At 34.4% G+C, this 461,373-nt stretch carries 424 protein-coding genes, 7 tRNA genes, 1 other RNA gene, 2 pseudogenes and 1 riboswitch (1 of these 435 only partly in view); of the genes and pseudogenes, 245 read left to right on the forward strand and 189 right to left on the reverse strand.

Annotation, left to right across the window (positions count from 1 at the left end; translation table 11 throughout):
• The 3 genes and pseudogenes from ES674_RS15390 to ES674_RS09030 form a co-directional block, all read left to right on the forward strand.
• Window positions 1-224, forward strand: a pseudogene (locus ES674_RS15390) (helicase); the annotation flags it as partial.
• A gap of 779 nt (window positions 225-1,003) precedes the next feature.
• A complete protein-coding gene (locus ES674_RS09025) occupies window positions 1,004-4,258 on the forward strand; it encodes an Eco57I restriction-modification methylase domain-containing protein (protein WP_148403682.1) in 3,255 nt (1,084 codons plus the stop codon).
• Between the two features lie 78 nt (window positions 4,259-4,336).
• Window positions 4,337-5,074, forward strand: a complete 738-nt coding sequence (locus tag ES674_RS09030; RefSeq protein WP_148403683.1) for an SOS response-associated peptidase — start codon at window positions 4,337-4,339, stop codon at window positions 5,072-5,074.
• Window positions 5,075-5,116: 42 nt separating this feature from the next.
• Here the strand turns inward: ES674_RS09030 and ES674_RS09035 are convergent, their stop codons facing one another.
• The 4 genes from ES674_RS09035 to ssrA all read right to left on the reverse strand — a co-directional run bounded on the left by ES674_RS09035 (window position 5,117) and on the right by ssrA (window position 8,526).
• The gene (locus ES674_RS09035) at window positions 5,117-5,605 is read right to left on the reverse strand and encodes a hypothetical protein (protein WP_148403684.1); all 489 of its coding nucleotides are present in this window, start codon (window positions 5,603-5,605) and stop codon (window positions 5,117-5,119) included.
• 160 nt (window positions 5,606-5,765) lie between these two features.
• On the reverse strand, window positions 5,766-6,752 hold the full coding sequence (locus ES674_RS09040; RefSeq protein WP_148403685.1) for a DUF262 domain-containing protein: 987 nt from the start codon (window positions 6,750-6,752) through the stop codon (window positions 5,766-5,768).
• A gap of 2 nt (window positions 6,753-6,754) precedes the next feature.
• Complete coding sequence (locus tag ES674_RS09045; protein WP_148403686.1) at window positions 6,755-7,339, reverse strand: hypothetical protein; 585 nt, start codon at window positions 7,337-7,339, stop codon at window positions 6,755-6,757.
• A 791-nt stretch (window positions 7,340-8,130) separates the two neighbouring features.
• Window positions 8,131-8,526, reverse strand: a transfer-messenger RNA (tmRNA) gene (gene ssrA, locus ES674_RS09050).
• Between the two features lie 198 nt (window positions 8,527-8,724).
• Between ssrA and ES674_RS09055 the strand changes: the two genes are divergently transcribed.
• The 3 genes from ES674_RS09055 to ES674_RS09065 are packed head-to-tail and all read left to right on the forward strand — an operon-like array spanning window position 8,725 to window position 11,098.
• Complete coding sequence (locus tag ES674_RS09055; protein WP_148403687.1) at window positions 8,725-9,927, forward strand: NAD(P)-dependent oxidoreductase; 1,203 nt, start codon at window positions 8,725-8,727, stop codon at window positions 9,925-9,927.
• Window positions 9,928-9,937: 10 nt separating this feature from the next.
• A complete protein-coding gene (locus ES674_RS09060; RefSeq protein WP_148403688.1) occupies window positions 9,938-10,720 on the forward strand; it encodes an SDR family NAD(P)-dependent oxidoreductase in 783 nt (260 codons plus the stop codon).
• 9 nt (window positions 10,721-10,729) lie between these two features.
• Window positions 10,730-11,098 carry a DUF1801 domain-containing protein gene (locus tag ES674_RS09065; RefSeq protein WP_148403689.1) on the forward strand — a complete coding sequence of 123 codons (369 nt, stop codon included), beginning with the start codon at window positions 10,730-10,732 and terminating at the stop codon, window positions 11,096-11,098.
• On the opposite strand, the gene ES674_RS09070 is transcribed toward ES674_RS09065, so the two are convergent.
• The 4 genes from ES674_RS09070 to ES674_RS09085 form a co-directional block, all read right to left on the reverse strand.
• Window positions 11,093-11,557 (reverse strand): GNAT family N-acetyltransferase, encoded by a 465-nt coding sequence (locus ES674_RS09070; protein WP_148403690.1) that lies wholly within the window; start codon window positions 11,555-11,557, stop codon window positions 11,093-11,095. The genes ES674_RS09065 and ES674_RS09070 overlap by 6 nt on opposite strands.
• A 2-nt stretch (window positions 11,558-11,559) precedes the next feature.
• Complete coding sequence (locus ES674_RS09075; RefSeq protein WP_148403691.1) at window positions 11,560-12,417, reverse strand: hypothetical protein; 858 nt, start codon at window positions 12,415-12,417, stop codon at window positions 11,560-11,562.
• Window positions 12,418-12,667: 250 nt separating this feature from the next.
• Window positions 12,668-13,486 (reverse strand): 3-deoxy-8-phosphooctulonate synthase, encoded by an 819-nt coding sequence (kdsA, locus tag ES674_RS09080; RefSeq protein ID WP_148403692.1) that lies wholly within the window; start codon window positions 13,484-13,486, stop codon window positions 12,668-12,670.
• A gap of 33 nt (window positions 13,487-13,519) precedes the next feature.
• Window positions 13,520-13,879, reverse strand: a complete 360-nt coding sequence (locus ES674_RS09085; protein ID WP_148403693.1) for a hypothetical protein — start codon at window positions 13,877-13,879, stop codon at window positions 13,520-13,522.
• Window positions 13,880-14,229: 350 nt separating this feature from the next.
• On the opposite strand from ES674_RS09085, the gene typA reads away from it, so the two are divergent.
• Both typA and ES674_RS09095 read left to right on the forward strand, forming a co-directional pair.
• On the forward strand, window positions 14,230-16,029 hold the full coding sequence (gene typA / locus ES674_RS09090) for a translational GTPase TypA (protein ID WP_148403694.1): 1,800 nt from the start codon (window positions 14,230-14,232) through the stop codon (window positions 16,027-16,029).
• Between the two features lie 30 nt (window positions 16,030-16,059).
• Entirely contained in the window at window positions 16,060-16,341 is a 282-nt protein-coding gene (locus ES674_RS09095) for a uroporphyrinogen decarboxylase (protein WP_394348501.1), read from the forward strand.
• 3 nt (window positions 16,342-16,344) lie between these two features.
• On the opposite strand, the gene ES674_RS09100 is transcribed toward ES674_RS09095, so the two are convergent.
• Both ES674_RS09100 and ES674_RS09105 read right to left on the reverse strand, forming a co-directional pair.
• The gene (locus tag ES674_RS09100) at window positions 16,345-17,505 is read right to left on the reverse strand and encodes a glycosyltransferase family 2 protein (protein WP_148403695.1); all 1,161 of its coding nucleotides are present in this window, start codon (window positions 17,503-17,505) and stop codon (window positions 16,345-16,347) included.
• Window positions 17,489-18,775: a hypothetical protein gene (locus ES674_RS09105; protein ID WP_148403696.1), complete on the reverse strand. Its 1,287-nt coding sequence runs from the start codon at window positions 18,773-18,775 to the stop codon at window positions 17,489-17,491. The genes ES674_RS09100 and ES674_RS09105 overlap by 17 nt, the downstream gene beginning before the upstream one ends.
• Window positions 18,776-19,018: 243 nt before the next feature.
• Here ES674_RS09105 and ES674_RS09110 point away from each other — a divergent pair, with 243 nt between their 5' ends.
• The 5 genes from ES674_RS09110 to ES674_RS09130 all read left to right on the forward strand — a co-directional run bounded on the left by ES674_RS09110 (window position 19,019) and on the right by ES674_RS09130 (window position 24,697).
• Window positions 19,019-19,951, forward strand: coding sequence for a glycosyltransferase (locus tag ES674_RS09110; RefSeq protein WP_148403697.1), 933 nt, complete (start codon window positions 19,019-19,021; stop codon window positions 19,949-19,951).
• Window positions 19,952-19,995: 44 nt separating this feature from the next.
• On the forward strand, window positions 19,996-21,303 hold the full coding sequence (locus tag ES674_RS09115) for a hypothetical protein (RefSeq protein WP_148403698.1): 1,308 nt from the start codon (window positions 19,996-19,998) through the stop codon (window positions 21,301-21,303).
• Window positions 21,300-22,298: a GNAT family N-acetyltransferase gene (locus tag ES674_RS09120; RefSeq protein WP_246126007.1), complete on the forward strand. Its 999-nt coding sequence runs from the start codon at window positions 21,300-21,302 to the stop codon at window positions 22,296-22,298. The genes ES674_RS09115 and ES674_RS09120 overlap by 4 nt, the downstream gene beginning before the upstream one ends.
• Window positions 22,295-23,395, forward strand: a complete 1,101-nt coding sequence (locus ES674_RS09125) for a DegT/DnrJ/EryC1/StrS family aminotransferase (RefSeq protein ID WP_148403699.1) — start codon at window positions 22,295-22,297, stop codon at window positions 23,393-23,395. Before ES674_RS09120 ends, ES674_RS09125 begins: the two co-directional genes overlap by 4 nt.
• Window positions 23,396-23,464: 69 nt before the next feature.
• On the forward strand, window positions 23,465-24,697 hold the full coding sequence (locus ES674_RS09130; protein WP_317132048.1) for an O-antigen translocase: 1,233 nt from the start codon (window positions 23,465-23,467) through the stop codon (window positions 24,695-24,697).
• A gap of 29 nt (window positions 24,698-24,726) precedes the next feature.
• Here ES674_RS09130 and ES674_RS09135 read toward each other — a convergent pair whose 3' ends face one another.
• Window positions 24,727-25,863, reverse strand: coding sequence for a glycosyltransferase family protein (locus tag ES674_RS09135; RefSeq protein WP_148403701.1), 1,137 nt, complete (start codon window positions 25,861-25,863; stop codon window positions 24,727-24,729).
• Window positions 25,864-25,985: 122 nt separating this feature from the next.
• Here ES674_RS09135 and ES674_RS09140 point away from each other — a divergent pair, with 122 nt between their 5' ends.
• Together ES674_RS09140 and ES674_RS09145 are read left to right on the forward strand one after the other, a co-directional pair.
• The gene (locus tag ES674_RS09140) at window positions 25,986-27,062 is read left to right on the forward strand and encodes a glycosyltransferase (RefSeq protein WP_148403702.1); all 1,077 of its coding nucleotides are present in this window, start codon (window positions 25,986-25,988) and stop codon (window positions 27,060-27,062) included.
• Entirely contained in the window at window positions 27,059-27,469 is a 411-nt protein-coding gene (locus tag ES674_RS09145; protein WP_148404112.1) for a sugar 3,4-ketoisomerase, read from the forward strand. The genes ES674_RS09140 and ES674_RS09145 overlap by 4 nt, the downstream gene beginning before the upstream one ends.
• Here the strand turns inward: ES674_RS09145 and ES674_RS09150 are convergent.
• Both ES674_RS09150 and ES674_RS09155 read right to left on the reverse strand, forming a co-directional pair.
• Window positions 27,452-28,390 (reverse strand): glycosyltransferase family 2 protein, encoded by a 939-nt coding sequence (locus ES674_RS09150; protein WP_148403703.1) that lies wholly within the window; start codon window positions 28,388-28,390, stop codon window positions 27,452-27,454. The two genes, ES674_RS09145 and ES674_RS09150, sit on opposite strands and share 18 nt — an antisense overlap.
• Window positions 28,391-29,284, reverse strand: a complete 894-nt coding sequence (locus ES674_RS09155; protein WP_148403704.1) for a glycosyltransferase family 2 protein — start codon at window positions 29,282-29,284, stop codon at window positions 28,391-28,393.
• Between the two features lie 175 nt (window positions 29,285-29,459).
• Here ES674_RS09155 and ES674_RS09160 point away from each other — a divergent pair, with 175 nt between their 5' ends.
• Both ES674_RS09160 and ES674_RS09165 read left to right on the forward strand, forming a co-directional pair.
• Window positions 29,460-30,890 (forward strand): MBOAT family O-acyltransferase, encoded by a 1,431-nt coding sequence (locus tag ES674_RS09160; RefSeq protein ID WP_148403705.1) that lies wholly within the window; start codon window positions 29,460-29,462, stop codon window positions 30,888-30,890.
• Complete coding sequence (locus ES674_RS09165) at window positions 30,890-31,810, forward strand: hypothetical protein (protein ID WP_148403706.1); 921 nt, start codon at window positions 30,890-30,892, stop codon at window positions 31,808-31,810. The genes ES674_RS09160 and ES674_RS09165 overlap by 1 nt, the downstream gene beginning before the upstream one ends.
• Here ES674_RS09165 and ES674_RS09170 read toward each other — a convergent pair.
• Window positions 31,807-32,487 carry a cell division ATP-binding protein FtsE gene (locus ES674_RS09170; protein WP_148403707.1) on the reverse strand — a complete coding sequence of 227 codons (681 nt, stop codon included), beginning with the start codon at window positions 32,485-32,487 and terminating at the stop codon, window positions 31,807-31,809. The two genes, ES674_RS09165 and ES674_RS09170, sit on opposite strands and share 4 nt — an antisense overlap.
• A 247-nt stretch (window positions 32,488-32,734) precedes the next feature.
• Here ES674_RS09170 and ES674_RS09175 point away from each other — a divergent pair, with 247 nt between their 5' ends.
• The 3 genes from ES674_RS09175 (at window position 32,735) to ES674_RS09185 (ending at window position 39,430) form a co-directional block, all read left to right on the forward strand.
• A complete protein-coding gene (locus ES674_RS09175; RefSeq protein WP_148403708.1) occupies window positions 32,735-35,767 on the forward strand; it encodes a tetratricopeptide repeat protein in 3,033 nt (1,010 codons plus the stop codon).
• Between the two features lie 57 nt (window positions 35,768-35,824).
• The gene (locus ES674_RS09180; protein WP_148403709.1) at window positions 35,825-37,579 is read left to right on the forward strand and encodes a TonB-dependent receptor; all 1,755 of its coding nucleotides are present in this window, start codon (window positions 35,825-35,827) and stop codon (window positions 37,577-37,579) included.
• Window positions 37,580-37,807: 228 nt separating this feature from the next.
• On the forward strand, window positions 37,808-39,430 hold the full coding sequence (locus tag ES674_RS09185) for an amidohydrolase (RefSeq protein ID WP_148403710.1): 1,623 nt from the start codon (window positions 37,808-37,810) through the stop codon (window positions 39,428-39,430).
• A 162-nt stretch (window positions 39,431-39,592) separates the two neighbouring features.
• On the opposite strand, the gene ES674_RS09190 is transcribed toward ES674_RS09185, so the two are convergent.
• Window positions 39,593-40,228 carry a class I SAM-dependent methyltransferase gene (locus ES674_RS09190; protein WP_148404113.1) on the reverse strand — a complete coding sequence of 212 codons (636 nt, stop codon included), beginning with the start codon at window positions 40,226-40,228 and terminating at the stop codon, window positions 39,593-39,595.
• 140 nt (window positions 40,229-40,368) lie between these two features.
• On the opposite strand from ES674_RS09190, the gene ES674_RS09195 reads away from it, so the two are divergent.
• The 4 genes from ES674_RS09195 to ES674_RS09210 all read left to right on the forward strand — a co-directional run bounded on the left by ES674_RS09195 (window position 40,369) and on the right by ES674_RS09210 (window position 43,307).
• Window positions 40,369-40,869 carry a YkgJ family cysteine cluster protein gene (locus tag ES674_RS09195; protein ID WP_394348502.1) on the forward strand — a complete coding sequence of 167 codons (501 nt, stop codon included), beginning with the start codon at window positions 40,369-40,371 and terminating at the stop codon, window positions 40,867-40,869.
• A 34-nt stretch (window positions 40,870-40,903) separates the two neighbouring features.
• On the forward strand, window positions 40,904-41,734 hold the full coding sequence (locus tag ES674_RS09200; protein ID WP_148403712.1) for a sterol desaturase family protein: 831 nt from the start codon (window positions 40,904-40,906) through the stop codon (window positions 41,732-41,734).
• A gap of 172 nt (window positions 41,735-41,906) precedes the next feature.
• A complete protein-coding gene (locus tag ES674_RS09205; RefSeq protein ID WP_148403713.1) occupies window positions 41,907-42,275 on the forward strand; it encodes a hypothetical protein in 369 nt (122 codons plus the stop codon).
• Between the two features lie 405 nt (window positions 42,276-42,680).
• Window positions 42,681-43,307, forward strand: coding sequence for a hypothetical protein (locus ES674_RS09210; protein WP_148403714.1), 627 nt, complete (start codon window positions 42,681-42,683; stop codon window positions 43,305-43,307).
• On the opposite strand, the gene ES674_RS09215 is transcribed toward ES674_RS09210, so the two are convergent.
• Entirely contained in the window at window positions 43,308-44,573 is a 1,266-nt protein-coding gene (locus ES674_RS09215) for an exo-beta-N-acetylmuramidase NamZ family protein (RefSeq protein ID WP_148403715.1), read from the reverse strand.
• Here ES674_RS09215 and ES674_RS09220 point away from each other — a divergent pair, their 5' ends adjacent.
• Window positions 44,574-45,809: an ABC transporter permease gene (locus ES674_RS09220; RefSeq protein ID WP_148403716.1), complete on the forward strand. Its 1,236-nt coding sequence runs from the start codon at window positions 44,574-44,576 to the stop codon at window positions 45,807-45,809.
• A 321-nt stretch (window positions 45,810-46,130) separates the two neighbouring features.
• Window positions 46,131-47,111 carry a PLP-dependent cysteine synthase family protein gene (locus ES674_RS09225; RefSeq protein ID WP_148403717.1) on the forward strand — a complete coding sequence of 327 codons (981 nt, stop codon included), beginning with the start codon at window positions 46,131-46,133 and terminating at the stop codon, window positions 47,109-47,111.
• A 16-nt stretch (window positions 47,112-47,127) separates the two neighbouring features.
• Here the strand turns inward: ES674_RS09225 and ES674_RS09230 are convergent, their stop codons facing one another.
• The 3 genes from ES674_RS09230 to ES674_RS09240 form a co-directional block, all read right to left on the reverse strand.
• Window positions 47,128-47,511, reverse strand: a complete 384-nt coding sequence (locus ES674_RS09230; RefSeq protein ID WP_148403718.1) for a DUF3037 domain-containing protein — start codon at window positions 47,509-47,511, stop codon at window positions 47,128-47,130.
• Window positions 47,501-48,280, reverse strand: a complete 780-nt coding sequence (locus ES674_RS09235; protein WP_148403719.1) for a HipA family kinase — start codon at window positions 48,278-48,280, stop codon at window positions 47,501-47,503. The genes ES674_RS09230 and ES674_RS09235 overlap by 11 nt, the downstream gene beginning before the upstream one ends.
• A gap of 70 nt (window positions 48,281-48,350) precedes the next feature.
• Window positions 48,351-48,848 carry a CIA30 family protein gene (locus ES674_RS09240; RefSeq protein ID WP_246126008.1) on the reverse strand — a complete coding sequence of 166 codons (498 nt, stop codon included), beginning with the start codon at window positions 48,846-48,848 and terminating at the stop codon, window positions 48,351-48,353.
• A gap of 131 nt (window positions 48,849-48,979) precedes the next feature.
• Between ES674_RS09240 and ES674_RS09245 the strand changes: the two genes are divergently transcribed.
• The 25 genes from ES674_RS09245 to ES674_RS09365 all read left to right on the forward strand — a co-directional run bounded on the left by ES674_RS09245 (window position 48,980) and on the right by ES674_RS09365 (window position 73,095).
• Entirely contained in the window at window positions 48,980-50,251 is a 1,272-nt protein-coding gene (locus ES674_RS09245; protein WP_148403720.1) for a DUF2851 family protein, read from the forward strand.
• Window positions 50,252-50,267: 16 nt separating this feature from the next.
• Entirely contained in the window at window positions 50,268-50,495 is a 228-nt protein-coding gene (locus tag ES674_RS09250) for a PspC domain-containing protein (protein WP_148403721.1), read from the forward strand.
• Window positions 50,496-50,509: 14 nt separating this feature from the next.
• Window positions 50,510-51,520: a potassium channel family protein gene (locus ES674_RS09255; protein ID WP_246126009.1), complete on the forward strand. Its 1,011-nt coding sequence runs from the start codon at window positions 50,510-50,512 to the stop codon at window positions 51,518-51,520.
• A 96-nt stretch (window positions 51,521-51,616) separates the two neighbouring features.
• Entirely contained in the window at window positions 51,617-53,686 is a 2,070-nt protein-coding gene (locus ES674_RS09260) for an amino acid carrier protein (protein ID WP_148403723.1), read from the forward strand.
• Between the two features lie 9 nt (window positions 53,687-53,695).
• A complete protein-coding gene (locus ES674_RS09265; RefSeq protein WP_148403724.1) occupies window positions 53,696-54,574 on the forward strand; it encodes a ComEA family DNA-binding protein in 879 nt (292 codons plus the stop codon).
• A 21-nt stretch (window positions 54,575-54,595) separates the two neighbouring features.
• The gene (locus ES674_RS09270; RefSeq protein WP_148403725.1) at window positions 54,596-55,765 is read left to right on the forward strand and encodes an acyl-CoA dehydrogenase family protein; all 1,170 of its coding nucleotides are present in this window, start codon (window positions 54,596-54,598) and stop codon (window positions 55,763-55,765) included.
• Between the two features lie 274 nt (window positions 55,766-56,039).
• Window positions 56,040-57,467: a carboxypeptidase-like regulatory domain-containing protein gene (locus ES674_RS09275; RefSeq protein ID WP_148403726.1), complete on the forward strand. Its 1,428-nt coding sequence runs from the start codon at window positions 56,040-56,042 to the stop codon at window positions 57,465-57,467.
• Window positions 57,468-57,676: 209 nt separating this feature from the next.
• Window positions 57,677-57,871 carry a 30S ribosomal protein S21 gene (gene rpsU / locus ES674_RS09280; RefSeq protein WP_148403727.1) on the forward strand — a complete coding sequence of 65 codons (195 nt, stop codon included), beginning with the start codon at window positions 57,677-57,679 and terminating at the stop codon, window positions 57,869-57,871.
• Between the two features lie 142 nt (window positions 57,872-58,013).
• Window positions 58,014-58,907, forward strand: a complete 894-nt coding sequence (locus tag ES674_RS09285; RefSeq protein ID WP_148403728.1) for a tyrosine-type recombinase/integrase — start codon at window positions 58,014-58,016, stop codon at window positions 58,905-58,907.
• 37 nt (window positions 58,908-58,944) lie between these two features.
• Entirely contained in the window at window positions 58,945-59,247 is a 303-nt protein-coding gene (gene hpf / locus ES674_RS09290; protein ID WP_148403729.1) for a ribosome hibernation-promoting factor, HPF/YfiA family, read from the forward strand.
• 102 nt (window positions 59,248-59,349) lie between these two features.
• Window positions 59,350-59,423: transfer RNA gene (locus tag ES674_RS09295), tRNA-Thr, on the forward strand.
• 40 nt (window positions 59,424-59,463) lie between these two features.
• Window positions 59,464-59,545: transfer RNA gene (locus ES674_RS09300), tRNA-Tyr, on the forward strand.
• A gap of 248 nt (window positions 59,546-59,793) precedes the next feature.
• Window positions 59,794-59,866: transfer RNA gene (locus ES674_RS09305), tRNA-Gly, on the forward strand.
• 84 nt (window positions 59,867-59,950) lie between these two features.
• A tRNA-Thr gene (locus ES674_RS09310) sits at window positions 59,951-60,022 on the forward strand.
• 55 nt (window positions 60,023-60,077) lie between these two features.
• A complete protein-coding gene (gene tuf, locus ES674_RS09315) occupies window positions 60,078-61,265 on the forward strand; it encodes an elongation factor Tu (protein ID WP_148403730.1) in 1,188 nt (395 codons plus the stop codon).
• A 61-nt stretch (window positions 61,266-61,326) separates the two neighbouring features.
• Window positions 61,327-61,399 (forward strand) — tRNA-Trp (locus ES674_RS09320).
• A 61-nt stretch (window positions 61,400-61,460) separates the two neighbouring features.
• Window positions 61,461-61,658 (forward strand): preprotein translocase subunit SecE, encoded by a 198-nt coding sequence (gene secE / locus ES674_RS09325; RefSeq protein ID WP_148403731.1) that lies wholly within the window; start codon window positions 61,461-61,463, stop codon window positions 61,656-61,658.
• Between the two features lie 11 nt (window positions 61,659-61,669).
• Window positions 61,670-62,224: a transcription termination/antitermination protein NusG gene (gene nusG / locus ES674_RS09330; RefSeq protein WP_148403732.1), complete on the forward strand. Its 555-nt coding sequence runs from the start codon at window positions 61,670-61,672 to the stop codon at window positions 62,222-62,224.
• A gap of 72 nt (window positions 62,225-62,296) precedes the next feature.
• Window positions 62,297-62,737, forward strand: coding sequence for a 50S ribosomal protein L11 (gene rplK, locus ES674_RS09335; RefSeq protein ID WP_148403733.1), 441 nt, complete (start codon window positions 62,297-62,299; stop codon window positions 62,735-62,737).
• 18 nt (window positions 62,738-62,755) lie between these two features.
• Entirely contained in the window at window positions 62,756-63,445 is a 690-nt protein-coding gene (gene rplA, locus ES674_RS09340) for a 50S ribosomal protein L1 (RefSeq protein ID WP_148403734.1), read from the forward strand.
• An 18-nt stretch (window positions 63,446-63,463) separates the two neighbouring features.
• Window positions 63,464-63,985, forward strand: a complete 522-nt coding sequence (rplJ, locus tag ES674_RS09345) for a 50S ribosomal protein L10 (RefSeq protein WP_148403735.1) — start codon at window positions 63,464-63,466, stop codon at window positions 63,983-63,985.
• A gap of 66 nt (window positions 63,986-64,051) precedes the next feature.
• Window positions 64,052-64,426: a 50S ribosomal protein L7/L12 gene (gene rplL / locus ES674_RS09350; protein ID WP_148403736.1), complete on the forward strand. Its 375-nt coding sequence runs from the start codon at window positions 64,052-64,054 to the stop codon at window positions 64,424-64,426.
• 122 nt (window positions 64,427-64,548) lie between these two features.
• On the forward strand, window positions 64,549-68,361 hold the full coding sequence (rpoB, locus tag ES674_RS09355) for a DNA-directed RNA polymerase subunit beta (RefSeq protein ID WP_148403737.1): 3,813 nt from the start codon (window positions 64,549-64,551) through the stop codon (window positions 68,359-68,361).
• A 57-nt stretch (window positions 68,362-68,418) separates the two neighbouring features.
• Window positions 68,419-72,720 carry a DNA-directed RNA polymerase subunit beta' gene (gene rpoC, locus ES674_RS09360; RefSeq protein ID WP_148403738.1) on the forward strand — a complete coding sequence of 1,434 codons (4,302 nt, stop codon included), beginning with the start codon at window positions 68,419-68,421 and terminating at the stop codon, window positions 72,718-72,720.
• 57 nt (window positions 72,721-72,777) lie between these two features.
• A complete protein-coding gene (locus ES674_RS09365; protein WP_148403739.1) occupies window positions 72,778-73,095 on the forward strand; it encodes a DUF3467 domain-containing protein in 318 nt (105 codons plus the stop codon).
• A 162-nt stretch (window positions 73,096-73,257) separates the two neighbouring features.
• Here the strand turns inward: ES674_RS09365 and ES674_RS09370 are convergent, their stop codons facing one another.
• On the reverse strand, window positions 73,258-73,488 hold the full coding sequence (locus tag ES674_RS09370) for a (4Fe-4S)-binding protein (protein WP_148403740.1): 231 nt from the start codon (window positions 73,486-73,488) through the stop codon (window positions 73,258-73,260).
• A 150-nt stretch (window positions 73,489-73,638) separates the two neighbouring features.
• Window positions 73,639-75,225, reverse strand: a complete 1,587-nt coding sequence (locus ES674_RS09375; protein ID WP_148403741.1) for a peptide chain release factor 3 — start codon at window positions 75,223-75,225, stop codon at window positions 73,639-73,641.
• A gap of 125 nt (window positions 75,226-75,350) precedes the next feature.
• Here ES674_RS09375 and idi point away from each other — a divergent pair, with 125 nt between their 5' ends.
• From idi to ES674_RS09400, 5 genes are all read left to right on the forward strand, one after another.
• Entirely contained in the window at window positions 75,351-75,878 is a 528-nt protein-coding gene (idi, locus tag ES674_RS09380; protein WP_148403742.1) for an isopentenyl-diphosphate Delta-isomerase, read from the forward strand.
• Window positions 75,875-76,285 carry a 6-pyruvoyl trahydropterin synthase family protein gene (locus tag ES674_RS09385; RefSeq protein WP_148403743.1) on the forward strand — a complete coding sequence of 137 codons (411 nt, stop codon included), beginning with the start codon at window positions 75,875-75,877 and terminating at the stop codon, window positions 76,283-76,285. The genes idi and ES674_RS09385 overlap by 4 nt, the downstream gene beginning before the upstream one ends.
• A 3-nt stretch (window positions 76,286-76,288) precedes the next feature.
• Entirely contained in the window at window positions 76,289-77,260 is a 972-nt protein-coding gene (locus ES674_RS09390) for a type I phosphomannose isomerase catalytic subunit (RefSeq protein WP_148403744.1), read from the forward strand.
• Window positions 77,261-77,354: 94 nt separating this feature from the next.
• Complete coding sequence (locus ES674_RS09395; RefSeq protein WP_148403745.1) at window positions 77,355-77,624, forward strand: hypothetical protein; 270 nt, start codon at window positions 77,355-77,357, stop codon at window positions 77,622-77,624.
• 59 nt (window positions 77,625-77,683) lie between these two features.
• Window positions 77,684-77,757 (forward strand) — tRNA-Thr (locus tag ES674_RS09400).
• Window positions 77,758-78,042: 285 nt separating this feature from the next.
• Here the strand turns inward: ES674_RS09400 and ES674_RS09405 are convergent.
• The 11 genes from ES674_RS09405 to ES674_RS09450 form a co-directional block, all read right to left on the reverse strand.
• On the reverse strand, window positions 78,043-78,684 hold the full coding sequence (locus tag ES674_RS09405) for a porin family protein (protein ID WP_148403746.1): 642 nt from the start codon (window positions 78,682-78,684) through the stop codon (window positions 78,043-78,045).
• A 15-nt stretch (window positions 78,685-78,699) separates the two neighbouring features.
• Window positions 78,700-79,269: a hypothetical protein gene (locus tag ES674_RS09410; protein WP_148403747.1), complete on the reverse strand. Its 570-nt coding sequence runs from the start codon at window positions 79,267-79,269 to the stop codon at window positions 78,700-78,702.
• A gap of 70 nt (window positions 79,270-79,339) precedes the next feature.
• Window positions 79,340-80,035, reverse strand: a complete 696-nt coding sequence (locus ES674_RS09415; protein ID WP_148403748.1) for a DUF4369 domain-containing protein — start codon at window positions 80,033-80,035, stop codon at window positions 79,340-79,342.
• A gap of 51 nt (window positions 80,036-80,086) precedes the next feature.
• A complete protein-coding gene (locus tag ES674_RS09420; protein WP_148403749.1) occupies window positions 80,087-81,394 on the reverse strand; it encodes a DUF819 family protein in 1,308 nt (435 codons plus the stop codon).
• Between the two features lie 56 nt (window positions 81,395-81,450).
• On the reverse strand, window positions 81,451-81,636 hold the full coding sequence (locus ES674_RS09425) for an Arc family DNA-binding protein (protein ID WP_148403750.1): 186 nt from the start codon (window positions 81,634-81,636) through the stop codon (window positions 81,451-81,453).
• A 257-nt stretch (window positions 81,637-81,893) separates the two neighbouring features.
• Window positions 81,894-82,052, reverse strand: a complete 159-nt coding sequence (locus ES674_RS09430) for a DUF4177 domain-containing protein (RefSeq protein WP_148403751.1) — start codon at window positions 82,050-82,052, stop codon at window positions 81,894-81,896.
• Window positions 82,039-82,203 (reverse strand): hypothetical protein, encoded by a 165-nt coding sequence (locus ES674_RS15395; RefSeq protein WP_170233991.1) that lies wholly within the window; start codon window positions 82,201-82,203, stop codon window positions 82,039-82,041. Before ES674_RS15395 ends, ES674_RS09430 begins: the two co-directional genes overlap by 14 nt.
• Window positions 82,204-82,286: 83 nt before the next feature.
• Window positions 82,287-82,499 (reverse strand): hypothetical protein, encoded by a 213-nt coding sequence (locus tag ES674_RS09435; RefSeq protein WP_148403752.1) that lies wholly within the window; start codon window positions 82,497-82,499, stop codon window positions 82,287-82,289.
• Between the two features lie 4 nt (window positions 82,500-82,503).
• Window positions 82,504-83,364, reverse strand: a complete 861-nt coding sequence (locus ES674_RS09440; protein ID WP_148403753.1) for an SPFH domain-containing protein — start codon at window positions 83,362-83,364, stop codon at window positions 82,504-82,506.
• A gap of 240 nt (window positions 83,365-83,604) precedes the next feature.
• On the reverse strand, window positions 83,605-84,531 hold the full coding sequence (locus ES674_RS09445; protein ID WP_148403754.1) for an alpha/beta hydrolase: 927 nt from the start codon (window positions 84,529-84,531) through the stop codon (window positions 83,605-83,607).
• Window positions 84,532-84,885: 354 nt separating this feature from the next.
• Window positions 84,886-85,485, reverse strand: a complete 600-nt coding sequence (locus ES674_RS09450; protein ID WP_148403755.1) for an alpha-ketoglutarate-dependent dioxygenase AlkB family protein — start codon at window positions 85,483-85,485, stop codon at window positions 84,886-84,888.
• 32 nt (window positions 85,486-85,517) lie between these two features.
• Between ES674_RS09450 and ES674_RS09455 the strand changes: the two genes are divergently transcribed.
• Window positions 85,518-86,192, forward strand: coding sequence for a M15 family metallopeptidase (locus ES674_RS09455; protein ID WP_148403756.1), 675 nt, complete (start codon window positions 85,518-85,520; stop codon window positions 86,190-86,192).
• Window positions 86,193-86,206: 14 nt separating this feature from the next.
• Here ES674_RS09455 and ES674_RS09460 read toward each other — a convergent pair whose 3' ends face one another.
• From ES674_RS09460 to ES674_RS09550, 19 genes are all read right to left on the reverse strand, one after another.
• A complete protein-coding gene (locus ES674_RS09460; RefSeq protein ID WP_148403757.1) occupies window positions 86,207-86,560 on the reverse strand; it encodes a DoxX family protein in 354 nt (117 codons plus the stop codon).
• Entirely contained in the window at window positions 86,553-87,527 is a 975-nt protein-coding gene (locus ES674_RS09465) for a carboxypeptidase-like regulatory domain-containing protein (protein WP_148403758.1), read from the reverse strand. Before ES674_RS09465 ends, ES674_RS09460 begins: the two co-directional genes overlap by 8 nt.
• A gap of 88 nt (window positions 87,528-87,615) precedes the next feature.
• Window positions 87,616-88,857: a DEAD/DEAH box helicase gene (locus ES674_RS09470; RefSeq protein ID WP_148403759.1), complete on the reverse strand. Its 1,242-nt coding sequence runs from the start codon at window positions 88,855-88,857 to the stop codon at window positions 87,616-87,618.
• Between the two features lie 199 nt (window positions 88,858-89,056).
• Window positions 89,057-89,857 carry a type 1 glutamine amidotransferase domain-containing protein gene (locus ES674_RS09475; protein ID WP_148403760.1) on the reverse strand — a complete coding sequence of 267 codons (801 nt, stop codon included), beginning with the start codon at window positions 89,855-89,857 and terminating at the stop codon, window positions 89,057-89,059.
• A 76-nt stretch (window positions 89,858-89,933) separates the two neighbouring features.
• On the reverse strand, window positions 89,934-90,518 hold the full coding sequence (locus tag ES674_RS09480) for a Crp/Fnr family transcriptional regulator (protein WP_148403761.1): 585 nt from the start codon (window positions 90,516-90,518) through the stop codon (window positions 89,934-89,936).
• Between the two features lie 23 nt (window positions 90,519-90,541).
• Entirely contained in the window at window positions 90,542-91,180 is a 639-nt protein-coding gene (locus ES674_RS09485; protein WP_148403762.1) for a SanA/YdcF family protein, read from the reverse strand.
• A 164-nt stretch (window positions 91,181-91,344) separates the two neighbouring features.
• Window positions 91,345-91,665, reverse strand: coding sequence for a phosphoribosylpyrophosphate synthetase (locus tag ES674_RS09490; RefSeq protein WP_148403763.1), 321 nt, complete (start codon window positions 91,663-91,665; stop codon window positions 91,345-91,347).
• 199 nt (window positions 91,666-91,864) lie between these two features.
• Window positions 91,865-92,737: a DUF6929 family protein gene (locus ES674_RS09495; protein WP_148403764.1), complete on the reverse strand. Its 873-nt coding sequence runs from the start codon at window positions 92,735-92,737 to the stop codon at window positions 91,865-91,867.
• 423 nt (window positions 92,738-93,160) lie between these two features.
• Window positions 93,161-93,691 carry a lipocalin family protein gene (locus tag ES674_RS09500; RefSeq protein WP_148403765.1) on the reverse strand — a complete coding sequence of 177 codons (531 nt, stop codon included), beginning with the start codon at window positions 93,689-93,691 and terminating at the stop codon, window positions 93,161-93,163.
• 152 nt (window positions 93,692-93,843) lie between these two features.
• Complete coding sequence (locus ES674_RS09505; RefSeq protein ID WP_148403766.1) at window positions 93,844-94,608, reverse strand: CDP-alcohol phosphatidyltransferase family protein; 765 nt, start codon at window positions 94,606-94,608, stop codon at window positions 93,844-93,846.
• A gap of 127 nt (window positions 94,609-94,735) precedes the next feature.
• Window positions 94,736-95,035, reverse strand: coding sequence for an immunity 53 family protein (locus tag ES674_RS09510; protein ID WP_148403767.1), 300 nt, complete (start codon window positions 95,033-95,035; stop codon window positions 94,736-94,738).
• 153 nt (window positions 95,036-95,188) lie between these two features.
• Window positions 95,189-95,917, reverse strand: coding sequence for a hypothetical protein (locus tag ES674_RS09515; protein ID WP_148403768.1), 729 nt, complete (start codon window positions 95,915-95,917; stop codon window positions 95,189-95,191).
• A gap of 588 nt (window positions 95,918-96,505) precedes the next feature.
• Window positions 96,506-96,730, reverse strand: coding sequence for a glycosyl-4,4'-diaponeurosporenoate acyltransferase CrtO family protein (locus tag ES674_RS15595; protein WP_394348508.1), 225 nt, complete (start codon window positions 96,728-96,730; stop codon window positions 96,506-96,508).
• Between the two features lie 81 nt (window positions 96,731-96,811).
• Entirely contained in the window at window positions 96,812-97,288 is a 477-nt protein-coding gene (locus ES674_RS09520) for a hypothetical protein (protein ID WP_148403769.1), read from the reverse strand.
• Window positions 97,289-97,303: 15 nt separating this feature from the next.
• A complete protein-coding gene (locus tag ES674_RS09525; RefSeq protein ID WP_148403770.1) occupies window positions 97,304-98,248 on the reverse strand; it encodes a retropepsin-like aspartic protease in 945 nt (314 codons plus the stop codon).
• 185 nt (window positions 98,249-98,433) lie between these two features.
• Entirely contained in the window at window positions 98,434-99,021 is a 588-nt protein-coding gene (locus tag ES674_RS09530; protein ID WP_148403771.1) for a hypothetical protein, read from the reverse strand.
• A 1,548-nt stretch (window positions 99,022-100,569) separates the two neighbouring features.
• On the reverse strand, window positions 100,570-101,238 hold the full coding sequence (locus tag ES674_RS09540) for a hypothetical protein (protein WP_148403773.1): 669 nt from the start codon (window positions 101,236-101,238) through the stop codon (window positions 100,570-100,572).
• Between the two features lie 161 nt (window positions 101,239-101,399).
• Window positions 101,400-103,313 (reverse strand): molecular chaperone HtpG, encoded by a 1,914-nt coding sequence (htpG, locus tag ES674_RS09545; RefSeq protein ID WP_148403774.1) that lies wholly within the window; start codon window positions 103,311-103,313, stop codon window positions 101,400-101,402.
• 168 nt (window positions 103,314-103,481) lie between these two features.
• The gene (locus ES674_RS09550; RefSeq protein ID WP_148403775.1) at window positions 103,482-105,926 is read right to left on the reverse strand and encodes an alpha/beta hydrolase family protein; all 2,445 of its coding nucleotides are present in this window, start codon (window positions 105,924-105,926) and stop codon (window positions 103,482-103,484) included.
• 217 nt (window positions 105,927-106,143) lie between these two features.
• On the opposite strand from ES674_RS09550, the gene ES674_RS09555 reads away from it, so the two are divergent.
• Window positions 106,144-107,157 (forward strand): 3-oxoacyl-ACP synthase III family protein, encoded by a 1,014-nt coding sequence (locus ES674_RS09555; RefSeq protein ID WP_148403776.1) that lies wholly within the window; start codon window positions 106,144-106,146, stop codon window positions 107,155-107,157.
• A 485-nt stretch (window positions 107,158-107,642) separates the two neighbouring features.
• Window positions 107,643-108,005: a CoA-binding protein gene (locus ES674_RS09560; protein WP_148403777.1), complete on the forward strand. Its 363-nt coding sequence runs from the start codon at window positions 107,643-107,645 to the stop codon at window positions 108,003-108,005.
• On the opposite strand, the gene ES674_RS09565 is transcribed toward ES674_RS09560, so the two are convergent.
• Complete coding sequence (locus ES674_RS09565) at window positions 107,982-109,424, reverse strand: sodium:solute symporter (RefSeq protein WP_148403778.1); 1,443 nt, start codon at window positions 109,422-109,424, stop codon at window positions 107,982-107,984. The genes ES674_RS09560 and ES674_RS09565 overlap by 24 nt on opposite strands.
• 79 nt (window positions 109,425-109,503) lie before the next feature.
• On the opposite strand from ES674_RS09565, the gene recR reads away from it, so the two are divergent.
• The 3 genes from recR (at window position 109,504) to ES674_RS09580 (ending at window position 112,614) form a co-directional block, all read left to right on the forward strand.
• On the forward strand, window positions 109,504-110,121 hold the full coding sequence (recR, locus tag ES674_RS09570) for a recombination mediator RecR (RefSeq protein ID WP_148403779.1): 618 nt from the start codon (window positions 109,504-109,506) through the stop codon (window positions 110,119-110,121).
• Window positions 110,122-110,125: 4 nt separating this feature from the next.
• Window positions 110,126-111,232 carry a glycosyltransferase family 2 protein gene (locus ES674_RS09575; protein WP_148403780.1) on the forward strand — a complete coding sequence of 369 codons (1,107 nt, stop codon included), beginning with the start codon at window positions 110,126-110,128 and terminating at the stop codon, window positions 111,230-111,232.
• An 80-nt stretch (window positions 111,233-111,312) separates the two neighbouring features.
• Window positions 111,313-112,614 carry a dihydrolipoamide acetyltransferase family protein gene (locus ES674_RS09580; RefSeq protein WP_148403781.1) on the forward strand — a complete coding sequence of 434 codons (1,302 nt, stop codon included), beginning with the start codon at window positions 111,313-111,315 and terminating at the stop codon, window positions 112,612-112,614.
• A 109-nt stretch (window positions 112,615-112,723) separates the two neighbouring features.
• On the opposite strand, the gene ES674_RS09585 is transcribed toward ES674_RS09580, so the two are convergent.
• Entirely contained in the window at window positions 112,724-113,269 is a 546-nt protein-coding gene (locus ES674_RS09585; protein ID WP_246126011.1) for a hypothetical protein, read from the reverse strand.
• A gap of 330 nt (window positions 113,270-113,599) precedes the next feature.
• On the opposite strand from ES674_RS09585, the gene ES674_RS09590 reads away from it, so the two are divergent.
• From ES674_RS09590 to rimO, 9 genes are all read left to right on the forward strand, one after another.
• Window positions 113,600-114,373: a 3'-5' exonuclease gene (locus ES674_RS09590; RefSeq protein ID WP_148403782.1), complete on the forward strand. Its 774-nt coding sequence runs from the start codon at window positions 113,600-113,602 to the stop codon at window positions 114,371-114,373.
• Between the two features lie 68 nt (window positions 114,374-114,441).
• The gene (locus ES674_RS09595; RefSeq protein ID WP_148403783.1) at window positions 114,442-115,053 is read left to right on the forward strand and encodes a fumarylacetoacetate hydrolase family protein; all 612 of its coding nucleotides are present in this window, start codon (window positions 114,442-114,444) and stop codon (window positions 115,051-115,053) included.
• Entirely contained in the window at window positions 115,054-115,395 is a 342-nt protein-coding gene (locus ES674_RS09600) for an Hpt domain-containing protein (protein ID WP_148403784.1), read from the forward strand.
• A complete protein-coding gene (locus ES674_RS09605) occupies window positions 115,395-116,642 on the forward strand; it encodes a competence/damage-inducible protein A (RefSeq protein WP_148403785.1) in 1,248 nt (415 codons plus the stop codon). Before ES674_RS09600 ends, ES674_RS09605 begins: the two co-directional genes overlap by 1 nt.
• Before the next feature lie 101 nt (window positions 116,643-116,743).
• Window positions 116,744-116,980 carry a 50S ribosomal protein L28 gene (rpmB, locus tag ES674_RS09610; RefSeq protein WP_148403786.1) on the forward strand — a complete coding sequence of 79 codons (237 nt, stop codon included), beginning with the start codon at window positions 116,744-116,746 and terminating at the stop codon, window positions 116,978-116,980.
• 28 nt (window positions 116,981-117,008) lie between these two features.
• Window positions 117,009-117,191, forward strand: a complete 183-nt coding sequence (gene rpmG / locus ES674_RS09615; protein WP_109307876.1) for a 50S ribosomal protein L33 — start codon at window positions 117,009-117,011, stop codon at window positions 117,189-117,191.
• 104 nt (window positions 117,192-117,295) lie between these two features.
• Window positions 117,296-117,448 carry a DUF4295 domain-containing protein gene (locus ES674_RS09620; RefSeq protein ID WP_148403788.1) on the forward strand — a complete coding sequence of 51 codons (153 nt, stop codon included), beginning with the start codon at window positions 117,296-117,298 and terminating at the stop codon, window positions 117,446-117,448.
• Window positions 117,449-117,590: 142 nt separating this feature from the next.
• Window positions 117,591-118,544: a signal recognition particle-docking protein FtsY gene (ftsY, locus tag ES674_RS09625; protein WP_148403790.1), complete on the forward strand. Its 954-nt coding sequence runs from the start codon at window positions 117,591-117,593 to the stop codon at window positions 118,542-118,544.
• A 139-nt stretch (window positions 118,545-118,683) separates the two neighbouring features.
• Window positions 118,684-119,991, forward strand: coding sequence for a 30S ribosomal protein S12 methylthiotransferase RimO (rimO, locus tag ES674_RS09630; RefSeq protein WP_148403792.1), 1,308 nt, complete (start codon window positions 118,684-118,686; stop codon window positions 119,989-119,991).
• Window positions 119,992-120,117: 126 nt separating this feature from the next.
• Here the strand turns inward: rimO and mgtE are convergent, their stop codons facing one another.
• The 3 genes from mgtE to miaE all read right to left on the reverse strand — a co-directional run bounded on the left by mgtE (window position 120,118) and on the right by miaE (window position 123,791).
• Complete coding sequence (mgtE, locus tag ES674_RS09635) at window positions 120,118-121,458, reverse strand: magnesium transporter (protein ID WP_148403794.1); 1,341 nt, start codon at window positions 121,456-121,458, stop codon at window positions 120,118-120,120.
• Window positions 121,459-121,746: 288 nt separating this feature from the next.
• Window positions 121,747-123,015, reverse strand: coding sequence for a carboxypeptidase-like regulatory domain-containing protein (locus tag ES674_RS09640; RefSeq protein ID WP_148403795.1), 1,269 nt, complete (start codon window positions 123,013-123,015; stop codon window positions 121,747-121,749).
• Between the two features lie 194 nt (window positions 123,016-123,209).
• Window positions 123,210-123,791, reverse strand: coding sequence for a tRNA-(ms[2]io[6]A)-hydroxylase (gene miaE / locus ES674_RS09645; RefSeq protein ID WP_148403797.1), 582 nt, complete (start codon window positions 123,789-123,791; stop codon window positions 123,210-123,212).
• Window positions 123,792-123,907: 116 nt separating this feature from the next.
• Here miaE and bshC point away from each other — a divergent pair, with 116 nt between their 5' ends.
• The 9 genes from bshC to ES674_RS09690 all read left to right on the forward strand — a co-directional run bounded on the left by bshC (window position 123,908) and on the right by ES674_RS09690 (window position 135,941).
• A complete protein-coding gene (gene bshC / locus ES674_RS09650; protein ID WP_148403799.1) occupies window positions 123,908-125,512 on the forward strand; it encodes a bacillithiol biosynthesis cysteine-adding enzyme BshC in 1,605 nt (534 codons plus the stop codon).
• Window positions 125,513-125,515: 3 nt separating this feature from the next.
• Complete coding sequence (locus tag ES674_RS09655; protein WP_148403800.1) at window positions 125,516-126,886, forward strand: pyridoxal phosphate-dependent decarboxylase family protein; 1,371 nt, start codon at window positions 125,516-125,518, stop codon at window positions 126,884-126,886.
• Between the two features lie 59 nt (window positions 126,887-126,945).
• Window positions 126,946-128,481 carry a glutamine-hydrolyzing GMP synthase gene (gene guaA / locus ES674_RS09660; RefSeq protein ID WP_148403802.1) on the forward strand — a complete coding sequence of 512 codons (1,536 nt, stop codon included), beginning with the start codon at window positions 126,946-126,948 and terminating at the stop codon, window positions 128,479-128,481.
• Window positions 128,482-128,651: 170 nt separating this feature from the next.
• The gene (locus ES674_RS09665) at window positions 128,652-130,601 is read left to right on the forward strand and encodes a LysM peptidoglycan-binding domain-containing protein (RefSeq protein ID WP_148403803.1); all 1,950 of its coding nucleotides are present in this window, start codon (window positions 128,652-128,654) and stop codon (window positions 130,599-130,601) included.
• A gap of 4 nt (window positions 130,602-130,605) precedes the next feature.
• Window positions 130,606-131,007, forward strand: a complete 402-nt coding sequence (locus ES674_RS09670; RefSeq protein ID WP_148403804.1) for an OsmC family protein — start codon at window positions 130,606-130,608, stop codon at window positions 131,005-131,007.
• Window positions 131,008-131,052: 45 nt separating this feature from the next.
• A complete protein-coding gene (locus ES674_RS09675; RefSeq protein WP_148403806.1) occupies window positions 131,053-131,283 on the forward strand; it encodes a DUF3820 family protein in 231 nt (76 codons plus the stop codon).
• Window positions 131,284-131,473: 190 nt separating this feature from the next.
• Window positions 131,474-133,108, forward strand: a complete 1,635-nt coding sequence (locus ES674_RS09680; RefSeq protein ID WP_148403808.1) for a CTP synthase — start codon at window positions 131,474-131,476, stop codon at window positions 133,106-133,108.
• Window positions 133,109-133,243: 135 nt separating this feature from the next.
• Window positions 133,244-135,148: a membrane protein insertase YidC gene (gene yidC, locus ES674_RS09685; protein ID WP_148403810.1), complete on the forward strand. Its 1,905-nt coding sequence runs from the start codon at window positions 133,244-133,246 to the stop codon at window positions 135,146-135,148.
• Window positions 135,149-135,236: 88 nt separating this feature from the next.
• A complete protein-coding gene (locus ES674_RS09690) occupies window positions 135,237-135,941 on the forward strand; it encodes a toxin-antitoxin system YwqK family antitoxin (protein WP_148403812.1) in 705 nt (234 codons plus the stop codon).
• A gap of 300 nt (window positions 135,942-136,241) precedes the next feature.
• On the opposite strand, the gene ES674_RS09695 is transcribed toward ES674_RS09690, so the two are convergent.
• Window positions 136,242-137,672 carry a fasciclin domain-containing protein gene (locus ES674_RS09695; protein WP_170233992.1) on the reverse strand — a complete coding sequence of 477 codons (1,431 nt, stop codon included), beginning with the start codon at window positions 137,670-137,672 and terminating at the stop codon, window positions 136,242-136,244.
• Window positions 137,673-137,840: 168 nt separating this feature from the next.
• On the opposite strand from ES674_RS09695, the gene mnmA reads away from it, so the two are divergent.
• The 5 genes from mnmA (at window position 137,841) to ES674_RS09720 (ending at window position 142,330) form a co-directional block, all read left to right on the forward strand.
• Window positions 137,841-139,037, forward strand: a complete 1,197-nt coding sequence (mnmA, locus tag ES674_RS09700) for a tRNA 2-thiouridine(34) synthase MnmA (RefSeq protein WP_148403815.1) — start codon at window positions 137,841-137,843, stop codon at window positions 139,035-139,037.
• Between the two features lie 89 nt (window positions 139,038-139,126).
• Window positions 139,127-140,068, forward strand: coding sequence for an NAD(P)H-dependent flavin oxidoreductase (locus ES674_RS09705; protein ID WP_148403816.1), 942 nt, complete (start codon window positions 139,127-139,129; stop codon window positions 140,066-140,068).
• Between the two features lie 70 nt (window positions 140,069-140,138).
• Complete coding sequence (locus ES674_RS09710; RefSeq protein ID WP_148403818.1) at window positions 140,139-141,515, forward strand: MATE family efflux transporter; 1,377 nt, start codon at window positions 140,139-140,141, stop codon at window positions 141,513-141,515.
• A 9-nt stretch (window positions 141,516-141,524) separates the two neighbouring features.
• Window positions 141,525-141,752, forward strand: a complete 228-nt coding sequence (locus ES674_RS09715; protein WP_148403820.1) for a hypothetical protein — start codon at window positions 141,525-141,527, stop codon at window positions 141,750-141,752.
• 2 nt (window positions 141,753-141,754) lie between these two features.
• Window positions 141,755-142,330 (forward strand): phosphatase PAP2 family protein, encoded by a 576-nt coding sequence (locus ES674_RS09720; RefSeq protein WP_148403822.1) that lies wholly within the window; start codon window positions 141,755-141,757, stop codon window positions 142,328-142,330.
• On the opposite strand, the gene ES674_RS09725 is transcribed toward ES674_RS09720, so the two are convergent.
• The 3 genes from ES674_RS09725 to ES674_RS09735 are packed head-to-tail and all read right to left on the reverse strand — an operon-like array spanning window position 142,331 to window position 145,279.
• Window positions 142,331-143,953 carry an ArnT family glycosyltransferase gene (locus tag ES674_RS09725; RefSeq protein WP_148403823.1) on the reverse strand — a complete coding sequence of 541 codons (1,623 nt, stop codon included), beginning with the start codon at window positions 143,951-143,953 and terminating at the stop codon, window positions 142,331-142,333.
• A complete protein-coding gene (locus tag ES674_RS09730) occupies window positions 143,937-144,566 on the reverse strand; it encodes a lipid-A-disaccharide synthase N-terminal domain-containing protein (protein ID WP_148403825.1) in 630 nt (209 codons plus the stop codon). The genes ES674_RS09725 and ES674_RS09730 overlap by 17 nt, the downstream gene beginning before the upstream one ends.
• Window positions 144,566-145,279 (reverse strand): glycosyltransferase family 2 protein, encoded by a 714-nt coding sequence (locus ES674_RS09735; RefSeq protein WP_148403826.1) that lies wholly within the window; start codon window positions 145,277-145,279, stop codon window positions 144,566-144,568. The genes ES674_RS09730 and ES674_RS09735 overlap by 1 nt, the downstream gene beginning before the upstream one ends.
• A gap of 90 nt (window positions 145,280-145,369) precedes the next feature.
• Here ES674_RS09735 and ES674_RS09740 point away from each other — a divergent pair, with 90 nt between their 5' ends.
• Window positions 145,370-146,311 carry an NAD-dependent epimerase/dehydratase family protein gene (locus ES674_RS09740; RefSeq protein WP_148403828.1) on the forward strand — a complete coding sequence of 314 codons (942 nt, stop codon included), beginning with the start codon at window positions 145,370-145,372 and terminating at the stop codon, window positions 146,309-146,311.
• Here ES674_RS09740 and meaB read toward each other — a convergent pair.
• Window positions 146,306-147,394, reverse strand: a complete 1,089-nt coding sequence (meaB, locus tag ES674_RS09745; protein ID WP_148403829.1) for a methylmalonyl Co-A mutase-associated GTPase MeaB — start codon at window positions 147,392-147,394, stop codon at window positions 146,306-146,308. The two genes, ES674_RS09740 and meaB, sit on opposite strands and share 6 nt — an antisense overlap.
• Entirely contained in the window at window positions 147,387-147,953 is a 567-nt protein-coding gene (locus ES674_RS09750) for a DUF2911 domain-containing protein (protein WP_148403831.1), read from the reverse strand. Before ES674_RS09750 ends, meaB begins: the two co-directional genes overlap by 8 nt.
• A 180-nt stretch (window positions 147,954-148,133) precedes the next feature.
• Here ES674_RS09750 and ES674_RS09755 point away from each other — a divergent pair, with 180 nt between their 5' ends.
• The gene (locus ES674_RS09755; protein ID WP_148403833.1) at window positions 148,134-148,826 is read left to right on the forward strand and encodes a peptidoglycan DD-metalloendopeptidase family protein; all 693 of its coding nucleotides are present in this window, start codon (window positions 148,134-148,136) and stop codon (window positions 148,824-148,826) included.
• On the opposite strand, the gene ES674_RS09760 is transcribed toward ES674_RS09755, so the two are convergent.
• The 7 genes from ES674_RS09760 to ES674_RS09790 form a co-directional block, all read right to left on the reverse strand.
• On the reverse strand, window positions 148,827-149,606 hold the full coding sequence (locus ES674_RS09760) for a T9SS type A sorting domain-containing protein (protein WP_148403834.1): 780 nt from the start codon (window positions 149,604-149,606) through the stop codon (window positions 148,827-148,829).
• Window positions 149,607-149,622: 16 nt separating this feature from the next.
• A complete protein-coding gene (locus ES674_RS09765; RefSeq protein WP_211359281.1) occupies window positions 149,623-154,437 on the reverse strand; it encodes a malectin domain-containing carbohydrate-binding protein in 4,815 nt (1,604 codons plus the stop codon).
• A gap of 271 nt (window positions 154,438-154,708) precedes the next feature.
• A complete protein-coding gene (gene secA / locus ES674_RS09770) occupies window positions 154,709-158,065 on the reverse strand; it encodes a preprotein translocase subunit SecA (RefSeq protein ID WP_148403837.1) in 3,357 nt (1,118 codons plus the stop codon).
• 152 nt (window positions 158,066-158,217) lie between these two features.
• The gene (locus tag ES674_RS09775) at window positions 158,218-158,439 is read right to left on the reverse strand and encodes a DUF2795 domain-containing protein (protein ID WP_148403839.1); all 222 of its coding nucleotides are present in this window, start codon (window positions 158,437-158,439) and stop codon (window positions 158,218-158,220) included.
• 150 nt (window positions 158,440-158,589) lie between these two features.
• The gene (locus tag ES674_RS09780) at window positions 158,590-159,162 is read right to left on the reverse strand and encodes a cob(I)yrinic acid a,c-diamide adenosyltransferase (RefSeq protein WP_148403840.1); all 573 of its coding nucleotides are present in this window, start codon (window positions 159,160-159,162) and stop codon (window positions 158,590-158,592) included.
• A gap of 659 nt (window positions 159,163-159,821) precedes the next feature.
• Entirely contained in the window at window positions 159,822-160,586 is a 765-nt protein-coding gene (locus tag ES674_RS09785) for an O-methyltransferase (RefSeq protein WP_148403841.1), read from the reverse strand.
• A gap of 434 nt (window positions 160,587-161,020) precedes the next feature.
• Window positions 161,021-162,880 (reverse strand): ABC-F family ATP-binding cassette domain-containing protein, encoded by a 1,860-nt coding sequence (locus ES674_RS09790; RefSeq protein WP_148403843.1) that lies wholly within the window; start codon window positions 162,878-162,880, stop codon window positions 161,021-161,023.
• 103 nt (window positions 162,881-162,983) lie between these two features.
• On the opposite strand from ES674_RS09790, the gene ES674_RS09795 reads away from it, so the two are divergent.
• The 3 genes from ES674_RS09795 (at window position 162,984) to ES674_RS09805 (ending at window position 166,857) form a co-directional block, all read left to right on the forward strand.
• The gene (locus ES674_RS09795) at window positions 162,984-163,778 is read left to right on the forward strand and encodes a polysaccharide biosynthesis/export family protein (protein WP_148403846.1); all 795 of its coding nucleotides are present in this window, start codon (window positions 162,984-162,986) and stop codon (window positions 163,776-163,778) included.
• A gap of 3 nt (window positions 163,779-163,781) precedes the next feature.
• Window positions 163,782-166,256 carry an exopolysaccharide transport family protein gene (locus tag ES674_RS09800; protein ID WP_148403848.1) on the forward strand — a complete coding sequence of 825 codons (2,475 nt, stop codon included), beginning with the start codon at window positions 163,782-163,784 and terminating at the stop codon, window positions 166,254-166,256.
• Window positions 166,257-166,551: 295 nt separating this feature from the next.
• Window positions 166,552-166,857 carry a GIY-YIG nuclease family protein gene (locus ES674_RS09805; RefSeq protein ID WP_148403850.1) on the forward strand — a complete coding sequence of 102 codons (306 nt, stop codon included), beginning with the start codon at window positions 166,552-166,554 and terminating at the stop codon, window positions 166,855-166,857.
• Window positions 166,858-167,268: 411 nt separating this feature from the next.
• On the opposite strand, the gene ES674_RS09810 is transcribed toward ES674_RS09805, so the two are convergent.
• Window positions 167,269-168,018, reverse strand: coding sequence for a hypothetical protein (locus ES674_RS09810; RefSeq protein ID WP_148403851.1), 750 nt, complete (start codon window positions 168,016-168,018; stop codon window positions 167,269-167,271).
• 589 nt (window positions 168,019-168,607) lie between these two features.
• Here ES674_RS09810 and ES674_RS09815 point away from each other — a divergent pair.
• Window positions 168,608-168,979, forward strand: a complete 372-nt coding sequence (locus ES674_RS09815; RefSeq protein ID WP_148403853.1) for a hypothetical protein — start codon at window positions 168,608-168,610, stop codon at window positions 168,977-168,979.
• 565 nt (window positions 168,980-169,544) lie between these two features.
• Here ES674_RS09815 and ES674_RS15480 read toward each other — a convergent pair.
• A complete protein-coding gene (locus ES674_RS15480; RefSeq protein ID WP_211359282.1) occupies window positions 169,545-169,691 on the reverse strand; it encodes a hypothetical protein in 147 nt (48 codons plus the stop codon).
• Window positions 169,692-169,798: 107 nt separating this feature from the next.
• On the opposite strand from ES674_RS15480, the gene ES674_RS09820 reads away from it, so the two are divergent.
• Window positions 169,799-170,500: a hypothetical protein gene (locus tag ES674_RS09820; RefSeq protein ID WP_211359283.1), complete on the forward strand. Its 702-nt coding sequence runs from the start codon at window positions 169,799-169,801 to the stop codon at window positions 170,498-170,500.
• A gap of 54 nt (window positions 170,501-170,554) precedes the next feature.
• On the opposite strand, the gene ES674_RS15400 is transcribed toward ES674_RS09820, so the two are convergent.
• Complete coding sequence (locus ES674_RS15400; RefSeq protein ID WP_170233993.1) at window positions 170,555-170,701, reverse strand: hypothetical protein; 147 nt, start codon at window positions 170,699-170,701, stop codon at window positions 170,555-170,557.
• The gene (locus ES674_RS15405) at window positions 170,698-170,838 is read right to left on the reverse strand and encodes a hypothetical protein (protein WP_170233994.1); all 141 of its coding nucleotides are present in this window, start codon (window positions 170,836-170,838) and stop codon (window positions 170,698-170,700) included. The genes ES674_RS15400 and ES674_RS15405 overlap by 4 nt, the downstream gene beginning before the upstream one ends.
• A 727-nt stretch (window positions 170,839-171,565) precedes the next feature.
• Between ES674_RS15405 and ES674_RS09825 the strand changes: the two genes are divergently transcribed.
• From ES674_RS09825 to ES674_RS09840, 4 genes are all read left to right on the forward strand, one after another.
• Entirely contained in the window at window positions 171,566-172,429 is an 864-nt protein-coding gene (locus ES674_RS09825; RefSeq protein ID WP_148403856.1) for an ABC transporter permease, read from the forward strand.
• 362 nt (window positions 172,430-172,791) lie between these two features.
• Window positions 172,792-174,030 (forward strand): ABC transporter ATP-binding protein, encoded by a 1,239-nt coding sequence (locus ES674_RS09830; RefSeq protein WP_148403857.1) that lies wholly within the window; start codon window positions 172,792-172,794, stop codon window positions 174,028-174,030.
• The gene (locus tag ES674_RS09835) at window positions 174,021-174,875 is read left to right on the forward strand and encodes a sulfotransferase (RefSeq protein ID WP_148403858.1); all 855 of its coding nucleotides are present in this window, start codon (window positions 174,021-174,023) and stop codon (window positions 174,873-174,875) included. Before ES674_RS09830 ends, ES674_RS09835 begins: the two co-directional genes overlap by 10 nt.
• Complete coding sequence (locus ES674_RS09840; RefSeq protein ID WP_148403860.1) at window positions 174,872-175,609, forward strand: class I SAM-dependent methyltransferase; 738 nt, start codon at window positions 174,872-174,874, stop codon at window positions 175,607-175,609. The genes ES674_RS09835 and ES674_RS09840 overlap by 4 nt, the downstream gene beginning before the upstream one ends.
• A gap of 123 nt (window positions 175,610-175,732) precedes the next feature.
• Here ES674_RS09840 and ES674_RS09845 read toward each other — a convergent pair whose 3' ends face one another.
• Window positions 175,733-176,434 (reverse strand): hypothetical protein, encoded by a 702-nt coding sequence (locus ES674_RS09845; protein WP_246126012.1) that lies wholly within the window; start codon window positions 176,432-176,434, stop codon window positions 175,733-175,735.
• 923 nt (window positions 176,435-177,357) lie between these two features.
• Here ES674_RS09845 and ES674_RS09850 point away from each other — a divergent pair.
• From ES674_RS09850 to ES674_RS09865, 4 genes are all read left to right on the forward strand, one after another.
• Complete coding sequence (locus tag ES674_RS09850) at window positions 177,358-177,573, forward strand: hypothetical protein (RefSeq protein ID WP_148403863.1); 216 nt, start codon at window positions 177,358-177,360, stop codon at window positions 177,571-177,573.
• A 144-nt stretch (window positions 177,574-177,717) separates the two neighbouring features.
• Window positions 177,718-178,647, forward strand: a complete 930-nt coding sequence (locus ES674_RS09855; protein ID WP_148403865.1) for a glycosyltransferase family 2 protein — start codon at window positions 177,718-177,720, stop codon at window positions 178,645-178,647.
• Between the two features lie 84 nt (window positions 178,648-178,731).
• Window positions 178,732-179,895, forward strand: coding sequence for a glycosyltransferase family 4 protein (locus ES674_RS09860; RefSeq protein WP_148403867.1), 1,164 nt, complete (start codon window positions 178,732-178,734; stop codon window positions 179,893-179,895).
• 106 nt (window positions 179,896-180,001) lie between these two features.
• On the forward strand, window positions 180,002-180,880 hold the full coding sequence (locus ES674_RS09865; protein WP_148403869.1) for a beta-1,6-N-acetylglucosaminyltransferase: 879 nt from the start codon (window positions 180,002-180,004) through the stop codon (window positions 180,878-180,880).
• Window positions 180,881-180,923: 43 nt separating this feature from the next.
• Here the strand turns inward: ES674_RS09865 and ES674_RS09870 are convergent, their stop codons facing one another.
• From ES674_RS09870 to ES674_RS09880, 3 genes are all read right to left on the reverse strand, one after another.
• Window positions 180,924-181,577: a hypothetical protein gene (locus tag ES674_RS09870; protein WP_148403871.1), complete on the reverse strand. Its 654-nt coding sequence runs from the start codon at window positions 181,575-181,577 to the stop codon at window positions 180,924-180,926.
• Between the two features lie 165 nt (window positions 181,578-181,742).
• Window positions 181,743-183,044 carry a hypothetical protein gene (locus ES674_RS09875; RefSeq protein WP_148403873.1) on the reverse strand — a complete coding sequence of 434 codons (1,302 nt, stop codon included), beginning with the start codon at window positions 183,042-183,044 and terminating at the stop codon, window positions 181,743-181,745.
• On the reverse strand, window positions 183,044-183,763 hold the full coding sequence (locus ES674_RS09880) for a glycosyltransferase family 2 protein (protein ID WP_148403875.1): 720 nt from the start codon (window positions 183,761-183,763) through the stop codon (window positions 183,044-183,046). Before ES674_RS09880 ends, ES674_RS09875 begins: the two co-directional genes overlap by 1 nt.
• Window positions 183,764-184,082: 319 nt before the next feature.
• On the opposite strand from ES674_RS09880, the gene ES674_RS09885 reads away from it, so the two are divergent.
• The 14 genes from ES674_RS09885 (at window position 184,083) to ES674_RS09955 (ending at window position 203,754) form a co-directional block, all read left to right on the forward strand.
• Window positions 184,083-185,474 carry an asparagine synthase-related protein gene (locus ES674_RS09885; protein WP_148403877.1) on the forward strand — a complete coding sequence of 464 codons (1,392 nt, stop codon included), beginning with the start codon at window positions 184,083-184,085 and terminating at the stop codon, window positions 185,472-185,474.
• Between the two features lie 4 nt (window positions 185,475-185,478).
• Window positions 185,479-186,186 (forward strand): class I SAM-dependent methyltransferase, encoded by a 708-nt coding sequence (locus tag ES674_RS09890; protein ID WP_170233996.1) that lies wholly within the window; start codon window positions 185,479-185,481, stop codon window positions 186,184-186,186.
• Window positions 186,187-186,209: 23 nt separating this feature from the next.
• Window positions 186,210-187,217: a glycosyltransferase family 2 protein gene (locus ES674_RS09895; protein ID WP_148403881.1), complete on the forward strand. Its 1,008-nt coding sequence runs from the start codon at window positions 186,210-186,212 to the stop codon at window positions 187,215-187,217.
• 92 nt (window positions 187,218-187,309) lie between these two features.
• A complete protein-coding gene (locus ES674_RS09900; RefSeq protein WP_148403883.1) occupies window positions 187,310-188,389 on the forward strand; it encodes a glycosyltransferase in 1,080 nt (359 codons plus the stop codon).
• Window positions 188,390-188,467: 78 nt separating this feature from the next.
• A complete protein-coding gene (locus ES674_RS09905; protein WP_148403884.1) occupies window positions 188,468-189,640 on the forward strand; it encodes a glycosyltransferase family 4 protein in 1,173 nt (390 codons plus the stop codon).
• 455 nt (window positions 189,641-190,095) lie between these two features.
• Entirely contained in the window at window positions 190,096-191,289 is a 1,194-nt protein-coding gene (locus ES674_RS09910; protein WP_148403885.1) for a glycosyltransferase family 4 protein, read from the forward strand.
• A 139-nt stretch (window positions 191,290-191,428) separates the two neighbouring features.
• A complete protein-coding gene (locus ES674_RS09915; protein WP_148403887.1) occupies window positions 191,429-192,262 on the forward strand; it encodes an FkbM family methyltransferase in 834 nt (277 codons plus the stop codon).
• 65 nt (window positions 192,263-192,327) lie between these two features.
• Window positions 192,328-193,602, forward strand: coding sequence for a glycosyltransferase family 2 protein (locus tag ES674_RS09920; RefSeq protein ID WP_246126013.1), 1,275 nt, complete (start codon window positions 192,328-192,330; stop codon window positions 193,600-193,602).
• A gap of 530 nt (window positions 193,603-194,132) precedes the next feature.
• Window positions 194,133-195,230 (forward strand): glycosyltransferase family 4 protein, encoded by a 1,098-nt coding sequence (locus ES674_RS09925; RefSeq protein WP_246126014.1) that lies wholly within the window; start codon window positions 194,133-194,135, stop codon window positions 195,228-195,230.
• Entirely contained in the window at window positions 195,227-196,351 is a 1,125-nt protein-coding gene (locus ES674_RS09930; protein WP_148403890.1) for a glycosyltransferase, read from the forward strand. Before ES674_RS09925 ends, ES674_RS09930 begins: the two co-directional genes overlap by 4 nt.
• A gap of 132 nt (window positions 196,352-196,483) precedes the next feature.
• Window positions 196,484-197,239 carry a transglutaminase-like domain-containing protein gene (locus ES674_RS09935; protein WP_170233997.1) on the forward strand — a complete coding sequence of 252 codons (756 nt, stop codon included), beginning with the start codon at window positions 196,484-196,486 and terminating at the stop codon, window positions 197,237-197,239.
• A gap of 72 nt (window positions 197,240-197,311) precedes the next feature.
• Window positions 197,312-198,676 (forward strand): O-antigen ligase family protein, encoded by a 1,365-nt coding sequence (locus tag ES674_RS09940; protein WP_246126015.1) that lies wholly within the window; start codon window positions 197,312-197,314, stop codon window positions 198,674-198,676.
• Complete coding sequence (locus tag ES674_RS09945) at window positions 198,627-199,640, forward strand: glycosyltransferase family 4 protein (RefSeq protein ID WP_170233998.1); 1,014 nt, start codon at window positions 198,627-198,629, stop codon at window positions 199,638-199,640. Before ES674_RS09940 ends, ES674_RS09945 begins: the two co-directional genes overlap by 50 nt.
• A gap of 2,722 nt (window positions 199,641-202,362) precedes the next feature.
• Window positions 202,363-203,754, forward strand: a complete 1,392-nt coding sequence (locus ES674_RS09955) for a sugar transferase (protein ID WP_148403892.1) — start codon at window positions 202,363-202,365, stop codon at window positions 203,752-203,754.
• Between the two features lie 179 nt (window positions 203,755-203,933).
• Here the strand turns inward: ES674_RS09955 and ES674_RS09960 are convergent, their stop codons facing one another.
• On the reverse strand, window positions 203,934-205,103 hold the full coding sequence (locus tag ES674_RS09960) for a lipoprotein N-acyltransferase Lnb domain-containing protein (RefSeq protein ID WP_148403893.1): 1,170 nt from the start codon (window positions 205,101-205,103) through the stop codon (window positions 203,934-203,936).
• 9 nt (window positions 205,104-205,112) lie between these two features.
• The gene (locus ES674_RS09965; protein ID WP_246126016.1) at window positions 205,113-206,186 is read right to left on the reverse strand and encodes a putative type IX sorting system protein PorV2; all 1,074 of its coding nucleotides are present in this window, start codon (window positions 206,184-206,186) and stop codon (window positions 205,113-205,115) included.
• 971 nt (window positions 206,187-207,157) lie between these two features.
• Between ES674_RS09965 and ES674_RS09970 the strand changes: the two genes are divergently transcribed.
• Both ES674_RS09970 and ES674_RS09975 read left to right on the forward strand, forming a co-directional pair.
• Window positions 207,158-207,913 carry a CDP-alcohol phosphatidyltransferase family protein gene (locus ES674_RS09970; RefSeq protein ID WP_148403894.1) on the forward strand — a complete coding sequence of 252 codons (756 nt, stop codon included), beginning with the start codon at window positions 207,158-207,160 and terminating at the stop codon, window positions 207,911-207,913.
• 26 nt (window positions 207,914-207,939) lie between these two features.
• Window positions 207,940-208,815: a DUF808 domain-containing protein gene (locus tag ES674_RS09975; RefSeq protein WP_148403895.1), complete on the forward strand. Its 876-nt coding sequence runs from the start codon at window positions 207,940-207,942 to the stop codon at window positions 208,813-208,815.
• An 835-nt stretch (window positions 208,816-209,650) separates the two neighbouring features.
• Here ES674_RS09975 and lptB read toward each other — a convergent pair.
• From lptB to ES674_RS09990, 3 genes are all read right to left on the reverse strand, one after another.
• Complete coding sequence (lptB, locus tag ES674_RS09980; protein ID WP_148403896.1) at window positions 209,651-210,391, reverse strand: LPS export ABC transporter ATP-binding protein; 741 nt, start codon at window positions 210,389-210,391, stop codon at window positions 209,651-209,653.
• A 1,253-nt stretch (window positions 210,392-211,644) separates the two neighbouring features.
• Window positions 211,645-212,478, reverse strand: coding sequence for a twin-arginine translocase subunit TatC (gene tatC, locus ES674_RS09985; protein ID WP_148403897.1), 834 nt, complete (start codon window positions 212,476-212,478; stop codon window positions 211,645-211,647).
• Window positions 212,478-213,395 carry a KpsF/GutQ family sugar-phosphate isomerase gene (locus tag ES674_RS09990; RefSeq protein ID WP_148404118.1) on the reverse strand — a complete coding sequence of 306 codons (918 nt, stop codon included), beginning with the start codon at window positions 213,393-213,395 and terminating at the stop codon, window positions 212,478-212,480. The genes tatC and ES674_RS09990 overlap by 1 nt, the downstream gene beginning before the upstream one ends.
• A 255-nt stretch (window positions 213,396-213,650) precedes the next feature.
• On the opposite strand from ES674_RS09990, the gene ES674_RS09995 reads away from it, so the two are divergent.
• Together ES674_RS09995 and ES674_RS10000 are read left to right on the forward strand one after the other, a co-directional pair.
• Window positions 213,651-215,852, forward strand: coding sequence for a RecQ family ATP-dependent DNA helicase (locus ES674_RS09995; protein ID WP_148403898.1), 2,202 nt, complete (start codon window positions 213,651-213,653; stop codon window positions 215,850-215,852).
• Window positions 215,853-216,074: 222 nt separating this feature from the next.
• Window positions 216,075-217,007, forward strand: coding sequence for a peptidylprolyl isomerase (locus tag ES674_RS10000; RefSeq protein ID WP_148403899.1), 933 nt, complete (start codon window positions 216,075-216,077; stop codon window positions 217,005-217,007).
• Between the two features lie 121 nt (window positions 217,008-217,128).
• Here ES674_RS10000 and ES674_RS10005 read toward each other — a convergent pair whose 3' ends face one another.
• Window positions 217,129-217,689, reverse strand: a complete 561-nt coding sequence (locus ES674_RS10005) for a thioredoxin family protein (protein WP_148403900.1) — start codon at window positions 217,687-217,689, stop codon at window positions 217,129-217,131.
• A 155-nt stretch (window positions 217,690-217,844) separates the two neighbouring features.
• Between ES674_RS10005 and ES674_RS10010 the strand changes: the two genes are divergently transcribed.
• Both ES674_RS10010 and ES674_RS10015 read left to right on the forward strand, forming a co-directional pair.
• Window positions 217,845-218,759: a bile acid:sodium symporter family protein gene (locus ES674_RS10010; RefSeq protein WP_148403901.1), complete on the forward strand. Its 915-nt coding sequence runs from the start codon at window positions 217,845-217,847 to the stop codon at window positions 218,757-218,759.
• Complete coding sequence (locus ES674_RS10015) at window positions 218,756-219,787, forward strand: lysophospholipid acyltransferase family protein (RefSeq protein ID WP_246126017.1); 1,032 nt, start codon at window positions 218,756-218,758, stop codon at window positions 219,785-219,787. The genes ES674_RS10010 and ES674_RS10015 overlap by 4 nt, the downstream gene beginning before the upstream one ends.
• A gap of 53 nt (window positions 219,788-219,840) precedes the next feature.
• On the opposite strand, the gene ES674_RS10020 is transcribed toward ES674_RS10015, so the two are convergent.
• Together ES674_RS10020 and ES674_RS10025 are read right to left on the reverse strand one after the other, a co-directional pair.
• Window positions 219,841-220,224, reverse strand: a complete 384-nt coding sequence (locus ES674_RS10020) for a PUR family DNA/RNA-binding protein (protein WP_148403902.1) — start codon at window positions 220,222-220,224, stop codon at window positions 219,841-219,843.
• Between the two features lie 142 nt (window positions 220,225-220,366).
• Window positions 220,367-222,124, reverse strand: a complete 1,758-nt coding sequence (locus ES674_RS10025) for an ABC transporter ATP-binding protein (protein ID WP_148403903.1) — start codon at window positions 222,122-222,124, stop codon at window positions 220,367-220,369.
• 143 nt (window positions 222,125-222,267) lie between these two features.
• On the opposite strand from ES674_RS10025, the gene ES674_RS10030 reads away from it, so the two are divergent.
• The 4 genes from ES674_RS10030 to yajC all read left to right on the forward strand — a co-directional run bounded on the left by ES674_RS10030 (window position 222,268) and on the right by yajC (window position 225,325).
• Window positions 222,268-223,371, forward strand: a complete 1,104-nt coding sequence (locus ES674_RS10030) for a Glu/Leu/Phe/Val family dehydrogenase (protein ID WP_148403904.1) — start codon at window positions 222,268-222,270, stop codon at window positions 223,369-223,371.
• A 76-nt stretch (window positions 223,372-223,447) separates the two neighbouring features.
• A complete protein-coding gene (gene nusB, locus ES674_RS10035) occupies window positions 223,448-224,392 on the forward strand; it encodes a transcription antitermination factor NusB (RefSeq protein ID WP_148403905.1) in 945 nt (314 codons plus the stop codon).
• 49 nt (window positions 224,393-224,441) lie between these two features.
• Complete coding sequence (locus ES674_RS10040) at window positions 224,442-225,026, forward strand: DUF1573 domain-containing protein (RefSeq protein ID WP_148403906.1); 585 nt, start codon at window positions 224,442-224,444, stop codon at window positions 225,024-225,026.
• 8 nt (window positions 225,027-225,034) lie between these two features.
• Complete coding sequence (yajC, locus tag ES674_RS10045; RefSeq protein WP_148403907.1) at window positions 225,035-225,325, forward strand: preprotein translocase subunit YajC; 291 nt, start codon at window positions 225,035-225,037, stop codon at window positions 225,323-225,325.
• 99 nt (window positions 225,326-225,424) lie between these two features.
• Here yajC and pepT read toward each other — a convergent pair whose 3' ends face one another.
• The gene (gene pepT / locus ES674_RS10050) at window positions 225,425-226,666 is read right to left on the reverse strand and encodes a peptidase T (protein ID WP_148403908.1); all 1,242 of its coding nucleotides are present in this window, start codon (window positions 226,664-226,666) and stop codon (window positions 225,425-225,427) included.
• 118 nt (window positions 226,667-226,784) lie between these two features.
• On the opposite strand from pepT, the gene ES674_RS10055 reads away from it, so the two are divergent.
• The 8 genes from ES674_RS10055 (at window position 226,785) to guaB (ending at window position 237,560) form a co-directional block, all read left to right on the forward strand.
• Entirely contained in the window at window positions 226,785-227,816 is a 1,032-nt protein-coding gene (locus ES674_RS10055) for a quinone-dependent dihydroorotate dehydrogenase (protein WP_148403909.1), read from the forward strand.
• Window positions 227,817-227,820: 4 nt separating this feature from the next.
• Window positions 227,821-228,438, forward strand: a complete 618-nt coding sequence (locus ES674_RS10060) for a LysE family translocator (RefSeq protein ID WP_211359284.1) — start codon at window positions 227,821-227,823, stop codon at window positions 228,436-228,438.
• 51 nt (window positions 228,439-228,489) lie between these two features.
• Complete coding sequence (locus tag ES674_RS10065; protein WP_148403910.1) at window positions 228,490-229,353, forward strand: hydroxymethylglutaryl-CoA lyase; 864 nt, start codon at window positions 228,490-228,492, stop codon at window positions 229,351-229,353.
• A gap of 154 nt (window positions 229,354-229,507) precedes the next feature.
• Window positions 229,508-230,716 carry a DUF4856 domain-containing protein gene (locus ES674_RS10070; RefSeq protein WP_148403911.1) on the forward strand — a complete coding sequence of 403 codons (1,209 nt, stop codon included), beginning with the start codon at window positions 229,508-229,510 and terminating at the stop codon, window positions 230,714-230,716.
• A gap of 33 nt (window positions 230,717-230,749) precedes the next feature.
• Window positions 230,750-231,877, forward strand: a complete 1,128-nt coding sequence (locus tag ES674_RS10075) for an imelysin family protein (protein WP_148403912.1) — start codon at window positions 230,750-230,752, stop codon at window positions 231,875-231,877.
• A 66-nt stretch (window positions 231,878-231,943) separates the two neighbouring features.
• Window positions 231,944-233,326, forward strand: a complete 1,383-nt coding sequence (locus tag ES674_RS10080) for an HTTM domain-containing protein (RefSeq protein ID WP_148403913.1) — start codon at window positions 231,944-231,946, stop codon at window positions 233,324-233,326.
• A 16-nt stretch (window positions 233,327-233,342) separates the two neighbouring features.
• A complete protein-coding gene (locus ES674_RS10085; RefSeq protein ID WP_456236618.1) occupies window positions 233,343-235,736 on the forward strand; it encodes a TonB-dependent receptor domain-containing protein in 2,394 nt (797 codons plus the stop codon).
• 351 nt (window positions 235,737-236,087) lie between these two features.
• On the forward strand, window positions 236,088-237,560 hold the full coding sequence (guaB, locus tag ES674_RS10090; protein WP_148403914.1) for an IMP dehydrogenase: 1,473 nt from the start codon (window positions 236,088-236,090) through the stop codon (window positions 237,558-237,560).
• 69 nt (window positions 237,561-237,629) lie between these two features.
• On the opposite strand, the gene ES674_RS10095 is transcribed toward guaB, so the two are convergent.
• The 4 genes from ES674_RS10095 to ES674_RS10110 form a co-directional block, all read right to left on the reverse strand.
• Complete coding sequence (locus tag ES674_RS10095; RefSeq protein WP_148403915.1) at window positions 237,630-237,947, reverse strand: DUF3784 domain-containing protein; 318 nt, start codon at window positions 237,945-237,947, stop codon at window positions 237,630-237,632.
• Complete coding sequence (locus tag ES674_RS10100; protein WP_148403916.1) at window positions 237,944-238,186, reverse strand: hypothetical protein; 243 nt, start codon at window positions 238,184-238,186, stop codon at window positions 237,944-237,946. Before ES674_RS10100 ends, ES674_RS10095 begins: the two co-directional genes overlap by 4 nt.
• A 40-nt stretch (window positions 238,187-238,226) precedes the next feature.
• Complete coding sequence (locus tag ES674_RS10105; RefSeq protein WP_148403917.1) at window positions 238,227-239,459, reverse strand: M48 family metallopeptidase; 1,233 nt, start codon at window positions 239,457-239,459, stop codon at window positions 238,227-238,229.
• Window positions 239,460-239,534: 75 nt separating this feature from the next.
• A complete protein-coding gene (locus ES674_RS10110) occupies window positions 239,535-240,335 on the reverse strand; it encodes a TrmH family RNA methyltransferase (RefSeq protein ID WP_148403918.1) in 801 nt (266 codons plus the stop codon).
• A gap of 38 nt (window positions 240,336-240,373) precedes the next feature.
• Between ES674_RS10110 and ES674_RS10115 the strand changes: the two genes are divergently transcribed.
• Complete coding sequence (locus ES674_RS10115) at window positions 240,374-244,156, forward strand: T9SS type A sorting domain-containing protein (RefSeq protein ID WP_148403919.1); 3,783 nt, start codon at window positions 240,374-240,376, stop codon at window positions 244,154-244,156.
• 108 nt (window positions 244,157-244,264) lie between these two features.
• On the forward strand, window positions 244,265-245,074 hold the full coding sequence (locus tag ES674_RS10120) for a DUF6503 family protein (protein ID WP_148403920.1): 810 nt from the start codon (window positions 244,265-244,267) through the stop codon (window positions 245,072-245,074).
• A gap of 77 nt (window positions 245,075-245,151) precedes the next feature.
• Here ES674_RS10120 and ES674_RS10125 read toward each other — a convergent pair whose 3' ends face one another.
• From ES674_RS10125 to ES674_RS10135, 3 genes are all read right to left on the reverse strand, one after another.
• Window positions 245,152-246,447, reverse strand: coding sequence for an amidohydrolase family protein (locus tag ES674_RS10125; protein WP_148403921.1), 1,296 nt, complete (start codon window positions 246,445-246,447; stop codon window positions 245,152-245,154).
• A 19-nt stretch (window positions 246,448-246,466) separates the two neighbouring features.
• Window positions 246,467-249,442 carry an amidohydrolase family protein gene (locus ES674_RS10130; protein WP_170233999.1) on the reverse strand — a complete coding sequence of 992 codons (2,976 nt, stop codon included), beginning with the start codon at window positions 249,440-249,442 and terminating at the stop codon, window positions 246,467-246,469.
• Between the two features lie 79 nt (window positions 249,443-249,521).
• Window positions 249,522-250,583, reverse strand: coding sequence for a DUF3810 domain-containing protein (locus tag ES674_RS10135; protein ID WP_148403922.1), 1,062 nt, complete (start codon window positions 250,581-250,583; stop codon window positions 249,522-249,524).
• 73 nt (window positions 250,584-250,656) lie between these two features.
• Here ES674_RS10135 and ES674_RS10140 point away from each other — a divergent pair, with 73 nt between their 5' ends.
• Complete coding sequence (locus ES674_RS10140) at window positions 250,657-252,120, forward strand: aminoacyl-histidine dipeptidase (RefSeq protein WP_148403923.1); 1,464 nt, start codon at window positions 250,657-250,659, stop codon at window positions 252,118-252,120.
• A gap of 76 nt (window positions 252,121-252,196) precedes the next feature.
• Here the strand turns inward: ES674_RS10140 and ES674_RS10145 are convergent, their stop codons facing one another.
• The 3 genes from ES674_RS10145 to ES674_RS10155 are packed head-to-tail and all read right to left on the reverse strand — an operon-like array spanning window position 252,197 to window position 254,943.
• Window positions 252,197-253,354 carry a peptidylprolyl isomerase gene (locus tag ES674_RS10145; RefSeq protein WP_246126018.1) on the reverse strand — a complete coding sequence of 386 codons (1,158 nt, stop codon included), beginning with the start codon at window positions 253,352-253,354 and terminating at the stop codon, window positions 252,197-252,199.
• A 31-nt stretch (window positions 253,355-253,385) separates the two neighbouring features.
• Window positions 253,386-253,931, reverse strand: coding sequence for a gliding motility-associated peptidyl-prolyl isomerase GldI (gldI, locus tag ES674_RS10150; protein ID WP_148403925.1), 546 nt, complete (start codon window positions 253,929-253,931; stop codon window positions 253,386-253,388).
• Complete coding sequence (locus tag ES674_RS10155; RefSeq protein WP_148403926.1) at window positions 253,924-254,943, reverse strand: DHH family phosphoesterase; 1,020 nt, start codon at window positions 254,941-254,943, stop codon at window positions 253,924-253,926. The genes gldI and ES674_RS10155 overlap by 8 nt, the downstream gene beginning before the upstream one ends.
• A 153-nt stretch (window positions 254,944-255,096) precedes the next feature.
• Between ES674_RS10155 and ES674_RS10160 the strand changes: the two genes are divergently transcribed.
• Window positions 255,097-255,516: a nucleoside-diphosphate kinase gene (locus tag ES674_RS10160; RefSeq protein ID WP_148403927.1), complete on the forward strand. Its 420-nt coding sequence runs from the start codon at window positions 255,097-255,099 to the stop codon at window positions 255,514-255,516.
• A gap of 99 nt (window positions 255,517-255,615) precedes the next feature.
• A complete protein-coding gene (locus ES674_RS10165; RefSeq protein WP_148403928.1) occupies window positions 255,616-258,183 on the forward strand; it encodes a M4 family metallopeptidase in 2,568 nt (855 codons plus the stop codon).
• 68 nt (window positions 258,184-258,251) lie between these two features.
• On the opposite strand, the gene ES674_RS10170 is transcribed toward ES674_RS10165, so the two are convergent.
• Genes ES674_RS10170 through recF form a run of 3 tightly spaced genes read right to left on the reverse strand, consistent with a single transcriptional unit; the run spans window position 258,252 to window position 260,071 of the window.
• Window positions 258,252-258,548, reverse strand: coding sequence for a DUF721 domain-containing protein (locus ES674_RS10170; RefSeq protein WP_148403929.1), 297 nt, complete (start codon window positions 258,546-258,548; stop codon window positions 258,252-258,254).
• Entirely contained in the window at window positions 258,548-258,979 is a 432-nt protein-coding gene (locus ES674_RS10175) for a hypothetical protein (protein WP_148403930.1), read from the reverse strand. The genes ES674_RS10170 and ES674_RS10175 overlap by 1 nt, the downstream gene beginning before the upstream one ends.
• A 12-nt stretch (window positions 258,980-258,991) precedes the next feature.
• Complete coding sequence (gene recF, locus ES674_RS10180; protein WP_148403931.1) at window positions 258,992-260,071, reverse strand: DNA replication/repair protein RecF; 1,080 nt, start codon at window positions 260,069-260,071, stop codon at window positions 258,992-258,994.
• Between the two features lie 122 nt (window positions 260,072-260,193).
• Here recF and ES674_RS10185 point away from each other — a divergent pair, with 122 nt between their 5' ends.
• The 7 genes from ES674_RS10185 to ES674_RS10215 all read left to right on the forward strand — a co-directional run bounded on the left by ES674_RS10185 (window position 260,194) and on the right by ES674_RS10215 (window position 266,665).
• Window positions 260,194-260,967, forward strand: coding sequence for a tetratricopeptide repeat protein (locus ES674_RS10185; protein ID WP_148403932.1), 774 nt, complete (start codon window positions 260,194-260,196; stop codon window positions 260,965-260,967).
• 2 nt (window positions 260,968-260,969) lie between these two features.
• On the forward strand, window positions 260,970-261,449 hold the full coding sequence (gene ribH / locus ES674_RS10190) for a 6,7-dimethyl-8-ribityllumazine synthase (RefSeq protein ID WP_148403933.1): 480 nt from the start codon (window positions 260,970-260,972) through the stop codon (window positions 261,447-261,449).
• Window positions 261,450-261,827: 378 nt separating this feature from the next.
• A complete protein-coding gene (locus ES674_RS10195; protein WP_148403934.1) occupies window positions 261,828-262,112 on the forward strand; it encodes a riboflavin synthase subunit beta in 285 nt (94 codons plus the stop codon).
• Window positions 262,112-263,965, forward strand: coding sequence for a DNA mismatch repair endonuclease MutL (mutL, locus tag ES674_RS10200; protein WP_148403935.1), 1,854 nt, complete (start codon window positions 262,112-262,114; stop codon window positions 263,963-263,965). The genes ES674_RS10195 and mutL overlap by 1 nt, the downstream gene beginning before the upstream one ends.
• Window positions 263,966-263,978: 13 nt before the next feature.
• Complete coding sequence (locus tag ES674_RS10205) at window positions 263,979-264,746, forward strand: rhomboid family intramembrane serine protease (protein ID WP_148404123.1); 768 nt, start codon at window positions 263,979-263,981, stop codon at window positions 264,744-264,746.
• A gap of 1 nt (window position 264,747) precedes the next feature.
• Window positions 264,748-265,632: a rhomboid family protein gene (locus ES674_RS10210; protein ID WP_148403936.1), complete on the forward strand. Its 885-nt coding sequence runs from the start codon at window positions 264,748-264,750 to the stop codon at window positions 265,630-265,632.
• A gap of 10 nt (window positions 265,633-265,642) precedes the next feature.
• Window positions 265,643-266,665, forward strand: coding sequence for an endonuclease/exonuclease/phosphatase family protein (locus tag ES674_RS10215; protein ID WP_148403937.1), 1,023 nt, complete (start codon window positions 265,643-265,645; stop codon window positions 266,663-266,665).
• On the opposite strand, the gene ES674_RS10220 is transcribed toward ES674_RS10215, so the two are convergent.
• The 7 genes from ES674_RS10220 to ES674_RS10250 all read right to left on the reverse strand — a co-directional run bounded on the left by ES674_RS10220 (window position 266,657) and on the right by ES674_RS10250 (window position 272,277).
• Window positions 266,657-266,965 (reverse strand): DUF6122 family protein, encoded by a 309-nt coding sequence (locus ES674_RS10220; RefSeq protein WP_148403938.1) that lies wholly within the window; start codon window positions 266,963-266,965, stop codon window positions 266,657-266,659. The two genes, ES674_RS10215 and ES674_RS10220, sit on opposite strands and share 9 nt — an antisense overlap.
• Window positions 266,965-267,585 carry a WbqC family protein gene (locus tag ES674_RS10225; RefSeq protein ID WP_148403939.1) on the reverse strand — a complete coding sequence of 207 codons (621 nt, stop codon included), beginning with the start codon at window positions 267,583-267,585 and terminating at the stop codon, window positions 266,965-266,967. The genes ES674_RS10220 and ES674_RS10225 overlap by 1 nt, the downstream gene beginning before the upstream one ends.
• Before the next feature lie 66 nt (window positions 267,586-267,651).
• The gene (gene lepB, locus ES674_RS10230; RefSeq protein ID WP_148403940.1) at window positions 267,652-269,247 is read right to left on the reverse strand and encodes a signal peptidase I; all 1,596 of its coding nucleotides are present in this window, start codon (window positions 269,245-269,247) and stop codon (window positions 267,652-267,654) included.
• 63 nt (window positions 269,248-269,310) lie between these two features.
• Window positions 269,311-270,012, reverse strand: coding sequence for a 4-hydroxy-tetrahydrodipicolinate reductase (gene dapB / locus ES674_RS10235; RefSeq protein WP_148403941.1), 702 nt, complete (start codon window positions 270,010-270,012; stop codon window positions 269,311-269,313).
• Window positions 270,013-270,014: 2 nt separating this feature from the next.
• Complete coding sequence (locus ES674_RS10240; RefSeq protein ID WP_148403942.1) at window positions 270,015-270,617, reverse strand: DUF5683 domain-containing protein; 603 nt, start codon at window positions 270,615-270,617, stop codon at window positions 270,015-270,017.
• Window positions 270,607-271,509: a ParB/RepB/Spo0J family partition protein gene (locus ES674_RS10245; protein ID WP_148403943.1), complete on the reverse strand. Its 903-nt coding sequence runs from the start codon at window positions 271,507-271,509 to the stop codon at window positions 270,607-270,609. The genes ES674_RS10240 and ES674_RS10245 overlap by 11 nt, the downstream gene beginning before the upstream one ends.
• A 3-nt stretch (window positions 271,510-271,512) precedes the next feature.
• Entirely contained in the window at window positions 271,513-272,277 is a 765-nt protein-coding gene (locus ES674_RS10250; RefSeq protein ID WP_148403944.1) for a ParA family protein, read from the reverse strand.
• A gap of 443 nt (window positions 272,278-272,720) precedes the next feature.
• Between ES674_RS10250 and nirK the strand changes: the two genes are divergently transcribed.
• Genes nirK through ES674_RS10270 form a run of 4 tightly spaced genes read left to right on the forward strand, consistent with a single transcriptional unit; the run spans window position 272,721 to window position 277,003 of the window.
• Window positions 272,721-274,184 carry a copper-containing nitrite reductase gene (gene nirK / locus ES674_RS10255; RefSeq protein WP_148403945.1) on the forward strand — a complete coding sequence of 488 codons (1,464 nt, stop codon included), beginning with the start codon at window positions 272,721-272,723 and terminating at the stop codon, window positions 274,182-274,184.
• A gap of 6 nt (window positions 274,185-274,190) precedes the next feature.
• Entirely contained in the window at window positions 274,191-274,964 is a 774-nt protein-coding gene (locus tag ES674_RS10260) for a formylglycine-generating enzyme family protein (protein ID WP_148403946.1), read from the forward strand.
• Between the two features lie 7 nt (window positions 274,965-274,971).
• Window positions 274,972-275,685, forward strand: a complete 714-nt coding sequence (locus tag ES674_RS10265; protein WP_246126019.1) for an SCO family protein — start codon at window positions 274,972-274,974, stop codon at window positions 275,683-275,685.
• Window positions 275,686-275,737: 52 nt separating this feature from the next.
• On the forward strand, window positions 275,738-277,003 hold the full coding sequence (locus tag ES674_RS10270; RefSeq protein WP_148403947.1) for an alginate export family protein: 1,266 nt from the start codon (window positions 275,738-275,740) through the stop codon (window positions 277,001-277,003).
• A gap of 39 nt (window positions 277,004-277,042) precedes the next feature.
• Here ES674_RS10270 and ES674_RS10275 read toward each other — a convergent pair whose 3' ends face one another.
• The 9 genes from ES674_RS10275 to ES674_RS10315 all read right to left on the reverse strand — a co-directional run bounded on the left by ES674_RS10275 (window position 277,043) and on the right by ES674_RS10315 (window position 286,206).
• Entirely contained in the window at window positions 277,043-277,504 is a 462-nt protein-coding gene (locus tag ES674_RS10275; protein WP_148403948.1) for a hemerythrin domain-containing protein, read from the reverse strand.
• Window positions 277,485-278,687 (reverse strand): hypothetical protein, encoded by a 1,203-nt coding sequence (locus ES674_RS10280; protein ID WP_148403949.1) that lies wholly within the window; start codon window positions 278,685-278,687, stop codon window positions 277,485-277,487. The genes ES674_RS10275 and ES674_RS10280 overlap by 20 nt, the downstream gene beginning before the upstream one ends.
• A gap of 204 nt (window positions 278,688-278,891) precedes the next feature.
• Window positions 278,892-279,629 (reverse strand): iron-sulfur cluster repair di-iron protein, encoded by a 738-nt coding sequence (ric, locus tag ES674_RS10285; protein WP_148403950.1) that lies wholly within the window; start codon window positions 279,627-279,629, stop codon window positions 278,892-278,894.
• Window positions 279,630-279,702: 73 nt separating this feature from the next.
• Complete coding sequence (locus ES674_RS10290) at window positions 279,703-280,137, reverse strand: RrF2 family transcriptional regulator (RefSeq protein WP_148403951.1); 435 nt, start codon at window positions 280,135-280,137, stop codon at window positions 279,703-279,705.
• Between the two features lie 303 nt (window positions 280,138-280,440).
• Entirely contained in the window at window positions 280,441-282,567 is a 2,127-nt protein-coding gene (gene scpA / locus ES674_RS10295; protein ID WP_148403952.1) for a methylmalonyl-CoA mutase, read from the reverse strand.
• A 144-nt stretch (window positions 282,568-282,711) separates the two neighbouring features.
• A complete protein-coding gene (locus tag ES674_RS10300; RefSeq protein ID WP_170234000.1) occupies window positions 282,712-284,079 on the reverse strand; it encodes a methylmalonyl-CoA mutase subunit beta in 1,368 nt (455 codons plus the stop codon).
• Window positions 284,072-284,398, reverse strand: a complete 327-nt coding sequence (locus ES674_RS10305) for an FtsB family cell division protein (RefSeq protein WP_148403953.1) — start codon at window positions 284,396-284,398, stop codon at window positions 284,072-284,074. Before ES674_RS10305 ends, ES674_RS10300 begins: the two co-directional genes overlap by 8 nt.
• The gene (gene udk / locus ES674_RS10310; RefSeq protein ID WP_148403954.1) at window positions 284,398-285,006 is read right to left on the reverse strand and encodes a uridine kinase; all 609 of its coding nucleotides are present in this window, start codon (window positions 285,004-285,006) and stop codon (window positions 284,398-284,400) included. Before udk ends, ES674_RS10305 begins: the two co-directional genes overlap by 1 nt.
• 84 nt (window positions 285,007-285,090) lie before the next feature.
• Window positions 285,091-286,206 (reverse strand): PQQ-dependent sugar dehydrogenase, encoded by a 1,116-nt coding sequence (locus ES674_RS10315; protein WP_148403955.1) that lies wholly within the window; start codon window positions 286,204-286,206, stop codon window positions 285,091-285,093.
• Window positions 286,207-286,324: 118 nt separating this feature from the next.
• Here ES674_RS10315 and ES674_RS10320 point away from each other — a divergent pair.
• The 7 genes from ES674_RS10320 to ES674_RS10350 all read left to right on the forward strand — a co-directional run bounded on the left by ES674_RS10320 (window position 286,325) and on the right by ES674_RS10350 (window position 290,367).
• Window positions 286,325-286,402: transfer RNA gene (locus ES674_RS10320), tRNA-Pro, on the forward strand.
• 660 nt (window positions 286,403-287,062) lie between these two features.
• Complete coding sequence (locus ES674_RS10325; protein ID WP_148403956.1) at window positions 287,063-287,491, forward strand: FKBP-type peptidyl-prolyl cis-trans isomerase; 429 nt, start codon at window positions 287,063-287,065, stop codon at window positions 287,489-287,491.
• Between the two features lie 258 nt (window positions 287,492-287,749).
• Entirely contained in the window at window positions 287,750-288,079 is a 330-nt protein-coding gene (locus ES674_RS10330; RefSeq protein WP_148403957.1) for a YtxH domain-containing protein, read from the forward strand.
• Between the two features lie 4 nt (window positions 288,080-288,083).
• A complete protein-coding gene (locus tag ES674_RS10335) occupies window positions 288,084-288,434 on the forward strand; it encodes a hypothetical protein (protein WP_148403958.1) in 351 nt (116 codons plus the stop codon).
• 3 nt (window positions 288,435-288,437) lie between these two features.
• Window positions 288,438-288,638, forward strand: a complete 201-nt coding sequence (locus ES674_RS10340; RefSeq protein WP_148403959.1) for a DUF6327 family protein — start codon at window positions 288,438-288,440, stop codon at window positions 288,636-288,638.
• Window positions 288,639-288,800: 162 nt separating this feature from the next.
• Complete coding sequence (locus ES674_RS10345) at window positions 288,801-289,337, forward strand: lipid-binding SYLF domain-containing protein (RefSeq protein ID WP_148403960.1); 537 nt, start codon at window positions 288,801-288,803, stop codon at window positions 289,335-289,337.
• 118 nt (window positions 289,338-289,455) lie between these two features.
• Window positions 289,456-290,367: a YihY/virulence factor BrkB family protein gene (locus tag ES674_RS10350; protein ID WP_148403961.1), complete on the forward strand. Its 912-nt coding sequence runs from the start codon at window positions 289,456-289,458 to the stop codon at window positions 290,365-290,367.
• 149 nt (window positions 290,368-290,516) lie between these two features.
• On the opposite strand, the gene ES674_RS10355 is transcribed toward ES674_RS10350, so the two are convergent.
• Window positions 290,517-290,702, reverse strand: a complete 186-nt coding sequence (locus ES674_RS10355; protein ID WP_148403962.1) for a CsbD family protein — start codon at window positions 290,700-290,702, stop codon at window positions 290,517-290,519.
• Window positions 290,703-290,935: 233 nt separating this feature from the next.
• Here ES674_RS10355 and ES674_RS10360 point away from each other — a divergent pair.
• From ES674_RS10360 to ES674_RS10405, 10 genes and pseudogenes are all read left to right on the forward strand, one after another.
• Window positions 290,936-291,188: pseudogene (locus ES674_RS10360) on the forward strand (DUF7218 family protein).
• 39 nt (window positions 291,189-291,227) lie between these two features.
• Window positions 291,228-292,280 carry an AI-2E family transporter gene (locus ES674_RS10365; RefSeq protein WP_148403963.1) on the forward strand — a complete coding sequence of 351 codons (1,053 nt, stop codon included), beginning with the start codon at window positions 291,228-291,230 and terminating at the stop codon, window positions 292,278-292,280.
• A 256-nt stretch (window positions 292,281-292,536) separates the two neighbouring features.
• Entirely contained in the window at window positions 292,537-293,145 is a 609-nt protein-coding gene (locus tag ES674_RS10370) for a nitroreductase family protein (RefSeq protein WP_148403964.1), read from the forward strand.
• 34 nt (window positions 293,146-293,179) lie between these two features.
• Window positions 293,180-293,821: an NADPH-dependent F420 reductase gene (locus tag ES674_RS10375; protein WP_148403965.1), complete on the forward strand. Its 642-nt coding sequence runs from the start codon at window positions 293,180-293,182 to the stop codon at window positions 293,819-293,821.
• Window positions 293,822-294,047: 226 nt separating this feature from the next.
• A complete protein-coding gene (locus ES674_RS10380; RefSeq protein WP_148403966.1) occupies window positions 294,048-294,599 on the forward strand; it encodes a helix-turn-helix domain-containing protein in 552 nt (183 codons plus the stop codon).
• Window positions 294,600-294,610: 11 nt separating this feature from the next.
• Window positions 294,611-295,057 carry a response regulator gene (locus ES674_RS10385; protein ID WP_148403967.1) on the forward strand — a complete coding sequence of 149 codons (447 nt, stop codon included), beginning with the start codon at window positions 294,611-294,613 and terminating at the stop codon, window positions 295,055-295,057.
• A 116-nt stretch (window positions 295,058-295,173) separates the two neighbouring features.
• Window positions 295,174-297,660: an ATP-binding protein gene (locus ES674_RS10390; protein WP_246126020.1), complete on the forward strand. Its 2,487-nt coding sequence runs from the start codon at window positions 295,174-295,176 to the stop codon at window positions 297,658-297,660.
• Between the two features lie 288 nt (window positions 297,661-297,948).
• Window positions 297,949-298,965 carry a helix-turn-helix transcriptional regulator gene (locus ES674_RS10395; RefSeq protein ID WP_246126021.1) on the forward strand — a complete coding sequence of 339 codons (1,017 nt, stop codon included), beginning with the start codon at window positions 297,949-297,951 and terminating at the stop codon, window positions 298,963-298,965.
• 263 nt (window positions 298,966-299,228) lie between these two features.
• Window positions 299,229-299,339 (forward strand): four-helix bundle copper-binding protein, encoded by a 111-nt coding sequence (locus tag ES674_RS15600; RefSeq protein ID WP_246126027.1) that lies wholly within the window; start codon window positions 299,229-299,231, stop codon window positions 299,337-299,339.
• Between the two features lie 31 nt (window positions 299,340-299,370).
• The gene (locus tag ES674_RS10405) at window positions 299,371-299,883 is read left to right on the forward strand and encodes a pyridoxamine 5'-phosphate oxidase family protein (protein ID WP_148403970.1); all 513 of its coding nucleotides are present in this window, start codon (window positions 299,371-299,373) and stop codon (window positions 299,881-299,883) included.
• A 108-nt stretch (window positions 299,884-299,991) separates the two neighbouring features.
• On the opposite strand, the gene ES674_RS15410 is transcribed toward ES674_RS10405, so the two are convergent.
• Window positions 299,992-300,144: a hypothetical protein gene (locus tag ES674_RS15410; protein ID WP_170234001.1), complete on the reverse strand. Its 153-nt coding sequence runs from the start codon at window positions 300,142-300,144 to the stop codon at window positions 299,992-299,994.
• Between the two features lie 12 nt (window positions 300,145-300,156).
• The gene (locus tag ES674_RS10410) at window positions 300,157-301,521 is read right to left on the reverse strand and encodes an NAD-dependent succinate-semialdehyde dehydrogenase (RefSeq protein ID WP_148403971.1); all 1,365 of its coding nucleotides are present in this window, start codon (window positions 301,519-301,521) and stop codon (window positions 300,157-300,159) included.
• 189 nt (window positions 301,522-301,710) lie between these two features.
• Between ES674_RS10410 and ES674_RS10415 the strand changes: the two genes are divergently transcribed.
• From ES674_RS10415 to ES674_RS10440, 7 genes are all read left to right on the forward strand, one after another.
• Window positions 301,711-302,040 (forward strand): YtxH domain-containing protein, encoded by a 330-nt coding sequence (locus tag ES674_RS10415; protein ID WP_148403972.1) that lies wholly within the window; start codon window positions 301,711-301,713, stop codon window positions 302,038-302,040.
• 6 nt (window positions 302,041-302,046) lie between these two features.
• The gene (locus tag ES674_RS10420; protein ID WP_170234002.1) at window positions 302,047-302,409 is read left to right on the forward strand and encodes a hypothetical protein; all 363 of its coding nucleotides are present in this window, start codon (window positions 302,047-302,049) and stop codon (window positions 302,407-302,409) included.
• A gap of 46 nt (window positions 302,410-302,455) precedes the next feature.
• On the forward strand, window positions 302,456-302,671 hold the full coding sequence (locus ES674_RS10425; RefSeq protein ID WP_148403974.1) for a hypothetical protein: 216 nt from the start codon (window positions 302,456-302,458) through the stop codon (window positions 302,669-302,671).
• A gap of 469 nt (window positions 302,672-303,140) precedes the next feature.
• Entirely contained in the window at window positions 303,141-303,590 is a 450-nt protein-coding gene (locus tag ES674_RS10430; protein WP_148403975.1) for a ferritin-like domain-containing protein, read from the forward strand.
• Window positions 303,591-303,850: 260 nt separating this feature from the next.
• Window positions 303,851-304,009 carry a DUF1328 family protein gene (locus ES674_RS10435; protein ID WP_008635694.1) on the forward strand — a complete coding sequence of 53 codons (159 nt, stop codon included), beginning with the start codon at window positions 303,851-303,853 and terminating at the stop codon, window positions 304,007-304,009.
• 33 nt (window positions 304,010-304,042) lie between these two features.
• Window positions 304,043-304,201: a hypothetical protein gene (locus ES674_RS15415; protein ID WP_170234003.1), complete on the forward strand. Its 159-nt coding sequence runs from the start codon at window positions 304,043-304,045 to the stop codon at window positions 304,199-304,201.
• A 113-nt stretch (window positions 304,202-304,314) separates the two neighbouring features.
• Window positions 304,315-304,644, forward strand: coding sequence for a hypothetical protein (locus ES674_RS10440; RefSeq protein ID WP_148403976.1), 330 nt, complete (start codon window positions 304,315-304,317; stop codon window positions 304,642-304,644).
• Here ES674_RS10440 and ES674_RS10445 read toward each other — a convergent pair.
• Window positions 304,641-305,069: an arsenate reductase family protein gene (locus ES674_RS10445; RefSeq protein WP_148403977.1), complete on the reverse strand. Its 429-nt coding sequence runs from the start codon at window positions 305,067-305,069 to the stop codon at window positions 304,641-304,643. The two genes, ES674_RS10440 and ES674_RS10445, sit on opposite strands and share 4 nt — an antisense overlap.
• A gap of 246 nt (window positions 305,070-305,315) precedes the next feature.
• On the opposite strand from ES674_RS10445, the gene trxB reads away from it, so the two are divergent.
• Entirely contained in the window at window positions 305,316-306,302 is a 987-nt protein-coding gene (gene trxB, locus ES674_RS10450) for a thioredoxin-disulfide reductase (protein ID WP_148403978.1), read from the forward strand.
• A 150-nt stretch (window positions 306,303-306,452) separates the two neighbouring features.
• Here the strand turns inward: trxB and ES674_RS10455 are convergent, their stop codons facing one another.
• From ES674_RS10455 to ES674_RS10465, 3 genes are all read right to left on the reverse strand, one after another.
• Entirely contained in the window at window positions 306,453-308,279 is a 1,827-nt protein-coding gene (locus ES674_RS10455) for a PspC domain-containing protein (RefSeq protein WP_148403979.1), read from the reverse strand.
• Entirely contained in the window at window positions 308,279-308,617 is a 339-nt protein-coding gene (locus ES674_RS10460; protein WP_148403980.1) for a PadR family transcriptional regulator, read from the reverse strand. Before ES674_RS10460 ends, ES674_RS10455 begins: the two co-directional genes overlap by 1 nt.
• A gap of 104 nt (window positions 308,618-308,721) precedes the next feature.
• A complete protein-coding gene (locus ES674_RS10465) occupies window positions 308,722-309,168 on the reverse strand; it encodes a DUF4870 domain-containing protein (RefSeq protein ID WP_148403981.1) in 447 nt (148 codons plus the stop codon).
• A 141-nt stretch (window positions 309,169-309,309) separates the two neighbouring features.
• On the opposite strand from ES674_RS10465, the gene ES674_RS10470 reads away from it, so the two are divergent.
• The 3 genes from ES674_RS10470 to ES674_RS10480 all read left to right on the forward strand — a co-directional run bounded on the left by ES674_RS10470 (window position 309,310) and on the right by ES674_RS10480 (window position 311,248).
• A complete protein-coding gene (locus ES674_RS10470) occupies window positions 309,310-309,777 on the forward strand; it encodes a DUF4442 domain-containing protein (RefSeq protein WP_148403982.1) in 468 nt (155 codons plus the stop codon).
• 262 nt (window positions 309,778-310,039) lie between these two features.
• Window positions 310,040-310,840, forward strand: a complete 801-nt coding sequence (locus ES674_RS10475) for a TIGR00266 family protein (RefSeq protein WP_148403983.1) — start codon at window positions 310,040-310,042, stop codon at window positions 310,838-310,840.
• Window positions 310,841-311,050: 210 nt separating this feature from the next.
• The gene (locus ES674_RS10480; RefSeq protein WP_148403984.1) at window positions 311,051-311,248 is read left to right on the forward strand and encodes a hypothetical protein; all 198 of its coding nucleotides are present in this window, start codon (window positions 311,051-311,053) and stop codon (window positions 311,246-311,248) included.
• Between the two features lie 30 nt (window positions 311,249-311,278).
• Here ES674_RS10480 and ES674_RS10485 read toward each other — a convergent pair whose 3' ends face one another.
• On the reverse strand, window positions 311,279-312,217 hold the full coding sequence (locus ES674_RS10485) for a LysR substrate-binding domain-containing protein (protein ID WP_148403985.1): 939 nt from the start codon (window positions 312,215-312,217) through the stop codon (window positions 311,279-311,281).
• Between the two features lie 105 nt (window positions 312,218-312,322).
• Here ES674_RS10485 and ES674_RS10490 point away from each other — a divergent pair, with 105 nt between their 5' ends.
• Window positions 312,323-312,802: a Dps family protein gene (locus ES674_RS10490; RefSeq protein WP_148403986.1), complete on the forward strand. Its 480-nt coding sequence runs from the start codon at window positions 312,323-312,325 to the stop codon at window positions 312,800-312,802.
• Between the two features lie 82 nt (window positions 312,803-312,884).
• On the opposite strand, the gene ES674_RS10495 is transcribed toward ES674_RS10490, so the two are convergent.
• The 7 genes from ES674_RS10495 to ES674_RS10525 form a co-directional block, all read right to left on the reverse strand.
• On the reverse strand, window positions 312,885-313,304 hold the full coding sequence (locus ES674_RS10495) for a DUF2141 domain-containing protein (protein ID WP_148403987.1): 420 nt from the start codon (window positions 313,302-313,304) through the stop codon (window positions 312,885-312,887).
• A 117-nt stretch (window positions 313,305-313,421) separates the two neighbouring features.
• Complete coding sequence (locus tag ES674_RS10500) at window positions 313,422-314,753, reverse strand: DUF58 domain-containing protein (RefSeq protein ID WP_148403988.1); 1,332 nt, start codon at window positions 314,751-314,753, stop codon at window positions 313,422-313,424.
• Window positions 314,754-315,755 (reverse strand): AAA family ATPase, encoded by a 1,002-nt coding sequence (locus ES674_RS10505; RefSeq protein ID WP_148403989.1) that lies wholly within the window; start codon window positions 315,753-315,755, stop codon window positions 314,754-314,756.
• On the reverse strand, window positions 315,755-316,954 hold the full coding sequence (locus ES674_RS10510) for a DUF4350 domain-containing protein (protein WP_148403990.1): 1,200 nt from the start codon (window positions 316,952-316,954) through the stop codon (window positions 315,755-315,757). Before ES674_RS10510 ends, ES674_RS10505 begins: the two co-directional genes overlap by 1 nt.
• On the reverse strand, window positions 316,947-317,672 hold the full coding sequence (locus ES674_RS10515) for a hypothetical protein (protein WP_148403991.1): 726 nt from the start codon (window positions 317,670-317,672) through the stop codon (window positions 316,947-316,949). The genes ES674_RS10510 and ES674_RS10515 overlap by 8 nt, the downstream gene beginning before the upstream one ends.
• The gene (locus ES674_RS10520; RefSeq protein WP_148403992.1) at window positions 317,665-318,585 is read right to left on the reverse strand and encodes a hypothetical protein; all 921 of its coding nucleotides are present in this window, start codon (window positions 318,583-318,585) and stop codon (window positions 317,665-317,667) included. The genes ES674_RS10515 and ES674_RS10520 overlap by 8 nt, the downstream gene beginning before the upstream one ends.
• Before the next feature lie 10 nt (window positions 318,586-318,595).
• Window positions 318,596-319,561 carry a stage II sporulation protein M gene (locus ES674_RS10525; protein WP_148403993.1) on the reverse strand — a complete coding sequence of 322 codons (966 nt, stop codon included), beginning with the start codon at window positions 319,559-319,561 and terminating at the stop codon, window positions 318,596-318,598.
• Between the two features lie 33 nt (window positions 319,562-319,594).
• On the opposite strand from ES674_RS10525, the gene ES674_RS10530 reads away from it, so the two are divergent.
• Window positions 319,595-320,320 (forward strand): RDD family protein, encoded by a 726-nt coding sequence (locus ES674_RS10530; RefSeq protein WP_148403994.1) that lies wholly within the window; start codon window positions 319,595-319,597, stop codon window positions 320,318-320,320.
• Between the two features lie 469 nt (window positions 320,321-320,789).
• Entirely contained in the window at window positions 320,790-321,389 is a 600-nt protein-coding gene (locus ES674_RS10535; protein WP_148403995.1) for a trimeric intracellular cation channel family protein, read from the forward strand.
• 2 nt (window positions 321,390-321,391) lie between these two features.
• Here the strand turns inward: ES674_RS10535 and ES674_RS10540 are convergent, their stop codons facing one another.
• A complete protein-coding gene (locus ES674_RS10540; RefSeq protein ID WP_148403996.1) occupies window positions 321,392-322,096 on the reverse strand; it encodes a peptidylprolyl isomerase in 705 nt (234 codons plus the stop codon).
• Between the two features lie 2 nt (window positions 322,097-322,098).
• Here ES674_RS10540 and ES674_RS10545 point away from each other — a divergent pair, with 2 nt between their 5' ends.
• Both ES674_RS10545 and ES674_RS10550 read left to right on the forward strand, forming a co-directional pair.
• Window positions 322,099-322,740 carry an NUDIX hydrolase gene (locus ES674_RS10545; protein WP_148403997.1) on the forward strand — a complete coding sequence of 214 codons (642 nt, stop codon included), beginning with the start codon at window positions 322,099-322,101 and terminating at the stop codon, window positions 322,738-322,740.
• Window positions 322,741-322,789: 49 nt separating this feature from the next.
• The gene (locus ES674_RS10550) at window positions 322,790-323,605 is read left to right on the forward strand and encodes a lysophospholipid acyltransferase family protein (RefSeq protein WP_148403998.1); all 816 of its coding nucleotides are present in this window, start codon (window positions 322,790-322,792) and stop codon (window positions 323,603-323,605) included.
• Window positions 323,606-323,607: 2 nt separating this feature from the next.
• On the opposite strand, the gene ES674_RS10555 is transcribed toward ES674_RS10550, so the two are convergent.
• On the reverse strand, window positions 323,608-324,249 hold the full coding sequence (locus tag ES674_RS10555; protein ID WP_148403999.1) for a hypothetical protein: 642 nt from the start codon (window positions 324,247-324,249) through the stop codon (window positions 323,608-323,610).
• Between the two features lie 4 nt (window positions 324,250-324,253).
• Window positions 324,254-324,748 carry an RNA polymerase sigma factor gene (locus tag ES674_RS10560; RefSeq protein ID WP_148404000.1) on the reverse strand — a complete coding sequence of 165 codons (495 nt, stop codon included), beginning with the start codon at window positions 324,746-324,748 and terminating at the stop codon, window positions 324,254-324,256.
• A 129-nt stretch (window positions 324,749-324,877) separates the two neighbouring features.
• Between ES674_RS10560 and ES674_RS10565 the strand changes: the two genes are divergently transcribed.
• Entirely contained in the window at window positions 324,878-326,158 is a 1,281-nt protein-coding gene (locus ES674_RS10565) for an NAD(P)/FAD-dependent oxidoreductase (RefSeq protein ID WP_148404001.1), read from the forward strand.
• A gap of 62 nt (window positions 326,159-326,220) precedes the next feature.
• On the opposite strand, the gene ES674_RS10570 is transcribed toward ES674_RS10565, so the two are convergent.
• Together ES674_RS10570 and ES674_RS10575 are read right to left on the reverse strand one after the other, a co-directional pair.
• Window positions 326,221-326,886 carry a lysoplasmalogenase gene (locus ES674_RS10570; RefSeq protein WP_148404002.1) on the reverse strand — a complete coding sequence of 222 codons (666 nt, stop codon included), beginning with the start codon at window positions 326,884-326,886 and terminating at the stop codon, window positions 326,221-326,223.
• Between the two features lie 26 nt (window positions 326,887-326,912).
• Window positions 326,913-328,175, reverse strand: a complete 1,263-nt coding sequence (locus tag ES674_RS10575; protein ID WP_148404003.1) for an alpha/beta hydrolase-fold protein — start codon at window positions 328,173-328,175, stop codon at window positions 326,913-326,915.
• 368 nt (window positions 328,176-328,543) lie between these two features.
• Here ES674_RS10575 and ES674_RS10580 point away from each other — a divergent pair, with 368 nt between their 5' ends.
• The 4 genes from ES674_RS10580 to ES674_RS10595 all read left to right on the forward strand — a co-directional run bounded on the left by ES674_RS10580 (window position 328,544) and on the right by ES674_RS10595 (window position 331,986).
• The gene (locus tag ES674_RS10580; protein ID WP_148404004.1) at window positions 328,544-329,272 is read left to right on the forward strand and encodes an energy transducer TonB; all 729 of its coding nucleotides are present in this window, start codon (window positions 328,544-328,546) and stop codon (window positions 329,270-329,272) included.
• 291 nt (window positions 329,273-329,563) lie between these two features.
• A complete protein-coding gene (locus ES674_RS10585; protein WP_148404005.1) occupies window positions 329,564-330,895 on the forward strand; it encodes a histidine kinase in 1,332 nt (443 codons plus the stop codon).
• On the forward strand, window positions 330,895-331,206 hold the full coding sequence (locus ES674_RS10590) for a 2TM domain-containing protein (RefSeq protein WP_148404006.1): 312 nt from the start codon (window positions 330,895-330,897) through the stop codon (window positions 331,204-331,206). Before ES674_RS10585 ends, ES674_RS10590 begins: the two co-directional genes overlap by 1 nt.
• 24 nt (window positions 331,207-331,230) lie before the next feature.
• Entirely contained in the window at window positions 331,231-331,986 is a 756-nt protein-coding gene (locus ES674_RS10595; RefSeq protein WP_148404007.1) for a LytR/AlgR family response regulator transcription factor, read from the forward strand.
• Window positions 331,987-332,013: 27 nt separating this feature from the next.
• On the opposite strand, the gene ES674_RS10600 is transcribed toward ES674_RS10595, so the two are convergent.
• Window positions 332,014-333,186 (reverse strand): LETM1-related biofilm-associated protein, encoded by a 1,173-nt coding sequence (locus ES674_RS10600; protein ID WP_148404008.1) that lies wholly within the window; start codon window positions 333,184-333,186, stop codon window positions 332,014-332,016.
• A 144-nt stretch (window positions 333,187-333,330) separates the two neighbouring features.
• Here ES674_RS10600 and ES674_RS10605 point away from each other — a divergent pair, with 144 nt between their 5' ends.
• The 4 genes from ES674_RS10605 (at window position 333,331) to ES674_RS10620 (ending at window position 338,235) form a co-directional block, all read left to right on the forward strand.
• Window positions 333,331-333,981, forward strand: a complete 651-nt coding sequence (locus ES674_RS10605) for a DUF4331 family protein (RefSeq protein WP_148404009.1) — start codon at window positions 333,331-333,333, stop codon at window positions 333,979-333,981.
• Between the two features lie 27 nt (window positions 333,982-334,008).
• Window positions 334,009-334,587 carry a DUF4331 family protein gene (locus ES674_RS10610; protein WP_148404010.1) on the forward strand — a complete coding sequence of 193 codons (579 nt, stop codon included), beginning with the start codon at window positions 334,009-334,011 and terminating at the stop codon, window positions 334,585-334,587.
• Window positions 334,588-334,676: 89 nt separating this feature from the next.
• Complete coding sequence (locus ES674_RS10615; RefSeq protein WP_246126022.1) at window positions 334,677-335,972, forward strand: tetratricopeptide repeat protein; 1,296 nt, start codon at window positions 334,677-334,679, stop codon at window positions 335,970-335,972.
• 19 nt (window positions 335,973-335,991) lie between these two features.
• Window positions 335,992-338,235: a TonB-dependent receptor gene (locus ES674_RS10620; protein WP_148404011.1), complete on the forward strand. Its 2,244-nt coding sequence runs from the start codon at window positions 335,992-335,994 to the stop codon at window positions 338,233-338,235.
• A 111-nt stretch (window positions 338,236-338,346) separates the two neighbouring features.
• On the opposite strand, the gene ES674_RS10625 is transcribed toward ES674_RS10620, so the two are convergent.
• The 4 genes from ES674_RS10625 to ES674_RS10640 all read right to left on the reverse strand — a co-directional run bounded on the left by ES674_RS10625 (window position 338,347) and on the right by ES674_RS10640 (window position 341,226).
• Window positions 338,347-339,024 carry a hypothetical protein gene (locus tag ES674_RS10625; RefSeq protein WP_170234004.1) on the reverse strand — a complete coding sequence of 226 codons (678 nt, stop codon included), beginning with the start codon at window positions 339,022-339,024 and terminating at the stop codon, window positions 338,347-338,349.
• A 148-nt stretch (window positions 339,025-339,172) separates the two neighbouring features.
• On the reverse strand, window positions 339,173-339,997 hold the full coding sequence (locus tag ES674_RS10630; protein WP_148404013.1) for an anti-sigma factor: 825 nt from the start codon (window positions 339,995-339,997) through the stop codon (window positions 339,173-339,175).
• Window positions 339,997-340,530: an RNA polymerase sigma factor gene (locus ES674_RS10635; protein ID WP_148404014.1), complete on the reverse strand. Its 534-nt coding sequence runs from the start codon at window positions 340,528-340,530 to the stop codon at window positions 339,997-339,999. Before ES674_RS10635 ends, ES674_RS10630 begins: the two co-directional genes overlap by 1 nt.
• 111 nt (window positions 340,531-340,641) lie before the next feature.
• Complete coding sequence (locus ES674_RS10640; RefSeq protein ID WP_148404015.1) at window positions 340,642-341,226, reverse strand: superoxide dismutase family protein; 585 nt, start codon at window positions 341,224-341,226, stop codon at window positions 340,642-340,644.
• A 138-nt stretch (window positions 341,227-341,364) separates the two neighbouring features.
• Between ES674_RS10640 and hemN the strand changes: the two genes are divergently transcribed.
• The 13 genes from hemN (at window position 341,365) to ES674_RS10705 (ending at window position 354,785) form a co-directional block, all read left to right on the forward strand.
• The gene (gene hemN, locus ES674_RS10645; RefSeq protein ID WP_148404016.1) at window positions 341,365-342,729 is read left to right on the forward strand and encodes an oxygen-independent coproporphyrinogen III oxidase; all 1,365 of its coding nucleotides are present in this window, start codon (window positions 341,365-341,367) and stop codon (window positions 342,727-342,729) included.
• Between the two features lie 92 nt (window positions 342,730-342,821).
• Window positions 342,822-343,655, forward strand: a complete 834-nt coding sequence (locus tag ES674_RS10650) for a universal stress protein (protein ID WP_148404017.1) — start codon at window positions 342,822-342,824, stop codon at window positions 343,653-343,655.
• Window positions 343,656-343,846: 191 nt separating this feature from the next.
• On the forward strand, window positions 343,847-344,347 hold the full coding sequence (locus ES674_RS10655) for a c-type cytochrome (RefSeq protein ID WP_148404018.1): 501 nt from the start codon (window positions 343,847-343,849) through the stop codon (window positions 344,345-344,347).
• Between the two features lie 13 nt (window positions 344,348-344,360).
• Complete coding sequence (locus ES674_RS10660) at window positions 344,361-344,933, forward strand: fasciclin domain-containing protein (RefSeq protein WP_148404019.1); 573 nt, start codon at window positions 344,361-344,363, stop codon at window positions 344,931-344,933.
• Window positions 344,934-344,965: 32 nt separating this feature from the next.
• Window positions 344,966-346,936 carry a Sec-dependent nitrous-oxide reductase gene (nosZ, locus tag ES674_RS10665; protein ID WP_148404020.1) on the forward strand — a complete coding sequence of 657 codons (1,971 nt, stop codon included), beginning with the start codon at window positions 344,966-344,968 and terminating at the stop codon, window positions 346,934-346,936.
• A 147-nt stretch (window positions 346,937-347,083) separates the two neighbouring features.
• Window positions 347,084-347,707: a hypothetical protein gene (locus tag ES674_RS10670; protein ID WP_148404021.1), complete on the forward strand. Its 624-nt coding sequence runs from the start codon at window positions 347,084-347,086 to the stop codon at window positions 347,705-347,707.
• Window positions 347,708-347,808: 101 nt separating this feature from the next.
• The gene (locus ES674_RS10675; RefSeq protein ID WP_148404022.1) at window positions 347,809-348,243 is read left to right on the forward strand and encodes a nitrous oxide reductase accessory protein NosL; all 435 of its coding nucleotides are present in this window, start codon (window positions 347,809-347,811) and stop codon (window positions 348,241-348,243) included.
• Between the two features lie 208 nt (window positions 348,244-348,451).
• Window positions 348,452-349,705 carry a nitrous oxide reductase family maturation protein NosD gene (locus ES674_RS10680; RefSeq protein WP_246126023.1) on the forward strand — a complete coding sequence of 418 codons (1,254 nt, stop codon included), beginning with the start codon at window positions 348,452-348,454 and terminating at the stop codon, window positions 349,703-349,705.
• On the forward strand, window positions 349,692-350,399 hold the full coding sequence (locus ES674_RS10685) for an ABC transporter ATP-binding protein (protein ID WP_148404023.1): 708 nt from the start codon (window positions 349,692-349,694) through the stop codon (window positions 350,397-350,399). The genes ES674_RS10680 and ES674_RS10685 overlap by 14 nt, the downstream gene beginning before the upstream one ends.
• A complete protein-coding gene (locus tag ES674_RS10690) occupies window positions 350,392-351,174 on the forward strand; it encodes an ABC transporter permease (protein WP_148404024.1) in 783 nt (260 codons plus the stop codon). Before ES674_RS10685 ends, ES674_RS10690 begins: the two co-directional genes overlap by 8 nt.
• A 126-nt stretch (window positions 351,175-351,300) precedes the next feature.
• Window positions 351,301-351,699, forward strand: a complete 399-nt coding sequence (locus ES674_RS10695) for a hypothetical protein (RefSeq protein WP_148404025.1) — start codon at window positions 351,301-351,303, stop codon at window positions 351,697-351,699.
• 166 nt (window positions 351,700-351,865) lie between these two features.
• Window positions 351,866-352,717, forward strand: coding sequence for a hypothetical protein (locus tag ES674_RS10700; protein WP_148404026.1), 852 nt, complete (start codon window positions 351,866-351,868; stop codon window positions 352,715-352,717).
• A gap of 70 nt (window positions 352,718-352,787) precedes the next feature.
• Entirely contained in the window at window positions 352,788-354,785 is a 1,998-nt protein-coding gene (locus ES674_RS10705) for a TonB-dependent receptor plug domain-containing protein (RefSeq protein ID WP_148404027.1), read from the forward strand.
• A gap of 59 nt (window positions 354,786-354,844) precedes the next feature.
• Here ES674_RS10705 and ES674_RS10710 read toward each other — a convergent pair whose 3' ends face one another.
• From ES674_RS10710 to ES674_RS10745, 8 genes are all read right to left on the reverse strand, one after another.
• Complete coding sequence (locus ES674_RS10710) at window positions 354,845-355,546, reverse strand: sulfite exporter TauE/SafE family protein (RefSeq protein WP_148404028.1); 702 nt, start codon at window positions 355,544-355,546, stop codon at window positions 354,845-354,847.
• A gap of 1 nt (window position 355,547) precedes the next feature.
• Entirely contained in the window at window positions 355,548-355,994 is a 447-nt protein-coding gene (locus ES674_RS10715) for a FixH family protein (protein WP_148404029.1), read from the reverse strand.
• Between the two features lie 47 nt (window positions 355,995-356,041).
• The gene (gene ccoG / locus ES674_RS10720; RefSeq protein WP_148404030.1) at window positions 356,042-357,466 is read right to left on the reverse strand and encodes a cytochrome c oxidase accessory protein CcoG; all 1,425 of its coding nucleotides are present in this window, start codon (window positions 357,464-357,466) and stop codon (window positions 356,042-356,044) included.
• 25 nt (window positions 357,467-357,491) lie between these two features.
• On the reverse strand, window positions 357,492-358,457 hold the full coding sequence (locus ES674_RS10725; protein ID WP_148404031.1) for a cbb3-type cytochrome c oxidase N-terminal domain-containing protein: 966 nt from the start codon (window positions 358,455-358,457) through the stop codon (window positions 357,492-357,494).
• The gene (locus ES674_RS15605) at window positions 358,454-358,642 is read right to left on the reverse strand and encodes a CcoQ/FixQ family Cbb3-type cytochrome c oxidase assembly chaperone (RefSeq protein ID WP_148404032.1); all 189 of its coding nucleotides are present in this window, start codon (window positions 358,640-358,642) and stop codon (window positions 358,454-358,456) included. Before ES674_RS15605 ends, ES674_RS10725 begins: the two co-directional genes overlap by 4 nt.
• A gap of 18 nt (window positions 358,643-358,660) precedes the next feature.
• On the reverse strand, window positions 358,661-360,835 hold the full coding sequence (gene ccoN / locus ES674_RS10735; protein ID WP_148404033.1) for a cytochrome-c oxidase, cbb3-type subunit I: 2,175 nt from the start codon (window positions 360,833-360,835) through the stop codon (window positions 358,661-358,663).
• 4 nt (window positions 360,836-360,839) lie between these two features.
• Entirely contained in the window at window positions 360,840-361,028 is a 189-nt protein-coding gene (gene ccoS / locus ES674_RS10740) for a cbb3-type cytochrome oxidase assembly protein CcoS (RefSeq protein WP_148404129.1), read from the reverse strand.
• Between the two features lie 78 nt (window positions 361,029-361,106).
• On the reverse strand, window positions 361,107-363,479 hold the full coding sequence (locus ES674_RS10745) for a heavy metal translocating P-type ATPase (RefSeq protein WP_148404034.1): 2,373 nt from the start codon (window positions 363,477-363,479) through the stop codon (window positions 361,107-361,109).
• Between the two features lie 108 nt (window positions 363,480-363,587).
• On the opposite strand from ES674_RS10745, the gene ES674_RS10750 reads away from it, so the two are divergent.
• From ES674_RS10750 to ES674_RS10760, 3 genes are all read left to right on the forward strand, one after another.
• Complete coding sequence (locus ES674_RS10750; protein ID WP_170234005.1) at window positions 363,588-364,265, forward strand: Crp/Fnr family transcriptional regulator; 678 nt, start codon at window positions 363,588-363,590, stop codon at window positions 364,263-364,265.
• Between the two features lie 163 nt (window positions 364,266-364,428).
• Window positions 364,429-365,556 (forward strand): vWA domain-containing protein, encoded by a 1,128-nt coding sequence (locus ES674_RS10755; protein ID WP_148404035.1) that lies wholly within the window; start codon window positions 364,429-364,431, stop codon window positions 365,554-365,556.
• An 85-nt stretch (window positions 365,557-365,641) separates the two neighbouring features.
• Window positions 365,642-367,108: a magnesium chelatase gene (locus ES674_RS10760; RefSeq protein ID WP_148404036.1), complete on the forward strand. Its 1,467-nt coding sequence runs from the start codon at window positions 365,642-365,644 to the stop codon at window positions 367,106-367,108.
• A 99-nt stretch (window positions 367,109-367,207) separates the two neighbouring features.
• Here ES674_RS10760 and ES674_RS10765 read toward each other — a convergent pair whose 3' ends face one another.
• The 6 genes from ES674_RS10765 to ES674_RS10790 all read right to left on the reverse strand — a co-directional run bounded on the left by ES674_RS10765 (window position 367,208) and on the right by ES674_RS10790 (window position 376,937).
• Complete coding sequence (locus ES674_RS10765) at window positions 367,208-368,848, reverse strand: M1 family metallopeptidase (protein WP_148404037.1); 1,641 nt, start codon at window positions 368,846-368,848, stop codon at window positions 367,208-367,210.
• Window positions 368,849-368,934: 86 nt separating this feature from the next.
• Window positions 368,935-370,734 (reverse strand): acyl-CoA dehydrogenase family protein, encoded by a 1,800-nt coding sequence (locus tag ES674_RS10770; RefSeq protein ID WP_148404038.1) that lies wholly within the window; start codon window positions 370,732-370,734, stop codon window positions 368,935-368,937.
• A gap of 128 nt (window positions 370,735-370,862) precedes the next feature.
• Window positions 370,863-372,053 (reverse strand): acetyl-CoA C-acyltransferase, encoded by a 1,191-nt coding sequence (locus ES674_RS10775; RefSeq protein WP_148404039.1) that lies wholly within the window; start codon window positions 372,051-372,053, stop codon window positions 370,863-370,865.
• Window positions 372,054-372,183: 130 nt separating this feature from the next.
• A complete protein-coding gene (locus tag ES674_RS10780) occupies window positions 372,184-374,592 on the reverse strand; it encodes a 3-hydroxyacyl-CoA dehydrogenase/enoyl-CoA hydratase family protein (protein ID WP_148404040.1) in 2,409 nt (802 codons plus the stop codon).
• Window position 374,593: 1 nt separating this feature from the next.
• Window positions 374,594-375,049, reverse strand: coding sequence for a MarR family winged helix-turn-helix transcriptional regulator (locus ES674_RS10785; RefSeq protein ID WP_148404131.1), 456 nt, complete (start codon window positions 375,047-375,049; stop codon window positions 374,594-374,596).
• A gap of 118 nt (window positions 375,050-375,167) precedes the next feature.
• Window positions 375,168-376,937: an AMP-dependent synthetase/ligase gene (locus tag ES674_RS10790; RefSeq protein ID WP_148404041.1), complete on the reverse strand. Its 1,770-nt coding sequence runs from the start codon at window positions 376,935-376,937 to the stop codon at window positions 375,168-375,170.
• A gap of 389 nt (window positions 376,938-377,326) precedes the next feature.
• Between ES674_RS10790 and ES674_RS10795 the strand changes: the two genes are divergently transcribed.
• Window positions 377,327-377,890 carry a hypothetical protein gene (locus ES674_RS10795; RefSeq protein ID WP_148404042.1) on the forward strand — a complete coding sequence of 188 codons (564 nt, stop codon included), beginning with the start codon at window positions 377,327-377,329 and terminating at the stop codon, window positions 377,888-377,890.
• On the forward strand, window positions 377,881-378,336 hold the full coding sequence (locus tag ES674_RS10800) for a hypothetical protein (protein WP_148404043.1): 456 nt from the start codon (window positions 377,881-377,883) through the stop codon (window positions 378,334-378,336). Before ES674_RS10795 ends, ES674_RS10800 begins: the two co-directional genes overlap by 10 nt.
• 97 nt (window positions 378,337-378,433) lie before the next feature.
• Here ES674_RS10800 and purL read toward each other — a convergent pair whose 3' ends face one another.
• The 3 genes from purL to ES674_RS10815 form a co-directional block, all read right to left on the reverse strand.
• Window positions 378,434-382,138, reverse strand: coding sequence for a phosphoribosylformylglycinamidine synthase (gene purL, locus ES674_RS10805; protein WP_148404044.1), 3,705 nt, complete (start codon window positions 382,136-382,138; stop codon window positions 378,434-378,436).
• A 143-nt stretch (window positions 382,139-382,281) separates the two neighbouring features.
• The gene (locus tag ES674_RS10810) at window positions 382,282-384,105 is read right to left on the reverse strand and encodes an endonuclease (RefSeq protein ID WP_148404045.1); all 1,824 of its coding nucleotides are present in this window, start codon (window positions 384,103-384,105) and stop codon (window positions 382,282-382,284) included.
• Between the two features lie 5 nt (window positions 384,106-384,110).
• Window positions 384,111-385,325 (reverse strand): RsmB/NOP family class I SAM-dependent RNA methyltransferase, encoded by a 1,215-nt coding sequence (locus ES674_RS10815; RefSeq protein ID WP_148404046.1) that lies wholly within the window; start codon window positions 385,323-385,325, stop codon window positions 384,111-384,113.
• 158 nt (window positions 385,326-385,483) lie between these two features.
• Here ES674_RS10815 and ES674_RS10820 point away from each other — a divergent pair, with 158 nt between their 5' ends.
• Window positions 385,484-386,539, forward strand: coding sequence for a WD40/YVTN/BNR-like repeat-containing protein (locus tag ES674_RS10820; RefSeq protein WP_148404047.1), 1,056 nt, complete (start codon window positions 385,484-385,486; stop codon window positions 386,537-386,539).
• Between the two features lie 28 nt (window positions 386,540-386,567).
• On the opposite strand, the gene ES674_RS10825 is transcribed toward ES674_RS10820, so the two are convergent.
• From ES674_RS10825 to ES674_RS10855, 7 genes are all read right to left on the reverse strand, one after another.
• Entirely contained in the window at window positions 386,568-387,017 is a 450-nt protein-coding gene (locus ES674_RS10825) for a Spy/CpxP family protein refolding chaperone (RefSeq protein ID WP_148404048.1), read from the reverse strand.
• A 17-nt stretch (window positions 387,018-387,034) separates the two neighbouring features.
• The gene (locus ES674_RS10830; RefSeq protein ID WP_148404049.1) at window positions 387,035-387,529 is read right to left on the reverse strand and encodes a hypothetical protein; all 495 of its coding nucleotides are present in this window, start codon (window positions 387,527-387,529) and stop codon (window positions 387,035-387,037) included.
• A 31-nt stretch (window positions 387,530-387,560) separates the two neighbouring features.
• Window positions 387,561-388,103: an RNA polymerase sigma factor gene (locus ES674_RS10835; protein ID WP_148404050.1), complete on the reverse strand. Its 543-nt coding sequence runs from the start codon at window positions 388,101-388,103 to the stop codon at window positions 387,561-387,563.
• A 120-nt stretch (window positions 388,104-388,223) separates the two neighbouring features.
• Entirely contained in the window at window positions 388,224-390,053 is a 1,830-nt protein-coding gene (locus ES674_RS10840) for an ABC transporter ATP-binding protein (protein ID WP_148404051.1), read from the reverse strand.
• Complete coding sequence (locus ES674_RS10845) at window positions 390,050-391,783, reverse strand: phospho-sugar mutase (RefSeq protein ID WP_211359285.1); 1,734 nt, start codon at window positions 391,781-391,783, stop codon at window positions 390,050-390,052. The genes ES674_RS10840 and ES674_RS10845 overlap by 4 nt, the downstream gene beginning before the upstream one ends.
• A 92-nt stretch (window positions 391,784-391,875) precedes the next feature.
• Window positions 391,876-392,817, reverse strand: a complete 942-nt coding sequence (locus tag ES674_RS10850; RefSeq protein WP_148404052.1) for a glycosyltransferase family 2 protein — start codon at window positions 392,815-392,817, stop codon at window positions 391,876-391,878.
• 43 nt (window positions 392,818-392,860) lie between these two features.
• The gene (locus ES674_RS10855; protein WP_246126024.1) at window positions 392,861-393,415 is read right to left on the reverse strand and encodes a DUF4199 domain-containing protein; all 555 of its coding nucleotides are present in this window, start codon (window positions 393,413-393,415) and stop codon (window positions 392,861-392,863) included.
• A gap of 158 nt (window positions 393,416-393,573) precedes the next feature.
• Between ES674_RS10855 and ES674_RS10860 the strand changes: the two genes are divergently transcribed.
• The 3 genes from ES674_RS10860 to ES674_RS10870 all read left to right on the forward strand — a co-directional run bounded on the left by ES674_RS10860 (window position 393,574) and on the right by ES674_RS10870 (window position 395,883).
• Entirely contained in the window at window positions 393,574-393,825 is a 252-nt protein-coding gene (locus tag ES674_RS10860) for a type B 50S ribosomal protein L31 (protein WP_148404053.1), read from the forward strand.
• Window positions 393,826-393,902: 77 nt separating this feature from the next.
• Window positions 393,903-395,078 carry a GlmU family protein gene (locus ES674_RS10865; protein WP_148404054.1) on the forward strand — a complete coding sequence of 392 codons (1,176 nt, stop codon included), beginning with the start codon at window positions 393,903-393,905 and terminating at the stop codon, window positions 395,076-395,078.
• 91 nt (window positions 395,079-395,169) lie between these two features.
• Window positions 395,170-395,883: a lysoplasmalogenase family protein gene (locus ES674_RS10870; RefSeq protein WP_148404055.1), complete on the forward strand. Its 714-nt coding sequence runs from the start codon at window positions 395,170-395,172 to the stop codon at window positions 395,881-395,883.
• Window positions 395,884-396,147: 264 nt separating this feature from the next.
• Here ES674_RS10870 and ES674_RS10875 read toward each other — a convergent pair whose 3' ends face one another.
• Window positions 396,148-397,731, reverse strand: coding sequence for an ABC transporter substrate-binding protein (locus tag ES674_RS10875; protein ID WP_148404056.1), 1,584 nt, complete (start codon window positions 397,729-397,731; stop codon window positions 396,148-396,150).
• Window positions 397,732-397,782: 51 nt separating this feature from the next.
• Here ES674_RS10875 and ES674_RS10880 point away from each other — a divergent pair, with 51 nt between their 5' ends.
• Complete coding sequence (locus tag ES674_RS10880; protein ID WP_148404057.1) at window positions 397,783-398,604, forward strand: T9SS type A sorting domain-containing protein; 822 nt, start codon at window positions 397,783-397,785, stop codon at window positions 398,602-398,604.
• A gap of 396 nt (window positions 398,605-399,000) precedes the next feature.
• Here ES674_RS10880 and ES674_RS10885 read toward each other — a convergent pair whose 3' ends face one another.
• Window positions 399,001-399,297, reverse strand: a complete 297-nt coding sequence (locus tag ES674_RS10885; protein WP_211359286.1) for an N-acetyltransferase — start codon at window positions 399,295-399,297, stop codon at window positions 399,001-399,003.
• A gap of 116 nt (window positions 399,298-399,413) precedes the next feature.
• On the opposite strand from ES674_RS10885, the gene ES674_RS10890 reads away from it, so the two are divergent.
• Genes ES674_RS10890 through cls form a run of 3 tightly spaced genes read left to right on the forward strand, consistent with a single transcriptional unit; the run spans window position 399,414 to window position 402,515 of the window.
• Window positions 399,414-400,094 (forward strand): alpha/beta hydrolase, encoded by a 681-nt coding sequence (locus ES674_RS10890; protein ID WP_148404058.1) that lies wholly within the window; start codon window positions 399,414-399,416, stop codon window positions 400,092-400,094.
• A gap of 34 nt (window positions 400,095-400,128) precedes the next feature.
• Window positions 400,129-401,058 (forward strand): lytic transglycosylase domain-containing protein, encoded by a 930-nt coding sequence (locus ES674_RS10895; protein ID WP_148404059.1) that lies wholly within the window; start codon window positions 400,129-400,131, stop codon window positions 401,056-401,058.
• Window positions 401,058-402,515, forward strand: a complete 1,458-nt coding sequence (gene cls / locus ES674_RS10900) for a cardiolipin synthase (protein ID WP_317132049.1) — start codon at window positions 401,058-401,060, stop codon at window positions 402,513-402,515. Before ES674_RS10895 ends, cls begins: the two co-directional genes overlap by 1 nt.
• 1 nt (window position 402,516) lies before the next feature.
• Here the strand turns inward: cls and ES674_RS10905 are convergent, their stop codons facing one another.
• Window positions 402,517-403,083, reverse strand: coding sequence for a DUF2892 domain-containing protein (locus tag ES674_RS10905; protein ID WP_148404060.1), 567 nt, complete (start codon window positions 403,081-403,083; stop codon window positions 402,517-402,519).
• Window positions 403,073-403,969 carry a DUF6263 family protein gene (locus ES674_RS10910; RefSeq protein WP_148404061.1) on the reverse strand — a complete coding sequence of 299 codons (897 nt, stop codon included), beginning with the start codon at window positions 403,967-403,969 and terminating at the stop codon, window positions 403,073-403,075. Before ES674_RS10910 ends, ES674_RS10905 begins: the two co-directional genes overlap by 11 nt.
• 167 nt (window positions 403,970-404,136) lie before the next feature.
• On the opposite strand from ES674_RS10910, the gene rpmH reads away from it, so the two are divergent.
• Together rpmH and carB are read left to right on the forward strand one after the other, a co-directional pair.
• A complete protein-coding gene (gene rpmH, locus ES674_RS10915; protein WP_066252696.1) occupies window positions 404,137-404,298 on the forward strand; it encodes a 50S ribosomal protein L34 in 162 nt (53 codons plus the stop codon).
• Window positions 404,299-404,393: 95 nt separating this feature from the next.
• Window positions 404,394-407,246, forward strand: coding sequence for a carbamoyl-phosphate synthase large subunit (gene carB, locus ES674_RS10920; RefSeq protein WP_148404062.1), 2,853 nt, complete (start codon window positions 404,394-404,396; stop codon window positions 407,244-407,246).
• Window positions 407,247-407,343: 97 nt separating this feature from the next.
• Here carB and ES674_RS10925 read toward each other — a convergent pair whose 3' ends face one another.
• The 8 genes from ES674_RS10925 to ES674_RS10960 form a co-directional block, all read right to left on the reverse strand.
• Window positions 407,344-408,048 carry a DUF3307 domain-containing protein gene (locus ES674_RS10925; RefSeq protein WP_008636112.1) on the reverse strand — a complete coding sequence of 235 codons (705 nt, stop codon included), beginning with the start codon at window positions 408,046-408,048 and terminating at the stop codon, window positions 407,344-407,346.
• A 1-nt stretch (window position 408,049) separates the two neighbouring features.
• Window positions 408,050-408,658 (reverse strand): transcriptional regulator, encoded by a 609-nt coding sequence (locus tag ES674_RS10930; RefSeq protein ID WP_148404063.1) that lies wholly within the window; start codon window positions 408,656-408,658, stop codon window positions 408,050-408,052.
• Between the two features lie 212 nt (window positions 408,659-408,870).
• The gene (locus tag ES674_RS10935) at window positions 408,871-409,416 is read right to left on the reverse strand and encodes an acyl-CoA thioesterase (RefSeq protein WP_148404064.1); all 546 of its coding nucleotides are present in this window, start codon (window positions 409,414-409,416) and stop codon (window positions 408,871-408,873) included.
• Between the two features lies 1 nt (window position 409,417).
• Entirely contained in the window at window positions 409,418-409,786 is a 369-nt protein-coding gene (locus ES674_RS10940) for a 6-phosphogluconate dehydrogenase (RefSeq protein WP_148404065.1), read from the reverse strand.
• Between the two features lie 15 nt (window positions 409,787-409,801).
• Entirely contained in the window at window positions 409,802-411,196 is a 1,395-nt protein-coding gene (rmuC, locus tag ES674_RS10945; protein WP_148404066.1) for a DNA recombination protein RmuC, read from the reverse strand.
• A 109-nt stretch (window positions 411,197-411,305) separates the two neighbouring features.
• On the reverse strand, window positions 411,306-412,097 hold the full coding sequence (locus ES674_RS10950; RefSeq protein WP_148404067.1) for an ABC transporter ATP-binding protein: 792 nt from the start codon (window positions 412,095-412,097) through the stop codon (window positions 411,306-411,308).
• Window position 412,098: 1 nt separating this feature from the next.
• Complete coding sequence (locus tag ES674_RS10955) at window positions 412,099-413,109, reverse strand: FecCD family ABC transporter permease (protein WP_148404068.1); 1,011 nt, start codon at window positions 413,107-413,109, stop codon at window positions 412,099-412,101.
• 32 nt (window positions 413,110-413,141) lie between these two features.
• Window positions 413,142-414,299, reverse strand: coding sequence for an ABC transporter substrate-binding protein (locus ES674_RS10960; RefSeq protein WP_148404069.1), 1,158 nt, complete (start codon window positions 414,297-414,299; stop codon window positions 413,142-413,144).
• 263 nt (window positions 414,300-414,562) lie between these two features.
• A riboswitch (cobalamin riboswitch) is annotated at window positions 414,563-414,761 on the forward strand.
• A 34-nt stretch (window positions 414,762-414,795) separates the two neighbouring features.
• Here ES674_RS10960 and ES674_RS10965 point away from each other — a divergent pair.
• From ES674_RS10965 to ES674_RS15610, 3 genes are read left to right on the forward strand one after another with little or no spacing between them, the layout of a single operon-like run.
• Window positions 414,796-416,625 carry a TonB-dependent receptor plug domain-containing protein gene (locus ES674_RS10965; RefSeq protein ID WP_148404070.1) on the forward strand — a complete coding sequence of 610 codons (1,830 nt, stop codon included), beginning with the start codon at window positions 414,796-414,798 and terminating at the stop codon, window positions 416,623-416,625.
• A gap of 5 nt (window positions 416,626-416,630) precedes the next feature.
• Window positions 416,631-417,710 (forward strand): YncE family protein, encoded by a 1,080-nt coding sequence (locus ES674_RS10970; protein WP_148404071.1) that lies wholly within the window; start codon window positions 416,631-416,633, stop codon window positions 417,708-417,710.
• Between the two features lie 21 nt (window positions 417,711-417,731).
• Entirely contained in the window at window positions 417,732-419,705 is a 1,974-nt protein-coding gene (locus tag ES674_RS15610) for a DUF5074 domain-containing protein (RefSeq protein WP_246126025.1), read from the forward strand.
• A gap of 67 nt (window positions 419,706-419,772) precedes the next feature.
• Here the strand turns inward: ES674_RS15610 and ES674_RS10980 are convergent, their stop codons facing one another.
• Window positions 419,773-420,474, reverse strand: a complete 702-nt coding sequence (locus ES674_RS10980) for an adenine nucleotide alpha hydrolase (RefSeq protein WP_148404072.1) — start codon at window positions 420,472-420,474, stop codon at window positions 419,773-419,775.
• 381 nt (window positions 420,475-420,855) lie between these two features.
• Here ES674_RS10980 and ES674_RS10985 point away from each other — a divergent pair, with 381 nt between their 5' ends.
• Window positions 420,856-423,711, forward strand: a complete 2,856-nt coding sequence (locus tag ES674_RS10985; protein WP_148404073.1) for a T9SS type A sorting domain-containing protein — start codon at window positions 420,856-420,858, stop codon at window positions 423,709-423,711.
• A gap of 249 nt (window positions 423,712-423,960) precedes the next feature.
• Window positions 423,961-426,657, forward strand: a complete 2,697-nt coding sequence (locus ES674_RS10990; protein ID WP_148404074.1) for a T9SS type A sorting domain-containing protein — start codon at window positions 423,961-423,963, stop codon at window positions 426,655-426,657.
• Window positions 426,658-426,723: 66 nt separating this feature from the next.
• Here ES674_RS10990 and ES674_RS10995 read toward each other — a convergent pair whose 3' ends face one another.
• Window positions 426,724-428,139: a S41 family peptidase gene (locus ES674_RS10995; protein WP_148404075.1), complete on the reverse strand. Its 1,416-nt coding sequence runs from the start codon at window positions 428,137-428,139 to the stop codon at window positions 426,724-426,726.
• 143 nt (window positions 428,140-428,282) lie between these two features.
• Between ES674_RS10995 and ES674_RS11000 the strand changes: the two genes are divergently transcribed.
• The 4 genes from ES674_RS11000 to ES674_RS11015 all read left to right on the forward strand — a co-directional run bounded on the left by ES674_RS11000 (window position 428,283) and on the right by ES674_RS11015 (window position 430,475).
• Window positions 428,283-428,792, forward strand: a complete 510-nt coding sequence (locus ES674_RS11000; protein WP_148404076.1) for an RNA polymerase sigma factor — start codon at window positions 428,283-428,285, stop codon at window positions 428,790-428,792.
• Window positions 428,779-429,261 carry a hypothetical protein gene (locus ES674_RS11005; RefSeq protein ID WP_148404077.1) on the forward strand — a complete coding sequence of 161 codons (483 nt, stop codon included), beginning with the start codon at window positions 428,779-428,781 and terminating at the stop codon, window positions 429,259-429,261. Before ES674_RS11000 ends, ES674_RS11005 begins: the two co-directional genes overlap by 14 nt.
• Before the next feature lie 93 nt (window positions 429,262-429,354).
• Entirely contained in the window at window positions 429,355-429,921 is a 567-nt protein-coding gene (locus ES674_RS11010) for a DUF4252 domain-containing protein (RefSeq protein ID WP_148404078.1), read from the forward strand.
• Window positions 429,922-429,929: 8 nt separating this feature from the next.
• Complete coding sequence (locus ES674_RS11015) at window positions 429,930-430,475, forward strand: DUF4252 domain-containing protein (protein ID WP_148404079.1); 546 nt, start codon at window positions 429,930-429,932, stop codon at window positions 430,473-430,475.
• A 244-nt stretch (window positions 430,476-430,719) separates the two neighbouring features.
• On the opposite strand, the gene purB is transcribed toward ES674_RS11015, so the two are convergent.
• On the reverse strand, window positions 430,720-432,063 hold the full coding sequence (purB, locus tag ES674_RS11020; protein ID WP_148404080.1) for an adenylosuccinate lyase: 1,344 nt from the start codon (window positions 432,061-432,063) through the stop codon (window positions 430,720-430,722).
• A gap of 125 nt (window positions 432,064-432,188) precedes the next feature.
• Here purB and ES674_RS11025 point away from each other — a divergent pair, with 125 nt between their 5' ends.
• The 5 genes from ES674_RS11025 (at window position 432,189) to ES674_RS11045 (ending at window position 438,314) form a co-directional block, all read left to right on the forward strand.
• The gene (locus ES674_RS11025) at window positions 432,189-433,169 is read left to right on the forward strand and encodes a DUF1028 domain-containing protein (RefSeq protein WP_148404081.1); all 981 of its coding nucleotides are present in this window, start codon (window positions 432,189-432,191) and stop codon (window positions 433,167-433,169) included.
• Between the two features lie 23 nt (window positions 433,170-433,192).
• Window positions 433,193-433,666, forward strand: coding sequence for a heme-binding domain-containing protein (locus ES674_RS11030; RefSeq protein ID WP_148404082.1), 474 nt, complete (start codon window positions 433,193-433,195; stop codon window positions 433,664-433,666).
• A 15-nt stretch (window positions 433,667-433,681) separates the two neighbouring features.
• Window positions 433,682-434,914 carry a glycosyltransferase family 4 protein gene (locus ES674_RS11035; RefSeq protein ID WP_148404083.1) on the forward strand — a complete coding sequence of 411 codons (1,233 nt, stop codon included), beginning with the start codon at window positions 433,682-433,684 and terminating at the stop codon, window positions 434,912-434,914.
• A gap of 67 nt (window positions 434,915-434,981) precedes the next feature.
• Entirely contained in the window at window positions 434,982-436,619 is a 1,638-nt protein-coding gene (locus ES674_RS11040; RefSeq protein ID WP_148404084.1) for an ABC-F family ATP-binding cassette domain-containing protein, read from the forward strand.
• A gap of 123 nt (window positions 436,620-436,742) precedes the next feature.
• A complete protein-coding gene (locus ES674_RS11045) occupies window positions 436,743-438,314 on the forward strand; it encodes a serine hydrolase (RefSeq protein ID WP_148404085.1) in 1,572 nt (523 codons plus the stop codon).
• A gap of 7 nt (window positions 438,315-438,321) precedes the next feature.
• Here the strand turns inward: ES674_RS11045 and ES674_RS11050 are convergent, their stop codons facing one another.
• Complete coding sequence (locus ES674_RS11050) at window positions 438,322-438,996, reverse strand: SIR2 family NAD-dependent protein deacylase (RefSeq protein WP_148404086.1); 675 nt, start codon at window positions 438,994-438,996, stop codon at window positions 438,322-438,324.
• Between the two features lie 103 nt (window positions 438,997-439,099).
• Here ES674_RS11050 and ES674_RS11055 point away from each other — a divergent pair, with 103 nt between their 5' ends.
• Window positions 439,100-440,305 (forward strand): CHRD domain-containing protein, encoded by a 1,206-nt coding sequence (locus ES674_RS11055; RefSeq protein ID WP_148404087.1) that lies wholly within the window; start codon window positions 439,100-439,102, stop codon window positions 440,303-440,305.
• 63 nt (window positions 440,306-440,368) lie between these two features.
• Complete coding sequence (locus tag ES674_RS11060; RefSeq protein ID WP_148404088.1) at window positions 440,369-441,034, forward strand: TrmH family RNA methyltransferase; 666 nt, start codon at window positions 440,369-440,371, stop codon at window positions 441,032-441,034.
• Window positions 441,035-441,131: 97 nt separating this feature from the next.
• On the opposite strand, the gene ES674_RS11065 is transcribed toward ES674_RS11060, so the two are convergent.
• The 6 genes from ES674_RS11065 to ES674_RS11090 all read right to left on the reverse strand — a co-directional run bounded on the left by ES674_RS11065 (window position 441,132) and on the right by ES674_RS11090 (window position 446,803).
• A complete protein-coding gene (locus tag ES674_RS11065; RefSeq protein ID WP_148404089.1) occupies window positions 441,132-441,563 on the reverse strand; it encodes a GlcG/HbpS family heme-binding protein in 432 nt (143 codons plus the stop codon).
• 65 nt (window positions 441,564-441,628) lie between these two features.
• Window positions 441,629-442,402 (reverse strand): carboxypeptidase-like regulatory domain-containing protein, encoded by a 774-nt coding sequence (locus ES674_RS11070; RefSeq protein ID WP_148404090.1) that lies wholly within the window; start codon window positions 442,400-442,402, stop codon window positions 441,629-441,631.
• Window positions 442,403-442,488: 86 nt separating this feature from the next.
• Complete coding sequence (locus tag ES674_RS11075) at window positions 442,489-444,351, reverse strand: DEAD/DEAH box helicase (protein ID WP_148404091.1); 1,863 nt, start codon at window positions 444,349-444,351, stop codon at window positions 442,489-442,491.
• Window positions 444,352-444,801: 450 nt separating this feature from the next.
• Entirely contained in the window at window positions 444,802-445,578 is a 777-nt protein-coding gene (locus ES674_RS11080) for a YoaK family protein (RefSeq protein WP_148404092.1), read from the reverse strand.
• A 168-nt stretch (window positions 445,579-445,746) separates the two neighbouring features.
• Window positions 445,747-445,947 carry a hypothetical protein gene (locus ES674_RS11085; protein WP_148404093.1) on the reverse strand — a complete coding sequence of 67 codons (201 nt, stop codon included), beginning with the start codon at window positions 445,945-445,947 and terminating at the stop codon, window positions 445,747-445,749.
• Between the two features lie 280 nt (window positions 445,948-446,227).
• A complete protein-coding gene (locus tag ES674_RS11090) occupies window positions 446,228-446,803 on the reverse strand; it encodes a non-canonical purine NTP diphosphatase (protein WP_148404094.1) in 576 nt (191 codons plus the stop codon).
• A 113-nt stretch (window positions 446,804-446,916) separates the two neighbouring features.
• Here ES674_RS11090 and ES674_RS11095 point away from each other — a divergent pair, with 113 nt between their 5' ends.
• Window positions 446,917-447,876 carry a DUF4421 family protein gene (locus tag ES674_RS11095; protein ID WP_246126026.1) on the forward strand — a complete coding sequence of 320 codons (960 nt, stop codon included), beginning with the start codon at window positions 446,917-446,919 and terminating at the stop codon, window positions 447,874-447,876.
• Between the two features lie 151 nt (window positions 447,877-448,027).
• Window positions 448,028-448,327, forward strand: a complete 300-nt coding sequence (gene hpf / locus ES674_RS11100) for a ribosome hibernation-promoting factor, HPF/YfiA family (RefSeq protein WP_148404095.1) — start codon at window positions 448,028-448,030, stop codon at window positions 448,325-448,327.
• Window positions 448,328-448,336: 9 nt separating this feature from the next.
• Here the strand turns inward: hpf (ES674_RS11100) and rlmH are convergent, their stop codons facing one another.
• The gene (gene rlmH / locus ES674_RS11105; RefSeq protein ID WP_148404096.1) at window positions 448,337-448,810 is read right to left on the reverse strand and encodes a 23S rRNA (pseudouridine(1915)-N(3))-methyltransferase RlmH; all 474 of its coding nucleotides are present in this window, start codon (window positions 448,808-448,810) and stop codon (window positions 448,337-448,339) included.
• A gap of 133 nt (window positions 448,811-448,943) precedes the next feature.
• Between rlmH and nadC the strand changes: the two genes are divergently transcribed.
• Genes nadC through priA form a run of 3 tightly spaced genes read left to right on the forward strand, consistent with a single transcriptional unit; the run spans window position 448,944 to window position 453,228 of the window.
• On the forward strand, window positions 448,944-449,801 hold the full coding sequence (gene nadC / locus ES674_RS11110; RefSeq protein ID WP_148404097.1) for a carboxylating nicotinate-nucleotide diphosphorylase: 858 nt from the start codon (window positions 448,944-448,946) through the stop codon (window positions 449,799-449,801).
• Between the two features lie 39 nt (window positions 449,802-449,840).
• The gene (locus ES674_RS11115) at window positions 449,841-450,770 is read left to right on the forward strand and encodes a YihY/virulence factor BrkB family protein (protein ID WP_148404098.1); all 930 of its coding nucleotides are present in this window, start codon (window positions 449,841-449,843) and stop codon (window positions 450,768-450,770) included.
• Between the two features lies 1 nt (window position 450,771).
• Window positions 450,772-453,228 (forward strand): replication restart helicase PriA, encoded by a 2,457-nt coding sequence (gene priA, locus ES674_RS11120; RefSeq protein ID WP_148404099.1) that lies wholly within the window; start codon window positions 450,772-450,774, stop codon window positions 453,226-453,228.
• Between the two features lie 141 nt (window positions 453,229-453,369).
• On the opposite strand, the gene ES674_RS11125 is transcribed toward priA, so the two are convergent.
• Window positions 453,370-454,065 carry a LytR/AlgR family response regulator transcription factor gene (locus ES674_RS11125; RefSeq protein ID WP_148404100.1) on the reverse strand — a complete coding sequence of 232 codons (696 nt, stop codon included), beginning with the start codon at window positions 454,063-454,065 and terminating at the stop codon, window positions 453,370-453,372.
• Window positions 454,066-454,275: 210 nt separating this feature from the next.
• On the opposite strand from ES674_RS11125, the gene rpsF reads away from it, so the two are divergent.
• The 6 genes from rpsF to hisS all read left to right on the forward strand — a co-directional run bounded on the left by rpsF (window position 454,276) and on the right by hisS (window position 458,447).
• Window positions 454,276-454,614, forward strand: coding sequence for a 30S ribosomal protein S6 (gene rpsF / locus ES674_RS11130; RefSeq protein ID WP_148404101.1), 339 nt, complete (start codon window positions 454,276-454,278; stop codon window positions 454,612-454,614).
• Window positions 454,614-454,913: a 30S ribosomal protein S18 gene (gene rpsR, locus ES674_RS11135; RefSeq protein ID WP_197072705.1), complete on the forward strand. Its 300-nt coding sequence runs from the start codon at window positions 454,614-454,616 to the stop codon at window positions 454,911-454,913. Before rpsF ends, rpsR begins: the two co-directional genes overlap by 1 nt.
• Before the next feature lie 13 nt (window positions 454,914-454,926).
• A complete protein-coding gene (gene rplI / locus ES674_RS11140; protein ID WP_148404102.1) occupies window positions 454,927-455,388 on the forward strand; it encodes a 50S ribosomal protein L9 in 462 nt (153 codons plus the stop codon).
• 85 nt (window positions 455,389-455,473) lie between these two features.
• Window positions 455,474-456,358 (forward strand): glycerophosphodiester phosphodiesterase family protein, encoded by an 885-nt coding sequence (locus tag ES674_RS11145; protein WP_148404103.1) that lies wholly within the window; start codon window positions 455,474-455,476, stop codon window positions 456,356-456,358.
• A 26-nt stretch (window positions 456,359-456,384) separates the two neighbouring features.
• Window positions 456,385-456,852: a DUF6495 family protein gene (locus tag ES674_RS11150; protein ID WP_148404104.1), complete on the forward strand. Its 468-nt coding sequence runs from the start codon at window positions 456,385-456,387 to the stop codon at window positions 456,850-456,852.
• Between the two features lie 224 nt (window positions 456,853-457,076).
• Entirely contained in the window at window positions 457,077-458,447 is a 1,371-nt protein-coding gene (gene hisS, locus ES674_RS11155; protein WP_148404105.1) for a histidine--tRNA ligase, read from the forward strand.
• An 84-nt stretch (window positions 458,448-458,531) separates the two neighbouring features.
• On the opposite strand, the gene ES674_RS11160 is transcribed toward hisS, so the two are convergent.
• Window positions 458,532-461,373, reverse strand: partial view of a LamG-like jellyroll fold domain-containing protein gene (locus ES674_RS11160; protein ID WP_148404106.1) — the 3' portion only. 1,874 nt of this gene lie beyond the right edge of the window; 2,842 of the gene's 4,716 nt are visible here — the last part of the coding sequence; its start codon lies off the right edge, out of view; its stop codon occupies window positions 458,532-458,534.

Consider the following 461,373-nt stretch of genomic DNA (forward strand, 5'->3'; position numbering starts at 1 on the left):
TAGGTGATTTATTAGAGAAATTGACCAAAAATAATATCAGAGCAACTACCTCTAAAGTTTCTGAAACTCTTAAAAGTCAGTTTGACTTAAAAAGCACGAATGGTGCCTATACTAAATATTATTTAGCATTACAGCCAAGCTCAAATACGTATAAAGTTGAAGAGCTAAAATTGAAAGGTAGATATTATACATTCATGCAACTGGATTTTATGAGTGAAGAATAGCGTTGATTTGTTGTAGGTCTTAAAAAAGGCTTAATAGTCAATTAGTTAGATGGTAACAAAAGGTCAACACGACGTCAACAATTGGGATTGCATGATTATGTATATTTTAATTTGTTGATGCAATGTTGACCTTTAATTGTTTAGTTATCAATTGATAACGGAGCTGTCAACAAATCAACAGCATTTTATTGAAAATTTATTTACTCATATCTTTTCCTATCAACAACAAAATTTAAATTGCTAAAAAATGTTAGTTATTAATTATGGAAGAATATAAATTACATGATCAGTACAATTTCATGAATGTCAATTTAAATGGTGTAACACACAAAAAGCTCAAAATAGTTCTTGACAGTTTGGTGTTGACAACAAAAAAAGTCGAAATGACCACATTTGTAGTCTAAATCAACGATGAGATTTTAAAACATCAACGGTGAGATGCTAAATTATCAACGGTGAGATATATTTAACCAACGGTGAGAATATTTTCATCAACGGTGAGATTGCTGGTGTCAACGGTGAGAATATGTTGAAATTGGTTACAGATGTAGTCAAAAAGAGTACAACCGTAACCATTATCAACGTTGAGATTCCAATTCATCAACGTTGAGATTCCAATTCATCAACGTTGAGATTTTTCAAATCAACGTTGAGATTCTCAAAATCAACCTTGAGTTTTTAAGACAAATGTTGTTAACTTTTAAAAGTTTCCTCATTTTAGGTGTTTCCTATTTCAGCATTTAAACCTAACTTCCAGTTTTTAAAAACAACATAGTTGCATGGCATTATTCCAATCTTCCGTACTTAAATCTCACCTTGCTTTACTTGATGAGAAAACAGTTGAAAAAGCATATAAAAATTATCAAAAATACTTCTGGAATGCTACCATTCAAGAAAATATAAAGAGTGCCAAAGAGGAACAATATCAAGCTACATTTTTACATGAATTATTCGTTAATATTTTAGGCTATACGCTGTTTCCAAACCCGAAAGCTAACCTGACAACGGAATTTAAGAATGAAAAAAATGCCCGCAAAGCAGATGGTGCTATTTCAAAGGATGGTGCAGTAGTTGGTGTTATAGAGTTAAAAGGAACTAATACCAAAGATTTAGAAAGCATTCGTAAACAGGCGTTTGATTATAAAGCCAACCATAAAGGTTGTGTTTATATTATAACTTCCAATTTTGAAAAGCTTCGGTTTTATATTAATGATGCAACCGAATTTGAGGAGTTCGATTTGTTCACACTCTCCAGAGAACGTTTTAATTTACTGTATCTGTGTCTTTATATTGACAAAATTTTAAACCATGTACCGCTCAAAATTAAAGAAGCGTCTATTGCAGAAGAAGAGCAAATTACCAAAGCATTTTATAAAGATTACTCCATTTTCAAAAGGGAATTATACCGTGATTTAGTTAAGAGGAATTCTAAAACGGTTACCAATAAATTAATCCAACTAAATCATATAGACCACGATGCGGATATTTTAAGCCTTGAAAAGAATGTCAAGCTCACGCTCTTTAAAAAGTCACAAAAGTTAATAGACCGTTTTCTGTTTATCTTTTTTGCCGAAGATAGAATGCTATTACCTTCCAATTCATCCTTACAAATTTTAAACAAATGGAAAGACGATTGGGATTTTGGTGATGAACGCCCATTATACGATTTGTTTAAGCAGTATTTCACTTTTTTAGACATTGGCCGAAAAGGAACTGAAAAACGTGCGGAAATTTATGCGTATAATGGCGGTTTATTTAAACCCGATGCTATTTTAGATGCGCTGGAAATTGATAATGATTTATTACATACCTATACGCTCAAACTATCTAATTACGATTTTGAAAGTCAGGTAGACGTTAACATTTTAGGACATATTTTTGAAAATTCCTTGAATGAAATTGAAAGCGTAAATGCCGAAATTGAAGGTGGTGATTTTGACAAACAAACCAGTAAACGTAAAAAAGACGGTGTTTTTTACACACCTAAATACATTACCAAATACATTGTTGAAAACACGGTAGGGAAACTTTGCAATGAGAAGAAAGCTGAACTTGGTTTTGATGAAGAACAATACTTTAAAGGACGTAAAAACCGTAATAAAAGTACCATTGAAAATCTGGTAAACATCTTGGATACCTATCGGAATTGGCTATTGCAACTTACCATTTGCGACCCAGCCTGTGGTTCTGGAGCATTTTTAAACCAAGCACTGGATTTCCTGATTAAAGAGCATACCTATATTGATGAACTAAAAACAAGAATTTTAGGAGGTGGTTTACAGTTTCCCGATATAGAAAACACCATTTTGGAAAACAATATTTACGGTGTCGATTTAAACGAAGAATCTGTGGAAATTGCCAAGCTCTCCTTATGGTTACGTACCGCACAACCACGACGTAAATTGAATGATTTAAGTAGTAATATTAAATGTGGAAACAGTTTAATTGATGATAAGAAAGTGGCAGGCGATAAGGCTTTTAAATGGAATGCCGAATTTCCTGATGTGTTTAGAAAAGGAGGTTTTGATGTCGTGATTGGGAATCCGCCTTATGTAAGACAGGAGTTGTTGAATCAAATTGAAAAAATATATTTGATAAAAACATATAAGGTAGGAAACGGAACTGCTGATTTATATGTTTACTTCTATGAAAAGGCAATTAACCTTTTAAACAATGGAGGATTTTTAGGGTTCATAACACCGAATAAATATATCAAAACAAATTATGGTAAGAATCTTAGAGAATTTCTTTCCAAAAGTGGAATCCTAAAAATAATTGATTTTGGAGAATTATCAGTGTTTTCAGATGCAGCCACATTTCCTAGCATTTTAATTAGTAGAAGTAGGTGCGATAATGATTTTTTTAACTTTAAACAAATAACTTCATTGAAGGATATTCAAGTTGAAATTAATAATGAGGCAAATAATATTCGTGTTGCAACTAAATCCTTAATGAAGTCCGAATGGAGATTTATTGAAGAAGAACAAAGTGAGTTAATTACTAAAATGACTGTGAATTCAACTTCATTAGGGAACTTAGTAAATATCAAGCGTGGTGTTCTAACTGGTTATAACGAAGCTTTTATCATTGACGAACCAACAAAGATAAAACTCATAGATGATGATTTTAAAAGCGCTGAAATTATAAAACCTTTCCTTTCCGGGAAGGATATTCGTAAAAATCAAAAAAATTTCAGAGATCAATTCTTGATTTTTACCCGCAGAGGAGTAGATATTAGCAGATATCCAGCAATTAAAAAACATCTATCGAAATTCGAAAAAAGATTGACTCCAGGGATAAAGGGAGGTAGAAAAAAAGGCGAATATGAATGGTATGAAATCCAAGATTCGGTTGCTTATTACGAAATGTTTGAGAATAATAAAATTATTTATCCTGAAATGGCAATGGAATCGAGATTCACTTATGACATTGAAAATTTTTATACAAATAACAAGTGCTTCATTTTTAATTATCCAAACTCATCTTTGAGCGCATTACTAAATTCAAAACTAATCTGGTTTTATTTAAAAAATTCTTGTTCTGTTTTGGGCGACCCAAATAATGGTGGAAGACTTGAACTAAGGTCTAACTATATGACAGAAATCCCAATAAACAATTTATTCATTTCTCAAGGAGATAACTTTAAGATACTCGCAGATAAATCAATTGAACTAACAATATCAAAAATTGAGATTATTAGTTCATTCAAGGACTACTTGAAATCAACTTTATGTTTTGAAAAATTTACACGAAAATTAGAATGCTGGCACGACATATTTTTCAGCGAATTCATTAAGGAACTTCATAAGGTTATAAAAAACACCAATAAAGAAAGAGCAAGGGAAAACCTTGACATAACTCCAGCTCTCACTAAAAAAGACGAGTTTGAATGGATGGAACTCTTTGAGGAAAACAAGAAAAAAGCCAATGAACTTCAAGCTCAAATAAACCAAACAGAACAAGAAATAGATGCTATGGTTTATGAGTTGTATGGCTTGACAGAAGAGGAAATTGCAATAGTAGAAAACTCTTGAAAGCTTTAAAAAAAAGTCAGCCGAATAATTTTAATAGTAAGTATCAAATCTTGTTATTCCATATATAAATTAAATCCCATGTGTTTTCATACCAGCACCACATTTAAAACTAAAAAGTTAGAAGCCTTTTATAAAGTTAAATTAGGCGATGAGAGCAACCGAGATAATTTTGACAAGCCAAATTACCATCTTAACGGATTCTCCCATCCTAATATGCTTATAATTCCGCAACAGAAGTCTAATGTGTTAACTCCAGCAGTTTGGGGCATCGTTCCAAGTGGAAAATCTAAAAGTGATATAAAGCCCTATTTTAAGGAATCGGTTAAATATGGGGGTGGTTTAAATGCGCGGTCCGAAAAGGTTTTTAAGCATATTATTTATAAAGATTCCATTATGACCAAGCGTTGCATTATTCCCGTTTCAGGTTTCTTTGAGCCACATGACCAAAAAGGAAAGAAATATCCTTTCTATATTACAACTAAAAATGAAGAACCAATTTCTTTGGCTGGGTTATATACCATTATTGATACGGTTGTTACATTCACCATATTAACGAAAGAAGCATCACCACTTTTTGAGAAAATACACAATAAGAAAAAGAGACAACCCCTAATTTTGGATATTGAAAACGCACATAATTGGCTTTCTGTAGATTTAAATGAGTCTGACATTCACGAACTCCTTAATGTTGACTATACTGAAAGTACATTAAACGCTTATACGGTTAATAAAGAACTATTTAGTCCTAAATTTGATAGTAATGTTGAGGGCATTTTGAATCCAGTTAATTACCAGGAGTTAGACCTCAAAGTTTAAGGTTTTTTTTTGATTTCTACCACAGTACTTTGTTGTGTGTAGTTATTTTTTTAGCATTTTTTTAATTTGTTTTTCTAATTCCTTTTTGTCCATTTTAGAATATTTGTCCAAAACATTGTTCCTTTGGTCAGGTTCCTTTTCTATTAATAGCTTATAATATTCCAGTACTTTATTCATAGATTTTATAGAAGAATCTTTTAAGTCATACTTATTTTCTGTTCTGATTTTATTTGCTAATTGATTGCTTGTAAACACAATATTAATTTCGTCATAATATTTGTATTTCCTATCAGTGTCCATAAATTCCTTTAACGCTGAAAAATTCACAGGGAAGTTCGGGTATTTCACAAACTGATAAGTTATATAATCCGCGGATTTTGACACAAATTCTTTGTCGGCTTGTTCAACTGGATTAGTCGAAAGCCATTCGATTCCAGCCAGTATTTCAGATTCAGATTTTATATCTATCTGTCCGAATATTTTAAATTGCACAGAAAATATAATTAATAAACTTAATGCTGAAAGTTTCATATTCGTCTTTTTTTTTAATTACACACAACGTTTAGTATATGAAAAGTAGGCGATTTCGAAGCACCAAAATTTCGGTTGAGCACAAACTTTGATATGAGCCAAATACCTTGAATTTATTACTGGTTCGCCTATTTTTTATATACATTGTTACCAGCTTTTTTTATTCATTTATCACTTTTGCGATAATACGACCTCTTGTAATTCTGGCACTTCTACTATTAGTTCCTTGGATAACATTTTTTATATATTCTTGCACGTCAGGTGACATATCTTCTGCCTCCACTTTTGCATAAAAGCCTTTCAAATTAGTCTCGATTTTTTTGTTATCGTATTTTTTTGACTCCTTAAACTGTCCTCTATGAAGCTCAACGATTAGGGTGAATAAGTCATTCTTTTTATAAACTCTTGACTTTTCATCGAAATTTAAAGACTCAATTTGATTAAGTATAAACTCAATTTCTGTTTTCAGCTTTTCAGAATCAGGAAACTCATCATTGTATTTTTCAAGGAATGTCTCGAATTCTGTTTCAAGATTAAAATAACTTGATAATAAAGTTATAGAAGTTAACAAAGAAAAACCTAGGTCTCTCATTCTCTTTATATCGTTGTTGGTAAACACTGAATGGTCTTCGAAAAATGAATTTTCAGATAATTCTTCAGCAAACATTTTTAGTGCTCCATCAAATCTTGAATTATGAATTTCAACTGCATTTAAAGAGTAATTCGTTGAGTTTATTCGTTGAAAAATAGTTTTAATATTCTCAATTGTTTGTTTCCCTAAATCTCTTATAACGACTTCATATTCTAAAAAATCTTCTTGTTGCTGTGGGGTAAGTTTTTCATAAGGCAAAACGTCAGAAGGATATTTAATCTCATCTGAACCAGTAAAATATTGATATAAAGTTGAAATTCTTTGTTGACCATCAACAATCATTTCGTTTCCTTCTCCACTAGTAAGATTTACGTCTCCTGCGGCAATGTAAATTTCTGGAAAAGGGAGACCTTCAAGAACTGTTTGAATAAATGCAATCTTATGTTTATTTGCCCATACTAGTCTTCTCTGAAATTCTGGGCGTGGAATTAATGTTCCATTTTTAAGACCTGAAAGTAATTTTCTTAATCTTATGTTTGTTCCTGATGTTTTCATTTTTATTTAATTTCTAATTTGCATTCTGAAATAGATTTTAACTGATATTTCTCTAAAAAATGCCAATTTCTATAAAGTCCACCTCTGATTTTGTAAGGCCCAAATTTGTTACTTGAGGTCATTTCATTAAAAAAGTCCCACCACTGATTTTGAGTAAAATCAAATTTTGGTGATGTAGGCAACATATCTGGTCTCATCCAGCCTTGGAAATGATATGTAGTAAATTCTTGTTGTTTATTCCAATAACCTTTGTCCTCTATATAATCATATAGTAGCTTCCAGATATCATCAAATAGGGTTGGAGAAATTATTGCAACATCTATATCTGATTCCTCGCCAAAATCTCTATATCTTTTTTTTCCTTTTCTTAAGTTTTCAGAAATGGAGAAACCGAGTTTCCCGGAACCAACTATTAGAACTTCATTTGGATGAATACCAAAATGGTCTGCAATTGAGCCTTTCAAATCTAAATACTTATCAGAATCTAAAACAAAACTATCTCCAGACGTGATGAACTTTCTGACGACATCTACATCTTTTTTTAATTTAAGTTCAGATTTGAATTCTTGTATTTTATCTTCAATCATTTTGTCTAATTGCTGGTAACATGTGTGTATGAGTAAGAGTGTGCATATATCTGTATTATATACACCAATTCTTAAATATATATAATTATCTGTCACAACGTAAAAATAATGCAACATTCTGAAAGGACAATAAGGTAAACCATAATCTCAATAAATAAATTTTAAATATGGATTAAACTAAATTTATTGGTCATGTTCAAATTAAATAGAAATGAATAAAATTTCATGAGATTTATAAATACGATATTTGAAGCACCTAATGTTTAAAGTGTAAGGATAGCAAACTCAAGTTTATCCGCTTATCGCCTCAATATATGATTATAATTTCGTAACAAGAGTCTAATGCGTTAATTCCATCGATTGTGGTATCGTAGAAAGAGGAAAAAACTAAAAGTGAAATAAGAACTATTTTAGAGAATCCGTTAAAAATGGAGGTAATTTGAATGCGAGGTCTTATTACAGGTTTCCTGCATTTTATTTATAAAGATTCCATTTTGACTAAACGTTTTTAAGTTCTGCATCGGGTTTCTTTGAGCCACATAACGAAAAAAGAAAGAGTATATATTTTTAGGTTTTTTGTTTTGATTAGTAATATACTTTTTAATGATAAATCGCATTTAATAAAATGATTTCTAGTTTTTTTTACGGTAAAAAATTTAACTACTGTGTTAGAGTCGTAAATAAGATAAGATATATTTTAAATGGAAAAGATAGTTGTTAACAATTTTATTGTCACCTGAATTGTCACCTATAAAAATAAAACCCTGTAAATCAATGATTTACAGGGTTAAAAGTGGAGTCGGAGAGAATCGAACTCTCGTCCAAACAAGCCATCAAAGGGCCTTCTACGCGTTTATTCTTTTCTTGTTTTTTCGATTGCAAGCTGGTTAAAGACAACCTACTTACAACTTATCTTTTTAGTTTCACATACACATCAAAGCGCTATGTATGCTATATTAACATTTACGATGCCTCTTATAGAACGCCGTTAATCAAGGCTTTCAGGAGACATTTAGCCTTCCTACCTAGTAGGAATAAGCACAAATCTTACTATAATTCAGATTATGCAGCTAAAGCGTAGTTATTCTCGCCGTTTAAAAGTTTGACCTAGCCTTTTACGTGTTTCAAAGTCATTACACGACGTGCTTACCGTTTGAGTGATCTCGCTGTCAAAACCAGTCGACCCCGTTAATTTCAAATTATTTCCTGAAATGGATAGCAAACTTACAAAAAAAAAGTTGTGCAACAATCCAATTCCATGTACTTTCGTGCAAAACACGTACCACAATATTTTTCGGTAATTGTGTCAGTTAAAGTATAAACGCATTTTCGTTTTCCTAAACGGTTTAATTTAGGGTAAATGAATAAATAACACAGGAGTCTCCATGAAATTTGCCCTTATAAAAGAACGTAAAAACCCACCAGATAGACGCGTGGTTTTTTCTCCAGAAAAATTAGCCGAAGCACGCAATCAGTTTCCTGAAGCTGAATTTATAGTTGAATCTAGCGATATTCGCATTTTCCCTGATAGCGCTTATAAAGCTTTGGGTTTTAAAGTAACCGATGACGTAAGCGATTGTGATGTGATGTTAGGCGTTAAAGAAGTTCCTGTTGATTATCTAATTCCAAATAAAAAATACTTTTACTTTTCACACACTATAAAAAAACAACCTTATAATAGGAGGCTTTTACAGGCTATGTTAGAAAAGAACATCGATATGTATGACCATGAAACGATTGTGCGTCAAACAGGCTCTAGGCTTATAGGGTTTGGTCGTTATGCAGGTTTGGTTGGTGCTTATAATGGTTTTCGTGCTTTAGGTTTGCGTGATGGTTTATTTAAGTTACCTAAAGTGGAAACACTGGCAGATCTAGATGCAGTCAAAGCAGAATTGGATAAAATAACGGTCCCAAATATTAAAATTCTTCTTACGGGAACCGGGAAAGTGGCACATGGTGCGCAAGAAATTTTAGATCATTTGCAAATTAAAGAAATCAGTGATGCTCTTTATTTAACTAGCACATTTACAGAGCCGGTTTACTGCTTGGCTAATGTTATGGAATATAATAAGCGTAGAGATGGTAAAGTAGGGAGCAAGGCACAATTTTATAAAGATCCATCAGAATACGAAAGTAATTTCATGGCTTATGCTAAAGAAACTGACGTTTTTATAGCCGGACACTTTTATGGTAATAATGCGCCGTATTTGTTTACAAGAGAAGATGCCAAAAAACCAGAATTTAACATCAATATGGTGGTAGATATTAGTTGTGATGTGGACGGTCCAGTGGCTTCAACATTACGCGCGTCGACTATTGCCGATCCTTTTTATGGCTATGATGTAACAAACGAAAAAGAAGTTGCTTATGATGCCAAGGATGCTATAACAGTTATGGCGGTCGATAATTTACCTTGTGAATTACCCAAAGATGCTAGCGAAGGTTTTGGCGATATGTTTTTAGAACATGTTATTCCTGCTTTTTTCAACCAGGACGAACGTGGTATACTGAAACGTGCTCGGATAACGGAAAATGGTAAATTAACCAAACGTTTCGCATATCTTCAAGATTATGTAGATGGTAAATAATTTGTAATTTATGATTAAAACAGCCTTAATTACAGGTGGTGCTTCAGGTTTAGGTTATGAGTTTGCGCTTCTTTTTGCTAAAGATGGTTATAATTTGGTGTTGGTAGATATCAATGCTGAAAGTTTAAACACAGCACAAAAAAAAATCAGCGATTTATATGCTATTGATGTGAAGCTTATGACGAAAGATTTAAGCCTGATAAATATAGCTTCAGAAATTATTTCCGAATTAGGAGATACCCATATTAACGCTTTAGTTAACAATGCAGGTTTTGGAGTTTTTGGTGCTTTTCATGAAGCGGATTGGGAACGCCAGTCGGCCATGTTGAATTTACACGTTTTAACTACCTCCCATTTAACTAAATTAGTTTTGATTGGTATGGTAGAACGTGGTGAAGGTAAAATATTAAATTTATCATCATTAGCAGCGTTTGAACCAGGACCATTAATGGCCTTATACTATGCAACTAAAGGCTATATCTTGTCGTTTTCCGAAGCCATCGCAAACGAATTAAAAGACACTGGTGTAACCGTTACAGCTTTATGTCCAGGACCTACTAAAACTTTATTTCAAGAGGCGGTTGCTAGTAATTCTTCAGAAAATAAAATAAAATTTAATATGGCTAGTGCTCAAAAAGTTGCAGCCTATGGTTATAAATCTATGATGCAGGGGAAATCAGTTGCTATTCCTGGATTTATTAATAAAATATTAGCATTTATGCCACGATTTATTCCTAGAAATATGGCAACAAGCATCGTTAGAAAAATTCAAGAGAAAAATAGAGCTGTTTAATGTAGTAATATGAAACCAGCTGAAATTTATATATTAAATCAAGAAGAACCGAATAAATCTATCTTGATGCATCTTCAAGCGGTTATTCGACATGCCTTACCAACTGCCGAATTAAACTATAAATGGGGAATGCCGTGTTATTATATAGATAAGCGCCCTATTTGTTACATGAATAGCCATAAAGATTATGTGGATTTAGGCTTTTGGCATTCGGCTCACATTTCCAATAAATTTGATGCGTATTTGGTAAATGAAAACCGAAAAATAGTAAAGTCCTTGCGCTATAAAAAGCTAGAAGATGTGAATGATGACATTTTAACAGCCATACTTCAGGAGATTTATTTACATAAAGATAAATCCTTTTATAAAAAATTATAAAATTTTATAGATTAGGTAATTATCAAACATTTCACTTTTAATCTGTTTCAATTGTTTCTTTTCAACTTCATAATAGTAATCATCAAAGAAGGTCAAAGCTGTTTTAGGAATATCGGATTTGATTTCTTTATATCCCGTCATCATGACATAAGATTCCATAACGCGTAATAATTTAGCGCCAATTCCTTGACGTTTATGGTCTTTATGAACATACAAACCTTCTAAATAATTGCCTTGTGTTAAATAGGCAAAACCAACAATTTGGTCATGTAATTCGGCTACAATAAAATAGTTTTTTGTAATTCGTGTCGTCCATTTTTTAGTATTATCGGCACCTGAAGCCCAAGCTAGAATCTGATTTTCTGTATAATGCTTGGAGTTTAAGTTAAGGATAGTTTCTCTGAAAAGGCTCGTTATTTCAGATAAATCATCAATTTGTGCTTCTCTAATTTCTATCATATTTATATTTTGAAAATACCACCTAAAGATACGACGCTTTGCACAAATAGAAAGTCTTGAGATGCGCTATCATTGGTGCTTCGCGTGGTTCTAATTTTAGGCATATTAATGTAACCACCTTTCAAATCACCCTGAATGAAAAAATATTTCAAAAAAGTCAGATTTATTCCAGCACTCAAGGAGAGCCCGAAACCCGAAATATGAAAATCGTCATGACGCTCCTTCTGCATTAATGTGGTATTTGTTTTCGGATATAAAACACCTGCTCCAAAACCTTCAGTAATATTAACTTGAAAAATATCTGTGTTTTTAATCCCGAAAATTTTTGAAATATCATCAAATCGGCCTAATTCGAAATACACGTAATTTAAACCATCCGTATGTTCAAACATTAAAAATTCTTCTGCTAATTTAATGTTTTCATTTTCATAAATAGCATTATAAGCAGCGCCAGCTTGATCTGCCGGCACATTAATGAAACCGCCTATAGTGGCAAACTGATCTTGGGTCATTACATATTTCATATGGTCCACGCCTAAAGCCAAATAGTAATTATCCGTTAAAAAATAACCAACTTTAAAATTGGTTTGTGGAATGGTCATTCGTTTCGGATTAATATAATCCACATGCCAGCCTTTTGGCTTATCATGCGCTTTCACATCCTGAAGTGTAAAGTTGTAATCATTACCTTTAAATGTAATATCAGATTTGGTATAGGCTGATCTATTGCCACCCCAACTGATAAAAACTTTCCCTTTTTGGTGAGCTGTGTATTGTGAGGTAGAATCTTTTTGAGAAAAAACGCTCCCAGTTAAAATGCTAAAAAAAACCAGTAGCATTTTAGTTGGCTTTGCTATCATTAGTAATATGCTTTAAATTGAATTAAGAGGTTAGACGTTAATGGCGTCCATTCCTTAAGCTTTTGAATAGAAAAAAAGAGAACCTTTCGTATGTGGTTGATTTTCAGTTGAAAATGTATGACAGAAATAGGTGGAACCGTTCTTTATTCAGTTTGCAAAAGTAGGCATAATAGTTAATGTTTCTTAAGTAAATTGAGATAGATATTTGCAAATTCTAAACGCTACTAAAATTTGAGGAAAACCTTATAAATTATAAGCTTTGAACTACTTTCCTGATGGCCACTAAATTGGTAAGTAATTTTTCTAAATTGTCTAAGTGAAGCATATTGGCGCCATCGCTTTTGGCGTTAGCGGGGTCAAAATGGGTTTCAATAAATAAGCCATCCACGTGATTTACAATTCCTGCTCGCGCTATGGTTTCAATCATATCTGGACGACCGCCTGTAACACCCGCCGTTTGGTTAGGCTGTTGCAAAGAATGCGTTACGTCTAAAATAGTTGGTGCATATTCGCGCATAGTTGGAATACCGCGAAAATCTACAATCATGTCTTGGTAGCCAAACATGGTGCCTCTATCGGTAATCCAGGCCTTATCGCTTCCAGAGTCTTTAACTTTTTGAACAGCATGTTTCATGGATTCAGGACTCATAAATTGTCCTTTTTTCAAATTTACAATTTTGCCAGTTTGGGCAGCAGCTACCACTAAATCGGTTTGGCGTACTAAAAATGCTGGAATTTGTAAAACATCTACATATTCAGCGGCCATTTCGGCATCCGAAATTTCGTGGATATCGGTAACGGTTGGAATATCAAAAGTTTCAGAAACTTTTCTTAAAATTTTAAGCGCTTTTTCATCGCCAATACCAGTGAAGCTGTCTATTCGACTACGATTTGCTTTTTTAAAACTTCCTTTAAATATAAAAGGAATGTGCAGATTATCTGTAATAGACATAATTTTTTCTGCAATTCTTATAGCCATTTCCTCACTTTCTATAGCGCATGGTCCTGCTAAAAGGAAAAAATTATCAGAATTGGTATGTTTTAATTTCGGTACCTCGTTAAGTGTCATTCAGCCTAAATTTTAGATTTCAAAGGTATGTATTTAAAACGTTTTTTTTATGCTATTTCTAATCATCCATAAAGACATGAGAAAATTAGTAACTACGAAAAGACCTCCTACAAAAACGAAGCTTTTAACGGATTCCGAAAAGGAAATTATTTTAAATAGATCTGTTAAGTAAGCCAAAATCATATAAGATGATAAACACACAAAGGTAATTCCTAATGAAAAATTAAGTTGTTTACTTGGTTTTATCAGTTGCCATACAAAGGGAATGGCGAAAAGTAAAATGGGATAAGCGGTAATTCCTTTAACTTTATTAACATCTGTAAACCAATAGGCTATGGCTGCAATGAAATACAAATAAGGGATAAATTTGTAATATTTATGAATCAATTTCATGTTTACAATAAATAAGGGTTAAAATCGTCTATTTTATTTGTAAATAAAGTTTCCTATTATGCTATTAAAAGGCGTGAGTTTTTATTTACTATCAATTATTATACATCGAAATATACGACTTGTTGGCATATTTAAAAAAAATAATAACTTATAATTAACGAATGAGATTGACGAAAAAAAGATGCTATTTTCATTAATAAAAATGCTTTTAGTCTCTTTTTTTAAAGAAAATACTTACAAAAAGTACTGCCTAATGCTAATCTGATGAGGGGATTAACATTTTCTTATTCATCCCTTTAATTACTGCGGAATTTATCGTACATTTGCGCGCTTAAAATACGGCACCATATATGGCTAAAATAAAAAATATTGCAATCATTGCTCACGTCGATCACGGTAAAACTACCTTGGTTGATAAAATTATGCACCACTGTCAATTGTTTCGTGATAACGAAAATACAGGTGATTTAATCCTAGATAATAATGATTTAGAACGCGAACGCGGAATTACTATTACATCTAAAAACGTATCAGTAATTTACAAGGACACAAAAATTAATATTATTGACACACCTGGTCACGCCGATTTTGGTGGAGAAGTGGAACGTGTATTGAACATGGCTGATGGTGTTTGCTTGTTAGTGGATGCTTTTGAAGGTCCAATGCCTCAAACACGATTTGTATTGCAAAAAGCTATTGATTTAGGTTTAAAGCCTTGCGTAGTTATAAATAAAGTAGATAAAGAAAACTGTACTCCTGAAGAAGTTCATGAAAAAGTATTCGATTTAATGTTCGAACTCGGAGCAGAAGAGTGGCAGTTAGATTTTCCAGCAGTTTACGGTTCAGCTAAAAATAACTGGATGAGTGACGATTGGAGAAACCAAACAGAAAACTTGGAGCCATTATTAGATATGGTTCTGGAGCATATTCCTTCTCCAAAAATTCAAGAAGGAAATACACAAATGTTAATTACATCTTTAGACTTTTCATCTTTTACAGGACGAATTGCTATTGGTCGTTTAACACGAGGTGAACTTAAAGTTGGTCAAAATATTTCGTTAGTTAAAAGAGACGGAAGTATTGTGAAAAATAAAATTAAGGAACTTCATACTTTTGAAGGCATCGGTCGTAAAAAAGTAGATGAGGTTCAAACGGGTGATATTTGTGCTATTGTTGGTCTAGAAGGATTTGAAATTGGTGATACTGTTGCCGATGCAGAAAATCCTGAAGGTTTAAAAACAATTGCTATTGATGAGCCTACAATGAGTATGTTATTTACTATTAACGATTCGCCATTTTTTGGTCAGGATGGTAAATTTGTAACATCGCGTCATATTAAAGATCGTTTATATAAAGAACTTGAAAAGAATTTAGCACTTCGTGTTGAAGGAACAGATAGTGCTGATAAATTTATGGTTTTTGGCCGTGGTGTATTACACTTATCAGTTTTAATTGAAACGATGCGTCGTGAAGGTTATGAGCTTCAAATTGGTCAACCACAAGTAATTATCAAGGAAATTGATGGTCAGAAATGTGAGCCAATTGAAGAAATGACTATCGATTTACCAGAAAGTGTTTCGGGAAAAGCTATAGAAATGGTAAGTATGCGTAAAGGTGAAATGACAAGTATGGAAGCCAAAGGCGAACGTATGATCTGTCAGTTTTTAGTACCTTCTCGTGGAATAATTGGTTTACGTAACCAATTATTAACAGCAACTGCTGGTGAAGCTATTATGTCACACCGTTTTAAAGAGTATCAGCCCTTAAAAGGTGGTATTCCAGAACGTCAAAACGGAAGTTTGGTATCTATGGAGAAAGGTCAAGCCATTCCTTATTCTATTGATAAACTTCAGGATCGTGGTAAGTTCTTCGTTGAGCCAGGTGAAGATATTTACGAAGGTCAAGTTATTGGTGAAAATTCACGTGGTGATGATATGGCCGTTAACGTAACCAAAACTAAAAAACAAAGTAACGTTCGTAGTTCTGGTGCTGATGATAAAGCTAAAATTGTTCCGGCAATTAAATTTTCTTTAGAAGAAGCTTTAGAATATATTCAAAAAGATGAGTATGTCGAGGTAACACCAAAACATATCCGTGTTCGTAAAATATATTTAACAGAAACAGAAAGAAAACGTAACAAGCATAAATAATTTATTTTTATTATTTAAATTAGTATAAATTTGAGAGGAATCCGTAAAAACGATTCCTCTTTTTTATCTCAAATATTTATGGAAGATATTTATGGAGTTTCCCTGACGGAATGGGTTGGTTATCTAGCTATGGCGGGATTGCTTATTTCCTTTACTATGAAGGATGTTAAGAAATTACGGATCATTAATACCATAGGTTGTATACTTTTTGTTACCTACGGATTTATGCTACAAACAGCTTGGCCTATCATCATTTCTAATGGTGCCATTGCTCTAATTAACTTGTATTATTTAGTGATTACGAAGGATTAAAAATTAATTCTGATTGTTCTTTAAACCGAGTATACTGAAAAATAGGCTGAAAAATATAACCTGCATTCCAAATAAAATGGTGAATACAGCAGGTATTATTATTCGTAATGTTTGTGATGGATTTAAGTTTCCAAAGTCAGAATCTTTCCAAATAGATATGCCGTAAAAACTTAAGAAGATACCAACCAAAAGTAATAGTACACCTAGAATTAACCCCATTTCTAGATTCAAGTATTTAAACAATTTATCATAGCGATTGCTTTTAGGAAGTAGGCCGTTTTCTACAGCGTATATTTTGGTGAGTGCGTAAAATAAAATAAACTGAAATCCTATCAAAATTAAACTAGCTGTGTACAAAAGGGTGTGAATATCCAACATAATATGTTCTACAATCACGGGTTGAATAACCAATAATGTGGATGCTATAAAACCTAAAACCATAAATAGTATTCCAGGTATTAAAAACAACCAAGTTGGACTATAAAGTAATAAAAAACGTAAATGCCGCCAACCATCGCGCCAGGTATTTAAATGCGGCGGTCTGGTTCTGCCATCTGGACTTAATACGGTCGGAACTTCGGAAATTGATAAGTTGTTAAGTTTCGATTTGACAATCATTTCTGATGCAAACTCCATTCCAGTTGTTTGTAAATTCATCTTAAGGAAAGCTGTTTTAGAAAACCCGCGTAAACCGCAATGGAAATCGCCAATTTTAATATTGAAAAACAACTTCCCAATAAAGGATAATACTGGATTTCCTAAATATCGATGAAGAAAAGGCATAGCACCTTTTTTTATGCCGCCTTTAAAACGGTTTCCCATAACTAGGTCATCACCTTCACGTAATTTTTCTAAAAAGGGCATTAGGTTTTCAAAATCGTAACTATCATCAGCGTCTGCCATAATAATATAAGTGCCAGAAGCCGCTTCAATACCACCTCTTAAAGCGCTGCCGTAGCCTTTTTCAGGTACGGGAATTACATTGGCGCCTAGTTTATTGGCAATAGCTTGAGATCCGTCAGTACTGCCGTTATCCGCAATGATGATTTCACCTGAAACCTGATTTTTAGATAAAAAAGATTGTGCTTTTTTAATACAAACCTCTAAAGTTTCCGCCTCGTTTAAGCATGGCATTACAATCGATAATTCAACTATTTCTGACATCTTTGATATACTTAAAAATTAAAACGAAAATTAAAAAAAACAAAGAGTAATTATAAAATAAATATCGCATAATAGAATGACTGGCTAATGCAACGGCCATGCCGTTAGAAATAATTAGTGCGGATAGAAACAATAGGATATAAATGTACTTATGGGCGTTAAATATTGATTTAAAAGCAGCAAAAATCATAATAGCTAAAATAAGGAAAAACAGAAATTGTGATTTAAAGCCGTGAATAAAATTACTATAATTTAAATGAATCCATTTATTAAAATTATTTTTCACTAATACGGGGTACATGCCTTTTGCTGCCATTTCAATTTGATAGCTTGCTTCTTCAATTGGGTAACCTTTATTTACATAATATTCAGTGCCACGTTGATGTAAGGTTAAGTTGCAAATCTTTCCTAAATTCAGATGGAAATCCTTATAGTAATCACCATAGGATGCTCTTTCTTTACTAGACATAAGCCAATTATTCTCTTCAAGAAAAGTATGGCAATCTTTATAAATATTTTGGTAATCTTCATTATCAAAGCTGTAAACATCATCAGCTTCGCTCACATAAAGTGCCGATGCAGACGCATTAATATAGGTGAATGGGGTAGAAATAAATAAACCATCTTTAAGTTGTTGATAAGTTTTATCTAATAAAACTAGAGCCAAAGGTGCCAGTAAGAAAACTAGTAGTCTGGTTAAAAAAATACGTTTAAAAATAGTGGCTTTATATTTAAAGACATAAACAATAGCAATTACAATGGGAAGCATTAAAAATTGACCACGGGTTAAAACTAAAAGTGTATAACTGGCTAGTAGAAACAAGAAGGATTTTCGTGTTTCATTTAGTAAGAAATCTATTGAGAATGCTAGAAAAAATAAATACATAGGATAGCTCAATCCTTCAGAAGTTACATTATTTGCAACCTCTAATGGCGCGAAAAAAGGAAAAATTAAAAGACCAATAAAAATCAGCTTCAATAAAAAGTTTAATTTTAGAAGGCGCTCAACTTTTAATACCAAAATGTAAACAGCAAATAGGCCTAGGAATGCTTGAATTAAAACAAGGAAAAAATCAAAATAATTCTGAAAAATCAATTTAATAGCACGAACAAAAATAGGATAGCCCGCAGATCTGTAACTATTGGCATTAATATAACTTGGTGAATCTGGAGAATAAATAGCGCCTTGAAATATGCAGTAAACCAAAACCAGCGAATAGATGATAAACTCAACGCTGCTCTTATAAGTTATTTTTGGTTTCTTAAACAATGGTTAGAGGTACTTATTATTCATAAAGTGAGGAAAGATAAACAATAAAAGCGCTTTAGGATAATCAATTTTTTGAAAATTGTAAGAATTATAGGGTTGGAGTAATTATATTTGTTTCATTAGCTGTAGCGCATATTTAAAAATGTCTTTTGATATTTTAAGTTATATTTACCCTAATGCCTTATTTAATGTTTGTCGATAAACTAAATCGTGAAACCATATTTTTGATTTTATAAGTATTTAATGAAAAAAATAGCCATTCTATTACCATGTTATAACGAAAGTTCTGGAATTGGTATTCTCCATAATCTGTTGGTTTCTGAATTAGAAACTTTACCGTTTTTATTTGAATTAATTTACATTGATGATGGCTCTTTAGATGATACTAATGCTTGTATTCAAAATTTAAATATAGCGTCGCCTTCTATTAATAATACACTTTTAGCTTTGGATTTTAATATGGGCCATCAAAAGGCCATCCAACAAGGTTTATTATATGCTGCCAATAAAAATTTCGACAATGTCATCATTATGGATGCGGATGGTGAAGATGATCCGGCAGCCATAAAAGAATTATTAAACTATACCAACATGGATTTGGTTCAGGTTGTTCGCGGAAAGCGCAATGAAAACTGGCAGTTTAAATTTTTTTACCGTTTATATCAAAGTCTGTTTAAGTTGGTAATAGGCAAACGCTTAAATTTTGGTAATTTTTGCATGTTAAGTCCCAAGTTGGTTCGTATTGCGGCAGAGAGTTCTTTTGTGCATTTAGCTGCTTTTTTAGATAATCAAAAATGTCAAAAAACGAAAGTAAAATGGGATCGTGCACAACGTATTACGGGCGAATCTAAAATGGGTTTTAAAAATTTATTTTATCATGCCGTAAATTCCTTTGTAGAAAACGCACAGAGTTTATTATTTGTTTTTATCAAATTAAGCATGTTTTTAATTTTAGGAATTCTAATTCTAACGGGGTTTATTTTATACAAAAAATATGCTATTAATGTCGCTATTCCAGGTTGGAGTAGTACCTTGATGGCCACATTATTTAACTCGCTATTAATAAGTTTAGGTGTTTTTGTTTTAGGCTCACTACAATTAAATATTTTAAGTAAACAGTCATCAAGCAAACAAGTTATTCATTATAAACTTATAGATATTACAAAGAATTGGTAAGTTTGAAATTGTAATTTTTTAAATGAATAAAGTCTACACAAAACATGATAAAAGATAAGAATATACTATACATCAGCGCCTACGGATTGCTGGCTCGTATGCTCTTATTTTTAGTTTTTTATACACATGTTACCATGTATCCTGACAGTACTGGCTATACAGACCTTGCTGAGCATATCACTTCTTTAACTTACTCGGATTATGATGGCATGCGAACGCCAGGCTATGCTCTTTTAATAGCGCTATCCTTTGGGAATCTTTATATAACCGTTTTTTATCAATTTATAATAGGCATATTAACAGCGGTTGCTTGGTATTTATTATTGCTAAATTTAAGGTTCTCGAAAAAACAAAGCTTATATATCACCTTATTTTTACAAACGTTTATTCACGTTTACTTTTTTGAAACCGCAATTCTTATGGAATCGTTGGTTTTGTTTTTAACGTCTTTAGTTTTCTATTTAATAACAATACAGAAACCCACGTTTGTTATCCATCTTTTACTTGGTGTAATATTTGGTTTTCTAGTGCTTACCAAACCGTTTTATCTCTTTATGCCATTTTTGTTCTATGGCTTTTGGTTTTTAAAAGAACCAAGAAATTATAGAGCATTGGTATCTCGATTTATAGTTCTCGTTTTTCCAATACTTGCCTATTTAGGATGGTCTTCTGTTATCAAAACACATCATGGTTACTTTTCTTCTACCACTTTAATGGGCATTTATTTGGCTCAAAATTGTGTGCGTTTTGCTGAAAAATCTCCTGACGACTTTAAATGGCTTTCGGAACCTTATGTAACATACAGAGAAAAATCTATTGCTGAAAACAAAGATATTGCTATGTCTATTTGGTATGCTTATGATGACGGCGCTTATGATAAATACCAAATGCCGTTTTCCGAAATATCTAATGAATTTGCCCAATATGCCAAAGTAACAATTGCTAATAATCCTATGGAGTATCTGCATCAAGTTATTTTTTACTCTTGGCGCGATTTCTGGAAACCGACTATTTATTGGAATTATAACGACTTCAATTTTAAAAATGCGAATAGATATTTTCTTGCCATTTGGAACATTCAAAAACCCATTTTATATATTTTTAGAGCCTTATTTTTGGTGCTTGTTCCAATTTTGATTATTAAAGCCATAAAAAATAGAACCATGGATGTTGGATTTATCATTATGTCTGTTATATTTATAGCATCTGTACTGCAAGCTTTGCTCACGTATGGCACGAATAATAGGTTCAGTTTTCCTTTCGAATTTTTAATAATAATTACTGTCGTAATGTATTTTAGGGATAGAGAGTGGTGGTTTTTGAAGCCACTTGTAAATAAATTAAAATTTTGACGCATACTAATTTAAATAATACGCCCTACAAAGTCCAATTTTACGATTCCACTTTATATTCCGAATGGAATAAACTGTTGAGTGACGCTAAAAATGCAACCTTTTTATTTCATAGGGATTTTATGGAATACCATCAAGATCGTTTTCAAGATGCCTCCGTAATGGTTTTTAAAAACAAAAAATTAATCGCTGTTTTTCCTTCCAACCAAAAAGATAAAATTATTTTCAGTCATCAAGGTTTAACCTATGGAGGTTTGGTTTACAGTTCCAAATTGAAATTTCAGACCGTTTTAGATTGCTTCAAAAGTTTACTTCTATTTTATGAATCTGAAGGATACGAAACTTTAAATTTAAAACAATTACCTTCTATTTATAGCAAAGTTCCCAATGCTGAATTGGATTTTTTGATGTTTCTAATGGACGCCCAATTATCAAGACGCGATATATTGTCTGTTGTGAAACTTTCTGAAAAAGTAGCGTTTTCAAAAGACAGAAAAGATGGTGTTAAACGCGCTATTAAAAATCAATTAGTCGTAAAAAATGATGATTATTTTGATGATTTCTGGAATACCATTCTCACTCCAAATCTAAAAGAGAAACATGACGCGCTTCCTGTACATTCTTTGGAAGAAATAAAATTTTTACATGCTCGTTTTCCCAAACAAATAAAACAATTCAATGTTTACAGAAACGATAAGCTAGTAGCTGGAACAACTGTTTTTATTAGCGATCAAGTGGCGCATTCCCAATATATTTCTGGTAACGAAAACAATAATCAATTAGGAAGTTTAGACTTTTTACATGATTATTTATTGAAAACTGTTTTTAAAGATAAACCCTTTTTCGATTTTGGCATTTCCAACGAAAATCAGGGTAAGAATGTGAATTCTGGTTTACAATATTGGAAAGAAGGTTTTGGAGCACGCGCCATTACCCAAGATTTTTATACATTGCCTATCCGTAATCACCTAATGCTAAACGGAGTCATGTTATGATCAAGTTTCTAGATTTACAGGCTATCAATGCACGTTATGAAACAGCTTTTCAGGAGAAATTCTCACAATTTCTTAAGGAAGGTCATTATATTTTGGGTCCGGAAACAGAATCTTTCGAAGCCAATTTTGCCGCATATTGTGGAACCAAGTATACCATTGGTGTTAGTAATGGCTTGGATGCTTTAATCTTAATTTTTAAATCATACATAGCTTTAGGTAAATTAAATCCAGGAGATGAGGTCATTGTTCCTGCAAATACGTTTATCGCCAGTATTTTAGGTATTATTCATGCTGATTTAAAACCAGTTTTAGTTGAGCCAGATGAAAAAACCTTCAATATAAATACAGCAGAAATTGAAAAACAGATCACGCCGAAAACCAAAGCTATTTTAGTTGTGCATTTGTATGGGCAATTAGCTGATATGAACAAAATTCTTCAAATTGCAAAAAAACACCAATTACTAGTTATAGAAGACGCCGCTCAAGCTCATGGTGCTCAAAATAATGATGGTTTAAAAGCTGGAAATTTAGCAGATGCTGCGGCCTTTAGTTTTTATCCAGGTAAAAATTTGGGCGCATTGGGTGATGCTGGCGCTATAACTACTAATGATAAAGATTTGGCAACTGTAATTACCGAATTGCGTAATTATGGTTCTACAGAAAAATATGTAAATACACGTTTAGGATTTAATAATAGGTTGGACGCACTGCAAGCCGCTTTTTTAAGCATTAAATTACCCCATTTAGATGCTGATAACTCCAGAAGACGAGACATTGCCAATCGCTATCAAGGCGAAATTAAAAATCTTAAAATAGGATTACCATTTTACGATGGATCTAAAAATCATGTATTCCATGTGTTTATAATTCGTGTTGAAAACAGAGAATCTCTTGACAATTATCTGAAAGAGAGCAAAGTGGAAACGCTAACTCATTATCCAATTCCACCTCATAAACAAGAAGCTTTAAAATTATATTCAAATTTACATTTACCTATAACTGAAAGCATTCATAACACCGTTTTAAGCATTCCCATAAGTCCAATAACGACGGATTCAGAAGTATCTAAAGTCATAAATTTACTAAACGCCTATTAAGTGAAGCGCCTATTAAACTATATTAATACGAATGTTTTGTTTAAGGTGGCTTCTTTAAACTCGGTTTCCATGATTGTTAAAATCATATCGGGTTTTTTGACGTCCAAAGCTATTGCGCTTTATGTAGGAGCAGAAGGCATGGCTTTAATAGGAAATTTGCGAAATTTTTTAAGTTCCGTTCAAGCTTTATCTATTCTTGGATTTTACAATGGTGTTGTAAAATACGTAGCGGAGTTTAAAGAAAATATGCGGGAATTAAGCAAGATAATTTCTACGGTATTCTATCTAGGATTTATCTCCACCGTTCTGATTTCCTTTTTCTGTTATTTTAATGCCGAAGCTATTAATAATTATGTCTTTTCCTATTATAATGATTACGCCTATGTAATTAAAATCATGGCCATAGCCTTACCCTTTTATGCGCTTAACATGTTTATTTTTAGTATTTTGAATGGATTTTCCAGATACAAAACGCTAATCGTTATAAATATTATTGGACAGATTTTTGGTTTGTCTATAACACTTTTATTAATATATAAAGAACATATAGAAGGTGCTTTAATTTCTGTAGTCATAGCTGAATCTTTATTGTTTTTTATATCTCTAGTAGGCATTGCAAACAGACGGAGTTTAAGTTCTTTAATTAAAGTAAAAAACATTAATCTTCAAACCTTAAAGAAATTAAGCTCCTTCTCCGTAATGGCTATTTTTTCTGCATTTTTGTTACCGCTAGTTGCCATTGCTATCCGAAATTATATTACCGATAATGTGGGTTTAAAAGAAGCCGGATTTTGGGAAGCCATGAACCGGATTTCTCATTATTATTTAATGTTTGTGTCTTCTTTATTAACGCTTTATATTTTACCGCGGTTCTCGGAAATTGATAACAAGAAAGAATTTCGCGCTGAAGTTTTTAATTTCTACAAAACAATTATTCCGATTTTTGCGGTGGGTTTATTTCTGATTTATATATCTCGAAAAATTATTGTTTTGGTCGTTTTTTCAGAGGAATTTAATCCTGTTTCCGAATTGTTTTTATGGCAGCTATTGGGTGACTTTATTAAAGTACTTTCTATTGTTATTGCCTACCAGTTTTTAGCAAAAAAAATGTTCTGGCATTATATTATAACAGAAGCATTTTCAGTCGCTATTTTATATGCAACCAGCATTTATTTTATAGATATTTACGGGGTAAAAGGCGCCAATATAGCCCATTTTGTAACCTACGTTCTATACTACGGATTAATATTATTAATTTTTAGTAGTTCTTTGTTTGGTGTGATTTCTGAAGATGATTCGTGAGTGGATTATGCAGATAAAAATTCTAAAGATTAAGATTCCCAAGCGGTCAAGTACTTTTGAGCTATAGAAATATGTTGATGTTCCCGTTCAATAAAGAGACGCGCATTATTTGATATTTCAGTTATTTTTTCAGGATTTAAAATAAGCCATTCCAATTTTTCAGCAATGTCTTCAGCGTTTGGCAAGGCATTTATTGCAACGGTGTCTTCCTTTAAGTTATAATATTCTAGCCATTCTTTTTCGGCTCCTGTAAAAACTACTTTTCCTTTAGCCATAGCTTCCAAGGCGTTATAGCCTTGGTCATAAGCATAAACTTGATCTAATAAAATATGCGTGGAATTGTACGATTCTATATATTCAGAATATGGTAAACTTCGCGCTTCAATTATGTCAATTTTAGATGCGTATTTATCTTCTATAATCTTTAAAGCAGCATCAAAAAAATCATTTCCTTTCTTGTAGTAATTGCGTTCATTAATACCATGAAAAATAATAATTTTATTTCGAGTTTCTTCAGCTTCAAACTTTAACTTTTCTATGTTTATAGGGTTGGGAATCATACCTAAATATTTGGGATGCCCTTTTAGTGGTAAATGATAATCCAAATCTGAAGCAATAACACCTTTGATATTCTTAAAAATAAAGTGGTGTAGTTTCTCGTAAGATTTTAGGCGCCATTTTATAACATGCCAATAATTGGCTTTACTAACTTTCTGATCTTCATAAGGTGTGAAAATGGAATATTTGAATTTTTTCTCAAAGGCATATTTTACACTAATATAATCTGTACCGCAAGATAAAAGGAAAACGTTTTTATTGTTTTTAAAAATAAAATCCAACAAAGTCATTTCCGTTTTTGGAACCGTACTAAAAACGTGTTCGTTGATAAGTTGAACCACATCATAATTGACTAACTGGCTCTTGTGTTTTTCGAATTGTCTTTTTGTACGTATTGATGTTAAATCGGTGCCTGTTAGTTTGTAAATCACCTTCTTTATAAAAAGGGGAAAACCCGAATTATAAGAATTTTCAAAACGAATATCTACCGGGTAATTTTTAAAGTCATCCGCAAACCCTGCAATGGTAACCGTATGGCCCAAAGTCTTCAAACCTTCTTTTAAAGAGTTGTGCAGTCTGCTATATTCGCCAATTAATAAAATATTCATTTAAAAAGTACGGATCTTTTCAGAAATTTGCTTGATAAACTAAATTGCACATAAAAGCAATTCGTTTACTATATTTGATTTCTAAATAATTATTCTTGCAAAGTAACAATAAAAAGATTTGTTTGGTAGTTTCCTCGTTGGGAAAAGGCGGTGCACAGCATGCTGCCGCTTTGCAATCTATGTTACTCTCTAATTTGGGTTATGATGTGCATATTGTTACCATTTTTCCCGAGGTTTATTATAGGTATTCTGGAACTCTATTCAATCTAGGTCTTTATAAGTCCAAAAAAGATTCCGTATCTAATAGAATTTCCAGACTTTTTAAATTTCGAAGTTATCTAAAATCTCAAAATTTTGATGTGATTATTGATCACAGATCTCGTGTGCAAGGTTATAGAGAATTTTTTATTTCGAAATTTATTTACAAAGGGCCAACCATTTATGTCATTCATTCTTTTGAAAAAACGATCATGTTTCCTAAACAGGATTGGTTAAGTCGTTTTTTATATAAAAAAGAACAATTAGTAGGTGTTTCTAAAGCTATTACAACCCATTTTAAAGCTAAATTTAGCCTAAAGCATATTTCCACCATTCACAATGCTTTCGATTTCAAAGACATCCAAAAGCGTGCTATAGAAACAGTTTCTGATTCATTTTTAGAATCTAATTATATTCTGTTTTATGGAAGACTAGATGACCAATCTAAAAACTTGAAACTACTTGTTGAAGCTTATAGTATATCCAAATTAGTTGAAAATAACATAATGTTGCTAATTCTTGGAAGTGGTTCTGATCAAGGCATTTTACAGGATTATGTGAAACTGTTAAAGTTAGAACCCAACGTTGTATTTAAACCAAGAACAGACAATCCTTATCCTTACGTGAAACATGCGAAATTTACCGTGTTAAGTAGTCGTTATGAAGGTTTCCCTATGGTTTTGCCGGAATCATTAAGTTTAGGAACACCTGTTATTTCAGTGGATTGCCAATCGGGTCCTAATGAAATAATCCAACATAAACATAATGGATTGTTAGTTCCTAATTATAATGCGAATGCACTGGCAGATGCCATGAATAGTCTTATATTTGATGAAACATTATACAATTTTTGTAAAAAGAATGCGTCAGAAAGCGTTCAGCCATTTGCCATGGAACGCATTGCGAAACAATGGCAAGATTTATTAAACACCATGCCATGAGTAGCCAAATAACCGATTTAAAAATAATAGATATTCCAAAAGTTCAAGATCCGCGTGGGAATTTGGCTTTTATAGAAAAAGATATTATTCCGTTTCCTATTAAACGTGTCTATTACTTATATGACGTTCCAAGTTCTGCACATCGGGGCGGTCATGCACACAAAAAGTTATTTCAAGTTTTGGTAGCTTTAAGTGGCAGTTTTGAAGTGCATTTAAAAGATGGTGACAATGAAACGAAAATCACCTTAAATAAACCCGATAAAGCGTTGTTAATTGTGCCAGGTATTTGGCGGGAAATTGGCAATTTTTCTTCAGGCTCTGTATGTTTGGTATTGGCATCAGAAGAATATGATGAAGAAGACTATATTCGTGATTATGCCGATTTCGAACTATTTAAACGGACTTAAATTTATATGAAATTGGCGTAAAGTCTTTTGTGCTTTCATTAGAAGAGCTAACATGTTTTTATTGCAAACTAGTAAAAATCGCTGCTTTCCATTCAAATTACTTGTGTCTAAATGTTTTAAATAATGCGCTTGTTGCTCTTTATTATTGGCTAATTTATATTGAAGCGCAATGGAAAAACGATTGACATCCAAATATTTTTTTAAAGAAGAATTCGTCTTTGTAGCATTTTCATAGACATCTAAATCTAAAAACTGACGTAAATTGGTATTGGAATTTGAAATTCTATTCTCTGCATGTAAATTATAAATGGCACTAACCTGATTGCTAAAAGCTATTTTATAATTTAAGGCAATCCTGATCCATAAATCCGTGTCTTCGCCAGCACCCAGCGTTATTTTTTCGTCAAAACTACCTAAATTTTCTAAAACATTTTTTGGAACAACTACAGCAGAAGTCCAAGCAATACAACTGACCATGCTAGATTTAAAATAATCTTCTACAATACCATTCCAATTTTCTGGAATATCTACATAGTGAGATTCTAGAGTGATGCTAGCTAATTTTTTAGTGTAAGCTTTGGCATATAATCCACAATTAGGATAGGTTTCAATCAACTCTTTTAAAGATTCTAGATGACTGGGAAACCACAAGTCATCAGCATCTAAAAAGGCAATGTATTCCGAAGTTGCTTTTGAAACACCAAAATTCCGAGCATGTGAAACGCCTTGATTTTTAATAGTATGAATTGTAATTCGGGAATCCTTGATTTTAGTTGCAACTTCTAAACTCGTATCTGTAGATCCATCATTAACTATAATTATTTCAAAGTCTTGGTAGGTTTGATCCAATGCGCTTTGAAGCGTTTTTACAATAAAATGTTCCTTATTGTACAGCGGAATAATGATGGAGAAAAATGGCATTTATTTGGTGTATAGTTTACAAAGGTAGCTTAATCGGCATAAATCAAAAATGAATAGCGAAGGTTTTTTAGAAAGCAAATTTCGCTTAAAATAAGCTTCAAAAATGGTATACATCAAAGCTAATACATAATGAAGTCCGAACGGTTTGAGTTTGAAAAAAACACGGGTTATTTTCGTGTAATCCTTGGGAATTAGTCCTTGTTTTAAAAATAAATATAAGGCATCAACGGATTCTAAAGATTTTTCTAAAAAATGACTACTTTCCTCTAAACCTAAATGGTATGTTGGGTTTTCAATATGGGTAACTTCAATATCTGCTAATTTCAAATTATGTGAAAAAAGCGTGTCTTCATGCCTTAAATTAGGAATGTTTTCATTGAAAGCTACTTTTGAAAAAACACTTTTTTTAATCAAAAAATTCAGTGTTAAAAATGATAAGTACACATTTTTATTTCTATTTACTGTTGAAAGAGCTTCACGCTCATTCCCGTAAACCCAGCGTAAAAGATGACTTTGATTGGGTTTTTCTTCAACATATAAAATACCGCCATAAATTACTTCCGTTTTTTCAGTGATAGCTTCAAGATATTTTGAAATAAAATCGTTGTTTTTTGGTAAAACATCAGCATCTAAAAATAGTAACCAATCAAACTTGGCATTTTGCGCTAACAAATTCCGGATAGCACTTCTGCCCATATTTTTGGTGAAAACGGTATAAGATGTATGTGGTAAATTATGAATGGATTGGTTGGTTTCAACTACAGATTTATTTGTTGAAGCATCATCATAGCAGCAAATTTCAAAAGGAATGCTTAATTCTGAAATTTGCGCATGGATTTCCTTAACAAGGCGGCTAATATCATAATTGTATGTGGGAATTAAAATGGATAGCATGCGCTGTGTTTAGTCAATCTGCCAAAACTACATAAATAATAGGAGTTTTTAATGCCTATCAATTGATTAATTGGAAATATGCGTTTTGGCATAAAAACATATATATTTACAAATTATTGATTACTTGAAGTTTCATCCATCAGAAACCCAAAAACCAAATTTTATTTAAAACTGTATGCTTTTTAACACTGTAGATTTTGCCATTTTTCTGCCAATAGTCTTCGTGTTATATTGGTTTGTTTTTAATAAAGCCCTAAAAGTTCAGAATGTATTTTTAATTTGTGTCAGCTATTTTTTCTATGCCTGTTGGGATTGGCATTTTTTAGGCCTCATTCTTTTAAGCTCATTGGTAGATTATTATGTAGGTCGTTATTTAGCACATACAATTGATAAAAACAAACGTAAATTGGGCCTTATTGTAAGTTTGGTTACTAATTTAGGTATTCTTGCCTATTTTAAATATTATAATTTCTTTGTAGAATCTTTTATAGATGGATTCACGCTTTTTGGCGCTTCTCTGGAAGCTTCTACCTTACAAATTATATTACCCGTTGGAATCAGTTTTTATACCTTTCAAACATTGAGTTATACTATTGATGTATATAGAAACAACATAAAACCAACCCAGAATATTATTGCTTTTTTAGCTTTTGTTAGCTTCTTTCCGCAACTAGTTGCAGGACCTATTGAACGCGCATCCAATTTATTGCCTCAATTTACCAAGGTCAGGCGCTTTAATTATAGCAGTAGTGTTGATGGTTTAAAACTTATTCTTTTAGGCCTTTTCCAGAAAATGGTTATTGCAGATAATTGTGCTGTCATTGTAAACCAAATATTTATGAATTATTCGGAGCAAAGCGGTAGCACCTTATTTTTTGGTGCTTTCTTTTTTGCATTTCAAATTTATGGTGACTTTTCAGGCTATTCCAATATTGCTATAGGTTCTGCAAGGATTTTAGGTTTTAATTTGATGCAAAACTTTAATATGCCTTATTTATCGCGGAATTTAGGGGAGTTTTGGAGGCGTTGGCATATTTCCTTATCAACTTGGTTTCGAGATTATGTTTACATTCCTCTAGGTGGTAATCGTGGGTCTAAAGGGAAAGTGATTCGAAATGTATTTATTGTGTTTTTAGTAAGTGGTTTGTGGCATGGCGCTAATTGGACGTTTGTTATTTGGGGTCTTATTCATGCTCTTTGTTTTATTCCTTTAGTTATAATCGGAAGTAATGCTAAATTTCAATCTACAGCGGATAAGGGTCGATATCTGCCATCTTTAAAAACAATATTTCAGATTGGTTTAACCTTCTTTATAGTTGTTTTAGCTTGGGTATTTTTTCGTTCAGAAAACGTAAGTCATGCGCTTTTGTATATAAAGGGAATGTTTAATTGGTCCTTGATGAGTATGCCTCAAGTTTCTAAAGGCTTAATTTTATTTCTAGTGGTTTATATGATTTTTGAATGGCTGCAACGCGACAAAATCCATATGTTGGATATTAGCTTTATAAAATCTAAACCCATTCGAATACTAATTTATTACACGCTAGTATTTATTGTATTCTATTTTGCTGGTAATACGCAACCTTTTATTTACTTTCAATTTTAATGAAACAATTTTTAAAATATACGCTTCTGTTTTTATTACCAGTTTTGGTTATAATCCTGCTGGTGGAAATATTTTACAGATCCGTTCCAAATAATTACACGTATAAACATGAGTTAATTGAATCTCAAAAAGAAACTGTTGAAACACTCATTTTCGGTGATTCACATACCTTTTATGGCTTAAACCCCAAATATTTTTCATCAAAAACTTTAAATATGGCCAATGTAAGTCAGACATTGTATTTTGATAAACTGTTATTTGAAAAGTATATTTCAGAAATGAAAAACTTAAAACATATTATTATTCCTTTAGAATATACCACGATGAGTCAAGTGGATAATACCCAAGAAGATATTTGGCGAAAATACTTTTATGCCGAGCAAATGGAATTAGACGTGCCGTTAATTACCTGGTATGATATTAGGAAATACAGTTTGGCATTTACGCAGAAATTTGGTGTGACTGTACGTTATTATAAAGAATATAAAAAAAACAAAACACTTGTTGGTTGCGATGATTCCGGATGGGGAAACACCTATATATCGGCTATAGATTCCACAGAAATAGACGAGTTAGCTAAAATTATTTCTAGGAAGCACGATGATGCAACTTCTGATTTTTCAGTAAATAAGAAGCGTTTAAATAGTATTATTGAAACGTGCATTGCCAAAGATATTCAAGTAATATTGGTAAATATGCCCGTTAGCCAACCTTATTTAAAATTATTAAATCAAGAAGAAGTTCAAGGTATTGTAGATTTAACCCAAGAATTAGGATTTCAAAATGAAAACGTTACAGCTGTAAATTTGCTTTACGATACACGCTTTCAGTTAAACGATTTTCACGATGCCGATCACTTAAATAGTAAAGGCGCTAAAAAATGTAGTCAGATTTTAAATGCTATTTTAGAAGCTAATTAGGCTTTTCGTTGCACTACTTCATACACCTGATTGTCATCACATTTTAAAGTTTTACTCGGATATTTTAAGAGCAAGGCGTAATCATGGGTCGCCATTAAAATAGTATTCCCATTTTTATTGATTTCGCGCAAAACTTCCATCACTTCAATGCTGGTTTGTGGATCCAAGTTTCCAGTTGGCTCATCAGCTAAAATTAATTCGGGATTATTTAACAATGCGCGTGCAATGGCAACACGTTGTTGTTCGCCACCAGAAAGTTCATGTGGAAATTTGAAGCCTTTGGTTTTCATATCAACCTTGCTTAAAACTTCATCTACGCGAGCGCTCATTTCTTTTTTGTCTTTCCAACCGGTCGCTTTTAAAACAAATAACAGGTTTTCATCAACAGTTCTGTCCGTTAATAATTTGAAATCTTGAAAAACAACGCCCAATTTCCGACGTAAAAACGGGATGTCTTTTTCTTTTAAATCGCGTAAATCAAAATCAACTATGCTACCTTCACCTTGAGTTAAAGCTAAATCGCCATAAAGGGTTTTCATGAAACTACTTTTTCCGGACCCTGTTTTACCAATTAAATACACAAAATCACCCTTGTTAATTTCCACATTAACATCAGATAAAATTAAACTATCGCCTTGAAATATAGAGGCATCCTTAAGATAAAGTACGTGCTGCATGAATTTTTAAACTAATAATTGAAACGTTTTATTACGCATGACAAAGTACGTAATTAATGACAAAACGTGAAAGTACAATGTTAAATTGTTTTTATTAGTTTTTAGATTTCGACTTCTGTGTAATGAAGAGTAATTCCTAAATATTACAATTAATTCTTTTATCAGTCTGTTTATAATTATAACATAATTCTAACGTTATAAAATACATATTAAATTATCTTTGATCTTTAAATTTAAAAACGGTTTCATGTTAAAAAAAACGGTTCTATCCATCCTATTTATGTTAGGAATTACGCTTGCTACTTTCGCACAGCAATCAGAAGCTTACACCAATCATATTGTCGAGTATCAAAAAGCGCTGGCTTTATATAATAGCAATCAATTTCAAGCAGCACAAATGTTGTTTAAAGAGCTCAAGAAAACGGCAGAAACAGATGAGTTAGTTGCAGACTGTGATTATTATGTGGCTAATTGTGCCGTAAGGTTAAATCAACAAAACGCGGATAAGCTTATTGAGGATTTTGTTGAAAATCATCCAACAAGTACCAAGCGAAATTCGGCATTTTTAGATGTTGCCGATTATTATTTCACCAATGGTAAATATGCCTATGCTAAAAAATGGTATGATCGTGTGGATGAAAGCAGTTTGTCCAGAACCGAGCGCGATAAATTCAGTTTTAATAATGGTTATGTTGCTTTTTCTACTAAAGATTATAAAACAGCTAGAAAGTATTTATCTCGTATTGAAAACTCTAAAGAATACGGATCTCAAGCTAAATATTATATTGGATTTATGGCTTATGAAAGCGATGATTACCAAGAAGCCAACACCTATTTTGATCAAGTAAGTGATCAGGAAAAATACAAGGAGAAACTATCGTATTTCCAAGCAGATTTAAATTTTAAATTAGGAAATTTTGATGAAGCTATCAAATTAGCGAAAGAGCAATTGCCAAAGAGTAATCGGGATGAAATTTCAGAACTTAATAAAATTATTGGTGAAAGTTATTTCAACCAGAAAAAATATGCCGAGGCCATTCCTTATTTAACGGAATACCAGGGTACCAAAGGGAAATGGAATAATACCGATTATTATCAATTAGGATATGCATATTATAAACAAGGAAATTTCGAAAAAGCTATTTCAGAGTTTAATAAAATTATTGATGGTAATAATAGCGTAGCACAAAATGCTTATTATCATTTAGGCGAAAGTTATATTAAACTGAATAAAAAGCAAGAGGCTTTAAATGCCTTCAGAAATGCGTCGCAAATGGATTTCGATTTAAAAATCCAAGAAGATTCCTGGTTAAACTATGCTAAAATTAGTTATGAAATAGGGAATCCCTACCAATCCGTTCCACAGGTTTTAACGACTTATTTGGAAAAGTATCCAAATACCACCTATAAAGAAGAAGTAGAAATTCTATTAATAGATTCTTATATCACATCCAAAAACTATCAAGAAGCTTTGAAATTATTAGAAGGTAAACGCAGTTTTGCAAGCAAAGAAGCCTATCAGAAAGTTACTTTTTATCGTGGTTTGGAATTATATAATGAGGGTCAATATCAAGATGCAAAAGCTATGTTCAATAAATCCATTAAGGAGGCCATTATTGAAACCTATACAACGAGAGCCACATTTTGGAAAGCCGAAGCTGATTATAACTTAAATAATTATGATGAAGCTTTAATTGGTTATAAACAATTTCAACAAGCCAATTCCGCTAAAGCAACGTCTGAATATAAAAACAGCGATTACAATTTAGCCTATACCTATTTCAAACAAAAAAACTACACCAAGTCTAGCGAGTTTTTTAACAAGTTTATACAAGGAAATGATTTAGATCCGGTGCGTTTAAACGATGCTTACTTACGTTTGGGTGATGCACATTTCGTTTCTAGTAACTATAGTGCCGCCATTAGTGCTTATGAAAAAGCGGTGCAAATGAATAAAGTAGATTCTGATTATGCCTTTTTTCAGAAAACTTTAAGCGAAGGTTACGAAGGGAAATCATCAGAGAAAATTAGTGGTTTAGAAGATTTTCTTCGGAAATATCCCAACTCCACACTACGGGATGATGCTATGTATGAATTAGGAAACTCCTACATAAAAGCGAATCAAACCGCGGAAGCCATGAAAATGTACGACCGTTTAGTTCGTGAAAGTCCAAGAAGCACATTGGTTTCAAAAACGTTATTGCGTCAAGGTTTGGTGCATTATAACGCCAGTAGAAATAATGAAGCTTTAGAGAAATTTAAAAGCGTAGCAACCAATTATCCTAACACAGCAGAAGCCAATCAAGCGGTTTCAACAGTGCGTTTAATTTATATAGATTTAGGTCGCGTTAATGAATATGCATCATGGGTTCAAACTTTGGATTATGTGCAAGTTACCGATGGAGACTTGGATAATGCTACCTATGAATCTGCAGAAAAGAAATATCTGGATGGCAAAACAGACGATGCTATTAAACAATTTAATGGCTATTTAAATCAGTTTCCACGAGGTTTACATAATGTGCAAGCCCACTTTTATGTAGCACAGTTATATTTCAAAAAAGATTTAAAAGAGAATGCAGCTCCGCATTATGAAGCTGTGATTAACGCAACGCCTAGTGAATTTACAGAAGAAGCTTTATCGCGTTTAGCACAGATTTATTTAGACACAAAAGATTGGTCGGCAGCTATTCCTGTTTTAAAACGTTTAGAAACAGAAGCGCGTTTTCCACAAAATGTGGTTTATGCACAATCCAATTTAATGAAGGCAAATTATCAATTAAATAAGTATAGTGAAGCCGTTGCTTACGCAGAAAAAGTATTGCAGCAATCTAAAATTGATAATAAAATTACAAGTGATGCTTATGTTATCATTGCACGTTCGGCTATGAAAACAAACGATGAAAACCGTGCTAAAACGGCTTATGCAGAAGTTGAAAAAACGGCATCTGGCGAAACGGCAGCAGAAGCATTTTATTACAAAGCATATTTCCAAAATAAAGCTAGTAATTACGAAGCGTCTAATGTAACCGTTCAGAAATTAGCTAAAGATTACTCGGGCTACAAATATTATAGCGCAAAAGGGTTGGTGCTTATGGCTAAAAACTACTACGCTTTAAATGATGCTTTTCAAGCTACTTACATTTTAGATAGTGTTATTGAAAACTTCAAGGATTATAAGGATGTTGTTACAGAAGCTCAAAACACCTTAACAAATATTAAATCAGAACAAGCAAAAACCAATGCATCGGTTCAGGCTCAAGAAGCATCTGAAAACTAAAAGGATGTACTAATTATGATGAATCAGCAACAATTTCAGCAATCAAAATTCAATTCTATGCGCAAGCACTTTTATATTATTTTTGCAAGTTTATTTACACTTTCAAGTATCGCTTCATTTGCACAAGTTCGTGATAAAGATACGTTGGATACCAATGTTATTAACGTGGTGAAGCCTTATACTCCTTCTATTTCAGATGCGTTTAAGGTCAAGGAAACACCATCTTTGGATGATGATGTTACGGCTACAAAAAAACCTATTGAATACAATATTTTTTCTATTCCTGTAGCGTCAACATTTACGCCTGCAAAGGGTAAAGCTGCGGTTTTAGACAAACAAAAGCCGCCAAAATTTTATAATAATTACGCATCTTTAGGTTTTGGAAGTTATACAACCATTTTAGGTGAATTATATTTAAACCATGCTATTAGTCGAAACGAAACAGTTGGCGGTTATATTCGTCATGAATCATCTCAAGGTGGTATTGATAAACTTTTATTAGATGATGCTTTTTTTGATACCAAACTGCAAGCAACCTATGGACAAACCAATCGTGATATGTCTTGGAACGTTAACTTTGGTGGTTTGCATCAAATTTACAATTGGTATGGCATGCAGCAACCGCTTTTTACGGAAGCTGATGCTGTAGGAGTTGATGCAGTTCATTCTTTTTATGGTGTGCATTTAGGTGGCGATTTTACGTTTCAAGATTCTTATATTGATACTGGAAGTGTGCTTTTTAGACATTTTGGTGATGATTACGGATCTGGTGAAAATAATTTCAAAGCTAAAATTGCATCTGATATTCCTGTAAGTGATTTTGAAATTAATACAGAGTTAACTATTGAATATGTAGGTGGAAGTTTTGATAGAAATTACATTACAACAGATGCCGTAGATTATGGTAACTTTAGTATTGGTTTAGCACCTACTTATCAATTAATTCAAGACGATTTAACGCTAGATTTAGGTGTTTCTTTAGTGTACTTAAATAATACAGAAGCGGGTGATAGTAATTTTTTCATCTACCCAAATATTTCGGCTTCATACCGCGTTGTTGATGAATTGGTTATTGCTTATGGTGGAATTAAAGGTGGTTTAATTCAGAACACCTATTATAGTTTTGCTCAAGACAATCCATTTGTATCGCCAACTTTAGGCATTACGCCAACCGATCAGAAATACCATGCCTTTGTTGGCTTGAAAGGAAAAGTTTCCAATAGCGTCGGTTATAATATTAAAGGTGCTTATATGGCTGAAAATAATAAAGGATTATTTCGAAATAATTTAGTGCCTTATGATTTCGCTTTAAATGAATCCTACCAGTTTGGAAATTCCTACGGCGTGGTTTATGACAATGTAACTACCATAACTGCTGGAGGTGAATTGAATGTGGATTTAAACCGTAATTTTACATTAGGTTTGTCTGCGGATTATTTTATTTATGATACTAAATATGAAGCCGAAGCGTGGAATTTACCAAGCATCAAAGCGTCATTATTTATGGATTATCAAATTTCAGAAAAATGGTTTGCTGGTGCTAGCTTATTCTATGAAGGCGAACGCGAATCCTTATCTGGCTTTGCCGTTGTAAATAATCCGTTATTTCCAACATTGGTTAATCCAACGCAAAAAGTTACTTTAGATGGTTTTTTTGATGCCAACGCTCATGTTGGTTATCATGTAAACGACCGATTATCCGTTTTTGCAAAAGTAAATAATATTGCTAGTCAGAATTATCAACGTTGGTCTAATTATCCAGTTCAAAGTTTTCAGGCTATTGCTGGAGCAAGTTATAAATTTGATTTTTAATCTAAATTCCTGCCAAGGTAGGAAACATTTGAGTTCAGTGCAGCTAATCTCATGGATAGAAGTACTAACTTTTAGTTGAAAATGAACTTGATTGCGGATTTTATCAATTTTCTCTAATATTTCTTTAAAAGCGTTCAAATTTGAACGCTTTTACTATTTTTACAAATCGTGAGTTCTAGTATTCAGACTAAAAGATGGAAAATATCTAGAATTAATTCAAAAATAATTATGAAAAAACTTTTAACTCTAGCCATATTAGCAACCATGCTATCGTGCCAGAAAGAAAAAATTCAAGTTGACGCTATTGTCATCAACGGAAACGTGTATACTGTAAACGGTACATTTGATAAAGCCGAAGCTTTCGCCATAAAAGATGGTAAATTCTTGGAAATAGCCAGTGCCAAAATTCTTCAAGATAAATATGTGGCAGATACCCTTATTGATGCACAAGGTAAAACTATTATGCCGGGTTTTATTGATGCACACGCACATTTTGAAGGTTTAGGAAATAATCTATTGAGTGTTGACTTAATGGGTTCAAAAAGTTTTGAAGAGGTTATTAAGCGTGTATTAGACTTTCAACAAGATAAAGAATCAGCTGTTATTTATGCTAGAGGTTGGGATCAAAATAATTTTGAAGGAAAAGAATATCCGGACAATGTCTTATTAAATCAACTGTATCCAGACACGCCGGTGGCTTTAGTTCGTGTGGATGGCCATGCAGCATTGTTTAATCAAGCGGCTTTAAATTTAGGAAATGTTACCGAAAAAAGTAAGATAGATGGTGGCGATTTCGTTAAGAAAGATGGAAAATTGACAGGCGTTTTAATAGATCGCGCTCAAAGTTTGGTATATGACAATTGGCCTGCTACAACAAGAAGTCAACGCGTTAATGCCCTTTTAGCGGCTCAAGAAGAATGCTTTAAATATGGATTAACAACTATTGATGATGCAGGTGTTGGCGCTGACGGGATTGCTATTATGGATAGTTTATATAAGTCTGGCGATTTGAAAATTCGTTTATACGTCATGGCTAGTGGCACCGCAGATCAATTAGATTATTATTTGAAAAACGGTATAGTGAAAACGGATGGTATGCATATCCGTTCCTTTAAAATATCTTCAGATGGTGCTTTAGGCTCTCGTGGTGCTTTACTTCGTGAACCATATTCTGATGCTCATGAGGTTTTTGGATTACCAGTTACTAGTTTAGATTATTTAGAAAAAGCAGCAAACCGTATTGCCAATTCTGAATTCCAATTAAATACACATGCTATTGGCGATTCTGCTAATCATGCCGTTTTAAACATTTACAAAAAAGCTTTAGAAGGCAAAAAAGATAGACGTTGGAGAATTGAACATGCGCAAATAATTTCGCCAGAAGATTTTAAAAAGTTCGGTGATATTATGCCATCCATTCAACCAACTCATGCCACAAGTGATATGTATTGGGCTGAAGAAAGGTTAGGAGCGGAGCGTATGAAAGGTGCTTATGCCTATAAAGAATTACTAGATATTTATGGGAAAGTAGCTTTGGGGACTGATTTCCCGGTAGAAAAAGTAAGTCCATTTTTAACATTTCATTCGTCCGTTGCACGTCAAGATGTGGAACAATTTCCAAAAGATGGTTTCCAAATGGAAAATGCCTTGTCTCGTGAAGAAACGTTGCGCGGTATGACCATTTGGGCTGCTTATTCGAATTTTGAGGAAAATGAAAAAGGCAGTATTGAGGTTGGTAAATTTGCCGATTTCATTATTTTAGATCGCGATATTATGAAAGTTGCTATTCAACAAGTTCCAGAAACTAAAGTAGAACAAACCTATTTAGGTGGAAAACCACAACTAAAATAGGGAATAGGTTTTAGGTATTAAAAATTCAAAAATCGGCAAAAACGTAGGTTTCTGCCGATTTTTTTGTTTCCAAAAACAAGAGTTTAAAAATATAATCCTCACATCCTCACATCCTCACATCCTCACATCTTCACATCTTCTCATCCTCAAATCAACAAAACTCTAATATAACCTAGCCAAATAGTCAAAATGGTCACCATCCATCACTTTATCACAAGACAATTCTATGGTTTGACAGGCTTTATATAGCATATCAAAATCCAAATACAGCCATTTCATAGGCGTTTCTTCTTCACCCTTATAACTTAAGTAATAATCCAATTCTCCGTAATAGTTGGCATGTGTATCAATCCATAATCCGCCATCTTCATCTTCGTACATATATTTTATGTCTGACGAATCAATCAAAATCTGACCTCCAGGATTTAATAAGGATTTTAAATGCTTCAAATAGGTGCTGACTTCTGATAATTCTTGGAAAATACCTGTGCCATTCATTAGTAACAAAATGGTGTCAAAGGTTTCAGTTTCATCTAGAAGATCTTTTAATTCCGCAAATTTCACACCGCGATTTTTGGCCACGGCAATAGCACCTGCTGAAATATCTATCGCTTTTACAGAAAGGCCTTTGTTTTGTAAATATAAACTGTGACTTCCGGCGCCGCAACCCACATCTAAAACAGTGCCTTTAGCCAATTTCAGCGCTTTCTGCTCCAGTTTCGGCATGTCTTTAAAGTCTCGAAATAAATAGGAAATAGGTAACTCATCTTCTTCTGAAATACTAGTAGATGTAACCATATCTTCTGTATAATTTCCAGATTGATAGTCTAATAATGCTTTGCCAAAAATGTCTTTTAAATTCAAAGTTTAATATTTAAAGTTTAATATTAGGATGGTTTTTATAGTTTTGCAAGGATTTGAATCTCAAACCTTGAATTTTGAACTTGAAACCCAAAATAGAAAGTCTACCAAAACTCGCCAAAGATAAGCATAAGGAAAATAAAGATTTCTTTAAAAAATTAAAAAAGAAGCCGCCAAAGCAATTGGATTATATCATGCAAGAACTGCATGAGGCGGAATTTAAGCGAACCGATTGCTTAACATGTGCCAATTGCTGTAAAACGACAGGGCCACTATTTACGGATAAGGATATAGAGCGGATTTCCAAGCATTTTAAAATGAAACCACAACCTTTTATTGATCAGTTTTTAAGATTGGATGAAGAGAATGATTATGTTTTGCAATCTGTTCCATGCACCTTTTTAGGCGCCGATAATTATTGTGGTATTTATGAAGTCAGACCCAAAGCGTGCCGTGAATTTCCACATACTGACCGCAAGAAATTTCAGCAAATTTCAAATTTAACCATGAAAAATGTTGAAATTTGCCCAGCTGCCTACAATATTGTCGAAGAAATGAAAAAGCGGATTCCGTTTTAATTATAACTTTTAGTATATTTAAACAAAAAACACCTTGGAAGCCATTTTTAACTATTTTGAAAACATTCCAACCCTGCACCGAAGTATTTTACTGGTGGGTGGAATTATGCTTTTTTGGATTTTGGAAGGTGCTTTGCCTTTATTTCTTTTTAGATATAAGAAATGGAAACACGCTTGGCCCAACTTATTTTTTACGCTAACTACCATTATAATAAACTTCGGATTAGCCTTTTTGCTATTAAAATCCACGGATTGGGTTATAGCCAATAACTTCGGAATTATTAATTGGTTACCAACCATGCCTTTATGGTTATATGTTATTTTAGGCGTGTTACTACTTGATTTTTTTGGTGCTTATTTAGCACATTTTGTAGAACACAAAATTCCAGCGCTTTGGATGGTTCATTTAGTGCATCATACCGATCATCAGGTAGATATTACAACTGGAAACAGGCACCATCCTATTGAAAGCGTTATTCGTTTCTCTTTTACTATTTTTGGTGTTTTTATTGTGGGAGCACCCATTGGCATTGTTTTTTTGTACCAATCGCTTTCGGTTATTTTTACGCAATTAACACATGCTAATATAAAAATGCCTCGAAAATTAGATAAGGTCATCAGTTATATTTTTATTTCTCCAGATATGCATAAGGTGCATCACCATCATGTGTTGCCTTATACCGATTCTAACTACGGAAATATTTTCTCTATCTGGGATAGACTCTTTGGTACCTATATGGAATTAGATCGTGATAAAATTATTTATGGTGTTGATGTGTTTCCAGATGAAATAGCAAATGGTAAAATTCAAGAACTCTTAAAACAGCCATTTGTGAAATATCAGAGACCAACTATTAAAACATAGCGGAAAAAGAATTTTCTGTTTTTTAGCAGAAACCAGACTGTTTATCTCTTTTATTTGTCAGTTAACTATCTTTTTACGGTTTTTTGTAAGTTTTTCCTTAAAGAAAATTTGTTTTTTGTGAGGAAATTTAAATAAGAGAATTTATATTTGCTAAAATTGGTTTTAATAATATATGAAGACACTTGTTTTCAAGTTTTTATTTTTCGGTATTTTCATAGTAGCATCATCAACATATGCGCAATCCAACTACATTGCCAAATTAGAGAAAAACACCAATTTAGGAGCAAGCACTTTATTCCATGAATTAAATAAAACTAGAGACACTTTAATTCTAAAAAGTCCCTCTAAAATCAGTCGGATTTACGCCATCAATAACGATTTTAAGCGTGAAATTGATACCCAATTAGATGCTTTTAATTATAAGTTATCACTTGATAGTTTATCAAAAGGTAAACATGTACTTGTTGTTTCTCAATCTCCAAAAAAAATAATCTTCGTAATTTATATTCTAGACAAACTAACGGCTATTGAACGTATTTAAAGGGTTCCTATCTGTTTTTGAAATATAAATCCATTAAAGTAATTATGTGTTTCTATTCTTTCTACTCCGTTAATCGATAAAATTTTCAATAATTTTCTGTTAAACTAAAAAATATTGAGCCTTAACGAATAACAAGTTCATTATTAGATTCGCTTGTAGCATCATCTTACTTTTACGCTATAAACAACTGATTGATAGCTCAAAACAGATGTGTAAAATTAAATTTATTCGTCATGAAACCATTTCAAATAATGATGTTTATGTTTATGGTAGTGTGTTGCAAACACGTTTTCTACGGACAAAATACAATTTACTCAACCTTAACAAAAAACATTAATACCAAAGCATCGGGCTTATCGCACAATTTAAATGTTGCGGGAGATTCCTTATTGTTAAAGAGTCAGTTTGTCCTTTCTAAAAATTGAAATTATAAACGATTTCGAAGTTCAGGTTATTCCTTTTCCTAATGAAGCTAAAGAAGTGGGCGTGCCATTAAATAAATTAGATGTTGGTAATTATACCATTTCAGTGTTTTTTATTGAAGGTAAAGATGGTACCTATATTTATAGTAAAACAGTCGTTTTTAAAATTGCTAGATTATTACCAATTATGGAATTTTCCACTTCTAATTTGGCACTTAATATTACGACTGGATTAGATGAAGATACCATTCTAATGCCTGAAAATTTTAATAAGGTAATTTCTGCAAGAACTTTAAAAACTGATAATGTAGCTACTGATTTTTCAAGAGCTAATGTTAAAGCTACAAATATAGAATCTTTAAAAAATTTAGTTCCACCTAGAGAAACTAGAGAAATCAGTTTTGATTCTAAAAAAATGAGATCTAAAAATAAACCTCTAGCAGCTTCTATTAAAACAGAAGATGCTCTTGCAGATAATGGCGACGTTATTTTTGTTCCTTATAGTCTTTCTGATACACGCCGTTTTAGTGATGATCCTCGCTACGTTAATCAATCTAGAGAAGCATACCGAAAAGAAAATTTAAGACCTAACGGCAAACCGTATAATTAGTTATTTGTAAAGTAAGTAAGGTTGGCGCATGCTATCATAAGCTTCTAAACCTTGAGTCCAGGTTTTCTTAATCTCGAGAGCGCTCATGCCGGATTCAATTTGTTTCTGTAACGAAGTTGTTCCAGCTAATTTTATAAAGAAATTATTGAAAAACGCTTTTTTATCATTTGTCGCTTGATAAGCTTCAATTATATAAGTTAAATTAATGTGTTTTAAAGGTTTTGAAGCACTTAAATCTAAACCATAACAAAGTTTGCCGTCATGTTTAGGGCTTTTGGCACCTTCATTTGGTTTGGGTGTAAATGTATAATTAAAATTGAATTTCTTTTTATCTAAAAAAGGACTCCCAAAAATTTGAAACTGTTTTTCAGTGCCGCGACCTGCATTGACATTAGTGCCTTCAAAAAAGCATAAGCTTGGATACAAATTTATAGCTACATCATTTGGTAAATTAGGTGATGGTTTTATAGGTAACTTATAAGCCGTTTGATGCGTGTAATTGTTAACATGAATAACGGTTAGTTTACATGTTACTTCATTTTTTAGCCACTTTTCACCATTAATCATTTGGGCATATTCGCCAATTGTCATGCCATGAACTACAGGAACGGGATGCATACCAACAAAGCTAGTATGCTCCATTTCCAAAACTGGTCCATCTATATAATGACCGTTTGGATTCGGTCTGTCTAAAATTAAAAGAGGAATATTTTGTTCGGCACAAGCTTCCATAACAAAATGTAAAGACGAAATATAGGTGTAAAAACGAGCGCCAACATCTTGGATGTCGAAAATCATAAAATCAATATCGGCCAACTGTTCTTTACTCGGTTTTTTATTATTTCCGTAAAGAGAAATAATAGGTAAACCTGTTTTAGAATCGAAACCATCTTTAACCATTTCTCCAGCATCTGCTGTGCCACGAAAACCATGTTCCGGAGAAAAAACTTTAATGACATTCACGTTTAAGGCTACTAATGAGTCCACTAAATGCGTATATGTTTTATGCGCGTTATCTTTAAAAATAACGCTAGTTTGGTTTGCAACAACCCCAACGCGCTTTCCTTTTAACAGCGGCAAATAAACCATTGTTTGGTTTGCACCAACAGTTATAGACTCCGTTTTGGCGGGAATTGGATGTGCTGAATTTTGAGTTGTATTGGCTTTTGAAGTCGATTCATTTTGTGAAAAGTTTCCACAAGAAATCAGTACCATAACAAATAATAAAACTGTATTTTTGGACTTATTTAATAGTAATTGCATCATTTGAATTTCGAATATTTTATAGCAAAACGCATTATTGACAGTAAAGCGTATAAAAGTAGCGTATCGGCACCAATAATAAAAATTGGTATCGCGGCAATTGCTATAGGTATCATTGTGATGATGATTTCTATTGCCACTGGAATTGGACTTCAACAAAAAATTCGTGATAAAGTCGTTGCCTTTAATGGTGAATTGATGATTTCTAAATTTGGCGATAATAATTCGCAAGAAAGTGATAGTCCGTTATCATTAAAACAAGATTTTTACCCCGATTTTAAAGCGGTTGAAGGCGTCAGTCATATTCAAGGTGTTGCCACAAAATTTGGAATTATTAGAACGGAAGACGATTTTGAAGCCATCATTGTAAAAGGCGTTGGTACGGATTATAAATGGGATTATTTTCAGGAATATTTGGTGGAGGGAACTTTGCCAATATATACAGATTCCTATAGCGAAGATGTTTTGATATCTGAATACATTGCCAATCGTCTGCATTTGGGCGTTGGTGAAACTATTCAAACGTATTTTGTAAATAACGATTTCAATAAGCAACCACGCATTATTCCTTATAAAATAGTGGGAATTTATAACTCCGGCTTTCAGGAATTTGATAAAACGTATGTCATTTCGCATATCAAACATTTACAACGTATTAATAAATGGGAAAAAGATGAAGTTGGACATTTTGAACTTTTTGTGAATGATTATTCAAAGTTGGATGACATTCGTGAACAAGTTTACAAGAATACACCAGCCGAATATAACACGATTACTGTCGAGAAAAAGTTCGATTCTATTTTTGAGTGGATAAGTATTTTTGTTAAAAACATTTATGGAATTATTGGCATCATGGTTATAGTTGCCGGATTTAATATGGTTACCGCGTTATTGGTTTTAATTCTGGAACGCACCCAAATGATTGGTATTTTGAAAGCTTTGGGCAGTAATAATTGGACCATTCGTAAAATATTTCTCTACAATGCTTCATACTTAATTATTTTAGGATTGGTTTGGGGAAATGTTATAGGTTTAGGAATTCTGCTTGCTCAAAAATATTTTAAAATTTTCCCTTTAGATCCTAACGTTTATTATGTGAGTGAAGCACCTGTTTATTTAAGTTTCACCTATATTGCCACATTAAACATTGGTACATTTATCTTGTGTTTACTCATGTTATTGATTCCTTCTTATATTATTACTAAAATTTCGCCAGTAAAAGCTATTCGTTTTGAATAGTTGAATTTGGGCGTTTACTACTTCGCTATCGCTTCGTATTACCGCGCTTTCCATTATATCTTTTTCTCGTACCTCAAAAAAGGATGCCATTTCAATCGCTAACGCAAAACAGCAATAAGTCACCGTATTGAGTAGAAAGATAATTCCAAAATTCTCTGTGTATCTCTGCGTTTCTTTGTGAATCTCCGCGAAATAATCGGTAAGAGTAGGCATTCGCGAAATTCGTGTTTAAAAAACGTTTCGTGCTTTCCATTCAAAAACTTACCTTTGCATTTCAATTTTCACATTACATTTTAATTATAAGCGCATAAGCAAGCATATATGGAATACGCAGAAAATATATTAGAAACTATTGGTAATACGCCTTTAGTGAAATTGAATAAATTAACAGCTGATTTACCGTGTTTGGTTTTATCAAAATATGAAACCTTCAATCCTGGAAACTCCGTTAAAGATCGTATGGCTTTAACTATGATTGAAGATGCTGAAGCTGATGGGCGTTTAAAACCAGGCGGCACTATTATTGAAGGAACTTCAGGGAATACAGGAATGGGATTAGCACTTGCGGCGATTGTTAAAGGTTACAAATGTATTTTTGTAATGGCCGATAAACAAAGTAAAGAAAAGGTTGATATTTTGCGCGCTGTTGGAGCAGAAGTGGTGGTTTGTCCTACAAACGTGGAACCAACAGATCCTAGAAGTTATTATTCTGTTTCTAAACGTTTAGGCGAAGAAACACCGAATGCTTGGTATGTGAATCAATATGATAATCCAAGTAATACAAAAGCACATTATCAGAGTACAGGTCCAGAAATTTGGAAACAAACCGATGGTAAAATTACTCATTTTGTGGTTGGAGTAGGAACTGGTGGTACCATTTCTGGTGTTGGAAAATATTTAAAAGAACAAAATCCCGATATTAAAGTGTGGGGAATTGATACCTACGGAAGTGTGTTTAAAAAATATCACGAAACAGGAATCTTTGATGAAAATGAAATTTATCCATATGTAACAGAAGGTATTGGCGAAGATATTTTACCAAAAAACGTCGATTTCAGTATTATTGATGGTTTTACAAAAGTAACCGATAAGGATGCCGCTATTTACACGCAGAAATTAGCCAAGGAAGAAGGTATGTTTTTAGGAAATTCCGCTGGAGCCGCTATTAAAGGACTTTTACAGTTGAAAGAACATTTTACCAAAGACGATGTGGTTGTGGTTTTATTCCACGATCATGGAAGTCGCTACGTTGGGAAAATGTTTAATAATGAATGGATGGAGAAAATGGGTTATGTTGAATAACTAATATTTCAAATTTTTATAATACAAACGATTCAAAGAGACCTTCCAAGGTCTCTTTTGGATTTGTACATAATCCAGAATGCGTTTTGGAACATTGAAGGATAGTGCTTTTTGAAGCCGCTAACCATCGGAATCTGTCGGATAATTCTAATTTTTCAATGGCTCCGCCATTTGGATTGCCATGACAAACTAGTTCCCAAGATTTTAAATAATTTTCAATGTCAGCTAACTCTATTTCACTGGAAAATGCTTCAAATTTCTTCTCATCAATGTGAAATTTTATACCTAGAAATTTTTTGCGTTTGGAAAATAGAAGCACGCCAACGTTAAAGAATTCTTCACGTTCAACTTTAGGTACAAACCTGATAATGGCATATTCAAAAGGAACTTTATCTGGCATCTTCAGCTTCTTTAACTAAATTATCAATCATAGCAAGTTTGGCCTCTATATACGTTTTGTAAGCTGCGCGAATTTCAATTGGTGAAATCGTATCATTCTCATGTCGCAACCAATCTTCCGGAATCAGCGCAATGATTTCTTGTGTTTTTAAATTGGTGAGTTTTTCTTTTATTTCTAATGAAGCTTCTTTCAGATTTTCTGCAAATTCTAATAGCACATGATCTTTTATAAGCGGGAAGGTGCGTGTTAAATGGTTCTCCCAAGTTGGCCAATTATGGTGAAAATAAAAACTGGCGCCATTATCAATCACCCAAATTTCTTTATTCCATACTAATAGGTTGGTGTTTTTAGCGGTGCGGTCAATATTACTAATAAGGCTATCCAAAATTACGATTTTAGAAGCCGTCATAGCATCAATTTTAGATGCTAACGGATCAAAAGTAATTGCGCTAGATAAATAATGCAATCCTAGATTTAAACCAACGCTGAACTTAAGTAAGTCTTGAATTTCCTCATCAGGTTCTGTTTTACTAAAGGAATCATCCAAATTCATAAAAACCAATTCAGGAACATTCAAGCCAATTGCTCGCGCTATTTCACCGCCAAGAAGTTCAGCAATTAATGCTTTTTTACCTTGCCCGGCACCTCTAAACTTTAATACATATAGGAAGTCATCATCAGCTTTTACTATAGCAGGAAGCGATCCACCTTCACGCAGTGGATTTATATATTGAACAACTTCAACGTGTCTGATTTCAATTTTATTCATAATAACGAAGATACTAAAAGTTAGAAGTAAATGGACGTGAAGAAAAGCACAATAATTATGCGTGGATTATTTACTTAAGTAAAATAATACTATCTATTTCTAATTTAAAAGTTTGGGTTTTTTTATTCCCAATTAAAAAACCTATTTCTTCAATATTATTACTGGGAAAGGTTGGTAAGTCTAGTTTTCTACCACGAAAAACGGCTGGCATATCGGCAAAAGCAATGTTTATGGTTTCCCATTCGCCTGTAGTATTAAAAGTGGCCGCATAACTATATTCATAGGTTTTGTTGGATTTAACTCGAAATTGAAAAGGTTTACCATCTCCTTTTATGCGCATTTGAAAATGTTTGAAATCGCCTTCCAGTTTTATTTTGCAATCATGTCTTACTGAAGAAAAGCCTCCATTATTTTCTAGGGATATTTCGCCTTTAAAAACACCGAAACCATCTTCATTTATAGAAAACGAACCATTAGATTTCCCACCCATGACCACATCGTCTAAAACGTGCCAATCCGTTGATTTACTTTCTGAATTAAATTTATAAACAGGTATTGAAGTTTGCATGGTAAAAAGTATTGCTATGAAAACGAGATATTTCATAAGTAAATGTAGGTTCCAGTATTGGAACAGTACTGTAAAAATACGAAACTAAAAATGAAGTTTCTTAATTGGCTAAAAATGTCTAAATTAGAATTATGCAAGAAGCCTTTTTACATTATTTGTGGCAATTTAAAAAGTTTCAGATTTTGAATTTGAAAACAACGCATGGGCAAGCAGTAACTATTATTAAGTGCGGACAACACAATCACTTAGCGGGTCCAGACTTTTTTGCAGCCCAACTAAAAATTGACGATCAGCTTTGGGCCGGAAATGTGGAAATTCATATTAAATCTAGCGATTGGTATGTTCATAGTCACGAAAAAGATGCAGCTTATCAAAATGTTATTCTTCATGTGGTCTGGGAACATGATACAGATATTTTCAGGAAGGATAATTCCGTTATTCCAACCTTGGAACTCAAAAAATATAGTGATAAACAACTTTTAGATAATTATTACCAATTATTTTCAAAACAGCAGAAATGGATTAATTGTGAACCCGATTTTCATAGCACGGCGGATTTTTTGCTTAATAATTGGTTGGAGCGTTTATATATTGAACGTTTAGAGAAAAAAGCGGTTGCAATTTCGGATTTATTAGAGAAATTGAAAAATAATTGGGAAGCGGTTTTATTTGTCATGCTGGCTAAAAATTTTGGCTTAAATATTAATGGTGATGCGTTTTTAAGTATGGCGCAGTCCTTAGATTTTAATATTATTAGAAAACTTCAAAATAAACCAGAGGAACTGGAAGCACTTTTTTTTGGACAAGCTGGAGTTCTGGATGCTAATAGTCAAGAACCTTATGAACAGCATTTGGTAAAGCACTATCATTATTTAAAAAATAAATTTCAGCTAAACAATGATCATGTTACAAGTCCACAGTATTTTAAATTACGACCACCCAACTTTCCTACTATTCGCTTATCGCAGTTAGCCCAATTATATTTAGAATCCGATAGTTTATTTTCTAAAACTATTGCTGGCACAACTTTAGAAGAATTTTATGTGCTTTTTCAGGTTGGCTGTTCCACTTTTTGGGAAAGTCATTATACGTTTCAAACCATTTCAAAGACTTCAAAAAAAATATTAACCAAAAGCTTTATAAATTTACTCATTATAAATACCATTGTTCCTCTTAAATTCGCTTACTCTAAACATCAAGGGCAAGACCAAGTTTCAGAATTGCTAGATTTGATGAAGAAAGTCCCTTCGGAAAATAATACCATCGTAAAAAAGTTTAATGACTTAAAGCCTATGCCAGATTCGGCTTACGTTTCTCAAGCATTGTTACAACTGAAAACCCAGTATTGCGATTTGAATAAATGTTTGCAATGCGCTATTGGAAATAGATTATTAAACAAATAAATTATTACATTGCAGTATGAATATTCTTTACAAACCGTTGCTCTATTTTCAAAAGCATGGATTTTATGTCTGTCAGCGGATAGCGGACCGTATGGGCATTCGTGCTAAAGTGGTACGTACTTCTTTTATGTATCTTACCTTTGTAACATTAGGTTTTGGTTTTGCGCTTTACTTATTTTTTGCTTTCTGGATGCGTATTAAAGATTTGTTATTCACTAAACGGTCCTCTGTTTTCGATCTATAGTTATGAACACGTTCATGCTCAATCTGTTCCGCTCTAAAATAGTTATAGCCATTGGCTTATTAATTTTTCTACTTATTATTGGTGTAGTCGGTTTTATGTTTATGTCTGGTTATCGCTGGATAGATGCGCTTTATATGACCGTTATAACCGTTACTACGGTAGGTTTTGGTGAAGTACGCCCGCTAGATGATGCGTCAAAAATGTTCACTATTTTCCTTATTCTTACCAGTATTGTTATTGTTGGTTATGCTATTAGTGTTATTACAGAATTCATTTTAAGTAAAAATAATTTTGAAGATTTAAAACAGAAAAAAATGCAAAAAAAGATTGATAATCTTTCTGATCATATTATTATTTGTGGCTATGGCAGAAATGGCAAACAGGCTGCCCACAAATTAATGGCCTATAAAAAACCGTTTGTAATTATTGAGCGCAATAAAGAGGTGATTGATAAATATCAAAGTGAAATGGTACCGTTTGTCCTTGGAAATGCCAATGAAGATGAAATTTTGCTGCTAGCCGGAATTGAACGCGCTACGACCTTAATTTCGGCATTACCTAATGATGCTGATAATTTGTTTGTGGTTTTATCTGCAAGACAAATTAATAACGAAATGATTATTATAAGTCGTGCTTCACAAGAAACCTCTTATAACAAACTAAAATTGGCAGGGGCTAATAATGTAATTTTACCAGATAAAATTGGTGGTGATCATATGGCGTCTTTAGTAGTAGTACCCGATTTAATTGAATTTATAGATAATTTATCCATTGGAGGAAAATCTAATATAAACATTGAAGAAATTGCAGTGAGCAAGCTTTATGATGCCTCCAATATTAAGACCATTCGTGATCTGGATTTACGAAATAAAACAGGCTGTAACGTTATAGGTTACAAAGATGGAAATGGTGAGTATATTATTAACCCAGAAGCCGAGCAGCCACTTATGCCAAACGGTAAAATTATAGTGCTTGGTAGGCCAGAGCAGATTATGAAGTTGAATTCTATTTATAATATCAAATAATCAAAATTTGTTTTTAACAACAGATGTTTTAAAAACTCAATGTTTTTTTGCATCTTGTCCTACTAATTTAAAAAAAACTAACTAACAATAAATCTTATGAAGAAAATTCTTCTTTCAATTTTCACTGTAATACTACCAATACTAGGGTTTGCACAAGATTTTGAAATCGTGGGTGACGTTTCAAACCCTTCAACTTCTATCAATGATGGTGTAGTTACTATTACAGTTAAAGGTGGAGTAGAGCCTTTTACATACCGCTGGAGTAACCAAAAGACATCTTTAAAGTCTAATAGATCTATAGGACTGACAGAAGGTGTGCCTTACACTGTGCTCGTAACTGATGCAACAGGCGCTAGTAAAACAGCGGTTTTTACAGTTAAAGCAGATGCCATAACAGAAATTTTTAATGGTACCATGACCCCAGCCGTTGGTGCTTTGGGCTCTGTACTTTTTTGGGATCCATTTGCTGCCGTGGGAGTTTATGACCCGGTTGTTTACGCAGATCAGAAACAAATTGGTATACCGAATTGGACTAATGATATTAATAATAAATACACACTAGTAAAATGGCTTAAAGCTGATGGTGCAAAAGTAGTTAATGATGAGCCTATTGCTATTATTTCAGATAATTTAGGAAAAGAAACGACCGTAAACTCTTTAGGAAAAGGAACTTTAAAACAGTTAACGGCAGAAGGAAAAGTTATTTATAATTCAGAAAATTCGAAACATGTTATTGAACAAGGTGCGCATTTTTTCGCACAAGTGAAATATGATGAACCTCTTGTATTAACGCATCCAAATGGTGATCCTCTTACAAAGCCAATTTCATTTATTGTAATTTGGTTAGTTCTTGGTGCTTTATTCTTTACCATACGAATGGGTTTTATAAACATTCGTGGGTTTAAACATGCTATTGACTTAGCACGCGGAAAATATGATGATCCAGATGCGCCAGGTCAGGTTACACACTTTCAAGCTTTGGCAACAGCTGTTTCAGGAACTGTTGGTTTAGGAAATATTGCAGGTGTTGCCGTGGCTGTTTCATTAGGAGGCGCGGGAGCAACTTTCTGGATGATTGTTTGTGGTTTATTAGGTATGTCAACCAAATTTGTAGAATGTACTCTAGGTGTAAAATATCGTGATATTTTACCTGATGGCCGTGTATTTGGTGGCCCTATGAACTATTTACGTTACGGTTTAGAAAAACGTAATATGAAAGGTATTGGTAAAGTACTTGCGGGTATGTTTGCTGTTTTGGCTGTTGGTGCTTCTTTTGGAGGTGGTAACATGTTCCAAGCCAACCAATCTTTTGAGCAATTAGCTGGGCAATTCCCAATGTTAGAAGGTAATGGATTTGCTTTCGGTATCGTAACAGCCATATTAGTTGGTGTAGTTATTATTGGAGGAATTAATAGTATTGCTAAAGTTACAGGGAAAGTAGTTCCAGTAATGGCGTCCATTTATATAGTTGCTGCTTTAGCCGTGATTATCATGAATATACAAAATATAGGTCCGGCATTTTCTGCCATCTATGAAGGTGCTTTTAATCCATCAGCCTTAAAAGGTGGTGTTATTGGGGTGTTAGTTGTTGGTTTCCAACGTGCGGCATTCTCAAACGAGGCCGGTGTTGGATCTGCTGCCATTGCGCATAGTACAGCAAAAACGAATAATCCGCCGTCTGAAGGTTTCGTAGCTTTACTAGAGCCATTTATTGATACCGTGGTTGTTTGTACTTTAACTGCATTAGTTCTTATTTTTACAGGAATGCATGAAGTAGAAGGTTTAGCAGGTGCACAATTAACTTCAGATGCTTTTGGTAGCCAAATTTCTTGGTTCCCTTATGTATTAGCAGTAGCTGTTTTCTTATTCGCATTTTCAACTATGATTTCATGGTCTTACTATGGTATGAGAGCTTGGACATACTTATTTGGAAAGAGTAAAAAAATTGAATTTATTTATAAAATGTTATTTTTAGTATTCGTAGTTATTGGAGCTTCTGTAAGTTTAGGTGCTGTTCTTGACTTCTCGGATATGATGATATTAGCTATGTCATTTCCGAATATTATTGGACTTTACATTATGTCTGGTGAAGTGAAAGTGGATTTAGGAGAATACATCAAAAAATTAAAGTCTAACCAATTATACAGGAAGTTGGAAGGAAAATAACCGCTTTATATGAACATACAAAAATCCCATTTCACGTTTACCAAAAAACAGCGAAATGGGATTTTTCTGTTAATTTCTTTCATGGTTATACTTCAAGTGGCCTATTATTTTTATAATAAATCCTTGACAAGCGAAATCGAAACGAACTTTGTTAACGAAGCGTTTCAAAGGGAAATTGATTCGCTCAAAATGGTTGAGAGTGAAAAGTCTAAACCGAAAATATTTCCTTTTAATCCTAATTATATTACCGATTACAAAGGCTATTCTTTAGGAATGACAAATGAAGAAATAGATAGACTTCATGCATTTAGAGCAACGGATAAATGGGTAAATTCGGCCAAGGAATTTCAGCAGGTAACTGGCGTTTCAGATTCCATACTGGCCCTTTTATCACCATATTTTAAATTCCCAAATTGGGTAACCAACCCGAAGACTCGCACATATGCCCAAACAGATTATAGCCATAAACCTAAACCCTTTGCAGAAAAAATAGATTTGAACATTGCTACAGCCGCGCAATTAAAACGTATAAATGGTGTAGGAGAAAAATTATCAGAACGCATCATTGTGTATCGTGATAAAATGGGAGGTCTTTTTATTGCCGATGTGCAACTGTCCGAAGTTTATGGCTTATCACCAGAAGTTATAGCGCGTATTCAAGAACAATTCACAGTGAAGACCCCAAAATCCATTAAACGAATTAATTTAAATACGGCTACGCGGGAAGAATTAGTCACCATTCAGTATATAGATTATGAAGTCGCGCACAACATTATAGAGCAACGGACCTTGCGTGATGGCTTCCAATCCTTGAATGATTTAACGAAAGTTAAGGACTTTCCGGTAAACAAATTTGAGATTATTGCATTATATTTGTCAATCAATTAATTATATAAAAAAAATAAATTTATGAATACTATGTACTTCACCGAAGAGCATAACTTGTTTAGGCAGAGCTTAAAAGATTTTTTACAAAAAGAAGTAGTTCCACATATTGAGAAATGGGAGAAAGATGGAACGGTAGAACGTTTTATTTGGAAAAAATTTGGCGATATGGGCTTCTTCGGCGTGAACTATCCGGAAGCATATGGCGGATTAAATTTAGACTTATTTTATACCATTATATTTCTTGAAGAATTACAAAAAGTAAATTCAGGAGGTTTTGCAGCTAATATGTGGGCGCATGCGTATTTAGCTATGACGCACGTAAATGCTGAAGGTAGCGATGCCATTAAAGAAAAATATTTAACGGCAAGTATCAGTGGCGACATGATTGGATGCTTGTGTGTAACGGAACCTTTTGGCGGTAGTGATGTGGCAGCAATGCGGACAACAGCTGTAAAAGAAGGTGATACTTATGTGCTTAACGGTTCTAAAACTTTTATTACTAATGGGATTTATAGCGATTATTTAGTGGTTGCGGCCAAAACAAATCCAGAGTTAGGAAATAAAGGAATTAGTATGTTTATCATGGATAGAGATACACCAGGTATTTCAGCAACCAAATTGGATAAATTAGGATGGAGAGCAAGTGATACGGCTGAAATAGCTTTTGATAACGTTACGATTCCTGCTGAAAATTTAATGGGTGAAGTCAATAAAGGCTTCCCGTATATTATGCAGCATTTCGCTTTTGAGCGGTTAATTATGGGGGTAAATGCACATGCTAGAGCTGAATTTGCTTTAGATTATGCTAAACAATATATGAGTGAGCGCTATGCTTTTGGAAAAAGCATCAACAATTTCCAAGCTTTACGTCATGCCTATGCGGATGCGTATGCACACATGACTGTTTGTAAAGAATTTAACTACACCGTTACAAGTCGTATGGACAAAGGTGAATACGTGGTTAAAGAAGCTACTATTTCCAAATTACAATCAACAAAAATGTCTGATGAGGTTATTTACCAGTGTCTACAGTTTTTAGGTGGTTACGGTTATATGGAAGAATATCCAATGGCGCGATTATCTCGTGATAGCCGTTTAGGACCAATTGGTGGTGGAACCTCTGAAATCTTACGCGAGATTATCGCCAAAATGACATTGGATGGTAAGGACTATAAGCCTGCTACTAATTAAAAATAAGCGTTGTTTTGGCAAAAATTATTTAGAGATTATCGCCAAAATGACATTGGATGGTAAGGACTATAAGCCTGCTACTAATTAAAAATAAGCGTTGTTTTGGCGAAAATTATTTAGAGATTATCGCCAAAATGACATTGGATTGCAAGGACTACAAGCCTGCATCTAATTAAAAACAAGCGTTGTTTTGGCGAAAATAATATAACAATTTCGCCAAAATGACGTTTTTTGGAAAAGATTATCAACTTGCTATTAAGTAAACTAACTATAAATGACAAATCGTTTTCTAACCTATCTTTTCACTGCATTTCTATTTATAATTGGAACCTGCGCTTCAGCACAAACCGAGTTAACAAACACCGTTTTAGAAGGCAGTACTTTTGAACCTATTGAAAGTGCGAGTATTTACGTTAAAAACACAACTATTGGAACCGTAACAAACGCCGATGGGAAGTTTTTATTAACGGTTCCGAACAAATATTTAAAAGATACTTTGATAGTCTCTTCCATTGGTTTTAAAAGTTACAAAATTCCGGTTGTTGAGTTTGATGCGTCTTTCGAAATTTATTTAGATGAAGATGTTGCTTCTTTAGATGAAATTATCTTAATTGCCGAAACCAGACCAAAAACGGGAAACGAAATCATGATGCGTGCTATTGAAGAACTTCCAAAAAACTTACCAGATTCTTCTTATTTGCAGAAAGGTTTTATGCGCCATAAAGAGCGTAATAAAATAGAATTTAAATGGCTTATTGAAAGCGCTATTACCTTATACGATTCTAGTTTTATTTCAAGTCCGTCGGCCAATCTAAAATTAAACGTGGATCAGGTTCGTAAAAGTTATGATCTTCGGGATGTAGATAGTTTGTTAGCGTATACCGCTTATCTTAAAAATAAATCTAAAAACTCTCGAATTACTACAAAGAATTTAAGGCGCGATACAATTTTAACCAGTTCATTGGTTAAAGCGATAAAATGGAATGACAACCGTATAAACGGTTTAGAAACGTTGTTTCAAGGAAAACTTAATATGGTTAGAAATGCTGGAAATTCTAAAGCTTTATTTGGCGAGGATATTTTAAGCAAGCACCAATTTAAGCTGGATACGGTTTTAGTTGAAAATGGCCGGAAGATTTATAAAATTAAAATTTCAGAAAGTTTCGAATATGTAAATCTGGAAACGCCAGGCGTTTTTAATGATGGTTATCAGCCAAAAGGATGGATTTATGTTTATTGGGATAATTACGCCATTAAGCGCATAGAATACGAGCTTGTAGCAGCCTCCAGCGCCCAACGTAGCCGAAGCAAAACGCTTTACGATACGGAGATTAATCATAAATTAATTTTGACGTACAAAGAATATCAAGACAATATGTATTTGAATTATGTTTTTTATGAAACGCCAAAATTGGTCAATGTTAGAACGGTTGTAGATGATCCGAAAACCGAAATTGATGAATCGTTAGTCAATAAAGACGAGCGTTTTTATTATACGGTGCAAGAAATTCTTTTCACTGAAATCATAACGGATGATAACGAGATTCAAAAGACCTTGAAACAATCATGGGATCCCGATTTATTTTCGCCAAAACCTTATGATAAAGGCTTCTGGAAAAATTATAATACACTATTAGAAAGTAAAGAGGAAGAAAAACTGATACAAGATTTAACAAAACGCTATAGTTTATTTAAGGATTAGTATGTAATACCAAGAATACATTATCAAGCAGAAACCACATAATTTATGTGGTTTCTGCTTTTTTTTGTTTTAAAAATAAAAGTCAAAAATTCCGGGTTAATTCTTCTAAAATTTCTGCAGTTAATAATATTTAAAGTTTTCGTTGTAAAATTTAAAATTGTTATTATTTTTGCATCCTGAAAATTCTAAAAGAGAGGAGGTTAAGGACTATGTTAATAATACCAGTTAAAGAAGGCGATAATATAGATAGAGCGTTAAAGCTTTACAAGCGCAAGTTTGATAAAACGGGAACTAAACGCGCATTACAAACGGGCAAGCAGTTTACAAAACCATCTGTAGAATTTAGAAAGAAAATTCAAAAAGCACAGTATGTTCAAAGCTTAAGAGACCAAGAAAATTTTTAATCTCTCAAGACCATAAAAAGAAATCCTACAGTTTTGTAGGATTTTTTTATGCGCTAAATTTAAAAGACAATTAATCTTCGTAGTTTTACATGAATCGCATTTTCAGATATTATTTTTTAATAATTTTAGCACTTTATTCTACATGACATTTCAAGCTTTTTTAGACTATTTACTTTTGGAAAAACACTATTCCAAGTTAACCGTAAAAGCGTATGAAAAAGATTTAAATGATTTTCTAAAATTCCTATCAGAAACCTATCAAACTCATGATATGCAATCTGTTAATTATCCTGAAATTAGAAATTGGATTGTGAGTCTAGTGGATAAAGAAATCAGTAATCGAACGATTAACCGTAAAATTTCAGCATTGAATTCCTATTATAAATTTCAGTTGAAGTTGGGTGATATTAAAGCCAATCCACTCTCCAAACATCGCGCTTTAAAAACGAGTAAAAAAATTCAAATTCCATTTTCGGAAGCCGAAGTCGCGACCGTTTTAGATGATTTAGATTTTGATGATAGTTTTGAAGGTATTCGCAATAAACTTATTATAGAATTATTTTACTCCACAGGAATTCGGCGTATTGAATTAATTGAAATTACATTAAACCGCATAGATCTTTCTAATAAAACATTGAAAGTTTTAGGCAAGCGAAACAAGGAACGCATTATTCCACTTCTAGACTCGGTAACGGAATCTATAAACCGGTATTTAGAGGTTAGAAATACCTTGGAAAATATAACCGATGGAAACGTATTGTTTTTAACCCAAAAGGGCGTTAAAATTTATGAAACACTTGTCTACCGGATAATAAATGAGTATTTTAGTTTAGCATCTTCCAAAGTAAAAAAAAGTCCGCATATTTTAAGACATTCATTTGCGACACATTTACTAAACCAAGGTGCAGATTTAAATGCTGTAAAAGAATTGTTAGGACACTCCAGTTTAGCTGCTACGCAAGTTTACACGCATAACAGCATAGCGGAGTTAAAGAATGTGTATTTAAAAGCACATCCTCGAGGTCAGAAAAAATAGTATCATAACCATTTGTTTAATTTAAAATATGAACCGTATGAAAGTAAACACCCAATCCGTTAATTTTAACGCAGATCAGAAACTAATCGACTTTATTCAAAAGCGCATGGATAAGCTAGATTTGTATTACGATAAGGTTATTCAAACCGATGTTTATTTAAAAGTTGAGAACACAAGTGATAAAGCCAATAAAATTTTTGAAGCACGTGTAAATGTTCCAGGAGATAGTTTTGTAGTGAAAAAACAATGTAAAACTTTTGAAGAGGGTGTAGATACAGCTGTGGCATCCCTTGAACGTCAATTAAAAAAGCGAAAAGAGAAATTAAGATCACATTTATGATAATTTTTATCGAAAAATGTTTTGATTAAAAAAATAATTATATACATTTGCAGTCCGTTAGAAATAGCGGGCTTTTTTTTAGCTCCAAAAAGATGCTAAAAAGCCGATGTAGCTCAGCTGGCTAGAGCAGCTGATTTGTAATCAGCAGGTCGTGGGTTCGAGTCCCTCTATCGGCTCAAAAAAAAGTTTTTTTTGAAATATTGAATTAAAGTGATTGGGGAGATACTCAAGCGGCCAACGAGGGCAGACTGTAAATCTGCTGACTACGTCTTCGCAGGTTCGAATCCTGCTCTCCCCACTAAACTTTTAAATAAGCTACTGTCAAAAGCTTGCTTTTGTAAAGTAGTGTTTTAAAAGTTTAAGTAAGGAGTCACCCTTACGGATCACCAACGAAGTTGGTAATCCATAAAACATGAAGCTTTTAAATACACTTATTAAGTGTTCTTTTAAAAGTTAAGTAGAAGTTTACTTTTACGGGATTAAGAAGTTAATCCAAGTTTGAAATAATGAAACACCTTTTGAATTTAGAAATAATTTCAAAGAAATGCGAGAGTAGCTCAGTTGGTAGAGCGTCAGCCTTCCAAGCTGAATGTCGCCGGTTCGAACCCGGTCTCTCGCTCAAAAATTCCTGCGGAGGCAGGAATCTCTTCTTTAAGGTTTGTCTTAATACAGGCACGAAAAGATTGGGAACTAAATACTTTACGCCGGTGTAGCTCAGGGGTAGAGCGTTTCCTTGGTAAGGAAGAGGTCACGAGTTCAATTCTCGTCATTGGCTCTTTATAAATTGAATAATTAAGTACTAATATAAATAAGATTAAAATAAATTAAACATGGCAAAGGCAACTTTCGATCGTTCAAAACCACACCTTAACATAGGTACTATTGGACACGTAGATCACGGTAAAACAACTTTAACTGCTGCTATTACTAAAGTATTAGCTGATGCAGGTTTTTCAGAAGCAAGATCATTTGATCAAATTGATAACGCTCCAGAAGAGAAAGAAAGAGGTATAACAATTAATACATCTCACGTAGAATACGCAACGGCAAATCGTCACTATGCGCACGTTGACTGTCCAGGTCACGCGGATTACGTAAAAAACATGGTAACAGGTGCTGCCCAAATGGATGGCGCAATTTTAGTAGTTGCTGCAACAGATGGTCCTATGCCACAAACTCGTGAGCATATCCTATTAGGTCGTCAAGTAGGTATTCCAAGAATCGTTGTTTTCTTAAACAAAGTGGATATGGTTGATGATGAGGAGTTATTAGAATTAGTTGACATGGAAGTTAGAGATTTATTAAACTTCTACGATTACGATGGTGACAATGGTCCTGTTGTATCTGGTTCAGCTTTAGGCGCACTTAACGGTGAGCAAAAATGGGTTGATACTGTTTTAGAATTAATGGCAGCTGTTGATGTATGGATTGAAGAGCCAGTTCGTGATATGGACAAGCCTTTCTTAATGCCTATTGAAGATGTATTCTCAATTACTGGTCGTGGAACTGTAGCTACAGGTCGTATCGAAACAGGTGTTGCTAATACAGGTGATCCAGTTGAGATCATTGGTATGGGTGCTGGGAAAATTAACTCTACTATTACAGGTATTGAAATGTTCCGTCAAATCCTTAACAGAGGTGAAGCTGGAGATAATGCTGGTATCTTATTAAGAGGTATTGAGAAAACTCAAATTTCAAGAGGTATGGTAATCTGTAAGCCAGGTTCTGTAACACCACACTCTAAATTCAAGGCTGAAGTTTATATCTTGAAAAAAGAAGAAGGTGGTCGTCATACACCATTCCATAACAACTACCGTCCACAATTTTACGTTCGTACAACGGATGTAACAGGAAACATTATGCTTCCAGAAGGTGTTGAAATGGTTATGCCAGGTGATAACTTAACTATACACGTTGATTTAATCCAGCCAATTGCAATGAATGTTGGTCTTCGTTTCGCTATTCGTGAAGGAGGTCGTACAGTAGGTGCTGGTCAGGTTACTGAAATTTTAGATTAATTTTATCTAATCAATATAGAGTTAAGGTATTTCGTTTTGCGGAATACCTTGACTTGTATTTACGGGTTTAGCTCAGTTGGTAGAGCACTGGTCTCCAAAACCAGGTGTCGGGAGTTCGAGTCTCTCAACCCGTGCAATTTAGAAAGTAGTCGTCTTATTGTTACTTCCTAAAAATCATAAACAAAATATTAAACAATGGCTGGAGTTGTAAACTATATAAAAGAATCATTCGGGGAACTAAAAAACAATGTCACTTGGCCAACATGGGCAGAAGGACAGAAGTTAACAATTTTAGTTGCAGTGTTCTCTATCATTTTTTCACTAGCTATATGGGGAATTGATACGGTATTCAGCAAAGCAATAGGATTTTACTTTCATTGGATTAACGGTTAAAATAAAATTTTATGTCTGAAGGAAATGAGAAAAAGTGGTATGTCGTTAGAGCAGTAAGCGGTCAAGAAAATAAAATTAAAGCTTACATAGAAACAGAAATTGCACGATTAGGATATGAAGATTTTGTAGAGCAAGTTCTAGTTCCAACGGAGAAAGTTATTCAAATTCGTAATGGAAAGAAAGTAAATAAAGAAAAAGTTTATTTTCCAGGTTACATTATGATTAAAGCAAATTTAACAGGTGAAATTCCTCACATTATAAAATCCGTTACCAATGTAATTGGATTTTTAGGCGAAACAAAAGGAGGCGATCCTGTACCATTAAGACAATCTGAAGTTAACAGAATGTTAGGTAAAGTAGATGAGCTTTCTGTAAATGCCGATACCAATGTGGCTATTCCATTTAAAAGTGGTGAAACAGTTAAAGTTATTGATGGACCTTTCAATGGATTTGATGGTACTATCGAGAAAATTAACGAAGAGAAGCGTAAGCTAGAAGTCATGGTGAAAATTTTCGGAAGAAAAACACCGTTAGAGTTAAGCTATATGCAAGTAGAGAAAGTATAATAATTGTTACAAATATAAAATGTGTGCTTGAGCTTCTAATTTAAGCATTACGAAAAAACTAAATTATTAAAAATGGCAAAAGAGTTAAGTAAAGTAGTTAAACTACAAGTAAGGGGAGGTGCAGCGAATCCGTCGCCACCGGTTGGACCCGCTTTAGGTGCCGCTGGAGTAAATATCATGGAGTTCTGTAAGCAGTTTAATGCTAGAACACAAGATAAACCTGGTAAAGTTTTACCAGTGGTTATTATGGTATACAAAGACAAATCATTTGACTTTGTTATCAAAACACCTCCTGCAGCTGTACAATTATTAGAAGCGGCCAAAGCAAAAAAAGGTTCTGGTGAACCACACGTAAAAAAAATAGCAAGAGTTTCTTGGGATCAGGTAAGAGCAATAGCAGAAGATAAAATGCAAGATTTAAATGCATTTACAATTGATGCTGCCATGACAATGGTTGCTGGTACTGCTAGATCAATGGGTATTTCTGTAAAAGGTGGTACTGAACCTAAATAATCTAAAAAATTTAGAAAGATGGCAAGATTAACAAAGAAACAAAAAGAAGCTTTAGCAAAAATCGAGAAAGGAAAAGTGTATTCTGTCGGTGAAGCTTCAGCATTAGTTAAAGATATAACTAATACCAAATTTGATGCATCTGTGGACTTGGCTGTACGTTTAGGCGTAGATCCAAGAAAAGCAAATCAAATGGTAAGAGGCGTTGTTACGCTTCCTCATGGTACTGGTAAAGACGTCAAAGTTTTAGCATTAGTTACACCAGACAAAGAAGCGGAAGCTAAAGAAGCTGGTGCAGACTTTGTAGGTTTAGATGAGTACCTTGATAAAATTAAAGGTGGTTGGACAAATGTAGATGTTATTGTAACTATGCCAAGTGTTATGGGTAAATTGGGTCCTTTAGGACGTATATTAGGTCCTCGTGGCTTAATGCCAAACCCAAAGACTGGTACTGTAACAATGGATATTGGTAAAGCTGTTAGTGATGTAAAAGCTGGTAAAATTGACTTTAAAGTTGATAAAACAGGTATTGTACACGCATCTATAGGAAAAGCATCTTTTAGTGCTGATAAAATTGCAGACAATGCAAACGAATTATTACAAACATTAATGAAACTTAAGCCAACTGCAGCTAAAGGAACTTATGTAAAGAGCATTTATATGTCAAGTACAATGAGTCCAAGTTTAGCTGTAGATCCAAAAATTGGTTAGTAGTTTAAAACTTTTATTATGACAAGAGAAGAAAAATCACAAGTAATTGAAGAATTAACTGCGCAATTAGCCGATAATACAAATATCTATTTAGCAGATATTTCTGGATTAAACGCAAGTAGGACTTCAGATTTACGTCGTGCTTGTTTTAAGGCAAACATACAATTAGCCGTAGTTAAAAATACATTGCTTGCAAAGGCAATGGAAGCTTCAGATAAGGATTTTGGAGACCTTCCTTCTACATTGAAAGGAAACACCTCTATTATGTATTCTGAAACTGGTAATGGACCAGCCAAAGTTATTGAAACCTTCCGTAAGAAATCATTAATGCCTCTTTTAAAAGGAGCATATATTGCAGAAGCTATATACATTGGTGATGATCAACTAGACGCTTTAGTTAATATCAAATCTAAAGAAGAGGTTATCGGAGAAATTATTGGCTTATTACAATCTCCAGCTAAAAATGTTATTTCAGCACTTAAATCAAGTGGTGGTAAATTAGCAGGGATTCTAAAAACACTATCTGAAAAAGAAGGATAGTCTTAAAAAGTACGCACTTAATTACAATTATATTATTATTAAAAATTTATTAAAACGATAGAAAAAATGGCAGATTTAAAAGATTTCGCAGAACAATTAGTTAACTTAACTGTAAAAGAAGTAAACGAATTAGCAACTATATTAAAAGATGAGTATGGTATCGAGCCTGCAGCTGCTGCTGTAGCAATGGCTGGTCCTGCTACTGGTGGTGGTGAAGAAGCTGAAGAGCAATCAGAATTTGATGTAATTCTTAAAGCTGCAGGTGGTTCTAAATTAGCAGTTGTAAAACTTGTTAAAGAATTAACTGGATTAGGATTAAAAGAAGCTAAAGAATTAGTTGATAGTGCACCAAGCGCTGTTAAAGAAGCTGTTTCTAAAGACGAAGCAGAAGCTTTAAAAGCTCAATTAGAAGAAGCTGGAGCAGAGGTTGAGCTTAAGTAATACTTGCCCCTCAAAATCATAACGGTTTAGGTCTAAAGTGAACACTTTTAGGCCTAGACCATTTTGCGTATATAATCGTTACATACGCTATTTTATTTTTTTAATCAAAATTCCGCCCATTGATGTTAACAAAACAAGCTGAAAGATTAAATTTCTCTTCTATTGTAAATAGAACAGAATATCCTGATTTTATGGATATTCAGATAAAATCCTTCCAGGATTTTTTCCAGCTAGAAACTAAATCTGAAGAAAGAGGAGACGAAGGTTTATATAACACCTTTTTGGAAAACTTCCCAATTACAGACACACGTAATCAATTTGTTTTAGAATTTTTAGATTACTTTATTGATCCACCACGTTATACCATTGAAGAATGTATAGAACGTGGACTTACATATAGCGTACCGCTAAAGGCCAGACTTAAATTGTACTGTACAGACCCTGAACATGAGGATTTCGAAACCATTGTTCAAGATGTGTATTTAGGAACAATTCCATACATGACGCCTAGTGGAACGTTTGTTATAAACGGTGCAGAACGCGTAGTTGTTTCACAATTACACAGATCACCAGGTGTATTCTTTGGTCAGTCTTTCCATGCAAATGGAACTAAATTATACTCGGCCAGAGTTATTCCATTTAAAGGATCATGGATTGAGTTCGCAACAGATATCAACTCGGTTATGTATGCGTACATTGACCGTAAGAAAAAGTTACCTGTTACAACGTTGTTTAGAGCCATCGGTTTTGAACGTGATAAAGACATTCTAGAAATTTTTGATCTTGCTGAAGAAATTAAAGTTTCAAAAGCAGGACTTAAAAAAGTATTAGGCCGTAAACTTGCGGCGCGTGTACTTAACACATGGCATGAGGATTTTGTTGATGAAGATACAGGTGAAGTAGTATCTATAGAACGTAACGAGATTGTTTTAGATCGTGATACAGTTCTGGATAAAGATAATATTGAGGAAATTCTTGATACAAGTGTCAAAACGATTCTTTTACATAAAGAAAGTGCACAACAAGGAGATTACGCAATTATTCACAACACATTACAAAAAGATCCAACAAACTCTGAAAAAGAGGCTGTTGAACATATATACCGTCAATTACGTAATGCTGAGCCGCCAGATGAAGAAACGGCGCGTGGTATTATTGACAAATTATTCTTCTCTGACCAACGTTACTCTTTAGGTGAAGTAGGTCGTTATAGAATGAACAAAAAATTAGGTCTTGATATTGGTATGGATAAGCAAGTGCTTACCAAAGAAGATATCATTACTATTATTAAATACTTAATTGAACTGATCAACTCCAAAGCAGAGATTGATGATATCGATCACTTATCTAACCGTCGTGTACGTACAGTTGGTGAGCAATTATCTCAACAGTTTGGTGTTGGTTTAGCACGTATGGCTAGAACCATTCGTGAGCGTATGAATGTACGTGACAACGAAGTATTTACACCTATAGATTTAATTAATGCCAAGACTTTATCGTCTGTTATTAATTCCTTCTTTGGTACTAACCAATTATCGCAATTCATGGATCAAACCAATCCACTTGCTGAAATTACGCACAAGCGTCGTTTATCAGCTCTTGGACCTGGAGGTTTATCCCGTGAAAGAGCAGGTTTTGAGGTTCGTGATGTTCACTATACACACTACGGACGTTTATGCCCAATTGAAACACCGGAAGGACCAAACATTGGTTTAATTTCATCACTTTCAGTATTTGCTAAAGTGAATTCTATGGGATTCATTGAAACACCTTACCGTAAAGTAACGAATGGTGTAGTAGATATTAAGAGTACACCTATTTATTTAAGTGCGGAAGAAGAAGAAGATAAGTTAATTGCACAAGCAACTGTAAAAGTTGATGAAAATGGTAAAATTTTACATGATAAGGTAATTGCACGTATGGAAGGTGACTTCCCGGTAATTGACCCAAGTGAAATTCATTATACCGATGTTGCTCCTAACCAAATTGCTTCTATTTCAGCGTCATTAATTCCATTCTTGGAACATGATGATGCCAACCGTGCATTAATGGGATCTAACATGATGCGTCAGGCCGTACCATTATTACGTCCGCAAGCACCTATTGTTGGAACAGGATTAGAAAGACAAGTAGCATCAGATTCTCGTGTATTAATAAATGCAGAAGGAAGTGGTGTGGTAGAATATGTAGATGCTAACGAAATTACTATCAAATATGATAGAACGGAAGATGAAGCTAAAGTAAGTTTCGAAAGCGATACAAAAACATACCCACTTGTTAAGTTCAGAAAAACCAACCAAGGAACCTCTATTAACTTAAAGCCTATTGTTCAAAAAGGGGATAAGATTAAAAAAGGTCAAGTTCTTTGTGAAGGTTATGCAACACAAAAAGGAGAATTAGCTTTAGGACGAAATATGAAAGTAGCCTTTATGCCTTGGAAAGGGTATAACTTTGAGGATGCTATTGTAATTTCAGAAAAAGTAGTTCGCGAAGATATCTTTACATCTATTCATATTGATGAGTATTCATTAGAGGTTCGAGATACTAAATTAGGTAACGAAGAATTAACGAATGATATTCCTAACGTTTCGGAAGAAGCGACTAAAGATTTAGATGAAAACGGGATGATCCGTATTGGAGCCGAGGTTAAACCTGGCGATATTCTTATTGGTAAAATTACACCAAAAGGAGAATCAGATCCAACTCCTGAAGAAAAATTATTACGTGCCATTTTTGGTGATAAAGCTGGTGATGTTAAAGATGCATCATTAAAAGCGTCGCCTTCATTACATGGTGTTGTAATTGATAAGAAACTATTTGCGCGTGCTGTAAAAGACAAGCGTAAGAGAGCTCAAGACAAAGAAGATATTGCGGCACTAGAAGCATTATACTTTAACAAGTTTGGCGAATTACAAGATATTTTAGTTGAAAAACTATTTGCTATTGTAAGCGGTAAAACAGCTCAAGGTATCTTTAATGATTTAGGTGAAGAGGTTTTACCAAAAGGTAAAAAATATACACTTAAAATGTTAAATTCTGTTGACGATTATACGCACTTAACAAGCGGACAATGGACTACAGATGATGAAACCAATAAATTAGTTGCTGATTTAATTCACAACTATAAAATTAAAGAAAACGATTTACAAGGTTCTTTACGTCGTGAGAAATTTACCATTTCTGTTGGTGATGAATTACCAGCAGGTATTATCAAATTAGCTAAAGTTTACATTGCTAAAAAACGTAAACTAAAAGTTGGTGATAAAATGGCAGGTCGTCACGGTAACAAAGGTATTGTAGCACGTATTGTACGTCAAGAAGATATGCCTTTCCTTGAAGACGGAACGCCTGTTGATATTGTATTAAATCCACTTGGTGTACCATCTCGGATGAACATTGGGCAGATTTATGAAACCGTTCTAGGATGGGCTGGTGAAAAACTGAACCGTACCTACGCAACACCAATTTTTGATGGTGCAACTTTAGATCAAATTAACGAGTTTACAGATGAAGCTGGAATTCCAAGATTTGGACATACTTATTTATTCGACGGTGGAACAGGAAAGCGTTTTGATCAACCAGCAACTGTTGGTGTGATTTATATGCTGAAACTTGGTCATATGGTTGATGATAAAATGCACTCACGTTCAATTGGACCATACTCATTAATTACACAACAACCATTAGGTGGTAAAGCACAATTTGGTGGTCAGCGTTTTGGAGAAATGGAAGTTTGGGCATTAGAAGCATACGGTGCATCTGCAACCTTAAGAGAAATATTGACTGTTAAATCTGATGATGTTATTGGTCGCGCTAAAACATACGAAAGTATTGTTAAAGGTGAACCAATGCCAGAGCCTGGATTGCCAGAATCTTTCAATGTGTTAATGCACGAATTGAAAGGTCTAGCACTAGACATTAGATTAGAAGAGTAAAAAAAACCGTTGTATGTAAGGACAGCTTTCGGGCTGTCCATACCAAAAACATAAAACATGGCAAGAAAACAAGATAAGAATACAGTACAGAGATTTAACAAAATCTCCATTGGTTTAGCCTCACCTGAATCTATTTTAGCAGAATCTCGTGGTGAAGTTCTAAAGCCAGAAACTATCAATTATCGTACTCATAAACCAGAACGTGATGGTTTATTCTGTGAGCGTATTTTTGGTCCTGTAAAGGATTATGAATGTGCTTGTGGAAAATATAAGCGTATCCGATACAAAGGTATCGTATGTGACCGTTGTGGTGTAGAAGTAACAGAAAAGAAAGTACGTCGTGATCGTGTTGGACACATTAATTTAGTGGTTCCAGTTGCGCACATTTGGTATTTCCGTTCGTTACCAAACAAAATTGGATATTTACTTGGGTTACCATCTAAAAAATTAGATATGATTATTTACTACGAACGTTACGTAGTAATTCAACCAGGTATTGCTAAAAATGCTGAAGGAGAACCAGTTCAAAAAATGGACTTCCTTACAGAAGAAGAATATTTAAACATTTTAGAAACACTTCCACAAGACAACCAATATTTAGAGGATAAAGATCCTAATAAATTTTTGGCAAAAATGGGTGCTGAATGTTTAATCGAGCTTTTATCACGTATTGATTTAGATGAATTATCATTTGAACTACGTCATAAAGCCAATACTGAAACGTCAAAACAACGTAAAACGGAAGCTTTAAAGCGTTTACAAGTTGTAGAAGCTTTACGTGAATCGAACGAAAATCGTGAGAATCGCGCAGAATGGATGATTTTAAAAGTTATTCCAATCATTCCGCCAGAATTACGTCCATTAGTGCCGTTGGATGGTGGTCGTTTTGCAACTTCCGATTTAAATGATCTTTATCGTCGTGTTATTATTCGTAACAACCGATTAAAGCGTTTAGTTGAAATCAAAGCACCAGAAGTTATTTTACGTAACGAAAAGCGTATGTTACAGGAATCTGTAGATTCGTTATTAGATAACACACGTAAATCATCTGCTGTTAAAACAGATTCTAACAGACCATTAAAATCATTATCAGATTCACTTAAAGGTAAGCAAGGACGTTTCCGTCAAAACTTACTTGGTAAGCGTGTTGATTATTCAGCTCGTTCTGTAATTGTTGTTGGACCGGAATTAAAATTATTCGAATGTGGTATTCCAAAGGATATGGCAGCCGAATTATACAAACCTTTCGTAATTAGAAAATTAATTGAAAGAGGTATTGTAAAAACTGTAAAATCTGCGAAGAAGATTATAGATAAGAGAGAGCCTGTGGTTTGGGATATTTTGGAAAATGTTCTTAAGGGACATCCAGTATTACTTAACCGTGCGCCAACGCTTCACAGACTAGGTATTCAAGCTTTTCAACCAAAATTAATTGAAGGAAAAGCTATTCAGTTACACCCATTAGTTACTACGGCATTCAACGCGGATTTCGATGGTGATCAGATGGCTGTGCATTTACCTTTAGGTCCTGAGGCTATATTAGAGTGTCAGTTATTAATGTTAGCGTCACATAATATTTTAAACCCAGCTAACGGTTCTCCGGTAGCAGTACCTTCTCAAGATATGGTACTTGGTCTATATTATATGACTAAAGAACGTATCTCAACTGACGACGTTAAAATTAAAGGAGAAGGCTTAACATTCTACGCACCTGAAGAAGTAATTATTGCTTACAATGAGGGTCGTGTAGATTTAAATGCTGGTATTAAAGTAAGAACCTATGCTTTCAACGAAGCTGAAGAACTGACTTTACAAGTTATTAATACTACAGTAGGTCGTGTACTTTTTAACGAAAAAGTACCACATGCTGCAGGTTATATCAATCAAGTATTAACTAAAAAATCACTACGTAATATTATTGGTGATATTTTAAAATTCACAAGTGTGCCAGAAACGGCTGCTTTCTTGGATGAAATTAAAACTTTAGGTTATAATTTCGCATTCCAAGGTGGACTATCATTTAGTTTAGGTGATATTATTATTCCACCAGAAAAGCAATCAATGATTGATGGTGCAAACCTTAAAGTTGATGGTATTATGGCCAACTATAACATGGGGCTTATTACTAACAACGAGCGTTATAACCAAGTTATTGATATATGGACCTCTACGAATGCTGAATTGACTGAATTGTCTATGAAGCGTATTCGTGAAGATCAGCAAGGTTTTAACTCGGTATATATGATGCTTGATTCTGGAGCTCGTGGATCTAAAGAACAGATTCGTCAGCTTACAGGTATGCGTGGATTAATGGCGAAACCGAAGAAATCAACAGCTGGTGGTGGTGAAATTATTGAAAACCCAATTCTTTCTAACTTTAAGGAAGGTCTTTCAATTTTAGAATACTTTATCTCAACACACGGTGCACGTAAAGGTCTTGCCGATACCGCACTTAAAACTGCGGATGCTGGTTACCTAACACGTCGTTTAGTAGATGTATCTCAGGACGTTATTGTAAATACCGTAGATTGTGGTACGTTACGTGGCGTAGAAGTAACACCATTAAAGAAAAATGACGAGATTGTTGAAACCTTATCAGAGCGTATTTTAGGTCGTATTTCATTAAACGATGTTTACAATCCGTTAACTGATGAATTATTGGTTGCAACAAACCAAATGATTGATGAAACCATAGCTAGAACTATCGAAAATTCTCCAGTTGATGCTGTAGAAGTTCGTTCAGCTCTAACCTGTGAAGCCAAGCAAGGTATTTGTGCTACATGTTACGGTCGTAACTTAGCAACTGGAAAAATGGTTCAACGTGGAGAAGCTGTAGGTGTAGTAGCCGCACAGTCTATTGGAGAGCCAGGAACACAGTTAACATTACGTACATTCCACGTAGGTGGTATTGCTGGTAACATTTCAGAAGTTAACAAATTGGTTGTCAAATTTGACGGTATCGCAGAAATCGATGAACTTAAAACTATTAAAGGCGAAGATTCCGATGGAAAAGAAGCTAATATGGTTATTTCTCGTACTTCTGAATTAAAATTAATTGATAAGAAAACAGGTATTACTTTAAGTACCAATAACATTCCTTACGGTTCAACCATTTATGTTAAGAGTGGTGATGCTATTAAAAAAGGAGATGTTATTTGTAGCTGGGATCCATATAACGGTGTAATTATTTCAGAATTTGCTGGTAAAGTACGTTATGAAAACATCGAACAAGGTGTTACGTATCAAGTAGAAATTGATGAGCAAACCGGATTCCAAGAAAAAGTAATTTCTGAATCTAGAAATAAAAAGCTAATCCCAACGCTTCATATTGAAGATGCTAAAGGAAATGCAATGCGTTCATACAACTTACCTGTAGGAGCCCACATAATGATTGACGATGGTGAGAAGATTAAAGTCGGTAAGATTTTAGTTAAAATACCTCGTAAATCTGCTAAATCTGGAGATATTACAGGTGGTTTACCACGTGTTACCGAATTATTCGAAGCACGTAATCCATCTAACCCAGCAGTAGTTAGTGCTATTGACGGTGTGGTATCTTTCGGTAAAATTAAGCGTGGTAATCGTGAAATTATTGTCGAGTCTAAACTAGGTGAAGTTAAGAAGTACTTGGTTAAATTATCAAGTCAGATTCTTGTTCAAGAAAATGACTTTGTTAAAGCAGGTATGCCTTTATCGGATGGTTCTGTAACGCCTAATGATATTTTAAATATCAAAGGCCCATCAGCGGTTCAGCAGTATTTAGTAAACGAAGTACAAGAAGTTTACCGTTTACAAGGTGTGAAAATTAACGATAAGCACTTTGAGGTAGTTGTTAGACAAATGATGCGTAAAGTTAGAATCATTGATTCTGGTGATACGACATTCTTGGAAAACCAATTGGTACACAAAGCAGATTTCATTGAAGAAAATGATGATATTTTCGGAATGAAAGTTGTTGAAGAGCCTGGAGATTCAGAGAATCTTAAAGCTGGTCAAATTATTACACCACGTGATTTAAGAGACGAAAATTCCCTATTACGTCGTGAAGATAAGAAGTTAGTTGAGGCACGTGATGCACAACCAGCTACGGCTACACCAATACTTCAAGGTATTACTAGAGCATCGCTACAAACCAAATCGTTTATATCTGCAGCATCGTTCCAGGAAACAACAAAAGTTCTGAACGAAGCAGCTGTAAATGGTAAGGTAGATACTTTAGAAGGTCTTAAAGAAAATGTAATTGTAGGTCATAGAATTCCAGCCGGTACTGGTATGAGAACTTATGAAAACATTATCGTAGGATCCAAAGAAGAGTTTGATGAAATGATGCAAGCTAAAAAAGAAGTTAATTATAACTAATTAATAAATTGAAAATAGCGTGAAGAAATTCACGCTATTTTTTTATACTATACTATTATGAGTGACAAACCAAATCAGAAAAAACAAGGACAAATAAATATTGAAATTGATGAGAAAATAGCGGAAGGAATTTATTCCAACCTAGCTATAATTAATCATTCTGTTTCAGAGTTTGTTGTGGACTTTGTAAGTATTATGCCTGGAACACCAAAGAGTAAGGTGAAATCTCGTATTATTTTAACACCACAACATGCGAAGCGCTTATTAAAAGCTTTAGGTGAAAACGTAACGCGTTTTGAAAATGCACATGGTGAAATCAAAGATTATGAGCAACCTCCAATCCCATTGAATTTTGGCCCTACAGGTCAAGCTTAAATAGGAACCAGATCTCACACTATACAAAATGTTTTTGCAGAGGTTCTCAAAATATATAATTATGAGCAACCTCCAATCCCATTGAATTTTGGCCCTACGGGACAAGCTTAAATTCAAAACATAAAAAAATCCCATAGGTAATTTCCAATGGGATTTTTTATTTTAACAAGCTTCTTTTTTATTGATATAAAATTTTAAAGCACCGGATGGGCACTTTTTAATCTGATTGATAATGTTTTCATTAGTATCCGCATCCAAATCTATCCACGGAATTACATATTGTTTAAATACATTGGAAAGTTGGTTAGCACAATGTTCGGCGTTTACACACACCGTTGGGTTGTAAATTACAGTAATATCTTTATTACTGAAAGTTTGGGGTTTTACTTTCATAGTAATCACGATTTGGTATTATTAGGCTACTTAAAAATGACTGGCCGTAATATATAAGTAGAACGGCGTGACAATTAAATGTATGAAAAAAAAAGTAAACACATTAGTAATAAACGGCACTTTTCGATAAACGGTTTATTGTTTTAAGATTTAAAATTCAGATGTGTAATGAAATTTAATATTTGGATATTTTTGTTGCGTCATCTGCAAAGAGAACGGGGAATCTGCTAGAAACACCAATTGATCTTGCTTATCTTTAGCAATATAGCGTTGCTTTACGCGTAAAAACTCTTTGAATTCTTCACTTTTAACATCGTTAGCTTCCACCCAACATGCTTTATGAACATTTAAGTTTTCATAGGTGCATTTGGCCCCATATTCATGTTCTAAACGATATTGAATTACCTCATATTGTAAAGCTCCAACCGTTCCAATTACTTTTCTGCCGTTGAGTTCCAATGTAAATAACTGGGCTACACCTTCGTCCATTAATTGATCAATACCTTTATAAAGCTGCTTGGATTTTAATGGGTCAGCATTGTTAATATACCTAAAATGCTCCGGACTAAAACTAGGAACACCTCTGTAATTTATATTTTCACCTTCTGTCAAAGTATCTCCAATTTTAAAATTTCCTGTATCATGCAAACCTACAATATCACCAGGATAAGAGATGTCTACAATTTCCTTCTTTTCAGCAAAAAAGGCATTCGGACTCGAAAATTTCATTTTCTTGTTATTTCTAACATGTAAATACGGTTTGTTACGCTCAAATATGCCCGAAACAATTTTAACAAAAGCCAGACGGTCACGATGATTAGGATCCATGTTGGCATGGATTTTAAAAACAAAACCAGTAAAATTCTTTTCGTCCGGTTTTACAAGACGTTCTTCACTTTGCTTTGGTCTTGGTTTAGGCGCAATTTCTATAAAACAGTCTAATAATTCGCGAACGCCAAAATTATTTAAAGCAGAACCAAAAAATACAGGCTGTTGTTTCCCTTCTAAATACGCATCTCTATCAAATTCAGGATAAATACCTTCAACCAATTCAATTTCTTCTCGAAGTGTTTTAGCCGCTTTTTCACCGATTAACTCATCAATTTTTTTCGATTCTAAATCGGAAATCTCAACGGTTTCTTCAATGTTTTTTCTGCTGCTTCCGCTAAATAAATTGATGTTCTTCTCCCAGAGGTTATAAATTCCTTTAAAATCGTAACCCATACCGATAGGGAAACTCATAGGAACCACAGTTAAACCTAATTTTTGTTCCACTTCATCCAGTAAATCGAATGCATCTTTACCTTCACGATCCAGTTTATTAATGAACACAATCATCGGTATATTTCGCATTCTACAAACTTCAACTAATTTTTCAGTTTGCTCTTCCACACCTTTTGCAACGTCTACAACAACAATAACGCTATCTACAGCGGTTAATGTTCTAAAAGTGTCTTCAGCAAAATCCTTGTGTCCAGGTGTATCTAAAATATTAATTTTAATACCTTCATATTCAAAAGCCAAAACAGACGTTGCCACAGAAATACCACGCTGACGCTCTATTTCCATAAAATCACTGGTAGCACCTTTTTTGATTTTATTACTTTTTACGGCACCTGCTTCTTGAATAGCACCACCAAATAGTAATAATTTTTCGGTTAAAGTGGTTTTTCCGGCATCTGGATGCGCAATAATACCAAAAGTTCGTCTTCTATTTATTTCTGATGTAAAACTCATATTCTCCTTTAAAATGGGTAGCAAAGATACATTTTATCTACACGAAAAATGTTATGTCTTTGGTGCTTTTTAATTTTGTGATAAGTTTGTCGTATTTTTACTGTTTTGATTGGTATTTTAGCGCTATGATTGAAGAACAAGTTATTTTAGTAAACGAAAACGATGAGCGAATTGGCCTAATGGCTAAAATGGAAGCGCATGAAAAAGCGCAGTTACATCGTGCATTTTCTGTATTTGTTTTTAACCAGAAAAATGAGTTGATGTTGCAGCAACGTGCCCTTCATAAATATCACACACCTGGTTTATGGACCAATACATGTTGTAGTCATCAACGTGATGGTGAAACTAATATTCAGGCTGGAAAACGCAGGTTGCAGGAGGAAATGGGATTTGTTACCGAATTAAAGGAAACCATTTCGTTTATATATAAGGCGCCGTTTGATAATGGTTTAACCGAACATGAATTTGATCATGTTATGGTTGGACATTATGATGACGTTCCAGATATTAATCCGGAGGAAGTTGCAAATTGGAAGTGGATGTCATTAGAAGCCGTTAAAACTGATATAAAAACACAACCAGACTTGTATACTGCATGGTTTAAGATTATTTTCGAAAAATTCTATGAACATATTAATATTACTGAAGCATGAAAGTTACCGTAAGTAGAAAAGCGCATTTTAATGCAGCTCATCGCTTGTACCGAAAAGATTGGTCTGATGAAAAAAATGATGCTGTTTTTGGAAAATGTAATAACCCCAATTTTCATGGACATAACTATGATTTAATTGTAAGCGTTACGGGAGAAATTGATCCTGAAACAGGTTATGTTATGGACGTAAAAGTTTTAAAAGACTTAATTAAATTAGAAGTTGAAGACGCTTTCGATCATAAAAACTTAAATGTTGATGTACCTGAATTTCAAGACTTAAATCCAACAGCAGAAAATATTGTGGTGGTTATTTTCAATAAATTACGATCTCATTTATCAGAAAAACTGGAAATGGAAGTTACTTTATATGAAACACCGCGTAATTTTGTAACCTATTCGGGACAGTAATTTATGAAAAAAACGCTTTATCCTATAAAGTTCACACCCATTTTAAAGGCTAAAATTTGGGGAGGCGAGAAATTAAAAAATCTGCTCCGCAAACAATCGTCTGCATCAAATATTGGTGAAAGTTGGGAAATTAGCGATGTTGAAGGTGATACTTCTATTGTTGCTAATGGTGATTTAAAGGGACAATCATTAAAGCAATTATTAAACACCTATAAATCTGATTTAATTGGATACAAGAACTATGAAAAATTTGGAAACACATTTCCTTTGCTTATTAAGTTTATAGATGCCAAAGAAGATTTATCCATCCAATTGCATCCTAATGATGCCCTTGCAGCTAAACGCCATAATACTTTTGGGAAAACGGAAATGTGGTATGTCATGCAGGCGGATCCAAATAGCAAATTGATAGTTGGCTTTAATCAGAAGATGAATTCAGAAACGTATTTAAAACATTTGAATGCTAAAACACTAACTGAAATTCTTAATTTTGATACCGTTAAAACGGGAGACGGTTATTTTATTGATGTGGGTCGTGTTCATGCTATTGGAGCAGGAGTTTTGTTAGCGGAAATTCAGCAAACAAGTGATATAACCTATCGGGTTTATGATTGGGATCGGGTAGATGAAACTGGAAATAAACGTGAGCTTCATAATGATTTAGCTATAGATGCTTTTAATTTTAATATGCCAGATGATTTCCGCCTGGATTATACTAAAACGGAAAACACAGCGAATACCATGATAAGTTGTCGTTATTTCACTACTAATTATTTGAAAATTACCAAGGCTATTACAAAAACGAATACGCATGATTCTTTCCTTATTTATATGTGTGTTGATGGTGAAATAACCATTACAGCAAATGGATTAAGTAGCAAATTACAATCTGGCGAAACCGTATTAATTCCAGCGGCTTTAAAGACCGTTGAATTACAGTCAGATAATGCCACGTTGCTAGAAGTTTACGTGTAAAAAAATAAATGTTTCTTTCTATTTATTGAAAGAATCTAAATGTCGGGAATACAATTAAATTACTTACTTTTGTAAAAATTTTAAAATTGACATTATGGCAAATAAGAGAGACCTAAAGAAAGACATTAATTATGTATTAGGTGATATTATTGAAGCAGTTTATGTTTGGGAGTATACAAACACAAGCAAGGATACTAAAAAGAGTGAAGCAATTATTGACGAGGCAATTACAACGTTTGATGGCCTTATTGCTAAAGTAAACGATAGAAGTGTGGAAGACAAAAAAGCACACTTTAAAGCAATTAACACCGAACTTGAAGAAAAAGGTCGTGCGTTAGTTGAAAAAATTAATAAACTAGGATAAAAAAATAACAAATTATAGTTGCATATATGATTTTCACGGTTATATTTGCAGCTTGTTTTGCCGATGTAGCTCAGCTGGCTAGAGCAGCTGATTTGTAATCAGCAGGTCGTGGGTTCGAGTCCCTCTATCGGCTCTTAAGTTTAAACTCCAATACTAGAAATAGGTTGGAGTTTTTTATTTTTATAAGATTTTTTTGGGAGGAGAAGCCTGTCTTGAGCGCAGCCGAAAGGAGTCCCTCTATCGGCTCTTATATTTAGATTCCAATACTAGAAATAGTTTGGATTTTTTATACTTATAAAAAGTTCAATTCAACATTCTTTATTTAGACTTCAAAGGTTTTTAACCTGTGAGGTCTATTGTAAAATAGAATCACTGTTGAAAGTCGATGATTTAATATATTTAAAATAGTTGCTTGGAATTATATTCCCAAATTCCATCCAATCATTAATTTAATCATATTTGATTTTAAAGCATCATTATAGTATTCAGAATCACCTCGAGTATCTATCAAACCTAAATCATCTCGGATTTCAATAGTTAACTCATGTTTATTGGTGAGCGAAATATTTGTTCCAAGACCAAATGAAACACCTGTGTCAATTTTATTGCTTTCAAGTGCTGGTCTGTTGCCATATTGTAAATATTCAGAATCTGTTTTATCACTTAAAACAAAGTTTATAAATGGACCAGCATTTACGAAAAAATTAGAATTCCAGAATTCGTATTTAAGTAAAACAGGAATATTTAAAAGTGCAATTTCGCGATTAAAATCCTGTTTGCCGCTTTCTATTCCGCCATAATAGCTAAAAAACGTTATTCTGTATTCTTGAATTTTTTTTTCATAATTAATATTTGTCTTTAGTGAAAACTTTTCATTTAAATAATAATCAAATGAAGCGCCTATTAGGAAGCCGGCTTTAAAGTTGTGGTATTTAGCATTCTCATAACCTCGAACATCAGGATAATTAATACCAGCATGTAAGCCAATTTTAAAATTTGATTGCGCTTGACTTGTAAAAGAGCCAATTATAATAAAAAGGAGTAGTAATTTTTTTTTCATAAAATATGAGTTTAATTAAATAGGAAATGAAAAACCAAGTGCTGCTGCTGCTGCATATTGGTCAATGGTTGGATGGTAATAAAAGGTGATTTCAATTTCAAAATTATGGTTTCTACCAATTGCTAATCCATAAGTGACTGGAATATGCATGATAAAACCGTCTTTTTCTATGTTTGTGAGAGTAGTTATCGTTTTAAAAGAGCCAAGAGAAACACCAATACCTGTTTCCAAATAGGGAGCTACCCAAGGAATTGGTATGGCAAGGCGTATTTTTCCGCCAAGTAAGAAAGCGTTTGTAGAAACTTTGTAGTCGTATTGCTCTAATGTCACATCGTTATTGGTAGAAGAAGCTAACATTAATCCTGCATAAGGTCTTATACCAAACCATCTGGTAATACCAAAAACATATTCTCCTTGTGTGTAAAATCCGACACTGGAAACATCAACTTCATCAAATGGAATACTAACACCTAAACCTATGGAAGCCTTAAAATGATGCCCTTTATTAGGTTGTGCTTTTGCTAGATGAGAAGTGAAAATCATAATAAATAAAACACTAAATAAAAAGAATGATTTGGGGATCATAAGTTTTAAAACAGTTAAAGGTGTCTAATAATTTATTAATATGGGTATTAATCTAAAGATGCGAAAGAACTTAATTCCCCTTCCTGTCTTTAATAAAAGCATCCAATTCCTTACCATATTTAGAAGCCTTTATTTCTGGTGTTAATGAATTATTGATAGTATCCAACCATTTCGTTTGGGCATCATAAATTTCTGTTAAGGCAACGTATGGAGCAACATCACTATCTTTATTTTGAATAGCGAAATTTACCGTGTATAAATATTTACTTTTTAAAAGACTTTCATAAGCCTTGGTATTGGCAGCAAGAAGCGATGAGTCTTTTATCATTTTAGCATCTAATTCTGCTTTAATCAACTCTAAATTTTTATCGTTATAACGATCCATCATTTTCAAGTATTGTTCAAAAACAACTTGCTGCTTAGAGCCTTTAATTTCTGGATTTAGCGAAAATTCTTTTAAAGTGGTATTAATTACAGTCACACCTTTATCAGCAAAAAATGGAATTTTGCCATATGCATCCGAATTATTTTTATTTAAATGAAGAAAGAAAACTTCAGGAGATTCTAAAATAGCGTGAAGTTCAAAATTAGAATCGCCATTTATAATTAAAGAATCCACAGAAATTAAAACAGAATCTTGGATTTTTTGTAAGTATAACGTGCCTTTTTTTAAATCTTTAATTGTGCCTTTAACTGTTAAGTCATGTTGCTCTTTACCGCATGAAAAAAGGAGTAAAAGACTTAATAATAGAAATGATTTCTTCATTGTTTTTCTTGAATTTTAGGGCGTAAATATCTTATAATTATTGGTTAAATACTAACCGACTGCGGCTAATCGCATTAATATTGTACAGCCAATGGCAGCAATAGTTCCAATAGCATATCCAAATACCGCTAGAAGCACGCCAACCGTTGCTAATGATGGGTGAAAAGCTGCTGCAACAATAGGAGCAGAGGCTGCACCACCAACGTTAGCTTGACTTCCTACCGCCAAAAAGAAGTAAGGTGCTCTAATAATTTTGGCCACTATTATAAGTAAAACAGCATGAATGGTCATCCAAACTAATCCGACAGCAATTAGTCCTGGGTTATCAAAAATGGCAGCCAAATCTATTTTCATTCCAATTGAAGCGACTAAAATGTATATAAATACCGAACCATATTTACTGGCGCCGGCACCTTCGTAGTTTTTTGCTTTAGTAAATGATAGTAGAATAGCAATTAATGTCGCAATGCTAATCATCCAGAAGAATTGAGAATCCAGAAATGTAAAAGTATTTCTTAAGGTTGGCGATTCAATACCGCTCACTACATCACTAAAAAATGGCGCTAAAATATTGGCGCCAATATGCGAAACGCTGACGGTTCCGAACGCAATGGCTATGATAATCATAATATCTGTGAGCGATGGATTGCGTTTAACGCTTTGTTCAAATGAAGATACTTTCTCTTTTAATGCTTCAATAGCGGAATTATCTGCACGTAACCATTTATCAATGGCTTTAGAACGGCCAATTCCTATTAAAATAATAGCCATCCAAATATTGGCAACCACAATATCCACAAATACCATTTTCCCGTATTCAGACTGATTATATCCATAAATTTCCAACATGGCCGTTTGGTTAGCGCCACCGCCAATCCAACTGCCTGCTAATGTTGAAAGTCCGCGCCAAACAGCGTCCGGACCAAAACCACCAACAGTTTCTGGCGATACTATGGAAATAAGAATAATAGCAATAGGTCCACCAATTACAATTCCTAATGTACCCGTTAAGAACATCACCAAGGCTTTCCACCCCAAATTAAAAACGGCTTTTAAATCGATACTTAAGGTCATTAAAACCAAGGCTGCAGGAAGTAAATATCTACTCGCCATAAAATATAAACTGGTACTTTCTTTGGTTATTTCGCCAGCTTCGTTTACGGTTTCCCATTCAGGAGCAATAAGTCCAGCTGTTGTTAAAACGGCTGGTAACATATAAGCCATAAATAAACCAGGAACTATTTTATAGAATTTAGGCCAGAAACCTGTTTTTAAGGATTCCGTATAAAAAATGAATCCGAGAGTAAGCATGAGTAATCCAAAGACAATCGTGTCACTGGTAAAAATAGGTTCTTGCATGGTTGGTTATTTTGAGCGTGCAAAATACCAAAATAAACGGTTTAAAAAAAGCGACTCTAGGAGTCGCTTTCAGATGTTGAATTCTTTTTAGATTTTGGTAAACGGTTATGGTCTTTAAGGTATTGCATTAGCATCCACTCAATTTGGCCATTAGTGCTCCGGAACTCATCTGAAGCCCATTTTTCAACGGCTTTGAGCATCTCTTCATTCATTCGTAATGCAAAGGCTTTTTTCTTGGACATGCTACTGTTTTATATAGGTTTCAAGGGTATTAATTAATATTTCAGATAATGGGAAATCTGTTTTTTTATAAGATATTTGATTATCTTCATCTTTATCCTCATTTAAAATTAGAATCGGGATTTAAACCTTTTTTATTTCTTCGGAAGGATTAAAAATCACATTTTTCAGCATAATTTCTTCAGAAGTATTAGTTATTAGCGCCAGAATAAACTGTCCAGAACAAATAAAAAGAAGTAAAAGACTAATTTTTTCTACACTATCTGTTTTTATCGCGCTCTAATATAATACTGGTATACTGCTCATTTGTGTGCTTTAAGGTCCAACCTTCACGTCCATATTGGTTTAATAATTCTTCAAAATTTTGTAACCGATTTCTAAAACCGAGTTTAGGTTGTATAACTTTATATTCCTTCATAGGTGATTGGTATTTGTGTGTTTTTCTTTTGTAATTCAGCAATAAATGGTTCTAATTGATTTTCTAACGTTCTAAATTCTAAAATAACTTTTCTTTTATTTTGAAGTTTAAATTTCAGCGTGGTTTCTTCAGAATCTTTAGTAACAGTCATGGAAGCTATATTAATAATGGCTATGTGGCGTTTCCAACTTGTTAAAAACCATTCATTAATAAACCAAACTAGGCAAATAACAATCAACAGAACAAATAGTCTAAACCAATTAATTTACTCGTTTTTTCAGTGTTTAAATAGTCGTTATAATATCCTATGGCTTTAAAAATGGCTAAAAGAAGAATGACGATGGGTGCAACTTTCCTCTTAATACAGTGTAGTGTGCTGTATTTCAAAATCACTTCAGAGTTTGAAATTTGCGCACCGTATTTAGTGAGTTGATAATCTGTAACCATAAAATTACATGTTCAGAGTTCCAGCATTCACAATTGGTGAAGCATCTTTATCGCCGCATAAAACGACCATTAAATTACTTACCATGGCAGCTTTACGTTCGTCATCTAATTCTACAATGTTTTTTTTGCTCAATTCATTTAGCGCCATATCAACCATACTTACGGCACCTTCAACAATTTTATGTCTAGCAGCAACAATGGCGGTCGCTTGCTGACGTTTTAGCATAGCACTTGCAATTTCTTGAGCATAAGCCAAATAGCCAATTCTAGCTTCCAAAACTTCAATTCCAGCAATGGATAAACGTTCGTCGATTTCTTTTTCTAAAGCTTCACTAACTTCATTTAAACTAGATCGTAACGTAATATCTTCATCTAAACCTTCATCGGCAAAATTGTCATACGGGTACATGCTAGCTAATTTTCTAACAGCAGCATCGGTTTGCACGCGTACAAAATTTTCATAATTATCAACATCAAAAGCCGCCTTGTAAGTGTCTTTTACGCGCCATACTAAAATGGTACTAATCATGACAGGGTTTCCCAGTTTGTCATTCACTTTAAGTCGTTCACTGTCAAAGTTGCTAGCTCGTAAAGAAATCTTGTTTTTGGTGTAAAAAGGGTTGGTCCAATAAAAGCCATTCTCTTTAATGGTACCTACATATTTTCCGAATAATAAAAGGATGCGAGATCCGTTTGGTTGCACCATAATAAAGCCAGGAGCAATAATTAGAGCAATTACAATTAATGCTGAATAACCAGGGCTTTCCGTGATGATGGCTAATGCAATACTACCGATAAATATTATTAAGAATACAAACAGCATGAGATAGCCGTTTGCTGGTACAATAATTTTTTCTTCTTTCATGTTTGGTGATTTAGTATGATATTAATTTGATATCATAAAGATATACATTAATTATTTACCATGCAAATCATTTTTGGCACGAATATTGAATTAGAAATAATGTTATTGTAACTTAACTTTAGTTAGTGTGTGGTTACTCTAATTAAAAACAATAACATTTCATATTTTTGGTTGGTTAGTAAGAAAAGCACTCTTTTTAGAGTGCTTTTTTTTTATGAAATATTGAAACTAATTAATACTTTATTTTATGAATTTTACAAGTGCATCCATAAGTTCTGGAGGCAGAGTTCTAAAAGACTCATTATAAGATTTAGAGTTTTCAAGATCTCCACCCTCAATGATGAATAAAACATGATTCATATTAGTGATATTTACTAAAACACTATTTGGTAACGCTTTTTGAAGTTGTTCTGCCTCTTCAGTAGAAACTTGCAAGTCGTTAGTACCATTTATAATTAGAACGGGAATGGTTAAGGTTGAAATAGCCGCTGTCGGATTATACTGCATCCAGCTACCCATAAAATCTTGAGTGTCTAAACTAAAAATATTAGATAAGGCTTGTGGGAAATCTATGGTGGTTTTACCGGATTTTAAAACATCAAAAACCCGCTGCGCATCAGGCGCCAAACCAGGAGCAGTTTGTTCTATTTGTTCCAAAATAACCTGATCAATACTTTTGGCAGAACCTGCTAAAGATATAAATCCAGATACTTTCTCATTTGCTGCTAACATGCCTACCAAACTTCCTTGACCATGACCTATAATATAAATAGCTTTATAAGTTGCTTGTTTTTCAAAGTAGTTAACCACATCATTGGCATCTTTAATGAAATCGTTAAAACTCATTCGGGCATTAACGCGTCCTTTTTTTATTTGCTTCACTATGCGCTTATCATACCTGAAAGAACTAATTCCATTATCGGCTAAACCATGAGCTAATTTTTTAAGATTATTATTTTTTTGGAAATTCTGATTTCCATTTCTATCTATTGGGCCATAATCGCCAATAATTATAGCTAGAATGTTTTTATTCGATTCATTTGGTTCTAATAAAGAGCCATCCACGAATGGTGAAACTTCAATTTCTTTTTCTAAAGTTTTAGGCTGCTCTTGCGCCAAAGTGGGAAATGCTAAACATAAACACAAAATGGTATAATACAACTTCATAGAAAATCGATTTTAATTAAGGTATTCTTACAACGTAAAGTTACGACTTTAAGGTATATATATGTGTGAATTTTTAGTCGTCCCGATAATTTTAAAGTATGTTTTTAATCGGCTAAAGAGGTTGTTTGGTCGATAAATGTTAAAATATAACGTATTTCAACGAAAATAAAAGCGTTTAGTCGTTCGTAATGAATTTTAAATTTACATTTGGATTGTACTAAAAGACATACTTTTTAGTTCAATGGATTAATTAATTAATATTTGCATTATGTCGTTGATACTGGTGATCCAAATTCTAAAAACATAATATAAAGCAAATAAGACGAAACCGAGGTTGAGGGACCTCGGTTTTTTTTATGCAATTTTTCGAAATGTCAAATTAATTCGTTCACCTATATCTTTTTTAGTTTTTGGAATTTGATGAAGCCAATAGCGTTGCATTTCCCCACCCATAATTAATAAACTTCCCGATCCTAAAAGTATTTTATGGCTTTCTGCTTTTAAGCTGCGATGTTTAAAATGAAAATACCGCGGAGCACCTAAACTTAAAGTCGCAATGATAGGATTTTTTCCTAATTCCTTTTCATTATCAGCATGCCAGCCATTACTATCACTTCCAGATCTGTATCTGTTTAATAAAACGGTACTAAATTCCGTTTTTGCTACTTTTTCAATAGCATTTTTTATATCTTCCAATTCCTTTGTAAAAATTTTTGGTTGCATGGTAATATTGGAGTAGGAGTAACTTTTTTCATTATTAGCATATAAAGAAGTTAGTCGCGGCTGTAAATGTGTTTTGCCAAATAATGTAATATCATCTTGCTGCCAATTTATGCTTTCTTTTAAAATTTCAAATAAGTTATTGGCTTCATGAAGATTATAGAAATTGGGGAAATAGGTCAATTCCGCTTGGGGCAATTGAAATTCAGTTTTACCTGTTGAAAATAAGTCCATCCATTATTTTTCTCTAAATTAGTAGATTGATTATGAAAAACAAAATACTTTTATTTTTATTGGCTGTAGTCAGTTTGGCCTTTACCCAAAAACAAATCTTACCAAACGGATTTGTATACGTTAAAACAGTAGCTCCAAATATTGATGTGGAATTACGGTATTATTCTACTCATAATTTTGTTGGAGATACCATTATAGGTTATAAAGCTAATACGCTAATCGTGACAAAGCCAACTGCAGAAGCCTTGAAAAAAGTTCAAGATGAACTAGCTGATCAAAACCTATGTCTGCGTGTTTATGATGCTTACAGACCGCAACGCGCCGTTAATCATTTTATAACTTGGGCTAAAGATTTGGATGATAAACGCATGAAAGACGAATTTTATCCAGAAGTAGAAAAGCGCCATTTATTTAGAGACGGTTATATTGCCTCGCGTTCAGGACACAGTCGCGGGAGCACAGTAGATTTAACGATTATTGATGCCAATACTATGGAACCTCTAGATATGGGAAGTCCGTTTGACTTTTTTGGCGAAGCGTCTTGGATTGCGCATCAAGATTTAACGGAATTACAAAAGAAAAATCGGCAGTTACTGCAATCCATTATGCAAAAACACGGATTCAGAAACTATCCAAAAGAATGGTGGCATTTTACCTTACGTGGCGAACCTTTTCCAAATACTTTTTTTGATTTTGTAGTCCAATAGATTTTTCCGAAATATTACAAATACATATATGCCCAATACATCAATCCAAATTGAAGAGGAATGCGGAATACCAAAAGCCATTTAGGAAATCCTGCCGATGCTTTTTGGCTTGATAACATATGGAAATGTACTAATAAGAACACGGCTAGCATGGCCATAACTCCATAAACTGCGAAGTCTCTTGTCTGCGGAAAACAAAGTGCAATTCCGAATCCTATTTCTGCTAAACCACTTACATATACCAAAGCTTTATGGTTTGGCAAATAACGCGGCATGATGCGCATATACATTTTAGGTTTTATAAAGTGAATAATTCCAGCCAACACATACATACCAGCCATTAGGTATAAATGCCACGGATTATTCATTTTTATAAATTTTATAGGTAAAGCCAATTCCGTAATTATTCAAATCTTTTTTTAGCAAACCAGATTCAATATTACCTTGCTTAAATTGCACCCAATTATTGCCATTTATAAAAACGCGTTTTATATAGGTATTATGCGTTTTTAGGTCATCTGTAAAAGGTAATAAAGGTCTAAAACTTGTTGGAATTCTGACGGTGCCTTCAGGTCCTTTTAATTCTTTGTATTTCTTATTAGCAAGTAGTTTTCCAACTTTATCGGTATAACCTAATACCTGAATAGAAACAAAAAAACCGTTTTCTGGAATGCTAATATTATAATCCTTAACATGTAAATTATAAACATCGCCTCCTTTTTCAGTAGCTTGAAAAACGATGTTTTCATAAGTCAATGGTTTACCCGGAATCCCATTGTCATTTCTATAAAATTTCACTTTAAATAAAGTTGAAAACGGCTTTTTTTCTGCGTTTTTTCGGTTGCGTTTTTCCCAGTCTTTAGATTCTAATGTAATAGGGAAATGAATGGTACTTAATTTTGTTAAGCCAGGTTCTGGATCATTGAAGAATACAGCAATTTCAGATTCTATAGTTGGTAACCAACAGGAATAATAGTCGTCATCTAAATAAGGTTTTAAAGTTTCTTCTTTAAATTTCCTGCCTTCAGCTATTAAAATAACTTCATCTAATTGGCTAACTTCTTCATCTAGAAGAATAATTTTCCCCAAACCAATAGTAGCAATCGTTTTATTTTGATACCCTAATGCGGATACAAAAAGCGTATCAATTCCTGGGTATATTTTTTCCGAAAAAATAAAAAGACCTTCATCATCTGCAAATAAACCTTGACCATCGCCAAATGAAACCGTAGCGTAAGAAATAGGTGTTTTAGATTTACTATCCTGAATGCTTATTTGAGCTACTCCTAAATGTGTAAAATAAAAGAAAATCAGAAGAATTAAAGGTTTGTGCATCTGTATTTTAAAATATTAAGAATTAAAGATACAAGGTATAAAATTGCAGCCTAAACTAAAAGTATGGCTTTTGCTTTCAATGCTATCATTAATACCAACGTTTCTTTTTCTTTTTTGAAGCCTCACTTTTTCTACCTTTTTTGTGTTTACTTGTTGCCTGGGTAGATTTATGCGTAGTAGCCTTTTCTTTTGGATCCAAAGGATAGGGATGAAGTTCGTCTACTGGAATTTCTATTTGAAGAAGTTGCTGAATAGAGGTCACGTAATTTTTTTCATCGGCTCCACAAAAGGAGTAAGCCATTCCAGAACTTCCTGCACGACCTGTGCGACCAATACGGTGAATATAGGTTTCGGGAACATTCGGTAAATCAAAATTTATAACCGCATCCAACTCATTTATATCAATTCCACGAGCCGCTACATCGGTTGCAATTAAAATATTTACCAAACCATTTTTGAATTTTTTAAGCGCTTCTTGTCTATCAGTTTGCGTTTTATCACCATGAATGGTTTCAACATCATAACCGTTTTTCTTCAAGGTTTCTTCCAATTTATCAACGCCAAATTTAGTACGTCTGAAAATTAAAATACTCCCTTTTATATTGTTGCGTAACAAATGCAAGCACAATTCCATTTTGCTGCGTTTTGGCACATAGTATAAAATTTGTCCAATGCTTTTAGCCGCGAAGGGCGAGGTAGTAATTTCAATTCTAATAGGCGATTTTAAGATGGTATTCGCCAATTGTTCTACTTTAAAAGGCATGGTAGCCGAGAATAGCAAAATCTGCTTTCCGTCTGGGCATAAATTAGAAATATGTTTAACATCGTCAATGAAACCCATATCTAACATTAAATCCGCTTCATCTAAAACTAGAATTTCCACTTCTTCTAGATTAACAATACCTTGCTTTTCCAAATCTATTAAACGACCTGGCGTTGCAATTAAAATATCTACACCTTTAGTCAACACATCTACTTGTGGTTTCTCTGAAATTCCACCAAAAATAACCGTTGTGCGTAAATTGGTATGTCTTGCGTAGGCTTTAAAGTTATTTCCAATTTGCAACGCTAATTCACGAGTTGGACTTACTATTAAAGCTTTTATCATTTTTCCACCGCGAGGAGCTTCTGGATTTTCAGATAATAATTGTAAGATTGGAAGCGCAAAAGCTGCCGTTTTTCCAGTTCCTGTTTGTGCAGATGTAATGACGTCTTTTTTGGCTAGAACTTGCGGAATGGTTTTCAGTTGCACCTCTGTTGGTTTCGTGTAACCTTGTTCTTCAATAGCTTTTAAAAGCGGATCAATTAATTGTAAGTCTTTAAATGACATGTTTGGTGTATTTGCTACAAAGATACAGGAAAAGTTTGTTTTGATAGGTGTATTCTTAAGTAAGCCCTTGGTATATGTTGAGAGCAGTGTTTGATTTTAATAAAAACTTATATTTTTAATAAAGTATAAACATAAAAAAAGCGGCTTGAAACTAGTTTCAAGCCGCTGCTATTAAAATACCTTTTTGGTAAATACAATCTTACTTAATTTTCTCTAATAATATTTCGGCAACCAATTCTGACGATGCTGGATTTTGACCTGTAATAAGTAAACCATCTTCAATAGCATACGGATTCCAATCGGCTTTGCTAGAATAGATACCGCCATTTTCTTTCAACATATCTTCAACTAAAAAAGGAACTATTTTTGTTAATTGCACCGCTTCTTCTTCAGAGTTTGAAAACCCAGTCACTTTTTTCCCTTTAACTAGAGGAGAGCCATCGCTGTTTTTAGTGTGTTTAAAAATAGCTGGCGCATGGCAAACTGCCGCTACCGTTTTGTTGTTTTTATAAAAAGCTTCAATTAAAGCTATAGAGTATTTATCTTCCGCTAAATCCCATAATGGTCCGTGTCCGCCTGGATAAAATACCGCATCGTAATCGGCTTGGTCTATTGTGCTTAATTGCTTCGTGTTTGCTAACAAATCTTGTGTTTCTGTATCTTTATAATATCGAGTGGTTGGTGGCGTTTGTGCATCTGGCGTTGTGCTTTTAGGGTCAATTGGCGGTTGTCCACCTTTTGGTGAAGCTAAAGTAATATGAACGCCTTTATCTTTTAATAAGTAATATGGTGCAGCAAATTCTTCTACCCAAAAACCAGTTTTTTCACCTGTGTTTCCTAAATCTTCGTGACTTGTTAATACAAATAATACATTTTTCATTTTCGTGTTTTTTATGGAGTTAATATTCGTGCCTTGGCCTACAGAATTCTGTTCTTTGCTTTTATTGGCGCAAGAAGAAAATAAAATTAAACTAAAAACGAATACGATTGATCTAATCATTTAAAAATCAGTTTGTTTGTTGAATACAAAGTTACAATGATATAATAGATTAAAAATTGATGTAGGGTAAGAAAATTTAATTCTGAGAGATTTCTTTTCTAATTCTACTTAAACTTTCTGTAGTAATTCCAAGATAAGAAGCAATGTGATAATTTTTTACAATTTGCTCAATATTTGGATAAGTCTTGATGAAAGATACATATCGCTCGGCTGCCGATTGTGATAAATTGGATAAAATCCGCTTTTGAAAACTAGCAAATGCACCTTCCATTTTCTTTCTAAAAAAAGTTTCAAGTTGGGGTATTTGAGTGAATAATTCTTCCATATCCATTTTTGAAATTTTATAGAGCGTGGCATCTTGAATACATTCAATATAAAGTATGGATTTTGATGCACTGAAGAATGCTGTATAATCGCTAATCCACCAATCGTTTATGGCGAATTGTAAGGTGTGTTCTTTTCCGGAAGGGTCAATGAAAAATGTCCTTAAACAACCATCAAACGTGTAGTATTGATAATTTACGCTTTCATGAGCACTTAATAAAACGGCACCTTTTTTTAATTGAACTTTTTGAAATTTGGCTGCAACCATTTGGCGTTCTTCCGAAGTAAAAATAACCGTTTTAAAAATTTCTGAAAGTATATCGCTATCTATCTGCATGTTATTTTTAGAATTGTATTGCCTTATTCAATTCGGATTTTCTTTCCCGAAAACTTCGGCTTTGTTCCTAATAGGATATCAATAAGCGCTTTTGTTCGCGCAAAATATTCACGTGTTTTAACTTTCATACCTGCTTTCCCGGTTAAATCGCGCGCATTAAAGCCAATAACTTTCATACCATAATGTTCGGCCAAATAAATAGCTCTTTCATTATGAAACTTTTGCGAAATGACTGTAAAGCTGCTCAACCCGAAAATTTCTTTAGCTCTAACCATGGAGTCTAAAGTTCTGAAACCTGCATGATCTAGAAAGATTTGTTCTTCGGGAATACCACTTTTTAAAAGTTCATTTTTAAAATCTTTGGGTTCATCATAATATTTCGTGCCATTGTCTCCACTTACTAAAACGAAATCTATTTTCTTGTTTTGTAAAAGTGTCACGGTAGCATCAATACGGTATTGCCAATAGGGATTTATACGTCCATCTTTGAGTCTTTTGGAAGTACCTAAAACAATACCTACTTTGTTTTTTGATATTTTAGAAACTTGCGAAAAGGTTTTGTTTCTGGCATTATTTTCAATGGTAAAGTTAGCTGTCAGAATCAGAATTATTGGCAAAAAAAGAATGAGTAGAAATATAATAAGCAGTCGTTTCTTTTTCATGAGGGCGTTCTAGGATTCCAACATTTTTTTGATAAAGGTTCTTTATTCTAATAATAATTGGAAGCTGTTTTAAAACTTCGAATTACAAAGGATATTAATTTAGAGATATTTTATAATCGGTTAAACTTTAAGGTTATTGAAGCTGTTAAAACCGATTTGCAATTTTATCGCGGATGTGTATTTAATTTCTTTACAATGGCTGAAGATGCGTTTTCGGCATAAATACCATAAGCGTTTACGACAATACCTTTCATTTTAAATTTTTCAGAAGAAATAGCATAAACAATCATTTCATCTCCAGGATCGCTATCGCCTTCAAATCTATAAAAATCATCTATTTCAAAATCGTCTGCAGATAATTCCGTCGATGTTTGATGGCAAACTAAACATTCTTGGTCTGTTAATATAGAGAAATCAGTAGTGTAGCCCAACTTTTTTAAGTCGGACATGGCTTCCGTTACCGTATCGTAGCTTTTGTGTTTCATAATTAGAAATTTTGCTCCTAATAAAGAGAATAAAGACAATTAGGAACTTTAAAGTTAGTGAATATATGCGGAATCGAGCCAAACCTTAACAGTTTGCTAAAGCTAATTTTGGCAAAAAAACTTCATTTTACATCTTAATTATAAAATGAAGCGACGCTTTTTTAATTTGAATTCGGATGTAGAAACCAGTTGCGTGACCTTACCACAACAACATACTTTCTATTAGGGTTGAATTACCCAAATCGTCATCTGATATAAGCAGCACTTTTGTTTTTCCAAGGGATATTTCTTCTTCAATGGTAACAGATTCTACTTTTAACTTTTCTGCTGTATTTGGAATGGCACAATAGCTATATACTGATTCAACTTTATGATTCTTGATATTTATCATACCTATAAAACTTCCCAAAATTTCGCCGTCATCATAAGCGTTGTTAGTATCTTCAACGGAAGCTGTGAAAATAATTTTAGACTGGTTTTTTAAAGTTGTGGCTCCTGAAAATCCAGCTTCTATACCTTTTATTTTAGGTAAGGAAAATTCAGTGATGTCGTGCACAGGAAAATCCGTTTCACCTTTAAAATACGCTAATAAATTTAAATAGTTAAACGTTAAAATAAGATTCTTTTTTCGATTAAAAAGGAAAAGTTGCTCATCTTGAAAAGCTACCACCTCAATATTTAATTCGGAATCTTGAAACAGCGGTAAGGTTTTCAAATGGTTATAGAAATCAGTAATCTGATACCTTTCAATTTGGATATCTTCTTCTAATAAAATGCGAATAAAAGCATCTCTTTCTGGCGATTTGGAACCAGAGCCGAACGCAACCATTTCATTTTTGCTAATAAGTTCCAAGGACTCGAAGTCTGGCTTTTCAGATTTAATAATTCGCTCATTTAAATGTGGAGCAGTATCTATCAACAGCGTTTTTGAAATAAGGCTGAAGTTGGTGTCCAAAGTAAATAAGTATGGTGAATCGTCTCCAATAACGTAATATAGGTTATCACGTTTTACGAGGCCTGAACCACTTGGGACGTTTTTAAGTTTGGTAGTGTTTAAAATAGAGATTTCCATCTTTTTTCAATTGTAAAATCTCAAGTTAAATTTAAAACGTGTTTTTTTTCGAAAAAGTAAAGCTGCCTGATTTCTTTAAAAATAGGCTTTAAAAAAATTTTACAAACAGCTTTACCGATATATTATGTGGAATGATAGGACTACTATTTAGATTTTTTCAATCTCTTTTCCTCTTTCTTTTCTTTAGGAGTTTTAGCAGCTTCTTTTTTCACATTCTTCTTTGCATCTTTACTTTTAGCCATGATATTTTGTTTTAAATGTTAGTGTATAAATTTTGTGCCTTGTGCAACTGCTACAAGATATACCAAATCTAACAAATTTAAATTACATGTCATAGAGTGATGAACCACTTAATATTTACACATAAAAAATTCCACTTCTGTAAAAATGTGGAATTAGTTTTATTTGCATATTTCTTAATTATCAATCATGTTCAATCCATAATAAGTCGGATGTGGTGTATCCAATTTCTTCAGCTTTTTGTAAATAGTCTTTTTTTATTGCTTCTGGAATGCTTTTTTCTCTGGAGAGAATCCATAAATATTTGAGACTCGAGCCTGCAACCAAAGCATATTTATAATCGGCATCTATGGCTATAATATTATAACCAGCATAAAAAGGACCAAAAAAGGACACTTTGAGTTTGGCTATATTTTCATCTTCTACAAATTTAGCTTTACCAATGGCTTGACTCCATTTTTCCTTTTTGGTATTATAGCCTTGGTTATCCACTTTTATGGTACCGTTTGAGTTTAAAGAATAGTTGGCTGTGGTGTTATTTAAGTTTTTTTCGAAATAGAAATCCATTCTCGCCATTTCATACCATTTACCAAGATATTTTTCTTTCTCAAAAGGTTTAACCGCTGTGGCACCTTTGGGAATGGTGGAACAGGAATAAAAACCAAATATCATAATTACAATTAGTGCGCATGTTATAAGTTTTATTGGTTTCATATTTTAATTTATTTTTTAGATACTAATTGCTTCTCTTTAATAGCTTTTAAACGTACTAATTAAATATTGGCTTGATGTAAATCTAATAAAGTTCTTTTTCACAAAAAAAACCACGACGGTAAATAAGTGGTGTAAATTTTATAAAATTATATTTAATAAAATACCTTTCGAATAGCTATAAAAACAAAAACCATAATGGTGTAAACGAGAAAGAAGGGTAGGATATAGGCTTTTAAACCCATGACCAGCATCACGGCAATAATTAACAATTGAAAACCTAAACCAAAGGTAGAAACGCAAGTCATTAACCATTTTGGTAATACGTCACCTTGATTGGCATTACTGTCTAGCTTGTAAATAACCTTATCGAACGCACCGTATAAAAATGTATATAAGCCGAAAAGAATATTAACATGTTTTTGTTTTTCACCATCTAAAGCCACGGGTGTTCCGGTTTCAAAAACACGACTTGTGGTATCGCCATCAAATTTATTTCTTAAAATAACATAATAATAATTATAAAGTGTGCCTTGCAACTGCAAACCTAAAAAGGCTAAAAAGCATACTAGAAGGGCTGTATCTGTTATAAAATATATTGAAATAAAAAATAAGGCATTCAGAATAATGTCTGCCACAGAATCTAAATAGCGGCCTGTGTAAGACGGTGTTTGCTTTATGCGCGCCAATTCACCATCAGCAGCATCTAGAATTGATTTGAAAATTAAAAAGAAAACAGCCAGCCAATAATAACCTTGAATAATACAATAGATGGCTAATAGCCCAGAAATTATAAAACCAATGGTAACATGAATAGGCGTGAAATTGGTGTGCTTTAAAGCGTTTGCAATAAATCTGGCAACGGGTCTTCCGTAGTCTGAAAGATCTAAAAACTTGTGCTCTTTGGGTAATTTGGACATGCTATGTCTGGAGAAAAATACTGTAATGTGGAATATACCAAATTATAAAAGTGCAAAGATACAACTAAATTCTAGCTTGAAATTTGGTTTTATTCAGGAAATGTTTTGAATTAAAGTTTGTTCAACTCTATTCATTCTCTATTTTCTCAATCATATTTTTAAATAATTCTAGTAAAAAGATGAGTTTGCCAGCATCACCAGCAGCATTGAATTTTTGATTTTCAATTTTTACGCCGTACCAATCGTGTTTTCCTATTTCATTAAGAATCCATTCAATCTCCATATTGGCAATGGAGGTTTTTGAAATGTCAATCTCCACATCCCATCCTGGATTGTCCAAAGTCGTTATTTGAATGCCTTCACCATGTTCCCAGTCGCCATCACAATTATCTATGAACCAATTTTGTATCCAGTCTAAAATTTCCATTTAATTTTATTTTTTATAATAAGTAGGTTAATTGCTATTAGTGCTAATGCAAATAAGAATGGGCAAAAGTACAGAACTATATCTGTTATTTTAAAAGTAGTTTTATAAAAATGTGGACACGCTTTGCTTTATATAAAGTACTATAGACTGTTTTTATTTTTTATAGGTTCCGCTGAAATAACAATTCATGCCATCTGCGTTGCAGTTATCTTCTATCACATCAATTTCGCCATTTCGGAATTCAAAATTTAAACTTTCACAACCAGAACCCGTATATATTGCAGATCCGTAAGCATCTATTTCAGCAACACCCATTAATTTCCCCGTGCAACCACTTTCATTACCAATAGTAATATCAAAATCCATTTCTTGGTTTCCTAAATATTTTAGTATCAGTTTTCCAGTTGCCATGCCGTCTTCATTGTAAGGCCCGTTATAGCTGCCATTATAATTAGCATATTTTGTATCAAGCATTGATTGCTTGGCAGCTTCAAAAGTTTCTGAAGTTGTATTTAAGGTGAAATTTTTAGCAGAATCACCATTAGGTTTACTCCAAGTTCCGCTCATTTCATTTTGGTTTATAAGTTTAGCTTTCCAAAGTCCTGTTTGAGTTCCGTTGTTATCCAATTCATTCAGGATTATGGTGCTGTCTTTGGAAATTGTTCCTTTAACATCCATATTTTTACCCAAGTTGTTATAAAAATAGGTTCCGGTAAGTATGCCATTATCAGCCTTTAATTTAAGAAGTAACGGATTTTCACCATCCATTTTCCCAGTGAATGTGTTTGTGAAATTTGAAGTTGTTATATCTTTTTCCGTTTTGCCTTTACAAGAGATTACTAATAACGTAAGGAAGGCCAATGTGTATGTTTTAAAGTTCATTGTATTAAATTTTATATTATTAAAAAGCGTTTTGTGCATGCGAAGTTGGGGTTTACGTTCACTTGAAATACTGTAAATAAAGATACAGTATCTCTTTTACTAAAAACTATGGTTATTGTTTTTTAAAATTGATGACAAAGATGCACTTTCTATTAGTAGCAACTTCAATCTTTTTTAGAGACTATGTTATAATGGGCTATTACTTTTTAAATTAAAAGGAATAATGTTGGGAGATTTGTTAATGAAGTTAGGAGATTTGTTAATGAAGTTGCGAGATTTGTAATTGATGTTAGGAGAATTGTAAATGTTTACGGGAGATTTGTTAATGCCGGAGGGAGAGCTGCAAATGTCCAGAGGAGAACTGTAAATGTCCATGGGAGAACTGTAAATATCTACGGAAGAACTGTAAATGTCTACAGGAGAACTGTAAATGTCCATGGGAGAATTATAAATGTCCATGGGAGAATTATAATTGTCCCACGGAGATTTATAAATGCCGGAGCGTGAACTGCAAATTCTACAATTAAAAATAAATTATTTACATATAATAACCTGTTTGTTTTTTAAATAGGATGTGAGTAGGAATTTTTATTTGTTTTGAATGAGTTTATCCAGGCGTCTTTTGTTTTTCTGCTGTAATAAAGAAGGATATAAATTTATGATAATGTTCATGAGCATAATCATTAATCCAAATACATACTGGCCATAAATTAATATTACACATGCAAAAATGCCTACCAAAACAAATGCCATTACATGATTGCTTTCAATATGATGTGTGGGTTTTTGCTGAAATATAGAGATACTATAAATTAAATTTACGGAAAACTGATTTTAGATATTTGTAGGGTCTATAGGCGCTCCTTATTAGGCAAATATTTTAATTTAGAGAAATTACACCTTTTGGAGATTCAAATGTTTTGTGAAATTGTTTTGTAATCTATTTAATAAAAACATTCCTAAGAGATAAAAGAAAACGCCGACTGCTATTAAGATTAGTCCGAAAATGACGGTTTGTTTGCTTTGATCTGTTGATTGTGATACTATAATGGTAATGATGCCAATTAGAATAGTTAGAACGGGAAATGCTGCTATAACGGGGTTTGGTTTAACAGTTAACTTTACTAATGCGCCTGTTTTTGACTCTAATATTTCGCCTTCTAAATAAGCGGTTTTTCTTTTAAATTTTGGAACATACCAGGTTATATACGTCCATTTATCATAGGCTGTAAACTTATTTTGACTTGTAAATTCTCCAAGAAAGCTTAAGTTGGTTTGCTCAAAAACGTCTTCAATTTGTTGTTTTAAATTACTAGTACTCAAATTAGAGGTGTAATTTATATTTTTAGTATTCAGTATTCTTTTAATCATTTTCTATGAGCATATTTATTTCAAGATACTGTTTTCTTCATTTTCTATCAACTTTATTTTTTTATTTTTCCAATTTAAAATAACACGGTAATTTCGAAAAAAATCTAAACCAATCCTATGTCCTAAATAGTGTTCTGCATACACCTTTTCGTTTTTCAGAATAGCATTCCCAAATTCTATGTCTTTAATTATTCCGGTATACGATGCTTTTGTTTCCTCTTGTTTTCCATAGATTCCAATAACACCGTGAGTTTCCGATTTTGTAAAATCTGAAATTTCACCATTTTCTTTTTGCTTTTCAAATTCTGAAAATGGTATGACGATGCCGCCATTATAACCAAGATCTACCGGGAAATTCCAAACCTTTTTGCCATTTATTTTACAGGCAATAGAAGGTATGCCTGCATAACCTATAAACAGTTTGTTTTCAATTACTTTTTCAGGCAAGCTTAATTTTGATTCGTTGTCTGTTATGGTAATTTGATTTTTGTTGAAGTCCAAATCCCAAATGGCGTGTTGCATTAAATTGGAACCAATAAATCCGTCAATATTCAATGAAGACCAAACTGGTATAGAGTTAATATCATTGATTACGGCTGTTGTACCCATGAAGTTTATGGAACCAATTTCAATAGTATCTATTCTTGCATATTTGGTGATTTGCGATTTATTAAAAACATCATAAACTTGTACCGAATCAATAATTTTAAAATTTAAAGTTTCAGCAAGTTCCTTTGATACCACATTGGGTGCGCCTGTGTCCAATAGAAAATTATAATTTTTATTCTCTATTTTTACTTTTACAATTATAAATCCATCTTTTATTTCGAAAGGTAACGTGACTTTAAAGTTTTCTTCAGCAGTTTTTCCTTCTTTAAGATATTTTACGGCTTTACTAGTTGCACAGCTATTTATTAAAATACAAATGGTGAAATAAATAAGTGCTTTTGCTATTTTCATGTTTTACGTTTTTTTTTAATAAGAATACGTACGGCTTATAAGTTGCGGTTTTTTATATTATCCGTTGTTTGATTCAGGTATTAATTTAGCAAAACAATTTGAATAGAAACTAGCTTAATAAAGCTTCACTAATTTTATATTGAAGAAATACCACCCTATATCTTGTGATGGATGAACTCATTGTTTTAATCGGTGGAATTTATTTTATTTTTATTATCAAATCTAAATTCATCCAATTCTTTTAAGTCGGTCGCAATTTTTTGTCGCCATTCCTCTACTTTTTGGTCATTTCGACCGCTCTCGGTTTCTCTCATTAAATCAAGTCGCATTTCAGAGAACTCTTCCATAATGTCATTATTAATTTGATTTACAATGTCAAAACCTTTTGATATTAAACGTTTATCTTTTAAAACGCGCTTCCTAAATTTTCGAGCCTGGATTTCTGCAAGGTCAAATTGCAATTGTTGAAAGTCCATTTGTTTATCTATACCCGAAATTTTTGTAGTGTCTATCCAAGATGCATTTCCTAAAAATATATTTCCAATTTTTTGATTCAGATTTCGTTTCATAAAGTCAAATCCGCCAATTGCGTGCGAAATCATAAATTGACTAAAAACTGCGTCATTACTATTATCGCTAATTTTAATTTTAAAATCATCAATTGTCAGCTTTGTGTCTGAACTCCATCTCTTTTGTCCGTCTTGTAATTCTTGTCCGAAAGTGAAATTTAAACAAATAGCGCTTACTAAAATTCCTAAAATTATTCTATTCATTTTTTTTATCAACTTGCGGGCAACGTTAAGAGTATAAGAAAAGTTACGTGCTTATGAGCGAGGATTTTCCGAAGAAAAATTAGAAGCTAGCAACAAAGCAACTAACAATGGTTCAGCAAAAAATAGCCATTTTTTATTTACAATGTTGGCAACAATTTGTATTTTTTTATCATTACTCTCGGTTCAAATCTAGACATAAATTTATTGAAGTGTCTATTCCAGATAAACATCGGGAAATTTAGAAAGTAATATTCTGATTTTTATTTATTTCTTTATCAGTCGTTTATATCGATTCTGAAACGGTTTTTAAATCTGTTGCGACCTATAGTTAATTCTTTTTTAGAATTCTAGAAATTCAAGATATTTACCCATTTTAAAAGAAATATTATTAAAACTGTAATAGCGGCACTAGTGTACAATGAGCTTTGCCAGAAATACAGTTTGCTTGTCCAAGTTTTCCACATCTTTTCCCCAAATTGTTTTTTGACATACCCATTAAGACTTTTATAATAAAGGAAATTTATTATTAAAAAAATTGTTATCGCTATTGTTATTATCCAAATTTTTTCCATTAATAGAATTTTTAATAATTATGATGGTAAATTGTTGCCAACGGTAAGTGTATGAAATGTGCGAGTTTGCGTCCGAGGATTTTCCGCAGGAAAATCGGAAGGTAGCAAACGCACATTTACACTTGATTAGGGACTAAAGTAAGCATTTTTTATACACTATGTTGGCAACCGTTTATTTTTAAAAAACCAAACGCTTGGATTGGGTTTGAAGCCAGTCGGCAGTTTATAATCGGTTTTTTAGTTTTATTAAATCGACAGAATTGAGCGCAACAGTGGTAAGTCGGAAGCACGAAATGTTCCGTAACAGTGATAAATCGGAAGAATAGAGTGAGAGTTTTTATAGAAATTTTTGCCGTACAGCAATGGTTGCCAACGGTCTGTGTATGATAAGTGCGTGTTTACGTCCGAGGATTTTCCGCAGGAAAATCGGAAGGTAGTAAACACGCAACTACCATAAAGTTAAGCACCAAAGTAAGCATTTTTTATACACCTTGTTACCTACAGTAGTTTTTCATTTTTTCTAACATAAAAATCAAAAAAAAACGAGAACATAAACTGGGCGAAAAACGGCTATTTAAACGAATCGTAAACGTGCTCAAATCGGCGTAATATTCCGTTACAGTGGCAGGTCGAAAGTCGTAATAAATAGCGCAACAGTGATAAATCACAAGGGAATCAGGTTTAATAAATCACAAGTTTTTTTCGTTTGAGTGAGATCAGATTTGCCGTCTAATTTTGCGTAAGAGTGGTGGGTTTTTATTGCGTTACGTTATTGTAGGTAACGTCTCTGTATATGGCTCGTAGCGTGCAAATTAAACAATTAGTTTCGGATGAAGCACGAGCCGAATTTTTAAATTTTTCTTATTATCTTTTTTTACTAATAAGCCAAATTTAAAAATTTGGCGGACTCGCAAATATGCCTTGACTTCGATTAAACAACTACCTAGCTATGAGCTATATACGTTGTTACCTACAGTTATTTCCGCAATGCTTTTTCAATTCGGTTTCTTGCTTGCAATGGACTTAACTTTAATTTTATCATTTCTATGGCAATTAATTCGGCTGTAATTCCGCTACCATAAATATCGCCAGTTTTTGTTTCTTTATATAGTTCTACAGTTTGAATATTTTCTTTAATATCCTCAAAAATCTCTACTGCTTGTTCGTTCGTTATTTCATAATTCGTTTCCAAATCTGTGAGAAACGATTCGGTATAATATGTAAATCCGAATTTGTCTTTTAAAAGCTCGGAATTTAAGTCAATTTTTGTAATAGAATCAAGTGTATATTTTGTTGTTTCATTAACAATCTTTAATTTTTTGTCAGTTAATTTTTCTAATCCAAGAATCTTATATCTGTCTTCTGGAATCGGATTTGTCGTTAATGGTATAGAATCAATTCTTTCGATTTTGAGTATTTTTTGATTTCCAAATATTTTGCTTTCCAAAACCACAAACCTTTTTCTGTTGTTTGATGAACATTTAAAATCAGGACGACATTTAAATTCATAAATTGTATCATTACTCCGCTTTATTCCGAAAAGTTCTGTTCCGTTAACAAAATAATATTTTTCATTTAGCAAACTTTGTGCAAAAATAAAGTTGAATAAAAAGATTGATATTAATGTTAGCAGGATTTTTTTCATAATTGTAGGTAACGTATGTATATAGCTAATGGTGTATATACATCTATTATATATACACCAAATCTAACAAATTAAAATAACTTGTTGTAGGCGTAACATTATTCCAAAAAAAAACCACTTCCTTAAAGAAGTGGTTCTGATTTTAAATCAATTTTTTGGGCTTATTTTAAAAGCTCATAACTGCGTTTAATGAAGTTTGTTAACTCTTCACCTTTTAATAAACCTTGAGATAATCGTGCTAAATCTAAACTTTGCGTGATTAAACGTTCTTGTTTTTTCTTGGTTTTAGTTTCTAAAATTTCGCTTACTAAAGCAGAATTCGTATTCACCACCAAATTATACATTTCTGGCATATGGCCCATTCCAAACATACCGCCGCCGCCGCCGGTCTGTTGCATTTCTTTCATACGTCGCATAAATTCTGGCTGCGTAATCATAAATGGTGATGCATCACTATCCATAGCTTCTAATTGTACCATGAATTTTTCGGAAGGAATAACTTCTTTTAATAAATCTTCTAAAGTTACTTTTTCTTCATCGGATAATTTTGAAATCTTCTCTTCGTCCGTTTTAACTAAATTATCAACGTGATCGGCATCTACACGTGCAAATGTGATGTTTTCTTTACTAGATTCTAGCTTCTGCATTAAATGCGAAACAATTGGCGAATCTAATAACAACACTTCAAAACCTTTAGCTCTAGCTGCTTCAATATAACTATGCTGTCCGTCTTTATTAGAAGCGTATAGAATAACTAGCTTTCCGTCTTTATCGGTTTGCTTGTCTTTTATGGCTTCGACTAATTCGTCATAAGTAAAATATTTACCGTCAACAGTTGGGTATAAAGCGAACGCATCTGCTTTTTCGAAGAATTTATCTTCAGAAAGCATACCGTATTCAATAACAATTTTAATATCGTCCCATTTCTTCTCAAAATCTTCACGGTTGTTGTTGAATAATGATTTCAACTTATCAGCCACTTTACGCGTAATGTAAGAGGAGATTTTCTTCACTGCACCATCGGCTTGCAAATAACTACGCGACACGTTTAATGGAATGTCTGGAGAATCTATAACACCACGTAACATGGTTAAGAATTCAGGAACAATACCTTCTACATTATCGGTAACATATACCTGATTTTGGTACAGTTGAATTTTATCTTTCTGAACATTTAAATCGTTCGTCATTTTAGGGAAATACAAGATTCCCGTTAAGTTAAATGGATAATCTACATTTAAATGAATGTGAAATAACGGCTCTTCAAACTGCATTGGGTATAACTCGCGGTAAAAGCTGTTATAATCTTTTGCCTCCAAATCTGCTGGTAATTTGGTCCAAGCTGGATTTGGGTTATTGATAATATTATCTACCGTTACTTTTTTATGAGGCTCGGTTGTTTCCTTACCATCTTTATCAGTTGTTGTCGCTGGTGTAAATTCAGGATCGTTTATTTCTTTGGTTCCAAATTTAATTGGAATAGGCATAAACTTATTATATTTTAATAATAATTCACGAATGCGTGCTTCTTCTAAAAACTCGGTAGAATCTTCAGCTATATGAAGAATAATCTCGGTTCCACGATCTGTTTTGTCTGCTGCTTCTAAAGTAAATTCTGGCGAACCGTCGCAAGTCCAATGTGCTGCTGGTTCGTCTTTATAAGATTTGGTGATGATTTCTACTTTTTCAGCAACCATAAATGCCGAATAGAAACCTAAACCAAAATGACCGATAATTCCAGAATCTTTAGCCGAATCTTTATACTTGTCTAAAAACTCTTCAGCACCTGAAAAAGCAACTTGGTTAATATATTTTTCAACCTCGTCCGCCGTCATCCCTAAACCCTGATCAATAATGTGCAATTTCTTACCTTTTTTATCGATTTTAACTTCAATTTTTGGGTTGCCATATTCTACGGCGACCTCACCAATACTGGTAAGATGCTTTAATTTTAAAGTCGCATCGGTTCCATTACTAATTAATTCACGTAAAAATATTTCGTGATCACTGTATAAAAACTTTTTAATCAGCGGGAAGATATTCTCTACCGATACATTAATACTACCTTTTGCCATAATTCTATTTGTTTAAATTCCTGCGTAAGCAGGAATCTCATTATTCAACTTATTTGAGTTGTGATAGTCAAAAAAAGTACCAACTGTTAAAACGTGACAAACTGACAATTTTATGTATAAAAAAATGCCATTCCTTTCAGAATGGCATTTTAAAAATAGATGTTTTGATTAATTTTTTAAAGTTGCTTCTTTCTTTTCAACAACCGGTTTATTCTTTACATAGGTTTCCAACCATTCATCTTGCTCCCAAAGCATGTGTAAAATGGATTCTTTAGCAGAATACCCGTGACTTTCGCGTGGCAACATCACCAAACGAACTGGCGCACCCAATCCTTTTAAAGCATTAAAATAACGCTCACTTTGCAATGGATAAGTTCCCGAATTATTATCGGCTTCACCATGAATTAGTAATAAAGGTGTTTTCATTTTTTCAGCATGCATAAAAGGGGACATGGTATTGTAAACTTCTGGCGCTTCCCAATAATTACGTTCTTCACTTTGGAAACCAAAAGGCGTTAAGGTTCTGTTGTAGGCGCCACTTCTAGCAATTCCTGCTGCAAATAAATCAGAATGAGCTAGTAAATTGGCTGTCATAAAAGCGCCATAACTGTGGCCACCAACGGCAACACGGTTTCTATCTATATAACCCAAACCATCAACAGCATCAATTGCTGCTTTTGCATTGCCAACTAATTGCTTTATAAAGGTATCGTTTGGTTGATCATCGCCTTCACCAATAATTGGGAAAGCGGCATCATCCAGAACCACATAGCCTCTAGTTACCCAATAAATTGGCGAACCGTAATTTGGATAGGTGAATTCATTAGAACTAGATGTGTTTTGACCAGCACTATTTTTGTCTTTAAACTCACGCGGATAGGCCCATAAAATCATTGGGTATTTTTTAGCTTTCTCATAATTGGTTGGTAAATATAGGGTTCCAGATAAATCCAAACCATCATCACGTTTATAGGTAATAACTTCTTTTTTCACATTTTGAATGCTCTTAAAAGGATTTTCAAAAGTGGTTAAAGGCGTTAAACTATTTTTCTTTTTAATATTTCGGATGTAGTAATTTGGAAATTCGTTTTTAGATTCTATTCGAACCAAAAATGTACCGTCTTTCGCATTTAAAGCCGAACTGATGCTTTCTACTTTATCCGTTAATTTAGATTGATATAAGCGTTTGGTTTCTTTCGTTTCCAAATTCATTTCATCTACAAAGGGAAATTTTCCAGCATCGCTATAACCATCACCAATTAAATAGGTTTTGTTATCTGCAACATCTAAAACATATTCATTAAAATCGTTTTTAGTGGAAACAAAACTTCCTGGATTGCTGTAAACATCTTGGTAATTTCTATCAAATAAAACCGTTGGTTCTTGATTCGGATTTGAGGGATTAAAAACATAAGTGCGAGAATTTCTGGTATTCCACCAAGAATCATAAACAATAGCAATATTATCTGTTCCCCAAGTAATGCCGCTAAAACGGTCTTTGGTTTTTAAAAGTGACGTTACTTTGCCGTTGAAAGGTGCATCTTGCTGAAAAACTTCATCACGAAATGGTACCACATTTTCAGGATCGCCACCATCTAAAACTTCAGCCCAATAAAGCGTTGCCGGTTTATCATTTCGCCAGTTTAGGTCGCGCATTCCAGTGCGTTCTGCCATAAATCCTTGAGGTAAATCTTCAATTAAAGGAACTTCAAGCATGGTTTTTACTAAATCGCCAGTCGCAGTATAAACGGTAGTTGCTGATGGAAACCTAGAATACGGAACCAAATACGAAAACGGTTTATTGATAGTTAAAACCATCGCGTAATTGCCATCTGGTGAAAAGGACATACCACGATACATATCTGCCGATTTCCATATACTGGCATTTCCGTCAAGTGAAACTTTATATAATTCTGATTGCGCCAATTGTTCAAAATTATGCTCGTCGTTAGGATTTTTAAGTAAATCTTGATAGGTACGGTTTTGTGCTTTTACGCCTGCTTCACTCACCGAAATTATTGGGCCTGTTGGCACCGCTTCTTTGGTGTTAATTAAGGCTTTTCTGTTTTTAGGAAGCATTTTTACTAGAAGTGCATCGCTATTTTTAAACCAAACAGCTGGATTGCCCATATTGGCATTTAAGTTGGAATCGGTTATTTTTTTAGCGGTTCCTTTTACAATATCTAAAACCCATAATTCAACACCGGTAGAAATTGTATTGGTAAAACTCATGTGCTTTTGGTTTGGCGACCATGAGAAATTAGCATAACGCCCATTTTCTGGTAAACCTGAAATAGCTTTTGGATTGCCTTTTTTGTCATTCTTGACTTCTAGATTAGTGTAATAGGTAGTTCGACTTCCAATATTGGTTACTGGATTAATACGTAAACCACCCAAGCGCATTTCGGTTTCCGAAAGTTCTTCAATGGTTTTATAAGCGCTTCGGTACAGAAACACAATGTTTTCACCTTGACTATCCATACGAATACTTGGCGCTAAAGGCGCTTCAGCTAATTCCAAAACATTTTTGTGTGGCTTTTGATAGGTGAGATTTTCTTGGGAAAAGCCTGAAATTAAAAATAAAAAAAGGAAACAGTTTAATAATGATTTCATAATAAAGAGGTGTTTTTTAAGAAGTGAAAGATAACGAAAACAATTTTGTAAGATAAGCCGATTTCGATATAGAATCACCTGTTTATTATGCGTGCATAACGAATGCAATTATGTTTTGAAAACTCTTATCTAGGAAATAGCTAAATTGCACAGATTAATCATGCGATTTCCGCCCAACAGTTTTCGGGATTTGGAAATTGAAAACAAATAATTTTCAATGTATAATTCTAAAATAATCGGTTTAGGCCATTATGTGCCTGACAATGTGGTGACCAATGACGATCTATCAAAAATGATGGATACCAACGACGCTTGGATTCAAGAACGAACTGGAATAAAGGAACGTCGCTGGGCAATTCATGGAGACGGTGATACTACGGCAACAATGGGCGTTAAAGCTGCAAAAATAGCTATTGAACGCGCGGGAATTGATAAAGATGATATCGATTTTATCGTATTTGCAACCTTAAGTCCTGATATGTATTTTCCGGGTCCTGGTGTTCAAGTGCAGCACGCTTTAGATATTAAAACTGTTGGTGCTTTAGATATTAGAAACCAATGTTCAGGTTTTATTTACGCACTTTCTGTGGCCGATAATTTTATTAAAACCGGCATGTATAAAAACGTTTTGGTTATTGGTAGCGAATTACATTCCCATGGATTAGATAAAACAACGCGTGGTCGTGGTGTTACCGTTATTTTTGGTGATGGTGCTGGTGCAGCTGTTTTAAGTCGTGAAGAAGATAATAGCAAAGGTATTTTATCTACACATTTACATTCACAAGGAGAACATGCTGAGGAGTTGGTTTTGGTTGCGCCAGGAATGGGGAACCGTTGGGTGAATGATATTTTAGCTGATAAAAATCCAGAGGAAGATGAAAGTTATTTCCCGCATATGAATGGTCAGTTTGTTTTCAAAAATGCTGTTGTTCGTTTTAGCGAAGTGATTATGGAAGGTCTGGAAAAAAACAATTTGGCAGTCGAGGATATTGATATGTTGATTCCGCATCAAGCCAATTTGCGTATTTCACAGTTTATTCAAAAACGTTTTAAATTGAATGACGATCAGGTTTTTAATAACATTCAGAAATACGGTAATACAACAGCTGCTTCCATTCCAATTGCTTTAACCGAAGCGTGGGAGGAAGGCAAAATTAAAGAAGGTGATACCGTTGTATTAGCTGCTTTTGGTAGTGGTTTTACTTGGGGAAGTGTTATTATTAAGTGGTAAATTCCTGCCTGCGCAGGAAATCGAAGATTCAGCGAAACTAATCTTTAAACAAATAAACCCGAAACAATCATGTTTCGGGTTTTCCATTAATAATATAATCGTCATTCAATATGTAATAAATTCAATCTCAAACTTCCTTAATAAAAAAACCCGAAACATTGCTGCATCGGGTTTTCTCCTATTAACCAATTTAACTAACACTAAACTATTAACTAGTTTAAATAATTACTTAAAACTTATCACTTACATATATAGACGAAGAAAAGTATATTTTATTTCAAACCTTAACACTTTTAACGTTCATTTAACAGAGTAACGCGAAAACCCAAGGCAAATTACCTTGGGTTTTCTGTATTTAATAGTCAGACATTAACACTAACCATCAACTATTACGCAGACTATTAAATATTTGTTATTATCAATATAGACGAGTACATTTGGGAAACGTTACGGTAAATTTCAAGTTTAACGCTAAATTAACAAGGATGAATAAAAAAACATTAGTAATGGGTGCGTCATTAAAAGCCAATCGGTATTCCAATATCGCTATTAATAGGCTGGTAAGTCATCAGCACGAAGTTCTTGCTTACGGCTTGCGCGCTGGAAACGTTTCAGGTGTTACAATTGATACGGAATTAAAGCCATATTCAGAAATTGACACGGTGACTTTATACCTAAATCCACAGCGCCAAGTGGAATATTACGATTATATCATTTCTTTAAAACCAGAGCGTGTTATTTTTAATCCAGGAACAGAAAATCCTGAATTTTATAAATTATTAGACGCCGCTAATATTGAAAGTGAAGTGGCTTGCACTTTGGTTTTACTTTCTACGAATCAGTATTAATCCTAAAAAGGTTAATAAGCCGTTTACAATTAAAATTTCGAAACCAATCTTATAGCCGTTGAATAATTCGGCAGAATATTCATTAATGATATAAGAAAGTATGGGAGCGATAATGGCAACAATCCACACATATTTGTCTTTCAGTTGGGCTTTAGTTAAAATTCCGAAAGCGAATAATCCTAATAAAGGTCCATAGGTATATCCAGCGGCTTTAAACAATTCCCAAATAACCGATACATCTTTAAATAAGGTATCAAAAACAATAATAACAGCCACTAAAACGCCACTTACCAATATGTGAACGCGTTTCCTGATTTTTTTACGCTGTGCTTCTGGCTTGTTTTCAATTTCTATAATATCAATACAAACTGAAGTGGTTAAGGCCGTCAACGCCGAATCGGCACTAGAATAGGCCGCAGCAATTAATCCAAGAATAAAAAATGCGGAGGTTAAAATCCCAATTTCAGGAAGCATGGCAATGGTTGGAAATAAATCATCTTTATCTGCCGTGATACCATGTTGCTGGGCGTATTGCGTCAACATTAAGCCTAAAGCTAAAAATAGAATATTCACAAAAATCAAGACGATACTAAAAACAACCATGTTTTTCTGTGCATCTTTTAAATTTCTGCAGGTTAGGTTTTTCTGCATCATATCCTGATCCAAACCTGTCATAGTAATGGTAATAAACATGCCGGCTAAAAAGCTTTTTATGAAGAATTGCGCATCATTAGAATCATCAAAAAAGAAAACCTTACTCATGGCATTATCTTTCACGTTGTGATAAACTTCTGAAACACCATTTAAATCCAAAGCAGATGCTAAAAAGGAAATAGTAACCACTACAGAAACCAACATAAAAAGTGTCTGTAACGTATCCGTGAAAATAATCGTTTTCATGCCACCTTTAAACGTGTACAACCAAATGAGTGCAATAGTAAGTACAACAGTTACCGGAAAAGGCATTCCTAAATTATCAAACACTAATAACTGTAATACTTTAGCAACTAGAAATAATCTAAAAGCGGCACCAACGGTTCTTGAAATTAAAAAAGCAACCGAACCCGTTTTGTAACTCGTATTTCCAAATCGTTCCCGTAAATACGTGTAGATGGATGTTAAATTCATCTTATAATACATGGGCAGGAGCACATAAGCAATTACGAGATACCCAAAAAAGTAACCAAAAACCACTTGTAAGTAGCCAAATTGTTTGGTTTCCACAGCGCCGGGAACGGAGATAAAGGTAACACCTGATAAGGAAGCGCCAATCATTCCAAAAGCCACCAAATACCAAGGCGCTGATTTGTTAGCTTTAAAAAAAGCATCATTGGAATCCTCTTGTCCTGTAAAATAGGAGATCAGAATTAATACAACAAAATAGGCGGCAATTAATAAGATAATTTGCGTTGGGCTCATAAGGGTTTTAAATGTGCAGCAAAATACAAATTACCATTGTATATGCAATTCTTAAATGTAAAATCGTAAATTCGCCGCTATGGAATTTTCATCGAAACTTTTAGAGAAAGCCGTTAACGAAATGTCGCAATTACCAGGAATTGGTAAACGTACGGCCTTGCGTTTGGTATTGCATTTGCTGAATCAACCTGAAAATCAAACCTTTCAGTTGGTGGATGCATTAAAAACGATGCGTTCAGATATTAAATTTTGTAAAAGTTGTCATAATATTAGTGATGTTGATATTTGCGAAATCTGCGCGAATCCCAATCGGATTAGCGAAGTTATTTGCGTCGTTGAAGATATTCGCGATGTTATGGCTATTGAAAACACCAGTTCTTTTAAAGGATTATATCATGTTTTGGGTGGTAAAATTTCACCTATGGATGGCATCGGTCCACAGGATTTGAATATTCAGACCTTGGTTGAAAAAGTAAAAAAAGGAGATGTGAAAGAACTTATTTTTGCATTAGGGTCCACTATGGAAGGGGATACCACCAACTTTTATATTTACCGACAAATTCAAGAATATCATGTGATGACATCTACTATCGCCAGAGGTATTTCGGTAGGAAATGAATTAGAATATACAGATGAAATTACCCTGGGAAGAAGTATTATTAACCGAATTCCTTTTGAAGCATCCCTAAAATCGTAAGTATTTGAAGTTATCTGTCATTATATTAAATTATAACGTTCGTTATTTTTTAGAACTCTGTTTAAAAAGCGTTGAAAAATCGCTTGTTGGTTTATATGCCGAAATTATTGTGGTTGATAATCAGTCGGCCGACGCTAGTTGTGACATGGTTAAGGAGTCATTCCCAAATGTGATATTAATTGAAAACCCATCAAACGCTGGTTTTTCAAAAGGAAATAATTTAGGCGTTAAAATAGCACAAGGTGAATATTTATGTATTCTAAATCCAGATACCATTGTTGCTGAAGATACCTTTAAAATCCTTTTAGATTTTGCAGATAAACAAGACAAATTAGGTATTGTTGGTTGTAGATTGATGGATGGTACTGGTAAATTTCTTCCGGAAAGTAAGCGCAATGTTCCAAAACCAGCAGTAGCACTTAAAAAGTTATTAGGGAATCCAGATTCTTATTATGCCAATCAAATTGGTGAATATGAAATTGGTGAAGCACCTATTTTTGTTGGCGCCTTTATGTTGCTTAAAAAAGCCGTTTATGATGCCGTTGGTGGTTTTGATGAAGACTATTTTATGTATGGTGAAGATATTGATTTGTCTTACAAAGTTTTAAAAGCTGGATACACCAATTATTATAATGGATCCACAACAATTGTTCATTATAAAGGTGAAAGCACACTGAAAGACGCCAATTACGCCAAGCGATTTTATGGGGCGATGCAAATTTTTTATAAAAAACATTTCAGAAGTAATATTATATTTAATGGTATTGTTTGGCTAGGAATTCGCGGCGCTTATATGATGCGCTCTGAACCAGAGGTGGTTTCAAATAAACATCAATCTTACGTTTTTTATACACAAGAAACGTCTCATATTTTAGAAACGCTTGTAGATAAACCTATCACATTGCGAAGCAAAGTAGAGGCTGTTGATCCGTTTACAGAGGTTATCTTTGATGCCAACAGTTTAAGTTATAAAGCAATTTTTCAATATATTACCGTATTAAAAGGGAGTGAGGGTATTTCGTTTAAAATTCTTCCCAACGGTTCAAACTTTATTATTGGAAGTAATTGTTCCAAAAATCGAGGTGAAATACAAGTATTAACAAAGATTTAATTAATAAAACTGCAATGAAATTGATGATTTTTCATTAATTTTGCAGTCGAAATTTAAAAACATAGAGTTTAGTTACAGATATGGCAAAATTTGAATTAAAACTCCCGAAAATGGGAGAAAGTGTAGCAGAAGCAACCATTACATCTTGGTTAAAAGAAGTAGGTGATACGATTGAAGCGGACGAAGCAGTTCTTGAAATTGCAACGGATAAAGTGGATAGTGAAGTGCCTAGTGAAGTAGATGGTGTATTAGTTGAGGTGTTATTTAACGTGGACGATGTGGTTCAAGTTGGACAAACAATTGCTATTATAGAAATAGCTGGCGATTCAGCATCTGCGCCAACAACAGCACCTGCAAAAGAATCGGCTGCAGTAGCAGAGGTTTCTAAAACAGTAACGGCGGCTCAAGAAGCGGCAGCGCCTGTAGAATCATCAGACGATCGTTTTTATTCACCATTGGTGAAAAACATCGCTGCTAAAGAAGGCATTGATCAAAGTGAATTGGATGCTATTTCAGGAACCGGTAAAGACGGTCGTGTAACTAAAAACGATATTCTTGCTCATATAGAAAATCGTGCTTCAGCTCCAAAAGTGATGTTTACAGAACAGCCTAAACAACAAGAAGCGCCAAAACAAGCAGAGAAACCAAAAGCAGCTCCAATAGTCGCTTCGGGTGATGATGAAATAATTGAAATGACCAGAATGGGCAAATTAATTGCACATCACATGGTAGAATCGGTACAGAAATCAGCTCACGTTCAAAGTTTTATTGAAGCTGATGTAACGAAAATATGGAATTGGCGTAAAAAAGTAAAAGATGGTTTCATGAAACGTGAAGGTGAAAATTTAACCTTTACACCCATTTTTATGGAAGCTATCGCTAAAGCGTTACGTGATTTCCCAATGATGAATATTTCCTTACAAGGTGATACCATCATTAAAAAGAAACATATCAATTTAGGAATGGCAGCCTCTTTAGGTAATGGCGATTTAATTGTTCCTGTTATTAAAGATGCGGATCAGCTTAATTTAATTGGGATGACTAAAAAGGTAAATGATTTAGCTAACAGAGCTAGATTGAACCAATTGAAGCCAGATGATATTCAAGGAGGAACGTATACGGTTACAAACGTTGGAACTTTTGGTAGTATCATGGGAACTCCAATTATTAATCAGCCGCAAGTGGGTATTTTAGCATTAGGTGCTATTAGAAAAGTTCCTGCTGTAATAGAAACGCCAGAAGGTGATTTTATAGGTATCCGTTATAAAATGTTCTTATCGCATTCTTATGACCACCGTGTTGTAAATGGTGCTTTAGGAGGCCAATTTGTAAAAGCAGTAAAAGATTATTTAGAAGCTTGGGACTCTAATCGCGAGATTTAACAAATCCCTTTGCATTCCGACAGCTATCGGGAGGAATCTCAATTATACATAAAAAGCACAATCGGAAGATTGTGCTTTTTTTTTGTCTTTGTTATTTTGAAATATGTCGTTAAGAAATTTCTTTTTGCAGTATCGGCCTAAACTTCATTTTACGTTTCCAATATAAAATATAGAAGGTTCCTATTAAAGTGGGTGCTAACCAAGCAAAAAAACTTTTACTGCCAGCGCCTGCAATTAAGAAAGCAGTAATAGATGCTATTAAAGCGCCATTCATTTTCCCTAAATGTGTTATAAGCCAAGCATTTTTAGTTATTCTTGGATTTTTGTAAAATCTGAAATCATTTATGGTTAATAGCATACCAAAACCACCAAAGAATAAATACAGAATACTAAAATTATTGCCATTAGTGGCATCGTAGATACCAACAACAATCATAATAATTGTAAAGATCATCATTAGGGTAGATATGGTAAAATCGGTCCAATCAGCTTCTATTTTCTTTTTAAATGTTAAAGCACTATTTCCGGCTAAAACCAAGTAAATGGTAAATAAGCCGATTAAAAATAGAAATAAATTCTCGTGATTAGGCAAACTAGAAATGGGAATTGAAATTAAAGAACTACCAATCATTCCTATCGAGAATAATTTGCCCAATTGTTAAAGTAGTTTACTTCCTTTTGTTACAATGGCGCTTCCAATTCCTGTTATTAAACCGATTCCGCCTAAAAAAGCATGTACGTAAATGGCAATTTTAATATAGTATTCCATGATTTTATAGTGATTTTATAAGACGAAAGTCGAATAAAAGTTTAGGTTATGGAATTTTATAAGTGTCAATTGTTTTATTTTGAGGATGAATTGTTGATTAAAAGAACTTGTGTACATTTTTAAAATTTCAAAAGAAATACTTTTAGTCCATTGCAATCTTTTACTGCTTTCCGTTTAATTGTAATTATCTTTTTATCTTTGTACAAAATAAAAATCATGAAACTTAATCTTACAAAACCCATTTGTTTTTTCGATTTGGAGACAACAGGAATCAGCATCACAGCAGATAGAATTGTGGAAATTGCCATTCTTAAAGTGCATCCAAATGGGAAAGAAGAATCAACACGTTGGTTGGTTAATCCGGAAATGCCTATCCCGAAAGAGGTAACGGCCATTCATGGGATAACGGATGCGGATGTGGCAGATGCGCCAATTTTTAAGGAATTGGCTAAAGAGATTCATGCTATTATAAAAGATTCTGATTTAGGAGGTTTTAATTCCAACCGATTTGATATTCCGCTTCTTGCTGAAGAAATGTTACGTGCTGATATCGATTTTGATATGAAAAATCGGGTTTCTGTTGATGTGCAAACTATTTTTCATAAAATGGAACAACGTACTTTGGGTGCTGCCTATAAATTTTATTGTAATGAAACTTTAGAAGGTGCGCATACAGCTGAAGCGGATACCAAGGCAACTTACCAGGTGCTAAAAGCACAAATAGCTAAATATGACGAGTTGGAAAATGATACGAAGTTTTTAGCGGAATTCAGCTCGCGTAAAAAATTCGCGGATTTTGCTGGCTTTATTTCTTATAATAAACAGAATGAAGAATGCTTTGCTTTTGGAAAACATAAAGGTGAATTAGTAACCGATGTTCTAGATAGCGAACCCGGTTATTTTGGCTGGTTATTAAATGCCGATTTCCCGTTGTATACCAAAAAAGTGCTGACAGCTATTAAGTTAAGGGCTTTTAATAATAAAATTTAAATAGTTTTCAGTCGCAGTCGCAGTCGCAGGAAACAACTTAACAGCTCAACAACAAAATACCTACGCTAATGAAACTCATTTGTATCGGTCGAAATTATACAGACCACATTAAAGAGTTGGAAAATGAAAGACCAACCGATCCTGTCGTGTTTCTAAAACCAGACACGGCTATTTTATTAAAAAAACAGCCGTTTTTTATTCCTGATTTCTCAAATGATGTGCATCATGAAGTTGAGGTTTTGGTGAAAATTAATAAAGTTGGCAAGCATATCGATCAGAAATTTGCTCATAAATATTATGACGAAATTGGGTTGGGAATTGATTTTACAGCGCGCGATTTACAGACCAAATTAAAAGAAAAGGGCTTGCCTTGGGAGAAAGCCAAAGCTTTTGATGGCGCTGCGGTTATAGGTCGTTGGTTACCGAAAACGCAATTTGAAAATCTCGATAACGTAAACTTTTCTTTAAAAAAGAACGATTATTTGGTTCAAAATGGAAATACTAGTCACATGCTCTGGAAAATTGATGCGTTAATAGAATATATCTCAAAATATTTTACTTTAAAGATTGGAGATGTTATATTTACGGGAACTCCTGCTGGAGTAGGAAGAGTAGAACCAAATGATCAACTAACAGGATTTATAGAAAACCAACAATTATTTTCAATAACAGTAAAATAAATGGAAAAGCATTACAAATTATTCCGAGTACGCGAATTAGCGGATGGCGATGAAGAGTTTGTAGCCACATTAGCGGCTGCATTTTTAGAAGAAGTTCCTGAAGATTTAGAGCGTCTTAAAATAGCAGTTGCCAAGAATGATTATTATTCGGCTTATCAGGCTGCACACAAAATGAAACCAACCATAGATTTGTTTGAGTTGGGAGTTTTAGATGAACTAATTGAGGTTCAAGATTGGGGTAAATTGGAGAAATCAGATACAGACGTTTCCAGTAAGTTAGCTTCAGTTGTTAAAGCTATTGATGATACAGTGGACGAAATTAAATCTGATTTCAATCTATAATGCAAGCAGAAATAATTACCATTGGTGATGAAATTCTTATAGGGCAAATTGTTGATACCAATTCAGCTTATATTAGTAAAGCGCTGAATAAAATTGGGGTTTCAGTATACCAAATAACTTCAGTTCAGGATGATATAAATCATATTACCAAATCCATGAAGGAGGCGGAAGAAAACGCCGATATCATTATTCTTACTGGCGGTTTAGGTCCAACAAAAGATGATATTACCAAAAGAACAATCTGCGATTATTTTGGCGATTCGCTCGTTCAAAGCGATGCTGTTTTGGACAATATTAAACACATTTGGAAAACCTATATTAATAAGTCACTTTCACAAGTAAATATTGATCAAGCATTGGTGCCGTCTCAGGCTAAAGTGCTCATGAATAAATACGGAAGTGCTCCTGGAATGTGGTTAGAAAGAAACGGAAAAGTTTTTATTTCTCTGCCTGGTGTTCCCTATGAAATGAAGGCTTTGATAGATGATACCGTTATTCCAAAATTGCGAAAAACCTATAAATTTCCATTTATTCAACATGTTACTATTTTAACCTATGGTTTGGGAGAAAGTTTGTTGGCTGAACGTATTGAATCTTGGGAGGATAATCTTCCAGATTTCATAAAATTAGCCTATTTACCAGGATTAGGTCGTGTGCGATTGCGTTTATCAGCGAAGGCGAATGATAAAAAAATGGTAGAAGCTGAAATGGAAGCGCAAGTAAAAGCATTGTTGCCCCAAATTGAAGATATTTTCGTTGGTTTTGAAACAGACGAATCCATTGAAGCCGTAATTGGAAAGCATTTAACAGCATTAGGGAAAACCGTTTGTACAGCGGAAAGTTGCACGGGTGGCAAAATTGCGCAATCGTTTACGGTTCATGCAGGCGCTTCCAAATATTTTAAAGGCAGTGTGGTGAGCTATGCTACGGAAGCTAAAATTGATATTTTAAAGGTTCCTGAAGCACTTATTAAAGAATATTCTGTAGTTAGTGGTCCGGTTGCAGAAGACATGGCTAAAAAGGCGCTTAAACTATTTAAAACGGATTATGCTATTGCCACTACGGGAAATGCAGGACCTGATAAAGGCGATTCAAATGCAGAAGTAGGAACTGTTTTTATTGCTATTGCCACAAAAGAAACGGTGTATTCGGAAAAATTTGAGCTTGGAAATCACCGGACTAAAGTGATAATGAAAGCGGTAAATAAAGCCTTCGAAATGCTTCAAAAAGAAATTTTAAAAAAGTAACGATTTTAGTTGCTTGATATTATAAAGATTTACTAAATTTGCAGCCTGTTTTGAAACGTCTGTTTTAAAATAGTCGAAATAACACTTTTAAAGATAGAACAATGTCAAGAGTTTGTGAACTTACAGGAAAGAAAGCCATGGTTGGAAACAACGTGTCTCACGCAATGAACAGAACAAAGCGTAAATTTGATGCAAATCTAATTAAGAAACGTTTTTATATTCCAGAAGAAGATAAGTGGGTAACCTTAAAAGTTGCTACATCAACATTAAAGACTATTAACAAAATCGGTATTACAGCGGCTTTGAAACAAGCGAGAGTAAAAGGGTTTATCAAGTAATAGTCTTATTTATAAAATATAGAGTACAATGGCAAAAAAAGGTAACAGAATACAGGTAATACTTGAGTGCACGGAGCACAAAGAGTCTGGTCAACCAGGAACTTCAAGATACATTACAACAAAAAACAAAAAGAACACACCAGATAGAATGGAGATTAAGAAATTTAATCCTATTCTTAAGAAAATGACTGTTCATAAAGAAATTAAGTAAGTAATATCTCGAATTTTTTAATTTAGGGTTTTACGAAAGCAAATTTCAAATAACAAAAATCATAGCATTTTCACGTGGTGAGAATGTCTTAAAAAGCATTTAACATGGCAAAGAAATCAGTAGCATCATTACAAACAGGATCTAAAAGATTAACAAAAGCTATCAAAATGGTAAAATCTCAAAAAACGGGATCTTATACATTTATTGAAGCTGTTATGGCTCCAGAATTTGTGGGTGATTGGTTAGATAAACACTAGTTTTCTAACGCTTAAAAATATTCAAGCTGCTTTCGGTATACGTAAGCGGCTTTTTGTTTTATCTTTATAAGCTAATGACAAGAGGGCAGTTCGTTAATTTGGGCAAGGCTTTTGGTATTCATTTGTATAGAAATTAAGAACCATGAGTTTTTTTAAAAAAATATTTTCTTCAGAAAAAAAGGAAACCTTAAATAAAGGTTTAGAGAAATCTAAATATACATTTTTAGGTAAGTTAAGTAAGGCCGTAGCGGGAAAATCGAAAGTAGACGATGAAGTTCTCGATAATCTGGAAGAAATTCTTGTAAGTAGTGATGTTGGCGTTGACACGACTTTAAAAATAATTAAACGTATTGAAGCGCGGGTTGCTAAAGATAAATATTTAGGAACGGATGAATTAAATGTCATTCTTCGCGAAGAAATTGCGGGCCTTTTAAGTGAAACCAATTCGGGTGAAGAAACTGAATATACTATTCCTGCCGGTAAAAAACCTTATGTTTTAATGGTTGTTGGTGTTAATGGTGTTGGTAAAACAACGACTATTGGTAAACTAGCATATCAATTTAAAAAACAAGGTTTAAACGTGGTTTTAGGTGCAGCCGATACCTTTAGGGCAGCCGCTATTGAACAGCTTCAAGTATGGGCTGATCGGGTTGATGTCCCTATGATTCGTCAAGATATGGGGTCAGATCCTGCTTCTGTAGCTTTTGATGCATTACAATCTGGTGTCAACCAAAATGCAGATGTTATTATTATTGATACTGCTGGACGTTTACATAACAAAGTCAATTTAATGAATGAGTTGACCAAAGTGAAACGCGTTATGCAAAAAGTAATTGGTGATGCCCCTCATGATGTGCTGTTAGTTTTAGATGGTTCAACAGGTCAAAACGCCTTTGAACAAGCTAAACAATTTACAGCAGCTACTGAAGTAACATCGTTAGCAGTTACTAAATTAGATGGTACTGCCAAAGGAGGTGTTTTAATTGGTATTTCAGATCAATTTAAAATTCCTGTTAAATATATTGGAGTAGGAGAAGGCATTGAGGATTTGCAAGTTTTTAATAAATATGAGTTTGTAGATTCCTTTTTTAAATAGACCGCAATTATTCACATAAAAAATAATAAAAGACTTCAATTTGATTGAGGTCTTTTTGTTTCCAAACATATTGTATATTTGCAGCCTGTAAAAAAGTAGATATTAATTAAATAGATTCCCGTTTTTTAGGGAAACGCATATGAGAACAAAGTCGCTTAAAAAGAATAGAATCAACGTAGTAACACTTGGCTGTAGTAAAAATGTTTACGATAGCGAAGTTTTAATGGGCCAGCTTAAAGCTAGCGGAAAAGACGTGGTGCATGAAGAAGAAGGCAATGTAGTTGTTATTAATACCTGCGGATTTATTAATAATGCTAAAGAAGAAAGTATCAACACCATTCTAGAATTCATGCAGAAAAAAGAGGCTGGTGAAGTTGATAAAGTATTTGTTACCGGTTGTTTAAGTGAACGCTACAAACCGGATTTAATGAAGGAAATTCCGAATGTAGATCAGTATTTTGGTACTACGGAATTACCAGCTTTATTAAAAGCTTTGGGTGCCGATTATAAGCACGAATTAATAGGTGAACGTTTAACAACAACACCGAAAAACTATGCCTATTTAAAAATTGCTGAAGGTTGTGATCGGCCTTGTAGTTTTTGTGCTATTCCACTTATGCGTGGAAAACACAAGAGTACGCCAATTGAAAATTTAGTAACGGAGGCTGAAAAACTTGCAGCTAACGGTGTTAAAGAATTAATATTAATTGCTCAAGATTTAACCTATTACGGACTTGATTTATACAAAAAACGAAATTTAGCAGAGCTTCTTGAAGCTTTGGTTAAAGTAGACGGTATAGAATGGATTCGTTTGCATTATGCCTTTCCAACAGGATTTCCAATGGATGTATTGGATGTTATGAAACGCGAGCCGAAAGTGTGTAATTATTTAGATATTCCATTACAACATATTTCCGACGAAATCTTAAAAAGTATGCGTCGTGGAACTACGAACGAGAAAACGACCAAGCTTTTGAAGGAATTTAGACAAGCGGTTCCAGAAATGACTATCAGAACCACATTAATTGTGGGTTATCCTGGTGAAACGGAAGCTCATTTTCAAGAATTAAAAGACTGGGTTAAAGCTATGCGCTTTGAACGTTTAGGCTGTTTTACTTATAGTCATGAAGAAAACACACATGCTTTTAATTTGGTGGATGATGTTCCCGAAGATGTGAAGCAAGAACGTGCGAATGAGATTATGGAAATTCAATCGCAAATTTCGTGGGAATTAAATCAAGCGAAAATCGGTCAGGAATTCAAAGTGGTTATCGATAGAAAAGAAGGTGAATATTTTGTAGGTCGTACGGAATATGATTCGCCAGATGTAGATAATGAAGTGTTAATTGAAGCTTCAAAAACCTATCTAAAAACGGGTGAATTTGCAAACGTGATTATCACAGAAGCATCAGATTTTGATTTGTATGCTGAAGTGGTAAAGGCATAAGACTAATAGATAAAGTTAAACGCTCCCATATTATTGGGAGCGTTTTTTTTTTAGTTATATGTCACATAACACATTCGTAATATAGAGATAATGAGTTGTGAAAAAACAATTTTTATTCTTTTTCAATTAGAATTCCAATAATCTAGAAGCAATAGAAAAGTAAATTAGTACGCCACAAATATCCGATAAAGATGTTACTAACGGGGCACTTGCCGTTGCTGGATCTATTTTTAGCTTGGTAAATATAAATGGTAATAGCAGTCCAATTAAACTGCCCAACATCACGTTTATAACCATTGCAATACATACAATTACTACAATTTCTGGTGCTCTAAAACTTGCAACAGCCGCTATACTCGCAGCCATAGTAATCCCTAATAAAAAGGAAACTAAAAGTTCGCGCCCAATTAATTTATACCAATCTGAAAGTTGTATTTCGCCCAAAGCTAAATAACGAATCATTAGGGTTGCCGATTGGGAACCAGCGTTTCCACCACTATCAATTAATAAGGGTAAAAAGAAAACCAGCGCTACAAAAGATTGAATTACATCTTCAAAACTTTCTAAAGCAGCTCCAGAAAAAATATTCATAAAAACTAAAAGCACCAACCAAACAATTCTATTTTTATAGAGATTGAAAATGCGCTCTTTTAATGGGTTTTTACCAACATTTTGAACGGATCCGAACTTATGGAAATCTTCAGTAGATTCTTCTTCAATAACATCCATAATATCATCGAAGGTTACAATACCTAAAAGGACGCCCTCCTGACTTAAAACCGGCAAGGCAACTCGATCGTAATTTTTGAAAACGGAAATGGCACTTTCCTGATCGTCCATAGCATGCAACGACACAAATTTATTATCAATAAGTTCGTCAACTAATTGGTCTGGTGAGGCTAGAATTAATTCTTTAATACTAATGTCATCGATGAGTTTCCATTGGTCATCAATAATGTAAATGACATTTAAAGTTTCAGAATCTTTACCATGTTGACGAATATGGGCGAAAGCTTCTGCAACCGTAAAATGAGATCTAATGGCCACAAATTCCGGTGTCATTAAACGACCAATACTATCTTTTGGATAGCTTAAAAGTTGAATGGTGATTTTTTGCTCTTCAGGTGATAGTTTTTGAATAAGGCGTTGCGCAATATCGCCAGGTAATTCTTCAAAAAAGGCCGTTCTATCATCCGGATTAATATCGTTAAGTAAACGGGTTAGTTTTTGAAAATTCTCTGCTAAACCTTCAATAACATTCTCTTGTTCGGTTCTTGGAAGTAACTTAAAAACTTCTTTGGCTTGCTTTCTAGAGAGTAATCTAAATAAAATTATTTTATTGCCTTTGGAATTGTCTTCTACTAGTTGTGCGGCTTCTACAGCATCCAACGTTTTTAGAGCACGCTTTAGTGTCCGCCATTTTCTAGTATTGATTAGCTCAAGAAAAGCTGTTTCTGTATTTGGCATACCGGAAGTTTTTTAAAATTACGTATGGTGACTATTCTTATAAAAATGCAAAATTCAAAAAAAAATATTAAGAGTTTTCGAATAAGAATTCAATCCATATTTTTTAGGAATAACAGCAAATGTAAGCCTTATCTTTAGTAAAACTAAACAATATGTTCAGGTTGTTTAAAACATGAAATTTATGAAAGTCCAAGGTCAAATAAAACAAACTTTAGCTTGTTCTTAAAATTTCTAAAGGAAAATAACATAGATGAAATTGAGATAAATCGTATTCTAAAACTGCAAATTTTATGATTTATCTAGCTGCTTTTGAATTTTCTGAATAGCAGATTCTATAGATTTCTCGGGTTCAATGATATTGTATTCTCCCCAAAATTCCGAATCTGAAAAACCAGATGCTTCATCCAATAAAATGCTAGTAGGTTTTAAAACGCGCAACTTATTATCGGGTCTGGAATATCTTTCATCTGTAGCGTTCCAATTGGTAATGGCCATTTCACTATTTAAGGTATAAACGCTATTGAATAACTTACCTTGCCAATTAACCTTAAAGGTTAAAAGAATATTACTGTAGCTGTATAGCCATTTACCATTGCTGTTTCTATAGTTTACGCGATAATTGGCCTCTACAGGATATACTTTGGCGCGTCTTGGTTTGCGTTTTACAAAGAGCTCACTCGCCAGTTCTCTATTTTCAACATTTAAACTATAAACGGCGCTGGTTAAAGCGTAGGTTTTGGCATCAATATAAAGTTTCCCGAAATATAAGGGCATTTGGAGTTCTGGATATTGCTTAAAATTCACAACGTACACGAGTTGATCGTTAATTACAGTAGATTTATCAAAGGAATAAACATAATTATCTAAATTGTCTTCACTAAAAATATATTGCGGGTATTTCATAATATCAGCATATAAATTACTAAAGGGACCGCCTTGAAGTTTTAAAGCAATAGTATCTAATTTAGCGTAATTCGTGTTTTTCCTGACTTTCACTATGTCAATTTCATCACGTTTGGTATTGCTGTTTGGTTGCTTATAAATAGAAACGACCGCCTCGGCTAAAGAAGCATTTTGGCGTCTTTTTTTTATAGTTTCTCTGTAAAATCCAGTCATTTGCATATTAGAACCCATGTAATTATCATCATTTCTTTTAAGCATCATTCGCACTAGAATTTCAGCACTCTTGGGTCTGGTGATATTGACTTCTTCAAGTGATGTTGCAAATTGATCCAACATAATGGTGCTATTTGCTATAACATCAGAAATCTGAATTTTCTTTTCAGCATATCCTAAATAGGTAATTGTTATAAAACCATTTTTAAAATCTGCTGGAATTTTTAATAGATAATCACCTTCTGTATTCGAAATAGTAGCAATGTTAGAATCTGAAACCACCAAATCTGCAAAAACAAGCGCATCATTGGTTTTACTATCTATTATTTTACCGCTTATTTCAATAAGTGATGTGGAATCAACTTGTGCAAATCCTAGGATATTATTCCCTATAATAACCAGTAGTATCAAGGATTTTTTAAAAAATGACTGTATTTTCATAGCACTATTAATAAGAGAGATAATTTACTCATTATTCATGAAATTATGATTCTCTTGAATAATATATTTTAATGGAGACTGAAAATAAAATTGAAACGAATTATTTCTAAAAAGTTTATTTCTAATATTTTTTAGAATGAACTATCTCTTTTCAAAAGCAGTTCTTAACATGAAGTTGATTTCAATAAAACGTTCTAACCATGAATAGTCTCTGATTTTCCATAGTTTTGAATGACTTTAGCTTCAAAATCAATCAATTCTTTCCAACGCGTATCCACATCCACATCTTGACCATATTTTCTAGCAAAACCAATAAATATGGTGTAATGTCCAGCTTCGCTAATCATGAGTTCATGATAAAATTTGGCCAGTTCAGGATCTTTAATATTTTGTGATAATAGTTTAAAACGTTCACAGCTTCTAGCTTCAATCATCGCAGAAAATAAAAGTCTGTCTACCATGGCCTGAACTCGATTGCCACCTTTGTTCATAAACTTATAAAGTTCATTTACATAACTGTCCTTGCGTTCGCGACCTAATTTATAACCGCGTTTTTTTATGATGTTATGCACCATTTCAAAATGTTCCAATTCTTCTTTAGCCAAGGCCAATAAGTCCGTCACTAAATCTGTGTATTCTGAATTTAGTGTAATAATAGTTATAGCATTAGTAGCCGCTTTTTGCTCACACCAAGCGTGATCGGTTAATATTTCCTCTAAATTTGATTCTGCAATATCAACCCATCGCGGATCTGTAGCTAATTTTAAACCTAACATAAATACTTTTTTGCGTAAAGATACTCAATCTTTTTGGCGCTTATCTGTAAATATTTTAAGTTATTTTTAAGACTAGAAACCGTATATTTGCGCTTTTAAAACTTCAATGTTTAACTATGCCAAGCGACTGTATTCCCTTTAGAGACACCAACTATTTTTCAGGTTTAATCTGTGATTATTTAGATGAGAAATCGGCTTTAAAACCTTTTTATCACCGCTTTCCAAAGCTGGATAATTTTAAAGCTCAAATTGAAGAAAAGAAAGGGTCTTTTACTTCAGAATCTAGAGCTATTTTGGTTTTAAGTTTACAGGAACAGTATAAAAATTTTAATAGTTCATCTTCAACTAAAAGAAATATTGACGCTTTAAAGGATGAAAACACCTTTACTATTACAACAGGGCATCAATTAAATATTTTTACGGGTCCACTTTATTTTTTCTATAAAATTATTTCAACCATTAATTTATGTGAAGAGCTAAAAGCGAAATATCCTGAAAATCAATTTGTGCCTATTTATTGGATGGCTACCGAAGATCATGATTTTGAAGAAATAAATTACTTTAATTTTCAAGATAAAAAGGTGCAATGGAATCGCGAAGCTTCCGGTCCTGTTGGAGAATTGGATTTAGAAGGTTTCGAATATGTTTTTGAAGTGTTTTCGAAACAATTACCTAAAAGTATGCATGCCGATAAACTAACGAATTTATTTAAGAAAGCCTATGTGGATCATTCCAATTTAACCGATGCCACCCGCTATTTGGTAAATGAGTTGTTTTCAGAATACGGATTGGTTATTTTAGATGGAAATGATAAAGCCTTAAAAAAGGAGTTTATTCCATTTGTAAAAGAAGAACTTATCAATCAATCGTCTTTCAAAAATGTTTCAGAAACCAACGAAAAACTGAACGGTTTGCCTGAAAATTATAAAATTCAGGTGAATCCAAGAGAAATCAATTTATTCTACATAAAACCTGGATTACGGGAGCGCATTGTTGAGGCGGATGGAATATTTCACGTTTTAGAAACTAGCATGTCATGGAATAAAACGGAATTATTAGAAGAAGTTGAAAATCATCCCGAACGCTTTAGTCCCAATGTTATTTTACGTCCGCTATTTCAAGAAATCGTTTTGCCTAACCTGTGTTATATTGGCGGTGGCGGCGAATTGGCCTATTGGTTTCAACTGAAATCAAATTTCGAAGCTCACAACATTCCTTTTCCCATGTTGTTATTGCGAAATTCGGTCGTGTTAACCACAACAAAACAACAAGAGAAATTACACAAATTAGGTTTAGAAACTAAAAATTTATTTTTAAAGCAATCAGATTTGTTAACGAAGGTTACCAAAGATATTTCCGAAATTAGAATCGATTTTTCGAATCAAAAAGAACATCTTAAAAAGCAGTTCCAAGATTTATATACTTTGGCAGAGCAAACCGACAAATCTTTTAAAGGTGCGGTTGCTGCGCAAGAACATAAACAAATTCAAGGTTTAGAACATTTAGAACAGAGGCTTTTAAAAGCTCAAAAACGAAAATTAGCAGTCGTTTTAGAACGCGTAAAGCTGCTTCAAGATGAAATATTTCCAAATCAAAGTTTACAAGAGCGACAAGCTAATTTTTCTACCTTTTATTTGGAGTTTGGAGACCAATTAATTCAGCAGTTAGTGTTAAATTTGCAACCGCTGAAAGGCGAGTTTTTAATACTAAATTTAGAGTAATTCATGCATAAAATTGATATTGGACTTATTGAAATGACTTTAGATGTCATGAAATATGCCATTGGTAGAATTTCAGCTACCGAACACCAAATAGGACAGCCTAAAAAATACGAAGATTTAAAAGCACTTGTTGGCGAGACCGTAACCGAAAAAGGTGTGGGCGGCGAGTATGCTTTTAACTTATGGAAAGAGCATTTATCAAAAGCCAACGTTCCTGTAGATCACCCAAGAAATTTAGCATTTGTTCCGGCAGCACCAACGCGTGCGGCTATTATGTTCGATTTGGTTACATCTGCCTCTAGTATTCACGGTGCGTATTGGATGGAAGGTGCCGGTGGCATTTTTTGCGAAAATGAAGCTATGTCATGGATTGTGTCTTTAACAGGGTTACCAGAAGGTGCTTTCGGCGTTTTTACGAGTGGCGGCACGGCAGCTAATTTATCGGCCATTGTAACCGCGCGTGAAAACTGGCGTTTGGATGATACCTATAAGCGTGAAAAAGGCTTAATAATTACGTCTATCGGTGCACATTCTTCCATTAAGGCTATGGCGAAAGTGGCTGATGTAGATATTATGCTAGTGGATTCTGAAGAAAGACTAACGGGTGCCGATTTACGCGAAACTATTGATAATTTAAACTTTCACCAACGTAAACGTTTATTTGCAGTGGTTGCAACAGGCGGAACAACAAATGCTGGAATCATCGACGATTTAGAAGGCATTGCAGATGTTTGCGAAAAAGAAAACTTGTGGTTTCATGTAGATGCTGCTTACGGTGGAGGTGCTTTAGCAGCCGATTCGGTAAGACATTTGTTCAATGGTATTGAACGTTCAGACAGCATTACAATTGATCCGCATAAATGGATGTTTTCACCTTATGATTGTGGTGCGGTAATTTATAAATACCCAGAATTAGCTAAAGCAGCCCATTCCCAACAAGGATCTTATTTAGATATTTTTAAAGATGAAGGTGCTCATGGTTTTAATCCAACCGACTATCAAATACAATTAACCCGCCGTGTACGTGGTTTACCATTATGGTTTTCATTAGCAACGCACGGAACGGATAGGTATAAAGAAGCGGTAGAGCGCGGTTTAGAATTGGCGCAATTGGCTGGTAAAATGATTACCGAAAACCCGAACGTGGAATTGGTAAGAGAACCAAGTCTGTCATGTGTTTTATACCGACGAATTGGATGGGAACCAGAAGATTACACAAATTGGACCTATGAAAATCATAGAAAAGGTTTCGCTTTAGTAACGCCTACCAAATGGAAAAATGGTGATGCATTTGAAACAGTTTCACGTTTTTGCTTTATTAATCCAGATACAACAGAAAAAGATATTCAAATGATTTTAGACTCTATGAATTAATTATTCAAAAAAGTTTAGGTCATAAACAGCTAATCAAAAATCAATTGTTATTTTTACGCATGCAACACAACAACGTACTTATATTAGATTTCGGCTCGCAATACACCCAACTTATTGCACGCCGCGTTAGGGAACTCAACATTTATTGTGAGATTTATCCATATAACAAAATTCCAAATAATTTAGAAACTTATAAAGCCGTAATCCTTTCAGGAAGTCCTAATTCTGTTAGAGGTGAAGCTGTTTTACATCCGGAGTTAAAAGGTATTCGTGGTGAAAAACCACTTTTAGCGGTTTGCTATGGTGCGCAATATTTAGCCCATTTTTCTGGGGGTGAAGTTGCGCCTTCAAACACGCGAGAATATGGTCGTGCTCATCTTTCTTTCGTAAAAGAAAAAGAAGATTTTTTCCATAATATCTATACAGGAAGTCAAGTTTGGATGAGTCATAGCGATACTATTAAAACACTTCCAAAAAATGGCGTTTTACTGGCCAGCACAGAAGATGTTGAAAATGCTGCTTATAAAATTGAAGGTGAAGATACCTATGCTATTCAATTTCACCCAGAAGTGTATCATACTAAAGACGGAAAGCAATTACTGGAGAATTTTTTAGTGCATATTGCTAAAGTCGAACAAGACTGGACGCCTCAATCTTTTGTTGAAGAGTCTGTTGCCGATTTAAAAGAAAAGTTAGGAAATGATCGTGTTGTTTTAGGACTTTCAGGCGGTGTAGATTCATCAGTAGCAGCTATGTTATTGCATAAAGCTATCGGCGAAAATCTCTATTGTATTTTCGTTAATAATGGTTTATTGCGTAAAAATGAATTCCATGATGTGTTAGATCAATATAAAGATATGGGTCTTAATGTAAAAGGCGTTGATGCTTCGGCACGTTTTTTGGATGCACTTGCAGGATTAAGCGATCCAGAAGAAAAGCGTAAAGCAATTGGTCGCGTATTCATTGAAGTTTTTGATGATGAAGCTCATGAAATAACAGATGTGAAATGGTTAGCTCAAGGTACTATTTATCCAGACATTATTGAAAGTGTTTCTGCAACTGGTGGACCAAGTGTTACCATTAAAAGTCATCATAATGTTGGTGGATTACCAGATTTTATGAAGCTTAAAATTGTTGAGCCGCTTAAAGCACTTTTTAAAGATGAAGTTCGCCGCGTTGGTGCTTCTATGGATATGGACAAAGACCTATTGGGTCGCCATCCATTTCCAGGTCCTGGTTTGGCTATTCGTATTTTAGGAGATATTACAGCAGAAAAAGTGCGTATTTTACAAGAAGTAGATGCCGTGTTTATTGGTAATTTAAGAAAGTGGAATCTGTATGACAGCGTTTGGCAAGCAGGTGCTATTTTGCTTCCAGTGAATAGCGTTGGTGTTATGGGCGATGAGCGTACTTATGAAAAATGTGTGGCGCTTAGAGCCGTAGAAAGTACAGATGGCATGACAGCCGATTGGGTAAATTTACCATATGAGTTTTTACAAAAAACATCCAATGAAATAATAAACAAAGTAAAAGGCGTTAATAGAGTAGTGTATGACATTAGTTCTAAGCCACCTGCAACAATTGAGTGGGAATAAATAAAACATCACTTCGAGTGATTTTTGAGGAACGAAAAAATTGTATCGAGAAGTTAGGCGTTACCACCAAGTTCGCTTCTTCTAATTAATTTTTTTTATTCCGTTAATTTTAAAATGAATATAAAGGATGGCGTTGCAATCGTTAACGCAAATCCGAACGTATATAAATTATGAAGAAACTCTTATATATTTTAGGTATTCTGTTATTTGTTGCTTGTGGTTCTGCATCACAAGCTCAAAATTACAAAACCCATAAAGTTCAAGCTGGCGAAACCGTTGAAAGTATTGCGAGACAATATCAATTAACAGCGTTTGATATTTATGCATTAAATCCAGATGCTAAAAAGGAGTTAAAACGCAATGCCGTTTTAATTATTCCCAATAAAAAAATTGATCGTACTGCGCCACATGCAGCCATTGAGCGTGAATTAACAGGTTTCAAAAAACACACAGTTAAGCGTAAAGAAACCTTGTATAGTTTAGCTAAAGAGTATAATGTAGCACAAGACGAAATTAAAAAACACAACACTTTTTTATACGCCAATAACTTACGTAAAGGCGATGAAATTAAAATTCCAATTTATAAAAAAGTATTTACAGTTTCAAAACCGGATGCTACTGATGGTAATTCAACTGGAACAACTACATCCACAAAAAAATACACGGTTTTACCGAAAGAAGGAAAATGGCGTATAGCCTACAAATTTGGAATAACCGTTGCTGAATTGGATGCTTTAAATCCAGGAATTAATGCAGTTTTAAACGATGGTGAAATTATTAATGTTCCAAATATTAATAATACAGAAGAAAAACCAGTTGACAGTAAATACTCGTATTATGAAGTATTACCGAAAGAAGGTTTTTATAGACTGAAAGTAAAATTAGGTTTGGATCAAGACCAATTGGAAGCCTTAAACCCAGAACTTGTAGAAAGCGGACTAAAAGTTGGTATGGTATTAAAAGTGCCATTTAGCGCCAATGTGGAAGACGAAAATATAAAATTAGAATCTAAAGATTTAACAAATTCTATAAGCAGTTACAAGCAAAAGCATATTGCTATAATGTTGCCGTTTAAATTGAATAAACTAAATACGGACTCTATTTCTGATACGAAAGCACAAATTTTAAAAGACCCATTTATAGATATGTCTTTAGATTTTTACTCTGGAGTTGTCGTGGCATTGGACTCCCTTAAAAATTTAGGGGTTAATTTAAAAGTTGATATTTATGATACTAAAAATACGGGTAGTGAAATATCCAGTATTTTAAATAATAACAACTTTAATGATGTTCATGCTGTAATTGGACCATTTATGCCAGAAAACATTAAGAGAGTGGCGAATGAATTACAAGGGCAAAATATTCCTGTTGTTTCACCTTTGGCTAAAAATTTAGAGATATCGGAAAATGTATTTCAATCCAGACCTTCTGAAGATTTATTAAAGGAAAAAATAGTTAAGTATGTAAATGATGATGCGACTATAAGTCAAATTATCATCATTTCAGATGAAAGTCGCGCTAGTATTGCCAACGATTTAAAAAATAGTTTTCCAACGGCGTCATTAATAAAATCTCGAAAGAATAAAAGTGGTACAGACGGCTTTTATATTTATGATACCGACATCACGTCCAAATTAAAACCAGGTAAAAATTTCATCTTTTTTGAAACAACAAATGCTGGTTTCGTTTCCAATGTTACTAGTAAATTGAACTCTTTGATTTCCAAAGACCGTCAGATTATTTTAGGAACCACTGAAATGGGAGCTGCTTTTGAAGATGATGAGGTTTCTAATTCTCATTTATCCAATTTACAATTCACCTTTGCAGCTATAGCAAAAACCTTTAATGAAGATGATAATAATAGTTTCGCTATAGAATATCAAAAACGTTATGGTGTTTCTCCTAATAAAATAGCGGTTCGTGGTTTTGATGTTACCATGGATGTGGTACTGCGTTTAGTGAATTTTACAGACCTTTATGAATCTGTAAGTCAAGCGCCTTTAACGGAATATGTGGAGAACAAATTTGCCTACAAAAAGAAAGTTTCAGGCGGATTTTATAATGATACGGTGTATTTAGTTAAATATGAAGATTTAAAAATCAAAGAAATTAAACTCTAATAACATGACAGCAACTGTAGTTTATTTAGGCAATTTAAGTACTGAAAACACACACTTAAAATCGGGTAATACTTTTATTACGGATGCACCTCTTGATAATAATGGTAAAGGTCAAGCGTTTTCGCCAACCGATACTATTGCCGCCGGATTAGCGAGTTGCATGTTAACAGTTATGGGTATAAAAGCGCAAGACCTGGATTATAATATGTCTGGAACAAAAGCAGAGGTCACTAAAACAATGGCTTCAGAACCAAGACGAATTTCAAAAATTGAAGTTGTTTTAACCTTCCCATTAGGAGCTGATAGTAAAACTCAGAAAATTCTAGAAAATACGGGAAGAACCTGTCCTGTTCTTTATAGTCTGCATCCAGATATTGAAAAAGATATTACTTTTAATTGGGAATAGGCTTTTTATTAAAACACTTTTAGAAATTCATATATCATAATTTTCATGGAACCTGACAGAGAATTTCTTATTAAACTCGCGCATACTAAAATGCCTTTCGGTAAGTATAAGGATCGGTATTTAATAGATTTACCCGAGTATTATGTGGTTTGGTATCACACTAAAGGATTTCCAAACGGTAAACTAGGAGAGATGCTTCAAATGGTTTATGAACTGAAACTGAATGGTCTTGAAGAGTTAATTAGAAATATTAAAAGAAACTTTCCTAAAATTTAAATTTAATTATTTTCTGCCGCCTTTTTTGTTTTAATTATCTAGATATCAATTGCCTACTTTTTATATTTATTCATGTAATATTTTTTGGTTCATTTAAATACTGAAACGTAAAAATCATGATTTAATATTCCCAACAATGGCTTGATACCTAATTTAATTTTGTAAATTCGCAGGCGTTTAACAACGCATCATGACAACTACAACAAAATACATATTCGTAACAGGAGGTGTAACCTCTTCTCTTGGTAAAGGTATCATTGCCGCCTCTCTAGCAAAACTCTTGCAAGCCCAAGGTTACCGCATAACTATTCAAAAATTAGATCCCTATATTAACATAGATCCAGGAACTTTAAATCCGTATGAACATGGTGAATGTTACGTAACGGAAGATGGAGCAGAAACCGATTTAGATTTAGGTCATTACGAACGTTTTTTAAACGTACCAACTAGTCGCGCTAATAACGTTACTACAGGTCGTATTTATCAAAGTGTTATTGATAAAGAACGTCGTGGCGAATTTTTAGGGAAAACTGTTCAGGTTATTCCACATATTACAGATGAAATTAAAGAACGTGTTCAAAAACTAGGTAATTCTGGCGATTTTGACATTGTTATAACCGAAATAGGTGGAACAGTAGGAGATATTGAATCCTTACCCTATATAGAAGCCGTACGTCAATTACGTTGGGATTTAGGAGAACAGAATGCATTAGTTATTCATTTAACCTTGATTCCTTATTTATCTGCTGCAGGTGAATTGAAAACAAAACCAACCCAACACAGCGTTAAAACTTTGATGGAAAGTGGTGTTATGGCAGACATTTTAGTGTGTAGAACCGAGCATGAATTACCAATGGATTTACGCCGAAAACTGGCCTTGTTTTGTAATGTTCGCGAAGAAGCTGTTATTCAATCTATAGATGCATCTACTATTTATGATGTGCCTAATTTAATGCTTAAGCAAGGTTTGGATACCGTGGTTCTTAAAAAGTTAGGTTTAGAAAGTCATACACCAGATTTAACACGATGGAATGAATTTTTAAAACGTCATAAAAATCCGAAGACCGAAGTTACTATTGGTTTAATTGGAAAATATGTAGAACTGCAAGATTCATATAAGTCTATTTTAGAATCTTTTATTCACGCTGGTGCTGAAAATGAAGTAAAAGTTAATGTTGAAGCTATTCATTCAGAATATTTAAACGAAGATAACATTCATGCTAAACTATCACATTTAAATGGTGTTTTAGTGGCTCCAGGTTTTGGGGAACGTGGTATTGAAGGTAAAATTGCTGCCGTTAAATATGTGCGCGAAAATAATATGCCATTTTTAGGAATTTGCTTGGGTATGCAAATGGCCGTAATTGAATTTGCTAGAAATGTGCTGAATTTAAAAAACGCTAATTCTACAGAAATGGATTTAAATACGCCGTATCCAGTTATTGGTTTAATGGCCTCTCAAAAAGATGTCACTGAAAAAGGCGGTACCATGCGTTTAGGTTCTTGGACTTGCGATTTAAAAGCAAATAGCATAGCACATAAAGTGTATAAAGCCAATAGTATTGCAGAAAGACACAGACATCGTTATGAATTTAATAACGAATTTAAAGCGCAAATTGAAGCTGCAGGGATGGTTGCCACGGGAATTAATCCAGATACTAATTTAGTTGAAATTGTAGAAATTCCGGAGCATCCTTGGTTTATGGGGGTTCAATACCATCCGGAATATAAGAGCACGGTTGCAAATCCGCACCCACTTTTTGTAGCTTTTGTAAAGGCTGCATTAAAACATAAGAAGAAACATCAAGGTGTCAGTATGGCATAAAAATAATTTTGGATAGTTTTTTGTAAAAAGCACTAAACTATGTGATTGATAATTTTATTCTGTCTTTTTTCAAGTGAAATCGTTTAATACAAGAACCTTAAGATTTTACATTTAGAAAAGACCACAATTTAATATATGGAAAAAAAGAAATTAGACGTTAATTCGATTATAGGCTTTGCCCTTATTTTCGGAATTTTAGTGTACATGATGTATACTAGTCAGCCAACTCCTGAAGAATTAGCAGAACAAGAAAGAGCGAAAATTGAGCAGGTTGAAGCTGAAAAGCAAGCACAAAAGCAGGACGAAACAGCTATTACTGCAGCAGAAGATTACGCCGTAGTTAATGCACAAGACTCGACACAGCTTGTAGCTATGCAAAATAAATTAGGTGCCTTTGCTTATTCTGCAAGTTTACCTTCAGCATCTGCCAACGAAACAGAAGTTCAAACCGATGTTTTAGATTTAAAATTTAGCAATAAGGGTGGCTATTTGTCGGAAGTAAAACTGAAAGAATTTGTCGATTTTGATTCTATTCCAATCTATCTGATTAAAGACGCCAATACTAACTTCAATATTAATTTTGGCACTTCAGATAGTCGCATATTAAATACCAAAGATTTATATTTTGAGCCTACAGTAACTAAAAATGGGGAAAACACCGTAGTTTCTATGAAACTTAAAGTGTCTGAACAGAAGTTTTTAGAATACCGTTACGAAATTAAACCCAATGATTATATGGTGGATTTCACCATCCGTTCTCAAGGTTTAAGTAATGTTATTAATGGTACGCAGCCTATTAATTTAGATTGGCAGTTGGATACCTATCGTCATGATAAAAGTATTTCTTATGAAAACCGTTACACACGTTTAACGTATCAATACGAAGGTACTAAAATTGATAAATTAAGTCCTACAGGTGAAGATGAAGAAACAGAACCAAATGTAAACTGGATATCTTTCAGACAGCATTTCTTCAGTACTATTTTGTCTTCCAAAACACCGCTTAAATCGGTTCAGTTGAAATCAACAGATTTAGTTGAAAACGAAGAAGTTGATACCATATTCACAAAATCCTATCAAGCTAAATTTACTTTAGAAACCAATGGTGGCGAAATAAGTCAAGATTTAGGTTTCTATTTCGGACCAACCGACAACAAAGTTTTACAAGCATACGATATTGGATTAGAAGATAGTATTCCATTTGGTTGGGGTATTTTTGGATGGATTAACCGTTATGTTTTTGTACCATTATTTGCATTTTTAGCTGGATTTTTACCGTATGGTATTGCTATTATTGTTATGACGGTATTAATCAAGTTCTTATTATCATTTGTACAATACAAGCAATTCTTGTCTCAAGCCAAATTAAAAGTTTTGAAACCAGAATTAGATGCTATTCGTTTGAAGCATAAGGATAACAAAATGAAAGCACAGCAGGAAACGATGGCTCTTCAAAATAAGGCCGGAGCGAGTCCGTTGAGTGGTTGTTTACCAGCATTAATACAATTACCTGTGTTTTATGCTTTATTCCAATTCTTCCCATCGGCTTTTGATTTAAGACAGAAAAGTTTCCTTTGGGCGGACGATTTATCATCCTATGATGTTATAGCTGAATTGCCCTTTCCAATTCCATTTTATGGTGATCACGTGAGTTTATTCCCAATATTGGCTTCTATTGCAATTTTCTTTTATATGAAAATGACAACAGGTCAACAAATGGCATCACAACCAACGCAAGAAGGTATGCCAGATATGGCGAAATTGATGAAGTATATGATATACTTATCACCTTTAATGATGTTATTCTTCTTTAATAATTATGCATCTGGTTTAAGTTTATATTACTTTATTTCCAACTTAATTAGTATTGGGATTATGTTAGTTATTAAAAACTACATTTTGGATGAGGATAAAATTCATGCTCAAATTCAAATCAAGAAAAAGAATCCTAAAAAGCAAAATAAGTTTCAGAAAAAAATGGCTGATATGATGGAGCAAGCCGAGCAACAAAAGCAAGCTCAAGAAAATCGTAAAAAATAAAATAAAAAAGCTGCCTTAATTGGCAGCTTTTTTGATATAACAATTTCTACATTTTGTCGTTTAGACATATAATATAAACTCACGAATTATGAAGCAGGTATTTTTTGTTTGCGCCTTGTTGATAGGTGTTGTTACTTCCGCTCAAACTTATAACAAATTTGATAGTAATGGTAAACGCGATGGCGAATGGAAAAAGAATTTTGATAACACAGACGTGCTTCGTTATGAAGGTACATTTTCAAATGGTGAAGAAATAGGCGTTTTTAAATTCTACAAAAATATAAACGGAAAAGCACTATTAACAGCTACGCGCGAATTTAAACCGAATACGAAAGAAGCTAAAGTAACTTTTTTTGCAAGCAATGGTAAAGTCATAAGCGAAGGACGTATGCGCGATAAAACTTATATAGGAGACTGGAAGTATTATCATAACAATTCCACACAGCTTATGACGTTGGAACATTATAACACAAAAGGCTTTTTAGAAGGCGTTCGCTACATTTACTATCCACAAGGGCAAGTAGCAGAGAAATCTTTATATGAGCACGGGAAATTAAATGGTAAGGCTATAGGGTATGCTGAAAATGGTAACGTTATTAAAATACATCATTATAAAATGGGTGCTTTGCATGGGGAAGCTCAATTTTTTGATGAAGCAGGCGAATTATTAGTTGAAGGCATGTATAAGAACGATCAAAAAAATGGAGTTTGGAAGTATTATGAAAACGGCCAGTTAAAAGAAGAAAAGGATTTTACAGCAAAAAGTAACAATCCTTATAAAAGGACGAACTAAAATTCAGTTGTAATATAAAATATAAAAGCTCCTTAAGAAATTAAGGAGCTTTACTTTTTAGGTAAACATTTTAAGAATTTTTTAAGCTATTAATCAATCAAAAATGGGGAATACCTAATAATAAGTGGGCAATATAAAAATTCTATTTAATACACCCTTATAAAATGAGAGTTTTTCGTTGAAATCCCTTGATTTTATTCATGAATACAAAAAAAGACTGTTCTAATTAAAGAACAGTCCCTCTTTTTCAAAGCAATTTAAAACATTTAAATTATTAACTAAACTATTTAAATGGTACTATTATAAAGGTGGTAAAACAACCTTATTGATAGCGTGAATTACGCCATTGGAAGCTTGAACATCAACAGCAATTATGTTGCTTACTCTGCCGTTTGCATCAGTTAAGGTTGCACCACCAGTAACGTTAGCTGTAATATTACCTCCTAATGTTGCAATGGTCATATTATCAGTTAATGCGGTTGATCTTACATTCGCACCAGCAACAGCATGCATTTTTAAAGTTGCGTTTAATGTAGCCTCTGGAATATCTGCTAAACCAGCTAAACTTAATTCTGTTAATAAAGCGCCGAATGCATCATTTGTTGGTGCAAATACAGTGAAAGGCGCTGGAGCCGTTCCGTTAGGCGTTGAAAGTGTTCCAACAAAATCAAAGGTTAAATCACTACGTGTTAAGGCAGCAACCAAAGTTGTAAAGGTTGGGTCAGCTAAAGCGAAATCTACTACTGTTGGTAAACCAATTACAGCATCTACAGCGTGAATAACACCGTTTGTTGCTACAACATCAGCTGCTGCAACTGTAGAAACACCGTTAAATTTAACACCATCATTTGTGTTGAAGTATAAACTCATTGGATTTCCACCAGCACCTGTAGCGCTTGTAGTTGTATATCCAGCGCCAGCATCTACTAAATCAGTAGAAAACGTAGCACCTGCTAAAACATGGTTTAATAAAACTTGAGATAATACATCTGTTGGTACATCACCTAAACCAGAAAAGTTGTTATCAGCTAAAAATGTACCGAAGGCATCATTATTAGGCGCTAAAACCGTAAATGGTCCTGAACCTTGTAAAACTGCTACTAATCCACCATCTGCTGCGCCTAAAGCCGCAACTAAATTACTGAATCCTGGATTTGCTAAAGCGTGATCTACAACATCTGGTAAGCCAATTACACCATCAACAATATGAATTATACCGTTTGATGCTGAAATATCAGCTGTAGATACAGATGCTACGTTATTGAAACGTACATCATTATTAGCTGTGTTAAAAAATAAACTCATGCTTGCACCGCCAACACCTGTTGCATTAGTTTTTGCATAACCTGAACCTTGACCTACTAAAGCACTTGCAGGAACTGAACCAGAAATAACGTGGTTTAATAAAATTTGAGATAGTACGTCGGTTGGTACATCACTTAATGAAGCAAAACCGTTAGCTGATAAAAATGCTGAAAATGCGGCATTTGTAGGAGCAAGAACTGTAAAAGGTCCATTAGATTTAAGAACAGTATCTAAATTACCGTCTGCTGCTTGTAAAGCTGCAACTAATGAACTTAATTCTGGCGTGGCAATAGCCAAATCCACAATGTTGTTGGCCTGTGGTGTTGGCGTATTCACGTTGTTGTCATCGTCACTGTTACAGGACGCTACAAAGAAGACTACCAACAAGGAAGCCGAAAATCGTTTTAATGCTGTTAATGTTTTCATATATAAAGTTTTTAATTTGTTTATCAAATATACAGAAAGATTAAACAATAAATACTATAATGTTTAATTAATTTAACAAAACTTTAAACGTTTTGTATTTTTAAGGTTCTAATCTATATCTATTTAGGCTATGTATATTAGGGAAATCCATTATCTTTGCATGCAATTATGGAAAACAAAAAACGTGTTATAATCGGTTTATCTGGAGGTGTGGATTCCAGTGTGGCAGCTCATCTTCTGCAGAAAGAAGGTTATGAAGTTATAGCCTTGTTTATGAAAAATTGGCATGATGATTCGGTGACTATTTCAGATGAATGTCCATGGCTTGATGACAGTAATGATGCTATGCTAGTTGCTGACAAATTGGGAATTCCTTTTCAAACCGTCGATTTAAGTGAAGAATATAAGGAGCGTATTGTTGATTATATGTTTAAGGAATATGAAAGTGGCCGAACGCCAAATCCTGATGTTCTTTGTAATCGTGAAATTAAGTTTGATGTTTTTATGAAAATAGCATTAGACCTAGGAGCTGACTTTGTAGCAACAGGACATTATTGTCGTAAAGGCACAATTCAAAAGGATGGAAAAGATGTTCATCAATTACTAGCGGGTGTGGACGGCAATAAAGATCAGTCTTATTTTTTATGTCAATTATCACAAGAGCAGTTATCAAAATCCTTATTTCCTATAGGCGAACTTACAAAACCGGAGGTACGCGAAATAGCAGCTAAACTCGATTTAATAACCGCCGATAAGAAAGATTCTCAAGGCTTATGTTTCATTGGAAAAGTGCGCTTACCAGAATTTCTTCAACAGCAATTAAAACCTAAAGAAGGTGTTATCGTGGAAATTCCAAGTGCGTATGCAAATTATAATGTAACATCACCAACTTTCAATTCTAAAGAAGATGAATTGGCATTTTTATCTCGGAAAGCAGATTATCATGTTGCGGATGGTAAAATTGTTGGGAAACATCAAGGCGCGCATTTTTATACCAAAGGACAACGAAAAGGTTTAGCCGTCGGCGGAACTTTAGAGCCCTTATTTGTTATTGATACGGATGTTATGGAAAACGTTATTTACACCGGTCAAGGTAAAGCGCATCCTGGACTTTATAAAACAGCATTATTTATTAACACAGTCGATTTGCATTGGGTACGTGAAGATTTAGCTTTAAAAATTGGTGAATCATTGCCTGTTTTAGCGCGTATTCGGTATCGCCAACAATTGGAGAAAGCCATACTGTATCGTGTGGAATCTGGTATGTATATTGAGTTTTCAAATCCGCAATCGGCCATTGCAGAAGGACAGTTTGCTGCTTGGTATTTAGAAGATGAACTTATTGGTTCTGGAGTTATTTCTTAAGAATTAAAATTTCATTTTCTTACTTTTGAAATTGGTGTCACTTCAAGCGAAGTCGAAAAGTCTTCAATAAATCAACAAAATTTTTTATTATGCAAAATAGAATAACACAATTATTCAATATTCAATATCCTATTATACAAGCTGGAATGATTTGGAATTCAGGCTGGCGTTTAGCTTCAGCTGCCAGTAATTCGGGGATTTTAGGCTTAATTGGCGCTGGAAGTATGTATCCAGATGTGTTGCGTGAGCATATTCAAAAATGTAAAAAAGCAACAACTAAACCTTTTGGCGTAAATGTTCCTATGTTATATCCTAACGTGGAAGAAATTATGAATATTATTGTAGATGAAGATGTAAAAATTGTATTTACATCAGCTGGAAATCCGAAAACGTGGACTAAATGGTTGCAAGAACGCGGCATAACGGTTGTTCATGTAGTGAGTAGTGTGAAATTTGCACTAAAAGCACAAGAAGCGGGCGTAGATGCTGTTGTTGTTGAAGGTTTTGAAGCTGGAGGTCATAACGGTCGGGATGAAACTACAACGCTCACTTTAATTCCTATGGTAAAAGAGCAAATAGAAATTCCACTTATAGCCGCAGGTGGTATTGCCACAGGAAAAGCCATGTTGGCCACCATGATTTTGGGCGCAGATGGCGTCCAAGTTGGTAGTCGCTTTGTTGCGAGTAATGAAAGTTCCGCGCATCAAGCTTTCAAAGACGTTGTAGTTAATACTAAAGAAGGGGATACTCAACTGACGTTAAAAGAATTGGCGCCGGTACGATTAATCAAAAATAAGTTTTTCAACGACATTCAAGAGCTCTACAAATCATCACCAACGACAGAGCAACTTCAAGAATTACTAGGTCGTGCACGCGCAAAGCGCGGTATGTTTGAAGGGGATTTAGAAGATGGTGAATTAGAAATTGGCCAAATAGCTGGATTGATTCATGATATTAAATCGGTAGCAGAAATCGTTGAAGATATACTGATTGAATTTGAAGCAGCAAAAAAATTAGTTACCACATTTTAAGGGTGATAATTAACAAATTTTAATGATAATTTCTATAGTATAGCCAAAAGCTAAATACTATTTTTGCAAAATGGTTTTAAGCGATTACACAAAAGAATTTAAATATAACTGGCAGCTAGCCGCTCCCGTTATGTTGGGGATGTTAGGGCATACCTTTGTGAGTTTTGTGGATAATATAATGGTGGGACAACTTGGAACTGCGGAACTAGCTGCTGTTTCATTGGGAAATAGTTTTATGTTCATTGCAATGTCCATTGGTATTGGTTTTTCTACAGCCATTACACCGTTAGTTGCTGAAGCAGATGCCGAAGGGGATTTTGCGAAAGGAAAATCGGCTTTTAAGCATGGTTTATTTTTATGCACATCTTTAGGTTTATTTTTATTTGTTCTACTGCTTTTCGCTAAGCCTTTAATGTATGTAATGAAGCAACCCATAGAGGTTGTTGAGTTGGCTATTCCGTATTTGGATTTGGTCGCATTTTCACTGGTGCCATTAATTGTTTTTCAAGCCTTCAAACAATTTAGTGATGGCTTGTCCATGACACGTTACCCCATGTATGCTACTATTTTAGCGAATGTTGTAAACGTTGTTTTAAACTACTTATTAATTTTTGGAAAATTTGGTTTCCCTGAAATGGGCATAGTTGGTGCCGCATACGGTACCTTAATTTCGCGTATAGCCATGGTTATATTCTTGTGGTGGTTATTAAAAGGGCATGCAAAATCTAAAGCATACGTTACCCATATCAAGATTTTTGTACTTGATAATATGATGCTAAAAAAGGTGACTAATTTAGCAGCACCAAGTTCTATGCAAATGTTTTTTGAAGTGGCTATTTTTACGGCAGCTGTTTGGTTAAGCGGCTTATTAGGTAAAAACGCTCAAGCGGCCAATCAAATAGCCTTAAATTTATCCTCTATGACGTTTATGATAGCCACGGGTTTAAGTGTTGCCTCCATGATTCGCGTTGGAAATCAGAAAGGATTAAAGAAATATCATGAATTACGCAGAATAGCTTTTTCCATTTTTCTGTTAGGAATGATTTTAGCCACCAGTTTCGCAATTCTGTTTTTTATATTTCACAATCAGTTACCACAAATATATTTAGATAACAGTGATTTATTGAATGCTGTTGATAATGCTGAAGTATTAAGTATCGCATCCAGTTTATTGATTGCTGCTGCCATTTTTCAAATTAGTGATAGTATTCAAGTCGTTATGCTAGGAGCATTACGAGGTTTGCAAGATGTGAAAATACCGACCATTATAACCTTTATTTCCTATTGGGTAATAGGTTTTCCTATCAGTATTTACTTCGGTGATGAATCACGCCTAGCCAGTTTTGGCATTTGGATGGGTTTATTGGCGGGATTAACTGTGGCAGCTATTTTATTATTTATCCGATTTAACTACCTTACCAAACGTTTAATATTATCTAACAAATAACAGACATATATGGACTTTCCAAAATTTTTATTAGGCGACAATACCGATTTTCCAGACGCCATTTTCGTTATTCATACGGAATTTCCTAGATTCATTATTAATTTAGAAAATGATGATGTGGAATGGTTAGAAGATTTTGATCAACATGATCAAAAAGAATTGGAGATAGAAGCTGAACGTTTAATTCAAGAGGCAAACGATTTTTACGATCGTGAAATTGAGCGATACGAAGATTAATTATGTTAGAACAATTAGTACAACTTGACACCGAACTTTTCCTCTATTTAAACAATTTAGGAACCAGTACTTGGGATGCCTTTTGGATGTTTTACACTACCAAATTCTATTGGATTCCCTTTTATGCGGTTCTGTTGTTTGTAATTTTAAGAACGCGAACGCTCAAGTTGTTTTTTCTAACGCTTGTCGTTATTGCCTTGATGATTCTTTTTACGGATCAGATGACCAATGTATTCAAAAAAGTTTTGGTTTTGCGTCTGCGACCTTGTCATGATCCTGCATTAGAAGGTCTCGTGCGTTTAGTGAAATCATATTGCGGCGGACAGTTTGGTTTCTTCTCTGGCCATGCCTCCAATTCTATGGCAGTTGCCGTTTTCACAGGTTTATTACTGCGCTTCAAGTATAAGTATTTTATATTTTTTATGATATTTTGGTCTATAGCAATGGGTTATAGTCGGGTTTATATTGGGGTGCATTTTCCACTAGATGTGCTTTGCGGATGGGCTTTTGGAGCCTTGTCTGGATTTATGTTCTATAAACTGGATATATATTTGCAAGACCGCTACCGGATTCGGTAATTACTTTTTGGTCAACTTGTAATAGGTAGCGATTAACCGATCTTTATATTGATTTGACCCTTCTGAAACTGTGTTTAAATTGAATGTATTTACTTTTTCAACAGTATAGGTGTTTTGAATAATTGCAGAATCTTCTGCGCTAATTCCAACTGCTAATAATCCGAAATTTGATTCTTCAGGAAAACGGATGCTACCATCTTCATTTTTTATTTGTGGAATTTTGTCGCCGTATTCCCATATCATTTCTGGTGCAATATAATTGAATTGATACAATTTTAAATCGCCTGTAAATCCTGTTTCAATAGGATGGAAGGTTTTGCTATTTAAAGCTTCTTTTAGTGGTAAAGCCGTTAATAAAAGCATAGCATAAAGTCCCATTGTAGAAATGATTACAAATTTCATGTCTTTTTGAAACAGGAATCGGAATATCAGTATTCCTAAAGCAAAAATGAAAACCGAAGCCAAAATATAATAGATCCAATAGCCTTCTAAATTCTCCCTTAAAAACACATAAGCCACCATTGGAAAGGCTATTCCGATTAAACCGATCAATCCAAAATTAAAATAGACAGGTATGGTTTCTCTCTTATTGGTTAATTTCTTAAATTCTCGGATAAGATAATCTAGGTAAAAACTAAAATTAATAGCCAAAGGAATTAAAACAGGCATTAAATAACGTGACTTTTTCTCGGGAATGAGGGATAGCAAAATCACAGCTAAAATAGTCCATAGCAAACTAAATTGATATGCTTTTAAATTTCTTACGCGTATTTTTAAATAGGGATATAATAAACTTATAAAAGCAGGAATGGTCCATAAACCACTTTGGGTAAAGAAACTCCAATAGTAGTAAAAAGGTCTCACATTATAACTGCTCCAATTTCCAGTTTCCTTTTCTGCTATTGCTAAAAAAGTGGTTGGATCTTCTAATCGGACATATAAATACCACCAACCGCCAACCGCTAAAGCTAAAATGAGGATGATAAGCGATGGCACTAATTTGTTAATAAAAGACCTGTATTTAAAAGTGAAACCATAAGCCAATAGAAATGGTAATAGCAAAGCATAAAAACTAACAGGACCTTTACTTAATATGGAGAAACCGATAAAAACGCCAGCTAATAGTGCCGATTTCCATGGAGTTTTTTCGGCTTCAAAAAAGCAAAACAAATAATAGATTGCCACACACATAAAACCGTGCGTAAAAATATCCCAAGGTGCTTCTATAATAATACCAATAACATAAAATGATGTGGTAACACTAATAGCAGCAAGCATTCCGAAAGATTGACTATCTGTTATTTTTTTTGAAAGTTTAAATACATAAACCGCAATAATCATAATAAATATAACGGCTGGTAAACGCATGGCGAATGCACTATTCACACCAAAAATGGCTGCAGAAATAGCCGTAAGCCAAGTTGGTAAAGGCGGTTTTTCATAGCGCGCTTCACCATTCATAGTGGTTAGTAACCAATTATTATCCGTTAACATTTCCCGAGCGGTAACAAAATTTCGCGCCTCCATAATCGTTACATCCATGATATGTAAATTAGGAAGTAAAACTAGAGCTATACCTAAACAGATAAAAGGGATAGGATATTTTTTAAGAAGGGAGAACATACTTTCGGGTTAAAATTAAATTTCTAATATAGATAATAGCACCTAAAATATGACCGATAAATAAAACAGGATCTCGTCTGAAAACAGCGTAAATTAAAATAAGAAGCGATCCAATTAAACTCAGCAACCAAAAGCCAAAAGGTAAAGTGGACTCTTTCCGTTTTTCGGAATAAATCCATTGGTAAACAAAGCGCAAGGTGAAAACGACTTGAGAAACGATGCCTAAAATTAATAACCAAACCGGAATGGCATCCTTTGAGAATAGTTTTACAACATCTATAGAATTATTATTAAAATAGAATACCGCTACAAAAGTGGGTACCAATAATAAAAACCATTGCATAAATTTGGGGTATTTCTGCCACTGATTTTGCAATTGTAAATTTCGAATATATATAAAATAGGTTAATCCTTGCCCTAACATTATGGCAAAATCATCTCGTAAATAACCATAAATAAATAGCAAGAAAGACGCAAATAAACTCAAGGTCCAGAAAATAGTAGGTGTAATAACACGTTTCTGCTTTTCAGAATAAACCCATTGTATAATTAAGCGTGATGAAAACAACAGTTGCGCCAAAAATCCTATGGTATATATTAGCCAGTTGCTCATTAACTTTGTTTTTCGACACTATAATTAATATATTTTTTCTTCATCCATAAATAGGCGAAACAATCCATTAATGGACCAAATAAGCGATTCCAAACCCCAAAATTAGCCTGCCCTGCAAGTCTAGGAAAATGCTGAACCGGCACTTGAATAATTTTACCGTTTTGTAATAAAATCATGGCAGGTAAAAAACGGTGTAATCCTTTAAACATGGGAATGCGTTTGGCATAATCCGTTTTTATTACTTTTAAGGGACAACCTGTATCATCCATGCCGTCTTTAGTAAAAGCACGACGAATGCCATTGGCAATGGTAGACGACATGTTTTTAACAAAACTATCCTTTCGGTTCGCGCGTACGCCAGTTACTAGATCGTAATCGTTGATGTACTTTAAAAGTAGATTGAAATCTTCGGGAGCGGTTTGTAAATCGGAGTCAATATAGCCCACTAATTCGGTATTGGTATAATCAAAACCTGCTTTTATGGCGGCACTTAAGCCCCGATTTTCGGTAAAACTAATATATTGGAATTCTGGGTTTCTAGCAGCAATAGCCTCAATAAGCTGCTGACTATTATCTTTTGAACCATCATTAACAAAAAGAATCTTTGTTTTTTTGGAAGCTATTTTTATATAGGCTAATAATTCCTGTTCAACGCGCGCTAAATTATCTTCTTCATTATATACAGGAACAATAATCGTAAATTGGTAATCCATAGAACTAAAATTGTAGTACAAATGTATTCTTTTTTATAGAATTCTAAACTTACAGAAAAAAAATGTTTCTTTGTATTAGAAATAAGATTTATGAAGATATTAGTTACTGGTGCTGTGGGTTTTATTGGCTCACATACAGCTGAACGTTTAAAAGAAATGGGTCACGAAGTGATTGGTGTGGATAATTTTTCACCTTATTACAGTGAATCTCTTAAAAAGTTGAACGAAAAAGCACTTCATAAAAAAGATGTAAATGTCTTGAAATTGGACTTACGTGCCGATAATTTAGCCGAAAGTTTACCAAAAGACATTGATTTTATATTTCATTTTGCTGCGCAACCAGGCATTTCTACTACGTCTACTTTTGAAGATTATTTTACCAATAATATCATAGCCACCAAAAACCTTATTGATTACGCTTTACAGCTTGACCATTTAAAGTTATTTGTGAATATTGGAACCTCATCAATCTACGGATTAGAAGCTACTTTTCCGGAAGATGAAGCGCCGAAGCCAGCATCTCATTACGGCGTAACTAAATTAGCTGCCGAGCAATTAGTACTTCAAAAATCGCGAGAGAAGCAATTAAAGTCATGTTCATTACGCTTGTATTCTGTTTTTGGACCTCGTGAACGTCCAGAAAAAATGTATACTAAACTTATTGCCTGCGGTTATAATAAGGATGCTTTTCCTTTATATGAAGGTAGTTCCACACATTTACGCAGTTTTACTTTTGTGGATGATATTGTGGATGGCGTGGTAAGTGTTATGAATAATATAGATGCTGTTGATGGCGAAATTATAAATCTTGGCACAGAGGTAGAACATACAACGCAAGACGGTATTGATGCTGTAGCGAAAGTCATGGATATGGAGATTGCTATCAATCATGTTTCAGCTCGAGCGGGTGATCAGTTACGAACCAAAGCTAATATTGATAAAGCGAGACGGTTACTAAATTATAATCCGCAAACAACGTTGTTGGAAGGTGTGGAGAAGCAAGTCGCTTGGTATCGAGAAAATTTTCTATAGATTTACTTTCAGCCTCAATAAATAATCGGCGGCCGCAAAAGGGGTTGTTTTCTGTGCTTCAATTAATTCAACTTGGATTTTTAGCTCTTTTTTAATTAGGTCATTATTAAAGAAATCGGCGTGTAATTGGTCTTTAATCGTTTCAATAAGCCAGAATTTGTTTTGTTCATGACGCCTATGATCAAAATAACCATTGCTCTTTGTTTGCGAGACGTAGCTATCAATCATGTCCCAAATAACATCAATTCCTTCATTGTGCAAAGCACTGCATAGCACAACTTTGGGTGTCCAACCCGAATCTTTTTTAGGATATAAATGTATAGCACGGTTAAATTCTAGTTTGGCTATTTTAGCAGACCTCATATTATCACCATCGGCTTTATTGATGGCAATGGAATCGGCCATTTCAATAATTCCGCGTTTAATACCTTGCAATTCATCGCCAGCGCCCGCTAATTTCAAAAGTAAAAAGAAATCCACCATACTATGAACGGCTGTTTCACTTTGGCCTACCCCAACGGTTTCTATTAGAATGGTATCAAAACCAGCTGCTTCACAAAGGATAATGGTTTCACGTGTTTTTCTAGCAACGCCTCCCAAAGATTCTCCTGATGGTGATGGGCGAATATAAACATTGACGTCTTTTACCAAATCTTCCATCCGCGTTTTATCACCAAGAATACTGCCTTTGGTTACGGAGCTACTCGGATCAATTGCTAATACGGCAATTTTTTTTCCTTTTTGTGAAAGGTGTTTGCCAAAGGATTCTATAAAGGTACTTTTTCCCACGCCTGGCACGCCTGTAATCCCGATTCTAACCGATTTGTTGGCATGCGGTAAACAACCTTTTATAATGGCATTAGACTGTTCCGAATGCTTTTTATTCCGGCTTTCAATTAAGGTAATAGCACGACTTAAGGCTGTAATGTTTCCTTCTAAAATCGCTGAAATTAATTGTTCGGTTGAAGGTTTAGCTTGTCGGTGTTTTTTAATCGCATCAATAGCACTTTGGCTCGTCGTTTCAGAATAGGAAACGCCAGCTAATTCCTGCAAAGCTTTATTTTGTGCTGATTGTTTAGTCAAAAGTTTCTATTGGAACGGCTATTTTGGTTTCATCCCAAGCCATAGTTAGTGATAAATGATCCAGCGCATTGTCAAAACCAATAGTAAATTGCTCCACCGTAATTCCCGTTGCTTGCACAGGAACCGTCATAGTAATGACATCAAATTCTGGTTCGCGCATGGGTTTCATTTCTGTATCTACACCCCAAGGATATTGTTTTGAATTAAACATAACTTGCCAAGTGGAGTCATTTGGAATGGTCCACAAGGTATATTTTCCGGCGGGTAGAGAATCGTTATTGATTTTTAGGGGTTTGTTTATTTTGAAGGTCGTTGCTTCGTTAGCCCCAGTTCGCCACACTTGTTTGTAGGGTACCAGGCCTCCAAAAACCTCACGGCCACGTTTGGACGGACGGTTGTAAACAATATCTAACTGTAAATCGTTTTTAGAAAACGACACGGTATCAATTGGACTTTTTCGTGGTGCCATTAAACTGCCATCCACAAAAAAGGAATATAAAAATAAGCTTAAGGCAATTAGGATTAAGCAGCCTAAAAACCATTTAAAAAATCTATTCATAGAGTATTTTTATTAGTGATATAAAGATACTTCAAATGTTATTTTTAATAAAACTTATCACATTTATTTAAGAGTTATTTTTAAAAAAAAAATTATGTGTTGTTTTAACTTTTTTAATTAGAGGTATAAAAATATTAAAATCATTGAATATAGTTGTTTACTTTTGAATTTTACAAAGCTATGAACTCCATCAAATTTGCTTCTTTTTTACAGACCATTAGTGTATCTCCATTATACGTTTTGGATGGGGAAATTCCGCTATCGGACTATGTTGCTATTGATTTATCTTTAGGTAATACCGAATTGGATACGTTTAATATAGCATCATCACAAGCATGGTCCATTTTTATGGAACGTTATTGTAAACAATATCATGCACAAGTGGCTTACGGCGGTTATAATGAAGCCCGCAATATCTATAAACGCAGTAGCTATTTTAATCAATCTGATTTAGAGACGGAGCGCAATATTCATTTGGGTTTAGATTTATGGATTTCAGCTGGAACTGCTATTTATGCCCCATTGGATGGCATTATTCACAGCTTTGCTAATAATGCTAATTTTGGCGATTATGGTCCCACCATCATTTTGGAACATCATATTCAGGATATTACATTCTATACGTTGTATGGGCATTTAAGTTTGGATTCTATTTCAAATTTAAAGCTTGGCGATGTTGTTTTTCAAAATTCTTGCTTCGCTAGGTTAGGCGATTCTTACGTTAATGGGGATTATGCGCCGCATTTACATTTTCAGATAATTCGGGATATAGAAGGATTTAGAGGTGATTATCCAGGTGTCTGTAATAAAAAAGATCTGGACAAGTTTTTACAAAACTGTCCAGATCCTAATCTGATATTGAAGCTAAAGTGATTATTTTATAATTAGTTTCTTAATAGTTTGTCCCCATTCTGTATCAATTTTAACAATATAACTGCCCGCTTCAAAACGGCTCACATCAATATCTTTACTGGTAGTTTTTAGGATTTGTTTTCCTAAAATCGAGAATATTTCAATATTATTTATGCTATTCGAGGTTTTAATATGCACCACATTTGTGGCAGGATTTGGATACATTTCCACCAGGTTATTTGCATTGAAAGTTTCTGTATGCAAGGTTTGAAAACTGATAGCACTGGCTGTTGGATCATTTTGATCATATAAGTTTTGAGTCGCAATATTGATATAATTTTCAATATATATGGTATCGAATACGGGATCGCCATTTTCTACAAAGCGAATTTCACCACTGGTAGGATTTGGATCGGCTATAATATCAAATAAAACAAGTTCAAAAGGACCTGGGCCATTTAGTATTATAGAAAACTGTCCGGCCTCATCACGACCTAAAAAATAGGCATCGCCAAAATCACCTGGACCCATAGAAATTGAAACCCATTCTGAAGCTGGTAAGTTAGAATTTCCAGTTACAAAATTCCCAATCGTTAATCCGGTTGGCACATAAAAACCTCCTCCCATATCATCTGTGCTATGATTGGTGACCGGTGCGCTAGGTGTTGCTAGAAAAGCCATTTGATAGTTTCCTGTATTTGCATTAATACCAACGAATGAAACGCCAAATTGATATGTTATTTGTGCTTGTATGCTCATGCAAAAGAGCAAAATTAAAGCGGTTGTATAAAGTTTTTTCATGAGAAGATGTTTTAAATTAATTTGGTGTTTGTTCTGATATTAAAAAATAATTAGAATCTACATTGTCAGGATGATTTAAAATAATGGTTTTTAATAGGCTTTTATCATTATTCGGACCTGCGTACCTAACCAAACCATCCATATTTATATCACCTGAATTGTAAGCGGGATAGGGGAAGTAATTACTACTTGAACTATTGCCACTAGCATTTATAATGATGTTTTTTAAGCTTCCTGTATCATTTGAAGGTCCGAGATAGCGTGTTTTAGCATTATTATTTACATCGCCAGCATACAGCCCCGAAATACCCAAAGGCATAGCATAATCTGTTTGTGCTTCTAGTCCGAAAGTTGCGGTGCTACCATCGGTAAAGTCAACTAATGTGGTAGTTGTTATTAAAGGTATAGCGGATGCTGACATAATACCTAAATGATTTCTGTGATTAATGACTAAATAATAATCACCTGCCAATTGTTCGAAATTAATTGGTGAAATGCCATCAATATCCACCACATCACCATCGCGCTGGATAAGCCCTGATTTAGAATCTATAAGTAACGTATTCGTAGTTGCATCCCGAATTTCAATCCAAATCCAATCTACAATAGCATCATTGCCTGTCGCTGTAAATACGGCAGCATCACAGATTAGTCCATCACTGTAAGGACTTGTTGTTGGAATTAAACCCGCAATCCGCAAGTCATCTCGCATTAAATTGTCTTCACCTATATTTCTGTTAAAAGAAGCGCCTTGCAAATAGGCTTTTGGTGAAACTAGTATCGGTTCTAAAAGTGTAATACTCTGAACGCATTCTATGGAACTGTTTTCAGACGCATCCATAGCGGTCCAGGTAATTGTTGTTTCGCCTAACGGGTAAGGTTCCGTTAGTAATAATCCGTCACTACGAATAGCTTCAAAAGTTATGGTGCTAGAACAATTATCAGTAGCCGTTGGTTCGCTTATAATTAGGATGCTGTCCATTATTCCCATAGGAAGAATTTCTACTATGTTTTCGGGACAGGTAATTTCAGGTGCTTCTGTATCTTCTAAAACGGACCATACAAAACTAGTTGAAACGTCTAAGCTTCCCGGCTTACTTAGGGTAACGGTTACATTGTAAATACCATCATTATTTGGGCCGCCTGTAAGGGCAGTTTCATCAATTGTCCCAAATATTAATCCATTAGTTGGTTCAATATCGGTTCCTAAAGGTTGTCCGCTAATAGCATACACTAAATTATCCATAGGATTCCCACCGGATCCTTCCGCTTGGAAATCAGATAGTTCCAGTGTACAACTAGATCTATTTGCAATGGGTTGTAGCTCCAACTCGGGATAGGCAATACCTAAAATTTCAATGCCATTAATTAATGGGTTTTGAATATTTTCAAAGAAACGAATCTCTAAAACACCATCCGTAACGCTGATGTTATTTTGAACCATGCCGGCTCGACGATGGCCAAACTCCGCTGAAATATCTAAATTATCAATTAATCTTTCTTCTTCTAAGTTGATGCTAAAAATTCGTTCACCAGGTTGCGATGTGCCATTATATAAATTTGCAAAATAGAGATTCACAATATAATCTCCGTTTGGTAAGGCTATAGAAAAAATCATCGGGTAGGCTGGATCGCTTATACTTCGTTGAATGTGCATAACATCATAGTAGGTTGTAGCATCTATATAACTGGGAATTGAGGCATCACGATTTTCGTAAATAACATCGGTTGATGCATATGCCGATCCGGATGAAACGGTATAAGAATCACCTGTTGAAGAGGTGTTATCCTCCCAATTGGGGCCACCATCAGTTGCTAATACTAAATCGCCTCCAGCATTGATGCGAACTAAAGGCGTGTAGATATCAGTTAATTCTCCGGTTAAAACCATAGAGACAGGCGAATTCCCTCCAGAATGCACTACTTCCATACTAGCCGTTTTAATCCCAACTATGTTTTCAGAAATAAAATCGATGGGAACTTTAACGGAGGAACCCGGATTAATGTTGAACGGCAAGCTTACATCTGAAGTAAATAATGCGGCATCTATACCCGTGAAATTTAAAGCGGTAACGGAAATTATATCATCTGTTGGGCCACCTTCATTATTTAAAAGAATATACTTGCTGCGTTGGGAATTGTTTACAGGTGTTATTCCAAAATCCAGATTGGATGGTTCTATTGCTACCACACCGTTTTGATTTTCGTACACATTAATAAAATCCCAAGTAGCGGTAAATGGATTTGCAGTGGTATCTGATCGTGAAGTAGAAATGATTCCAACAGCCAAACCTTGAGTATCTAAAGGGTCTAGAAAATTAGCCGGTAACAATATGGTTGGGCCTAATACATTTAAAGTTTCACCACCATCAATGGAGTAGAAGGGTTGAGCTAAACTCGTTGCAGGATCAATGGATACATACACGTCTACCGACCCCGAATTAATAATATCTGGTATATCATAGCTTGTATTTAAAGTAATAATTCCCTCGGATTCTAAAATTAATTGTAAGCCATGGACAGCATCGTTATTGGCGGTGCCGTTCATAAAAACATATTTTAAATAGTTGTCTTGATCGCCAGTACCTATTTGTATTCCAAAAGATTGATAATCTACGGGTTCATTTTGAATACCACCAGAGCCAAAATAAGGCGACTCTAATTTAGAATGCACCGTAAATGGTGGAGAATTGGTATCGACATTTATTCCAAATTGAAAGCCGTAATCTTGATCGTTTAAAGCTTCAAATGCATCACCTACTGATACAGCATCAACTGTTGCTTTTCCGGCTGCGCCACCAAATGACATTTCATTGGTGCTAAATTGATCTAAATAATTGGTAGTGCCAGAAGGATCTAACATTAACCCCGTAAAACCTAAACCGAATAATCCTGTTCCAGGATTATTATTCCAGAATGGATAATCAATTGGTAAATTGGTGGTTAATCCGTTATTGGCATCTAATGGAAACATATCATTAACGTCTAGAAAACCATCATTGTCATCATCAGGGTCGTTTAAATCGGATATAAAATCGCCATCATTATCTTTTGGCTTACTGCTTTGTGAGCAGATATTGGTGCCGTTATCTATTTCATCTTGGTTGGTATAACCATCACCATCATTGTCTGCTAAAGGATCATAACCTTCGTCTCCAGGTTGCAAACAAATTAAATCAGAAGGTTCAAAAACGGTTATGCTGTTGGCACCATAGGTAACGGCCCAAACGGTTCCGGGAAAAATGGATTCATCACCTAAAGCAATAACATCTAAAGGAATACTTCCAAAGCCGTTAAAAGGAACTTCTTGTTCTAGAACAGCATCACCTTCTTCGTTTAAAATGTAGCGATTTATGTCGCCGTTAAAGGAGGCTGTGAGGATATTACCTTTCATAACACCACCAAAATTAGTAGCCGTATATTCAGCAATACCGTTGGTGGATTCCGCTTTAATATCTAAAATATTTGTTTTAGGGCTGCCAAGGGGTTCATCCACTAAATATTCACCCTGTTCTGGTTTGTCAGGAAAATCAGCAATAGAAAAGGATTCGTTAAAATAACCTTCAGTTCCCACTAATAAATCGGCCACCAAATAGGTGTCTGTTGCCGACCAAGAACCGCTGATTTTTTTATAGGCAATTACATTTGCTCGGGATGCGAAGGCTCTGATGGGGTTGGGATGTCCGCCATAATAGGTTTCATTCGCATCAGCTGTTGTGCCGATATAATGCAGTGGATCTTCAGAAAACTCACTACCACTTTCATTCATTTCATTGGTTATATAATGCAAGGCTGGGTCGTATGTTACGGTGCTGCCATCCCCTAAAAAGGTATCTGTGGCGGTGTCATAAATTTTAGGTTTACCGCCCCAAAGAGCATTGGGACCATTATCTGATGTGTAAATTCTATTATTTTCTGTGACTAAAATATCATAGGCATTTCTATAACCTGGTGAAAAAACCTGAAGCGGACCACCAACTTCTGGAAAGGCTTGGTTTAAACTATTGTTGCCACCAAATGGATCCCCTAAATCAATTATAGCGGTATACATGGGATGTCCAACAGGGTAGGGGAAATCGGGATGTGAATTATCAATATCAATCCGCGTTGGATCGTTTAAAGTTGGTAAATCATAAACATAATTGGTGTTGTTTCGTGGATCGGTATAAACCGTCATCCCTTCTAATTGGGTCAAGTTTACAATAAGAATAGAAGCCGATAGAAAAAACTCGGGTGTTCCCGCAAAGTTATTACTGGGCGCGCCTTTATTGGTCTGGCCCCCTTGAGCGATTAATAAATAGGTGATGCCTTCTTTTTCAAACATATCCAAGCCGTTAATGGCGTGGTTTTCTTCACATCTGGGTAAGCCGCGAACTAAATCCGTTTTGACCCAAACGCCATTTAGTTTTTCTATTTTAGAAAGCATACTGGAATTGGTATCCAAGTTACTATCATTTCCAGCCGAACCACCGCCTAATAAATAGTCTGATGAGGTAACATATAGAATAGGATTTAAAGCTGTTCCAGCGGTTAAAATACCGGTAACCAAACGCTGTTGACTTGGATTTCGAATCCCTAAATCATTATGATTGGGAATTCCGGTTCTGATTATGGAAATTTCTTCCGTATCAATCACCGTATAAGTACCATTTCCCGGTGTGGCATTATCCCGTTCAATGGTATAAGCCCAAATAAGTCCATTTTGTTGGGAAACATACAAACGGTCGTCGGGACCAAAATCTAAAGACGTTGGATTTAAAACACCTTCATTAATTAAGCCTGTTGATCCAAAGCTAATGGTTTGTGAATAGATATGGGGAAATTGAAACACACAGCTAAAAGCGCATGTTAAGACAAAAAAACGGATTGCCTTTTTAATAGAATAAAGAAACATCATGTTATTTTATTTTCGGTTAGCTTGCTATTAATCGAAAAAAAATCGTGGAACGTATCCACAGTAAAAATAGGGATATGCTATGATATTTTGTTGATAATCAGCTGGTATTCGATAAACACGTTCAAATAGTCGTTATACGCATCAAAACCAAAAAAATCCGAAGCAATGCTTCGGATTTTTCTTATAAAATATTTGAATTCTATTTTTAATTGCTAACTATAACCCATTCGCCTTTGGCAAGAAGTGGTTCGGCTTGTTTAAACTTGACCGTTTTATTTTCACCGCTCATGACGTGTTTTATGGTTACCTTATCATTACGGCCAATTTTAGGACTATCACGTACAATAGTTTCCACAGTTTCGGCTTGACGTTGGGTGTTGCCAGCTTCACGACTTTGAGCAGAGCGTTCATCTAAATTCGGAATTTCTTCTTTTTGAGTTTGAAGTTTTTCTCTTTTATTAGACTGACGCGCTTCTTGAATAGCATCAACGGTTTCCGAAGGTAATTCACCTTTAAATAAGAATGAAATAACCTCTTTATTCACTTTATCAATCATGCTTTTAAATAATTCAAAAGCTTCGAATTTATAAATAAGAAGTGGATCTTTTTGCTCGTGAACAGCTAGTTGAACAGATTGTTTCAACTCATCCATTTTACGTAAATGTGTTTTCCAAGAATCATCCACAATTGCTAGTGTAATGTTTTTCTCAAAATCATTCACTAATTGCTTCCCACCAGTTTCATAGGCTTTTTCAAGATCTGTTACTACTTGAATACTTTTCACACCATCGGTAAATGGTACTACGATACGTTTAAATTTATCACGTTGAGTTTCGTATACATTTTTAATAACCGGAAAGGCTAATTCCGCATTACGTTCCATTTTAGCACGGTAATGCTCAAAAGCAGCTTTATAAAGTTTACCAGCTAATTCCTGAACACTTAATTTGGCAAATTCTGCTTCCGTAATTGGTGAACTCATAGAGAAATACCGAATTAATTCAAATTCGAAATTCTTATAATCGTTTGCAGCTTTATTTGTTTCCGCAATACCTTCAGATGTGTCGTAAATCATGTTAGCTAAATCCACACGTAAACGCTCACCATGTAAAGCGTGGTGACGACGTTTATAAACAACTTCACGTTGTGAATTCATAACATCATCATATTCTAATAAACGCTTACGCACACCAAAGTTATTTTCCTCAACTTTTTTCTGTGCGCGTTCAATAGATTTTGAAATCATAGAATGCTGAATCACTTCACCTTCTTCTAATCCCATTCTATCCATCATTTTGGCAATACGTTCAGAACCAAAAAGACGCATTAAATTATCTTCTAACGATACATAAAACTGTGAGCTTCCTGGATCACCTTGACGACCAGCACGACCACGTAACTGACGGTCAACACGACGAGAGTCATGACGTTCCGTACCAACGATGGCCAAACCACCTACTTTTTTAACCGCATCAATCAATTTAATATCCGTACCACGACCAGCCATGTTAGTAGCAATGGTTACTTGACCTGGCTGACCAGCTTCGGCAACAATATCGGCCTCTTTTTTATGAAGTTTAGCGTTCAATACATTATGAGGTACTTTTCTAATAGAAAGCATTTTTCCTAATAACTCACTAATCTCTACATTCGTCGTACCAATAAGAATAGGACGACCAGCTTCCGATAGTTTCGTTACTTCATCAATAACGGCGTTGTATTTTTCACGTTTGGTTTTATACACTAAATCCTGACGATCATCACGTGCAATAGGTCTGTTGGTTGGAATTTCAACCACATCCAATTTGTATATTTCCCAGAATTCTCCTGCTTCAGTCACAGCAGTACCTGTCATACCTGAAAGTTTGCGGTACATTCTAAAGTAATTTTGAAGTGTTACCGTTGCAAATGTTTGGGTAGCATCTTCAATTTTTACGTTTTCTTTGGCTTCAATTGCTTGGTGTAAACCGTCACTATAACGACGACCATCCATAATACGACCGGTTTGCTCATCTACAATCATCACCTTGTTTTCCATGACTACATACTGGTTGTCTTTTTCAAACAAAGCGTATGCTTTAAGTAATTGGTTTAAGGTGTGAATACGTTCTGATTTAATGCCGTAATCTCTGAATAAATCTTCTTTTAAATTAGCTTCTTCTTCTGATGATAGGTTTTGATTTTCTATTTTAGAAATCTCCATACCAATTTCTGGCATCACAAAGAAATTCGGATCATCTTCACCAGACAGGAATTCAATTCCTTTATCCGTTAATTCAATCTGATTGTTTTTCTCTTCAATAACGTAGTACAATTCCGTGTCAATTTTAGGCATCTCCCGGTTATTGTCCTGCATGTAGTAGTTCTCCGTTTTCTGAAGTAATTGTTTAATTCCTTCTTCACTTAAAAACTTAATTAATGCTTTATTTTTAGGAATACCTCTGTAAGCACGCAATAATTGCACACCACCTTCTTTGGTATTACCTTCAGCAATAAGTTTCTTGGCATCGGCTAAAACACCGGTCAGGTATTTACGTTGCACAGAAACAATACTGTCTACTTTTGGTTTTAGTTCGGTAAATTCATGACGATCACCTTGAGGAATAGGTCCTGAAATAATAAGTGGGGTACGGGCATCATCAATTAAAACCGAATCCACCTCATCCACAATGGCGTAATGGTGCGGACGTTGTACTAAATCTTCTGGTGCATGGGCCATATTATCACGTAAATAATCGAAACCAAATTCGTTATTTGTTCCGTAAGTAATATCTGCTGCATAGGCTGCTTTACGCGCTGCGGAATTGGGTTGGTGGTAATCAATACAATCCACACGCATACCGTGGAATTCAAATATTGGTGCCATCCACGCGCTATCACGTTTGGCCAGGTAATCATTCACCGTTACTAAATGCACGCCTTTTCCAGCAAGCGCATTTAAATAAACAGGAAGTGTTGCTACCAAGGTTTTACCTTCACCTGTATGCATCTCGGCAATTTTACCTTGGTGCATGGCGATACCACCAATTAACTGAACATCATAATGAATCATGTCCCAGATAATTGGTTTTCCAGCCGCATCCCAAGAGTTTGCCCAAACGGCTTGATCATCTTGAAGACTCACATAGTCCTTTTCACCAGAAATTTCACGATCGAAAGTATTTGCCGTCACAGAAATACTGGTATTGTGAACAAAGCGCTTGGCTGTTTCTTTAACCACAGCAAATGCTTCTGGGAGAATATCATTCAGCACCTCTTCCGTAACCGTATAAATATTATCCTTGATTTTATCTATTTCTAGATAAATATCTTCCCGTTGATCAATATCTTCAGTTTCCTCTGCTTTTTTAAGAAGCTCATCAATAGTCGTGTTGAGCGGTTGCCTGGCTTCGGCTATTTTATCTTTAAAGTAGGCTGTTTTCGCACGTAGCTCATCATGAGATAATTGCTCAATAGCGGCTTCGTATGTTTTAATTTTTTCAACTATAGGCATGATGGCTTTGACGTCTTGTTTCGACTTGTCGCCAACAAATACCTTAAGGACTGAATCTAAAAAACTCATCTGTTAGGTGTTTATGGTTTTATTAGTATTTCACTAATATTAAATTTATGTTTTGTTTTTCTGGAGTACAAAAAAACGTTTTTTGTTCGAGTTTTTTATATAATAATGCATAAAAAAAGCCTCTAGACGAGACTTTTTAAATTTAAATATTATTAATATTCATCCTCATTCCAGAGGTAATCTTCGTCTGTTGGATAATCCGGCCAGATTTCTTGAATAGACTCATATGAGTCACCTTCATCTTCTATAGATTGCAAATTCTCTACAACTTCTAATGGCGCTCCCGTTCTGATTGAATAATCAATTAGTTCGTCTTTAGACGCTGGCCAAGGCGCATCACTTAAATAGGATGCTAATTCTAATGTCCAATACATTTGTAATTCGTTTTAATTTTTTGCAAAAATAAATTTTTATTTTATATACACAAGAAAAAAATCAATTAATTACACATTATTTACAAGAACGTGCCTTCAAAGGCTTATTTTAAACCTTTTAAAGGAAATAATTTAGCAGAATTGAAATGATTAGGTCTTTTCAGGAATCCACTGCACTTCATCTGCGTTCAACTCAAAAGACAACTTTCGTGCCAACACAAAAATGTAGTCAGATAGCCTATTTAAATACTTTAGCGCCATTGGATCAACAGGGTCTAAATCGTTTAAGGCAGAGGCTAAACGTTCCGCACGGCGGCAAACGGTCCGTGCTATGTGACAGAATGACACGGTTTGATGACCGCCTGGTAATACAAAATGTGTCATAGGTGGTAAAGCGGCATTCATGTGGTCTATTTCTTGTTCTAGGCGCTCAATATTCTCTGTTGAAATTTTAGGAATGTTTAAACGCTCCTTTCCATTTTTTAGAATGGCTTTTGCCGGATCGGTTGCTAGAATAGCCCCTACGGTAAACAAGCGGTCTTGAATATGTATCAGTATTTCCTTGTAATGGGTGTCGATATCCTGATCGCGAATAAGGCCTAGGTGTGAGTTTAATTCATCTACCGTGCCGTAGCTATCAATGCGTATATGGTGTTTCGGGACGCGGGTGCCGCCAAATAATGCGGTGGTGCCTTTATCGCCTGTTTTTGTATAGATTTTCATAATACTGTATTTGATTACCAAAGTTAATGGATATGTGGGATTGGGCAAAGGATTATTTTTGGTTTGTTTGATGTTGTTGGTTGTGGAGGTGTTTGTTGTTGAGGTGTTTGTTGTGGGGTTGAGCGGATGTGCGGATGAGAAGATGTGTGGATGCGCGGATTTGAGGATGTGTGGATTTGCGGGTGTGCAAATTGGTGGATGTGCGGATGAGGGGATATGAGGATGTTTGTTGTTAAGTTGTTTGTTGTTGAGTTGTGATTGAGGTTTGGAGATTTTCTAAAATGCAGCGAACTTAAGAAACAATGTGGGGTCATTGCGAGGACGAAGGACGTGGCAATCTTATCAAGTATTGTGGAGCACTTTAAATGACATTTAGAGGTGTTTAGGATAACTCGAAGAGTAGGAGGAAATGATTAACAGATTGCCACGGTCGTGCCTCCCTCGCAATGACGTACATGCGTGTTAAAAACCTGATATAACGCTCACAATGGGACAACGGCTAAATCACTGCACTTCGACTGCGCTCAGGGTGACAGTGGCTGAATCACCACACTTCGGCTGCGTTTGGTGGGACAGGGGCTCAATTACCACACTTCAACTGCGCTCAGTGTGACAGGGATTAAATCACCATACTTCGACTGTGCTCAGTGGGACAGGGGCTAAATCCGGATGGTGAAATGTTCTTTTTCTTGTTCTTTTCGGAAAAAGACAAAGCCCCAAAAGAAGGTGTCGATGGTTACGGTTACCTGGGGATGGTTTTTGATGGTTTCCCAGGCTTCTGTCATGCCTTCGGACCAGTAAATGTCATCAAAAATGAAAACGGTGTCGTTATGGACTGTTGACAGCAGGGCTTCAAAATAGTTTAGGGTGGCTTCTTTGGTGTGATTGCCATCAAAGAATACTAAATCCCAAGATGGTTGGTTGGGTTGGTTTAGATGTTGCCTAAAATCACCTGTTAGGAATTGGATGTTAGGGTAGTTGGCTAAATTATCTTGAGTGCATTTTGTGATGTTTAGGCAGCCTTCAATCGTGGTAATATGGGTTTCAGGATGTCCTAAATGCATGGCTTGGGTAGCAATGCCCAAAGAAGTGCCTAGCTCTAGAATGTGTTGTGGTTTGAAATATTGGGTTAATCGGAACCACAATTTGGCTCGTTTTAAGGTCGTGCCCGATGTTTTGGCTATTTCTGCAATCCGTCTTTGGTTGCTGCTGGTTTTTTTAGAACCAGGGCCTAAATCGGTTATGGTTAATTCTTGTTTGTTTTTAAGAAGTGCTTGTCTGTACTTCTTTAAGTCTTGGTAGGCTGGGTATTTTGTTTTATCGTAGAAGCATTTGGTGATGAGCTGATATACAAAAGGGGAGTGGACTCCGTGTTGATTGGAGGATTTTGAGAGGAATTTTATGTATTTTTTTTGTTGGTACACGGTTTGGTGTTCAAGGTTTGAGGTTTAAGATTCAAGGTTCAAGGTTTAAAATTCAAGGTTCAAGGTTCAAGGTTCAAGGTTCAAGGTTGGCTGGCTTGAAATTATGGCTGATTATCATGGGGTTGCCGCGTCGTTCCTTCGTCACTCCTCGCAATGACATGAAATTATGGCTGATTATCATGGGGTTGCCGCGTCGCTTCGCTCCTCGCAATGACTCGAAGTTTTGGTTGAATGACATACAGATTGCCGCGTCGTTCCTTCGTCACTCCTCGCAATGACATGAAATTATGGCTTCTTTTCATGGGGTTGCCGCGTCGCTTCGTTCCTTGCAATGACTCGAAGTTTTGGTTGAATGACATACAGATTGCCGCGTCGTTCCTTCGTCTCTCCTCGCAATGACGTTTGCGGGAGAGCGCGCTTAACTCCGCTGAAAACTAATCCTCTAGCTTTGAGCTTAATTCAAACCAACGCATTTCTTTTTCGGCTACTTCATCAATTGTTTTCTGTAGCTTTTCAGAGAGTTTATTGATTTCTTCTGGTGATAAGTCGGGGTTTAGGAATTGCTTTTCTAGTTCTGTTTTATCAAATTCCAGACTGCTTATTTTGCTTTCTAAATTCTTATATTCTTTTTGTTCGTTATAGGTTAATGACGCATTGCTATCTTTTTTCCACTGCTTCTTATCTTTTTTATCCTCGTCATTAGATTCTGGTTCTTTGCTATCTTCATAGGTTCTGAAATCCGAATAGTTACCTGGGAAATCTTCCACAACCCCTTCACCACGAAACACCCAAAGGTGATCGACAATCTTATCCATAAAATACCTGTCGTGAGATACGACCAATAAACAACCTGGGAAGTCTAATAGGAAACTTTCCAATACGTTTAGGGTTACAATATCCAAATCGTTAGTCGGTTCATCCAGAATTAGAAAGTTGGGATTCTGAATTAAAATGGTACATAAATAGAGTCGCTTGCGTTCGCCACCACTTAACTTTTCAACAAAATCATATTGCTTTTTTCTACTGAATAAAAAGCGTTCTAATAATTGCCCAGCACTAATTTGCTTGCCTTTCTTTAGCGGAATAAACTCGCCAAATTCTTTAATGACATCAATTACTTTTTGGTTTGGTTTAATGTCGATTCCCGTTTGGGTATAATAGCCAAACTTGATGGTTTCACCAAGGACTACTTTCCCTGAATCGGGTTCTTGCAGTTGGGTTATGATATTTAAGAAGGTAGATTTTCCGGTTCCATTCTTCCCAATAATACCAATACGTTCGCCCTTTTTGAAGGTGTATTCAAACTGGTCAAGAATCACTTTATCTTTAAAACTTTTACTGACCTTATGAAGCTCTAATATTTTAGAACCCATACGGTCCATGTTCAGTTCTAACTGAATTTCATGGTCTTGACGGCGTTGACTAGCGCGGTGTTTAATATCGTGGAAATCGTCAATTCTAGACTTGGATTTGGTGGTACGGGCTTTGGGTTGCTTGCGCATCCAATCCAATTCCTTTTTAAAGAGTTGTTTGGCTTTACCTGTTTCCGTGGCTTCGTTTTCAATTCTAGCTTCTCTTTTCTCTAAGTAGTAGGAGTAATTTCCCTTGTAAGTATAGAGTTGGCCATGATCTAATTCAATGATTTCATTACAAACGCGTTCTAGAAAATACCGGTCGTGAGTCACCATGAACAAGGTAATTTGTTCTTTGGCAAAGAAATCTTCTAACCACTCAATCATTTCTAAATCCAAATGGTTGGTAGGCTCATCGAGAATTAATAAGTCTGGTTTTTTAAGTAAGGCATTGGCCAAAGCCAAGCGTTTTTTCTGTCCGCCAGAAAGTGCGCTCACCTTTTGGTTGAGGTTATCCAATTTCAATTGGGACAAAATAAGCTTGTATTGGGTTTCGAAATCCCAAGCTTGGTGGACTTCCATCTTTTCAAAAGCCTTTTGGTAGGCTTCGGAGTCTTCCGGGTTTTCTAAAGCCTTTTCATAGTCCTTAATAACGTCCAGAATGGGGTTAGAGGTATCAAAAATAGCTTCTTCAACAGTTAGGTCTTGATTTAAGTCTGGATCTTGAGAGAGCACGGCCACGGTAATCCCTTTTCGGAAGGTGATTTGGCCCGTATCAGCTGTGTCTTTTCCAGCCAGCATGTTTAAAATAGAGGTTTTTCCCGTTCCATTTTTAGCCACGAAGGCAATTTTCTGATCTTGATGAATGCTAAAGGACAGATTTTCAAATAGCGTTAATTCGCCATAAGATTTCGATATATTTTCAACAGTAAGGTAGTTCAACGTTTATTTTTTTGCAAAGAACGGCAATAATTCAAAATTTATACGATAAGTTTTGATATTCCTACTGAAAAGCTATATTTGTGAAGAAACTTGCACCCTCACCATGAAGCATATCCCTATTATTTTATTGGGTCTAATAGCCTTACTTTCCGTGTCTTGTATTCCGAATAAGGATTTGGTGTATTTACAAAACAGAGCCGTTGCAACGGACACTACACAAGTTATAAGCGAAAAACAAAAGCCTTATCGGGTACAAATTAATGATATTTTAAACATTCGGGTGAAAGCTTTGGACCAACAAAGTGTTCAAATTTACAACCCGGTAGGCGAAAGCGATTTGAATGCCTCTGGTGACCAGCGTGCCTTTTTTGATGGTTTTACAGTGGATTTGCATGGGAATATTCGTATTCCTGTTTTAGGGGAGATTAATGTACTGGGTTATACCACGGAGGAAATTGAGAAACTAATAGAAACGAAGATATTGGCTGACGAGTTTAAAGAAGCCGCCAATATATTTGTGACCGTTAAGCTTACGGGATTGCGTTTTACTGTAACGGGAGAAGTAGGTGGAACGGGTACCCAAACCTTATATCAGCCCCGCGTAAATATCTTTGAAGCTTTGGCCAATGCGGGTGATATTTTAGTAACGGGCGACCGAAAAGATGTGACGATTATACGGCAATACCCGCAAGGGCAGCAAATACACCATTTAAATTTATTGGATATTGGTGTGATGGATTCGCCGTTTTATTATATTCAGATGAATGATATAATTTATGTGAAACCCCTGAAACAAAAGTCCTGGGGAACTGGGATTACCGGTTTACAAACCTTTGGAACCATTGTAACAGTATTATCTTTTATTACGACTACTATTTTACTTATAGACCGACTTTAAACTATGGCAGATTACGATTATGACGATGTAGATTCAGGTGAAGGCGGGAGTATTAACTTCGACTTTAAGGGTTATTTATTTAAAGTTTTAAACCTTTGGAAATTTGTATTGGCCTGTATTGGTGTTGCCTTAATCATTGCTTATTTCATTAATGTTAGGAAGCAGAATGTGTATAAGTTGGAATCGCTTATTTCCGTAGAAAGCGATCAGAATCCTTTTTTTACTGCCAATACCAGTATTTCTTTTAACTGGGGTGGGGTTTCTGGGAAAATGGGTAAAACCATTACCACTTTACAAACACGCACGCATAACGAGAAAGTTGTGGACTCTTTGAAGTCCTATATGAATTATTTTGAAGAAGGGAAGTATCGGAAACTGGATATTTATAAAGATGCCCCTTTTATTTTTGAACCTGATTTAACGCAGCCTCAAGTGCTTAATCACTTTGTTGGGATTCGCTTTTTATCCGAATCGACTTTTGAAGTATTTACAGCGTATGAAACGGAAAAAGGTTCGGGGCAACGTTATGATACTAAAGAACGTATGCCGGTTGTATTGCCACTAGGGCCATTTCAAAAAGAATTTAAAATAGGAGAGGTTGTTAACTTGCCCTTCTTTCATGGGTTTGTGACCTTACGAAGCGGTAGACCTGTAAAAGCTGGACAGGAATTTTATATGCAGTTTAGTAATTTTGATGGGGTGGTAAACGGCTATAAAGGTGGTATTGCCGTGAGTCCGTTTAGTAATGCCTCCGCTTCTGTTTTACGGTTGAGTTTAGCTGGTAATAACAAGTCGAAAATAGTAGATTATTTAAACACCACTGCGGCTATTTTAAGTGAAACGGAACTAGAGCGTAAAAACTTATATGCTACCAACACCATAAAGTTTATAGATAGTAGTTTAAGTGCGGTTAATACCAATTTAAAGGACTATGCGGATGAAATGAATAGTTTCCGAAAAGACAATAAGGTTTTTGATGTTTCCACAGAAATGAGTGATGTTTCCGCTAGGTTAAAAGATATGGAACTTCAGAAGGAAATGGAGGTTAGCAAATTAAATTATTTAGATGCTTTAGAGAATTATTTACGCACCAAAACGGATTATAGCAGTATTGCAGCCCCAAGTTCTGTAGGGATTGAAGAACCTAATATTCAAAGTAGTGTTTCTAAAATCACCATGTTGGCTATTGAGCGTCAAAGTAAAGAATACACGTTGCGCGAAGGCTCGGTAAACTTTAAAGATTTAGACCGGCAGATAGATGCTGAAAAGAATGTGTTATTAGAAACCATTGCGGCCACCAAAAGTACCATTCGGATATTTATGAATAGCCTGAATCGGAATCTTGCCACTATGGAATCCAAATTAAGTGGTTTGCCAGAGAATCAGCAGGAGTTTTTGAAGATACAGCGGAAGTTGGATATTAGCCAAGAAGCTTATAATATTTATATGGATAAGCGGAGCCAGGCGGCTATTGTAAAAGCTGCTAACGTGTCTGATATTAGTATTGTTGATGAGGCTAAAGATATTGGAGGCGGGTTAATTGGCCCCAACAAATCCTTAAATTATATGATGGGTTTGATGCTCGGGTTTTTTATACCGATGTTTCTTATTTTCGTCATCTTTTTATTGGATCATACCATTCACGGTTCGGATGAGGTGGAACGGCTTTCTAAAATTCCTATTTTAGGACTTATAGGGAAATACCGTTACCATAATAACTTGGTGGTTTTTGAGAAGCCGAAGTCGGCCGTTGCGGAATCTTTCCGTTCTATTCGCTCTAGTTTGCAGTTTATTCTTAATAAGAATCCGCAGGCAGGTGGACGTACTATTATGGTGACATCTTCGGTTAGTGGGGAAGGTAAAACCTTTTGTTCTATTAATATTGCTACGGTTTATGCCTTGAGTGGTAAGAAAACGATTCTTTTAGGATTGGATTTACGTAAGCCTAAAATATTTGATGATTTCAATTTAACGAATGAAACGGGCATGACAAATTATTTTATAGGTGAATCTGATTTTGCCTCTGTTGTGAATCATACGCATATTGAAAATCTGGATGTGGTACCGGCAGGACCTATTCCACCGAATCCATCTGAATTACTAATGAGTGGTAATTTAGAGACTTTAATAGCTGAACTACGTCAGACTTATGATATTATTGTTTTGGATACACCACCTTTAGGCTTGGTAACTGATGCTTTAGAATTGGTAAAATATGCGGATACTTCCATCTTTATGGTGCGTTTGGATTATACCAAAAAAGGGATGCTTCAATTAATTAATGCGAAATATCGTGGTGGGGAAATTAAGAATATCAATTTTGTATTGAACTTCTACAAACATAAAACCAATCATAACTACGGGTATGGTTATGGCTATGGCTACGGTTATGGCTATGGAACTTATGGAAATGCTTATCATGATGATGGGAAGAAGGGGATTATGAGTAAGATTAAGGGGTTTTTGAAGCGGATTTGATGAGATGCCCTTAATCCCCTAAATCCCCGAAGGGGACTTTTGCTGTTGCGGAGTTGAGGAAGGAATACTCGAAGTTTTTGATGAAATAAAATACGGGTTGCCGCGTCACTCCTTTGTCGTTCCTCGCAATGACGACTTAATTTTAGGATGAAATGATTTACGGGTTACTCATGCATTTTTATTTTAATAAATTGGTTTTCGTGAATGTTGGGCATTTGCCGCGTCGTTCCTTCGTCACTCCTCGCAATGACGCGTTAGTTTTATGCTCGCAATGACGAGAATAAAAATAATATTTATGAAACAAGGTTTCGTTTATATATTGACCAATAAGAATAACACCACTTTATATATTGGTGTAACTGCCGATATTTTGACGCGGGTGAAACAACACCGTGACAAACTAGATTCCAAATCTTTTACTGCTAAATACAACTTAAACAAACTGGTTTACTTTGAAGTCTTTCAAATGATAGGCGATGCTATAGGTCGGGAGAAACAATTAAAAGCTGGAAGTCGGGCCACTAAATTGGCTTTGATACATGGTTTTAATCCGGAGTGGTTGGATTTGTATGCTGATTTGGAGGAGGCGTTTGGTGTTTAGGAGAATTCTGTCATTGCGAGGGAGGCACGACCGTGGCAATCTGTATGATGGGATGACGATTTTTTCTAGCTGTACTTTGGTAATATTCTTAAGCTCGCTAGTGTATGACTACTTGCCGTTTTCGGAAGAATGACCTACGGGTTGCCGCGTTACTCCTTCGTCGTTCCTCGCAATGACGAGGATGAATGAATTACGGGTTACTCATGCGTTTTTATTTTAATAAATTGGTTTTCGTGAATGCTATGCATTTGCCGCGTCGTTCCTTCGTCGCTCCTCGCAATGACGCTTTAAATTTATAATCGTAATGTTGCTTTAATTTTTGTTTTCTTCATTAACCTACTTAAATAATGGAAATAACATAATAAAAAAAGCTGTCTTTTCAGACAGCTTCTTCTTCACTACTGGGTTGCATTATAACACTTCAATTAATTCTAGGGCGTTGTATGCGCCGTTATTTAAGGCGTATTGAATGCCATTAACTTCTTGAAAGAATGATACTTTCAGAAAGAATAATTGGTTTCCTGTGCCAGCAGGAACTGCTGGTGGGAGTAAACTGACTGTTGTTGTCGTTCCGTCAATAGGTAAATTCACGGTTGGACTCAACTGTAAGTCTTTGTCGCCAGTTGTGAAATCAAGATTTAGAAATCCCGCTATGAAACTCACGTGGGTAGAGCCTGATGGTTTTCCTAAATCATGATTTGAGATGAGATCGGTTATTGTGATCTCACCTGTTAGTGTATCCAAACTGTAATCGGACAAGAGCACTGTGCTCATTTGGGCATTGTTGTTGAAGTCAAAGTTTTTTAAACTTGCTTTACCTTCAGCAGTTGCTAAACCAATAGCCACTTTGCGTTGTCCCCGAACAGATGTTACATCGGTGTTTTTAACTAAACTCATAGTCTGCGTTAGCCTGGATGTTACGCGAACATCTTTTGCGTCTGCAATTAAGTTTAGGATGGCCCGGCGGAGTATTTTTCCGCTCGTTGCACTGTGTCCAAATTCGGAACCATTTTCGCGTGTTCTTGCAAATGCTGGATCATTTTTAATCCGATTTGCGCTAACGCCGCCTTTGGTTCTTACTAAAAACCCGTCTTTGCCCTTGTAAAAGGTAAGATCGTCTAGGGTTCCTTCGATCTTGATTAAGCTCTTTAATTTTGCCATGATGACTAAAATTTAAAATATTCATAAAAGTTTTTATCAGCTGATAGTTTTCGACTGCTTTGCTTCACGGGCTCCTAGGTGACTGCATTACAGAGGGCTATGCGGTTCTGATGTGGTAAAACTAGTGCGCTTGTTTGGTCCATTTTTTCAAGATTTCCCTTTCTGCAACTCTTTGTCTCTTTTTGCCGTTCGGGGCATGTTATTGCCGCGAATTCTATTTGGATTTGATTAAAACCTGTTTTTCTAAACAAAAAATGCATAACTTTTCTTCATACACTATCCATACACCATCCATACACCATCCATACACCATCTATACACTATCTATACATTAGGAGTTTATTTCATTGATTTTTAAATTTTGACTACAACTTTCTGACAATTATTTCGGAGTAAAATCGATGTATGGTGAGTTTTTACATACAAAAGATGGTAATGGTAAGTTATGTCTTACTAAAAAGATGTATTTCATCGAATATTTACATAATTATTAATTCACATTCCTTTTCTGTGTATAAATTGCAACTAGTTAATAATTAATCTATTGAACCTTAAAAAATTTTGTCACATGGAAAAAAATAAAATATTTATGAGCTCTACAGATGTTAGTCAAATTACTGGTTCGAGCATGCGTTCTGCACGAAACATGATGGGCTATATTCGCCGTGAGCGTGGTTTAGGTAATCAACAAGTTATTAGTATTTTCGATTTTAATGCTCTTTTTCATTTTTCGATTCCTTTGTTATATGAATACATTAATACCGATTTATTTGCTAAAGGCCCTATTGATGAAGATGCGGCGCGACGTGCTTATCGGATTGAGATTTTAGAATCTGGAACTGGTAATTTTTTAAATCATCCCGATTTGGAAATTTTTATGACTGCGCTCGATAAGAAAATGCGTCAGCAACAACGAAGTGATTTGGCTGCTGCTGTTTTAGAAGGCAAAGATTTGGTTTAGAGCATAATTTCTTAAAATCTTGGAGGGGATTTTTAGGGTTTTGGAGTTGGTTAATCCCCTAAATCCCCTAAAGGGGACTTCTTACTCTTGCGGACTTTTGGAGTTGGTTTGACCCCTAAACCCCCTAAAGGGGACTTGCACTCTTGCGGAGTTGAGGAAGGAATACTCGACGTTTTGGGATGAATGAATTACGGGTTGCCGCGTCGTACCTCCTCGCAATGACGCATAATTTAGGGATGAATGAATTACGGGTTACTCATGCATTTTTATTTTAATAAATTGGTTTTCGTGAATGCTAGGCATTTGCCGCGTCGTTCCTTCGTCGCTCCTCGCAATGACGAGGATGAAATAATATACGGGTTACTCATGCATTTTTATTTTAATAAATTGGTTTTCGTGAATGCTAGGCATTTGCCGCGTCGTTCCTTCGTCACTTTTCGCAAGGACGCATGATTTTGGGTTAGGAACACTCGACGTTTTGGAATGAATGATATACGGGTTGCCGCGTCACTCCTTCGTCGTTCCTCGCAATGACGCATGATTTTAGGATGAAATGAACTACGGGTTACTCATGCATTTTTATTTTAATAAATTGGTTTTCGTGAATGCTAGGCATTTGCCACGTCGTTCCTTCGTCACTCCTCGCAAGGACGCATGATTTAGGGTTAGGAAGACTCGACGTTTTGGAATGAATGATATACGGGTTACTCATGCATTTTTATTTTAATAAATTGGTTTTCGTGAATGCTAGGCATTTGCCGCGTCTCTCCTTCGTCGCTCCTCGCAATGACGGGGATGAAAATAATATACTGGTTACTTATGCTTTTTTATTTTACTAAATTGGTTTTCGTGAATAGTAAAATTAGAAATGATACTAAATTTAAAATTATGGCACAGTTTAAAGATTTTTGGGATTGGTTTTATGAGCATCGTGATGCTTATTTTTACTTAACTGATTTTACGGAGCAGGAGCAGGCTTTCTATTATCATGAGATTAATAGTCGCTTGAAAGACTACCATGAAGACCTGAATTATGTTCTTCATTTTGCAGCAGATGGACAGGATGCTGAATTAATTCTGACGGCTAATGGCAGTGCAGATGGGATGTTGTTTGTATCCAATTTGATGCGCTTTGTGCCTTATATCCCTAACTGGCAGCTAACGGGTTTTATACAGCCCACACTTAATTTGGAGGAAATTAAGCATGGAGCGGATGCCCCTTATTGTTTTAAGGATCTTTCCATAAAACCAAGTGCTTTGCGATGGGCTCCAGTGGATTTTAACATGGGGAAGTATGACTTGATGTTTCATTTAACGCCCTTCTCACTTACAGGAAAGGTTTCTGATACTGACATCCTACTGGACTATATTTATCTTATTTTATTAGATTTATTGGGTGAATTAGTGGTTAGTACGAAGATTGGAGCCGGTTATTATGATTCTGTGATAAACAGTGATACAGACTGGTATAGGCTGGAGGAATTGCCAGCGTATTTGGATTCGGGGGAGTTTTTCCCCTAAATCCCTGAAGGGGACTTTTTAATACTAGAAGTTTTTGATGAAATAAAATACGGGTTACTCATGCATTTTTATTTTAATAAATTGGTTTTCGTGAATGCTGGGCATTTGCCGCGTCACTCCTACGTCACTTTTCGCAATGACGCATGATTTTGGGTTAGGAACACTCGACGTTTTAGGATGAATGATATACGGGTTACTCATGCATTTTTATTTTTAAATTGGTTTTCGTGAATGCTAGGCATTTGCCGCGTCGTTCCTTCGTCGCTCCTCGCAATGACGCATGATTTTGGGTTAGGAACACTCGACGTTTTAGGATGAATGATATACGGGTTACTCATGCATTTTTATTTTTAAATTGGTTTTCGTGAATGCTAGGCATTTGCCGCGTCGTTCCTTCGTCGCTCCTCGCAATGACGGGGATGAAATGAACTACGGGTTACTCATGCATTTTTATTTGAACAAATTGGTTTTCGTGAATGCTAGGCATTTGCCGCGTTACTCCTTCGTCACTTTTCGCAATGACGCATGATTTTGGGTTAGGAACACTCGACGTTTTAGGATGAATGATATACGGGTTGCCGCGTCGTTCCTCTGTCACTCCTCGCAATGACAGGGATGAAATGAGCTACGGGTTACTCATGCATTTTTATTTTAATAAATTGGTTTTCGTGAATGCTAGGCATTTGCCGCGTCGTTCCTTCGTCGCTCCTCGCAATGACGCATGATTTAGGGTTAGGAAGACTCGACGTTTTAGGATGAAATAAACTACGGGTTGCCGCGTCGTTCCTTCGTCGCTCCTCGCAATGACGGGGATGAAATGAACTACGGGTTACTCATGCATTTTTATTTGAACAAATTGGTTTTCGTGAATGCTAGGCATTTGCCGCGTCGTTCCTCTGTCACTCCTCGCAATGACGCTTTAAATTTACAAACGCAATGACGCTTGGTTTTGAGTGTGGGCAGTAGGATTGTAATTTTTAACGGCAATTTTAATTCTTCATTATTAATTCTTCATTATTAATTGTTCATTGTTTATATTAGCCCGATTCAAAAAACGCTATTATATTGGATACGAAAGAGGATGATGGATGGTTATATACCATTTCTTCCAAACGGAAATTAATCGACTTTAATTTTGCCGAGATTTGGCGTTATCGCGATTTATTATTTCTGTTTGTGAAGCGCGATGTGGTAACGGTTTATAAGCAAACTATTTTAGGGCCGCTTTGGTACTTAATTCAGCCGTTGTTTACGGCTTTAACATTTACCCTTATTTTTAATAAAGTTGCTAATATTGAAACCGGAACGGTGCCGCCTTTCTTGTTTAACTTGGCGGGTGTTTCCATTTGGAACTATTTTAATACTTGTTTAACTTCTACTAGTGATACTTTTACGAGTAATGCGTCTATTTTTGGAAAGGTATATTTTCCACGGATTATCATGCCTTTATCTATTATCATTTCTAATTTGATGAAGTTTGGGATTCAGCTATTTATTTTCATTGCTTTTTATATTTATTATTATCTTAATGGGGCAGACATTCATGTAGGTTCTAGTATTCTGGTTTTCCCAGTTATTGTTGTTCTTATGGGCTTGCTAGGCCTCGGCATTGGGATGCTTATTAGCAGTATGGTGACGAAGTACCGCGATTTGAAATTCTTGGTTGGTTTTGGGGTACAATTACTGATGTATGTGTCGGCTGTGATGTATCCATTAGCTTTAATGCGTGAAAAATTACCAAAAATTGCTTGGGTTGTAGAGTATAACCCCGTGGCGTATATTATTGAAACGGCCCGCTACATGCTGTTGGGTACTGGCACGTTTAGTTGGTTTGGAATTTGGTATACGGTTGTTGTGACATTGGTGATTTTGATGTTGGGGATTGTGGTATTTAATAGGACTGAGAAGACTTTTATAGACACCGTATAGGTGTTAGGTTTGAGGGGAGTCAAATTCCAAGTTCCACGTTCAAAATTCCAAAAAAGTAGCGAACCAAAGATCAAAGAATTAAGAACAAAGAACAAAGAGTTATAAATGACAGTTTAGTTAGAAGGAAATAATTATTTTTATAGTCGCAGTCGCAGTCGCAGTCGCAGTCGCAGTCGCAGTCGCAGTCGCAGTCGCAGTCGCAGTCGCAGTCGCCCGCCTTCGCAAATGCTACGGACGGGCAGGCAGTTTTCAGTCACAGTTTTCAATGGCTGTATCAGAATTATGGAACTTGGAATATTGAATATTGAATAACGAATACCTAGTAACGAATTAACGAATATCGAATAACGAAGTTTAAAATCATGGGTGTCATTTTAAAAGCTGAAAATATATCTAAACAATACCGCCTTGGGCTTGTGGGGACTGGGACCATCAGTCATGATTTGAATAGATGGTGGGCTGGCATTCGTGGGAAGGACGATCCGTATTTGAAGGTGGGTTCGGTGAATGATAGAAGCACCAAATCGGATAGCGATTATGTTTGGGCCTTACAGGATATTAATTTTGAAGTGCAACAAGGTGAAGTATTGGGTATTATTGGAAAAAATGGGGCAGGTAAAAGCACCCTGTTAAAAATATTATCTCGGGTCACGATTCCTACCACAGGCGATATTAAAACCAAAGGGCGCATTGCTAGTTTATTGGAAGTAGGAACGGGGTTTCACCCGGAATTAACAGGCCGTGAAAATATTTATTTAAACGGTGCTATATTGGGCATGCGGAAAGCCGAAATAAAAGCTAAAGAACAAGAGATCATTGAATTTTCGGGTTGCGAGCGTTATGTAGATACGCCTGTAAAACGTTATAGTTCCGGGATGCGTGTGCGTTTGGCTTTTGCTGTAGCGGCCTTTTTAGAACCTGATATTTTGGTGATTGATGAGGTGCTGGCCGTTGGCGATGCCGAATTCCAAAAAAAAGCTATTGGCAAAATGCAGGATATTAGTAAAGGCGATGGGCGAACGGTGTTGTTTGTGAGTCATAATATGGCGGCTGTAAAAAGTTTGTGTACACGTGCTATTGTTTTAGAGCATGGGACTTCTGTTTTTGAAGGGGGAACAGAAGAGGCCGTGAACTATTATCTCAATAATAAAACATCCAAACCTTTAGTTTTTGAAGATTTTGACAAAAACTTCGGGATTTGTAAAATAGAGTTCTTAAATTCTAAAAATGAACGAATTGAGAACGCCTTGGTAGGGCAGGAAGTACGGTTAAAAGTTTCATACAGAAATCCTGATTTAAGGAATTTGTCCTTATCCATTGCTTTTTATAATGAATATGATGAGTTTTTATTTGCTTGTAGAAGTGATGTGATAGATAAGACTTATGCTGATAAGGAGGGCGTGGCTATTCTTTCTGTGGAAAAGTGGCCAGTAAGTAAGGGTGTTTACTCTTATAATACGTCCGTGCATGAGGCGAATATGGTATTAGAAAACATGAAGGAGATTGGACAAATCGTCATTGAACAAGGCGATTTTTATGGGTTTGGTAAACTGCCAGCTTCAGGAAAAAAAGGATTTTATACTAATTATCAATGGCTATAAAGAAAATAAAGAACAGGATAAAAGTAGTTAAGGTTCTCGTAGAAAATTATTTTCTAAAGCTTTTTGGTTATACCTATAAAGGTAAGCGGAATCAGCCGATTGTTTTTATATTAAGCACTGGCAGATGTGGTTCTACTAGTATTAAAAATGTATTTAATCAACATTCGAAGTTTATAGCCTTTCATGAAGTCATTCCTGATTTAATTCAGTTGTCAACACAATTGGCGGAAAATGCCAATCGAGAAAAGGAGATTTATTCAAAATTGGATGCCATATTTTCAGAGCGTATTTGGGAAGGAAAACGAGGAGAAATCATTGTGCACTCCGATCATAGGTTATGGAATTTAGTCCCTTATTTGTCTCGTTATTTTAAGCATGCTTTTTTTATTCATTTAATAAGAAACCCTTCAGATTCTGTTAAATCTTATATTCAAAGAGATTGGCATTTGCCAACTTCTACTGAAACTACCATTAATCAATTTGACAAATACCGTCTTTATGGAGATAAAGTACATGCGATGCCTGTTGAAGCTTGGGAACATTTGAATCAAACGGAGAGATGTTTGTGGTATTGGAATTATGTTAATACCGCCATTGCTAAAGACCTAAATAGTTTAGATATAAATACTTGGGGTGTTGTTAAACTTGAAACTTTTATTGATGATATGAATCAGGTTATAAAGACTAAATTTCAATTGGAAGCCGATTTCTTCTTTAAAGATGAAATAACGAATAGAAGTAAGAAAGAAATCAAGTCGGATGCTATTTTAGCTGGCATTGAAAAGACTATTCAGGAGCGCAATGAAGACTTGTTTTTAAACTATTATCCAAATTATAAACAATGATAAAAAAAATAAAGTATAGAATAAATGCTTATGTGGATGGTAGGCTTAAGGGACTCTATAAAAAGCAAAGAAAAATTAGTCAAATTCAATTTAATCAGGCGCAATTACATCAATTATTTAATGATACCTCTTTCTTTATTCCCTTTTCGAACTGGGCTATTTCTCCAAGTACTATTTGCCATGTTTTAAATGATATTGTTGTAAACAATCGTAAAAGTATTATTGAATTTGGCGCAGGTGCATCTACGCTTTATATCGCCAAATTATTAAAGTCTAATCACATTGAAGCCTCTTTTTTGACAGTAGAATCTGATTTGGATTGGGCAGCCAAACTTACCAAGCAATTGAAGGTGTTAGATTTGTTAGATTATGTTACAGTCGTTACTGCCCCCATTAAACCTGTTGATACGGCATTAGCATTTGAAGAACAAAAGTTGTGGTATGATGCTGACGCGTTAGATAAAGCGTTGCATACTATTCCTACAATTGATCTTGTTTTGGTTGATGGCCCTTATGGTGGTTTGACACCCCATTCACGTTATTCTGCCGTTCCTTATCTTAACCATAAATTGGCCAGGACGTATTCTGTATTTTTAGATGATATTGATAGAGTCGATGAGCAAAATATCTTAAAATCATGGGAAGCCCGCTTGAATTGTCGGGCGCGCATTATAGAACGCTACGCTATTTTAAGTCCAGACGAACAGTTTTATGCCAAACCCTTTCAGCTTTAATGATTTCTATACATTCGATTTGAATTCGCATATTTTATTGCTTAATGCATTTTTGAATAGCTTTTTTTCATAAAAAAACGGATGCCAAGGCATCCGTTTTCCATTTGGTTAAACATTGACTACTTACAATACCTCCAAGATTTGTACGGCATTATGTACGCCGTTTTTAAGAACGTATTGGATTCCATTTAACTCCTGAAAGAAAGCCACTTTTAATAGGTAAAAGCTTAGTCCTGTACCTGCAGCCGGTGCTACTGGAGTTAAGGTAACGGTAGTATTCGTGCCATTTATAGGCAGGTTTACCACGTTTGATAACTGTAGGTCCTTGATCTCGGTTGTAAAGTCCAAGTTTAAGAAGCCACCGCTAAACTCCACATGTGTGGCGCCTTCCGGAATCCTCAACTTTTGGTCTGGGGTGAAATTAGTAATCACCATTTCACCTGTTACCGTATTCAAGGTTACATCGGCTAATAAAACCTCCATTAGGATTGCTTTTCTATTAAAGTTAAACCCTTTTAGGGGTAGCTTTCCTGCTGCTGTTAAAATACCGACCGCCACATTTCGTTGGCCTCTAATAGAGATTAGGTCTTCATTTTTAACCTGCGACATGGCTTGCATGAGGCGTGAGGACAGCTTGCTGTCTTTGGTTTTAGACACGATGTCTATACTTGCACGACGGAGTATTTTTCCACTAGTAGCGCTGTTTGCGAACTCGCTGTTGTTTTCACGGGTTCTTTGAAAAGCAGGATCGCTTTTAATGCGGTCTTTACTAATGCTTGATTTGGATCTGATTCCATATCCGTCTTCTGTCTTGTAAAAGTTCACATCGTCGATGGAGCCTCTTACTTTAAATAGGCTTTTATATTTTGCCATAATATTAAAATTTGTGCATCGGCTTTAGGTTTTTTCTATATTCGTTTTAAAACGTGCTACCGATACTGGTTAAACATTATTTGATTGCTTTTTAGAGGTGTGTTTCATGATCGGCTTCCTGGCATGAGCTCCTAGCAGGAATTGGATTTTTGAACAACACGTCACAATCTTATGGCTAATGTATTTCGATAAAAAGGGGTGGGTTTTGGTTTTCGGGATTATGGGTTGTTTTTGTTTGTAGTTTATGTACATAGTTGATAAGCTGTGTATTGACAGGAAATTGCTTGGTTCTTTGTTCAGGGTTCTAAACTGTTTGTTTTGTGTTTTTTACTGCATTTTAGTGTTTTTTGATGCTTTTGGGTGTTTATGGTGGTGATTTTGGCCTCTTATTCACTCGGACTACCCTCGGAGTACCCTCAACGTTAGGTGGGAGCTAGGTTTGAGTTAGGAGTGAATAGTGAATAGTGAAGAGTGAAGAGTGAAGAGTGAAGAGTGAAGAGTGAAGAGTGAAAAGTGAAAAGTGAAGAGTGAAAAGTGAATAGTGGAAAGTTGGGATTGGAGATTGATGATTAACGATTGGAGATTGGAGATTGACGATTGGAGATTGACGATTGGAGATTGACGATTGGAGATTAACGAATGAGGATTAACGATTAGCGATTGGTGAATAGCGCCTATTGGCTTCCTGTAGTTCTTTGATTTTCAGATGCTTTAATTTTGTAAGAATTATCTTTGGCACTTTATTTGATATTGATTAATTCTGAAACTTAAAAAATCACGGATGGTTTTACTAATGAACAGCCCAATAAAAACAATACCCATGAAACTCGAAATAGCAAAGAGAAAAAATAGGCGTATTACGAATATTGAGCCTTATGAAACAGTTATGTATTTATCCAAAAGAGGTGGCGATTATACTCGGTAAATCGCCAACAACCGCACAAACGCTTGTGCGCACTATCAAGGATGCTTTAGGGAAAACCAAGCATCAGGCCTTGAGTATTCGTGAGTTTTGTGTTTATATGGATTTGTCTTATACGGATGTTTTTAATGAGGTTAATAATATTACTACTGAAGATGGTTTGGGTTAAAATTGGCTTTTATTAGTTTGTTTTTGATTCGTGTTTTTCGATTTATTTTGTTTTTATAAAGTTTTTCACTCTTTTTCGGCTCTTTCTTTATTTTTAGCATTTATTTTCAGGCGACTTTGTATATTAGTCCTGTAAAATAAAACCATGCAAGAGCAGCCCCTTGTTTCCATCATTATTCCGACATTTAACCGTGCGCATTTAATTGGCGGGACGTTGGATTCTGTATTGGCACAAACGTATACGAATTGGGAATGTATTGTGGTGGATGATGGAAGTACGGATGGGACGGAAGCCTTGTTAGAGGCCTATATAGCTAACGATAATCGTTTTCAATTTCATAAACGACCAGATACTCATTTGCATGGTGGTAATGGGGCACGGAATTATGGGTTTGAGGTTAGTAAAGGAGAATTTATTCAATGGTTTGATAGTGATGATTTGATGGTGCCGGAGAAGATTGAAATTAAAGTTAAAACTATTTTAGATTATAATGTTGATTTTGTGATTAGCCAAACTCAATATTTTAATAGAGAAAAGGGAGGTGAGTATACTTACAATTTTAAAGCTGAAGAGGTGAGTTTCATATCTTATGTAACTACATATATAAGTTGGTTTACACCTGATTTGTTTATAAAAAAATCTTTTGCTGAAAAAGTTAGTTTTAATGAAGTTTTAAAAGCGGGGCAAGAGTATAATTTTTCTTGTAAATTATTACTTAAAACCACATCTTTAAAAAAAATAGATAAAGTTCTAACTTTGAGACGTTATCATGATAGTTCTATTGGGTATAAACGAAGAGAGAACAATTTCTCTTATTTCAAGTCAAGGCTTGAAATGTATTGGATTAATTACAAAGAAATTATAAAATTAACCCACAACAAACAATTCGAGAAATACACGTTACTAGTTTGCTTATCTTCTTATTTTCAAGGTAACAAAAAAGTGAAGATGCCTAAAGGATTTGAAATTGCTATGGTAAAGGCATTTGGAGTGAAGTCTATTTATTTTTTTGGCGCCCTTTCAACATATTATTTATATGGGAAATATCACTTTTTTTATTTAAAGCTTAAATAAAGTTATAATATTTTTTTTAGTTTGTGTACAAATTTGAGATTTGTGTAGAATTTTCATTAATATGTTAAAAATTGTAGTTCTCTTATGAATATCTTAATTGAAACCATTCATTCCCCATATTCGGGAGGTCGCGTAGGAGGCGCTGAAACCTCGTTAAGGTTAATAGCCGAAAAAATGACGGAAAATGGACATACTGTATTTTTTATTACGAAACAACAATCAAAGACACTTTTTGGATATTCACGAAAAAAAATTGATGGGGTTGAGGTGATTACTTATTCAAAATTCAAATTCGGTATATTAAATAGAGTTAGGGTTAAACGAATATTAGCATCGCTCAAAACAAAACATCATAAGTTTTTAATAAAAAAGAATAAAGTAGAGATTGTACATACTTATTATAATTTTTCATTGCTAAGAAAGTATGTGTGTTTTAAGAAGGAATTAGATTTTAAGTTAATTGTTCGTATTGCGGGTCTTAAACTCTTTGAAGAAATCGAAAAGGAAGGATTCCGAAAGAAAGATCAATATGTCGAATTATTTAATAAAGTTGATCAGTTCAATTTTATTTCGAAAGGTTTATTTGATTTGTTTCATTTAAAAATGAAGGAATATGACTTTGATTTTAGGTTTAATAATTATTTTATTAAAGACATTGGGGTGAATTTAAATAAAGAGATTCATTTAAAAGATATTATTATTAGTAAAAAAAGATTAGATATTGTAATGGTTGCTAGATTCTCCGATTATCAAAAACGTCAAGATATTCTTGTCGATGCTATAGCTAAATTAAAGAATCATAACATTCATTTGACTCTTATAGGAGAGGGGCCGAACAAAAGAATTTTAAAGAAACAAGTTGAATTCTTGGAGATTCAAGAATTTATTTCTTTTAAGCCTTTTGTAAAAAAGGAAATATTATGGGATAACTTAAAACACTACGATTTATTAGTCCACGCTTGCGAATATGAAGGGTTGAGTAAAATGATTATTGAAAGTATGGCATATGGATTACCCGTACTTGTTTCTGATGTGTCACCCTTAAATACTTATATAAAAGATGAACAAAATGGGTTTTTAGTGGCAAATGATATTAGTGCTTGGGCACAAAAAATAGAAAAACTTTATTTAAATCAATCTTTATTTCCTAATGTAATTAAGAATGCTAACCATTTTATAGTAAAGAACTATAATGCAGATGAGAATGTCTTTATTTATGAAAATTATTTTCAAACAACTTTAAACTGATATTTATGGTTGTAAATATAGAAATGTTTAATTGTTTTGTTTAACGAATTAATTATCTACTTAGTTTTCACGTTCATCATTGAAATCTAAATATTATCTAAATGCTATGAAACAAGCCATCCTAATCACTGGCTACAAAGACATCCAGCAATTAAAAGAATTGGTTTGTTTTTTTGATGCGTCCTATTTTAATATTTATATCCATCTGGACCGTAAAAGTAAGTTTAGTTCCGAGGAGATTCAGTTTTTAAAAGAACCTCAGGTTAAGTTAATAACCAATCGTTTTAAGGTTAATTGGGGTGGGTTTAACCATTTAAAGGCCTATTTATATTTATCTAGTGAAGCACTAAAGGATGAAGCCAATTTTTGTTTTCATTTAATTACAGGGCAAGATTTTCCTGTGAAATCTATTTCTCATTTTAAAAGTTTTGGCGTTGCTCAAATGAACGAACCACGAGACTATCTAGCACATCATGAAGTGCCTTTTAAAAGATGGAGTGGAGGTGGCGTAAATAGATTAACTTATTACCACTTATATGATTGGTTTGATGCTAAAAAACACAAAAAATACATTCGAAAATTTGTGCGCTTACAAGTGAAATTAGGAATAGCGCGTAAACTCCCAAAAGATTTTCTTCAATTACATGGCGGCTCAACGTATTGGACATTATCTAAAGACACCTTGCAATATGTAATGAATTACACTTATAATAACCCTAAATTTTTAAAGCGCTTTAAGTTTTCCTTTTGCGCAGAAGAATTATATTTTCATACTATTATTTTAAATGCACCCTTTGCAGACCTTGTTGTAAACGATAATTTACGACATATTGATTGGTCCACCGATAGAGGAAGTACGCCGGTTGTTTTGGATGAGCGTGATTATGAGGTGCTGTTGGAAAGCACTTGTTTGTTTGCTCGGAAATTTGATAGGAAGTCTTTTAGTCTCAAAGAAAAAATAAAAGTACGCATACTAAATGCTTAAGATTTTGGTACAAATTAAGCTATAGTTTTGTATTTACTCTATATTAATCTGCAACATATTTATAGATATTATAATCTTCTTTAACTAAAACTAGATCTAGGTTATCTTTAATTTTGAAAACACCTAAAGTGTCCATTTTATCCACTTCGGTTAGATATTTTAATACCGTATGATAATCTTTGCGGTTCCAAAAATCGTGTATTAGTATGCTAATATTATCATTTGAAGCCCTATTTAAAATTACGCTTAAAACGCACGCTACCCTAAAGCGCCCATCAATAAGAACGGTATCTATGTTATTAGAATCCAAAGATTTAAAAATACTATTGGAATAATTAGGAAATAGGTTTTCTAAATCTTTCGAAACAGGAAACCCCCATCTTCCCGTTTGTCCGATATCTACATGATGAAAAAATAACCTTTTGTTGGTTGCTTTCCTAATAATGAAGTATTTAGATAAGTAGCTAATCCAGTCAGAACTAGACTCCACTGAATACACTTTTGCCTTTGACTTTTGTAAAACCCTTAAGGTGCTTCCTCCCGAGCCAAATTCCAGGTAATTATTGGAGTTTTTAATATATTTATTAAATATATATTGTTCATTTCTAGTCATACGAAATTTATACAAGAGCGGATAAGGTGAATAGATGTCTAATTTTTTAATAGCATTTATTGCTTTTTGTTTAATTTTTTTCATCTTTATGTTATTGCGGAAATGAATAATTAGGAGTATGTTTTTAAAATGCTCGAGTTTGTTAGCGCATGATTTTTATTCTTTAGGAAGCCATAGTTAAATTGAAAATTTATGAAATTAAAATATTATTTTTACTACTCCCAACCACATTAGAGACTAACATTAATTTTAACTAATTATTAGTTTTTTCCAAATAAAATCTATTAATGAATTAATCGTTTTTAAATTTAATAAAATAAAACATGTTAACATTGTTAAGGAATAGATAGAATTAAACCTTAAACCTGTATAAATGTATATGGACATTAGTATTTGACCAATTAAAACAGATGCTACAATGAAAAAAGTTTTGTCTTTTATGGAATTGAAATTGAACTTTTCTTTATTAAATAAGCGAAAAATAAGTTGAACAAAAACTAATAAATAAATAATTCTAAATAAAATTGATAATTCTTCTAAAAAACCTGGTTTAGGGTTTTCGGGAAAAGGGTTAAAATTTGATTTAATTTTAATGTATATTATTTTGATTTTTTCTTTAAAACTGATATTCTTTAAAAAATTGATTGTTCCATTAGTATATGCTTTACTTAAATTTAACGTACTATTATTTATATTTTTGATATAAAAAATGTCAGCATATTTTAAATTTAAACCTGGATCTGCTAAATCTCCATTAACATTTGTAAATTGAGTTGATACTTTTTCATTCCATCCTATTGAGAATGTAGTCCCCTGTGAGGCCGTTAAATAAAAACCTTTATTAAATGTCATCTGATTTCTAATTGGCCAAACTAGGATAATTATTGAAAATAGTAATCCATGTAGAATAGAAATTTTAAAATTTGATTTAACATTGTATAAGAGGTAAATAATAAAAATAGATAAAATAAAAAAGATGGATACAGGATGAGCTAAGATTATCAATGATGCTAAAATTGGAATGGCGATGTGATATTTTTTAATAATATTTAGAGATAAAAAAAATGCTAAAAAGACCATCATTAAAACAGCCGTAAAGCTTTCAGATAAGAATGTAATCGAATATTTTAAATATTGTGGTTCTAGAAAAATTAGTAAGAAAGGAAGAAAGTATATTTTTTTTATGGATGGATTATTCTTTATTTTTAATAAAGCGAATACCATCAGGCTCAATTCTAAAATAAATTTTAAAATTATTAAAATAAACAAATTATTTGTTAAATTAAAAAACAGAGACAATACCCAAGGCCAAAATGGAGAACGCCAAGTGGCCTTTTCAGTAGCAATGTTTGAGTTGTTATCTGAATAAACATTAAATTCTGAAATGTTTTCCGCTATTTTTAAATAATGACTAGCATCTACAAAGTTATAGGCTATTTCATCAGAATACAATCCATTCTGAAACGACAAATTTATATAGTAAATTTTAACTGAAATTAATGCGGCGAACAGAATGAAAAGAAACCAATTGGCTTTTAATAGATTCTTCATTAATCCTTAAAATAATATTTTAATATACAATATATGGCTCTAAATCCATCTTTCCATCCGATTTTTTTGCCTTCCTCATAAGTTCTTCCATAATAACTTATTCCAACCTCATAAATTCTTATTCCTTTTATTTTAGAAATTTTAGAAGTCACTTCAGGCTCAAATCCAAACCTTTTTTCTTTTAGTTTTATCCCTTGAATTATGTTAGTTCTAAACATTTTATAACATGTTTCCATGTCGGTTAAATTTAAATTGGTGAATATATTGGATAAAAGGGTAAGAAACTTATTTCCCAAAGTATGCCAAAAGAATAATATGCGATGTGGATTACTCCCCATAAATCTTGAGCCATAGACTACATCAGCAAAACCCATTACAATTGGCTTGAGTAAATCATTATATTCTTGGGGATCATATTCTAGGTCAGCATCTTGAATAACCAAGATTTCACCTGTGGCCATTTCTATTCCTGTATGTAATGCTGCTCCTTTTCCTTTATTAATCTCATGTTCGAAATAATTTATTTTGAGCCCTTGATTAGCCTCCATGTATTTATGAATAACATCTTTAGTGCTGTCTGAAGAACAGTCATTTACAATTATAAGTTCTTTGGTAATGTCATTTAATAGATGAACATCTTTTATTTTATCTAAAATTCTATGGATAGTGGCCGCTTCATTATAAGCTGGGATTATTATGGAAAGTTTTTTTATATTCATTTTCTATTGAATGCTTATTTGGTGAAATGTCTTGTCGGACATTTGAATAGGTATTTATATTTACGCAAGCTCCTAAAATATGGAAAATTGGATATTTTAATATCTAAAGATAAATTTAATCCTATATTGTTGTATAAATTAATTGTTTTTTTTGCATTTCTTTTTTCCTTTGTTGTATTTGCATAGATTTTATGAAATTCTTGTAATAATTTTATGCTTGTGTGATATTTTTAAAGTTTAGGTACTCCAAACACAAAAAGATTTTCTGTACAGTATTAAGGACACGCTCTTTTTATTATATTAGCCACCAATTATTTCTATGACCATAACCACTCCTATAATTCCCAGTAAATTAACTTTTGCAAAAAGACCTATCGAACCTCATGAGCTTGACCTAAAAGCTGTATGTGTCTTTGTTGCTACCGGTTTTTTTATGGGAGGCGATACCTATTGGAAAGATGAGGTTTGTTTAAAATCAGGACATCACCATAAATTAAACGAAGCAGGCGAATTATTAGAAAGTACGCCCTATTTTAATTGGCATTATACACCCAGAGAACTCTCCTTTGAGCAAGCATTAGAAGACTATATTCAACTACTAAAAACTATTACTAAAGAACAGGTAGGTGACAATCCTGTAATTGTTGCCTTGTCTGGCGGTTTAGACAGCCGAAGTCAAGCGCTTATTTTAAAAGATTTTGATAATCCAGTACATGGCTTTAGTTATTCTTTTACTGATGGTTATCCAGAACATAAAATAAGTGGCCAAATAGCGAAAGCTTGTGGCTTTACTTTTGAAGGTTTTAAAATTCCAAAGGGTTATTTGTGGGATACTATTGATGAACTAGCCGAAATAAACGGTTGTTATTCAGAGTTTACCCATCCACGGCAAATGGCTATTTTACCGGAGTTAAAAAAGATGAAAGGCGTTTTCTCTTTAGGCCATTGGGGCGATGTGCTGTTTGATCGTGGGGCACCAGAAGACACCATGGAATCTGATATTGTTCCTTTACTTTTTAAGAAGATGGTGAAGCCGAAAGGTTTGGAACTCGCTGAACAACTATGGCAGGCTTGGGGATTGGCAGGCGATTTTAAACCCTATTTGATGAGCAGAATAGAAACCGATTTGGCAGACATAAAAATCGATAATGTGAGTGCTAAAGTGCGGGCTTATAAAACAAGCCAGTGGGCACACCGTTGGACAACTACTAATTTATCGGTGTTTGAAGCAGCACATCCGATTACCTTGCCCTATTATGATGATAGGATGTGCGAATTTATTTGTAGCATACCAGAAGTCTATTTGGCAGACAGACGCTTGCAAATAGCCCATTTACAGCAGGATAAAAAAATAGCTAGGATTACTTGGCATGCTGAAAAACCATTTAATCTCATAAATTATAGGTATAATAGAGCACCTTTTAATATACCATACAGGATTTTTAATAAAATAGAGCGCGAAACAAATAGCATTTTAGGTAAACCTTATATTCAGCGAAACTGGGAATTACAATTTGTTGACGAAGACAATGCGAAACAATTAAAACGCTATTTGTTTGATTCTGATTTTAATACATGGATTCCGAAACCTATTGTTGAAAAAATTTATAATAATTTTTTATATACGGATCCTATTCATTATTCTCACGCCGTAAGTATGTTGCTAACTTTATCTGTTTGGAATACACGCGAAATTCATAAACATGACTAAAAATATGAAGAAAAGAGACCTATTAAATTATTTTGCCTTTCAGTATTCAAAACGCAAGCTCAAAGCATCTTTCAATTTGAAATCTTTTGATGCGATTTACGGTTTCACCCAAACTTATGTTGGGCGTGGTTATTACGACCGTATCTCATTGCATCAGTATAAAGGCGAGTTTGAAGCCTTTGCAGAATATGTGGCAAAAACAAAACCAAAAGTCGTTGTTGAAATTGGCACCAAAAAGGGCGGGTCTTTATATATGTGGGCACGCTATTTTAAGCCTAAACATTTAATTTCAATTGATTTACCAGGAGGTATTCACGGCGGGGGATATCCGAAACAAAAAAGGCCATTTTATGAATGTTTTTTAGATGACGAAAAAGCATCCAAAATATCTTTAATCCAAGGGGATTCACATGCAAATAAAACCTTAGAAGAACTAAAGCGCTTATTAAATGGGGAAAAAATAGATTTCTTGTTTATTGATGGTGACCATCGTTACGAAGGTGTTAAACAAGATTTTGACATGTATAAAGATTTAATGAATTCGGGGGGACTCATAGGTTTTCATGATATTGTTGCTTCTGATTATCATCATAATATGCAGTGCTACGTAGATAAATTATGGGATGAATTAATTTTGGAATATAAACATAAAGCATTTGTTCAGGATCCTGCACAACACAAATATGGATTGGGAATTGTTGTGATGCCTTAAGTCCTGTAATTTAGACAAGCAAAATGAAACTATCTGTAATTATTCCTGTTTTTAACGGAGCGAATTTTATAAATAAGGCTTATAATGCAATAGTAGCGCAAGAATTATATCGTTATGAGTATGAGATTCTTTTTATAGATAATAATTCAACGGATAATTCTATTAAAATTATAAAGGAATTACAAGGGCAGGATTCTAAAGTGAAATTCTTTACCGAAAAGTTGCAAGGAGCGGCTGCAGCTAGAAATGCAGGTATTGACAATGCTTGTGGTGATTATCTGTATATGTTTGATGTAGATGATGATATTTATCCGAATGCTTTGAGAAAAATGATTCATGTATTAGATTCGCATATAACTGTAGATGCTGTTTTTGGTAAAATGGTGAAGTCGAACAAAGGTATTAATGACACCATTAAGCCTAATGATGAAACTGACGCTATTATTTTTAAAGAGACGCCATATTGGGGAATCCATTGGTTTACTAGCCTAAAAAATGTTGTTGGACCACCAGCTTTTTTATATAGGAAACGCGCTTTTGATAAAATTGGCAACTATAATGTAGAACTAAAAATAGGTCAGGATACGGCTTTAGATATTAAGTTAGGAATGACGTGTAATATTGCTTTTTTGGACACCTATATTTACTTGTATTATAAGCATCAAGCATCTTCCATTCAGAAAGCAAAGAAGCATCAAAATATAATTTTTCATACTTGGACGCGCTTGGTTAAAGAGCATCTTCCATTTTGTTTAAAGGCGGACGTGCCCATTGAATTTAAGGAAATACTTTATAAAGGTTTGTTTAGTAGTATGGGGAAATTGATTGTTTATACAAATGGTTTTGAGAATAGAAGAACGATTAGAAATAAAGTATTAAATGATGTTAGACCTCTTGAGGTACCATTTTATATGCGATGGTATTTGACATTATTAGCTTATGTTCCCTTAACGAGTTTATTAAAGTTTTACGTTTATTATTATTCTCGTTGGTATGTGGATAAACTGTTAAAGAAAGACTTGAAATTATAAAATGCATATTTGTGTATATCGTAAAACAGAAAAAAAATAATGCTAAAGCGCCTTTTCAGTTGGGCTTTTGCCGGTAATAATTGAATTATTTTATGAGTAAGCGCATTCGGGTATTATATACCATTCCTAATTTTAATACAGCTGGTAGTGGAAAAGTAGTTTACGATTTAGTCAACGGCTTGGATAAATCTAAATTTGATGTAGAGATTGCCTGTGGAAACGCTGCGGGTCATTTTTTTAAAACGATACAAGCTTTAGAAATACCAATTTATATTATTGAAACCAAAACGCATTTAAAGCCTTATGCATCTCTTTTATTTAGAGTTTTAAAGGTTTCTAGGTTTTTTAATAAACAACAGTACGATGTTATTCATTCCTGGCAATGGAGTAGTGACTGGACAGAATCTTTAGCCGCAAAATTAGCAGGTGTAAAATGGTTGTATACTAAAAAAGCCATGGGTTTTGATAGTAAACATTGGCGTATTAAAAGTTATTTGGCTGACTTTATTGTTACTGTAAATACTGATATGGTTAATTATTTCCCTAATAAGAAACGACAAAAACTAATTCCATTTGGTTTAGATACTTCTTATTATAATCCTGAATTATTTTTGAACTCAAAAGATTCAAATGTTTTTAAAATTATTACGGTCGCCAATTTGGTAGCGGTTAAAAATATTGAAATTATTATAGAAGCCATTCATGAGCTTAAAGACAGTTCTATTCATTTAGATATCGTCGGAGACACAAAAGAGGATTATGCAGGTTATTTAAAAAAGTTAGTTGAAGACTATGGACTCATAGAACAGGTGTTTTTCCTTGGGAAACTGCCTGATGTTCGATCTTTATTAGCAAAAGCGAGCCTTTACATTATATCTAGTAAACAAGAAGGGATGCCTATGGCATTGGTAGAAGCTATGTGCTTGGGAATTCCTGTTTTGGGTTCTGATGTTTCTGGGGTTAATTTTGTGCTAAAAGATTATAAAGAGCTATTATTTCCGTTAGAAGATCTTGATGTTTTAGTTCAAAAAATAAGAGATATAAAAAGCATGACAACTTTTGAAAGTGATAAATTAGGAATGGATTTACGCTACTACTGTTTGGAGCATTTCTCAAAGACAGGTTTTATAGAAGAGCATGAACAATTATATAGTGAACTAGTAGAAAAATAAAAGCCAACATTACGACTTGAATTATACATTTCTCTATATATAGGGGTAATAAATGATTATAAAATAGAAAGCACAAATTTGAAAAAACCATTACGTATCGCTATTTATTCGGGCACTATTCCGAGCACTACGTTTATAGAACGTCTTATTGTAGGACTATCTAACAAAGAACAAAAAGTATTGCTCTTTGGAATCTCTACACGTGCTGCTAGATATTCACAATTTGTTTCTGTTATCTGTTATAAAAGCAATCGTTTTAGTAAAGCGATTCATTTATTAAAATATACCCTACTTTTATTGCTATTTAATATTAAAGAAAAACGGATTCTTGATGCCTTATTACAATCACAAAACAGAAGCACTTGGAATGATAAGCTGAAAACTTATCCTGTATTATACCATAAGCCAGATGTGTTCCATATACAATGGGCTAAAGGCTTAAACGATTGGGTTTGGGTTCAAGATTTTGGCATGAAATTGGTGTTAAGTTTGCGTGGGGCACATATTAATTATTCCCCGATTGCCGACTTAGAACTGGCTGTTATGTACCGACAAAACTTTCCGAAAGTTGACGGCTTTCATGCCGTTTGCCAGGAAATAGCTATAGAAGCTGTTAAATATGGCGCGAAGAAGGAAACTATTCACGTGGTGAAAAGTGGTTTGAACCTCCAAGAACTTGCTTTTAAGCTTAAAGAATTTGATTCAAATACGCCATTAAATATCATATCCGTGGGAAGAGATCATTGGATAAAAGATTATCGCTTGGCTTTAGATGCGATGTATATCTTAAAACAAAAAGGTATTTTTTTCCGCTATAATATCATCGGTGTTTCAGAAAATGAAGGCTTGGTGTTTCAGCGTGCGCAATTAGGATTAGAAAACGAAGTTCACTTTATAGATTCTATGACTTTTAACGCCGTACAGGAAGCCATGAATCAAGCAGATGTCTTTTTTTTACCTAGTTTGAAAGAAGGCATCGCCAATGTCGTTTTGGAAGCCATGGCATTGGGAACTATTGTTGTTAGTAGCGATTGTGGCGGGATGGCAGAAGTTGTAAAACCTAACGACACTGGTTTTTTAGTGCCAGTTCGCGATGTGGAATCTATGACGTTGGCTTTGGTTGCTGTATCTCAATTATCTAAAGAAGATTATCAGGAAATGACCAAGCGCGCTCGGCGTTTTGTAGAACAGAATCATTCAGAGGAACAGATGGTGGAGGGGATGCTAGACTTATATCAGGGTTTGGGTTGAAGGTAAAAAAGGGTATTAGTTATGAGGTATTAGGGATTAGTTGCCGTTGAAAATAGAAATAGAGCATAGACGGTAGAGGGGAGAATTATATTGAAGACTGAATGCTGAAGATTGAATGATGATTTTTGATTAGAGTTACGTGGTAATATGCAAACTCCCTTTTCTTTACCTGCGTTGCCACTGCGGTAAATTCATTCCCCTCTTCAACTGAAGCGGGGAGCCTAGTAGAAAAAGGAGTTTTGAGGTTCTCGATAAATTCATTTTCGCTGACGCTTTAATGAACACTCGAACTGACGAGATGTGGTTAGAAATGATGAATCATGGATGATGAATGACGAATGACGAATGAGGGAGTCACAGTTGCTGATTAGGCACTTCGACTGCGCTCAGTGTGACAGGGATAAAAAACAATAAACTTCTGATTGGGAAGCAGGCAAAAAAAATTATAATAATACATGCGTGAATCAAAAAACCATAACCAACGAATCGGTATTGTGCTATCTCAAGCACCCGGTTATTCAGAGACATTTTTTAGGTCTAAAATTACGGGCTTAATTGATGCTGGTAATCAGGTTGTTTTGTTTTCCAGTGAGAACGCTCAAAATTTTGATTTGTGTCCTGTTATTTTGTTGCCCAAAACGCATAAAAATATTTTAAAGCAATTGCTAGGACTTATATGTGTGTATTTAGGATTGCTTCCCCATTTAAAACCTGTAATACGTTATGTGCGTTTGGAGCGTAAAGATAATATAGGCTGGGTTACAATCTTAAAACGCCTTTATACTCATGGGCCTGTTTTTAAACAGAATTTGGATTGGTTGCATTTTGGTTTTGGAACCCTGGCTTTAGGGTGCGAAAACTTGGCTGCAGCTAATCAAGCCAAACTAGCGGTAAGTTTTAGAGGTTTCGATATTGGGGTTTACCCTATAAAACACCCTAATTGTTATGCAAGGCTATGGGATAAAGTGTCTAAAATACATGTGATTTCAGACGATATTTCTGATTTGGTCTATAAGCACGGTTTTAAAGATCAAGCTCCAATCATTAAAATTACCCCAGCTATCGATACTCACTATTTTTCAACATTGAAACAAAGCGCATTTGAAAGTCCTATCCAAATGGTAACTGTAGCACGATTGCATTGGAAAAAGGGTTTGGATTACACCTTGGAAGCTTTAGCTTTGTTAAAGCAAGCCGGTATTTCTTTTGAATATCGCATTATTGGAGAAGGGCCAGAAGAAGAGGCTCTAAAATTTGCCTGTTATCAGCTAGGCATTGAAGATGAAGTCTTTTTTTTGGGAAAATTGAATCATGCTGATGTGAAGCAACAGTTAGAAAAGTCGCAGGTTTATATACAATTCAGTGTACAAGAAGGCTTTTGTAATGCTGTTTTAGAAGCTCAATCTATGGGATTGCTTTGTGTGGTGAGTGATGCGGAAGGTTTGGCTGAAAATATTCTGGATGGGCATACTGGTTGGGTTATACCAAAGCGTTCACCGCAATTACTAGCACAAAAAATTAAAAGTGTCATAAGTTTATCTGAAAAACAAAATCAAGAGATTCGAGTTTGTGCCATGTCAAGAATTAAGGAACAGTTCAATATTGAAAAGCAGCAAAAGGAGTTTATTCAGTTTTATAATGAATACTAGTTCTATGAGAAAACAGCATTGTTTTTAATACTTTTCAGCTTATATTCATAATGAATATCAAGTTCTAGAGAGGTTATAGTAACTAGTTTGTCTAATTGTTTATTTTCGTTATTTAGAAATTGTATTAAACTACACATAAATGCAAATAAAGAAGATTATAAAGAGTCTTTCCTATAGAATAAAAAACCAAGAGCAACATTTTACTTCTAGTCTGCTTTGTGGTGTGCCTTTAAAGTTACTTGCTGGTACTATTAGGGAGAAAGTAGATCAAGATGATGCCTGGTGGTTTTATTTGGCTAAACATCATGCTGTTATTTTTGATATCGGCTGCAATATTGGCTATACCGCTTTATTGGCATTAATTCAAGATCCGAGGCGACCGATAGTTCTTGTAGATCCTAATCCAAAAGCGCTACAAAAATCAGCGATGAATATTATCCAAAATAATCTAGGCAGTAGAGTTCAGTATCTTTCAGCTTTTGTTGGAGACAAACTTGACGAAACTGTAAAGTTCTATACCGTTGGTGCAGGTGCAGCTGGTAGTATGTATGCTTCACATGCCGAAACAGCTTCTGCTATGAATTCTTTTATAGATGTTAATACATTAACTTTAGATTATATCTATGAGTTTTACGGAATGAAACCAGATTTAGTCAAAATTGATGTTGAAGGAGCCGAAATTTTAGTCATGAAATCTGCCAAAAAGTTAACGGCAGAAACGCAATGTACTTATTTTGTAGAGATGCACACTGTCGAAAATTTAGGAATGGAGGCGGCAGGACAGTATATGTTAAATTGGTGTACTGAAATGAATTATAACGCCTGGTATCTTAAAACGGGTGAACTGTTAACACATGCAGCCACTATAAGAAATCGTGGGAAATGCCATTTGTTATTATTACCTAAATCTAAAGAATATCCAGATTATTTAGTTAATATTAAACAAAACGCACCATTACCTAATAGTATATAATGCCATTCACTTTCTTAAAATATTTACAACCCACCCATTATTTTGGGTTATTTAAAAAGAATAGGGTGAGTGCATTTCCTATAGTTGGAAATTTATCTGAATCCGTATTAAAACAGCTGCAGGTAGATTTAGATTATGAATCTGATTTGGCACGTGATTATGATTTGTCTTGGCAGGCCATTCAAGCAGGTTATTTGGGAGAAGCCGCTTGTTATACTTATTTTGAAGCCGTACCTGTTCGCGATAATTATCATTTTATTCGCAAGCAGTTTCATCCCGTTTGGGTTTTTTATGTACTAGTTATGCGTTTGGTAACTTTTCATAATCCCACAACCGAGATTAGTGCTTGGTTTGGAACTCGTGCTATTGAAAAACAAAACTATTATATAAAACCTATTGAATACTCGGATTGGAATTCATTTGAATCTACATTAATTGGTCAACGGCCTTTGGTGTCTGTGATTATACCCACTTTAAATCGATATACTTATTTAACAGCTGTTTTAAGAGATTTTGAAAAACAAGATTATTCCCATTTTGAAATTATTGTAGTGGATCAGTCCGAGCCTTTTCAACCCGCGTTTTACGAACAATTTGATTTGGATATTCGTGTGATTCGTCAAGAAGAAAAAGCCTTATGGTTGGCCAGAAATACTGCTATTCAAGAAGCTAAAGGTACTTTAACAGCCCTTTCAGAAGACGATGTACGCATTCAACCTGATTGGATTTCTACTCATTTAAAATGTTTGGACTTTTTTGATGCCCAAGTGTCAGCAGGCGTATTTTATCCCGAAGGACAAGGCATTCCCAAAGATCGGGCATTTTTTGCTTTGGCATCGCAGTTTGCTACGGGGAATGCGATGCTTTATAAATCAGTTTTTGAACAGGTGGGCTTATTTGATAGGCAATTTGAAAAGCAACGGATGGGTGATGGTGAATTTGGTGCTCGGGTATTTTTGGCAGGTATTAAGTCTGTGTCCAACCCATTTGCTTCTTGCATAGACGTTAAAGCGGGGACTGGTGGCTTGCGCGAGATGGGGAGTTGGGATGCTTTTAGACCGTCTACATTTTTTGCACCGCGGCCGATACCTAGTGTGTTGTATTATTTTAGGAAGTATTATGGGGATTCTGCTGCGCGTTGGGCCTTATTAAGAACGATTCCGACATCTATTTTGCCTTATCAGTTTAAAACGAATCGCGTTTTGTTGGTTGTTGGTGCTTTATTAAGTTTGTTGCTATTACCTGTTATTTTGATTCAGGTTTTTAGTTCTTGGCGTTTGGCGAGTAGGAAGTTGCGAGAGGGAGATAAAATCCCCGCATTCTCCAAAGGGGAGGTTTGAAATGGAAAATGATTGGAGATTGGAGATTGATGATTAACGATTGGGGATTTTTGATTTTATAGTCGCAGTCGCAATTGTTGTTTAGGTGTTAGGTATGAGGAGCGGTTGATTGGTGATTTTTAATTATAGATAATGTTCATTTTATTCGTTCGTGATTATTTATAATTGGTACTCATGATGTGCTGCGCAGTTGTCTTGATACAAAACGAACCAAAAAATCAAAATTGTTTGTTAGGAAATTACACAGATTAAGGAAATTGCTATTGTATATAAAATAATCCTGTGTAACGTTCGCTTTATTTTTTGCATATCTTGGAATCTTTAAATAATTCTTGCGTTACTCCCTAGATTATTTCTCGCTAATTAAAGCTTGGTAGCTCACTATTTCTTAAAACAATTGGGTTTTAGTAGTTTAAATTATGAATAAGGAATAGTTTAAAATGGATGATGAGGTTGACAGGACACCACACTATAAAAATTCGGAATTTGTAACCTTTAATATTGAACTTTGAATTTTAAATCACAACGTATTGCATAAAAAAAAGATTCTTATCGTTACTTCTGAATTTCCACCACAGCCGGGTGGGATTGGGAATCATGCGTATTATTTGGCTTTGTATTTAGCTAAAAATGGGTATGCGGTTACTGTTATTGCGGATCAGCGGGATGTGGCGAATGTGGAAGAGATGACGTTTGATGCGGGTTTGCCCTTTGTTGTGGAGCGCATTCCATTAAAGAAGCAGCGGGTTTTGATGTATTTTAATAGAATAAGGAAAACGTTTGACCATTTTAAGAATGTGGATTATGTAATTGCTACTGGGAAATTTTCACTGTGGAATGTGGCTTTTTGTTCGTTGTTTTATAAGCGCCAAACCATAGCTGTGATTCATGGGAGTGAAGTCAATTTTAAGTCGGCTGGCATTCGGAAGGCGATTGATGCTTCTTTAAATCGTTTTGATACCATTGTTGCGGTATCAGATTATACGGCGCAATTAGTTGCTCATTTAGAACTCGATATTCATGTAATTGCTAATGGTATTGATTTGGAAAAATGGCAGACCGAAAAAGTAGAAAAAATAGTTTTAAAGGGGAATCCTATTTTAACAACGGTTGGCCGGGTGAGTACCCGAAAGGGACAGTTGCAAGTTATAAAACTCTTACCCGAGTTATTGAAAAGCTATCCTGAGTTGCAGTATCATTGTGTTGGAATACCAACAGAAGCGGCTGATTTTATGGAAGTGGCCAAAAAGCTTCATGTATCAAATCATGTTATCTTTCATGGCGCGGTATCGGATGCGGAACTTCAGTCTGTTTTGATGGCTAGTGATGTGTTTGTGATGTTGAGCACAGAAAGTGATACCGGGGATGTAGAAGGTTTTGGGATTGCTATTTTGGAAGCTAACGCTTTAGGACTCCCGGCCATAGGCTCTACAAATTGCGGGATTGAAGATGCTATACATCCTGAAGTTTCTGGATTTTTGGTATCCAATAAAGACGTTATCGCTTTCAGTACTGCATTAAACGAACTTTTAAATAATAAAGAACTCTATAAGGTTCAAGCACGACATTGGGCGGAACAGCATGATTGGAATTTAATAATTAAGCATTATATAAGTCATTTGTTATGAGAAGTTTGACGATTATTTCACATACAGAACATTATCAGCAGCCTGATGGACAGATTGTAGGCTTGGGGTCTACGGTTACAGAAATCAATCACTTGTTAGCCATTTTTGACACTATTACTCATGTGGCCATGCTTCATGATGGTTCAGCGCCACCGAGTGCCTTGCCTTATAGTTCTGAAAAGATATCTTTTATAGCCTTGACAGCGCTAGGCGGGACCACTTGGCGCTCTAAAATAAGGCTTATATTTCAAGCACCAAAAATAATAGGTATCGTGCGAAGGGCTTTGAGAGGATCAGATTATTTTCAGTTTCGAGCACCTACAGGGATTGGGGTTTTTGTTATTCCCTATTTCATACTATGCCGCTCTAAAAAAGGTTGGTTTAAATATGCTGGGAATTGGAAACAGGAACATGGGCCTTTAGCCTATCGTTTTGAGAAGTGGCTGTTAGCGCATCAGTCGCGAGCCGTAACTATTAATGGTTTTTGGGAAGATCAACCCGATCAGTGTTTGAGTTTCGAAAATCCGTGTTTAACAGAGCTGGAAATTGTAGCCGGCCAAGATTGGATACAAAGCCGGACTTTGAAATATCCTATAGATATTTGTTTTGTTGGACGCTTGGAAGCAGCCAAAGGCTTGGATTTACTTTTAGAAGCGCTTGCTGAATTGGATGCTGATCAACTTCATAAGATAAATCAGATTCACATAGTTGGCGATGGTACTCGGATGGATTGGTATCAAAAACAGGCTTTTGATTTAAACTTGCCCGTCGTTTTTCATGGATACTTATCACGAGATGCCGTGCATGGCGTCTATAAAAAGTGCGCCATTTTGGTATTGCCATCGGCCTCGGAAGGTTTTCCGAAAGTTGTTGCCGAAGCCCTGAATTTTGGTTGTATTCCCATCGTTTCTAACGTGTCTTCTATGAGTCATTATATAAAGAATGGGGTTAATGGGTATTTAATGGATGGGCTGGATGTGGCTTCTTTGACGGTTTCTTTGCAAGTTGTTTTAAATTTAAAATCAGCTGATTATGAGAAATTAAAATCTACAACTTTGGAATCCATTCAGCGCTTTAGTTATAGTTATTATAACCAACGTTTAGAGCAAACTATTTTATAACTCGCATTTTTTGAAATATGACGTGCCTATTAAGAAAAAAATTATATTTTTAAACCAAGCTAATTTACTATCAATCAATTACACATGTTTAAAAAACTGCATTGGACTTTAAAACGGCACCCTTTTTTATATATGAGCCGATTCCGACTGTTGTCTAAAAACTCCAATGCCGCTGATATTAGTGATTGTTCTTATAATACTTTAAATAGTAAGGCTGATATCCCCGCTCTTTTTTATAGTATTAATGAGCGGATATTCCCAAACGGAAAGCCCGACACAAGTTTAAAGCTTGTGAAGCAATTGGTTACATGGCTTTTAGCCCATAGCAAAGTTGGGCCCGGATTGAGTGGGCCGTCAGAACAAGCCTTGGATACCTTGCTGCATGGATCTGGAGGTGTTTGTAGTGATATGGCACAAATATTCAATAATTTTTGTGTTATAAATGATATCCCTGTGAGAGAATGGGGAACCACTAGCGCGCCTTTTAATCGGGCTAATGGTGGCCATTCTTTTAATGAGGTATATATAAATTCCATAGATAAATGGATTTTAGTGGACGCGTCTTTGGGTGTTTTGTTTTTTAAAAAAAACAATGAGCCACTTTCTGTTTTGGAGTTATATAAGTCCATACGTGCGGGACAAGCTGTTCAATACGACAGTTTTATAGCTGATTTAGACATACCTTTAAAGCAGGTGCATAAGAATTATTTAAGTGCTGATATAACACCTTTTTTAATTTGCAATTATCAAAATACCATCTACGATCGGTATTTAAAATATGGCAGACCACATGTACCCGTTTTTATCATTCATTTTTTGGTTTATCTAAGAGGTAAGAGTTATCACTATAAATTCCCAATAGATGATTATCGCAAAATCTTTTCTTAATAAATTCTTTGCTTGTTTAATTTCTTTGAATTACACTAACTTGCTGCTTATTTTAAATCTTAACAGGAAATTTTGAAAACCAATATTACGTATATCAGTGCCATCGGGTTTCATGCGGCTTTAGGGATTTTAATTTATTATAATGAAAGCATCGCCAAGCTATACTTTTTTGTAGCGCTCTTTTATTTTTTACATCAGATTATTAGTGCTGCAGATTCTGTTAGGAATTATGAAGTGCTAAAAGCCTGTGCCTATTTTGTAGGTGCTGAAGTTTTTTTTCGAGCTACAAATGGCGCTATTTCCTACGAAGCTGGAAAATACATGGTTATTTTATTTGTTTTAATGGGGATGTTTTATCAAGGCTTATCGGGCAAAGGCTATCCCTATTTTATTTATTTAATGCTTTTAGTACCTTCCATATTTGTGGCTTCTACCACTTTAAGTTTTGATGCTAATTTTAGGACTAATATTGCTTTTGTTTTAAGTGGACCTTTGTGTTTGGGTTTATCTGCTTTATTCTGTTATGATAAAAAAGTGAGTTTTAAACAGATGTCTCAAATCCTATTATTTATGTTACTGCCCATCATTACACACACAGCTTATGTGTATTTTTATGCCCCTGATTTAAAAGATTTAATTACAGGCACAGGGTCTAATCGCTCTGCAGCGGGTGGTTTTGGCGCTAATCAAGTGGCATCTGCTTTAGGCTTGGGGATGTTTATTTTAGGAGTCCGGATATTTATTAATTCACCCACTTTAATTCTAAAATTGTTAAACATGTCATTATTGATTGTTATGTCATACCGCGCAGTTGTTACATTTAGTAGAGGCGGTGTAATTACGGGGCTGCTATGTATATCTGTTTTTTTACTTATGTATTTTATTCGAGCCAAACCAAAAGCTAGAACTAAAGTAATAAGTATGTTTGTTCTTTTTTTAGGTGCATTGGCTGTAGCATGGACTATTAGCTCTAATCAATCTAGTGGGATGCTAGAAAAACGCTACGCCAATGAGAATGCTTCTGGTGTAGCCAAAGATGATGTCACTACGGGACGAGGTGACCTGTTTATGGGCGAATTGGATGGCTTTATACGTAATCCTTTTTTGGGTATTGGTTCTAGTCGTGCCAAAGACAGGCGTATTGAAGAGGAGGGGCAGGGGATTACTTCACATAATGAAATTAGTCGTACCCTTGCAGAACATGGGTTTCTAGGTGTTATTATCCTATTAATTCTTATTTTTAAACCTTTGGATTTACGATCGGGTAACCGACAGAATTATTATTTTTATGCTCTTTTGGCCTTCTGGTTTGCTACTATTAATCATTCCTCCATGCGGATTGCATCACCCGCTTTTATTTATGGATTAGCCTTATTAAACGTTACACATGAAAAACGTCCTTTACATAGGAAACAACTTAAGCCAAGCGCAGAATAATATATCTGCTATTGGTGTACTTGGTCCTTTGTTGGAGGATGAAGGGTATACTGTGCAGTATGCGTCTTCTAAACCCCATAAGGTACTGCGCCTGTTGGATATGCTTTATAGCGTTTGCTTTTATGCCAAGCGCACGGATGTGGTGTTGCTAGATACTTATAGTACCAGTAATTTTTATTATGCGGTTTTGGTGAGTCAGCTGTGCCGCTTTTTAAGCCTACCTTATATTCCTATTTTGCATGGTGGGAATTTGCCCAATCGCTTACATACTTCACCGAAAATGTGTGGGCTACTTTTTAAGCATGCGACCTATTTGGTGTCGCCTTCTTTATATTTACTGGGTGTATTTGAAAAGTTGGGTTTTGAGCGCGTGGTTTATATTCCAAATAGCTTGCAATTAGAGCAGTTTACATTTCAAGAAAAAACATACGATACTATTCGTTTGCTTTGGGTGCGGTCCTTTTCTCATATTTACAATCCTACATTAGCGGTGCGTGTTTTAAAGCGCTTGCAAGATGCTGGGTATAGCTGTGAGCTATGTATGGTAGGGCCAGATACGGGGGATGGGAGTTTTCAGGCTACGGAAAAACTGGCTTCCGATTTGGATGTTACCGTGCGGTTTACGGGGAAACTACCTAAAACCGAGTGGCTGGCTTTAGCAACACATTATAATATTTTTATAAATACTACCAATTTTGATAATATGCCTGTTAGTGTTATTGAGGCTATGGCGCTTGGTCTTCCTGTGGTGTCTACGGATGTTGGTGGGATGCCGTATTTGATAGATGATGGCGATACGGGGCTTTTGGTGCCTGTTGATGATGCGGTTGCTTTTGAGGAGGCTATTTTGCGGTTGGTTGGTGATGTGGCGGTTACTCGCGATATGGCGGTGCGTGCTCGAGGTTTGGTGGAGGGGTTTGATTGGGAGGTTGTGAAGGCAGCTTGGTTTGAGGTTTTGTCTTGAGTTAAAAGTTGAAAGTGAAGAGTTAAAAGTGATGATGTAGCTGTGAGGTGGGAGGTGTGGAGTTGTTTGAAATTCCAAGTTCAAAGGTCAAAATTCCAAATGGGAATGATATGCTTTGCAGTTATTCATGTATTTTTATTTGGTATTCGCGGTTCACTGCGTGACGTTTGCTTTTTTTCTTTACGCTAATTCATCTTTTTAAGTTTAACTACCTTTTTTTGAATGACTTATATTGTTATGTTCATTTTATTCGTTCGTGATTATTTTTAATTGGTACTCATGATGTGCTGCGCAGTTACTCATGCATTTTTATTTTCTATTTGTATTCGTGATGTGCTTCGCAATTGCCTTGATGCAAAACGAACCAAAAAATCAAAACCGTTTAAAGGAAATATTCGTGCGGATCTATTTTAAATTTTGTACTCATGATGTGCTTCGCAGTTCACTGCGTGACGCAAGCTTTTTTCTTAAAATTATTTCCGAATGTTCACAAGATTCCAGTCGTAATTCCCTTGCTATTTGATGATTTAATTTAAGTCGAAGCTTGCTATTTCTGAAAACGGCTGGGCTATTGATTAAAGCTTTTAGCGTTTGATTAACATCTTTGCTTTATATTAACTGCAGCATTTATCACCGCCTTTTTCGGCTGATTTTCGTTTTCTTGAAAACTGCATAAAATCCTTTGCTTGTGGATAGCAACCGCTGCGCTAGGCCATCCTCCGATGCCCTTGCTGGGCTTTTATTTGTTTTGCTAGGAAATCGAAAAGTAGGCCGTTTGACAGTTTTATTAAAATCTTTTGAGCTTCATCATTAAGTTAGATATAGCCTTAAAAAGCTCTTGACTTTCTAAACTGATTTAAAATCACAGAATTTTATTGGAATTAATATTTTTTTAGAGTTCATATTACTTTTTTTCATTGATAAAAAAAGTAACCAAAAAAATCTAGGCTTACGAAATTTTATCTAAATTTTTCATTCGGTACCTAAATTTTAGGAAACTCGCTTTTACGACTGTGATAGCTCTAATTTTTTTGCATGCTCAAACAGCCTAAAATTTCACGGTACGCTCATTTCAAATTTCACGGTAAATTTTCGGTAGGCCGTTTGGGCATGTTAATTATATTATTGCAGGTTTGATGAATTATCAATTTCTTTTTGTTGTCTAGTTGTGGATTTTTTTGCGTCCTTTTTTATTCAATCATTTATATTGGTATCAAATTAAGTTAAAAACATGTTCATTTTTTACTCACCACAATTGTTTATTTTACTACTGGTGTTCGTGAATCTTCGATTTCCATCGATGAAAAAACGAACCAAAAAAATCTAGGCTGATTTTAGTTTTCTTGAAAACTACATAAAAACCACATCATGCGGATGACAATCGCTCCGCTTGGTCATCCTCCGCTGCCAACGCGCTGGTTTTTATTTGTTTTACTACGGAATCGAAAAGTAGGCCGTGTGTCATTTGTATTATATTTTTTTCAACTTTTTAACTATGTCTGGTTGGTTATTTTGATTAGATGTATTGAGGTTTTGAATTAATTCAAGATTCAAGATTCCCAAAGTGTAGATACTTGTTAAAGGGGACTTTCTGCTTTTATTTTCTTTTTTACTCATTTTTTTTATTTTGTTTTTTGTGTTCGTGAATCTTCGATGTGCATCGCCCAAAAAAGGAACAAACCTGCCTGCCGGCGGGCAGGAAACGCTAGGCTGATTTTCGTTTTCTTGAAAACTGCATAAAAGCTTTTGCCTGTGGATAGCAACCGCTGCGCTAGGCCATCCTCCGATGCCCTTGCTGGGCTTTTATTTGTTTTGCTAGGAAATCGAAAAGTAGGTCGTTTGACAGTTTTATTAAAATCTTTTGAGCTTCATCATTAAGTTAGATATAGCCTTAAAAAGCTCTTGACTTTCTAAACTGATTTAAAATCACAGAATTTTATTGGAATTAATATTTTTTTAGAGTTCATATTACTTTTTTTCATTGATAAAAAAAGTAACCAAAAAAATCTAGGCTTACGAAATTTTATCTAAATTTTTCATTCGGTACCTAAATTTTAGGAAACTCGCTTTTACGACTGTGATAGCTTTAATTTTTTTGCATGCTCAAACAGCCTAAAATTTCACGGTACGCTCATTTCAAATTTCACGGTAAATTTTCGGTAGGCCGTTTGGGCATGTTAATTATATTATTGCGGGTTTAATTAATTATAGATTTCTATTTGATGTTAAGTTGTTAATAATTGTTTGTTGTTAAGTTGTGGAGTTGATGGATTATTTAGAATAATAACTATGAGCTTTAATGCTTTAAGTAAAAAATCCCTCTGGGGGATTTAGGGGATGATGAGTGAAAAGTTAAAATTGAAGAGTTATGAGTTATGAGTGATTGGTGATTAGAGATGAGATGATTGAAGAATGATGAGGAAAGTTACAGAGTTTGAAAGCAGCGAATGGAATTTTGAATTATTAAGTTGGAAAACTCTGGGGCTATTCTTATCATGGCTAAACATTGAATATTTACTTTTGCACTAACAACTAACAACTAACAACTAACAACTAACAACTAACAACTAACAACTAACAACTACCAACTAACAACTACCAACTAACAACTACCAACTAACAACTCACAACTGAACAACTAACAACTAACAACAACTTACTAACTCTAAATAAACTTGCAGGATTTGGTGAACTTATTATCTTTACCATCTATTGGTATTTCATGGGAAAACAGACAATTCACTTTAATATTTCCGAGCGCAAATTGCTGCTACGTTTTGTAGATGTTTTTGTAGTGCTTTTGAGTTTGTATTTGGTAAGTAATTGGTTTCATTTTGACTATTTTACTATTACTAAAGAAAACTGGACTTGGGTGGGTGTATTAATCTTATATATCAGCATATTTGGGACTGTTTTTGAATTGTACCATCTGCAAAAAGCCAGTAGAACGGATAAGGTTTTTGCTAATATTATCCTCACCGCATCTGTAACGGTTTTATTCTATTTGTTGACACCTTTTTTTACGCCTCTATTACCGTCTAATCGCTTGCAGATCCTTTATTTTTATGTGGCCATTATTGTCGCCCTGACCTTGTGGCGCTTATTTTATATTTACTTTATTTCTGCACCACGATTCTATAAAAAAGTGCTTATAGTGGGTGAAACTTCCAATATTGAAACGGTTGTTAATGCCTTCCGATATGTGGATCCTAACTACAAAATTGTTGGCTATATTAATTGCGAAAAGGCCCTTGAAAATGCTATTGTTATAGATGGCATTACGGAATATCCACCAAGTGCTATTCATGATATTATTGAAAAAGAATCGATTTCTGAAATTGTAGTTGCCAGTTATAACGCTGAAACCATTACTTCGGAAATTTATCATGATTTAATTAGTCTTCTGGAACGTGGTTTTCCCATTAAGGAATATACCCAAGTGTATGAGGATATTACCTACCGCGTGCCGGTGCAGTTTGTGGGTAAAGACTTTTATAAATACTTTCCTTTTAGCCGAAGTAATAAGAATAAACTCTATTTGTTTTTTCATCGGTTTTTTGATGTTACCCTGGCTTTAATTGGCAGTGTGGCTGGATTGGCATTAACACCCTTGGTGTTTTTGGGCAATTTAGTGGGTAATAAAGGTCCGCTGTTGTACCGCCAAGAACGCGTGGGTAAAAATGGGAAGCTTTTTAGTATCATTAAATTTCGCACTATGGTAACCAATGCCGAAACCAATGGCGCGGTATGGGCGATTAAAAATGATTCACGAATTACACCTTTTGGCATGTTTTTAAGACGGTCGCGCTTAGATGAAGTGCCGCAGTTTTTTAATATTTTGAAAGGGGATATGAGTTTGATTGGTCCGCGGCCTGAACGTCCGTTTTTTGTGAAGGAATTATCTGCCGTCATCCCTTTTTATGAAACGCGACATATAGTTAAACCTGGTTTAACGGGTTGGGCACAGGTGAATGTTCGCTATGGTGGCACCGTGGATGATAGTTTATTAAAATTGCAATATGATTTGTATTATATTAAACACCGAAGTTTTTTCCTGGATTTAAATGTGATGGTGAAGACTATAGGGACTATGGTTTATTTTAGGGGACAGTGATTGTTGGGGTGTTAGTTGTCAGTTGTGGAGTTGTTTGAAGTTCAAGATTCAAGGTTCAAGATTCAAGGTTCAAGATTTAAGATTCAAGGTTCAAGATTTAAGATTCAATATTCAATATTGAACCCTTAATATCTAACAATTTAACGCCAAACAACTTAACGCCAAACAACTACCACTATTTACAATTCAAGCTTTCTATTGAAAAAGTTTATTAAAAACAGGTATCGTATTAATAATGCTAAAAGGAATGGGATTTGAGCCGGTGCGAATACTTGCACGCCAACAATCCAATGGAAGGTCATTAGGGTTAATAGGATGACTAGAAACTTTAAGAATGGTATAATCCAAGCTTTTGGTTTTTCCTTTAATATTTGCCATGCTAGAATGCCATTTAATGGGAATGCCCATAACAGATTGTAATTTTGTACCGTGGTTTGGTGGTTGGTGGCAAACCACAACAGTAAAATAAGAATTCCTATTAGCGTGGTGCTTATTAATAATATGCCGTCTAATGTTTTGCTTTGACGTTGTTTTTTATAATCGGAGTAGGTGATGCCCATAATAATTAAACCTAGAATACTGAAAATGACCCATGGGCTCCATAGAAAATTGGAAGTGGATGCGGTAGGTTTTTCTTGATACACTATGTTTTCTTTTGAAACGAGTTGGCGATCGCCAATGGTTGCTTTGGCAAAGAATGTATGGATATAAGAAGGCAGAAACATGTGTTCTTCAGCGGTTGCTTGCTGATCTATAACGGAACCTAAAGCTAAATCTATACCGACACCGCCCCAAGAATTGGTGCTGACTTTTTCTCGAATTAAGCGTCTAAAGGTTTGGGGTTGAAAATTGTCTGGTTCGTGAAAGGTGATTTTATTACCGACGGCTGTTTGCAGTACATCACGAATTTTGGTGGCGCAATTATCAAAAAAGAAATCGTAAAGATAGTCCTGGTTTTCGGGCTTGTAATTATTTAAGAGGTAGTTAAAAACGGCTTGTTTTTCTTCCGCCGTTAAATTTAAAACCTGCTCTTGTATGCTGCGGTTTTGCCAGATGTAAAAATCTTTAATATCCTGATATTTGCTTTTTCCAATGGAATAATTGAGCTTGCCTTGGGCGAAGTTTAAATAAAAACCGGGTTCGTTAAATGGGAATCGTCCGTAATCATAACCCACGTCTAAATCGTTTGCTCGATCTAAAATTCTGAAGACATTATGACCAAAAGCATCATTTAAGGATGTTCCTGGGCCAATGGTGATGACGCTTATTTGTGCTTGGGATGATAATTGCTGACTGAATACATTTTGAAAACACAATGCTAAAGCCAATACTAAAATACGCGTATACATAAGAGAAAATTATCTGAAAATACTGAAATCTAATTTTAAGGAAAATACGTTGGAGTAGAGCGCAATACTTTGATCGCCAATATCTGTAAAGGCATAGTCTACCGCAATCCCCTTATATTTAAAACCGACTCCAATACTGGGTTGAAAGGAAACTCGCTCATTATTGTCTATTTGCAATTCATTTTGGAAATTACCAACGCCTGTGCGTAAAAAAACCATATCTAAATAGCCAAATTGTAAGCCTACAGCGGGCGTGATACTTGCAAAAGAGGTTGAAATAATATCATTATTTTGTTCAAAGCGTACGTTCAGGTCTATTTCCGCCAAGAGCGAATAATCATAGCGGATGATGAACTTTTTAGAAATACCCATTTGTAATTTAGGGATGGTGATTTCCGTAGTTTCTGGCAATTCTTGATTTTGACCTTCCACAGCATTTTGTACCGTGGCGAAAGCTTCTTCATTAATAGCCCAAGCATTAAAGGTTGTGGTAATATCCCGTGCCATGATGCCGAATTTCCAATCGTTTTTAGTTTCAAATTGAATGGCGGCATCTAAACCGAATCCCCAAGAGGATGCAAAGTCGCCAATAATACGGCGGATTACTTTGGCACTAATGCCATAATTTAAACCATCTAAAGGCAATTTTCTAGCATAGGAAAAGGTTACGCCATAATCGGCTGTGGAAAACAGAGAGATTCGGTCGTAATTAATATTGCCTTCATCATCAATTAATTGGGTGGTGTTTAGAATATCATCAACTGCAAAGCGAATGACGGAAATACCAATGGCCGATTGATCATCAATAGGCATGGCAAAACCGATATAATCATAATTGGCAATATTGGCAAAATAGCTGGAGTGCATAAGCGCTATTTGCTTGTCTTTGACGTGAACGAGGCCGGCGGGATTCCAGTAGCCTGAATTAACATCATCTGAATGTGCTGTTACGGCATTAGACATGCCCAATGCCGCAGCATCTACACCAATGTTCATGAACTCATTGGAATACTTTCGGACGGCTTGACTAAATACGGTTGCAGAGATTAAAAAAACCAGTGCAGAGATTCGTAATGCTTTCAAATACAATTCTTTTTTTGCAAAGATGCTATAATTTTTCTAGATATTAAACTTGAAAATCGTTGAGATATTGTTTGGGTTTGTTTTTAGCTGTAGAATTTGGTTGAAATAGAGGGGAAAGTTTGAAAGTTAGAGATTTTCAGAGTTGTGATGTTGTTTGTTGTGGAGTTGTTTGTTGTGGAGTGGAAAGTGAAAAGATAAAAGTTAATAGTAAAGGGAAGCGTTGCGGAGTTGATTGTTGTGGAGTTGTGGAGTTTTGGGGTTGCACAGTTGTGGAGATGCAAAGTTGTAAAGTTGTGGAGTTGATTGTTGTGGAGTTGTAAAAAGGTATAGCAGAATAGTTTTCATTTCTTTTTTACTCATTTTTTTTATTTTGTTTTTTGTGTTCGTGAATCTTCGATGTGCATTGCTCCAAAAAGAAACAAATAACGCTAGGCTTACGAAACTATATCTAAATTTATCATTCGGCACCTAAATTTTAGGAAACTCGCTTTTATGATTTTTATTACTTCCTATATTTTTTGCTTGCTCAAACCTTTCGACTGCGCTCAAGGCAGGCTATCTAAAATTTTACGGCATCCACATTTCAAATTTCACGATAAATTTTCGGTAGGCCGTTTGGGCATTTTAATTGGATGTATTGCGGATTTGATGAATTGTAAATTTCTGTTTGATGTTAAGTTGCTTGTTGTGGAGGTGTGGAGGTGTGGAGGTGTGGAGGTATGGAGGTGTGGAGGTATGGAGGTGTGGAGTTGTGGAGTGGAAAGTTAAAGTGAAAAGATAAAAGTGAAAAGTTAATAGTAAAGGGAAGCATGTGAAAGTTTCAGAGTTTCAAAGTTGAAGCGTTACAATAAAGTAAAGTAGTTTGAAATCGTGATAGAAGCTATTGAATTATAATGAAATATAAAAACGTTTGGAACCGTATTGTTTAGCACAAATAGTTTGTTATTTTTACAAGCTTATCACATAATCCTATGAAACGACATATACCCAATTTTATTACGCTTTTAAATTTGTTAAGTGGCTGTATAGCTGTTGTTTTGGCTGTAAATAACCATTTTGTAACGGCTGCCATCTTTATGTTTTTGGGGATTTTCTTCGACTTTTTCGATGGTTTTTTTGCGCGTAAATTGAACGTGTCCGGTCCATTGGGTGTACAATTAGATTCGCTAGCCGATATGGTTACTAGTGGTCTGGTACCTGGTGTGGTGATGTTTAAGATGTTGCATTTATCTTTAGGAAAGCCTGTTGCAGAAGGCTCGGAAGCACTTTGGTCTGGGGCGAATTTCTGGGAAGGTTTAGACTATGCGCCCTTGGCATTTGTGGGGTTTTTAATTACCTTATCGTCTGCATACCGTTTGGCGAAATTTAATATTGATGAAGATCAGCAAAGTTATTTTAAAGGCTTGCCAACACCAGCCAACGCTTTACTTATCTTGTCCTTGCCTTTGATTATTGAGTTTCAAAACAATGATTTAATGAATTCGCTTATTTTAAACCCTTGGTTTCTAGTTTTTGTAACCTTGGTGAGTTCTTATATGCTAAACGCCCCCGTGAACTTATTTGCTTTAAAGTTTAAAACTTATGATTTTAAAAGTAATATAACCCGCTACGTGTTTCTTATTTTAACCATTATTTTCCTGATTGTTTTACAATTTGCTGCTATTCCATTGGTGATAATCCTGTATATATTATTGTCTTTACTAACAGCGAAAAACATTAAAGCTTAACTATTTAATTTAAAACTTACCTTTTTATGGCTTCGGGATTTTTTGCTCTTCTTGATGATATTGGCGCCCTCATGGACGATGTGGCTGTTTTAAGTAAAGTGACCACTAAAAAAACGGCTGGTATTTTAGGTGATGATTTGGCTGTAAATGCCGAAAAAGCGTCTGGTTTTGTATCCTCTCGGGAAATACCTGTTTTGTGGGCTATTACTAAAGGTTCTTTTTTAAATAAGCTCATTATTTTACCAATTGCTTTTTTATTGAGTGCTTTCTTGCCTGCAGCCGTCACTATCATTCTAATTTTAGGTGGTATTTATTTGGCTTTTGAAGGTGCCGAAAAGATAGTAGAATATGTTTTTCCTCATGAGCATAAAACGGAAACTGTTGATGTAACAGAAGAACTTTCAGAAGAAGCCATTTTAGAATTGGAAAAGTCGAAGGTAAAGTCGGCCATTATAACCGATTTCATCTTATCTGTTGAAATCGTGATTATAGCTTTAGGAGCGGTTTTAGAACAAACGTTATTGCTACAAATTATTGTGGTGTCCATTGTGGCTATAATTGCCACCGTTGGTGTTTATGGTATTGTAGCGCTTATTGTGCGGATGGATGACTTTGGTTTAAAGCTTGTGGCCAAAAGCAATGGCAAAGGTTTTATGCATGGTTTCGGAACCGTTTTAGTTAGTGCCTTACCCTATGTGATTAAAAGTTTATCGGTGATTGGAACGATTGCCTTATTATTAGTTTCTGGTGGTATTTTTGCGCATAATCTTGATTTTTTTCATGATATATTAACATCTTGGCCCGCTATGCTTAAGGAATTTTTAATAGGCTTGGTTGTTGGTATTTTGGCTGTTCTGGTTTTTAAGGCGGTGCTTTGGGTTATTGGAGTTGTGAAGGGGTAATCCCCTGAATCCCCAAAGGGGACTTTTTAAGTTGAATTTGAAGTTGAATCTGAATGATTTCTGGCAAAGTCGCAAAGTTGTGGAGTTGTGGTTTTGAATCTGAATGATTTCTCGCGAAGACGCGAAGACGCAAAGTTGTGGAGTTGTGGCGTAGTTAATTTTCTCGCGAAGACGCAAAGACACAAAGTTGTGGAGTTGTGGTTTTGAATCTGAATGATTTCTCGCGAAGACGCGAAGACGCAAAGTTGTGGAGTTGTGGCGTAGTTAATTTTCTCGCGAAGACACGAAGACACAAAGTTGTGGAGTTGTGGCGTAGTTAATTTTCTCGTGAAGTCGCAAAGACGCAAAGTTGTGGAGTTGTGGTTTTGAATCTGAATGATTTCTCGCGAAGACGCGAAGTTGTGGAGTTGTGGTTTTGAATCTGAATGATTTCTCGCAAAGTCGCGAAGACGCGAAGTTGAGGAGTTGTGGCGTAGTTAATTTTCTCGCGAAGACGCAAAGACGCAAAGACACAAAGTTGTGGAGTTGTGGTTTTGAATCTGAATGATTTCTCGCGAAGACGCAAAGACGAAAGTTGTAGAGTTGTGGTGTAGTTGATTTCCCGCGAAGACGCGAAAACTCTGAGTTGTGAGTTGTGGTTTTGAATCTGAATGATTTCTCACAAAGTTGCAAAGACGCAAAGTTGTGGGGTTGTGGAGTTGTGGAATGAAAAGTTGAAAGTTAAAAGTTAAAAGTGAAATAACCTATTACTAATTTTTAATAGTTTAATTATAAGTAATAAGAAAGTTCATATTTTTAGAACACTGAACACTGAACACTAATCACTTTTCAAAAACTACTCTCTAATTTTTTTCTTACGTAGTTCAAAGTTTTGCCCTAAATAGACTTTACGTACCATTTCGTCATTGGCTAATTCTTCTGGTTCACCAGCTTTTAGGATACTCCCTTCAAACATTAAATAGGTTCTGTCGGTTATAGCCAAGGTTTCCTGCACGTTGTGATCGGTAATAAGAATACCAATATTCTTTTTGGTTAATTGAGCTACAATTCGCTGAATATCTTCTACAGCTACTGGGTCAACACCTGCAAAGGGTTCATCTAAAAGAATAAAGTTAGGATCGGTTGCAAGGGCGCGCGCAATTTCTGTACGACGACGCTCCCCACCCGATAATAAGTCGCCACGACTTTTTCGAATATGCCCCAAACTAAACTCTTCAATCAGCGACTCCATTTTATGTAATTGCTCTTTTTTGCTTAATTTGGTGAGTTGTAAAACACTTAAAATATTATCTTCAATACTTAATTTTCTAAAAACAGACGCTTCCTGGGCCAAGTAACCAATACCATTTTGTGCCCGTTTGTACATGGGGTATTTGGTAATGTTGGTGCTTTCTAAAAAGATATTACCACCATTTGGTTTAATTAATCCCACAATCATATAAAAGGATGTGGTTTTACCCGCACCATTAGGACCTAAAAGGCCTACAATTTCGCCTTGATTGACTTCTAGAGAGACATCTTTAACGACTTTTCGGCCGCCATAAGACTTCATTAAATGTTCTGCTTTTAACTTCATAGGTTTTTACTCTTGGCTAAAATAGTAAAATCAAGATGACATTTTATGGTTTGCGGTTTAATTTAAAAAAAGTTTAACGGGTTTTTATGGATTCAAGACTTTCGGGAAAGTTGTTGGAATTATTTTCGTTAGTTTTTATTACTCGGGCTTCTATAAATGCTTGACACGAATTACACGGATTTTCACGAATATGTTTGTTCAATAAAAACTTATACAAATATAATCCCATTGATTTCACGAATGTAGAAGTCTTTAAGTTTGTTTTAATGCATAGCTGAAGCGTTTCAGGGTTTCCAAACGGGCAAAGTTGGAAAGATTTGATTAGAAATTTGAGATTTATGATTCTGGAGTGTTTGTAATATTTTGATATAACTATGTTTAGCGTTCTTTTCTTTTTTACTCATCACTATTTTCTATTTTATTGTTGGTGTTCGTGAATCTTTGATATGCGTTGATACAAAAGAACCAAACCAGCCTGCCGGCAGGAAATCAATACAAAACGTTCGCTTTTTTCTTTACGTCAATTTAGATTTTTAAATTACTTTTAGATTTGGACTGTTTACAATGTTATGTTCATTTTATTCGTTCGTTATTATTTTTAATTGGTACTCATGATGTGCTGCGCAGTTGCCTTGATGCAAAACGAACCAAAAGATCAAAACCGTTTTTAGGAATTACTCATGCGTTTTTATTTTCTTTTGGTATTCGTGATGTGCTTCGCAGTTCACTGCGTGACGTTCGCTTTTTTCTTTATGCTAAATTGGATTGTTAACTTACTTTGGTTAATAACTCCCTTGATTTGGAAAGTCTCTTATAGCTTGGTAGCTCACTATTTCTGAAAACGGTTGGGGATTGGCTTTGGGCTTATTGCTGCTGTTTTAATTTGGGGACTTATTGTTGTGTTGGTTTGTGGCTTGCTATTCCTGAAAATGGCTGAGTGGTTGTTTTAAGTTATAAGCTTTTAATACTATCATAGCTTACTATAAACTACATGATATTTGTGATCGTACATTGGTTTTATTGTTAAATCGAAACGCAGGTCGTTTTCTGTTTCAATATGCTCTTTTCTTTTTTACATTGCCCAAAAAAGAAACAAACCTGCCTGCCGGCAGGCGCAGGCAATCGCTGCCCTGCGCTGAAGCTTTTATTTGTTTTACTACGAAAACGAAACCTAGGCTGCCTTGGAATTTTTATAGCAATCTTTCATTGCATTAGAATTTTCTAAATGTCAATGAATGGAATTAATTTGATATTTATTTTTTCTTCAAGTCTCTTTTGGCTTGGCGTTCTTGGTTTCTCACGACAATTTTGGAGATATAGATGCTTATTTGGTATAATAATAAAATTGGAATGGCCACAATAACTTGACTCGCGATATCTGGAGGGGTGATAATGGCAGAAATAATAAGCACAATAACCAGAGCAAACTTGCGGTATTTTTTAAGAATCTGCGGTGTAACGAGTCCGATTTTGGTTAAAAAGTAAATAACTATCGGCAATTCAAACACGAGGCCCGAGGCCAAAGATGAAGATCGTACTAAAGCAATATAGGAGCTTAAATCTATTTCATTTGAAATTTCAGAACTGACGGTGTAGGTTCCTAAAAAGTTAATCGATAATGGTGTTACAATATAGTATCCAAATAAAACGCCGATAAAGAAGAGCATGGAGGTTACAAAAATGAAACCACGCGAATGCTTACGTTCATTAGGCTGTAAACCAGGACTAATAAATTTCCAGAATTGGTAAACCACATACGGGAAAGCAATAATTAATCCGGCGTAAATTGAGGTCCAAATATGGGCAGAAAACTGACCAGCCATGGTTCTATTTTGAATACGGAACGGGAATTCATCCAAGCAAAATGTTGTTTCAATACCAATAAACTGTGATATTTGACAGAGATATTGGTAGGTAGGAAAGCTCATTTTTTTAGGACCAAAAATGATGGTTTCAAAAATAAAGTCGGACATTAAAAAGGCGCCCGTTCCAGCTATTAAAATTCCAAATGTCGCCCGGATTAAATGCCATCTTAAATCTTCTAAATGATCTAAAAAGGACATGTCGTTAATGCTTTTTTTCGCCATTATATAATGCCTTCTTTTATTAAGTCGTGAATGTGTACAATACCGGCATATTCACCTTGCTTTTCAACTAATAATTGGGTGATACCATGGGATTCCATCATCTCTTTAGCATCCACGGCCATAGCATTAGCTTCTATTGTTTTTGGCGAAGCACCCATAATATCTTTAGCTGAAAGTTGACTAAAATCGTTGGATTTAGTAAGCATACGTCTTAAATCGCCATCCGTAATAATACCTACAATCTTATTGTTTTCAACAACTGCTGTAACGCCTAGCATTTTTTCGGAAATTTCAATAATCACTTCCTTAATATTCGTATTTGGGTTTACTTGTGGTTTTTGATTGACATCACTCATATCACTCACCCGTAAATACAGTTTTTTACCCAAAGCACCACCCGGATGGTATTTGGCAAAATCATTACTTGTAAAGCCCCGTAATTCCAATAAGCAAACGGCCAAAGCATCACCCATAACTAATTGGGCGGTTGTGCTGGTTGTTGGCGCTAAATTATTAGGACAAGCTTCTTTTTCAACATACGTATTAAGGAGGTAATCGGTGTTTTTTCCTAAAAATGAATCACGATTCCCGGTAATAGCAATCATTTTATTTTTAGCCCGTCTTATAAGCGGTACTAGCACTTTTATTTCGGGTGTGTTACCACTTTTTGAAATACAAATTACCACATCATTCTCAAGAATAAGTCCTAAATCTCCATGAATAGCATCGGCTGCGTGCATAAAAACGGCAGGTGTTCCGGTTGAATTTAAGGTGGCTACAATTTTAGTAGCAATAATGGCACTTTTGCCAATACCCGTTATAATGACACGGCCTTTAGAATTTAAAATGCAGGTAACAGCGTCAGAAAAATCACTATCTAATAAAGAGGCAAGATTAGCAATAGCTTCACTTTCCATAGCAATAGTCTGTTTTGCAGTCTGTAAGATTGTATTATGATTTTTCAAAATTTATTATTTTTTTGGGTTGATGCTTTTAAAGAATTCCTTATCTTTAAAGTTATTCAAACTAAATAATTAATTTGTTGGTTTTTGTATGTTGCAAAGCTAACAAAAATAATTATGAGAGTTCTGTAAATGCACGCGTAATTAACTGTAGCAAATTTCTATGCAGTGTGTTTGAAATGAGGTAAAATAATATATTAATATCGATACATGTCTGTAAATGAAAAAGACTTGCATAGCGCCTTAAAAACCTTTTTTGGTTTTAGTGTATTTAAAGGCCTGCAAGAACCTGTAATAAAAAGTATTTTATCGGGAAAGGACACCTTTGTTGTTATGCCTACTGGTGGCGGGAAATCATTGTGTTACCAGTTGCCAGCACTCATGCAAGAAGGTACGGCTATTGTGGTTTCGCCTTTAATTGCGTTGATGAAAAATCAGGTGGATGCCATTCGTGGAATCTCGGATCATGACGGCGTGGCTCATGTTTTAAATTCCTCGTTGAATAAAACAGAAATAAAGCAGGTAAAGCAAGATATTACCGATGGTATTACCAAGCTTTTATATGTAGCACCAGAATCTCTTACCAAGGAAGAAAATGTGGAGTTTTTACGCTCTGTAAAAATTTCTTTTATGGCGGTAGATGAAGCCCATTGTATTAGTGAATGGGGTCATGATTTCCGACCAGAATATCGAAATCTTAAAAGCATAATAGAACGTATTGGCGATAATATTCCCATTATTGGGCTAACCGCTACGGCCACACCTAAAGTGCAAGAGGATATTTTAAAAAACTTGAATATTCATGATGCCAAGACCTTTAAAGCGTCTTTTAATAGACCGAATCTGTATTATGAAGTGCGTCCGAAAACCAAAAATGTGGATGCTGATATTATTCGCTTTGTAAAAAAATACGAAGGGAAATCTGGAATTGTCTATTGCTTGAGTCGCAAGCGTGTTGAAGAACTCGCCCAAACACTTCAAGTGAATGGTATAAAAGCCGTGCCCTATCATGCCGGATTGGATGCTAAAACGCGTGCCAAACATCAAGACATGTTTTTAATGGAAGATGTAGACGTGGTAGTTGCTACTATTGCCTTTGGAATGGGCATTGACAAGCCTGACGTTCGGTTTGTAATTCATCATGATATTCCTAAAAGTATTGAAAGTTATTATCAAGAAACTGGTCGCGCAGGTCGTGATGGAGGCGAGGGCTATTGTTTAGCCTTTTACGCCTATAAAGATATTGAGAAATTAGAAAAATTCATGTCGGGCAAACCGGTTGCCGAACAGGAAATTGGGCATGCTTTACTTCAAGAAGTAGTTGGCTTTGCAGAAACGTCTATTTCCCGACGTAAATTTATTTTGCATTATTTTGGTGAAGAATTTGATTCTGAAACGGGCGAAGGTGCCGAATTGGATGATAATATGCGCTATCCTAAAAAACAACTGGAAGCGCAAGATCATGTGGTTTTACTATTGCAAACCGTGACTAAAACCAATGAGAAATACAAGTCTAAAGATTTGGTGAATGTTTTAATTGGAAAGGAAAATGCCTTAATTAATTCCCATAAAACAAACGATCAGCCGTTTTTTGGATTAGGTAAAGCCCAAGATGATAAATACTGGATGGCTTTAACGCGTCAAGTTTTGGTAGCTGGCTTTTTGAAAAAGGATATTGAAACCTACGGTGTTATTAAAATAACAAAAGCAGGTACCGAGTTTATAAATAATCCGACATCCTTTATGATGACGGAAGATCATCAATTTAATGGTGAAGCAGATGATGCTATTGTAGCGGCTGCTAAAGGTGGCGGTGCTGTAGCGGATGTGGTTTTAATGAATATGCTGAAAGATTTACGTAAGCGTAATGCGAAGCGTTCTGGCGTTCCACCATTTGTTATTTTCCAAGATCCCTCATTAGAAGATATGGCGCTTAAATACCCTATGACTTTAGAGGAATTAAGTCATGTACATGGTGTTGGTGATAGGAAAGCTAAAAAATACGGTCAGGATTTTGTAGATTTAATTGCTAAATATGTGGACGAAAACGAGATTATGCGTCCAGATGATATGGTGGTGAAATCGACTGGGATGAATTCCGCTTTGAAATTATATATCATTCAAAATATAGATAGAAAACTGCCTTTAGATGATATTGCATCGGCCAAAGGCATGAACATGAACGACTTCATTAAGGAAATGGAAGCTATTGTGTTTTCAGGTACTAAATTGAATATTGATTACTGGATTCACGATATTTTAGATGACGATCAGCAAGAGGAAATCCATGATTATTTTATGGAATCTGATACTGATAAAATTGACGTGGCTATTGATGAATTTGATGGCGATTATGACGATGAGGAATTGCGTTTATATCGTATAAAGTTTATTAGTGAAGTGGCGAATTAGGGAGTTGTTGGGTGTTGTTTAGTTGTTTGTTGTTTAGGTTTAATATTCCAAGTTCAAAATTCAAAGTTGTTTTAGGATGAATTTTTAATTTTCGTTATAACTTTTCACTTTTCACTCTTCACTCTTCACTCTTCACTCTTTTCCAGCAATCATTTCATTTAAACTTCCATTTCAGTTTTAACTTCAATTTCATATCTTTGCGGCTCATTAAACATAAATACAATGCAAGACGGATTATACGCAAAATTTCATACGAGTAAAGGCGACATTTTAGTGGCTTTAGAATTTCAGAAAACACCAGGTACTGTTGGTAATTTCGTTGCTTTAGCGGAAGGGAATTTAGAAAATTCAGTTAAAAAGCAAGGCACACCATTTTATAATGGTTTAAAATTTCACCGTGTTATTCCAGATTTTATGGTACAAGGTGGTTGTCCACAAGGTACTGGTACTGGAAATCCAGGTTATAAATTTGACGATGAGTTTCATCCAGATTTAAAACATGATGCTCCGGGGATTTTATCAATGGCCAATTCGGGACCTGGAACCAATGGTAGTCAGTTTTTTATTACGCATGTGGAGACGCCTTGGTTAGACGGAAATCATACGGTTTTTGGAAAAGTTCAAGAAGGTCAAGACGTTGTTGATGCTATTGCGCAAGGTGATACATTAGATACATTAGAAATTATTCGTGTTGGTGCTGATGCCGAAAACTTTAAAGCGGTTGAAGCTTTTAGAACCTTTGAAGGGTCTCGTGAAAAACGATTAGCGGAAGAAAAAGCAGCCAGTGAAGCCGTTTTAGATAAATTAGCAGCTGGTTTTGATAAAACAGATAGTGGTTTGCGCTATAAAATACTTCAAAAAGGAAACGGGGCTCAAGCTCAAAAAGGGCAAACGGTTTCTGTACATTATAAAGGACAATTGGAAGACGGGACTGTTTTTGATTCTTCTTACAAACGTAAAGATCCTTTAGAATTCCAAGTTGGCGTTGGCCAAGTGATTGCTGGTTGGGATGAAGGTATTTGCTTATTACAAGTTGGCGATAAAGCCCGTTTGGTTATACCAAGTCATTTAGGTTATGGTGCTCGTGGTGCTGGTGGTGCTATTCCGCCTGATGCGACCTTGATTTTTGATGTGGAATTAATGGGGACTAAATAATTTAAGATTCAAGATTCAAGATTCGAGATTCAAGATTCAAGATTCAAGATTTAAGATTTAAAAAAAGCTACCAAATTGGTAGCTTTTTTTATTGAAATTATTTTGTAAAACTACAGTCTGTTTATTTCTTCAGCCATTTAATATTACAGCCCATACTTGGTTTTTGGGTTTGGGTGTTTTCTGTATTCTCGATAATACAATTTATAGCGTGTCGGAGATCAGAACCTGTAACGGGGATGTCGTTTCCAGGTCTGGAATCGTCCAATTGTCCACGATAGACTAGCTTCAAATCTTTATCAAACACAAAGAAATCTGGCGTGCAAGCTGCTTGGTACGCTTTCGCTACTTCTTGGGTCTGATCATATAAATACGGGAATATATAGCCTTCGTTAATGGCATGGTCTTTCATTTTATCGGGCGCATCTTGTGGGTAATTCTCCACATCATTGCTAGAAATGGCAATTAAATTTACGCCTCTACTTTTATAAGCCTTGGCTATTTTAACAAGTTCTGCATTTATATGCATTACATACGGACAGTGGTTGCAAATAAATAAAACCACGGTAGCTTGCAGACCCTTAGCAGATTGTAAGGTTATTTTCTCATCAGAAACGACATCTTTTAAGCTAAAAGAAGATGCCTGTGTTCCTAAAGGAATCATATTAGAAGGGGTTTGAGCCATGGTAATTTGTTGTTTTTTTGTGTGCTATAAATTTAGTCAATATTTGGCTTACGCCCAATTTACACCTCCTTAAATTATTGGTTTTTGATTTGCTATTTTGAAATTTTACTATCATATTACACCCCATTTCACCAACCACCCTAAGTAGCCATTGCATGCAGGAACTTGACAGCGCTCAAATTCATTTTGATACTGATAATTTATGGATTTTAAATTTGGCATTAGCCATTGTCATGTTTGGCGTGGCCTTGGGTATTTCCATATCGGATTTTAAGTTTCTTATAAAAGCACCCAAGGCGGTGTTTGTTGGTTTGCTATCGCAATTTGTGCTCTTACCATTGTTAACTTTTGGATTTATATATTTTGTGAATCCGCAGCCAAGTATAGCTTTGGGGATGATGATGGTTGCCGCTTGTCCTGGCGGAAATATCTCTAACTTTATGACCCATATGGCCGGCGGAAATACGGCGCTTTCTATTAGTTTAACGGCTATTTCCACATTTCTAGCCATAATAATGACACCCTTTAACTTTGAGTTTTATGGCTATATGTATGAGCCTACAGCCAAATTGCTTCAAGATATTTCTTTGAATCCTTTCGATATGGTTAAAATTGTACTCCTAATTTTAGGTGTACCTTTAATTTGTGGTATGTTGGTGCGTTACAAATTCCCTGAATTATCAATCCGTTTATCCCGTTGGTTAAAACCTTTTTCATTAGCTGTTTTTATTGGAATTGTAGTAGCGGCCATAGCTAATAATATGGATGTATTTTCGCAATATATTCATTTTGTATTTGCTTTAGGCATGATTCATAACCTATTGGCTTTTGTTATGGGATTCTTGGTGGCACGTGTTTTTAAATTATCTTTTCAAAATCAGAAAACCTTAACGATAGAAACGGGGATTCAAAACTCGGGAATTGGCTTATTATTAATATTTACGTTCTTTGACGGTCTGGGCGGCATGGCTATTATGGCTGCTTTTTGGGGTGTTTGGCATATTGTTTCAGGTTTGTTTGTGGCTTACTTTTGGTCCACAAAGCATGATGAAAATACCGAAAGCTATTGAGAAAAATCTGGCTCATAAGCGTTCGCTCCTATATTAAATTGGCACTGTTTTTTTACTACAGACGCATTGTTGTAAAAAATATAGAACACGTCCCTAAAAAACAACCGGTTTTATTTGTTTCCAATCACAATAACGCGCTTATTGATGCCTTATTAATTGTTACACAATCTGGACGCTTGTCGTATTTTCTAACACGAGCTAGTGTTTTTAAAAAGCCCTTTGTAAACTGGTTATTGCGCAGTTTAAATATGTTACCGGTTTACCGGGTTCGTGATGGTTGGAGTAGTATTTCCAATAATAACGCTATTTTTGAAAGCTGCAGTTTATGCCTATCTCAAAATGAAGCGGTGGCTCTTTTTCCAGAAGGAAATCATCATATGAATAGAACGGTTAGACCTTTAAGCAAAGGTTTTACACGTATTGTTTTTGAAACTTTAGAACATTATCCTACATGCGATTTAAAAATAATACCCATTGGTCTAAATTTTGAACAATTGGATGCTTTTGCTGATAGTGTATTGCTTTATTTCGGAACGCCTATTTCCGCAAATACCTATTTGCAACATGATGTATTAGTTGAAACCAAGCGGTTGAAAAAAGATGTTTGGAAAGCTATTACCAAATTAACGACACATATTCCAGCTGCAGATTATGACGAAACTATGCAAAAGTTAAAATCTATGGATGCTAATTTTCTAAATCCTGATGCTGTTCATGCGTGTGTGGAATCTGATTTTACTAACTGTGGATTTTCTAAAAAGGAGCAACCAACATCTTTAAAGGCTTTCTTTAAATTTTTAATGATTGTTTTATTGATAGGGCCTTATGCTATATGGAAATTCGTAGCCGAACCTAAAATTAAGGAAGTTGAATTTGTAGCAACTTTTCGTTTTGGTATGGTGATTACCTTGGTGCCTATTTGGATGCTATTTGTGACGCTTGTTCTGATACTAACTTTAGGTCTGCCTGCTGGTTTGGCATATATTTTTGCCACATTCAGTATGGCCTTACTAGCCGTTAAGTTATAGCCATAAAAAAGCCACTTTCAAGAAAGTGGCTTTGTAAATTGTCTGTTTTTAGATTAAATATCGTCAAAATCAATATCGGTAAAACGTTCAGCTGATTTTGAGCTGTCTTCCATCATTTCAGATTCATCAGTATATTCTTTCTTAAAATCTTTTTGATGACGCTCACTGATAACTTCATCACCTTTTTCATTGATGATATAATCCGTCATTTCATTTAAAATAGTATTGAATTCTGTGAAGTCTTCTTTGTATAAATAAATTTTGTGTTTTTTGTAGTGGTAGGAGCCATCGTCATTTGTGAATTTCTTACTCTCGGTAATTGTCAAGTAGTAATCGCCTGCTTTTGTAGATCTCACATCAAAAAAATACGTGCGTCTACCAGCTCTTAATACTTTCGAGAAAATCTCTTCTTTCTCCAACATTCCATTATTATCCATAGTCATATATATAAAATAAAAACACACATTATTAGTTCTTCAAAAATCTAAAAAAAAGCGGTAGCAAGCAACAAATTATGAATTTTCTTTTAGTTTCCTATGCAATTCACTTTTAAAACCCTTAAAACTATAAGCTTCCCAATTATGGATTGGCATTCTCACTAAGTTGTTTTAAGTACAAATTTTTATAGTAACCTTCTTTGCTAATCAGTACATCATGGCTTCCTGCTTGAGCAATATGGCCAGCATCTAGAATTATTATTTTATCCGCATTCTTGGCGGCTGAAATTCTATGGCTCACAATTATGGTTGTTTTGCCAGTTGTTAGTTTTTTAAGATTATTCAGAATTTTCTCTTCCGTTTCGGTATCTACTGCCGATAAGCAATCGTCAAACAACAAAATCTGTGGGTCTTTTATTATGGCTCGCGCAATAGAAACACGCTGCTTTTGTCCGCCTGAAAGCGTAATACCACGTTCGCCTAAAATGGTTTCATAACCTTTATTAAAACCGATAATATTTTTATGTACTTGGGCATATTTTGCCGCTTGAATAACCTGTTCATCCGTAGCGTCTTCTCTACCAAATTTAATGTTATTATTAATGGTATCTGAAAACAAAAAGGCTTCTTGAGGCACGTAACCAATAGCGTCACGCAAATCAGACAGATTAACTTCATCTATAGGTACACCATCAATTAAAAGTTCGCCACTTTCAATATCATAAAGTCGCCCTATTAAATCGAGAATAGTGGATTTTCCAGAGCCTGTTTTTCCAATCACCGCTAATGTTTCACCACCTTTAACGGTAAAAGATACGCCTTTTAAGGCTTGAATATTGGTGTCGTCATAGGTAAAAAACACGTTTTTGAAAACGATATCGCCTTTAATAACTGAAGCATTCAACGCTTTATTTTGAATTTCTGGATTAATTTCAAGAAATTCATTAATACGGTTTTGAGAAGCTTCCGCTGTTTGAACAATAGATGTAACCCATCCAACTGTTGCAACAGGCCATGTTAGCATGTTTACATATATGATGAATTTGGTGATGACACCCAAAGTAATTTCACCCGACATATATTGCAAACCACCCACATAAATAACGATTAGGTTACTTAAACCGATTAATAAAATCATCATCGGGAAGAAAAAAGCATTGATTCGCACTAAATCCAATTGTTTCTCACGACTCTCCGTTGCTAATTCATCAAAACTTTTGGAGGCGTTGTGTTCCATGCCATAGGATTTAATGATGGCAATTCCGCTAAACGTTTCTTGGGTAAAAGAGGATAATTTCGATAAATATTGCTGAACAATCGTGCTGCGCTTGTGTATGGTTTTACTTAATTTATAAATAATAACTGACAAAATTGGCAGTGGAATAATGGTGTATAAGGTTAAAGATGGCGCTTGCCTGTACATAAATGCAATAGCAATAATAAAAAGCGTAGCCGTATTAATACTATACATGATAGCAGGTCCGGCATACATACGAACGCTATTTACATCTTCGCTAATTCGGTTCATTAAATCGCCTGTTCTATTTTTCTTATAGAAATTTAGAGATAGGCGCTGGTATTGTTGATATATTTCATTTTTTAAATCGAATTCAATATAACGCGACACATTAATAATAGTTTGGCGCATAAAAAATGTCAGAACCCCAGTAATTATTGCAGCACCTATAATATACAGGATATTAATAAGGAGTTCTTTTTTAACTATGGTAATATCGGTGATAATGCCTTTTCGGAATTCATCCACAACATCAATGGACGCGCCTATAAGTTCTGGAGTAAAGAGTAAGAATATTTTGGAAACAATGGTTATTAGTATTCCCGTAATAACTTTCCCTTTATATTTTAAGAAGTATTTATTTAGATGCTTTAATTCTTTCATTAAGCCGTTTGGGTTTGCATAAAGTTTTTAACAAATTCTTATTTTACTATTAATTATGTTGTTTAAACACTAATATTCCCTTAATTTTGTCAGTTGTTTTTACATATAGTATAAAACACAATTAACATTAAACTATAATTAATATGGTAACAGACGTAATTAACGCGAATGAATTACATAAAGTTGATCCTGTTTTTGGTCAACAATCATTCGATAATCACGAGCAAGTTGTTTTTTGCAACGACAAAGATACAGGTTTAAAAGCAATAATTGGAATTCATAATACCGTTTTAGGCCCAGCATTAGGTGGTACTAGAATGTGGAATTACGCTAACGAATGGGAAGCTGTTAATGATGTTTTACGTCTTTCAAGAGGTATGACTTATAAGTCTGCAATTACAGGTTTAAACCTTGGAGGTGGAAAAGCCGTTATTATTGGAGATGCTAAAACTCAAAAAACGCCTGAATTAATGCGTAAATTTGGTGAGTTTGTTCACTCTTTAAGTGGTAAATATATTACTGCTGAAGATGTGGGGATGACGACTGCCGATATGGATACGGTACGTGAGGTGACACCTTATGTTACAGGTATTTCTGAATCTTTAGGAGGCTCTGGGAATCCATCGCCAATTACCGCTTATGGGGTGTTCATGGGGATGAAAGCTGCTGCTAAGTTTAAATTTGGAAGCGATGTTTTAGAAGGTAAATCTGTATTCGTTCAAGGAATTGGGAATGTTGGTGAAGCTTTAGTAGAACATTTAGTAGATGAAGGTGCAAACGTTACCATTTCAGATATAAGTAAAGATCGTTTAGAGCAAGTACGCAGTAAATATGGGGTTTCTATTTATGATGGGAATGATATTTACTCCGAAACGATGGATATTTATGCGCCATGCGCTTTAGGTGCAACTATAAATGATGACACGGTTCAAAAAATAAAAGCACAGGTTATTGCCGGTGCTGCTAATAACCAATTAGCTGTAGAGCAGAAACATGGTAAAATTTTACAAGAGCGCGGTATCGTGTGGGCACCTGATTTTTTAATCAATGCTGGTGGAATTATCAACGTTTATGCTGAATTGGAAGGTTATGACCGTAAGGAAATTATGCGTAAAACAGAAAATATTTACAATACAACTTTGGAAATATTAAACAACGCTAAAGCCAATCATATTACTACACTTAATGCTGCCATGAATATAGCTCAAGGTAGAATTGATGCAAGAAAAATGGAGAATTCGAAGTAATTCTTTTAAATAAATATTATTTTTGCGGGGCGAAAGGTTTACTTTCGCCCCGTTAAATTCAAAGTTCTTTGTAAGTATGCTAAATAGAAGACATATTCGTATAAAAGTGATGCAAACCATTTACGCCTATACAGGTGGAGAAGGTGGCGATTTTAAAGCCGATCAGACCTTTTTATTACGCAGTATAGAAAACATGTACAACTTGTACTTATTGCAGTTGTCCCTACTAATAAAGTTGCAAGAACGGTCCGAGGATCACGTTCTTAAAACCCAGGGCAAACAATTAGCAACTACAGACGATAAAAATCCCAACAAAAAGTTTAGTAACAACGAAGTATTATTGTCCTTAAAAAACAATATCCGCCTAACGGATGCTTTTGAAGATTATAAAATTACCAATTGGGAGCTGGATAGTGAGTACGTAGATGTTATTTTTAAAAGTATGTTAGCATCGGATTTGTATGCTAATTATATGGAAACGCGTGAGTCTAGCTTTGCGGATGATAGAAACTTTATTGTGGATTTGTTTAAGGACATTATTGCACCCAACGATAAGCTTTACGATTATTTAGAAGACCAAAGCTTAACGTGGACTGATGATTTACCAGTTGTTAATACCACGCTTCTGAAATTATTGCGCAAAGTGAAACCGAGTTCGGTGGATGCTTTTTTTCTTCCTAAATTATTTAAAGATGAAGATGACAGGAGTTATGCCTTGGATTTATTCAAAAAAACTATTTTAAAACAAAATACGTTGAATGAAACCATCGCGTTAAAAACTAAAAACTGGGATGCGGATCGTATTGCTAATATTGATACGGTTTTACTTCAAATGGCCATTTGCGAACTAACCAATTTCCCTTCTATTCCGGTGAAAGTGACCATTAATGAATATCTAGAAATAGCTAAAGAATATTCCACACCAAAAAGTAGCGTTTTTATCAATGGTATTTTAGATAATTTGATAAAGGAGTATGAAGAAGCCGATAAATTAAATAAAATAGGGCGGGGGTTGATGTAGTAAGAAATAATTCTTACATTTACGACCCGAACAAAAAATTATTATTATTATGAAAAAAGTACTTTTAGGATTAAGCACATTTTGCTTAATCGCCTTTACATCATGTAAAGATGATGCAACTAACAAAATTGATGAAAATAACGTTGTTGAAGCGGCAGATAGAGACGCTCAAGCATCTAATTTTCCAGTAATCACATTTGAAGAAACAGAACATGATTTTGGTGAAATTGAAGCCAAATCTAAAGTTGAAACGATTTTCAAATACAAAAACACAGGTAATGCACCTTTAGTTATTACAGACATTAAGAGTTCATGTGGTTGTACAGTTCCTCAAGATTGGAGTAGAGATCCATTAGCACCAGGTGAAGGTGGACAGTTTACTGTTATTTTTGATGGTACAGGCGCTAATAAAGTAACTAAAACAATTACAGTAACTGCTAACACAGAAATGGGTAAAGAAACTGTAAAAATTTCAGCCTTTGTTAAGCCAGATCCAAATGCACCAGCTCGTGCTTCTGTACCAGCAGTAACAAATCAAGGTCAGATGCCAGCAGGAGCGGTTCAAACGCAAGAAGGACAAGCACCAAGAAAATACAGTACGCAACCAGGTCATGAAGGCCATAACCACGATTAATTAATCAGATGGAAAATTTAACGTCTTTTTTACCGTTTATTTTGATGTTTGTTGTCGTGTATTTTTTCATGATAGCACCACAAATGAAACGTGCAAAACAAGAAAAGAAATTCGCAGCCGAATTAAAACGTGGCGATCGCGTCATTACCAAAAGTGGTATGCATGGTAAAGTAGTAGACTTTAATGATAAGGATGCTAGCTGTGTAATTGAAACGCTTGCCGGTAAAATAAAATTTGATCGTTCCGCAATTTCTATGGAAATGAGTAAAAAACTCAACGAACCAGAAAAAGTGAAATAATCACAACCTATATTTCAAAATTAAAGCCACTCCATTGAGTGGCTTTTTTTATGGTATTAAAGTAATTTCAGGGATTCTAGAATCCGCTGCTAGAACTTCTTATTTATGTTTACTAGCCGTTAATTCGGCAATTTTGCAAATGACTTCAGTTGCTTTTATCATGCTTTCCACAGGAATATATTCATAACGTCCGTGGAAGTTATGGCCACCTGCAAAAATATTCGGACATGGCAAGCCCATATAACTTAATTGAGAACCATCTGTTCCACCACGAATGGCTTTAATAAGTGGTTTGATATCTAATTGAATCATGGCTTCTTCAGCAATATCAACAATATGCATAACCGGTTCCACTTTTTCTTTCATATTGAAATATTGATTATTTATTTCAATACTAATGACCTCACGACCATATTGTGAATTGATTTCATTTGCTAATTTCTGCATCACCTCTTTGCGCGCTTCAAAATGCTCTTTATCATGATCACGAATAATATATTCTAGCTTGGTTTCATCTACATCACCGGTTACGGTATGTAAATGGAAAAAGCCTTCATAGCCTTCCGTATGTTCTGGTGTTTCTAGTCGGGGTAACGAATTTATATACTCTGTAGCAATATAAATGGAATTCACCATTTTGCCTTTAGCATATCCCGGATGTACAATTTTTCCATGAACAGTAACCACAGCACCTGCTGCATTAAAGTTCTCGTATTCTAATTCACCAACTTGACTTCCGTCCATGGTGTAAGCCCATTCAGCGCCAAATTTTTCAACATCAAATTTATGGGCACCGCGACCAATTTCTTCATCCGGTGTAAAACCAACACGAATTTTTCCATGTTTAATTTCTGGGTGTTGGATCATATATTCCATGGCCGAAACAATTTCGGTAATACCGGCTTTATCATCCGCACCTAAAAGGGTGGTCCCATCGGTTGTAATTAGGGTTTGACCTTTATATAATAATAAATCGTCAAAATAGTCTGGCGATAGAATAATATCTTTTTCAGCATTTAAAACAATGTCTTTTCCGTCATAATTCTCATGAATTTGAGGTTTCACATTAGCGCCTGTAAAATCTGGCGACGTATCAAAATGGGATACAAAACCAATCACAGGAACTTCATGGTCCACATTGCTTGGTAAAGTAGCCATAATGTAAGCGTTTTCGTCAATAGAAACGTCTTCCATGCCTATGGCTTTCAGCTCTTCTACTAAAGCATTTGCTAAATCCCATTGTTTGGCTGTACTTGGCGTGGTATCCGAATTTGGATCCGATTCGGTGTCAACCGTTACATAACTCACAAAACGTTTGATAATGTGTTCTTTTGAAATCATTTTTTAATTAATTTGATGGTTTAACAAATCTCAAGGCAAATTTAGCAATAAAAGAAATTTTTAGCATTTGAATTGCTTACATTTTTATTTAGAATTACTTTTGCGCAAACATTGACAAATGTACAAATTACTACTCCGACCCTTATTTTTTCTTTTCGATCCCGAGAAAATTCATCATTTTACATTCGCATTGATAAAAACAACTTCTAAAATCCCGGGCATGTCCGCTATTTTTAGAAGTCTTTATGTTGTTGAAGATGTTAAATTAGAACGTCAACTTTTTGGCTTAACCTTTAAAAATCCTGTGGGATTAGCTGCTGGTTTTGATAAAAATGCCGTTTTATATAATGAGCTGGCCAATTTCGGTTTCGGTTTTATTGAAATAGGAACTGTAACACCTAAAGGCCAAGAAGGAAATCCGAAAAAGCGTTTATTTCGATTAAAAGATGATCAAGGTATTATTAACCGCATGGGCTTTAATAATGACGGTCTGGAAGCGGCTATTTCTCAATTGAAAAAAAACCAAGGCAACGTTATTATTGGAGGCAATATTGGCAAAAACACCCAAACGCTACCAGAAGATTATACTAAAGATTATCTGATCTGTTTTAAGGCGCTGCATCCCTATGTTGATTATTTTGTATTGAATGTAAGTTGTCCAAATGTAGGTAGTCATGCCAAATTGAATGATAAAGATTATTTATTAGAATTGATCCATACGGTTCAAGAAGCCAATAAAACCTTTGACAAGCAGAAACCTATTTTACTGAAAATAGCACCCGATTTAAATGACATGCAGTTAGATGAAATTATAGAACTGATAGCCGAAACGCATTTAGATGGCGTGATTGCGAGTAATACATCGGTGGATAGATCTAATTTAAAAGCATCTGCTGAACGTTTGGCCGAAATTGGGAATGGTGGTTTAAGTGGTCAGCCAATCAAGGATAAATCAACAGCAGTGATCACGTATTTATCTAGTAAAAGTAATAAAGCATTTCCTATTATAGGGGTTGGCGGTATACATTCGGCAGAAGATGCTTTAGAAAAAATAGCTGCAGGTGCTGATTTGGTTCAAATTTATACCGGCTTTATTTATGAAGGCCCCAACTTGGTGAAAGCCATAAATAAAGCACTTTTAAAACGCTAATTTTTTGAACATCGATATCCTCTTATCATTTATGTTGGCAACGGCAGCTTTGGCTATTTCGCCCGGACCGGACAATATTTATGTCTTGATGCAAAGTGTTACTCATGGCAGAAAATATGGTTTGGCCACGGTATTTGGACTCATATCTGGTTGTATTATTCATACAACCTTATTGGCTTTTGGTGTTTCTGCCATCATCAAAAATAGCGAAACCTTATTTTTTAGTATTAAAGTATTTGGTGCACTTTACTTATTATACTTGGCCTATCAAGTTTTTAGAAGCCCGAGTGATCTAACAATTTCAGGAAAATCTATTCCTAAAAAGACATTGGGTCAATTGTACAAACAAGGGTTTATCATGAATGTGTTAAACCCGAAAGTAAGTATCTTCTTTTTAGCATTTTTCCCGGGCTTCTTGTTTAGTGATACTATGAGTACTGTTTGGCAATTTTATGTGTTAGGTTTTATATTTATGGGCGTTTCTTTACTTATATTTTCTGCCATAGCTATTTTGGCGGGCTCCATTTCAACGTATATAAAATTGCACAAACAAATAGGTCTGTTTTTAAAGTGGCTTCAAATAATTGTTTTTATTGGCATTGCCATTTTAATTTTAGTGTAGTTTTCAATAAAAGGTTTTAGTAGAAACATTTCTTTAGTATCTTTGAACTCCATGAACAAACCCGTTAAAATAATTGAATGCCCACGAGATGCCATGCAAGGTATTAAGGCATTTATTCCTACCGAAAAGAAGGTCCAATATATCCAATCGCTTTTGCGTGTTGGTTTTGATACCATTGATTTTGGCAGTTTTGTGTCGCCAAAAGCTATTCCGCAAATGGTGGACACGGCCGAAGTTCTTGATTTATTAGATTTAAGTAAAACCACGAGTAAACTGCTGGCCATTATTGCAAATACCCGTGGTGCTGAAGATGCTGCCAAACATAAACCAATCCAATACTTGGGATATCCTTTTTCTATTTCGGAAAATTTCCAAATGCGCAATACCCACAAAACCATCGCACAATCGGTTGTTTCTTTGCATGAAATATTAGAAATAGCGGATAAATCAAACAAAGAAGTGGTGGTTTACATTTCTATGGGTTTTGGCAATCCATACGGCGATCCATGGAATGTGGATATAGTAGGAGAGTGGACGGAGCGTTTAAGTAATATGGGTGTTAAAATTTTATCTTTAAGTGATACAGTAGGAACTTCTGATCCTGAAAATATTGATTATCTATTCTCCAATTTAATTCCGAAATATCCGCAAATTGAGTTTGGTGCACACTTACATACCACGCCAACAACTTGGTTTGAAAAAGTAGATGCTGCTCATAGAGCTGGTTGTGTGCGTTTTGATGGCGCTATTCAAGGTTTTGGCGGTTGCCCTATGGCGAAGGATGATTTAACTGGGAATATGCCTACTGAAAAACTCTTATCCTATTTTACCACTAAAAAGAAATCGGAATTAAACGCTTTAAGTTTTGAAAGCGCCTACAACGAAGCCACCAAAATATTTAGCGTTTACCATTAATATTTTATTTATACTATTTAGTTGATATTTAGATTAATAGTTCCCAACCTTGAAGACTATTTAAAATTAATCTAAATAAAGCTTGCTGAAACCGATTTTGGTTTTTATTTTTGCAGGGAAATCAAACAACTATTTATATTAAGTCTAAATAAAAATGAATAAAATTTTTGTGGCTGCAACCCTAACTGCACTGTTTTTATCTTCATGCTCTAGTGATGATGATATGACAACGACACCAACTGATACCGGAGTCATAGCTCCAACCACTTACGTCTTTCAAAGAGGCGGCGAATCTACAGTGAGTTTTGGAGGTCAAACGACGCGTATTTTAATGGCTGGTGAATTTGTATCGGCTTTAAAAGATAATACGAATTCTCAATCTACCTTGGATGCCATGTTTACGCATATTGAAGGCAATGCCGATTTTTCTAATGCGGATTTAAACGCTTCAGGAAAAAATATCCGTAGTAAAGTAGCAGCTTCTAAAGATTACTTTTCTGCTAATATTACGGTTTCTAATGAAATAAAAGCTGATTTTGATGCATGGATTGCAGAACAAGCAAATGAGGTATTTCCCAATTGGGCCGGTACTGCAAGTGCAGGTGTAGCAGGTCAATTACAACAATTAAATGGCGGTTCTACACGCTATGTTACTGCGAAAGGACTAGAATTAAACCAAGCAGTTGCTAAAGGGTTTATTGGTGGTTTAATGACAGACCAGATGCTGAATAACTACTTAAGCACATCTGTTTTAGATGAAGGTGCAAACGCAGCAAACAATAACAATGGTGTTTTAGAAGAAGGTGAAATTTACACGTCTATGGAACATAAATGGGATGAAGCTTATGGTTATTTATATGGTGCCGAATTAGATCCAAGTTTTCCAGTTTTAGGTGCTGATAGCTTTTTAAATACCTATTTAAACCAGGTAGATTCTAATAGCAATTTTTCAGGTACAGCTAATGCTGTTTTTGAAGCCTTTAAATTAGGTCGTGCGGCTATTGTTGCTAAAAATTATACGGTTCGTGATGCACAAGCACAAATAATTAGAGAGCATATTTCTAAAGTTTCTGCTGTCCGTGCTGTCCATTATTTACAAGGTGGAAAAACTAAAATTGCTGAAGGTGATATGGCCGCAGCATTCCACCAACTATCTGAAGGATTTGGTTTTATTTACAGTTTGCAGTTTACAAGAAAACCGAATACGGATTCACCTTACTTTTCTCATGATGAGGTACAAGCTTATGTAGCTGAATTAATGGCAGGTAATGGCTTTTGGGATGTTTCTGATGCTACATTAGATACTATTTCTGAAGAAATTGCTACGCGTTTTAATTTTAGCGTAGCGCAAGCTGCAAACTAACAAGCGTATTTTTAATTCCTTAAATTTAAAAAGATGTTCAAAAAAATAACTTCGGTTTTCATCCTTGTTCTTTCTATAGTAGCCTGTAGTTCATCGGATGATGCTACTTCTGGTTCAGGAAGTTCAGCAGATGGCTTTAATAGACAGTCCATGCTTATAAATTGGGCCGATACTATTATTATTCCCGTTTATCAAGATTTAAATTCACAATTAGCCGGTCTAGTAACAGCTAAAAATACCTTTAATGCGGAACCTAATCAAGTAAATTTAGACGCTTTTCGCGCTTCTTGGTTAAACGCGTATAAAGTTTGGCAATATGCTGAAATGTTTGATATTGGACAAGCAGAAACCATTAATTACTACTCGCAGATGAATATTTATCCGGCATCTGTGATTGAAATTGAAAATAATATTGCTTCTGGTACTTATGATTTGTCGCATCCAAATAATCAAGATGCTGTTGGTTTCCCGGCTTTAGACTATATGTTATATGGTGTTGGCGCCAGTAGTGATATGGATATTTTAGCAATCTACACTACCAATGCCAATGCTGATAAATATAGAAATCACGTATCAGATTTAGTGGAGCAAATGAAAACATTAACTCAATCTGTTTTAACTAATTGGACAAGCGTTTATAGAGATCAATTTGTAGGTAGTACCGCAAATACAGCTACGAGTTCTACTAATAAATTGACCAATGATTTTATTTTCTATTACGAAAAAGGCTTACGCGCCAATAAAATTGGAATTCCAGCAGGTGTGTTTTCAACTAATCCATTACCAACAAAAACGGAAGCGTTTTATAGAGGTGATGTTTCCAAAGAATTAGCATTAACAGCCTTGGATGCCGTTCAAGATTTCTTCAACGGAAAAGCTTACAAAAGCAACGCCACAGGTGCTAGTTTTAAGCAATACCTTCAATATTTAAATACGGTTAAAAATGGTGAAGATTTAGATGTTATTATTAATAATCAAATCAATGTAGCACGAACTAATATTCAAGGGTTAAACGCCAATTTTACAGAGCAAATTACGAGTAATAATGCGCAAATGACAGATGCCTATAACGAATTGCAAAAAGTGGTTGTATTGATTAAATTGGATATGGTGCAATCCATGAATATCCGTGTTGATTATGTAGATGCTGATGGCGATTAATTAATAGAAAGTATATTTTTAAAGATTCTTTAGCATTAATCATAGCTAAAGAATCTTTTTTTTATAATGAATACCAAAATACAAACATATTTAGCCAAACAAACTAGTGCCGTGCCATTAGTGGTATTCAGGATGCTTTTCGGCATTATGATGCTGTTTAGTATTGTTCGTTTTTGGGCAAACGGTTGGATAGAAAAATTATATTTAGAACCAACTTTTCATTTTTCATTTTATGGTTTTGAATGGGTGAAACCTTTAGGGAATTACACCTATTTATTATTCGCTATTTGTGGTTTGGCTGCCTTATCTGTTGCTTTAGGTTTTAAGTACCGACTGGCCATTATTACGTTTTTCCTGACTTTTACCTATATAGAATTCATGGATAAAACCACGTATTTAAATCATTATTACTTTATTAGTATTTTAAGTTTTTTAATGATTTTTTTACCAGCCCATGTAAGTTTTTCTGTAGATAGCTATTTGAAAAAAGTAAGCTATTCCAAAGTACCAAATTGGACTATTGATAGCATTAAATTGCTGCTTGGTTTGGTTTATTTTTATGCGGGATTAGCTAAAATTAATAGCGATTGGTTGTTTAAAGCCATGCCTTTAAAAATATGGTTACCTTCCAAATACGATTTGCCGTTTATAGGTGAAAACCTCATGCAGCAAGAATGGTTTCATTACGCCATGAGTTGGAGTGGAATGTTTTATGATTTAGCGATTCCCTTTTTATTACTCTATAAAAGAACCCGCTTATTCGCGTTTATTATCGTGATTTTCTTTCATGTATTTACGCGTATCTTGTTTCCTATTGGCATGTTTCCTTTTATCATGATTATTTCCACCTTAATCTTTTTTGATGCTAATTTTCATCAGAAAATAATTAATTTTGTAGCTGGTATTTGGAAAGTTTTAAGACAGGAAATGTCGCTGGCAATTCAAGCGCCTATCAAAGTTGTAGATCGGTATCAAGTTCAAAATAAACGCGTGCTGATGCCTGTGTTGTTCATGTTTTTTATGATTCAAATGCTTTTGCCATTTCGTTATTTCGCCTATCCAGGTGAATTGTTTTGGACAGAAGAAGGCTATCGATTTTCATGGCGTGTTATGCTTATGGAAAAGATGGGATACACTACGTTTACCATTAAGAATAAAGAAACCGGCGCTATGTTTGTTGTTGACAATTCTGATTTTCTAACGGATTTTCAAGAGAAACAAATGAGTTTTCAACCTGATTTTATTTTAGAATATGCGCACTTTTTGGGTGACCATTTTGCGGCTCAAGGTCATGAATATATTCAAGTATTTGCCGAAAGTTATGTAGCGCTTAACGGGCGATTGAGTCAGCCTTATATTGACTTCACAGTAGATTTATATAAAGAACACGAATCATTTCAACATAAAACATGGGTTTTACCATTCAATGATGTTATTAAAGGACTTTAAACTAGTAGTAATTTTAGTGTTATTTTCAAGTATAACGGCTTGGGCACAGCAATCAATTTCGGGAATAGTTACCCATTCAGAAACAAATTTACCTATTGAAAATGTAGAGGTTTTTGATAAGGATTCGGGGATGCAAGCTAAAACGGATGCTACTGGTTTTTATCAGTTTGAAACATCTAAAACAAAAATTTCTTTAGTCTTTTTCTCATATGAATTTGATGTTTATGAAATTTCCGCAGATTTAAATGCCGTTAATAAAATCGATGCCCAATTAACTCCTTTATCCGTTGCACTTTCTGAAGTGGAACTTTTTGCTAGAAAAACGCAAGTTTTTGAACTTTCACGCTTAAAAGATGTAGAAGGAACCGCCATTTTTGCGGGCAAAAAAACAGAGGTCGTATTAGTGGATCAGTCTATGGCTAATTTGGCGTCCAACAATGCAAGACAAATTTATAGCCAAGTGGTAGGTCTTAATATTTATCAGAACGATGATGCAGGTTTACAGCTTAATATTGGCGGTCGTGGATTAGACCCTAACCGAACATCTAATTTCAATACACGTCAAAATGGCTATGATATTAGCGCCGATGTTTTGGGATATCCTGAAAGTTATTATACACCTGCAGCCGAAGGATTAGGAGAAATTCAAATAGTTAGAGGTGCAGCATCTTTACAATTTGGGACGCAATTTGGTGGTTTGGTGAATTTTAAAATGAAAAAACCCAATCCAGATAAAGCTTTGGAATTAATAACACGAAATACATTGGGAAGTTTCGGCTTATATACCAACTTTACAAGCTTAAGCGGCACCAAAAATAATTGGAGTTATTATGCCTATTTCAATTATAAAAAAGGTGATGGATTTAGGCCTAATTCTGAATTTGAGTCTAAAAACGCTTTTGCTCATTTAGGTTATAAAATTTCTGAAAACACTTCCATTTCAGGTGAAATTACCTACATGCGGTATTTAGCCCAACAAGCTGGTGGATTAACAGATACTATGTTTTATCAAGATCCGTATCAAAGTAACCGCGAACGAAATTGGTTTCAAATAGATTGGTTATTATATAACGTGAAATTTGAACATCAATTTTCTGAAACAAGCGATTTCAGCTTTAGTTTCTTCGGTTTACAAGCGTCACGTTCTGCTTTAGGTTTTAGAACCAATCGCGTGGATCAAATTGATTCTATGAATGAGCGCGATTTAATAAAAGGCGATTTTAAGAACTTCGGATTTGAAACACGTTATTTGAACAAATACACGGTTTTAAAGAAAGATGCTACGTTTTTAATTGGAGCCAAATATTATAATGCGCATAATGATCAGCAGCAAGGACCAGGAAGTGCTAATAAAAATCCAGATTTCAACTTTTATACAGATGATTATCCTAATTATGCCAACCAGTCCAATTATGATTTACCCAACTTGAATGTAGCCATTTTTGGTGAGAATATTTTTTACTTGACGGATAAATTTTCGGTAACGCCTGGTGCACGATTTGAGTATATTAAAACACAAAGTGACGGCTATTATAAAGAAGTGCGTACTGATGGTGCTGGTAATCCTATTTTTGATGAAACCGTTTACGAAGATGCAAGTTTTGATCGTTCATTTGTATTGCTTGGTATAGGTTTAAGTTATAAGGCCAATAGCAGTTTCGAAATGTATGGAAATATTTCTCAAAATTACCGTTCCGTAACCTTTTCAGATATCAGTATCATAAATCCTGCTTTTTCTATAGACCCGAACATTACGGATGAAGATGGCTTTACTAGCGATTTAGGAATTCGCGGAAATTTTAATGGATTAGTATCCTATGACGCCAATGTATTTGGATTATTTTACAATAACCGAATTGGTTTTGTGCCCGATGTACTCCCGGGTAACCGCATCATTAGCAAGCGAACCAATGTTGGTGATGCCGCTATGTATGGAATAGAATCTTTATTTGATGTGAATATTAAAAAAATAATAGGTTTAAGTTCCGATTTCAGTTTAAATTATTTTGTTAATTCCTCCTTTATTACGTCTGAATATACGGATTCAGATACAGTGGGAATAAAAGGTAATAAAGTGGAATTTGTGCCGGAAGTCAATATAAAAACCGGTTTAAAATTTGGTTATAAAAACCTTTTAGGAAGTGTTCAATACACCTATTTGTCTAGTCAATTTACAGATGCTTCAAACTCTGTCCAATCGGGAATTAGTGGTGTTATAGGTCAAATTACAAGTTATGATATTCTTGATTTTTCTTTGTCTTATAGTTATAAGCGTTTCAAACTCGAAGCCGGCGTCAATAATGCTTTAGATAATTCCTATTTCACTCGTCGTGCCACAGGATATCCAGGTCCAGGTATTATCCCATCAGCACCACGAAACTGGTATACCACTTTACAGATAAAAATATAATTAGGTTTCTACTTTATAGATTGCTTTGAATACTAATAATTCATTCTTATAGGATGAAACCGTTATAGCTTACTAATAGTATCATGGACTTCCAGTTATTTATAAAGAGACGGAAGCAAAGGATTTCAAAACTACGAGTAACGTGGCAATAAGAAACAGACTGTAAAGTTTCATATGATAAAAAAAATCTGATTTAGAGGAAATATTACGGATGAAAACACCCGTTATCAGTACACTTTAACCCAATTACCCTTTTATCTTGAATACAGTATCCATAATTTAACGGTAACTTAAAAGAATTTTCTTCATTTATATTGTATATTTGCACGCAATTATAACTGTAATTGCAACATGATAGCACACACCAACAAAATCATAGGAGAAGGATTAACGTATGACGACGTTTTACTCGTTCCAGCATTCTCTGAAGTTTTACCTCGCGAAGTTAGTATTCAATCCAAATTTTCAAGAAATATTACATTAAACGTTCCAATTGTATCGGCTGCAATGGATACCGTTACCGAAAGTAAAATGGCTATTGCCATGGCACAAGAAGGTGGTATTGGTGTTTTACACAAAAACATGAGTATTGAGGCGCAAGCCATGAAAGTGAGGCGTGTAAAACGTGCTGAAAGTGGTATGATTATAGACCCTGTTACCTTGCCTTTAACCGCTGTGGTAAGAGATGCTAAGCAAAATATGGCTGAACACAGTATTGGCGGAATTCCTATTATAGACGAAGGTGGTTATTTAAAAGGGATTGTTACCAATCGGGATTTACGTTTTGAAAAAGATGACGATCGTCCTATAATAGAAGTCATGACCACTAAAAATTTGGTGACAGCTGGTAAAGGCACTTCACTACAAGATGCGGAAGGCATTCTTCAAGAAAATAAAATTGAAAAATTACCCGTTGTTGATGAAGACAATAAATTAATCGGGCTTATAACATTCCGAGATATTACCAAATTAACGCTAAAACCAAACGCCAATAAAGATTCTTTTGGTCGTTTGCGTGTAGCAGCAGCAATTGGTGTAACTGGAGACGCATTAGCGCGCGCCGAAGCTTTAGTTGCTGCTGGTGTTGATGCTATTATTATAGATACGGCTCACGGCCATACCAAAGGCGTTGTAACTATTTTAAAAGAAGTAAAAAAGAAATTCCCGAGTCTGGACGTTATCGTTGGAAATATAGCCACGCCAGAAGCTGCTAAATATTTAGTAGAAGCTGGAGCAGATGCGGTTAAAGTAGGAATTGGTCCGGGTTCAATTTGCACGACGCGTGTAGTTGCCGGTGTTGGATTTCCACAATTTTCAGCTGTTTTAGAAGTCGCTGCAGCCATTAAAGGTTCTGGTGTTCCTGTTATTGCCGATGGTGGTATTCGTTATACTGGTGATATTCCTAAAGCGCTTGCTGCAGGTGCGGATTGTGTTATGCTAGGTTCGCTTTTAGCTGGTACTAAAGAATCGCCTGGAGAAACTATAATCTATGAAGGTCGAAAGTTTAAGGCCTATCGTGGTATGGGTTCTGTAGAAGCGATGAAACAAGGAAGTAAAGACCGTTATTTTCAAGATATTGAAGATGATATTAAGAAACTAGTTCCTGAAGGTATTGTAGGCCGCGTGCCGTATAAAGGTGAAGTACATGAAAGCATTCATCAATTTATTGGTGGTTTACGTGCTGGAATGGGTTATTGTGGTGCTAAAGATGTGGAAACATTACAGGAAACGGGACGTTTTGTAAAAATTACCGCTTCTGGAATTAATGAAAGTCATCCACATGACGTTACCATTACTCAAGAATCGCCTAATTACTCAAGATAAAAACTATAAAAAAAATCCCCGAAGTTGTGCTTCGGGGATTTTTCTTTTCAATCTGTTTTTTATTTGTTTTTACTCTTTTTTAGTATTGTTTTTATAGGCTTTGGAATTGAATTTAATTAGCAAAATAGGAATGCCGATTAAAATGGCTAGTGAGATTCCAACGAAGCCAATCTTTTCATTATCCAACCATTTGGAAAAACAATAGGCTATTAAGATTATGGCAGCCATACCATAAAAAACAAATGCAAATAGGTTTGCAATTTTAGAAATATTGTAAGTTGCTTTTTCAGCATCGGGCATGGTGTTATATCCTGCAATTAAATCATACAATTTAAAGTTCTTGATTAGAATTGCAACAACGAGAAATATTATAGCCGTTAATATCATACTGTTTCGGTATAAAGTTGACCTCGATGTGGTTTTAAAGCATCACGAATTGGAGGCATTTCATCTTCAGGAACCACCATATACGCAATGGCATGCACATCATTTTCGGCATTAAAACCAGTGATGTTCAAGTCTAAATTTTCTTTCTTTATATATTCTTTTAAATGAACTTCGTGATGTTCTGCAATTTTCAAGGCATCTGGACCTCTAAAATCCCAGATTAATTTTAAGTTTCGCATACTTCTAATTTTAGATTAAATATCGTGAAAATTACTTTAATTATGACTTTAAGTTTTTAATTCGCTCCAATAAAGTTGGATGTGAATAATGCATAAATACATAGGCTTTATGTGGCGTTAAATTACTCAAACTATTTTTAGACAACTTTTTAAGTGAGCTAATTAACGGTTCAGCCTCATAGGTGTTTTTCGCATAGTCATCGGCTTGATATTCAAATTTTCTAGAAAACCAATTCATAACCAGTCCGGTAATTTCTGATATCGGACTGTATAGCAATCCAAAAGCAATTAATCCGACATGAAAACTAGGAATTTCAACACCCAAAGCCTGAGAAAGCAGCGGATTGGTTATAAATATAGATAGAATAAAAAGCGTTAAACCTGTCAATAAAATAGACGTTATTAAATTGAAAATAATATGTTTCTTTTTATAATGTCCCACTTCATGCGCTAGAACGGCCACAATTTCTTCGTCATCTAAATCTTTAACCAAGGTATCATAAAGTGTGACGCGTTTTTCACTTCCAAAGCCCGAAAAATAAGCATTGGCTTTGGTGCTGCGTTTAGAACCGTCAATCACAAAAATTTTATCGAGTGTAAAGCCAACGGTTTCGGCATAAGCTGAAATTTTATCTCGTAAACTACCGTTTTCTAAAGGCGATTGCTTGTTGAATAAAGGCACAATGAGTCGCGCGTAAAACATATTTAGAAAAATAGTAAACGCCGTTACAAGTCCCCAGGCATATAGCCAAAAGTAACTTCCTGTTACATTGTAAAACCAAATAATGAGCGCTAAAATACTGCCACCAAGAACGGCCATCATAAGGATGCCTTTTAATTTATCTAGAACAAATGTTGTTTTCGTAGTTTTATTAAATCCGAATTTCTCTTCAATCACAAAAGTCTGGTAATAGGAAAATGGTGTGGTAAGAAGATCACTGCCTATCATAATAATCCCGAAGAAAATAAGGGCAATGAGTATGGGATTTTCTGAATAACTTCTGGCCATAGTATCTATATATTCAAAACCATCCAATAGCAAAAAAGCCAAAGTTAACACAACCGAAAACGTAGACGTTAAAATACCAAAGTTATAATTAGTCTTTTTATAGGCTTGCGACTTTTCATATTCTTCCGTATTGTAAACATCTTGCAGTTCTTTAGGGACAGGATCATTAAAATGTTTCGCATTTAAGCCCTCTAAAACTTTATCAATTATAAAGTCGATTAAAATGATGGCGATGATGATGTAAAAAAGGGTAGTTGAGGTCATGACTATTTAAAGTTCAATGTTTAAGATTCAAAATCCTATAAACTTGGAATTTTGTGATTTGTTTATTGCGAATTTTTATAGAAAATTTCGCTGTCTTTTCGCTTCAAAAATAAGAATTCCTGCAGCAACCGATAAATTCATAGAATCAATTTCGCCTTGCATAGGAATTATAATATTTTGGGTAGCAGCATCAAGCCATTCTTGACTTAATCCAGTGGCTTCCGTGCCAACGACTAAAGCGGTTGGTTGGGTATAATCTTGCGTGTGGTAATTAACGGATGCTTGTAAAGCCGCACAGTAAATATGAATCTGCTTTTCATTTAAATAGTTAATAATTTCTTCCGTTGAACCCATGGCAATTTGGTTGGTAAATACACAACCAACACTAGAGCGAATAATATTGGGATTGTATAAATCAGATTTAGGATTGGCAATAATAACTAAATCCACATTCGCGGCATCAGCTGTTCGTAAAATAGCGCCAATATTCCCTGGTTTTTCAGGTGCTTCAGCAACAAGAATTAAGGGTTTTTTCGTTTTTAAGATAACAGATTCTAAAGCATGTAACTTACTTTTGGCTACCGCTAAAACACCTTCTGTGGTATCCCTATGCGCTAATTTTTGATAGACGTCTTTGGAGACTTCAATACAGTTAGTAAAATCGCCTATTAATTCTTTTAAATGGTCTTCAGAAAACAGTTCAGGATAAAATAAAATGGTATCAATTTCATAACCACCTTTCAGTGCTAATGCGATTTCCCGAGCACCTTCAATTAAGAATAACCCCGACTTTTTACGTGCTCTAGATTTTTCTTTTAAAAACACCAATTCCTTAATGTAGGAATTTTGTGTACTTGAAATAACTTTGTTCATCATGAAATTGGCTATATTTAACGCTGCAAAGTTAATTTATTATGAAGCAAAAACTACTTTTTCTACTTATTACTGTACTATTTACTGTCAACAATTTTTCTCAATCCTCCTTTATAACGCAGGATTTGGATTGCGTTACAGGTTGTACAGACCTCAATGTTAATTTCCCTGTAATTCAAGGAACTAATGATTATGAAGTTGCAAGCATTCCGTTTAATCCACCGAGGAATTTTAATGGATTAGAAAACTCCTTATTCCTAAATGTTGATGATTTATGGAGTAATGTTATAGATTTACCATTTGATTTTAATTTTTTTGGAGATAGCTATAATCAATTAATTATAGGAGGAAATGGCGTTTTGTCCTTTGATGTTTCTAATGCTGGATCTAGTAATGGGTGGCAATTAAACGGAACCTTGCCGAATAGTTCGAACGAAACCTTGAGTGAGGCCAATATTTTTGGAGCAGCTCATGATATGGATCCTAGTGCCAGTAATGGAACACATGAAATTGGATATGAGGTTTTTGGTCAAGCACCTTTTAGATACTTTATTGCTAGTTATTATAATGTGGGACATTTTGGTAACCAATGTGATGATTTAAGAACAACCCAAATGATGGTTCTTTATGAAACTACTAACATTGTTGAGGTATTTTTACAAGATAAACCCATTTGCGCGTTATGGAATAGTGGTAATGCCGTAGTAGGAATTCAAAATTCTGTTGGAACGATTGCTGTTGTGCCTCCAGGAAGAAATACAAGTCAATGGGAAGCAACCAATGAAGCGTGGCGTTTTAACCCTTCAGGACCTGTTGTTGAAAATACGTATCAATGGACTAATGGTGCAGGACAAATAATTGGCACAACTCCTACAGTTACTGTTTGTCCAACTTCAGATGAAACTTTTACCGTAGAAACCTCCTATTTTAATTTTAGCTTTTTTGGATATGACACTTATATAGAAGATATTTTAGTTTACTCTGGCTTAATTGGTGAAGCACCAGCAAACCTACAAGTATGCAGTGATGTGACCAATGAGTTTTTTGATTTAACTCAACAAACAGCTGTTATTACAGGTGGCTCAACTTGCAGTGTTGTTACCTACTATGAAACATTAGCCAATGCCGAAACTGGTACTAATGAAATTTCAAACCCTAGCAGTTATACAAACACCTCGAATCCGCAGACCATTTTTGTTCGTGTGGAAGATGCAGATTCTGGGAATTTTGAAACCAGCTTATTTACCATACAAATTGATCTATTGCCAGCAACAGCACCAGCAGAAATGGAAGCTTGCAGTACAACTCCTGGTTTTGCGGAGTTTGATTTAGATGTCTTATCAGAATTAATTACAGTTCCGAATTCAGGTTTTGAATTTTCATTTTATGCATCTATTGTAGATGCGCAGAATGACCGAAATCCTTTGGTGAGTCCGTTCACAAACACAGTAGCCAATAGTCAAGGATTAATTGCGAAAGTAACAGATCCTAATACGGGTTGTTTTGTATATACTGAATGCTATGTGAATGTCTTAGATGGAGCAGACTTGCAAAATGTTTCTTTAGTGCAATGTGATGATGAAGTAAGTGACGGTTTTACTGAATTTGATTTAGCAAGTGTTTTACAACAAGTAGGGAATGGACAGCCTAATCTGGAGCTAACACTTTACGAAAGTGAAACTGATGCCAATAATTCTACTAATCCCATTGGCAATGTAGCGAACTATACAAATACCAGCAATCCGCAAATTATTTTCGTTCGAGGTGAAAATTTAACTTCTGGTTGCGTAGGATTCAGTACAATCGAGCTATTAGTAGAAGAAGCTATCACTTTAACAACACCTTCGCCATTAACCATTTGCGATTTAGATGGAACGGCAGATGGTTTTGCCTTGTTTAACTTAACTGACAAGGATTCAGAAATTTTAGGTGGATTAGAACCCAATAATTACGCCATTAGTTATTATGAAACCCTTGCAGATGCGGAATCCAATACGAATGCTTTAAATACAACTAGTTATACAAATGTTATAGCAGACGCTCAAACCGTTTTTGTACGTGTAGATAATCTCTCTGCTGGCTGTTTTGCAACCACCACATTGGAACTGGTTGTGGATTTAGATTGTCCATTTGGATGCCAAGAAACATATACATTCTGTTATGATAGCAATGACACGACCGAATATGTGCACACCAGTGATAACGGTTCACCTTTAACTGTTGTTTTTACAGCTGGTCAGGTAGAAAATAATTTTGATGAATTAATAATATTGGACTCAGATGGTATTACAGAAATATACAATGGTTATGGTAATTCTGGTGATGTAACTGGATTAACTATTACATCGACTGGTGATTCAATTACTATCAAAGTACTTTCTGATGGTTCTGTTAGTTGTGCTTCCGGCGCACGCAACCCAATTTCATATTATGTATACTGTTTAAATTTTGAGAATGCCATAGTAGTAAATGCTTTTATAGACGAAAATGGCGATTCTATTTTTGATGATTCAGAAGTGAAATTTAACGAAGGACTATTTAGTTATGAAGTAAATAATGATGGTGTAATAAATTATGTCAATTCATCCTATGGCAGTTTTATTATTCCAAACACAACAGTAGGAGACACCTATGATGTAAGCTTTGTGATGTATGAAAATTACAATGAATGCCTCTCACAAACTATTACCCTAATTGAAAATGTTTCACCCATTGAAGGAGAAACTGTAGCGGTTAATTTCCCGTTAACACGTATAGCTGAATGTACCGATATTGCTGTGAGCTTGATTTCTTATGTGCCACCAAGACCTGGTCAGATTCAAACCAATTATCTCGTAGTTGAGAATTTAGGAAATATCCCAGTTTCGGGTTCTGTTGAATTCACGCACGATGCTCAAGTCACATTTAATAATGTGTCAGGTTTAAATGCTGGAAATACCATAACGAATACGAGTACTGGTTTTGTCTTAAACTTCAATAATTTAGCACCAGGAATGGCCGAGGAAGTTTATGTAGGATTAGATGTTCCGACGAGTTTAAATATTGGCGATTTTATTACCAATTCTGTAGTTTATAGTGAAACAGATTTAGATATTAGCAATAATAGTTCCACGTTAACACAAGCAATTGTAAACTCCTATGATCCGAATGATAAATTGGAGTCTCATGGTCCTGAAATTAAACTGGATGATTTTTCAAATGACGATTATCTATATTACACCATAAATTTTCAAAATTTAGGTACTGCTGAAGCTTTAGAAATTCGAGTTGAAGATGTCCTAGATTCTCAATTGGATACATCCACATTTAAAATGCTGAACGCGAGTCATGATTATACCGTAACACGTGTTGATAATGAACTAACATGGCAATTTGATGACATCAATCTGCCAAGCGAAAATATGGACGAACCAAACAGTCATGGGTATGTATATTTCAGAATTAAGCCTTTGCCTGGATATTCAGAAGGTGATGTGATTCCAAATACAGCCGATATTTATTTCGATTTTAATCCTGCGATTGTAACCAATACATTCGAAACTGAATTTGTTGCTAATCTATCCGTTGAAGAATTCGCTTCTGTTGGTTATTCTATGTATCCGAATCCTGCAAAAACAGTTGTTAATTTTGAGTTTAATAAGAAATTTCAATCGGATGTAACTATTCAAGTTTATGATGTTCACGGAAAGCTCGTGCTGAAATCGAAGCATATAACTCAAGATAATAAAATAGAAATTAATGTATCTAAATTACCTCAAGGTTTATACTTTATAGAATTGAGCACTAGTACATTCAAAACGATTGAAAAGCTTATTGTAAACTAATTACATACAGCATAATATTATTTTAAAAGCTTCAGTTTCGCTGAAGCTTTTTTTTGTAATGTTTACTTATAATTTCGACAAATTATGACAACCAATACATATTAATACATGAAGAATTACATTTTGGCTATGACACTTTTAGTTGTTTTTTCGGCCTGCAAACAAAACAATACAAATCCAGTAGCATTAGAAACTCCAGAAGAAACTATAGAAGTTGTTGAAGTAGAAAAAAACAATTATCCAGAAAATCTGACTAAAGTGTTCGATGCTCACGGTGGAATTGATGCCTGGAAAGCTATGAAATCCCTAGCATTTACCATGGAAAAACCAGACGGAACAGAAATTACTACAACGAATCTTAACTCAAGAGAAGCACTGATTGAAAGCCCTAATGCAAATATCGGATTTGATGGTAGCAAAGCATGGTTTTTAAATAAAACCGAAGGCGACTATCAAGGATATGAACCGTTATATTACTATAATTTGATGTTCTATTTTTATGCTATGCCTTTTGTCTTGTCTGATGATGGAATTAATTATGCCGAAGCTGAACCTTTGGTTTTTGAAGGCGTAACGTATCCAGGAATTCAAATAACTTATAATGCTGGAGTTGGCGAAACTCCAGAAGATCGTTATGTTTTATATTACAACGCGGAAACCTTCCAAATGGAATGGTTAGGGTATACAGTAAGTTTTGTTCCAGGAATAGATAAAAAGGAATTACACTTTAGAAGGTATGATAACTGGCAAAAAGTAAATGGTTTATTATTACCTAAAACAATTGTAGGCTATGACTTTAAAGATGATAAGCCAACGGAAGCAAAAAAAAGTACTGAATTTACAGATGTACAAGTTACCAACCAAGCAATAGAATCTAGCAAATTTGCAAAACCAGAAAATGGGGAATTTGTAAACTAGAATTCAGAAATTATAAAAAAAGCGAGCTAATTTTAATTAGCTCGCTTTTTATTTAGGTATAATAGCTTTATTTAATTTTACTGATTCTTATACTTTTCAGAATAACGTCTCCAAAGTTCCGTTTGGTGACTTTCTAAACTTATTTCGCGACCTTGAATAAAAGCTTGGGTTAAAATGTTGGTTCGCATATCTAAAGCATCACCTTCACTAATAAAAAGTGTGGCATCTTTTCCTGCTTCCAAGGTTCCAGCAAAGCTATCGATTCCTAAAATTTTCGCCGTATTTGAGGTTATTAATTTTAAAGCCTCCTCTTTTACAATACCATAAGCTGCACAAGTACCAGCGAAGAAAGGTAAATTTCGAGTTTGGAAGTTTTCAGCATTTCCAACTTGAATTCCCACAACAATACCAGCATCATGCAAAATTTTTGCTAGTTTAAACGGCATGTCATAGTCTTGATCATCATTTGCAGGTAAGGTATGTGGTGTATTAATTAAAACAGGCACATTTTGCTGCTTTAGCAAATCAGTTACTTTGTAAGCTTCAGCACCACCAACAATAACTAAATGTTCAATATTATTATTTTTTGCAAAGTAAATGGCATCTGCGATTCCTTTTTCATCATCTACATGAACAAAAAGCTTTTGCGAACCATTGTAAAGTCCTTGCATAGCTTCAAACGGTAAATGTTTCGGCTTCTTATTACCTTTTAAATAGGCTTTACTATCCGTGATAAAAGTAGTCACTTCATTTATTTGATTTGCATACTCTTTATTTGGTTTTAAACCAGCTGGTTCTCCTAACCACCAACGCCCTCTAGAAAAGCTACTTGGCCAATTTAAATGAATACCATCATCCGTTTTTATGGAAGCATCTTCCCAATTCCAAGCATCCAATTGTACAATGGATGAGGTTCCTGAAATTCGTCCGCCTTTAGGCGAAACTTGAGCCATTAAAACGCCATTTGGACGCATAGACTCTACCACTTTCGATTCCGTGTTATAAGCAATTAAACTACGTACATGCGGAATCATGGCGCCAATTTCATTCTGATCATCTGAAGCTCTTACGGCGTCCACTTCTACTAATCCTAACGCGGAATTGGCAGCAATAAAGCCTGGATATACATGTTTTCCTTTTGCATCAATAACCGTCATACCAGACGTGTTTGCACTTCCTGAATTGACAGACGTAATTTTTCCATTTTCAAAAACAAGCACGCTGTTTTCAATTATCTGGCCATTTCCAATATGTGCTGTTGCACCAACAATAGCAATGGCTTTTGTTTGTTTAGATCCTGGTGTTTGTTGCGCAAACGAACTAGAACTAACTAGTAGCGCAATAAAAAGGATATATATATATAAATGTTTCATCGGTTTTTCTTTTTATGTTTTACAACGTATCACAATGGAAATGCAATTCTTCTTTCTTAACAACTGGTTTTGTTTTTAAACCTTTGTTTTTTGCTTGAAGCATCATGGTTGTTAATTCGTTTTTCTCCTTTTTCATAGCATCACGCGTTTGTTTGTCGCGATCCACATCAAAATAAATAGTGCCTTCAATTAGTGTTTTTTCAGCTTTACTGTAAATAGACATAGGATGATCACTCCAAAGTACCATATCGGCATCTTTACCAACTTTGACACTTCCTACACGATTATCAATATGTAATAATTTTGCTGGGTTTAAAGTCACCATTTTCCAAGCTTCTTCTTCACTAACGCCACCATACTTGACAACTTTAGCCGATTCTTGGTTTAAACGACGGGACATTTCAGCATCATCACTATTAATAGCGGTTACAATTCCTTGGTTGTGAAGAATAGCTGCATTATAAGGAATGGCATCATTTACTTCATATTTGTAAGCCCACCAATCACTAAAGGTTGATGCACCAACGCCATGTGCTTTCATTTTATCTGCTACTTTATAACCTTCTAAAATGTGGGTGAATGTATTGATAGTAAAATCGAATTGATCAGCAACACTCATTAACATGTTAATTTCACTTTGAACATAAGAATGACAAGTAATGAAACGTTCATTATTCATAATTTCAACAAGTGTTTCTAACTCTAAATCTTTTCTGAAAGGTTTCCCACTTTTCTTTAAAGCATCATAAGCTTTAGCTCTTGTGAAATAATCTATATAAACTTGCTCAACACCCATACGTGTTTGAGGAAAACGTGTGCGGGAATAATCGCCCCAATTGGATTGCTTGACGTTTTCACCTAAAGCGAACTTAATGGTTTTTGGTGCTTCATCAAAAATTAAGTTTTGAGCAGATTCACCCCATTTTAATTTGATAATAGCTGAACGACCTCCAATAGGGTTTGCCGATCCGTGTAGAATTTGAATAGTTGTAACACCACCCGCTAAATTTCTATAGATGTTGACATCGTCAGAATCTACGACATCTTCAATAGTAACTTCTGCTGAAGAATTTTGTCCAGATTCGTTAACTGCTGAAGTCGCGATATGTGAGTGCTCATCAATAATTCCTGACGTAATATGTTTTCCAGTAGCATCAATAACCGTAGCATTTCCGGCGCTTAAATTAGTGCCGATTTTTGTAATCTTACCATCTTTTACTAAAACATCAGTATTTTTTAAAATCCCTTCCGCTTCATTAGTCCAAACGGTTGCATTTTTAAATAAAAGCGTTTGCTGCTTTGGTTTTTCAGCAAAACCATAGGCCTCATTTGGATAGGTTATAGGAAATATTTTAACATCTGGTGACTTGTCTTCATCTTCATCATCTTTCGCGTCGTCAGACTTCTTACTAGCATCCTTTTCTACTTTTTTAGCGTAGAATGTGGTTTCACTACCATTTGGTAAAATAGCCATTCCGTTAAGGTTAGCGGCATTAATAATTTTCGCTGATAACCTTACAAAATCTTGTTTCGTTGTATCAACACTTGAAAAGGTTAGCGCCATCCAATCATCCGTCATAGAAATTTTAGAACCTAATTTTCGAGACTCTGTTTTAACGGTTGATTTTAATTTTGACAATTCACCATCAATTTTCAAATCGTAGGTAGTTTCTGCAACTTTCAACTCATAATCACCACGAATATCAATCGTATTCATCGATACAATTTCATGTTTATTACCTATAACCCAGTTTTCATAAACCGTTGTTTTCTTATCGAAAATTTTACCAGAGGTAATTAAGAAATTGGCATAAGAACCAACTTTTAACGTTCCTATTTCATTGCTTTTTCCTAATATGCCTGCAGGAACGGTTGTTAAAGCTGCTAATGCAACAGTTTCATCTAAACCATATTCAATGGCTTTTTGAAGATTCGGCATAAATTGCGATGGCTTTTTTAAATCGTGTAACGTTAAAGCAAACGAAATCCCATTTTTTTGTAAGACGCTTGGGTTAATAGGCTTCTGATTCCACTCACGCATATCAGATAAACTAGCGGTACTGGCCATAATTGGATCTTCCATATCAAAAGCATCTGGAAAATTGATAGGAATAATAAACGTAGCATTGGTAGCTTTAATTTCGTTTATCAATTCATATTCATCGCCACCACCAACAATTACGTATTGTGTATTAACATCGTCTCCAACTTTGTCCAAACGCAAATCGTTCATTTTACTACCTGCGTCCATAATTTGAACGAGGCCTTTATTTTTATTGAAAGCTTCCAACGAACGGTCTTTAGTTTCAGATAAACCTTTTGCATACCAATCCGCATCATAATTAACCTGTCTTAAAAGTGCCGTGGCACCCATTAAAGAGGTTGGGTAGGATTGTCTAGATGCTACACTTTTACTGGTAGATAAATACTGTGCGGAACGATCGGCTAGAATGCGAGAAGCATCTGTACCGTTTGGAGAAAGTGCAATTAGACTTCCTGTTCCACGAATAATACCATCAGCAATATGGGTATTTACAACGCCAAAACCGGCTTCACGAATATCGCTGGCCATTTTAGAGTCGAAAGCATAGCTTTCAATAGCATTTTGTTCTGGTTTAATATGGTCGTTCCAGTAATAACCTTCGCGAGACGCATCATATTGCGGACTGTTAGAACTGGAAGCGCGTTCCGGTTTTTTAACGCCAAACGTAGAGTAGATATCCACAAATGATGGATAAATATGTTTTCCTTCCAGATTAGTAGTTGTCGTATTCTCTGGAATTGTAACTTTTTTTCCACTGGCTATAACTTTACCATCCTTAATTAATAAGGTAGCGTTTTCAATAGTTTCAGTGGGTGATATATGCAAAGTTGCATTGGTAAAAGCAAAGTAACTGTGACTTTCTGCTTTTACACCATCATTTTTCGGGAAATAGTCTTGTGCCATGAGTGAAATACCACTCATAAAACAAAACAGCATCAATAGTTTTTTCATTGGTTGAGGTTGGTTAAAAATTTAAAAAGTTAAATATAAGTTTTGTGTTAGGTTTTAGTTCTGTTAATTAACATTTCGTTTAGTTTTCTAAAAAGTAATTGACATATAAAGCCACTACATAGCTATAACTTTTCATGCCATCTTGCTGGTTATTGGCTTTTAAAAAGGAATTATAGGTTTCTTTAAAAACGGGTTCGGTAATGTTCTGATACCCGTTCCAAAAATCTTGCACTTCTTGGTAGTTTTTTAGAATACCTAAATTAATGGTTGGTAGCAATGTGTTGTATTGTTCTGGATCTCTTCTAAAAATTTCCAATAAACAATGGCGCAAAGCGAAAGTGTATCCACAATATTTGAAAAATTTATCTTCATGTGACATGGCAGCGAGACTTCCCATAAAATTCGCTTCATTTTCAGCAGCATAACCCAATTGGTGCGCAATTTCATGAGATACCGTTGTTGGGAATTTATAAGCTGGAATAAGTTCATCAATATGAGCCTCATTAGTCAACGGATTTAAATAACCACTAAATCCCATATAGGTTAGCGGTAAACTAAATAGAGACATTTTAATGCTTTTTGGATGGTATTCCAAATGTGGATATTGCTTTTGCAACTGTGCATATCCTAAAGGAGCCATTTTTAATATTTCTTTTTTGGAGTAGGGTATAACCACTTTTAAAGAATCTTGATTGGCTACTTTTAGATGAAGTGTATTGGATTTTATAATTAATTCTTCCGTAATTTGAATTAACTCTTCCGTTGAGTAATCAGCTTTTAAATTTAAATTTTCATGCAGTGGCAAGCGGTAATAATTGAAAGCCCACAACAGATGAAAAGCGAAATAAAGTACAGAAATGGTGGCGAAAATATCAATAATCCAATTTTTGAAATCTTTGAGCATCCGCATTCTATTAACAATAAACCAACGAATAATGAATATAATGGCTGCTGCGTATAATATATCGCCAAAAGAAAACGGCAACCAACCAAAAACATATCTGGATAGTGCGGATAACCATTGATAAATACCATTGCTATAAACGGTTTCAACAAAATTTGGAAACTGCGCGAGAATATTAATTAGAATAATCTGTGGAATAAGCGCAAGCGCTATAAATAGCTTGGTGTTTTTCTGCATAATTCAAAAATAAGGAATTGTTTTATTACTCTACACATTATAATTACCTTTGTAAAACATTAAAAATACACTTATGAACGAAGCAATACGAGAACTCGAACCCAAAGTCTTATGGAATAAATTTGCCGATTTAAATGCGGTGCCGCGCCCTTCTAAAAAAGAAGAACGCGTGATCAATTTTATGAAAGATTTCGGTAATAAATTAGGATTGGAAACCCTTGAAGATAAAGTTGGGAATGTTATTATAAAAAAACCAGCTACTTCTGGAATGGAAGATAGAACGGCTATTGTTCTACAATCCCATTTAGATATGGTACATCAAAAAAATAACGATACCGATTTCGATTTTGATACACAAGGTATTGAGATGTATGTTGATGGTGATTGGGTACGCGCTAGAGGAACTACTTTGGGTGCAGATAATGGTTTAGGCGTTGCCACCATTATGGCTATTTTAGAAAGTACTGATATTGAACATCCTGCAATAGAAGCTTTATTTACTATTGATGAAGAAACCGGAATGACAGGGGCTATGGGTCTTGAAGGTGGTTTGTTGAAAGGTGAAATTCTATTGAATTTAGATACAGAAGAAGATGATGAAATTGGCGTAGGTTGTGCTGGTGGCGTGGATGTAACGGCTACAAGAACGTATAAAGAAGAAGAAACTCCCGAATTTAAAACCGGTTATTTAATTACAGTAAAAGGTTTGCAAGGTGGTCATTCAGGCATGCAAATTCATGAAGGTTTAGGAAACGCTAATAAAATTATGAACCGTCTGATTTTTGATGGTTTTGAAAATTTTGGTTTGCGAATTTCAGAAATTAGCGGCGGAAGTCTGCGTAACGCTATTCCACGTGAAAGTAATGCTATTGTTGCCATAGATTCTATTCATGAAGAAGCCTTTGTTGCTGAAATGGCAGAATATGCACAGACCATTCAAACCGAATTGAAAACCATGGAACCCGATTTGAAAATTGAAGTTTCTAAAGTTGAAACACCTGAAAACATTATGGATTTAGGGGTTCAAGAAGGTGTAACGCGTGCTTTATATGCTGCGGTAAATGGTGTATATAGAATGAGTGCTGATATTCCAGGATTAGTTGAAACTTCTAATAATATTGCCCGCGTTACCATGAAAGGCGGTGAAATTGAAATCGCTTGTTTAACACGTTCTTCAGTTGAAAGTGCCAAATGGGATTTAGCTAACAGCTTACGTGCTTCTTTTGAATTAACGGGTTGTGAAGTGGAATTTAAAGGTGAATATCCCGGATGGACACCGAATATGGATTCGAAAATATTAAAAGTTTTAGATAAACTATATTCAGATATGAATGGTGAGAAAGCACATGTCGCTGCTTGTCACGCCGGATTAGAATGTGGAATTTTAGGTCAGAATTATCCAGATATGGATATGATTAGTTTTGGACCAACCATAAAAGGCGCGCATTCTCCAGATGAACGTGCTCAAATTTCTTCGGCTCAAAAATATTGGAAATTTATTTTAGAAATTCTAAAGAATATTCCTAAAAAACAGTAATTCCTTTTGACATATTATAACTAAAAAGCCGCGTTTCTAAATCAGAAACGCGGCTTTTTTATAGGATATTGGAAAATTATTTTCCTTCTATACCTTCAATCTTTAATTCGAAAATTAAGTTAGAGTTTGGTGGAATAGGACCAGAGCCATTTTCACCGTATCCTAAATAAGATGGGATAAAAACTTTGGCTTTATTACCCACATTCATATTTAACATCGCTTCTCTAAAACCAGGGACTAAACCTGCTGTTTCATTGTAAATCATAGCAAATGGCTTGTAACCACCTGCAGTATCACGTTGCTCGTTATAAGCATTGTTAGCTTTAGCAACTTCTGCCCAGCTTGTATCAAATAAACGACCGTCTTCAAAGAAACCCGCGTAATTTACCATGACTTTATCTGTGCTTGATGGTTTTGTGTTTTCGCCTTCTTCAGTGAAAATCATTACAACGCCTGTATCTAGTTTTTTAACTGTACCATTTAAATCCGCATTTTTAGTGATAAATGCTTCAGCAGCTGCACTTGCAGATTCTTTAAGTTTTTGTTTAGCTTCTTCTTTTAAAGCTTCTTGCTTATCTAAAACTTTAGGTAATTCCTCTTGGTAAACTTTAGCAGCGTCAAAACCTTCAGCAGCTTTACCTTTTCTAATAATGTTTAATTTTTCAATTACAACTGGCTGTAAAGGTTTATTACTTCCTGGCTCTACAGCTACATTAGAAATAACTTCTAAAACATCTAATCCAATAACAACTTCTCCAAAAACAGAATGTTTATTATCTAAATGTTGTGTTGGTACTTCTGTAATGAAAAACTGGCTTCCATTGGTATTTGGACCTGAATTGGCCATAGACAAAATACCTGGTTTGCTGTGTTTTAAATCTGGGTGAAATTCATCTGTAAATTTGTATCCTGGATCTCCTGAACCTGTTCCTGTTGGATCGCCACCTTGTATCATGAATTTATCAATTACACGGTGAAAAGTTAAACTGTCATAATACGGTTTTCCTTTAAAGTTTTCAGATACACTTGGATGTGTTCCTTCAGCCAGCGCAACAAAATTGGAAACTGTTACTGGAACTTTGTCGTAATACAATTTGGCAACCATTGTGCCTTTATTGGTTACAAATTCAGCATAAAGTCCATCTTCTAGATCTGGATACTGTTGGCTACAAGACGTGAAACTCACGAAGAGTGCTAAAACTAATAATTTCATGGTATGTTTCAAAATGTTCATTTTTAAAATTTAAAAGGTTATTTATAACTATTTAATTGGGTTCTGTTGTTGTAATATCGAAAACGGTTACTTCACAAATAATAGGAATATTGGTGCCTATTTTGTTTTCGTCACCATAATATCCGTAGGCTTTTTGTGATGGAAATAGAAATGTAACTGTTTCACCGGCACGCATTAATTTTAAGCCTTCGCGCAAACCGGTAAACAATTCTTGCTTATCCATTATATAGGTTTGCTGCTTTAATTCGGCTTTCGTATAAATAATGTTATCAGAAATATCTTTGATATTATATTCAAATATAACAGTATCACCAAAACCTGGCGTGATTAATGAATCGGCTACTTTGGTTTTATAAGCATACCAAAATCCGTTTTTAGAAGCAATATAATGGTTAACGGAATCTTTAGCTATTACTGTTTCAAAAGCGGTGCGTTCACGATTATTTAATTTCTTATTGCGCTCAACGGATTGGTCTATAAACGAGCCAGATTTAGCAGAAATTGGGCGTCGCGCTTCTGGAGATTTGCACCCAACGATTGTAATTAGCATGCACACTATTAATAAAAATTTATTCATTTTTAAGGGCTTCGTTATATGAAGGTAATATACTAATAAATTTTTCAACGGTTTCTTGTAAGTTTAAGTCACTTTTACCACCAGCAGCATTGGTATGTCCGCCGCCTTCAAAATGAGAACGCGCAAATTCATTCACTGAAAAATCACCTTTAGAACGTAACGAGATTTTTATGATATTGTTTTGCTTGTCTTCAATAAATATAGCGGCAAAAATAATATTTTGTAACGATAATGCATAATTTACAAAGCCTTCCGTATCACCTTTTCTATAATTATAGTGGTTTAATTCGTCTTGAGTTAAGCTAATATAAGCTGTTTTAGATTCTGGAATAACCTTTAAATTAGTTAAAGCGCATCCTAAAAGTTGCATGCGCTCAAAACTATTGGCATCCATAACTGCATTATGAATTTCAGAATGTTCAGCGCCACTTTCAATTAAATGTGCGGTAACGCGGTGTGTTTCACTGGTTGTGGATGCAAAACGAAACGAACCCGTATCCGTCATAATCCCTGTGTATAAACAGGTGGCAATGTCGGGATTGATTAATGCTTTATCACCCAGCATATCAATGAAATTGTAAACCATTTCGCAGGTTGAACTCATGCGAACATCCGAATACATATACGTAGCATAATCATCTGGCTGCTGATGGTGATCTATCATTATTTTCAACCCTTTGCTAGCTTTTAACGCCTGTTCCATATCGCCTGTACGGTTTAACGCATTAAAATCTAATGTAAAAATAACATCGGCATTTTCAATAAGCATATCACAATTTGCTGTGTTGGAGTCGTATTTTAAGACTGTGTCCTCACCTGGCATCCATTTTAAAAATTCCGGATAATCATTAGGTGCAATAACTACGGCATCCTGATTATGCATTTTTAAGTAATGGTATAAGCCTAAAGTAGAGCCAATAGCGTCACCATCCGGATTTTTATGAGGAACAATAACCATTTTCTTTGGTGTTTGTAGGAGTTCCTTTATATCTGAAATAGCTTCTTTTTTCATAGGCGACGAATATACAATTTTTTAATAATGCTTTATAAGGTTTTTATTAAGAAATGCATTACTTTTGCACGCAATTTACAGAAAAGTAATTTAAAAGTTAAAGCGTTTTTCTGTGATTTATTTTAACAAAAGAAAAATAACTTAAACAAAAGAATGGCAACAAACAGAACATTTACCATGCTTAAGCCAGATGCAGTTGAAAACGGACACATTGGCGCAATTTTAGAAAAAATCAATGCTTCAGGCTTTAGAATCGTAGCTTTGAAAAAAACACAAATGACGCAAGCTGATGCTGAAGCTTTTTATGCAGTTCATAGCGAACGTCCATTTTTTGGTGAGTTAGTTGAATTCATGACTCGTGGACCTATTGTAGCGGCTATTTTAGAAAAAGACAATGCTGTTGAAGATTTTAGAACCTTAATTGGTGCTACTAATCCTGCTGATGCTGCTGAAGGTACTATTCGCAAATTATATGCAACTTCTATGGGAGAAAACGCTGCTCACGGAAGTGATAGCGATGAAAATGCTGCTATTGAAAGCGCGTTTCATTTCTCTGGACGTGAGATGTTTTAAGGAAACAACTCTATAAAATTAATAAGCCTAAAATGTTTTTCGTTTTAGGTTTTTTTTTATCTTTTAACTTACCTTCGTAGCATTCAAAAAATAAATGTTATGAATAAAAGAAACTACCTCTTTATTATCTGTGCGTTATTTAATGCCGTATTGATAGCGCAAACATCGCAAAAAGCTATCAATGACTTGCAATTAGCTACAGATGCACAAATTACAATTCACGCGCAATCTGGAGTTCCAGAATTTATTAAATTCCCAGTAAACAAGGCGCTAACACTTCAAGGCGGAACGTTACAAGAAAAAATTAGAACGTTTTTAGGAACCAATGACGCTTTATTTGGTGCTAACCAAAATTTAAAAGATTTCGTTTTTGAACCTATTAAAAAAGATAAGTACGGTTTAGAAAGTCTTACTATTAAACAACATCATTTTGGTGTTCCCGTATTTGATGGTCAATTGCGTTTTCATTTTAATAAAGCTAAAAAATTAACGGCTATAAATGGAAATTATATTACCAATATTAAAATAAATGCGAATCCTGATATTTCCAAGCAAGAAGCCAATACCATTGCTCTAAACATGGTTAATAAGCAAGATCTAAATTTTTCTGGAGCACCTGTGTTCGCTTATAAAACAACGCTTTTTATTTTTCAAAAAGGACTGGTTGAAAACAATTTGGAATCTAGCTATTTAGTTTATGAAGTTGAAGCTAGAAATGATAAGGATGTTAGAGAATACTTATACATCAATGCACATGATGGTACTTTAGTACAACAATTTACAGGAATGGCTCATGCTTTAGATAGACGCGTTTATGAAGGTGGTCCTCAATCACTTGTTTGGCAAGAAGGCGACGCTTTTCCTGGAAGTTTAACTATTTGGCAGCGAAATGAAGTTGAAGCATCTGGTCATGTTTATAATTTTTTTAATAATGCTTTTGGTTATGTTTCATTTAATAACGCAGACGCTAGAATGATTACTGTAAATAATGATCCGAATATTGATTGTCCCAACGCAAATTGGAATGGCGCTACCGCTAACTACTGCAACGGAACAGCTACTGATGATGTTATAGCTCACGAATGGGGCCATGCTTATACTGAATATACGAGTGGATTAATTTACGCTTGGCAATCGGGCGCCATGAACGAATCGTTTTCAGATATTTGGGGTGAAACCGTAGATTTAATAAATAATTATGCAGATGAAGATGAAGATTTGTCTTTAAGAACAGGTTGTAATAGTTCTGATCGTTGGAGAATAGGTGAAGATGCAACTGCTTTTGGTGGTGCCATTCGCGATATGTGGAATCCAACATGTAATAATGATCCAGGAAAAGTAACAGATGGCCTTTACCGTTGTGGTGAAGGTGATTCTGGTGGAGTTCATTCTAATTCAGGTATTCCAAACCATGCGTACGCACTTTTAGTGGACGGCGGCACGTATAATAATCAAACCATTAGTGGGATTGGTTTAACAAAGGCAGCTCACATTTTTTGGAGAGCACAAAGCATCTATTTAACGGCAACTAGTGATTTTTATACATTGGCTGATGCTTTAGAAGCAGCATGTACTGATTTATTAGGTTTTAACTTAGAAGGTTTATCTACAGAAGTTACAGCAGCAGGTGCTTCTGGTGATGTTTTAACCATGTCCGACTATAACCAATTAGTGAAAGCTATTTTAGCTGTAGAATTACGCACGTTACCAGAAGCGTGTAACTTTACTGCCATTTTATCTACAAGTGCGGATCCATGTGGCGCTTCTTCTAATAATGCTATCTTTTTCGAAAACTGGGAAGCTGGTTTAGGAAATTGGACTTTGGAACAATTGCCTGAAAACGCTAGTTCTTGGGAACCTAGAGATTGGGAGATTAGCAGCAGTTTACCTCAAGGTAGATTAGGCCAGGCCATATATGCTACAGCTACTAATATTGGTAATTGTAGTAGTTCTATGCAAAATGGAATTATCCGTTTAGAAAGCCCGCAAATTAGTATTCCAACAAATTATTCTTCTGGAAATTTTGAAATGACTTTTATGCATTATATAGCAACGGAAAGGCTTTATGACGGTGGAAATATTAAATACCAATTAAATGGTACAGGAACTTGGAAAATTCTTCCAAAATCAGCTTTTACAACGAATCCTTATAATATTCGTCTAAACCGCGTTAGTGCTGGTAATGATAACCCAATGGCAGCACAAGATGCTTTTTCAGGAACCGATGGTGGTTCAAATTCTGGAAGTTGGGGACGTAGTACCGTTAATTTATCAGAACTGAATGGATTTTCTGCAGGATCAAATATTAAATTCCGATTTGAAATGGGAACTGATGGTTGCAACGGCCGTATTGGTTGGTATGTAGATGATATTTCAATATACAATTGTAGCTACGCTTTATCTGTAGAAGATTTCACAGCTTTGGAAAACAGCTTAAAAGTGTATCCAAATCCTAGTAATGGTCAATTTACCTTGCAGAATGTTAATAATTTAAACCTAATTAAGGCAGATATTATTGATATTAACGGCCGCTTGGTGAAGTCAGTAAACTTATCTCAAAGTCAAAACAAAACAACGATTGATATTTCTGCTGTTGCTTCTGGTTTATACTTTATGAAAGTATATTCACAAAATGCGAACACGGTTATTAAATTAATAAAAGAGTAATTAGATACTTTATAGCAAAAAAAAAATCCCGCAATTAGCGGGATTTTTTTATGTTTTATATTTAAATATTAGCGTAAAATTAATTCTTTAATAACCTCTTTACCTAAATTTTCATTCAACATCTTTACTATTTTCTCTTTTCCATAACTCAATTCTTCACGAAGTACGCTAGAACTTAATTGTACGTAAAGCGTAGTTCCTTTTAGTTGAATGGCTGTTGTGTAATTATTTACACCATTGCCCATCATACTTTGCCAAGCATCTTGCACATTTACGGCATTTAATCCTTGTTCTAGTCTGTTGGTTTCAACAAACTCTTTCAGGACGTCTGCAATCGTTAAGTTTTCATTATTACGTTTGGCCATTAGTCTAAATTTAAGGGTTCGTAGCGTTTGTACAAAAATACTGCATCGTATTTGTTAATCACTTTTAATTGATCTTTAGTTGCTAACAAAATCGTTTCCTTCCAGGAATCAAAGGCTGTTTCATAATAGATGTTTAAGCTGTCATTTTCAATTTTAATTTGAAAGGTTTCAGCATCATCAGAGGTTTCAAAAGTTCCCATAAAATTGGGTTTTAGCTTTTTTCGAATCCCATTTAAAGAATCTTCTAAACTAATAAAATCAATGGTGTCGTTGTAATTATATTCTTTAATGGAGCCATTTTTTAGTGTAACTTTTTCAATTTCCCAGTACCCTTCAATATGTTCTATAAATTCTTCTGGGTTTTTGGTACAACTGGTTAAAAGGGCAACCGTTGTTAAAATTAAAATAGACCTTCTAATTTTTTGTATCATAATAAATCAATTTTATAATTTAAACATTTCGTAGGATTGATGCACCTGTTTGATTACGGCTTCTGTTCGGTCTGCATGAGTATCGCTTATAAATAATTGACCGAAATTTTCATCATCCACCAATTTTATAATTTGTGAAACGCGCTGCTCATCCAATTTATCAAAAATATCATCTAATAGCAAAATCGGGTTGACATGACTTTTAGACTTTATAAAATCGAATTGCGCCAGTTTTAAAGCAATTAAAAAGGATTTCTGCTGCCCTTGACTTCCAAATTTTTTAATAGGATGCTCAGCAATATTAAAAACTAATTCATCTTTATGAATGCCCACACTGGTATATTGTATGGCTTTATCCTTATTAATAACCGTTTTTAAAAGTGATTCTAAGCGCTCATGAGCTAAATCACTTTCATAAGCCAATTCAACCGATTCATTGCCGTTGCTAATGGCTTGGTAACGCGCTTTAAAAATGGGGATAAAAGCTTCTAAAAAAGATTGGCGTTTTTCATGAATATCATGCCCATATTGATCTAATTGGGTATCATAAACCTCCAGTGTGTCTTTGTTAAAAGTATGGTTTACGGCGAAATATTTTAAAAGTGAATTGCGCTGTGCTAAAATTTTATTATATTTTAACAAGGCATCTAAATAGCTTTTGTCGCTTTGCGAAATCACACCATCCATAAATTTTCGTCTGGTAGCGCTACCTTCAATTATTAAATCCCTATCTGCCGGCGAAATAATTACCAAAGGTAAAAAACCAATATGGTCGCTATACTTTTCATATATCTTGCCATTTCGCTTAATTACCTTCTTTTGACCGCGTTTTAGGCTTACTACAATTTTTTCGTTTGAATCCGCTTTTACATATTGGCCATTCACAACAAAAAATTCTTCGTCGTGTTTTATATTTTGAGACGCAATAGGATTAAAGTAACTTTTACCAAAAGACAGGTGATAAATTGCATCCAAAACATTGGTTTTACCCACGCCATTGTTGCCAACAAAGCAATTTATCTTATCATTAAAAACAAAGTTGCGTTCATCAAAATTTTTATAATTAAGTACCGATAAAGATTTTAAAATCATGTAAAAAGAAACTTAAATGTGTTTGGAGTTTAACAGATGTGCAAATTATTGAAAAATAACAAATAATAGGCTTTCAAATCTAAAGAAAAATTCTATTTTTGCGGCGCATTAATTAAGAATATATGGCAACTTACAAGAAGAAAGGATACAAACCACAATCCAAAGAAGAAAAGCAGAATGAAGTTGAGGAAAACTCTACAACTGCCGAAGTTTTTAACACACTTGATGAAAGTGCATCAAAAGCGGAAGACTGGGTTATTGGTAACCAAAAATACATTTTTATCATTATCGCTGTAGTAGCTGCTGTTGTTTTAGGATATTTAGGATATAATCAATTTATAGCCAAACCAAAACAAACTGAAGCTATGAATGATATGTACCAAGCACAGAAGTATTATGACCAAGCGGTGAATGCTACTGCACAAAAAGACTCGTTGTTTAACTTGGCTTTAAATGGAGGGGAAGGTAAATTTGGTATGTTAGATATTGTTTCGGAATATGGTGGAACGCCAGCTGGAAATTTAGCTAATTACTATGCAGGTATGGCGTATTTAAACACAAGAGATTACAAAAATGCGGTTTCGTATTTAGGTAAGTTTTCAAGTGATGATGAGATTTTAGCACCTATGGCTAAAGGTTCTATTGGTGATGCCTTTGTGCAATTAAACCAACAAGAAGATGCTTTAGGCTATTATGAAGATGCTGCTAAAATGCGTAAAAATGAGTTTACAACACCAATGTTTTTATATAAAGCAGGTGTAACAGCTTTAGATTTAGGCAAAACGGACGCGGCACTTAAGCATTTTGAAAATATTAAAGAAAACTACCCAACATCAGCTGAAGGTACCAATATTGACATCTTTATTGGAAAAGCAGAAGCGTTGGCAAGTAAGTAAATATGGCTACAGAAAATAAAAATTTATCAGAATACGATAAAGCTACAATCCCAAACGCGAAGAATTTTCGGTTTGGGATTGTTGTTTCAGAATGGAATGATACCATCACTGAAGGATTGTTTAATGGTGCTTTTAAAGCCTTATTAGAAAATCACGTTCCAAAAGAAAATATTATTCGTTGGAATGTTCCCGGAAGCTACGAGTTAATTTATGGCTGTAAAAAGATGCAACAACAAGCTGTTGATGCGGTTATTGCCATAGGTAGTGTGATTCAAGGTGAAACTAAACATTTCGATTTTGTTTGCGAAGGCGTTGCTCAAGGCATCAAAGACCTGAACGTTTTGCATGATGTGCCGGTTATTTTCTGTGTATTAACAGATAATAATTTACAGCAAGCAATTGATCGTTCTGGTGGAAAACACGGAAACAAGGGAACAGAAGCGGCTGTTGCGGCTATAAAAATGGCTCATCTTAATAAATAGGATTCAATCCATCTTCATTTAACACTTTAAATTTTTGATGTTTTTCAAATAACTTCAAGGGATATCATCCGTCAAAATGTTAACAATTTTTGGCAGTAAGCATATCCTTTTTGCTTGTAAATTCAGTACTTTTGGAACTAAAGCAATTAATCAGATCGTACATTGGCTAAAAAAAATAAAAGCTTTAGTTACAAACCTAGGTTCCAAGAAGATGCTGTTAAAACACAGCAAGATGATATTCAGACCAAATGGCAAGGTTTGAAAGGTAACAGAAATCGCAAATCTAGCTTTCTAACCTCACCATTATTTTTGGTCTTGTTTTTGATTGCTATCTTAATAGCGATTTACGTACTAAGTCGCTACGAATAATATAAGATTATGGGAGTTTTTAGTAAGCGAAAAAATAAAAGATACGATTACACACCACGCTATTATAAAGGTGAAGGGAATCCTTATGAAATAAAACATAAGTTTGACGATTTTCGTTCTACCGTTGGAAATACAAATGGTTTTAAATCTAAAATAAATACTGCTTGGGACGATTATAAAAATAATGTTAATGAAAATGCCAACAAGCGCGTACTCATCATTATTGGTATTTTAATTTTTGTGTTTTTGCTGATTATTGGTTTCGATTTATCAATTTTCTTTTCTAAAAAATAATGGCAGATATTATTCAGTTACTACCGGATCATGTGGCGAATCAAATTGCTGCTGGTGAAGTTGTACAGCGACCTGCATCCGTGGTTAAAGAACTCATGGAAAATGCCATTGATGCGCATGCTTCAGAAATTAAATTACTTATCAAAGATGCCGGTAAGACGCTTGTTCAAGTTATAGACAACGGATCGGGTATGAGTATTACCGACGCGCGCTTTAGTTTTGAACGTCATGCCACTTCCAAAATTAAATCTGCTGAAGATTTATTTAAGCTCAACACCAAAGGTTTCCGCGGTGAAGCTTTAGCTAGTATTGCTGCTATTGCGCATGTTGAATTAAAAACAAAGCAAGAACTGGATGATGTTGGAACTCAAATTGTTATTGAAGGTAGCGAGGTAAAGTCGCAAGAACCCGTTGTAACGCCAACTGGAACATCCATTGCCGTAAAGAATCTCTTTTTTAATATTCCTGCACGTCGAAATTTTTTAAAATCGAATACGGTCGAGTTACGCCATATTATTGATGAATTTCATCGGGTGGCCTTGGCACATCCCAGTATTCAATTTTCCATGTATCATAATGGCAGTGAATCTTTTCACTTGCCAGGAAGTAATTTTCGGCAACGTATTGTTAATATCTTCGGAATTAAAACCAATGAAAAATTGGTTCCGGTGAATGAAGCTACCGAAGTTTTAACGGTTTCAGGATTTGTTGGAAAACCAGAATACGCCAAGAAAACACGTGGTGAACAATTCTTTTTTGTGAATAATCGCTTTATAAAAAGTGCGTATTTAAATCACGCTATTAATTCAGCTTTTGATGGATTATTGAAAGATGGCAAACACGCTAGTTATTTTTTAGATTTAACTGTCAATCCGGAAACTATAGATATCAATATTCACCCTACCAAAACAGAAATTAAGTTTGATGATGAGCATACGCTTTATGCCATTTTACGCTCGGCAGTTAAACATAGTTTAGGTCAATTTAGTATTGCACCCGTTTTAGATTTTGATCGCGATTCTAATTTTGATACACCATACGATTTCGAAAACAAACAAGCTAAAACTCCTAGAATAGAAGTAGATCGAGGTTTTAATCCGTTCCAGGAGGAAACCCGCTCTAAAGCTGCATTCAATACGTCTTATAAAAAAGAACCAGCTGGAAGTTGGGAAGGTTTGTATGTGGGTATGGAATCTAAAGGCACAAAATCTGCAACTGATTTTAATGAAATACGTTTTGAAAGCGATGAGCAGACTGGAACCATTTTTCAAGACGATACAAGTTTTGAAACCAAGCAATCTACCTATCAACTTCACAATAAATACATTGTTAGTACTATAAAATCAGGAATGCTGGTTATTGATCAGCATCGGGCACATCAGCGCATTTTATATGAAAATTTCCTGAAACACATTACTATTAAAGAAAGTGTGAGTCAGCAATTACTGTTTCCTGTTTTGGTGTTTTTATCACAACAAGAAATGGATTGTATAAAAGAAGTTCAAGAAGATTTAGAGCACACCGGATTTGTATTTGCTAATTTTCATAATGACCATATTGAAATTTCAGGTGTTCCAATTAGTGTTCCTGAAAGTGAAGTAATTGTTATTTTGGAACAATTAATTAGCGACATTGAAAATGAAGTGCCAGATTCCAATTTTAGTGCCACCGATTTATTAGCTAAATCTATGGCGAAGAGTTTAGCCATAAAAAGAGGACAATCCTTATCTTTGCTAGAACAAGAACATTTGGTAAATAGCTTATTTGCATGTAAAGATCCAAATAGTTCACCAGCAAATAAAGCCACATTCGTTACGATAAGCGTAGACGAATTAGATAAAAAATTTATATAAGTAAAGTCTTATGATGAATAATATTACCGATACCGTCAAGCATTTAATCATTATAAACGTGGTTATGTTTGTGGGTACTTTAACCATTGGCGGAAGTGCTATTGGAAGCAATACTTTGTTTTACGATTGGTTTGCTCTACATTTTCCTCAAAATTCGGCCTTTCAATTCTGGCAAATTATTACCCATATGTTTATGCATGGTGGCTTTATGCATATTTTGTTTAATATGTTTGCCTTGTGGATGTTTGGAACCGCTGTAGAACAACGTTTCGGAGCTAAAAAGTTTCTATTTTTTTACATGTCGTCAGGATTAGGAGCCGCTCTTTGTATGATTGGCTATTATTATTTCACTTTCTATTCAGGGCTAAATACCTTAACAGATGCCGGGGTAGATAAAACGCAAATTCTCGAAACCTTAAATTCTGGCATGTATAATACCCAATGGCAGCAAATTATGGGCGCTGCAGATATGCAACAGTTTGTAAGTGTTTTTAACAGTACTATGGTTGGTGCCTCTGGCGCTATAATGGGTGTTTTAGTTGCCTTTGGAATGCTATATCCAGAATCCAAGTTAATGTTGATGTTCTTGCCAGTTCCTATTAAAGCCAAGTATTTTATTCCAGGAATTATAGCTTTAGATTTAATTTCAGCCATTACAGGTCAATCATTTTTTAGCCCTGGTAATACGGCTTATGTCGCCCATATTGGCGGCGCATTAACCGGTTTCTTAATTATGTGGTATTGGAAAAAAACGCAATTCAACAAAAACCGTTGGGATTAATATGAATAATTTAAACCAAGATATTCGCGATAAACTAAAACGTCTCAATATTTTTGAGAAGCTCATCGTGGTTAATTTAGTCATCTATTTAACGGGTTTATTGTTGTCTTTACTTTTCAATTTTAATTTTAATTGGTTTGAGTTGCCAAGTACTTTAGGTGCGTTTATTATGCAGCCATGGAGTATTATTACCTATGCATTTGTGCATTATGATTTTTGGCATTTCTTTTTTAACATGATCTGGCTCTATTTTATTGGTGGCATGTTTACCAATATGTTTTCTGCAAAAATGGGATTGAATGTCTACTTTTTAGGCTTAATTTCTGGCGGACTTTTATTTCTATTAGGTTATAATTTGTTTCCAGATTTGTTTAAATCGCCAACGCGTTTAGTTGGCGCATCTGCCGCTGTTCGAGCTTTACTTATATTTTTGTGTGCGTATATGCCTAGTATGGATGTGAAGTTTTTCACCTTTAATTTAAAGCTATGGTATATTGGGGCTGCCATTGTAGCATTTGATGTGCTGGGCGTTTTGGCTGGTATAAAAGATCCGCTTACTGGAAATGCTGGTGGTAATTTAGCCCATTTAGGAGGCGCTATTTTAGGATATGCTTACGCTAAACAATTAACCAAAGGGAATGATATAGGCAAAGGTTTTGAAAGCATGATGGATCAAATTGCAGGTTGGTTTAAAACATCTAAAAAGTCACCATTAAAAACAGTTCATAAAAGCAAGAAAGGCAAGGTTGCTGGGTTTTCTGAAAAGGAATTCGGCGAGTTTAATAATCAGAAGAAAATAGACCTTATCTTGGATAAGATAAGTAAATCTGGCTATGATGCTTTAACCAAAGCCGAAAAAGATTTTTTATTCAGAGCTGGTAAATGATAATGAGTTTATGAAAAACTTAAAGTTAATAGATAAATTCATATACTTTTTAAATGGTATAGCGGCGTTTCTATTGCTTACTTCTTATATTCTGCCATTTGTTCCTCCAAAAACGTTTGCGTTACTTTCTGTTTTAAGTTTAGGTGTTCCATTTTTAATTCTTGTTAATTCTATCTTCTTTCTGTATTGGCTTATCATGCTAAAAAAACAGCTGATTCTTTCATTAGTCGTATTAATTATTGGCTATTTTAACTTTGGTTCTTTGTATAAATTTACATCTGATGATGATATTTCGCATGAACATCAATTAAAAGTGATGAATTATAATGTGCGCTTATTCAATTTATATAATTGGATTCCTAAAAAAGGTATTCAAGGTAAGATGGTAGATTTAATAAAGCAAAAAGCGCCAGATGTGCTTTCCATTCAGGAATATCATCCACATCCTAAGGTAGATTTATCCTTTTTTAAGTATAAATTCGAAAAACTATCGGGTAAGAAAACCAAATATGGACAAGTTATTTTGTCTCAATATCCTATTATCAATTCGGGTTCCATTGAATTTCCAGAAACGGATAATAATGCCATTTTTGTAGATATTTTGAAAGCAGATGATACCATTCGAATTTATAATATTCATTTGCAATCTTTGAAAATTGATACTAAAATGGAGAATTTTAATCAGGAGGATTCTGAACGTTTATTGAAGAAAACAGAACATACTTTTGAAAAACAGCAGGTTCAAACTGAATTATTTTTAAAGCATAAAGCAGCCTGTCCTTATAAGGTGATTATTACGGGCGACTTTAACAATACCGCCTTTTCTTATGTTTATAAAGAGCTGAAAGGTGATATGAAGGATGCCTTTAAAGAAGCAGGAAATGGCTTTGGAAGAACATACGACTTCCGATTTTTCCCAATCAGAATCGATTTTATTTTCAGTGATCCCGCTTTTGAAGTGACAGATTTCAAAACCATAGACAATAAATACTCAGATCACTATCCTATTATGGCGACGTTAAAACTACATTAACGCACAGTCAGCCGCATCCGCAATCATATGAATTACCAATCCAATACCAATTAATCTGGTTTTCTTCGGAAATAATAAAAGCATATAAAAGCCCATTGCCCAATAGGTGTGTAGCGGATGGAAATTAATGCTACATCTATTCGGGTCAAAAATTGGCGTGGCTAAAAGGTGATCTAAATCGATAACCATAGTGGCAACCATAATCAAATAAGCCTTAAACCAAATAGTTCTGTAAAAGGAGAATGCAACAAGTAAAGGCAATAGAAAATGAATGTTATAATGAACAAGCGTTTGTAACATTACCAAAATGCTTTTTGAGATTGTAAATAATTAACCGCATTTGGACCTTCATTAAAAAGTAAATCCAAAATACTTAAGTTATTTATATAGTCGTGTTTATCATCAAAAACTTGCGTATAAGGTTCGAATTCTGGTGCTTTTTCACCTTTAGCTTGAACTAGAAATCTTAAATCAGTTGAGCCCATTGGGTTTTTTTCAAAAGTTGCTGTTTCTTTAATATCTAATTCTAGTTGTAAACAGTCGCAAACAGTTTCAAAGCAGGCAATATTATAATGGAGTAGGTTAGAGGCTGGCTCCTCAAATAAGGGTTTTAAATCGTCTTCATAATACTCGAAAAATGGTGAGGTTTTATAAGCTGATTCTAAAGACCGCCAATGATTGCGCTGCCATTTTTCTTCATTATGAATTAAAACATCTGCATACTGCTGGCGATTTTTCTGGGTATGAACAACAGGGATATTCAACAACAATTTCCCATTAGCCCCATAAATATAGGTGCGATTCCGATAGGTTTGCTTTTGAAAATTATCAGCCATTTCAAACGTAACAGTTTCCGCCTGACTAATAGCCACAAAATGCGCTATGTTTGGAAAATATGTGGGATGAATTAGTAATTGCATATGTTGTTTGGTGTTGAGCTGTTTGTTTTTGAAATAAAAAAGCTAAACGACTCTACCACTTTATGATTAACTATTGGCCTTCTTATGTTTACGCCATTTGCTAAAACCAAACCAAGCTAGCAATAATACTAGAAATGGTATGAAATATGAAACCGGTTCGCCGCTGCCATGAACAGTTGTAAATAAACGTTCCCAACGAATTTTCTCTTTTATGCCTTGACCATTTGTGTTCCAACTCATCCAAATAAACACCGGTTTTCCAACCACATGGTCAAACGGTACAAAACCCCAAGAACGTGCATCTAATGAGTTATGACGGTTATCACCCATCATCCAGTAATAATCTTTTTGAAAGGTATAATTAGTTGCCAGTTCACCATTAATAAAAATTTGATTCCCTTTAACTTTCAGCTCATTATTTTCATATTCGGTAATGGCACGCTTATAAAGTGGTAAAACATCTAAATTTAGAGCTACTGTAGCGCCAGCTTTTGGAATATACAAAGGTCCGAAGAAATCATTGTTCCAATTGTAATTTGGATCATGAGGAAAAACACTCAATTCACGTTCACCTTTTTCACGCTTTAAAGGTTCTATACTTTTTACGTTCGGATGGTTTTTAAATTTCGCTAAATTTTCATCTGAAATACCCGCAAAATAACTCATAGAGTAATCTTGATTGTATTGTGGGAAATCGGTTATATTATAACGACTAGCCAAACTATAATTATCAAAAGGACCATTTTTAGTTTCAACTTTATAAGAAAACTGCAATTTAGCACGATCTGGTAATTGATTTTGTTTTCCATTAATAAACACAAAACCATCACGAACTTCTAATGAATCGCCTGGCATACCAACAGCACGTTTTACGTAATTGGTTTTCTTATCTACAGGTTTATAATAATTTCTATCGGCTGTTTTATACATATTGTATAAGGTATCCACAGGCCAATTGAAAACGACTATATCGTTTTGTGCGATATTTTGGAATCCTGGTAAGCGTAAATAGGGAAGCGATAATTTGTTTATAAATGAGGTATTTCTATTCTCTACATTATCATCATATAAATATGATTTTTTATTCAGAATTGGAATGGTATCATGAACCATTGGCGCTGCTATTGTGGACATAGGGACACGCGCGCCATAATGAAATTTGCTTACAAAAAGGAAATCACCAACTAAAAGCGATTTTTCTAAAGAAGATGTTGGAATGGTATAAGGCTGAATAATATAACCATGAACAACCGTGGCGGCTACTATAGCAAAAAGTATAGAACTTACCCAATCGCCCATTGGTGTTTTAGGGTGTAAACTTCTATCTTTTACATGTTCAACATCCACAAAATAGTTTAAATAGTAATTATAAAAGCCTAAAGTAAATAATGCCAATAAAGTATCTGTGGTACTATTTTTACCAAAACTTCTAGCAGTTTCTAACCAAACCACCGGAAACATGATTAGGTTTATTACAGGCAAGAAAAGTAAAATAGTCCAGTACCAAGGACGGTTAATAATTTTCATTAAAATAACCGCATTATATATAGGAATGAATGCTTCCCATGCTTGTCTACCAGCTTTAATATATAATTTCCAAGTTCCTAATCCATGAATAACCTGAATAATTAGAATAACTATAAGCCATTGTGTAAGTGCCATAAATTTCTATTTTGTCTTGTATTTGTAGGTAACAGGTTTTTTCTGTTACGGCAATTTTTAGTTTTAACCTATGTTTAACACATCTTTCATCGTGAATACGCCAGTTTTATCTTGGAGCCACTCTGCGGCAATAACAGCGCCAAGGGCAAAGCCTTCACGACTATGTGCTTCATGTTCAATAGTTATAGTATCTGTTTTACTGGCATAAGAAATAACATGTGTGCCAGGAACATTATCTATGCGTTTAGCTGTAATAGGAATGGTGTTTTCTCGTCTAGAAACTAGGTTCCAGTCTGTATAATGAATGTGTTCTGCAATAATACCTTCGGCCAAACTTATAGCAGTGCCACTTGGTGTGTCTAGTTTTTCAGTATGATGAACTTCTTCCATGGACACTTTATAGGATTCCAGTTTAGACATCATTTTTGCTAATTGTTTATTCAATTCAAAAAAGATATTCACGCCCAAACTGAAATTAGATGCATAAATAAAAGCACCGTTTTCTTCTTGACAAATAGCTTCTGCTGTTGAGTAATTATCTAACCAACCTGTAGTTCCAGAAATAACAGGCACGCCTTGTTTAAAGCATTTTACAATATTAAAGAAAGCGGCGTTCGGCACGCTAAAATCAATGGCAACATCGGCTGAAGTAATATCATAACCATCTTCATCATTGGTTTTAATAACAATGTCATGACCGCGCTCAATAGCTATTTTTTCAATGGTTTGACCCATTTTCCCATATCCTAATAGTGCGATTTTCATGCTTAAAATTTATAGTTAACTGTTATGCCTAAATCACCTTTATTATCAAATTCGTTAATCTTATAATGAGGCGTAACGGAAAGATTGTCATCCACATTATATTGTATTAAATGTGCATCTACGTTCGCATCAATAATATTCAGCGCATAAATTGCAATGGTTACTAAAAGCGATATTTCACGATTCCGACTCAATGTTTTTTGAGCTTCACGTAAACCATCGTCGTTGATTGTTCCATAAAATTCGTCATTAGTAAAACCAGCTAAACGACTTTTATAGGCAGATCTATACCGTTTGTATTCTTTATTATTATCTAAATAAAAATAAATACCAATTCCCATACCCGCATAAACAATAGGAATTTTCCAGTATTTTTTATTGTAAGCTTGGCCTAAGCCTGGAAGTACTGCGGAGTAAAATGCGGCGCGAGCTGGATCTAATGGATCAATAGGTTCTGCAAAAACATTTTTAGCTTCTACTTTAAGTTTTTCTGGTTTCGGAGTTTTGACTTCTTTTTTGTCGTCAGGATTTTCATCCTCTTGAGCCCAAGACGAGCTGCAAAAAGCGCATACTAAAACAAACGCTATGGCAAATTTATTTAGCACCTTTTACCAGTTTTAGAATACGATTAAAGTCTTCTTCGGAATGAAAAGGTATTGAAATATTACCTTTTCCATTTTTTGAAACTTTAACGTCAATTTTATGTCCAAAATATTCCGAAAAATCTTGCATTCCATTTTTTACAAATGTGGGAATTTCTTGTTTTTCTTTCGGTGTTTTTACTATTTTTTCTGTCTGAAAATCACGTACTAATGTTTCTGTATCCCTTACTGACAGTTTATTGCTAATTATTTTTTCATAGATATCTAATTGCGTTGATAAATCTTCAATTGCAATTAAAGCACGACCATGACCCATAGATATAAAACCATCGCGCATGCCTGTTTGGATAATTGGATCCAGTTTTAGTAGACGCAAATAGTTGGCAATTGTGGAGCGTTTTTTCCCCACACGATCGCTCATTTGTTCTTGAGTCAGATTTATTTCGTCAATTAAACGTTGATAGGATAAGGCAATTTCAATTGGATCTAAATCTTGACGTTGAATATTTTCAACTAAGGCCATTTCAAGTGACTCTTGATCGTTCGCAATTCGAATATAAGCTGGAATGGTTTTAAGACCAATCAATTTTGATGCTCTAAAACGGCGTTCACCTGATACTAATTGGAAGGTGTTGAAGTCAATTTTCCGAACGGTAATAGGTTGAATAACGCCCAATTCTTTAATAGAAGAAGCGAGTTCTCGTAACGTTTCCTCGTTAAAATTAGTTCTAGGTTGAAAGGGATTTATGTCAATAGATTCAATATCCAATTCCACAATATTACCAATAACCTGATCGGCATTTTTGTCCTGAATGGAATTTATATCATTGGAAGGATCTTTTAATAAAGCGGATAAACCTCTGCCTAAAGCCTGTTTCTTGGTAGCCTTCGCCATGTTTTAGGAGTTTTTATTTATTATTTCTTTAGCCAAACTTAAATAATTCACGGCACCTTTACTACTAGCATCATAATTAATAATGCTTTCACCATAACTAGGCGCTTCACTTAAACGCACATTTCGTTGAATGATTGTTTGAAACACCATATCGTTAAAATGCTTTTGAACCTCTTCAACGACTTGATTGGACAAACGCAAACGGGAATCGTACATGGTTAAAAGTAAACCTTCAATATCTAATTCTGGATTATGGATTTTTTGAACACTTTTAATGGTATTCAATAACTTGCCAAGTCCCTCTAAAGCAAAGTATTCGCATTGAATTGGAATAATAACAGAGTGTGCGGCTGTTAAAGCATTTAAAGTAAGTAAGCCCAAAGATGGGGCACAATCAATTAAAACAAAATCATAATCGTCAACAATATCGCCTAATGCTTTTTTAAGCATATATTCTCGTTGTTCTTTATCGACTAATTCAATCTCAATAGCAACAAGATCAATATGTGCGGGAATAATATCAAGATTTGGTGTATCGGTTTTCATAACCGCTTCTCTCGCTGTGTTGGTATGCTCAAGAAGTTGATAGGTTCCTATTTCTATCGTATCCACATCAATACCCAATCCAGAAGTAGCATTAGCTTGTGGATCTGCGTCTATTAACAGTACTTTTTTCTCGAGCACGCCTAGGGAAGCAGCTAAATTTATAGATGTGGTTGTTTTTCCAACACCTCCTTTTTGATTAGCTATTGCAATTATTTTACCCATTAATTAAATTTGTTTAATTAGTTGTAAAAATACAATTATTTGCGGTTATAGAAAATGGAAGTTGTTAACAAATCTAAAAAAGCGCCAATACGTTTCAGCTGCTTGATTATGAATAATATAAATACTTTCTATAAAGAGTATGGGGGAGACTGTGTTCCACATTTTAAATTTTCCGACCCATTCGATAGCCTTTATCTCTCTAATTTAAAAATTTAGTGTTTTAGATTTAAGTACTTTTTTTTGAAATTTATATAATTAATTAGGAGAAATTTCATGAAATTGATCTATTTATTTTGAAAAACTTATTATATATGCTATTTTGGAAAATTGTAAAAACTGATAAATATCATAAAACAAACTATGTTAGTTATTTACATTTGTAGCGTAACTAGGATATTAGTATCCGAGTTGCCAAAAATAAAAACTAATTTATTATAACTATTATGAAGACACTAAAGACCATCAAACAGCTTTTTTTGCCCATGCTACTTTTAGCATCATCAGTCCTTTTATTGGGTTGCGTTAATGATGACAAAAAAACGAATGAAAATTCGGCAGACATTGCTGTAAATCAAGAAATGATTGCAGAATTAACGTCACCACCACACGTTCCTACGCCAATTGGGGCAAGAAAAGCCAAGAAGCTTATTGTTAAAATGGAGATCCTTGAAGAAGAAGGCGAAATGACCGACGGCGTTAAATATATGTATTGGACATTTGGCGGAACTGTTCCAGGAAGTTTTATTAGAACACGCGTTGGTGATGAAGTAGAATTTCACTTACAAAACCACCCAAATAACAAATTGCCACATAATATTGATTTACATGCGGTAACAGGTCCTGGAGGCGGAGCAGAGTCTTCGTTTGTAGCGCCAGGTCACTCCAAAGTATTTTCTTTTAAAACGTTAAACCCTGGATTATATGTTTACCATTGTGCAACGGCTCCAGTAGGAATGCATATTGCCAATGGAATGTACGGATTAATATTAGTTGAACCAGAAGGTGGTTTAGCGCCAGTAGATAAAGAATACTACATCATGCAAGGTGATTTTTACACCAAAGGAGCAAACGGAGAACGTGGATTACAACCTTTTGATATGCAGAAAGCTGTTGATGAAAGAGCGGATTATGTAGTATTTAATGGAAGTGTTGGTGCGCTAACAGGTGATAACGCTATTACGGCTAATGTTGGCGAAACCGTTAGATTATTTGTTGGAAACGGCGGACCAAACTTGGTGTCATCTTTTCACGTAATTGGAGAAATTTTTGATAGAGTACACGTTGAAGGTGGCGATTTAATAAATGAAAATATTCAAACGACATTAATTCCTGCAGGTGGAGCGGCTATTGTAGAATTTCGTGTGGATGTTCCTGGTAGTTTAATTATGGTGGATCACTCAATTTTTAGAGCCTTTAATAAAGGTGCTTTAGGGATGTTGAAAGTTTCTGGAGAAGAAGATAAGAAAATCTATTCTGGTGAAATTCGTGATGATATTTATTTGCCTGAAGGTCCTGGTATTCAAACTATGCCAACTACAGATGAAATTGTAGAATCTGAAATTCCAGCTAAATCTTTTGAAGAGCAAATGGAATTTGGAAAACAAGCTTACATGCAAACGTGTTTTGCTTGTCACCAAGGTGATGGTCAAGGTATAGCAAATGCGTTTCCTCCATTGGCAAAATCAGATTACTTAAATGCAGATGTAGATCGTGCTATTAGTGCCGTTCTTCATGGATTAACTGGAGAAATTACCGTAAATGGCAACAAGTATAATAGCGTTATGACCAGACAAACCTTATCTCCTGATGAAGTTGCAAACGTATTAACCTATGTTTATAACAGCTGGGGTAACTCTGGAAAAGTGGTTACGAGAGACATGGTAATGAAAGTAAAAAACAAAAAATAATTTAAAATGAAAATCCAAGCCTTTAGACTGCTGCTTATTTTATTAGTTTTTCAATCTGTTGTTCACGCGCAGTCTGAAGGCATGGTATTCATAAAAGGTAGTCGCTATATTCCTTTATATGGTAGAGATTCTACCGTTGTGGAAGTGAAAGATTTTGAAATGGATGTGTATCCGGTTACGAATGCTGAATATGTCAAGTTTGTTTCTAAATTTCCGAAATGGCAAAAATCCAATGCCCTAAAATTATTTGTAGATAAAAGTTATTTATCTAACTGGAAAAATGATTTAGAACTAAAGGATTCGGAATTGCCAAATAGTCCCGCAACTTATATATCTTGGTTTGCAGCAAAAGATTATTGTGAATGTCAAGGAAAACGATTACCAACGGTTGATGAATGGGAATATGCTGCTATGGCAGATGAAACCACTAAAGATGCCCGCGTTAAAGCATCTTATAATGAACAAATTTTAACTTGGTATGAAGCACCTAGATCCAATGAAAACACCATTGGTTTAAACCCAGAAAATGTGTGGGGTGTTCAGGATTTGCACGGTTTAGTTTGGGAGTGGACTATTGATTTTAATTCGGTTTTAATTACAGGCGAATCCCGAAAAGATGTAGATAAAGATAGTGATCTTTTCTGTGGAAGTGCGTCTCTAAATGCAACCGATTTAATGAATTACGCTGCCTTTATGCGCTATGCTATTCGCGGAAGTTTAAAAGCGAAATATTCTATGAAAAATTTAGGATTTCGTTGTGTAAAAGATATAATCCAATAAAATGAAGATGAAAACACTAAAATATATGTTGGTTGCACTTTTTACAGTTGTAGCCTTACAAAGTTGTAATTCTGATAAGAAAGGTAATCAAGATATTGCTGAAGTTTACCAATGTCCAATGCAATGTGAAGGCGATAAAACCTATGATGAACCAGGAAGCTGTCCCGTTTGTAAAATGGATTTAGAAGTAATTAGTCAAGCTTCAAAAACGTTAGCTGATGATGAGATTTCAGAAGAATCTATTTTCAACCTAACCTCTAAATGGCGCACCGAGGAAAATAAGGAAATTCTACTCGCCGATTTAAAAGGTAAAACACTGGTTATGGTTATGATTTACACGTCTTGTAAAGCAGCCTGCCCAAGATTAGTTGCCGATATGCGTAGTATTGAAGCGAAACTTCCTAAAGATAAAATTAAGGATATTCAATTTGTTATGGTTAGTATCGATCCAGAAACAGATACGCCAGAACGTTTAAAAGCGTTTGCTATAGAAAATTTTATGGATGATGAGCAGTGGATGTTTCTTCAAGGTACAGAAAGTAGTGTTCGCGAGTTTGCCAATGTATTATCTATGAAGTATAAGGAAATTTCACCAATTGATTTTTCACACTCTAATATCATTTCAGTCTTTAATGCTAAAGGTGAATTAATGCATCAGCAAGAAGGTTTAGGGGTGGATAATAAAGAGACTATAGCCACTATTTTAGAAGTAACACCTTAAAACAAATGACTTCACACGTGAAAGAAATCACGTGAAAATATAAACAGAACAGATGAAAAAATTACTACTTGTCATGCTCCTCGGAGTTGTGAACCAGACCCTTTTTGCTCAAAATTTCGAGATTTCAGCAGAAATTAGACCGCGTTTTGAGTATAGAAATGCCTATAAAACCTTAAGTGTGGATTCTTTGGATGCAGCATCTTTTGTATCCCAAAGAACCCGATTAAACTTGGCTTATGGCAGCGAGAAAATAAATGCCTATCTAAGCATTCAAGATGTTCGCGTTTGGGGAGATGTGCCAACCTTAAATGCTGCAGATGCTAACGGAACAGCCATTCATGAAGCGTGGGCTGAATTGTTACTAACACCTGAATTTTCCTTAAAATTAGGTCGTCAAGAAATTTCTTATGATGATCAGCGTATTTTTGGCGCAGTAGGTTGGGCACAACAAGCTAGAAGCCACGATGCTTTATTAGCTATCTATAAACCTAATGCCAATAATCATTTTGAAGTTGGTTTGGCACTAAATGCAGCTTCAGAAACGCTTTTTGAAACGAATTATACTTTAAATAATTACAAATCGCTTCAATATGTTTGGTATCATACCAATTTATCATCTGTTGGGATAAGTCTTTTGGCTTTAAACAACGGATTGGCCTATTTGAAGGATGGAAAGCAAGACGTAGATTACAATCAGACTTTTGGTGGCCATGCTAATTTTGCTAAAAATGCGATTAGTACACAAGCTTCAGCTTATTTTCAAACTGGAAAAATAGCAAATCAGAATGTTCAAGCTTATAAAGTATCAGTTAACGGATCTTATAGTTTTGCAAATGGCTTAAAACCAGGATTGGGTGTGGAATATGTGTCAGGAACAGATATGAATGCCAGCAATTCAGACGTTAAATCGTTTAATCCTTGGTATGGAACTAATCATAAATTTAATGGTTGGATGGATTATTTTTATGTGGGCAACCATATTAATTCTGTTGGTTTGATTGATGTTTATGCCACTATCAATTATACAAAAGATAAATTTTCAGTATCATTAATTCCGCACATGTTTTCTTCGGCAGCAACTGTTGTAAATGGATTAAATGAAGAAATGGATAGCTATTTAGGAACAGAAGTAGATCTTTCCATAGCATATAAATGGACTAAAGATGTTAATTTTGAAATAGGCTATTCACAAATGTTCGCCACAGAAACCATGGAGGTTTTAAAAGGTGGAAATGCTAGCGCAACCAATAATTGGGCTTGGGCTATGGTAACTATAAAGCCAGGTTTATTTAAAACAAGCGTTAAGAAAAATGAATAGCCCTAATTAGAGTTCGGTTTATAATTAGGGATTTTTCATTTATTTCCAAAATTCATCAGCAAGGTTATCTTCAAAAGATTCCGGCTGGTGGATTTTTGCTATATGCTGAAGTTGTTCTTCAGTTGCTGCTTTCTGTATTTCTGGAAATAATATGCGTTCTTCAAAACGGATATGCTGTTCCAATTCTTCTTCAATTTTACTTAAAGATTTTTCCACTTCAGTATCATCAGAGAATAAACGTTTTAGGCGTCTATGATCTGCCATGGCTTTTTTTACCAATTCGTGCTCTGAATCTAAAATAGAAAATATTTCATTTTCCTCTAATTCAAAATGTGGTATTAGGTGATGTTCAAAAAACCAATCTGCATAGGTTTTCATGCGTTCTGCCGACACTTCTTTGCTAAAGCCTGCTCGTATTTTCCAAGATAATAAAAGACCATGATGATGCTCACGGCTTAATGGTTGTAATGCTTTATGGCGTTTAAGGGGTTTGGATTCCATAGTGTTTTTGATTTATATAACTCATTAAAATTATAGCAATGCTTAATGGTAGCAATATGCTTGCTGAAAATAAAAGGATGTAATAATTAGGCATTATACCAAGGTTAAAATAATAGAATGCACCTTGAATAAATAAAAGAGCTTCTGTAAAAATGAAGCCTAGCAAAAATAAGTATAAGGCCGCAGATACCAAAGCCGTTGGCATAATAGTTTTAGACTGTAATAGGAACGCAAATAAAAATCCGCTAATAACGCCCAACATGGCCAGGTGTATAAAACCTATTATTAAATTGTGATGTTCATATAATTCCGAGGCTAATTGCGGGATAATTGAGAGTGTTTGTAAAGTCGTTTTTAAGATAAAACAGAATAGTGCAAAATAATACATACGCTTAATTACTGGCAACGATTGTTTTTGAAATATCCGAAATGGTAGTTTAACCATTCTTAAAAAATAATACAGAGAAACCAATTGCAATAAGATTCCAACACCATTTATCCAATACAGTAATGGATGATTTGCAAACCATTGAATGGGTAATGCAAAGGTTAAAACGGTGGATACAATCAGAAATTTAAAAAATAATTGCGAATCTTTGGATGGTTGAATTTTTAATTGATAGAACATGATGGCTAGAACTGCCAGAAGAAACCAGCCATTAAATTGAAAATTCAGAAAAAACTGAATCGCAATTTGATAAAAGGCGGATGCTGGACCTAAAATACTCACGGCTGGACCTAAACACCAAACCCCCAATGTGGAAATGGCCATGAATAGGAGAGATGCCTTTACCAATTGTCTAATAAGTATGTTTTGAATATGCATATCTTTCCAAAAACGATAGGCAAAGTAATAGCTGCAAAAAATATGTAGGGTTGAAAAGCTAATGGAAATCGCCGTATAACCTTGAAACGGAAAACTAATCATCATTCCCATAACGGCTATTTGGGTTAGCCAAAATAATTTGATGTAAATAGACTTTATATCAGGTATGAAATAGTGGGCAAAAAAGGTGTAAAGCATTAAATAAACCCATCCCAACATGGCAACATGCGAATGGGCATGTGTAAGAAATCTGTAATTAAAAGAAACTGAACTAACAAAGGTGTAACGCAGCGTTAAACCCATAAGTGCAGCAATAAGAAAATTAAATAAACAGGTTAATACAAGTTTTTTGGGCATTAAAAGGGCATTAGAATTTAAAAAAAGCACTTCTCTAATTGAAACCATAACTTACAATAAATATTCCCTCTAATAAAATACTTATTTATAAAATTGAAAAGAGAAGTGCACCAATAAACAACTTTTAAATTCTATTAATATTATTAAACTGGAAGTTAATTGGGAGTTTAACTTCCAGTTTTTGAAAACAACATGTGCTATTAACTATTCAGGAAAAAAGCGTTGCTCTAATTTAGCAGCTTCAGGGAATAATATGTTATTTTCTAAATGTATGTGTAAGTGTAAATCTTTTTCAAATTCATCCAACATGGCAAAAGTTACTTTGTACGTATTACAACCATCAGCTGGCGGTGTATAATTGTTGGTAAGCAAAGCAATTTTTCTGAAACGATCACCTTCATTTTCGTGTTCGGCCATCATCATCGCTATAGGATTTCCTACCGTTCCAAAATGTGGTTTGTCTAGTTGCTCACCAGCTATAGATGTTTTCACCATTTTCTTAATGTATGGGAACAATATTAATTCTTCTTTCTTCATATGCGCTGAAAGTTCACCAGCACAACCTGTAAAAAGTTCATTTATTTTGAATAATTCAGGATGACGTTCGCCATGAACTTTACATAATTTATCTAAAAATTGACGTAATACAGGAATTTTTTCTTCCACATAGCGGTGGTGTTTTTTCTCAACATATTCGGCTAATAAATCTAATGGCCAAGATTTGTAATCAATGGCATCGGTTCCTTTTGAATTTAAAATAGCATCTAATTTATCCAAAAGTTCATTTGGGTTAACGCCATTTTTATCGCAAACTTCTTCAACTGTACGATGGCCTTTGCAACAGAAATCTATACCATAGTTACTAAATACGGCTGCTGTTCTGAAATCATCAGCAACAAATTCGCCAATTGGTCTGCTTAAGTTTTTATGTAATGTTTCCATAAGGTTTTGTTATTTCGGATATTTTTATCCTATTTAAAATTAAATTTTTTTTATAGTTTTAATAAGTTCTTTTTTAAGTTTTTAAGAAAGATATACCTGTTTTAATATCTAAAGCCAGCTCTTGCAGGTTGGTGGTTTCCAGCATGTGCTTTAAACCATTTCTTATGTCAATAAATTTTTCATGCACAGGGCAGGGATGGTTCTCATCACACGTTTCTAATCCAAGTCCGCAGCCGTTGTAAATTTTATCGCCATCAATGGCGCGAACAATTTGCTCTAATTTAATATTCGCAATATCTTTCTTATCAATTTCAAAACCACCATGTGCACCTTTAACAGAGTTAATGATGTTATGGCGCACTAAATCTTGTAGTATTTTAGCAGTAAAAGCTTCCGGCGAGGCTATTTCTTTCGCAATTGCTTTTAAGCTCACACGCTGTTCTTGGTAAGAGTTTAAGGCAATAAATATGGAGGCTTTAATGCCATATTCACAAGCTTTAGAAAACATAGTTTTGTTTTATGGTACAAATATAAAACTTATTTTCAATTCAGACAAATTTATCCGAATTAAAAATAGGTTTTTTAAGATGTTTTATTGGAGTAATAAGAACATCATTTATTTGATCTATTAATACTAAATAATATTTTGAATTTAATGATTTTTACGCGTCTATTAAAATCAATCGGTTAATTTAAATTGAATTCCAGAAACGCCGTAGCTTTGTTCCGCATTACAAGAAATTAAAGAATCGAATAAGTAGCATGCTATTGCTCATAGAGAAAATGGCTAATCATTGTCAATAGTTTATGACTATTCAATAATTAAAATTTCTAAAATGGTAATGGCAGCTTCACTAATTTTAGTTCCTGGACCGAAAACAGCAACTGCTCCAGCGTCAAATAAATATTGATAATCCTGTTTTGGAATAACGCCACCAACAACTACCATAATATCCTCACGACCGTAACCTTTTAAAGCTTCAATAACTTGAGGTACCAACGTTTTGTGTCCTGCGGCTAAAGATGACACCCCTAAAATATGCACGTCATTTTCAACTGCTTGTTTGGCGGCTTCTTGAGGTGTTTGAAATAGCGGACCAATATCCACATCAAAACCAACATCGGCATAACCTGTTGCCACAACTTTAGCGCCACGGTCATGACCATCCTGACCCATTTTTGCAATCATAATTCGGGGTCTTCTTCCGTCTTGTTCTGCAAATTTATCGGCTAAAGCTTTCGCTTTACTAAAGGATTTATCGTCTTTAATTTCTTTACTATACACGCCTGAAAAAGATTTGATTTGTGCTTTATACCGTCCGAAAACCACTTCCAAGGCATCGCTAATTTCACCTAAAGTGGCGCGTTCTCGTGCGGCTTCAACGGCCAAAGTTAATAAATTTTCTTGATTTGATTTGGCTGCTGCCGTTAAACTGGCCAAGGCTTCTTGGACTTTTCTTGAATTTCTTTCGGCTTTAATTCGGTTTAAACGTTCAAGTTGCGAAGTTCTTACCGTTTGATTATCCACTTCTAAAGTTGAAATTGGCGCTTCTTCTGCTAATCGGTATTTGTTGACACCTACAATAATATCTTGACTAGAATCTATTCGTGCTTGTTTTCTAGCCGCTGCTTCTTCTATACGCAGTTTAGGAATTCCTGCTTCAATAGCTTTGGTCATGCCGCCTAGTTCATTTACTTCTTCTATTAATTCCCAAGCTTTTTCAGCAATGTCGTTTGTTAACCTTTCTACATAATAGCTTCCCGCCCAAGGATCAACCGTTTTGGTGATTTGGGTTTCTTCTTGTAAAAAAATCTGGGTATTTCTGGCAATTCGCGCTGAAAAATCTGTGGGTAAAGCAATGGCCTCATCTAGAGCATTGGTATGTAAACTTTGGGTGCCACCAAAAGCAGCTGCAGAAGCTTCAATACACGTTCGGGCTACATTATTAAAAGGATCTTGCTCGGTTAAACTCCATCCAGACGTTTGGCAATGGGTTCGTAAGGCCAAAGATTTTTCATTTTTTGGATTAAAAGGTTTTATCAATTTAGCCCATAACATACGAGCAGCACGCATTTTGGCAATTTCCATAAAATGATTCATGCCAATAGCCCAGAAAAAAGATAGGCGTGGTGCAAAGGTGTCGATATCCATGCCGGCTGCCAGTCCTTTTTTTACATATTCCAATCCATCGGCTAGAGTATAAGCTAACTCAATATCACACGTTGCGCCTGCTTCTTGCATGTGGTATCCAGAAATACTAATGCTGTTAAATTTGGGCATATTCTTACTCGTGTATTCAAAAATATCTGAAATAATTTTCATGGAAGGCGTTGGCGGATAGATATAGGTATTCCTAACCATAAATTCCTTCAAAATATCATTTTGAATAGTACCTGCTAAATCTTTTATATCAACACCTTGCTCTTCAGCTGCAACAATATAAAAGGCCATGATGGGCAAAACGGCGCCATTCATGGTCATGGAAACGCTCATTTTATCGAGTGGAATTTCATCGAAAAGGATTTTCATATCCTCGACAGAATCAATGGCTACACCAGCTTTTCCTACATCGCCAACTACGCGTTCATGATCAGAATCATAGCCACGATGCGTGGGTAAATCAAAAGCAACCGATAAACCTTTTTGTCCTGCCGCTAAATTGCGCTTGTAAAAAGCATTACTATCTTCAGCTGTAGAAAAACCAGCATATTGTCTAATAGTCCACGGTCTAATAACATACATAGTACTGTATGGGCCGCGCAAATTAGGTGTTATTCCCGCCACAAAATTGAGGTGCTCCAAATTGGCAATATCTGCTTTTTGATAAACGGATTTTACTTGGATATCTTCAGCAGAATCGAAGGTTTCAAAACCCTCGTTTTTCACTTCTGATTCTGCCGATTTTATTTGAATATGTTGAATGTCTTTCCGACTCATAAAAAAAGTTTTTATTTAGTTGAAGCTTAAATAATGTAAAATTTAAGGGTTTACATTGCTTTTGTCAACTACTGGTTTTGCCTTTATTTAACAAACTGGGATAATGGAAAATTTTATTACTATTTTCATCATCATTTATACATTTTATTCTGTTTTTAGTCGTGTCTGTTCTATACTTTCGGCTAGGCGATTTTCAATAATAGGTTGCAGTAATGTTTTTCTAGAATTCATTTTTACAAAAGGAAACAATTCCAATTCACTAGCCATTTTGTCGGTTGTGTTTGGATGTTTATTAGTTCCTAACAGTGTTATTTTTCCAGAATCAAATTGTGCTTGTTCTTTTAGGGCACTCTCTTTTATTTTTCGTTGAATAATCCCTTCTTTTAATTGTACTAAAAATCCGCCATTGGCTTCAATATCTTTAAAAAGTGCCAATCCTTTTTCAGCTAATTCATCTGTTAAGGTTTCAATATAATAAGAACCTTCAGGAGGATTTTTAACCTGATCAAAATGACTTTCATGTTTTAAAATGAGCAATTGGTTACGCGCAATCCGATCACCAAATTCATTGTTTTTGTGGTAAATGGCATCATAAGGCATATTATAAATAGTATCTGCACCACCTAAAATAGCACTCATGCATTCCGTTGTGGTACGAAGCATGTTGGTATTGTAATCGTAAATTGTTTTATTGCGTTTGGTAGGCGTTACAAAAATATGGCATTGGCTATTAAAGCCATATTCTGATGCAAGCGTTGCGTGTAAAAGACGAAGTGCTCGAATTTTAGCGATTTCAAAAAAGTAATTAGATCCAACAGCAAGTTGAAAAACTGGTGTTATTTTTTCTTTCTCTTCCGGTGTTAATTCAGCGTTTAAATGATTGAAATATTCATTGATATGCGCCAATGCATAAGCTAATTGTTGCACCATATTAGCACCTGCATTTTGATAAAGTGCTAGATCAATACTAAAAGTATTTGACTGTTTTACAATGCTTGTGAAGGTTTGATGATCCGCATTCAAAGTAGAAAACCAATTTCCAGAGCGTGCTAAATTCCCAATAATATCCGTTAATATGATTAGGTTTTCAGAGTGTCCTAAATTCTGAATTTTTTTGGTGAAATCCTCTGATAGAAACTGTAATTCAAAGAAAACAATAGTAAGCTTTAAATCAATGTTTCTTAATAATTTTTCAACAGATACACTTTCTTCAGGAATAATAAATTTAATGCGTTCTGCACCATTTTTTAATGCATTTACGGCAATACCGTTGGCAACATCTACCTTTTGGACAAAAATAGTCTGGCAAATATTCCAAGATGTGTTTGGAATGGTTTTAGTTGAAATGTTTTCTAAAGTATCGTGATGATAAAAAGGTTTTACATTAATGCCTTCGTTGGATTGCCAAATTAAGGTGTCATTATAATCCGCACCTTTTAAATCGGCTTGTATTTTTTGCTTCCATTCTTTGGCAGAAATTTCAGGAAACATATTAAATAAAGATTTAGTCATTTTTGTTTTCTTTTAGAATACTATCTTGATATTCAATAATAAAGATTTCTTCATTTTCTTTCTTCATATAGTATTTTTCACGCGCTAATTTTTCAACGCCCAAAACGTTACTCAAAGCTTTAATAGCTTTTCGGTCTTTTACAATCTCTTTTGAATAATACTCTTTTTCGGTTTCTAATTCGTCTACTTCTATATTTAATTCGCGATGAATTAAATAAGAATTGGCATCAAAAAATAACATCCAAACAGCAAATACCCCAAATATTAATATAAAAATATTTTTGAAAGGTTTTAGGTATTTGTGATTTAACTTGGACATTATACTAAACGTTGATTGATGATAGATTTAACAATATCTACAGCTACGGTATTATATTTATTATTCGGAATTATAATATCCGCATATTCTTTCATAGGCTCAATAAACTGTTGATGCATGGGTTTTAAGGTGTTTTGATATCTACTTAAAACTTCATCTAAATCGCGTCCGCGTTCTGAAATATCGCGTTTCAAGCGGCGTATTAAACGCTCATCACTGTCCGCGTGAACAAATATTTTAATATCAAACATAGCGCGTAATTCCGGGTTTGTTAAAATTAAAATACCTTCTACAATCATCACTTTTCTGGGATGCGTTAAAATAGTATCGCCCGTTCGGTTATGTTTTATGAAGGAATAAACAGGTTGGTGAATGTCTTTTCCGTCTTTTAAATCTTTTAAATGAGATTCTAATAACTCAAAATCTATGGATCTTGGGTGATCGAAATTAATTTTCACACGTTCGTCTAAAGATAAATGCGTTGTATCTTTATAATATGAATCTTGCGAAATTACACCAACTTCACCTTCCGGTAGTTCCTGAAGGATCTGATTGACAACCGTTGTTTTTCCGCAACCTGTTCCACCAGCAATACCAATAATAAGCATGTATCTTTTTTTAGTTATGGTGACAAATTTAGTTATTTACAATGTAATTTTTCGGTTGTATTATTGAAAGTTCTTTAAGCCAGACTAATTTATTTTTTTTCTAGGAATTATTTTTACAATTCCTAAATTTTCAATCCCAACATAAATATAGCCATCCGGACCTTGCACAATAGCGCGCACGCGGCCTAAACCGTCTAATAAACGTTCTTCATTTATGATTTTGTTACCATTTAAGTAGCAATTATCAAGATACTGAAATTTTAAGGAACCCACCAATAAATTACCTTTCCATTCTGGATACACATCACTGCTAATAAATGCCATGCCGCTTGGCGCAATAGAAGGATCCCAATAATGAATAGGTTCTGTAATACCAGGTAAAGTTTTATTGACCGTAATTTTTGTTCCTGAATAGTTTTTGCCATAGGTAACAAGGGGCCAACCGTAATTTTTGCCGGCTTGTATAATATTAATTTCATCGCCACCTTTCGGACCATGCTCATGACTCCAAATAGCTTGCGTTTCGGGATTAACAATCATACCTTGAGGATTGCGATGCCCATAAGAATAAATGGCTTTTATGGCATTTGGTGTTGAAATAAATGGATTGTTTTTAGGAATGGTACCATCAGCATTTAAGCGGTATATTTTCCCGCCGTCCCTAGTTAAATCCTGCGGATTAATATCGCGCTCGCCGCGATCACCAATGGAGAAAAACAAGTAACCTTCTTTATCAAATACAATTCGAGAGCCAAAATGCTCACCTGCCTCTGTGTTTGGTGATGCTTTATATAAAAGTTGAAAGTCTATCAATTGGGTGCCATTAAGTTTTGCTCTGCCAATAGCTGTGTGTCCACCTTTTCCAGAACCTGCTGCTGAAGCATAGGAAAAATAGATCCATCCTGTATTTTTGTAATCGGGGTGAAGGGCAATATCCATTAAGCCACCTTGTCCATATACGTGAATTTCAGGAAGACCTGTGATTTGCGTCTTTTTGCCGTTTTTAAAATGAATCAAAACACCTTTTCTTTCTGTGATGAGCGTAGAACCATCAGGCAAGAATACAAATCCCCAAGGAACGTTTAAATCGGGTACAACTATTTCATAGGAATGGGCAGTATTTACAGGATTTTTATCTTGTGCACAAGCGAATAGATTAATAAATAAGATAAAAAACAGGAGGTAAATTGGTGATTTCATGGCGTGTATATTGGAACTATAAATTTAAAGAATTTTTATGGCTTGTATTTAAAGAAAAGCTATATATTTGCACTTCTGTTTCAAACTAATATTTTGAAATGGAAAAAGATAACCAATTCGGGGTGTAGCGTAGCCCGGTTATCGCGCCGCGTTTGGGACGCGGAGGTCGCAGGTTCGAATCCTGCCACCCCGACCAATTAAGCCTAAAATCTGTAAGATTTTAGGCTTTTTTTTATGGCAACACGTCTCCGTCAAAGACGAGCGAAAGTGTTGCCATAAAAAAAAGCCACAAACTGCGAAAGCAGTTTAGGCTTGATTGAGCAACAAACCCATTACAGGATCACCGCAGGTAATCCTATAAATTAAATCCAAACCCTTGAATGCTATTAAGCTAATCCAATCGCCGTCAAAGACGAGCGAAAGTGTTGCCATAAAAAAAGCCACAAACTGCGAAAGCAGTTTAGGCTTGGTTGAGCAACAACACCTGGACAGGATAACCGCAGGTAATCCTTTAAAGTAAAGCTAATCCAATCGCCGTCAAAGACGAGCGAAAGTGATACCATAAAAAAAGGAACAATCTGCGCTAGCAATTTAGGATTGACTGAACAACAATTAATTCGAAGTTCCATCAAAAAAATCTTTCAAAGTCTGTATTCATCATTAAATTTTCAACTGAATGCAATCAAGATAATATTCTTAAAATTTTATAAATAAATTCATTTATGTTATTGTATTTCAACTGTTATCTTAAAAAATAATAAACGTTAATATTATAATAAGACGCCTTTCTGATATGGTATTCCGACTAATAATTGTTAGTTTTGTGGAAATTTAAATTAAATTAAACATATTTTTTATGAGTCATGTAAAAGAAAATGATACGGTAAAAGTTCATTATACAGGAAAATTAAGTGATGGTCAAGTATTTGATAGCTCTTCAGATAGAGAGCCATTGGAGTTTACGCTTGGTCAAGGGATGCTAATTCCTGGTTTTGAAAAAGCCGTTTTAGAAATGAAAGTTAACGATAAGAAAACCGTAGTAATTGATAAAGATGAAGCTTATGGCGATGTTCAAAAAGAACTTTTCCATGAAGTGAAGAAAGATCAGTTACCACAAGATATTAAACCAGAAGTTGGAATGGGTCTAGCATCTAAAAATCCTGATGGAACAGAACACCAATTTCGTGTGTCTGCTGTTAATGATGATCATATTATTGTAGATGGAAATCATCCATTGGCTGGTCAAGAATTGACATTCGATTTGGAATTAGTTTCTATCCAATAGTTACCTAAACATAGTATATAGCCTAAAAGCTTGAGTTCGCTCAAGCTTTTTGCATTTTAAATGTTAAATTAAATGTAATTAGGATGCCTATTTGGAAATTCTGTAGTATACTATAATATCACAAAATTTTAATATTGAATATCGGTTATATTTCTTAAATTTATGAATAGAAATCTATTGACTATCAACACTTTTAAAAACATCTTTTCAGATGTTCAAATTTTATAAACAAATTATTAACTAAACAATTAAATTATCATGAGAAGCGAAAGTAATGCATTATTAGGATTATTAGCAGGAACAGCTATAGGAGTAACTTTAGGAATATTGTTTGCTCCAGACAAAGGATCAAAAACACGTCAACTAATTGCTGATGAAGCAGCGAATGCGCGCGACAGGGTAAGTGAAAGTGCACATAATCTTCGTGATAGAGTGGCGGACACGGTAATAAACCAAAAAGCAAATTTTGACGACCAATTAGAATCTATTGTAAGCAACGTGAGTCATAAAACGGACGACGTTATTACTAGTTTAGAGAAAAAATTAAGTGAATTGAAATCTAAAAATAAAAAGTTCCAAAAATCGTAATTGAATGAACGTATTCGAAACTATAAGTGATACAACCGGTAAAATGGCCGATTCTGGAGAAACCTATATAAAAAAGACTCAAGAGTATTTAAAACTTAAGGTTTTTCAACAATTAACTGTATCCGTCAGTCTAGTCGTTAAGGCACTAGCAGTTGGTGGGTTATTTGGAATAGGATTGCTTTTTTTAGCTTTTGCAGCGGCATTAGCAATAGGAAAGTGGTTAGAAAATGAAGCGCTCGGCTATTTGATAGTTGGTGGTGTTTTCCTAATTTTAACTTTGATAATTTACTTGTCAAGATCTGCGATTAATAATATGATTATAAAACGCTTTTCTTCTAAATTTTTTGAATCATAAATTATGAAAAACTACAAAACATTTACTGAAATAGAAACGGATTTAAAGCGGTTGAAACTAGAGCGCCAAATTGCTTTGGAAGAATTGAAATGGCTTAAATCAGAATTTAAGGAAGATATTAAACCATCTAATTGGTTTGGAACAACTATCAAGTCTGCTGCCAGGCGAGGTTTGTATAATATTCTAAACAGATTCGTTAAATAATTAGCAAAAAAATTTTTTAATTAAAATCCATACCTAACCGTATGGATTTTTTTTTGATTTAATTTTTAATTGTAAATGGATTACGATAAGCTTTTATTTTATTGTGTCATTTCACGCGTTGTCTAAACTGTAAATTTGAGTTGAACAATTAAATACACGAATATGAAAACTTTAAAAACAATGATGGCAGCTTGCCTACTATTTATAACAGTTGGCGCTACGGCACAAAATGACCATGATCAAAAAATTATGAAAGATGCTGAAAATGCTAAAGCCATGCTTATGAAAAAAGATGCGGGTTTTGAAAAATTCTTTAAAAATGCCTCTGGTTATGTTATTTTTCCTAACGTTGGTAAAGGCGGTTTCATTATCGGTGGTGCCAGCGGAAATGGTGTTGTTTATGAAAAAGGAATTGCTATTGGTATGGCCGATTTAAAAGAAATTAGTGTTGGTTTTCAAGCTGGCGGACAAGCTATAACGGAAGTTATATTTTTTGAAACGGATGCGGCTTTAGCCGAATTTAAAGAAGGTAATTTTGAATTTGCAGCAGAAGCTTCAGCTGTAATAGCCGATAAAGGTGCTTCAAAAAACGCAAACTATAGTAAAGGTGTTGTTGTTTTTGCTATGCCTAAAGCAGGTTTAATGGCAGACGCTTCAATTGGAGGACAGAAATTTTCATTTAGTCCTTTTAAAATGTAAATTTTAGGTAATAAGAACTTTAAAAAGGCTGGCTTTTAGTCAGCCTTTTTTATGTAAATTTAAATTGTGATATTTGTAAATTGGTCGTTGAGATACTCTAAAATCTAGAATTTAAAATATGATTCCCGAAAAAACTGATTCCTTTAAATTTAAACATCTACCATCCCTTATTGTTGAAACGTATAAGAAATGGGATGCCAATGATCCTTTTCGTTTAAGTGCGGTTGTGGCCTATTATGCCGTTTTATCTTTGCCTGGTCTTTTAGTAATTATAATTAATTTAGTAGGTGCTGTTTGGGGAGTAGAAATTGTTCAGGGTCAATTAACGGATGAAATTTCTAGTGCCTTGGGCAGTGATGCCGCAGAAGCTATCCAAACCATGATGGTGGAAACACAAAACAGTGAAAAAAGTGCCTTGGCTACTATTTTAGGTATAGGAACATTAATTTTTGGTGCTACTGGTGTATTCTACCATTTACAATTGTCCTTAAATCAAATTTGGAATGTAAACTCGGAGAATAGCATGACTTTTGTGAAAATGCTAATAGATCGCGCGCGTAGTTTTGCCTTTATTTTAGCAATGGGTTTCTTATTGCTTATTAGTTTCTTGGTAACCACAGCTATTTCTGTATTAAATGGCTATATAAAAAGTTTGTTTCCAGATTTAATAGTGTACATAGCTTTTGCTTTAGATTTCTTGGTATCTATAGGTATCATTACGCTCCTTTTTGCCCTCATATTTAAGTTTTTACCCGATGCTAAAATCAAATGGAAAACCGTTTGGATTGGTGCTATTATAACGTCAGTTTTATTTGTTTTAGGAAAATTCCTTTTAGGTTTATATTTTGGTCAGGCTAATCCAGGATCCACTTATGGTGCTGCAGGAACTATAGTCCTTATTTTGCTTTGGGTCTCTTATTCCTGTTTAATTTTATTTTTTGGTGCGCAATTTACATATGTTTACGCCAAACGTTATGGCTACGGTATTACACCAAGTGGTGCTTTAAAGGAAGAAGCAAAATTAGATTAAGCATCTTTTGCTTTCATACTTATGTTTAATTCAATCTTATTATAACCAAAGGCTAAACTATATTAAATATATTATTGAAGTTGTAATAAAAAAAATATCCCTAGAATAATTTCTAGGGATATTTCTTAAGTGTTTACACCAACAATGGCCTACCACTCATTAATTTCTTTTTCAATATTTTCACGCGTTTGTCCAGTTTTCTCTTGAAGTTTACCTAACATTTCGTCAAATTTTCCTTCAGAATACTTTAAATCGTCATCTGTAAGTTTACCGTATTTTTGTTTAAACTCACCTTTCACTTGTTTCCATTTTCCTTCTAATTGATCCTTGTTCATAATCTTATGTATTTAATTAATACTCGTTTATTGTTATAACAAAAGTAATGCATAATAGTACTGAAAATGAGCTCTATAAATAAATTTTTTGCACCAATAAATTCTGGCGCTTATGTAAATAAATGCATAATTTATTGGATTGTGTTAATCTAATTCATTGGTTTGAATCATCTTTGAACTGTTGAGTATTATGATCTTCTATTGTAGAATATTGAAACTTAAATTGAAATTTTATGGATATTCCAAGTGTAAAAAATGAAGATCAATACGAAGCCTTGCGCGAAAAAGGATCGCGAAAAAGGATATAGTATAGAGAAATCTGCTAGAATTGCAAATACGCCAAACTCCGGTAAAAAAGGAGGCCTATCCAAACCGCATGAGGAACGGAAAAAAGAAAAACTATACGAACAAGCTAAAAATGTTGGTATTGATGGGCGTTCCAAAATGAGTAAATCAGAATTAATTTTCGCCCTTCGTAACAATTAAATCCTATATTTATAACAACTATTAATCACCACATATTGTATGAATGTTATTCCACCTAAAATTATCCGTCAGTTATTCTTATTACTGATGATTGTGTTAGTTTGCTCTCTAATATTTCGCGAAATGCTGCCCTATCTTGCTGGAGTTTTGGGTGCCATTACGCTTTATGTTTTAATGCGTAAGTTTATGAGTAAACTTGTTAAAAGAGGCTGGAACTCTAGTCTGGCAGCATCGTTTCTAATGCTTATATCATTCTTTGCAATTCTACTTCCCATTGCTGGAGCAGCCCTAATGTTGGGTAATAAAATTAGTCGTGCCGTAGAAAATTCAGAAAAACTCACCAAATTAATTAAAGGACAATTAAAGGTAATTGAAAATCAATTTGGTTACGACTTAACATCGCAAATTGATGCATCCGCAATTTCTGGATGGCTTTCAGAAAATTTACAAAGCTTTGCCGGTGGAACCTTTAATACGTTTATAGGCATTTCTATAATGTACTTTTTACTCTTTTATATGTTAACCAATAGGAGAGAATTACGTGAGTCTTTATTGGCATATATTCCGCTGAATAGAGACAATTTGAAACTAGTAGGAAAGGAAATGCATTCCATGGTTCGTGCTAATGCTATAGGAATTCCTCTTGTTGCTATTGCTCAAGGTTTGGTAGCACTTATTGGGTTTTTAATTTTTGGAATTGAAGATCCATTTTTTTGGGGTGTTATAATCACCATTGGTTCTATGGTACCATTTGTAGGTAGTTTTTTAGGGACTATACCCGTATTTATTATTACGCTTTCTAGCGGTGATACATTTGCGGCTTGGGCAATTCTAATCTACGGAATTGTAGTTGTTGGTGTTACAGATAATGTAATTCGTTTATTTGTTCTTCGAAAGTTAGATGATGTTCATCCATTAATCACGTTAATTGGTGTTATAATAGGTATTCCACTTTTTGGATTTATCGGATTAATTTTTGGACCCTTATTATTAAGTTTATCCATTGTTATTATTCGAATTTATAAACAAGAATATGGCGGTAAACGTCATAAGATAGAAGAAATTGAAGAAAAGGTGCCTGAAAACACATAAATACAATCAATTAGATAGCTGTGAGAATTATGGCGCCTGAAATAATTTTAAGAATCTTTTAAAGTTATTTTGGGCTTTATAATTTCTGAAATTCACAAAAGAATTTTTTTAGATTTTCTGTGAGTTTTATGTCAGAATTATTTCAAATAAAAGTGCTAAAATTCTTCTATTGCATCAATTTTTTTGGGGATAACGTCCGTTATTATTTACATTTTTATATAACTTGCAGTGTTGTTACTAAAAATAACATTGCTACATGAATACCCAAAAACAAATACAACTTGAAAATATAGCCGAAACAGATTTTGAAATATTTGCGCTTTTAAAGCAACGTTATAGTCCACGTGTTTTTAAAAATGAAAAGCTAAAAAGCGGTCATATCAAACAGCTTTTCGAAGCCGTTCGTTGGGCAGCTAGTTCTAATAATCTTCAACCTTGGCGTTTTATTTATGCTGAAAAAGGAAGTGAAGCTTTTCAAAATATTTTTGATTGTTTAAGCGATTTCAATAAATCTTGGGCCAATAATGCACCTTTATTAATGTTAGCAGCTTACAAAGAAAAAAATAATGATGGAAAAGATAATTTCCATGCCTTACACGATTTAGGTTTGGGATTAGGTGCTATGACGATGCAGGCACAATATAATGGTATCGGTTTGCATCATATGGCTGGTGTAGACTGGAAAAAAGCGCATAATGTATTTAATGTTCCAGAAGGTTATCACGTATCAACAGCTATAGCAGCGGGTTATTATGGAGGTGAATTAGATGCTTTACCGCCAGATTTACAGGAACAGGAAGCAAATAAACGCGTGCGTAAACCACAATCAGATTTTGTTTTTGAAGGCACGTGGAAAGAAGGATGAAAAGAAAAAGATTGAATAGTATAAAAAGAAAGTTATGAAAATTGGAATTATAGGAAGTGGGAATATAGGTGGTAATTTAGGAAAACAATGGGCAAAGGCAGGACACGAAGTTATGTTTAGTTCAAGGCATCCTGAATCTTTAAAGCCTTTAGTTCAGGAATCTGAAGGCAATGTAAGTGCTATTAACATAAAGTCTGCTTTTGAAGCCAATGCTGACGTATATTTATTAGCAACCCCTTTTGAAGCTATTGATGAATTATCTGAATTGTATGCTGGTGAATATGGAAACCATATTATAATTGATGCCACCAATCCATATCCTGAACGGGATGGTTCCATGGCACAAAATGTACGAGATGCAAATTATAATGCATCTGAATATACTGCAATGAAATTTAATACAGCAAAAACTATTAAAGCTTTTAATACTATTAAAGCGGAGGATTTAGAAAGTCAAGCCTTTAAGAAATTTGATAAATTGGCTATTCCTTATGCAGCACAAGATGAAGAAAGCAAATTAATAGCTAGACAGCTCATTCAAGACATTGGGTTTGATCCTTTATATGTAGGAAATTTAAGTGACACAGATATTATGGATCCAGAACAAGCTATTTATGGCAAATCTTTAACTCGAGAAGATTTACAATATTTAGTGAATTCATCGCGTTCCATGTAAAACAAAATTGCAATTTATAACCAAGAGGTAAATAAAATTTACCTCTTTTTTTATGCTCTTAAGTGTTTGGAGTTTAAAAACCAGCTTAATTTCAATTAGTGCTATGTCATTTGTTTTTTGAAATATTGAAAATCAACATTTTGGCAATTATTTATTTAATCTTATTTATTCAATTAAAACATATATCTTTATTTACCTAAATTTACTAACAGCAGATTAAAAACTAATGATCCTTTTTGTAAAATATGATTTTGACTTGGTTGGTAAAACCGTTTTAAAAGAGCAGCTCGATGCTTTAAATATTCCGCACACCATTAGTAATTTAGGCGAAGTTCAAATACATGATAATTTAAGTGAAGACAAACGTGAAAAGTTAGATGAATCTCTCAAACGATATGGAATTCAAATAGTATCCAATCAAAAAGAAACATTAGTAGAACGCATTAAAAACACTATTGATGAATTGCTTAATAATAAAGATTTAAGAACGTTGAAGGTTTCAAGTTATTTATCAGACAGTTTAAATTATTCCTATGCACATTTAACAACTGTTTTTTCAGAAAGCACGTATTCTTCTATAGAAAATTACATGATTCTAAAAAAAGTGGATTTGGTTAAAGAACTTATTTGTAATACTGATTTGACATTAACTGAAATTGCCTACCAATTAGATTATAGTAGTGTAGCGCATTTATCTGGACAGTTTAAGAAAACGACGGGTTTAACACCAAGTAGTTTTCAAAAAATCATGAAAAATAAAACGAGAATTTATTCTTAATAAACAAGAACATGAGTGAAATGCTATTGAATGTCGTCTTAGCGGATGATGATGAAGATGACAGAATGTTATTTAGTGAAGCTATTGAAGAAATTGAAATCCGTACCAAATTGTCACTTTTCAATCATGGACAAGAGTTAATGGATTATTTAAATTTACCCAACATTGTATTGCCTAGCTTAATTTTCTTGGATTTAAACATGCCCATTAAAAACGGGAAGCAATGTTTGGCCGAAATACGCAGTAACCCACGATTAAAGGATTTGTGCGTAGCTATTTATTCTACCTCCTCTTCAGAAAAAGACATTGAAGATACTTTCTTAAATGGGGCAAATATTTATGTAAATAAGCCCAATAACTTTATTAAATTGCGGGAAGTGGTCGAGAAAGTATTGCAACTTAATTTCCATTATCATACATCAAATTTAAATAAAGATACTTTTCTCTTCCGTATCTAAAAAGCATGGATTTCAAACCCGCACATAAGTCTTCAAAATTTTATTTTGTGGTATCAATTATAGCGCTGCTACTTTTGATTTTCACCACTTTTATGGCTTATCTGCAGGTTAAACAAATGCAGAAAGCTGCGGAAATGGTTTCGCGGTCTCTTCATGTTTATAACGGGATTAGTAATTTAACGGCCCATTATACACAAGCAGATTCCGAAGAATTACGAGATGAACTTCTAAAACCCGATAAAAGCAGTTTTGCCTTTGATAATTATAGAGAAGAAGGCCGCGTTATTATGGACAGCTTAAATGGTCTTGTCCGTGATAATCCTCCTCAAACAAAACGCTTGCAGGATATGCAACTTTTACTCAATGATTTGTATAAACAGTTGCAGGATTTAGACGAAACAGATTATGAAATTGATTCAACAATTTCGCAATATCGGGAAGCGCAAAAGTCAATAATTAGCATTACGTTATTTCAAATTAGAACAATTAAGAATGAGATGTTGGTAGAAGAGCAAAAGCTCATGCTAAAACGCCAAAATTCCTATGATTCTAGTAAGTCTTTAGCGCCTATTATATTATTGTTTTTAGCCTTATTTGCGCTTCTAGTATTTGTCTTATCCTTTTTTAGAATTTATAAGAATAAATTACAAATTCGGCAATCTGAAAATTTCTTAAAAAGTGTTTTAGCTACCACAGATAATGTTGTGAATTACTACACGCCAATTTTTGATGAGGAAGGCGCTATTATTGACTTCAGAATTGAATTTGCCAATGCCTGCAATAGAGATTATTTTGGGGTAGAACCCGATTTTATGATAGGTAAAACGGTGCTTTTTATATTTCCATATTTAAAAGATAGTGTTGATTTTGAAAAAATGAAATCAAGTTACCTTAATAATGATAAGGTTAAATTTGAAAGTGAATTTACAGCCAATGATTCTAAAATGTGGTTTCAATCTTTTATAACGCCTTTGTCTGGCGGTATTTTAGTTACGGCTCGAAATATAACGCATGAAGAGGAAGCCAAGAGCATGCAATTAAGATTACGGAAACGTTTAGAAAGCCAAAACTTACAATTATTAGATGGTCGCGCACTTTTAGCCAACATTTTTAAAAGTATCTCTCATATTGTTATGCACTTTAAAAGTGTACGAAATGAAGAGGGTAAAATTATAGATTTTAAAATACTCTTTGTAAACGATCGGATAACGCCTATTACTGGCCATAATCCAGAGGAAATAAAAAATAAAAATGTTTCGGAAGTTTACCCAGATATTTTTACTAGCGAAGTTATTGGGAATTTGGTTGATGCCATTGAGAATAAAAAACCAGTAACCTATAATTTTCCGTTTAATAGAAATGGAAATTCACATTGGTTTAGTGCTACGGCTATTAAATTGGGCGATGGTGTTACTATTACGGTTAGAGAAACGACGGCAGAGATAGATAAGGCCAATGAGCTGTTAAAATTAAATGAGCAATTAGTTATTCGAAACTCTATTTTAACAGATGCAGAAAGTATAGCTAAAATTGGTAGCTTTTCTTGGTATATAGAATCAAATACCACGGAAATTTCAGATAATTTTTATCGCATGCTCGGACATGAACCAGGAGAATTCGAATCGAATTTGGAAAGTTTTAGAAATTTTGTTCATCCTGACGATTTAGAATTATATGATAAAAAGGGTGAAATTTCCATACAAGGTTTAGTTTCTGATGAATTTATGTATCGGGTTATTACTAAAAATGGCGAGATTAAATTTTTAAATACCAATGGCCAGTTTATTGATAAAAATGGTAGTAAGGTAATGATTGGCGTAGTCCAAGACGTTACCCAAACTATATCAGATGCTGAAGAATTGCGAAGAAGTAATTTAGATCTTCAACAAAGTAATTTAGAACTTGAGTCCTTTAATCGTGTGGCGAGTCATGATTTACAAGAGCCGCTGCGTAAAATTCAGTTATTCATATCGCGTATTGAAGATGTGGATGGTGCTGCCTTTTCTGAAAAAGGAACTACTTATTTTGATAAAGTAAAGAAAGCAGCACTACGCATGCAGGGGCTTATTCAAAACCTTTTAGCATATTCGCGTATTGATAGTAGTAAAACGGATTTGGATCATATAGACTTAAATGATGTTCTAGATAAGGTTCAAGAAGATTTAGCCACAACGATTAATGATACGCAAGCTGAAATTACTTCGGAAAATTTACCACAAATAAAAGGTGTGTTTTTTCAAATGGAACAATTGTTCGCTAATTTAATTGGTAACGCGCTTAAATATAAGAGTAATACAGAAGCGCCTATCATTCAATTACAATCCGAGAAAGTAGCGGCTTCGGAATTGCCAGACAAGTCTTTAGGTAAGAGTAAGTTTTATTATAAGATTACGTGTACTGATAATGGAATAGGTTTCGATTCTAAATATTCTGATAAAATATTTGAAGTATTTCAACGACTACATCAAAAAACTGAATATTCTGGAACAGGAATCGGTTTAGCCATCTGTAGAAAAATTGTTGAAAACCATAATGGTTATATATATGCTACTGGAAAATTAGGCGCCGGAGCACAGTTTGTTATCTTCCTTCCAACTAAATAAAAGTCCTATAAATTCTCATCTTATAATTGTATAATGATAATTTTTAGTTGTAACTAATTGATTATTAATATTTAAAGCTTCTTGTTTTAGTGATTTTGTAGCCATATACATCAAAATCTAAAAATTGTATAACACAATGCCAAAATTGTGTAACGGAAAACCTTTGCTCTAGTATGATCTTTACACTATCGTTTTAAACGCAGAAACACAACTTTAAATTTATAAGTGAAACTCGTTAAAAAAGATAACAATCAAAAGAACTAATCACTAACGCAAAATACATCCATTATGAAAACTGCATATTTAGAAGCCAAGACAATGAAAGCTACATTCCAACAGTTAAAGACAACTTTTGGTGGTGAGCTAACTATAAGCATGAATGAGCACATCTTAAAAATAGATAGTGATTTTGGAAAAGGCGTTATTAAAGGTGTTCCATTAAAGGAAGGTATTTCCTTTTTAGAATTCGATATGATATTTTATAGCGATTTAGTCTTATCTATAAACACGCCAGATAAAAACCCAATCTACTTTACGTATTGCTCAAAAGGTGAATTAGGTCATAGTTTCGGTTCTAATGGTGCAAAGCGTACGTTAGAAAGTTTTCAAACAGGAATTCTAACTAGTAGAAAAGCAGAAGAAAACATACTTTATTTTAATAAAAATCAGAAATTAAAAACAACGCTTATTACGGTTCAAACGGTTGGTGATGATTCTGATAGTTTAAAAACAAAGCTTCGCGAAACATTCTTTAAGGATAGTGTTGGTGATAACTTTGTATATATAGGATCTCACAACTTAAAAATTTCTGAAAAAATTGATCAATTGAATGCTATTAAGCAAGAAGGTTTAGTAAGAAGTCTATTAGTACAAGGTTTAGTACATGTTATATTAGCCTTGGAAATTCAACAACATTCTGATGATTCAGAAAATGGGAATCAAAAAACGGGTTCTCTTACCGTTTCAGAAATGGAAACTATTAAAGAGGTATCGCGTTTTGTAAATGACAATTCAGATTCTCAAATTACCATTACCCAATTATACGCTCAATTTGGTTTATCACCTTCAAAATTGCAAGAAGGTTTTAAATTAATGCACGGTCATACAGTAACTGAATATATCAGAGAAGTGCGTATTGAAAAAGCAGAGTCGCTTTTAAAGAATACCGATATGAATATTTCTGAAGTTGTTTATACCATTGGACTTACCAGTAGAAGTTATTTCTCTAAAATTTTCAAAGAGAAATATAACTGTAGCCCGAAAGATTACAAATTCGCCCAAAGAGATATGGCTATGTCTGCTTAATATTTAAGCTTGGCATATGTTTTTACAGTGAATTTTTAATTTAAAACCAGAAACTCATGATACGTAATTATGAAAGTTGTATAAAAGCTTGTCAGCAATGTTTTATTGACTGCCAGCATTGTTTAACACAAATGTCGCCTATGGAAAGTCACAATAGTTGTCCAAATTGTTGTGCCCAATGTATTGACGCGTGTTTAATGTGTATAAAGCTTATGGTTGCAGATAGCCCTTTTGTAAAGGAATATTGTCTCTTATGTGCTCAAATGTGCGAATGGTGCGCTAAACAATGCAGTCAGCACGATCATGATCATTGTCAAGTATGTGCCGCATCCTGTTTAGCCTGTGCTGAAGCTTGCAATGAATATGCTGCATAAATAATTTTCTATGATAATTTAAATACGAAATATGAGTACTAGAAATTATAATAAAGACACAAACGGATTAGAAAAAATGAGAGCGTTAGTTGATGCGCCTAAAATTGTTATGTTGGCTACCCAACTTAACAAAACACCATTTTCAGTTTGTCCAATGACATTGCAGGAAATGGATACTCAAGGCGATCTGTGGTTTTTTACATCAAAAACAAGCAGTCACTTTACAGATATTCAGGAAGATAATCGCGTTCAAATTATATATACGGATGACGAAAAAAAAAGATATATTTCTATTTATGGAAATGCCACACATATTGTGGACGATCAAAAAATAGATGAATTATGGAACCCTATGTTAAATACCTGGTTTGAAGGTAAAGACGATTCCAATTTAGCCCTCTTAAATGTAAATATGGAAAACGCCTATTACTGGGATACACAACACAATAAACTTGTTTCCTTTTTCAAAATAGTGGAGGGAGCAATAACAGATAAAACACCAGATTTAGGTGAACATGGTCACATAGATATGCAAGATCATTAACAGCAAATATTTTAGATTAGTCCAAAAAAAAGCTCAACGTTTGTTGAGTTTTTTTATGTCTAATTCCCAATGGAAATTTTCGTTCTTCTTTAATATTTATAGATGTGACTAAAACCATTCAAAATATACACCTGAAATGGCAACACTTGCAATTAATAATATTAATACAACCACTATAAACGTTGCAGTAGATTTAGTTTTAGTATCATCTTGCAATAAATAATCTTCTCTATTCGAATCTTTATCTTTAACTATAGGCATAATTTCTAGATTTTAAAGGTTAATATAAACTGTTTTCTTGTTCACAAACTCATGAATTCCTTCTGCAGATAATTCCCGCCCGAAACCTGAAGCTTTAGTTCCACCAAAAGGTAATCTTGGATCAGATTTTACCATATCATTAATAAAAAAGGCGCCATCTGGAATCCGTCCAATTTGGTATTTGGCTGCATCAGTATTTTTTGTAAAAACCATGCTTCCTAGTCCAAAACGTGTATTAGTCGCCATTTTGTATGCTTCCTCTGCATCTTTTACTCTAACAATTGCAGCAACAGGACCAAAAGTTTCTTCATCAAAAACCGGCATTCCAGGTTTGCAATTGGTTATAATGGTTGGTTCAAAATAAGCTTTGTCAATTTTATTCCCTAAAAGAACTTCTGCGCCTTTGGCTACAGAATCATCAACCTGCTTCTTAAGTGATTTTGCTAAATCTTCTCGCGCCATAACACTTAAACCCGTATCGGCATCCATCGGATTTCCTATTTTAATACTGGAAACTTGCGCTTTAAATTTTTCAATAAACGTGTCATAAATGGCTTCTTCAACAATAAAACGCTTCGCGGCAATACAGCTTTGTCCTGTGTTTTGCATTCTAGCATTTACCATGGTTTCCAAATACGCATCTAAATCGGCGTCTGCTAAAACCATGCAAGCATTATTCCCGCCTAATTCTAAAACTGTTTTTTTAAGATTTTTCCCTGCTAATTCGGCAATTTTCCGTCCCGCTTTTTCACTTCCTGTTAAAGAAATAGCTTGAATTCGGGAATCCGATATTAAAGTTTCTATTTGATCATGGTCTACTATCAAGGTTTGAAAACAACCTTTTGGGAAGCCACTTTCTTCAAATAAATCTTGTATGGCCAAAGCGCAACCTGTAACATTGGCTGCATGTTTTAATAATGCTGTATTTCCTGCTGTAATGGTAGGAATAGCAAAACGTAATACTTGCCAAAAAGGATAATTCCAAGGCATAATTGCTAAAATAGTTCCCAGCGGATCATAGCTGATAAAGCTTTCTGAAGCATCGGTTTTTATAAGTTCATCTGCCAAAAAATCTTCAGCATTCGATATATAGAAATCGGCCATTAAAGCACATTTTTCAACTTCCGCTATACTTTGGGAGATAGGTTTACCCATTTCGTTGGTCATTAGCGTACTGTACTGGTCTTTGTTCTTTATAAGGTTTTCTGCTAATCGTTTAAATAATTCGGTTCGTTCCGAAATTTCGGTAAGTTTCCATTCATGAAATGTTTGCTCGGCACGGTCCAAATAGGCTTCAACTTTAGTTTCTGAATATAATTCATAAGACTTTAAAGTTTCACCATTATAAGGATTGCTAGTTTTTATTGATTTTGACATTTTTTTAATTTTGATTAGAAACAAGGTAGGTTTTTAAACAGGTGTAAATTAATCTTTTCAATAAAATAAATAACGCAATGCAATAAATTGTTTTAAGTCAATAATTAAATGATTAGCGTTAACGCAAAAGGTTCTTTATGTTGATCTTTGAAGTATTGAAATTAATGTTTAACACTAAAAATACATATTATGACAAGTAACGGAAGTACAGGATTAGGTATATTAGCTGGAGCAGCTATAGGAGCAGTTTTAGGTATATTATTCGCGCCAGATAAAGGTAGTGTAACAAGACAACGTATTGCAGATGAAGCAGAAATGCAAAAAGCAAAATTAGCATCATCAGCAGCAGATTTACGTGATAGAGTTGCGGAAAAAGTAAGTGTGGAAAAGCATACTTTAGAAGATAAAGTTCAGTCTATTGTTATGGACGCGAGTTACAAAGCAGATGATGTTATCAATACATTGGAAGCAAAATTAAAAGAGCTTAAAGCAAAAAACAAACAATTCCAAAAAGCGTAATTGACTATGAATGTTTTTGAATCCATAGGAGATAAAACAGAAAGAGCCGCAGATATTGGCGAGAAGTATATTGATGCTTCTCGCGAATATTTTAAGCTTAAGCTATTTCAACAATTAGCCTTTTCAGTTAGTATGGTAGCCAAGCTTTTAGCTGTTGGTTCTCTATTAGTTTTAGCGCTAATTTTTGCAGCTTTTGCAGGTGCAATTACTATAGGCGATTTATTGGAAAATATGGCTTTAGGATATCTTTCAGTTGCTGGGATCTTTTTATTAATTGGTTTACTTATTTATGCCTCAAGAGGTTCTATAAGTTGCTATGTTATTAAAAAAATGGGTACAAAATTTTTCTCTGAAGATGAAGACGAGTAATTTTTGTGTACCTATTATTGACTAAATCACTTTGAAGAAACTATTTATGAAAAACTCATATCCTTATAAAAATTTCGACGAGCTAGATGTCCGGATCAAAATGTTGAATTTGGAACGTAAAATAGCTTGGGAAGAATTAAAATTATTGAAAACGGAACTGAAACAAGATTTCAGTCCATATAACTGGGTTCCGCCTATTATTAGAGGCGCTGGTAAATATGGTATTTTTATGCTAGTTAGGAAATTATTAACTAGACACTAATTTATAAATCATAATAGGAAATTTCGATTTCCTACAAATTTTAGATATACTTTATAGTATTTAAAACTCTTTATATATCCAAAAAACAAACAATAATGTCTTTTTAAGAGTTATTGTTTTCAAAATACAAATTACAAACCCTTTCTATAAGGGTTTTTTTACGCTTAAATTTTAAAGTTGAAGGGAAATTCGCTTTCAATTATTTTCTAAATGTTTTCATTTAAATTCGATTTAATAGTTGACTTAGCTTATAAAAAAAAATTTCTTTCTTTCGTATTTAATAATATAATACCTAAAATACTGTTAAAAAATTAAATGGGTTAATTTTTAATTTTTTAAGATTAATCCGAACGCTGTTCTATCCATACCTTTAAATTATAAATCGAATGCGCTACAATTATTTCTGGCGCTTGGATGTAAAAAAGTAAGCATCTCAAAAAAAATTGCTAAAATTTAAAACCACATTATTATGAACTCATACTCGAAAGAAGTAGGCGATAAATTGAACGCCTTATTAGAAAAAAATTACGATGCGGAAAAAGGTTATAAAAAAGCCGCGGAAAATACTGAAAACGTAGCTTTAAAAAATCATTTTAACCGTAAGGCTGCAGAGCGTTATGATTTTGGACATCAGTTAAAATCTGAAATCAAAAACTTTGGTCAAGAACCAGATAAAGGTGGCAGTGTAACAGGATCAGTTCACCGCGCCTGGATGGATGTTAAAGCTGTGTTTTCTGCAGACAATGAAGAATCCATGTTGGAAGAAGCTATTAGAGGTGAAAAAGCGTCGGTTGAAGAATACAACGATGTTTTAAATGAAACGAACTTACCAGCATCAACTCGTGATATCGTATTAAAACAAAAAAACACCATCTCTCAAGAGTTAAATACCATTAAACGTTTGGAAGATTTAAGCTAATTAGCAGATTTCTACAAATTTTAAAACGAGGAGAACATTTTATAATGTTTTCCTCGTTTTTATTTTATTTAATAAATTTAAAAGAATTAAAGCTTCAATTAATTATCTGAAACTTAAATTTTAGAAATATTTTAATAAATATTATTTGAGTTAAAGCCTATCTTGATAGAGCAAAACCAAACTGAATTATGGATGTATCTTTATAGTATAGAAATCTGATAATCAAGTTTCTAATTAATTAACCTTAAAAACACTATACTATGTTACGTTGGACAATTATTTTTATCGTATTGGCTATAATAGCCGGAATTTTCGGTTTTGGAGGAATTGCAGCTGGAGCAGCAGGGATTGCTAAAGTTTTATTCTTTATATTTATCGTACTTTTTATAATTTCACTTATTCGTGGAAGAAAAGTGTAAGTTTAACAAATAACCAATTTAAAACCATTTATTATGAAAAAATTCCTTTATGTATTTCTATTTGCATTCAGTATGTCTTTAGTTTTACCAAGTTGTAGAGATCAAAAAAATGATAGCGTTGAAGACGTTGTAGATGATATAGGCGATGCCGCTAGTGATGTAGCTGACGATATCGAAGATGCAGTTGATTAGATATTTAACTGTGTAAAAATTTACCAAAAAAATGTATTTTGGTTAGTGGGTAAAGCAGATGTTTACGTTTTGTAAAGCATTTGCTTTACTTTTTTTAATTAAAACCTTTAATTATGGATCAAGCACAAGAAAGAAACGCATTGGATTATATTAAAAAATATCAGTCACGTGGTTATACCAGTAACTTTAAATGTGAGAATGATAAATTAATGGATCTAGAGAGCAAAAAAGAATATGCTCCGGAAGAGGTTATTATAAAACGCACGCAACGTTTTGAAGGCTTAAGTAACCCTTCAGATATGTCTATTTTATACGCTATTGAAACTAAAGATGGCTGTAAAGGTTTAGTTACAGCCAATTATGGAATTGATAGTGATACGGATTTAGACGCGTTCTTTAAAAATATTCCAGAAGAAAACGATAAATCTAATGATGTTATCTAGAAATTGGAATGTTCATCCTCTTTACGATCATCTTCAGATTTTTCTTCTTTATCAAAAAATTTAGAAATTTCTGAAGGTGTTTCTATAAAATGAAATTTTTTACCGTCCACTAAAATTGGACAACGTAGAGTATTAGGTTCGTTTTGCAATACTTTAATCCAATCGTCCGCTGATAAGGAAGCGTTTTCTGTATTATACTTATTGCTAAAATCTGGATGTTCCTGATTTACTAATCCAGAAATTGGAATGTTTAAATGCGTCGCTATATCAGCCCATTGCGTTCCTGTAACTTTAGTTTTTGAAATATCAATTGCTAAAATTCCACGATTAGAAGCATTTACAAAGCCATAGGCTTGCTTCCCTAAAGAATCTTCTGAATTATAATAAAGAATTACCTTTCCATTATCCGTTGCAATAGTTCCCATATCCATATACTATTTTAATTTGTTTCAAATCTATCTTTAAAAACGGGTTAAAGATAACGGAAAAAATATAATCTTTAACGTGAAAACGTGAAGGGATTCGGTTTATAAAAATGAAATATGTATTAATATCCACATTTTCAAGGTCTATTAGTAAAACTAATACCTTCATAATAACTTTTAATAAGATTATGGAGCGGTTTGAAGCAAAAAATTCTACTTTTGTACTCATAAAATTACAATCATATTATGTCTGAAACTATAGAGAAAATTAAATGTTTAATAATAGGATCTGGTCCAGCTGGCTATACAGCCGCTATTTACGCTGCTAGAGCAAATATGAAACCTGTTTTATATCAAGGTACGCAACCTGGAGGTCAGTTAACAACCACCAATGAAGTTGAAAATTTTCCGGGTTATCCAGAAGGTATAACCGGTCCAGCTATGATGATGGAGTTACAAAAACAAGCGGAACGTTTTGAAACTGATGTGCGCGATGGTTGGGTAACGAAGGTTGATTTTTCAAAATCTGGTGGTACTCATAAAGTGTGGGTTAATGATGAGAAGGAAATCCATTGTGAAACTATAATTATTTCTACTGGTGCTTCAGCCATATATTTAGGTTTAGAATCGGAGCAAAAATATTTGAAATTAGGCGGCGGCGTTTCGGCTTGCGCAGTTTGTGATGGTTTTTTCTATAGAAATCAAGAAGTAGTAATCGTTGGAGCAGGAGATAGTGCTTGTGAAGAAGCACATTACTTGTCCAAATTATGTAAGAAAGTAACGATGCTGGTAAGACGTGATGAATTTAGAGCTTCTAAAATTATGGCTGCTCGTGTTCAAAAAACGGAAAACATCGAAATTTTATACAACACAGAAACGGATGAAGTTTTAGGAGATGGTCAAGTTGTAACCGGTGTTCGCGTTTTTAATAATAAGACTAATGAAAAACACGAAATTCCTGCAACCGGATTTTTCGTAGCTATAGGACATAAACCCAATACCGATATTTTTAAAGACTTTTTGAATTTAGATGAAACCGGCTATATAATTAATGTTCCTGGAAGCTCTAAAACTGATTTAGAAGGTATTTTTGTGTCTGGTGATGCTGCTGATCATGTTTACAGACAAGCGGTTACTGCTGCTGGCACAGGTTGTATGGCAGCATTGGATGCGGAGCGTTATTTAGCTGCTAAAGATGCCAATTTTGAAGTAAGTACATCCACATATAATTAAGAATAAAACGTTTATATATTAAAAAACCGAAGCAATTGCTTCGGTTTTTTTGTTTCTAACTACTTTTAAAATAGGAATATATAAAGGTTTATAATAACTGCGATAATAAATTGTGATAATGTGGTCATGATTGGTTGATTTTTGATTGATTTAATTTTTATCCGTTGTTATTTGTATTCCGTTTTGATTGATATTCACTTTTACGTCCTCCGTTTTAGCTTTTATGCCTTCTTCGTTTAAATCCAAACTAGAATCTGTTGAATTTATCTGAATTCCATTTTTATTTATTTTTACTTGGGACGCTTCATTATTGATGTCAATATTCACTTTAAAATCATCTTCAGGACAATCCTTGCAAATAACGCCATCACTTATTATTTCTAAATAATGTTCTTCCATACCATTTTCTAAAATGTCGTTATAATAATCAGAGTTTCGATGAAATTCATAAGTGTTACTATCAGCAAATAAGGTGCTTCCTACTGGTAGATGTAAGATTATTTCAACTTCTTGATCACTAAACTTATTCTTAATATCCGTGGTTAAAAATGGATCTAAAGTTAAGGTGTTGCCGTTTATTTCATAGCCGTAGTTAATCTTCTCTGCGCGATTTTTCGCAATTAAAAAATTGCTGCCATCTGCCTGTTTTTCAACGGTTATATAAGCTAAAGAATCTCTGGTGGACTTAACAATTAAGCGAATATCTCTAGAGTAAATAATTTTCTCATTATTCGCATCATAGGTTATCTTACTAGAGTTTCCGCTGCGTCTGTAGTTTTTATTATAGGTTAAATTTTCTGCCATTTGAACTGTTAAAGTATCATTTGCCGTAATATTTAAGGTTTCTTTTTTTGAAACGCTCGCATCAAAAGCATGTTGGGTTGCTTGATTAATACCAATAACACTTAAACTGATAATAGAAATTAACCACAAACCCAGTAAGGTGAATTTGGCAATATTACCAATGGATTTTAAGTTGTTAATCAATATTTTCAATCCTAAATAGAAGACGAAAAAGAACGGAATCCCCACGGCTAAAAACGCAAGCAAGGATACTAACCAAATAGGTGTATTGGACGCATTAGCAGCATCAACAATTTCTAATCCTGGTATATGTACAACATCTGCTATTCCTACTGAAAATAAGCCGATTAGCAGTCCAATTAACGCGCTCGCACCAACTATTATTAGTAGAATAGCTACAAATTTAGCAACCACTTTCAAAAAGAACATAATAATGGAACCAATAGCGTCAAAAAAACTTTGAGAGCTAGATTTTATACTATTTCCATGCTTTTGAAAATTAACATTTCTGGCTGCTCCGGAAACAGAATCTGAAACCGATTTGGCAGTTCCAGTTAAGGATTCACCAACATTTTTGGCAACATCTGAAACATTATCAAAACTGTCTTTAATTTTTTTTTCAATGTTACTAATGTTAACGGGCTCACCGGTCATGGTTAGTTTGTCTGCCGTTGTTTTGGCTTCAGGAACCAGAATCCATAATAATATATAGAGTAGAACACCTGTTCCTGCACCAAATATTAGAACAATCCATAATAAACGGATCCAGACGGTTTCAATCCCAAAGTAATGTCCCAAACCTGCAGAAACACCACCAATATATGAGTTTTCTGTATCTCTAAATAGTTTTTTACTCGGACCACTTTTTTGCTTATTGTAATTGTGTGGTTCGTCCTCAAATATTTCGTCATCAACCAGATAATCTTCTGGTTGTCCCATGATAGTGATTACATCCTCTACCTCTTTATTACCAATAACTTGTTTATCATGCGTAACACGCTCGCTAAATAATTCGGCAATTCGGGCTTCAATGTCCGCTATAATTTCTGAGCGACCTTGAGAGTCTGTAAATGAACGTTTTATGGCCTCAAGATAGCGTTGTAATTTTAGGTATGCATCTTCATCAATATGAAAAAAGATACCGGCTAAATTTATGTTGACTGTTTTATTCATTATTTCGTATTTTTTTGAGTGGTTACTAAATTCACTGCGTTTTGTAATTCATCCCAAGTTGTGGTTAATTCCGTTAGGAACAACTTGCCGGTGTCGGTGAGGCCATAATACTTTCGTGGCGGCCCAGATGTGGATTCTTCCCAGCGATAATTAAGAAGTCCAGCATTTTTAAGTCTGGTGAGTAAAGGATAAATAGTGCCTTCCACCACCAATAATTTGGCATCTTTTAAAGTTTCTAAAATTTCGGCTACATACGCATCATCGTCTTTTAATACCGAAAGAATACAATACTCCAAAACACCTTTACGCATTTGTGCTTTTGTGTTTTCTATTTTCATGTGTTTCTGTGAATTTTAAGGAAGTGAAACCGCTTAAAGCCAGTTTTTCCTTGTGATTTTTTTAAATTGTTCATTTTTTGATTGATTTGATGAAATTGTACTATTTATTTTAAAAATTTAATGGTTAATGGATAGTTGTACTCATGTCCATCTCTAGCCGATAAAGCTGCTTTGACAATAAAAATGAGTTCTAAAATGAAACCAACTACAGCCAAAAATCCTAAACCACCGGTTATGTAAAGTAGAGGAGAAGGTTTGGTAATGTTGATTTGAATGTTATCAAACGCGTTAATATTTAGAAAATCGAAACCGCTAATCAGATTAAAAATGAAAAATGGAATCGTTATCATGCCGATAATTATGGCATACAATAAAATGCTAATCTGAAAATTGATGGCTTGTTTACCATGTTGATCTACAAATTCAGATTTGTCCTTATTCATAATCCATAATAGGATAGGTCCAATAAAATTTCCAAAAGGAATTAAGAACCTAGAAAAGGTGGATAGGTGAATAAATGTGGCTATGTTTTTTTGGTGATTTTCAATCATGTCTAAAAGTATATAATAGTTGCTTATGCAAATATATATCTTTAGGAAGGTATTGTGCAATACAAAGTACTAAAAATTAACATAAAATTAACAAATTACTATTCAGTTTTTTTCAATATATTTATAGAAATTATATAGCAAATGACCATATCTCCTAGCAAACTCAATATGTTTCTTATGTTTAAATTACCAGCAGCATATTTTACAGGTGTGCGAGCAAAAACATTAGATTCTGAAAAGTGTGTTGTCAGTGTAAAGCATCGTTGGATTAATCAAAATCCTTTTAAATCCATGTTTTGGGCAGTTCAAGGGATGGCTGCAGAACTTACAACTGGCGCTTTGGTCATGCAGAAAATTAAAGCGAGTGGAAGAAATATTTCCATGTTGGTAGCCACCAATAACGCTAGTTTTTCAAAAAAAGCTACGGGACGTATTACCTTTGTTTGTAAAGATGGTAGTAAAATAGACGAGGCTATAAAAAACACGATTGAAACTGGTGAAGGCCAAACCATTTGGATGCATGCCGTGGGTACTAATTCTGAAAACATAGTAGTTTCTAAATTTAACTTTGAATGGACACTTAAGTTGAAAAAACCAAGTAAACAGTAAACAATTAGAGTTTCCAGAAAATCAAATATGTTAAATTGATAATTCTGTTTTATTAAAAAAGTTAAGCTATTGTAACAAAACTCTAAATAAGGCAACTTATAAACACCTAACACCTAACACCTAACACCTAACACCTAACACCTAACACCTAACACCTAACACCTAACACCTAACACCTAACACCTAACACCTAACACCTAACACCTAACACCTAACACCTAACACCTAACACCTAACACCTAACACCTAACACCTAAAAATTATGAATGCACACGAAATAGATTACGCCATATATGGTGAAGAAATGCAATATGTTGAAATAGAACTGGATCCTCAAGAAGGCGTTGTGGCGGAAGCTGGTAGTTTTATGATGATGGATGATGGAATTAAAATGGAAACTATATTTGGTGACGGTTCTACCCAAAACAAAGGATTACTAGGCTCCATTTTAGGTGCGGGAAAACGAATTCTAACGGGTGAAAGTTTATTTATGACCGTATTTTATAATAATTTGGTTGGTAAAAGACGTGTCAGTTTCGCTTCACCTTATCCTGGGAAAATTTTACCAATTGATTTAACGGAGTATGGCGGAAAATTTATTTGTCAGAAAGATGCCTTTTTGTGTGCCGCCAAAGGTGTGAGTGTTGGTATAGAATTTAGCAAACGATTGGGTCGCGGACTTTTTGGTGGTGAAGGATTTATTATGCAGAAGTTAGAAGGTGACGGCATGGCATTTGTTCATGCTGGTGGTACCATGGCTAAACGCGTTTTACAAGCTGGTGAAATTCTTCGGGTAGACACTGGATGTATTGTGGGTTTCACGCAAGGTGTAGATTATGATGTTGAGTTTGTTGGTGGCATAAAAAACACTGTTTTTGGTGGTGAAGGCTTGTTTTTCGCCAAACTACAAGGCCCAGGAACGGTTTACATTCAGTCCCTACCTTTTAGTAGACTTGCAGGTCGTGTTTTAGCTTCAGCGCCTAAAGGTGGTGGAAAAGATAAAGGAGAAGGCAGTATTTTAGGCGGATTAGGCGATTTACTAGACGGCGATAATAGGTTTTAATATTTTTAACAAGTTATTACTTGAGCTTAATTTTAGTAAAGCTAATAAGGTGAAGGCTTTGCGCAAGTTTTAAATTTTAATGGTTTTCATTTTGATGTTAAAGTTTTGTTGGCATTCCAAAACAATGCATTTTTTTGCTATATTAGTACAAACCAAAAGATATTAAAGCCTATAAAAAAATCTACTTTTTTAACCTAAAATTTTAAAGAAATGTCTAGAGCAATGTTTGAGTACACTAAAACTGTACTTAATAAGGTAAGTTTTGACGCGACGTTATTTTGCAAAGAAGTACAAAAAGCCCTTCAGCGGTTATTACCATATGAAATTGAAGAGCTTAAAGTTTTTATCCAATCTTTAATAAAGCAAAATCCCGATTTAGATCAATGTTTAATCTATTTAGAAGAGTAAAAAAAAGGAGACCATTTTGGTCTCCTTTTTTTATTTAGGTAGCGGACTAATAATACTAACGTTTTGAAAAGCTATAGCACCTCTAATAATTCCAGAGATTACGTTGTGCATAGCATCAATAATCTGCATTTTCAATTCGCTTTTATGATACAATAAGCTTACTTCCCGAGCCGGTGATGGCTCATTAAAATAATGTAGGTTTCCTTTGGCTTTATCGCTTAAATCTAAAGTATGTAAATAGGGTAGAAGCGTCATGCCTAATCCTTCATTAGATAGTTTTATTAAAGTTTCAATACTGCCGCTTTCAAGTTGAAATTGGTCTTCGTTTTGAGTTTTAAACGCCTTACATAAATTAATAACGCCGTCCCTAAAACAATGTCCATCTTCTAATAAAAGCATATCGTCAATTTCTAAATCGGCTGCATTTAATTTCTGCTTATTATGTAACCGGTGATGCTCGGGAATGTATCCAACAAAAGGTTCAAAATATAAAACACGTTCTTTAATATTGGCATTCTCTAAAGGTGTGGCAGCAATGGCGGCATCCAAATGGCCTTCGTTTAAACGTGATATTATTTCTTCAGTATTTAACTCTTCTATTTTTAATTTTATTTTTGGATATTTTTTAATGAATGTTTTTAAAAACATGGGTAGTAATGTGGGCATGATGGTAGGAATAATGCCCAATTTAAATTCGCCACCTATAAAACCTTTTTGCTGGTCAACAATATCTTTAATTCTATTGGATTCATTAACGATATTCTTGGCCTGACTCACTATTTTTTTACCAACTTCGGTTAATTCAATCGGTTTTTTACTTCTATCAAATATGAGAATATCCAATTCGTCCTCTAACTTTTGAATTTGCATACTCAAAGTGGGTTGCGTAACAAAGCAGGTCTCGGCTGCTTTGGTGAAATTTTGCTGCTCGGCAACGGCTAAAACGTAATAAAGTTGCGTAATGGTCATAGGTATCAATTTAGACTATAAAAATATAAAAACTATCAATAAAACTTATACTGAAAGCTGCTAATTATGTCTTAAATTTACATTGAACTTAAAATAGAGAAGATTATGACATTAAATACGATAGGATTAGACCAAAAGAAAACAAAAGATATAGCTAAAGACTTAAACGGATTATTAGCCAATTTTCAAGTATATTATCAAAACTTGAGAGGAATTCACTGGAATATTAAAGGAAAGCGTTTTTTTGATTTACATGTAAAATTTGAAGAGTTATATACCGATGCTAATTTAAAAGTAGATGAAATAGCGGAACGTGTTTTAACATTAGGTGAAACGCCATTACATACGTTTGACGATTATACAAAAGCGGCTAAAGTACCAGTAGGAAAAAATATTTCTGAAGATGAAAAAGCGGTGCGTTTAATTGTGGATTCACTTTCTGAATTACTTAAAATGGAACGTCAAATATTGAATAAAACAGACGAAGCTGGTGATGAAGGTACCAACTCTATGATGAGCGACTTTATTACAGAGCAAGAAAAAACGGTTTGGATGATGAAAGCTTGGTTAGGCGAAACCGTATAATATACGATAATCTATTCATAAAAAAAGCGACCTGCACATTTTGTACAGGTCGCTTTTTTTATACCTATTATTCTGAATTTTATTAAAATCGAATGCTGATTTCCGTATCTTCATATAATTCAAATTTAGCATCGTTAAAGGTTGGTGGGCCAAATAACATGGGGTTATTGGAAATGCCATAAGATTCCATAGGCATTCCGTTCGGTTCAAAATCCATTCTGGAATTATCATTTTCATCATGAAAAACCATAATCGCATAATTTCCAGGTTTTACATTTTCAAAAGTAGCATGAACCTTGCCATCTATCACTTTTAACTTAGCATTTTGAAGTCCTTCAGATTTCATAAACGTATCTGCAGAATGTAAACCAATTAAAACATGACCTCTATTATTTGAAGGGTTTTCTAACCTAATAGAAATAGTATAAGTTTGTAAACTGTCTTGTGCGTAGGATAAAAATGTGGTTAACGTGAAGGCGATAATAATGGCAAGCGTTTTCATATCTGTTGGTTTTTAGATTAATACACTGTAAATGTATTCAACACAAAACTGTTTTGAAAAGTAAGCTCACTGAACTGTTGTTTTTTTAGGATGGAATGTAAAAGAAGTTGAATTATATTAAATTAAACCACGAGCCTTGATTTCTAAATACTTATTAATGGTATTTAAGGTTAAATCTTCAGGAGCTGTTAAAACGCTTTGGATACCGTGTTTTTGCAATTCGTTAATGATGAGCTTTTTTTCATAAACAAATTTCTCGGCAATGGTTTTCTCAAAAATTTCGAAGGTATTCCTGGACGCCTTTTGAGTTAGTTTATATAATTCGGTGTTTTCAAAAAAGATAACCACCAACACATGATTTTTAGCAATGGCTTGTAAATAGGGTAATTGTCTGTGTAAAGCATCCAAGGTTTCAAAATTGGTATAAAGCAACAACAGACTTCTTTGATTTAAACTGCGCTTAATATCAATATACAACCTAGAAAAATCCGATTCCGAGAAATCCGTGTCTAAATTATAGAGCGTTTCCATAATCTGATTCATCTGTGATGGTCGGCGTTCGGCAACCACTTTGTTGGCTACTTTTCTTGAAAACGCAAACATGCCCGCTTTATCCTGTTTTTTTAAAGCCACATTAGAAATTACCAAAGTGGCGTTAATTGCATAATCTAAAAGACTTAAACCATGGAACGGCATTTTCATAGCTCGACCTTTATCAATAACGCTATAAATAGGTTGTGAACGTTCATCTTGAAATTGATTCACCATCATCTGACTGCGTTTTGCAGTAGCTTTCCAGTTAATATTTCGAATGTCATCACCTGAAACGTATTCTTTAATTTGCTCGAATTCCATGGTATGTCCAATCCGTCGGATTTTCTTTAAACCAAATTCGAAAATTTTATTCGAGAAAGCTAAAAGCATGTATTTTTTCAGCTGAAGAAAGGACGGATAATTAGGAACCATGGCATCTTTTCCAAATTGAAAACGACGCGTTAATAATCCGATAGGTGAGGTGACATATACATTGAGATTGCCAAAATGATATTCGCCACGTTCCAGGGGACGTAAGGTGTAGGTTATTTTTTTATCGGTTAATTTTTCTAATGTCGTGTCAATTTCAAAATCTCGCTTCTGATATTGAAACGGCATTTCATCAATTAGTTTTAATTGGGCTTTGAAGTTATAGGAGTTTTTTAGGGTTATTTCTATAACATTTTCATCGCCATTACTTAATTTTTCAGGCAGCAACCTTTTAGCTTCCAGACCTTTTTGTTTAAATAGCAAAACGCTATCTACTAAAACCAGTACTGCGAAAATGCCAAAAAGCATCACGCAAATTGGAAATAGTCCGGGAAATTGGTAAGCCAAAAGAAAAAGAAAGGCAAAACCAATTAGGCAGACAAAAAAACGCGACTCTAAATAGATATGTTTAAAAATACGTTTCAATTATCTTGGTATTTCAATAGTTTCAAGAATTTGTTCTACCACTTTATCCACGGTATAAGCTTCCATTTCACGTTCTGGCGTTAATACCAATCTATGTTTTAAAACGGCTTTCGTACAGCGCTTAATATCGTCTGGTGTCACAAAATCACGTCCTTGAATGGCAGCATTGGCCTTGGCAGCATTTAAAATCGCAATAGATGCACGCGGCGATGCACCCAAATATAAATTGGCATTATTTCGTGTGCTATTCACTATGGAAGCGATGTAATGCAGCAAATGGTCTTCCACTAAAACTTGCTTAATTAAACCTTGATACCTAATGATGTCCGCGGCATTTAAAACAGGTTTAATAGTGCTAAAATCTATTTGATCTTCGCGTTTATGGTTATCTACTAAAATCTGAATTTCATCTTCTAAAGACGGGTAATCCACATTAATTTTAAATAAGAAACGATCCAATTGTGCTTCGGGTAAACGGTAGGTTCCTTCTTGTTCAATGGGATTTTGTGTGGCAAAAACCAAGAATGGCGGTTCCATTATAAATTCATTATTATCAATAGTGATTTGGCGTTCCGCCATAACTTCAAATAAGGCCGCTTGTGTTTTGGCTGGTGCCCGATTTATTTCATCAATCAGAATAATATTGGAGAAAATGGGTCCTTTTTTATATTCAAACTCACTAGTTTTAACGTTGAAAATAGACGTTCCTAAAATATCACTTGGCATTAAATCGGGTGTAAATTGAATTCTACTAAAATCCACATCCAAAGTGCGCGCTAATAATTTGGCAGTTACCGTTTTGGCTACACCAGGAACACCTTCAATTAGGGTATGGCCGTTAGATAAAATGGAGATTATAAGTAACTCAATCATTTCATGTTGGCCAACAATAATGCGCCCCATTTCCGTCTTGATAGCTTCCACATGAGCTTGCAATGGTTTTAGGTCAATTCTGTTGGTGAAATTTAATGCTTCGCCTTCGGTTTGGTTAATTTCTTCCATTATAAATTATTTTTTGTAAAATGTTCTATTTGTCTGTTAAGCGCTGTTAACTCGTTTTCAGTATGGTTGTTTTTCGATTTTAAAAACGTGATTAAATCGATAAGTGATTTCGTTTCTTGAACCGTATTTGATGATTTCACAGCTAATTTCTGAATAAAACGCTCGCTAAATTCATTAGTTTCTAAATAATAGGAAGCTCTGATAAATTCTAAAAAGTACGTTATTTTCTTTTCAATTATGTTGGTATAATCACCATGTTGGTAATACAAATCGCCTATAGTTTGGGTGAATTCAACAGTTGAATTTTTTAAAGGTTCAACAACAGGAATAATGCGCTGCGTGCGTTTTCCTTTAAAAATAACAAAGATAATTAAGCTTATTAAACTGATGTAAAAGGACCATTTTAAGGCTGAATTTGTTAATATAAAGCGCAAGGGGCTTTTTATAACTTTGCGACCACTTTTGTAATAATTGTCCCAAAGTATACTATTGTTTTCTGGCAGATAGGATAGAACGCTTGCCGCATAATCCTCTTTGTCATTCAATAAGTGGTAATTAGTAAATGCAAAGGGATTGGTGTGAATATAAAAAGTACCGCCATTTTCACCAAAAGGTGTTTTTATAAAGTTAATCTCTTTTTTGGAATGATTCTCATCGCTCATATAACCTAAAACGCTAGCTTTTGTGGTATCAATAGAAATGAAAAATGTGTTTTCAATCACGTCATCAAATATGCGTTCGTTGTTTTTTAAATTTTTGTTGACGAAAACAGATTTTGTAGCCAGTTTAAATAAGCCGTCATAATTCTGGTCAATTTTGATATTCAGCGTATCGGCTAATTTCCCATACATGGAACCGGTGCTAATAAAAACCGTATTTCCATTTTCTACAAATTTTAATAGCGCATCAGATCCTTCATCTTCAACACTAATATAATCGTTAATAAGAATTAAGGATGTATTTTGAATGTCAGGATTATTATTTAAAGTTTCATAAAGACTTTTATCCGAATTTTCTAAAGGGTTTGATGTGAACGTTTTCAAATCATTAAATAGCACATAACATCCCAGGGGGATTTTATCGGCAGCTGAATAGGAATTTCGCCAGTTCAAGGCTTTAGGTTTGGCAACTTCGGCAATCATTAGCAAAAGGATAATGCCGCCAATGCCGTACAGAGCAATTTTTGAGCGTTTATCCATTGATGCGTTTGTTTAGTGTTAAAAAATCGGCTTGATTTTTATTGAAAGCGGTTTCATCAATAGAAAACTCACCGTACCACACATAGTCGTAGATATAAGAGATGCGTTTAAATAATTGCTTGATTCCATCATCTGAAATTTCATTTAAATAATCAGAATTGGTTTTATCATAATGCCAATCAATAATATTTTTGTTCGTTAAACTTTTAAGTGATTTTAAGTATAAATAACGGGTTGCTAAACGATAATTGGTTTCATCTAATGCTGATTTTATCAAATTATCAAAATCGACTTGCTGAATATTTTCTTCAATATAACTGAAAGCATCCATCGTCTTTTCTTCTGTTTTAAAAACAGCATTCATGGGCGCTGCCAATAAAAACTTTATTATTAAATATAAAGCGCCTAAAGCTAAAAGGCCATAAACTATATATTCTAATGTTTTATAATCTATAAAATCTATATCAATTCCGAATAAATTCCCTAACCAACTGAAAAATTTCTCTAGTAATTCCTGGAGTAAATTAACCCCGCCTGTATCATTAATATTGTAATTAAAATCGCTGCCAGAATAGCGTTTTTTTATGCCTTCTTTAAAATAATGAACGGCAATATTAGTCGTGTCTTTTTGAATAGTATCTTGAGCCACAGAAACCGTTTGTTTTATAAAAAACAAACCCGATAAAATATAAGTTATATGTTTTTGGTGTTTATTCATTGACGCCAATTTCGTCTATGCGTTCTTTTAAATAGCCATTGTATCGCTCTTCATGTAAATTGAAAAATAGAACACCATAAGCTACTTGTGATAAAGCCTGCGAAAATATGAATGCTAGAATAAACATAGCAAAACCGATAGTAAACACAAGTGTTGCGAATGTGCTAGATAAAAAATCGACTTCACTTTCAACAGAAAAATACGTATAAAAACCAATAATAAATCCTGGAATTGCTAATACTAAAAATGTGAGCATGAGGTTTAAAATTCCAATCACTAAACCGAAAAAGACAACACGAATAAAATTAGCGAATGTAAAGGACCAAGCTTCTGAAATAGCTTCACCAACCGGTTTATTTCCATTAAAAATAGCCATAAAAGATAATCCGAAAAGTGCACTTACCGTAAAACTAATGGCGTATTGTGCTAACATGCCTAATAAAGGAATAAAGGCTAACGCTATGGATAAAACAAAATAGGCCATATACATAGCAATACCAATGAGCACTAAAAGTACAATACTTCCTAAATTCTTTTTAATGGAATTCCAAATTCCCGCAGATGTAACGGTTCCTTCATGTTTTACATACTCACTAATATAAGCACTTGAAAAACTATAATTAAGTATGGCCGTAATAAATAAAATAAGTACTAATACCAAACCACCTATTATTAAATAGATGTCGGTGTTTAGATTTGAATCCATTCCAAACCTGAAATCACGACTTGCTAAACCCATAAAGCCTGTAACTAATAAGTACGATCCAATAAGCGTTAAAATGATGCTTATGGCATTGTAACGTAAGTATAAGTTAAGGTAGTGCTTAAAATTAAGTTTTAAAAACTGGAAATAATTATTAACGATATCGCCAAAAGTATTTCGCGTACGAAGTTCTAAATAGGGTTTTTCCAAACGATAGGTTTTATAGATTTATGGCTAATTTTTTATTCAATTTAATGGGGTAAATGATATAATAAAATACAATGAGTGCTAATGAAGCGAATATAATGCTATATGATAAAATAGGATGCATTTGTTCACCAAATCGGGTAATAAATCCTTCAATAAACCCTGCCACTATAAAAAACGGAATGGTGCTCACTACTATTTTTAGGCCGTCTTTAGCGCCTTTCATAAACGATACACGCCTGGAATAGGTTTTTGGGAATAAAAAACTATTCCCCATTACTAAACCGGCACAACCAGCAATAACAATTACTGAAATTTCAATAGTGCCGTGAAGCCAAATGGTAGATGTTTTTTCTAAAATGCCATAATTATAAAAGAATGTGATAAACGCGCCCAACATAATGCCATTACTAAATAAAATATAAATAGTGCCTGCGCTAAAAAATACACCAAACGCAAAGGCCATAATCGCTACCCGAATATTATTTATAGTAATACCTAAAAAGGTTCCAATTTGACTGCCGCTTTTGTATACGGCCATAGCTTCACCATTTTCTATGTTTTCAATAGTCATATTTACGTAAGAGTCCCCTAAAATAAGACGAACAAAACTATCGTCATTTAAAGTAGAAATTACACCAATTAAAACAGCCGACATGAAAATTATAAAGGTGTACAATAGCGTTTTGTGATAGGCTCTAAAAAACAGGGGAAATTCATATTTCCAGAAAGAAATAATTTTATTTTTCGACTCCCTTTTGGTGATATATATTTTCTGATGCGCCTCGGATGCTAAGGAGTTTAAATACAAAAGCGTCTTACTGTCAGCGTAGTAAGTCTGTGCGTAAGCTAAATCATTAGTAAGTTGAATATAGTATGAAGCGAGGTCGTCTGGATTTATTTTAACATTATTATGTAATGCCTTTTCAAATACCAGCCATTTTTCCTTATTTTGCTTCACGAATGACGCTTCGCGCATAGACTATTAAAATTTAAACGAATATACATTTCCATGAGCAATATAGCAATTAACACGGCGCAAAATGTGAATTTAGATTACAAACTCATTGGAGTTGGTGAGCGATTGGTGGCTTTTTTAATCGATGGATTAATTTTAATAGCGTACTTGACGATCATGGAAAACCTAGTTAGTTTTTCAGATTTTTTTATAACAGATAACTGGACAAAACGCGGCATATTAGGACTTATAACACTTCCGGCATTATTTTACTCCTTGCTTTGTCATGTGTTGTTTAGCGGTCAAACTATTGGAAAAATGATTATGAAAATTAAGGTGGTTCGTTATGATGGCGCCCCAACTGAATGGCATAATTTATTGGTACGTTGGATGCTTCGTATAATTGATATTTGGTTGTTTTTTGCTTCCATAGGTGTGATGAGTATTTTATTATCAGATAAAAAACAACGCGTTGGTGATTCTGCTGCAGGAACCGTAGTCATTAGTGTGAAACAAAAACACAAAATAACGAGTACTATTTTAGAAGATATTACGGACGATTATGAACCGACTTTCAACAATGTTACGTTGTTAAGCGATAAAGATGTCCGTATTATTAAAGAAGCGTTTAATATTTCTAGTCGCAGTAACGACTACAAAACCTTAAAGCTGATTCGTGAAAAAATTTGTGGTATTTTACAAATAGATTCTGATATGTTCGATAAAGAATTTATAGATACTATTTTGAAAGATTATAATTACTACACCCAAAGAATGTAAGCAGAGAACCAATTTCACAGCGTGAAATTGTGTGAATCGCTTATGCCGCTGTTTAGCGGTATCTTTTTAATGTTTTGTGGAAGTTTATTGAGAACCAATTTCACAGCGTGAAATTGTGTGAATCGCTTATGCCGCTTTTTTAGCGGTATCTTTTTAATGTTTTGTGGAAGTTTATTGAGAACCAATTTCACAGCGTGAAATTGTGTGAATCGCTTATGCCGCTTTTTAGCGGTATCTTTTTAATGTTTTGTGGAAGTTTATTGAGAACCAATTTCACAACGTGAAATTGTGTGAATCGCTTATATCATTTTTTTTGGCGGTATCTTTTCAATGTTTTGTGAAACTATTATTTATATAATTAATTCAAAAGGAATGCTTAAAATAATCGTAAAATTATTTGATATTCGGTTTCATTAGACCCTTTTCATTCAATACCTTTGCAGGCATTTTAAACTTATAGAAATTAGCCATGTTTTACGCCATTGATATTTTAGGAACCATAGCATTTGCCATTTCTGGTGTATTGGTTGCGTTAAGTAAACGCATGGATCCGTTCGGAATTCTAATTGTTGCAACCGTAACGGCTGTTGGTGGTGGAACACTTCGCGATGTTTTAATTGGCGAAACACCCGTAAGTTGGATGTTGAATTTGAATTATATATATGTTATTTTAGGTTCAACAGTTTTGACTATAATCTTCAAATCTAAAATAGATTACTTACGAAAGTCTCTTTTCCTGTTTGATACCATTGGAATTGGATTATACACCGTTGTAGGTGTTGAAAAAGGCATTTCGGCTGGACTAGATCCCATTGTATGCATCGCTTTAGGAACCATGTCTGCCTGTTTTGGTGGTGTTATTCGTGATATTTTATGTAATGAAATTCCTGTTATTTTTAGAAAAGAAATCTATGCAACAGCCTGTATTTTGGGAGGTCTCACCTATTTTTTAGTCCGAAAACTGCCAATAGATAATAATATCGTTTTTATTATTGCTGGGCTAGTAGTAATTACCGTTCGCCTATTGGCGGTAAGATTTAAAGTGAGTTTACCAACACTTTATAAGTAAGCTTATTTAATAATTTCTACTTTTTTAATATAGATATTATGAAGCGGCCATTCACTGCCATCTGTTTCTTGTGCTGCAATTTTATCTACTACGTCCATACCAGAAGTTACTTCGCCAAAAATGGTATAATCGCCATCTAAATGATATGCGCCGTCTTTTTTCTGAACAATAAAAAACTCAAAAGGCGATGCTAATTTATAGGCATCTTCTATTTCGCTACTCGGCACACTTATAACACCTCTGTGATGTTTAAGGCCGCGTTTAGTATCAGGAGGAAGCAAATAATGACCAATATCGGCACGTTTGCGTATTATTTTTGGATCATCTGTGTTTCCTGCTTGAATGACGAAATTATCAACAACGCGATAAAATTGGGTATCATCAAAATAACCACGTTTGGTGAGATAGATGAAATTGGCACGATGAAATTTTATTTCTTCATAAAGGAGAATGTCAATAGTTCCAAATTCAGTAGTAATGCGACCTTTATTTTCTTTATTCTTTTTCTCATATTTCAGAAAGAATTCCATAGCATTTTCATCCGTTAAGAATGGAAATTCGGCAGTTTCTAATTCAGAACTATCAATTTTTTTAGCTTTTTTTTCTTTTGATTTTGTAATTTTAGGTGCCGTATCTTTGGGGTTTGATTGTTTATCTTCACAACCTAAAAATAAAATTAAAGTACTTAACACGAGAATACGAATCATAAATGAAGTTTGATGAATTTTTAAAGTCGGTATCAAAAATAGAAAATATACCTCTGCCAGCCGAATCTTCTCAATTTAAAATGTCCCCACCTTTTAGAGAAAAGCTTCAGGAAGCACAGAAAAATCAAATGAAAAACGCCAGAAGCGCTGGGGTTGTGGCTTTGTTTTATCCAGATGAGAATACAGAAACTAAATTGGTATTAATACTTCGTAAAACCTATAAAGGCGTGCACTCTGCGCAAGTTGGATTTCCCGGTGGGAAGGTAGAAGCTTCTGATGCTTCTATTCAGCACGCCGCTATTCGTGAAACTTGGGAAGAAGTGGGTGTTCCGGAACAAGAAATTGAAATTTTGCGTGCTATGACGCAAGTTTATATTCCGCCAAGCAACTTTTTTGTACATCCTTTTATTGGTGTTTCACGCGCAACGCCTAAATTTAAAAAGCAAGATGATGAGGTAGAAGCTATAATTGAAGTTTTTTTTAAGGATTTTATTAGTGAAGCTAGTGTAGTAACTAAAACAGTATCAACTTCCTATAATGTGGAAGTTGCAGTTCCCGCCTTTCAATTAAATGATCACGTAGTTTGGGGAGCCACCGCCATGATGTTGAGTGAAATAAAAGACTTGTTAAAAGAACTGTTGTAAACGGGCAGTTTTACTACATTTGTAATCTTAACTAATAGTAAAATTGACTATGGGTTTGTTTAAAAAAAATCCTTTTGGACATTATCTAATTCTAAAAAAATGGATAATTAGAATTCTCGGTGGACTTACTCACAGACGTTTCCGTGGTTTTAATGAACTTAAAATTGAAGGTTCAGAAATTATTAGAAATTTGCCTGACAATAATGTATTGTTTATTTCCAATCACCAAACCTATTTTGCGGATGTGGTAGCTATGTTTCATGTGTTCAACGCTAGTTTAAGTAATCGTGATGATTCTATTAAAAACGTTGGCTATTTATGGCATCCAAAAATGAATATCTATTATGTTGCTGCCAAAGAAACCATGAAATCGGGATTATTGCCCAAAATAATGGCTTATGCAGGTTCTATAAGTATTGAAAGAACTTGGAGATCTAAAGGTGAAAATGTAAACCGCCAAGTTAAAATGAGCGATATTTCAGCTATTAGAATGGCTTTAAATGATGGCTGGGTTATAACATTTCCGCAGGGAACTACGACACCTTTTAAACCTATTAGAAAAGGAACGGCTCATATTATTAAGCATTATAAACCTATTGTTGTTCCCGTTGTTATTGATGGTTTTAGACGCTCTTTTGACAAAAAAGGACTTCGTGTTAAAAAGAAGAACATTTTGCAATCCATGGAGATTAAAGAACCTTTGGTAATAGATTACGATAATGAATCTATTGATGATATTGTTGAAAAAATTGAATATGCTATAGAGCAACATCCCTCTTTTTTGAAGGTTATTCCACAAGATGTTTTAGAAGCAGAAGAAACGTTAAATCAACAACGAAGGTATCGTCCACCAGAAAACGTGTAGCTTTATAAATCTAATTTTTTAAGTTCTGAATAATTCTTATTTAATCGTCTTAATAAAATCCCGTAAACTAGCCAGTAAAAGAAGAGTAGTATCAATATAACTACGACTAAAAAGGCAATTACTGTTAATGTAAATATGGTGTAAAACTTAAACGTTTCACCACTTGCAGCAGCTGTTTGCGCCAGATTTATTAGTTGTTGATCTTGCTTGAACTCGACGCATAAAACGACTACCACAGCGGCAATAAGATATAGCAGATTAAATGCTACATACTGTTTAACGGTTTGACGCGTTTTTAAAATACTTTCCATCAGTTTTTTGGCACTATCGGTAACGGTTATGTTTCTATAATTTCTAAAAAACATAAAAAAGAAATAGGCCAAAATAATATATCCTAAAATAGTTAATGGAATAATAACATAATCAGCATCATACTGATTATAACGATCCATGCTTTTTGTGTCTTTTAATACAAAGGATAATATCAGCCAGAATACGAATTCCAATAGACTGATTATAAATATCCATTTCACAATAGAAGATGATCTCTTTAAAATCATCTTATAAATATCATTATAGGACAGCTTCGGATAGGCATTGCCTTCCTTCTTCCAGTCCTTTTTAAGTAGTTCTAGTTCATCCATATACTTACGGATTTAAAATGGTTTTTAGTTTGGTCTTGATTCTGTTCATCTTCACGCGCGCATTGACTTCACTAATACCCATTGTTTCACTTATTTCTCTGTAATTTTTATCTTCTAAATATAAAAACACCAATGCTTTTTCAATATCGTTTAATTCTTTCACGGCCCTATATAGCAATTTGAGTTGTTGTTCTTCAGTATCATCATATTCTTCCGCTTTAATTTTAAACTCGATACTATCAAACTCTTGGGTGTTTATTCGGCGTTTTTTCTTTCGGTAAAGGGTTATAGCGGTATTTAAAGCCACACGATACATCCAGGTGCTAAATTTTGAGTCCCCTCGAAATTTCGGATAGGCTTTCCAAAGTTGAATGGTGATTTCTTGAAACAAATCGTTATGCGCATCTTGGTTGTTGGTGTAAAGCCGACACACTTTATGCACAATATTCTGATTGGTTTCTAGCTGTTCAACAAAACTATGTTCTAATGATTCGCTCAAATTGGTGGTTTAGTAGTGTATAAGTAGTTTTTATTATCAAAACGTTACAGGGTAAACAAACATAATTCAAAAATAGCCATTTTACCATGTATACTTTATATTTGTGGTATAGAAATTAATTTATTTACTATGAATATTCCTGAATCGCAATTCCCTAGAATTGTTGTGGTTGGCGGCGGTTTTGCTGGTGTAAACCTGCTAAAGTCTTTAAAAAACAAACCCGTTCAAGTTGTTTTATTGGATAAGCGTAATTACCATACATTTCAACCGTTATTGTACCAAGTATCTAGTTCGGGATTAGAACCGGACTCTATTGCTTATCCACTTCGTAAAATTATTAATAAATCGGATAATATATTTTTCCGACTTGCAGAAGTTCTCTCCATTTCTGCAGAAAATAATAGTATTGAAACGTCTATAGGTAACTTAACTTATGATTATTTGGTTTTAGCAACCGGAACAAAAACCAATTATTTTGGAAATTCGGATGTTGAGACATTTAGTATGCCTATGAAAACGGTTCCACAGGCATTAAATATTCGAAGTTTAATTCTTCAAAATTTAGAGAAAGCCACCATAGCAAAATCAGTTGAAGAGCGTCATGCTTTTCTAAATTTTGTTATTGTCGGAGGTGGTCCAACTGGAGTGGAATTAGCAGGTGCCATTGCGGAATTAAAAAACAATATTGTACCCAAAGATTATCACGATTTGAATGCTGAAGATATGCAGATACATTTGTTGGAAGGCAGTGAAAGATTGTTGCCGCCAATGAGTAAACATGCCTCTGAAAAAGCGATGGAATTTTTAGATAAATTGGGAGTTCAAATTCATTGTAATACCTTCGTAAAAAATTATGATGGCAAGAAAGTGGAAACCAATACAGATTTAGAATTGGAATCTGAAACCTTAATTTGGGCTGCTGGTGTAACTGGAAATCCAGTGAAAGGATTGGCTTCAGAATCACTCATGGAACGGACAAATCGGTACAGCGTGAATACTTATAATCAGGTGGAAAATTACCCTAACATTTTTGCGCTAGGAGACATAGCATATATGGAAACAAAAGCCTATCCAAAAGGGCATCCTCAAGTGGCGCAACCAGCCATTCAACAAGGGCAATTATTTGCTAAAAATATCTTGAAATTAATAGCGAATAAACCCATGAAAGAATTCAAATATAGCGACAAAGGTTCTATGGCAACCATAGGGAGGAATAAGGCCGTTGTTGATTTAGGCGCACTAAAATTCGCTGGATTTTTTGCCTGGTTTGTTTGGATGTTTATTCACCTTATGGCACTGGTAGGATTTAGAAATAGAGTCGTGGTTTTCTTCAATTGGACCTACAATTACATCAATTTTGACAAGGCTGCACGCTTAATTATACGTCCTTTTAATAAGTTGAATAAATAGTTTAATATGTAATGTATAAATAATTGGATTACAGTATTATAAATATTCAGTATAAATAAAATCTATCGTTGTTTTAGAAGGCCAAAAACAATAGATAACTGCGCAAAAGCATATGTAAACATAATACTTATATTTGAATACGGCAAGGGTTCATAAAATTTATTGAGTGCTAATAAACTATCTGAAATCATAAAAAGAATAGCTCCAATAAATACCAGAATATAGCTTTCCTTGCCAACCATTCCTTTCCGTAAATATGCAGCTGTTGCCATCCCTAAAATGACAGCCATATAAATAATAACAGGTAAAAGCATAGCGCCTAAATTATCTTTTAAAAGGTAAAAAAGTACGGCTCCATATACAGCTAAAATTGAACAAAATATGATTGGAATTTTAGAGACATTTCTGCGTTTTAAAAATACTAAAATATAAAGAATATGAGCTGTTAAAAATGCCACTAATCCAACCGTAAAAAAGTGTTCAGATTGATCTACAAACATGAGTAAAATATCACCCAATAATGAGAAGATTAAGGCGCCAATTGTAAGCAGTTTTAATCGGGTTGAAATTGGTTTTTGACATTGCCCATAAAAAATGATCAATGAAATTACTAAAGCTGGTTTTGCAAAATAATGAAGAAATGGATATGAGGTTGAAGCGAAGATTTCAATAATTAATAAGAGAGAAAATAGGAGTATAAAATATTTTTCGGCAGTGGTTAATTTCATGATTTATAGATAGAAATAATTGTTGGTTAATGATTCTTTTTTAGGACGAGGGTATGCGCTTTTTCTTGAAGTAATAAAGCATATAATTTGTCTCTGGAATACGTACTTCCAGCACCAGTTTTTAATGCTTTATGGTAAGCTAAAATAGCTTTGTCTATATCTTTTATGGCAGCATAATAATCGCCAAGAGAATCATAAACATTCGAATTGTTAGGATAATTTTTTACATTCAATTTAAAGAAAGCTTCGGCTTTTTCGTAGAGCTCACGTTTTATGCAGCCATATCCTAACTGATTTACGTAATCTTCGGGTGGTAATACCGTATATCCTAATTTTTCAGATATATTTTGAAAGTGAATTTTGAGTGTTTTAATGACCGCAACATCTTTAATTTCTAGATTTAAAATGAGTGGAATAAAACTCTTATCCATATCGTACCAAGAAAATATATAGCGTAAAGCGTCATAAGTAGCTATTAAGGGCAGACTTCCGTGGCCATCATCGGGATAATACTGAAATTTAAAGTCCAGTTTAGCTGAAGATTCGGGAACAATTTTTGTAGAAAATTCTAGAATATCTCGAATGTGTTGAGTTGCATGCGTCGTATCTGCGGTAACGGTTCCAATAGTAACTTCAGGTTTTAAAGTGTTAGCTATTCCAAGGTATAAAGTTTCATCAGTTAGGCTTTTATTATTAAGAATTACGTTTGCTTCTTTCAGCATGGCAGAATCTGCCCACCATAAACTAGGATCTAAAGCTATATAACTATTAAAAAGTTCAGGTTTCTTGAGCATGGTATTAATAACAGTCAGTCCACCCAAAGAATGCCCAATGTAAATTCTGTAAGGTTTAGTAGGATACTTCTGATCTATATAAGGAATAAGCTCTTTTTTCATAAAATCCAAAAAAGCTTCGCCACCACCAGATGTGTTTGGTCCATTTTTCTGATTTCCATGTTTGGGTGTTAAGTCGCGCATTCGGTCTGTGTTGAGAATGCCAACCACAATCATTTTTGGCATTAGGGTATTGCCTTTTGTGGCACTTAACTCTTGAATAATACCCACAACAGACGTGAAATGTTTATCACCATCTAATAAATAAACCACTGGAAATGCTACTTCAGAGTCGTTTTCGGATTCTGGAATGTGTACCCAAAAATCGCGTTTTTCATCTAAAATGGAAGATTGGATACTGTCTGAAACACCGATAGTAATTAATCCTTTATTATTTGTTTGAGCGCTCGTTTCGTGACAAACAGCAATAAACAGCATACTAATTAGTAGTATCACTATTTTAATACACCTCGATGATTTTATAAAAAAGCTCAAAATACGGTACAAGTTAGATTACTAAAATAGGAATTTATTATTAATTTTTTAGTATTTTATATTTCAACCTAGTTACATTGGGGTTGGTTAAGTATCTGTATTTGGAAATATTATGAACTTTGCCAGCTAAGTTTGCTTAAACTTAAATAGAAACAGTTTTTGCATAGAGTTTTTATTTTACACATTTTAAAAACTTATGCAGAATTATTCCACTTATAGATTAATATTCAATATATTTAATATCCTGTTAGTCAGGTTAAAACGTGATTCAAATCATAGTTTTATTGATAAATTTTGAGAAACTTAATAACGGTTAAACTTAAGGAATCATGAAACTCAAAAAAAAAGCTAATTTAGAAATTGGTCGTAATAGTGCCATTTATTTTGCTGTTGGTCTTAACGTCATGTTATTTTTTACGTGGCGTGGTTTGGAATATCGTACTTATGACCATAAGAATGCAACGCAAGAACTCTTGATTTTTAGTGATGAAATTGAAGAGGATATTCCCATTGTTAACCTTGAAACAACGCTGCCACCGCCGCCAGCTGCTGCTGCAGTTCCTGAAGTAATTACAATAGTTGAAGACACTAAAGAAATAGAAGAAACGGTCATAGAAAGCTCCGAGTCCAATCAAGACGATCGGATTGTGGAACGTGAAATTGCGGTGGAAGAGGTAGTTGTAGAAGAGGTGGAAGAAGAAGTTACTGTTCCTTTTTCAGTAGTGGAAAATGTACCTATTTTCCCAAATTGTGCAGGTAAAAACAACAATGAGTTGCGGGACTGTTTCAATGCCAAAATAAACGAACATATCCGCAAGAATTTTAAATATCCAGAATCCGCTTTAGATTTAGGAATTCACGGTAAAGTATATGTGATGTTTGTTATAGATGTTAATGGTATTGTAAGCAATATTAAATCCCGAGGTCCAGATCTTCAATTGGAACGAGAGGCTGAACGGATTATAGGTTTATTGCCAAAAATGGAACCTGGAAAACAACGCGGAAAACCGGTAAAAGTGCCCTATACCATTCCTATTAATTTTCAAATAACAGATTAATTCCTTCTTACTTATAGTAGCATTATTTAATAATGTTTTGAATTGAGTTTCAATATTTAGTTCATAAACAACTGAATATCTCAATCAGTTTGTTGGCCAAATTCATATTTTCTTATTCGAATTTGAATCTTTTTACATTTCAGCTATTAAAAATTACAGTTCAGTAGGTATCTTTTTTAAAACTAAAGATACGGGCAGATATTTGTCTTATCAAATGAAAAAATTAAGCGTGTTACAAATGGTTTTGTTTAGCTTTATAAAATTAAATCAGATGATAAATTTATAAAACCCATGAATAAATTTTTTAAAAATATCGCCATCGTATTTGTAATTGGGATCATGGTTTTCCTGATTGGAAATGCATTAACAGGCGGTTTTGAGAATAAAACAATAAATGAATTAGGAACAAATTTTCTATTTTATCAATTATATGCTTTTGTTTTAGGCTATTCTAATATGCAATTTTTCTACTATTTAGGAAAATATGATTTGTGGAAAGGTCAAGCTTTTAATCGCATTTTGTTTGGTTTAGTTGGTTCGGTTGTGATTACCTTAATTGGTTTATTTTTTCTTCACATGTTTGAATCTATGGTTTTTGAAAACAAGAGTTTTCAAACATTTGTGGATAATGAATCTTATCGCGATTACATTTTCGGGTTATGGATGAGTTTAACCATTGTTATAGTCTTTCATGCCATATTTTTCTTTAAACAAGCCCAAGAAAAAAAGGTGAAAGAATCGCAAATCGTGGCGCAAACGCAGACAGCAAAATTTGATGCGCTTAAAAACCAATTAGATCCTCACTTTTTGTTTAATAGCTTAAATGTATTGTCTAGTTTAATTGAAGAGAATCCTGAAAACGCCCAAAAATTTACCACGTCACTTTCAAAAATTTACAGATATGTTTTAGAGCAAAAAAATAAAGATTTGGTTTCGGTAGATGATGAATTAGCTTTTGCTAGAACCTATATGAACTTGCTAAAAATGCGATTTGAGGAAAGTATTATTTTTGAAATCCCTAAGCAGGCTTCCAATCCTGAAAGTAAAGTGGTGCCCTTATCATTACAGCTTCTATTGGAAAATGCCGTAAAACATAATATGGTAACGTCCAATAAACCTTTACAAATAAAAATATATGAAAATCAAGGCAATTTAGTCGTCGAGAATAATTTGCAAACCAAGCAAGTTTTGAAAAAGGGTAGTGGCGTAGGTTTAGGCAATATTACCGAACGCTATTCCTTATTAACATCTAGAAAAGTATTTATAAACCAAGAAGCAACGGTTTTTATGGTGTCAATTCCAATGCTAACAAAACGAACAACCGTTATGGAACCAGAACAAATTACAAATCAAGAGGAAGCCTACTATTTTGCAAAAAAAGAGGTGGAAAAAATAAAGGGTTTTTATGGCAACCTTATTTCATATTGCCTTGTTATACCTTTATTGTTTTTTATTAATTATAATACATCGTGGGAATTTCAATGGTTTTGGTTTCCTATGTTAGGATGGGGAATGGGACTAATATTCCATGGGTTTGGCGTATTTGGTTACGGTAAATTATGGGAAGAACGCAAAATACAAGAAATTTTAAATAAAGATATTAATCAAAACAACTGGAACTAATGAATAGTAATTACAATTTTGAGCAAAGATCTCGGATGGATCGTGCAAAAGGCGAGGTAAAAAAAATTAAAGCATTTTATTCTCATGTATTGGTGTTTGTGGTTATTAATTTAATGATTGTGGTGCTGAATATTCAAGCTTTAGAACCTGGAGAAAGCTACTTTCATTTTGAGAATTTCTTCACCTTAACCTTTTGGGGATTTGGATTATTGGTACATGGCTTATCTGTTTATTTACCAAATTGGGTTTTAGGCAAAAATTGGGAAGAGCGCAAAATCAGTGAATATATGAATCGTTACAAAAAACGTTAACTACTAATTACCATTACATTTATTATGAATATCATTATTATAGAAGACGAAAAACCATCAGCAAGACGTTTACAGCGCATGTTGAGTAAATTGGATTTACAAGCCGAAACCATGTTACACTCTGTTGAAGAATCTATTGCTTGGTTTCAAAATAATCCACATCCCGATCTCATTTTTTTAGATATTCAATTAAGTGATGGCTTGTCTTTTGAGATTTTCGATGTGGTTCAAGTGAAATCTGCTATTATTTTCACGACAGCTTTTGATGAATATGCACTTCAGGCCTTTAAATTGAATAGCATAGATTATCTATTAAAACCAATTGATGATGATGAATTGGCAAAAGCTTTAGAGAAATTTAAAGAACATCAATTTAAGGCTCAACAGGTAACTGTAGATTTTAATGTAATTAGAAATTTACTGGTTAATTCAGCAGAACCAGACTATAAAAAGCGCTTTTCAGTAAAAGTTGGCCAGCATTTAAAACTGTTTAACATTGAAGATATAGAATGCTTTTACAGCGAAAATAAAGGCACGTATTTGCACACAAACCAAGGCCGAAGCTATTTGCTGGATATTACTTTAGAACAACTGGAGGATGATTTGAATCCGAAATTATTTTTTAGAGTGAATAGAAAATTCTACGTTCATATTCATGCTATTAAGGATATGGTTAATTATTCCAACTCCAGATTACAGATTAAATTGACTAGTTTTAACGAACAAGAAATTATTGTAGCGCGCGAGCGGGTTAAGGAATTTAAAAATTGGCTAGAATAAGGTTGTAGAGAAAATTTCTAACTAAAATTAATCCTCTAATCTATTATCATCAAAAGCTGATGGCAATAATTTCGGGATAAATTTAATTACAATTGGCAATAATAAGGCACCTCCTGGTAACATAAAAATAGCCAAACTCGGTATAGATTTAAAAATATCTAATAATTGATTATTCACACGCTTTTGTTCTTCAGCGTTCAGTTCTCGAACTGTAGATTGCGTAAGCAATTTCATAAGATCTTTACTTTCACGTAACTCCTTTAATAAACGTTTACTGTTTCTTGAAATTAATTTCTTCACCATTTCGCTAGAATTATTGTAAAATGTCTTTACAATATTCTTGGAACTTAAAAGGGCAATCCGATCTTTATGCGTTTCATAAAATGTATGAATAGCTTTGGTAGCTTCATCCGTATGCGAAGTTCTTAACTTTAAATCGCTACTTAATGTATTTAAAAAATCATATTCCCGTTTATCAATTACACTATCTCCCCACGCAGCCATACAGGCAATATCCATGATATAATGTTTCTCTAAAGGTTTAGAAATATGAAGAAGCGCATCCTGATAATCCATTTTTGCCGTGTCATGATAGCGTCTAGACTGCTCAAACAAATCTATAAGGCTGGTATCATAATCACTTTTCTGAATTTTAGAGTTTAAAGTTTGAACAACGATAGTTTCAATAGAGGCTTCAAAATTCTGAAGATAGATTTCTGAAATGTTTTCGGTCTTCAAAAACGTTTTATAGGCTAGAACATCAGTAAATAGAAGTGCATTGGTGATAAAATAGTTAAAACTTCTCTCAAAAACATTGTCATCTATTTGAACCCGCTTATGAATAATTTTTTCTAAAGTCGTTACATTTTTCTTGCCTCCAAGCAATTCTGAAAAAAACGAAGATTTATAAGCGTTGATATGGATGTAAAAATCAAGAACGCTGTCAATAAAAACGGTATCTGTTTTAGATGTGCTATGAATATATTTAAAAGCCGTGATTAAATTTATTTTACAAATCTCTTCACTTGTAAAATCCTGTTTGGATACATAGTTTTTAAAAACGCCCACATTACTACCATATATAAAACCATTTTTTCGAAGCTCTTTATAAAAAGTTTCTGTAGAAAGCGTAGCAAGATTTGTAGATAAATTTTCTACAAGTAAAAGTTTATATATCCAGCCGCTTGCTGATGGGTTCATGAGATTGTTATTAATGGCACAAAGATAAATTATTAATCTAAAAGTGCCTATAAATTAAGTTTATCAAAAATAAATAAAACCGACTTTAAAGTTTTTGCGTAGGTAGGTGTGAGAGTAAATAATAATTAACAAAAACTCAAAATTATGAAAAACATGAAAATTTATTTGGGAATCGGCGTCGCAGTAATGGCCGGTTTCGTTTTGGTAGCAGCCGATCATATCGATGCACCAGCAGTAGCGGGCGGTACTAGTGATATTACCGATTTCTACGCCTTTCAAGGGCAAGACACAGACAATTTAGTCTTTGTGGCTAACGTTCAAGGATTATTAAGTCCAGCTTCTACAAGCGCTGCTGCGTTTGATGAAAATGTAATGATTGAAATCAACATTGATACCAATGAAGATAACATTGAAGATTTAGTTATTCAAGCCATTCCAAGAAATGGAAAAATGTATTTTTTCGGTCCATATGCGCCAACAAATACGGGTTTAAGCAGTTCTATTCTTAAAAGTAAAGCGTCTGGTAATGTTGCCATTTCTAAATACGGTCAATCGGCGGTAATTGAAGAAACAAACGGTATGAAATTTTTTGCAGGTCCTAGAGATGATCCATTTTTTATGGATTTCGCACGTTTTGGTGATATTATCGCTGGAAATGAAACGGAGTTTGCTAATCCAGGTTCAGATACGTTTGCAGGAACAAATGTTATGTCTGTTGTAATTGAAGTGCCAAAAAGTATGGTAGGTGGTTCAGGAAGCATCAACACATGGGTTGAATCTAAAAGCAAACAATAATTAACTAACATTTAAAATTTACAAATTATGAAAAATATCAAATATATATTAGGTGTGGTTGCTTTATCAGCCATTACTTTCAGTTGTTCAAACGATGACGATTTTACACCAGCACCAGGCGGTGGTGGAACTACAGGATCAGACTTTTCAGGAGTTTATATGCAACAAGATCAAATGGCTAGACCAGCGGTGAACACTGTTTTTGTTTCACCTGCAAGTAAAAACATGTTTAACAAAACTATTCCATCTGAACAAAACGCTACTTTCCAAGGTATGTTTCAAGCTAATTTAGAAGGTTTAAATCCTGCTTTTGCAAACCCTGGTGATTCTAATGCTTTAGGATTAACATCTGAGCAGTTTACAGGTTTATTAGCAACGGATGTACTAACAGTTTCATTAGATGGTCCAACAACATTTTTTGATGGAACCAATGTATTAACGGGTCGTAATTTAACGGATGATGTTATTACAGTAGAATTAATTTTAATTTTTGGTGGTGAAGCCGGTTTAACAAATCCAGAGTTTCCAGGATTATCAAATGATAATGTTGATGCAAATGATAAAGATTTTTTAATTGGATTTCCCTATTTAGCTAGCGCTTGGTAATAGCTAGAAATCAGAGTATGTGTAAGCATACTCTGATTATTTTTTTAATTACCAATATTACAAAACAAACACACAAACACATCACACGCATGAAAACACTAACCTATTATATAACGCTTATGGTTTCCCTGGTTGCATTAACCAGTTGTGAAAACGAACCAGAGAAAATAACAAAACTTTCTGACTATAATTCTTATTTGGAACTAGTTGAAAATGACGCGCTGCAGCAAGCTGAAGAGGATCTTTTATTTTGGGAAAATAAGCTAGAAAAAGAACCATCACAGTATCCGTATTTAGCAAAAGTTGCGGCGTCTCATTCTCAATTATTTACAATTTCTGGAAAAATTGAGCATTTAAAAGATTCTGAAAAAAACTTACTAGCGGTAAATGAACGCACAAACTATGATAACGCTGGTTATTTGCGTGCTTTATCTAGAAACTATATTTCGCAACACCGCTTTCGCGAAGCTAAAGATTTGCTTGTAAAAGCGAAAGCCAACGGCGAAAACATTGAATCAACATATAAAATGCTTTTTGATGTAGAATTAGAATTAGGTGATTCTGCTTCAGCTCATGATTATTTGGAACGTATTAAAGATTTAAGCAGTTTTGACTATTTAATTCGCTTGTCTAAATGGAGCGATCATCAAGGAAATTTAGATGCTGCTATAAAATATTTGGAAAAAGCAACAGCCATGGCTGAAAGTTCAAACATCAATAGTTCTAAAGAATGGGCTTATACCAATTTAGCCGATTTTTATGGTCATGCGGGTAAATTTCAAGAATCTTACAACTATTATTTAAAAGCATTGGCTCTAAATCCTAATGATGCCTATGCTAAAAAAGGAATTGCTTGGATTGTTTATTCTTATGAGAGAAATCCAGAAGAAGCTATGCATATTCTGAATTCGTTAACTGAAAATTATCAAGTGCCCGATTTATATTTATTGAAAGCTGAAATGTCAGATTTCATGAAAGACAATCAGGCTAAAATGGACAACACAAAAACCTATATGGAATTGGCTGCAAATCCTGGTTATGGCGATATGTATAATGCTTATAATATTGATTTATATGCAGATATGGATAATGAAAAGGGAACAGCATTACTTTTAGCCAATAAGGAAGTTCAAAATCGCCCAACCGCTTTATCTTATGATTGGTTGGCGTGGAGTTATTACAAAAACGGAAATGTTAAAAAAGCGTTAAGTATCATGGAGGAGTTTGTTATTGGCAATACTTTTGAGCCACTTGTTACGTATCATCTTGCCGTAATTTATAAGGCAAACGGACTAACAGAAAAAGCTACAAAACTAAAACCTGAATTAGAATCCAGTATTTATGAATTAGGACCAGTTCTGGACCTAGAGATTTCAAAAATTTAAAACCAACTTAACCACTATTATGTTACTTAAAACAAAACAATTCACATGGCTATTTTTGCTCTTTATTCTGGGCCATGTTACACAAGCTCAAAATATAAAAGGAACTATAACCGATGAAAATGAACAGCCAATTGAAGACGTTTACGTTTATAATTTAAATTCATTTACTCACACGCATTCCTTATCCAATGGCTCTTTTATGATAGAAAAAAATAGCCTAGGCGATTCTATTACTATTGGCTTATTGGGTTACGAAAAAACGACGATGGTTGTAACTAATGATCATTTCAAAAATGGTTTGAATGTTAACTTAAAAAGTAAAGCTATTCTTTTAAATGAGTTAGTAATTACCGAGCAAGTTAACGCTATGAATAGCGTTTCACGTGTGGATTTGGAAACGAATCCAGTGAATTCTTCTCAAGAAATTTTAGGAAAAGTACCTGGTTTAATAATTGGTCAACATGCAGGAGGCGGAAAAGCAGAACAGATATTTTTGCGCGGTTTTGATATAGATCACGGAACGGATATTAGTTTATCTGTAGATGGTATGCCAGTAAATATGGTGTCTCACGCACATGGCCAAGGTTACAGCGATTTACATTTTGTAATTCCAGAAACCATTAATAATATCAATTTTGGAAAAGGGCCTTATAATGCCAGTAAAGGCGATTTTGCAACAGCTGGTTATGTGGAGTTTAATACAAAAGACGATATTAATGGAAGCGAGATAAATTTAAGCTATGGCCAATTCGGCGCGTTAAGAACATTAGGTATGTTTGATTTATTGCAAAACAGCAAACGTTCAAACGCTTATGTAGCATTAGAATATATTGAGTTTGATGGCCCATATAAATCGCCTCAAAACTTCAATCGAGTTAATCTTTTTGGAAAATTCAGTACCTATTTAAAAGGTAATGATAAATTATCTTTAACGGTTTCACATTTCACAAGTCGTTGGGATGCATCCGGTCAAATTCCGCAACGTGCTGTGGATAGTGGTTTAATCTCTCGTTTCGGATCTATAGATGATACCGAAGGTGGAAATACTTCTAGAAGTAATGTGAATGTGAGTTATGAAGCCATTCTAAAAAACGATTTACAGTTTAAGTCGAATGTATTTTACAGCAATTATAATTTTGAATTGTATTCTAACTTTACCTTCTTTTTAGAAGATCCGGTTAATGGCGATCAAATAAAGCAATTGGAAAATCGGGACATATTCGGGTTTAATACGGCTTTTATAAAGGATACCAAGTTGGGTGACATTGATACGAAGGTTACGACTGGATTTGGTTTACGTTATGATATGGTAAGTGATGTGGAATTATCACACACTAAAGACAGAACTGAAACATTAGATTATTTGGCTTTAGGAAATGTAAATGAAACCAACATGTTTGGTTATGTTAATGCTGAATTTAAGTTTAACAAGCTTATTATCGCGCCAGCTTTACGTTTAGACCATTTCAAGTTTATGTATAATGATGGTTTGGTTACGGCTTATGAAACTTTATCTGAAACGAAAACAACAGCGAGTCCGAAATTGAATTTCTACTATAATCAGAATAAAAATCTACAATGGTTCTTAAAATCAGGAATTGGTTTTCATTCAAATGATACCCGCGTAGTTGTTGCTCAAAGTGGCGAAGAGATTTTGCCAAAAGCTTATGGTGCTGATTTAGGAACCATTTGGAAGCCATTTCCTAAAATGGTATTTAACACGGCTTTATGGTACTTGTTTTTAGAGCAGGAGTTTGTTTATGTTGGAGATGCTGGAGTAGTGGAACCAAGTGGAAAATCGGAACGTTACGGATTAGATCTAGGTCTGCGTTACCAATTTACAGATTGGTTATATTTTGATACAGATGCTACTTTAACACATGCTAGAAGTGTAGATGAGCCAAGCGGTGCAAATTATATTCCATTGGCACCAGACTTTACCTTATCAGGTGGTTTAGCAATTAATGATTTAAATGGTTTTTCTGCAGGAATTCGGTACCGTTATATTGATGACAGACCAGCAAATGAAGATAATTCTATTGTTGCCAAAGGATATCTTGTAACCGATTTGAATATGAATTATGCCTTCAACAAAAACTTTAGTGTTGGTATGGCTATTGAAAACGTATTTGACACGGAATGGAATGAAACGCAATTCGCTACAGAAACGCGTTTACAAAATGAAGTAAATCCAGTTGAAGAAATCCATTTCACGCCTGGAACACCTTTCTTTATTAAGGGAATTGTGAGCTATAAATTTTAAGTGTTTTTGTAATGATGAAAAAAATGAATAAGTGACTCGATGTTTAGAGAAGTTTGTTTGTGGTTTTTGTTTGTTTGTAAGCGTCTGTGGAAACACAGACGCTTTTTTTTATCAATTCCAATAGTCGCAATAGCCGGGTGTTACTATATTTTTGTCAATTTTAAAAACAGATACTAACTTTTTAGACTGTCGTACTTCATCTAATTCATTGCTAAAAATTACTTCTACCGTAATGCCATTTGGTAAGCTTTCCTTTTGTTGTTTCCATCTCTCAAAAGCTGTTGGGTGTATCAACATGGGCATATGCATAAAATAGGAAGTATCCACCATATAAAGATGGGATCCTGCATGTTTTTTTAGTTTCTTTTTTAAGCTATAGGTACTTTTTAAATTATAAACTGCATACTTTTTAGCTTGTATAAGTGTGTCTTTAATGTTCGTGTACTCATAATGATTTGCTACACTCTTAAATGTATTTATCCATTTTATAATAGCGTCACAATCAATATTTATGAATTCCGCTTTTCTAAATTCAACTTTAGAAACAAGAACATCTGCAGATATTTTATCATACTTTCTAAATATTAATCTATAGTTCAGGCTATCTTCAGAAATTAGATTAGCATAGTAGCTATTGTCTTTAGAGTTAGTGAGGTATATGTTTGTTGTTTTTATAGAGTCCTCTTTAAGAAAAGTAGTTTCATAAGTTAACATATAATCAAAGTGATAGTTTTTTTGTGAAAAGACAAAAACAGGAAATAGTAAAAAAAGGAGTAATTTGAAGTTCATAAATTAGGTTAATCTGCTTATCAAATGAAGTGTTAAGCCTGTAATGTATGAATTAAAAACAAAAACGGCTTCATTCTTAAAGCAGAAAAAGCCGTGTGTTTATGTAATGTAATATTTAATGCCTACAAACCTTAAAGCGGCTGTGGTATTAACTTGAAACAGCTCCCAATGTATATAATTGTTCCATTGTTGGAGATGTGCTTCCACCTTCAGGCTCTAAAGTAATTCCAAAAGCTTCAGATGCGTTAGCATTTTCTATAGTAAATATTTTAGTTTCATTGTTGGCAAAATCATCTATAGTGCCTAAACTAGTAGGTGCTAATGGATTCAACGTTAAAGACCAAACTTGATATACTTTTCCTGCTGGCGGTTCTGGTAAACCTTGAACATCCAAATAAATGTTATTAGCATTTTTATCCCAATAAACAGTAGCGTAAGCTTCTGGAGAGACGGCTTGACCTGAAAGCGGAATGCTAACAATATTCTTGTCGCGAATAACCGATAATAATTTCTGCGCTTCCGTTAAATTAGCCGTTGCTGTTGTAATGCGTTCTTCTAATAAGGTATTATCTATGGTTTTTTCTTGTAATTCCGTTTTTACGGTTTGAATATTTGTTTTCAACGCATTTTGCTGATTCAATAAATAAATCAATCCACCTGCAAGCACAATAGAAGCTGCCCAGCCAGAATAGGCTAACCAGTTTGTTTTAGGTTCGTGTAAAGGCACAACTTTAGTTTCATGCTTATCATCAAGACCTAATTTTGTTTTTACAGCTTTAAATAAGTGTTGTGTATCAGATGGAGAGGCTGCAGCTGTAAGCTGAACAATAGCAGCTTCAATTTTTAGAACTTCATCTAATAAATCAGGATTGGTAAGCAGTTTATCATAGACTGCTTTATTTTCGGCATCAGAAAGACTTCCAGCTATATATAGCTCTAATATTCCAGATTCTATGTATTCTTTGTTTGTCATTACTTTACGTCGAGCATGATTCGGAGCTCATTTATACAATTTCTATTTCTCGTTTTTATAGTTCCAATGGGCATATCAAGGGTTTCTGAAGCTTCCTTTTGGGTAAAACCTTTAAAGTAAAGCAACTCAATAACCTCAATACATTTTTGTGCTAACTTGTCTACAAACTTCTTTATTCCAATAGAATTGGTTTGTTCATTCAAGTTATCATTGGATTCTAAAATATCTACGAAAAAATCAGCTTGAAGGTTTTTTTTCGAGTTCTTAAAAGCTTTGGATCGTGTTTTGTCAATAGCGGCATTCCGCGCTATATTAAGTATCCAGGTAAAAAAACGACCTTTTTGAGCCGTATAAGATGCAGAATTATTCCAAGCTTTTATAAATACATCTTGCATCACTTCTTCAGCAAGGTCATTATCACGAACAATGTTATAAATAACACCATGCATACTTTTGCTATACATTTTATATAGAGATTCAAATGCTTTTTCGTTTTTATCTTGAAATTGTGAAACCAAAGTTTCTAATTGCATATATTTTTTATTTTAAGTCTCTAAAGTAGCTAAATAATGCGACCTATGATATAAATGTTCATAAAAAAAAGCTGCATAAAGCAGCTTTTTAAAATTTCGTTTGAAAATGAATTATTCAATAACACCAGCACAACTAACACGTGCTCCTGCATCTCCTGTAGGTTGTGTTTTAAAGTCGTCTTTTCCTTTATGTACAATTACGGCTTTTCCTAGAATATCTTTTGCAGGGTCATCACAACCAATACACCACTCATCAGTAGAGAATGTAATGGTTGCATTTCCTTTTTCGTCAGCTTCCAAGTTGCCAATATCACCTTTGTGGTATCCTGCAGCATCACCCCATTTTCCATGTGGTTCACTAGTTGGATTCCAGTGTCCTCCAGATGATGTTCCATCTTCAGAAGAGCAATCTGCTGTTTCATGCAAATGAATAGCATGCGTTCCTGGTTCCAAACCGCCCATAACAGCAGTCATTGTAACCGTGCCGTTTTCTTCAGAAAACACCACATTACCATTTACATTACTACCACTTTTCGCGATTAATTCAATAGTAACTTTTTTGGCAACTACAGGTTCTGGCATTACTTCTTCAACCTCGTTTACAGGTTCCATTTCCATGCTTTCTTTCTTATCATTTTTACAGCTCGTGGCAATAGCAAAGACGGCTACGAGTGCTAAAAGGTTTATTTTTTTCATTAGTTTTAATTGTTTAATTGTTCATCCGAAAGTTACATATAATTTCACAAAAAATGAAAGGAAAGCGCATTATTGTATGATAATTATCATATTTTATATTGCAAATAGATGTTAATTTTGCTTTATATTTAGTTGAGTATGACAAATTTATTAATAAATAAGTATAATGTTGCGGGACCTAGGTATACTAGTTATCCAACGGTTCCCTACTGGGATGAACCGTCATTTTCTGTTAAAAAATGGGAGTCTAGCTTAAAGCAATCGTTTCAAGAAAGCAATATAAGTGAAGGCATTAGTTTATATATTCATTTACCTTTTTGCGAAAGTTTATGCACCTTTTGCGGTTGTAACAAGCGTATAACAACGCGCCATGAAGTAGAATCGCCTTATATTAATTATGTTTTAAAAGAGTGGCAATTATATGTCGCTATTTTAGGCAGTAAACCGCGAATTAAGGAATTGCATTTAGGTGGTGGAACACCTACTTTTTTCTCACCTAAAAATTTAGAAAAGCTTATCGACGGTATTTTTTCTAACGCTGAAAAAGCAGAAAATCACGAATTTAGCTTTGAAGGCCATCCAAATAATACCACAGAAGCCCATTTAAAAACACTTTACAATTTAGGATTTCGTCGCGTTAGTTACGGAGTTCAGGATTATAATGATGTGGTACAAAAAGCCATTCACCGTATTCAACCTTTTGAAAACGTTAAGCGGGTAACCGAGCTAGCACGTGAAATTGGTTATACATCTATCAGTCATGATATTATTTTTGGTTTACCCTTCCAAACCGAAGCGCATGTTGCTAATACAATTGCTAGAACCAAAGAATTAATGCCAGACAGGATTGCCTTTTATAGTTATGCGCATGTGCCGTGGATAAAAGGAAATGGTCAGCGCGGGTTTAAGGATAGCGATTTACCTTCAGCAGAAAGTAAACGCAAACAATATGAACTAGGGAAATCTGAATTAGATGCTTGCGGTTTTGTTGAAATAGGTATGGATCATTTTGCATTAAAAAGTGATAATTTATATCAAGCAACGGAAACGAAAGCCTTACACCGAAATTTTATGGGTTATACATCCAGTAAAACTCAAATGATGATAGGTCTTGGTGTTTCGGCTATTAGCGACAGTTGGTATGGATTTGCTCAAAACGAAAAGAAATTAGAAGATTATTATAAGCGTTTAGATACAGACGAAATCCCTGTTATTAAAGGTCATATTTTAAGCACTGAAGATTTAATTATTAGACGTCATATTTTGAATTTAATGTGTCATTTTGAAACATCATGGACTGAAACTGATAATTATTTTAAAGAATTGCCAGATGTATTAGTGCAGTTGGAAGAATTAGAGCAAGATGGCTTAATTCAAATGGAACCATCAACCATAAAAGTAACGGAAGCGGGCAGACCTTATGTCCGAAATGTGTGTATGGCTTTCGATTTGTTATTACAACGCAAGCAACCAGAATCCCAATTGTTTTCAATGACAATTTAGTTTTTGAAAACAGATTACCAATAAATAAAAGAATTAATTAATCATAAAAGCGTTAATAAAATAAGTTTACGTTTAATTAAAATCATCCAATCATGAAAAAAATTATTGTACCAATAGATTTCTCTGAGTATTCCGAATACGCATTAGAAACAGCTGCTATGTTAGCTAAAAAGAATGGTTCGGAAATTTTGGCTTTACACATGTTAGAAATGTCTGATGCTGTTTTAACACGAAGCAACACGAATACCCAAATGGAATCTGTGTTTTTTCTAGAATTAGCTAAAAAGAAATTTAGCGAGTTTTTAGATAAACCGTATTTAGAAGGTGTGAAAATTACGCCAATTGTAAAACAATTCAAGGTGTTCAGCGAAGTAAATGAGGTTGCTAAAGAACATGATGTGGATTTAATTATCATGGGATCTCAAGGAACTAGTGGTTTCAAAGAATATTTCGTAGGTTCCAATACTGAAAAGGTAGTTCGTTATTCGGATATTCCGGTTTTAGTTATTAAACACAATCCAATTTTAACAGAATTTGATACAGTTGTTTTTGCTTCTGATTTTTCTGAAGACGCTGTTACAGCATACAAGAATGCTAAAAAGATGTGCGCAACTTTAGGTGCAAGCATGCATTTAATTTATGTAAACTTACCAGGTGAAAACTTTAAAAATACAGCAGAAATGGAAGGTAGAGTTGTTACCTTTTTAAAGCAAGCTGATGGCGATTTAGAAAACTTATCTACAGTTACTTATGTTTGTGATTATACGGTAGAACAAGGTATTTCAAACTTCGCAAATCTAATTGGAGCTGATCTTGTAGCAATGGCTACTCGTGGTAGAAAAGGCTTGGCACATTTTTTTGAAGGAAGTATTTCAGAGGATATGGCTAACCATTCAACATTACCAGTTATGACATTCAAAATATAAACGTTCATAGTAAGTATAATTTGTTAGTAAGAAAGAGTCAAATTTTGTGTTTGACTCTTTTTTTTGTATCTTAATTACCTATAAACCCATATCAAAATGTTTAAAAGGGATAAATATATCCGAAATATGATAATTGTCATATTTTATATTAACATTTCATTATACTTTTGATATATAAATTAAATCATACTATGAGAACATCATTGAAACTAATGACATTATTATTTGCAATGGCTTTAATAAGCTGTGGCGGTAAAGAGGAGAAAAAGAAAGAAACCTTCTCTTATGACAAAAAAGCACCACAAACAGAAACAACTACCAAGAAAGAGGAAGTACTTCCACCTTCTAAAAGAGTTGATTTAACAAGTAAAGGTGTTGGACCTATAACTTCTGTAACATTGGATGCTGATATTAATCAGACCATGGCAGATCAAGGTTCCGAAATCTACAAAAAGATGTGTACAGCTTGTCATAGAGCCGACAAAAAGTTTATTGGACCAGCGCCAACAGGAATTTTGGAACGTAGAACTCCAGAATGGGTTATGAACATGATTTTAAATCCTGAGCAAATGGTAAATGAGGATGCTTTAGCTAAAGAACTATTAATGGAGTTTAACGGATCGCCAATGGCTAATCAAAACTTAACAGAAGTTGAAGCTAGAGCTGTATTAGAGTACTTTAGAACTTTATAATAACCTAACCACTATGAAACCAATTAAAAAACTGTTTTTTGCAGCTTTAAGCTTATCACTTTTTTTAGGTTGTAAAAATGAAAACGCAGAAGGTACGCCAACAGTTGTAGATACCAAGACGGTAACTGAAACATCTGGACGTACAGGACAAGCCTTTATTGAAGATGATGGCAGTGCGCCATCGGTATTGCAAATTGCCATTGGTTCTCCAGACCACACAACATTAGTGGCTGCTGTTCAAGCTGCACAATTGGAGAATTCTTTATCTAATGCAGGACCATTAATGGTTTTTGCACCAACAAATGAAGCGTTTGCAGCATTACCAGCTGGAACTGTAGAAGATTTATTAAAGCCAGAAAATAAAGATGCTTTAGCAAATATTCTAAAATATCATGTAACACCAGGAAACTACTCCAAAGACTTTTTGAAAAAGTTTAAAAAGCTAGGACAAGCAAACAATCAAGATGTTGCTATAGTTGTAGAAGGTGACGACGTTTATGTAGGAGGTGCAAAAATTATTGCAAGTATTCCTGCAGGAAATGGAATTGTTCACGTAGTGGATAAAGTGATATTACCAGCAAACTAATTTTAAATCAACTTAATGTAAATAATAGGATAATGAGAAAATCAATTAATATTTTTATCTCAATAATTATGGTTGCCGGACTGGTTAGCTGTAATGATGGAGGCCAAAAAAAAGGTAAACGAGGTGCCCAAGGTGGTCTTGCTACCAACGCTGCTGAAAGAGTATACGTTGCTCCTGGTGAGCTTGACGAATATTACGCATTTATGTCTGGAGGATTTAGTGGGCAGCTTGCTGTTTACGGATTACCATCAGGTCGTTTATTAAAAGTACTTCCTGTATTTTCTCAAAATCCAGAAAATGGTTGGGGATATTCTGAAGAAACTAAACCAATGCTTAACACATCTTTCGGTTTTGTGCCTTGGGATGATTCGCATCACCCAGACATTTCTCAAACAAATGGTGTTTTGGATGGTCGTTGGGTTTTTATCAATGGTAACAACACGCCACGAATTGCACGTATTGACTTAAAGAACTTTAAAACTGAAGAAATTTTAGAAATTCCTAACAGTGCTGGTAACCACAGTTCATCTTTTATTACTGAAAATACGGAATATGTAGTTGCAGGTACACGTTTCTCTGTGCCAATTCCACAGAAAGATATGTCTATAAAAGACTACAAAGGAAACTTTAAAGGTTCTTTGACTTTTATTAAAGTTGATCAAGAAACAGGAAGAATGAATATTAAATTCCAGTTAATGATGCCTGGATTTAACTATGATCTTTCTCACCCAGGACGCGATAAGAGTCACGGTTGGTTCTTCTTTACAACATATAACACAGAAGAAGCGCACTCACTTTTAGAAGTAAACGCTTCACAAAACGATAAAGATTTTATTGCTGCCGTAAACTGGAAAGTAATTGAAGAGTATGTGAATAATGGTGGAGGAACAAAAGTTCCTGCTAAATATGCACATAACATTTTAGATGAAAACACGCACACTGCTACATCAACTATGTTAGATGAAGTGTTAACAGTTAACCCAATGGATGTTCCTGGAGCGGTTTATTTCTTACCAACTCCAAAATCTCCACACGGTTGTGATGTTGATCCAACAGGTGAATATATTGTAGGTAACGGAAAACTTTCTGCTGATTTAACAGTGCACAGTTTTACAAAAATGCTTGATGCTATTGAAAAAAAGAAATTTGATGGTGAAGCTTATGGAATTCCAATTTTAAACTTTGAAGATATTTTAGCTGGTGTTGTTAAGCAACCAGGTTTAGGACCATTACATACAGAGTTTGATGATAAAGGAAACGCGTATACTACGTTCTTTATCTCTTCTGAAGTTGTAAAATGGAAAGTTGGTACTTGGGAAGTATTAGATCGTCAACCAGTATTCTACTCGGTTGGTCACGGTATGATTCCTGGAGGAAACTCTCGTAAGCCATTTGGAAAATACTTTATAGCTTTAAACAAAATTACTAAAGACAGATATTTACCAACAGGTCCAGAGCTAACGCAGTCTGCGCAGTTGTTTGATATTTCAGGTGAAAAGATGGAGCTGTTGTTAGATTTCCCAACTATTGGAGAACCGCATTATGCTGCAGCAATACCGGCAAGTATGATTGCTCCAAATTCTAGAAAGATCTATAAATTGGCTGAAAACAAACACCCTTATGCAGCCCTTACAGATGGTGATGTAAAAGTTGTACGTGATGGAAAGGAAGTTCATATTTACATGAATATGATTCGTAGCCACTTTAATCCAGACAATATTGAAGGTGTTAAAGTAGGAGACAAAGTATTCTTCCACATTACAAACCACGAGCAAGATTTTGATGTACCTCACGGTTTTGCAGTAATTGGTGCTAATAATGCTGAATTATTAGTAGTTCCTGGTGCAACAGAAACTTTAGTTTGGGAACCAAAACAAGTAGGAGTATGGCCATTCTATTGTACTGACTTCTGTTCTGCACTTCACCAAGAAATGCAAGGTTATGTACGTGTAAGTCCAGCTGATTCAGATATTGAATTATCTTGGAGTTTAGGTGATGAATAAATAAAATTTAATGCCAATAATTTAAGAGTTTGGAAATTTTGTTTTAGTGTTTATTTCCATACTATAAGGCGAGAGTTGATTATTTTCACTCTCGCCTTTCTTTTTAAAATGCTATTAACTGAATGGTTAATTTAATTTAAATTTATTATGAAAAAAGCAGGAATAATAATGATTATAGGATCACTTTTATTATTAGGGCTCTTTAAATTTCCGCTTTGGAATATCATGCTTGGCGCACCTCAATATCCAGACCCTTTAGGAATGGACATCTATATTCAGGGAATAGAAGGTGTTCAAGAATTTGATATCCAAAATATTGATGGTCTTAACCACTATATTGGAATGAGAACCATCCCGAAAGTAGAAGACATGTGGGAGTTTAGGGTATTTCCAGCCGTTGTTGGAATCATGGTAGCACTTGGTGTGATTATCGGTTTACTAGGTTTCTTTGGCAAATTAAGTTACAAATGGTTTCTTGGTTGGTTCGTTTTGATGTCTGTACTTGGTATTATGGGAATGTACGATTTTAACTTATGGTTAATAGATTACGGTACAAATTTAGATCCTAAAGCTATTATGAAACTTGAAAATCTAGATGGAACACCTATGTCTTACAAACCACCATTATTAGGTTACCAGAAAATGCTTAATTTTGATGTAGATTCTTGGCCAGGAGCTGGAGCTTATATGATTTTCGCTGGAATGATGCTTACTGTTGTAGCTTTCTTTGTAGGGAAAAGTGCTATTAAAAAGCATATTAATGCTGCTTAAATTTATTTTGAATTTAACTTTAAGATCCAAAGGAAAAGTGACGATGACGACTTTCCTTTACTAAATTGAAAATTGATACTCAAATATTAAACTATAATCAGATGAAACAGTTTCTTTTTCTGGGCGTTATAAGCCTTTTATTCACCTCTTGTAATGTGAGTCCGCAGCCCATAAATTATGGGTCGGATGCTTGCAATTTCTGCGATATGACTATTGTAGACAAGCAACATGCTTCGCAATTGGTTACATCAAAAGGGAAGGCTTATAAATATGATGCTATTGAATGTATGGTGCATTCCTTACAAGATAAGTTTCCAGATACAGAAATGGCGTATTATCTAGTAGCGGATTTCCACCAACCAGGTGAATTGATTGATGCCACCAAAGCTTCTTTTTTGGTGAGTAAGAAATTACAGAGCCCCATGGGAGAAAATCTATCCGCCTTCTTAAATCAAGAATTAGGAAAGAAAGCGCAAAAAGAATTTACTGGCGATATATTCTCTTGGAAAGAAATTCAGGATTATCTAAAATTATAATATTAAAAAATGGCTTCAGCATTTTCTAACGGACTAAAATCCTTTTAAGATTTGCTGAAGTTTTTTTATTGCATTCCTAAATAAATGGGTTAGTTGGATGTGATTTTTATGAATTTCAAGTCTCGAAATTTTATTAAAATCTGTATCTTCAGCTTTTTAAATCATCTCTTATGAGAATGACTTTATATTGATAAATTTTGACATCATTTTGAAAAATAAACACTACATATTCTTCTTCTTAACACTCTTGTTTTCCATTACAAACTTGTGGTCTAGTACTATTACTGTTTGTGCCACTTGTTCAGTTAAAACAATACAACAAGCTCTTGATCTTGCGCAAGATGGTGATACCATTATGGTGAAAAAAGGAATTTATAAAGAGGCGAATTTAAAAATTAATAAAAGTATTACGCTTATAGGTGAAGGTCTTCCAACTATAGATGGCGAAGCAAAAGGAGAAATTATAACTATAGGCGCAGACAACGTAACGCTTGATGGTTTTAAAATTATAAATGTAGGCGTAAGCTATACAACAGACTATGCAGCTGTACGGGTTGTAAATAGTGAAGGTTATACCATTCAGAACTTGGTGTTGGAGAAACTGTTTTTTGGCATTTATCTTCAAAAATCCAATAATGGTAAAGTCTTGAATAATAAAGTTCAAGGTGAAGCTGTAACGGAATTTAATTCTGGTAATGCTGTTCATTTATGGTATTGTAAAAATGTGGAAGTCCGCGGAAATGATGCGCGAAATGTTCGTGATGGTATTTATCTTGAATTCTCTGATAATATAACCATAATCGATAATTTTAGTAAAGACAATGTGCGTTACGGCCTTCATTTTATGTTTAGTAATAATAACACGGTTGTCAATAATGTATTTGAAAGTAATGGTGCTGGAATAGCTCTAATGTTTTCAAAATTTATGCATGTTGAAAATAACGTTATTAAGAAAAACTGGGGAAGCGCAGCTTACGGTTTACTCTTAAAAGAAGTGACGGACGTGACACTAAAAAACAACATATTTATGGAAAACACGGTTGGAATTACGGTGGAAGGAAGTAACCGTTTAATATACAGCCACAACAATTTTACAAGTAATGGCTACGCTATTAGGGTGAAAGGTGCGTGCTACGATAACCAAATTATAGATAACAATTTTCTTTATAATTCTTTTGATATTTCCTACAACGGTAGAATTAACGATAATAAATTTGATAACAATTTCTGGAGTAATTACACCGGTTATGATTTGGACAAAGACGGCATCGGCGATGTCCCATACCGACCCGTGAAATTGTTTTCTTATATAGTAAATAGAACCCCAGAGACTATAATTTTATTGCGAAGTCTATTTATTGATCTGATAGATTTTTCAGAAAAAGTGTCTCCAGTATTTACACCAGACGATTTAATGGATGAAAATCCAAGAATGAAACGCATTGAGCATGATAGAAATTAAGAATTTATATAAAAAATTTGGTAAAAACGAGGTTTTAAGTGGTCTTGATTTACAAATTGGAGAAGGTGGCATTTTTGCGGTATTAGGACCAAATGGCTCTGGCAAAACAACGCTTATAAAATGTTTATTAGGCATGGTTATTCCAAATAAAGGATCTATTTCCGTATTAGGCGAAAACGTAAAAAGTGGTTCCAATTACAGACATAAAATAGATTATTTACCTCAAATTGCTAATTTCCCAAACAACTTAAAAGTAAAGGAATTAATTACCATGATTAAAGATTTACGTGGTAAAACCAACTTGGATGAGGAATTAATCAGCTTATTTAAATTAGAACCTTTCTTAGATAAAAAATTAGGCCAACTTTCTGGAGGTACCAAACAAAAAGTAAACCTGGTGTTAACGTTTATGTTTGACAGTCCTTTGGTAATTTTAGATGAGCCAACGTCAGGCTTGGATCCTATTTCTTTATTACGCCTAAAGAAACTTATCCAAGCTGAAAAAGCAAAAGGCAAGACTATTTTAATTACATCACATATTATGAGTTTTGTTGAAGAGATTTCAGATGAAATCGTTTTCCTATTAGAAGGTAAAATATACTTTAAAGGAACCATTACAGAGCTTAAAGACAAGACCAATCAACCGGATTTCGAACACGCTATCGCATCCATATTAACCGACAACCATGCTTAAAATATTAAAATATAGTTTTTACGATTTAATGCGAAGCCGTTGGAGTTACGTGTATTTTGCATTTTACTTATTATTAGGTGTGGTATTATTGTTTTTAAACAATGATTTATCCAAAGCTGTTATCACGCTCATGAATGTCATTATTGTTTTAGTACCCTTAATAGGAACCATTTTTGGTGTCATGTATTATTACAGTTCTAAAGAATTTACAGAACTCTTGTTAGCGCAGCCTTTAAAACGCTCTTCCATTTTTTTAGGTCAGTATTTGGGAGTGGCCATTTCCTTGTCCATGAGTTTAATTTTAGGATTGGGAATTCCGTTTATTTTTTACGGTTTATTCATGTCTAATGCTATTTGGGATTTTTCTTTACTACTAATAACAGGAACATTTTTAACCTTTATTTTCACGGCTTTGGCTTTTAATATTGCTTTATCTAATGAAAATAGAATCAAAGGTTTTGGATATGCTATTTTGTTATGGTTGTTTCTAGCCATTATTTATGATGGGATATTCTTAATGTCTCTTATTATTTTTGAAGATTATCCTTTAGATAAACTGTCTTTAATAGGTACCATGCTAAACCCTATAGATTTATCAAGAACTTTAATCCTACTAAAGTTGGACATTTCTGCTCTGCTGGGTTATACTGGCGCCGTATTCAAACAGTTTTTTGGAACCAGTATCGGTTTAATCGTTTCTTTCTTTGCTTTAACATTATGGGTGCTTTTACCAGTATTACGTATAGTTTTTAAAGCAAAGAGAAAGGATTTTTAAGAAGAAATTGAAGTTGCTTATACCAACATGACGCAACTTATTCAAGCCTATTTTGAACGCTTTAAAATAAAACAAAATCTGATTTTTATCATGTTTATTTCAGTAATGGTTTCTTAAATTTGTATTATGATTAAGACCTTTTCACATATTATAACCGCCCATGTGCTCGCCATTATTCTTTTGGCTCATAACATTAATACCTTGGTTATAGTTAGTGATTTTGTTATGAATCAAGATTTTATTGCTAAAACACTTTGTATTCAAAAAGATGATCAACAAGGTTGTAATGGAAAATGTCACTTAAAAACCCAATTGGCAAAAAATGAAACTGGAACCGACGGGAAATCACCTATTCAAAACACTATAAAGCGTCAATCTTTAGATGTCTTTTATGTTTCGGAAATTAATACGATTTCAAAAGAATTTCAACTAAACATAAATTCAGTAAATACTTTTTACACCTATACACCAAAACTCTGTAAGCAAGCTTTGTTTGTAGAAACGCCACCTCCCGATTTTAGTTAAATTTTTCGTTTAAAAATAATTAGTTTTTATCATTTTCTGCCTTCAAATGAATGCGCAGACTAGATTTTTACAGTCACTTTTAGCATATTTAACACGCCAAACAGATTTATATAATCCCGTTCAGCAGATGCTATCTGTATTTTAAAAACATCATAAAACAATAAAAATGAAACTAAAATATATTTTACCAATCTTACTTATTTCCATTTTCACAACAGCCTGTTCTGAAGACGATATTAACGATATAGTGCCAATAGTTAGCGAAATTGAAGGTCTAACTAAAGTTCAAGAACTTTCAAACGCAACCCATACCATAGAATTATTTAATGATTCCGGCCGTTTTTACACCGGTTATAATACCATTAGTATTCGTATTAAAGATAATGCTACTAATAGCTTTGTTGAAAATGCCACTATTAACTGGATGCCTGTTATGCAAATGCCTACTATGGCACATTCTTGCCCTAAAACCAATCCAACTAAAGCGTCAGGAAAGGATACCGTTTATACTGGAAATATAATTTACCAAATGGCTATGGAAGATGGTTCAGGTTGGTCATTAACTGTAAATTACACCATTGATGAGGTGGAGTATTCAGTAACGAATGACATTACCGTGATGCAAAATGATGATCAAAATGTCGCTAGTTTTATGGGAAGTGATGACAAGCGTTATATTGTTGCCATGGTGAAACCGTTAAAACCAATTATTGGAAATAATGAATTGGTAGTAGGAGTTTATCAAATGGAAACGATGATGTCTTTTCCAGTTGTTGAAAATTTCTCATTAAAATTGGATCCAAGAATGCCTGGAATGGGTAATCATAGTTCACCAAATAATACGGATTTAACGTACAATTCTTCAGATAAATTATACCATGCCAATTTATCATTAACCATGACGGGTTATTGGGTATTAAATCTGCAATTACTAAACGGAGAAGGGACTGTTCTTAAAGGAGAATCGGTAACTACAGACAACGTTCAAAGTAGTTTATATCTTGAATTAGAATTTTAATCTTATCAAGCATCTGCGGATGGTTTTCTAAATATGAGCTATCCGCAGATTTCTTAAAAATTCTTCAGCTATGAAAAAGTTTATAATATACAGTATAAGCTTCTTTTTTAGTGCATTTATTTATGCACAGGAAAAAGAGGCTACTATTGAAAAGGATACCACGCAACTCCAAGAAGTCATTTTAATTGGTCAGCGTAAATTAAGTAAGTATCGTCAAGAAAAAACCTTATCCAGCATTGATGATTATTTAGAAAAATCAAACAAAATCACCATGATAAAACGTGGTAATTATGCTTGGGAACCTACAATGAACAACATGAGTAGTGAGCGTTTAAATGTCACTATTGATGGAATGCAGATATTTGGAGCCTGTACAGACAAAATGGATCCGATAACCTCTTATGTAGATGTTTCTAATTTAGAAAAAGTAACGGTGGGTTCTGGTCAAGAGGGAACGGAACATGGCCATGCTATTGGCGGTGGAATAGATTTAAAATTACCACAATCTAAATATTATGGAAATGGGTTTAAATCCAGTGTGGATTTGGGTTATGAAACCAATGGAAATTACCGAACTGCCGGATTGGATGTAGCATATTCTGGAAATAAGGTCTATATAAATGTAGATGGTATTTATAGGAAATCAGACAATTACGATGCCGGAAACAGCAAGGAAGTCTTGTATTCACAATTTGAAAAATACAATGTATCCCTTCAAGGTGGTTATAAAATAAGTAACAATCATTCATTGGATGCCAATCTTATTTATGACAAAGCTTCGGATGTTGGTTATCCAGCATTACCCATGGATGTTTCCTTGGCTGAAGCTTTAATTTCATCGGTGACGCATATTTATAAAAACGATTCTACTTTCGTCAAGTCATGGGAATCCAAAGTGTATTTTAATACCATTACGCATATTATGGACGATTCTAAACGGCCAAATGTACCAATCCGTATGGATATGCCAGGCTGGAGTGATACGTACGGTTTTTATTCCAAGGTGAATTTACAAGAAAATAAACATAATTTATCATTCAATTTAAATGGATTTTACAACCGTTCTTTAGCTGAAATGACGATGTATCCAAATGATCCGAATCAGCTTGCTATGTTTATGTATACCTGGCCGGATATTAGAACTTTATATTCTGGAATTTATGCCAAAGATGCTTTAAGCATTAGTGCTAATGAAACTATAACTATATCAACGCGTTTAGGTTTTCATAATAATACGATTGGCGATCAAGTGGGTTTAGAAAGTCTGCAGATATTTTACCCTGAATTAACAGATAGTAAAGACCGATTTTTAAAGAGTTTCGCGGCCGATTATCAACTAAAAACCAAAAAGTATGACGCTAGTTTTGGAGTTGGTTATGGTGAACGTGCGCCATCCGTTAGTGAAGGTTATGGTTTTTTCTTATTTAATAGTTTTGATAACTACGATTACATAGGAAATCCAACCATGAATAATGAAAAGGCGTTAGAAGCTAATGCTAAAGCAAATTATTACATCAATCGTTTTAAAATAGGCGTTGAAGCCTCTTATTTCTATATCATGGATTATATTATTGGTGAAATAGATCCCACTTTAAGTGCCATGACTATTGGTGCCAACGGTGTTCGCGTTTATAGCGCTTTAGATAATGCTACGATATTTGATGTTTTTGTAAACAGTAGTTATGAGATTACAGAGACATTATCAGTTAATGGAACGGTTGGTTACAATTATGGATCTGGAAGTAATGGCGAAAACTTACCGCTTATCAAACCATTCTCTTATGTTGCCGAAATGGCTTATTATACGGCTGCATTTAATGCATCAATACAATTAGAAGGGAATGGGAACCAAAGTCGTTATAGTAGCTATTACGGCGAAGATAACACCGCAGCCTACGCTATTTTAAATTTGAATTTAGGAAATATTATTTACTTGAAGAATAATAAGATGATTTTGAAATATGGCGTTGAAAATATATTAGATGCTAACTATTCAACTTATGCGGATTGGAATAATATTCCACGTCAAGGACGGAATTTTTATGCGAATGTGTCTTATGTATTCTAAAACGGTGTAAATATAATGTATTAAGAAAAGGAGCTTTCAATGTAAATTGGAAGCTTTTTTTAATGGCAATCTATTTCGCTAGAAACGTTTTCCACAACTGGGGCAGGCGAGAGGTAAGGAATTCCTAAACCTAATCCACGAAGAATAAAGAGTAAACCAATAATAACAACAAAAATAGGAATGGCTTTCTGAATGCGCTGTTTAATGGTCGCGTTTAGAAACTTTCCTAAATAAATGGCAGTCGTCATTAATGGAATGGTTCCAAGTCCAAATAAAGCCATATAAAGCACACCTTGAAAGGCATTAGCACTTGCTAAAGATCCAAAAACAGCCATATACACTAATCCACAAGGAAGAAACCCGTTTAAGAAACCAATGGTTAAAAATGTATCGGCAGTTTTCTTTTTCAGAGCCGCACCTAAACCCGATTTAATTCGAGATATTACTTTATGAAGTGGTTTTGAAAAATTGTATTTATTAAATATTTTGGAAGGAATCAGAATAACAACAATCATTAAAACGCCTATAATAATGGAGAGTTGTTGTTGTAATCCAAAAATGTAGAGACTTTTACCAATAAGTCCAAAGATGAGACCAATAATACTATAAGCTAAAATACGACCAAAATGATAAAGCGCAATTTGGGTTATTTTCCGTGTGGAATTCGTTCTATCTACCGGCAACATAAACGCTATTGGGCCGCACATACCAACGCAGTGAAAACTACCTAGTAAACCCAATACAAGCGCCGACCATAACATGTTAATAGGTTATTTCTTTTTTAAAACGATAAGATTTTCCTTCATAATCCCAATCAATAATAAGGTTCCATCGACCACCTAACAAACGATTGTCAGGTATGAGCAAATTTTGATTTGATAATGAAATAGGCATTTCAAAATCAAATTGTTTGTCAGATGGTCGGTATAGGAACACTTTTCCTGTTATTTCAGAAATATCTAACGAATCAGGAAAGGTAACAAGGATGCCTTCATTGGTTTGTTTCCAACGAATATTTTGCGCTAAACTATTTCCATTTTGCTCCTTTTCCATATTACCTTGAACTTTAAGTTCTTGTTGGTAATAATCTTCAGTGACCAAGTCATGTTCATATTTTTTGTCAATATTCATTTTTATCACAAAAAACATGATAAAGCAAATGAAACCTACTAAAGCTAGAACCATACCAGTTCCCCAATTTATTTTCATATTAGTTACCGTAAAACGGTTTTTTATTTAAGCGTTAAATTCAACTTTTAATTATAACTCCTAGGTCCTAAAAAGTTAACGGTTTCGGTTTCTATAAGCTCGTCATTGCTGTAAACCTCAATCATTAAACGATTTTTATCACCACTCAATTCATTCTGATCAATTTCAATGAATAACGTTCCTTGAGATAGTCCTTGAGCTGGCACATTAAAGGTTTCAGCATTGGATACTATTTTAATAGTTCCATCAAATTTTCGCAATTTAAAATGGATGTTTTCAATTTCTTTAGTGGTTTTATTAACCAATTTAAAGGTGAAAACATTACTAATAATAGAACCTTCTTTATGTTCGTATAATTGACCAGGCAATCTTAAAATATTGGCTTCAACATCATTTCGAAGCAATAACATCCCCGATAAAACGCCAAATAGAATAAATAAAACTGCTATATATCCTTTTAAACGTGGTGTTAACTTGAATTTTTCTTTCTTCTCAATTTCATCTTCACTGGCATAACGAATTAAGCCCTTTGGAAGATTAATGCTTTCCATAATATGGTCGCATTCATCAATACAAGCAGTACAGTTAACACATTCTAATTGCGTTCCGTTACGAATATCAATTCCGGTAGGACAAACATGAACGCATTGTAAACAATCAATACAGTCGCCATGACCTAAAGCGTCACGATCCTCATTTTTTCGGAATGTTTTTCTACCATTTTCACCTTCACCACGCTTATGATCATAAGCAACAATAATGGATTTATCATCTAAAAGAACACCTTGTAAACGTCCATAAGGGCATGCTATAATACAAACTTGTTCTCTAAACCAAGCAAATACAAAATAGAATACGCCGGTGAATATTAATAAGGGTGCTAACGTACCAATATGTTTGGTTGGACCATCAGTAATGTGTGAAATAAGCTTATCACTACCAATTAAATAGGCTAAAAATACATTAGCTATTAAAAATGAAATAACTAAAAATATAAACCATTTAAGCAGTCGTTTTCTAATCTTTTCAGCATTCCAAGGCTGCTTATCTAATTTACGTTGTTTATTTCTATCGCCGTCAATCCAATATTCAATACGACGGAAAACCATTTCCATAAAGATGGTTTGCGGACAAATCCATCCGCAGAAAATACGGCCAAATCCCACTGTAAAAAGCGCAATAAAAATAACGCCAATCAGCATGGAGATAACAAACAAATAAAAATCTTGTGGCCAAAATGGGAATCCAAATATGTTAAAACGGCGCTCTAAAATGTTAAACATTAAGAACTGATTCCCGTTTATTTTAATAAAAGGGGCAACAAATAGGAAAGCTAATAAAACATAACTCACTATTTTACGCCACTCATAGTATCTACCGCTCGGCTTTTTAGGATATACCCATGCGCGTTTACCTTGATCATCTAATGTACCAATGGTATCTCTAAATGATTCATTTTCTGGAGTTTCCACTATGCTTTTATTTTAAGAATTGAAATTAATTTTCGACAGAAGCTACAGGGTCAGTATTAACCTCTGCATCTTCTACTGGAACATCTTCTTTTGGTGTGTCTTGAACTGGTGCATTTTCATCTACCCAAATATCGCCTTCCGCTTCTTTCGGGTTCGCGGCTGTTTTACCTTGAAATGTTAATACATAACTTCCAACTTGAGCCATTTCTAATGGCGACAAACTTTGCTTCCAGGAAATCATTCCTTTACCAGCTCTACCACCTTCAACTAAAGTTTTAAATACGTTTTTTATTCCACCACCTAAAATCCAATAATTATCGGTTAGGTTGGGGCCAATACCACCACCACCATCAGCCATATGACAGGCTACACAGTTAGCTTCAAAAATGGCCATACCAGCTTTAAGATCTGAAGCATCTGTTAGTAATTCAACAGTATTAATATCTACTAAACCTTTGGTGTTTTTCTTATATTCTTCAATATCTATGGCAGCTTGTGCATATTCTGTTTCTAATTCATCATATTGATTATCGGCATCAAAAACGTGATATTTCACTAAATAAACAGCAGCAAAAACAATAGAAGCATAAAAACTGTAAATCCACCAGGGCGGTAAGTTATTATCTAGCTCACGAATACCATCATAGTTATGGTCTAAAATAATATCGTGCTCCTCTTCCATTGATTTTGAATCCAAGGATTTGGTGTATATTTTTTGGAACCATGCTTGAAATTTAGGATTTCTAACTTTCTGCACATCATAGCGTGCTTTTCCTTCAGCATCTAAACTCTGATATAGAATGTTATCCATAGAACTAACAATGGCTTCAATACCTATAAGTAATATAAGTACAAATATTAAAAATAGCATAACTAAAGGCTCCTCAATGAAAGCTGGTTGATGGCCAGAATCTATAAAGAACTCTGCTAATAAAGCTATAAGGAAAAATAAAACGGGTATCCGAACCCAAGCTGGGATTAACTGTCTCATAATTCTTCGTGGTTTTGGTCGTTATCTAATGGTATATTACTTACAGTGTCTATATAATCTTTTTTCGCGGTTACAACCCACCAAAATAAGACTACAAAAAAGATGAAAAATATGAGCAATGAGATAATAGGATATATCTCAATTCCTGCAATACTATCCATATGATTTTTTACAAACTTTAACATAGTTTATTTATTTTATGGTTATTCTTCTAAATCTTTTACATTTATATCAGTTCCTAATCGTTGTAAGTAGGCAATGATAGCTACAATTTCACGATTACGCATTTCTATAAAATCTTCACCACCTGCAGCTTTATCAGCTTCATAACTAGAGGCAAAATCTGGATCTGTATACAAATTCTTCTCAATTTTAGTACCCTGTGCTAGCATATTTGCTTGCGCATTTTCAATGTCTTCATCAGAATAAGGAACCCCTAATGTTACCATGGCTCTTAATTTGGTTTCAGTATTGGATTTATCCAATTCATCAGTAATCATCCATTTATAAGATGGCATAATAGAACCTGAAGAGGTACTTTGTGGATCGTACATGTGGTTGAAATGCCAGTTATCCGAATACTTACCACCAATTCGGTGTAAATCTGGACCTGTACGTTTAGAACCCCATAAGAATGGATGATCATATACAAACTCTCCAGCTTTAGAGTAATCGCCATAACGTTCTACTTCACTTCTAAAAGGTCTTACCATTTGCGAGTGACAACCCACACAACCTTCACGTATGTATATATCACGACCTTCTAATTCTAAAGGCGTATAAGGTTTCACACTACTAATGGTTGGAATATTCGATTTAACCATAATGGTTGGTACAATTTGTACAATACCACCTATTAAGATAGCAATTGTTGCGTAGATAGTCAACCTAATTGGCTTTCTTTCTAACCATGAGTGCCATCCTTCACCACCAACACGGGTTTTAGACACATTTTGTAATGCTGCTGCTTCGGCTAACTCATCCGTAACAGGACTACCATTTCTTACCGTTGCAATGACGTTATAAACTAATACTAACATACCTGTTAGATAAAGCGTTCCACCAATAGCACGCATCCAATACATAGGCATGATCTCTGTTACAGTTTCTAAAAAGTTACCGTAAGTAAGTGTGCCATCTGGGTTGAATTGTTTCCACATACTTGCTTGTGTGAATCCAGCAACGTAAAGTGGTAAAGCATACATAATAATACCTAATGTTCCAATCCAGAAATGTAAATTGGCTAAACCTATAGAGTATAATTTCGTTTTAAATAAGCGCGGTATTAACCAATATATCATACCGAAAGCCAAGAATCCGTTCCAAGCTAAAGCACCCACGTGAACGTGTGCAATAATCCAGTCTGTAAAGTGACCAATGGCGTTAACGTTTTTCAAAGAAAGCATAGGGCCTTCAAAAGTTGCCATCCCGTAACCGGTAATTGCTACAACCATAAATTTTAAAACTGGATCGGTTCGTACTTTATCCCAAGCACCACGGAGTGTTAATAATCCATTTATCATACCACCCCAAGATGGCATTAATAGCATAACAGAGAATGCAACACCTAAATTTTGTGCCCATTCAGGAAGCGCTGTATAAAGTAAGTGGTGCGGTCCAGCCCAGATATAAATAAAAATTAAAGACCAGAAGTGAATAATAGATAGACGATAGGAGTAAACCGGTCTGTTCGCTGCTTTAGGAACAAAATAATACATTAATCCTAAAAATGGCGTTGTTAAAAAGAAAGCCACCGCGTTATGTCCATACCACCATTGTACTAATGCATCTTGAACACCTGCATATACCGAATAACTTTTAAAAGCACTAACAGGCACTTCTAAACTGTTGAAAATGTGAAGTACGGCAACCGTTACAAATGTGGCAATATAAAACCAAATTGCTACATATAAGTGGCGTTGTCTTCTTCTAATCATTGTACCAATTAAGTTGGCGCCAAAAACGACCCAAACTATGGCTATGGCTATATCAAAAGGCCATTCTAATTCGGCATATTCTTTAGAGGTAGAAAAACCTAAAGGCAAGGTAATGGCTGCTCCAACAATAATAAGCTGCCAACCCCAAAAGTTAATTTTACTTAACATATCGCTATACATTCTAGCTTTTAACAAACGTTGGGTAGAATAGTAAACACCAGCGAAGATGGCGTTTCCAACGAATGCGAAAATCACAGCGTTGGTATGCAATGGTCTTAATCTACCAAAACTTAACCAGGAAATACCATCTGTTAAGTTTGGAAATAGAAATAGAAAGGCTAAAAGTAAGCCTACGATCATTCCTACAACTCCCCAAAATATGGTGGCATAGAGGAAATTTTTAACGATCTTATTATCGTAATAGAATTGTTGTACTTCCATAATTTTAATTACTCTTTTTGGTTTTATTAGTTTGTTCTTGGTTGTCTTTAACAAGTTCGTCTTCAAACAGCATGCGGACAGATGGGGTGTAGTCATCGTCAAATTGGCCGTTTCTTACCGCTATTACAAAAGCAATAAAGAAGCCCACAGCTACTACGATACTGATAGTCAATAATATATAAATAGCACTCATACCTAATGAAGTTAAGGTCAAAATTACAGTCTTAATATACTCAAAAATATGATAAAAATCATATTCGGTTATTTGGAATCATTCTAATTTTCTTCCAATAAAATTGGTTGCAACTGTTGTAAATATGACAATGCTAATGGAGCTTAACGGCATTAAAATAGCAGCGATTACAGGCTCTAATTGCCCAGTTACGGCGAAGTACAAACCTATAATATTATAAAAGAAGGACAAAAGAAAACTCCATTTAATTATCTTAATGGCTTGTTTGGATGCTTTAATATACTGATACAAATAATTGAATTTATTAGCATCCAAAATGGCATCACAGGCGGGCGAAAATACATTTACATTTTCTGAAATAGCAATTCCAACATCACTTTGAGCCAAAGCACCAGCATCATTAAGTCCGTCGCCAATCATTAATACTTTTGCGCCTTCAGATTGATGATATTTGATGTATTCTAATTTATCATCGGGTTTCTGATTGAAAATCAATTTGGTTTTTGAAGGTAATAATTTTTTAAGATTCTCCATTTCTCCAGCATTATCGCCCGAAAGAATCACTAAATCATAATCTGTTTTAAGCTTATTGAATAATTTTGACAAGCCTTTTCTATAGCTATTGTAAAAGGTGTATTTCCCTTTGTACTCGTCATTACTGGTAATATGAACCGTTGTATTTAGCAAAGTGGTTTCTTGATTAAAACCAACAAAACTGGCAGAACCAATTTTCATGGTATCATTTTGATGCTTACTTTCAATGCCTTTTCCTAAATGCTCTTCAAAGTGATTTAAAGTAATAATATTATGTTCATCCAAAATATCATATAAGGTGCGACTTAAAGGATGGTTGGAACCTCTTAAGGTATTTTTAAGTTGAATTTCTTCAGAAGAAGATAATATAGCGCCATCATAAGTTGCCGTACTTTGTTTGTTAGAAGTTATAGTTCCCGTTTTATCAAAAATTACGGTATCAATGGCAGCTAACTGTTCAATTACGGATGCGTTTTTAAGGTAGAATTTCAATTTCCCAAAAATTCGCAATAAGTTGCCTAGGGTAAAAGGCGCAGAAAGTGCAATGGCACAAGGACAAGCAATAATTAATACGGCCGTAAATACATTCATGGCTTTTGAAGCATCCACCAATAGCCAGTAGGCTGTAGAAATGAATGCAATACTTAAAACCGCAATGGTAAATCGTTTACTAATAGTATTTGTTAAGGTTGTGAAACTATCTTCTTTGTTTTTATTAAAGACATCATTACTCCAAAGTTGGGTCAGGTAACTTTGCTCCACAGACTTTAAAGCTTCCATTTCAATCACACCAGAAGTTTGTTTTCCGCCGGCAAATAATTTATCGCCTGAATTTTTAGAAATCGCTTCCGATTCGCCTGTAACAAAACTATAATCTATTTTGGCGCGTCCGTTTATTAAAATACCATCAACAGGAATTAACTCTTCGTTCCTAATAAGTAAACGATCGCCTTTTTCAATATCATAAACCTGAATAGGCGCTTCAATGCCATTTTCAATTTTAGTAATAGCAATGGGGAAATAGGATTTATAATCCCTTTCAAAAGAAAGAAAAGAATAGGTTCGTTGTTGAAAGAATCGTCCTAATAATAAGAAGAACACCAAACCTGTTAGACTATCAAAAAAACCAGCGCCAATGTTTAGTACAATTTCAAAGGTACTTCTAACAAATAGAACAACAAGACCAAGTGCAATGGGGACATCAATATTTAAAATACCAGCCCGTAAACCTTTATAAGCTGAAGTAAAGTAATCTCGACCTGCATAAAAAACCACAGGAAGTGAAAAGGCAAACATAAGCCATCTAAAAACATGCTTATATTGTTCTAGCCAAAACTCACCGCCTTTAAAATATTCTGGAAAGGATAAAAACATCACGTTTCCGAAAGCAAAACCGGCAACGCCTAATTTATAAATTAAGGTGCGATTGATGTTTTCTTTACCTGTTTTAAAATCTTCCAAAGAAATGTAAGGCTCATAACCAATGGCACTTAAAAGTAAAACAGCTTCTTTAAGGGAGAATTTTTCGGTATTGTAAGTAATTCGAACATTTTTCTTGCCAAAATTAACTTGTGACGAGGTGATATTTGAATTCAGCTTATTTAGATTTTCTAAAATCCAAATACAGGAACTACAATGAATATGCGGAATGTATAAGGTGGCAATTTGAATATGACCATCATTAAACTCCGTTAATTTCTCAATGATTTTTTCTTGGGCTAGAAAATCATATTTTCCTTGAATCTCCTTGGGCGCCGAACCTGGAGAAGACTGTAAATCATAATAACAGGTTAAATCGTTTTCAGAAAAAATTTCATAAACCGTTTTACACCCATTACAACAAAATAATTTTTCATCGTAAGTAATTTGTTCTGAATTGCATACGTCACCACAGTGGAAACAATTGTGTTGTTCCATAAAATTTGCTCAATTATACCTGTTACAAAGATTATAAGATAAGTATTAATTTAATATGATTTTTGTCATGTTTTCCTTATTTTTGGGGTTAATTTATTTTAGCGTGGTATGAGTAAATGTGAACAGTGTATTGCACGACAGTTGAATTCTTTGAATGCCATGACGTCTGATGAATTAAAGGATGTAGTCTCTTGTAAAACAACGCGTTTTTATAAAAAAGGGGACGTCATTTTTGATGAAGGCGAATCACTTCATGGCGTATACTGTGTTCGCAGTGGTGTTTGTAAATTAACAAAGTTAAGTGCCAATGGAAAAGACCATACTGTTAAGTTACTTGGTAAAGGGGAACTTTTGGGTCAGCGCTCTGTTATAAGTGATGAACGCACCAATTTAAGTGCCATTGCGCTGAATGATATTGAACTGTGTTTTGTTCCTAAAGAACAAATTATGACGCCGCTGCATCAAAACCATAACTTCTCATTTGATGTTTTACAGCAATTAGCTAAAGATTTACGAAATGCCGAAGATGACCTAATAACCATGGCTCAAAAATCGGTGAAACAACGTATGGCGGAAACGCTTCTTTATATTCAACGAGTATTTGGTATGGATGAATCCGGTTCTTTAAATGTAATTCTGTCTCGTGAGGATTACGCCAGTATAGTTGGCACGGCAACGGAATCGGCCATTCGAATTTTATCTCAATTCAAAAAGGAAGGCCTTATTGGAACCTCTGGGAAACACATAACTATTAAGGATTTGGAAGGTTTACGACGTGTTGAGTAACATGTCACGTTTCAAGTGAATAGTTTTCTGATTTATAATATTTCTTATTGCTGAATTAAGGTGAATCTTGCCTTCTGAAATTTCAAAATAATTTTGCTAAATAAATCCTAAATAGATGATAATGCATTGATTTAGGATGAAAATTGTCGTATTTTTATGAAGCATGAAAAAAGAAAAACCACAAAGACAAGGCTTCGTATTTAAAGAATATGAATCGCCTTCACAAAGTCCATTTGAAAAACTCTTTGATATCTTTAAAGAGTTAATTACCCATACTTCTGGCGATTTTGATGAAGCTATAGATTGGTTAAAACAATTGGATCAGGAATACCAATTAACCACTGCCGATTACACCATTGACGATTTTATTGAAGATCTTAAAAACAAAGGTTATATCCGTGATGAAATTCGTCCGGATGGTAAAAAGGGTTCTGCAATTACGGCAAAAACCGAACGTGCCATCCGCCAATCTGCTTTAGAGCAAATTTTCGGAAATATTAAAAAAAGTGGCAGCGGAAATCATAAAAGTAAAGGTCTTGGTTTAGGAGATGAACATACTGGCGATTTTAGAGATTATCAATTTGGTGATAGTCTGGATAAGGTGAATATGACTGAAAGTCTGCGAAACGCTCAAATTAATAATGGTGTAGGCCATTTTAATTTAACTGAAGATGATTTGGTGGTAGAAGAAACCACGCATAAATCGCAAATGAGTACGGTTTTAATGATTGATATTAGCCACAGTATGATTCTGTATGGTGAAGATCGGATTACTCCGGCTAAAAAAGTAGCTATGGCTTTGGCCGAATTAATCACCACGCGGTATCCAAAAGATACTTTAGATATTTTGGTATTTGGAAATGATGCTTGGCCTATAAAAATTAAGGATTTACCGTATTTAAATGTTGGACCTTATCATACCAATACCGTTGCTGGATTAAAACTGGCTATGGATTTACTCCGTCGGAAACGAAATACCAACAAACAAATTTTTATGATTACCGATGGTAAGCCTAGTTGTCTCAAATTACCAGATGGTAGTTATTATAAAGATAGTAATGGGTTGAATCCGCATATTACTAGTAAATGTTATGATATGGCACAGCAAGCACGCCGCTTGCATATTCCCATTACCACGTTTATGATTGCGCAAGATCGCTATTTAATGCAGTTTGTTGAAGAGTTTACAAGAGCTAATCAAGGGAAAGCATTTTACACAGGACTAAAAGGTTTGGGTGAAATGATTTTTGAGGATTATGAAACCAATCGGAAGAAGCGGATTAAGGGATAATTCAAAAGTGAAAAGTGAAAAGTGAAAAGAGAAAAGAGAATAGTGAGGATTGAAAGGTTTTCCTCACACTATTGAAAAAAAATATATGAAAATAGATAAGATTAAAACATTAGGACTACTAAAAAAATCAGGTTATCAATCCAAATCCATAAAGGATGAATTACGAGAAAACCTTATTGAAAAAATTAAAAATAAAGAAACGATTTTTGAAGGTATTCACGGTTATGAAAGCACCGTAATTCCGGAATTGCAACGTGCCATTTTATCAAGACATAACATTAATTTATTAGGATTACGCGGTCAAGCAAAAACGCGATTAGCACGTTTAATGATTACCTTATTGGATGAATATATTCCAGTAGTGGCAGGTTCAGAAATTAATGACGATCCGTTAAAGCCTATTTCAAGATTTGCAATAGAGTTAATTGAAGAAAAAGGCGATGAAACGCCGATTGCATGGTTACATAGAAGCGAACGTTTTGCTGAAAAATTAGCAACACCAGATGTTACCGTTGCCGATATTATTGGAGATGTAGATCCTATAAAAGCAGCCAATTTAAAATTGACGTATGCGGATGATCGTGTGATTCACTATGGTATGATTCCACGCGCCAATCGTTGTATTTTTGTTATTAACGAATTACCAGATTTGCAAGCCAGAATTCAAGTCGCTTTATTCAATATTTTACAGGAAGGGGATATTCAAATACGTGGTTTTAAACTACGTTTACCTTTAGATATGCAATTCGTATTTACAGCAAACCCTGAAGATTACACGAATAGAGGAAGTATTATTACGCCTTTAAAAGATAGAATCGGTTCTCAAATTCTGACGCATTATCCCGAAGATATTGAAACTGCCAAATTAATTACCGAACAAGAAGCGAAATCTGATTTGCGTCAGAAAGAAAGTATTCACGTTCCCGAATTAGCAAAAGATTTATTAGAGCAAATCGTTTTTGAGGCGCGTGAAAGCGATTTTATTGATGAAAAAAGTGGCGTAAGTGCGCGATTAAGCATCACCGCTTTTGAAAACTTATTAAGTACCGCCGAATTACGCTCATTAAAAGCTGGCGACGAAAAAACAACAGTGCGTTTAACGGATTTTATGGGAATTATTCCCTCCATAACTGGAAAAGTAGAATTGGTTTATGAAGGTGAGCAAGAAGGAGCAGCCCAAGTAGCCTATAATTTAATTGGCGAAGCTGTAAAAACCTTGTTTCCAGAGTTCTTTCCGAAGATAGAAAAATTGAAAAAACAAGATGAAGTAGGACCTTATGATGACGTAGTTTCGTGGTTTTTTAATAATACTGCCGATTTCGAATTATTAGATGATTTACGCGATAAGGAATACAAAGCGCTTTTAGAATCCGTTACGCCATTGGATGATTTGTTAGGTGAGCATCAACCTAATTTATCAAAAGAAGAAAGTTATTTTGTAAAAGAATTTGTGCTTTGGGCATTAGTAGAACATAAGCAATTAAGTAAATATCGCTTTACAGAAGGTATTCAATTTAAAGATCCTTATAGCAGTTTTATTAACGATTTATAAAAAGAGAATACCATATATCTATTTTATTTCACACCGAACAGAAAACAAAAAAGCGCTTTATAAATAGCGCTTTTTTATTTTTAGCATGAGATTGAAAGGTTATAATTTAGAAATGTTGACATAGAAATTTCTGTTTAATTTAAGTTCTCTAACTTTTACATCAACCATTTTCCAATTCCATTCCGTTGTAGGATAAATCCATTGCTCTTTACCTTCAAAAGTTACTTTTACAGGTGTTTTAAAGCCGTCAACCACATTATTCCAGCGGTATCTTAAAGTTCCTTTTTTGAGTGTATATTCTAAAACAGGCACGTTCGCAGTTCGTAAATATTGGTTAAAAAAGGGTTTTAAATCAATCCCAGATTTCTCACTTATATAATCTTCAATTTGTTTGGTGGTAACTGTTTGATGATAAAACGTTTCATTTAAACCACGTAAAATTTGGCGCCATTTTTCATCATCTTCAATAAGTTGGCGCAAAGTGTGCAATATATTGGCTCCTTTATAATACATATCGGCAGAGCCTTCTTTATTTACATTGTATGTGCCAATAATAGGCGCGTCATTTTGAATTCTTTTTCTTACACCAACCACATAATCGGCAGAAGCCTCTTTGCCATAAAAATAATCTACAAACAGATTTTCGGAGTAGGAGGTGAAACTTTCATGAATCCACATATCTGCCATGTCAATATGTGTGATATTATTAGCAAACCATTCGTGTCCCGATTCGTGAATAATTATAAAATCGAATTTCATTCCCCAACCAGAGCCGGATACATCGTTACCTAAATAACCCATTTTATACTGATTTCCATAAGTCACGGAACTTTGGTGTTCCATGCCTAAATACGGAACTTCTACTAATTTAAAACCATCTTCATAAAATGGATAGGGTCCAAACCAATGCTCAAAAGCTTCCATCATGCGAGGCGCATCTTTAAAGTGTGTTTTCGCTTTTTCTAAATTATCACGGAGTACATAATAATCCATATCAAGCGGGCCATTTTCTCCAGCATATACTTCCGAGAAATGCACGTAATCACCTATATTGGCATTTACGCCATAATTATTAATAGGATTTTTAACGGTCCAATTATAGGTAGTGGTTTTTTTATTTTCAACAGTGCTTTTTAAGCGCCCATTGGAAACATTCATTAATCCTTTTGGCACTGTAACACTTATATCCATACTATCTACTTCATCATACATATGGTCTTTACAGGGCCACCAAACGCTAGCACCTAAACCTTGGCAAGACGTGGCTACAAAGTCGTTGCCATTTTCATCTTTTTTCCAAGAAAAGCCGCCATCCCAAGGCGCATTTTTGGCTTCTTTTGGATTTCCTTCGTAAAAAACTTCAATAGAATTATTAGTTTCAAGAACTTGATGATCTATTAAACCTATAAAATAGGCGTTTCCATCACGCATGGCTTTTAGTTCCTTCCCGTTTTGAGTAACTTTAGTGATATACAAGGGCTCCTGCAAATCTATTTGCATGGTGGCATACGGTTTTAAAACGGTATATTTTATGGTATTTTTACCTGATATAGATTTAGTATCAGGATCTACCGAAATATCTAAATGATAATAGGTTAGATCCCACCATTCACGCTCGGGCGTAATAGAACCGCGTAAGGTGTCTTGATGCGTAAAGGTGTTTTTTTCTTGAAGTAAGCCTTGACTATAAATGCTTACAGGAATTAATAAAATGGCTAAAAGTATGCTGAATGCTTTCATTTGAAAATTTTCACTAAAATACGGAAAAAGAAAAGCCGTTCCCAATTAAGGAACGGCTTTTCACTTTTCACTAAACTTTATTATATTTAAAAACAGTATTTTCCTTCTGCTTTTACTTTCTCGGCAATTTCTTTACGTAAATCAACGATATCTGGGAAGTTTGTATATTTAGTAAAACGTTTTAAGCCCATAAGCATCATACGTTGTTCATCTCCTTCAGCAAAAGAAATAATACTTTCTTTTCCTTTTCCTTCTACAATATCTACGGCTTGATATAAGTATAATTTCGCCATAGCAATTTGTACGGATTGAGCTTCTTCACCAAAACGTTTAGCATTCTTCTCGGTTCTTAAAATCGTAGATTCAGCCATATAAATTTCAATTAGAATATCAGCAGCAGCTATTAACAACTGTTGGTGTTCTTCTAAATCCGGACCAAATTTTTGAACCGCAGCGCCAGCAACCATTAAAAAGGTTTTCTTTAACTTCTTAATCATTTCTTTTTCTTCTGAAAATAATTCAGAATAATCTGGCGTGTCAAATGAAGGGATACCCATTAATTCGTCTTGAACCGCTTGTGCAGGACCCAATAAATCTACGTGACCTTTCATGGCTTTCTTAACAAGCATGCCTACACACAACATACGGTTGATTTCGTTGGTGCCTTCGTAAATACGAGCAATTCGAGCATCTCTCCAAGCAGCTTCCATAGGTGTCTCTTCCGAGAATCCCATACCACCAAAAATTTGAATACCTTCATCAGCGGCATTTTGAACATCTTCAGAAACGGCTACTTTTAATATAGAACATTCAATGGCATATTCTTCTACACCTTTTAATTCAGACTCTTGGTGCGAATTTCCAGCCGCTTGACGCATGGCAATACGATCTTCAATATTTTTAGATGCACGGTATGTAGCCGATTCACCAGCATATGCATTTGCAGCCATCTCGGCTATTTTGATTTTAATAGCGCCAAAATCGGAAATACGCGTGTCAAATTGCTTGCGTTCGTTGGCATATTTAACAGCAGTCGTTAAAATACGACGTTGCGAATCTAAACAGGCAGCCGCTAACTTAATACGACCAATGTTAAGAGCATTCATAGCAATTTTGAAACCTTCGCCACGACCAGCCAACATGTTTTCAGCAGGTATAACCGTATCGCTAAAGAATACTTGACGTGTTGAACTTGCGCGAATACCTAATTTATGTTCTTCTTCACCTAAAGTGATACCATTTGGATTTTCTTTGTCATATTCAACAATAAAACCCGTAATATTTTTGTCATCTTCAATACGCGCAAAAACAATCATTAAGCGACAGAACCCTGCGTTTGAAATCCACATTTTCTGACCATTAATTTTATACGATTTTCCATCTTCAGATAGGGTAGCGGTTGTTTTTCCAGAATTGGCATCTGATCCAGCGCCAGGCTCCGTTAAACAATAAGCACCAAACCATTCTCCTGATGCTAATTTAGGTACGTATTTTTGTTTTTGCTCTTCCGTTCCATAAAGTGTAATTGGCATGGTACCAATTCCAGTATGTGCACCAAAAGCGGTACTAAAAGAACCTGTTCCACTTGAAATATAGTCGCAAGTTAATACAGTTGAAACAAAGCCCATACCCATTCCGCCATATTCTTCAGGAACGGCAACGCTTAAAAAGCCCATATCACCAGCTTTTTTCATAACTTCTTCCGTTAGCGCAAAATCTTTTGCCTCAAAACGGTTTTTGTGTGGTATGATTTCTCGGTCGTTAAATTCTTGAACCGATTCTTTCATCATGGTTTGTTCTTCTGAAAAATCTTCAGGAGTAAACACATCTTCGCAATTCGTTTCTTTTACAAGAAATTGACCGCCTCTTAATATATCTTTTTCCATAGGCCTCTCCCAACCCTCTCCAGAGGAGAGGGCTTTTATAGGGTATTTTAAATTATATTATTTATATTTTTTTATTACTACTAATTTTATTTTCCCCTATGGGGAAATGCCGAAGGCAAAGGGGCCTTCTATTTCAAAAATTCAAATATCCCACAAGCACCCTGACCGGTTCCAACACACATAGTTACCGCGCCATATTTGCCAACCATATTACGTTTGCGCATTTCATCAAAAAGCTGAACTGATAATTTTGCACCTGTACAACCCAATGGGTGACCTAATGCTATGGCACCACCATTGACATTCACGATATCAGGATTCAGATTTAATTCTCTGATAACGGCTAATGATTGTGAAGCAAAAGCCTCGTTCAATTCAATAAGCTCCAAATCTGATTGTTTTAAACCTGCTTGTTTTAATGCTTTTGGAATAGCTTTTACAGGACCAATTCCCATAAGACGAGGTTCAACACCTGCAGCTGCATAATTAACAAGGCGAGCAATTGGTTCTAAACCTAATTCTTTAACCATGTCCTCACTCATAACCATAACAAATGCAGCACCGTCACTCATTTGTGATGAGTTTCCAGCTGTAACACTACCGCCAGCTGCAAAAACCGCGCGTAATTTTGACAAAGCTTCGATACTTGTTCCAGCACGTGGACCTTCATCTTTTGTTACCGTGTAAGATTTATTCGCTTTTTTACCATTTTCATCTACATAAGTTTGTTCAACTGTAATAGGCACAATTTGATCTTGAAAACGATTTTCAGCTTGTGCACGTAAAGCTTTCATGTGCGAGTAGAATGAAAACTCATCTTGATCTTCACGTGAAACGTTGAATTTTTTTGCTACCGCTTCTGCTGTATTTCCCATTCCCCAATAATAATCCTCATGACCAGCTTTTACTAAATCATAATTTAATTCGGGTTTAAAACCTGACATAGGTACTGAACTCATGCTTTCTGCACCACCAGCAATAATACAATCGCCCATACCTGCTTGAATTTTTGCCGTTGCCATCCCAATTGTTTCTATACCAGAAGAACAAAAACGGTTAACAGTAACACCAGGAACATCTACGATATCTAATCCCATTAAAGAGATTAAACGCGCCATATTTAAGCCTTGCGCGCCTTCTGGCATGGCATTTCCAACCATAACGTCATCAATGCGTTTTGGATCCAATTGCGGCAGTTCTTTCATCATATATTTGATGGTTTCTGCAGCTAATTCGTCCGTTCTTTTAAATCTGAACACGCCTTTTGGTGCTTTCCCAACGGCTGTTCTGTATGCTTTTACTATATATGCTTGTTTCATAAGCCTCTCCCTAACCCTCTCCAAGGGAGAGGGAACTGTAACGGGTTATATTTTAAAATTCAACTTCATTTTATATTAATTCCTCTCAAATTCTCCCCTTTGGGGAGATGCCTTTAGGCAGAGGGGCTTTCTAATTCCTTAACGGTTTCCCAGTCTTCAACATATGTTGAATTCTCTCAAGTGTCTTACGTTCTGTACATAAAGATAAAAACGCTTCACGTTCTAAATCCAATAGGTATTGCTCGCTCACCATGGTTGGTTCAGATAAATCGCCACCAGCCATAACGTATGCTAGTTTGTTGGCAATTTTCATATCGTGTTCACTAATGTAATTACTGTCTTCCATAGCATCGGTTCCTACTAAAAACATACCCAAGGCTTGTTTTCCAAGAACTTGAACATCGGTTCTTTTAATAGGTTGTGTATAACCGATATCCGCCATTAATTTAGCCTGTTGTTTAGCAACCGCTATTTGACGATCTTTGTTTACAACTACCAAATCTTTTCCGTGTTGTAAAACACCTAAATCGAAAGCTTCATAAGCAGACGTAGATACTTTTGCCATAGCAATTGTTAAGAAATACTCTTGTAAGGTGTTTAATTGAACGTCACCTTTCTTAAAAGTATCTGAAGCGCGTAAGGCCATTTCTTTAGAACCACCTCCGCCAGGAATAACCCCAACACCAAATTCTACTAGTCCCATATAAGTTTCTGCGGCAGCAACTACTTTGTCTGCGTGTAGAGATATTTCACAACCACCACCTAAAGCCATGCCGTGAGGTGCTGAAATAGTTGGGATAGACGAATAGCGCATACGCATCATCGTGTCTTGGAAATATTTGATAGCAGCGTTTAATTCATCATATTCTTGTTCGGCAGCCATCATGAAAATCATACCGATGTTTGCACCTACAGAGAAATTAGGGCCTTGATTTCCAATAATTAATCCTGCGAAATCTTTTTCAGCTAAATCAATAGCTTTATTGATGCCCACTAATACGTCACCACCAATGGTGTTCATTTTACTTTGGAATTCACAATTCAGGATTCCATCACCTAAATCTTCAATAACAACACCCGAGTTTTTAAAAACTTCATTAGATTTTCTAATGTTATCTAAAATGATAAAGGCATCTTGTCCAGGTATTTTTTCTTGTGATTTTTTTGGAATATCATAAAAATAGCTCGCACCATTTTTAATTGTATAAAATGACTTGTTGTCGGAAGCAATCATATCATTAACCCAAGAAGCAGGTTCAAAACCTTCCGCTTTCATAATAGCAATTCCTTTTTCAACACCAACAGCATCCCAAATTTGGAATGGTCCATGTTCCCATCCAAAACCAGCTTTCATGGCATCGTCAATTTTATATAATTCGTCTGTTATTTCAGGAATTCGGTTGGACACATAAGCGAACATAGCCGCAAAGTTTTTTCTGTAAAATTCACCTGCTTTATCTTTTCCTGAAACTAAAATAGGAAAACGATCTACTACTTTATCTACTGTTTTGGTTAATTCAAGCGTGGCAAATCTGGCAGATTTTTTTTCGCGATATTCAAGCGTATCTAAATCTAAAGACAAGATATCACTGCTACCATCCTTATTTCTAACTTTTTTATAAAAACCTTGACCTGTTTTACTACCTAGCCATTTGTTTTCCATCATTTTGTCGATGAAACCAGGAAGTTTAAAAAGTTCGTGAGCTTCATCTTCTGGGCAGTTTTCATAAATACCATTAGCAACATGCACTAAAGTATCTAAACCAACCACATCCACTGTACGGAAGGTTGCCGATTTTGGTCTCCCAATAACTGGTCCTGTTAATTTATCAACTTCTTCAATGGTTAAACCAAATTCTTTTACTTGATGGAATAAACTTTGAATACCAAATATCCCAATACGGTTTCCAATAAATGCTGGTGTATCTTTAGCAATAACAGATGTTTTACCCAAGAATTTTTCACCATAATCACTTAAGAAATCTAAAACATTTTGAGATGTTTTTGGGCCAGGAATAATTTCAAATAACTTTAAATAACGTGCTGGATTGAAAAAGTGTGTTCCACAGAAATGCTCTTGAAAATCGTCGCTGCGACCCTCACTCATAAAGTGAATTGGAATCCCAGATGTGTTAGAAGTAATTAACGTTCCTGGCGTTCTGAATTTCTCCAAGTTTTCAAAAACTTGTTTCTTAATATCTAGGCGTTCTACAACAACTTCAATAATCCAATCAACCTCTTTTATTTTTGAAATATCATCTTCTAAATTTCCCGTCGTGATACGATTGGCAAATTTTTGGTGATAAATAGGGGAGGGTTTCGATTTTAAAGCGGCTGCTAACGATTCATTAACAATGCGATTTCTAACTACTTTATCTTGTAAAGTTAGTTTTTTAGCTTCTTCGGTAGCGTTTAATTCTCTAGGAACAATGTCTAATAAAAGTACATCAACACCAATATTGGCAAAATGGCAAGCAATACCGCTTCCCATAATTCCAGAACCTATAACTGCTACTTTTTTTATTCTTCGTTTAGTCATGTTATTTTGAAATATGTTCTTTTTGATTGTAAATTTTCTTGTTCGATATCATGTTATTAATAATATCAGAAACTTCATAAAAGTGATCCAGTTTTTCTGGTGGCACATTTTTTCGAATGGCCTCATTAAAGGTTAAAACCTTTTCTCTAGAATAGGCGCGTTTTTCACGTCCAAATTCTGTGAGGTGAATAATAACACCACGACCATCTTCTGGGTTTGGTCTGCGTTCTATTAACCCCTTTTCTTGCATGGATTTTAAGGTTCTAGAAAGGCTAGTAGCTTCCATACCCATTTTCGGACCCAAAGAGGTGGATGCCGTGCCGTGTTCGGGATCAATACTTAATAATGCAAAACCTGTAGCCATACTAGTTTCAAATTTTGCTGCCTCTTCGTTATACATTTTATTTATTGCTAACCACGTGGTCCTAAATATATAATCGATGGTTTTATCCTTCATATTTACTTGTTCGAATTCCAAATATAGTAAAAATTTATTATGCACGCATAACAAATTGTAAAATTTTTATATGAGAAGCGTATAAAAAAAACTCCCAATTTATTTGGGAGTTTTTTAATTACGGTCGGTATATTTTTTCAATAAGATCTTTATAAATTTCTTTAATAATCTTTCGTTTCATTTTCATGGTTGGCGTTAAATGCCCACCTTCAATTGTCCATGGATCTGGTGTGATTTCAAATCTTTTAATTTGTTCCCAATGTCCAAATTTTTTGTTTGCCACATCAATTTCTTCTTGAATGCGTTCTAGCAATTCGGGATTGGAAGCAATCTCGGATTGCGAATTAAATGAGATATGATGTCTTTTAGCCCATTCCTGAACAAAGTCATAATTAATTTGAATAAGTGCTGCTGGCATTTTTTCGCCTTCACCTATTACCATAATCTGTTCAATAAAACGTGATTGTTTAAATTCGTTTTCTAAAAGGGCAGGAGCCACATATTTCCCGCCAGAGGTTTTAAAAATCTCTTTTTTTCTATCTGTTATTTTTAAGAATCCATCCGCATCTATTTCGCCAATGTCGCCTGTATGGAAATAACCATCCGTCATAACTTCAGTCGTTTTTTCAGGTTCTTTATAGTAACCTATCATAACATTAGGACCTTTTACTAAAATTTCGCCATCCTTGGCTATTTTTACGTGAACATTATCAATGACTTTTCCTACGGTTCCAACTCTAAAGCCTCCATCTCTTTCATCATTTACGGCAATTACAGGTGAAGTTTCCGTTAAACCGTAACCTTCCATGATAGGCATTTCAGCAGCTGCAAAAACACGCGTTAATCGTGGTTGTAATGCCGCACTTCCCGAGACCATTAAATCTAATTTCCCACCTAAGCCTTCTTTCCACTTACTGAAAATAAGTTTTCTGGCTAATTTTAGTTGGGTTTCATACCACCAACCGTTGGCGCCGTATGGTTCATATTTTAAACCTAAATCTACAGCCCAAAAGAAAAGCGCTTTTTTAATGCCGGTAAGTTCACTTCCTTTAGCAACTATTTTGTCATATACCTTTTCATATAAACGAGGAACAGCCGTCATTACGTTTGGTTGAATTTCTTTTAAATTGTCGCTCATTTTTTCAATGGATTCGGCAAAATAAATTTCAACACCACAGTATTGATATAAATAAAGAATCATACGTTCAAAAACATGACAAACGGGCAAAAAGCTCAAAGATTTCGAATTTCCGTAATCAAATGGAACGCGTTTTTCACTATCTAAAACATTGGAAACTAAATTTCTATGAGACAACATCACGCCTTTAGGTCTTCCGGTGGTTCCAGATGTATAAATTAAAGTCGCTAAATCATCAGTGATGACTGCAGCTTTTCTGGCATCAACTTCATCTTGATTGCTGGTATCTTTTCCTAATTCTAAAATATCTCTCCAACTATTTTCATTAGCAACATCATCAAATGTATAAACGCCTTTTACATTCGTACTATCTTTTATGGGGTTCAATTTCTCTAAAATCCCTGTATCGGATACAAAGCAATAGATGGCTTCTGAATGATTCAGAATATATTCATAATCTTCTTTGGAAATAGTAGGGTAAATCGGTACGTTTTGAGCACCAATTTGTAAAATTCCAATGTCCATAACATTCCACTCATTTCTATTTGTAGTTGAAATGACGGCTATTTTATCATTTGGTTGCACACCTAAACGCAACAAACCACGACTTATAGCATTTGCTTGATTTACATAGTCCTGTGAGGAAAGTGATTCCCATTTTCCATTGTATTTGGATGTTAACGCCTTATCTAAATTATAGGTTTCCAATTGGTGATAGGGAAAATCAAAAATTCGGGTGATTTTGTGCATAGGAATTAATTGTGTATAGTTTGGCAAATTAAGAAAAGGAATGCTTATTTAATAAGATTCCTAAAAAAACACCGTATTAATATTGTTTTTTATAATTTATCCAAACTAAAAGGTTGTTTTATAGTTAATTGTAATGTGAAAGTTTGATTTGTGTTTTTTATTCTTACAAGGATATTATCATATTATGATGAGACGTTTTCTATTTTTTAAATTAAAATCCGCTACATTTTAGATATAACCGTCGTAAGAAGTAATAAAGATACGAAAGTAGCACTATAATTTAAAGCAAAAATATCAATTTAAAGGTGCTATTTAAGATACAATGAGGGATTGAATCTTAAATCAGCCCGTTATAATTATGTATTTTTGCACCGGATTAAAAAATCAATATGATTAAGAAACATGTTAAACGCCTTTCCTTTATAGTTGTAATACTTTCTCACCTGGTGTTTTTAGTTGCCATTTTATTAGAACATCAAAATAGCCCATTTGTTGTTGGGTTTATTATTTTGGTGTTTGCACTTCTTTTTATTACGTATAAAAAAACACCATTAAGTTCGGGTAATCATTTTTTGGAACATGTTTTAACCATTGCATTTGTATTCTTTGGAGCTATTGCAACCTATGCTTTATATATGTTGTTTGGGTTAAGCAGTGTTTTAGCGGCGAGTTTAGTAGGTTTGGTGGTAAGTTTTCTTCCTAATTTATTTAAAAAAAGCAAACTAATTCAGGGAATGCCAACAGCAGTTTACTGTGGTACATTTGTAGGAATGACTAATATTAGTATAGCTCCTGATTATATATTTATAACATTAGCAAGTTTTATTTCTGGTTTGTTACTAATTGGAACGAAAAATACTTTTCATGGTGTTGGCGGAAAACTGGGAACATTGGCATTTGGAGGCGTTGCTGTTGCATTTTTTATTACTTTATTAATTGCTAAATGGGTATAGAGCATATTATTTTGCTAGTAGCCGGCGGGTTATCTTCGTTAATCACTTTTGTTTTACATGTAAAATTTAATCAAGGCACGGTTAGAGCATCTGCTTTGGTTGGTGTTTTATCAGGTTTATTTGTCTTGGTATTTCCAAACTTGTTATCAGCTTATTTAATTGAAAATTTACCTTTGGTTTGCTTTGGTGCTTCTTTTACGGGTATGGTTTCTTCTAATGTGTTATCAAATTACGTTTTAGTGGCGCTTTCTGGAGTTGTTTTTACTATTATATTTTTTAATGCTAGCTCCTTTTTCAACGGTTTTGGTGGCGGTTTAGGTTCAGCAGCATGTATTGCGCTGTTAGTAACGTTAAGTATTCCTATTCTGAAGAAAAAAGGTAAATTAAGTAATGGTTTTTTACTTTTGAAAAAACAAATGAAAGGAAAACTTAAAAAGAAAAAATAAGTTATTTTCAGATGCTTATAAATTAATATTTTGAAATGGAAAAAGTGGTTTAAGAACACGTTCTCAAACCACTTTTTTATAATTATAGTATTTGTTTTTACTTGTTTTGTGCTTCAATCCAAACTCGGGCATTCCCAAAAGCTTCTAACCAAGGCGACACGTCATCCTTTCTATCTGACGGATAATGAGCCCAATTCCAAGGGAATGTAGATCGCTCAATATGCGGCATGGTTACCAAATGTCTACCTGTTTTGTCACACATCATGGCTGTGTTAAAATCGGAGCCATTAGGATTTGCTGGATAGCCATCATAGCCATATTTGGCTACAATGTTGTATTGATCTTCGGATTCTGTTAATTTAAAGTTCCCTTCACCATGCGAAATCCAAACACCCAATTTACTGCCTTCTAATGAAGACAACATAACGGAATTGTTTTTCTTAATTTCAACAGATGTAAAGCCACTTTCATGCTTATGAGATTCGTTATAGGTTAATTTTCCATGATTTTCATGCTCTGGATTTACCAGTGCTAATTCCATGAAAAGTTGTGCGCCATTACAAATACCAACAGAAAGGGTGTCTTTTCTTTTGAAGAAATTCTTTAAAGCGATATTCGCTTTTTCATTGTATAAAAATGCACCAGCCCAACCTTTAGCCGAACCTAATACATCTGAATTTGAGAATCCACCTACTGCGCCTATAAATTGGATTTCTTCTAAATTTTCACGACCTGAAATCAAATCCGTCATATGCACATCTTTCACATCAAATCCTGCTAAATACATAGCATTTGCCATTTCACGCTCGGAATTGGATCCTTTTTCGCGCAAAATTGCGGCTTTTGGGCGCGATTGACCCGTACGGCTTGAATTGTCCAATTTACCAGTGAAATGAGCAGGGAATTTAAATTCCAACGGTTGCTTTTTGTAATTATCAAATCGGTCTTGAGCTAAACCATTTGCTGTTTGTTTTTGATCGAGTAGAAAGGAGGTTTTAAACCAAACATCACGTAATCTAGAAACGGTTAGTACAAATACTTCGTTATTATTTATAATGCTTAAAACATCGCTTTCTTGAACCGTTCCAATATTTAGGAAGTCAATTTTAGCATCTTTTAAAATTTGTTCAACCGTGTGATCTTTCGCTTGAAAAACAATTCCTGAATTTTCAGCAAATAATACTTTAATAGAATCTTTCTGATTTAAAGCAGTAATATCTAATTCAGCACCTAAATTCGTATCTGCAAAGCACATTTCTAATAAAGTTGTAATCAATCCGCCAGAAGCCACATCGTGTCCCGCCAGAATTTTATCATCTTTTATTAAAGATTGCATGGTGTTGAAAACGTTTTTTACATAATCAGCACTTTGCACATTTGGCGTTGTATTACCAACCTTATTCATTATTTGCGCAAAAGAACTACCACCTAAATGAAATTCATCTTGTGAAATATTTATATAATAAATGTTTCCGCCCTGTTTTTGAAAAACAGGTTCAACCACTTTCGTAATATCATTACAGTTTCCTGCTGCCGAAATAATAACCGTTCCGGGAGAAATAACCTCTTCATTTGGGTATTTCTGCTTCATAGAAAGTGAATCTTTTCCTGTTGGAACATTAATTCCTAAACCAATTGAAAACTCGGATACAGCTTGTACAGCTTCATAAAGTCGAGCATCTTCACCTTCATTTTTACAAGGCCACATCCAGTTTGCAGATAATGAAACACTTTTTAAACCATCTTTTAAAGGCGCCCAAACTAAATTGGTCAAGGATTCTGTAATCGCGTTTCTACTTCCTGCCGTAGGACTAATTAATCCAGAAATTGGCGCATGACCAATAGAGGTTGCCACACCTTCTTTACCTTTATAATCCAGTGCCATAACACCAACATTATTTAGCGGTAATTGCAAAGGTCCCGCACATTGTTGTTTGGCAACTTTTCCACCTACACAACGGTCTACTTTATTAGTTAACCAATCTTTACAAGCAACAGCTTCTAATTGAAGAACTTGCTCTAAATAGTCTTGAAATTTGTTGTAATCATAAGAAATGCCACCATAATTTCTATCAATGGTTTTATCTGTCATGATGGTTTTTGGTGAACTACCAAACATATCTTCTAATGCGAAATCCATTGGTTTTTCACCGGTAGTTTTCGATTCAAAAGTAAATCGGTCGTTTCCTGTAACATCTCCAACCGTATACATGGGCGAACGCTCACGATCGGCAATTTTTTGAAGGGTTTCAATATGTTTCTGTGCAATAACCAAGCCCATACGTTCTTGGGATTCGTTTCCAATTATTTCTTTAGCAGATAGGGTAGGGTCACCTACAGGTAATTTATCTAAATCGATGTTTCCACCAGTTTCCTCTACTAATTCTGACAAACAATTTAAATGCCCTCCCGCACCATGATCATGAATAGAAACGATAAAGTTTTCTTCACTTTCTACCATACCACGAACCGCGTTGGCAGCACGTTTTTGCATTTCTGGATTGGAACGTTGTACGGCATTTAATTCAATGCCACTTGAAAACTCGCCCGTATCTGCAGATGAAACTGCTGCGCCACCCATACCGATGCGGTAATTTTCACCACCAAGAATAACGATTTTATCGCCTACTTTAGGTTTGTCTTTTATGGCTTGATCTGCTTTTCCGTAGCCAATTCCGCCTGCTTGCATGATAACTTTATCATAACCTAACTTTCTAATAGATCGTGATTCACCGTTTATAATGGTGCTTTCCGTTTCGTCATGTTCAAAAGTTAATACAGAACCACAGATAAGCGGTTGACCGAATTTGTTTCCAAAGTCCGATGCACCATTACTCGCTTTTATTAAAATATCCATAGGAGTTTGATACAACCAAGGTCTAGCTTGCATTTTTTGTTCCCAAGGACGCGTTTCTTCTAAACGCGAATAAGACGTCATATAAACAGCTGTTCCGGCCAATGGTAAAGATCCTTTACCACCAGCAAGCCTATCGCGAATTTCGCCGCCAGCACCCGTTGCAGCGCCATTAAAAGGTTCTACGGTAGTAGGGAAGTTATGCGTTTCTGCTTTTATAGAAATAACAGAATCAAAATCTTTAACTTGATAAAAATCAGGTTTATCAGCCGTTTTTGGCGCAAACTGCTCTACGCGTGGACCTTTTACAAAAGCCACATTATCTTTATAAGCCGAAACAATATCGTTAGGAAATTGTTTCGATGTTTCTTTAATTAATTTGAAAAGTGAGGTTGGTTTTTCTTCACCATCAATTACAAATGTGCCATTAAATATTTTATGACGACAGTGTTCAGAATTCACTTGTGAGAAACCAAAGACTTCAGAATCGGTTAATGGTCTACCAATTTTTTTTGAAACACCTTCAAGATATTCAATTTCTTCAGCATTTAAAGCCAAACCTTCTTGTTGGTTATAAGCCGAAATATCTTCAATTTTCAGAATAGGTTCTGGTTGAATATTAATGGTGAAAGATTCTTGATTCAGTCCATTATATTTTTCAGAAATCATGGGATCAAAATCTTTAAAATCTTCAGAAGTCGCTTGAAATTCTTCAATACGAATAATGCCTTCAATTCCCATGTTTTGGGTAATTTCCATGGCATTGGTACTCCAAGGCGTAATCATGGCAGCACGTGGTCCAACAAAAAAAGCATCCAAAGATGCTTGATCTATTTTTGGCTGGTTGCCAAAAAGCCACACCAATTTAGATATGGTTTCTGTTGATAATTCTTTTGTTGCTTGAACAGCGAATACGTTACTGTTTTGGTTTCCGAAGAAATGAATCATTATATAGATATTAAAGTTGTGTTTAAAAATGTAAATTTACTTTTTTTCAGTGTAATAAGCGCTATTTACATTCTTGAAAATAGTTAGTTATTCACGCTGTTATTAACCAAAAAAAAAGCGACTCGTTAAAGTCGCTTTCAAATTTATTTTTTAATAAGTTTCTTACTTATAATTTTTTGATCTTGTTGCAGCCTTATAATATAAACGCCACTGCTCAAAGATTCCGTATTGATAGTGTTATCCGTTTTATTAATAACTTGCGACAGTACTTTTTTACCAAGCAAGGTATAAATATCAATTTGCGTGTCTTTAGGATTTAGTAATTTGATATTCAGCGAATTTTTAACAGGATTAGGATAAATATCGATTTTTGAAATTGAGAAGTCATCCGTACTTAAGTTGGAATAACATGTCCAAGACAAATCATCGAAAATAACTCTGTTACCTGTAGAACTATTTCCATCTATAACAATTGAAACAGTTCCTTCTATATTAATTGCAGGAGTTGTAACTGTTTGTGTAATATCTTGTTCTCCATAGGCAATAGTACCCACAATGGTTCCATTTACTTTTAAGTTAAAAGTTCCGGCAGATCCTCCAAATACACGTTTTGTTGTTACGGTTAGGACTCCAATACCTCCAGAAGAAGTAGGAGCTGTTAAAACGCCATCTCTTATAGCAATAGCTTTATTATTTAAATTTTGATCGGTACGTGCATCTGTAGCTGACCACGTTCCACCATTATCCCCAATCCAACTTCTCGCCGTGTAAGAACTCGGGCTATCCGTTGGAATGTTTTCAAAAGACTCATCTAGACAATCGGTTCCAGTACCATTATCTGTTGTAGTTTCACAAGCTTGGTTGCTAAAGCCGGATTGGTTTCCAGCAGCATCTTTCGCTTTAATTGTGAAACAATATTCTGTTGCAGCTAATAAACCAGTTACGGTAGAATTTGAAGTCGTTGCATTGGAATTAAGAACGCCATCCACATAAATATCATAAGATGTTACGCCAATATTATCTGTTGCAGATGTCCAAGTTACATATATTGAATTGTCTGTAGGATTTGATGCTACCAAATTAGTTGGAGCAGTTGGAGCTTCAGTATCTGGATTAGGATTCCAAATCATATTAGCATATTCTGGATGATCTACAAACGGATTCGCATTACCTTGAAATTTGTAAGCAGCATTGTTTCTATCTCTTTCTCTTTGATCTACTGGATCAACATTATAATGCCAATCTAAAAGCATATCAACAGCCCAAGGGAAAAATACTTGATCATTACTACCGTTAAACATGTCAAAGCTCGTATAGCCATCAACGGTGTCTTCATAACGCGTAGCGAAATATAATAAAGCGCGTGCTATATCACCTTTAAATTCATCTATTGGTTCAAACATAGTACCAGAATATCCCGGGACTGCACTTGATCCTCTTTTAGATCCATTAAGAGATGTTAAATTTGGGACAGCAACATTTCCGAAAGGGAAACTACCTCTATAATTATTTACTCTACAATCTGTTGGTATAACGTGGTGAATATCACTTTGCATTGGATAACCACTGCTAAAAGAAGATTGCGGGATTAAATGTTCTCTATTATAACAATCGCCTTCAGAGTTTTGATTGCCACCCTCATCTACATTATGTGTGAAATTATAAGGATCTGGACCGTTAGGATTTTCAGAATAAAAGTCTAAAACAGTTCCATCGTTTTCATAATTATTTCCAGAAGATACATTGACATCAGAATGCGTGTCAACATAACCTTGAGAGTTTGCAATCCCTGCACCATCATATAATTGATCATATGATCTTGGCGTGTGGCCATTTGCAGTTATGTTTTTTAATTGTGTTTTTAGGGCATATCCTGTTCCTGTTGCAGAATTATAATAACCTGCAGGAATTTGGGCTGATGCACTTAATGAAAACACAAGTGCTAAAATAAAGTAGATTTGTTTCATAATTTTTAATTTTTCTTTTCAAGTAAAGCCATATAAAATCCATCGAAACCGCATTTTGAAGCCAATACTTTTTTGTCTTTAATAAATGTGAAATCTTTTCCAGATTCTGAAGCTAAAAATGTTTCCACCTGTTTTTGGTTTTCACTTGGTAATACCGAACACGTAGCATAAACCATTTGACCACCAGGTTTAACAATTTTACAATATTGTTGTAGAATTTCCTGTTGCGTTTTCTTTATTTTCTCTAAAAATTCAGGTTCCAATTTCCATTTGGCATCTGGATTTCTGCGTAAAACACCTAATCCTGAACAAGGCGCATCAATTAAAACGCGATCTGCCTTGTCATACAATTTCTTGATAACTTTAGTAGAATCTATATGTCTTGGTTCAATGTTGTGCGCACCATTTCTTTTGGCACGACGCTTCAATTCATTTAATTTGTTGGCATAAATATCTAAAGCGATAATTTGTCCTTTATTTTCCATTAAAGAGGCCAAATGCAAAGTTTTTCCACCAGCTCCAGCGCAGGTATCAACCACACGCATACCAGGTTCTACATTTAAAAATTCCGCTACCAATTGTGAAGACGCATCTTGAACTTCAAAATGCCCATTTTTAAACGCATCTGTTGTAAAAACATTGGCACGCTCTTTTAGTCTTAAAGCATTTGGATATTCCTTTATGAAATCGGTTTCAATTTCTAAATCGAATAACTCTGCTTGTAGTTTTTCTTTAGTCGTTTGAAGTGTATTAACACGTAAAACAACATCGGCTTGCTCATTTAATGCAGCAATTTCAGTGGTCCATGCAGCTTCACCTAATTCTTTAACGCCCAATTCATCCATCCAATCTGGAATAGATTCTTTGAATTTTCTAATTTTAGATAATTCATCAAAACGCCCTTTTATTTTACGACTTGGTGTGTTTTCAAAATACTTCCAATCTGGTAATTTAATGCCTTTTAATGTTGCCCAAACAGCAAACATGCGCCAAATATCATCACGGCTAAAAGGCTCTTTTACTTCTGCAATTTCAGCGTATAAGCGCTTCCATCTTACCATGTCGTATGTCGTTTCGGCAACAAAACCACGATCGCGACTTCCCCAACGCTTATCGCGTTTTAAAAGCTGTTGAATAACTTTATCAGCGTATTTCCCTTCGTTAAATATAAGTGTTAAACCGTCAACAACGGCAAAACATAAGTTTCTATGTAATCGCATTCTTTATTTATGTACAGTATTCCGCTGTTGTTTTATAAACTTTAAACGGCATACCATTTGGTTATTTATTAGCTTGCAAAGGTACACAAAGTTTATTTCTTTAAGAGTTTATCTAATAATTCGTTTAGCTTTTCTATTTTTATCAAAAATTACCAGCCATGAGATATTTCAGTTTATTACTAGTGTTATTAACCATTTTAGCCTGTAAAAAGGAAGAGAAAAAACCACAAACAGGTATTTCAAAAGTGGAAATACAAACCATTTTAGAAGATTCGACTTTAAGTATTCGTGCTTTAGAAATTTTAGACAAAAATAGTTTGGCATTCGCAGCTAATAAAAATACCTATGGATTATATAATTCAGAAGCCGGAGAATGGCTAATTTCAGAACAAGCTCATGATTCCTTGTCTCTAGAATTTCGCGCTATTGCCAATAATTCCGAAGATTTTTTCATGTTAAGTGTCGGCAATCCGGCATTATTATTTAAAACATCCAATACAGGAAACATGGAATTGGTTTATAAGGAAGAACATGAAAAGGTGTTTTATGATGCCATGAAATTTTGGAATAAACGAGAGGGAATTGCTATTGGTGATGCAACCGATAATTGTTTAAGTATTATTATTACCAGAGATGGTGGCAACAATTGGGAGAAAGTTCCCTGTGATATTAAGTGGTTGCCAGATGCTACAAATGGTGCTGCTGCATTTGCAGCCAGTAATACAAATATTGTAATAAAAGGTTCTAAAACCTGGATCGCAACAGGAGGCATAGTGAGTACAGTTTTATACTCTGGCGATAAAGGAAAAACTTGGGAGGTTTTTAAAACGCCAATTGTACAAGGAATTGAAACCACTGGTATGTATTCTATGGATTTTTATGATGAAAATACAGGCTTTGCCATAGGCGGCGATTATACTAAACCGGATGATAATACAGCCAATAAAATACGCACTATGGATGGAGGAAAAACTTGGGAAATAATTGGAGAGAACCAAGAGCCAGGATACCGAAGCTGTGTGCAGTATGTTCCAAACCGTGATGGTCAGGAATTAGTAACTGTTGGTTTTAAAGGTATGGATTACTCTAAAGATAATGGCGCTACGTGGACGCATATTTCGGACGAAGGTTTTTATTCCATTCGCTTTTTAAATGATACTATAGCTTACGCTTCGGGACAGGGCAGAATAAGTAAATTAGTTTTTAAGAGATAAAAAAAGCAGCCAATTGGCTGCTTTTATTTTAGGATGACTTTTTTGAATTACCATGTCTGTTTTTATATTCTTCAAACATTTTTCGTTTAAAATCGTCTTCTACTTTTTTAAGTGAAATGACTTTTTTTGCAGGTAAAACGGTTTGCAAATTGGTCATGTATTTTTGATATAAGCGATATCTTTTTTCATACAATTGCTCCATTTCTTTAATTAATGCTTTGGCATCTTTTTCTGAAATTTTATCAACGTCTATATCTTTTCTTTTATCTGAAACATCATCGCGTAACGCACTATAATCATCTTCAAACTTATTATAAATAGGCCAAAAATTTTGTGCTTCCGTTTGTGTCAGATTTAATTTTTCAGTGATATAGGCTACTTTTAAGGTTTTTATTTTTTCGTGATGATTATCTGGTTTTTGAGCAAAACTTATGGCGCTAAAAAAAACAGTGGCTAATATTAAGGTGATTTGCTTCATAATATTTTTTTTTAATCTTATTTAAAATCTTCCAAATCGGAATTGTTGTACAAATAACTTTCTAATGACACATCACTTAAAGCTTCATTATAAATAGCGTTTTCGAAAGCTGCTGGATCTGTGATAAGGTTGTTGAATTCAGAAGGTTCATAATCATTTGAAATAATGTAATTTTCAATACTATCATTATCTAAAGATGAAAAGCTAACCGTTTTATTGAAATCTGGCAAACTGATAACGATTATGGCAATTGCGGCAACACTAGCAGCGTATAACCACGTTTTTTTAGAAAACAATGGAATGACTTTCGGTTCTGGTTTTGCTTCAGAAAAAATATCTCCTTTTGAAATTTTAAAGGTTTCAAAATAGTTTTCTGGAACGCTAAAACCGGCCGTTTTACTTTTTTCTAGAATGGCTATTTCAATCAATAAAGTGCTTTCAAAATCCTGAAAATAAGTATCCGGAGTTTTAAACCCTGATTTTTTGATAGTATGTAATTTACTGTTTTTCATTACTCTTTGGACTTCAGTTTCTTAAAAAGGTTTAATCGTTTAGAAGAAAGGCTTCTACTTTTTTAACGGCAATATGGTAAGACGACTTTAAAGCGCCTTCACTGGTCTCTAAAATTTCAGCCATATCTTTATATTTTAATTCTTGAAAATACTTCATGTTAAAAACTAATCGCTGTTTTTCTGGTAATGTGGCAATGGCACGTTGTAATTTAATCTGAATTTCTTCACCTTCAAAATACACATCAGCTTCCAGATTAGCAATGGCCATATCTTGAACTTCCTCATTGCTTATTTGCATTTGCTTGGCACGATTACTAATAAATGTTAATGATTCGTTTGTGGCAATACGATACATCCATGAAAAAAGTTTGCTATCACCTTTGAAATTTCCAATATTTCTATAAATTTTTATGAAGGTATTCTGTAGAACATCATCTGCATCGTCATGCGATTTCACGATATTTCGAATATGCCAATATAAACGCTCTTTGTATTGCGTCACCAATTCATTGAAAGCAGGTTCACGGTTGCTTTCAGATTTTAAATCGGCAATTAATTGGGTTTCGGCGTTCACTTATCGATTTTAACTTTAGACTAGCTTAAGTTAAAAAAGTTTAATGAGAATGTTGGAAGTTATTGACAATAAGAGTTTATTGATTTTTTAAAAAAAGAATATGAACTATTTCTAAATGGTTTAATCAAAACTTTGTAAGTCTACCAACCTGCGGTAGGTTCCATTTTTAGCCATGAGTTCAGTATGTGCTCCTTGTTCCACTATTTCACCGTGTTTCATAACCACAATAAGATCTGCGTTTTGAATGGTAGATAAGCGATGCGCAATAACAATGGATGTTCTATTTTTCATCATGTTTTCCAAAGCAATTTGCACTAAACGTTCACTTTCGGTATCTAAAGCCGAAGTAGCTTCATCCAGAATCATAATAGGTGGATTTTTTAAAACAGCTCTGGCAATACTTAAACGTTGTTTTTGGCCACCAGAGAAATTATTTCCTGCGTCACCAACATTTGTATAAACACCTTGAGGCAATTCTTGCACAAACTCCCATGCATTGGCAATTTTTAAAGCGTCAATAATTTCTGCATCCGTGGCATCTGGTTTTCCAATGGCAATATTGTTTTTAATGGTATCGTTGAAAAGAATAGAGTCTTGTGTAACTAATCCCATCAGGTCGCGTAATGACTTTTTAGTCATGTTCTTGATGTCGACGCCATCTATAGAAATGCTACCTTCATTTACATCATAAAATCTCGTCACTAAATTGGCTATGGTGCTTTTTCCGCTTCCAGATTGGCCAACAAGCGCCACTGTATTGCCCTTATCTACTTGTAGACTAAAGTTTTTAAGAACGTATTCGTTATCATATTTAAAAGAAATATTATTTACAGAAACATGTTGTTTGAATTCTTCTAAAATTACAGCATCCGGATTATCTCGCATATTGTCCTCTTCATGTAAGATTTCGAAAACACGATCTGCCGCTGCCATCCCATTTTTTACCTTATAACTGGCTTTACTAATAGCTTTTGCAGGCGTTAAAATACCATAAGCAAGTAGCATAAATCCTATAAATGTGGTGCCTTCAATTACTTGATCTATAAGCACTAATTTCCCACCATACCATAATAAAACAGCAATGGTAATAATTCCTAATATTTCGCTTACCGGACCCGCCAAATTGTTTTTAAGCCCGATGCTATTGGATAATTTTAAAAGTTTATCGGCTGATTCTCTAAAATTACTTTTGAAAATAGGTTCAGCATTATAACTTTTTACAATTTTAAGCCCTGTTAACGTTTCTTCAACTATTGAAATTAAGCGTCCAGATTCTTGTTGTGCAGTCAGCGATTGACTTTTTAGTCTTTTTCCGATTCTTGAAATTATAAACCCAGCCGTTGGAATAAAAATTAGAACAAATAATGATAAGCGCCAATTTATATAAAACATGGTTCCTAAAGCGAATACAATGTTCAAGGGTTCTCTAACTACTAATTCTAAAACAATAAATAGCGAGTTTTGCATTTCGCCAATGTCACCTAAAATTCGAGCCATGACATCGCCTTTTTGTCGTTTAGAGTAAAATTTTAAAGGAAGATTAATAATATTATCATACATATCATTTCGCAAATCGGTTAAGACACCGTTTTTTAAATACATAAGATGTTGACTGGCAAAATACCCAAATAAGTTTTTAAGTGCGAAAGTGGAAATCACTATAGAGATTACTATTAACAAAGCCATCTGGGCGTTATTGGTATCTAAATAGTTGCTAATATGATAATTTAGCAAGTCATTAGCATAATTCTTTAAATCGCCGATTCCATTCCAAATAGGTTCTTTTGTTACGCGATTCGTTTTGTCAAATAAAACATTTAACATCGGAATCAAGGCCACAAAGGAAAGAGTCGTGAATAATGCATTTAGAATGTTAAAAATCACGTTTAAAACTACGTGTTTTTTAAATTTCTTTATGAATGGTAATAGCTGAATTGTAATTTTTTTCATTCTGTAATCTTCATATCTTTGATAATGGCATCCATTTTAGCTTCTAATGCGGTTTCTGTAGCTATAAAATTAGACACATTATCTAAAGTGGTGTTTACGCTAATATAATATTTAATTTTAGGCTCTGTTCCACTTGGTCTTAAAGCTATTTGACTGCCGTCTTCAGTATAATAAATAAGCACATTGGATTTTGGAACGCTAATTGGTTCGGTTTTGCCAGTTTTAATATTTTTAGTTACCGATAATTGATAATCTTCTATTTTTAAAACTTTAGAACCATTGACCATTTTCAAAGGATTCTCACGAGCTTCAACCATCATTTGCTTGATTTCTTCAGCACCTTCAATTCCTTTTTTAGTAATGGATATGAGACGTTCTTTATAAAAGCCATGTGTTATATACATGTTAATCAGTTCTTCATAAACTGAACTACCTTTAGCTTTCGCTTGGGCAGCTATTTCACAAGCCAGTAGGGTAGCGGTAACGGCATCTTTATCACGAACGAAATCACCAACCATAAACCCGAAACTTTCTTCCCCACCACCAATAAAATCGAGTGCGGGAAAGTCTTTAATCATTTTGGCAATCCACTTAAAACCGGTTAAGCCAATTTTGCATTCTACCTCATAAGCTTTGGCTAATTCCGTCATCATAGGTGTAGAGACAATAGTGGATCCTATAAATTCTTTTCCTTTAATTTTATTTGATTTTTGCCATTGCTTCAGCAAAAACTCCGTCATGATTACCATGGATTGGTTGCCATTTAGCAAAATCATGTTATTATCTAAATCTCTAACAGCAATTCCAATGCGGTCGCTATCAGGATCTGTTCCAATAACTATATCTGCATGGACTTTTTCTGCCAGTTCCAAAGCCATTTTTAAAGCCGCAGGTTCTTCCGGGTTTGGCGATTTAACCGTTGGAAAATCACCATCTGGCTTGGCTTGTTCTGCAACAATATGAACTTGATTATAGCCCGCACGTTTTAAAGTATCCGGAATAATAGTAATAGATGTGCCATGCAATGAGGTGAAAACAATATTGAGATTGTCCTTCGCTTTTTGGTCTGTATTAAAACTACCATTTTTTACGGATGCATCTATAAATACATTATCGACTTCTTCACCTATAATATGAATTAAAGATTCTTTAGCTTCAAAGTTGATTTCGGAATACTTTAAGCGATTAATTTCAGCAATAATTTCGGCATCTTGTGGTGGCACTAATTGTCCACCATCTTGCCAATATACCTTAAACCCATTGTATTCTGGAGGATTGTGTGATGCTGTTAAAACAATTCCACAATGGCATTTTAAATATTTTAAAGTGAAAGATAACTCGGGTGTTGGGCGTAAATCTTCGAATAAGAAAACTTCGATATTGTTTGCCGAAAAAACATCAGCTACCAATTTGGCTAATGATTGGCTGTTGTGTCGGCAATCGAAAGCAATAGCTACTTTTATGGTTTCATTAGGGAAACTTTGTTTTAGGTAATTGCTTAAACCTTGGGTGTTTTTTCCTAAAGTATATTTATTAATGCGGTTGGTTCCAATTCCCATGATCCCGCGCATGCCGCCAGTTCCAAACTCCAAATCTTTATAAAAAGATTCTTGAAGATCATTGGGTTTGTTGGCCATTAAATTCTTTATATAATCTTGAGTTTCTGTATCAAAAGTAGGCGTTAACCACGTGTTTATGCGTTCTAGTAATTCTGGTTTAATATCTATCATAATAGTAGTAAATAGCACACAAAAGTGCGTAATTCAAAAAAAAATGCAGTTTTAGTACCTGCTTCTAAAATTTAAAAATGAAAAGACGATTGCTATATATTATCTTTTATTAAATAGCGTTTTCGATCTTCTTTAGTTCTTAAAATAATTTCACCTAAAAATCCGGCAACAAAAAATTGCGTTCCGATAATCATGGTAACTAAAGCGATATAAAATTGAGGTTTATCCGTAATTAGTCGCCCGTAAGGATTTAAAAACAGCTTATCAATTCCTAAATATATGGCGAAAACAAATCCGATAGCCAACATAATAACGCCAAGAGAACCAAATAAATGCATGGGTTGACGCCCGAATCTTGAAATAAACCAAATGGTTATTAAATCTAAAAAGCCATGAACAAAACGATCCATTCCAAATTTAGTTTCGCCATATTTCCGCGCTTGATGTTGAACCACTTTTTCGCCTATTTTGCTGAAACCCGCATTTTTAGCTAAAACGGGAATATAACGGTGCATTTCACCATTTACATCAATGTTTTTAACCACATTATGATGATAGGCTTTTAGTCCGCAGTTGAAATCATTCAGTTTAACACCAGAGGTTTTCCGGGCAGCCCAATTAAATAATTTAGAAGGCATATTCTTTGAAAGTACGGAATCGTAGCGTTTTTTCTTCCAACCCGAAACCATATCGAAGCCTTCAGAAATAATCATATTATAAAGATCGGGGATTTCTTCTGGATTATCTTGTAGATCGGCGTCCATGGTAATAATAACATCACCTTGCGCTTTTTCAAAACCAGCATGTAAGGCTTGCGATTTCCCAAAATTTCGTAAAAACTGAATCCCTTTTACAGCGCTATTTTTTTGTGATAGTTTCTGGATGGTTTCCCAAGAACCATCGGTGCTGCCATCATCAATAAAAAGTATTTCATACGAAAAATGATTGGATTGCATAACATTTGCAATCCAATCATGAAGCTCGTTTAAAGACTCTTTTTCGTTAAGTAGTGGTATGACTACTGATATATTCATGTATGTAAATTCATATTTGAAACATCAAAAGTAACGAAATTAATTAAGCTTCTATAGGTTCTTTTTTCACAACTAAAGCCACAATTAGTCCAACGACACTAAATCCGACTAATTGAAAAACGATACCTTGAAGAATATTTGTAAGAGAATACAAATTTTCTTGTTTTTGCATTTCTTCAACAATACCGGCTATTGATTCCTCTGGAGTTCCAAAACCACGCATCATTTCTACTTGAGTTTCAATAATTTTTTCTTGTAAAACAACAGAAGCTTCTTGATCAATGACATTGAAAATAACAAAACTTATTATAGAACTGATAACCAAACCAATTAAAATTGTTATAAAATAAGATGAAAATGCACCTTTAAAACTGATGAATCCGTTTAATAGCGCTTTTGATTTTATGGAAGACAGGACGCCTACTACAATTACTAATATCATAATTGCAACCCCAAACCACCATTTTGTGAATAAGTCCAGGTTTACAGCGTAGGCTAATACGGTTACTAAAGATAGAACGCCGCCTAAATAAAGTCCATAATTAATGGCAATAGATTTAGTCGTATTTGTGGTCATTGGGTTTGTAGTTGTTTCCATGTTTTTATATGTTTGAAATGGTTAAAAATAGTTAGTATTCAAATATATAAAAACGTTACAAAAAAAAGATGTTATAAATATTTTAAAAAAGTATTGCACAGTTATTAAAATTGGTTAAATTTGCACCTCGAAAAAGTAAGACATTAAAGCATTTAGCGATGAAAAAAGATATACATCCAGAAAATTATAGAGTAGTAGCATTTAAAGACATGTCTAATGAAGACGTTTTTTTAACAAAATCTACTGCAAACACAAACGAAACTTTAGAGGTGGAAGGTGTTGAATATCCATTAGTTAAAATGGAGATTTCAAGAACATCTCATCCATTTTACACAGGTAAATCTAAACTAATAGATACTGCAGGACGTATTGACAAGTTCAAAACTAAATACGCTAAATTCAAAAAATAAGTTTAGCTTAAAATATATTTCTAAAAGCCTTTCAACTATTGAAAGGCTTTTTTTATTTTTACCAAAAAGCTTTTATCATGAATTATATCCTTTTTGATGGTCCGTCTCGCAATAATTTATTGCCTTTTACCTTTACACGTCCTGTTGCAGATATTCGTATTGGAATTTTAACCATACGCGAAAAATGGGAAATGTATTTAGATTATACAACAACCACGGTAACCGAAGATTATCTGTCGGATAAATTCCCTATGGTTGAAATGGAGCAGAACGTGATGATTAACGCATCATATTGCCCTAACCACGAATTGGTGGCTATGATTAAAGATTTGCAAGAGAATCAGGCTATTTTTAAAGGTGAAGATGTAATTGCATTTTTTACGACAGATTCTCAAGAAGAAGTCGATTTTGATGCATATGAAGCTATTGAATACAACGAAGCACTTTTAAAAGTTGCAAACACTTGGGATATTTTTTTTAAAAACGGCGAAGCTATTCAAGACGATTTTGACTTGATAACAAATGGCAGACAGTCTGAAGAAATACCAGAAAAAACAATAGTTTTCAACAGAGCAAACATTTTTATTGAAGAAGGTGCTAAATTGCCTTTCTGCTCATTAAATGCTGAAAATGGTCCTATTTATATTGGCAAGAATGCCGAGATAATGGAAGGTAGCTTTATTCGTGGACCTTTTGCCTTATGTGATCATGCTACCGTAAAAATGGGCGCTAAAATTTATGGTCCTACTACAATTGGGCCTCATAGTAAAGTAGGAGGAGAGGTTAATAATTCCGTTATATTTGGTTATTCTAATAAAGGCCACGATGGCTTTTTAGGAAATTCTGTAATAGGAGAATGGTGTAATTTAGGAGCGGACACTAATAATTCCAATTTAAAAAATAATTATACCGAAGTACGTCTTTGGGATTACGAAACCGAAGGTTTTGCCAAAACAGGTTTACAGTTTTGTGGACTCATGATGGGAGATCACAGTAAGTGCGGTATTAATACCATGTTTAATACCGGAACAGTAATTGGTGTGAGTGCAAATATTTTTGGAAGTGGATTTCCAAGAAATTTCGTACCAAGTTTTTCTTGGGGAGGCAGTAAAGGCTTCACAACTTATTTAACCAAAAAAGCTTTTGAGGTAGCAGAAGTGGTTATGTCTCGTAGGGAAATAGAATTTACCGAGCAAGATTCTGCTATTTTAGAACATGTGTTTGAGGAAACTAAAAAGTTTAGAAGGGAATAGAGTTTAATCTCTTTAAGTTATTATTATATTAAAGCAAACAATTTTTACCGATTAGTTTGTTACTTTTACCTGTATTTATAAATATAGAGTGATGATTAAGCAACTCTTTTCTAATCATAAACTATTTGCATTGTTGTATTTTTCAATGCTTTTAATTGACATACTTGTAAAATTGAATTTGCCCCCATTTCCGTTTAGACTATTTTCTAAACCTTTTATATTATTGCTTTTGTTAGTGTATTATATTTTTAATAAAACAGGGAATAATAAAAGAAAGCAATTGTGGATGTTTTTAGCCTTAATAAGTTTTTTTGTTGGAGATCTACTTATAATAAATAACACAAACCTTATTTTTGTAAGCATAAGTCTATTCGTTTTTTCACTTGGAAAAATATTTTTCTGTTTAAAGTTTTCTCATAGAAAAGAATACAGAATTTCAAGATTAATCCCTTTAGCAGTTTTACTATTTTGTTACATTATCTTTTTTACGGCACTTCTTTTAAATGATCTTAAAAGCTTTTTTATACCTGCATTAATAACCTTTTTTTTAACTTTATTAATGTTTCAGCTTGCTTATTTAAGAAAGGATGTATTTAATAAAGAGAGTTACTTTTATGTACTTTTTGGAGTTTTTTCATATTCAATTTGTGAAGGCATGATGGCTATTAAAACATTTAAATTTGATTTGCAATTTCAAGATTTTTTTATAATGTTCCTTTATGGATTAGGGCTGTATTTTGTGGTATTTGGAATTATAAATGAGAAGGAGGACGAGCATAAGTTATTAGAAAAACAAGAGGTATAAAAAAATTTTTATAACAGGTCTTAATTCTAACCTGTTAATAGTATTAATTTCTAAACCTTCAATTTTTACTTTAAAATAGTGATTTTTCATCATAATAAGCAAGTACCATATAGATGCTAATCGTTACCAAAATTGCCACTATAAAACATGGTTTTTAGGATATTAAAAGATTTAGACGCGAATAAGCTTCATTTGTCTAGAATTTTGATATGAACCTCATAGGTTTTTAAACCCTGGAGGTTTTGTGTTCTCTTAATGACAGATTCAATCTATTTTATTCACCCGTTTTAGATCCAATAAATTAATAGGATTAATACCTAATCCTGAAATGGTTTTTCTGGTAAATCTTACTACTTCATCATAAAACATAGGAACAACCGGTGCAGATGTCATAACTAAACTATCCATTTTAGAGTAAAGTGCTTCTCTTCTAAGGGTATTGGTTTCCGTAAACGCCTGCTCGTACCAACTATCGAATTGTTCATTTTTGTAATGCGAATAATTTGGACCATCGGGAGCGAAGTTTTTACTGTAATAAAGAGATAAGTAATTCTCGGCATCTGGATAATCGGCCACCCAGCTGGCTCTAAACATATCTAATTGACCATTGGCTTTAGAGTCTTTTAAACTAGACGCTGGAACCACACTTACATTAACGATTAAACCTGTTTTTTGAAGTTCACGCTGAATATATTCGCAAAAACTCAAATAGTTACTAGTTGTTGTTAAAGTGATTTCTGGAGTTCCATTACCGGTTTCCAATTTATATTGATTGACTAATTCCTTTGCTTTTTGAGGTTGATAATTAAACCCAGACAATTCGCTATAACCTGGCAAGCCTTTAGGTATAAAACCACCATGAGCCGGAATACCTACGCCGTTTCGGAGATAAATCATCATTTTTTCACGATCAAACCCATAATTAACTGCTTTTCGGATGTATTCTGACTGTATTTCAGAAACATCAGAATCCATTAAAAAAGCCAAATATTCAGTGTTTAGATACGGGCCACGAATCATGTTAACATCTTTAGCGTACATTTCTCGAAGTTCGCCATTCGCCGTTAGAATTTCATCTTTATAAGAAGCATCTAAACCAGAAACATAATCTATGTTTCCTTGTGCAAACTGTAAGAATTCACTTTGTTTATCAGGAAGAAATGTAATGGCCACAGCCTCTAGATAAGGTAATTTACTTCCTGATGCATCTACTTCAAAATAATTATTATTTCTTCTAAAAACGAGCTTTAAGTTTTCTTCCCAGCGCTGAAACTTAAATGGACCTGTACCAATTGGGTTTGCTCTGAAGTCGGTTCCAAAATGTTCTACAATTTCTTTGGGAACAACTGAACAATATTTCATTGTTAATAAACCAAGAAAAGCAGGAAAAGGTTGTTTTAGTTTTATTTCAAAAGTGGAATCATTAATCGCGCGGAAGTCTGAAACCTTATTTAAAACCCAGCTGCCAGGTGAAGCAATTTGCTTGTCTTTTAACCTATTTAAGCTGTATTCAAAATCAGAAGCTGTAACGTTTCGCGTAGAATCTTTGCCAAATAAAGCATGATTATGAAAATAAACATCTGGACGTAATGTAAAAGTGTAGGTTTTAGCACTATCGGAAATAATCCAATTTTTAGCAATACTTGGTTGCACATTTAAGCTATCATCCATTTCAACCAACCCATTGAATAATTGATTAGTTGCCCAAATATCTGCCAAATCTTTTGAGAAAGCGGGATCTAGAGAACTGATGTTTTTATGCTCATTATAACGAAAAACTCCAGTAAATTCCTGATTTTTAGAAGAACAGCCAAAAAAAAGTAATAAAATTATTAGACGATATGTCATTTGTATGTTAGGAATGTATATATTTATTAGTAAATCTAAAACATTAAAATTATGAAAAAAAATTACATTTTACTTTTTATTTTTGCGCTTGGCTTTTTGCAAATAAATGCACAAACGCCTTGTTCACAAAGTAATCCTGCTCCTGTAACGAGTATTATTTACACTAATCCAGAAAGATCCAATGCAACTGTTGCTTTTGATATGGTTGTTGCTCCGGAAACGCAGTTTAGCTTAACGACGGTTACTGTAAAAATGGCAGCAGCATTAATGGCTAACTTGAATCCTACAGGAACGGTTAGTATTTATAATAATGCATCAAACCTTCCTGGAACATTAGTTGTTTCTGAAGTTATTACGCCTACAGTTGTTACAGAGGCACCTATTAGTACGTTTGCTATCTACACAGTAACATTCACATTTTCAACTCCTGTAGTTTTAAATAATTTAATCGGAACAACGCCAGCTACTTATTGGGTTGGTTTTCAAATGGGGAATGTTAATGGTGGCGATACTGGGGTTACTGGTGGTGATGTTATTGCTGGATTACCTTATGCGGCAAAGGGTGCAGGTGCTTGGACTTTAGGAGCGCTTGATGGTACTTATACTTTTGAAGGTATATGTTTGTTGTCTGTTGATGATTTTTCTTTGAAAAGCATTTCTGTAACACCAAACCCTGCTCAAGATTATATTAATATTGATTTTCCGAATTCCATATCAAATTATACTACCGAGTTATTTGATATTGCTGGAAAACTGGTTCTGAAATCTAATAATGTGGAGCGTTTAAATGTATCTAAATTACATTCAGGTATCTACATTTTAAAGATTTCAACAGATACAGGTTCTGTTTCAAAACGTATAATAAAGAGTTAAGTTAGTATTTTAAAAAAGTTTTCAAAAGGCGTGCTTTAACAAAGCACGCCTTTTTTTTATGTTTTAGCTTTGGGAAAATAGCCTAAAATGAAAGTGTTACATTTATATTATTGGAAATTTATACCGTAATTATCCAACCGTAATTATCATAACAAGTATATAGCTTGCAATAATATTTTTACGGATAAAGTAGCTATTAGCCGTCCCTTCGCTGGATACTTCAAAAACTAGTCACAAATGTCTATAAAAGCTAAAAAAGTCCTTTAAAACATCTAAAAAACGGCATGAGACTTTCAATTATCCTCTTTTAACTTGAATTTAAGGTCGGACAATTTAAACACTATTATATTTACGCTTTATTAGTTAGCGTTGAATTATAAATAGGAAAAGCACGCATTAGATACGCACGCCAACTGGTAACATACTTCTGTATTGTCTGTTTTTTCTAATAAATTTAGCAATTTCAGGGCTAGTTGGAACAACACTTAAATTACGTTCTTCTATATTTTCAAAAACGACTTTAATAAAATTGTTTTGGAAGGTTTCCGTGAAAATTTCTTCGGGAATAATTAATTTCGTCAAAAATATTTTACGTTCCTGAAGGGAATATTCAATTTTTGCAAGTTGATCGTCTATTTTTAATTCAAACTGGCGCAAAAAATCATTGTCAATGAGTTCATGTTCTTCTATCATAATATTTTTTTTATTCAGTGGAACTATAGGAAGTGATTACTATTTTTACATAGTTTTGTATCGCTAATTTACGATAAATTATTGTGAAACGGAAGCATAAAGAGGTTTAATGCCGTATGAATCAAGATATAGTACATGTTTATTTTATGCCGGGAATGGCTGCAAATCCATCAATTTTCGAACATATAAAATTACCGAAACACCAATTTGAAATTCATTGGCTAGAATGGCTAATTCCTGAAACAGATGAATCTCTATCCAATTATGCTTTGCGTTTAACCAAAGGAATTAAACATGATAAGGTGGCTTTAATTGGAGTGTCTTTTGGCGGCATTGTTGTTCAAGAAATGAGCAAACATATACCCTTGGTGCGTTTAATTATTATTTCCAGTGTAAAAAGCAAAAATGAATTGCCTAAAAGATTGAAGTTTATGCGCATCACGAAAGGCTATAATTTAATTCCTACCTCAATAATTAATAATATCGATTTTTTAGCTAAATACGCCTTTGGTGAAACGGTAAAAAAACGCGTGGAATTATATAAAAAATACCTATCCATTACCGATCCAAAGTATCTCAATTGGGCTATTAAAGAAATGGTTAATTGGAATCAAGTAAAATCGGCACAGAACTTGATACATATTCATGGGTCTGACGACCATGTTTTTCCATATAAATATATTCAAAATTGTATTACGGTTGAAAATGGAACACATATTATGGTACTCAATAAATACCGTTGGTTTAATAAGCATTTGCCTAAACTTATTTTAGAAGGAACCGACCCAACATGTTGATTTATTTTATAACTTTAAACAAAAACTTACACATATGAAAATGATAAAGAGAGCCTTGGTTTTAATGGGGTTGTTAAGTTTAACCATCCTATTTATTTTTGCACAGCAAAATGCTCAAACGGATGAGAATTTCGAAAAACACCTTATAAACGATTATAATGTTTATGCGTTACAAATTCCTGAAAATTTGGATTTTGCAGGTGAAGCTCTGCCGTTAAAAGATCCAGATATTTATGAGCGTATGGACCGCGAGTTATTAGTAAACACCTATTGGCAATCCAATGGTTTATTGATGTTTAAACGCGCCAAGAAATACTTCCCTATTATTGAGCCTATTTTAGCTAAGCATGGTGTTCCAGATGATTTTAAATATTTAGCCGTTATTGAAAGTGGTTTAACCAATGCCGTATCTCCAGCAGGAGCTAGAGGCGTTTGGCAAATTATGCCAGCTACAGCGAAGGAATATGGTTTAGAAGTTAATGATAATGTGGACGAACGTTATAATCTGGAACTGTCTACCGAAATTGCTTGTGATTATTTGAAAAAATCTAAAGAAAAGTTAGGTTCTTGGACTTTAGCTGCTGCAGCTTATAACGCGGGAATGTCTGGGATTTCTAGACGTTTAGGCGAACAAAAAGTTACAGGTTACTATGATTTACTGTTAGGCGAAGAAACAGGACGTTATATGTTTAGAATAGTTGCATTAAAAGAAATCATGTCTAACCCAACTAAATACGGTTTTAATTTTAGAGAAAAAGACCTGTATAAAGATGTTCCAACCTATAAGATTATGGTAGATAAACCAGTTTCAGATTTTTCTACATTTGCACTGGAACACAAAATCAATTATAAAATATTAAAACTTCATAATCCTTGGTTGCGTGAACCACATTTAAACAATAAATCTGGTAAAAGCTATTTTATTGAAATTCCACAGGATGGGTATTACGCTGTTAAACCTTAATGCTGATCGCGTTTCTTAAAAGTAATATCTGGATTATCATAATTGCAATAAATTATGTGCTGGTAATTTCCGCAGCAACTACTATATTATTTAAAAACATTAATCCCACTAAAACCTTGTCTTATATCTTGGTTTTAGTGGTTTTTCCATTTCTAGGATTGATCGTTTATTACTTTTTCGGACAGGAATATAGGAAGAATAAAATATTCAATCGGAAAAATGTCCTTAACGAAAAGGTTGTTCAAAAGTTAGGTAATGAGTTTAGATTAAGCCCTAGTCAACTTCATAAATTAGATGTGTTTTTGGATTCTAAAATGAAGATGGTGAAGTTAATGAATAACAATAAAAACACGCCTGTCACCCTTAAAAATGAACTTCTGATTGTAAAGAACGGCAAAGAAAAATTCAAATTGCTTTTTGAAGATTTAAGAAATGCCGAACACCACATTCATTTAGAATATTATATTTTAAAAGATGATCATATTGGAAAGGAGCTAATTGATATTATCTGCGAGAAAGCTTTACAAGGTGTTGAAGTGCGATTGACTTTTGATGATGTTGGTAGTAAAATTTCATTTAAAACAAAGCGTCAATTAAAAAAGAGTGGTGTTGAGTTTTATGCTTTTATGCCGGTTTTATTTCCGAATTTTACAGGTAAAATGAACTACCGTAACCATCGAAAAATTGCTATCATTGATGGAAAAATCGGTTATATTGGTGGTATTAACGTTTCTGATTGTTATGTGAATTATAAAAATGGAACGTCCTATTGGCGAGATACCCATTTAAGGATTGTTGGTGAAGCCTTAAAACCACTTCAGGTGCACTTTTTAATGACTTGGGATTTTGTTTCTAACTCCAGTTGTGATATTTCATCTGAATTATTTCCGGATGTTCATGTGGATACCACAAAAGCAGTTCAAATTGTTGCCAGCGGACCAGACACAGATTGGGCGAATATTATGGAAGCTATGTTAGTTGCCATCAATACCGCAAACGATTATGTGTATGTAACAACGCCTTATTTTATTCCGAATGATGAAATTGTTACCGCTTTGCAAATTGCGGCTAAAAGTGGTGTGGATGTACGGATGTTGATTCCTAAATCATCCGATTCTTGGATGGCTAAACATGCAACAAACTCCTATTTGGAGCGTCTTTTAGAAGCCCAAGTAAAAGTTTACCGCTATACAAAAGGATTTATCCACGCCAAAACAATGGTGGTGGACGATTTGTTTTCAACCATTGGAACATCTAATTTAGATCATAGAAGTTTCAATATTAACTTTGAAATTAACGCGCTTATTTACAATGAAGAAACGAGCTTGGAGCTCAAAGATCATTTTTTGACTGATTTAGAGGATAGCGAAGAGTTGTCATTGGAGCGCTGGATGGACCGTCCAAAATATAATAAACTGAAAGAATCTTACGCCCGTTTATGGTCGCCTTTATTATAAATTAACGTCTGCCGCGTTGTTGATTTTGGCCTCCATAATGCTGATTAGGCATTTGGGCACGTTTCATATTATCCTTCATCATTTTAATCTGATCCGATAACATATTACGTTTGTCTAGTTTTTGCGCTTCACTTAAAAGCAGTTTAGCTTCTACTTTACGACGTTTACTAAAAGCTATTCCTGCTAAATTGAGTTTAGCCATAGCCAAATCATGATCCATAGATAAACCTAATGAAATAGCCTTTTTAAAATGTTTTTCGGCTTCATTCATATTGGTTTGAGACACCATAATACCGTGTAAATAGTAATAATAACCTTCTTGTTTTTTAACTAAAGCACTGCTTGGATTCTTAATCATATCCAACCATTTTTTAGCGCCTACAAAATCTTGCTTTCTTAATCTTAAAAAAGCTAATAAGATGAATTCATTTTTAAAATATAGAAAAATAAAAATTAACGATAAAAGAATAAACATAATACCATTTCCAATATTGCCTTCCACAAATTGATAAACAGCATAGCCAATGATGCCAAATGCTATAATTAATTTTATAATTTTATTGTACATAAAGTTTCGTTTTATAGGTTGTAACAGAATTTATTGAGGTTGGTATTTTTATCTCTTTATTTTGCAAAGATACAGCGTTACCTTGAGTTTTAGAAGTCACAGTCATTGTTTTTACAACACCACTTTTAATATCTGCTGTTATATTGGTGTTTTGCAAGCCTTTTAAAAGCATGTTATAATTTTCTTCTTCTGTTTTCAAAGTAATTTTTGCGGTGCCTAATAGCGTAATTTGTGGACTCGCGGTTTTAAATGTCCACGTGTTTTCAGCAGCTAAATCTCCAGAATATACATTTTTCCAAGTTTCACCTAAAGCCACTTTTTTAGAAGGATATATAAAGGTGAATTGTTCAAAACTATCTGAAAGGCTTTTGCTCCCAAAATCTTTCTTCATTTCTTCAATTAAAACTTGCTTGGTAAATTCGTCTTTAATACCAGCACGATCCATCATATTATTAATCATACGCGTGGTTCCGCGAACTTTAATAATATCGCCTGTTTTTAAAAGTTCTATTTTAAGTTTGGATTTTGTTAAACCAGAAAAAATTAACGCTTCCATATTGTCTTTTTGAATGGGAGCAGAGGTATCTACAGACATTAATGTGCCATATAGATTAGAAGTAGATTTTAATTTGAAATCTTTATAAGAAAAATCGAAAATATAAGAGCTATCTGTTACTTTTTCAACTACAAAAACGAAGCTGCTTTCTACAATATTGGTCATTTCATGTGCAGAACCATCCATATCTTGTGTGATAAGTTGATTAGCTTTCTGAAAAACATGGATACTATCTCCAATTTTTAAATTATATTGCAATTGTGTTTGAGCCTGACTAGTACTAGCTAATAAGGTGAATAATAGTAATATAGTTGGTAATGGCGTGTGCATTTTTATGCCTTTTTTAAGGTGTACAAAGAAACTAAAATTTTATCTATAAAATATTTTTAAAATAAGGTTTGTTAAATAAAAAAGGGTTTGTATATTTGCACGCAGTTTTAGGGTTTAGAACCTAAAATAGAATTCAAGATATTAAGAAGATTTTAAAGATATAAGTAATGAGTAAAAGAACATTTCAGCCGTCAAAGAGAAAAAGAAAAAATAAGCATGGGTTCAGAGAAAGAATGGCTAGTGCTAATGGAAGAAAAGTCCTTGCTCGTAGAAGAGCTAAAGGAAGAAAGAAAATATCTGTATCTTCTGAATTAAGACATAAAAAATAATGAATTAACAATTGTTAATATATAAAGGTGTTCCCATTTGGTAACGCCTTTTTTTATACCCTCACGTTAACTACTTTTGCAAAAAATATTTCAACATGCCTAAAAACAAAAACATAAAATCCGTACTGCTTATAGGTTCAGGCCCGATCGTTATTGGTCAAGCTTGCGAATTTGATTACGCTGGAACTCAGGCGCTACGTTCTTTAAGAGAGGATGGAATTGAAACAATTCTTATTAATTCCAACCCGGCAACTATCATGACCGATCCTTCTATGGCGGATCATGTTTATTTGTTGCCACTTACCACAAAATCCCTTATTAAAATTCTAAATGAACATCCACAAATTGATGCCGTTTTACCTACTATGGGTGGACAAACTGCATTAAATTTAGCGATTGAAGCAGAAGAAAAAGGTATTTGGGACGATTTTAATGTAAAGTTAATTGGTGTTGATATCGACGCGATTAATATTACAGAAGATCGTGAGAAGTTTCGCGAACTCATGTTGAAAATAGGTGTTCCAATGGCGCCACAAGCTACAGCAACGTCTTACTTAAAAGGTAAGGAAATTGCTCAAGAATTTGGTTTTCCATTGGTAATTAGAGCGTCTTATACATTAGGTGGCGCAGGTGCATCTATAGTTTATAAAGAAGAAGATTTTGATGAGTTATTAACACGTGGATTGGAAATTTCGCCAATTCATGAAGTTATGATAGATAAAGCACTTTTAGGCTGGAAAGAATTTGAGTTAGAGTTATTACGTGATAAAAACGATAACGTTGTTATTATATGTACTATTGAAAATATGGATCCGATGGGAATTCATACTGGCGATTCCATTACGGTGGCGCCGGCTATGACTTTATCGGATAAAACGTTTCAACGAATGCGTGATATGGCAATTCATATGATGCGTAGTATTGGCGATTTCGCTGGTGGTTGTAATGTCCAATTTGCCGTAAGTCCAGATGAAAACGAGGATATTATCGCTATTGAAATTAACCCGCGTGTATCTCGTTCTTCTGCATTAGCGAGCAAAGCAACTGGTTATCCTATTGCTAAAGTGGCTTCAAAATTAGCTATTGGTTATAATTTAGATGAATTAACCAATCAAATTACAGGTTCTACTTCGGCCTTATTTGAACCAACGCTTGATTATGTTGTGGTGAAAATACCGCGATGGAATTTTGATAAGTTTGAAGGTTCTGATAGAACTTTAGGTCTTCAAATGAAATCTGTTGGTGAGGTTATGGCTATCGGCCGGTCGTTCCAAGAAGCGTTGCATAAAGCGACACAATCCTTGGAGATTAAACGAAATGGTTTAGGTGCCGACGGGAAAGGTTATAAAGATTACGATCAGATTATTGAGAAATTAACCTTCGCGAGCTGGGATCGTGTATTTGTAATTTATGACGCTATTCAAATGGGTATTCCATTGAGTCGCATTCACGAAATTACTAAAATCGACATGTGGTTCTTAAAGCAATATGAAGAGTTACATTATTTAGAAAAAGAGATTTCTACTTTTTCAATTGAAAATATAGAGCGTGATTTATTACTTGAAGCGAAACAAAAAGGTTATGGCGACAGACAAATAGCGCACATGCTAAATTGTTTGGAAAGTCAAGTATACACGAAAAGAGAGGAATTTAAAATAAAGCGTGTTTATAAATTAGTAGATACGTGTGCGGCAGAATTTGAAGCGCAAACACCTTATTACTACTCTACATTTGAAAACGAAGTAGAATTATCAAATGGCGAAATAGCGCCATCTAATGAAAGTGTTGTTTCCGATAAAAAGAAAATCATTGTATTAGGATCGGGACCAAATAGAATTGGTCAAGGTATCGAGTTCGATTATTGTTGTGTTCACGGTGTTTTAGCGGCTGCAGAATGTGGTTACGAAACCATCATGATTAACTGTAATCCAGAAACGGTTTCAACGGACTTTGATATTTCCCATAAACTATATTTCGAACCGGTTTTCTGGGAACATATTTACGACATTATTCGTCATGAAAAACCAGAAGGTGTGATTGTTCAGCTAGGTGGCCAAACGGCACTTAAATTAGCTGAAAAATTAGATCGCTACGGAATTAAAATTATTGGTACAACTTATAAGTCTTTAGATTTAGCTGAAGATAGAGGTAGTTTTTCAACTATTTTAAAAGAAAATAATATTCCTTATCCAGAATTTGATGTGGCAACCAATGCCGATGAAGCTTTGGCAATTGCAGATGTTTTAGACTTCCCAATCTTGGTAAGACCTTCCTATGTGTTAGGAGGTCAAGGCATGAAAATTGTAATTAATAAGGATGAATTAGAAGAGCATGTTGTGGATTTATTACGCCAAATGCCTGATAATAAATTACTATTAGATCGTTATTTAGATGGCGCTATTGAAGCGGAAGCGGATGCTATTTGTGATGGTGAGAACGTTTATATTATCGGAATTATGGAGCATATTGAACCTTGCGGAATCCATTCAGGAGATAGTAACGGTGTCTTGCCTCCTTTTAATTTAGGTGATTTGGTACTGCAGCAAATAAAAGATCATACAAAAAAAATTGCATTAGCATTAAATACGGTTGGTTTAATTAATGTACAATTCGCAATTAAAGACGATGTTGTTTATATTATTGAAGCCAATCCTAGAGCCTCTAGAACGGTTCCTTTTATTGCAAAAGCTTATGGTGAACCATATGTGAATTATGCAACAAAAGTGATGCTGGGGGTTAATAAGGTAACCGATTTTGACTTTAAACCGAGATTAGAAGGTTACGCTATAAAACAACCTGTGTTTTCTTTTGATAAGTTTCACAATGTTAACAAACAACTAGGTCCTGAAATGAAGAGTACGGGCGAAAGTATTTTATTTATTGATGACTTAAAAGATGATGAGTTTTATAACTTATACGCCCGACGTAAAATGTACTTAAGTAAATAAAAGGGTAGTAATGCTGTTATTTTAAAGGCTAATTGCTCATGTAGTAATAAAAAACCATCAGATGTTTTCTGATGGTTTTTTTGTAGCTTATTTTGATTTACATTAGAAATCGAAATACAACGCCTGTTACAATCGCTATTCCGAAGCTGATTAGGGTGCCAATTAGAATATATTCGGTGAGTTTTCTTTGTTTACTTTCTTTTAAATCGCCAAACCTAAAAACCGACTTAGCCGTAATTAAAAACCCAACAGCTTCCCAATGATCCATTATAATAAAAATGAATACTAAAATACGCTCCAGGATACCAATGTATTTACCAGCATCTTTAAGCGATTCGTTGCCTTTAGTTAGTTTTTCAATATTCCATTTGCTGAAAATGGCTTGCATAATAATAGATACTGGTACCGTTAAAAAAAGCAAACAGGTTAGTAGGAGCAAGGCAGTTTCTGTGGGGAAATCGGCCGTTGAGAACATCATATCTCTATAAAGGAAATACGCAGCAAAAATGCTGATAATATGTAATAGCTGATCAATAAAAAACCACCGACGTTTGGTTCTCTTCGTTTGAAATAGCAGTTTCAAAGCATCGATTATAAAATGTAAAGCACCAATTATGAGTAATAATGGCCAATAGGATACATCCCAAACAATAAGAAATAATAAGGCAATATGAATGCCCACATGTAAATATAGTTTAGGCGATTTAAGTTTCTTTTTCTCTTTATTCTTTACCCAAGACTTTGGTTGAATAATAAAGTCACCAATTAAATGTGCTAACACTAATTTTACTAGTAGAATCATACTACAAGTTAGTTATTTTAATATTACACAGTGTGTTAAGTTCTAATATTTCTTCAAGGTTTGCGCGTTTTACACGTTTGCTAATAGCATCTTGACTGATACCGATGCGTTGAGCAAGATCTGTTTGAATGCTTTTTGGATTTTCAATATGCATTTTTACAATTTCGGCAGAGTTTGTCGTCCAATTATCCATGCTGATTAAAGCTAATTTAATGTATAAATTGAGGTCTCTATCCAGATTAGGGTTTGCCGTTTTTATTTTTAAATTCAATTTTTCCTTTTTCAGGTTTTCTAATGTTTCACCAGAAAACTGAAAAGCTTCGCCGTTGGATTCGGTTACAGATGTACCTCGATAGGTTTTAGCACCCATACCAATTGCCATTCGTACATCTAAACCTTTTATCATTTTAATACATGCCTTGATGTAAACCGCATGTAAAAAGCTGTCTTGCGTATCTTTAAATTCTATTTGAAAACTATCACCACGGTATATTTCCCATAATCTATCATCAGGTTGTAAAAACGTTAAAGCAGACTTAAGCTGCGCCAGCCATATAGTGGGTTTTACACCTTTGGATCTAATAATATCACCTGTAATAACACTTATCATAAGGGTTGCTTTTGAATGAATAGTATACAATTCTACATATTAATTAATAGTATTCCTTCAAATAGGACTATTTATAAATATGCCTTCAAAAAGGAATAAACTTAATTATGCCATAAATAAGGAATAATCAAATATCGGTCATTTAAATGGAATACCCAAATAACTGAATTTTAAGGAGTAGGTGCCGAGGCGTATTTTTAAATTTTAGGAAGTTATAAATCTATTTTAATATTATAATCTTCTAATTCTTTAAGATAATCACCAATAACAAAATCTTCACTATTAAACTCAATACGTCTATTTTTCTTGGTATGATTACGTTCAATAGCTTTTAGAAAGCGTCTCACCTCTTCTAAAGAAGATAAAACCAACCCAGGAACGGGAGTAGATTTTCCATTATCATCTTTAGCAACCATAGTAAAATAAGAGGAATTACAATGTTTTACATGACCCGTTCTAATGTTTTCGGCTTCAACCCGAATACCGACAACCATGGACGTTGTTCCTACATAATTAATAGAAGATTTCATGGTAACGAGTTCGCCTATTTCAACAGGTTCCAGAAAATCTACGGTGTCAACAGATGCCGTAACACAATAATTTTCGGAATGTTTGGAAGCACAAGCATAAGCAATCTGGTCCATTAAACTCAACATATATCCACCATGAATTTTTCCACCGAAATTGGATTGAGATGGTTGCATAAGTTCTGCAATGCTAATTCGCGAACAAGCCACAGTTTTAAAAGTATCTTTCATATTAGTTGCGCCTATTATTTTCTCCTTTGGTAACTTCAACTTTAGTAATAAAATGTCTGGTATCTCCTAACCAAAATAAGGTTTGATAACGTTCAAAATAATGAAGTTTTACATGCTTTCCTTGTAATTCCATTAAATCTTTTATCACTTGTTTTTGATCATCTTCTACTGAAAATTCGAATAACTGCGCTTCAGAAACACCTTGGCTAATTTCGCCTTCCCAAGTCTTTATAATAACACCTTTACTGCTGAATTTAACCAGTTCACCAGCGCGAATACCTTCACTATATGTCGCGAAATAAATGAAAGAACCATATGCGACTAAAATTAAAACGAATCCAATAAGGATTTTTGTTAAGATACTTTTCATAGTTTATTTGTTTTATTATTCGTCATCATCTTGAACTTGCGCACGTTTTATAATGGCTTCCGGAAGTGACTTTTTAGCTTTAGCGCCCATTTTTTTTAATTTTTGAACACGACCAATTATATTACCTTTTCCATCAACTAATTTATTCATAGCGGCCGAATAATCCGTTTTAGCCGCATCAATTTTTTTACCAACACCAGTTAAATCAATGACCAAGCCTTCAAATTTATCGTAAAGTGCACCCGCTTGTTTGGCAATTTCTAGTGCATTGCGTTGTTGTTTTTCATTATTCCACATGGAATCAATGGTGCGCAACGTTGCTAAAAGTGTAGCAGGTGTAACAATTACAATGTTTTTCTCAAACGCTCTGTTATATATAGAATTATCTTCATTAATAGCCACCGCAAATGCCGGTTCAATAGGAACAAACATTAAAACAAAATCGGGTGATTCTATATCGTATAAATCTTCATATTTTTTATCTGAAAGCTGATCTACGTGTTTTTTAATGGAATTAACGTGTGCTTTTAACCACGTAGGTCTTTCATCTTCTTCGGCGTTTACCAAACGTTCATAGTCTGTTAAGGATACTTTACTATCAATAATCATCCGTTTATTATCTGGCAAATGTAATACCACATCGGGTAAAACGCGAGTGCCATCTTCACGTGTAAAATGTTGTTGCACAAAATACTCCCGGTCTTTTTCCAGACCCGATTTTTCAAGAACGCGTTCCAATACTAATTCCCCCCAATTTCCTTGCATTTTACTATCGCCTTTTAAAGCGCGCGTCAAGTTGGTGGCTTCTTTAGTCATTTGCTGATTCAGATCTTTTAAACCCAATAATTGCTCTCTTAAAGCGGAATGCATACTAATACTTTCCTTTTGGGTATCGTCAACCTTCTTTTCAAATAGTTGAATTTTTTCCTGCAACGGATTTAAAATCAGTTTAATATTTTCTTTATTCTGAAGTGTGAATTTTTCACTTTTTTCATCCAAAATTTTAGAAGCTAATAATTCAAAATCCTTGCGTAATTGCTCTTGTTGAAGCACTAATTCTTCATCGCGTTTTAAAAGCTGTTGCTCTAAATTTTCATATTCAGAATTCCGTCGTGCTAATTCAGAATTGAGCAATTCTTTTTGTCTTCGAATGCCGTCGCGATCAATTTCAGTTTTGGAAATAGTTTCTTTAAAGTCGCTTATTTGCTGATGGAAATAGGTGTTCTGTTTTTTAGATTCTTCTTCAAAAGAAATTTTAAGGCTTGAAAGCTGCTGTTGTAAATTGCTATTGCGTTCTTCTAAAGTGCTGGTTTCGACTTTATTTTTCAATTTAGAAAAAGCCAAGCCAATATAAACGCCAACTGCGGCAGATAGTATAATGGCAAGGATAAGGATAATACTGTCGGTCATATTTAAAAGAAGAATTTTACCAAAGATAAATTTTTTAAACCGGAACTTATAAAATCGCTATATGAACTTTTAGGAAAGATTTTTAGTTCTATTCTGTTGAATTGTAATCCTATTTTTTCACTCTGAAACTACCCGACAAATTATCAAAAGCAATTAAATCTTTAGGGAATAAGGTTTCAAAAACACCTTTGGAAATTAAATTACACGGCGCATCTGTAATTACAGAATCTTTAGTCATAACCACCATCGTATCGCACAATTGAATGGCTAAATCAATTTCATGAGATGAAAATAAAATGGTTTTATTGGTTTCCTTCACCAATTTTTGAAGTAATTTTAAAATGTATGCTTTATGATACATATCCAAATGCGTGGTAGGTTCATCTAGAATAATTAAATCCGTGTTTTGGGCCAAAGCACGCGCAATCAAAGCTTTTTGTAATTGACCATCACTTAATTCAAAACATTTTTTGTCCTTTAAAGTTTCAATATTCGTCTGCGTTATTGCGCGATTTATAACTTCTAAATCATTATCGGATAAATTCCCAACCCAATTAGTATAAGGCTGTCTGCCTAAAGCTACTAATTCATATACCGATAAATTTTTCGAGGCAATTTTTTCGGTTAAAACCAAGCTCATCGTTCTGGCAAGATCAGCATTCGAATAGGTTTCCAGGTTTTTATCTTTTAAAAAGACGGCGCCTGATAGTTTGGATTGCACACTGGTAAGCGTTCGTAAAAGTGTCGATTTTCCGATGCCATTGGCGCCAACCAATCCAATTAAATGTCCTTTTTGCAAAGCCATATTAATATTGGAAGCCACGACAGTTTCGGCTTTTTTGGAGGCATAACCGATGTTTAAATTTTCGGTTTTAAGCATAATATGTTGAGCTGATTTCATCTTAAAAAAGCATTTTACGTTTGCGTACCAAGAGCCAAATAACAACAGGCGCTCCTATTAAAGATGTTATCGCATTAATGGGTAATGTATAATCGCTAGTCGGTAATTGGGCAATACTATCGCAAATGAGCATGATTATAGCACCAAATAAAAAGACAGCTGGTAACAATACTTTATGATTGGATGTTGTAAAAACCTGTCGCGCCATATGTGGAATTGCTAACCCAATAAAAGCAATTGGACCAGCAAAAGCGGTAATAGTACCAGCCAATAAACTGGTGGCTATAATGATAATTAAACGACTTTGTTTAATGTTTAAGCCGAGACTCTTCGCATAATTTTCGCCTAATAAAAGGGAATTTAATGCTTTTATAGAAAAAATAGTCAAAATCATTCCTACGCAATACACGCAAAAGAAAATCCCCAATTCATACCAAGATAGATTACCTAAACTTCCAAATCCCCAGAAAATATATTGTTGTAATTGTTCAGCACTGCTAAAATAGGAGAGGACGCTAACCACGGCGGCTGTGATACTTCCAAACATGAGTCCAATAATAAGAATAGCCATAGTATCCCGAACTTTAGAGGAAACAATTAATACGGCAGATAATACTAGAAAACTTCCCAAACTAGCTGCTATAATAACACTCCATTTGGAAACGAGTAAAGTGGCAAATACACCACCAAAAATTCCCGCGCCTAAAATAATGAGTGCCACGCCTAAACTAGCACCAGAGCTAATGCCTAAAACATAGGGTCCTGCAAGCGGATTTCTAAAAAGTGTTTGCATAAGCAGTCCTGAAATACCCAATCCCGAACCAACTAAAACGGCTGTAAAGGCTTTTGGTAAGCGGTAGTTTTGAATAATATAATTGTCTGTAATACCTAATAAACTTTCAAAAACTGTTTTAAAAGGAATGGATACGGAGCCCAAACTAATATTTGCTAAAAAGCAAAATATGAGTATGCCGGTAAGTGAAATGAATGCGTATTTAAAATTGGTATTCATAGACTTTTTAAACCTATTCCTGCAAATATGGATTATTGTAATGGTTTGAAAAACTGCGACTCATAATCTTTCATCAATTCAGGGTGTGCAATTTTTACTAAATCTTTTAATACTAAATCGGGCCTAGCCGTTCCAATTTCGTAGTAAGTAACGCCACCAGTTTTGCCGGCTGTATTAACAAAGGAATAGATTTTTTTATTTTTAAACGCATCAAATTGCGTGTAATGTGCGTTTGCTTTTTCCAAAGCATCAAATGTGCCATAATAAGATGGGCTAATCCAAATGTCCGCATCTTTTGCTTTTTCATAAACGGCTTCAAAATTTAGAGCTAAACTTCCTTTACTATCTGTTTCTTGCCATAAATAGTTAACGTTAGCATCTTTTAAAAGCTGTGCTTCGGGGCTTGTTCCGCTTGGCAAATACCAAATATCTTTATGCATGGCACCGCTTAAAACACTGGGTTTGGTGGTAGCGTTTTGAGCTAGTTTTTTGGCTTCGAGATAATCATTTTTAATTTTTTTGAAAACCATTTCAGCTTGCTCGCTTTTGTTGTAAAGCACACCAAAAAATTTAATCCATTCAGCTTTTGCTAAAGGTGATGTTTCAACCCAATCGCCATTATAAATTACCGGAATTCCTGATTTTCTAATCGTTTCAAGACTTTTGTTGGAACCATCCATACCAAAACCTACCACTAGATTTGGATTCAATTCCAATAAAACTTCCGTGTTAATACCTTCATTTTTTCCTAATTCTCTTACAGCACCAGTATCGATTAGTTTCCGAGTCCGTTCCGAGGAAATATAATCCGTTCCTGGGAAACCAATTAATGAATTTTCAACCTCTAATAATTCCAAAGCAGGAATGTGCGTGGTGGAGGTAACTACTATTTTCTCAACTGGAATGGTTACTATTCCATCATAATCATCCTTGTTAAAAGTGCTTACCGCTGCTTGTTCTTTAGTAAGTAATAAATAGCTGTAATTTTTATCAGCATTAGGCCATGGATTGCTAATGGTTAAAATTTTATAGGTGTCGTATTCTTCAATACTAAATCCTGTAGCGTAATCTATTTTTAATGATGTTTTACTAGTTTCAGGTAAAGTAATTTCCTGTTCCTTTTTTTCCTGACAGTTCCAGAAAAATAGACTTAATAAAAGTGTAGTAAAAATTATTTTTTTGTGTAACATTGGTAACATTTATACGATTAAAAATCACGTAAATTTATGTAAAATATTTAACTATGCGCGACGGATCAAATGTAACATTATATATAGTAGCTGGAATTATTATCTTTCATTTTTTGGCAGGATTTATTTATCTGCTCTACAAAATGACCAAGAAAAAATAAGCTTCATGATGCTTATCTGAAAAGAATAACTACTTTTGCAAAGAATTTGGTTTGATGATAAATCAATAGCTTTTTTGGGTAGTTATTTTTTTGTTCACTACTTGAAAATCTTAAGATTTCATCAATTAAAAGGGAATCTGGTTAAAATCCAGAACTGTTCCCGCAACTGTATGTTTATACTCAATTTTTTGAGTACCTCTTTTTAGAGATGTTATTACTTCAATTAACCACTGGTTTCAATACTGGGAAGGTTTAATAACATGAAACGAGTCAGGAGACCTGCCAACTTCGTAACCTTATAAATTAAAGGCTTTCGGGTAAAAGGCTTACTGATTATGATTCGTTATTTGTTAATATTGCTGTTTTTTTACTGTGGTGCACTTTATGCCCAGGTCACTCCGGTTACGGAATTGAGCGAAGTTAATTTAAAATACATCAAATTAAAAGATTCCGTTTATACGACTACGCAAACCGTTTTAAGTGACAGTGTATTAAAGCGAAACCAATCATCATTAACGAGTCTTTTAAATTATAATACTACCATTTATTTGAAAGAGAATGGTTTAGGTATGGTGTCTTCGCCTAGTTTTAGAGGTACAACGGCTCAACAAACAGCTGTTTTATGGAACGGTATTAATATAAATTCTCAGACTACAGGTCAAACGGATTTTAATACGATTAACACCCGAGGTTTTGATCAGGTTGTTGTTAAATCTGGCGGCGGTGGCGTTATAGATGGCAGCAATGCTATTGGCGGAAGCATTTATTTGGAAAATATACTGGATTATAATTTAGGATTTGAAAATGATTTATTTTTGAAATACGGCAGTTATAAGACTTATGGAATTGATTATAAAACAAGCTATTCTACAAAACAAGCGAGTTTTTCATTAGGTATTTCGCGTCAAGGTTCTGAAAATGATTACGAATATTTAGGCACCGATCGAATCAATAAAAATGGACAATTCAACAATACCAACATTAGTTCTAGTTTTGGTTTTAAATTAAATAAGCGAAATATTATTAATTTTTATGCCAATATATATGAGGGTAAACGTAATTTTTCACTTCCTACCCCAAATGCTTTAGAAACAAAGTATAACGATTTTAACACACGAAGCATGCTGGAATGGGTTTCTAAATCCAGGAATTTAACCTCCAATACCAAAGTTGCATATATCACCGAAAACTATAAATACTACCCCAACATTGCTAGAGATTTCTACACTTATGGTGATGTAGGAAGTCTGTTTTTGAAATATAATTTGGATTATGAATTGGGCCGAATACTTTTAACTGGTGGGTTAAATTATAATCAAAATAATGGCGAAGGTTCTGATTTAGCTCATGAAATTCGTCATTTGGGATCGGCTGTTTTAGGACTAAAACATAAAGTGAATCAACGTTTTCTATACGAGATTAGCTTGCGTCAAGAATTTAACAGCACCTACGAAAGTCCTTTCTTATACGCGGCGGGTATTCAAGCTGTAATAACCAGTTTTTACACTCTGAAATTGAATACGTCAAAAAACTTCCGAATTCCTACTTACAACGATTTGTATTGGGAAGGGTTGGGAAATGCAGATTTGAAACCTGAATTATCTTATCAAGGTGAAATGAGCCATGTTTTGCATATTCCCAACGCTTCTTTAACCATAAACGGCTACTATAATAAAGTTCAAGACTTATTATTATGGACACCCGATGTAAATGGTATTTGGAGACCAAAAAATGCTGAAAACGTTAAAATATATGGTGTTGAAGGCTTATTGACTGCTAAAAAAAGTATTGCAGCACACAGTTTTAATGTTTCAGCAACGTATGCCTATACGGTTTCAACGAACGAAAAAACCAATAAACAACTCATTTATGTGCCCTATCATAAATTAACGACGGCGGTTGGTTACGGTTATAAAAAACTGTCAGCATACTATCAATATATCAATAACGGCGAAGTTTATACCACAACAGACAATGCAACAGAGCATATTCTGAATAGTTATATGGTAGCCAATTTTGGTCTAGAATATAATTTAGGAAAAAAAACGAACACGTATGTACTGGGTGCTCAAATTTTGAATTTATGGAACGAGTCCTATGAAAGTGTATTAAACAGACCCATGCCGGGCCGAAACTTTAATGTGTATTTGAATTTTAATATATAATAATTATGAGGAAAACCTTAAAAAGCGTAGCCATGTTGGCTATCATTTTGCTTTTGCAAAATTGTACGAGTGATGATCGTGACATTATTATTGAAACACCGCCGCCGTCTGGTGATTATGCCAACGGAATTTTTGTTTTAAACGAAGGTGGTTATACCTATTCCAATGCTTCGGTGTCTTTTATAGATAATTCGGGACAGGTTTATAACAATATTTTTTATGCCGTTAACGGTAGAGGACTGGGGGATGTGGCACAAAGCATGGCTTTTCATAGAGATAAAGCCTATGTTTTAGTTAATAATTCTAATACTATAGAAGTGGTAAACCGCTATACATTTGAATCTATTTCCACGATAGAGCAAGATATTCTTAATCCGCGATTTATGACCTTCGATGGAGATAAAGGATATATCACGAATTGGGGTGATCCTGCCGACACCACGGATGATTATGTTGCCATTTTAAATACCGAAACAAATATAGTTATCAATACAATTTCAGTTTCAGAAGGACCAGAAGAAATATTAAACAACAATGGAACCTTATATGTAGCGCATAAAGGGGGGTGGGGCTATGGAAATACAATATCTGTTTTAAATGCTTCTTCGGAAACAGTAATATCCAATATACAGGTTTCTGATGTGCCCGGAAATATGATGATATACAATAATGATTTATATGTGCTTTGCGCTGGGAAAGGTGATTATACCGGTGATGAAACAGTAGCGGGAGTTCACAAAATAAATCTTGCAACTAACCACGTTACGGATCAAATTATCTTTGCAGATGGTGTGCATCCAGGGTATTTTCAAATTGATAATAATTCACTGTTATTCACTTTAAACAGAGATGTTTTTAAAGTGAATTTAAACGATTTCACATTACCTGAAGCACCATTTTTCAGTACCAATGCACAGAATGTTGGCGTTCTGTATGGTTTTAAAATCAGCAATGGAAATATTTATGTAGCAGATGCTAAAGACTATGTTTCTAATGGTACCGTATTAGTTTACGACTTACAAGGCCAATTTCAAGAAAATTATAATGTAAAACTTATTCCTAACGGATTTTATAGTAACAATTAATTAAATTAAAACGCAACAACAATGAAAAAAAATTATCTATTCTTATTACCTTTTATCTTTAGCTTATTAGCTTTATCTGGCTTTGCACAAGCCGATTATAATAATGGGGTTTTTATTTTAAATGAAGGTGGTTATGGAAGTAATAACGCTTCAGTTTCTTTTTTAAACATTACAGGGACTTTAACAAATAACATTTTTACAACTGGAAACCCTGGAATGGATTTAGGTGAGGTAGCGCAAGGAATGGGGTTTTATGGCGAAAATGCTTATATAATTTCAAATGGTACGAGTGAAATTAATGTGGTTAAGCGTTCAACTTTTACGCATATTTCAACTGTAACCACGGATATCAATAATCCGCGCTATATAGAATTTGATAACGGTTTAGGCTACATCACTAATTGGGGAGATCCAACAGATCCAAACGCCTCTTATGTGGCCGTTTTAGATTTAGCTACCCATACGGTAACAACTACAATTCCTGTTGTTGAAGGACCTGAAAAAATAATCAAAAAGAATAACCAGTTATTTGTGGCGCACAAAGATGGTTATGGTCAAGGAAATTCAATTTCGGTTATTAGTTTAAGTGATTACAGTGTTTCACAAATAACAGTTGCTGATGTTCCAAATTCAATAGTAGCTGATGCTGATTATTTGTATGTGCTTTGTGGTGGAAAACCCTCTTGGACAGGAGACGAAACGTTGGCGAAATTATACAGAATAGCTTTAAATGATTTTTCTGTAATGGACGTTTATGATTTTGCAATTGGTAATCATCCCGATTTTTTACAAGTTGAAAATGGCGAAGCTTATTATGTTCTAAATAATAATATTTACAATTTTGATTTTTCAGCGAGTCTACCGACTACAGCATTTATCAATACAGCTGCACAAAATGTCCAAATACCTTACGGATTTTCATTGATAGACAACATCTTCTATCTAACGGATGCTGTAGACTATGCAAGTGATGGCCAACTGGTTACTTATAATATTTCAGGTACTTTTGAAAACAGTTATACAACTGGAGTGCTTCCAAATGGTATTTATAAATATAGGATGCCGCTTGGTGTTTATCCGCCTTCCGTAGGAGAAACGGGAACAACTGCTTTGGCTAACACGGATCCACTATTTATTGATTGGGCAGCCGGGGCTTCAGTAACACGCGGATTAATTAATATTACAGATCCGTCTGCTACTTATGACGGAAGCAGTTATGCCACAGCAGGAACAGAATCTAATGTTATAGGAGCGGCCAACAATGCAATTGTGAGTTTAGGTGATCGCGGCGAGGCTATTTTAACATTTGCTACGCCAATTACGGATGGGTCTGGATTTGATTTTGCAGTTTTTGAAAATGGATTTAGTAACACTTTTTTGGAATTGGCTTTTGTTGAAGTGAGTTCAGATGGTATTAATTACGTTAGATTCCCTAATCACAGTCAAACGCAAACAGACACGCAAGTAGGCGGGTTTGGCGCTGTTGATGCCACATACATTAACAATTTAGCTGGAAAATACCGTGCTACTTATGGAACACCATTTGATATTAACGATATAGCTGATAATCCGTTATTGAATAAAAGCAGAATTACGCACGTTAAAATTATTGATGTGGTTGGAATTATTGATCCTGCTTTTGCATCTTATGATTCCTACGGAAACATGATAAACGATCCATTTCCCACCCCTTTTCATACAGGTGGTTTTGATTTAGATGCTGTTGGTGTCATTAATCAAGCCAGTTTAAGTGTTACGGATAACACGTTTTCAGAATTAAAATTATATCCAAATCCAGCTTCAGATTTCTTTACCGTAAAGAGCACCAATCATGTTATGGATATTAGTATTTATGATATAACTGGAAAGTTGATTGAGCAACTAGTTAAAACAACTGGAAAAGATATTAATATTTCCAATTTAAAACAGGGCGTATATATAGTAAAAGTAACAGCGCAAAATAAAAATGGTTTATTTAGATTGATAAAGCAGTAAAATAAGTAGATAAAATTTACTTAAAAGCCACTTTATAAATTCGATATTTATAAAGTGGTTTTTTTTATTAATTAGGAATTAAATTGCAAAACCAAAAACCCGACACATCAGATGCAGCATTAGGTTTTGGATATTCGCGATAGATTTTTTCTCCCACATTGAAAGTAATGGGAGTTTTAAAAATAGGACCATCAAAACAGAAGGTGTGGAATTCGCAGTTTTCGCCACAGGGATCAACGCCTTTTGGTAAATTAGCTAGCAATTCTTCATCAATAATTTTGCCCACAAAATCTTCTGTGAAATATCTTGAGTCTGCGCATTCAATGATTGCCTTAAAGCCTAAATCAAGAAACTCTTGCATCAGCTCTTTCATGTTTCTTTTCCAAAGCGGAAATACAGCTGTAATATGATGTTTTCCTAATTGCTTTTCGCGGTAGTCTCTCAAATCTTCCAATAAAATATCACCAAATGTAGCATGTGTAAAACCGTCTTCTTTGAGTTTTGATGTGGCAGCATTCATAATTTCATTATAATCATCCATAATAGGCTGCTCTGGTAAATTTATAGTTGCAAAAGAAATGGCAATGGAATGGGCTTGTTTTTCTATAAAAGTTATTGGTAAACCATGCATAGTAACCCGATTATAACTTGAATTTATAGTTGTTACCAGTTTTTCTACCTGATAACTTTTGTCTTGTAGTAAATAATAGAGTGCCAAAGCGGCGTCTTTACCGGTGCTCCAGTTTAAATATGTTTTGTAAGTTTTCATTAAATGTTTAAACCTTAAAGATAAATTTTCGCTTTGTTTATGCTGCCATATTTGTAAAACTTTGCAATATTAAATATGATGAAACGGTTCATTTTTCGAGTTTCTTAAGACTGCATATTTTTAGTCTTATCAATTTGAAATCTAAAAAGTGATATTATAAATCACCATCTTTTTTACTGATAATTAAAAGGATTAATAAAAATTAAAGATTAAGCCTGCGCATACGTTAAGAATTTAAGAAATAATTAAATAAAGACTTAAATTTTAACGTTATTTTAACGATTTTATTTGCTGTTCATCGATTACAATCTCATCTATATGGTATTAACTTTTTAATTGTAATATATTGAGACACTATTAACTTTAAAACCAATTTAAAAAATGAAAAAAAATTTACTATTAACCATTTTCGCAATGTGCTTCATAACTTTTGGGTTTTCCCAAACTGATTGTGGAACCGCATTAGCATTAACACCAGGAACACCACAGGCTGGTATAACCACTATTGGAGGAAGTTTCCCGGATGCCAATACCGCGCCAACTAACCCTTGTAGCGCCAATTATAATGATAATGAATATTGGTTTCAATATACTGCAGTAGAGACGGGTGAAACTTTAGATCTTACCGTAACTGATTTAACGGTTACTTGGTATGGCTTATTTATTCTAGACGCATGTCCAGGATCAACACCTACATGTATTGCTTCGGATGTGAATACTTCTGTTACTACAGACCTTGCAGTTACATCTCCAGCTCTTACAGCTGGAACAACCTATTATATTGTATTGACAGAGTGGGCTGAAAGTTCAACTGCATTTACTTTAACCAGTGTTGTAAATGCTGCTCCAACATGTACGGCATCCACTTCAACAGTTTCAACTGTAAGTGATTGTGGTGTAAGTGGTGGTTTTTACGTTAAAGTAGCTATAACTGATTTAGGATCTGCAACTGCTTTAACGGTTTCAGATGATCAAGGAAATTTACCACAACCTTTAACAGTTGCTGGAACATTACAATTTGGACCTTATGTAAATGGTGTTAATGTAGTAATTACTATTAATGATGATAATGATGATGACACATGTACGGTAATAAAAGCAGCAATTACTCAAGCAATTTGTCCTCCATCAAATAATACTTGTGCTAATCCGGATTCACTTACAGTAAATGCTGATTTCGCTTGTGCAGCTGTAACATCAGGTACACTTGTAGGTGCAACAGCATCAGGAGAAAATGAGACAGCTTGTTTTGGTACAGAAAATGATGATGTTTGGTATTCATTCGTTGCAACAGCTACTAGTCATAATGTTAGTTTAATAAACAAGACTGGTACTCCAACTGATTTATATCATTCATTATGGTCTGGATCTTGTGGAGCTTTAACTAATTTAAAATGTAGTGATGCTGACTCAAGTCTTACTTCTGGTTTAGTTATTGGAGATACTTATTTAGTTAGAGTAAATTCATATTCGTCTAGTGCAGGAGCAACATCAACGTTTGATATCTGTGTGGGAACTCCACCAGCACCGCCAGCAAATGATGATTGCGCAGGAGCTTTAGTATTAAATGAATCTACAGTTGGTACCTGCGATAATGCAGTAAGTGGTACAACTGTTTCAGCTACGGCATCGTCAGAAGCAGATTGCTCAACGACTAATAAGGATGTATGGTATACATTCGAACCATCTGAAACAAATTCTTATGATATTTCTGTAACTGAAATCCAAGATTTTGGTTTTTCAAGCACCTATGTTTCTGTTTTTGAAGGCGCCTGTGGTGCTATTACTCAAGTGGGTACAGCTTGTAATACTTCATCTGGTAGTTTTGCCTTAACTGCGGGAACCACTTATTATATCAATGTAAGAAGTACATCAACCACAACGGGTGTTAATTTTAGTCTATGTGCTGCTTTAACACCACCACCTCCAGCTAATGATGAATGTTCAGGAGCAATTACTATTGCATGCGCTGGTCAATATACAGGAAATACAACATCAGCAAGTCCTGAATCTCCGGATCCTGGAACTTGTACAACTTCTGCAGGTACTGCTGGAGCTGTTTGGTACACTTTTACAGGAGCTAACTCTAACGACGCTGGTGCAGCAGTTGGAACTGTTGGTGATGAAGTAACATTAGATTTAAGTTTATCCACTTTTGACACTAAAATTCGTGTATTTGAAGGTGTTTGTGGTGCTTTAACCTGTGTTGGAGGAAATGATGATGGAGGAACTGGAAACACGTCCTTATATACTTTTGCTGCAACTGTAGGCACGGAGTATTATATTTTAGTTCATGGATTTAGTACAAATGCTGGTGCATATACATTAGATGTGTCTTGTGTAGCACCACCTTTATGTACAGCTGCTGTAGTTGATAGTTCAACAGTTGTTGAAGATTGTGCAAACTCTTTATTTACAGTAGATGTTGTTTTTTCAAATGCAGGTGATGCAGGTACAGTTATTAGTGATGGCTTAGGAGGTTCTTTCCCAGTTATAGCAGGAACAGTATCAGCTGGTCCTTATGCTGTTGGAACAACAGTAACATTGGATGTGGTTCATACAGATGGTGATTGCGACTTTAGTTTAGGGAATTTCTCTGACGATTGCCCTTCTTCTGTAGTTGAAACAGTAGATTGTTCTGGAACTGCTTTAAATCAAACATATTGTTATGATGAGTATGAAGATGCTATATTTTTATATACATCATCAGATCTTACAAGAACATTATCTATAACGTTCAATCAAGGAACGCTTGAGGAGAATTTCTCTGGCGGAACTTATGATGATCTAGTCATTTATGATGGAGGTGATAATACAGGTGCTGTATTGTTTGATTCAGATGTAAGTGGTGGTGATCTAACAGGTTTAACCTTTGTATCTACTGGTAATATGATATTTATGGAGTTAACTTCTGATGTCTCAAACTCTTGTGCTAGTGGAGATGAGACTTCATTAGATTTTGATGTAGCATGTGGTGCTACAATGACAACTGATGAGTTTGATTCGCCAAATGCGTTTACGTATTACCCGAATCCAGTTTCAAATGTGTTAAATGTTAAAGCACAGAACAACATCAGTAATGTGTCTGTTTACAACATGTTAGGTCAAGAAGTACTTCGTACGGCTCCTAATGCTGTTGCCAGTGAGGTAGATATGTCTAACTTACAAACAGGTGCTTATTTTGTTAAAGTAACGATTGGTAATACAACAAAAACAATTCGTGTTATTAAAAACTAATAAACGATGTAGTTTTTAAATTATATGGAAAACCCAGACTATAAGTCTGGGTTTTTTTGTTTTAAAAACTAATTATTAACTAATAATTAGTTTGTTGCATTAGTTATCATTCAAGTTTTAAATTTAAATTTTAAAATTATTTTCTAGTTTTATTGTATTTAGTCCCTTGATATACAGTTTCATTCTATTGTACAGTCAAAAAAATTTATTACCTTGTTAACAATTAATTAACTAAAACCCTTTTTAAAAATGAAAAAAATTACTCTTCAAATTTTTGCGTTTTTGGCTTTTGTCTGTTGTTGGCAGACAAACGCGCAAAGCATTATTAATATCACCACATCAGGGGGCTCTTTTGCAACCGAAAAGTGGGTGAATGTTACAACCGAAATTAATGGTGGTGGAACCCAAATATGGGGGCAAGGTGATGGCACTTACGGCAATGGACCAGGTCTTATAAACCAAAACATTACACTGCCTGCTGGAACCTATTATGTAAATTGTTATGATAAATATGCCGATGGATGGGATGGAACTTTAATTTCAGCTACAGCTTACGGAAACATTCTAAATAACAATGGCGGTGTTTCGCCAAATGATGGGACAGATACAGATACTTCTTTTGCTTGGGGTGATACTCAAGCGCAAGAACTGGAAGCCTCTTTAGTAATTATAGTTCCTGTGGCGCCATGTGTATCAACTGCTATAGCTAGTTCTACAGTAGTTGATGATTGTGGTGCATCACAATTTTCTATTGATGTCTTAATTTCTGATGCAGGTGATGGTAGCAATATTACTGACGGTTTAGGAGGTTCATTTCCTATTGCTTCAGGAACTGTAACAGCAGGTCCTTACACAATTGGTGATGTTATTACTTTAGAAGTGGAGCATACTAATGCTTTATGCGATTATACATTAGGAACTTATTCTACCGGTTGTACAATTCCGGGCGAAATATGTGAAAATTCAATAATCATAGGAGGTCTTCCTTATAGTACAACAGATAACACCTCTAATTATGGAGATGATTATTCAGGATCCCCTGGGGCCTCTGATTGCGGAACAACGTCTGGCTATTTAGGTGGAGATGATGTAGTATATTCTTATACGGCCATTAGTGATACGTCCATTAATGTATCCATGACACCAACTGGTACATGGTCTGGTATTTTTGTGTATACCGATTGTGCTGATATTGGTGTAGCTTGTGCTACTGGAGTTTCGGGTTCTTCAACTGCTGCAAGAAATTTTGATTTAACGGTAAGCAATGGAACCACTTATTATTTTGTGATTTCCACATTTCCATCACCGCAAAGTACAGCATACACTTTAAATATTGTTGAAAACACCTGTACAGCTGCAACGGTAAATTATGTTATTGTAGATGATTGTGATGTATCTGGTGGTTTTTATATAGATGTAAATATTTCTGATTTGGGATCTGCAACAGCTTTAACAATTTCTGATGATCAAGGTAGCACTCCTCAAGCATTAACTGCTGTTGGAACTGTAACTTTCGGTCCTTTTGTAAATGCTACGAATGTTGTAATTACTATTCTTGATGATAATGATGGAAACTGTACAATAGTTAGTTCAGTATTAACTCAAACAGTTTGTCCTCCAAGTAATACCAATTGTGCTACAGCAGAAGCTATAACTGTTGGTCTGGGCGTGTGCGGACCTACAGTAACAGGCAATAACACAGGTGCTACAGATTCTGGAGAAGCTGATCCATCTTGTGGAAACTACGCTGGAGGCGATATTTGGTATTCATTTGTAGTGCCTGCTGATAGGTCACAAGTAACAGTAGAGCTTGGAACTTCAGCATTTTCAACTACAAAAATGGCAGTTTATAATACAACTATGCCTTGCGGTTCATTAGTTGAAATTTTCTGCGATAATTTGTACACCACTAAAACTGTGACCGGTTTAACCTCTGGTGACACGTATTTATTGCGTCTATATGATTGGGGCAATGATGATTTAGGTGAGGTTACGTTCTGCGTGAGCACACTAGCAAGTTGTCCAGCTCCTACAGGTATTGTAGTTACTAACAGAGCAACTACTTCAGCTGATTTGAATTGGACAGAAAACGGTACGGCAGCTTTATGGGATATTGAATGGGGAGCTACTGGCTTTACGGCTACTGGAACTCCAACTATTGAAGATACTGCTACAAAACCATACGGTTTTACAGGTTTAACAGCTTCAACTGCATATGATTTTTATGTGCGTTCAGATTGTGGTGGTGGAGATGTTAGTGCATGGGTTGGTCCATTTACGTTTGCAACTACAGATTTACCTCCAGCATGTGGTGGAAATTTTTATGATGAAGGAGGCTTGGCAGGTGATTATTCAAATAACTCAAATATTACTACAACCATTTGCCCAGATCTTCCTGGTGATACTGTAAATGTGAATTTTACATTCTTCAGTACAGAAAATCGAGGTGCTACAGATTGTTGGGATGGTTTAACCATTCATGATGGTCCAGATGCTACAGCAGCAACTATTGATCCTCCAGGTGGAGGAACAAGATGGTGTTGGGATAGAGATGATACAACTCCTGGAGGAACAGGAGATTTGCAAGGGATGACTATTACATCAACAGATCCATCAGGATGTTTAACATTTGTTTTTACATCTGATGGTAGTGGGTTACGTGAAGGTTGGGAAGCTAATGTAACGTGTACAGCATTAAGCTTACTAGAATTTGGCTTAACTGGATTCACATATTTCCCGAACCCAGTAACAAATAGCTTGTCTTTAAGAGGCGTTCAAAACATTCAAAATGTTGCTGTTTATAATATGTTAGGCCAAGAGGTGCTTCGCACAGTTCCTAACAACGCAGCAAGTGATATTGATATGTCTAATTTGCAAACTGGCGCTTACTTTGTAAAAGTAACGATTGAGAATACAACAAAAACTATTCGAATTATTAAGAATTAAAAAAAGAAGTAGTTGTTAGAAATTAAAAAACCCAGACATATGTCTGGGTTTTTTAATTTCTAACGACTATTTATACATCCCTACTGAAAACGGCACAAAATCTGATTTGTCTCCAACTAAATCTAAAGATTTAATAGAAGGAAATGACATACGTCCTTCATCTGAAATAAGTTGCAAAGCTGCCGCTAATAATGGTTCCGTTTCAGTTCCTAATATGCCCATATTTGAATAGTTTTCAGGTAGCGTAAAATCTGGAAACAAGCCTTGGCTATAATCTGTAGTTCCTACAGCATTTAAAGATTTTAAAACCAATGGTTGCATAGCATATAAATGCGCTGGATTCGCATTTGTTCTTTTAAAATCAGGAGCATCATACAGCGTAATGGAAGCTTGGAATTTCCCCGCAGTTTCTGTTCCAATATGAACAACATCAATATAAGGAATAAGGCAATTAATAACTAATTCACTAGCGGATGCTGATCGTTTTGAAGTTAAAATATAAACTTTATTAAGATTCAAGATATTTAAAGCTGAACCGCCATCCGTATTGGTAAAATAATTGGTGATTTGTTCCGTAGATAATTGGGTTTGAATTTCACTATTCCATTGTTCGGTGCTAAAAACACTACCAGTTTTACCAGCTATCATACTCGACAGTAAAATGGCTGTATTAACAGAGCCACCAGAATTATAGCGTAAATCCAAAACTAAATTTTGAATATTGTTCGCTAAAAAATCTCCAAAAACCGTATTTAATTGCGCATCGAAATCGCGCGTAAAACCATTGTACATTAAATAGCCAACATTCGCATTGGCCACGTTAAAAATCGCTGTTTTAAAAATCGGATTTTCTGTAGTTGAAGATTTGTTTAATGTAATACTTTGTCCATTAGGAGTAATTGTATCATCGGAAGTTTCCGGCGTACCGTTGTCATCGTAAATTGCTAAATTTATTGTGTAATTTGAATTACTTAATAAACTACTAAAGTTGCTCGTATTCAAAGCCGTTCCATCCACGCCATAAAAAATAAGACCTCTTGAAACCCCTTGGGCACTGGCGTTGGAATTCGGTAAAACATAACCAACATATCCAAACACACTATTAGAGCCATTTGGGTAACGCATAAGGCCAAAATCCATACCATTATTCATAGTCGTACCATTAAGTTGTTGCTCTAACTGAATATAATTAGAAGTAATCCAACTAAACCGATCTACCGTTTGTGGCTGGTATTTTAAATAATCGAACAAGTCTTCGGGAGATTGGAAATTATTTAGGAATGCTTCATAACTGCCTTCATCAAAACGGTTGTTAGCTAAATCTGGAACCACATCTTTATATAAATAAAAGGAATTTAAACCACGCCAAACAAAATCATTCAAGTCTCGTGTTGAGGTTGGGTTGTCATCTAAATCTTCAAAACATCCCATCAATACTGTAGAAATGGCAATAGCAATTAAAAAGTTCCAACAATTTTTCATAGTAAAAGTGTATTAAATTTTTCTTTTTCTCTGATTAAAAGTAGTTACTTTATAAGATAATAAAAATTATTTGTAACAAATTCGAAATTCATTCGTCGTAATAAAAGAAGCCGTAAACCAGCTTTTACTAATTAACCACAACCATGACCCAGACAGAATTTTTAAATATTGTCATGCCATTTAAAGACAAAGTCTTTCGTTTAGCAAAACGATTATTAGTTTCTAGGGAAGAAGCCGAAGATGCAACACAAGAAGTTATTTTGAAATTGTGGAAGAATCAAGAGAAAATTAGCGAATATAAAAATATTGAAGCGTTTTCCATGACCATGACTAAAAATTATTGTTTAGATAAATTAAAATCCAAACAAGCACAAAATTTAAAAATTGTCCATAGTAATTATGAAGATCACAATAGCTCTTTACAACATGAAGTTGAGGTCAATGATAGTCTAGATTGGATTGGAAAGATAATGGAAGCGCTTCCAGAACAGCAAAAAATGGTAGTACAATTGCGAGATATTGAACAATATGATTATAGTGAAATAGCAAAAATGTTGGATATGAATGAAACGGCCGTTCGCGTGGCTTTATCCCGAGCTAGAAAAACAATAAGAGAAAAATTAAATAATACACATAATTATGGTATTAAATAAAATAGAGCAGTTACTAGAAAAATACGAGAATGCTGAAACAACGCTTCAAGAAGAGGCGCAGTTAAAGCAGTATTTTACTCAAGAAAATGTAGCACCACATTTAGAACTGTATAAACCTATGTTTACTTACTTTTCTGCCAACCAGCAGGAATTATTTACAAAAGAAGTTCCTTTAAAAACAAAATCCGTTTTTAATTACCGTTGGATAGCTATTGCTGCTATTGCCGTGCTTTCAATAGGTTTTTATTTCAGTAATCCTTTTGAGCAACAGGATGAATTAGGAACCTATGACGATCCTATGTTGGCTTATAACGAAGTGGTAAAATCGCTTGAAATGATATCCACACATATGAATAAAGGATTTGAAAAAGTTAACTATTTGAATTCGGTGAATGACGGTATTTCTAAAGTGAATTACTTAAATGAAATGCATAATACAACGGATAGAATTTTTAAGAATATTAATTAACAAATAATGAAAACACTAAATAATATAAACCCAAACAGTATAATCACGACAGGTGATATAAATAAAAAATTAAATAACTCAAAAATAACAACTATGAAAAAGTACACACTAATGTTCGTTATGGCGCTAATGATGATGCCATTTGCTTCTCAAGCACAAGATATTTTTGCTAAATACAGTGATAGTCCAGATGTAACTTATGTTTCCATCAAGCCTAAAATGTTCCAAATGTTGGCGAAAATGGATATTAATACTGATGATCCAGAATCTCAAGAATACATAAAAATGGTAAATAGCATTACCAGTTTTAAAGTGATTACAACAGGAAATAAAACTATTTCTGATGATGTTGCTAAATGGGTAAAATCTCGTAAAACATCACTTGAAGAATTAATGGTAGTAAAAGATAATGGTATGAATATGACCTTTTATGTAAAAGAAGGACGTGATTCAGACCACGTAAGTGAATTCCTCATGTTTGTAGATGGTTTAGGCGCTATTACAAAAGATATGGACGTGAATATGAATGGTCAAAAACGTGAATTTGAAACCGTAGTCGTTTCTTTAACAGGTGATATTGATATGAATCAAATTTCAAAATTAACCCAGAAAATGGATCTTCCAGGCGGTAAGCATTTAGAACACAAAAACAAGAAATAAGTAGCAACATGAATAAAGCAATCCAATATATCATGTTCAGCTTACTAGCATCTTTGGTGTTAGTAAGTTGTGATACACGTGAATCTTTACAAACCTATTTTGTGGATCATCAGGAAAAAGCCGACTTCATATCTGTAGATATACCTACTTCTTTAGTTAATTTAGATGATGATACACTTAACGATGAACAAAAGACGGCTTACAAATCTGTTAATCGTTTAAACTTTTTAGGCTACAAAACGACCGAAAATAATATGGCAACATATACAACGGAATTAGCCAAAGTGAAAGCTATTTTAAGTGATGTAAAATATACGGAGCTAATGGAGTTTAGTGACAGCGGAAATAAATTTATAATCAAATATTTAGGTGATGATGAAAGCGCAGATGAAGTTATTGTATTTGGTAGTTCAAAAGAAATGGGCTTTGGTATAGTTAGAATACTAGGTAACGATATGCGACCGGAACAAATGGCTACTTTGGCGAGTGTCATGCAGAATGCCAAATTTGATGATACCTCTCAGTTAAAAAGTATTGTGGATTTCTTTAAATAATCTCATAGATTATATAAAAAAAGGCAACCTATTTAGGCTGCCTTTTTTCATTTAGAAAGATTTTCTAATTTCTTCTTATGATTTTTAATCAGTGTTTTATAGATATTAATGACAACGATACCAAATAAAATAAGGATGATGCCAACACAAATAAATTACTCAAAATTCCAAATATGCCTGCTACAGAAAAACTCATACAAACAACACCGCAGAGAATTAACGATTGTTTATCTGTTAGCATATTTTAAATTCCGGTATAATTACTTGGAGTAATAGCTTTTAATTCGTTTTTAATAGCATCTGAAATCTCTAAAGTGTCAATAAAGTTAGAAATGGATTGCTGATTAATTTTAGCATTGGTACGGGTTAAACCTTTTAAAGCTTCATACGGATTTGGATAGCCTTCACGACGTAAAATAGTTTGAATAGCTTCCGCTACAACCGCCCAATTATTCTCTAAATCTTCTGCAAATTTACTTTCATTCAATAAAAGTTTATTTAAACCTTTTACAGTGGATTTAAAAGCAATAAGCGTGTGGCCAAAAGGAACACCTACATTACGTAAAACCGTGCTATCTGTTAAATCACGTTGCAATCTAGATATAGGAAGTTTGGCAGATAAGTGCTCAAAAATAGCATTAGCCATTCCTAAATTTCCTTCGCTGTTTTCAAAATCAATAGGATTTACTTTATGCGGCATAGCTGAACTACCAACTTCACCTTCTTTAATACGTTGTTTGAAATAATCCATGGATACATAGGTCCAGATATCCCGATTTAAATCGATAATTATAGTATTAATACGTTTTAAATTATCAAATAAAGCCGCCATATGATCATAATGCTCAATTTGAGTTGTCGGGAAAGAGTGGTGTAATCCTAGTTTTTCTTGAACAAATTTACCGCCAAAAGCTTTCCAGTCTATTTGTGGATAAGCTACATGATGCGCATTAAAGTTTCCGGTAGCACCACCAAATTTAGCGGCACTTGGAATATCATTTAATAAATCAAATTGGGCTTCCAAACGCGTAACAAATACCTGGATTTCTTTTCCTAATCGGGTAGGAGATGCCGGTTGTCCGTGCGTTCTAGCTAACATAGAAATGGATTTCCAGTCTTCCGTAAGTGTTTTTAATTTGTTTAAAACTTCAAAATATTCAGGAACATAAACATCATTAAGTGCTTCCTTAATACTCAATGGTATAGAGGTGTTGTTTATGTCTTGAGAGGTTAATCCGAAGTGAATAAATTCCTTAAATTTAGAGATATTTAATGCATCGAATTTATCCTTAATAAAATATTCAACGGCTTTGACATCATGATTCGTTACTTTTTCAATTTCTTTGATTGCAGAAGCATCTTTAGATGAGAAGCTTTTATAAATAGCGCGTAAATCATCAAATAAATTGAAGTTGAAATCAGCTAATTGCGGCAGCGGAATTTCGCATAAGGCAATAAAATATTCAATTTCTACTTGAACGCGATATTTTATTAAAGCTTCTTCAGAAAAATAAGGCGCTAATTTTTCAACTTTACTACGATAACGACCATCAATAGGAGAGATAGCATTTAAGGATGATATAGACATGATTGTTGTTGTGTTTTAAAAGTTGCGAAGATACGCTTTTTAAGTAAAAATTTGAAACCTAATAGGTTAAGTTTTTCCATTTTTTAAGTGATTTAACGTATCTTGTCAAGGTTAATATGGTACTTATGAAACATCTTTTATCCATCAGTTTATTTTTAGTTTTCCAAATGAGTTTTTCGCAATTTTATAAAAAGTCTGAACCGTTTACACATACCTATTCCATTGTTGCACGAGATTCGGTAACAGGGGAAATGGGCGTTGCCGTTCAATCGCATTGGTTCAGCGTTGGCAGTCTTGCTATTTATGGAGAAGCTGGCGTTGGCGTTGTTGCCACTCAAGCCATGGTAGATCCTACTTATGGACCCAAAGGCCTGGAGTTAATGAAACAAGGAATGCTGCCACAAGATGCTTTAAATAAACTTCTAGATGAAGATGGCGGCTCGGTTTTCCGACAAGTAGCTTTTTTAAATAAAAATGGTGATGTAGCAACACATACCGGAAGTTCTTGTATTGATGAAGCGGGTCATTATATTGGTAAAAACTTTTCAGTTCAAGCTAATATGATGTTGAAAAATACCGTTTGGGATGCTATGGCAAAAGCGTTTGAAACAACGAAAGGCACATTAAGTGTTCGTATTTTGGCTGCTATGAAAGCTGCAGAAGCTGAAAAAGGAGATATTCGTGGCAAGCAATCTGCCGCTATTCTAATTGTAAAACATGAAGCTTCAGGAAATAAATGGGAAGATACCGTGATGGACTTGCGTATTGAAGATAACGAAAACCCTATAGCTGAATTGGAACGATTAATGACAATTCATCGGGCCTATGATTTTATGAGTAAAGGTGATATAGCTATGGAAGAAGGTAATTCAATCGCCGCCGAAGGCTACTATTTATCGGCACAACAGCTTTTTCCAGATAATTTAGAAATGCAATATTGGTATGCTATCAATTTATTAACCAATAAGGATATTGATAAAGCAATACCTATTTTAAAACGCGTTTTTAAAGCCGATTCTAACTGGAAAATATTAACACAACGATTGGTTAAAGTCAATATGCTAACTATTTCTGAAGGAGATTTACAGATGGTTCTTAAACTTTAATTTTTCAAAATAAAATCATACCTATGAAAATATTAAAAAAAATCATACTGTTTTTATTAGTCGTATTTCTTATAGCTCAATTTTTTGGCCCTAAAAAAAACGATGGAACTTTAGCTTCTGTTGAACCCTTTTTACTTTCAACCAATCCACCGGAGGCCGTGGTTGCTATTTTAAAAGAAAGCTGTTTTGATTGTCATAGTAACTACACCAAATATCCTTGGTATTCTAAAATTACTCCTGTTAATTATTGGTTGGCTGACCATGTTAATGAAGGTAAAGAGGACTTTAATGTGTCCATTTGGAGTGAGTATTCAGTAAAACAGAAAGACCATAAATTTAAAGAATTAATAGAAACGGTTGAAAGTAGAGAAATGCCATTAGATTCCTATATCTTGACACACAATGAAGCTAATTTAACAGACACACAAATAGCCAGCGTAATTGAGTGGTCAAAAAAAATGCGTATTATTTATGGCTTAAAGCCAAAAGGCGAATAAGTAATTCTTTCCGAAATGATAAAAAAACTAGTCATCATTGGTTGCGTATGGCCAGAACCCAAAAGTTCGGCAGCAGGAACACGTATGTTGCAATTAATGAATCTATTTTTATCTGAAAATTACCAAATCACCTTTGCTACGACGACATCTAAAACAGAGAATGCCTTTGATTTATCAACCTTGGGAATTGCAGAAGTGGCCATCACTTTAAATGATGCTTCTTTTGATGATTTTATAATTTCTGAAAATCCAGAAATTGTATTATTTGATCGCTTTCTAACAGAAGAACAATTTGGTTGGCGAGTTTCTGAAAATTGTCCAAATGCCTTACGTTTATTAGACACTGAAGATCTTCACGGATTACGGAAAGCACGTGAGTTGGCTTTTAAAGCTTCGGATTCTGATTATAAAAAGTATCTTATAAATGATACGTCTAAACGTGAAATTGCGAGTATTTACAGATGCGATTTAAGCCTTATAATTTCTGAAGCAGAAATTGATTTGCTTCAAAACTATTTTAAAGTAGAACATGCATTAATATACTATCTACCGTTTTTATTAGAGCCTATTTCCGAAGAAAATAGTGCAACACTACCTGAATTTAATTTCAGAGCAAATTTTATTACTATTGGAAATTTCTTTCATAAACCCAATTATCAGTTGGTATTATATTTAAAAGAAGTGATTTGGCCTCAAATTAGAAAACGCCTCCCGCAAGCCGAACTTCATATTTATGGTGCGTATACCAGTCAAAAAGTGCTTCAATTACACAAAAAGCAAGATGGTTTTTTAGTGAAGGGTTCTGCAGAACATGTTCATGAAGTGATGCAGCAGGCGCGTATTTGTTTAGCACCTTTGCAATATGGAGCTGGTTTAAAAGGGAAGTTGATTGATGCTATGCAAAATGGAACACCATGCGTTATGAGTACCATTGCAGCTGAAGGTTTATTCAGTAATTTAGAACCGAATGGTTTTATTTCAGATGATTCAAAAGAATTCATTGAAAATGCAGTGTCACTTTATACAGATGCATCTATTTGGAAATCTAAACAGGAAAATGGCTATTATATCATCAATAAACGGTTTAATAAAGCATTGTTTGAAACGCATTTCATAAGCGCTATTAATAGTGTTTTATTGGATTTAGAAACGCACAGACATAATAACTTCACAGGTCAGATGTTGCAGCATCAGTCGCTTCAAAGCACCAAATTTATGAGTAAGTGGATAGAACTAAAAAATAAATAAGCCGTTTCGTATTATTTCTCAAAATCCACGTGCTTTTTCATAGCTTTGCAGCTTTAAAAATGACCTCATGATTTCAGTAGATAATTTAGCAGTAGAATTTAGCGGACATACCTTATTCAGCGATGTGTCTTTTACCATTAATGAAAACGACAAAATTGCCTTAATGGGTAAAAATGGCGCTGGAAAATCCACTATGATGAAAATTGTTGCGGGTGAACAGAAGGGAACCCGCGGAAATGTCCGTTTCCCCAAAGATGCCGTCATTGCTTACTTGCCACAACATTTACTAACGGAAGATAATTGTACGGTTTTTGATGAAGCCTCTAAAGCATTCGCTCATATTTTTGAAATGCGTGATGAAATGGAGGCGCTTAATAAAGCGTTGGAAACTCGCACTGATTACGAGTCTGAAGAATATATGAATATCATCACCAAAGTTTCAGATTTAGGTGAAAAATATTACGCTTTAGACGATGTTAATTATGATGCTGAAGTTGAAAAAGCCTTGGGTGGTTTGGGTTTTAAACGATCAGATTTTACCAGACAAACTAGCGAGTTTAGTGGTGGATACCGTATGCGTATTGAATTAGCTAAAATGCTGCTTCAAAAACCAGATTTAATTTTATTGGATGAGCCAACTAACCATATTGATATAGAATCGGTTATTTGGTTGGAAGATTTTTTGTTGAATAAAGCCAATGCGGTCATGGTTATTTCGCATGATAAGGCTTTTATTGATAATATTACCAATCGCACGATTGAAGTGACTATGGGTCGTATTTACGATTACAAAGCCAATTATTCACACTATTTACAGCTTCGTGAAGATCGCCGACTTCATCAAATTAAGGCGTTTAAGGAGCAACAGCGTTTTATTGCTGATAATATGGTCTTTATTGATCGTTTTAAAGGCACGTTTTCTAAAACGAATCAGGTGAATTCTCGTGAACGCATGCTAGAGAAATTGGAGATTATTGAAGTGGATGATATTGATACGTCAGCTTTAAAATTACGTTTTCCAGCAGCGCAACGTTCAGGTGATTATCCCGTAACTATTAAAGATTTGTCGAAGTCTTATGGCGACCTAGTAGTATTTAAAAATGCCAACATGTCTATTTCAAGAGGTGAAAAAGTATCATTTGTTGGACGAAATGGTGAAGGGAAATCAACTATGATTAAAGCTATTATGGGCGAAATAGATGTGGAAGGTCAATGTACTTTAGGCCACAATGTGAAAGTAGGTTATTTTGCGCAAAACCAAGCGTCTTTATTAGATGAAGATTTAACTATTTTTCAAACCGTTGATGAAGTTGCCAAAGGAGATGTGCGTACCCAAATAAAAAACATTCTTGGCAGCTTTATGTTTAAAGGTGACGATATTGACAAAAAAGTAAGTGTCTTATCTGGTGGTGAAAAAACGCGCTTAGCTATGGTTAAGTTGCTATTAGAACCGGTGAATTTGCTGATTCTGGATGAGCCAACAAACCACTTGGATTTAAAAAGTAAGGACGTTTTAAAAGAAGCACTTTTAGATTTTGATGGCACGCTAATTTTAGTGTCTCACGATCGTGATTTCCTTCAAGGTTTATCACAAAAGGTATTCGAATTTAAAGACCAACGCGTTATTGAGCATTTTGAAACCATTGATGATTTCTTAATCCGTAACCGTATGGAAAACCTGAAGCAAATCGATTTAAAGAAATAATCCATTTCCCTATTTTCCTTTTATAAATCTAATTCCTATTTCGCTATTTTATGAATACGAAATAGGAATTTCTTTTAGAAATAATTACTTTAGATACGCTTAAAATATTCTTATTTCTATCTCATGAAAAACGCGACTATCTGTAAATTCTATTTACTGTTATTCCTGGTGGCATCTACTTTTCAAGTTCAAGCCCAAAATCAAGTTTCTCCAAAACAAATTGACTCTGTTGTTACGTTAGCCATGAGTAAATTCAACGTGGCAGGTTGCGCTATTGCTGTGGTAAAAGACGGCAAGATTCTTTTTGAAAAAGGCTATGGCGTAAAGTCCATGGATTCTAAAGAACCAGTTGATATTAATACGAATTTTGCTATCGCCTCCAATAGTAAGGCCTTTACAACTGTTGCTTTGGCGATGTTGGTGGAAGAAGGCAAAATTAATTGGGACGATAAAGTAAAAACACATATTCCAGAATTCACCATGTATAATGACTATGTGGAAGAGAATTTCAACATCATTGATTTACTCACGCATAGAAGTGGTTTAGGCCTAGGTGCTGGCGATTTAATGTTATTTCCGCAAGGTTCAGATTTTACGATTGCCGATGTTTTAGCCAATTTTAAACATTTAAAACCAGAATCGGCATTTCGTACTAAATGGGATTATGATAATTTATTATATCTAGTGGCTGGTGAATTGATTGCTAGAAAAAGTGGCATGACTTGGGAAGCTTTTATTGCTTCACGCATTTTTAAACCTTTAGGAATGGATAATTCCCATACCTCTTTATCCGAAATTATAGATACCAGTAATTTGTCCGCCTCACATTCTACAGAAACGGGCGATATGCGTGTAATTGATACCTTTGAAGACATGATTAATGGCGCAGCTGGGGGCATATTCTCTAATGTCAACGATTTATCGCAATGGTTGTTGGTTCAGCTAAATGAAGGTAAATATGGAGATTCTCTTAAAACGGAATTATTTTCAAAGGAGAACCATTATGAAATGTGGAAAATTCATACGGTAACAGATGCCAATTCTAGTCCGCGTTACAACAGTCATTTTGCGGGTTACGGTTTAGGTTGGTTCCTATCCGATGTTAAAGGAAATATGCTAGTGGAGCATACAGGTGGTTTGCCAGGTATGTTGTCTGAAACACTCATGATTCCCGATTTAGATTTAGGAATCGTAATTTTAACCAATACCAGTAATGATGGTGCCGGTGTGTTTTCATCCGTTTCTAAAACCATTGTTGACATGTATTTAGGTCTTGACGATTTTAAATGGATTGACAAATACGCGGAGCATATGGCATCTAAACAAAGTGGGGCAGAGGATGCCGTTAAAAAAGTTTGGGATACCGTTGCAAATAATAAGAAAACTAAAATAAAAACAGCTAATTATATCGGTATGTATGAAGATGTTTGGTTTGGAAAAATGGAGATTTTTATGAAAGGCAAACAAATGTGGATAAAAAGTCTACGATCGCCATTGCTGTCGGGACCTATACAGTTTTTTAAAGATGAAACTTTCGCCGTTAAATGGGATTATCAAGATATGAATGCAGACGCTTTTGTTATGTTTAGTATAGATGAAAACGGAAAAACTAATGGATTTACAATGAAAGGTATTTCGCCAGAAATCGATTTTAGTTTTGATTTTCAGGATTTGAATTTAAAGCGAATCGATTAAGTTTTGCCTATAAGAAGTTTTTAAACAACTTTCTAACGCCTACCGTGGCATTTTCTTGGATTACGGTTGTGTTTTTTTGATTACCAATGGCAGGCTTCGGATCAATAAAATAGATTGGTGTTTTATTTGGCACATAATCCATAAGGCTTGCAGCCGGATAGACTTGCATGCTGGTACCAATAATAACTAAAATATCAGCTGTTGTACAAATTTCTATGGCATCTTCCATCATGGGAACGGCTTCACCAAACCATACAATATGTGGGCGCATTTGATAACCGTCTTGACACACATCACCAAAATTAATATCGGTTTTACACGCTATAATTGCGTCTTCATTGAAGCTACTTCGTGCTTTTAGTAATTCGCCATGCAAATGAATGACGTTTTTACTTCCGGCACGTTCGTGTAAATCATCCACATTTTGTGTAATGATGGTAATCTTATAATCACGTTCCAAATTGGCCAAATCTATATGTGCTTGATTGGGTTTTACGCTTAATAATTGTTTTCGGCGCTGATTATAAAAGTCTAAAACCAATTCTGGATTCACTCGAAAACCTTGTGGTGATGCCACTTCCATAACATCATGACCTTCCCATAAACCACCAGCATCGCGAAATGTATTGATACCGCTTTCGGCACTCATGCCGGCTCCAGTTAAAACTACTAAATGTTTCATAGAGCATAAAAATATGAAATAGTGACTGAATAACATATTAAATGGATTTACGTTTTCAGATACTAGTTTAAATTGTAAATTTATAGCAGATATAAAACATATTATGAAGCAGTCCATTTTAGTATTCACCATAATTTGTTCATTTTTAATAATGACAAATTGTTCTAGTGATGACAATATAACACGGTTAGAAACCAGTTTAATTTCAACAACCTATACTTTAAATCCCGTTACCGATCCAAGTGTTATTGGTGATGCCCGAATTATAAAAAATGAAGATGCTTCCATAACGGTTAATATCAAATTATCAGGAACATTGCCAGGTCAAAGCAATCCCGCTAGTTTACGTTTAAATACGGCAGCTGAAGGTGGTGTCACTGCCATAAGTTTAACAGCTATAAATGGCACAACAGGTAGAAGTACAACCACCTTTACAACTTTTGATAATGGTACATATGTTACCTATGAAGATTTATTATCTTTTGATGGCTATATAGATGTTAGATTGGATTCTAGCAATCCAGCAACGCTTTTGGCTCAAGGAGATATTGGTCAGAATGAATTAATAGGTAATTCAAAAACGTATAGTCTAAATACACGTGATGTGGATGGAATTAGCGGATCGGTTAAATTTGAGGAGCGTAAAAACGGGGAAGCATTAGCCCGTATAGAGCTAACCAATACGATTCCAGGAACGCTTCATCCGGCACATATTCACATAAACACGGCTTTACAAAGTGGTGCCATTGCATTAACATTTAATGAAATTGACGGCGATACAGGAATTAGTAGAACTAATATTTCTGTTTTAGATGATGGAACGTCGTTTTTATACGCAGACGTCATGGATTTTGATGGGTATGTAAATGTCCATTTAAGTTCAACCGATTTAGGAACCATTATTGCTCAAGGAGATTTAGGTATCAATGCCCTAACGGGTGAATTTGTTGAGTATGATTTAAATGAAGTAGATACACCAGGTATTCAAGGCAAAGCAACCTTTTATAAGCGCGAAAGTGGTGATGCTTTAGCTGTTTTAGAAATTGAAAATACTATTATAGGCGATTCCCATCCGGCACATATTCATGCCAATGATTTTGAAACAACAGGCGCTATTTTATTTACGTTTAATCCAGTAATAGGTGAAACGGGTATCAGTCAGACTAACGTGATTCAATTAGATGATGCCACAGCTTTTGGATATGATGACGTAATTTTAATAAACGGCTACATTAACGTTCATGAAAGTGCTACAAATTTAGGAACCATCATTGCGCAAGGAAATATTGGAATAAACGCACCAAATTAAAAACAAATAAATTTCAACATATAAAACCTGATGTCAAGTCAGGTTTTTCTTTTTTTATCTATTATGATTGACTTAAAATTATTGGAACATTTAGAAGGATTTTTAACGGATAGTCGTCGTAAAAAATTCCATCATGTATTGTCTGGACGCACCAAACATTTCACGGTAGCCACAGAAGATGTGTACCAACTTCATAATACTAGCGCGGTTATTAGAAGTTGTGATGTTTTTGGTATTCAAGAAGTTCATATTGTGGAAGAAATAAATTCCAAGCGCATAGATCGGGAAATTGCTATGGGTGCGCAAAAGTGGGTAGATTTAAAAAGACATCACCATGTTAAAGATGCCATAAAAACTTTAAAACAAGAAGGCTATCAAATTGTCGCTACCACACCACATACCAACGATTGCCAATTACATGAATTTGATGTGACTAAAAAATCGTGTTTTTTCTTCGGAAGGGAAACGGAAGGTTTATCACAAGACGTCTTAGATTCAGCTGATGTGTTTTTGAAAATTCCCATGGCTGGATTTACAGAAAGTTTAAATATTTCAGTTTCCGCAGCTATTATTCTGCAACATGTAACCACGAAATTGAAGCAAACGCATTTGGATTGGCAACTTTCAGAAAACGAAAAGTTAGAAAAACGTCTGGATTGGATAAAAAAAACAATAAAGAGCTATGATAAGATTGTGGCGCGGTATTATGAGGAAAATAATTTAACTTAATCTAGAAAACATCAATTTTCATATCAACAGATTTCAAAGCAAAAAAATTATCTAATTATTCTAAAACCTTTAAACTAGCTTTCGCAATCCGAACATCTTAATTGCCGTGAGCGCCGCCAACTCCAATACCACCAACATTGTGATTATTAATAAAAATAGGGATGCCGCCGTCCATTATTAGGATGTTATCATCTAAAAAGCGAATATCTTCAGGAATGGTTCCGTCCTTTACGCCTTTTGCAATGATAGCCGTTTCTCTTTTTTGAGAACAGGCTGTATAGGCTTTTTTATAACTGGCTTGTAAGGTGTGAAAACCCGCATTATGATGTCTTAAAACAGCAAGTGTTTGGCCTGATTTATCAACTACAGTAACGGTTATAGAAATTCCATCGTTTTCAGCAGTATCAAAAGCAGCTTGTGCTATTTTGGATGCCATAGCACCAGTAAGAATGGGTTCTTGTATGATTTTATTTTGAGCCTGTGACCTAGTTGTAAAACTTATAAACGCTATTAAAATTAGTGATTTCATAATAAATAATAATTTATTGAAAACTTGAATCTAATTAAAACCATTCTAAAGTTAAGACAAGCTTTTTATCGCTTCTTTCTACTTCTACTCAACACCTTATATTCCTCATAACATTCGCTAATAGCATCTAGTATTTGAAGATCGTTGGCACTATTAATAAAATCGGCAGAATAATTACATTCACGTACAATCTCGTCTAAATCAACACGATCTACTTGTAGTAAAACGGTTAGCATTTCACGATCAAAACGTGAGGCTAGAAGATTTCTAATTTCGTCATCTTGCTTCATCTGTTTGAGTTTTTTCATCTCATTCGGATTTTTCCCAAACATTTTATATAGGAAATCGGCAGGATTAAAAATGGCTCCTAAAGCTTTAGTAACGGCATTGCTGCGGTTTCCAGCTTCATAGCCTGTAGAAGGTAAACCAGAAATACTGTATCGGTAATTATTATTAATGGGAACGTTTTTAATGTCCACTTCCAAAATTCCCGTTAAACGGAAGTTATTAATAACCACTTCTTCTAAAGCCAAAGCCAATTCGTTTAATTGAATGGTAGAGGTTCCAAATTTAAGCCAGTCATTCGTTACCCGAACTTTAATGGATTTAAAACCTAAATAGGAGAGGTGAAGCGTATCATTTGCTTTAGCACGTAATGTAAATTCTCCAGCTGAATTTGTTGTAGTACCTACAACTTGCGTTAAATTCACAATATTCACACTTTCCATTGGAATGCCTTGTGATGCATTAATTATAACACCTTTTACATAGGTTTGGTCTTGTGAGAAACCAAAAGAAAAAGTACAAACGGCAATAAGTAGGATTAGGTAGTGCTTCATGTGGGCTAAATTAATCAAAAAAGCACCAAACAAAAAAATAGATTTCTTATTTAGTGCTTTATTTGACTTAATATTAACAATTGCTATTAGCGTCTAGAGCGTCTTGGTCTTTCAGCTCCTGAATCGTTTTTAGGTTCTGAACGTCTTGGTTTAGAATCGCTGTCTGTTCTGCGTGTGCTTCTGTTTGCAGAACCACCACGATCACTGCGATCAGCACCACGATCACTGCGTCCACCGCTTGAACGACGTTCGCTTCTTGAGCTATCATCGCGCTTGCGTCCGCCACCAAATCCACCACCGCCACTACGACGTTTGTTACGACTGGTACTTTCACCTTTATCTTCGCTTACTTCCACATTTACAAAACGACCGTCGTGTTTGAAATCCGTGAAAAAAGTGATTACTTTTTCTTGCAAAGCTTTATCAGTTGTAAAGAATGAAAAACTTTCTTTAACATCCACTTTAAAGACGTCATCACGACCTAATTCTAAAACTTCTTTTAAGAAATCTTTTAGTTTCATCCAATCGTAACCATCTTTACTACCTACGTTTATAAAATAACGTGTATCATCGCTATTATTAGAATAAGAACGACCACCACCAGAATCATCACTTCCGCGAGATTCTGTTACGTTTTGGATTCTTGATTTAGAATAGTAATCAAAGAAACGTGTAAATTCAACAGAGAAAAATTTCTTGATTAATTCATCTTTAGTCGTATCAGCAAATAATTCATTGATACTTTCTAAATGCTTATTAATTTCAGGATTGATTTCTGTATTATGAATTTTGTTTGCAAGAGACATCAATTGAACTTCACAAATATCCATTCCATCAGGAATTTCTTTCTTTATAAAGTCTTTTTTTATAATACGCTCAATACTTTTTATTTTACGAACCTCACTTTTCGAAACAATAACCATAGAAATACCTGTTTTACCAGCACGTCCAGTTCTTCCAGATCGGTGTGTGTAAATTTCAGGTTCATCAGGTAATTGGTAGTTAATGACGTGTGTAATATCATCTACATCAATTCCACGAGCAGCAACATCTGTTGCTACAAGCATTTGAATTTGTTGGTTTCTGAAAGATTTCATTACCAAATCTCTTTGGTTCTGGCTTAAATCGCCATGTAAAGCACCTGCGCTGTATCCATCTTCAATTAATTGTTCGGCTACTTTTTGTGTATCACGTTTTGTTCTACAGAAAATAACAGAAAATATATCTGGATTCGCATCTGCTAAACGCTTTAAAGCGGCATAACGATCGCGAGCATTTACTAAATAGTATTCATGTGAAACTTGATTGGTACTTTCATTTTTGTTTCCTACTGTGATTTCAATAGGATCCACCATGAATTTTTTAGCAATATTGGAAACCTCTTTAGGCATTGTAGCCGAGAATAACCAAGTATTTTTTTCTTCAGGTGTATGAGATAGGATATCTGTAATATCTTCTTTAAAGCCCATGTTAAGCATTTCATCAGCTTCATCTAAAACGGCATATTCAATTTTAGAGATATCAACTAGTCTACGCTTAATCATATCTTTCATACGCCCAGGTGTTGCAACAATAATTTGCGCACCTTTTTTAACGTCACGAGCTTGATCTGTAATACTGGCGCCACCATAAATGGCAACCACGTTTAAGCCTTTACAGTATTTACCGTATGCTTTAATTTCGTTGGCGATTTGCAAACACAACTCACGTGTTGGAGAAAGGATTAAGCCTTGCGTTGTGCGGCTATCCATATTGATTTTTTGCAACATTGGAAAACCAAATGCGGCTGTTTTACCTGTTCCGGTTTGCGCTAAGGCCACCAAATCGGTATCTTTTTCTAATAAAATTGGAACTGCTTTTGCTTGAACATCACTAGGGTTTTCAAAACCCATGTCAGTAATTGCTTTTAAAAGGTCTTCATTAAGACCCAAATCTTGGAATGTAGTCATTCGTGTATGGTAAGTAATCGATTATGTTTTGTAGTGTTACAAAAGAAGAGAATCGACATACTTAACCTAACCTTCCAGTAACACATCCTCACCCTGAGGAATTTTTCCGACGCATTTTTTTAATACCTCGAAATTTCGTGCAAAGGTACAGTATTATTTTGGTTTTTTATTATTGTGAAAGTAGGAATTTCATATTTTTTATTTTAGAAGCTAATTTTTTGGAAATATTATAACTCAATTAATAATATGAAATAACCCAACTTGTTAATGAAATTAGTGTATGAGCGGTAATTGAGAGCTTTCTTAAGAAATATTAATTGTAACAAGAATTTAAGCTATTATAATTTGATAATTGAGATAAAACAATCTTAAAAATTGCTTTTTTCAGTATTCTTGAAGCTTAACTTTTAATAGTAAGAGATGTGTTTTGAAGTAGAAAAACGCTAATTTTTATAAAATCACTTTTGATTTAATTCGTTTTTTAACTTTCGATTTTCTTCTATAATTGAACTTCCGCTTCGATTTAATAATTCCGAATCTTATATCATCAAAGAAAAGACTCACTAAAAGGATGCATGCTGCAAAAAGAAGGGTGTTTAGTTTTAAGTCCAGGCCAGAGTAAAGAAAACCACCAATTATGCCTCCAAAAAAGAAGAAGCAGATAATGTAAACCCGAAGTTTAATAGTTTCTTTAATCTGTCGTCTATTTTTATGTGTTTCTGGAAAAAGAAGTTGAGAAAGTTCAATTCCTAAATCGGTAAAAAGACCGGTTAAATGCGTCGTTCTTACAATGGTATTAGATATTTTAGTAACAAATGAATTTTGCATACCCATAATAAAAAGTAGCAAACAAATAATTAGATTAGGATAATCTATCTGAAAAATATTGCTAAATAACGCAATGCCTATTAAAATTAGGCATTCTATGAGCGCAGGTATAACAAAAACATTTAGTTTTTTATTGGCTTTATATTGCTCAATTAAAAAACTGGAAGCAAATGATCCAAAAAGAAACGATACTATATAAAGTAAGAAAATGGTGCCACTCCAAAATTCAAAATTCGCTACATCTGTTATAAATAAGGCGAAATGACCAGTAACATTTGTTGTTAATTGACTAAAGGCTAAAAACCCTGTGACATTTACAACGCCAGCTACAAACGATAAAACAGTAGCAATACGCAGATTGTGTTTTAAAGTTCTGCTTTTGCCTTGATGTCTGAACATGTTGTTTTTATTTTAGAATATAAAGTAATTTCTAAAAATGTGAAATCACCTTTTAAGTATGTGTTGGTAATTCTAATCTCTTTTAACAATTTCGAAGTCTTTAAAATTAGAAATTAGCATTTTAAAAATCCTCAACAACGGAGATGTATTTAGCTGTAAAAGAAACTTTTAGGTGATTTTCGACTCTTTTTGAGTTTTTAAAGTAAGTCCGAAACCAATAGCCAGAAAAGCCATGAAAGTAGAATATAAAATATAAAATGACGTATGGGCAGAAGAAATAGATAAGCCCAAAGCTATAAAAATATGTAGCATGGAAGTTACTATCATTCCTACAGTTCCGATAGTGAAAAACGGATAAAATCTTTTCATAATGTTTTTATTTGTGGTTTTTAATTCAACTGAATTTCAGCTTAAACGAAGTTAGCTGTTTCTAATAAGAAAGCCAACTTTCTTAAGTATTCTTAATCTCTTAATTAATTCTTTTTTGCTCTTCATCATTACCGAAATTTCTATTTTTTTAAATTAAGTTTTTTATTTCCGAAATCATAAGAAAGTGAAATTCTCGCATGTCTAGAACTTTCATTTTGCCTGTAAATTTGCTTAATACCATTAACGCTAGAAACAAAGTTATTCTAACCTTCATTCCATTTTACACTTTACTCAAAAATTCCACTAATTGTTTTACGGCCTTTCCACGATGTCCAATTTGGTTCTTTTCGGCTAAAGAAATTTCGGCAAAAGTTTTGGTATAACCTTCTGCTTTAAAAATTGGATCATAACCAAATCCATCCATTCCGGACTTGTTTTCAGTAATTTCACCTTTGCAAATACCTGTAAACGTTTCCAATTTCCCATTAAAGTGCAAGGCTATAACAGTTTTAAATTGTGCTTTTCTATTATCTTTATTTTCTAATTCAGATAAAAGCTTCTTCATATTATCTTCAGCATCCCGTTGGGCACCTGCATAATGAGCTGAATCAACGCCCGGTTCGCCATGTAAAGCCTCAACTTCAAGGCCGGTATCATCCGCAAAACAGTCATACCCGAAATGTGTTTTTACATAATTTGCTTTTTGAATGGCATTACCTTCAATGGTGTTTTGAGTTTCGGGAATGTCCACATCACAACCTATATCTTTTAAAGTCAACAAGGTAATGTGAGCAGGGATTAGCTGCTGAACTTCTTTTAATTTATTTAAATTGTTTGTGGCGAAAACGAGTTGCATATTCTATTTTTTAATGTAATTTTAACTGGTAACAAATGTACTTTAAAATCTGGAAACGGATATCTAATTAACTCCCCATGCGCAACCTCTTTTTTATTTTAACTATATGCCTTTTGAGTGCCTATTCCATGCAATCTCAAGTTTTAAAGGATATTGACTCTTCCAAAGTTGTAAAAGTTGTTGATAGCTTATTTATTGATCGGGATATCAATAATTACTCCTTACGTATTTTTACTAATTATAAGGTGAAACGTTTTTCAGTGCGTGATGACGATTCAAAAACACGTTTTACACCCAATAACCCATTTGGCGTAGGTGTCGGTTTTGCAAGTCGTAAGATTTTAGTAGATGTGGCATTTAATTTAAAAACGAATAAAGACGAAATTACCAGTCGTTTTGATCTTCAAGGTACGACCATTATTGGAAATCATCATTTTGTTAATTTCTATGTTCAGACTTACAAAGGTTATAATGTTAGAAATAACTATGATGACCCTACCATATTTAGAGGTGATATAAAATCGGGGACTGTTGGTGTGAATTACCTATATACATTATCGGAAATTGAATTTTCATTTTCACTACTTAAAGCTGGATTGGCTAGAGGAAATAAAAATATTTATATAACAGGTGGTTTTGGTGGTTTTGCTGTTTTCGATTATTTTTCTGGTGATAACACGATATTGTCAGAAGAAGGAGCCCTTTATTATAACGATCAAGCCAATATAAAACGCTATAGTTCCAATGGCGTGGGCGTTATGGGTGGATTTTTATCTGCTTTCACCTTGCCTTATAACTTTGTGGCATCTTTTAATGTTATGCCGGGTATTGGTGTTTTAAATAAAAAAATCACCATTATTGATGACACGTATAAACCTTCCAACCCTATGCTTTATAAAATTGATTATACGGCTGCCTTATTTTATAATGCAGATCGGTATTATATTAGTCTTATTTACAATGGAAGTGCTTATTCTACAAGTTTAGATTTCGATAACCAGCAACTTTTTAGCTTAAGTAAAGCGAAATTGGCCTTTGGTTATAAATTGGGGTCCAAAAAGAATAGAAAATAGTTAATCCTTTTATAAATTCTCCCTGAAATTCTAAATAATTGGGTACTTTTATAAATGAACGCTTTCTTTTATCAAAACCATGATGATTATCATTTTTAAAAAGAAATTAAGCTCTTAAATTCGAATATTAATAAACCAAAAATTTAACATTATGACAATAAATTTTCAATACATAGACCTAGATACAAGTGCTGCCCTAACAACTTATACAGAGGAGAAATTGCAATCGCTTATTAAAAAATATGAGTGGTTAATTAACTGCGATGTTCAGTTTAAAAAAGAAAACAGTACGAAAGAAGATGGTTTTATTTGCAGCATGGAATTAAGCATGCCAGGACCACGCATCTACGCTGTTTCTAATGAAAAGAATTTTGAAGCCGCTGTAAAAGAAACTATTGGTGATTTAGAAAAACAATTGAAAAAGCGTAAACATACCTTTTCTATTAAATAATTTAATAGCTTATCTATGGTGATACGGTTCGTTTTTTAGAATAGTATACGCACGATAAAACTGCTCCACTATAAACAACCGTATCATTTGGTGAGAAAATGTCATTTTAGACAACGATAATTTCCCTTGCGCTTTTTTGTAAATAGCTTCCGAAAATCCATAAGGGCCACCAATAACAAACACCAATTGTTTTACGCCTGAATTCATGTGTTTTTGAAGGTATTCGGAAAATTCAACCGAATCAAACTGTTTCCCATTTTCGTCTAATAAAATAAGAACATCTGTAGCGGTTAATTTTGCTAAAATAAGTTCACCTTCTTTTTCTTTTTGTTGAGATTCACTTAAGTTTTTAACTTTTTTTAAATCAGGAATAATTTCAAATTCAAACTTAATATAATGGGACAACCGCTTTTGGTAATCATCTATTAAAGTTTGTAGTTGTTTATTGTCCGTTTTGCCTATGGCCAAGAGTTTTATAGTCATGTGCAAATTTATTGTTTTTCAAATTAATTTTCATTTATAAATTTATTAGTAAAAACTGGAAATATTTTTAGAGTTCAGATTGAAGGTTTAATTAAAAATGCTATATTTTCGTAGTATCTAAAATAATAATTTCATGATATCACAAGATCAATTTGATAAAGAAATAGAACTAATAATCACAAATGCTATACGTGAAGACGTTGGTGATGGCGATCATAGTTCATTAGCGTGTATTCCAGCAGATGCCAAAGGAAAGGCAAAACTTTTGGTTAAAGATAACGGCATAATTGCAGGTGTAGAATTAGCTAAAAAAGTATTTGCATACATTGATAAAAATTTAAAAGTGGAGACGCTTTTAGCAGATGGAAGTCCTGTTAAATATGGAGATATTGTTTTTTATGTGGATGGTTCTTCGCAATCAATTTTAAAAGCGGAGCGTTTGGTATTAAATGCCATGCAACGTATGAGCGCTATTGCTACCAAAACAAAGATTTTTGTGGATTTATTAGAAGGGACAGGAACTAAGATATTAGATACCCGAAAAACAACGCCTGGTATTCGTGCTCTGGAAAAATGGGCGGTTAAAATTGGTGGAGGTGAAAATCACCGGTTTGCTCTATATGATATGATTATGTTAAAAGATAATCACATTGATTTTGCAGGTGGAATAACCAAGGCTATTGAAAAAACAAAGAACTATTTAAAAGAAACGAATCGCGATTTAAAAATAATTGTGGAAGCCAGAAACTTGGATGAAATTAAAGAAATTTTAAAAACGGAAGGCGTTTATCGCATTTTAATAGACAACTTTAATTATGAGGATACTAGAAAAGCAGTCGCTTTAATTGGTAATCAATGTTTAACTGAAAGTTCTGGCGGTATAAATGAAGATAACATAAGAAATTACGCGGAATGTGGCGTGGATTATATTTCATCTGGTGCCTTAACACATTCCGTTCACAATATGGATTTAAGTCTGAAAGCGGTATAAAACACTAGACATAAATTTTAAAACGAATTAAACCTATACATGTCGCAACCTGTAGAAGAGAGATTAGCAAAAATTCCCGTTATTAATTTGGTGGTAAAATTTTTGAAGAAAATCAAATTACCAGGTTTGGAAGGCTTGTCATTGTATGATTTAATGGAACTTTATACCATTGGTATTGCAAAAGGAGCATTAACAACGCGAGCTAGTGCTATTGCTTTCAACTTCTTCACTGCTATTTTTCCTTTTTTATTATTTGTGCTTATTGTAATTCCATATATCCCGATTGACGATTTTAAAATAGAATTCCAACGTTTTCTAAACGGCTTTTTACCGCCAAGTACTTCAGATTTTTTCTTTGCTAATATTTTTGAAAACATAGACAGTTCGGAGCGTGGTGGCTTATTATCTTCTGTTTTTTTAGTGTCTATTGCCTTAATGGCCAATGGAATTAGTGCTGTTTTTGCGGGTTTTGAAAGCTCTTATCACGAGCAATTAAGCAGAAATATCGTTAAGCAATATTTGTATGCTTTAGGTGTGGCTTTAATTTTGGCCTTTCTGTCTATTTTAACTGTGGCTTTTTTTGGATATTTTCAGATATATATTTTAGGAAATTTGCAAACCTATGGCTATGTAGATAAAGCAAATACCATAATTTGGATTCATACTGTGAAATATTTATTCTTCGTGAGTATGATATATATTGCAACTGCTACCTTATATTATTTTGGAACACGAGAAGGAAAGGAGTCCCGATTCTTTTCTATTGGCGCTTTATTTACAACCTTACTCATTATTTTAACGTCTTACTTATTCGGAATTTATATTGAAAATTTCTCGCAGTATAACGAACTTTATGGCTCTATAGGTGCGCTTTTAATTTTGCTATTTTATCTTTGGCTAAACAGTAATATTCTCCTCATGGGTTACGAGTTAAATGCATCCTTAAATCAATTACGAAAAGGTTTTTAATATGAAGTTGTATTTTGTTAATGTTATATTACCAATTCCTATTGAAAACAGCTTTACCTATAGTATTACGGCTGCCGAATCTGAATTTATAATTCCAGGTATGCGTATTTCAGTGCCTTTTGGGAAAAATAAAATTTATACAGGCATTGTAGAATCCGTTCATAATGAAAAGCCGCTAAAATATGACGCCAAGGAAATTCATCAAATTTTAGATGAAACACCTATCGTTACCGACACACAATTTCAGCTTTGGGAATGGATTTCAAAATATTATATGTGCACCGTTGGTGAAGTCATGCGTGCTGCACTGCCTGGTGCTTTTATTTTGGATAGTGAAACCATGATTTCTAAAAATCTAAATTTGGAAATCGATGAAGCCGATTTAAAAGATGATGAGTTTTTAATCTACGAAGCCTTACAGCATCAAACATCCTTAAAAATTCAGGATATCAGTAATATTGTGGATAAAAAGAATGTATTACCTCTGGTGAAACGTCTATTAGAAAAGTCTGCAATTTCTGTTCACGAAGAAATTTTTGATAAGTATAAACCGAAATTGCTGCGTTATGTGAAACTTCAAAATAAGTTTCATGCGCAAGATGCTTTACAGGCATTATTAGAAGAATTAAGTCGTGCGCCTAAACAACGGGAGGTGGTAATGACGCTTTTTTCATTGACTGCTAAAAGTAAAAAACCAATTCCTGTTGCCGATTTAACGACAGCGAGTAATAGTTCTTCAGCTATTGTTAAATCCCTGATAGATAAAGAAATTTTAGAGGAATATTTTGTGCAAACGGATCGGGTTCAGTATGACAATCAAGATACGGAAGGCTCTAAACACCTTAATGATGCGCAGGAAACTGCCATGAAAGAAATATTAGATTCTTTTGAAAATCAAAATATTGTATTGCTCCATGGTGTAACATCATCTGGGAAAACAGAAATATATGTCAAGCTTATTGAAGACGCTTTAAAGCAAGGCAAGCAAGTGTTGTATTTGTTACCAGAAATTGCTTTAACCACCCAATTGGTATCACGATTACAGAACTATTTTGGAGAACAAGTGGCTGTATTTCATTCTAAATATTCTTCTAATGAACGGGTTGAAGTTTGGAATCAGGTATTAAGCAATTCACCGAAAGCACAAGTTATTCTTGGGGCACGTTCATCTGTTTTATTGCCATTTCATGATTTAGGTTTGGTAATTGTTGATGAAGAGCACGAGCAATCTTACAAACAATTTGATCCAGCACCACGATATCATGCGCGTGATACAGCCATCGTTTTAGCCCATATTTTTAAAACTAAAACACTTTTAGGGTCTGCCACACCAAGCTTAGAGAGTTATTTTAACGCACAACAGCAAAAATATGGATTGGTAGAACTTACCACCCGTTTTAATGATGTTATGATGCCTGAAATAGAGTTAGTGGATATTAAAGACAAACAAAAACGGAAACGCATGAAAGGTCATTTCAGCGATAGGTTGATTGAAGAAATGACTGAAACGTTGAAAGACGGCCATCAAATTATATTATTTCAAAACCGTCGCGGTTATTCCCCTATTATAGAATGCGAAACTTGTGGACATTCGCCCCAATGTCCAAGTTGTGATGTGAGCTTAACCTACCATCAATATCGCGATCAGTTACGCTGTCATTACTGTGGTTATAACAGTTTGATGATTAAAAAATGTGAAGCCTGCGGTAGTTTTGAATTGGATAATAAGGGTTTTGGAACCGAACAAGTAGAGAAGGAGGTTAGCGTCTTATTTCCAGATCATAAAGTAGGTCGTATGGATTTAGATACGACTCGCGGCAAATATGGTTATGAGAAAATAATTTCTTCTTTTGAAAATCAGGAGGTTGATATTTTAGTTGGCACACAAATGCTAACCAAAGGTTTAGATTTTAGGAATGTAAAATTAGTTGGCGTTATGAATGCTGATAATCTTCTTAATTTCCCAGATTTCAGAGCACATGAACGTAGCTTTCAATTATTGTTGCAGGTTTCTGGAAGAGCAGGCCGAACGGATAAACGCGGGAAAGTTTTGATTCAAACCTATAATCCGCATCATAATATTTTACAACAAGTGGCTAGTAATGATTATCCGCGAATGTTTAAAGAGCAAATGGATGATCGGTATAACTTTAAATATCCACCCATTTATCGTTTAATAAAAATCACCCTAAAGCACAGAGATTATAATAAGGTTAATGTTGGTGCCGATTGGTTTGCAAAAGCGCTGCAACAGGTTTTTAAAAACAATGTTTTAGGTCCAGAGTTTCCGCCAGTTTCAAGGATTCGGAATCAGTATCATAAAAATATATTAGTAAAAATTCCGAGCAAGCAATCTTTAGCTAAAACCAAAGAGGCGATTTTAAAAATTAATACGAGCTTTTCTAGCGTGAAGGATTTTAGGCCTGTTCGTGTAATTCTAAATGTGGATAATTATTAGTAGAATCGGTTAAAAAACAGATAAGTTTACAAATATTGATAAAGTCAGCTCGAGCGCCTGTCTGCCGACAGGCAGTCGAGAACTTTTAACTACAGAAAATATAAAACAAAAAAAATCCTGATGTTTTCATCAGGATTTTTTTTAAATATTGTTGAGTGCATCAACGAGTTGGGTCTTTTTATTCCTACTTAAAGGAATTTCATAAGTTCCAACCTCTACGTTTTTACTATTGAAACGATCCACTTTATCGAGGTTTACAATATAAGATTTGTGAATGCGCAAAAATTTACCTTCTGGCAATTCATTTTCAAAAGCTTTCATCGTGGAAAGTACCACAAGACTTGTTTCTTCAGTAACTAATTTGACATAGTCACCCAATGCTTCAATCCACTTAATGTCTTTAATATATACTTTACGTTTCTTCAGATTACTTTTTACAAAAATATGTTCACCTTCTGTTTCGTTGAAGTCTAATTTAAGTTTATGTTGTTCTACAGCTTTATCAACAGCTACATTAAAGCGCTCTCTTGTAATAGGTTTGTGCAGATAATCCGTAGCATCATAATTAAATGCTTTAAAGGCATATTCTGTTTTTCCTGTTACAAAAATAATTTGAGGCTTATTATTTAAAACGTCAAGCAACTCAAAACCATTTAACACAGGCATTTCAATATCCAAAAAGATTAAGTCTACTTTATGGGTATTCAAACCATTTTTAGTTTCAAGCGCACTGTTGTATTCGGCAATTAAGTTAAGAGAAGGATGATTTTCAATTAACTTAACAATTGAGAGACGTTGTATCGCTGAGTCGTCAACTACTACACAGTTTAATGTCATAACATTTTGTTTTAGTTCGGTTAAGATATCGACAATAGTACAAAAAATTCGGTTAAAAACCAAAAAACATCGGCAAAACGTTTAATTTAACACTTCATTAACATTAGTTTTGGAAATGAGGATAAATATAAAATTTATTAGCAATTAAATTGTAATATATGGATAAAAGAATTACTTTTGCACTCATTTTTAACTATAAAATAGATTTTTATGAATCATTATGAAACTGTTTTCATCTTAAATCCCGTTTTATCTGAAGTTCAGATAAAGGAAACAGTACAGAAATACGAAGATTTTCTTGTTTCTAGAGGAGCGAAGATGATATCCAAAGAAGATTGGGGCTTGAAAAAGTTAGCTTACCCAATCCAAAACAAAAAAAGTGGTTTTTACCACTTATTCGAATATCAAGTTGATGGCGAAGTTATCAATCCATTAGAAGTGGAATTTAGACGTGACGAGCGTTTTATGCGTTACTTAACTGTAACCCTAGATAAGCATGCTATATCTTGGGCAGAAAGAAGAAGAGTTAAACTTAAAGAAAAAGCGTAATTATGTCATCTATAGAGCAACAAGCAAAAGGAAAGAAAGACGGTGAAATTAGATATTTAACACCGTTAAACATAGATACCAATAAAGCGAAAAAATACTGTCGTTTTAAAAAATCTGGTATTAAATATGTGGATTATAAAAATCCAGACTGGTTATTAGGTTTTGTTAACGAACAAGGTAAAATTTTACCAAGACGTTTAACTGGAACTTCTTTAAAATACCAAAGAAAAGTGTCTGTAGCTGTTAAAAGAGCACGTCACTTAGCATTAATGCCATATGTGGCCGATTTATTAAAATAAAATACTCATAACAATGGAACTTATATTAAAACAAGACGTTGAAAATTTAGGATTTAAAGACGATGTTGTAACAGTTAAGAACGGTTATGGGAGAAATTTTTTAATTCCTCATGGTCAAGCTGTTTTAGCTACAATTTCTGCAAAGAAAGTATTAGCTGAAAACTTAAAGCAACGTGCATTTAAAGACAAGAAAATTATTGATGATGCTACTAAAATTGCAGATGCTATCAAATCTTTAGAAATTAAGATTATGGCTAAAGCAACAGAAGGTGCATCAGCTGGAGATAAATTATTTGGTTCTATAACCAAAGCAGATTTAGTAGAAGCTTTTGAAAAAGAAGGACATACTATTGACAAGAAATTCATTACTATTACCGGTGGTAGTATTAAGCGTTTAGGTCAGTATGATGCTGTTATTCGTTTACATAGAGAAGTAACTGTTGAATTACCTTTCGAGGTAATTGCACAAGCCTAATAGCGCATCTCTATATTGTATATTAAAAACCGTTTGGAATGTCTCTAAACGGTTTTTTTAATTTAAATATTTAAAGTTTTTTATCATGCGAATTATTTATCTTTTTGCCTTTTTACTAATCTTCTCCTGTAAAGAGAATACCGAAAAAGTACCAGAAACTTCGAAAGCTGTTTTAAAACCATCCGCTTTAATTGCTGCATTTCAATATAAAACCAATCAGGCACCATTAATTAGTGTGCATCGTGGTGGCGTTGGAATTCTTAACTATGCCGAAAACTGTTTGGAAACTATTAAATACATTAATGATAGTATTGCTGCAGTTTTTGAAATTGATATTGCTAGAACTAAAGATGGCGTTCTCGTTTTAATGCACGATAACACATTGGAGCGTACCACTACTGGAACAGACAATTTAACGAAGTATACCTTTGAAGAACTTCAAGCTTTTAACTTAAAAGATGACTTCGGAAATGTTACTAATTTTAAAATCCCGAAATTTGCCGATGTTTTAAACTGGTCTAAAGAAAATAATGCCATTTTAACAGTGGATATTAAGCGAAGTGTGGATGTTGCCGATGTTATACAAGCCATTAGAGATGCAAAAGCAGAAGATATTGCGCTTATAATTACCTATGATATGGAACAAGCAAAGAAAGCCTATGCTTTAGCTCCCGATTTATTATTGTCCGTTTCAGCTAGAAATCAGCAGGAATTAGATTGGTTATTAGAATCGGAGATACCAACCCAAAACATGTTAGCTTTTACAGGAACTAAATTATCAGATACCAGTTTATACAATAATTTGCATAAAAAAGGTATTCAAACCATGTTAGGAACACTTGGTAACTTGGACAAACAAGCGGAAGCCAAAGGCGATTCTCTTTATATAAAATGGCAGAAATTAGGTATTGATATTTTTGCTACAGACAGAGCTTTTGAAGCGGCCAAGGCATTAAAAATTGAAAAATAAGTGATTAATTAAAGAATTTTTTACCCATGAAATACGCAAGATTAACCAAAGAACAATTTGAAGAATTACATCAAGAGTTTATAAATTTTCTAGCGACACAGACCATCTCGGCTGACGAGTGGACTGAAATTAAAACCAATAAACCAGAAGTAGCCGAACAGGAACTAGATGTGTTTAGCGATTTAGTTTGGGAAGGTGTTTTAAGTAATATTGAATTTATTGAGCATATTTCGCCACAGCAAATTCATTTATTTAAATTGAAAGAAGACCACATGCAGCTGATTGCTATTAAGTTGAAAAACCCTATAGATTTAACCACCAAAGATGGTTTTAACTGGTTACGTGAAAACTTAATGGATGAAGATGTGGAGTTTTTACAAGCTAAAAAAGACTATTCAGACGATAAGAATAAAGATAAATTTCAACTAATTCAACAAGGTGGTTCCATTACAAAAGGAGAACTGTTTGGGTATTTAGATAAGTTGATTAATTAATAAAAGCATGGTCCTTGCGAGGAACGACGGAAAAAAAAACATAGCAATCCGTTCAGTTAGTATCCAATAACTATTACAAAGATTACCACGTTTTTTTTCTATTGAAAAAGATCGTAATGACTGCTGATTATTAATTATTTTTGTTCAAGATTTAATTTATAGTATAAATGAGTCCCGACGTTTGTTGGGAATAAAAAAGATTCCCACTTTCGTGGGAAAAGATTATGGCGCAAAAACCAAGTATACCAAAAGGCACACGGGATTTTAATCCGGAGCAAGTTGCTAAACGTAATTATATATTTCAAACCATTCAGAAGCAATTCGAAACCTTCGGATTTCAACCTATTGAAACGCCAAGTTTTGAGAATTCGGAAACCCTAATGGGGAAATATGGTGAAGAAGGTGATAGGCTAATTTTTAAAATCTTGAATTCAGGTGATTATTTGAATAAAGTAAATGAAGTTTTATACGCTGAAAAGGATTCTAATAAAATGACATCGGAGATTTCCGAAAAAGCCTTGCGTTATGATTTAACTGTACCCTTTGCTCGTTATGTGGTTCAGCATCAAAACGAAATTGAATTTCCCTTTAAACGCTATCAAATGCAACCCGTTTGGCGAGCAGATAGACCACAAAAAGGACGTTTTAGAGAGTTTTTTCAGTGTGATGCTGATGTAGTTGGCTCGTCATCTTTATGGCAAGAAGTGGAATTTGTACAATTATATGACAGTGTATTTTCGGCATTAAAATTAGAAGGTGTTACCATAAAAATCAACAACCGTAAAATATTATCTGGAATTGCCGAAGTTATTGGCGCCAGTGATAAATTGATTGATTTTACAGTGGCTTTAGATAAACTCGATAAAATAGGCGAGGAGCAAGTGAAAACAGAAATGTTGAGCAAGGGAATTTCAAAAGAAGGAATTGAGAAATTACAACCTCTTTTTACCCTATCTGGCGATTTCAAAAGCCAAATAGAACAACTAAAATCCATTTTATCCACTTCTGAAGAAGGTAAAAAAGGAATTGATGAATTGGCGTTTATAGATAATGCCATTACAGAACTTGGTTTACAATCGGCAAAATTACAACTAGATGTAACCCTAGCGCGTGGATTAAACTATTATACGGGTGCCATTTATGAGGTTTCTGCACCTGAAGGTGTGAGTATGGGATCCATTGGTGGTGGCGGTCGTTATGACGATTTAACCGGTATTTTTGGATTGAAAGATGTGAGTGGTGTGGGGATTAGTTTTGGATTAGATCGTATTTATTTAGTGCTAGAAGAATTGAATTTATTCCCGGAAACTGTTACAAAAAATATTGATGTCCTGTTTATTAATTTTGGAGAAGCGGAAGCTTTGTTCAGTTTAAAAGCCATTAAGGAATTGCGATTAAAAGGTGTAAATGCGGAATTATATCCAGATGCAGCGAAAATGAAAAAGCAAATGAATCACGCCAACAAGCGCGAAATTCCATTTGTAGTTTTGGTTGGTGATAATGAAATGAATACGGGTGTTTATACTTTGAAAAACATGATTTCAGGTGAACAATTTGAATTACCGCTGAAGGAGTTAATTCAAAAATTAACTTAAAAGAATTTAGAAATAGTTTTCTGTTTATAAAAAAAGCCCTGATATATATATCAGGGCTTTTTTAATTTATGGTTGCTTTATAAATTATTCTACGATGACTTTTTTAGCTATTTGGCTACCATCGGTTTTCTCTAGATTTATAATATAGGTACCGGTACTTAATCCTGTTACTTTAAATTCTTGGTAATTACTGTTTTTCAATTTAGGAATTCTAACGACTGATTGGCCTAACATATTAAACATTTCAGCAGAAGCCAGGTTCACCATTTTTGGATTATGAATAACAATACTGCCTTTGGTGTTTACAAAGTAAATCTGTAAATTTTCTAGGTTTACAAGAGCATCAGTGCTTAATGAGTTTCCATCTGAAAAAGTGATTTCAAAGCGATCATTATAAGTGCCAGCGTTTAAATATAATTCATAATTGCCGTTGGTGCGTAAATTATGATAGATATCTAAAACCTTATCATGTGCATAAATTTGCAAGGCGTTAGGAATGTTTTCTAAATGATCGATAGTAATACTATTTAAACCATCGTCTTTTGTTTTAATACTTAAAGGTAGAATTGTAGTATCTAAAAACATATCAATACCTTGAATGGTATACTTGTCTTCATTTATAGACCAAGACATATCATCCATCTGTTCTTCATTTAAGATAGCATCAAATCCCCAGTCGTAATTCAGAGTAGCACGATCATCAGCTGTTACTAGAATTTGTCTATGTAAAGTATTTACAGAATTAAAACCTAATCTAATTTTCATTCGTGTATCCTCAACATCAACAGTATCATCACCCGTTCTCATAAAAACAGATCCAGAACCGCCTTCTTTTTGAAACTTACGTTGGCCATTATTAAATACGACATTTCCATCGGATTGTGCTGCAACAAAGAATCCTTGACCTACTGGAATATAGCGACCGGGTGTTTTGGTTGGTATTCCGCCAGTTCCTACATCAGGATGGTTGGAACCTTGTGATACTGCAGGTGTACCACCAGAGTAATTATAAGTTGCATAACCGCCTTGATATTCTGCAAGAACGTGTGAACCACCTCCCCAATGTTCCCAAAAATATAGTGTTCCACTAATTAGCGGATCGCCAACCAGATTTTCTACACCGCCATCAATTACAGGACCATTGTCCGTAATAAACTGATCTGCATCTATTGCCGAAGCGTAAGGATTACCCACTAAATATTCGTTGTTTTTGTTTATGGCTAATGTTACATTTCCATTATTAGGTTTTCCTTGAAACACATAGTTTTGCTCTTGTGTTACACTTCCAGATGTATTTGAAACGCCTTTCATCGTGAAACCTTCACCAGCCAAAAGCGCACCTGCGCTTCTAATATGTTGCCAAGAGGCGTAACTATTGGCAGGTAGATTACAAAATTTCCATAACCAGTAAGTTGCTATTTTTATATTTGCGCCTGCAGTCGATCCATCATAGCCACCACCATAAGTAATATTTAAAGGTGTTGCAGGATTGGTACCATCCTTCATGATGTTGTTATTTAGGGTATAGCTGTAATTATTAGGATTTGCAGTACTTGTAAAACCAACCGGCGAACTCCAATAATTATAGGTGTAAAAATCCAATGTGCCTTGTTGGTCCTTTTCAAGCGAGCCTAATGCACCTAAAATTAGATCACTGTCAATTGATTGAATTAACTGTGATTCACCTTCCAAATCTATTTTTCCGTCTAATTTCAAAAAGTGGGTCAGCGTTAAACCATTTCCTGTTTTTGTGGCATTATCACCCGATACGGTTACTTTATTCGATTCTAAAAATAAAGCCAATAGATTTCTGTTTCCAGCATTACCGGAGGCTAAATCACTATTGTCAATCGTAATATTGTGGTTTGTTTCCACAATATTCCAGTCGACTGTTTTAGTTGCATCTACAATGGAGTTAGCACCAGGAATTGTTTGCATCGTACCATTTGTCCATGTCCCATTGGAATCCCAATCTGAATTTGCAGTTGAAGTATAGGGTAGTGGAGCAGTTTGTTTGTCTACGGTTCTCAACGTACGCAATGCACCTTGATTACCATTCCCTGATTCATCTTTAGTATTCGTATAGGTATAGGTAGACATTGGGTAATATCCAGCCAAGCTTGTCCACGGAATCGTAGCAACATCATTTTTAGATGGCGTTACACTTTTGCTTATAAAGTAAGAACCACCAACAAAACCAGCATTTTCTTCAATTTCTTGATTCATAATGTAGCGTAATTGATCTTCTGATAAAGCGGCTTTCCAAACTCGAACCTCATCAATATTTCCTTTAAAGAATGCTTGAGGCGTTAATTTAGATGCGGCGCCAATAAAAAAGGAGTGCGTTGTGTTTATAGGAGCTGCTTTTGTTTGACTTTTATCTGAAATACCATCAATGTATAAAGAAGCCTGACCATCTTTATAAATTACCGCTAATTGATGCCATTGATTTTCTGGAATTACAGTATTAGAAATAATTGTTTGAATAGCTCCAGATGCTTTCCAAGAAACCTCAAATTTTCCATCACCATTTATTTTGAAATCATAACCTTCCGAAAATGGGGCATTACGTTTCGAAAGAATTGATTTATTTAATAAACCGCTATCGCGTTTAACCCAAGCAGAAATAGTGAATGCAGTCGAATTTAAATTTAAGGCATTTTCCATATCTATATAATTGGAAGTTCCATTAAAATATACCGAACGTTCAAAGGTGCGCTCTGGAGCCCAACCGAAAGTGATGTATTTGGTGCCATCAAAATCGTAATTTGTTTTTAAAATGGCTTGACTTAATTCATTTACGCCTTCAGTCATTACGCGATAATCTGCTGTTGGACCAAAGTTAGGCGTATCTGAAATAAACATTAAATAACGACCATCTGGAGGGATCACAGTTCTAACAGCATTTTTTAAAATCGCAACTTCC

Source organism: Bizionia myxarmorum (genome assembly GCF_008086205.1).
Taxonomy (GTDB): Bacteria; Bacteroidota; Bacteroidia; order Flavobacteriales; family Flavobacteriaceae; genus Algorimicrobium; species Algorimicrobium myxarmorum.

Coding starts and splice junctions, on each gene's coding strand:
- ES674_RS09025 (WP_148403682.1), top strand. CDS start 1,004: ATGGCATTATTCCAATCTTCCGTACTTAAATCTCACCTTGCTTTACTT.
- ES674_RS09030 (WP_148403683.1), top strand. CDS start 4,337: ATGTGTTTTCATACCAGCACCACATTTAAAACTAAAAAGTTAGAAGCC.
- ES674_RS09035 (WP_148403684.1), bottom strand. CDS start 5,605: ATGAAACTTTCAGCATTAAGTTTATTAATTATATTTTCTGTGCAATTT.
- ES674_RS09040 (WP_148403685.1), bottom strand. CDS start 6,752: ATGAAAACATCAGGAACAAACATAAGATTAAGAAAATTACTTTCAGGT.
- ES674_RS09045 (WP_148403686.1), bottom strand. CDS start 7,339: ATGATTGAAGATAAAATACAAGAATTCAAATCTGAACTTAAATTAAAA.
- ES674_RS09055 (WP_148403687.1), top strand. CDS start 8,725: ATGAAATTTGCCCTTATAAAAGAACGTAAAAACCCACCAGATAGACGC.
- ES674_RS09060 (WP_148403688.1), top strand. CDS start 9,938: ATGATTAAAACAGCCTTAATTACAGGTGGTGCTTCAGGTTTAGGTTAT.
- ES674_RS09065 (WP_148403689.1), top strand. CDS start 10,730: ATGAAACCAGCTGAAATTTATATATTAAATCAAGAAGAACCGAATAAA.
- ES674_RS09070 (WP_148403690.1), bottom strand. CDS start 11,557: ATGATAGAAATTAGAGAAGCACAAATTGATGATTTATCTGAAATAACG.
- ES674_RS09075 (WP_148403691.1), bottom strand. CDS start 12,417: ATGATAGCAAAGCCAACTAAAATGCTACTGGTTTTTTTTAGCATTTTA.
- kdsA (WP_148403692.1), bottom strand. CDS start 13,486: ATGACACTTAACGAGGTACCGAAATTAAAACATACCAATTCTGATAAT.
- ES674_RS09085 (WP_148403693.1), bottom strand. CDS start 13,879: ATGAAATTGATTCATAAATATTACAAATTTATCCCTTATTTGTATTTC.
- typA (WP_148403694.1), top strand. CDS start 14,230: ATGGCTAAAATAAAAAATATTGCAATCATTGCTCACGTCGATCACGGT.
- ES674_RS09100 (WP_148403695.1), bottom strand. CDS start 17,505: ATGTCAGAAATAGTTGAATTATCGATTGTAATGCCATGCTTAAACGAG.
- ES674_RS09110 (WP_148403697.1), top strand. CDS start 19,019: ATGAAAAAAATAGCCATTCTATTACCATGTTATAACGAAAGTTCTGGA.
- ES674_RS09115 (WP_148403698.1), top strand. CDS start 19,996: ATGATAAAAGATAAGAATATACTATACATCAGCGCCTACGGATTGCTG.
- ES674_RS09125 (WP_148403699.1), top strand. CDS start 22,295: ATGATCAAGTTTCTAGATTTACAGGCTATCAATGCACGTTATGAAACA.
- ES674_RS09130 (WP_317132048.1), top strand. CDS start 23,465: ATGATTGTTAAAATCATATCGGGTTTTTTGACGTCCAAAGCTATTGCG.
- ES674_RS09135 (WP_148403701.1), bottom strand. CDS start 25,863: ATGAATATTTTATTAATTGGCGAATATAGCAGACTGCACAACTCTTTA.
- ES674_RS09145 (WP_148404112.1), top strand. CDS start 27,059: ATGAGTAGCCAAATAACCGATTTAAAAATAATAGATATTCCAAAAGTT.
- ES674_RS09150 (WP_148403703.1), bottom strand. CDS start 28,390: ATGCCATTTTTCTCCATCATTATTCCGCTGTACAATAAGGAACATTTT.
- ES674_RS09155 (WP_148403704.1), bottom strand. CDS start 29,284: ATGCTATCCATTTTAATTCCCACATACAATTATGATATTAGCCGCCTT.
- ES674_RS09160 (WP_148403705.1), top strand. CDS start 29,460: ATGCTTTTTAACACTGTAGATTTTGCCATTTTTCTGCCAATAGTCTTC.
- ES674_RS09165 (WP_148403706.1), top strand. CDS start 30,890: ATGAAACAATTTTTAAAATATACGCTTCTGTTTTTATTACCAGTTTTG.
- ES674_RS09170 (WP_148403707.1), bottom strand. CDS start 32,487: ATGCAGCACGTACTTTATCTTAAGGATGCCTCTATATTTCAAGGCGAT.
- ES674_RS09175 (WP_148403708.1), top strand. CDS start 32,735: ATGTTAAAAAAAACGGTTCTATCCATCCTATTTATGTTAGGAATTACG.
- ES674_RS09180 (WP_148403709.1), top strand. CDS start 35,825: ATGCGCAAGCACTTTTATATTATTTTTGCAAGTTTATTTACACTTTCA.
- ES674_RS09185 (WP_148403710.1), top strand. CDS start 37,808: ATGAAAAAACTTTTAACTCTAGCCATATTAGCAACCATGCTATCGTGC.
- ES674_RS09190 (WP_148404113.1), bottom strand. CDS start 40,228: ATGGTTACATCTACTAGTATTTCAGAAGAAGATGAGTTACCTATTTCC.
- ES674_RS09205 (WP_148403713.1), top strand. CDS start 41,907: ATGAAGACACTTGTTTTCAAGTTTTTATTTTTCGGTATTTTCATAGTA.
- ES674_RS09215 (WP_148403715.1), bottom strand. CDS start 44,573: ATGATGCAATTACTATTAAATAAGTCCAAAAATACAGTTTTATTATTT.
- ES674_RS09225 (WP_148403717.1), top strand. CDS start 46,131: ATGGAATACGCAGAAAATATATTAGAAACTATTGGTAATACGCCTTTA.
- ES674_RS09230 (WP_148403718.1), bottom strand. CDS start 47,511: ATGCCAGATAAAGTTCCTTTTGAATATGCCATTATCAGGTTTGTACCT.
- ES674_RS09235 (WP_148403719.1), bottom strand. CDS start 48,280: ATGAATAAAATTGAAATCAGACACGTTGAAGTTGTTCAATATATAAAT.
- ES674_RS09240 (WP_246126008.1), bottom strand. CDS start 48,848: ATGCAAACTTCAATACCTGTTTATAAATTTAATTCAGAAAGTAAATCA.
- ES674_RS09245 (WP_148403720.1), top strand. CDS start 48,980: ATGCAAGAAGCCTTTTTACATTATTTGTGGCAATTTAAAAAGTTTCAG.
- ES674_RS09250 (WP_148403721.1), top strand. CDS start 50,268: ATGAATATTCTTTACAAACCGTTGCTCTATTTTCAAAAGCATGGATTT.
- ES674_RS09255 (WP_246126009.1), top strand. CDS start 50,510: ATGCTCAATCTGTTCCGCTCTAAAATAGTTATAGCCATTGGCTTATTA.
- ES674_RS09260 (WP_148403723.1), top strand. CDS start 51,617: ATGAAGAAAATTCTTCTTTCAATTTTCACTGTAATACTACCAATACTA.
- ES674_RS09265 (WP_148403724.1), top strand. CDS start 53,696: ATGAACATACAAAAATCCCATTTCACGTTTACCAAAAAACAGCGAAAT.
- ES674_RS09270 (WP_148403725.1), top strand. CDS start 54,596: ATGAATACTATGTACTTCACCGAAGAGCATAACTTGTTTAGGCAGAGC.
- ES674_RS09275 (WP_148403726.1), top strand. CDS start 56,040: ATGACAAATCGTTTTCTAACCTATCTTTTCACTGCATTTCTATTTATA.
- rpsU (WP_148403727.1), top strand. CDS start 57,677: ATGTTAATAATACCAGTTAAAGAAGGCGATAATATAGATAGAGCGTTA.
- ES674_RS09285 (WP_148403728.1), top strand. CDS start 58,014: ATGACATTTCAAGCTTTTTTAGACTATTTACTTTTGGAAAAACACTAT.
- hpf (WP_148403729.1), top strand. CDS start 58,945: ATGAAAGTAAACACCCAATCCGTTAATTTTAACGCAGATCAGAAACTA.
- tuf (WP_148403730.1), top strand. CDS start 60,078: ATGGCAAAGGCAACTTTCGATCGTTCAAAACCACACCTTAACATAGGT.
- secE (WP_148403731.1), top strand. CDS start 61,461: ATGGCTGGAGTTGTAAACTATATAAAAGAATCATTCGGGGAACTAAAA.
- nusG (WP_148403732.1), top strand. CDS start 61,670: ATGTCTGAAGGAAATGAGAAAAAGTGGTATGTCGTTAGAGCAGTAAGC.
- rplK (WP_148403733.1), top strand. CDS start 62,297: ATGGCAAAAGAGTTAAGTAAAGTAGTTAAACTACAAGTAAGGGGAGGT.
- rplA (WP_148403734.1), top strand. CDS start 62,756: ATGGCAAGATTAACAAAGAAACAAAAAGAAGCTTTAGCAAAAATCGAG.
- rplJ (WP_148403735.1), top strand. CDS start 63,464: ATGACAAGAGAAGAAAAATCACAAGTAATTGAAGAATTAACTGCGCAA.
- rplL (WP_148403736.1), top strand. CDS start 64,052: ATGGCAGATTTAAAAGATTTCGCAGAACAATTAGTTAACTTAACTGTA.
- rpoB (WP_148403737.1), top strand. CDS start 64,549: ATGTTAACAAAACAAGCTGAAAGATTAAATTTCTCTTCTATTGTAAAT.
- rpoC (WP_148403738.1), top strand. CDS start 68,419: ATGGCAAGAAAACAAGATAAGAATACAGTACAGAGATTTAACAAAATC.
- ES674_RS09365 (WP_148403739.1), top strand. CDS start 72,778: ATGAGTGACAAACCAAATCAGAAAAAACAAGGACAAATAAATATTGAA.
- ES674_RS09370 (WP_148403740.1), bottom strand. CDS start 73,488: ATGAAAGTAAAACCCCAAACTTTCAGTAATAAAGATATTACTGTAATT.
- ES674_RS09375 (WP_148403741.1), bottom strand. CDS start 75,225: ATGAGTTTTACATCAGAAATAAATAGAAGACGAACTTTTGGTATTATT.
- idi (WP_148403742.1), top strand. CDS start 75,351: ATGATTGAAGAACAAGTTATTTTAGTAAACGAAAACGATGAGCGAATT.
- ES674_RS09385 (WP_148403743.1), top strand. CDS start 75,875: ATGAAAGTTACCGTAAGTAGAAAAGCGCATTTTAATGCAGCTCATCGC.
- ES674_RS09390 (WP_148403744.1), top strand. CDS start 76,289: ATGAAAAAAACGCTTTATCCTATAAAGTTCACACCCATTTTAAAGGCT.
- ES674_RS09395 (WP_148403745.1), top strand. CDS start 77,355: ATGGCAAATAAGAGAGACCTAAAGAAAGACATTAATTATGTATTAGGT.
- ES674_RS09405 (WP_148403746.1), bottom strand. CDS start 78,684: ATGAAAAAAAAATTACTACTCCTTTTTATTATAATTGGCTCTTTTACA.
- ES674_RS09410 (WP_148403747.1), bottom strand. CDS start 79,269: ATGATCCCCAAATCATTCTTTTTATTTAGTGTTTTATTTATTATGATT.
- ES674_RS09415 (WP_148403748.1), bottom strand. CDS start 80,035: ATGAAGAAATCATTTCTATTATTAAGTCTTTTACTCCTTTTTTCATGC.
- ES674_RS09420 (WP_148403749.1), bottom strand. CDS start 81,394: ATGCAAGAACCTATTTTTACCAGTGACACGATTGTCTTTGGATTACTC.
- ES674_RS09425 (WP_148403750.1), bottom strand. CDS start 81,636: ATGTCCAAGAAAAAAGCCTTTGCATTACGAATGAATGAAGAGATGCTC.
- ES674_RS09430 (WP_148403751.1), bottom strand. CDS start 82,052: ATGAAGGAATATAAAGTTATACAACCTAAACTCGGTTTTAGAAATCGG.
- ES674_RS15395 (WP_170233991.1), bottom strand. CDS start 82,203: ATGACTGTTACTAAAGATTCTGAAGAAACCACGCTGAAATTTAAACTT.
- ES674_RS09435 (WP_148403752.1), bottom strand. CDS start 82,499: ATGGTTACAGATTATCAACTCACTAAATACGGTGCGCAAATTTCAAAC.
- ES674_RS09440 (WP_148403753.1), bottom strand. CDS start 83,364: ATGAAAGAAGAAAAAATTATTGTACCAGCAAACGGCTATCTCATGCTG.
- ES674_RS09445 (WP_148403754.1), bottom strand. CDS start 84,531: ATGAAGTTGTATTATACCATTTTGTGTTTATGTTTAGCATTTCCCACT.
- ES674_RS09450 (WP_148403755.1), bottom strand. CDS start 85,485: ATGGACTTATTTTCAACAGGTAAAACTGAATTTCAATTGCCCCAAGCG.
- ES674_RS09455 (WP_148403756.1), top strand. CDS start 85,518: ATGAAAAACAAAATACTTTTATTTTTATTGGCTGTAGTCAGTTTGGCC.
- ES674_RS09460 (WP_148403757.1), bottom strand. CDS start 86,560: ATGAATAATCCGTGGCATTTATACCTAATGGCTGGTATGTATGTGTTG.
- ES674_RS09465 (WP_148403758.1), bottom strand. CDS start 87,527: ATGCACAAACCTTTAATTCTTCTGATTTTCTTTTATTTTACACATTTA.
- ES674_RS09470 (WP_148403759.1), bottom strand. CDS start 88,857: ATGTCATTTAAAGACTTACAATTAATTGATCCGCTTTTAAAAGCTATT.
- ES674_RS09475 (WP_148403760.1), bottom strand. CDS start 89,857: ATGATTAGATCAATCGTATTCGTTTTTAGTTTAATTTTATTTTCTTCT.
- ES674_RS09480 (WP_148403761.1), bottom strand. CDS start 90,518: ATGCAGATAGATAGCGATATACTTTCAGAAATTTTTAAAACGGTTATT.
- ES674_RS09485 (WP_148403762.1), bottom strand. CDS start 91,180: ATGAAAAAGAAACGACTGCTTATTATATTTCTACTCATTCTTTTTTTG.
- ES674_RS09490 (WP_148403763.1), bottom strand. CDS start 91,665: ATGAAACACAAAAGCTACGATACGGTAACGGAAGCCATGTCCGACTTA.
- ES674_RS09495 (WP_148403764.1), bottom strand. CDS start 92,737: ATGGAAATCTCTATTTTAAACACTACCAAACTTAAAAACGTCCCAAGT.
- ES674_RS09500 (WP_148403765.1), bottom strand. CDS start 93,691: ATGAAACCAATAAAACTTATAACATGCGCACTAATTGTAATTATGATA.
- ES674_RS09505 (WP_148403766.1), bottom strand. CDS start 94,608: ATGTCCAAATTACCCAAAGAGCACAAGTTTTTAGATCTTTCAGACTAC.
- ES674_RS09510 (WP_148403767.1), bottom strand. CDS start 95,035: ATGGAAATTTTAGACTGGATACAAAATTGGTTCATAGATAATTGTGAT.
- ES674_RS09515 (WP_148403768.1), bottom strand. CDS start 95,917: ATGAACTTTAAAACATACACATTGGCCTTCCTTACGTTATTAGTAATC.
- ES674_RS09520 (WP_148403769.1), bottom strand. CDS start 97,288: ATGATTAAAAGAATACTGAATACTAAAAATATAAATTACACCTCTAAT.
- ES674_RS09525 (WP_148403770.1), bottom strand. CDS start 98,248: ATGAAAATAGCAAAAGCACTTATTTATTTCACCATTTGTATTTTAATA.
- ES674_RS09530 (WP_148403771.1), bottom strand. CDS start 99,021: ATGAATAGAATAATTTTAGGAATTTTAGTAAGCGCTATTTGTTTAAAT.
- ES674_RS09540 (WP_148403773.1), bottom strand. CDS start 101,238: ATGAAAAAAATCCTGCTAACATTAATATCAATCTTTTTATTCAACTTT.
- htpG (WP_148403774.1), bottom strand. CDS start 103,313: ATGGCAAAAGGTAGTATTAATGTATCGGTAGAGAATATCTTCCCGCTG.
- ES674_RS09550 (WP_148403775.1), bottom strand. CDS start 105,926: ATGAAATCATTATTAAACTGTTTCCTTTTTTTATTTTTAATTTCAGGC.
- ES674_RS09555 (WP_148403776.1), top strand. CDS start 106,144: ATGTATAATTCTAAAATAATCGGTTTAGGCCATTATGTGCCTGACAAT.
- ES674_RS09560 (WP_148403777.1), top strand. CDS start 107,643: ATGAATAAAAAAACATTAGTAATGGGTGCGTCATTAAAAGCCAATCGG.
- ES674_RS09565 (WP_148403778.1), bottom strand. CDS start 109,424: ATGAGCCCAACGCAAATTATCTTATTAATTGCCGCCTATTTTGTTGTA.
- recR (WP_148403779.1), top strand. CDS start 109,504: ATGGAATTTTCATCGAAACTTTTAGAGAAAGCCGTTAACGAAATGTCG.
- ES674_RS09580 (WP_148403781.1), top strand. CDS start 111,313: ATGGCAAAATTTGAATTAAAACTCCCGAAAATGGGAGAAAGTGTAGCA.
- ES674_RS09590 (WP_148403782.1), top strand. CDS start 113,600: ATGAAACTTAATCTTACAAAACCCATTTGTTTTTTCGATTTGGAGACA.
- ES674_RS09595 (WP_148403783.1), top strand. CDS start 114,442: ATGAAACTCATTTGTATCGGTCGAAATTATACAGACCACATTAAAGAG.
- ES674_RS09600 (WP_148403784.1), top strand. CDS start 115,054: ATGGAAAAGCATTACAAATTATTCCGAGTACGCGAATTAGCGGATGGC.
- ES674_RS09605 (WP_148403785.1), top strand. CDS start 115,395: ATGCAAGCAGAAATAATTACCATTGGTGATGAAATTCTTATAGGGCAA.
- rpmB (WP_148403786.1), top strand. CDS start 116,744: ATGTCAAGAGTTTGTGAACTTACAGGAAAGAAAGCCATGGTTGGAAAC.
- rpmG (WP_109307876.1), top strand. CDS start 117,009: ATGGCAAAAAAAGGTAACAGAATACAGGTAATACTTGAGTGCACGGAG.
- ES674_RS09620 (WP_148403788.1), top strand. CDS start 117,296: ATGGCAAAGAAATCAGTAGCATCATTACAAACAGGATCTAAAAGATTA.
- ftsY (WP_148403790.1), top strand. CDS start 117,591: ATGAGTTTTTTTAAAAAAATATTTTCTTCAGAAAAAAAGGAAACCTTA.
- rimO (WP_148403792.1), top strand. CDS start 118,684: ATGAGAACAAAGTCGCTTAAAAAGAATAGAATCAACGTAGTAACACTT.
- mgtE (WP_148403794.1), bottom strand. CDS start 121,458: ATGCCAAATACAGAAACAGCTTTTCTTGAGCTAATCAATACTAGAAAA.
- ES674_RS09640 (WP_148403795.1), bottom strand. CDS start 123,015: ATGAAAATACAGTCATTTTTTAAAAAATCCTTGATACTACTGGTTATT.
- miaE (WP_148403797.1), bottom strand. CDS start 123,791: ATGTTAGGTTTAAAATTAGCTACAGATCCGCGATGGGTTGATATTGCA.
- bshC (WP_148403799.1), top strand. CDS start 123,908: ATGCCAAGCGACTGTATTCCCTTTAGAGACACCAACTATTTTTCAGGT.
- ES674_RS09655 (WP_148403800.1), top strand. CDS start 125,516: ATGCATAAAATTGATATTGGACTTATTGAAATGACTTTAGATGTCATG.
- guaA (WP_148403802.1), top strand. CDS start 126,946: ATGCAACACAACAACGTACTTATATTAGATTTCGGCTCGCAATACACC.
- ES674_RS09665 (WP_148403803.1), top strand. CDS start 128,652: ATGAAGAAACTCTTATATATTTTAGGTATTCTGTTATTTGTTGCTTGT.
- ES674_RS09670 (WP_148403804.1), top strand. CDS start 130,606: ATGACAGCAACTGTAGTTTATTTAGGCAATTTAAGTACTGAAAACACA.
- ES674_RS09675 (WP_148403806.1), top strand. CDS start 131,053: ATGGAACCTGACAGAGAATTTCTTATTAAACTCGCGCATACTAAAATG.
- ES674_RS09680 (WP_148403808.1), top strand. CDS start 131,474: ATGACAACTACAACAAAATACATATTCGTAACAGGAGGTGTAACCTCT.
- yidC (WP_148403810.1), top strand. CDS start 133,244: ATGGAAAAAAAGAAATTAGACGTTAATTCGATTATAGGCTTTGCCCTT.
- ES674_RS09690 (WP_148403812.1), top strand. CDS start 135,237: ATGAAGCAGGTATTTTTTGTTTGCGCCTTGTTGATAGGTGTTGTTACT.
- ES674_RS09695 (WP_170233992.1), bottom strand. CDS start 137,672: ATGAAAACATTAACAGCATTAAAACGATTTTCGGCTTCCTTGTTGGTA.
- mnmA (WP_148403815.1), top strand. CDS start 137,841: ATGGAAAACAAAAAACGTGTTATAATCGGTTTATCTGGAGGTGTGGAT.
- ES674_RS09705 (WP_148403816.1), top strand. CDS start 139,127: ATGCAAAATAGAATAACACAATTATTCAATATTCAATATCCTATTATA.
- ES674_RS09710 (WP_148403818.1), top strand. CDS start 140,139: ATGGTTTTAAGCGATTACACAAAAGAATTTAAATATAACTGGCAGCTA.
- ES674_RS09715 (WP_148403820.1), top strand. CDS start 141,525: ATGGACTTTCCAAAATTTTTATTAGGCGACAATACCGATTTTCCAGAC.
- ES674_RS09720 (WP_148403822.1), top strand. CDS start 141,755: ATGTTAGAACAATTAGTACAACTTGACACCGAACTTTTCCTCTATTTA.
- ES674_RS09725 (WP_148403823.1), bottom strand. CDS start 143,953: ATGTTCTCCCTTCTTAAAAAATATCCTATCCCTTTTATCTGTTTAGGT.
- ES674_RS09730 (WP_148403825.1), bottom strand. CDS start 144,566: ATGAGCAACTGGCTAATATATACCATAGGATTTTTGGCGCAACTGTTG.
- ES674_RS09735 (WP_148403826.1), bottom strand. CDS start 145,279: ATGGATTACCAATTTACGATTATTGTTCCTGTATATAATGAAGAAGAT.
- ES674_RS09740 (WP_148403828.1), top strand. CDS start 145,370: ATGAAGATATTAGTTACTGGTGCTGTGGGTTTTATTGGCTCACATACA.
- ES674_RS09750 (WP_148403831.1), bottom strand. CDS start 147,953: ATGAATAGATTTTTTAAATGGTTTTTAGGCTGCTTAATCCTAATTGCC.
- ES674_RS09755 (WP_148403833.1), top strand. CDS start 148,134: ATGAACTCCATCAAATTTGCTTCTTTTTTACAGACCATTAGTGTATCT.
- ES674_RS09760 (WP_148403834.1), bottom strand. CDS start 149,606: ATGAAAAAACTTTATACAACCGCTTTAATTTTGCTCTTTTGCATGAGC.
- secA (WP_148403837.1), bottom strand. CDS start 158,065: ATGAGTTTTTTAGATTCAGTCCTTAAGGTATTTGTTGGCGACAAGTCG.
- ES674_RS09775 (WP_148403839.1), bottom strand. CDS start 158,439: ATGTATTGGACATTAGAATTAGCATCCTATTTAAGTGATGCGCCTTGG.
- ES674_RS09780 (WP_148403840.1), bottom strand. CDS start 159,162: ATGAAAATCTATACAAAAACAGGCGATAAAGGCACCACCGCATTATTT.
- ES674_RS09795 (WP_148403846.1), top strand. CDS start 162,984: ATGAAGCATATCCCTATTATTTTATTGGGTCTAATAGCCTTACTTTCC.
- ES674_RS09800 (WP_148403848.1), top strand. CDS start 163,782: ATGGCAGATTACGATTATGACGATGTAGATTCAGGTGAAGGCGGGAGT.
- ES674_RS09805 (WP_148403850.1), top strand. CDS start 166,552: ATGAAACAAGGTTTCGTTTATATATTGACCAATAAGAATAACACCACT.
- ES674_RS09810 (WP_148403851.1), bottom strand. CDS start 168,018: ATGGCAAAATTAAAGAGCTTAATCAAGATCGAAGGAACCCTAGACGAT.
- ES674_RS09815 (WP_148403853.1), top strand. CDS start 168,608: ATGAGCTCTACAGATGTTAGTCAAATTACTGGTTCGAGCATGCGTTCT.
- ES674_RS15480 (WP_211359282.1), bottom strand. CDS start 169,691: ATGAGTAACCCGTATATCATTCATTCCAAAACGTCGAGTCTTCCTAAC.
- ES674_RS09820 (WP_211359283.1), top strand. CDS start 169,799: ATGCTTTTTTATTTTACTAAATTGGTTTTCGTGAATAGTAAAATTAGA.
- ES674_RS15400 (WP_170233993.1), bottom strand. CDS start 170,701: ATGAGTAACCCGTATATCATTCATCCTAAAACGTCGAGTGTTCCTAAC.
- ES674_RS15405 (WP_170233994.1), bottom strand. CDS start 170,838: ATGAGTAACCCGTATATCATTCATCCTAAAACGTCGAGTGTTCCTAAC.
- ES674_RS09830 (WP_148403857.1), top strand. CDS start 172,792: ATGGGTGTCATTTTAAAAGCTGAAAATATATCTAAACAATACCGCCTT.
- ES674_RS09835 (WP_148403858.1), top strand. CDS start 174,021: ATGGCTATAAAGAAAATAAAGAACAGGATAAAAGTAGTTAAGGTTCTC.
- ES674_RS09840 (WP_148403860.1), top strand. CDS start 174,872: ATGATAAAAAAAATAAAGTATAGAATAAATGCTTATGTGGATGGTAGG.
- ES674_RS09850 (WP_148403863.1), top strand. CDS start 177,358: ATGAAACAGTTATGTATTTATCCAAAAGAGGTGGCGATTATACTCGGT.
- ES674_RS09855 (WP_148403865.1), top strand. CDS start 177,718: ATGCAAGAGCAGCCCCTTGTTTCCATCATTATTCCGACATTTAACCGT.
- ES674_RS09860 (WP_148403867.1), top strand. CDS start 178,732: ATGAATATCTTAATTGAAACCATTCATTCCCCATATTCGGGAGGTCGC.
- ES674_RS09865 (WP_148403869.1), top strand. CDS start 180,002: ATGAAACAAGCCATCCTAATCACTGGCTACAAAGACATCCAGCAATTA.
- ES674_RS09870 (WP_148403871.1), bottom strand. CDS start 181,577: ATGAAAAAAATTAAACAAAAAGCAATAAATGCTATTAAAAAATTAGAC.
- ES674_RS09875 (WP_148403873.1), bottom strand. CDS start 183,044: ATGAAGAATCTATTAAAAGCCAATTGGTTTCTTTTCATTCTGTTCGCC.
- ES674_RS09880 (WP_148403875.1), bottom strand. CDS start 183,763: ATGAATATAAAAAAACTTTCCATAATAATCCCAGCTTATAATGAAGCG.
- ES674_RS09885 (WP_148403877.1), top strand. CDS start 184,083: ATGACCATAACCACTCCTATAATTCCCAGTAAATTAACTTTTGCAAAA.
- ES674_RS09890 (WP_170233996.1), top strand. CDS start 185,479: ATGAAGAAAAGAGACCTATTAAATTATTTTGCCTTTCAGTATTCAAAA.
- ES674_RS09895 (WP_148403881.1), top strand. CDS start 186,210: ATGAAACTATCTGTAATTATTCCTGTTTTTAACGGAGCGAATTTTATA.
- ES674_RS09900 (WP_148403883.1), top strand. CDS start 187,310: ATGAGTAAGCGCATTCGGGTATTATATACCATTCCTAATTTTAATACA.
- ES674_RS09910 (WP_148403885.1), top strand. CDS start 190,096: ATGCGTGAATCAAAAAACCATAACCAACGAATCGGTATTGTGCTATCT.
- ES674_RS09915 (WP_148403887.1), top strand. CDS start 191,429: ATGCAAATAAAGAAGATTATAAAGAGTCTTTCCTATAGAATAAAAAAC.
- ES674_RS09930 (WP_148403890.1), top strand. CDS start 195,227: ATGAGAAGTTTGACGATTATTTCACATACAGAACATTATCAGCAGCCT.
- ES674_RS09935 (WP_170233997.1), top strand. CDS start 196,484: ATGAGCCGATTCCGACTGTTGTCTAAAAACTCCAATGCCGCTGATATT.
- ES674_RS09945 (WP_170233998.1), top strand. CDS start 198,627: ATGAAAAACGTCCTTTACATAGGAAACAACTTAAGCCAAGCGCAGAAT.
- ES674_RS09955 (WP_148403892.1), top strand. CDS start 202,363: ATGGGAAAACAGACAATTCACTTTAATATTTCCGAGCGCAAATTGCTG.
- ES674_RS09960 (WP_148403893.1), bottom strand. CDS start 205,103: ATGTATACGCGTATTTTAGTATTGGCTTTAGCATTGTGTTTTCAAAAT.
- ES674_RS09970 (WP_148403894.1), top strand. CDS start 207,158: ATGAAACGACATATACCCAATTTTATTACGCTTTTAAATTTGTTAAGT.
- ES674_RS09975 (WP_148403895.1), top strand. CDS start 207,940: ATGGCTTCGGGATTTTTTGCTCTTCTTGATGATATTGGCGCCCTCATG.
- lptB (WP_148403896.1), bottom strand. CDS start 210,391: ATGAAGTTAAAAGCAGAACATTTAATGAAGTCTTATGGCGGCCGAAAA.
- tatC (WP_148403897.1), bottom strand. CDS start 212,478: ATGGCGAAAAAAAGCATTAACGACATGTCCTTTTTAGATCATTTAGAA.
- ES674_RS09990 (WP_148404118.1), bottom strand. CDS start 213,395: ATGGAAAGTGAAGCTATTGCTAATCTTGCCTCTTTATTAGATAGTGAT.
- ES674_RS09995 (WP_148403898.1), top strand. CDS start 213,651: ATGTCTGTAAATGAAAAAGACTTGCATAGCGCCTTAAAAACCTTTTTT.
- ES674_RS10000 (WP_148403899.1), top strand. CDS start 216,075: ATGCAAGACGGATTATACGCAAAATTTCATACGAGTAAAGGCGACATT.
- ES674_RS10005 (WP_148403900.1), bottom strand. CDS start 217,689: ATGGCTCAAACCCCTTCTAATATGATTCCTTTAGGAACACAGGCATCT.
- ES674_RS10010 (WP_148403901.1), top strand. CDS start 217,845: ATGCAGGAACTTGACAGCGCTCAAATTCATTTTGATACTGATAATTTA.
- ES674_RS10020 (WP_148403902.1), bottom strand. CDS start 220,224: ATGGATAATAATGGAATGTTGGAGAAAGAAGAGATTTTCTCGAAAGTA.
- ES674_RS10025 (WP_148403903.1), bottom strand. CDS start 222,124: ATGAAAGAATTAAAGCATCTAAATAAATACTTCTTAAAATATAAAGGG.
- ES674_RS10030 (WP_148403904.1), top strand. CDS start 222,268: ATGGTAACAGACGTAATTAACGCGAATGAATTACATAAAGTTGATCCT.
- nusB (WP_148403905.1), top strand. CDS start 223,448: ATGCTAAATAGAAGACATATTCGTATAAAAGTGATGCAAACCATTTAC.
- ES674_RS10040 (WP_148403906.1), top strand. CDS start 224,442: ATGAAAAAAGTACTTTTAGGATTAAGCACATTTTGCTTAATCGCCTTT.
- yajC (WP_148403907.1), top strand. CDS start 225,035: ATGGAAAATTTAACGTCTTTTTTACCGTTTATTTTGATGTTTGTTGTC.
- pepT (WP_148403908.1), bottom strand. CDS start 226,666: ATGATTTCAAAAGAACACATTATCAAACGTTTTGTGAGTTATGTAACG.
- ES674_RS10055 (WP_148403909.1), top strand. CDS start 226,785: ATGTACAAATTACTACTCCGACCCTTATTTTTTCTTTTCGATCCCGAG.
- ES674_RS10065 (WP_148403910.1), top strand. CDS start 228,490: ATGAACAAACCCGTTAAAATAATTGAATGCCCACGAGATGCCATGCAA.
- ES674_RS10070 (WP_148403911.1), top strand. CDS start 229,508: ATGAATAAAATTTTTGTGGCTGCAACCCTAACTGCACTGTTTTTATCT.
- ES674_RS10075 (WP_148403912.1), top strand. CDS start 230,750: ATGTTCAAAAAAATAACTTCGGTTTTCATCCTTGTTCTTTCTATAGTA.
- ES674_RS10080 (WP_148403913.1), top strand. CDS start 231,944: ATGAATACCAAAATACAAACATATTTAGCCAAACAAACTAGTGCCGTG.
- guaB (WP_148403914.1), top strand. CDS start 236,088: ATGATAGCACACACCAACAAAATCATAGGAGAAGGATTAACGTATGAC.
- ES674_RS10095 (WP_148403915.1), bottom strand. CDS start 237,947: ATGATATTAACGGCTATAATATTTCTCGTTGTTGCAATTCTAATCAAG.
- ES674_RS10100 (WP_148403916.1), bottom strand. CDS start 238,186: ATGCGAAACTTAAAATTAATCTGGGATTTTAGAGGTCCAGATGCCTTG.
- ES674_RS10105 (WP_148403917.1), bottom strand. CDS start 239,459: ATGACCTCAACTACCCTTTTTTACATCATCATCGCCATCATTTTAATC.
- ES674_RS10110 (WP_148403918.1), bottom strand. CDS start 240,335: ATGATGAACAAAGTTATTTCAAGTACACAAAATTCCTACATTAAGGAA.
- ES674_RS10115 (WP_148403919.1), top strand. CDS start 240,374: ATGAAGCAAAAACTACTTTTTCTACTTATTACTGTACTATTTACTGTC.
- ES674_RS10120 (WP_148403920.1), top strand. CDS start 244,265: ATGAAGAATTACATTTTGGCTATGACACTTTTAGTTGTTTTTTCGGCC.
- ES674_RS10125 (WP_148403921.1), bottom strand. CDS start 246,447: ATGAAACATTTATATATATATATCCTTTTTATTGCGCTACTAGTTAGT.
- ES674_RS10130 (WP_170233999.1), bottom strand. CDS start 249,442: ATGAAAAAACTATTGATGCTGTTTTGTTTTATGAGTGGTATTTCACTC.
- ES674_RS10135 (WP_148403922.1), bottom strand. CDS start 250,583: ATGCAGAAAAACACCAAGCTATTTATAGCGCTTGCGCTTATTCCACAG.
- ES674_RS10140 (WP_148403923.1), top strand. CDS start 250,657: ATGAACGAAGCAATACGAGAACTCGAACCCAAAGTCTTATGGAATAAA.
- ES674_RS10145 (WP_246126018.1), bottom strand. CDS start 253,354: ATGAACATTTTGAAACATACCATGAAATTATTAGTTTTAGCACTCTTC.
- gldI (WP_148403925.1), bottom strand. CDS start 253,931: ATGAATAAATTTTTATTAATAGTGTGCATGCTAATTACAATCGTTGGG.
- ES674_RS10155 (WP_148403926.1), bottom strand. CDS start 254,943: ATGAAAAAAGAAGCTATTTCAGATATAAAGGAACTCCTACAAACACCA.
- ES674_RS10160 (WP_148403927.1), top strand. CDS start 255,097: ATGGCAACAAACAGAACATTTACCATGCTTAAGCCAGATGCAGTTGAA.
- ES674_RS10165 (WP_148403928.1), top strand. CDS start 255,616: ATGAATAAAAGAAACTACCTCTTTATTATCTGTGCGTTATTTAATGCC.
- ES674_RS10170 (WP_148403929.1), bottom strand. CDS start 258,548: ATGGCCAAACGTAATAATGAAAACTTAACGATTGCAGACGTCCTGAAA.
- ES674_RS10175 (WP_148403930.1), bottom strand. CDS start 258,979: ATGATACAAAAAATTAGAAGGTCTATTTTAATTTTAACAACGGTTGCC.
- recF (WP_148403931.1), bottom strand. CDS start 260,071: ATGATTTTAAAATCTTTATCGGTACTTAATTATAAAAATTTTGATGAA.
- ES674_RS10185 (WP_148403932.1), top strand. CDS start 260,194: ATGGCAACTTACAAGAAGAAAGGATACAAACCACAATCCAAAGAAGAA.
- ribH (WP_148403933.1), top strand. CDS start 260,970: ATGGCTACAGAAAATAAAAATTTATCAGAATACGATAAAGCTACAATC.
- ES674_RS10195 (WP_148403934.1), top strand. CDS start 261,828: ATGGGAGTTTTTAGTAAGCGAAAAAATAAAAGATACGATTACACACCA.
- mutL (WP_148403935.1), top strand. CDS start 262,112: ATGGCAGATATTATTCAGTTACTACCGGATCATGTGGCGAATCAAATT.
- ES674_RS10205 (WP_148404123.1), top strand. CDS start 263,979: ATGAATAATATTACCGATACCGTCAAGCATTTAATCATTATAAACGTG.
- ES674_RS10210 (WP_148403936.1), top strand. CDS start 264,748: ATGAATAATTTAAACCAAGATATTCGCGATAAACTAAAACGTCTCAAT.
- ES674_RS10215 (WP_148403937.1), top strand. CDS start 265,643: ATGAAAAACTTAAAGTTAATAGATAAATTCATATACTTTTTAAATGGT.
- ES674_RS10220 (WP_148403938.1), bottom strand. CDS start 266,965: ATGTTACAAACGCTTGTTCATTATAACATTCATTTTCTATTGCCTTTA.
- ES674_RS10225 (WP_148403939.1), bottom strand. CDS start 267,585: ATGCAATTACTAATTCATCCCACATATTTTCCAAACATAGCGCATTTT.
- lepB (WP_148403940.1), bottom strand. CDS start 269,247: ATGGCACTTACACAATGGCTTATAGTTATTCTAATTATTCAGGTTATT.
- dapB (WP_148403941.1), bottom strand. CDS start 270,012: ATGAAAATCGCACTATTAGGATATGGGAAAATGGGTCAAACCATTGAA.
- ES674_RS10245 (WP_148403943.1), bottom strand. CDS start 271,509: ATGGCGAAGGCTACCAAGAAACAGGCTTTAGGCAGAGGTTTATCCGCT.
- ES674_RS10250 (WP_148403944.1), bottom strand. CDS start 272,277: ATGGGTAAAATAATTGCAATAGCTAATCAAAAAGGAGGTGTTGGAAAA.
- nirK (WP_148403945.1), top strand. CDS start 272,721: ATGAAGACACTAAAGACCATCAAACAGCTTTTTTTGCCCATGCTACTT.
- ES674_RS10260 (WP_148403946.1), top strand. CDS start 274,191: ATGAAAATCCAAGCCTTTAGACTGCTGCTTATTTTATTAGTTTTTCAA.
- ES674_RS10265 (WP_246126019.1), top strand. CDS start 274,972: ATGAAAACACTAAAATATATGTTGGTTGCACTTTTTACAGTTGTAGCC.
- ES674_RS10270 (WP_148403947.1), top strand. CDS start 275,738: ATGAAAAAATTACTACTTGTCATGCTCCTCGGAGTTGTGAACCAGACC.
- ES674_RS10275 (WP_148403948.1), bottom strand. CDS start 277,504: ATGGAATCCAAACCCCTTAAACGCCATAAAGCATTACAACCATTAAGC.
- ES674_RS10280 (WP_148403949.1), bottom strand. CDS start 278,687: ATGCCCAAAAAACTTGTATTAACCTGTTTATTTAATTTTCTTATTGCT.
- ric (WP_148403950.1), bottom strand. CDS start 279,629: ATGGAAACATTACATAAAAACTTAAGCAGACCAATTGGCGAATTTGTT.
- ES674_RS10290 (WP_148403951.1), bottom strand. CDS start 280,137: ATGTTTTCTAAAGCTTGTGAATATGGCATTAAAGCCTCCATATTTATT.
- scpA (WP_148403952.1), bottom strand. CDS start 282,567: ATGAGTCGGAAAGACATTCAACATATTCAAATAAAATCGGCAGAATCA.
- ES674_RS10300 (WP_170234000.1), bottom strand. CDS start 284,079: ATGACTAAATCTTTATTTAATATGTTTCCTGAAATTTCTGCCAAAGAA.
- ES674_RS10305 (WP_148403953.1), bottom strand. CDS start 284,398: ATGTCCAAGTTAAATCACAAATACCTAAAACCTTTCAAAAATATTTTT.
- udk (WP_148403954.1), bottom strand. CDS start 285,006: ATGCTTATTATTGGTATTGCTGGTGGAACAGGTTGCGGAAAAACAACG.
- ES674_RS10315 (WP_148403955.1), bottom strand. CDS start 286,206: ATGAAATCACCAATTTACCTCCTGTTTTTTATCTTATTTATTAATCTA.
- ES674_RS10325 (WP_148403956.1), top strand. CDS start 287,063: ATGAGTCATGTAAAAGAAAATGATACGGTAAAAGTTCATTATACAGGA.
- ES674_RS10330 (WP_148403957.1), top strand. CDS start 287,750: ATGAGAAGCGAAAGTAATGCATTATTAGGATTATTAGCAGGAACAGCT.
- ES674_RS10335 (WP_148403958.1), top strand. CDS start 288,084: ATGAACGTATTCGAAACTATAAGTGATACAACCGGTAAAATGGCCGAT.
- ES674_RS10340 (WP_148403959.1), top strand. CDS start 288,438: ATGAAAAACTACAAAACATTTACTGAAATAGAAACGGATTTAAAGCGG.
- ES674_RS10345 (WP_148403960.1), top strand. CDS start 288,801: ATGAAAACTTTAAAAACAATGATGGCAGCTTGCCTACTATTTATAACA.
- ES674_RS10350 (WP_148403961.1), top strand. CDS start 289,456: ATGATTCCCGAAAAAACTGATTCCTTTAAATTTAAACATCTACCATCC.
- ES674_RS10355 (WP_148403962.1), bottom strand. CDS start 290,702: ATGAACAAGGATCAATTAGAAGGAAAATGGAAACAAGTGAAAGGTGAG.
- ES674_RS10365 (WP_148403963.1), top strand. CDS start 291,228: ATGAATGTTATTCCACCTAAAATTATCCGTCAGTTATTCTTATTACTG.
- ES674_RS10370 (WP_148403964.1), top strand. CDS start 292,537: ATGAATACCCAAAAACAAATACAACTTGAAAATATAGCCGAAACAGAT.
- ES674_RS10375 (WP_148403965.1), top strand. CDS start 293,180: ATGAAAATTGGAATTATAGGAAGTGGGAATATAGGTGGTAATTTAGGA.
- ES674_RS10380 (WP_148403966.1), top strand. CDS start 294,048: ATGATCCTTTTTGTAAAATATGATTTTGACTTGGTTGGTAAAACCGTT.
- ES674_RS10385 (WP_148403967.1), top strand. CDS start 294,611: ATGAGTGAAATGCTATTGAATGTCGTCTTAGCGGATGATGATGAAGAT.
- ES674_RS10390 (WP_246126020.1), top strand. CDS start 295,174: ATGCAGAAAGCTGCGGAAATGGTTTCGCGGTCTCTTCATGTTTATAAC.
- ES674_RS10395 (WP_246126021.1), top strand. CDS start 297,949: ATGAAAACTGCATATTTAGAAGCCAAGACAATGAAAGCTACATTCCAA.
- ES674_RS15600 (WP_246126027.1), top strand. CDS start 299,229: ATGTGCGAATGGTGCGCTAAACAATGCAGTCAGCACGATCATGATCAT.
- ES674_RS10405 (WP_148403970.1), top strand. CDS start 299,371: ATGAGTACTAGAAATTATAATAAAGACACAAACGGATTAGAAAAAATG.
- ES674_RS15410 (WP_170234001.1), bottom strand. CDS start 300,144: ATGCCTATAGTTAAAGATAAAGATTCGAATAGAGAAGATTATTTATTG.
- ES674_RS10410 (WP_148403971.1), bottom strand. CDS start 301,521: ATGTCAAAATCAATAAAAACTAGCAATCCTTATAATGGTGAAACTTTA.
- ES674_RS10415 (WP_148403972.1), top strand. CDS start 301,711: ATGACAAGTAACGGAAGTACAGGATTAGGTATATTAGCTGGAGCAGCT.
- ES674_RS10420 (WP_170234002.1), top strand. CDS start 302,047: ATGAATGTTTTTGAATCCATAGGAGATAAAACAGAAAGAGCCGCAGAT.
- ES674_RS10425 (WP_148403974.1), top strand. CDS start 302,456: ATGAAAAACTCATATCCTTATAAAAATTTCGACGAGCTAGATGTCCGG.
- ES674_RS10430 (WP_148403975.1), top strand. CDS start 303,141: ATGAACTCATACTCGAAAGAAGTAGGCGATAAATTGAACGCCTTATTA.
- ES674_RS10435 (WP_008635694.1), top strand. CDS start 303,851: ATGTTACGTTGGACAATTATTTTTATCGTATTGGCTATAATAGCCGGA.
- ES674_RS15415 (WP_170234003.1), top strand. CDS start 304,043: ATGAAAAAATTCCTTTATGTATTTCTATTTGCATTCAGTATGTCTTTA.
- ES674_RS10440 (WP_148403976.1), top strand. CDS start 304,315: ATGGATCAAGCACAAGAAAGAAACGCATTGGATTATATTAAAAAATAT.
- ES674_RS10445 (WP_148403977.1), bottom strand. CDS start 305,069: ATGGGAACTATTGCAACGGATAATGGAAAGGTAATTCTTTATTATAAT.
- trxB (WP_148403978.1), top strand. CDS start 305,316: ATGTCTGAAACTATAGAGAAAATTAAATGTTTAATAATAGGATCTGGT.
- ES674_RS10455 (WP_148403979.1), bottom strand. CDS start 308,279: ATGAATAAAACAGTCAACATAAATTTAGCCGGTATCTTTTTTCATATT.
- ES674_RS10460 (WP_148403980.1), bottom strand. CDS start 308,617: ATGAAAATAGAAAACACAAAAGCACAAATGCGTAAAGGTGTTTTGGAG.
- ES674_RS10465 (WP_148403981.1), bottom strand. CDS start 309,168: ATGATTGAAAATCACCAAAAAAACATAGCCACATTTATTCACCTATCC.
- ES674_RS10470 (WP_148403982.1), top strand. CDS start 309,310: ATGACCATATCTCCTAGCAAACTCAATATGTTTCTTATGTTTAAATTA.
- ES674_RS10475 (WP_148403983.1), top strand. CDS start 310,040: ATGAATGCACACGAAATAGATTACGCCATATATGGTGAAGAAATGCAA.
- ES674_RS10480 (WP_148403984.1), top strand. CDS start 311,051: ATGTCTAGAGCAATGTTTGAGTACACTAAAACTGTACTTAATAAGGTA.
- ES674_RS10485 (WP_148403985.1), bottom strand. CDS start 312,217: ATGACCATTACGCAACTTTATTACGTTTTAGCCGTTGCCGAGCAGCAA.
- ES674_RS10490 (WP_148403986.1), top strand. CDS start 312,323: ATGACATTAAATACGATAGGATTAGACCAAAAGAAAACAAAAGATATA.
- ES674_RS10495 (WP_148403987.1), bottom strand. CDS start 313,304: ATGAAAACGCTTGCCATTATTATCGCCTTCACGTTAACCACATTTTTA.
- ES674_RS10505 (WP_148403989.1), bottom strand. CDS start 315,755: ATGGAAGAAATTAACCAAACCGAAGGCGAAGCATTAAATTTCACCAAC.
- ES674_RS10510 (WP_148403990.1), bottom strand. CDS start 316,954: ATGGATAAACGCTCAAAAATTGCTCTGTACGGCATTGGCGGCATTATC.
- ES674_RS10515 (WP_148403991.1), bottom strand. CDS start 317,672: ATGAATAAACACCAAAAACATATAACTTATATTTTATCGGGTTTGTTT.
- ES674_RS10525 (WP_148403993.1), bottom strand. CDS start 319,561: ATGCGCGAAGCGTCATTCGTGAAGCAAAATAAGGAAAAATGGCTGGTA.
- ES674_RS10530 (WP_148403994.1), top strand. CDS start 319,595: ATGAGCAATATAGCAATTAACACGGCGCAAAATGTGAATTTAGATTAC.
- ES674_RS10535 (WP_148403995.1), top strand. CDS start 320,790: ATGTTTTACGCCATTGATATTTTAGGAACCATAGCATTTGCCATTTCT.
- ES674_RS10540 (WP_148403996.1), bottom strand. CDS start 322,096: ATGATTCGTATTCTCGTGTTAAGTACTTTAATTTTATTTTTAGGTTGT.
- ES674_RS10545 (WP_148403997.1), top strand. CDS start 322,099: ATGAAGTTTGATGAATTTTTAAAGTCGGTATCAAAAATAGAAAATATA.
- ES674_RS10550 (WP_148403998.1), top strand. CDS start 322,790: ATGGGTTTGTTTAAAAAAAATCCTTTTGGACATTATCTAATTCTAAAA.
- ES674_RS10555 (WP_148403999.1), bottom strand. CDS start 324,249: ATGGATGAACTAGAACTACTTAAAAAGGACTGGAAGAAGGAAGGCAAT.
- ES674_RS10565 (WP_148404001.1), top strand. CDS start 324,878: ATGAATATTCCTGAATCGCAATTCCCTAGAATTGTTGTGGTTGGCGGC.
- ES674_RS10570 (WP_148404002.1), bottom strand. CDS start 326,886: ATGAAATTAACCACTGCCGAAAAATATTTTATACTCCTATTTTCTCTC.
- ES674_RS10580 (WP_148404004.1), top strand. CDS start 328,544: ATGAAACTCAAAAAAAAAGCTAATTTAGAAATTGGTCGTAATAGTGCC.
- ES674_RS10585 (WP_148404005.1), top strand. CDS start 329,564: ATGAATAAATTTTTTAAAAATATCGCCATCGTATTTGTAATTGGGATC.
- ES674_RS10590 (WP_148404006.1), top strand. CDS start 330,895: ATGAATAGTAATTACAATTTTGAGCAAAGATCTCGGATGGATCGTGCA.
- ES674_RS10595 (WP_148404007.1), top strand. CDS start 331,231: ATGAATATCATTATTATAGAAGACGAAAAACCATCAGCAAGACGTTTA.
- ES674_RS10600 (WP_148404008.1), bottom strand. CDS start 333,186: ATGAACCCATCAGCAAGCGGCTGGATATATAAACTTTTACTTGTAGAA.
- ES674_RS10605 (WP_148404009.1), top strand. CDS start 333,331: ATGAAAAACATGAAAATTTATTTGGGAATCGGCGTCGCAGTAATGGCC.
- ES674_RS10610 (WP_148404010.1), top strand. CDS start 334,009: ATGAAAAATATCAAATATATATTAGGTGTGGTTGCTTTATCAGCCATT.
- ES674_RS10615 (WP_246126022.1), top strand. CDS start 334,677: ATGAAAACACTAACCTATTATATAACGCTTATGGTTTCCCTGGTTGCA.
- ES674_RS10620 (WP_148404011.1), top strand. CDS start 335,992: ATGTTACTTAAAACAAAACAATTCACATGGCTATTTTTGCTCTTTATT.
- ES674_RS10625 (WP_170234004.1), bottom strand. CDS start 339,024: ATGAACTTCAAATTACTCCTTTTTTTACTATTTCCTGTTTTTGTCTTT.
- ES674_RS10630 (WP_148404013.1), bottom strand. CDS start 339,997: ATGACAAACAAAGAATACATAGAATCTGGAATATTAGAGCTATATATA.
- ES674_RS10635 (WP_148404014.1), bottom strand. CDS start 340,530: ATGCAATTAGAAACTTTGGTTTCACAATTTCAAGATAAAAACGAAAAA.
- ES674_RS10640 (WP_148404015.1), bottom strand. CDS start 341,226: ATGAAAAAAATAAACCTTTTAGCACTCGTAGCCGTCTTTGCTATTGCC.
- hemN (WP_148404016.1), top strand. CDS start 341,365: ATGACAAATTTATTAATAAATAAGTATAATGTTGCGGGACCTAGGTAT.
- ES674_RS10650 (WP_148404017.1), top strand. CDS start 342,822: ATGAAAAAAATTATTGTACCAATAGATTTCTCTGAGTATTCCGAATAC.
- ES674_RS10655 (WP_148404018.1), top strand. CDS start 343,847: ATGAGAACATCATTGAAACTAATGACATTATTATTTGCAATGGCTTTA.
- ES674_RS10660 (WP_148404019.1), top strand. CDS start 344,361: ATGAAACCAATTAAAAAACTGTTTTTTGCAGCTTTAAGCTTATCACTT.
- nosZ (WP_148404020.1), top strand. CDS start 344,966: ATGAGAAAATCAATTAATATTTTTATCTCAATAATTATGGTTGCCGGA.
- ES674_RS10670 (WP_148404021.1), top strand. CDS start 347,084: ATGAAAAAAGCAGGAATAATAATGATTATAGGATCACTTTTATTATTA.
- ES674_RS10675 (WP_148404022.1), top strand. CDS start 347,809: ATGAAACAGTTTCTTTTTCTGGGCGTTATAAGCCTTTTATTCACCTCT.
- ES674_RS10685 (WP_148404023.1), top strand. CDS start 349,692: ATGATAGAAATTAAGAATTTATATAAAAAATTTGGTAAAAACGAGGTT.
- ES674_RS10690 (WP_148404024.1), top strand. CDS start 350,392: ATGCTTAAAATATTAAAATATAGTTTTTACGATTTAATGCGAAGCCGT.
- ES674_RS10695 (WP_148404025.1), top strand. CDS start 351,301: ATGATTAAGACCTTTTCACATATTATAACCGCCCATGTGCTCGCCATT.
- ES674_RS10700 (WP_148404026.1), top strand. CDS start 351,866: ATGAAACTAAAATATATTTTACCAATCTTACTTATTTCCATTTTCACA.
- ES674_RS10705 (WP_148404027.1), top strand. CDS start 352,788: ATGAAAAAGTTTATAATATACAGTATAAGCTTCTTTTTTAGTGCATTT.
- ES674_RS10710 (WP_148404028.1), bottom strand. CDS start 355,546: ATGTTATGGTCGGCGCTTGTATTGGGTTTACTAGGTAGTTTTCACTGC.
- ES674_RS10715 (WP_148404029.1), bottom strand. CDS start 355,994: ATGAAAATAAATTGGGGAACTGGTATGGTTCTAGCTTTAGTAGGTTTC.
- ES674_RS10725 (WP_148404031.1), bottom strand. CDS start 358,457: ATGAGACAGTTAATCCCAGCTTGGGTTCGGATACCCGTTTTATTTTTC.
- ES674_RS15605 (WP_148404032.1), bottom strand. CDS start 358,642: ATGTTAAAGTTTGTAAAAAATCATATGGATAGTATTGCAGGAATTGAG.
- ccoN (WP_148404033.1), bottom strand. CDS start 360,835: ATGGAAGTACAACAATTCTATTACGATAATAAGATCGTTAAAAATTTC.
- ccoS (WP_148404129.1), bottom strand. CDS start 361,028: ATGAGTGCTATTTATATATTATTGACTATCAGTATCGTAGTAGCTGTG.
- ES674_RS10745 (WP_148404034.1), bottom strand. CDS start 363,479: ATGGAACAACACAATTGTTTCCACTGTGGTGACGTATGCAATTCAGAA.
- ES674_RS10750 (WP_170234005.1), top strand. CDS start 363,588: ATGAGTAAATGTGAACAGTGTATTGCACGACAGTTGAATTCTTTGAAT.
- ES674_RS10755 (WP_148404035.1), top strand. CDS start 364,429: ATGAAAAAAGAAAAACCACAAAGACAAGGCTTCGTATTTAAAGAATAT.
- ES674_RS10760 (WP_148404036.1), top strand. CDS start 365,642: ATGAAAATAGATAAGATTAAAACATTAGGACTACTAAAAAAATCAGGT.
- ES674_RS10765 (WP_148404037.1), bottom strand. CDS start 368,848: ATGAAAGCATTCAGCATACTTTTAGCCATTTTATTAATTCCTGTAAGC.
- ES674_RS10770 (WP_148404038.1), bottom strand. CDS start 370,734: ATGGAAAAAGATATATTAAGAGGCGGTCAATTTCTTGTAAAAGAAACG.
- ES674_RS10775 (WP_148404039.1), bottom strand. CDS start 372,053: ATGAAACAAGCATATATAGTAAAAGCATACAGAACAGCCGTTGGGAAA.
- ES674_RS10780 (WP_148404040.1), bottom strand. CDS start 374,592: ATGACTAAACGAAGAATAAAAAAAGTAGCAGTTATAGGTTCTGGAATT.
- ES674_RS10785 (WP_148404131.1), bottom strand. CDS start 375,049: ATGAAGGATAAAACCATCGATTATATATTTAGGACCACGTGGTTAGCA.
- ES674_RS10790 (WP_148404041.1), bottom strand. CDS start 376,937: ATGCACAAAATCACCCGAATTTTTGATTTTCCCTATCACCAATTGGAA.
- ES674_RS10795 (WP_148404042.1), top strand. CDS start 377,327: ATGATTAAGAAACATGTTAAACGCCTTTCCTTTATAGTTGTAATACTT.
- ES674_RS10800 (WP_148404043.1), top strand. CDS start 377,881: ATGGGTATAGAGCATATTATTTTGCTAGTAGCCGGCGGGTTATCTTCG.
- purL (WP_148404044.1), bottom strand. CDS start 382,138: ATGATTCATTTCTTCGGAAACCAAAACAGTAACGTATTCGCTGTTCAA.
- ES674_RS10810 (WP_148404045.1), bottom strand. CDS start 384,105: ATGAAACAAATCTACTTTATTTTAGCACTTGTGTTTTCATTAAGTGCA.
- ES674_RS10815 (WP_148404046.1), bottom strand. CDS start 385,325: ATGCGATTACATAGAAACTTATGTTTTGCCGTTGTTGACGGTTTAACA.
- ES674_RS10820 (WP_148404047.1), top strand. CDS start 385,484: ATGAGATATTTCAGTTTATTACTAGTGTTATTAACCATTTTAGCCTGT.
- ES674_RS10825 (WP_148404048.1), bottom strand. CDS start 387,017: ATGAAGCAAATCACCTTAATATTAGCCACTGTTTTTTTTAGCGCCATA.
- ES674_RS10830 (WP_148404049.1), bottom strand. CDS start 387,529: ATGAAAAACAGTAAATTACATACTATCAAAAAATCAGGGTTTAAAACT.
- ES674_RS10840 (WP_148404051.1), bottom strand. CDS start 390,053: ATGAAAAAAATTACAATTCAGCTATTACCATTCATAAAGAAATTTAAA.
- ES674_RS10845 (WP_211359285.1), bottom strand. CDS start 391,783: ATGATAGATATTAAACCAGAATTACTAGAACGCATAAACACGTGGTTA.
- ES674_RS10850 (WP_148404052.1), bottom strand. CDS start 392,817: ATGAATATATCAGTAGTCATACCACTACTTAACGAAAAAGAGTCTTTA.
- ES674_RS10855 (WP_246126024.1), bottom strand. CDS start 393,415: ATGGAAACAACTACAAACCCAATGACCACAAATACGACTAAATCTATT.
- ES674_RS10860 (WP_148404053.1), top strand. CDS start 393,574: ATGAAAAAAGATATACATCCAGAAAATTATAGAGTAGTAGCATTTAAA.
- ES674_RS10865 (WP_148404054.1), top strand. CDS start 393,903: ATGAATTATATCCTTTTTGATGGTCCGTCTCGCAATAATTTATTGCCT.
- ES674_RS10870 (WP_148404055.1), top strand. CDS start 395,170: ATGATTAAGCAACTCTTTTCTAATCATAAACTATTTGCATTGTTGTAT.
- ES674_RS10875 (WP_148404056.1), bottom strand. CDS start 397,731: ATGACATATCGTCTAATAATTTTATTACTTTTTTTTGGCTGTTCTTCT.
- ES674_RS10880 (WP_148404057.1), top strand. CDS start 397,783: ATGAAAAAAAATTACATTTTACTTTTTATTTTTGCGCTTGGCTTTTTG.
- ES674_RS10885 (WP_211359286.1), bottom strand. CDS start 399,297: ATGATAGAAGAACATGAACTCATTGACAATGATTTTTTGCGCCAGTTT.
- ES674_RS10890 (WP_148404058.1), top strand. CDS start 399,414: ATGAATCAAGATATAGTACATGTTTATTTTATGCCGGGAATGGCTGCA.
- ES674_RS10895 (WP_148404059.1), top strand. CDS start 400,129: ATGAAAATGATAAAGAGAGCCTTGGTTTTAATGGGGTTGTTAAGTTTA.
- cls (WP_317132049.1), top strand. CDS start 401,058: ATGCTGATCGCGTTTCTTAAAAGTAATATCTGGATTATCATAATTGCA.
- ES674_RS10905 (WP_148404060.1), bottom strand. CDS start 403,083: ATGTACAATAAAATTATAAAATTAATTATAGCATTTGGCATCATTGGC.
- ES674_RS10910 (WP_148404061.1), bottom strand. CDS start 403,969: ATGCACACGCCATTACCAACTATATTACTATTATTCACCTTATTAGCT.
- rpmH (WP_066252696.1), top strand. CDS start 404,137: ATGAGTAAAAGAACATTTCAGCCGTCAAAGAGAAAAAGAAAAAATAAG.
- carB (WP_148404062.1), top strand. CDS start 404,394: ATGCCTAAAAACAAAAACATAAAATCCGTACTGCTTATAGGTTCAGGC.
- ES674_RS10925 (WP_008636112.1), bottom strand. CDS start 408,048: ATGATTCTACTAGTAAAATTAGTGTTAGCACATTTAATTGGTGACTTT.
- ES674_RS10930 (WP_148404063.1), bottom strand. CDS start 408,658: ATGATAAGTGTTATTACAGGTGATATTATTAGATCCAAAGGTGTAAAA.
- ES674_RS10935 (WP_148404064.1), bottom strand. CDS start 409,416: ATGAAAGATACTTTTAAAACTGTGGCTTGTTCGCGAATTAGCATTGCA.
- ES674_RS10940 (WP_148404065.1), bottom strand. CDS start 409,786: ATGAAAAGTATCTTAACAAAAATCCTTATTGGATTCGTTTTAATTTTA.
- rmuC (WP_148404066.1), bottom strand. CDS start 411,196: ATGACCGACAGTATTATCCTTATCCTTGCCATTATACTATCTGCCGCA.
- ES674_RS10950 (WP_148404067.1), bottom strand. CDS start 412,097: ATGAAATCAGCTCAACATATTATGCTTAAAACCGAAAATTTAAACATC.
- ES674_RS10955 (WP_148404068.1), bottom strand. CDS start 413,109: ATGAATACCAATTTTAAATACGCATTCATTTCACTTACCGGCATACTC.
- ES674_RS10960 (WP_148404069.1), bottom strand. CDS start 414,299: ATGTTACACAAAAAAATAATTTTTACTACACTTTTATTAAGTCTATTT.
- ES674_RS10965 (WP_148404070.1), top strand. CDS start 414,796: ATGATTCGTTATTTGTTAATATTGCTGTTTTTTTACTGTGGTGCACTT.
- ES674_RS10970 (WP_148404071.1), top strand. CDS start 416,631: ATGAGGAAAACCTTAAAAAGCGTAGCCATGTTGGCTATCATTTTGCTT.
- ES674_RS15610 (WP_246126025.1), top strand. CDS start 417,732: ATGAAAAAAAATTATCTATTCTTATTACCTTTTATCTTTAGCTTATTA.
- ES674_RS10980 (WP_148404072.1), bottom strand. CDS start 420,474: ATGAAAACTTACAAAACATATTTAAACTGGAGCACCGGTAAAGACGCC.
- ES674_RS10985 (WP_148404073.1), top strand. CDS start 420,856: ATGAAAAAAAATTTACTATTAACCATTTTCGCAATGTGCTTCATAACT.
- ES674_RS10990 (WP_148404074.1), top strand. CDS start 423,961: ATGAAAAAAATTACTCTTCAAATTTTTGCGTTTTTGGCTTTTGTCTGT.
- ES674_RS10995 (WP_148404075.1), bottom strand. CDS start 428,139: ATGAAAAATTGTTGGAACTTTTTAATTGCTATTGCCATTTCTACAGTA.
- ES674_RS11000 (WP_148404076.1), top strand. CDS start 428,283: ATGACCCAGACAGAATTTTTAAATATTGTCATGCCATTTAAAGACAAA.
- ES674_RS11005 (WP_148404077.1), top strand. CDS start 428,779: ATGGTATTAAATAAAATAGAGCAGTTACTAGAAAAATACGAGAATGCT.
- ES674_RS11010 (WP_148404078.1), top strand. CDS start 429,355: ATGAAAAAGTACACACTAATGTTCGTTATGGCGCTAATGATGATGCCA.
- ES674_RS11015 (WP_148404079.1), top strand. CDS start 429,930: ATGAATAAAGCAATCCAATATATCATGTTCAGCTTACTAGCATCTTTG.
- purB (WP_148404080.1), bottom strand. CDS start 432,063: ATGTCTATATCATCCTTAAATGCTATCTCTCCTATTGATGGTCGTTAT.
- ES674_RS11025 (WP_148404081.1), top strand. CDS start 432,189: ATGAAACATCTTTTATCCATCAGTTTATTTTTAGTTTTCCAAATGAGT.
- ES674_RS11030 (WP_148404082.1), top strand. CDS start 433,193: ATGAAAATATTAAAAAAAATCATACTGTTTTTATTAGTCGTATTTCTT.
- ES674_RS11035 (WP_148404083.1), top strand. CDS start 433,682: ATGATAAAAAAACTAGTCATCATTGGTTGCGTATGGCCAGAACCCAAA.
- ES674_RS11040 (WP_148404084.1), top strand. CDS start 434,982: ATGATTTCAGTAGATAATTTAGCAGTAGAATTTAGCGGACATACCTTA.
- ES674_RS11045 (WP_148404085.1), top strand. CDS start 436,743: ATGAAAAACGCGACTATCTGTAAATTCTATTTACTGTTATTCCTGGTG.
- ES674_RS11050 (WP_148404086.1), bottom strand. CDS start 438,996: ATGAAACATTTAGTAGTTTTAACTGGAGCCGGCATGAGTGCCGAAAGC.
- ES674_RS11055 (WP_148404087.1), top strand. CDS start 439,100: ATGAAGCAGTCCATTTTAGTATTCACCATAATTTGTTCATTTTTAATA.
- ES674_RS11060 (WP_148404088.1), top strand. CDS start 440,369: ATGATTGACTTAAAATTATTGGAACATTTAGAAGGATTTTTAACGGAT.
- ES674_RS11065 (WP_148404089.1), bottom strand. CDS start 441,563: ATGAAATCACTAATTTTAATAGCGTTTATAAGTTTTACAACTAGGTCA.
- ES674_RS11070 (WP_148404090.1), bottom strand. CDS start 442,402: ATGAAGCACTACCTAATCCTACTTATTGCCGTTTGTACTTTTTCTTTT.
- ES674_RS11075 (WP_148404091.1), bottom strand. CDS start 444,351: ATGACTACATTCCAAGATTTGGGTCTTAATGAAGACCTTTTAAAAGCA.
- ES674_RS11080 (WP_148404092.1), bottom strand. CDS start 445,578: ATGTTCAGACATCAAGGCAAAAGCAGAACTTTAAAACACAATCTGCGT.
- ES674_RS11085 (WP_148404093.1), bottom strand. CDS start 445,947: ATGAAAAGATTTTATCCGTTTTTCACTATCGGAACTGTAGGAATGATA.
- ES674_RS11090 (WP_148404094.1), bottom strand. CDS start 446,803: ATGCAACTCGTTTTCGCCACAAACAATTTAAATAAATTAAAAGAAGTT.
- hpf (WP_148404095.1), top strand. CDS start 448,028: ATGACAATAAATTTTCAATACATAGACCTAGATACAAGTGCTGCCCTA.
- rlmH (WP_148404096.1), bottom strand. CDS start 448,810: ATGACTATAAAACTCTTGGCCATAGGCAAAACGGACAATAAACAACTA.
- nadC (WP_148404097.1), top strand. CDS start 448,944: ATGATATCACAAGATCAATTTGATAAAGAAATAGAACTAATAATCACA.
- ES674_RS11115 (WP_148404098.1), top strand. CDS start 449,841: ATGTCGCAACCTGTAGAAGAGAGATTAGCAAAAATTCCCGTTATTAAT.
- priA (WP_148404099.1), top strand. CDS start 450,772: ATGAAGTTGTATTTTGTTAATGTTATATTACCAATTCCTATTGAAAAC.
- ES674_RS11125 (WP_148404100.1), bottom strand. CDS start 454,065: ATGACATTAAACTGTGTAGTAGTTGACGACTCAGCGATACAACGTCTC.
- rpsF (WP_148404101.1), top strand. CDS start 454,276: ATGAATCATTATGAAACTGTTTTCATCTTAAATCCCGTTTTATCTGAA.
- rplI (WP_148404102.1), top strand. CDS start 454,927: ATGGAACTTATATTAAAACAAGACGTTGAAAATTTAGGATTTAAAGAC.
- ES674_RS11145 (WP_148404103.1), top strand. CDS start 455,474: ATGCGAATTATTTATCTTTTTGCCTTTTTACTAATCTTCTCCTGTAAA.
- ES674_RS11150 (WP_148404104.1), top strand. CDS start 456,385: ATGAAATACGCAAGATTAACCAAAGAACAATTTGAAGAATTACATCAA.
- hisS (WP_148404105.1), top strand. CDS start 457,077: ATGGCGCAAAAACCAAGTATACCAAAAGGCACACGGGATTTTAATCCG.